At 47.8% G+C, this 461373-nt stretch carries 414 protein-coding genes, 3 tRNA genes, 1 other RNA gene, 74 pseudogenes and 1 riboswitch; of the genes and pseudogenes, 141 read left to right on the forward strand and 351 right to left on the reverse strand.

The genetic code is table 11. The features are described 5' to 3' along the window. Positions 1-43: 43 nt before the first annotated feature. The 5 genes and pseudogenes from ruvX to RQN30_RS01255 form a co-directional block, all read right to left on the reverse strand. Positions 44-571: a Holliday junction resolvase RuvX gene (ruvX, locus tag RQN30_RS01235; protein ID WP_353060920.1), complete on the reverse strand. Its 528-nt coding sequence runs from the start codon at positions 569-571 to the stop codon at positions 44-46. Between the two features lie 87 nt (positions 572-658). After that, positions 659-3324, reverse strand: a pseudogene (alaS, locus tag RQN30_RS01240) (alanine--tRNA ligase). A 368-nt stretch (positions 3325-3692) separates the two neighbouring features. Further along, complete coding sequence (locus RQN30_RS01245; RefSeq protein ID WP_353060921.1) at positions 3693-4142, reverse strand: DUF948 domain-containing protein; 450 nt, start codon at positions 4140-4142, stop codon at positions 3693-3695. A gap of 165 nt (positions 4143-4307) precedes the next feature. Then, on the reverse strand, positions 4308-4928 hold the full coding sequence (rpsD, locus tag RQN30_RS01250; RefSeq protein ID WP_353060922.1) for a 30S ribosomal protein S4: 621 nt from the start codon (positions 4926-4928) through the stop codon (positions 4308-4310). Between the two features lie 237 nt (positions 4929-5165). Then, positions 5166-6677 carry a replication-associated recombination protein A gene (locus RQN30_RS01255; RefSeq protein ID WP_353061732.1) on the reverse strand — a complete coding sequence of 504 codons (1512 nt, stop codon included), beginning with the start codon at positions 6675-6677 and terminating at the stop codon, positions 5166-5168. A gap of 867 nt (positions 6678-7544) precedes the next feature. On the opposite strand from RQN30_RS01255, the gene RQN30_RS01260 reads away from it, so the two are divergent. From RQN30_RS01260 to RQN30_RS01270, 3 genes are all read left to right on the forward strand, one after another. Then, positions 7545-8054, forward strand: a complete 510-nt coding sequence (locus tag RQN30_RS01260) for a YqxI family protein (RefSeq protein WP_353060923.1) — start codon at positions 7545-7547, stop codon at positions 8052-8054. A gap of 14 nt (positions 8055-8068) precedes the next feature. Beyond that, positions 8069-8353, forward strand: coding sequence for a hypothetical protein (locus tag RQN30_RS01265; RefSeq protein WP_353060924.1), 285 nt, complete (start codon positions 8069-8071; stop codon positions 8351-8353). 1371 nt (positions 8354-9724) lie between these two features. Beyond that, the gene (locus RQN30_RS01270) at positions 9725-9991 is read left to right on the forward strand and encodes a tyrosine-type recombinase/integrase (protein WP_353061733.1); all 267 of its coding nucleotides are present in this window, start codon (positions 9725-9727) and stop codon (positions 9989-9991) included. On the opposite strand, the gene RQN30_RS01275 is transcribed toward RQN30_RS01270, so the two are convergent. Next, the gene (locus tag RQN30_RS01275) at positions 9975-10181 is read right to left on the reverse strand and encodes an XRE family transcriptional regulator (RefSeq protein WP_353060925.1); all 207 of its coding nucleotides are present in this window, start codon (positions 10179-10181) and stop codon (positions 9975-9977) included. The two genes, RQN30_RS01270 and RQN30_RS01275, sit on opposite strands and share 17 nt — an antisense overlap. A 605-nt stretch (positions 10182-10786) precedes the next feature. Here RQN30_RS01275 and RQN30_RS01280 point away from each other — a divergent pair. Together RQN30_RS01280 and RQN30_RS01285 are read left to right on the forward strand one after the other, a co-directional pair. Continuing rightward, on the forward strand, positions 10787-10948 hold the full coding sequence (locus tag RQN30_RS01280) for a tyrosine-type recombinase/integrase (protein WP_353061734.1): 162 nt from the start codon (positions 10787-10789) through the stop codon (positions 10946-10948). A gap of 791 nt (positions 10949-11739) precedes the next feature. Then, positions 11740-11916, forward strand: coding sequence for a hypothetical protein (locus RQN30_RS01285; protein WP_353060926.1), 177 nt, complete (start codon positions 11740-11742; stop codon positions 11914-11916). Here the strand turns inward: RQN30_RS01285 and casA are convergent. The 7 genes from casA to RQN30_RS01320 all read right to left on the reverse strand — a co-directional run bounded on the left by casA (position 11864) and on the right by RQN30_RS01320 (position 29585). Beyond that, positions 11864-12439 (reverse strand): type I-E CRISPR-associated protein Cse1/CasA, encoded by a 576-nt coding sequence (gene casA, locus RQN30_RS01290; protein ID WP_353060927.1) that lies wholly within the window; start codon positions 12437-12439, stop codon positions 11864-11866. The two genes, RQN30_RS01285 and casA, sit on opposite strands and share 53 nt — an antisense overlap. 60 nt (positions 12440-12499) lie before the next feature. Beyond that, a complete protein-coding gene (cas3, locus tag RQN30_RS01295; RefSeq protein ID WP_353060928.1) occupies positions 12500-15451 on the reverse strand; it encodes a CRISPR-associated helicase Cas3' in 2952 nt (983 codons plus the stop codon). A gap of 5 nt (positions 15452-15456) precedes the next feature. After that, the gene (locus RQN30_RS01300; RefSeq protein WP_353060929.1) at positions 15457-15627 is read right to left on the reverse strand and encodes a hypothetical protein; all 171 of its coding nucleotides are present in this window, start codon (positions 15625-15627) and stop codon (positions 15457-15459) included. A gap of 477 nt (positions 15628-16104) precedes the next feature. Next, the gene (locus RQN30_RS01305; protein ID WP_353060930.1) at positions 16105-18399 is read right to left on the reverse strand and encodes a discoidin domain-containing protein; all 2295 of its coding nucleotides are present in this window, start codon (positions 18397-18399) and stop codon (positions 16105-16107) included. Beyond that, positions 18387-21929 carry a glycoside hydrolase domain-containing protein gene (locus RQN30_RS01310; protein ID WP_353060931.1) on the reverse strand — a complete coding sequence of 1181 codons (3543 nt, stop codon included), beginning with the start codon at positions 21927-21929 and terminating at the stop codon, positions 18387-18389. The genes RQN30_RS01305 and RQN30_RS01310 overlap by 13 nt, the downstream gene beginning before the upstream one ends. Before the next feature lie 231 nt (positions 21930-22160). Next, positions 22161-28079: a GDSL-type esterase/lipase family protein gene (locus RQN30_RS01315; protein ID WP_353060932.1), complete on the reverse strand. Its 5919-nt coding sequence runs from the start codon at positions 28077-28079 to the stop codon at positions 22161-22163. A 963-nt stretch (positions 28080-29042) separates the two neighbouring features. After that, positions 29043-29585 carry a copper homeostasis protein CutC gene (locus tag RQN30_RS01320; protein WP_353060933.1) on the reverse strand — a complete coding sequence of 181 codons (543 nt, stop codon included), beginning with the start codon at positions 29583-29585 and terminating at the stop codon, positions 29043-29045. A 352-nt stretch (positions 29586-29937) separates the two neighbouring features. Between RQN30_RS01320 and RQN30_RS01325 the strand changes: the two genes are divergently transcribed. Beyond that, on the forward strand, positions 29938-30216 hold the full coding sequence (locus tag RQN30_RS01325) for a YciI family protein (RefSeq protein WP_353060934.1): 279 nt from the start codon (positions 29938-29940) through the stop codon (positions 30214-30216). Between the two features lie 43 nt (positions 30217-30259). Continuing rightward, positions 30260-31221, forward strand: a pseudogene (locus tag RQN30_RS01330) (bile acid:sodium symporter family protein). Between the two features lie 305 nt (positions 31222-31526). Here RQN30_RS01330 and RQN30_RS01335 read toward each other — a convergent pair. The 7 genes and pseudogenes from RQN30_RS01335 to RQN30_RS01365 all read right to left on the reverse strand — a co-directional run bounded on the left by RQN30_RS01335 (position 31527) and on the right by RQN30_RS01365 (position 46326). Beyond that, a complete protein-coding gene (locus RQN30_RS01335) occupies positions 31527-32609 on the reverse strand; it encodes a TerC family protein (RefSeq protein WP_353060935.1) in 1083 nt (360 codons plus the stop codon). 358 nt (positions 32610-32967) lie between these two features. After that, positions 32968-35051 (reverse strand): annotated as a pseudogene (gene uvrB, locus RQN30_RS01340) (excinuclease ABC subunit UvrB). A gap of 2 nt (positions 35052-35053) precedes the next feature. Then, entirely contained in the window at positions 35054-35656 is a 603-nt protein-coding gene (gene coaE / locus RQN30_RS01345) for a dephospho-CoA kinase (RefSeq protein WP_353060936.1), read from the reverse strand. A gap of 297 nt (positions 35657-35953) precedes the next feature. After that, positions 35954-37423 (reverse strand): 30S ribosomal protein S1, encoded by a 1470-nt coding sequence (gene rpsA, locus RQN30_RS01350; protein ID WP_353060937.1) that lies wholly within the window; start codon positions 37421-37423, stop codon positions 35954-35956. 907 nt (positions 37424-38330) lie between these two features. Beyond that, a pseudogene (gene polA, locus RQN30_RS01355) lies at positions 38331-41125 on the reverse strand (DNA polymerase I). Positions 41126-41944: 819 nt separating this feature from the next. Further along, positions 41945-45139, reverse strand: coding sequence for an LPXTG cell wall anchor domain-containing protein (locus RQN30_RS01360; protein WP_353060938.1), 3195 nt, complete (start codon positions 45137-45139; stop codon positions 41945-41947). Beyond that, positions 45124-46326 carry a hypothetical protein gene (locus RQN30_RS01365; RefSeq protein WP_353060939.1) on the reverse strand — a complete coding sequence of 401 codons (1203 nt, stop codon included), beginning with the start codon at positions 46324-46326 and terminating at the stop codon, positions 45124-45126. Before RQN30_RS01365 ends, RQN30_RS01360 begins: the two co-directional genes overlap by 16 nt. A 150-nt stretch (positions 46327-46476) precedes the next feature. Between RQN30_RS01365 and RQN30_RS01370 the strand changes: the two genes are divergently transcribed. Next, the gene (locus RQN30_RS01370; protein ID WP_353060940.1) at positions 46477-46785 is read left to right on the forward strand and encodes a hypothetical protein; all 309 of its coding nucleotides are present in this window, start codon (positions 46477-46479) and stop codon (positions 46783-46785) included. A gap of 763 nt (positions 46786-47548) precedes the next feature. Here the strand turns inward: RQN30_RS01370 and RQN30_RS01375 are convergent. The 13 genes and pseudogenes from RQN30_RS01375 to RQN30_RS01435 all read right to left on the reverse strand — a co-directional run bounded on the left by RQN30_RS01375 (position 47549) and on the right by RQN30_RS01435 (position 58546). Further along, entirely contained in the window at positions 47549-48190 is a 642-nt protein-coding gene (locus tag RQN30_RS01375) for an ANTAR domain-containing response regulator (RefSeq protein WP_491608680.1), read from the reverse strand. Positions 48191-48341: 151 nt separating this feature from the next. Beyond that, a tRNA-Leu gene (locus RQN30_RS01380) sits at positions 48342-48423 on the reverse strand. Between the two features lie 255 nt (positions 48424-48678). Continuing rightward, positions 48679-50105: pseudogene (gene pyk, locus RQN30_RS01385) on the reverse strand (pyruvate kinase). Between the two features lie 9 nt (positions 50106-50114). Then, a complete protein-coding gene (gene lgt, locus RQN30_RS01390; protein ID WP_353060941.1) occupies positions 50115-51056 on the reverse strand; it encodes a prolipoprotein diacylglyceryl transferase in 942 nt (313 codons plus the stop codon). Positions 51057-51414: 358 nt separating this feature from the next. Further along, positions 51415-51540 (reverse strand): hypothetical protein, encoded by a 126-nt coding sequence (locus RQN30_RS01395; RefSeq protein WP_353060942.1) that lies wholly within the window; start codon positions 51538-51540, stop codon positions 51415-51417. Further along, positions 51495-51959, reverse strand: a complete 465-nt coding sequence (locus RQN30_RS01400; RefSeq protein WP_353060943.1) for a hypothetical protein — start codon at positions 51957-51959, stop codon at positions 51495-51497. Before RQN30_RS01400 ends, RQN30_RS01395 begins: the two co-directional genes overlap by 46 nt. 327 nt (positions 51960-52286) lie before the next feature. Beyond that, complete coding sequence (gene pafA, locus RQN30_RS01405) at positions 52287-53693, reverse strand: Pup--protein ligase (protein ID WP_353060944.1); 1407 nt, start codon at positions 53691-53693, stop codon at positions 52287-52289. Continuing rightward, positions 53690-53878, reverse strand: a complete 189-nt coding sequence (locus RQN30_RS01410) for a ubiquitin-like protein Pup (protein WP_353060945.1) — start codon at positions 53876-53878, stop codon at positions 53690-53692. Before RQN30_RS01410 ends, pafA begins: the two co-directional genes overlap by 4 nt. A 202-nt stretch (positions 53879-54080) precedes the next feature. Continuing rightward, on the reverse strand, positions 54081-55649 hold the full coding sequence (gene dop, locus RQN30_RS01415; protein WP_353060946.1) for a depupylase/deamidase Dop: 1569 nt from the start codon (positions 55647-55649) through the stop codon (positions 54081-54083). A 132-nt stretch (positions 55650-55781) separates the two neighbouring features. After that, positions 55782-56564 carry an AAA family ATPase gene (locus RQN30_RS01420; RefSeq protein WP_353061736.1) on the reverse strand — a complete coding sequence of 261 codons (783 nt, stop codon included), beginning with the start codon at positions 56562-56564 and terminating at the stop codon, positions 55782-55784. Further along, positions 56561-57292, reverse strand: coding sequence for an AAA family ATPase (locus RQN30_RS01425; protein ID WP_353060947.1), 732 nt, complete (start codon positions 57290-57292; stop codon positions 56561-56563). The genes RQN30_RS01420 and RQN30_RS01425 overlap by 4 nt, the downstream gene beginning before the upstream one ends. Further along, positions 57268-57408, reverse strand: a complete 141-nt coding sequence (locus RQN30_RS01430; protein ID WP_353060948.1) for a hypothetical protein — start codon at positions 57406-57408, stop codon at positions 57268-57270. The genes RQN30_RS01425 and RQN30_RS01430 overlap by 25 nt, the downstream gene beginning before the upstream one ends. Next, a complete protein-coding gene (locus RQN30_RS01435) occupies positions 57401-58546 on the reverse strand; it encodes a tRNA (adenine-N1)-methyltransferase (RefSeq protein WP_353060949.1) in 1146 nt (381 codons plus the stop codon). The genes RQN30_RS01430 and RQN30_RS01435 overlap by 8 nt, the downstream gene beginning before the upstream one ends. Positions 58547-58638: 92 nt before the next feature. Between RQN30_RS01435 and RQN30_RS01440 the strand changes: the two genes are divergently transcribed. Then, positions 58639-59433 (forward strand): RecB family exonuclease, encoded by a 795-nt coding sequence (locus RQN30_RS01440; RefSeq protein ID WP_353060950.1) that lies wholly within the window; start codon positions 58639-58641, stop codon positions 59431-59433. Between the two features lie 99 nt (positions 59434-59532). Here the strand turns inward: RQN30_RS01440 and RQN30_RS01445 are convergent, their stop codons facing one another. Continuing rightward, entirely contained in the window at positions 59533-60372 is an 840-nt protein-coding gene (locus RQN30_RS01445) for an undecaprenyl-diphosphate phosphatase (RefSeq protein ID WP_353060951.1), read from the reverse strand. Between the two features lie 50 nt (positions 60373-60422). Here RQN30_RS01445 and RQN30_RS01450 point away from each other — a divergent pair. Next, a pseudogene (locus RQN30_RS01450) lies at positions 60423-61381 on the forward strand (aldo/keto reductase). Positions 61382-61557: 176 nt separating this feature from the next. Here RQN30_RS01450 and RQN30_RS01455 read toward each other — a convergent pair. The 4 genes from RQN30_RS01455 to RQN30_RS01470 all read right to left on the reverse strand — a co-directional run bounded on the left by RQN30_RS01455 (position 61558) and on the right by RQN30_RS01470 (position 63618). After that, on the reverse strand, positions 61558-61908 hold the full coding sequence (locus RQN30_RS01455; RefSeq protein ID WP_353060952.1) for a hypothetical protein: 351 nt from the start codon (positions 61906-61908) through the stop codon (positions 61558-61560). A 135-nt stretch (positions 61909-62043) separates the two neighbouring features. Beyond that, positions 62044-62730 carry a glutamate ligase domain-containing protein gene (locus RQN30_RS01460; protein WP_353060953.1) on the reverse strand — a complete coding sequence of 229 codons (687 nt, stop codon included), beginning with the start codon at positions 62728-62730 and terminating at the stop codon, positions 62044-62046. A gap of 26 nt (positions 62731-62756) precedes the next feature. Continuing rightward, positions 62757-63143, reverse strand: coding sequence for a Mur ligase family protein (locus tag RQN30_RS01465; protein WP_353060954.1), 387 nt, complete (start codon positions 63141-63143; stop codon positions 62757-62759). 97 nt (positions 63144-63240) lie between these two features. After that, positions 63241-63618: a hypothetical protein gene (locus RQN30_RS01470; protein WP_353060955.1), complete on the reverse strand. Its 378-nt coding sequence runs from the start codon at positions 63616-63618 to the stop codon at positions 63241-63243. 65 nt (positions 63619-63683) lie between these two features. On the opposite strand from RQN30_RS01470, the gene RQN30_RS01475 reads away from it, so the two are divergent. Further along, positions 63684-63908, forward strand: coding sequence for a hypothetical protein (locus tag RQN30_RS01475; RefSeq protein WP_353061867.1), 225 nt, complete (start codon positions 63684-63686; stop codon positions 63906-63908). Here the strand turns inward: RQN30_RS01475 and RQN30_RS01480 are convergent. The 24 genes and pseudogenes from RQN30_RS01480 to RQN30_RS01595 all read right to left on the reverse strand — a co-directional run bounded on the left by RQN30_RS01480 (position 63823) and on the right by RQN30_RS01595 (position 86315). After that, a pseudogene (locus tag RQN30_RS01480) lies at positions 63823-65432 on the reverse strand (ABC-F family ATP-binding cassette domain-containing protein). The gene RQN30_RS01475 and the pseudogene RQN30_RS01480 sit on opposite strands and share 86 nt — an antisense overlap. A 226-nt stretch (positions 65433-65658) precedes the next feature. Continuing rightward, positions 65659-65954 (reverse strand): annotated as a pseudogene (locus RQN30_RS01485) (metal-sulfur cluster assembly factor); the annotation flags it as partial. Between the two features lie 156 nt (positions 65955-66110). Next, on the reverse strand, positions 66111-66602 hold the full coding sequence (sufU, locus tag RQN30_RS01490) for a Fe-S cluster assembly sulfur transfer protein SufU (protein WP_353060956.1): 492 nt from the start codon (positions 66600-66602) through the stop codon (positions 66111-66113). A gap of 3 nt (positions 66603-66605) precedes the next feature. Continuing rightward, positions 66606-67889 (reverse strand): aminotransferase class V-fold PLP-dependent enzyme, encoded by a 1284-nt coding sequence (locus tag RQN30_RS01495; RefSeq protein ID WP_353060957.1) that lies wholly within the window; start codon positions 67887-67889, stop codon positions 66606-66608. 141 nt (positions 67890-68030) lie between these two features. Next, positions 68031-68779: pseudogene (gene sufC / locus RQN30_RS01500) on the reverse strand (Fe-S cluster assembly ATPase SufC). 88 nt (positions 68780-68867) lie between these two features. Beyond that, on the reverse strand, positions 68868-69191 hold the full coding sequence (locus RQN30_RS01505; protein WP_353060958.1) for a non-heme iron oxygenase ferredoxin subunit: 324 nt from the start codon (positions 69189-69191) through the stop codon (positions 68868-68870). After that, positions 69181-70014, reverse strand: coding sequence for a Fe-S cluster assembly protein SufD (sufD, locus tag RQN30_RS01510; RefSeq protein WP_353060959.1), 834 nt, complete (start codon positions 70012-70014; stop codon positions 69181-69183). The genes RQN30_RS01505 and sufD overlap by 11 nt, the downstream gene beginning before the upstream one ends. 122 nt (positions 70015-70136) lie before the next feature. After that, the gene (locus RQN30_RS01515; protein ID WP_353060960.1) at positions 70137-70325 is read right to left on the reverse strand and encodes a hypothetical protein; all 189 of its coding nucleotides are present in this window, start codon (positions 70323-70325) and stop codon (positions 70137-70139) included. Between the two features lie 2 nt (positions 70326-70327). Next, positions 70328-71772, reverse strand: a pseudogene (sufB, locus tag RQN30_RS01520) (Fe-S cluster assembly protein SufB). A 38-nt stretch (positions 71773-71810) separates the two neighbouring features. Further along, positions 71811-72521, reverse strand: a complete 711-nt coding sequence (locus RQN30_RS01525) for a helix-turn-helix transcriptional regulator (RefSeq protein WP_353060961.1) — start codon at positions 72519-72521, stop codon at positions 71811-71813. A 168-nt stretch (positions 72522-72689) separates the two neighbouring features. Next, positions 72690-73079: an NUDIX domain-containing protein gene (locus RQN30_RS01530; protein ID WP_353061737.1), complete on the reverse strand. Its 390-nt coding sequence runs from the start codon at positions 73077-73079 to the stop codon at positions 72690-72692. Between the two features lie 351 nt (positions 73080-73430). Continuing rightward, positions 73431-75020, reverse strand: coding sequence for a murein biosynthesis integral membrane protein MurJ (gene murJ, locus RQN30_RS01535; RefSeq protein ID WP_353060962.1), 1590 nt, complete (start codon positions 75018-75020; stop codon positions 73431-73433). A gap of 55 nt (positions 75021-75075) precedes the next feature. Continuing rightward, on the reverse strand, positions 75076-75510 hold the full coding sequence (locus tag RQN30_RS01540) for a hypothetical protein (RefSeq protein WP_353060963.1): 435 nt from the start codon (positions 75508-75510) through the stop codon (positions 75076-75078). Beyond that, positions 75510-75974: a hypothetical protein gene (locus RQN30_RS01545; RefSeq protein WP_353060964.1), complete on the reverse strand. Its 465-nt coding sequence runs from the start codon at positions 75972-75974 to the stop codon at positions 75510-75512. The genes RQN30_RS01540 and RQN30_RS01545 overlap by 1 nt, the downstream gene beginning before the upstream one ends. A gap of 56 nt (positions 75975-76030) precedes the next feature. Beyond that, positions 76031-77029 carry a copper transporter gene (locus RQN30_RS01550; protein ID WP_353060965.1) on the reverse strand — a complete coding sequence of 333 codons (999 nt, stop codon included), beginning with the start codon at positions 77027-77029 and terminating at the stop codon, positions 76031-76033. 10 nt (positions 77030-77039) lie between these two features. Further along, positions 77040-78214: pseudogene (gene steA, locus RQN30_RS01555) on the reverse strand (putative cytokinetic ring protein SteA). Then, complete coding sequence (recN, locus tag RQN30_RS01560) at positions 78207-79919, reverse strand: DNA repair protein RecN (protein WP_353060966.1); 1713 nt, start codon at positions 79917-79919, stop codon at positions 78207-78209. The pseudogene steA and the gene recN overlap by 8 nt, the downstream one beginning before the upstream one ends. Next, on the reverse strand, positions 79916-80764 hold the full coding sequence (locus tag RQN30_RS01565) for an NAD kinase (protein ID WP_353060967.1): 849 nt from the start codon (positions 80762-80764) through the stop codon (positions 79916-79918). Before RQN30_RS01565 ends, recN begins: the two co-directional genes overlap by 4 nt. 340 nt (positions 80765-81104) lie before the next feature. Beyond that, a pseudogene (locus tag RQN30_RS01570) lies at positions 81105-81832 on the reverse strand (TlyA family RNA methyltransferase); the annotation flags it as partial. Positions 81833-81927: 95 nt separating this feature from the next. Continuing rightward, on the reverse strand, positions 81928-82176 hold the full coding sequence (locus RQN30_RS01575) for a hypothetical protein (protein WP_353060968.1): 249 nt from the start codon (positions 82174-82176) through the stop codon (positions 81928-81930). 166 nt (positions 82177-82342) lie between these two features. Beyond that, on the reverse strand, positions 82343-83248 hold the full coding sequence (locus RQN30_RS01580; RefSeq protein WP_353060969.1) for an HAD-IIA family hydrolase: 906 nt from the start codon (positions 83246-83248) through the stop codon (positions 82343-82345). Positions 83249-83353: 105 nt separating this feature from the next. Next, positions 83354-85258: a hypothetical protein gene (locus RQN30_RS01585; RefSeq protein ID WP_353060970.1), complete on the reverse strand. Its 1905-nt coding sequence runs from the start codon at positions 85256-85258 to the stop codon at positions 83354-83356. 468 nt (positions 85259-85726) lie between these two features. Continuing rightward, positions 85727-85975 carry a hypothetical protein gene (locus tag RQN30_RS01590; RefSeq protein WP_353060971.1) on the reverse strand — a complete coding sequence of 83 codons (249 nt, stop codon included), beginning with the start codon at positions 85973-85975 and terminating at the stop codon, positions 85727-85729. A gap of 10 nt (positions 85976-85985) precedes the next feature. Continuing rightward, positions 85986-86315 carry an oxidoreductase gene (locus RQN30_RS01595; protein WP_353060972.1) on the reverse strand — a complete coding sequence of 110 codons (330 nt, stop codon included), beginning with the start codon at positions 86313-86315 and terminating at the stop codon, positions 85986-85988. A gap of 258 nt (positions 86316-86573) precedes the next feature. On the opposite strand from RQN30_RS01595, the pseudogene lpdA reads away from it, so the two are divergent. Further along, positions 86574-87949 (forward strand): annotated as a pseudogene (gene lpdA, locus RQN30_RS01600) (dihydrolipoyl dehydrogenase). A gap of 15 nt (positions 87950-87964) precedes the next feature. Further along, positions 87965-89653, forward strand: a complete 1689-nt coding sequence (gene sucB, locus RQN30_RS01605) for a 2-oxoglutarate dehydrogenase, E2 component, dihydrolipoamide succinyltransferase (protein WP_353060973.1) — start codon at positions 87965-87967, stop codon at positions 89651-89653. A 323-nt stretch (positions 89654-89976) separates the two neighbouring features. On the opposite strand, the gene RQN30_RS01610 is transcribed toward sucB, so the two are convergent. From RQN30_RS01610 to RQN30_RS01640, 7 genes are all read right to left on the reverse strand, one after another. Next, a complete protein-coding gene (locus tag RQN30_RS01610; protein WP_353060974.1) occupies positions 89977-90801 on the reverse strand; it encodes a heme ABC transporter ATP-binding protein in 825 nt (274 codons plus the stop codon). After that, on the reverse strand, positions 90801-91961 hold the full coding sequence (locus RQN30_RS01615) for a FecCD family ABC transporter permease (protein WP_353060975.1): 1161 nt from the start codon (positions 91959-91961) through the stop codon (positions 90801-90803). Before RQN30_RS01615 ends, RQN30_RS01610 begins: the two co-directional genes overlap by 1 nt. Continuing rightward, positions 91962-92873, reverse strand: coding sequence for a heme/hemin ABC transporter substrate-binding protein (locus RQN30_RS01620; protein WP_353060976.1), 912 nt, complete (start codon positions 92871-92873; stop codon positions 91962-91964). 263 nt (positions 92874-93136) lie between these two features. After that, on the reverse strand, positions 93137-95092 hold the full coding sequence (locus RQN30_RS01625) for an HtaA domain-containing protein (RefSeq protein WP_353060977.1): 1956 nt from the start codon (positions 95090-95092) through the stop codon (positions 93137-93139). Positions 95093-95363: 271 nt separating this feature from the next. After that, on the reverse strand, positions 95364-96419 hold the full coding sequence (locus tag RQN30_RS01630; RefSeq protein ID WP_353060978.1) for a hypothetical protein: 1056 nt from the start codon (positions 96417-96419) through the stop codon (positions 95364-95366). 191 nt (positions 96420-96610) lie between these two features. After that, positions 96611-97780: an HtaA domain-containing protein gene (locus RQN30_RS01635; protein WP_353061738.1), complete on the reverse strand. Its 1170-nt coding sequence runs from the start codon at positions 97778-97780 to the stop codon at positions 96611-96613. A 585-nt stretch (positions 97781-98365) separates the two neighbouring features. Next, positions 98366-98623, reverse strand: a complete 258-nt coding sequence (locus RQN30_RS01640; protein ID WP_353060979.1) for a YbjQ family protein — start codon at positions 98621-98623, stop codon at positions 98366-98368. 175 nt (positions 98624-98798) lie between these two features. Here RQN30_RS01640 and RQN30_RS01645 point away from each other — a divergent pair, with 175 nt between their 5' ends. Together RQN30_RS01645 and RQN30_RS01650 are read left to right on the forward strand one after the other, a co-directional pair. Beyond that, positions 98799-99308: a methylated-DNA--[protein]-cysteine S-methyltransferase gene (locus RQN30_RS01645; RefSeq protein WP_353060980.1), complete on the forward strand. Its 510-nt coding sequence runs from the start codon at positions 98799-98801 to the stop codon at positions 99306-99308. Positions 99309-99452: 144 nt separating this feature from the next. Beyond that, complete coding sequence (locus RQN30_RS01650; RefSeq protein WP_353060981.1) at positions 99453-100226, forward strand: FMN-binding negative transcriptional regulator; 774 nt, start codon at positions 99453-99455, stop codon at positions 100224-100226. A 143-nt stretch (positions 100227-100369) separates the two neighbouring features. On the opposite strand, the gene RQN30_RS01655 is transcribed toward RQN30_RS01650, so the two are convergent. The 10 genes from RQN30_RS01655 to nadD all read right to left on the reverse strand — a co-directional run bounded on the left by RQN30_RS01655 (position 100370) and on the right by nadD (position 106824). Continuing rightward, the gene (locus RQN30_RS01655) at positions 100370-101842 is read right to left on the reverse strand and encodes an ExeM/NucH family extracellular endonuclease (RefSeq protein ID WP_353060982.1); all 1473 of its coding nucleotides are present in this window, start codon (positions 101840-101842) and stop codon (positions 100370-100372) included. A gap of 14 nt (positions 101843-101856) precedes the next feature. Next, positions 101857-102141 carry a hypothetical protein gene (locus RQN30_RS01660; RefSeq protein WP_353060983.1) on the reverse strand — a complete coding sequence of 95 codons (285 nt, stop codon included), beginning with the start codon at positions 102139-102141 and terminating at the stop codon, positions 101857-101859. Further along, positions 102045-103268 carry a lamin tail domain-containing protein gene (locus RQN30_RS01665; protein ID WP_353060984.1) on the reverse strand — a complete coding sequence of 408 codons (1224 nt, stop codon included), beginning with the start codon at positions 103266-103268 and terminating at the stop codon, positions 102045-102047. The genes RQN30_RS01660 and RQN30_RS01665 overlap by 97 nt, the downstream gene beginning before the upstream one ends. Before the next feature lie 291 nt (positions 103269-103559). Next, positions 103560-104045, reverse strand: a complete 486-nt coding sequence (locus RQN30_RS01670) for a histidine phosphatase family protein (RefSeq protein ID WP_353060985.1) — start codon at positions 104043-104045, stop codon at positions 103560-103562. Then, entirely contained in the window at positions 104000-104206 is a 207-nt protein-coding gene (locus tag RQN30_RS01675; protein ID WP_353060986.1) for a histidine phosphatase family protein, read from the reverse strand. Before RQN30_RS01675 ends, RQN30_RS01670 begins: the two co-directional genes overlap by 46 nt. Positions 104207-104270: 64 nt before the next feature. Beyond that, complete coding sequence (gene rsfS / locus RQN30_RS01680; protein WP_353060987.1) at positions 104271-104705, reverse strand: ribosome silencing factor; 435 nt, start codon at positions 104703-104705, stop codon at positions 104271-104273. A gap of 132 nt (positions 104706-104837) precedes the next feature. Next, entirely contained in the window at positions 104838-105092 is a 255-nt protein-coding gene (locus RQN30_RS01685; protein WP_353060988.1) for a hypothetical protein, read from the reverse strand. A gap of 20 nt (positions 105093-105112) precedes the next feature. Continuing rightward, positions 105113-105556: a hypothetical protein gene (locus tag RQN30_RS01690; RefSeq protein ID WP_353060989.1), complete on the reverse strand. Its 444-nt coding sequence runs from the start codon at positions 105554-105556 to the stop codon at positions 105113-105115. A gap of 26 nt (positions 105557-105582) precedes the next feature. Further along, positions 105583-105933, reverse strand: coding sequence for a hypothetical protein (locus RQN30_RS01695; RefSeq protein WP_353060990.1), 351 nt, complete (start codon positions 105931-105933; stop codon positions 105583-105585). Positions 105934-106167: 234 nt separating this feature from the next. Continuing rightward, on the reverse strand, positions 106168-106824 hold the full coding sequence (nadD, locus tag RQN30_RS01700) for a nicotinate-nucleotide adenylyltransferase (RefSeq protein WP_353060991.1): 657 nt from the start codon (positions 106822-106824) through the stop codon (positions 106168-106170). 282 nt (positions 106825-107106) lie between these two features. Between nadD and trxA the strand changes: the two genes are divergently transcribed. Continuing rightward, a complete protein-coding gene (gene trxA, locus RQN30_RS01705) occupies positions 107107-107466 on the forward strand; it encodes a thioredoxin (protein WP_353060992.1) in 360 nt (119 codons plus the stop codon). Positions 107467-107580: 114 nt separating this feature from the next. Here trxA and RQN30_RS01710 read toward each other — a convergent pair whose 3' ends face one another. The 6 genes and pseudogenes from RQN30_RS01710 to RQN30_RS01735 form a co-directional block, all read right to left on the reverse strand. Continuing rightward, positions 107581-108546 (reverse strand): hypothetical protein, encoded by a 966-nt coding sequence (locus RQN30_RS01710; RefSeq protein ID WP_353060993.1) that lies wholly within the window; start codon positions 108544-108546, stop codon positions 107581-107583. A 298-nt stretch (positions 108547-108844) separates the two neighbouring features. After that, positions 108845-110366: pseudogene (obgE, locus tag RQN30_RS01715) on the reverse strand (GTPase ObgE). Between the two features lie 183 nt (positions 110367-110549). Then, the gene (rpmA, locus tag RQN30_RS01720; protein ID WP_353060994.1) at positions 110550-110807 is read right to left on the reverse strand and encodes a 50S ribosomal protein L27; all 258 of its coding nucleotides are present in this window, start codon (positions 110805-110807) and stop codon (positions 110550-110552) included. 69 nt (positions 110808-110876) lie between these two features. After that, a complete protein-coding gene (gene rplU, locus RQN30_RS01725) occupies positions 110877-111182 on the reverse strand; it encodes a 50S ribosomal protein L21 (RefSeq protein ID WP_353060995.1) in 306 nt (101 codons plus the stop codon). Positions 111183-111504: 322 nt separating this feature from the next. Then, positions 111505-113958 carry an Rne/Rng family ribonuclease gene (locus tag RQN30_RS01730; protein WP_353060996.1) on the reverse strand — a complete coding sequence of 818 codons (2454 nt, stop codon included), beginning with the start codon at positions 113956-113958 and terminating at the stop codon, positions 111505-111507. Beyond that, the gene (locus RQN30_RS01735; protein WP_353060997.1) at positions 113949-114326 is read right to left on the reverse strand and encodes a hypothetical protein; all 378 of its coding nucleotides are present in this window, start codon (positions 114324-114326) and stop codon (positions 113949-113951) included. The genes RQN30_RS01730 and RQN30_RS01735 overlap by 10 nt, the downstream gene beginning before the upstream one ends. A 741-nt stretch (positions 114327-115067) precedes the next feature. Here RQN30_RS01735 and RQN30_RS01740 point away from each other — a divergent pair. The 8 genes from RQN30_RS01740 to RQN30_RS01775 all read left to right on the forward strand — a co-directional run bounded on the left by RQN30_RS01740 (position 115068) and on the right by RQN30_RS01775 (position 123630). Continuing rightward, on the forward strand, positions 115068-116576 hold the full coding sequence (locus RQN30_RS01740; RefSeq protein ID WP_353060998.1) for a cytochrome ubiquinol oxidase subunit I: 1509 nt from the start codon (positions 115068-115070) through the stop codon (positions 116574-116576). 20 nt (positions 116577-116596) lie between these two features. After that, positions 116597-117730, forward strand: a complete 1134-nt coding sequence (gene cydB, locus RQN30_RS01745; protein WP_353060999.1) for a cytochrome d ubiquinol oxidase subunit II — start codon at positions 116597-116599, stop codon at positions 117728-117730. 248 nt (positions 117731-117978) lie between these two features. After that, positions 117979-118158 carry a hypothetical protein gene (locus tag RQN30_RS01750; RefSeq protein WP_353061000.1) on the forward strand — a complete coding sequence of 60 codons (180 nt, stop codon included), beginning with the start codon at positions 117979-117981 and terminating at the stop codon, positions 118156-118158. Further along, positions 118152-119606 (forward strand): thiol reductant ABC exporter subunit CydD, encoded by a 1455-nt coding sequence (gene cydD / locus RQN30_RS01755; RefSeq protein WP_353061001.1) that lies wholly within the window; start codon positions 118152-118154, stop codon positions 119604-119606. Before RQN30_RS01750 ends, cydD begins: the two co-directional genes overlap by 7 nt. 5 nt (positions 119607-119611) lie before the next feature. Continuing rightward, a complete protein-coding gene (locus tag RQN30_RS01760; protein WP_353061002.1) occupies positions 119612-119812 on the forward strand; it encodes a hypothetical protein in 201 nt (66 codons plus the stop codon). After that, positions 119805-120056 carry a hypothetical protein gene (locus RQN30_RS01765; protein WP_353061003.1) on the forward strand — a complete coding sequence of 84 codons (252 nt, stop codon included), beginning with the start codon at positions 119805-119807 and terminating at the stop codon, positions 120054-120056. The genes RQN30_RS01760 and RQN30_RS01765 overlap by 8 nt, the downstream gene beginning before the upstream one ends. Next, the gene (gene cydC, locus RQN30_RS01770) at positions 120014-121783 is read left to right on the forward strand and encodes a thiol reductant ABC exporter subunit CydC (RefSeq protein ID WP_353061739.1); all 1770 of its coding nucleotides are present in this window, start codon (positions 120014-120016) and stop codon (positions 121781-121783) included. Before RQN30_RS01765 ends, cydC begins: the two co-directional genes overlap by 43 nt. Before the next feature lie 17 nt (positions 121784-121800). Beyond that, positions 121801-123630 (forward strand): GAF domain-containing sensor histidine kinase, encoded by a 1830-nt coding sequence (locus tag RQN30_RS01775; protein WP_353061004.1) that lies wholly within the window; start codon positions 121801-121803, stop codon positions 123628-123630. 73 nt (positions 123631-123703) lie between these two features. Here RQN30_RS01775 and RQN30_RS01780 read toward each other — a convergent pair whose 3' ends face one another. The 12 genes from RQN30_RS01780 to RQN30_RS01835 form a co-directional block, all read right to left on the reverse strand. Then, positions 123704-124351: a response regulator gene (locus RQN30_RS01780; protein ID WP_353061005.1), complete on the reverse strand. Its 648-nt coding sequence runs from the start codon at positions 124349-124351 to the stop codon at positions 123704-123706. A 60-nt stretch (positions 124352-124411) separates the two neighbouring features. Then, entirely contained in the window at positions 124412-124582 is a 171-nt protein-coding gene (locus RQN30_RS01785; protein ID WP_353061006.1) for a hypothetical protein, read from the reverse strand. A gap of 3 nt (positions 124583-124585) precedes the next feature. Continuing rightward, the gene (locus tag RQN30_RS01790; protein WP_353061007.1) at positions 124586-125107 is read right to left on the reverse strand and encodes an Fpg/Nei family DNA glycosylase; all 522 of its coding nucleotides are present in this window, start codon (positions 125105-125107) and stop codon (positions 124586-124588) included. Continuing rightward, a complete protein-coding gene (locus RQN30_RS01795; RefSeq protein ID WP_353061008.1) occupies positions 125104-125454 on the reverse strand; it encodes a DNA-formamidopyrimidine glycosylase family protein in 351 nt (116 codons plus the stop codon). The genes RQN30_RS01790 and RQN30_RS01795 overlap by 4 nt, the downstream gene beginning before the upstream one ends. Beyond that, the gene (gene rnc, locus RQN30_RS01800) at positions 125447-126196 is read right to left on the reverse strand and encodes a ribonuclease III (protein ID WP_353061009.1); all 750 of its coding nucleotides are present in this window, start codon (positions 126194-126196) and stop codon (positions 125447-125449) included. The genes RQN30_RS01795 and rnc overlap by 8 nt, the downstream gene beginning before the upstream one ends. Positions 126197-126274: 78 nt before the next feature. Beyond that, positions 126275-126703 (reverse strand): YceD family protein, encoded by a 429-nt coding sequence (locus RQN30_RS01805; RefSeq protein WP_353061010.1) that lies wholly within the window; start codon positions 126701-126703, stop codon positions 126275-126277. 304 nt (positions 126704-127007) lie between these two features. Next, positions 127008-127721, reverse strand: coding sequence for a hypothetical protein (locus tag RQN30_RS01810; protein WP_353061011.1), 714 nt, complete (start codon positions 127719-127721; stop codon positions 127008-127010). After that, positions 127718-128062, reverse strand: coding sequence for a hypothetical protein (locus RQN30_RS01815; protein WP_353061012.1), 345 nt, complete (start codon positions 128060-128062; stop codon positions 127718-127720). Before RQN30_RS01815 ends, RQN30_RS01810 begins: the two co-directional genes overlap by 4 nt. Positions 128063-128100: 38 nt before the next feature. Beyond that, a complete protein-coding gene (gene coaD, locus RQN30_RS01820; protein WP_353061013.1) occupies positions 128101-128574 on the reverse strand; it encodes a pantetheine-phosphate adenylyltransferase in 474 nt (157 codons plus the stop codon). Positions 128575-128749: 175 nt separating this feature from the next. Then, a complete protein-coding gene (rsmD, locus tag RQN30_RS01825) occupies positions 128750-129313 on the reverse strand; it encodes a 16S rRNA (guanine(966)-N(2))-methyltransferase RsmD (RefSeq protein ID WP_353061014.1) in 564 nt (187 codons plus the stop codon). A gap of 546 nt (positions 129314-129859) precedes the next feature. After that, positions 129860-130438, reverse strand: a complete 579-nt coding sequence (locus RQN30_RS01830) for a helicase-related protein (protein WP_491608681.1) — start codon at positions 130436-130438, stop codon at positions 129860-129862. Beyond that, positions 130357-132138 (reverse strand): ATP-dependent DNA helicase RecG, encoded by a 1782-nt coding sequence (locus RQN30_RS01835; protein WP_353061016.1) that lies wholly within the window; start codon positions 132136-132138, stop codon positions 130357-130359. The genes RQN30_RS01830 and RQN30_RS01835 overlap by 82 nt, the downstream gene beginning before the upstream one ends. 341 nt (positions 132139-132479) lie before the next feature. Here RQN30_RS01835 and rpmB point away from each other — a divergent pair, with 341 nt between their 5' ends. Next, positions 132480-132671 (forward strand): 50S ribosomal protein L28, encoded by a 192-nt coding sequence (gene rpmB / locus RQN30_RS01840; protein WP_309957359.1) that lies wholly within the window; start codon positions 132480-132482, stop codon positions 132669-132671. A gap of 962 nt (positions 132672-133633) precedes the next feature. Further along, entirely contained in the window at positions 133634-135109 is a 1476-nt protein-coding gene (locus RQN30_RS01845; protein WP_353061017.1) for an amino acid permease, read from the forward strand. Between the two features lie 505 nt (positions 135110-135614). Here RQN30_RS01845 and RQN30_RS01850 read toward each other — a convergent pair. From RQN30_RS01850 to leuC, 5 genes and pseudogenes are all read right to left on the reverse strand, one after another. Next, entirely contained in the window at positions 135615-136154 is a 540-nt protein-coding gene (locus RQN30_RS01850; RefSeq protein WP_353061018.1) for an NADPH-dependent FMN reductase, read from the reverse strand. A gap of 298 nt (positions 136155-136452) precedes the next feature. Then, a pseudogene (locus tag RQN30_RS01855) lies at positions 136453-137663 on the reverse strand (D-alanine--D-alanine ligase family protein). Positions 137664-137784: 121 nt separating this feature from the next. Next, the gene (gene murA, locus RQN30_RS01860; RefSeq protein WP_353061019.1) at positions 137785-139107 is read right to left on the reverse strand and encodes a UDP-N-acetylglucosamine 1-carboxyvinyltransferase; all 1323 of its coding nucleotides are present in this window, start codon (positions 139105-139107) and stop codon (positions 137785-137787) included. A gap of 211 nt (positions 139108-139318) precedes the next feature. Beyond that, on the reverse strand, positions 139319-139915 hold the full coding sequence (leuD, locus tag RQN30_RS01865) for a 3-isopropylmalate dehydratase small subunit (protein ID WP_353061020.1): 597 nt from the start codon (positions 139913-139915) through the stop codon (positions 139319-139321). 88 nt (positions 139916-140003) lie between these two features. After that, positions 140004-141407, reverse strand: a complete 1404-nt coding sequence (gene leuC / locus RQN30_RS01870) for a 3-isopropylmalate dehydratase large subunit (protein ID WP_353061021.1) — start codon at positions 141405-141407, stop codon at positions 140004-140006. Between the two features lie 294 nt (positions 141408-141701). Between leuC and RQN30_RS01875 the strand changes: the two genes are divergently transcribed. Next, positions 141702-142433 (forward strand): IclR family transcriptional regulator, encoded by a 732-nt coding sequence (locus RQN30_RS01875; protein ID WP_353061022.1) that lies wholly within the window; start codon positions 141702-141704, stop codon positions 142431-142433. A gap of 112 nt (positions 142434-142545) precedes the next feature. Here RQN30_RS01875 and RQN30_RS01880 read toward each other — a convergent pair whose 3' ends face one another. From RQN30_RS01880 to RQN30_RS12445, 9 genes and pseudogenes are all read right to left on the reverse strand, one after another. Then, entirely contained in the window at positions 142546-143397 is an 852-nt protein-coding gene (locus tag RQN30_RS01880) for a hypothetical protein (protein WP_353061023.1), read from the reverse strand. A gap of 88 nt (positions 143398-143485) precedes the next feature. Next, complete coding sequence (hemW, locus tag RQN30_RS01885; RefSeq protein WP_353061024.1) at positions 143486-144700, reverse strand: radical SAM family heme chaperone HemW; 1215 nt, start codon at positions 144698-144700, stop codon at positions 143486-143488. 187 nt (positions 144701-144887) lie between these two features. Continuing rightward, a pseudogene (locus tag RQN30_RS01890) lies at positions 144888-145225 on the reverse strand (class I SAM-dependent methyltransferase); the annotation flags it as partial. A gap of 170 nt (positions 145226-145395) precedes the next feature. Then, positions 145396-145860 carry a class I SAM-dependent methyltransferase gene (locus RQN30_RS01900; protein ID WP_353061026.1) on the reverse strand — a complete coding sequence of 155 codons (465 nt, stop codon included), beginning with the start codon at positions 145858-145860 and terminating at the stop codon, positions 145396-145398. A gap of 5 nt (positions 145861-145865) precedes the next feature. Next, a complete protein-coding gene (gene lepA, locus RQN30_RS01905) occupies positions 145866-147725 on the reverse strand; it encodes a translation elongation factor 4 (protein WP_353061027.1) in 1860 nt (619 codons plus the stop codon). Between the two features lie 244 nt (positions 147726-147969). Then, a complete protein-coding gene (locus RQN30_RS01910) occupies positions 147970-148737 on the reverse strand; it encodes an amino acid ABC transporter ATP-binding protein (protein ID WP_353061740.1) in 768 nt (255 codons plus the stop codon). A 105-nt stretch (positions 148738-148842) separates the two neighbouring features. Continuing rightward, positions 148843-149493, reverse strand: coding sequence for an amino acid ABC transporter permease (locus tag RQN30_RS01915; RefSeq protein WP_353061028.1), 651 nt, complete (start codon positions 149491-149493; stop codon positions 148843-148845). Positions 149494-149674: 181 nt separating this feature from the next. After that, on the reverse strand, positions 149675-150049 hold the full coding sequence (locus RQN30_RS12440) for a type 2 periplasmic-binding domain-containing protein (RefSeq protein WP_491608682.1): 375 nt from the start codon (positions 150047-150049) through the stop codon (positions 149675-149677). Then, positions 150049-150504 carry a transporter substrate-binding domain-containing protein gene (locus RQN30_RS12445; RefSeq protein WP_491608683.1) on the reverse strand — a complete coding sequence of 152 codons (456 nt, stop codon included), beginning with the start codon at positions 150502-150504 and terminating at the stop codon, positions 150049-150051. The genes RQN30_RS12440 and RQN30_RS12445 overlap by 1 nt, the downstream gene beginning before the upstream one ends. Before the next feature lie 794 nt (positions 150505-151298). Between RQN30_RS12445 and galK the strand changes: the two genes are divergently transcribed. The 4 genes from galK to RQN30_RS01940 all read left to right on the forward strand — a co-directional run bounded on the left by galK (position 151299) and on the right by RQN30_RS01940 (position 154628). Further along, complete coding sequence (gene galK, locus RQN30_RS01925) at positions 151299-152462, forward strand: galactokinase (protein ID WP_353061029.1); 1164 nt, start codon at positions 151299-151301, stop codon at positions 152460-152462. Between the two features lie 79 nt (positions 152463-152541). Then, positions 152542-153213 carry a type II toxin-antitoxin system PemK/MazF family toxin gene (locus RQN30_RS01930; RefSeq protein WP_353061030.1) on the forward strand — a complete coding sequence of 224 codons (672 nt, stop codon included), beginning with the start codon at positions 152542-152544 and terminating at the stop codon, positions 153211-153213. A gap of 303 nt (positions 153214-153516) precedes the next feature. Then, positions 153517-153783: a 30S ribosomal protein S20 gene (rpsT, locus tag RQN30_RS01935; RefSeq protein ID WP_353061031.1), complete on the forward strand. Its 267-nt coding sequence runs from the start codon at positions 153517-153519 to the stop codon at positions 153781-153783. Positions 153784-154493: 710 nt separating this feature from the next. Next, positions 154494-154628, forward strand: coding sequence for a hypothetical protein (locus tag RQN30_RS01940; RefSeq protein WP_353061032.1), 135 nt, complete (start codon positions 154494-154496; stop codon positions 154626-154628). A 413-nt stretch (positions 154629-155041) separates the two neighbouring features. Here RQN30_RS01940 and RQN30_RS01945 read toward each other — a convergent pair whose 3' ends face one another. The 16 genes and pseudogenes from RQN30_RS01945 to leuS all read right to left on the reverse strand — a co-directional run bounded on the left by RQN30_RS01945 (position 155042) and on the right by leuS (position 173789). Next, positions 155042-155758, reverse strand: coding sequence for a LacI family DNA-binding transcriptional regulator (locus tag RQN30_RS01945; RefSeq protein WP_353061033.1), 717 nt, complete (start codon positions 155756-155758; stop codon positions 155042-155044). Continuing rightward, positions 155701-156057, reverse strand: a complete 357-nt coding sequence (locus RQN30_RS01950) for a LacI family DNA-binding transcriptional regulator (protein WP_353061034.1) — start codon at positions 156055-156057, stop codon at positions 155701-155703. The genes RQN30_RS01945 and RQN30_RS01950 overlap by 58 nt, the downstream gene beginning before the upstream one ends. 180 nt (positions 156058-156237) lie before the next feature. Beyond that, positions 156238-157176, reverse strand: a complete 939-nt coding sequence (locus RQN30_RS01955) for a carbohydrate ABC transporter permease (RefSeq protein ID WP_353061035.1) — start codon at positions 157174-157176, stop codon at positions 156238-156240. 2 nt (positions 157177-157178) lie between these two features. Continuing rightward, complete coding sequence (locus RQN30_RS01960) at positions 157179-157592, reverse strand: carbohydrate ABC transporter permease (RefSeq protein ID WP_353061036.1); 414 nt, start codon at positions 157590-157592, stop codon at positions 157179-157181. Further along, the gene (locus RQN30_RS01965; protein ID WP_353061037.1) at positions 157589-158080 is read right to left on the reverse strand and encodes a carbohydrate ABC transporter permease; all 492 of its coding nucleotides are present in this window, start codon (positions 158078-158080) and stop codon (positions 157589-157591) included. The genes RQN30_RS01960 and RQN30_RS01965 overlap by 4 nt, the downstream gene beginning before the upstream one ends. Before the next feature lie 278 nt (positions 158081-158358). Then, on the reverse strand, positions 158359-159408 hold the full coding sequence (locus tag RQN30_RS01970) for an ABC transporter substrate-binding protein (RefSeq protein ID WP_353061038.1): 1050 nt from the start codon (positions 159406-159408) through the stop codon (positions 158359-158361). A 277-nt stretch (positions 159409-159685) separates the two neighbouring features. Beyond that, positions 159686-161905, reverse strand: coding sequence for an alpha-galactosidase (locus RQN30_RS01975; protein ID WP_353061039.1), 2220 nt, complete (start codon positions 161903-161905; stop codon positions 159686-159688). 423 nt (positions 161906-162328) lie between these two features. Next, entirely contained in the window at positions 162329-163735 is a 1407-nt protein-coding gene (gene pntB / locus RQN30_RS01980; RefSeq protein WP_491608684.1) for a Re/Si-specific NAD(P)(+) transhydrogenase subunit beta, read from the reverse strand. A 2-nt stretch (positions 163736-163737) separates the two neighbouring features. Further along, positions 163738-165282 carry a Re/Si-specific NAD(P)(+) transhydrogenase subunit alpha gene (locus tag RQN30_RS01985; RefSeq protein ID WP_353061040.1) on the reverse strand — a complete coding sequence of 515 codons (1545 nt, stop codon included), beginning with the start codon at positions 165280-165282 and terminating at the stop codon, positions 163738-163740. A 206-nt stretch (positions 165283-165488) separates the two neighbouring features. Next, the gene (holA, locus tag RQN30_RS01990) at positions 165489-166331 is read right to left on the reverse strand and encodes a DNA polymerase III subunit delta (RefSeq protein WP_353061041.1); all 843 of its coding nucleotides are present in this window, start codon (positions 166329-166331) and stop codon (positions 165489-165491) included. 214 nt (positions 166332-166545) lie between these two features. Next, positions 166546-167004: a ComEC/Rec2 family competence protein gene (locus RQN30_RS01995; RefSeq protein WP_353061042.1), complete on the reverse strand. Its 459-nt coding sequence runs from the start codon at positions 167002-167004 to the stop codon at positions 166546-166548. Then, complete coding sequence (locus RQN30_RS02000; protein WP_353061043.1) at positions 166971-167282, reverse strand: ComEC/Rec2 family competence protein; 312 nt, start codon at positions 167280-167282, stop codon at positions 166971-166973. The genes RQN30_RS01995 and RQN30_RS02000 overlap by 34 nt, the downstream gene beginning before the upstream one ends. Continuing rightward, positions 167255-168592, reverse strand: a complete 1338-nt coding sequence (locus RQN30_RS02005; RefSeq protein WP_353061044.1) for a ComEC/Rec2 family competence protein — start codon at positions 168590-168592, stop codon at positions 167255-167257. The genes RQN30_RS02000 and RQN30_RS02005 overlap by 28 nt, the downstream gene beginning before the upstream one ends. Next, positions 168589-169443: a helix-hairpin-helix domain-containing protein gene (locus RQN30_RS02010; RefSeq protein WP_353061045.1), complete on the reverse strand. Its 855-nt coding sequence runs from the start codon at positions 169441-169443 to the stop codon at positions 168589-168591. Before RQN30_RS02010 ends, RQN30_RS02005 begins: the two co-directional genes overlap by 4 nt. A gap of 192 nt (positions 169444-169635) precedes the next feature. Continuing rightward, positions 169636-170613 carry an aldose 1-epimerase gene (locus tag RQN30_RS02015; protein ID WP_353061046.1) on the reverse strand — a complete coding sequence of 326 codons (978 nt, stop codon included), beginning with the start codon at positions 170611-170613 and terminating at the stop codon, positions 169636-169638. 250 nt (positions 170614-170863) lie between these two features. After that, positions 170864-173789, reverse strand: a pseudogene (gene leuS, locus RQN30_RS02020) (leucine--tRNA ligase). Between the two features lie 268 nt (positions 173790-174057). On the opposite strand from leuS, the gene RQN30_RS02025 reads away from it, so the two are divergent. Continuing rightward, positions 174058-174495, forward strand: a complete 438-nt coding sequence (locus RQN30_RS02025) for an HIT family protein (protein ID WP_353061047.1) — start codon at positions 174058-174060, stop codon at positions 174493-174495. Between the two features lie 118 nt (positions 174496-174613). Here the strand turns inward: RQN30_RS02025 and RQN30_RS02030 are convergent, their stop codons facing one another. After that, on the reverse strand, positions 174614-175342 hold the full coding sequence (locus RQN30_RS02030) for a vitamin K epoxide reductase family protein (protein WP_353061048.1): 729 nt from the start codon (positions 175340-175342) through the stop codon (positions 174614-174616). Between the two features lie 350 nt (positions 175343-175692). On the opposite strand from RQN30_RS02030, the gene RQN30_RS02035 reads away from it, so the two are divergent. From RQN30_RS02035 to RQN30_RS02060, 6 genes and pseudogenes are all read left to right on the forward strand, one after another. Then, positions 175693-175950 carry a hypothetical protein gene (locus RQN30_RS02035; protein WP_353061049.1) on the forward strand — a complete coding sequence of 86 codons (258 nt, stop codon included), beginning with the start codon at positions 175693-175695 and terminating at the stop codon, positions 175948-175950. Continuing rightward, entirely contained in the window at positions 175932-176969 is a 1038-nt protein-coding gene (locus RQN30_RS02040) for an AI-2E family transporter (RefSeq protein ID WP_353061050.1), read from the forward strand. Before RQN30_RS02035 ends, RQN30_RS02040 begins: the two co-directional genes overlap by 19 nt. An 81-nt stretch (positions 176970-177050) precedes the next feature. Continuing rightward, on the forward strand, positions 177051-177758 hold the full coding sequence (gene deoD, locus RQN30_RS02045; protein ID WP_353061051.1) for a purine-nucleoside phosphorylase: 708 nt from the start codon (positions 177051-177053) through the stop codon (positions 177756-177758). Between the two features lie 95 nt (positions 177759-177853). Continuing rightward, the gene (locus RQN30_RS02050) at positions 177854-178546 is read left to right on the forward strand and encodes a metal-dependent transcriptional regulator (RefSeq protein WP_353061052.1); all 693 of its coding nucleotides are present in this window, start codon (positions 177854-177856) and stop codon (positions 178544-178546) included. 221 nt (positions 178547-178767) lie between these two features. Further along, positions 178768-178853, forward strand: a riboswitch (SAM riboswitch). A 4-nt stretch (positions 178854-178857) separates the two neighbouring features. Continuing rightward, a pseudogene (locus RQN30_RS02055) lies at positions 178858-179851 on the forward strand (methionine ABC transporter ATP-binding protein). Continuing rightward, a complete protein-coding gene (locus tag RQN30_RS02060) occupies positions 179841-180575 on the forward strand; it encodes a methionine ABC transporter permease (protein ID WP_353061053.1) in 735 nt (244 codons plus the stop codon). Before RQN30_RS02055 ends, RQN30_RS02060 begins: the two are co-directional and overlap by 11 nt. Here RQN30_RS02060 and RQN30_RS02065 read toward each other — a convergent pair. Beyond that, on the reverse strand, positions 180550-180756 hold the full coding sequence (locus RQN30_RS02065) for a hypothetical protein (protein WP_353061054.1): 207 nt from the start codon (positions 180754-180756) through the stop codon (positions 180550-180552). The genes RQN30_RS02060 and RQN30_RS02065 overlap by 26 nt on opposite strands. Positions 180757-180861: 105 nt before the next feature. Here RQN30_RS02065 and RQN30_RS02070 point away from each other — a divergent pair. Next, a pseudogene (locus RQN30_RS02070) lies at positions 180862-181694 on the forward strand (MetQ/NlpA family ABC transporter substrate-binding protein). A 169-nt stretch (positions 181695-181863) separates the two neighbouring features. Here RQN30_RS02070 and RQN30_RS02075 read toward each other — a convergent pair. The 11 genes and pseudogenes from RQN30_RS02075 to RQN30_RS02125 all read right to left on the reverse strand — a co-directional run bounded on the left by RQN30_RS02075 (position 181864) and on the right by RQN30_RS02125 (position 189781). Then, positions 181864-182049 carry a hypothetical protein gene (locus RQN30_RS02075; protein WP_353061055.1) on the reverse strand — a complete coding sequence of 62 codons (186 nt, stop codon included), beginning with the start codon at positions 182047-182049 and terminating at the stop codon, positions 181864-181866. A 405-nt stretch (positions 182050-182454) separates the two neighbouring features. Beyond that, positions 182455-182691, reverse strand: coding sequence for an HPr family phosphocarrier protein (locus RQN30_RS02080; protein WP_353061056.1), 237 nt, complete (start codon positions 182689-182691; stop codon positions 182455-182457). Beyond that, positions 182682-183143 (reverse strand): dihydroxyacetone kinase phosphoryl donor subunit DhaM, encoded by a 462-nt coding sequence (gene dhaM / locus RQN30_RS02085; RefSeq protein WP_353061057.1) that lies wholly within the window; start codon positions 183141-183143, stop codon positions 182682-182684. The genes RQN30_RS02080 and dhaM overlap by 10 nt, the downstream gene beginning before the upstream one ends. Further along, positions 183143-183769 carry a dihydroxyacetone kinase subunit DhaL gene (gene dhaL / locus RQN30_RS02090; protein WP_353061058.1) on the reverse strand — a complete coding sequence of 209 codons (627 nt, stop codon included), beginning with the start codon at positions 183767-183769 and terminating at the stop codon, positions 183143-183145. Before dhaL ends, dhaM begins: the two co-directional genes overlap by 1 nt. 5 nt (positions 183770-183774) lie before the next feature. Next, positions 183775-184775, reverse strand: a pseudogene (gene dhaK / locus RQN30_RS02095) (dihydroxyacetone kinase subunit DhaK). A gap of 671 nt (positions 184776-185446) precedes the next feature. Continuing rightward, on the reverse strand, positions 185447-186298 hold the full coding sequence (locus tag RQN30_RS02100) for an anchored repeat-type ABC transporter permease subunit (RefSeq protein WP_353061059.1): 852 nt from the start codon (positions 186296-186298) through the stop codon (positions 185447-185449). After that, the gene (locus RQN30_RS02105) at positions 186295-187089 is read right to left on the reverse strand and encodes a metal ABC transporter ATP-binding protein (protein WP_353061060.1); all 795 of its coding nucleotides are present in this window, start codon (positions 187087-187089) and stop codon (positions 186295-186297) included. Before RQN30_RS02105 ends, RQN30_RS02100 begins: the two co-directional genes overlap by 4 nt. After that, positions 187082-187866: pseudogene (locus RQN30_RS02110) on the reverse strand (choice-of-anchor M domain-containing protein). Before RQN30_RS02110 ends, RQN30_RS02105 begins: the two are co-directional and overlap by 8 nt. A gap of 112 nt (positions 187867-187978) precedes the next feature. Next, on the reverse strand, positions 187979-188155 hold the full coding sequence (locus RQN30_RS02115; RefSeq protein WP_353061061.1) for a hypothetical protein: 177 nt from the start codon (positions 188153-188155) through the stop codon (positions 187979-187981). A 30-nt stretch (positions 188156-188185) separates the two neighbouring features. Next, entirely contained in the window at positions 188186-188722 is a 537-nt protein-coding gene (locus RQN30_RS02120) for a metal ABC transporter solute-binding protein, Zn/Mn family (RefSeq protein ID WP_353061741.1), read from the reverse strand. 228 nt (positions 188723-188950) lie between these two features. Further along, a complete protein-coding gene (locus RQN30_RS02125) occupies positions 188951-189781 on the reverse strand; it encodes a metal ABC transporter solute-binding protein, Zn/Mn family (RefSeq protein ID WP_353061062.1) in 831 nt (276 codons plus the stop codon). Between the two features lie 428 nt (positions 189782-190209). On the opposite strand from RQN30_RS02125, the pseudogene RQN30_RS02130 reads away from it, so the two are divergent. The 11 genes and pseudogenes from RQN30_RS02130 to RQN30_RS02175 all read left to right on the forward strand — a co-directional run bounded on the left by RQN30_RS02130 (position 190210) and on the right by RQN30_RS02175 (position 199218). Then, a pseudogene (locus RQN30_RS02130) lies at positions 190210-191098 on the forward strand (pyridoxal phosphate-dependent aminotransferase). Further along, positions 191074-191358, forward strand: coding sequence for an aminotransferase class I/II-fold pyridoxal phosphate-dependent enzyme (locus RQN30_RS02135; protein ID WP_353061742.1), 285 nt, complete (start codon positions 191074-191076; stop codon positions 191356-191358). Before RQN30_RS02130 ends, RQN30_RS02135 begins: the two are co-directional and overlap by 25 nt. Positions 191359-191453: 95 nt before the next feature. Then, entirely contained in the window at positions 191454-191981 is a 528-nt protein-coding gene (locus RQN30_RS12450) for an ABC transporter substrate-binding protein (RefSeq protein WP_491608685.1), read from the forward strand. Next, positions 191975-192313 carry a type 2 periplasmic-binding domain-containing protein gene (locus RQN30_RS12455; RefSeq protein ID WP_491608686.1) on the forward strand — a complete coding sequence of 113 codons (339 nt, stop codon included), beginning with the start codon at positions 191975-191977 and terminating at the stop codon, positions 192311-192313. Before RQN30_RS12450 ends, RQN30_RS12455 begins: the two co-directional genes overlap by 7 nt. 210 nt (positions 192314-192523) lie before the next feature. Further along, complete coding sequence (locus RQN30_RS02145) at positions 192524-193261, forward strand: amino acid ABC transporter permease (RefSeq protein WP_353061063.1); 738 nt, start codon at positions 192524-192526, stop codon at positions 193259-193261. Positions 193262-193329: 68 nt separating this feature from the next. Then, a pseudogene (locus RQN30_RS02150) lies at positions 193330-193892 on the forward strand (amino acid ABC transporter ATP-binding protein). Further along, positions 193889-194074 (forward strand): hypothetical protein, encoded by a 186-nt coding sequence (locus tag RQN30_RS02155; RefSeq protein WP_353061064.1) that lies wholly within the window; start codon positions 193889-193891, stop codon positions 194072-194074. Before RQN30_RS02150 ends, RQN30_RS02155 begins: the two are co-directional and overlap by 4 nt. Positions 194075-194403: 329 nt before the next feature. Beyond that, positions 194404-196055: pseudogene (locus RQN30_RS02160) on the forward strand (L-lactate permease). Between the two features lie 106 nt (positions 196056-196161). After that, positions 196162-196949: pseudogene (locus RQN30_RS02165) on the forward strand ((Fe-S)-binding protein). A gap of 3 nt (positions 196950-196952) precedes the next feature. Next, a pseudogene (locus RQN30_RS02170) lies at positions 196953-198565 on the forward strand (LutB/LldF family L-lactate oxidation iron-sulfur protein). Further along, positions 198565-199218 carry a LutC/YkgG family protein gene (locus RQN30_RS02175; protein ID WP_353061065.1) on the forward strand — a complete coding sequence of 218 codons (654 nt, stop codon included), beginning with the start codon at positions 198565-198567 and terminating at the stop codon, positions 199216-199218. Before RQN30_RS02170 ends, RQN30_RS02175 begins: the two are co-directional and overlap by 1 nt. A 194-nt stretch (positions 199219-199412) precedes the next feature. Here the strand turns inward: RQN30_RS02175 and RQN30_RS02180 are convergent, their stop codons facing one another. Next, on the reverse strand, positions 199413-199823 hold the full coding sequence (locus tag RQN30_RS02180; RefSeq protein ID WP_353061066.1) for a DUF3052 domain-containing protein: 411 nt from the start codon (positions 199821-199823) through the stop codon (positions 199413-199415). 456 nt (positions 199824-200279) lie between these two features. On the opposite strand from RQN30_RS02180, the gene aceE reads away from it, so the two are divergent. The 4 genes from aceE (at position 200280) to RQN30_RS02200 (ending at position 206971) form a co-directional block, all read left to right on the forward strand. Beyond that, the gene (aceE, locus tag RQN30_RS02185) at positions 200280-203033 is read left to right on the forward strand and encodes a pyruvate dehydrogenase (acetyl-transferring), homodimeric type (RefSeq protein ID WP_353061067.1); all 2754 of its coding nucleotides are present in this window, start codon (positions 200280-200282) and stop codon (positions 203031-203033) included. Positions 203034-203367: 334 nt separating this feature from the next. Next, positions 203368-204738 carry an ABC transporter ATP-binding protein gene (locus RQN30_RS02190; RefSeq protein ID WP_353061068.1) on the forward strand — a complete coding sequence of 457 codons (1371 nt, stop codon included), beginning with the start codon at positions 203368-203370 and terminating at the stop codon, positions 204736-204738. Positions 204739-204896: 158 nt separating this feature from the next. Continuing rightward, positions 204897-205103: a hypothetical protein gene (locus tag RQN30_RS02195; protein WP_353061069.1), complete on the forward strand. Its 207-nt coding sequence runs from the start codon at positions 204897-204899 to the stop codon at positions 205101-205103. Then, a complete protein-coding gene (locus RQN30_RS02200; RefSeq protein ID WP_353061070.1) occupies positions 205103-206971 on the forward strand; it encodes an ABC transporter ATP-binding protein in 1869 nt (622 codons plus the stop codon). Before RQN30_RS02195 ends, RQN30_RS02200 begins: the two co-directional genes overlap by 1 nt. Positions 206972-207237: 266 nt before the next feature. Here the strand turns inward: RQN30_RS02200 and RQN30_RS02205 are convergent, their stop codons facing one another. Beyond that, positions 207238-207921 (reverse strand): HAD hydrolase-like protein, encoded by a 684-nt coding sequence (locus RQN30_RS02205; protein ID WP_353061071.1) that lies wholly within the window; start codon positions 207919-207921, stop codon positions 207238-207240. Positions 207922-208057: 136 nt separating this feature from the next. Then, positions 208058-208677 (reverse strand): annotated as a pseudogene (locus RQN30_RS02210) (L-threonylcarbamoyladenylate synthase). Positions 208678-208854: 177 nt separating this feature from the next. Here RQN30_RS02210 and RQN30_RS02215 point away from each other — a divergent pair. Next, positions 208855-209286: a hypothetical protein gene (locus RQN30_RS02215; protein ID WP_353061072.1), complete on the forward strand. Its 432-nt coding sequence runs from the start codon at positions 208855-208857 to the stop codon at positions 209284-209286. A 351-nt stretch (positions 209287-209637) separates the two neighbouring features. On the opposite strand, the gene RQN30_RS02220 is transcribed toward RQN30_RS02215, so the two are convergent. The 5 genes from RQN30_RS02220 to RQN30_RS02240 form a co-directional block, all read right to left on the reverse strand. Continuing rightward, on the reverse strand, positions 209638-210144 hold the full coding sequence (locus tag RQN30_RS02220; RefSeq protein WP_353061073.1) for a DUF3145 domain-containing protein: 507 nt from the start codon (positions 210142-210144) through the stop codon (positions 209638-209640). Between the two features lie 161 nt (positions 210145-210305). Then, positions 210306-210797 (reverse strand): peptide deformylase, encoded by a 492-nt coding sequence (gene def, locus RQN30_RS02225; RefSeq protein ID WP_353061074.1) that lies wholly within the window; start codon positions 210795-210797, stop codon positions 210306-210308. Positions 210798-210896: 99 nt separating this feature from the next. Further along, a complete protein-coding gene (locus tag RQN30_RS02230) occupies positions 210897-211412 on the reverse strand; it encodes a phosphoribosyltransferase (protein WP_353061075.1) in 516 nt (171 codons plus the stop codon). Positions 211413-211753: 341 nt separating this feature from the next. Continuing rightward, entirely contained in the window at positions 211754-211969 is a 216-nt protein-coding gene (locus tag RQN30_RS02235) for a hypothetical protein (RefSeq protein WP_353061076.1), read from the reverse strand. A gap of 398 nt (positions 211970-212367) precedes the next feature. Further along, entirely contained in the window at positions 212368-212508 is a 141-nt protein-coding gene (locus tag RQN30_RS02240) for a hypothetical protein (protein WP_353061077.1), read from the reverse strand. Between the two features lie 220 nt (positions 212509-212728). On the opposite strand from RQN30_RS02240, the gene RQN30_RS02245 reads away from it, so the two are divergent. Continuing rightward, positions 212729-213526, forward strand: coding sequence for a tyrosine-type recombinase/integrase (locus tag RQN30_RS02245; RefSeq protein WP_353061078.1), 798 nt, complete (start codon positions 212729-212731; stop codon positions 213524-213526). Here the strand turns inward: RQN30_RS02245 and RQN30_RS02250 are convergent. The 24 genes from RQN30_RS02250 to RQN30_RS02365 all read right to left on the reverse strand — a co-directional run bounded on the left by RQN30_RS02250 (position 213523) and on the right by RQN30_RS02365 (position 227613). Further along, positions 213523-213735 (reverse strand): helix-turn-helix transcriptional regulator, encoded by a 213-nt coding sequence (locus tag RQN30_RS02250; protein ID WP_353061079.1) that lies wholly within the window; start codon positions 213733-213735, stop codon positions 213523-213525. The two genes, RQN30_RS02245 and RQN30_RS02250, sit on opposite strands and share 4 nt — an antisense overlap. Further along, positions 213735-213887, reverse strand: coding sequence for a hypothetical protein (locus RQN30_RS02255; RefSeq protein ID WP_353061080.1), 153 nt, complete (start codon positions 213885-213887; stop codon positions 213735-213737). The genes RQN30_RS02250 and RQN30_RS02255 overlap by 1 nt, the downstream gene beginning before the upstream one ends. A gap of 149 nt (positions 213888-214036) precedes the next feature. Further along, positions 214037-214441, reverse strand: coding sequence for a hypothetical protein (locus RQN30_RS02260; protein ID WP_353061081.1), 405 nt, complete (start codon positions 214439-214441; stop codon positions 214037-214039). A 6-nt stretch (positions 214442-214447) separates the two neighbouring features. Next, on the reverse strand, positions 214448-214768 hold the full coding sequence (locus RQN30_RS02265; protein ID WP_353061082.1) for a hypothetical protein: 321 nt from the start codon (positions 214766-214768) through the stop codon (positions 214448-214450). A gap of 4 nt (positions 214769-214772) precedes the next feature. After that, positions 214773-215162: a hypothetical protein gene (locus RQN30_RS02270; RefSeq protein WP_491608710.1), complete on the reverse strand. Its 390-nt coding sequence runs from the start codon at positions 215160-215162 to the stop codon at positions 214773-214775. Between the two features lie 46 nt (positions 215163-215208). Beyond that, the gene (locus RQN30_RS02275) at positions 215209-215475 is read right to left on the reverse strand and encodes a peptidoglycan recognition protein family protein (RefSeq protein WP_353061083.1); all 267 of its coding nucleotides are present in this window, start codon (positions 215473-215475) and stop codon (positions 215209-215211) included. 70 nt (positions 215476-215545) lie between these two features. Further along, positions 215546-216073, reverse strand: a complete 528-nt coding sequence (locus tag RQN30_RS02280) for a hypothetical protein (protein ID WP_353061084.1) — start codon at positions 216071-216073, stop codon at positions 215546-215548. Next, positions 216073-217629, reverse strand: a complete 1557-nt coding sequence (locus RQN30_RS02285) for a hypothetical protein (protein WP_353061085.1) — start codon at positions 217627-217629, stop codon at positions 216073-216075. The genes RQN30_RS02280 and RQN30_RS02285 overlap by 1 nt, the downstream gene beginning before the upstream one ends. A gap of 252 nt (positions 217630-217881) precedes the next feature. Beyond that, positions 217882-219426 (reverse strand): phage tail family protein, encoded by a 1545-nt coding sequence (locus RQN30_RS02290; RefSeq protein WP_353061086.1) that lies wholly within the window; start codon positions 219424-219426, stop codon positions 217882-217884. Positions 219427-219595: 169 nt separating this feature from the next. Further along, on the reverse strand, positions 219596-219949 hold the full coding sequence (locus tag RQN30_RS02295) for a hypothetical protein (RefSeq protein WP_353061087.1): 354 nt from the start codon (positions 219947-219949) through the stop codon (positions 219596-219598). A gap of 16 nt (positions 219950-219965) precedes the next feature. Beyond that, a complete protein-coding gene (locus tag RQN30_RS02300) occupies positions 219966-220385 on the reverse strand; it encodes an HK97 gp10 family phage protein (protein ID WP_353061088.1) in 420 nt (139 codons plus the stop codon). After that, positions 220382-220795, reverse strand: a complete 414-nt coding sequence (locus tag RQN30_RS02305) for a hypothetical protein (protein WP_353061089.1) — start codon at positions 220793-220795, stop codon at positions 220382-220384. Before RQN30_RS02305 ends, RQN30_RS02300 begins: the two co-directional genes overlap by 4 nt. A 12-nt stretch (positions 220796-220807) precedes the next feature. Then, a complete protein-coding gene (locus tag RQN30_RS02310; RefSeq protein WP_353061090.1) occupies positions 220808-221197 on the reverse strand; it encodes a hypothetical protein in 390 nt (129 codons plus the stop codon). Then, positions 221194-221517: a hypothetical protein gene (locus RQN30_RS02315; protein ID WP_353061091.1), complete on the reverse strand. Its 324-nt coding sequence runs from the start codon at positions 221515-221517 to the stop codon at positions 221194-221196. Before RQN30_RS02315 ends, RQN30_RS02310 begins: the two co-directional genes overlap by 4 nt. Continuing rightward, positions 221514-221729 (reverse strand): hypothetical protein, encoded by a 216-nt coding sequence (locus RQN30_RS02320; protein ID WP_353061092.1) that lies wholly within the window; start codon positions 221727-221729, stop codon positions 221514-221516. The genes RQN30_RS02315 and RQN30_RS02320 overlap by 4 nt, the downstream gene beginning before the upstream one ends. After that, positions 221666-223072, reverse strand: a complete 1407-nt coding sequence (locus RQN30_RS02325; protein WP_353061093.1) for an HK97 family phage prohead protease — start codon at positions 223070-223072, stop codon at positions 221666-221668. The genes RQN30_RS02320 and RQN30_RS02325 overlap by 64 nt, the downstream gene beginning before the upstream one ends. Continuing rightward, the gene (locus RQN30_RS02330) at positions 223044-224201 is read right to left on the reverse strand and encodes a phage portal protein (protein ID WP_353061094.1); all 1158 of its coding nucleotides are present in this window, start codon (positions 224199-224201) and stop codon (positions 223044-223046) included. Before RQN30_RS02330 ends, RQN30_RS02325 begins: the two co-directional genes overlap by 29 nt. A gap of 84 nt (positions 224202-224285) precedes the next feature. After that, entirely contained in the window at positions 224286-225749 is a 1464-nt protein-coding gene (locus RQN30_RS02335) for a hypothetical protein (RefSeq protein ID WP_353061095.1), read from the reverse strand. Beyond that, the gene (locus tag RQN30_RS02340; protein ID WP_353061096.1) at positions 225730-225909 is read right to left on the reverse strand and encodes a hypothetical protein; all 180 of its coding nucleotides are present in this window, start codon (positions 225907-225909) and stop codon (positions 225730-225732) included. The genes RQN30_RS02335 and RQN30_RS02340 overlap by 20 nt, the downstream gene beginning before the upstream one ends. 285 nt (positions 225910-226194) lie before the next feature. Then, positions 226195-226509, reverse strand: coding sequence for an HNH endonuclease (locus tag RQN30_RS02345; protein WP_353061097.1), 315 nt, complete (start codon positions 226507-226509; stop codon positions 226195-226197). Continuing rightward, positions 226506-226751, reverse strand: a complete 246-nt coding sequence (locus RQN30_RS02350) for a hypothetical protein (RefSeq protein ID WP_353061098.1) — start codon at positions 226749-226751, stop codon at positions 226506-226508. Before RQN30_RS02350 ends, RQN30_RS02345 begins: the two co-directional genes overlap by 4 nt. After that, positions 226744-226935, reverse strand: coding sequence for a hypothetical protein (locus RQN30_RS02355; RefSeq protein ID WP_353061099.1), 192 nt, complete (start codon positions 226933-226935; stop codon positions 226744-226746). The genes RQN30_RS02350 and RQN30_RS02355 overlap by 8 nt, the downstream gene beginning before the upstream one ends. A gap of 11 nt (positions 226936-226946) precedes the next feature. Next, positions 226947-227429: a hypothetical protein gene (locus RQN30_RS02360; protein ID WP_353061100.1), complete on the reverse strand. Its 483-nt coding sequence runs from the start codon at positions 227427-227429 to the stop codon at positions 226947-226949. Beyond that, the gene (locus tag RQN30_RS02365; protein WP_353061101.1) at positions 227413-227613 is read right to left on the reverse strand and encodes a hypothetical protein; all 201 of its coding nucleotides are present in this window, start codon (positions 227611-227613) and stop codon (positions 227413-227415) included. Before RQN30_RS02365 ends, RQN30_RS02360 begins: the two co-directional genes overlap by 17 nt. A 26-nt stretch (positions 227614-227639) precedes the next feature. Between RQN30_RS02365 and RQN30_RS02370 the strand changes: the two genes are divergently transcribed. Beyond that, positions 227640-228191, forward strand: coding sequence for a hypothetical protein (locus RQN30_RS02370; RefSeq protein ID WP_353061102.1), 552 nt, complete (start codon positions 227640-227642; stop codon positions 228189-228191). Positions 228192-228429: 238 nt separating this feature from the next. Here RQN30_RS02370 and RQN30_RS02375 read toward each other — a convergent pair whose 3' ends face one another. Beyond that, positions 228430-228645: a helix-turn-helix domain-containing protein gene (locus tag RQN30_RS02375; RefSeq protein WP_353061103.1), complete on the reverse strand. Its 216-nt coding sequence runs from the start codon at positions 228643-228645 to the stop codon at positions 228430-228432. A 119-nt stretch (positions 228646-228764) separates the two neighbouring features. On the opposite strand from RQN30_RS02375, the pseudogene RQN30_RS02380 reads away from it, so the two are divergent. After that, positions 228765-228992 (forward strand): annotated as a pseudogene (locus tag RQN30_RS02380) (helix-turn-helix domain-containing protein); the annotation flags it as partial. Positions 228993-229057: 65 nt separating this feature from the next. Here the strand turns inward: RQN30_RS02380 and RQN30_RS02385 are convergent. The 12 genes and pseudogenes from RQN30_RS02385 to RQN30_RS02440 form a co-directional block, all read right to left on the reverse strand. Continuing rightward, positions 229058-229129: transfer RNA gene (locus RQN30_RS02385), tRNA-Asn, on the reverse strand. Positions 229130-229487: 358 nt separating this feature from the next. Further along, positions 229488-229997, reverse strand: coding sequence for a hypothetical protein (locus tag RQN30_RS02390; protein ID WP_353061104.1), 510 nt, complete (start codon positions 229995-229997; stop codon positions 229488-229490). Between the two features lie 99 nt (positions 229998-230096). Further along, complete coding sequence (locus RQN30_RS02395; protein WP_353061105.1) at positions 230097-230441, reverse strand: hypothetical protein; 345 nt, start codon at positions 230439-230441, stop codon at positions 230097-230099. 313 nt (positions 230442-230754) lie between these two features. Beyond that, positions 230755-233880 carry an LPXTG cell wall anchor domain-containing protein gene (locus tag RQN30_RS02400; protein WP_353061106.1) on the reverse strand — a complete coding sequence of 1042 codons (3126 nt, stop codon included), beginning with the start codon at positions 233878-233880 and terminating at the stop codon, positions 230755-230757. A gap of 137 nt (positions 233881-234017) precedes the next feature. Then, positions 234018-234422, reverse strand: coding sequence for a hypothetical protein (locus tag RQN30_RS02405; protein ID WP_353061107.1), 405 nt, complete (start codon positions 234420-234422; stop codon positions 234018-234020). A 93-nt stretch (positions 234423-234515) separates the two neighbouring features. Continuing rightward, positions 234516-234695, reverse strand: coding sequence for a hypothetical protein (locus tag RQN30_RS02410; RefSeq protein ID WP_353061108.1), 180 nt, complete (start codon positions 234693-234695; stop codon positions 234516-234518). Between the two features lie 772 nt (positions 234696-235467). Continuing rightward, a tRNA-Ile gene (locus RQN30_RS02415) sits at positions 235468-235541 on the reverse strand. 300 nt (positions 235542-235841) lie between these two features. Then, positions 235842-237770: a DNA primase gene (gene dnaG, locus RQN30_RS02420; RefSeq protein ID WP_353061109.1), complete on the reverse strand. Its 1929-nt coding sequence runs from the start codon at positions 237768-237770 to the stop codon at positions 235842-235844. 151 nt (positions 237771-237921) lie between these two features. Then, on the reverse strand, positions 237922-239193 hold the full coding sequence (locus tag RQN30_RS02425; protein ID WP_353061110.1) for a deoxyguanosinetriphosphate triphosphohydrolase: 1272 nt from the start codon (positions 239191-239193) through the stop codon (positions 237922-237924). 144 nt (positions 239194-239337) lie between these two features. Continuing rightward, a complete protein-coding gene (gene dusB / locus RQN30_RS02430) occupies positions 239338-240558 on the reverse strand; it encodes a tRNA dihydrouridine synthase DusB (protein WP_353061111.1) in 1221 nt (406 codons plus the stop codon). Continuing rightward, positions 240555-240677: a hypothetical protein gene (locus RQN30_RS02435; RefSeq protein ID WP_353061112.1), complete on the reverse strand. Its 123-nt coding sequence runs from the start codon at positions 240675-240677 to the stop codon at positions 240555-240557. The genes dusB and RQN30_RS02435 overlap by 4 nt, the downstream gene beginning before the upstream one ends. Before the next feature lie 163 nt (positions 240678-240840). Continuing rightward, positions 240841-242234 (reverse strand): annotated as a pseudogene (locus tag RQN30_RS02440) (glycine--tRNA ligase). A gap of 251 nt (positions 242235-242485) precedes the next feature. Between RQN30_RS02440 and RQN30_RS02445 the strand changes: the two are divergent. From RQN30_RS02445 to RQN30_RS02480, 8 genes and pseudogenes are all read left to right on the forward strand, one after another. Beyond that, positions 242486-243723 (forward strand): annotated as a pseudogene (locus RQN30_RS02445) (metal ABC transporter substrate-binding protein). 293 nt (positions 243724-244016) lie between these two features. Then, positions 244017-244292, forward strand: coding sequence for an ATP-binding cassette domain-containing protein (locus tag RQN30_RS02450; RefSeq protein WP_353061113.1), 276 nt, complete (start codon positions 244017-244019; stop codon positions 244290-244292). A 14-nt stretch (positions 244293-244306) separates the two neighbouring features. Beyond that, positions 244307-244750 (forward strand): ATP-binding cassette domain-containing protein, encoded by a 444-nt coding sequence (locus tag RQN30_RS02455; RefSeq protein WP_353061114.1) that lies wholly within the window; start codon positions 244307-244309, stop codon positions 244748-244750. 136 nt (positions 244751-244886) lie between these two features. Continuing rightward, positions 244887-245771, forward strand: coding sequence for a metal ABC transporter permease (locus tag RQN30_RS02460; RefSeq protein WP_353061115.1), 885 nt, complete (start codon positions 244887-244889; stop codon positions 245769-245771). A gap of 105 nt (positions 245772-245876) precedes the next feature. Continuing rightward, positions 245877-246281, forward strand: coding sequence for a transcriptional repressor (locus RQN30_RS02465; RefSeq protein ID WP_353061116.1), 405 nt, complete (start codon positions 245877-245879; stop codon positions 246279-246281). 122 nt (positions 246282-246403) lie between these two features. Then, complete coding sequence (locus RQN30_RS02470; RefSeq protein WP_353061117.1) at positions 246404-246628, forward strand: RNA-binding S4 domain-containing protein; 225 nt, start codon at positions 246404-246406, stop codon at positions 246626-246628. Positions 246629-246811: 183 nt separating this feature from the next. Then, a complete protein-coding gene (locus RQN30_RS02475; protein WP_353061118.1) occupies positions 246812-247039 on the forward strand; it encodes a hypothetical protein in 228 nt (75 codons plus the stop codon). A gap of 247 nt (positions 247040-247286) precedes the next feature. Continuing rightward, positions 247287-247898: a hypothetical protein gene (locus RQN30_RS02480; RefSeq protein WP_353061119.1), complete on the forward strand. Its 612-nt coding sequence runs from the start codon at positions 247287-247289 to the stop codon at positions 247896-247898. Positions 247899-247993: 95 nt separating this feature from the next. Here RQN30_RS02480 and dnaE read toward each other — a convergent pair. From dnaE to RQN30_RS02635, 32 genes and pseudogenes are all read right to left on the reverse strand, one after another. Continuing rightward, a pseudogene (gene dnaE, locus RQN30_RS02485) lies at positions 247994-251538 on the reverse strand (DNA polymerase III subunit alpha). A 94-nt stretch (positions 251539-251632) separates the two neighbouring features. Continuing rightward, a complete protein-coding gene (locus RQN30_RS02490; protein ID WP_353061120.1) occupies positions 251633-251821 on the reverse strand; it encodes a GNAT family N-acetyltransferase in 189 nt (62 codons plus the stop codon). Beyond that, positions 251821-252090, reverse strand: coding sequence for a GNAT family N-acetyltransferase (locus tag RQN30_RS02495; RefSeq protein ID WP_353061121.1), 270 nt, complete (start codon positions 252088-252090; stop codon positions 251821-251823). The genes RQN30_RS02490 and RQN30_RS02495 overlap by 1 nt, the downstream gene beginning before the upstream one ends. Before the next feature lie 158 nt (positions 252091-252248). Continuing rightward, positions 252249-253178, reverse strand: a complete 930-nt coding sequence (locus RQN30_RS02500) for an RluA family pseudouridine synthase (protein WP_353061122.1) — start codon at positions 253176-253178, stop codon at positions 252249-252251. 11 nt (positions 253179-253189) lie between these two features. Then, positions 253190-253671, reverse strand: a pseudogene (gene lspA, locus RQN30_RS02505) (signal peptidase II). 960 nt (positions 253672-254631) lie between these two features. Further along, positions 254632-255228: a DivIVA domain-containing protein gene (locus RQN30_RS02510; protein ID WP_353061123.1), complete on the reverse strand. Its 597-nt coding sequence runs from the start codon at positions 255226-255228 to the stop codon at positions 254632-254634. A gap of 733 nt (positions 255229-255961) precedes the next feature. Continuing rightward, the gene (locus RQN30_RS02515; protein WP_353061124.1) at positions 255962-256384 is read right to left on the reverse strand and encodes a cell division protein SepF; all 423 of its coding nucleotides are present in this window, start codon (positions 256382-256384) and stop codon (positions 255962-255964) included. A 239-nt stretch (positions 256385-256623) separates the two neighbouring features. Continuing rightward, positions 256624-257877, reverse strand: a complete 1254-nt coding sequence (gene ftsZ, locus RQN30_RS02520) for a cell division protein FtsZ (protein WP_353061125.1) — start codon at positions 257875-257877, stop codon at positions 256624-256626. 290 nt (positions 257878-258167) lie between these two features. After that, positions 258168-258563, reverse strand: coding sequence for a cell division protein FtsQ/DivIB (locus tag RQN30_RS02525; protein ID WP_353061126.1), 396 nt, complete (start codon positions 258561-258563; stop codon positions 258168-258170). A gap of 2 nt (positions 258564-258565) precedes the next feature. After that, positions 258566-258745, reverse strand: a complete 180-nt coding sequence (locus RQN30_RS02530; protein ID WP_353061127.1) for a hypothetical protein — start codon at positions 258743-258745, stop codon at positions 258566-258568. A gap of 191 nt (positions 258746-258936) precedes the next feature. Next, positions 258937-259191: a hypothetical protein gene (locus RQN30_RS02535; protein ID WP_353061128.1), complete on the reverse strand. Its 255-nt coding sequence runs from the start codon at positions 259189-259191 to the stop codon at positions 258937-258939. Further along, positions 259188-259463, reverse strand: coding sequence for a hypothetical protein (locus RQN30_RS02540; protein WP_353061129.1), 276 nt, complete (start codon positions 259461-259463; stop codon positions 259188-259190). The genes RQN30_RS02535 and RQN30_RS02540 overlap by 4 nt, the downstream gene beginning before the upstream one ends. Beyond that, on the reverse strand, positions 259464-260849 hold the full coding sequence (murC, locus tag RQN30_RS02545; protein ID WP_353061130.1) for a UDP-N-acetylmuramate--L-alanine ligase: 1386 nt from the start codon (positions 260847-260849) through the stop codon (positions 259464-259466). A 114-nt stretch (positions 260850-260963) separates the two neighbouring features. Beyond that, a complete protein-coding gene (locus RQN30_RS02550; protein WP_353061131.1) occupies positions 260964-261704 on the reverse strand; it encodes a glycosyltransferase in 741 nt (246 codons plus the stop codon). Positions 261705-261709: 5 nt separating this feature from the next. Further along, positions 261710-262080 (reverse strand): annotated as a pseudogene (locus RQN30_RS02555) (UDP-N-acetylglucosamine--N-acetylmuramyl-(pentapeptide) pyrophosphoryl-undecaprenol N-acetylglucosamine transferase). Positions 262081-262158: 78 nt separating this feature from the next. Further along, complete coding sequence (locus RQN30_RS02560) at positions 262159-263421, reverse strand: FtsW/RodA/SpoVE family cell cycle protein (RefSeq protein ID WP_353061132.1); 1263 nt, start codon at positions 263419-263421, stop codon at positions 262159-262161. A 1-nt stretch (position 263422) separates the two neighbouring features. Next, positions 263423-263602: a hypothetical protein gene (locus RQN30_RS02565; RefSeq protein ID WP_353061133.1), complete on the reverse strand. Its 180-nt coding sequence runs from the start codon at positions 263600-263602 to the stop codon at positions 263423-263425. An 18-nt stretch (positions 263603-263620) separates the two neighbouring features. Next, a pseudogene (locus tag RQN30_RS12460) lies at positions 263621-263806 on the reverse strand (UDP-N-acetylmuramoyl-L-alanine--D-glutamate ligase); the annotation flags it as partial. Continuing rightward, positions 263758-264972, reverse strand: a pseudogene (gene murD, locus RQN30_RS02570) (UDP-N-acetylmuramoyl-L-alanine--D-glutamate ligase); the annotation flags it as partial. The pseudogenes murD and RQN30_RS12460, both read right to left, overlap by 49 nt. Beyond that, positions 264954-266038, reverse strand: a pseudogene (gene mraY, locus RQN30_RS02575) (phospho-N-acetylmuramoyl-pentapeptide-transferase). The pseudogenes murD and mraY, both read right to left, overlap by 19 nt. Further along, positions 266035-267483 carry a UDP-N-acetylmuramoyl-tripeptide--D-alanyl-D-alanine ligase gene (locus tag RQN30_RS02580; RefSeq protein ID WP_353061135.1) on the reverse strand — a complete coding sequence of 483 codons (1449 nt, stop codon included), beginning with the start codon at positions 267481-267483 and terminating at the stop codon, positions 266035-266037. The pseudogene mraY and the gene RQN30_RS02580 overlap by 4 nt, the downstream one beginning before the upstream one ends. Before the next feature lie 148 nt (positions 267484-267631). Continuing rightward, on the reverse strand, positions 267632-268318 hold the full coding sequence (locus RQN30_RS02585; RefSeq protein ID WP_353061743.1) for a penicillin-binding transpeptidase domain-containing protein: 687 nt from the start codon (positions 268316-268318) through the stop codon (positions 267632-267634). Further along, complete coding sequence (locus RQN30_RS02590) at positions 268267-269001, reverse strand: penicillin-binding transpeptidase domain-containing protein (RefSeq protein WP_353061136.1); 735 nt, start codon at positions 268999-269001, stop codon at positions 268267-268269. Before RQN30_RS02590 ends, RQN30_RS02585 begins: the two co-directional genes overlap by 52 nt. After that, complete coding sequence (locus RQN30_RS02595) at positions 268950-269459, reverse strand: hypothetical protein (protein WP_353061137.1); 510 nt, start codon at positions 269457-269459, stop codon at positions 268950-268952. Before RQN30_RS02595 ends, RQN30_RS02590 begins: the two co-directional genes overlap by 52 nt. A gap of 22 nt (positions 269460-269481) precedes the next feature. After that, on the reverse strand, positions 269482-269883 hold the full coding sequence (gene ftsL / locus RQN30_RS02600; protein WP_353061138.1) for a cell division protein FtsL: 402 nt from the start codon (positions 269881-269883) through the stop codon (positions 269482-269484). Further along, entirely contained in the window at positions 269880-270929 is a 1050-nt protein-coding gene (gene rsmH, locus RQN30_RS02605; protein WP_353061139.1) for a 16S rRNA (cytosine(1402)-N(4))-methyltransferase RsmH, read from the reverse strand. Before rsmH ends, ftsL begins: the two co-directional genes overlap by 4 nt. A 188-nt stretch (positions 270930-271117) precedes the next feature. Continuing rightward, positions 271118-271549 carry a division/cell wall cluster transcriptional repressor MraZ gene (gene mraZ, locus RQN30_RS02610; protein WP_353061140.1) on the reverse strand — a complete coding sequence of 144 codons (432 nt, stop codon included), beginning with the start codon at positions 271547-271549 and terminating at the stop codon, positions 271118-271120. A 286-nt stretch (positions 271550-271835) separates the two neighbouring features. After that, the gene (locus RQN30_RS02615; protein ID WP_353061141.1) at positions 271836-272234 is read right to left on the reverse strand and encodes a DUF3040 domain-containing protein; all 399 of its coding nucleotides are present in this window, start codon (positions 272232-272234) and stop codon (positions 271836-271838) included. A 76-nt stretch (positions 272235-272310) separates the two neighbouring features. Then, a complete protein-coding gene (locus RQN30_RS02620) occupies positions 272311-272727 on the reverse strand; it encodes a DinB/UmuC family translesion DNA polymerase (RefSeq protein ID WP_353061744.1) in 417 nt (138 codons plus the stop codon). Between the two features lie 77 nt (positions 272728-272804). Continuing rightward, positions 272805-273467 (reverse strand): annotated as a pseudogene (locus tag RQN30_RS02625) (Y-family DNA polymerase); the annotation flags it as partial. A gap of 255 nt (positions 273468-273722) precedes the next feature. Beyond that, positions 273723-274667, reverse strand: a complete 945-nt coding sequence (locus RQN30_RS02630; protein WP_353061142.1) for a PAC2 family protein — start codon at positions 274665-274667, stop codon at positions 273723-273725. Continuing rightward, complete coding sequence (locus RQN30_RS02635) at positions 274664-274855, reverse strand: hypothetical protein (RefSeq protein ID WP_353061143.1); 192 nt, start codon at positions 274853-274855, stop codon at positions 274664-274666. Before RQN30_RS02635 ends, RQN30_RS02630 begins: the two co-directional genes overlap by 4 nt. Positions 274856-275176: 321 nt before the next feature. On the opposite strand from RQN30_RS02635, the pseudogene RQN30_RS12465 reads away from it, so the two are divergent. The 7 genes and pseudogenes from RQN30_RS12465 (at position 275177) to RQN30_RS02675 (ending at position 279687) form a co-directional block, all read left to right on the forward strand. Next, positions 275177-275730 (forward strand): annotated as a pseudogene (locus RQN30_RS12465) (hypothetical protein). Next, the gene (locus RQN30_RS02650; protein WP_353061146.1) at positions 275727-276278 is read left to right on the forward strand and encodes an AAA family ATPase; all 552 of its coding nucleotides are present in this window, start codon (positions 275727-275729) and stop codon (positions 276276-276278) included. Before RQN30_RS12465 ends, RQN30_RS02650 begins: the two are co-directional and overlap by 4 nt. Before the next feature lie 62 nt (positions 276279-276340). After that, positions 276341-277150 carry a UvrD-helicase domain-containing protein gene (locus RQN30_RS02655; RefSeq protein ID WP_353061147.1) on the forward strand — a complete coding sequence of 270 codons (810 nt, stop codon included), beginning with the start codon at positions 276341-276343 and terminating at the stop codon, positions 277148-277150. Positions 277151-277297: 147 nt separating this feature from the next. Continuing rightward, a pseudogene (locus tag RQN30_RS02660) lies at positions 277298-277480 on the forward strand (hypothetical protein); the annotation flags it as partial. A 268-nt stretch (positions 277481-277748) separates the two neighbouring features. Further along, a complete protein-coding gene (locus RQN30_RS02665) occupies positions 277749-278423 on the forward strand; it encodes an AMP-binding protein (protein WP_353061745.1) in 675 nt (224 codons plus the stop codon). A gap of 32 nt (positions 278424-278455) precedes the next feature. Continuing rightward, positions 278456-279070, forward strand: a pseudogene (locus RQN30_RS02670) (AMP-binding protein); the annotation flags it as partial. Then, positions 278977-279687, forward strand: a complete 711-nt coding sequence (locus tag RQN30_RS02675) for a class I adenylate-forming enzyme family protein (RefSeq protein ID WP_353061148.1) — start codon at positions 278977-278979, stop codon at positions 279685-279687. The pseudogene RQN30_RS02670 and the gene RQN30_RS02675, both read left to right, overlap by 94 nt. Before the next feature lie 267 nt (positions 279688-279954). Here RQN30_RS02675 and RQN30_RS12470 read toward each other — a convergent pair whose 3' ends face one another. The 3 genes from RQN30_RS12470 to RQN30_RS02685 form a co-directional block, all read right to left on the reverse strand. Next, the gene (locus RQN30_RS12470; RefSeq protein ID WP_491608711.1) at positions 279955-280218 is read right to left on the reverse strand and encodes an ATP cone domain-containing protein; all 264 of its coding nucleotides are present in this window, start codon (positions 280216-280218) and stop codon (positions 279955-279957) included. Beyond that, complete coding sequence (locus RQN30_RS12475; RefSeq protein ID WP_491608687.1) at positions 280140-280472, reverse strand: NrdR family transcriptional regulator; 333 nt, start codon at positions 280470-280472, stop codon at positions 280140-280142. Before RQN30_RS12475 ends, RQN30_RS12470 begins: the two co-directional genes overlap by 79 nt. A gap of 99 nt (positions 280473-280571) precedes the next feature. After that, positions 280572-281138: a hypothetical protein gene (locus tag RQN30_RS02685; RefSeq protein WP_353061149.1), complete on the reverse strand. Its 567-nt coding sequence runs from the start codon at positions 281136-281138 to the stop codon at positions 280572-280574. A gap of 342 nt (positions 281139-281480) precedes the next feature. On the opposite strand from RQN30_RS02685, the pseudogene lexA reads away from it, so the two are divergent. Continuing rightward, a pseudogene (gene lexA / locus RQN30_RS02690) lies at positions 281481-282169 on the forward strand (transcriptional repressor LexA). Between the two features lie 26 nt (positions 282170-282195). Here lexA and RQN30_RS02695 read toward each other — a convergent pair. Genes RQN30_RS02695 through hflX form a run of 3 tightly spaced genes read right to left on the reverse strand, consistent with a single transcriptional unit; the run spans position 282196 to position 285711 of the window. Beyond that, a complete protein-coding gene (locus tag RQN30_RS02695) occupies positions 282196-283827 on the reverse strand; it encodes an ATP-dependent DNA helicase (RefSeq protein ID WP_353061150.1) in 1632 nt (543 codons plus the stop codon). Beyond that, positions 283821-284261, reverse strand: a complete 441-nt coding sequence (locus RQN30_RS02700; RefSeq protein WP_353061151.1) for a DEAD/DEAH box helicase — start codon at positions 284259-284261, stop codon at positions 283821-283823. Before RQN30_RS02700 ends, RQN30_RS02695 begins: the two co-directional genes overlap by 7 nt. Beyond that, positions 284254-285711 carry a GTPase HflX gene (hflX, locus tag RQN30_RS02705; protein WP_353061746.1) on the reverse strand — a complete coding sequence of 486 codons (1458 nt, stop codon included), beginning with the start codon at positions 285709-285711 and terminating at the stop codon, positions 284254-284256. The genes RQN30_RS02700 and hflX overlap by 8 nt, the downstream gene beginning before the upstream one ends. Before the next feature lie 350 nt (positions 285712-286061). On the opposite strand from hflX, the gene RQN30_RS02710 reads away from it, so the two are divergent. Then, positions 286062-286676: a class I SAM-dependent methyltransferase gene (locus tag RQN30_RS02710; protein WP_353061152.1), complete on the forward strand. Its 615-nt coding sequence runs from the start codon at positions 286062-286064 to the stop codon at positions 286674-286676. Between the two features lie 321 nt (positions 286677-286997). Here RQN30_RS02710 and miaA read toward each other — a convergent pair. The 11 genes and pseudogenes from miaA to RQN30_RS02765 all read right to left on the reverse strand — a co-directional run bounded on the left by miaA (position 286998) and on the right by RQN30_RS02765 (position 296348). Further along, a pseudogene (gene miaA / locus RQN30_RS02715) lies at positions 286998-287944 on the reverse strand (tRNA (adenosine(37)-N6)-dimethylallyltransferase MiaA). Positions 287945-287952: 8 nt separating this feature from the next. After that, positions 287953-289491, reverse strand: a complete 1539-nt coding sequence (gene miaB, locus RQN30_RS02720) for a tRNA (N6-isopentenyl adenosine(37)-C2)-methylthiotransferase MiaB (RefSeq protein ID WP_353061153.1) — start codon at positions 289489-289491, stop codon at positions 287953-287955. A 176-nt stretch (positions 289492-289667) separates the two neighbouring features. After that, positions 289668-290261, reverse strand: a complete 594-nt coding sequence (locus tag RQN30_RS02725; protein WP_353061154.1) for a regulatory protein RecX — start codon at positions 290259-290261, stop codon at positions 289668-289670. A gap of 169 nt (positions 290262-290430) precedes the next feature. Beyond that, positions 290431-291488 (reverse strand): annotated as a pseudogene (gene recA / locus RQN30_RS02730) (recombinase RecA). A 297-nt stretch (positions 291489-291785) separates the two neighbouring features. Then, positions 291786-292094, reverse strand: a complete 309-nt coding sequence (locus tag RQN30_RS02735) for a glutamate-cysteine ligase family protein (RefSeq protein ID WP_353061155.1) — start codon at positions 292092-292094, stop codon at positions 291786-291788. Next, positions 292028-292942: a YbdK family carboxylate-amine ligase gene (locus tag RQN30_RS02740; RefSeq protein ID WP_353061156.1), complete on the reverse strand. Its 915-nt coding sequence runs from the start codon at positions 292940-292942 to the stop codon at positions 292028-292030. Before RQN30_RS02740 ends, RQN30_RS02735 begins: the two co-directional genes overlap by 67 nt. A gap of 5 nt (positions 292943-292947) precedes the next feature. After that, on the reverse strand, positions 292948-293676 hold the full coding sequence (locus tag RQN30_RS02745; RefSeq protein WP_353061157.1) for a glutamine amidotransferase-related protein: 729 nt from the start codon (positions 293674-293676) through the stop codon (positions 292948-292950). Positions 293677-294392: 716 nt separating this feature from the next. Continuing rightward, positions 294393-294620, reverse strand: coding sequence for a DUF3046 domain-containing protein (locus tag RQN30_RS02750; RefSeq protein ID WP_353061158.1), 228 nt, complete (start codon positions 294618-294620; stop codon positions 294393-294395). Positions 294621-294838: 218 nt separating this feature from the next. Beyond that, on the reverse strand, positions 294839-295204 hold the full coding sequence (locus RQN30_RS02755; RefSeq protein WP_491608688.1) for a helix-turn-helix domain-containing protein: 366 nt from the start codon (positions 295202-295204) through the stop codon (positions 294839-294841). A 140-nt stretch (positions 295205-295344) separates the two neighbouring features. Continuing rightward, positions 295345-295856 (reverse strand): annotated as a pseudogene (locus RQN30_RS02760) (CinA family protein). A 33-nt stretch (positions 295857-295889) separates the two neighbouring features. Further along, positions 295890-296348, reverse strand: a complete 459-nt coding sequence (locus RQN30_RS02765; protein ID WP_353061748.1) for a CDP-alcohol phosphatidyltransferase family protein — start codon at positions 296346-296348, stop codon at positions 295890-295892. On the opposite strand from RQN30_RS02765, the gene RQN30_RS02770 reads away from it, so the two are divergent. After that, positions 296292-296498 carry a hypothetical protein gene (locus RQN30_RS02770; protein WP_353061159.1) on the forward strand — a complete coding sequence of 69 codons (207 nt, stop codon included), beginning with the start codon at positions 296292-296294 and terminating at the stop codon, positions 296496-296498. The genes RQN30_RS02765 and RQN30_RS02770 overlap by 57 nt on opposite strands. Before the next feature lie 127 nt (positions 296499-296625). On the opposite strand, the pseudogene RQN30_RS02775 reads toward RQN30_RS02770, so the two are convergent. The 4 genes and pseudogenes from RQN30_RS02775 to RQN30_RS02790 all read right to left on the reverse strand — a co-directional run. Next, positions 296626-298487: pseudogene (locus tag RQN30_RS02775) on the reverse strand (DNA translocase FtsK); the annotation flags it as partial. Positions 298488-299190: 703 nt separating this feature from the next. Continuing rightward, positions 299191-299391, reverse strand: a complete 201-nt coding sequence (locus RQN30_RS02780) for a hypothetical protein (protein ID WP_353061160.1) — start codon at positions 299389-299391, stop codon at positions 299191-299193. Positions 299392-299426: 35 nt separating this feature from the next. After that, positions 299427-299558 (reverse strand): hypothetical protein, encoded by a 132-nt coding sequence (locus RQN30_RS02785; RefSeq protein WP_353061161.1) that lies wholly within the window; start codon positions 299556-299558, stop codon positions 299427-299429. A 127-nt stretch (positions 299559-299685) separates the two neighbouring features. Beyond that, a pseudogene (locus RQN30_RS02790) lies at positions 299686-301319 on the reverse strand (ribonuclease J). Between the two features lie 203 nt (positions 301320-301522). Here RQN30_RS02790 and RQN30_RS02795 point away from each other — a divergent pair. Then, entirely contained in the window at positions 301523-302128 is a 606-nt protein-coding gene (locus tag RQN30_RS02795; protein WP_353061162.1) for a GNAT family N-acetyltransferase, read from the forward strand. Positions 302129-302145: 17 nt separating this feature from the next. Here RQN30_RS02795 and RQN30_RS02800 read toward each other — a convergent pair whose 3' ends face one another. From RQN30_RS02800 to RQN30_RS02825, 6 genes and pseudogenes are all read right to left on the reverse strand, one after another. After that, a complete protein-coding gene (locus tag RQN30_RS02800; protein ID WP_353061749.1) occupies positions 302146-302955 on the reverse strand; it encodes an insulinase family protein in 810 nt (269 codons plus the stop codon). Between the two features lie 21 nt (positions 302956-302976). After that, a pseudogene (locus tag RQN30_RS02805) lies at positions 302977-303461 on the reverse strand (M16 family metallopeptidase); the annotation flags it as partial. 248 nt (positions 303462-303709) lie between these two features. Further along, a pseudogene (locus RQN30_RS02810) lies at positions 303710-306057 on the reverse strand (polyribonucleotide nucleotidyltransferase). 278 nt (positions 306058-306335) lie between these two features. Beyond that, positions 306336-306604, reverse strand: a pseudogene (rpsO, locus tag RQN30_RS02815) (30S ribosomal protein S15). Between the two features lie 186 nt (positions 306605-306790). Continuing rightward, entirely contained in the window at positions 306791-307783 is a 993-nt protein-coding gene (locus RQN30_RS02820) for a bifunctional riboflavin kinase/FAD synthetase (RefSeq protein WP_353061163.1), read from the reverse strand. 92 nt (positions 307784-307875) lie between these two features. Beyond that, positions 307876-308112, reverse strand: coding sequence for a hypothetical protein (locus RQN30_RS02825; RefSeq protein WP_353061164.1), 237 nt, complete (start codon positions 308110-308112; stop codon positions 307876-307878). Positions 308113-308316: 204 nt separating this feature from the next. Between RQN30_RS02825 and RQN30_RS02830 the strand changes: the two genes are divergently transcribed. After that, positions 308317-308880, forward strand: coding sequence for a DUF421 domain-containing protein (locus RQN30_RS02830; protein WP_353061165.1), 564 nt, complete (start codon positions 308317-308319; stop codon positions 308878-308880). A gap of 143 nt (positions 308881-309023) precedes the next feature. On the opposite strand, the gene hemH is transcribed toward RQN30_RS02830, so the two are convergent. The 6 genes and pseudogenes from hemH to rimP form a co-directional block, all read right to left on the reverse strand. Further along, on the reverse strand, positions 309024-309977 hold the full coding sequence (gene hemH, locus RQN30_RS02835; protein WP_353061166.1) for a ferrochelatase: 954 nt from the start codon (positions 309975-309977) through the stop codon (positions 309024-309026). Positions 309978-310189: 212 nt separating this feature from the next. Next, entirely contained in the window at positions 310190-311254 is a 1065-nt protein-coding gene (truB, locus tag RQN30_RS02840; protein ID WP_353061167.1) for a tRNA pseudouridine(55) synthase TruB, read from the reverse strand. Between the two features lie 66 nt (positions 311255-311320). Further along, a complete protein-coding gene (gene rbfA, locus RQN30_RS02845; RefSeq protein ID WP_353061168.1) occupies positions 311321-311869 on the reverse strand; it encodes a 30S ribosome-binding factor RbfA in 549 nt (182 codons plus the stop codon). Positions 311870-311971: 102 nt separating this feature from the next. Next, positions 311972-314904: pseudogene (gene infB / locus RQN30_RS02850) on the reverse strand (translation initiation factor IF-2). Between the two features lie 465 nt (positions 314905-315369). Beyond that, entirely contained in the window at positions 315370-316371 is a 1002-nt protein-coding gene (gene nusA, locus RQN30_RS02855) for a transcription termination factor NusA (protein WP_353061169.1), read from the reverse strand. 79 nt (positions 316372-316450) lie between these two features. Continuing rightward, positions 316451-316900 (reverse strand): ribosome maturation factor RimP, encoded by a 450-nt coding sequence (gene rimP, locus RQN30_RS02860; protein WP_353061170.1) that lies wholly within the window; start codon positions 316898-316900, stop codon positions 316451-316453. A gap of 168 nt (positions 316901-317068) precedes the next feature. On the opposite strand from rimP, the gene RQN30_RS02865 reads away from it, so the two are divergent. After that, positions 317069-317995 (forward strand): hypothetical protein, encoded by a 927-nt coding sequence (locus RQN30_RS02865; protein WP_353061171.1) that lies wholly within the window; start codon positions 317069-317071, stop codon positions 317993-317995. Here RQN30_RS02865 and RQN30_RS02870 read toward each other — a convergent pair. The 14 genes and pseudogenes from RQN30_RS02870 to pyrH all read right to left on the reverse strand — a co-directional run bounded on the left by RQN30_RS02870 (position 317992) and on the right by pyrH (position 328800). Continuing rightward, positions 317992-318237: a hypothetical protein gene (locus RQN30_RS02870; RefSeq protein WP_353061172.1), complete on the reverse strand. Its 246-nt coding sequence runs from the start codon at positions 318235-318237 to the stop codon at positions 317992-317994. The two genes, RQN30_RS02865 and RQN30_RS02870, sit on opposite strands and share 4 nt — an antisense overlap. A gap of 490 nt (positions 318238-318727) precedes the next feature. Then, a pseudogene (locus RQN30_RS02875) lies at positions 318728-320478 on the reverse strand (proline--tRNA ligase). Positions 320479-320632: 154 nt separating this feature from the next. After that, the gene (locus tag RQN30_RS12480) at positions 320633-320770 is read right to left on the reverse strand and encodes a hypothetical protein (RefSeq protein ID WP_491608712.1); all 138 of its coding nucleotides are present in this window, start codon (positions 320768-320770) and stop codon (positions 320633-320635) included. Beyond that, positions 320710-320922 carry a hypothetical protein gene (locus tag RQN30_RS12485; RefSeq protein ID WP_491608713.1) on the reverse strand — a complete coding sequence of 71 codons (213 nt, stop codon included), beginning with the start codon at positions 320920-320922 and terminating at the stop codon, positions 320710-320712. Before RQN30_RS12485 ends, RQN30_RS12480 begins: the two co-directional genes overlap by 61 nt. Positions 320923-321060: 138 nt before the next feature. Beyond that, positions 321061-321790, reverse strand: a pseudogene (locus RQN30_RS02880) (flavodoxin-dependent (E)-4-hydroxy-3-methylbut-2-enyl-diphosphate synthase); the annotation flags it as partial. Between the two features lie 190 nt (positions 321791-321980). After that, positions 321981-322859, reverse strand: coding sequence for a site-2 protease family protein (locus RQN30_RS02885; protein WP_353061173.1), 879 nt, complete (start codon positions 322857-322859; stop codon positions 321981-321983). Positions 322860-322959: 100 nt separating this feature from the next. Then, the gene (locus tag RQN30_RS02890) at positions 322960-323226 is read right to left on the reverse strand and encodes a site-2 protease family protein (protein ID WP_353061174.1); all 267 of its coding nucleotides are present in this window, start codon (positions 323224-323226) and stop codon (positions 322960-322962) included. Next, positions 323223-324434, reverse strand: a complete 1212-nt coding sequence (gene dxr / locus RQN30_RS02895; RefSeq protein ID WP_353061175.1) for a 1-deoxy-D-xylulose-5-phosphate reductoisomerase — start codon at positions 324432-324434, stop codon at positions 323223-323225. Before dxr ends, RQN30_RS02890 begins: the two co-directional genes overlap by 4 nt. Positions 324435-324440: 6 nt before the next feature. Continuing rightward, a complete protein-coding gene (locus tag RQN30_RS02900; RefSeq protein ID WP_353061176.1) occupies positions 324441-324746 on the reverse strand; it encodes a DivIVA domain-containing protein in 306 nt (101 codons plus the stop codon). Then, entirely contained in the window at positions 324746-325000 is a 255-nt protein-coding gene (locus tag RQN30_RS02905; RefSeq protein ID WP_353061177.1) for a DivIVA domain-containing protein, read from the reverse strand. The genes RQN30_RS02900 and RQN30_RS02905 overlap by 1 nt, the downstream gene beginning before the upstream one ends. Then, positions 324997-326279 (reverse strand): annotated as a pseudogene (rlmN, locus tag RQN30_RS02910) (dual-specificity RNA methyltransferase RlmN). The gene RQN30_RS02905 and the pseudogene rlmN overlap by 4 nt, the downstream one beginning before the upstream one ends. A gap of 106 nt (positions 326280-326385) precedes the next feature. After that, entirely contained in the window at positions 326386-326952 is a 567-nt protein-coding gene (locus RQN30_RS02915) for a phosphatidate cytidylyltransferase (protein WP_353061178.1), read from the reverse strand. A gap of 378 nt (positions 326953-327330) precedes the next feature. Then, positions 327331-327888, reverse strand: coding sequence for a ribosome recycling factor (gene frr / locus RQN30_RS02920; RefSeq protein WP_353061179.1), 558 nt, complete (start codon positions 327886-327888; stop codon positions 327331-327333). Between the two features lie 171 nt (positions 327889-328059). Beyond that, positions 328060-328800 (reverse strand): annotated as a pseudogene (pyrH, locus tag RQN30_RS02925) (UMP kinase). Between the two features lie 180 nt (positions 328801-328980). Between pyrH and RQN30_RS02930 the strand changes: the two are divergent. Together RQN30_RS02930 and RQN30_RS02935 are read left to right on the forward strand one after the other, a co-directional pair. After that, positions 328981-329796 carry a YwiC-like family protein gene (locus RQN30_RS02930; protein ID WP_353061180.1) on the forward strand — a complete coding sequence of 272 codons (816 nt, stop codon included), beginning with the start codon at positions 328981-328983 and terminating at the stop codon, positions 329794-329796. A gap of 534 nt (positions 329797-330330) precedes the next feature. Further along, positions 330331-331689: an MFS transporter gene (locus RQN30_RS02935; RefSeq protein ID WP_353061181.1), complete on the forward strand. Its 1359-nt coding sequence runs from the start codon at positions 330331-330333 to the stop codon at positions 331687-331689. A gap of 704 nt (positions 331690-332393) precedes the next feature. Here the strand turns inward: RQN30_RS02935 and RQN30_RS02940 are convergent. After that, positions 332394-332636 (reverse strand): hypothetical protein, encoded by a 243-nt coding sequence (locus RQN30_RS02940; protein WP_353061182.1) that lies wholly within the window; start codon positions 332634-332636, stop codon positions 332394-332396. Positions 332637-332789: 153 nt separating this feature from the next. Here RQN30_RS02940 and RQN30_RS02945 point away from each other — a divergent pair, with 153 nt between their 5' ends. Next, entirely contained in the window at positions 332790-333920 is a 1131-nt protein-coding gene (locus RQN30_RS02945; protein WP_353061183.1) for a sensor histidine kinase, read from the forward strand. Next, positions 333913-334584 carry a response regulator transcription factor gene (locus RQN30_RS02950; protein ID WP_353061184.1) on the forward strand — a complete coding sequence of 224 codons (672 nt, stop codon included), beginning with the start codon at positions 333913-333915 and terminating at the stop codon, positions 334582-334584. Before RQN30_RS02945 ends, RQN30_RS02950 begins: the two co-directional genes overlap by 8 nt. A 165-nt stretch (positions 334585-334749) precedes the next feature. On the opposite strand, the gene RQN30_RS02955 is transcribed toward RQN30_RS02950, so the two are convergent. The 5 genes from RQN30_RS02955 to RQN30_RS02975 form a co-directional block, all read right to left on the reverse strand. Further along, positions 334750-334887: a hypothetical protein gene (locus tag RQN30_RS02955; RefSeq protein ID WP_353061185.1), complete on the reverse strand. Its 138-nt coding sequence runs from the start codon at positions 334885-334887 to the stop codon at positions 334750-334752. Then, the gene (locus tag RQN30_RS02960) at positions 334884-335279 is read right to left on the reverse strand and encodes a hypothetical protein (protein ID WP_353061186.1); all 396 of its coding nucleotides are present in this window, start codon (positions 335277-335279) and stop codon (positions 334884-334886) included. The genes RQN30_RS02955 and RQN30_RS02960 overlap by 4 nt, the downstream gene beginning before the upstream one ends. A 103-nt stretch (positions 335280-335382) precedes the next feature. Continuing rightward, on the reverse strand, positions 335383-335706 hold the full coding sequence (locus RQN30_RS02965; protein ID WP_353061187.1) for a hypothetical protein: 324 nt from the start codon (positions 335704-335706) through the stop codon (positions 335383-335385). A 415-nt stretch (positions 335707-336121) separates the two neighbouring features. After that, positions 336122-336562: a hypothetical protein gene (locus RQN30_RS02970; protein WP_353061188.1), complete on the reverse strand. Its 441-nt coding sequence runs from the start codon at positions 336560-336562 to the stop codon at positions 336122-336124. Next, the gene (locus RQN30_RS02975) at positions 336531-337547 is read right to left on the reverse strand and encodes an amidase domain-containing protein (protein WP_353061189.1); all 1017 of its coding nucleotides are present in this window, start codon (positions 337545-337547) and stop codon (positions 336531-336533) included. Before RQN30_RS02975 ends, RQN30_RS02970 begins: the two co-directional genes overlap by 32 nt. 172 nt (positions 337548-337719) lie before the next feature. Here RQN30_RS02975 and RQN30_RS02980 point away from each other — a divergent pair. Next, positions 337720-338307: pseudogene (locus tag RQN30_RS02980) on the forward strand (terminase TerL endonuclease subunit); the annotation flags it as partial. Further along, positions 338307-338966 (forward strand): hypothetical protein, encoded by a 660-nt coding sequence (locus tag RQN30_RS02985; protein ID WP_353061190.1) that lies wholly within the window; start codon positions 338307-338309, stop codon positions 338964-338966. The pseudogene RQN30_RS02980 and the gene RQN30_RS02985, both read left to right, overlap by 1 nt. Positions 338967-339417: 451 nt before the next feature. Here RQN30_RS02985 and RQN30_RS02990 read toward each other — a convergent pair whose 3' ends face one another. Continuing rightward, the gene (locus tag RQN30_RS02990; protein ID WP_353061191.1) at positions 339418-339972 is read right to left on the reverse strand and encodes a hypothetical protein; all 555 of its coding nucleotides are present in this window, start codon (positions 339970-339972) and stop codon (positions 339418-339420) included. 389 nt (positions 339973-340361) lie between these two features. On the opposite strand from RQN30_RS02990, the pseudogene RQN30_RS02995 reads away from it, so the two are divergent. After that, a pseudogene (locus RQN30_RS02995) lies at positions 340362-341476 on the forward strand (IS1249 family transposase). Positions 341477-342064: 588 nt separating this feature from the next. After that, positions 342065-342382: a hypothetical protein gene (locus RQN30_RS03000; protein ID WP_353061192.1), complete on the forward strand. Its 318-nt coding sequence runs from the start codon at positions 342065-342067 to the stop codon at positions 342380-342382. A gap of 303 nt (positions 342383-342685) precedes the next feature. On the opposite strand, the gene RQN30_RS03005 is transcribed toward RQN30_RS03000, so the two are convergent. The 6 genes from RQN30_RS03005 to RQN30_RS03030 all read right to left on the reverse strand — a co-directional run bounded on the left by RQN30_RS03005 (position 342686) and on the right by RQN30_RS03030 (position 350401). Next, complete coding sequence (locus RQN30_RS03005; RefSeq protein WP_353061193.1) at positions 342686-342928, reverse strand: hypothetical protein; 243 nt, start codon at positions 342926-342928, stop codon at positions 342686-342688. A 117-nt stretch (positions 342929-343045) separates the two neighbouring features. Continuing rightward, positions 343046-343708, reverse strand: coding sequence for a VG15 protein (locus RQN30_RS03010; RefSeq protein ID WP_491608689.1), 663 nt, complete (start codon positions 343706-343708; stop codon positions 343046-343048). A 385-nt stretch (positions 343709-344093) separates the two neighbouring features. Then, the gene (locus RQN30_RS03015; RefSeq protein WP_353061195.1) at positions 344094-344987 is read right to left on the reverse strand and encodes a tyrosine-type recombinase/integrase; all 894 of its coding nucleotides are present in this window, start codon (positions 344985-344987) and stop codon (positions 344094-344096) included. Positions 344988-345697: 710 nt separating this feature from the next. Next, positions 345698-346468 (reverse strand): hypothetical protein, encoded by a 771-nt coding sequence (locus RQN30_RS03020; RefSeq protein ID WP_353061196.1) that lies wholly within the window; start codon positions 346466-346468, stop codon positions 345698-345700. Positions 346469-346500: 32 nt separating this feature from the next. Then, on the reverse strand, positions 346501-349344 hold the full coding sequence (locus RQN30_RS03025; protein ID WP_353061197.1) for a YobI family P-loop NTPase: 2844 nt from the start codon (positions 349342-349344) through the stop codon (positions 346501-346503). Positions 349345-349597: 253 nt separating this feature from the next. Further along, complete coding sequence (locus tag RQN30_RS03030; RefSeq protein WP_353061198.1) at positions 349598-350401, reverse strand: TipAS antibiotic-recognition domain-containing protein; 804 nt, start codon at positions 350399-350401, stop codon at positions 349598-349600. A 418-nt stretch (positions 350402-350819) separates the two neighbouring features. Between RQN30_RS03030 and RQN30_RS03035 the strand changes: the two genes are divergently transcribed. Together RQN30_RS03035 and RQN30_RS03040 are read left to right on the forward strand one after the other, a co-directional pair. After that, on the forward strand, positions 350820-351035 hold the full coding sequence (locus RQN30_RS03035) for an Abi family protein (RefSeq protein ID WP_353061750.1): 216 nt from the start codon (positions 350820-350822) through the stop codon (positions 351033-351035). Between the two features lie 433 nt (positions 351036-351468). Then, positions 351469-352071: a hypothetical protein gene (locus RQN30_RS03040; RefSeq protein ID WP_353061199.1), complete on the forward strand. Its 603-nt coding sequence runs from the start codon at positions 351469-351471 to the stop codon at positions 352069-352071. An 805-nt stretch (positions 352072-352876) separates the two neighbouring features. On the opposite strand, the gene RQN30_RS03045 is transcribed toward RQN30_RS03040, so the two are convergent. Further along, the gene (locus RQN30_RS03045) at positions 352877-353536 is read right to left on the reverse strand and encodes a response regulator (RefSeq protein WP_353061200.1); all 660 of its coding nucleotides are present in this window, start codon (positions 353534-353536) and stop codon (positions 352877-352879) included. Then, the gene (locus RQN30_RS03050; RefSeq protein ID WP_353061201.1) at positions 353529-354431 is read right to left on the reverse strand and encodes a sensor histidine kinase; all 903 of its coding nucleotides are present in this window, start codon (positions 354429-354431) and stop codon (positions 353529-353531) included. Before RQN30_RS03050 ends, RQN30_RS03045 begins: the two co-directional genes overlap by 8 nt. Positions 354432-355462: 1031 nt before the next feature. Here RQN30_RS03050 and RQN30_RS03055 point away from each other — a divergent pair. The 17 genes and pseudogenes from RQN30_RS03055 (at position 355463) to RQN30_RS03130 (ending at position 368390) form a co-directional block, all read left to right on the forward strand. Then, complete coding sequence (locus tag RQN30_RS03055; protein WP_353061202.1) at positions 355463-356026, forward strand: hypothetical protein; 564 nt, start codon at positions 355463-355465, stop codon at positions 356024-356026. 278 nt (positions 356027-356304) lie between these two features. Beyond that, positions 356305-356547: pseudogene (locus RQN30_RS03060) on the forward strand (terminase TerL endonuclease subunit); the annotation flags it as partial. Between the two features lie 321 nt (positions 356548-356868). Next, positions 356869-357186, forward strand: a complete 318-nt coding sequence (locus RQN30_RS03065) for a hypothetical protein (RefSeq protein ID WP_353061203.1) — start codon at positions 356869-356871, stop codon at positions 357184-357186. Between the two features lie 101 nt (positions 357187-357287). After that, a complete protein-coding gene (locus tag RQN30_RS03070) occupies positions 357288-357494 on the forward strand; it encodes a hypothetical protein (RefSeq protein WP_353061204.1) in 207 nt (68 codons plus the stop codon). A gap of 246 nt (positions 357495-357740) precedes the next feature. Then, positions 357741-358034 (forward strand): hypothetical protein, encoded by a 294-nt coding sequence (locus RQN30_RS03075; RefSeq protein WP_353061205.1) that lies wholly within the window; start codon positions 357741-357743, stop codon positions 358032-358034. A gap of 90 nt (positions 358035-358124) precedes the next feature. Then, positions 358125-359510 carry a phage portal protein gene (locus RQN30_RS03080; RefSeq protein ID WP_491608690.1) on the forward strand — a complete coding sequence of 462 codons (1386 nt, stop codon included), beginning with the start codon at positions 358125-358127 and terminating at the stop codon, positions 359508-359510. A 42-nt stretch (positions 359511-359552) separates the two neighbouring features. Then, positions 359553-360803 carry a recombinase family protein gene (locus RQN30_RS03085; RefSeq protein WP_353061206.1) on the forward strand — a complete coding sequence of 417 codons (1251 nt, stop codon included), beginning with the start codon at positions 359553-359555 and terminating at the stop codon, positions 360801-360803. A 64-nt stretch (positions 360804-360867) separates the two neighbouring features. Beyond that, positions 360868-362094, forward strand: a complete 1227-nt coding sequence (locus RQN30_RS03090; protein ID WP_491608714.1) for a recombinase family protein — start codon at positions 360868-360870, stop codon at positions 362092-362094. Beyond that, the gene (locus RQN30_RS03095; protein WP_353061207.1) at positions 362054-363319 is read left to right on the forward strand and encodes a recombinase family protein; all 1266 of its coding nucleotides are present in this window, start codon (positions 362054-362056) and stop codon (positions 363317-363319) included. The genes RQN30_RS03090 and RQN30_RS03095 overlap by 41 nt, the downstream gene beginning before the upstream one ends. Before the next feature lie 5 nt (positions 363320-363324). Then, complete coding sequence (locus tag RQN30_RS03100; RefSeq protein WP_353061208.1) at positions 363325-363675, forward strand: DUF4368 domain-containing protein; 351 nt, start codon at positions 363325-363327, stop codon at positions 363673-363675. Between the two features lie 93 nt (positions 363676-363768). After that, positions 363769-365243, forward strand: a pseudogene (locus RQN30_RS03105) (Lsa family ABC-F type ribosomal protection protein). A gap of 105 nt (positions 365244-365348) precedes the next feature. Then, complete coding sequence (locus RQN30_RS03110) at positions 365349-365669, forward strand: DUF3847 domain-containing protein (RefSeq protein WP_014622648.1); 321 nt, start codon at positions 365349-365351, stop codon at positions 365667-365669. A 237-nt stretch (positions 365670-365906) separates the two neighbouring features. Beyond that, positions 365907-366403, forward strand: a pseudogene (gene mobQ / locus RQN30_RS12490) (MobQ family relaxase). Positions 366404-366434: 31 nt separating this feature from the next. Beyond that, positions 366435-366566 (forward strand): annotated as a pseudogene (locus tag RQN30_RS12495) (MobA/MobL family protein); the annotation flags it as partial. Positions 366567-366614: 48 nt separating this feature from the next. Beyond that, a complete protein-coding gene (locus tag RQN30_RS12500; protein ID WP_491608691.1) occupies positions 366615-367175 on the forward strand; it encodes a hypothetical protein in 561 nt (186 codons plus the stop codon). A gap of 744 nt (positions 367176-367919) precedes the next feature. Next, a complete protein-coding gene (locus tag RQN30_RS03125; RefSeq protein WP_008750788.1) occupies positions 367920-368123 on the forward strand; it encodes a helix-turn-helix transcriptional regulator in 204 nt (67 codons plus the stop codon). Between the two features lie 102 nt (positions 368124-368225). Beyond that, positions 368226-368390 (forward strand): transposon-encoded TnpW family protein, encoded by a 165-nt coding sequence (locus RQN30_RS03130; RefSeq protein ID WP_038674404.1) that lies wholly within the window; start codon positions 368226-368228, stop codon positions 368388-368390. Between the two features lie 443 nt (positions 368391-368833). Here RQN30_RS03130 and RQN30_RS03135 read toward each other — a convergent pair whose 3' ends face one another. Further along, the gene (locus tag RQN30_RS03135; protein ID WP_353061209.1) at positions 368834-369298 is read right to left on the reverse strand and encodes an HD domain-containing protein; all 465 of its coding nucleotides are present in this window, start codon (positions 369296-369298) and stop codon (positions 368834-368836) included. 5 nt (positions 369299-369303) lie between these two features. Next, the gene (locus RQN30_RS03140) at positions 369304-370491 is read right to left on the reverse strand and encodes an NUDIX domain-containing protein (protein ID WP_353061210.1); all 1188 of its coding nucleotides are present in this window, start codon (positions 370489-370491) and stop codon (positions 369304-369306) included. A 378-nt stretch (positions 370492-370869) separates the two neighbouring features. Here RQN30_RS03140 and RQN30_RS03145 point away from each other — a divergent pair, with 378 nt between their 5' ends. After that, positions 370870-371949, forward strand: coding sequence for an IS110 family RNA-guided transposase (locus RQN30_RS03145; RefSeq protein WP_353061211.1), 1080 nt, complete (start codon positions 370870-370872; stop codon positions 371947-371949). On the opposite strand, the gene RQN30_RS03150 is transcribed toward RQN30_RS03145, so the two are convergent. The 3 genes and pseudogenes from RQN30_RS03150 to RQN30_RS03160 form a co-directional block, all read right to left on the reverse strand. Beyond that, positions 371917-372225, reverse strand: coding sequence for an S-adenosylmethionine synthetase N-terminal domain-containing protein (locus tag RQN30_RS03150; RefSeq protein ID WP_491608692.1), 309 nt, complete (start codon positions 372223-372225; stop codon positions 371917-371919). The two genes, RQN30_RS03145 and RQN30_RS03150, sit on opposite strands and share 33 nt — an antisense overlap. Before the next feature lie 656 nt (positions 372226-372881). Further along, complete coding sequence (locus tag RQN30_RS03155) at positions 372882-373253, reverse strand: hypothetical protein (protein ID WP_353061212.1); 372 nt, start codon at positions 373251-373253, stop codon at positions 372882-372884. A 20-nt stretch (positions 373254-373273) separates the two neighbouring features. Then, positions 373274-373839, reverse strand: a pseudogene (locus RQN30_RS03160) (P27 family phage terminase small subunit). 215 nt (positions 373840-374054) lie between these two features. Between RQN30_RS03160 and RQN30_RS03165 the strand changes: the two are divergent. Continuing rightward, positions 374055-374306 (forward strand): 50S ribosomal protein L7/L12, encoded by a 252-nt coding sequence (locus RQN30_RS03165; RefSeq protein WP_353061213.1) that lies wholly within the window; start codon positions 374055-374057, stop codon positions 374304-374306. On the opposite strand, the gene RQN30_RS03170 is transcribed toward RQN30_RS03165, so the two are convergent. From RQN30_RS03170 to RQN30_RS03180, 3 genes are all read right to left on the reverse strand, one after another. Further along, complete coding sequence (locus RQN30_RS03170; RefSeq protein WP_353061751.1) at positions 374303-374680, reverse strand: HNH endonuclease; 378 nt, start codon at positions 374678-374680, stop codon at positions 374303-374305. The two genes, RQN30_RS03165 and RQN30_RS03170, sit on opposite strands and share 4 nt — an antisense overlap. 146 nt (positions 374681-374826) lie before the next feature. Continuing rightward, entirely contained in the window at positions 374827-375276 is a 450-nt protein-coding gene (locus tag RQN30_RS03175) for a hypothetical protein (protein ID WP_353061752.1), read from the reverse strand. Further along, the gene (locus tag RQN30_RS03180; RefSeq protein WP_353061214.1) at positions 375276-376643 is read right to left on the reverse strand and encodes an SNF2-related protein; all 1368 of its coding nucleotides are present in this window, start codon (positions 376641-376643) and stop codon (positions 375276-375278) included. Before RQN30_RS03180 ends, RQN30_RS03175 begins: the two co-directional genes overlap by 1 nt. Positions 376644-376901: 258 nt before the next feature. On the opposite strand from RQN30_RS03180, the gene RQN30_RS03190 reads away from it, so the two are divergent. Next, positions 376902-377069 (forward strand): hypothetical protein, encoded by a 168-nt coding sequence (locus RQN30_RS03190; protein WP_353061215.1) that lies wholly within the window; start codon positions 376902-376904, stop codon positions 377067-377069. Positions 377070-377086: 17 nt separating this feature from the next. Here the strand turns inward: RQN30_RS03190 and RQN30_RS03195 are convergent, their stop codons facing one another. The 5 genes and pseudogenes from RQN30_RS03195 to RQN30_RS03215 all read right to left on the reverse strand — a co-directional run bounded on the left by RQN30_RS03195 (position 377087) and on the right by RQN30_RS03215 (position 381320). After that, positions 377087-377470 (reverse strand): hypothetical protein, encoded by a 384-nt coding sequence (locus tag RQN30_RS03195; RefSeq protein WP_353061216.1) that lies wholly within the window; start codon positions 377468-377470, stop codon positions 377087-377089. Between the two features lie 136 nt (positions 377471-377606). After that, positions 377607-379030: pseudogene (locus RQN30_RS03200) on the reverse strand (virulence-associated E family protein). After that, a pseudogene (locus tag RQN30_RS03205) lies at positions 378991-380123 on the reverse strand (hypothetical protein). The pseudogenes RQN30_RS03200 and RQN30_RS03205 overlap by 40 nt, the downstream one beginning before the upstream one ends. Further along, on the reverse strand, positions 380116-380559 hold the full coding sequence (locus RQN30_RS03210; RefSeq protein ID WP_353061218.1) for a DUF7768 domain-containing protein: 444 nt from the start codon (positions 380557-380559) through the stop codon (positions 380116-380118). Before RQN30_RS03210 ends, RQN30_RS03205 begins: the two are co-directional and overlap by 8 nt. Then, the gene (locus RQN30_RS03215; protein ID WP_353061219.1) at positions 380556-381320 is read right to left on the reverse strand and encodes a phage antirepressor; all 765 of its coding nucleotides are present in this window, start codon (positions 381318-381320) and stop codon (positions 380556-380558) included. The genes RQN30_RS03210 and RQN30_RS03215 overlap by 4 nt, the downstream gene beginning before the upstream one ends. Before the next feature lie 415 nt (positions 381321-381735). Between RQN30_RS03215 and RQN30_RS03220 the strand changes: the two are divergent. Next, positions 381736-382679: pseudogene (locus RQN30_RS03220) on the forward strand (Abi family protein). Here RQN30_RS03220 and RQN30_RS03225 read toward each other — a convergent pair. The 5 genes and pseudogenes from RQN30_RS03225 to RQN30_RS03245 all read right to left on the reverse strand — a co-directional run bounded on the left by RQN30_RS03225 (position 382664) and on the right by RQN30_RS03245 (position 387073). Beyond that, a complete protein-coding gene (locus tag RQN30_RS03225; protein ID WP_353061220.1) occupies positions 382664-384631 on the reverse strand; it encodes a DNA polymerase in 1968 nt (655 codons plus the stop codon). The pseudogene RQN30_RS03220 and the gene RQN30_RS03225 overlap by 16 nt on opposite strands. Before the next feature lie 75 nt (positions 384632-384706). Further along, positions 384707-385258 carry a DUF2815 family protein gene (locus tag RQN30_RS03230; RefSeq protein WP_353061221.1) on the reverse strand — a complete coding sequence of 184 codons (552 nt, stop codon included), beginning with the start codon at positions 385256-385258 and terminating at the stop codon, positions 384707-384709. Between the two features lie 23 nt (positions 385259-385281). Then, positions 385282-386417: pseudogene (locus RQN30_RS03235) on the reverse strand (DUF2800 domain-containing protein). Positions 386418-386609: 192 nt separating this feature from the next. Further along, positions 386610-386831, reverse strand: a complete 222-nt coding sequence (locus tag RQN30_RS03240; protein ID WP_353061222.1) for a hypothetical protein — start codon at positions 386829-386831, stop codon at positions 386610-386612. After that, positions 386828-387073: a hypothetical protein gene (locus tag RQN30_RS03245; RefSeq protein WP_353061223.1), complete on the reverse strand. Its 246-nt coding sequence runs from the start codon at positions 387071-387073 to the stop codon at positions 386828-386830. The genes RQN30_RS03240 and RQN30_RS03245 overlap by 4 nt, the downstream gene beginning before the upstream one ends. 1122 nt (positions 387074-388195) lie before the next feature. On the opposite strand from RQN30_RS03245, the gene RQN30_RS03250 reads away from it, so the two are divergent. The 7 genes from RQN30_RS03250 to RQN30_RS03280 all read left to right on the forward strand — a co-directional run bounded on the left by RQN30_RS03250 (position 388196) and on the right by RQN30_RS03280 (position 391778). Continuing rightward, complete coding sequence (locus RQN30_RS03250) at positions 388196-389323, forward strand: ABC-three component system protein (protein WP_353061224.1); 1128 nt, start codon at positions 388196-388198, stop codon at positions 389321-389323. Next, positions 389254-389547, forward strand: a complete 294-nt coding sequence (locus RQN30_RS03255) for an ABC-three component system middle component 7 (RefSeq protein ID WP_353061225.1) — start codon at positions 389254-389256, stop codon at positions 389545-389547. The genes RQN30_RS03250 and RQN30_RS03255 overlap by 70 nt, the downstream gene beginning before the upstream one ends. A gap of 64 nt (positions 389548-389611) precedes the next feature. Continuing rightward, positions 389612-390328: a hypothetical protein gene (locus RQN30_RS03260; RefSeq protein WP_353061226.1), complete on the forward strand. Its 717-nt coding sequence runs from the start codon at positions 389612-389614 to the stop codon at positions 390326-390328. Further along, complete coding sequence (locus RQN30_RS03265; RefSeq protein ID WP_353061227.1) at positions 390316-391014, forward strand: hypothetical protein; 699 nt, start codon at positions 390316-390318, stop codon at positions 391012-391014. Before RQN30_RS03260 ends, RQN30_RS03265 begins: the two co-directional genes overlap by 13 nt. Next, positions 390954-391244: a hypothetical protein gene (locus tag RQN30_RS03270; RefSeq protein ID WP_353061228.1), complete on the forward strand. Its 291-nt coding sequence runs from the start codon at positions 390954-390956 to the stop codon at positions 391242-391244. The genes RQN30_RS03265 and RQN30_RS03270 overlap by 61 nt, the downstream gene beginning before the upstream one ends. Next, entirely contained in the window at positions 391241-391483 is a 243-nt protein-coding gene (locus tag RQN30_RS03275; RefSeq protein WP_353061229.1) for a helix-turn-helix domain-containing protein, read from the forward strand. Before RQN30_RS03270 ends, RQN30_RS03275 begins: the two co-directional genes overlap by 4 nt. A 1-nt stretch (position 391484) precedes the next feature. Next, the gene (locus tag RQN30_RS03280; RefSeq protein WP_353061230.1) at positions 391485-391778 is read left to right on the forward strand and encodes a hypothetical protein; all 294 of its coding nucleotides are present in this window, start codon (positions 391485-391487) and stop codon (positions 391776-391778) included. A gap of 255 nt (positions 391779-392033) precedes the next feature. Here the strand turns inward: RQN30_RS03280 and RQN30_RS03285 are convergent, their stop codons facing one another. From RQN30_RS03285 to RQN30_RS03305, 5 genes are all read right to left on the reverse strand, one after another. Next, complete coding sequence (locus RQN30_RS03285; protein WP_353061231.1) at positions 392034-392531, reverse strand: hypothetical protein; 498 nt, start codon at positions 392529-392531, stop codon at positions 392034-392036. A 33-nt stretch (positions 392532-392564) separates the two neighbouring features. Further along, positions 392565-393755, reverse strand: a complete 1191-nt coding sequence (locus RQN30_RS03290) for an ABC transporter permease (protein ID WP_353061232.1) — start codon at positions 393753-393755, stop codon at positions 392565-392567. Further along, positions 393748-394437 (reverse strand): ABC transporter ATP-binding protein, encoded by a 690-nt coding sequence (locus tag RQN30_RS03295; protein WP_353061233.1) that lies wholly within the window; start codon positions 394435-394437, stop codon positions 393748-393750. Before RQN30_RS03295 ends, RQN30_RS03290 begins: the two co-directional genes overlap by 8 nt. Positions 394438-394440: 3 nt before the next feature. Next, on the reverse strand, positions 394441-395034 hold the full coding sequence (locus RQN30_RS03300; RefSeq protein ID WP_353061234.1) for a hypothetical protein: 594 nt from the start codon (positions 395032-395034) through the stop codon (positions 394441-394443). 422 nt (positions 395035-395456) lie between these two features. After that, positions 395457-395846, reverse strand: a complete 390-nt coding sequence (locus RQN30_RS03305; RefSeq protein WP_353061235.1) for a hypothetical protein — start codon at positions 395844-395846, stop codon at positions 395457-395459. A 161-nt stretch (positions 395847-396007) separates the two neighbouring features. Here RQN30_RS03305 and RQN30_RS03310 point away from each other — a divergent pair, with 161 nt between their 5' ends. The 5 genes and pseudogenes from RQN30_RS03310 to RQN30_RS03330 all read left to right on the forward strand — a co-directional run bounded on the left by RQN30_RS03310 (position 396008) and on the right by RQN30_RS03330 (position 399696). After that, a complete protein-coding gene (locus RQN30_RS03310) occupies positions 396008-396169 on the forward strand; it encodes a hypothetical protein (RefSeq protein ID WP_353061236.1) in 162 nt (53 codons plus the stop codon). Between the two features lie 139 nt (positions 396170-396308). Next, positions 396309-397834: pseudogene (locus RQN30_RS12505) on the forward strand (IS1634 family transposase). Positions 397835-398114: 280 nt separating this feature from the next. After that, positions 398115-398558, forward strand: coding sequence for a sensor histidine kinase (locus RQN30_RS03320; protein ID WP_353061238.1), 444 nt, complete (start codon positions 398115-398117; stop codon positions 398556-398558). After that, entirely contained in the window at positions 398515-399000 is a 486-nt protein-coding gene (locus RQN30_RS03325; protein ID WP_353061239.1) for a sensor histidine kinase, read from the forward strand. The genes RQN30_RS03320 and RQN30_RS03325 overlap by 44 nt, the downstream gene beginning before the upstream one ends. 48 nt (positions 399001-399048) lie before the next feature. Continuing rightward, a complete protein-coding gene (locus RQN30_RS03330) occupies positions 399049-399696 on the forward strand; it encodes a response regulator (RefSeq protein WP_353061240.1) in 648 nt (215 codons plus the stop codon). A 339-nt stretch (positions 399697-400035) separates the two neighbouring features. Here the strand turns inward: RQN30_RS03330 and RQN30_RS03335 are convergent, their stop codons facing one another. From RQN30_RS03335 to prfB, 9 genes and pseudogenes are all read right to left on the reverse strand, one after another. Beyond that, positions 400036-400401 (reverse strand): helix-turn-helix transcriptional regulator, encoded by a 366-nt coding sequence (locus RQN30_RS03335; protein WP_353061241.1) that lies wholly within the window; start codon positions 400399-400401, stop codon positions 400036-400038. Between the two features lie 392 nt (positions 400402-400793). Beyond that, positions 400794-401174: a transfer-messenger RNA gene (ssrA, locus tag RQN30_RS03340) on the reverse strand. A gap of 284 nt (positions 401175-401458) precedes the next feature. Beyond that, positions 401459-401994 (reverse strand): annotated as a pseudogene (gene smpB / locus RQN30_RS03345) (SsrA-binding protein SmpB). 370 nt (positions 401995-402364) lie between these two features. Further along, the gene (locus RQN30_RS03350) at positions 402365-402787 is read right to left on the reverse strand and encodes a M23 family metallopeptidase (RefSeq protein ID WP_353061242.1); all 423 of its coding nucleotides are present in this window, start codon (positions 402785-402787) and stop codon (positions 402365-402367) included. 176 nt (positions 402788-402963) lie between these two features. Continuing rightward, complete coding sequence (locus RQN30_RS03355) at positions 402964-403491, reverse strand: coiled-coil domain-containing protein (protein ID WP_353061243.1); 528 nt, start codon at positions 403489-403491, stop codon at positions 402964-402966. Next, positions 403488-403697 (reverse strand): hypothetical protein, encoded by a 210-nt coding sequence (locus RQN30_RS03360; RefSeq protein ID WP_353061244.1) that lies wholly within the window; start codon positions 403695-403697, stop codon positions 403488-403490. The genes RQN30_RS03355 and RQN30_RS03360 overlap by 4 nt, the downstream gene beginning before the upstream one ends. Positions 403698-403862: 165 nt before the next feature. Then, positions 403863-404702, reverse strand: coding sequence for a permease-like cell division protein FtsX (gene ftsX, locus RQN30_RS03365; RefSeq protein ID WP_353061245.1), 840 nt, complete (start codon positions 404700-404702; stop codon positions 403863-403865). After that, positions 404702-405391: a cell division ATP-binding protein FtsE gene (gene ftsE, locus RQN30_RS03370; RefSeq protein ID WP_353061246.1), complete on the reverse strand. Its 690-nt coding sequence runs from the start codon at positions 405389-405391 to the stop codon at positions 404702-404704. Before ftsE ends, ftsX begins: the two co-directional genes overlap by 1 nt. A gap of 138 nt (positions 405392-405529) precedes the next feature. Beyond that, positions 405530-406659 (reverse strand): peptide chain release factor 2 gene (gene prfB, locus RQN30_RS03375; protein ID WP_491608693.1). Its coding sequence is split into 2 segments (ribosomal slippage): positions 405530-405732 and positions 405732-406659, totalling 1131 coding nucleotides; the frame shifts between segments, so codons are not numbered across the junction. Positions 406660-406877: 218 nt separating this feature from the next. On the opposite strand from prfB, the gene RQN30_RS03380 reads away from it, so the two are divergent. Continuing rightward, positions 406878-407288 (forward strand): protein kinase family protein, encoded by a 411-nt coding sequence (locus tag RQN30_RS03380; protein ID WP_353061248.1) that lies wholly within the window; start codon positions 406878-406880, stop codon positions 407286-407288. Then, a complete protein-coding gene (locus RQN30_RS03385; RefSeq protein ID WP_353061249.1) occupies positions 407219-407911 on the forward strand; it encodes a phosphotransferase in 693 nt (230 codons plus the stop codon). Before RQN30_RS03380 ends, RQN30_RS03385 begins: the two co-directional genes overlap by 70 nt. Positions 407912-408037: 126 nt before the next feature. On the opposite strand, the gene RQN30_RS03390 is transcribed toward RQN30_RS03385, so the two are convergent. The 5 genes from RQN30_RS03390 to RQN30_RS03410 are packed head-to-tail and all read right to left on the reverse strand — an operon-like array spanning position 408038 to position 415059. Further along, complete coding sequence (locus tag RQN30_RS03390) at positions 408038-408595, reverse strand: PD-(D/E)XK nuclease family protein (protein WP_353061250.1); 558 nt, start codon at positions 408593-408595, stop codon at positions 408038-408040. Next, complete coding sequence (locus RQN30_RS03395; RefSeq protein ID WP_353061251.1) at positions 408595-410082, reverse strand: 3'-5' exonuclease; 1488 nt, start codon at positions 410080-410082, stop codon at positions 408595-408597. The genes RQN30_RS03390 and RQN30_RS03395 overlap by 1 nt, the downstream gene beginning before the upstream one ends. Before the next feature lie 5 nt (positions 410083-410087). Beyond that, positions 410088-411386, reverse strand: a complete 1299-nt coding sequence (locus tag RQN30_RS03400; protein WP_353061753.1) for a UvrD-helicase domain-containing protein — start codon at positions 411384-411386, stop codon at positions 410088-410090. Next, the gene (locus RQN30_RS03405) at positions 411371-411784 is read right to left on the reverse strand and encodes a UvrD-helicase domain-containing protein (RefSeq protein ID WP_353061252.1); all 414 of its coding nucleotides are present in this window, start codon (positions 411782-411784) and stop codon (positions 411371-411373) included. Before RQN30_RS03405 ends, RQN30_RS03400 begins: the two co-directional genes overlap by 16 nt. Next, positions 411781-415059: a PD-(D/E)XK nuclease family protein gene (locus RQN30_RS03410; RefSeq protein WP_353061253.1), complete on the reverse strand. Its 3279-nt coding sequence runs from the start codon at positions 415057-415059 to the stop codon at positions 411781-411783. Before RQN30_RS03410 ends, RQN30_RS03405 begins: the two co-directional genes overlap by 4 nt. Positions 415060-415558: 499 nt before the next feature. Here RQN30_RS03410 and RQN30_RS03415 point away from each other — a divergent pair, with 499 nt between their 5' ends. Together RQN30_RS03415 and RQN30_RS03420 are read left to right on the forward strand one after the other, a co-directional pair. Then, entirely contained in the window at positions 415559-415783 is a 225-nt protein-coding gene (locus RQN30_RS03415) for a DUF3107 domain-containing protein (RefSeq protein WP_353061254.1), read from the forward strand. A gap of 298 nt (positions 415784-416081) precedes the next feature. Then, positions 416082-417660 (forward strand): annotated as a pseudogene (locus RQN30_RS03420) (DEAD/DEAH box helicase). A gap of 96 nt (positions 417661-417756) precedes the next feature. Here the strand turns inward: RQN30_RS03420 and RQN30_RS03425 are convergent. The 3 genes from RQN30_RS03425 to RQN30_RS03435 are packed head-to-tail and all read right to left on the reverse strand — an operon-like array spanning position 417757 to position 419220. Then, positions 417757-418374, reverse strand: a complete 618-nt coding sequence (locus RQN30_RS03425) for a MarC family protein (protein ID WP_353061255.1) — start codon at positions 418372-418374, stop codon at positions 417757-417759. Beyond that, entirely contained in the window at positions 418364-418732 is a 369-nt protein-coding gene (locus RQN30_RS03430) for a hypothetical protein (protein ID WP_353061256.1), read from the reverse strand. The genes RQN30_RS03425 and RQN30_RS03430 overlap by 11 nt, the downstream gene beginning before the upstream one ends. Next, a complete protein-coding gene (locus RQN30_RS03435; RefSeq protein ID WP_353061257.1) occupies positions 418699-419220 on the reverse strand; it encodes a PHP domain-containing protein in 522 nt (173 codons plus the stop codon). The genes RQN30_RS03430 and RQN30_RS03435 overlap by 34 nt, the downstream gene beginning before the upstream one ends. Before the next feature lie 119 nt (positions 419221-419339). Here RQN30_RS03435 and RQN30_RS03440 point away from each other — a divergent pair, with 119 nt between their 5' ends. From RQN30_RS03440 to RQN30_RS03465, 7 genes are all read left to right on the forward strand, one after another. After that, positions 419340-419690, forward strand: a complete 351-nt coding sequence (locus RQN30_RS03440) for a hypothetical protein (RefSeq protein WP_353061258.1) — start codon at positions 419340-419342, stop codon at positions 419688-419690. Positions 419691-419803: 113 nt separating this feature from the next. Beyond that, a complete protein-coding gene (locus tag RQN30_RS03445) occupies positions 419804-421363 on the forward strand; it encodes an aminopeptidase P family protein (RefSeq protein WP_491608694.1) in 1560 nt (519 codons plus the stop codon). A gap of 77 nt (positions 421364-421440) precedes the next feature. Next, positions 421441-422859, forward strand: a complete 1419-nt coding sequence (locus tag RQN30_RS03450; protein ID WP_353061260.1) for a magnesium transporter MgtE N-terminal domain-containing protein — start codon at positions 421441-421443, stop codon at positions 422857-422859. A 4-nt stretch (positions 422860-422863) separates the two neighbouring features. Next, positions 422864-422992, forward strand: a complete 129-nt coding sequence (locus RQN30_RS12510) for a hypothetical protein (RefSeq protein WP_491608695.1) — start codon at positions 422864-422866, stop codon at positions 422990-422992. Continuing rightward, the gene (locus RQN30_RS03455; RefSeq protein WP_491608696.1) at positions 422989-423501 is read left to right on the forward strand and encodes a DUF1003 domain-containing protein; all 513 of its coding nucleotides are present in this window, start codon (positions 422989-422991) and stop codon (positions 423499-423501) included. The genes RQN30_RS12510 and RQN30_RS03455 overlap by 4 nt, the downstream gene beginning before the upstream one ends. A gap of 97 nt (positions 423502-423598) precedes the next feature. Then, complete coding sequence (locus RQN30_RS03460; protein WP_353061261.1) at positions 423599-424726, forward strand: Mrp/NBP35 family ATP-binding protein; 1128 nt, start codon at positions 423599-423601, stop codon at positions 424724-424726. A gap of 215 nt (positions 424727-424941) precedes the next feature. After that, on the forward strand, positions 424942-425574 hold the full coding sequence (locus RQN30_RS03465) for an O-methyltransferase (RefSeq protein ID WP_353061262.1): 633 nt from the start codon (positions 424942-424944) through the stop codon (positions 425572-425574). A 152-nt stretch (positions 425575-425726) separates the two neighbouring features. Here RQN30_RS03465 and RQN30_RS03470 read toward each other — a convergent pair whose 3' ends face one another. The 5 genes from RQN30_RS03470 to RQN30_RS03480 form a co-directional block, all read right to left on the reverse strand. Beyond that, positions 425727-425903, reverse strand: coding sequence for a DUF3117 domain-containing protein (locus RQN30_RS03470; protein ID WP_353061263.1), 177 nt, complete (start codon positions 425901-425903; stop codon positions 425727-425729). A gap of 241 nt (positions 425904-426144) precedes the next feature. Beyond that, complete coding sequence (locus tag RQN30_RS12515) at positions 426145-426516, reverse strand: LOG family protein (RefSeq protein ID WP_491608715.1); 372 nt, start codon at positions 426514-426516, stop codon at positions 426145-426147. Beyond that, positions 426477-426617, reverse strand: coding sequence for a hypothetical protein (locus RQN30_RS12520; RefSeq protein WP_491608697.1), 141 nt, complete (start codon positions 426615-426617; stop codon positions 426477-426479). The genes RQN30_RS12515 and RQN30_RS12520 overlap by 40 nt, the downstream gene beginning before the upstream one ends. After that, entirely contained in the window at positions 426614-426754 is a 141-nt protein-coding gene (locus RQN30_RS12525) for a hypothetical protein (RefSeq protein ID WP_491608698.1), read from the reverse strand. The genes RQN30_RS12520 and RQN30_RS12525 overlap by 4 nt, the downstream gene beginning before the upstream one ends. Before the next feature lie 441 nt (positions 426755-427195). Continuing rightward, complete coding sequence (locus RQN30_RS03480; protein ID WP_353061264.1) at positions 427196-427405, reverse strand: hypothetical protein; 210 nt, start codon at positions 427403-427405, stop codon at positions 427196-427198. A 220-nt stretch (positions 427406-427625) separates the two neighbouring features. On the opposite strand from RQN30_RS03480, the pseudogene RQN30_RS03485 reads away from it, so the two are divergent. Together RQN30_RS03485 and RQN30_RS03490 are read left to right on the forward strand one after the other, a co-directional pair. Next, a pseudogene (locus tag RQN30_RS03485) lies at positions 427626-428332 on the forward strand (purine-nucleoside phosphorylase). Between the two features lie 34 nt (positions 428333-428366). Then, positions 428367-430058: a phospho-sugar mutase gene (locus RQN30_RS03490; protein ID WP_353061265.1), complete on the forward strand. Its 1692-nt coding sequence runs from the start codon at positions 428367-428369 to the stop codon at positions 430056-430058. 140 nt (positions 430059-430198) lie between these two features. Here the strand turns inward: RQN30_RS03490 and deoC are convergent, their stop codons facing one another. The 16 genes and pseudogenes from deoC to RQN30_RS03570 form a co-directional block, all read right to left on the reverse strand. Next, a complete protein-coding gene (deoC, locus tag RQN30_RS03495; protein ID WP_353061266.1) occupies positions 430199-430858 on the reverse strand; it encodes a deoxyribose-phosphate aldolase in 660 nt (219 codons plus the stop codon). Between the two features lie 182 nt (positions 430859-431040). Beyond that, a pseudogene (locus RQN30_RS03500) lies at positions 431041-432329 on the reverse strand (thymidine phosphorylase). Positions 432330-432405: 76 nt separating this feature from the next. Further along, on the reverse strand, positions 432406-432825 hold the full coding sequence (locus RQN30_RS03505) for a cytidine deaminase (protein ID WP_353061267.1): 420 nt from the start codon (positions 432823-432825) through the stop codon (positions 432406-432408). Between the two features lie 218 nt (positions 432826-433043). Continuing rightward, positions 433044-434348 (reverse strand): ABC transporter permease, encoded by a 1305-nt coding sequence (locus RQN30_RS03510; protein WP_353061268.1) that lies wholly within the window; start codon positions 434346-434348, stop codon positions 433044-433046. Beyond that, positions 434345-435538, reverse strand: coding sequence for an ABC transporter permease (locus RQN30_RS03515; protein ID WP_353061269.1), 1194 nt, complete (start codon positions 435536-435538; stop codon positions 434345-434347). Before RQN30_RS03515 ends, RQN30_RS03510 begins: the two co-directional genes overlap by 4 nt. Before the next feature lie 6 nt (positions 435539-435544). Continuing rightward, a pseudogene (locus RQN30_RS03520) lies at positions 435545-437112 on the reverse strand (ABC transporter ATP-binding protein). A 250-nt stretch (positions 437113-437362) separates the two neighbouring features. Further along, positions 437363-438454, reverse strand: a complete 1092-nt coding sequence (locus RQN30_RS03525; protein WP_353061270.1) for a BMP family lipoprotein — start codon at positions 438452-438454, stop codon at positions 437363-437365. Between the two features lie 251 nt (positions 438455-438705). Further along, a pseudogene (locus RQN30_RS03530) lies at positions 438706-439722 on the reverse strand (YihY/virulence factor BrkB family protein); the annotation flags it as partial. 88 nt (positions 439723-439810) lie between these two features. Then, positions 439811-439942: a hypothetical protein gene (locus RQN30_RS03535; protein ID WP_353061271.1), complete on the reverse strand. Its 132-nt coding sequence runs from the start codon at positions 439940-439942 to the stop codon at positions 439811-439813. 239 nt (positions 439943-440181) lie between these two features. Then, positions 440182-440607, reverse strand: coding sequence for an exodeoxyribonuclease III (locus RQN30_RS03540; protein WP_353061755.1), 426 nt, complete (start codon positions 440605-440607; stop codon positions 440182-440184). Continuing rightward, entirely contained in the window at positions 440532-441011 is a 480-nt protein-coding gene (locus RQN30_RS03545; RefSeq protein ID WP_353061272.1) for an endonuclease/exonuclease/phosphatase family protein, read from the reverse strand. Before RQN30_RS03545 ends, RQN30_RS03540 begins: the two co-directional genes overlap by 76 nt. Positions 441012-441198: 187 nt before the next feature. Further along, positions 441199-442083 carry a bifunctional methylenetetrahydrofolate dehydrogenase/methenyltetrahydrofolate cyclohydrolase gene (locus tag RQN30_RS03550; protein WP_353061756.1) on the reverse strand — a complete coding sequence of 295 codons (885 nt, stop codon included), beginning with the start codon at positions 442081-442083 and terminating at the stop codon, positions 441199-441201. 205 nt (positions 442084-442288) lie between these two features. Further along, complete coding sequence (gene glyA / locus RQN30_RS03555; RefSeq protein WP_353061273.1) at positions 442289-443581, reverse strand: serine hydroxymethyltransferase; 1293 nt, start codon at positions 443579-443581, stop codon at positions 442289-442291. Between the two features lie 221 nt (positions 443582-443802). Continuing rightward, positions 443803-444548: pseudogene (locus RQN30_RS03560) on the reverse strand (LuxR C-terminal-related transcriptional regulator). A 99-nt stretch (positions 444549-444647) separates the two neighbouring features. Continuing rightward, entirely contained in the window at positions 444648-445814 is a 1167-nt protein-coding gene (locus tag RQN30_RS03565) for a sensor histidine kinase (RefSeq protein ID WP_353061274.1), read from the reverse strand. After that, positions 445712-446242 (reverse strand): PspC domain-containing protein, encoded by a 531-nt coding sequence (locus RQN30_RS03570; RefSeq protein WP_353061275.1) that lies wholly within the window; start codon positions 446240-446242, stop codon positions 445712-445714. The genes RQN30_RS03565 and RQN30_RS03570 overlap by 103 nt, the downstream gene beginning before the upstream one ends. Before the next feature lie 38 nt (positions 446243-446280). Here RQN30_RS03570 and RQN30_RS03575 point away from each other — a divergent pair, with 38 nt between their 5' ends. The 3 genes from RQN30_RS03575 to RQN30_RS03585 are packed head-to-tail and all read left to right on the forward strand — an operon-like array spanning position 446281 to position 448292. Continuing rightward, positions 446281-446778: a PspC domain-containing protein gene (locus tag RQN30_RS03575; RefSeq protein ID WP_353061276.1), complete on the forward strand. Its 498-nt coding sequence runs from the start codon at positions 446281-446283 to the stop codon at positions 446776-446778. Then, positions 446724-448052, forward strand: coding sequence for a hypothetical protein (locus RQN30_RS03580; protein WP_353061277.1), 1329 nt, complete (start codon positions 446724-446726; stop codon positions 448050-448052). Before RQN30_RS03575 ends, RQN30_RS03580 begins: the two co-directional genes overlap by 55 nt. 27 nt (positions 448053-448079) lie before the next feature. Then, a complete protein-coding gene (locus RQN30_RS03585) occupies positions 448080-448292 on the forward strand; it encodes a hypothetical protein (protein ID WP_353061278.1) in 213 nt (70 codons plus the stop codon). A gap of 453 nt (positions 448293-448745) precedes the next feature. Here RQN30_RS03585 and RQN30_RS03590 read toward each other — a convergent pair whose 3' ends face one another. From RQN30_RS03590 to galE, 3 genes and pseudogenes are all read right to left on the reverse strand, one after another. Then, complete coding sequence (locus RQN30_RS03590) at positions 448746-449744, reverse strand: malate dehydrogenase (protein ID WP_353061279.1); 999 nt, start codon at positions 449742-449744, stop codon at positions 448746-448748. A 192-nt stretch (positions 449745-449936) separates the two neighbouring features. Beyond that, positions 449937-451597 (reverse strand): annotated as a pseudogene (pgi, locus tag RQN30_RS03595) (glucose-6-phosphate isomerase). 127 nt (positions 451598-451724) lie between these two features. Continuing rightward, positions 451725-452738 carry a UDP-glucose 4-epimerase GalE gene (galE, locus tag RQN30_RS03600; protein ID WP_353061280.1) on the reverse strand — a complete coding sequence of 338 codons (1014 nt, stop codon included), beginning with the start codon at positions 452736-452738 and terminating at the stop codon, positions 451725-451727. Between the two features lie 336 nt (positions 452739-453074). On the opposite strand from galE, the gene RQN30_RS03605 reads away from it, so the two are divergent. The 3 genes from RQN30_RS03605 to RQN30_RS03615 are packed head-to-tail and all read left to right on the forward strand — an operon-like array spanning position 453075 to position 455397. Continuing rightward, positions 453075-454340 (forward strand): 6-phosphofructokinase, encoded by a 1266-nt coding sequence (locus RQN30_RS03605; RefSeq protein WP_353061281.1) that lies wholly within the window; start codon positions 453075-453077, stop codon positions 454338-454340. After that, entirely contained in the window at positions 454337-455263 is a 927-nt protein-coding gene (locus tag RQN30_RS03610; protein ID WP_353061282.1) for a 6-phosphofructokinase, read from the forward strand. Before RQN30_RS03605 ends, RQN30_RS03610 begins: the two co-directional genes overlap by 4 nt. Continuing rightward, positions 455260-455397, forward strand: coding sequence for a hypothetical protein (locus RQN30_RS03615; protein ID WP_353061283.1), 138 nt, complete (start codon positions 455260-455262; stop codon positions 455395-455397). Before RQN30_RS03610 ends, RQN30_RS03615 begins: the two co-directional genes overlap by 4 nt. A gap of 148 nt (positions 455398-455545) precedes the next feature. Here RQN30_RS03615 and RQN30_RS03620 read toward each other — a convergent pair whose 3' ends face one another. The 8 genes from RQN30_RS03620 to RQN30_RS03655 all read right to left on the reverse strand — a co-directional run bounded on the left by RQN30_RS03620 (position 455546) and on the right by RQN30_RS03655 (position 461301). Then, on the reverse strand, positions 455546-456724 hold the full coding sequence (locus tag RQN30_RS03620; RefSeq protein WP_353061284.1) for a hemolysin family protein: 1179 nt from the start codon (positions 456722-456724) through the stop codon (positions 455546-455548). A gap of 167 nt (positions 456725-456891) precedes the next feature. Next, complete coding sequence (locus RQN30_RS03625) at positions 456892-457149, reverse strand: hypothetical protein (RefSeq protein WP_353061285.1); 258 nt, start codon at positions 457147-457149, stop codon at positions 456892-456894. Beyond that, a complete protein-coding gene (locus RQN30_RS03630; RefSeq protein WP_353061286.1) occupies positions 457150-457560 on the reverse strand; it encodes a hypothetical protein in 411 nt (136 codons plus the stop codon). Further along, positions 457539-458351 carry a cell division protein PerM gene (locus RQN30_RS03635; protein WP_353061757.1) on the reverse strand — a complete coding sequence of 271 codons (813 nt, stop codon included), beginning with the start codon at positions 458349-458351 and terminating at the stop codon, positions 457539-457541. Before RQN30_RS03635 ends, RQN30_RS03630 begins: the two co-directional genes overlap by 22 nt. Continuing rightward, entirely contained in the window at positions 458270-458515 is a 246-nt protein-coding gene (locus RQN30_RS03640; protein ID WP_353061287.1) for a cell division protein PerM, read from the reverse strand. Before RQN30_RS03640 ends, RQN30_RS03635 begins: the two co-directional genes overlap by 82 nt. A 299-nt stretch (positions 458516-458814) precedes the next feature. Beyond that, a complete protein-coding gene (locus tag RQN30_RS03645; RefSeq protein WP_353061288.1) occupies positions 458815-459840 on the reverse strand; it encodes an L-idonate 5-dehydrogenase in 1026 nt (341 codons plus the stop codon). A gap of 43 nt (positions 459841-459883) precedes the next feature. Next, a complete protein-coding gene (locus RQN30_RS03650) occupies positions 459884-460591 on the reverse strand; it encodes a hypothetical protein (RefSeq protein ID WP_353061289.1) in 708 nt (235 codons plus the stop codon). Next, positions 460588-461301, reverse strand: a complete 714-nt coding sequence (locus RQN30_RS03655; RefSeq protein ID WP_353061290.1) for an Nramp family divalent metal transporter — start codon at positions 461299-461301, stop codon at positions 460588-460590. Before RQN30_RS03655 ends, RQN30_RS03650 begins: the two co-directional genes overlap by 4 nt. Between the last annotated feature and the right edge of the window lie 72 nt (positions 461302-461373).

Genomic DNA, 461373 nt, shown 5'->3' on the forward strand with positions numbered 1-461373 from the left:
AGCAGGAAACGGAATTGCAGTTTAATGAATGCGCCGCCGGACACTACAGTGTTTTACCGGGAATTTTCCCAGTAGCACGCTCTTGGGAAAAAGCATTTTCAAGAATTACGACGGCTGCTTGCTGATCAACCACGTCACGATGATGCTTTCTCCGCCTGCCCGCCTGCAATAACTGCTGATGTGCAGTTACTGTGGTGAGCCGCTCGTCAATCATTCGAATTTCCGGCGAAAATCCGAAGAATTTGTTTTCAATCATTCGTAAGAGCCGCATTGCCCATCTGCGCGCATCTTTTGCATTTTTCCCTTCACTGCCATCCATATTTAGCGGCAAACCGACATAAATTTCAAGCACATTAAATGTTTCCAGCAATCCGAGAACTCCGGTAAAATCCCCATTTTCTCTGGGAAAAGTAGCAACAGGAAGCGCCATTATTCCGTCGCTGTCGCTGCGGGCTACACCCACTCGTGCAAGACCGACATCAACAGCAATACGCACACCAGGACGCACCGGATAGCTTTGCGGTAAATTGCGAAGCTCATCAGGTGCGTCCTGGGGCGGGAAACTATTCAAAGTATTTTATCCAATTCAGTTTCGATGATTGCAAACTTATAGTTGCGAACTGCCGCGATAGCCGCACGCAAAGAATCTGAAACAGAATCAGTTTGCGACAGCATCTCTAATTTCGTTCATTGCAGCTGCGATTTTTGCAGTGTCTTGTCCCCCGCCTTGCGCCATATCGTCTCGGCCGCCGCCGCCGCCGCCGAGAACCTTTGCAGCGAGCGAAACAAGCGCACCTGCCTTTATCCCGTTATCGCGGGCAGCCTGAGTAGCAGCAACAACGACAAGCGGACGGCCTTTTGCAATACCGAATATTGATACCACTCCAGCAGCCGCGCCAAGACTCATCCGAATTTCAGCGGCAGCATTGCGAAGCTCGTCGACAGCTGCAACTTCTCCGAAATTATGCTGCACAAATTTTGTTCCGTTAAGCGTTTGCGCATTTTCCAGCAGCGCCTTAAACGAAGCCGCAATCTTCTCTTGCCGCAGTTTTGCAATCTCCTTTTCAGCAGCTTTCAGCTTGCCGATAAGTGCATCAATATGTTCCGGAAGTTCTTCAGTACGAACATGCGTCAAGGTGCCCAACTGGTTCAAAATTGCACGTTCTTTCGCACCTGCAGCATATGCTCCCACACCTACAAGTGCTTCAATTCGGCGCACACCTGAACCAATCGAAGATTCACCAAGCAATGTCACAAGCCCCAACTCGCCCGAATTTTTCACGTGAGTACCTGCACACAGTTCGCGGCTCCAAGTATCGCCAATGGAAACCATACGCACATCTTTGCCGTATTTCTCACCAAATAGTGCCATCGCCCCAGCTGCTTTTGCGTCATCTAAACTCATAATTTGATCGGTAACTTCAAGATTTTCCTGTAAGCGATCATTTACCCGAGCTTCAATCGAGCCAAGCACATCCGCTGGGATTTGCTGACCATGGCGGAAATCGAAACGCAGCCGTGACGGAGCGTTCTCCGAACCTGCCTGAGTTGCCTGCTCACCAAGGTGTTCATGCAATGCCTTGTGAATCATATGTGTCGCAGTGTGCGCACGAGCAATCTGGGCACGGCGTGCAGCGTCAATTTGCGCATGTACAGTATCGTCAAGTGCCACACTGCCTTCAGTAAGGGTACCGCGATGCACAAACAAGCCTTTTACCGGCATTTGCACGTCGTTTACGTCAATCATTCCCCGCCGGCTACGGAAATCGTGCCGTGATCAGCGAGCTGCCCGCCTTGCTCTGCCCAGAATGGCGTAGCATCAAGCACAAGATCCACTTCAGCTGGTGCTTGCACCGCCGGAACAGAATTGCCGTCGAGTAAAATTCCAAGCACTTTAGCTTCAGCTGCAGTTTCAGTGTAACCAAGGAAGTTTGTTTTTCCGCCGGATTTTTCCTGCAGTTCGTGATAGACAGTTGCATCTACGTGTCCGGTCTTTTTGCTTGCGCATCAGCGCGGGCACGATCTTTTGCTCCTGCATCAGCGCGCGGAACTGTTTTTCATCGACTTTAATCCCCTGCTCGGCAGCCATTTCAAGAGTGATGTCGATTGGGAAACCGTAGGTATCGTGAAGTGTGAATGCGTCTTCACCTGGGAGCACTTTCGATCCGAGTTTTGCCTTCGCCACGGCAAGATCAAAAATCTGCGTACCGGCAGAAAGCGTGCGCCGGAATGCTTCTTCTTCCTGGTATGCGATTTCGGAAATTCGCGTAAAGTCTTGCTCCACCTCAGGATAGGTTTCTTTCATCGCATTCATCGAAGCTGGAAGCAATTGCGGCAGCGCAGTTTCATCCACCCCAAGCAAACGCATTGAACGCACTGAGCGGCGAATCAGGCGGCGCAGCACGTATCCGCGGCCGTCATTACCTGGGCGGACCCCGTCGCCAATGAGCATTAGCGAAGAACGCACATGATCGGCAATCAAACGCATCAGCACATCATCTGATTCTTTTGCACCGTACTTCTTTCCGGAAAGTTCTTCAGCAGCTGCAATCACCGGATAAACCTGGTCAGTTTCATACATATTGGCTTTGTTTTGCAGCAGGAATGCAATCCGCTCAAGTCCGGCACCTGTATCAATTGCAGTCTGATCAAGGCGGCCAAGGAGCGGAAAATCTTTTCCTTCACCCTCACCGCGCATAAATTCATCGAACACAAGATTCCAGATTTCGAGGTAACGATCCCCGCCCGGATCTACAGTGCCGCCGACGGCTTCCGGCCCAAATTCCGGTCCGCGGTCATAATGGATTTCGGCACATGGCCCAGCAGGACCGGGCTGACCGGTAGACCAGAAAATTTCTTCCCGCTTCAGCTTGACAATATGTTTTGGATCCAGACCAATCTTTTTGTCAGCTCATCATATGCGACGCCGTCTTCTTCCCAAATCGTCACCCAAAGCCGATCGCCGTCTAAGCCGTATCCGCCGTCTTTCAAATCTGCGGTGAGCAAACCGAAAGCTAAATCAATCGCTCCTTCTTTGAAATAATCACCGAAAGAGAAATTGCCGCACATTTGGAAGAAAGTGCCGTGGCGGGTAGTACGCCCGACGTTATCGATATCATTAGTGCGAATACATTTTTGTACAGACGCAGCACGCGGGAACGGTGCTGGTTCAGTGCCGACGATATATGGAATAAATGGCACCATCCCAGCGATTGTGAAAAGAATCGATGGATCTGGAGAGACCAGCGGCACGCTCGGCACGATTTCGTGATCGTGTTTGCGGAAATATTCGAGCCAACGATTTCTAATTTCTGCACTGCGCATTTCTTTGTATCCTCGTAATTTAATAATTCAAATTCGTTTCGCCGATTATTTCGATTGTTTACGTCAATATATATCGGTTAAATGATTTTAGAAGTCTAGTCGGTTTATTTTACGTTTAATTCTTGCATTTGTAATAACTAAACCAGCAATTTAACATTTGGAAGCAAAACCAGCCTTGCGGCATATTTATTTCCCGAACAGTACCGCAAGCAGCTGCAGTGCTTAATTCCCTGCATTTTTCTTGCACGAAAGTGCTGCTGCCAAGTGCCGATACCATTCCGCTATGTCTTGCTGTTAATTATTCGCATAGCAGTAAGAAACAGGATTTTTCAGTGAAATTAAACTTCTTATCCTGAAAGGAAGCTGTTTCAGGAATGATGCTGATCAGTTTTAACATCGGCTGCGGGATCCGCGGTTTTCAAATTTGCTGCCGTCTGATTTTCAGCATCATTTTTTGGATGACCGGTAAATCCCGAAAATGCTTCTTTTACCTTTTCCGCACCGCGGCGAGCTGCTAAAAACGGAGCACCGACGGTAGAAGTCACAAGGGTGGTCATAGCAGAAATATCTTCAGTTGTCCGTGCTGCAGCATCAGTGATTGCGTTAAGTTTTTGTACTTGATGATTCGCTTCAGCAACTGTTTTCACCGCTTCATCAATGGCTGGGAGCGTATGATCGGTAAGCTCCCGCAAACTCTCCGCGAGACGATCGAGAACTTTGGAAAACTTTATTAAAGGTCTTATCGAAAAATAAACGAGTACGAGGAAGCTAAATGCCGCGATAAGCCCGGCAATCTGCCCAAGAGTAATTTCTGCCATGTGGTAAAGCCTATCTGAAAGTGACGGATACTGGTGCTTTTCACTGAGTGATTTTCACACTACCGCAAGTAAAATCCGATTCTGAATTTGTTCGCAAATATTTTGGGAAACTTGCAAAGCACAGCGCGCCGCGTCTTTTGACGCGGCGCGCTGTAAAAACAAAGTTTAGCGAGAGTAGTGTTCGACCACCATCTGTACGTCGCAGGTGACTGGCACTTCTGCACGCTTCGGACGGCGAATAAGCTCAAAACGGAGCTTTGGAAGATCTACTTTCAAGTATTCCGGAACAGCTGGGAGCACATCTGCATGCTGCCCCTGCGCTGCAACCATGAACTGTGAAGATGTCTGAGAACGCGGCTTAATCTGCACAATCTGACCTGGCTTCACACGGAAAGACGGACGATCCACAATCTGACCGTCAACTACAATATGGCGATGCACCACTACCTGACGTGCCTGCGCAATGGTACGCGCAAAACCTGCACGCAGTACGAGCGCATCAAGACGCATTTCAAGAAGTTCAACAAGGTTTTCACCAGCAAGACCATCTTGGCGGCGGGCTTCATCCCAAACTTTACGCAGCTGTGCTTCACGAATACCGTATTGTGCGCGCAGACGCTGCTTTTCCTTCAAACGCACCGAGTAATCGGATTCTTTCACGCGGCCGCGGCCATGCTCACCAGGACGGTAAGGACGGCGCGCCATATACTTTTCTGCTTTCGGGGTGAGTGCAATACCGAGGGCACGTGACTGACGCACTGCCTTGCGGGAGCGGTTGAGAGCCATTATTTTTTCTCCTGTCGTCTAATGGCACAGTTCTGCTTGCTGCAAATACTTTGAATTATCTGCAGTTTTTGACTGCGGGATCAACCTTTGGCTAGGATCCCAGGTGTGCTTAAACTGGTTAGCTTAAGCTTTTAACGCTGTTTTATCTTCAAGGTGCGCATATAATATTCATGCCCTCCCTGCAAACAACCCTAGAAGTTTAACATTATTCTTTGCCGAGAGCTTTATTTATCTTTGCTAAACGTTCTGTGATTTTGGCTTCATAACCGTGGTTTGTTGGCTGATAATATCTTTTTCCAACATACCGTCTGGAAGATATTGCTGCGCCACAATCGAGCCGGGTGCATCATGCGCATATTTATATTCAGAGTCGCGCCCGCTTTGCTGTGCCATTACTTTGGAAGCAGTTACGGTCTTATCCCAAAGATGCACCGGCACTTCACCGTATTTTCCGCTGCGCACATCGGATATTGCCGCATTTATTGCCTGATATGCACGATTCGATTTTGGCGCAGTAGCAAGATGTACGACGGCTTCGGCAAGGATAATCCGCGCTTCCGGCATTCCCACAAGTGCAACGGCTTGCGCAGCAGCGGCAGCAGTCTGCAGTGCTGAAGGATCTGCCATCCCAACATCTTCAGCAGCTGAAATCATTAACCTCCGCGCAATAAAGCGCGGGTCTTCACCTGCTTCGAGCATTCGGGCAAGGTAGTGTATTGCCGCATCCACATCCGAACCGCGCACAGATTTAATAAATGCAGAAATTACGTTGTAATGCTGGTCGCCTGAGCGGTCGTAACGAATCGCATACGTATCGACGGCCTGCTGCACCACTTCTGCGGTGATAATTTTGCGCGGATGTTTTTGTTCGGAATCTTCGTTTTTCCCGTTTTCTTTCGGCTCGCCGCTTTTCGCGATTTCATTGGCGCCATCAGCATCATTGTTTCCTGTAACGTTTTCACTATTCACGCAAACAGTTTCGGCGGTATTTTGATTAGCGGCGTTTTCAGTTTCTTCACCAGCAGCTTCGAATCTGTTTTCGTGCCCTGATTCGTTTTCATAGATAGCACCGTCGGCATCCGGAGTTGGTAAAGCCTGGCTTGCGGCAGCTTCCAGAATTGTAAGTGCGCGCCGCCCGTCGCTGCCTGCAAGGCGAATAATTTCATGACGTGCTTTCAGGCTGAGCGCGATATCGCCGTCGTATCCACGCGGATCTGTAAGTGCCCGATCAATCAGTGTCCCAATATTTTCAGCTGAAAGCGGGTGCAGCGTGAGCAGTAATGACCGGGAAAGCAGCGGAGAAATTACCGAAAAGGAAGGGTTTTCGGTGGTAGCTGCAATCAAAATCACCCAACGGTTTTCGACGGCTGGGAGCAGCACATCTTGCTGAGTTTTGGAAAAGCGGTGGACTTCGTCGATAAAAAGAATGGTTTCTTTACCGGAAATGTACAGGTCATTTTTCGCGGAATCAATTACTGCGCGGAGTTCTTTTATTCCTGCAGAGACAGCGGAAACCTCAACAAATTTCCTTCCGGAACTTTGTGCGGTGAGGTATGCAAGGGTGGTTTTGCCAATTCCAGGCGGACCCCAAAGGAAGATTGATGCGGGGGCGCCGTCGGTGTTGGATTCAATCAGCCGGCGCAGCGGCTGCCCTGATCTAAGCAGGTGTTCTTGCCCAACTACTTCCGCAATTACACGCGGGCGCATCCGCACGGCAAGCGGTGCATTAATAACTGATTCGTCTGACATGCCTGCCCGAGTTTTTACTGCAGTGCTAAATGCATTACTAAATAAATCCACGTCTCGATTGTATCCTTTCCCAGGGCAGTCCTAATTGCAGTAAGCCAGCTTATTCAGCTTTCAAAATTCGATAATTGCATTTCCCGTATTGTAACAACGAAAAGCAAGAATTTTTATTTCCACCAATTTCTTTTTTACCCGCTTTATCCGTGCTCTAATGCATGAAATTTCTTACCGTATCAAATATGAGGAGAATGGTTACGCAATTGTCCTGCCCGGAAGCGCATAAAGGGATTTGGGAACAGGAAAATTCATTACAGCTCTAGCCGAGTCCAGTTTTGCCGGTTTCAAGCGGTTTTTTGCACAGCGGTCAGGCTTGATCTGTGCAAAAACACCGCTTTCCGCCCGAGTAAACACCAGCTTCATTGCACCACAACACAAAACAAAATATGAAACGCTGCCAACCTCAGCAACACCGCACAATCAACCGCAAGACACAGCTTCCCTCTACGTAAGTGGTGTCAAAAAGTAGAAAACTGTACGTAAGTGATGGCAAGAACTCAGGTTGGGATTATTGCCGTCGGAAGCATTTACGTTTGTGCTGTTCACAAGCTTACCGGAACGGTGCTTCTCCCGTCGTTAACCAAAACCGCACTTATCTCCAGACATTGCCTATTTTCAGAAATTGAAAAATGCTGGATGGCATAAGCAGATTCCGGTACTCCCTATAGAAGCACGCGTATCAGAATCAGCAGCAGCTTTGAGATAGCAAAAAGCCCAGCAAGAAGCCTATGCCGCTTCTAGGCACACAGTGCATAAAATGCGCAGCCGGCTACTCCCTTTTCAACTCGTGATAAAACTTCTTCTATTTGCTCCTTGGGTTTACTCTTTAGCGGATCTATAACTGCATATGCAGACATCAGTACAGATAATCCAGTTCTAGCGGCATACGAACAAGCTGCTCTTATTAAAAACAGCACTGTTCATCAGAACGACCTTTCAGATAAATCTGTAGAACCATTAACGCAGTTAGCATTAAATGGTGAAGCTAAAGCAGATACAGATTCAAATCTAGAAATTGAAACTCGTGGAGTAAAATCTTGGGCTGCGAAAAAGGATTTAAAAAGTATCTCAGGAATGATTCGATCTGGGGGCAAGCAATTCATAGATTTAGCTGGAGATTTCTTAGATAAAGAAACGAAAACAGCTATTAGGAATCATTCAGATATAATTGCTGATGCAATTGATGACGTTGCAGAATTGCCCGACTTAGCCAGCCATGTTGTAAAAGAGAAGCTCTTTCACGCTTTAAGCAGCCCTCTCGGCGGTGGAGCAGCAAACGTTATTGCCGATGCAGTTGCTGGTGTAATTTGGATTCTTGTGTAGGAGCTATGTCCGCTATGTCTTCTGAAATTAATTATCAACAGAAAATCGATGCTCTCGAACGCGAAGTCGCACGGTTAAAAGATTTATTTTTTATATTTGTTCGTTGCGTGGAATATCGTGATGATAAACCATTTGACGCTCTTACTTCACAACTAATGATATTTGGAGATGAACGCATTAAATTATTTTTCATCCTTGAGTGTATTTGTGATTCGCTGGAGGGAAAATCTCCTGGCTTAAAATCACATTTACTTCAGAAAAAATTAACAGCGACAAGATATTCAAAAGCACTCCACTAAAAAGTCAGAAGCAGTAGATTTTCTCTCTGAAATAGTGGGAACCGCGAATGCTGAAGAAATATTGAAAGCGTTTAGAGAACAGTATCGAGATAGATAATCGCACAACAGTTATTCTGCAGAGCGTGACAGTACTATTCAAGTAGCAAGTTTTGTAGCAGATTTATTTCTAACTATTGGAGCACTTCTATCAGCAGCCGCTTTTATTAAATTATCAGTATTAAGCGACATGCAGACACAAAAATTATTTAACATAAGTTCTGAAGTAAACAGCATTTTTCTCTGCCCTGTTACCCATATTAATCGTGCAGCAGGAAGACAGCGTATTAGCGTGCTCCGCGTCCGCTCTTGCGGTGTGTTTTGTGCTTGTTATTGAGTTCCTTGGATACGCTGCTCGTAGCTGGTTGAGTTTACTTGATAATGATTGTGGCTAACCCTGTTCCTGCTGTTTCTGAGCTGCGCTGCGTTCAAGCAGTTCCCGTGTCCCGCATTCGCCTTGCACACGTATCCGTATTCCGCCAAGCACTCTCAATAAGAATCGGATTGAAGTGCCCCGGATTTTGTTCCGTTTGATTCGCTGAGCAAAACTCCAATGTTGGAATCATTGATTGGTGACAGGCTACCGAAGAACATAGCGAGTATCTACTCGACGACGGTACGCATACGGCTGCGCAGGGAACCGTCGTGTTCGCAAATATCATTCAGCAAGCTCTTTGCGGTCGGTAACGCCGCAATTTTGTGATACGGTGCGGTTATTCTCTCGCACTGCATCATAAGGCATAGGTTAGTAGTTATCCGCAGTTTTGGTGTAACAATACCTAGAGCATAAATCCACTGGATATTTTCGGTAGCTTAATACGTCCATCCAGCGCATATCCACGCGAGTGTGGGGTGCATGCAATTTTCCCATCAACTAATAACTGGTTTCCCGGTAGATACTCGCGTACCTCAGTAATCTGCGAGTTTTCGGCGGCTTCGTCAACCTGCTTAAAAACAACTTTCCTATTGCTGTCCTACCGTCGCCCTGACGGCACCGACGTCATTTCGATTTCCACACTCGCGGAGTGACAAGCGTGCCCGTCATTTAGTTGCGAGCATCGAAGAAATCGTCCTCAGGAAGATTTATAAATATGATGATTAAGCCAAGAATTATTGCAGCAAGTGCAAGATAGCTTTCTAATTTTTTCATGGTTTACTGTTGTACTTAGGCGGGGTTTCCCTTTATACTGTCGTCTAAAGGGATTCCCCTTAATATTTATTTCTTATTTTTTCATCCTTGCTGGATTTTAGAACTTCAATTAGCTTTGCAGCTCCTGCTAATGCAGCTCCGAGTCCGGCAAGGATTTCTCCTAAGTAATCCAGAATCATCCCCGCATACGCAGGGCTTACGAATATTTATTTCCCGGCAATGACTACGGGCATTTATCTGCGGCTTATGTCGGGAAAAGGATTTCTAACCTACTTCCTGAGGGCGTGTCGCTGTACTCTTTAAGGCACCGCTTCGCCACATGTGTACATAACGCTACGGGCGATTTACTGCTTACTCAAAAACTGCTAGGACATTCATCGCCTTCTGCTACGCAGCTTTATGCGGCTATTGAGCAGGATCGGCTAAGAGAGACTGTTAATGCTGTCGATTAACTCCATTTCCTACCCGTTCCGGGGCGGGCAGCTTGCCATGCGTCAATCGTGTCTTTTTCCAGCCTTTTGTACCGCGTCCAGCAAGCCCGATTACTACATCCGGCTCTGGTAGCTTGTATTTATCTAAAGTGTCTACAGCCACCCCGATATATTTAGCAAAATCTGATCGAGAATAATAAGTGAGAGTCATTTACTTTTACTGTCTTTATGCTAAAGTTGTTTAGAGTGTTCCCCTAAGTTTTACCTTAGAGGAACACGGGTTATTTACTTTTTGCGGTTAGCTTGAAGTAAATAACGATTCCCGCTATTAGAATCAGCTATGCGATAGCTGGGTCTAATGCTAAAATCACGGGTTTCACCTCTCTCTATTTAGTTTTCGCCGATCGGTTTAACCTTTCGACACGTATAGTAATACCCAAATACCTTGGTGTTAATAATCTGGTATTTGGGTATTATTTATTATTTACACACTTTCCTACGTAAGTAATTCTAATTTTTAGTTACCTTGGGATTATCCCCGCATACGCGAGGCTTACTAATACAGAATGTTCTTTATTTAATTAGACTAGAGAGCACTTCACTATTCGTTAGACTCTTTTCCGTGTTTTATCGTCAAAATTCGATTATATTATTTCAGTATTGCGTTGGCTATCAGTGTTGATAGATCTTTGCGGGTTTGGTGTATATCGGTGCAGATTTCTCCGAGCTGATGGCCTTGAGACTTTGTTGATTGGGATCAGCCCCGCGTGTGCGGGGCTTACTATTATCTCTGAAATGCTGCCTGCCAGCGTGACAATGCACTCATTGCGCCACCGCTTCGCAACCCGTGTATACAATTCAACACACGATATTTTAAGCACGCAACAGCTATTAGGACACGCCTCACCAGTTACTACGCAAAGATATGTGGCTTTAGCGGACTCTACGCTTCGAAAAATTGTTGAAATAGTCGCGTAAAACTGCTTTCAGCTTAATTTGGCAAGCGGACAAGCCAAACAGAGCAGTAGCGAAAAGCATAATAGTGAAAATGTTTGGTGATGCAACGCAAACGACGCCGAGTGAAGCAGAAATGCATATCATAGTGTTTCTGAGTTTAAACAAGGTTATAAGTTTACGTTGCATATTCCCATTGTCTCACACATTTTTTCGATGGTACGGATTCGAGCTTCAAGAGTTTTCTGGGTGTCAGCCAAAATTTCGTGCGTCAGAGAAGCCTCATGAGACAAAAGCTCAATTTGCGTCTGCTGTGATTGCTGAGACTTCTCAATACGCGAAATCTGATCTTTAATCGATGAGCCGTGATTAGCCTGAAGCTGCCTAGTATCTTTCTTTAGATTGAAGAAACCAAAAATCGCGGTAATAAATGCAGCCAGCCCTGATAACCCTCCAAGAGCGGGATCATCCCCGCATGCTCGGGGCTTACGTCAAAGATGATAAAACTCTTCGCCCGGTATGGGGATCATCCCCGCATGCGCGGGGCTTACAAAACTATGAGAATTTTCGTGCCGCGTTCCCGGTTTGCGGTTCGGGGGGGACTATGTACCGGTTGAAGGTGGTAGAGTTGTCAGAAACAAAATTATTCCTAATTGGCGAGAATGGGGTGGCACTAATGGGGCGTATGTTAGAACTTGAAGACAGGCTGCATGGTTTTTTACCATTCGAAAAAGGTTTTTTCATGAAGTGGGGGCAAAACTTTCCGATGACGCCCAAGTTTTTTAGGCGGCGACCTTTTCGAGGGTGATATTTGGATGTTTATTGATGACTGTCTGCAGTTCGCGCTCCTTGAAGATGTCCCTATCCCAGACGATTTACTTGACGAAACCTATAGCGAGGTTAGCATCGCCTGGGATCCAGATATCCAGGAACGCACACTTAACTGGATTGCGAAACACCGCGCAAAAACGCTTCCACAAAATAGTGATTAAACCAGATTCTTTCCCGCTGCTTATGTGGCGGGATTTTTCCATCGACAAAAAGATTGCTATGCAGACCACCTACATCAAATTGTTGAACATAGATAAGCCATCTAGCTGCTTCTGCCCAAGAAATTATTGTATCTTCCTCAATTTTTCGAGACACGAAAAACTGATGTCCACTGGGAATATCACCAATAATTACCGATACAGATTTAGTTTCGTTTTTAGCCGTATGTAAATCAGCAACCTGATAAAACGGATACTCTGGATGGCGCAAGTCGAATCGGTCATGCATTGCTGCTAGATACTCACGTACATCACTGCATACCATTTCCGGATCGTGATAGCACTCAAACCAGTCCGCTTTAGTTTCAATATCAAGTGCACGATAAAAGATCGCAAGGATCGTCCGAAATACTGCAAAATCTTGGGTAGGAAGCTCTCCTGCAATCTGCGCAATATTCTGCATTTGATCGAGAAGCTGCAGCAACGAAACTTCTCCAGTATTTCCGTCAAGATACCCATAATCCATGGCTCATCTATTAAATTAAAAGACGCAGACGCTGTGCTAGACGCACCAGACCCGCCATCTTTAGCAATCATTGCGTACCTCCATCAGACCCAGCTCTCTCGAATATCGAAGTGTACATCCCTGTACAATCGTCTCACCGTGTACCAGCGGAAGCACAAGCTGCCCATACACCGGCGTATGGTAATCCCAGCTTGGATGTAGGAGTTCTAACTCTTCCACCGTCCTTTCAAAAGTACCATGATTTGTGAATTTTGCAGGGAGACGCACAATCGAATCCATCAATGCCTGCGCCTGTGCAAACGACGGATTACTATCCGTCGGTATCTCACGCGGGATATCTGGTGAAACACCAGCTACGAGCCGCCACGTAGCCATATTTTCAGCGTCATCAGCATCTACTAAAATGACTTCCAAAGTATCTTCCCCTTCCCGCACACCTGCTCTAATCAGCGAATCTTCATCGCCGTCAATATGCCCCTGCACCCAGCCATCTAGTGACGCTACTGCATATTCATTTCCAGCAGGTTTGGGACGATCTAAACAAAATGTTTCTGCATTCTTTTCAGATTTCCTACGTTTTTCAATAAACTTATTTTTCGCCACAGCGTATTTCTGCCCCCATTCACTTGGCAGATTCTGTTCTTCTTTCTCGCTATACACAAAAGACATCAGCGGACGCACATCATCAGGAAGCCGCAGGGTTTTACCGCCGCCAATATAAGATTGCAGCGCGAAAGCTGTCCGCAATAGCAAGACTTCTCCATACACAGCTGCTGAACCGCGTTCCACATTCGGCTCTTCCCCGGTTTGCGGCATTTCAGCGATCCAGCATATTGGATTTTCCAAACCAACAGGTCTTACGCGCCCTAAATGCCGATGCACTCGCCCTGCACGCTGCAGTAAAACATCAATCGGAGCAAGATCCGATATGAGCAGATCAAAATCAATATCTAAGCTCTGCTCCACTACTTGCGTGGCGACAACAATTTTTCTTCCAGAACGCCGCCCTTCCCGAGCATCCTTTCCAAAATTATCAAGCAGCCACTGATCATTTTCTGTACGGTGAGCACCAATAAATCGCGCATGCATCAACACTACGTCGTCCCCAAAAATCTCCTGAAGCTGCACGTATGTTTCCTGAGCACGTTTCACAGTGTTCCGCACGACGAGCGCGCATCCGCCGTCGCGTAATTTCTCTGTAAGAAAATGATTAATTGAATCATCAAGCTGGCGCACATAAACACTTCTATTTTGTGTAGATTCCACGTGCTCAGTAGAAATACCATGAGCAGTCGCCACACTAAGAGCAGGATAAGGTTCCTGCTCTTGTGGATCAATGACGAAATCAGAAACAAGATTAGCGTCTTGCTTTTTCCACTTTTTTCCTCGTTCTTTACGTGAAAGCTTCGGGCGAGCATAGTTCCGCCCGCACTGGTAGGCATGAAGCAGTTCCTTACGAGAAGCATCATCGAGAGTAGCCGACAAAGCTATCACACTCACACCATATGCTCCCAGCCATTCAATAGCGCGATAAAGATACTGATTCATAAAAACATCGCAGGCGTGAACCTCATCAATAATCACGATTTTTCTGCTCGCCCCAAAATGGCGCAATGCTAAATGCCTACTTTTTAACGCCACCATCAGCAGCTGATCGATCGTACTTACAACAAAATCAGCCATTAATGCTTTCTTCCCAGATTCCCAGGGATGGACGGAGATACGGCTCCGCAATTTTTTATTTTGCCTATCTGAGTGTTCTAAATGAGCTGGTACTTCATCTCGCCCCACATCGCACGATCTGTTTGGCAGCGGAAGAAAATGAGCAGCTTGCCGATATGCTGTCCTTTCTATGTGCTGTTGCAGATCATTCAGATCAGCATCAACCTGCGTGCTGGGATTAATCGAAAATTTCTTATTCCGCAGCGCATAACCACGCCGTTTCAAGCGCTGCACTTGATCACTGAGATTTGCCCGACCATGCAATAGCTGTACAGAAAAATCACTGGTTCCGTCATCGTTCTTTTCCATCGCAGCAATCCACGTAAGCAAGCGGTTAAACATCGCATTTGCTGTAGTCTGCGTAGGAAGAGTAATCCATACGCCTGAGGCTCCTTGCCGCGCAGCCAGAATATGAGCAGCCAAAAGAGCTGCTTCCGTTTTTCCAGATCCCATAACGTCTTCCACAAGCAAAAGAGCGGGCTCATCTGCCGTATTAAGCGCCTCCTGGAAAGCAGCTCTTTGCATTGGGCGGGCAGAAGCTTCTGGCGGTAAAGAAAAATCAGCACGAAGCTGGGCATCAACGTCTGCATCAGAATCCACTTCATGCGGGCGCCACGGAATCGGTAAGTCGATCAATGCCCATGCGGAACTAAGCCGCTCACGGAAATATACTTCATCGCGGTAGCCCAGATCTTTGCGTGATATAAGCGGGAAATAATCGGTATTAGAAGCAATCCAGTCTGCTGTGATCACGATTCCAGAAAGTAAAGCAAGCACTGGCTGAGAAAAATCTACAGTACCCCAATGATTAAAATATGGTTTTGCTCCCGATATACGTATACACCAGGAAAGTAATTCTTCTCGGGCTGCTTCCCATTGGTCTTGACCAAGCTCATGTGCACGAGAAGAAGCATCGCTAACATCTTTTGCGGTCGGCGGTATGCCATGATGTGCACCAATCACAGAAGCCAAAGACTTAGCTGCACCCTTACTCCACCCCATATCCTGAACGAGCTTTTTAAAGATTACTTCTCCTGCAAGCGCATGCGGAAGCTGTTTTCGTGATTCTGCCGTCATGCCGGAAAATGTGAAACCGTAATTTTCCATGCGTAAGGCAAGATCATCTACTTGAATCGCGAATGCTGGAGTCAACTTTCCAAGATCATGCACGGCACATACGAACGAGACTAAAGCTGCTATTTCAGCTTCGCATTCATTAGCACACCTATAGCCAATGCCGCGCGCAAGCATTTCTTTTTGCCTGGGTGCGAGCCACTTTTGCGTAAGCATTCTCCCTACGCCCGCGCTATCGGCACAGTGATAAAAAGCGGCAGCCACTTAGGATCCGAGTCACTGTCGTCAGCAATTCCATACCGCTCATAAGGGCTTTTTGCCCAGGCGATGCGGGCGGCTTCGGAAAGAGTAACCGCGTGATTTTGTGAGGACTTGAACGGACGGTCTTTCATGCATAACAGCCTAACAAACAACATAAATGAAAACTTGAAATATAAGATCTGTAAACTGCAAGGGCGGTCTAGCATACGTAACTGGCGGCAAAGCGGTTGCGAGTCCACGTAACTGGCGGCGAAGTGAGCGGTTTTGTTTTCCGACGGCTCCCCATTGTTCTTACAAGCTTGTGACCATTATGAATGTAAGCTCTCCCGACGGTGAAAATCCCAGCTCGAGTTCTTGCCATCAGTTGCGTAATAAAATGGCTGCCGCATATCCCGCACATGAACGACGTATAACTCTCAGGCAAATAAAAGCACAGCCCGCACGAACAGAAATACGAAGAGCCTATTATGCCGACGGGGACTGACACTAGTGAAAATACACTTAGTGCCAGTCCCCGTTTGGTTTCCGTGCAAAAGCACTTTATAGCCACGATACGCGAACCGCTGGCTGGCGGTGCCGACGGATTCATACGTATCCAGCAGCCTTAACTAGCGGCGACGGCGGAGAGCTATACCGGCAGCACCAGTTCCCAGCAGAACCAGAGCCAGCAAACCAGCAGCAGCTATATCTGCACCCGTAGCGGGCAGATTAGCTAGATTTGTATTCGTAACTTTCTGAGAATCAGGAACATTATCAGCACTTTGTTGATTGTCTATCGGCTGCTTAGGCTGAAGTGTATTTCCTTGCTCCTGAGTTTCTGTATCTTCCGCTTGCGCAGAGCCGCCAGTTGTATCATCGTCTGGCGTATCGCCGCCTGGAGCAGCAGTCCCGCCAGACTGTTGTGCAGTAACAGTAATGATGAACTGCTTGGATGTCATTTTGTGATCCTTATTTACAGCGACGACTGTAACAGTGAACGTACCCGTCTCTTTTGGCGTACCGGAAATCGTATCGCCGTCGAAACTAAGTCCCTGCGGTAAACCAGATACATCCGAAATGCTTCCGTTATCAACGCTTAAAGTAATCGGAGTAATTGCTGCGCCTACTGTTGCTGTCACATCTGCAATATCTGCAATACTTGCATCCGGATGTACTGGTCTTGGAGCAACTTTAAATGTCACAGTAAAGTCATCATTCGGATCAGAAGCCGCATATTCTGCTGGATAGCGCACCGTCACTGTTACTGCAATCTCTTGCCCGTACTGAGCTTCGGAAGCGGTAAATGACACGACACCCGTATCAGAATTAATACTTGCTTCTTTTGGAACATTCTGGGAAAGTTCAAACACAGTACCTTTCGGTTTGGCTGCAGCTGTGCCGTCTGCTTCATTCTTAAATGTTGGCGCTGAGCTGCTGGTAAGCTTCCCGACTTCAGCTGCTATCGGATTGCTGCTTACCACTGGTTCCAGAACCGGCAGAGCAGGATTTTCCGGAGAAAGCACGTTAATTGTCAGTATTCCTGCCGTCTTAAATGTACCCGCGATAGCTGGACGTTTAACATTATCAGCGACAGTTTCTGCAACAATAAACGGAACGTTCATTTTCCCTGCCGGTGTATCTTCCGGGATTTTGCCTGTTAGTATGCCGTCATCGGAAAGATGCAACCATTCAGGAGCATTTTCTCCCAGCTCGTAGCTGACACTACCTGCATTATTTCCGGTAAGAGTGATCTTCATGCCGTCGGGGAGAGAATCTCCCGGTTTGACGTTTGCCCCATTCTTTATCACACTCGGCTTTAAGAATGTATGCTCCCAATCTGCGGTGCTGTTTTCGGGCAGTGTTAATCCGTGCTGTGCTAATCCGTTCATCGTCACCGAAATTTTCTCTCCGGGCCGTGCAGTATGCCGCCCAGCTGTTTGCGGTGTTCCATTTACGATATAGCTAATTCCGTTATCTGGAATCTCATACGTTTGCAGCGGAACATTATTCTCCCCTATTGTGTCTGCGACGCTAATCGCCGTATTAGCAGCGGCAAGCTTAGTAGCTCCGAATTCTGCAGCAGAGCCGAAGTTCTTACCCGAAACAGTGCTGTCCGCAGCCGTAATTGAGAATTTCACCCATGGCCCCTTTGTACCTTGAGGAAGCTGAAAGCTTTGTACATCGCGTGTATTTTGCGGGGTCACGCTTGCTGCTTCAGTCCATGTTTTTCCGTCGGCAGAGGTATAAATCTTTGCCGCAGAAGCATTACCGTTAGTGCCGCTTTGGCGCTGCTGATATGTCACAGCACAGAGCGGCTGATCGCCAGCGTCTGTCTTCCATGAAGTCTCGATTGGATAATTATGCCCATTCCATTCGGAATGCCAGTGGGTAGACGGGTCATTATCGAACGCCAAAGATACTGGACCCTCTTTTGGTAATCCCTGTGTAGGTTCTTCCGAGTTTGCCGCATAATCGCCGGCTTTCGCACTCACGCATTTCCCGGCAGCAGCCTGTACGGCTACGTCTGCTGTCAGTGCTTCTCCAGCAGCTTCAGCGCTGAAAGTGATTGTGCCGTCACCGCTGCCATAATTATTAGCCGCCCAAAATTCGATTCTGCCCGTCTGCCCGGCGTGAATCTTGCCAGTTCGTGCGGAAGCAGGAGTGATTTGCCATCCTTTCGGTACCTTTGGCGTCACTTCCACCGGATCAAGATTCTTATTAATCGGAGCATTCACTGTTACTGTAATTTTAGCGGGTGCACCTGGAGTAACTGTGGGCGTTGAAGTGTTTGCTTTCATGACAGGTTTTGTATCTTCCTGTTCACCGATTAGGTCAAGCGCCATTGAACGAGCGCTAACCATCTGCGCCCATGCTTGCGGAGTATCCGCATCTGTATCTCCCACGCTTGCTATCAGTCGATCCACTGCAGCCTTATCCGCTCCTTTGGTTTTAACTGCTTCGCGCAGAATCTCAGAATCGTCAATGCCATCTTGGAATGTTTCCCAACGCATTGCAGAGATAACATAAGGGTTCGCCTTATCTCCCCGGGGTAAACAATATATTCATCTCCCTGCGCATACTTATATGCCGGGTGAGCAAACACATCTTGCGGCCAAGAATTGAACGTCCAACGCAAATATCCATCAAGATTGCGCCGAGCCACATCCCATCCGAGCACTCGTGATGAAATCAGCGGAGAAGCTGTGATTGTGTTTGGTTTCAATGGCTTAGCCCATGTATACAGCAAGGTTAGTTTGCCATTATCACGACGCTCTTGAATCATGCCGTCTGTAACGTTATTCCAAATGTCATGATTGTAGGCAATTAAGCTTACGTCCATTTGAGCAGTCGCCTTATCCGTTGCATAAGCGATTTTTCCATTCCAGTCTGGAGCAACTTTGGATACAGTCGCTTTCATTTTGTTCATCAGCTCTGGAGCGCGCTCATCAAAAGCAAGAGCCGCCTGATTAAACCAGCCTTTTTCTTGCAAATGCTGTTGAGCTGCTTTAAGGAACTGCCCCCAGGCCTTTTCATAATCCGCATTCCCGAGCTCAACTTTTTTCGTAACCATCTTATTTTGTTTGATATCAAAATAAGTCAAACGCTGCGGGTCACGGAAAGTCATCATTCCCCATAAATGGATTGGCCCTGTGATTCCAGCATCAATCTGAGCTTGAACTAGTTTATCGAAGATATCCCAATCGAAAGAGTAATCCGAACCGTCATATCTCCATTTCACAGCACTTTCGTAATGCGAATACGTCTGCGGTTTTCCGTCTTCAAGCAGCCACGGATCTTGGGAAATAATCACGTTTGATACGCTTTGCCCTGCTCCTGCCAATTCGGCAAGGTAAGGCTTCATCAGTTCAAAATGTTCATCGCTCCACACATTTACACCGTAATAATCAGCAATAGCGTCTGGATGCCACCAAAGGTCAAGCGTAAACGGACGATTTTCTTTCGATACAAGCGTCACATCTCGAATCGTTGTACGCACAGGATATTCGCCAATTACTTCACCATTGAGCTTGAGTGTTATTGTCTGATTTACAATCCCCGCGGGTATGTCTTTTGCCGTGTGAGCTACAAACCAGATGGGCTGATTCTTATGAGCAGTGACATTTGGTGCTTGTTTGCGCAATGGATCTGTGGTCTGGCTTTGCTCAGCAGGCCATGTTTGCTGATTCGAGTTTACTGTGGAGATTGTCTGCGGATAGAAAATTTCCCAACTTATTCCGTCTGCTTTGCTTACCTCGGCCGTGAGTGTACCGGATTTTGCCGGGTTTATTAAAAGCTGCGCTGATGTGCGATTATTTTTCGCCATATCAAGCCCGAGCGGATGTCCGCTGGGGATAATCCAGCTATTTTTCTTATAATCATTCATACGCAGATAACTAGAGCTTTGGAAATCTCCAGTGGGAAGATACACTGTAGTTTCACTATTTTTCACACCTGACGCATTAAGCGCGTCTTTATTCAACGGTAATGATACGGACTGAGTTTTTGCCGTCACGTCTTTACCATCATAGCTACCCGTCACTGTCAGTTCAGGCGTCCAAGTTCCGGATTGTACTTCCGCAGCAGTAATCACGTGTTTTAACTGCGCTCCGCTTTGATTTCCTTTACAAAGCCGAGATTCACCAGGTCCGAAACCATTACTCCAACGGCAGTTTGTTATTTTGTTGAAACTGGAGTTAGATGATGTGCGAATGTTTGTAATCGGTACGTTACCTGTATTAGTTACGCGTGCCCATAAGACGGCTTCATCTCCCACAGCTCCTGCTGCTCCTGCTGTATAGACGGCATCTAGGTATGTCTCTATTTTCAGTTGCGGATTTGGAGCGGCTCCGTTTTTAGCGGTCACGTTGACAAAGAAATACTGCTGAGATTCTTTGCCATTGACGCGATACGTGCCAACAAGAGTGCGCTTCCCCGATATTTTTTCCGGCACAGCGAGCTTTACCGTCACTTTTCCGCTTTTTCCCGCGTTAATCGGAGAAACTTTTGCTGTAGATTCTTCGGTCCACACTCCATCAGTGCCGCGAATATGCATCGTCCCTTCAGGAAGATTTTCCCCAGTTTGGTTTGTGATATCGACGGTGTAATTCGCTGTTTGCCCAGCTGTGAGCGTATTTCGATTGTTTGCATCGGTTTCACGCCCGTTGGCTTTCGCGCTAATCGGAGCACACAGCATATTCATAGCCGTGGTGTCAATCTGCGTGTATGAAAGTTCTGTGTAGCCTTCGCGCTCATAGAAGATTCCCACTGTGCCGTTTGCTTCTCGGGTCTTGTTATATCCGCCTTCGTAAATCGGAGTGCCCGTGATATATTCTGCTTCCTCAGCATCGATCTGCAGACGCCCAGGCCAAGTTTGCCCGTCATCACAAGAGACTTTCGCTGTGGCATTGATGCGAATATCAGGATCTTCTGAATTGAGAAGCATCAGCATCTTGGCTTTAGGATCAGTGCTTTGCGCATCAGGATAAATGCGCAAAATCGTGCCGTTGGATGTGGGATCTATCTGCTGACCATCAGCTTTCATATTATTCCACGTATCGCCGCCGTCATCAGAATACGCAACCTTACGCATACCGCCAGTGACGCGGGCGCTCATCATCAGCCGCCCGTCTGAAAGTTCCACTACCTTATTTTCGTCTTTTGCAGCGTTGGTAGGATTCCCAAACTTCCACGTATCGCCATGGTTATCAGAATACATACTGACGTTACCAGCAGAAGTGACGTACTGCTGAATTAAACGTCCCTTGTGCGCCTCGCCGCGAAGCTGAATACCCTCTCCTGAAGCAGCAAAAATTCCGCCCCACAGAGCATTCTTAGATTCAGCCGTGATTCGTTTATGCCGCCAAGTAATGCCATTATCATCCGAGTAGGAATAATCGATTTGCATAATGTTGGGATCTTGAGGATTATTTCCCGCAGACGCACCAGCGAAGCCTTTGTTTACTGTTCCAGCATAGAAAACAAAAATACGTCCAGTATCTCGATCCACTAACACAGAAGGATCTCCGAATCCCTCTTTTCCTTCTTCATAGCGAATCTGCTGAATTGGCCCCCATGTTTTTCCGCTGTCAGTGGAGCGGCGCATTGATACCCCGATATTACTTGGGAGATCTGCCATTCCTGGGCGGATATCGAAAAATGCCAAAATATCACCGTTATTTGCTTGCGTCAATGCAGGGATCCGATAACGATTTGCACCTGGAATATCGTCATACCAGCGGGCGACTGTGACGGTGCCGCTTTGTGCGCTATTAGTTTCCGTGGTTGGCGTTTCTGCTGCAGCTGCTGGAGCAATGAAACCTGCTGCACCAAAGGCAAGGGCAGTTAATGAAGCAAAAATCTGCCGTTTTACAGATCGGTGTTCTGTGCCCGTGTGCTGGCGGTTAGATAACCGCTGCCGCCAGTGAGCAGATTCTTGTAGCGGGTTTATATGCATCTTAACCTTATCTCTCAAAAATTAAGTAAGTAATGTCTGTGAGGCGTCTATGCTTCACAGATACAGATTTGATTTAATGATTGTTTGCGCTAGTGATTTTTGAATCTAGTTTGTTGTACCCGGCGGTATCTTGCCGAAATATTATGCAACTGATGAGCCGGCGTTCTAGTTTGCTGACTTGGCGGGGCTCGCTTCTATCAGCAGAGCCCCACCAAGTATTGCGTTATTGTTTTACTTCATATTTCGACGGCGGAGAGCTATACCGGCAGCACCAGTTCCCAGCAGAACCAGAGCCAGCAGACCAGCAGCAGCTATATCTGCACCCGTAGCGGGCAGATTAACCGCATTTGTGCTCTTCCCTTTTTGAACAGCAGCAGGGCCATCCGCTGCCGGCCGTTTGCTGTCTGCAGACTGCTCAGGCTGCGTTTCTTCATTTGGCTTAGGCTTTTCACCCTCACCCGGTTCAGGTGCATCACCCGATGTTCCAGGCTTTTCACTCTCACCCGGTTCAGGTGCATCACCCGATGTCCCAGGCTTTTCACTCTCACCCGGTTCAGGTGCATCACCCGATGTTCCAGGCTTTTCACTCTCACCCGGTTCAGGTGCATCACCCGATGTTCCAGGCTTTTCACTCTCACCCGGTTCAGGCGCATCACCCGATGTTCCAGGCTTTTCACCCTCACCCGGTTCAGATGCATTACCCGACGGATTATCCTCAGGATTTCCGCTCTCTGGTTCAGGATCGCAATTTAGCGATTCACGCGTAGGCGCAGTCCATTCCCAGCTCTTAATTACACCTTCAGGAATGACGTATCCGTCTTGTGCCGAAGCAGTCACTTTCAGTGTTTGTCCGTAGCCATACACAATCTTGCCGTTGGCATCTGGATTTACTGTTTTCCCGTCGACGGCTGCCGTATACGTTACGCCTTCCATCGGAGTCAATTGCGCATAGGGCTTCACCTCGCAGCTAGCCGGATCTTCAGCATGCGGCTGCACATTTGAGCTGACACTAGGGGTGACATGCTTCGGATTAACCGCAGGCGGATCAATTGACGGATTTGGGTTTGCTGTGAGCTGCAAATTAAAGGCTGCTGCCGCTTCACGCGGATAACCAGTGCCGTCTGCTGCTTCTGTAAGTTTTACAGTCACAGCAACTGTCTGAACAGCTTTGTTACCCACGTTTGGTATGCCTTCAATAGAAGTGCCGTCTTCACTCAGGGCAAAGTCTCCGGAAATCCCGGTCACTTTCACAGTATCTTTTAGCACTGGATCATTATGGTCAAATAAATCATTAAGCGGAATGGAAATCTTCTGTCCATCCGTGCCGCGTTGGTCAGGAATATCAGCTTTCGCTTTCAGCTCTGAATCCACATCGTGATCAGGGTCAGCCCATGCCAAGCTGAAGTTCATATAGCCAATATCAGCCCATCCGTTGCCGCCCGGTTCCAGAAGTAAGCCAATCCGACCATCAGACTGGATTGTCATTGTGGTGTATCCGGTGCCGCCAGAGCGAATCGTGGATCCTTTCTGCCAAGTCTGCCCATTATCGTATGAGATAGACATAACTCCCTTGGCGCGTCCGCCAGCTGGAGTGTTGGAGAAAAGCAATACTTTTGAGCGCAGCGTGCCCGGATTAGCATTCGGGAAAGCACGAATGATTTGAGCATTGTTTGTACTATCGGACAGCTGTTTTTCTATCTTGTAATCCTGCCATGTATCGCCGCCATCTTTCGAGATTGCAACAATACGGTAGTCTTTTGCCGATCCGTTCGGAGTGCGAGAGTTGAGCATAAGATTACCATTTTCAAGCTCTACCACTTTATTCTCATCGAAGACAAAGTTGTTGCCATCCACAGAATTAGACGTATATTCACCGGTTTGCCATGTGTCACCATGATCGTCTGAGTACATAGTTATCGCTACAACACCGCCGCCACTTTTCTCACAGCCCAACTGCTGTAGTAAACGTCCCTTATGCGGCTCGTGCATTTTTTGGGTACCGGCTCCAGAGGTAGCAAAACAACTCTTAATCTCTGGCACTTTATCAACCAATGCCTGCGTAACCACGCGCTGATCCCAGGTCATACCATTATCGCTTGAAACAGAAAGCCCAAGATTCATCGTGTTACGAGATATCTCATCGACGGTGCCATCAGCTTTCTTTGTGTATTTCCCTTTCCAGAAACCTTGGTCTTGACTGTACACGTGGAAGTTAAAAATCTTGCCTGTGGTGTAATCCACTACGAAAGAAGGATCAGAATAGCCACGCACACCCAACACTCCTTTAGCTACTGTGGTCTGTTCACCCCATGTAACTCCGTTGTCTATAGAGCGGCGCATTACAATCCAGTTTTCGTTCGGCGAATCTCCACCGCTTGTCTTGCCAGCTTTTGGACGAGCATCATAAGCAGCGAGTAAATCACCATTAGATGCACGCACAATAGCTGGGATACGGTAAGCGAAAGTGCTATTACCAGCTGCCAATACCTTCATTTCACTTGAATTAGCAGTATTGGTTGGATTCGCATCCTTAGGTTTATATGCCGTGGCTTGCCGATACATTCTTTGGGTATTTACCTCCTTTACAGCTTGCTCATGATCTACGACCTCGTCATTAACTACAGCCTGTACGTCAAGCGCAGGAAGAGATTCACCGTCATCTAAGTTTTCTTTCGTGACGGTATAGCGTACCTGACAGGTAACGCTTTTTCCAGGTGCCAAATCAGTAGCTACACAGCTTTCAGCACCGTCCACATTTGTTTTGTTTCCATCTTTTGCTGCTGGACGCAAATCTATTGAAGCATCAGAGACATTACTTATCGTCACGTCAAACACCAGCTCATCATCTTCTGTATAACGATATTTGACGGAATCGGCAGTCTGCTCAAAACTAGTCACTTTCAGCATAGTTTTCACAATCGGAATATCACTGCCTTTAGTGGGAGCAAGCAGAATCGGAGTACCTGTAGAATGAGTAGTTCTCGGATAATAAGACCACTGGATTTCTGGAGTGAATTTTCCAGCTGCCACATCATCTGCCGTTACTACATGATAGGCACCCGTACAATCTTTCTTGGTGGTTCCATTCGGAATATTATTCCATTTGCAGTAATCCCAGTTAGTCAGATTGGAATTCACAGACTTAAAAGCGCGATCAATACCAGTGTCGTTTGTGACAGTGATAAGGAACTTGATCGTATCGCCTTCTTTCCATTTCTCGCCTTCACCTTTCGGATTAGAAATAGTAATTGCAGAGTTTGCCTCTGGCAGCACAACTTCAGGAGCTGGACCTGCCGCCAAATCGCTCACCACAGCACTCCCGTAGTCAGCACTCTTATGCATCTGGAAGCGGGCATATGGCGTAAATTCCCCAGCTTTGACATCTTCAGCAGTAATTCTGTGTATCACTTTATTACTGCTTCCTTGTGCGAAGCATTGCTGCTCTACATTTGGAGCGGCTTTGTACCATTTGCATCCGCTGGCGTGTGTCAAATTTGTAAGCTGACCCTGATTCATGATGTCAAAGGCACGAGCAGAATCGGTCTTATTTGTAAGAATAATTCTGAATTCTGCTTCATCGTTTAAATTCCACACGCCATCTTCTGGTTCATTTACCAGTCTAATCTCAACTTTGAAATCTTCATTTTCTTTGCTTTGCGGAGCATTAATGGTCACCCCTTTAAAGACCGTCGGATTTTCCGCCTTTGCAATCTTCAGTACCTCAAATTCGCCGAATTTTGCAATTGTATTAGGAAGACCAGCGGCAGCATTATTCGCCATAGCACTAATCGAAAATAGATGAGCTTCTCCGTCAACGTCTTTAATCTGGAGATAGCCATCATCATTTGTGGTGACGTTACCAGCTGGCACCGGCTTTGGATTATTTGAATCTGTGACGTCTGTAATGATTAGCGGACCAGTGAAAGCAAAGCATCCCATAGCCAGTAAGTCTGATGTTTTCACGTTGGTGGTAACCACTTTGCTGGCATCGTTGTTGATTTCTCCAGAACCGCGCTCGGCTGAGATTTTCAGACTCGGATCTATTGTGACTTCAGCAGGCACACTAGATCCGGAGGTGTGATCGTAAGCCAAGGCGTAGAGACGCATATCCTTCCCAGTCTTCAACGGCAAACCGGATTTCTCCAACAGATAGCGACCAATCGCCAGTTGACCAGCGTCGTTTGCGATACCGTCAGTGTCAAACCAGCTATCGATATTTGCAATAGAATTAGTTTCAACGAGATACTTGTGTAAATCAATAAGCTTTGTACCCTGCACTTCATCAGCAATAGTCTTCATTGCCTGTGCAAAAGGCTCAGCCGCTGGAGAAATATTTGGTGGAGTAACCAATACGGTTTGATTGCCAGCAGTTTGAATCTTTTGTGCAAGAGTCTTGATATTCGTCTGGAAAGTCGAAAGATTTTCAGTCAACTGACCAGATTTCACTACATCTGGAACTATGTACACTACATCAGCCATATCTGCCGGAGATGTGGTAAGTACGTTATAACGTTCAAGCAGCTGTACACTGGTGAAACCGTCCTGTCCATCGTTTACTAGCTGTTTCATGCGTTGGTCCATATTATTTTTGGAGTATTCCCAGCGCAGCGCTTCTTCAAAAATTTCAGTGTAGTTTTTCACCTGATATTCGTTTGTAAGACCAGCGGTAGTATCAGATCCGAGGAAAAGCCAGGTATTGGGAGTAGTGCCATTATTGATATATTTGTTGAGATCAATTGCAGGATCAGACGCTTCGCTTGTAATAGTCTGCAACTCATCGCTAGTAAGTGCCTTGTTGTACACCTGTGCAAAATCAATAGAACCCACAAAATGATCTGGACCAGACCCTGTATTCTGCGTGCCGCCAATCGTCACAGAATTTACTCCGAGAGTGGGAAGACCAATGTTTTTACCACTAAGATTGAGCGGGTTTGCCTGGCTAACAGCAGAACCATCTACATATATTGTGACTTTACTGTTCGTATCACCTGTGATAGCCATGGCTATGGTGTGCCATTCTCCATCTGTGAGCGCATTGCCACGGCTCCAGTACGTGCCTAGACTCGGAGCAGCAATTTGCAGCTTGCCTTTGTTAACCTGTTTGTTTTCCAAACGCATGGATACAGTTTTTTGAGAATCCTTATCGGAAATACTGAAAATCGTACCTCCGCCGTTAGTGTCGGCTTTAACGCGTGTAACCAAAGTATATGCAGCCGCATTAGCAATCTTTGAAACGTCGCTATTCTTAGAAATATGTGCAGTGCCACCGAAAAACTTATTTACATCATAGTTGAGCATTGGCTGGGCAGAATCGACTTTCGGTGCTTGTTTATTAGCAGCACAGGCATTAGCGGCATTAGTAACATGAACGGCTTTATTCCCTGCCGGCACCACAATCTGATCAGCAGTAAGTTGACTAAGTGCAGTAGCTTCACCATCGGGAGTTTGGTTCAGATTAAGCACGTTTGCAATATATTGCGCCCATTCCAAATGCCCTTTTTCTGAAGGATGAATATTTGCATCTCCCAACAAATCAGATTTATTAAGATTTCCATCCTCAAGAATTTCTTTCCAACGCTTTGCAAAATCAATAAGGATGGTGCCAGTTTCTTTAGCTACTGTGCGTACCGCTTCATAATATGGATCTAACGAAGCATCACGATTCATGGTGTAGTTCGTAGTTTGCACCACTGGAATGGCTCCCGCACCACGCACAGTCTGCACAGCAGCTTTGAGGTTATCCGTAAACTTATTTACTGGCACCTTATTTCCGCTGGCATCATTCATCCCGTAAGTAATAAATGCAATATCAGGATCTTTTTCGATAATCAAAGCATTCTTATAAGTTTGATTATCGAGAATAGCAGTAGTTGCACTGGAATTTCCAGAGTTCACCACTCGATCACTGAGACGATTCAAACCATTAGCGGGATCGTGTAAGAGCTGGTTAATGTACTCAGTATAATGACGTAAACCTTTAGTATGCATCACACCCTGAGTAATCGAATCTCCCACAAATACCCAGCGCAGCGGATGACTACTTTCTACTTTAGTTTTCAAATCCTGCAAATCTTTCGCAGCATTCTGAGTATTAAAATTTTGATTTATTGGCAGAGCCCGTGTATCTGGATCTTGAACTTCGTATGCCACCTGCTGAACTTCACCAGTGAAAGCCGGGAGAATTTTAGAATTAGTGTTGCTGCAGCTCGTTCCATTGCAAGATTTATACGTGACGGTAGGAGAATAACCATTGGCAATATCTGCTCGGTTAACAGTGTGATTTGCAGTTATATTGCTGCATGTAAGAGTGGGAGAATTATCGTTGATATTCCCTCTGCATCCCGAAATATCCCCGTCGAAATTATGACTCACAACTTCCATACGGTGCGGACCAGAACTGTTCTTAATCGTAATAAGAAACTGTATCGTATCACCTACATGCCATTTTCCGTCTTCATTTGTAGGCTGATTTTTGAGCGAAATTACGACGGTTGGATCGCTATTTACCCCCCCAAGCCGGATTTGGTATTAAAAACCCAGTACACGTTACCGCCAATCCAGCTAGAAAAGCAGTTAACCTCTTTCTGAACGTCCTTCTCGAAGATCCGCTACGCTCAGAGTTTACCCAACTCATATAACTAATCATTAGTATTCTCTTTCACTTCTTTGTAGAGGGGAATTTCCCAGTATTTCTTTCATCTCGCAGCCAGCATCTTTGCCCGGTTTTATCGAGATTATTTGTCAGACTACTAAAAAATATCCGGATTTTCAAAATTTTTATTATCGTCAAATAAGACCCTGGACACACCAAGACACAGGCGGCGTTTCAGAAACAAAAAATAGAGACGTAAGACCCAGCTGCCCGTATTTTTCACGATTTTTATCATTTTCAGCTTGCGGATAAAGAAAAACTCACCGCGTTATCCGATCCTGATTTCACGTCTGCGAGCTGGAATCCGATAAATATTGAAATACAGATATTCGGATAATTATTTCTTAATTATCCGACGAGATTCTTCCACTGTTCAACCAAATGCGGATCCATCACCTGCTGAAAATCGCCGTCTGGCCGCAATGCTGAACCAACGTGAAAGTTTGTAATTCCGGCTTCTTTTAACATCGGAACGTGGGATTGGCGCAATCCCCGCCAACTAGCATTAAATCTTTGTAAAGCTTTGCGTGGGCAGCAAGCTTTTCCAAATTTGTTCCGACACCAGCTGCAGAACCAGCTGTCAGGATTGATGTTAGATTTCCGCCAAGAGCAGTCACATCTGCAAAAGCGGCTGTGTAGTTATCGGCATAGTCAATTGCACGATGGAAAGTATATTCGGTTTCAATATGGGCAAGTAATTGCCGCATTAACGATTCGTCAACCTTGCCGTCTTTCAAATATCCAAGCACCATTCCCGAAACTTCTAACTGTGAATACGCTTGCGCGAGAGCAATCAAGCGCTCCGGATCAGAACTCGCAAATGCTTCTTCCGTACGCAGCATTACCCGAATCGGAATTTCCACCTGCGCCTGGATTTCTGCAACAAGGGAGATTGCCGGGCTGAGCCCGTCTTTATTCATCGTACCGACAAGCTCAATCCGATCGGCTCCGCCGGCTTTCGCTGCTTTCGCATCTGCAACCGTCAGCGCAATTACTTCTAACATAATTTTCTTGCCTCCCCACGGTTTATTTAGCTGTGTGCAGCACCGTCATGCTATCTGCAAACCAGATTATCTGCTTCACACCCGATAACACTATTGTATGCCGCCGCTGCAATCCGGCAGAATATTTTTCCAATGCTGAACAAAAGAATTCCCTTGAAATAAGGCATGAAACAAAATCCAGCACGCTTATTCGCAGCCAAAACGCATACGTGCAGTGCACGAAAACATCACAATGCACGAAAATATTGCAGCTCGCGAAAAGATTAGTGAAAATCTGTTATTCATTCCCTTGAATCTGCGCGGAATAGAATCTGCACTCGAAAATATCCCGTTTCCGGCATAGAATCAGAGCATGAAAATTATCGCAGTGAAATACACATATAATCCGGAAAGATCCGCAGAACTTACCGCACACCGCCCAAAGCACCGCGAATTTTTACGGTCTTTATTTAACGACGGCACACTCCTTGCCTCCGGCCCGTTAGCAGAAAATGAAGCCTTAATTATTCTCCGCGCAGATCACCCAGCGCAAGCAGAAACGCTTCTGAATCAAGACCCGCTTTACATAGAAGATGTGATTCTTGAGCGTGAAGCGAAAGTTTGGAACCCGGTCATCGGTCCGTGGAACTGAAAATTCAGCAGATAAATTCCGCACGTAAATTTCGAAACTCTTTATGCGCAAGTTTATTAAAGCGAACATTCTTGTTATCAGTATTATTATTGCGTTCGTTGTCGGCATTACCGTCCCCGTCGGGAAAAGTATCGCCGATTTGATTACACTAATCGGTAATCTCGGTGTAGCAGCAGTTTTTCTCGCCTATGGAATGCGGATTCGCACAATCGAAGTACTCCGCGGATTACGCGATTTGAAACTTCAAGGCGCACTTCTCATACTGACTTTCGTGTTCTTCCCATTTGTTGGGTTTGCTGCATATTACGGCCTCGGACTTTTAAGCAACAGCCCATTCTTACTTGGGATCCTTTTCTTAACACTGCTGCCCTCAACGATTCAATCATCGGTAAGCTTCGTTTCCGCAGCTGGCGGAGACGTAGCCCGCGCAGTATGCGCCGCAACTATTTCGAATGTCCTGGGAATCTTTATCACTCCCGTGCTGATATTTCTTTTTATGGACGTAAGCGGTGCCAGCGCAGGCGGATTCACGAAAGTGATATTGCAGCTGCTGCTTCCCTTTTTATCGGTCAGCTTTTGCAGCCATTTACCGGTAATTATTTACGGAAAAACAAGTGGATTACAAAAACTGTGGATGTTTTCGCGATTGCCGCAATCGTACTTGGTGCAGTGGTCAGTGCTGCCCGCGCCGGAGTTTGGGGCAAAGTCGGGGCCGGGGAACTTCTGCTCATCATCGCAATTATTTTCATAATATTATCCATTGCACTCATATTTTCCATTTTTATTTCACGAGTGCTGCATCAACCCCGTTCAAGTGAGATTGTGATGATAATGTGCGGTTCAATGAAATCATTGGCGACGGGACTGCCAATGGCGAATGCAATTTTTCCCGCAGCTTCCGTCGCTCCGATAATTGTCCCCGCAATTTTGTATCATCAAATCCAACTTTTTATTTGCTCAATTCTTGCAAATCGGTTTTCAAAACAGAACGACGGCACCCTTTAGTTAAATACTTCGAATAGTTAAACACTCCGAATCTATTTAAAAACGCGCCGCATTTTCAGGCACCGAAAATGCGGTTTGCAATATGCGTATTTTATTCAATCCCGGTAATAAAGAACTTCCGAATTAAGCCGGACAGCCCGAATTCGGAAGTTCTTTCAATAGCGGTTCTGATCCAAATAACACCTATGATCCGGATAATAACTTTGAAAAGTACTTTCCGGTTCAGCTGCGGTTACGCACAGTTCGAATTCGGATCACACATTAACCTGGCATATTCAGCTTGATATCTGCTTTATGTTCGCGGCTTATTTATCCGCATTCTCTGCAGCTAGGTTCGCTTTTTCCAACTTACTTGAACCATAAATTGATGCCGCAATTGTCAATAAAATCGTGCCGATAATAAAGCTGACGGAGAAGAGAATCCCTGGCTCGGGGATAAATGTAAGCAAGTCATAACCGTGGAATGCATGTACCAGCAGTTTGAAACCGATAAACCCAAGAATGGCAGCTAATCCATAATGCAGGTAAATCAATCGCTCAAGAAGTCCGTCGACAAGGAAGAAAAGCTGACGCAAACCGAGCAATGCAAAAGCATTCGATGCGAATACGATAAACGGCTGCTTAGTTAAACCAAATATTGCCGGAATAGAATCCAAGGCAAACATCAAATCAATCGAACCGATTGAAACAATACATAAAAGCAGCGGTGTGATCCACATTTTTCCATCGCGCTTGAAGATAAGCCGATCATTTTCAAACCCTTGAGTTACAGGAGCAATCTTCGAAACCATCCGGGTTACGAATGTCGGCTGATATTCATCATCCTCTTCAACGCCTGCCTTGCGATTCCGGCCTTCGTTAATTCCGTCAATCACTTGTTTTGCTGCAGTATAAACCATCCACAGCCCAAAGATAAAGAACACCCAGACGAAACGTTGAATCAGGGCTGCACCTACCATAATGAAAATAAAACGCAGCACAAGCGCAATAATAATGCCGTACATCAGCACTTTTTGCTGGTAGATTCGGGGCACGCGGAATGCGGCAATCACAATAATAAAGACAAAAATATTATCAAGTGAAAGCGAATATTCAGTAATATATCCGGCGAAAAACTCAGCTGCAAATTCACCGCCGTGCCGGAAGAATGTCATCATTCCGAAAACCACGGCGAGCGAGACATAAAAGGCAGTCCACATTGCTGCTTCGCGAATAGTTGGTTCATGCGCTTTTCGCACATGCCCAAGTAAATCAAAAATAATCAGTGCAATCACAAGCACACCGAGCAGAATCCATTCCCACGGATAAACGTGCATCATTGGATCTTCGGAAGCTGCAGGTGCAAACGGCAATAAACGCCCGCAGGCGTAACTAAGAATAGTATTCAAAAGAAGTGACCTTTTCTGTAACTCTAGATAATGTAAGATGCAGAGAACATTTGAGGTCTCTTCCCGCCTTAAAACCGTAATTCATAAGTTCGGCAAGGCCACCGACCCGGATGCTTTCCGCCAAACAAAATCCAATATTTATCAGATTTCATCCGCACCGTGCTAGTAAACGCAACCAGATGCAGGCACACCGTACTGACGAGTCGATATTTTCGGAATACTCCCCTCGTTCCCCTATTCTACCGATATGGTTCCCTGCACTTCCCGCTCGGAAGCGTGGGAATTAACACGTTACGGATGATTACTTTAACTATGTGCAAAATCAAAGAACGAAACTGAAACCAGCTGCGGAAAGCTGCTACTTATTTTGTATCACACGCAATTCACGTTTCACATCATTAATCTCATCACGCAGCCGTGCGGCAAGCTCAAACTGAAGCTGCTCCGCTGCCGCATGCATTTGTGCAGTAAGTTCAGAAAGCAGTATCTCAATTTCTTTCCCGCCGCCTTTTAATGCCGTTGTGCTGCGTTGATTCGGCAATCCTTTTTCAGTACGCCCATTCGGATTCTGTTCCTTGCGGTATCCGCCTGCAAGCAGACTTTGGGTATCAATATCTGCACGGGCAAGCATATCTGTGACGTCAGCGATTTTCTTCCGCAGCGGCTGCGGATTGATACCATGTTCTTCATTGTAGGCAAGCTGCTTTTCCCGACGGCGATTCGTCTCATCAATCGCTTCCTGCATATTCGGTGTAATCTTGTCTGCATACATATGCACCTGCCCAGATACGTTTCGCGCCGCGCGGCCAATAGTCTGAATCAGCGATGTAGTCGAACGTAAAAATCCTTGTTTATCCGCGTCGAGAATCGCAACTAACGAAACTTCCGGAAGATCGAGACCTTCACGCAGCAAATTAATGCCGACAAGCACATCAAATTTCCCCATCCGCAGCTCCCGCAGCAGCTCTACACGGCGCAGCGTATCCACATCTGAATGTAAATATTCGACACGCACCCCGCGTTCAGCAAGATATGCAGTAAGGTCTTCTGCCATTTTTTCGTCAAAGTGGTAATCAGCACCCGCTCATCACGTTCGGTTCGTAAGCGCACTTCCTCAAGCAAATCATCAATTTGCCCTTTGGTCGGCTTGACAAGAATCTCCGGATCTACGAGTCCTGTTGGGCGGATAATCTGCTCCACATATCCGTCGGACTTTTCAATTTCGTATTTCCCAGGAGTAGCTGAAAGGTAAACTGTCTGACCAATCCGTGTAAGAAACTCATCCCATTTCAGCGGACGATTATCCATCGCCGACGGCAATCGGAATCCATATTCGACAAGTGTGCGCTTGCGTGACATATCTCCCTCATACATTGCCCCGATTTGCGGCACAGTCACATGCGATTCATCGATAATGAGCAGGAAATCATCCGGAAAATAATCAAGTAAAGTGTGCGGAGCTGTGCCTGCCGCACGCCCGTCGATATGCCGCGAATAGTTTTCGATACCTGCACATGAGCCGATATTGCGCATCATTTCAAGATCGAAAGTTGTCCGCATTTCCAAACGCTGTGCTTCGAGGAGTTTATTTTGCCGCTGCAAAACTTTTAACCGTTCTTGCAGCTCTGTTTCAATTGATTTAATCGCTTTCGCCATCCGCTCCGGTCCTGCCACATAGTGTGAAGCAGGGAAAATGTGCGCATGATCGACGCTTTCAATCACATCTCCAGTAAGCGGATGCAGCATTGCAATTTCGTCAATTTCGTCGCCGAAAAATTCAATCCGTACAGCTAGTTCTTCATACACTGGAATGATTTCTACAGTGTCTCCGCGCACTCGGAAAGTCCCGCGGGTGAACTCGAAATCATTGCGCAGGTACTGCATTTGCACAAAACGTTTCAGCAGTTCATCACGGTTAATTTCTTGCCCAAGGTGAAGCTGAATCATTCGATTAACGTATTCTTGCGGCGTTCCAAGCCCGTAAATACACGAAACGGATGCCACTACCACGGTATCACGGCGGGTAAGTAAAGAATTTGTGGCAGAATGGCGTAAACGCTCCACCTCGTCGTTAATCGAAGAATCTTTCTCGATAAAAGTATCCGTCTGCGGCACATATGCTTCCGGCTGGTAGTAATCATAGTAAGAGACGAAATATTCAACCGCATTATTCGGCATTAACCCGCGGAATTCAGCAGCCATTTGCGCTGCCAGCGTCTTATTCGGTTCCAGAATCAACGTCGGGCGCTGTACTTGCTCAATCAGCCAGGCAGTAGTAGCTGATTTTCCCGTTCCAGTAGCACCCAGCAGAACAATATCTTTCTCACCGTCGTTAATTCTGCGTGCAAGCTCTTTTATTGCCTGCGGCTGATCACCCGAAGGGGTATATTGCGAAACTACCTCAATCCGCTTTTCTAAACGTTTTAATTGTTCGATATCCATGCTCAGTTTTTCCCGCCAATTTGCTTCCAAAAGCGCCGTGCTTTTCTGCGAAGTTCTTCCAGTGAACCGGTATTTTCAATTACACAATCAACATGTTTTGCTGTTTCAGTATCTGCAGCTTGCGCCCTAATCCGAGCTTTCGCATCTGTTTCGCTCATTCCGCGGTCATGTATCATTCGGAAAATCCGCTTTTCTTCAGGTGCAGCAACCAACACACTCCAATCAGTATTACCTTCAAGCCACGAACCTGCAAAAAGCGGAATATCATGAATGACAATAACGTCCGGAGCAGTGTGCAATATTTGTGTTTCGATTCTGCGTGCCTGCTGTGCAATCAGGGGATGCGTAATCCGATTCAACTTTTCACGGGATTCACTGTTGGAAAAAACGATTTTTGCTAAAGCCTTTCGGTCTAATTCGCCATGATTATTTATCATGTGCGTACCAAATTCTTTCGCAACTGCGGCTAATCCTGCAGAATCTTTCCGCAAAATATCGCGTGCAATTTGGTCATAATCAATAATTTCTGCTCCGCATTCACCGAGTATTTGCGCAAAAGCGGACTTTCCGCTTGCAATCCCGCCAGTTACCGCAATTCTTTTCACGCATTCCACCTTACCAAGAGAAATGAAGATCTTCTTTCTAAAATATCCGGAATGGGAAAATCCACTTCCCAGCATTAGATTCAATACCGAGTTTCATCAGAATGCCGGAAAGGCTGGTATTAGTATCAGAAGGTTAGTGCAGAGAAAACTATTCTGAAAACAAATAACTCGGAAATCCGGGAAACAGCAAATGGTGCGGGTCAGAAGAATCCAACCCGCACCATTACAATATTTAGTTGACGCAAATAGCTTCATTTCATTCAATTATCTGAATTAAAACTATTTGAACGCTCCAGCTTAGTTTCCAGTCAGCTGTTCACGCAGCGCGGCAAGTGCCTCATCTTCAGCAAGGGTGCCATTTGCATCCTTACCGGAAGAATAATTCGCCGGAGCTGCCTCTGGAGCTTCCGGAGCTGGAGCTGCTGCCGTTGCTGCGGCATCAGCTTCCGCTTCACGAGCAACCTGTGCCTTGTGAGCCTTCCAACGGGCTTCAGCCTTTGCGTAATCATCTTCCCAAGCAGCCTGGTTATCTTCGTATCCTTCCATCCACTCGTTAGTTTCCGGATCGAATCCTTCTGGGTACTTGTAGTTGCCTTCTTCGTCGTATTCAGCTTTCATGCCGTAAAGTGAAGGATCGAAATCTTCAGAGTTCGGATCCACGCCTTCGTTAGCCTGCTTCAAAGAGAGCGAGATTCGACGGCGATCGAGATCGATATCGATAACCTTTACGAATACTTCGTCGCCAACCTTTGCAACCTGCTCCGGCAAATCAATGTGACGCTGTGCAAGTTCGGAAATGTGCACCAAACCTTCAATTCCGTCTTCAACACGGACGAATGCACCGAACGGAACCAGCTTCGTAACCTTACCCGGAACAACGTTGCCGATTGCGTGTTCGCGCGCAAATGTCTGCCATGGATCTTCCTGAGTTGCCTTGAGTGAGAGCGATACGCGTTCACGGTCGAAATCAACGTCAAGAACTTCAACCGTAACCGGTGTTCCGACTTCGACAACCTCTGACGGGTGATCGATATGCTTCCAGGAAAGCTCAGAAACGTGTACAAGACCGTCTACGCCGCCAAGATCCACGAATGCACCGAAGTTAACAATCGAGGAGATAACGCCCTCACGAACCTGACCCTTTTGAAGAGTATTGAGGAAGTTCGAACGGACTTCAGATTGGGTTTGTTCAAGATATGCCCGACGGGAAAGCACCACATTATTGCGGTTCTTATCGAGTTCAATAATCTTTGCTTCAATTTGTTTACCGATATATGGCTGCAAGTCGCGTACTCGGCGCATTTCAACGAGAGAAGCCGGGAGGAAGCCGCGCAGACCAATATCAAGAATCAAACCGCCCTTGACAACTTCGATAACCGTACCGGTAACCACGCCGTCGGCATCTTTGACACCTTCAACTTCGGTCCAAGCACGCTCATACTGTGCGCGCTTCTTCGAAAGCATCAGGCGGCCTTCTTTGTCTTCTTTCTGCGTAACGAGTGCTTCTACCTTGTCACCAACTTCGACGACCTCATCCGGATCGACATCATGCTTGATGGAAAGTTCTTTCGAAGGAATCACACCTTCAGTCTTGTAGCCGATGTCGAGCAGGACTTCGTCATGATCGACTTTGACTACGATACCCTCGACGATATCGCCGTCGTTAAAGTACTTGATAGTTTCATCTACGGCAGCAATGAGTTCTTCTTCGGTGCCGATATCGTTGATTGCAACCTCTGGGTAGGAGGTATTGTTGTTAATGGTCATAGAGTTGGTGACTCCAGATTTACTTATAGTTTCGGATAATGGACACTGGCCGGCGAACTTTGTGTACGCGAGCCACTCGTTAATCCTATTGGGAATCCGCCACTTTCTGCAAGTTTCACAAGCTGCAGAGATGAAACTCAAAAGTTATTTTCCCCACGCCGTGCTGTATTGGGTGTGAAGCAATACACCAACAGCAAACATTGGAAAAACAATTCGTCAGAAAACTATTTCCTACATTGCTTCTGCTTCTGCATTTCTATTATCTCCAATGCTGATTCCCGCATCAGTCGATGCTGCAATCTGCAAGATTCTATAGATACTTCAACTATCTTTCCGCAAAAAATATGCGAATACGAAGATGGAGCACATTGCAGAGGATGGTACCCAAACGAATATACCTGTAAAGATATACTTCAACGAAACCATGAATACTGGCAGCTGCGGGCATGTATTATGCGGTCGGCTTTAGGATCACGCGGATAAATATCACGCGGATAATAAATAAATACGTTCGATAACAGTTAGTTAAATAAATCGAAAGGATGAATATGCCGAATCTTTTCTGGATTATCCTGTTCCTTGCAGTTGCCGCCGCACTGTTTCTCATTTCCCATAAAATTTGATATCCGCCGCCGGCTCGAAGATCACACAGAAGCGCAAGCAGACGAATTTGACCGCAGTGAACTGCATAAAATTCAGCGCGATATTGATCGCGGGCGAATCGGTTTCTAATTATCGTTTCGCCTTTTCAGAAACTGTTTCGGAATTATTTTCGAAAACCATCGTTCCGCTGTTACCGCTCAGCTCAGGAAAGATAAAAAGATAAATGGTGCGAAGAGAACCAAAGATTTTCTCCGCACCATTTCATTTTCCGCATTTAGTTAAGCATTTAGTTAGCGCCAGCTTATCAATGTGCGGCCGTGCGCCAATTTTCTCCAACTCCAATCCCGACAGTAAGCGGAACTGAAAGCTCATAAGCACTTCCCATCTCGCGTTCCACAATTTCGCGCACTTGCGCGATTTCTGCAGCCGCCACTTCCAGTACAAGTTCATCATGTACCTGCAAAAGCACTCGCGATTTCAAACCTGCTTGCGCTAAAGCAGATTCAGTAGCAACCATCGCCAGCTTAATTACATCTGCCGCCGAACCTTGAATCGGCGCGTTTAATGCCGCACGTTCAGCAGCCTGCCGAATCTGCCGATTTCCAGATGTGAGATCTTCAAGATAACGACGGCGCCCGAGAACCGTCTGTGTATATCCGCTTTTCCGTGCGTTTTCAACAAGTGAGTCAAGATAATCTTTTACTCTCCCAAAGCGCAAAAATACCCATCCATTAGTTTTTGCGCCTCACTGACGGAAATATGCAGCTGCGCAGACAAACCGTATGCGGAAAGACCGTAAACCAGCCCATAACTCATCGCTTTAATCTTTGAACGCTGTGCCGGAGTAACACTATCCTCAGCAATTCCAAAAACTCGGCTTGCCACATAGTTATGCAAATCGGCACCGGCGTTGAAAGCCTGAATAATTTCGCTATCGCCGGAAAGATATGCCATCAAGCGCATCTCAATCTGTGAATAATCAGCCGTCATCAGCAAATCGTACCCTGCACCCGGCACGAATACTTCACGAATTTGCAGCCCCTCTTCCGTGCGGGCATGAATATTCTGCAAATTCGGTTCAGTAGAGGAAAGCCTGCCAGTAGCAGCTACAGTCTGTTGATAGGTAGTGCGGATTCTGCCGTCTGGCTGTACTGCCTTTTGCAATCCTTCAACTGATTGCAAAAGTTTAATTGCATCCCGATGCTTCAATAATGCTGCAAGAAATTCTTGACCGCGCACGCTCTGGGAATCTTCACGCATGGAAATCTTTTCAAGCAAATCTGCAAGCGCTTGCGCATTGGTAGTATAACCAGATTTTGTCTTTTTGGTTTTCGGCAAACCCAGCTGTTCAAAAAGCACAGTTTGCAGCTGTTTCGGGCTGGAGAGATTTACAGTATCGTCGCCGATTGCGTTATATGCAAGACATTGCGCAAGCTCTACTTCTTCTCCGAATTCTTTATGCAAAGCATCAAGCCGCTTTAAATCAACAGCAATCCCCCGATTTTCCATCTTAAAAAGCGCAACTGCGACAGCGACTTCCAGCGAAATTAAATCGTCAGACTGCCCCGCTTCTGAAAGTTTCACGGCAAGCACATCTGCTAAATTCAGCACCTGCACTGCAGAAAATTCGAGTGTCTGATCTTGGGTGAGTGTACCGTCGAGATTAATCCCGAGCGTATCAGAACTCTCATTATGCGGAATATTGAGTCCGAGAAAACGCTCAATCAGCGTCTCAAAATCATAAGAGCGATCTTCCGGATTCAGCAAATAAGCCTGCAGTTCCGTACAGCAAGCAAAAGTTTCACAATACAATTCGCTGCCGTTTAGCGCATGCATTATTTCTTTAATCCCATGGCCAACCTTTTCAGCGTGCGGATTATTCATCCACGATTCAAGCAGTTCATGCTGGTGCGAGCTGAGCTGACCCGGATCAAAACTAATTACTTCCCCTTGATTATTCGCAATTGCAATTCGGTAAACTTTTCCCATCCCCGGCCGTTTTGATCCCTCTACGGCAATTCCCCAGCGCGTTGCACTATTATCCGGTTCTGCAGCAGTTCCGAGGAATTTAGCAAGATCCGTATTGGAAGCTAATATCTGCATTTCACGCAGCTCAATTTTGGAATTATCTGTATTTTGCAGCGCAATATTCAACGAATCAGCAGTCTCCGATTCTGTCCCTTCCTGTATCGGGAATACGGCAAGAACACTTTTCCGGACGCTGTTAAAATCGAGTAAATCACAGATTTCGCTGAACTTGCGGAAATTAATTCCATTTGGAACAAAATCAGAAAAATCCGCGCCAATCGGCAAATCCCGTACAAGCTGGTTCAGCTTTCGGTTTAGCTTCACTTGTTCAATATTTTCGCGCAGTGACTGCCCGACTTTTCCCTTAATCGTGTCTGCAGCTGCAATTATCTTCTCAAGTGAGCCATACTCATTCAACCACTTTGCAGCAGTTTTCGGCCCGACACCAGGCACACCGGGAATATTGTCTGCACCTTCACCCACAAGCGCCGCATAATCTCCATATATTTCAGGGGATACGCCTGAGCGTTGTTTTACTCCGGCCGGATCAAGCAGAATCATCTGTGAACGCGGCATCGGATATGCGACTGAAACTGCATCATCTACAAGCTGGTAGGAATCTTTATCACCCGAAGCAATCACTACAGACAAGCCGTTTTCTTTCCCGCGATTTGCGAGAGTGGCAACAATATCATCAGCTTCGTAGTCTTCGTAAGTGAGCCATTTTATTCCAATCGCCTCAAGCAGACGTTGAATCAGGTCAATCTGCCCTTTAAACTCTTCCGGAGTAGCTTTCCGCCCGCCTTTATATTCACTGTACATTCGGGTCCGGAACGTGCCTCCGGGAAGATCGAAAGCCACGGCAACATGTGTCGGATTGTGATCTTTCATTAAACGTAAAAGAGTTTTTATGAAACCGTGTACAGCGTTGGTATAGATTCCTGACTCTGTCCGGAAAGATTCCGCCTGCAACGCATAAAAAGAACGAAATGCCATCGAATGGCCGTCGATTAGTAATAAAGTTTTTTCACTCACCCTATAAGCATACCCAGTAAGCATCATTGCAAGCATTCTTAGTTAAGAACATGCTCAGTAAGTCCGGCCAGTGAGCACACCGCAGCAAGCATCCTCCCAGTAAGCGTATTCCCAATCATATTCTCAAGCATACTTCCAGCAAGCATCCTTAGTTTCGAAATCGGAATCTTGAAATACCGATAGCTCCGAACACCCAACCGCACCGCACATTCAACAGCACGACACGGCTTCCCTTTACGTAACTGGCGGCAAGAGCTTATTTTCGTTACGTAAGTGGCAGCAAAAACACGGTTTTATTACGTAACAGGCGGCAAAAACTCGGGGCGGAATTTCGTTGTCAAAAGTGCTTGCATTTATGCAGCTCACAGGCTTACAGGAACGACGATGCTCCCGTCGTTACACAAAACCACCCATTATGCCACCAGTTACGTGAGATTGCAGCGATTTTGCCATCAGTTACGTGAACTCAGAAGCACTTTGCCGCAACACCGCTTCTACCCAAAACAAAGCACCAACGCATTGCAACTAACACAAACAAGAATATGAAGAACCGATTAAGAAAAGCCGAAGCACAAAAAGATACGGACACTAACCCCGCGCGTTCAGCAGGTTTTATCTCCAGCAGATGCATTCCACAAGACGGCGCAGCGATTACTCCTTGTTAACAATTAACACAGCAACTACACCCATAAATTCCCCACAAATACAAAGATAGCTGGGAACACTTTTGCAGTGTTCCCAGCCACCTTAAAATGATTTACAAGACTATCAGACTTTTTAGCACTTCTAGCCCTTGCAAGCGATTAGCGTTCGCTGGATTTCCAGTCTTCTCAAGTGTTTAGCATTCTTGAGCGATTAGTCTTCGCGGCGTTTGCGTGCGCCGAAAACTGAGAGCACACCAGCCAAACCAAGACCAGCAGCCCCAAGCAAACCAGAACGCGAATCCGCACCAGTTTGCGCCAGCTTCCCTGCATTTTCTGCCAAAACACCCTCACTATCATCAAGCACCGGCATACCTGGCTGTTCCGGCTTATCAGAAACATCAGCATTGTCTACCGAGCCATCTGCAGAAAGACCAAAATCTCTCACACCCGCAAGCTCCGGATACTCAAGCACACCCGCAAACGATGAACCTGAATCAGTAGCTGGAAGCACCGAAGCACTACCCGGCCGATCAGTAGTATCAGCAGCATTCACTGGAGTACCGAAATCCTTAAAGCCAGCAAGCTCCGGATACTCAAGCACACCCGCAAACGATGAACCTGAATCAGTAGCTGGAAGCACCGAAGCACTACCCGGCCGATCAGTAGTATCAGCAGCATTCACTGGAGTACCGAAATCCTTAAAGCCAGCAAGCTCCGGATACTCAAGCACACCCGTGAACGATGAACCTAAATCAGTAGCTGGAAGCACCGAAGCATTACCCGGCCGATCAGTAGTATCAGCAGCATTCACTGGAGTACCGAAATCCTTAAAGCCAGCAAGCTCCGGATACTCAAGCACACCCGTGAACGATGAACCTGAATCAGTAGCTGGAAGCACCGAAGCACTACCCGGCCGATCAGTAGTATCAGCAGCATTCACTGGAGTACCGAAATCCTTAAAGCCAGCAAGCTCCGGATACTCAAGCACACCCGCAAATAACGAACCGTTCTCAGTTGTTGGAAAATCTACTGCCGCACCCGGAACATCTGTCACTACAACATCTACAGTCCCGCCATCACCAGTCACAAACGATTCACCATCGGCAAGATTATTAATGTTTGCTTCTTCTTCCAGATGCCCCAGATTCAACGGATTCAAATCATCCAAATCATCAACACTCTTCGCATCCATACCATCTGACATAGCAGAAACCACAACATCATTCGTACCATCATCGCTAACCACAAACTCTGGACTTTGCTTTGAATCTAACTCATCAATGTTGTTCGCTTCACCAACATTCCCAAATGGATACGCCCCAACCGTGAAATCACTCAACTCACTCTTATCTAACGCATCATTAGGGACAGACGGCGCATCAACAATATCCCCACGAACACCACCATCACCAGTCACAAACTCATAACCTAACGGATAGTACGGATCATCGACATCTGTTGGAGTAGTGTCCAAATCACCTAAACTTCTTGCCTCATCCGGATTACCAACCGGGAAACCATCAACCGTGTTAACTTTTGCTAAATCATCTTCCGTTTTCGCATCATTACCATCAGCTTTTGTCGTTACCGTCTCATGATAATCACCAGTCTCACCACTAGTTCCTGTCACGAATACCGGCTCTTCAAACCAACTTAATTCTTCAGCAATACCAAAGTTACCCAACGGCTGACCATCAACCGTATCCGTCTTCTTCAAATCACCAAAATCTGTCGCATCATTCAAGGCTTCCGGCGCACTGAAAATCTCCCCACGACTTCCGCCATCACTCTTAACAAATACTGGTGAAACTCGACCCTCCACATCAGCAAAAGACGCTTCCGTCAAATTACCAACCGTAACGCCTTCAACATCATCCGTCTTACCCAAATCCGCAAAAACTTTGGCATCATATCGGGTATTCACAGGCGTATTTGGCACATCCACAACATCATTCGTACCATCATCGCTAACCACAAACTCTGGACTTTGCTTTGAATCTAACTCATCAATGTTGTTCGCTTCACCAACATTCCCAAATGGATACGCCCCAACCGTGAAATCACTCAACTCACTCTTATCTAACGCATCATTAGGGACAGACGGCGCATCAACAATATCCCCACGAACACCACCATCACCAGTCACAAACTCATAACCTAACGGATAGTACGGATCATCGACATCTGTTGGAGTAGTGTCCAAATCACCTAAACTTCTTGCCTCATCCGGATTACCAACCGGGAAACCATCAACCGTGTTAACTTTTGCTAAATCATCTTCCGTTTTCGCATCATTACCATCAGCTTTTGTCGTTACCGTCTCATGATAATCACCAGTCTCACCACTAGTTCCTGTCACGAATACCGGCTCTTCAAACCAACTTAATTCTTCAGCAATACCAAAGTTACCCAACGGCTGACCATCAACCGTATCCGTCTTCTTCAAATCACCAAAATCTGTCGCATCATTCAAGGCTTCCGGCGCACTGAAAATCTCCCCACGACTTCCGCCATCACTCTTAACAAATACTGGTGAAACTCGACCCTCCACATCAGCAAAAGACGCTTCCGTCAAATTACCAACCGTAACGCCTTCAGCATCATCCGTCTTACCCAAATCCGCAAAAACTTTGGCATCATATCGGGTATTCACAGGCGTATTTGGCACATCCACAACATCATTCGTACCATCATCGCTAACCACAAACTCTGGACTTTGCTTTGAATCTAACTCATCAATGTTGTTCGCTTCACCAACATTCCCAAATGGATACGCCCCAACCGTGAAATCACTCAACTCACTCTTATCTAACGCATCATTAGGGACAGACGGCGCATCAACAATATCCCCACGAACACCACCATCACCACCAACTAAATTCCCACTAACGACATCACCATTAGCAAGATAAACTATGCCATCTTCTTCAGCTGCCAAATCAAGAAACGAACGAGCAGCTTCAGGATTACCCAAACTTCTCCCACCAACCGGAGCTGTAGAAGTAATATCATCCACACCAGAAGCATCCCCATCAGCACTGTTTATCTGCCGAATATCCCCAGCAAACTTGGTAACACTAACCTGCACAGATTCACTTCCATGCGGGTAAGTGATTTTAACTTTCGCGTCTTTTACAGTTGATCCCTCGACAGTTATCTTTGTGTCTGGCAGGTTCAGCAAAGTGTTTTCTGGATTCGCCTTTTTCACCGCAGCAACAATCCGCGCCTTATCTGATTCACTCAAACTGCCCGAATCCATCACGACCACTTTATCAGTCTCTGCAGGAGTATTAATACTCTTTGGCGCAACAATCAAAGCATTCTCAAGAGTAATCCCATTCGGATACTCATTCCCCTGCTTATCTACCGCCGTATAACCAGCATCATCACTTACTTTAATCCGCACACGATAATGCTTCGGAAACCACCCCGCTCAGCAGCCTCTTTCACCTGCTGTAGTGTAAGCTCTACAGTCGGGTTCTGCGGATCAATAAACTTAAACTCAGCATTATCTTGCAGCTTGTTTTTCGGTGTCACATTATCCGTAACATCAATCTTATTCTTCGCAAACTGTGTATCAAGTGAATCAACCGTCGCTATAGACACATCTGCCAACCCGAGAGCCTTTTGCGTTTCCTCAACCTTCACGATAGGTTCACGAACATCAACACCCTGCAACGTAAAATTCCAGTTTTTCGCAGCATCTTTAAGCTCATTAATCATAGTGTAAGGACGTATGGCTATCTGACCACCATATTTAGCACCATCTACAAGCTTTAGAGTAGCACCATCTGCAGTGACTATAGAAGATATTTTAGAAAACCTATCCTGAGTCCCAACTGTATTACGATTTATTTTATTCGTAAACCCTTGTGTTTCAACATAAGGCACATCGATAAACTCGCCATTATCATTTTGAAATCCTTGAATATTACTCCAAACAGCACCATCTATTCTTGGAGTATTCACTTTTCGGGTATTGAAATAATCGCGTCCATAATACGTTTCTCCAGACCCGCTCGTCGGTACTGCTTTGATTCGCTTCATCATTTCGCCATAATCAAAATCAAATGGCTTAGCAAAATCATAATAGTATGTATAAGATCCATCCGTATTTTTCTTAAACCCAGGATCACTCTCCCTACCGGGCAACGGACCAACAGGCCTACCGTTAAGATAAATCTCTTCGTCCCATTTTAGTTCATAATCATTAATATCAACATATTCATTTTTTACAATACTAGATTTTCCCGCAGGTAATTTTTCACTCATCTTTCGATCATCCGCTGCTGCTCTTTTCGCGCGTTTTTTCGGTGTGGCGCTATCAGGTGTGCTATCAGATTTCGGTGTAACACCAGTATCAGCAGCAGTGGTGGTGTTTGGTGTGTTTTCGAGCGAGTTTGCAACGATGTTGATTGATTCTTCTGTCAGCACTGAATTAGAATCATCAACCGCGTTAGCCGAACCTGCCGGTATCCCCAAAGCAAACAAGCTGCTAACCATTGCAGACTTGATCCCAAACTTTGAATACTTCGGACCAACTACAACCTTATGACGCGCTCGATACGCATCCCCACTACTCTTACCAAACATGAAAAACAACTCCTAAGTATTAATGCCTACTCACGCCCAAACCCCTCACCACAAAAGACAAGCAGGTATCCAAGGCACGCAAACATCAATCTACTACCCCCCCGCACGTTTTCCACCCAAAAAACACGACACAAAACCAACCAAAAATAATTGAAAATACAACCACCACCAGCACAAACACCAACACCCACCACACCCCACACCACACAAAACATGACAAACACCACACAGCATAAAGAAAACAGAAACCAGCAAACCCGCAACCAACAGCAAGACCCAACTCTTCCCTCCACGCAACCAACAGCAAGAACTCCAGCTGAAATTATTACCGTCGAAAATACTTACGTTTATAATGCTCACAGCCTCACCGGAGAGACAGTGCTCCCGTCGGAAACCAAAACCACCCATTACGCCGCCAGTTACGTAAACGCACAAGCACTTTGCCATCACTTGCGTTGATTGGGTCGATTTTATCCGGTTCCAAGCGGTGTTTTTGCACAGCGGTCAGGATTAATCTCTGCAAAAACAGCGCTTTCCACCCGAACAACTACCGATTTTATTGCGATAACCCAACCAGTTAATCCGCAGCACTGTACAACTGACAGTGAGAACTCGTTCTCACTACATAACTGGCAGCAAGAACTTCTTTTCTTACCTAAGTGGTGGCAGAAAACAGAAAACTCTACGTAACTGGCGGCGGGAACTAGAAAACTTTACGTAAGTGGTGGCGGGAACTCATGGTGAAATTTTACCCGTCGAAAGTACTTGCGTTTCCGCAGGTCAAAAGCTCGTGATAACGACGGTTCGCCCGTCGCTGCACAAAAATGCTCATTTCGCCGCCAGTTACATTAAAAAATACGGATTTCGCCGCCAGTTACGTGAGCACACAAGCACTTTGCCATCACTTACGTTAGTTTGGGTAGATTTTGCTATCACTTGCGTAATCTCACGGGTATTTCGCTATATATTACGTAATCTCGCGGGCACTTCGCAGCCAGCTACGTAATCTCGCGTGTGTTTCACTATCAGTTGCGCAATTCCGCTTTGAAACCGCAAGCAGCACCAGAAACAAAACCCGCGGTTTCAATCGCTGCGGACTTCCGCAATTACACAGGCCAAAGGATTAAAACTTAAAAATCCGACAACAACACACCGGATAAAAACACCCTGCCCGCGCGGTGCTTCTGCCACGCATCCGAGAAATTTTGAAAGATAAGGAGCTTTACCCAACCTGTTCAATCACTGCATCAGCCACTTCACGCATCGTCAGACGGCGATTCATCGAAGTCTTTTGAATCCAGCGGAACGCTTCCGGCTCACTCAATCCCATCTTTTCTTGCAGCAGCCCTTTAGCACGGTCAACACGTTTCCGAGTCTCAAACTGTTCCGTAAGTGTCGCTACTTCGTTCTCAAGTGAGTTAATCTGTTGGCGCCGCGAGATTGCGATTTCAATCGCCGGAATCAAATCTGCCGGCGTAAACGGCTTAACCACATATGCCATCGCTCCCGCATCACGAGCACGCTCCACTAAATCACGCTGCGAAAAAGCAGTAAGCATCACGATTGCCGGACTTTGCACGGAAAGAATATTTTCCGCAGCAGTAATTCCGTCGGTACCGGGCATCTTTACATCCATCACAATTAAATCAGGATCCAGCTCGGCAGCACGCTCAATTGCTTCATCACCGTTGGTCGCTTCACCGACTACCGTATAACCGGCTTCGCGGAGAGTCTCAGCAATATCGAGACGAATCAGCGTCTCATCCTCCACTACAAGACAGCGGATTTCGCTATGGCTACTTTGATCTTCAATTTTCTCGACTTGCTCGCCGGCAATTTCGAATTCTTCATCTTTCGCTGCCATCATTTCTCCTTCGAACAATGGAACAATGACTGATAGATATCTACCTGTTACGTACACCGTTCTAATAAAAAATATTATTAGAAATAATTTTAACGCGGACAAGCCTCTGAGGTACAAACCTGCGAAAAGTTGCCGCGTTAATATTTCTTAGTGCTCCCGGAGGGACTCGAACCCTCATGCTTTTCAGCGCAGCATTTTGAGTGCTGTGTGTCTACCGATTTCACCACAGGAGCATACCTGACTTTCAAAGTATACAATTTGTGAAAGCCAGGAGCAATTTTCGTACTAGTGCGAGTTATAGCTCACATATTCCGGATTCACTCATATTCACATTCACATATTCCACGTATAATCTCATGATTTCCGAATTTATGAATTACCGCTGCGGTTCTCAGCTGAAAATATCAGCGAAAAACCGCAACTGAAACCTGCAATTCCAACTCGAATTCTATTTTCGACCCAGCTATTTTACAGCTGCCCTATCATAATTAATCATGATGAATTACTGTTTCACCCATTTTGTGAATTCGAATCGTGTTTGTGGAACCCACTTTCCCTGGCGGCATACCGCAGATAATCACCACTCGGTCACCTTCCACAGCCATATTTTTCTCCCGCAAAATATGATCGACCTGATCAACCATATCATCGGTATGTTTCACCTCAGGAACAAGTAAAGACTGCACACCCCAAGTCAGCGCAAGCTGCTCACGCACATCTTCCGAAGGAGTAAATACCAAAAGCGGAATCCGTGCCCGCAAACGCGCCATCCGGCGTGCCGTCTGACCAGATTGCGTAAACACACTCAAATACTTCACACCGAGCGCTTCGCCGATATCCATTGCCGAGCGGGTAATCACCCCATTGCGGGTTCGATGTAAGTTCGCGAGTTTCGGAATGGACTCAAGTCCGCGTTCCTCAGTAAATTCAATAATTGAAGCCATTGTCTGAACACAGCGCACCGGATATTTACCGACGGAAGTCTCCCGGAAAGCATCACTGCATCAGCGCCATCCAAAATTGCGTTCGCACAATCGGAAGTTTCAGCACGGGTCGGCGTCGGGGAATTAATCATCGACTCAAGGACCTGAGTTGCCACAATCACCGGCTTTGCATAGCGGCGTGCAATATTGATTGCCCGCTTTTGCACCATCGGCACCTGTTCCAGCGGAAGCTCCACACCCAAATCACCGCGGGCAACCATAAAACCGTCGAATTCTTGAATCAAATCCTCAAGCACTTCCACAGCCTGCGGCTTCTCAATCTTCGCGATTACCGGAATACGTCTGCCGACCTTATCCATAATTTCATGCACGTCGTTTGCATCTTCCGGAGAGCGGACAAAAGACAATGCAACCAAATCACATCCGTAATCAAGACCCCACTCAAGATCAATCTTATCTTTTTCCGAAAGAGCGGGAACCGATACTGCCACGCCGGGCAGATTCACACCTTTATGATCAGAAACAGTACCGCCGATAATCACTTCCGTATTTACCGTGCTGCCCTCAACGGAAACTACACGCACCTGCACCTTACCGTCGTCAATGAGAATCGTATCTCCAGGATGACAATCTTGCGGCAACGCTTTGTGCGTAGTTGAAACCAGTTCCTTATCGCCGGGAACATCATCAGTAGTGATTGCGAAACGGTCGCCGGTTTCAAGCAGTACCGGACCATTCGCAAATTTCCCTAAACGAATCTTCGGACCTTGCAAATCAACAAGAACCGCCACTGGAGTATCAAGCTCTGCTGCAGCTTCCCGAACCCAATCAATCCGCTCCTCATGCTCAGCATGTGTGCCATGTGAAGCGTTTATTCGTGCCACGTTCATTCCAGCGCGCACAAGACTAAGAATATCTTCCTTAGTGCTTACCGCCGGACCTAAAGTACATACAATCTTTGCTCTGCGCATAGTTTTATCTTAACCTATCGAGTAACGTTTCTCAGCCTCAGCCAATGCTGCCGCTGTTTTTTCTGCAGAAACTTCCGTATTTTCCTCAATTGGCTGAATATATATTCCCGCCAATTCCGGATTCAGCGCAACGCGCTTCGCATAAACCGCATATACCACTGCAGCCGCCGCAAACACGATTATTGAAGTCCACACGTTTAAGCGTAATCCGGCAATAATCTGGGCATCATCAATCCGCAGTGCTTCAATCCAGACCCGCCCAAGTGTGTAATACATGATATAAACCAGCATTAACCGGCCGCCGTCGAGCTTAAATCTGCGCTGCAGGAAAACCAAAATCACCGCTCCGGCAAAACACCAAAGCGCCTCATAGAGGAAAGTCGGATGGAAAGTAGTACCTGCCGGATAACCGCCAACAATATTCTCCGGAGAAATTTCAAGCGCCCACGGCAGATTCGTCGGCATCCCATACAGCTCTTGATTGAAGTAGTTTCCAAAACGGCCAATCCCCTGTGCAACAAGAAGTGCAGGTGCAACAGCATCGGCAAACGCACCGACACGCAAATTCCGTTTATGCAGTACGATAGCGGCCGCAGCTGCACCGAAAGCAATACCGCCCCAAATTCCAAGTCCGCCTTCCCAAATCCGCAGAATTTTGCTCAAATCTCCATTTTCACCAAAATAAGGATCCGGCGAAGTCACCACATGATAAATCCGTGCACCAATAATGCCAATCAAAACTGCCCAAGTACCAGCATCAATCGTAATTTCCGCCGGCCCGCCTGCACGCCGATAACGCCGATCAGTCCACCAGAGCGCCGCAATAATTCCAAGGAGAATTGCAAGCGCATAAAAACGAATCTGCAGCGGTCCGAGATGAACCGAATTCACCGCTGGCGACGGAATTGAAATCGGTAAAATCATGTTCACCGAATTAAAACTAATAGACATATTTCTGCCTTAAATCTGCCCTAAATTGATTTTCTTTCCATTCCAGATTTTATATTCCAGACTTCATTCCATACTTTACACATGCCGGATACCGCGGCGTCAGCACTAATCACCAATTGAGAGTAACATATCCTCTCGTTTTCCGATTCATTCATGCTGAACTTTAATTCACTGCTCCCGGATTCGAATCGCCGCTCTCAGCTTCGAAAGTTCCGTTCGAAAATATTCGCTGTATTTTTCTGCGCTTCTGCGCTTTTCTGTATCTTGGCCGTTTAGCTGTTCGCCTATTTTGCTTACTCGTTACTTTTTACCCGGTTATATTATGTATATTATTCGTCAGTCATTCCGGCTTCTTAACTCATTCTGCAATTTTTGCAAGTAAGTCCACTACTGCCAGCAAATCTTTATCTCCATGTGCCGAACTGGCAGGAATCCCAATCAGCACACGCGAACCAATCCGCTGATCAACAATTCCCTGCCGCATCCCGGAAAAAATTTCTTTCGTATTGATAATAGCCGGCTTTTTTCGAGATATGTGTTTTCGACGATATTACCGTCATAATCTATCAAAAGATAGTTCGCATAAACTGAATTCCCGTCGGCAATTTGATCGCCCTTTCCGGAAATCAAATTGTGAGTTTTTACAATCGCCGGCGGCTCACCGCGAGTTACGATTTGCGGCAAAAGTTCCGAACTGTTATTTACAATCGGATTTCCGGGCCAACCGCGCGGCTGAATATGCACTCCGGCAATCTTTGTTGGAAGCAAATCTACAACTACAATTTCAGCAGTATTCTGCTCCGGAGATGTTTTCAGATAGGCAGTTCGCGAACCAATCTTTTGCCCAATGATTGCGGGCGCTAAATCACCCAAATCTTTCTCCGCAGCAGTAAGCGCAACCACCTGTGAAAGATTATTATCCTCCAGGACTCTCCCGGAGAATAGTTAAAAGAAGAAGCGCGGTACAAAACCTGGCTGCCGGCCGCAATCTTCGGACCAAAACCGGAAATAAGTACCTGCACCCCATCTTTCTTCGGCAACGTACCCTGCACATTGAGTGTGACCGGCGCCCCTAAGGCGCCGAAAGTTTCTATTGAAAAGTGCTGACGTTCAGTTCGGAAATTTCCGAATAGCCCAAAGATAATACTCAGAAAAAACCGAGAAAAAGCGCCGCGGTGATAACAGTGAAATACTGTTTGCGGCTGCCGTATTTCAAATTTTTTGCACTATTCACATTCCCTCCATTTCCGCAATCAGTGAAAGCACTTCCGCGTTCTCGGCAGCAAAAGGATCTTTCAAAGTCACACTCTGTGTACTTTCACTATTTATCAGTTTCAGATTCTGCCAGTCAGCAAAATAATCTTTCCGCGCATCCATCGCAGCAGCAATAAAATCGCCGCGTATTTTCGCTCGTGTCGTTTGCGGCGGAATTGCCTGCGCGACCTGAATCAATTTCGGGTCGAGAAAACGTTTCAATATCCCGTTTGTTTCAAGCGACGGACGTAAACCTCCGGCAGTTATATCGTGCCACGCTAAATCAATCCGAGCCAGCCGTAAATCATCCCAACCGCAGCTGAGACGCTCTCGATATTTTTCGAGCAGCTGATATTTTGCAATCCACTCGATTTCTGTTTCGATTATTTTGTACGTTTCAGTTTCAAGCGCCCGCAATGCACGTTCCCAAAGTTCAAAAGCATAACGACGGGTTTCGTCAAGTTGGGCGAACCAGCCTTCCGCAGCATATACTTCACAAACTTTCTCATAATATGCCTGCTGAATTTGCAGCGACGAAATTTTTCCGCCCGCACTCAGCTCAATATTGGCTTTCCCTTTCAAATCACGCGCTGTTTGGCGAATTGCACTAATTGGGTATGCGAGTGTGAAATCCGGAAAACGGGCGCCGCTTTCCAGCACATTCAGCACTGCTTCGGTCATTGTGATTTTCAGTGCAGCAGTTGCTTCGCACATATTGCTATCACCAACAATCACATGCATCCGACGGTAGAGTTCAGCATCGCCATGCGGTTCATCGCGGGTATTTACCATCGGACGCGAACGGGTGGAAGAATTCGAAACCGCGTCGAAAGTATGTGCGGCACGCTGTGAGATTTCAAAACGCGCCGCGCGAATCTGCTCCCGGCCTGGAAATAAATATCCGGCTCCAACCAGAATTTGCCGGGTAACAAAGAACGGAATCAGTGATTCTGCCCGTGCCCGATAATCACGGCGGCGGCGAAGCAAATAGTTCTCGTGACATCCGAACGAGTTACCGGCATAATCGTGGTTCTTTTTAAAAAGATGAATTTCTCCTGGAATTCCCTTTTCGGCAAGCTGCTGGTTTGTGTGTGCTGCCATCTGTGCAAATATCTCATCTCCGGCGCGGTCATTGACCAGCAGATCAGAAAGAGCGTCACATTCTGCGGTAGCGTATTCAGGGTGCGCCCCCACGTCAAGATAGAGCCGTGCCCCATTGGGAAGAAACGCATTAGTAGAACGATGCGTTTTAACTATCGGTTCGAACAGAAATTGTGCCGCGTCTTCCGCATCAAGCGGCGGAATCTTCCCCTGCGTAGAAGCACAGGTGATTCCGTATTCCGTCTCAATTCCAAAAATCCGTTTCGGCAGCGGCGTGCTCACTGTCCGCCCTTCTGCACGAACCCTTGGACAAATGACTGCGCATTCGTTTCGAGCAAAGAGTCAATATCTGCAAGTAGGCCTGCAACATTAAAAGTCTGCTTTTGGTTCTGTGCTTGCGGGAGTTCTTGAGTTTGCGGCTGCTCTTGCAGCGGTCGCTGCGGTTGTTTGAAAATCTGATCAGCCATAACAGTCTGTCTTCTCCTTTTGTTTTTCATTACTTGAAATAACGCATCGTGTTTAATTTATCTAAAACCAATGTGTATCTAAATCTACTATCTTTCATTTTCGTAATCTGCCTGGCAGGTGTACCGGGAAATTTCTCGCTGTGAATCCGGCAAATACGAGTGCAGAAATTCTGCAGCTGTTTTACTTTTTCCAGCAGCGCACTTACTTGTGCTTTTGTTCCCGCAAACGGATCGCGCAGCGGCAGCCGCAGCAGATTTTTGCTTCAGATAAGTCAAATACCACGCTGGTCCAAGCGGCACTTGCAATCTCATCCCCGAACTTTTGAATCAGCTTTCCCCGCAGATAGGCACGTGTAGATTCAGGCGGATTCGTAACCGCCCACTGCACTGTATTATCGTCAAAAAGTGTCTCAACTTGCCCAAGTGAGATCAGCTTTTGCGCAAGCGAACGCTCTGGACGCAAATCGTGCCATTGTAAATCGAAAGCCCGCAAATGCGCATCATCCCAAGCGAAATTTCCGCGTTCACGCAGAGTTTCCAACGTCAAATATTTTGCCGCCCATTCAACTTTCCGCGCAGCTCGTGATAAATCTGAGCGGAGTGCATCGAGCACTTCCTGCCAGACCGTTAAAATTTCCTGGGTGTCAAAATCTGGTTCGCCGCGGCAATTAATTGCTTCACGGACAACATCAAGGTAAACCTGCTGAATATCAATCGCTGTCAGCACTGAACCGTCGTGCATATCCAAACCTTTACGCAGCGAAACATCATGGGAGACTTCCCAAGTTGCAGCGACGGCATCATATAAAAGCAGCGAATCGAGTTCGAGCGGAATTTCTGCCGATTCAAGCAGCCAAAGTACCAGTGAAGTAGTGCCGACTTTGAGCAGGTTCGAGTAATCAAACTGGTTCGCATCACCGCCAATCACATGCAGCCGCCGATATTTATGTGCGAATGTGTGCGGTTCATCGCGAGTATTGATAATCGGACGGTTAAAGGTAGTTTCAATCCCGACTGTGTTTTCGACATAGTCTGCCCGCTGTGAAATTTGAAATCCGGGATATTGTGACTGCTGCCCAAGCCCAACCCGTCCAGCGCCGCAAAGAATTGGGCGGGTAACAAAAAACGGAGTGAGATAGCGAACTATATCTGTGAAATCGACCCGCCGTGAAAGCAAATAATTTTCGTGGGTACCGTATGCCGCTCCTTTCCCGTCTGTATTGTTCTTGTAGATTGCGTAATTCTGCCCTTTTTGTGCAAGAAGTTCCATTGCTTCGCGGGCAATAAAATCGCCGGCACGATCCCAAAGTACCGCTTCGCGCGGATTCGCAGCTTCCGGAGCAGAATACTCCGGATGTGCATGATCTACATAAAGCCGCGCGCCATTTGTTAATACTGTATTGGTAGTGGCAGTATTTTGCAGCTCGGCGGCAGCTGAACGGCGGATTGCGACCAGATTTGGAATCCCGTGAATGTTGGGATTGGCAGGAATCTTGACGGAATCTCCAGAAGGCGCCGGAATATTAGGATTATCGGTCAGCTGCGACGGATGTGCAGCGTGACGTTCGATTCGGTAGCCGCGCGCATCATTTAACGGATCTTCACCCGCATAATCCCAGCGGATTTTCCGATTTGTGAAAGCCGCACTTCCTGCTTGCGCATAGGCAGTAACGAAATCAGATGATAAATCCAGCGGACTGGTTTTGGGATTATCTATATCAAGAATTCCCCATTCAGTCTCTAACCCGATAATACGGGATTTAATATCCATATTTCTTGAATCCCTTTACTTCAGCTATTCCCAGCAATACCTGCGCCAATATTTTCAGCTTCCTGAGGTTTCCGCATTCTCATTGCAGCAGGCGTGTTCCGACATTACATATCTGCGTTTCGGAAGCACAATTTAAACATGCGCAATCCGCTCTACTGAAACAATTCTTCCTGAGCTCAGCCGGCCATTCACCCGCGCCCACTCATCCGGATTCGAAATCTGTGCAATATCTTCATTTTGTGAAATTTCTTCAGCAATCGCCGCATTCATCTGTTTACTTGTAATACCGGACGCACCGTTTTTCAAGAAATCTTTAATCGCAAACTTTTTTGCCCGATCCACGATTGCGGCAATCATTGCGCCGGAAACTAAATCTGCCGCATAGAGCGTTTCCTGATACCCATTTTCGTACCGCAAATTCAAAAACCGATTCTCCTCGCTGCGGGCAAACAGCTGTTCAACCGCATTTTCCGCAATCCGGGAAACTGCTGCTTCGCGTGTGCCTCCGCCAATCTCTGCAGCATGAATCGGCAAATCCGGAGTGAGATATTTGCGCATAATATCGAGTGCGTCCGCTTTATTCGGGCGCTCAATCCGAATCTTCACATCAAGTCTTCCTGCCCGTAAAATTGCCGGGTCAATCATATCTTCGCGGTTTGAAGCCCCGATTACGATTACATTATTTAATGCTTCCACGCCGTCAATTTCAGCAAGCAGCTGCGGAACTACTGTGGTTTCCACATCGGAAGACACACCGGAGCCGCGAGTACGGAAAAGTGCTTCCATTTCGTCAAAGAAAATTACGACGGGAATTCCCAAAGCTGCACGGTCGCGTGCACGTGCGAATATTTCCCGAATCTGCCGTTCGGTCTCGCCAACATATTTGTCAAGCAGCTGCGGACCTTTAATATTCAGAAAGTATGCACGCTGGCGGGAAGCCGCTGCCGATTCTTTCCCTGTGCCGGCGGGGCTGCTTTCATTTCGCTTATTTTTCTGCGAATTTGCGCTAAAGCTTTTTGCGCGAGCGAAGTCGCAATTGCTTTCGCAATCAGTGTTTTTCCGCAGCCGGGAGGTCCGTAAAGAAGCACTCCCTTTGGCGGACGCAATCCGTATTCACGATAAAGTTCCGGCTGTTCAAACGGAAGTTCCACAGTATCTTTAATCTGTTCAATTTGTGTTTGCAAACCGCCGATATCACTGTATGAAACATCCGGTACCTGTTCAAGCAGCAAATGTTCGATATCCGGACGTTCAAGAAGCTCGTATCCGAAACCATTTGCAGCATCAACCAGAAGTAAATCTCCCACACGCACATTCTGGTCACGCAGCCGCCCGGCAAGGCGAATTACCCGTTCATCATCAGGATGCAGCGCAGCCAGCACCCGATCTTTTCCTAGTAAAAGCTTTACCGCTGCGGTTTGTCCAACACGTTCATAGGCGCCCGCCCCCACCACTACAAGCTGTTCATTCAGCAATAGTTCCTGACCGGGCTTGAGATTTCCAATCGGCACAAGTTCCGAAACATTGAGTGACATTTTTCGCCCGCCAACCATCGCTACTACGGTGCGTTTGAGTTGATTTGCGGAAATGAAAATACCGAAAGATCCAGGCGGGCGCGTCAGCAAATCAAGCTGGGTTCCCATCTCTTGAATTTTTTCTGCGCTTCCTGCAAGCCTTTTGCAAGTTTTGCATTTTTCGCTTCGAGCTGCAGCACTAAACTTTGTATCTCGAATGTGTCTCCCTGATTAGTTTCAGGCATCAGTATCTCCTTCAGCCGCTCCGGAAAGATTAGCAGCTTTTGCTTCGCGGATTTCTTTACGTGCGCGATAACGCGCTTCATCCCGCGCCGCTAATTCGGCTGTAATCTGTGCTTGGATTCGCGCACTAACCTCCCCCTTGCCAGACTCCCCAGTTGCTTCAATGTCTGCGCGCTGCGCCACATCACGGCGGACTTTGCGAAGTTTCTTTGCCGCAATCGGACGTTCAGCCAGCTCTGATTTTTCCCAGTCCAAGGCTTCGCTATGTGCAAGCGGAGCCGGTCGGCGTTTGGGAACAAGCGGTTCGCATCCGCGGGCAATCCTGCGCGCTGTAACCAGGAATCCGGTATGCGCAACCATTCGATGATCTGGACGTACCGCAAGCCCGTCCAAATGCCATGTCCGGAGCATCGTCTCGTTTGCTTCCGGTTCGGTAAAACACAGCGAATCGCGCAGTTCTTCAACAAAACGCGACATTTGAGTGGTGGTGGCAACATACGCCAAAATCACACCGCCGTCGGCAAGCGCATGGGCAGCAGCGGAAATATTTTCCCAAGGCGCAAGCATATCAAGTATTATCCGGTCAGCACTTTGCTCCGATAAATCAAATAAAACTGACTGAAGTTCACCAAGTTTTATCTCCCACGGCGGTAGTTGCGGCCCATACCACGATTCCACATTTCCTTGCGCAATCTCTGCAAATTCCGGCCGCCGCTCCACCGAAATAAGGTGTCCGTTCATGCCGACGGCAGCGAGCAGCGAAATTGCCAAAGCACCTGAACCAAGTCCGGCTTCCACAACACGCGCACCGGGGAAAACATCTGCCTGGTGGATAATTTGCCCGGCATCTTTCGGGTAAACTACTGTGGCTCCGCGCGGCATTGAAAGCACATAATCACTGATCAGCGGACGCATTGCCTGCAGACGATGTCCGTTTTCCGCTTCAAAAACGTAACCTTCCGGCTTGCCGATTAAAACATCGTGCCGAAAGTTTCCGCGCTGTGACTGGAAAAATCCGCCGCGACGCAAAGTTGTAGTGTACTTGCGTCCTTTCGTGTCGGTTAGTTGTACACGTTCTCCGGCACGAAACGGTCCGCGCCGCCGATCTGCGCCGAGTGGGTGTGGATAAGCTTCATTCATACGTTTATTCTATCGGTCACCTCGCATTTCAATAAGGCAGCAAGGTACGGTAGGAGCATGAACACATATCATGCTGCACTTTCCCTTCACGTGTGAACGATTTCCGCCAGTGCCCGTTAAAGTTTCGTTTTCGGGTAATCGATAAAATTGCGGAACCGCCCTCCGCGGCTGCTTTACGCGGCACGCTTGTACATTCCGTGCTGGAGCATTTATTTGATCTTCCTTATTATGAACGAACCGAAGCTAATGCGCAGGCTGCCCTCAGTACCCGCTGGGAAGAGCTTGCCGCAAAAGACCAGCAGCTGCCGTCGATATTTGCCGCGGAAGCCGATTTTCAGGAATGGTTCGAAAGTGCCCGCCCACTGCTGACCGCATATTTCAAAATGGAAAATCCGAAACGGCTTCAGCCAAAGGGACGCGAACAATTTGTGAACGCGGTTCTTCCGTCAGGTCTTGCAATACGCGGAGTCATTGACCGTCTCGACGCAGCCCCAAATGGCGATTTACGAATCGTAGATTATAAAACAGGCAAGTCTCCCCGCCCGGAGTATGCCAATCAGGCTCATTTTCAGATGAAGTTTTATGCGGCAGCGATATATTACGAACAGGGAATCCTTCCCAAACGCACCCAGCTTGTTTATCTTGGGAATCAACGTATTCTCACATTCGACCCAACCGAACAAGATGTGGACACCGTCACTTTTGAACTTGATTCTGCCTGGAACCAAATTCATGAACGTCTGATTTCCGCAAACTTTGAACCGCGAACCGGTCCGCTTTGCAATTGGTGTCATTTTCAAAATATTTGTCCGGCTTTTGCGGGAATTGCACCTGAGATGGATGCCGACGGAGCAGAACAGCTGCTCACAGCGAAACGCAGCAAATAAACTTTCGATGCGGCTTCTTGCCGTATGCTCCGCAGCAGATTTGATTTGCATCACGAATAATATCCAAAAGGATTGGCGCGAAAGCACAGCTGCATCTTATTACACCTCAAGTACGCCGCCTGCAACCATTGACACTACCGCAATCGCGAGAATCATCCGATAAATCACAAAAGGCAAAAAAGACTTCGTCTCAATCAATTTCAAAAACCACACAATCACCGCATATCCAACAATGAAAGCCGTGACTGTCGCTGCAAGCAATGGCACAGAGCCAACTTGCGGACCAGTTCCATCGTCAGAAAGCAGCCGATAGAATCCGGAACCAAGTACCGCTGGAATCGCGAGCAAAAAGCTCACACGGGCAGCAGCACTTCGCGTGTATCCAAGCAATAATCCGAAAGTGATTGTGCCGCCGGAGCGTGACACTCCGGGAATTAATGCAAGCGATTGCGCAAGTCCAAGCAGTAAGCCGTCGCGCATACTCATCTGCGTAAGATGAATTTTCCGTTTCCCGTAATGATCAGCAAATCCAAGAAAGATTGCAAAAACAGCGAGCATCGCTGCAATCACATAAAGATTTCGAAAAACAGAATCAATTGCGTCTTCAAGCAGCAAACCGAGAATCACGATTGGGAAAGTGCCGACGATTACAATCCAGCCCATACGCACATCCGGATCAGAAACCGGAACTTGTTTTTTCCATGGTCCGATTGGAAGTGACTGAAACCATTTTTTAATAATTTGAACAATCTGTTTCCAAAAGAAAATAACGACGGCAGCTTCCGTACCGATTTGGGTTACTGCGGTGAAAGTCGCGCCTGGATCGCCAAGATGCGGAAAAAGCCCGCCGACGATACGCAAATGTGCCGAAGAAGAAATCGGTAAAAATTCGGTTAAACCTTGAACCAGTCCTAAAATAATTGCTTCAAAAATATTCACGAGGCAAGCCTAGCTCCAAAGTAGGGAAAAGTTGCGTTAGGCTCTATAGTGTGAAACATCATTTTTTAGGTAACAGCGGTTTGCGTATCGGTGAAATTGGAATCGGTACACTCACTTGGGGGCGCGATACAGATATTGAAGATGCCGGCGCAATTCTTAATTCTTTGCTGGATGCAGGCGGAAATTTAATTGATCTTTCGCCAATATACGGAGAAGGTAACGCTCCGAGCACACTTGGTGAGCTGCTGCGAAAAAATTACAGCCGAAACGAATTCGTAATTTGCGCACATGCCGGATGGCTTTTTGACGGTGAGCGTTATATTTCCGATTCTGGACGGTCATCAATTATTACGACGGTTGAACGGCAGCTGACCGCACTGGACACTGACTATATTGATTTACTGATGATTGACGAAATTCCGCTTGCGCAAGGAGATTCGCTAATTCCGCTCAGTGAAACACTTGCCGCAGTGAATTATCTCGCCGCGCAAGGGAAGATTCGATACTATGCGTTTTCCGGATATCAAGTGTGGAAAGCTGCAATTGCTTGGCAGTTGATGCGTGATACTCATCAGACACTGCCAATTGCTTTCGGAGAGCCGTATTCGCTTTTAAATCATGATATCGAGCAGACGCATTCAGCTTTTTGCGGATACAGCGGACTCGGGATAATCGGATTTGCGCCGCTCGCCGGCGGAGTACTCACCGGAAAGTATCGGAATACAATTCCGCCAACCTCACGTGCAGCGACTTCGCACTTGGCGCATACTGTAGAAGATTATCTCGAAGATCGTCCGCGGCAGATTACCCAAGCAGTTGTAAAGCTGCCGACGGACTCGGCCGCACTCCCGCAGATGTTGCGTTGGCGTGGCTTTTAGCCCGGCCGAATGTTGCGGCTTTAGTATGCGGACCGCGGACAGCGAACCAGGCAGAACAGCTTTTCAAACTTGATTTCAGCCCGCTTCCGGCACAAGTCCAAGATGTACTCAGCGAAGTATCAGCAAACTAAACAGATTCGGAACTGCGGGGTGTACCAAACAGGTTCGCATCTTGCAATACCGCAATCTGAAAACAGCTAAACAGCACACTGACTCATGATTGATTATATTTCTCATGAATCAGCGTGCTGATTTTCGAAAACTCTTTCGCTGAATAAACTGTATTACCGTATCAATCATCACCGTATCATTCGTCTGCAGATTCGTATTCTGCTGCTGTAAACTCGTCGTATTCATCGTCAAGATAGTCGAACTCGTCGTCAGTATCGTCCGCGTCGTCTATCTCGTCGATGTCATCAAATTCGTCATCGTCAAAATCATCGTCGTCATAATCATCTTCAGTGAAAGTGTCAAAAGGCGCTTCGACCCCATATTCGGTAAAAATTGCATCATCGTAGACGGTGTATGCGTCGGACAATTGTTCAATTGCACGGAGAACTGCCGGAGCTTCCGAATCCTGGAATTGGATAACTGCGCTGTGGAACTCTTCGAATGCGTTCTGGAGCCGAGTGAATGTGCTGTTGATATCTGTAGCCATACCATTAGCCTAGCTCACACTGGCAGCAGATTCCAAGGCTTAAACCCTGCTAATTTTTACTCGGCAATTCCTGCCCGAATAATCGGCTGAAAACTGCGCCGAATCAAGGAAATTACTTTTTCTTTTTCATCTTTTTCACACAGCTGTTTCTGTGTCGTACCGCGCAATCAGCTTTTTCACAACTTCGTAATCCCCAATATAGGGAAGATATCCTCCGTTTAATTTCAGAAAAGCTTCTCGGCCTTTACCTGCTGCAAAGAACACGTATTCAACAGTGCTGCCGCTTTGCAAATCTGAAACAGCTTTTTCAAACGCAGCGTTAATTCCGCTCTCGCGGTCAGCAAAAATAGTACACGGAATGTTATCTGGAATATATTGTGCAATCTCACGTGAAATTTCCGCCGGATCTTCGGTATCGGTATCTTCCGGAACCACATATATTTCATCAGAGAATCTGGCAGCAACTTCCGGTAAATCACGGCGGCGGTTGTATGCTTTGTTTCCTGGAGCCCCAAACAAAGTAACTATTTTTGCGCCGCGGTAAAGCTTGCGCAGCGCTTCCAGCGCCTTTTCAAAACTCAGCATATTATGCGCATAGTCAACAAAGAAATGAATCTTTTCATCCGCTGTAGAAATAAGCTCAGAACGCCCCGGAACACGCACATCACGTAATCCGAGAGCAATCTGTTCCGGAGCAAAACCAGCAAGCAGACCGCATGCAATTGCTGCTGCCGCATTTTCGATATTAAACAATCCGGGCATTGCAATCGTATATTCGAATCCATTTACCTTGAAATGCGAACCTGCAGCATCATCAGACACATCGGTAACTATAAAATCGGCGGAATCTACTCCGGAAAATGAAATTGCGTGTGCCCGAATTTTTCACTCTCCGATTTTGCAATCACTTCAGACACATGCTCCATTGCAGCAGAATAAATAAAATCTTTTGTCTGCTCAATAATTCGCAATTTTGCGTTGAAATAGTCTGCAAAATCCGGATGTTCCTGCGGGCTGATATGGTCGTATCCAATATTTGTAAAGCTGCAGGTATCAAATTCAATTCCAGCAACACGGCCGTATTTCAATGCTTGCGAAGAAACCTCCACCACACAATGTGTTAACCCATTTTCAACACACCGTGCAAGATTGCGGATTAGTTCTACCGATTCATCAGTGGTTAAATGTGCTTCCCGCCTTTGAACACCGTCGAAAATTTCAATTCCCGAAAGCATCCCGCACGGCTCTCCCCGGCAGATACTAAGGCCGCATCAAATACTGCCTTAATCATGTACACCGTAGTAGATTTACCCTTAGTCGCTGTTACACCGATTAAATGCAGCTTTTGATCTGGGTAATCAAAAAATGCCGTGCCGCAACTGCCATCGCCTTGCGGATATCACTCACAATCAAGCCCGGAATTTCCACGTCATATGGCTTCTCAGCAAGATATCCAACTGCACCTGATTCAATTGCAGCATGCAAATACGCTTCTTTAAATCCCGCCCCTTTGCAGATGAATAAAGTGCCTTGCTGCACTTTCCGGGAATCAAAAGTGATATCAGTGATTTTTTGCGATTCTGCAAAACCGGTAAACACCTGATTGCTGCCGCTGCCGCCTTGCGGAACAAGCAGCTGCGCGCTGCTTAGTACCCGCTGGAATTCCGCAAAATTATGCTGCTGAGAAACTGACAAACCGGCTTGTACCATCTGCTGACCTTAAACACTTACAATCTGAAAACTTGCACTCTTGAAAGTTATTCATTGATTTTACAATGGATAAAATTTACTCTACGACGCGCAGTGCCTGTTCGACAACACTCGATATCTGTTCGACGGCAGTGCAGCCGGACTGCGCTGCCGAAATTCCGGCGAACCCCGCACCGCAAACCGCAGAAAATACGCAAAACGCGGCTAGGCGATTGCCAGCAACTCGAGATAATCGTCGCTCCACAAATCTTCATCACCGTCGGGAAGAATCAAAACACGGTCAGGGTTAAGCGCCCGAACTGCCCCCGCATCGTGTGTTACCAGAATTACCGCCCCGTGTAAGCGCCAAGCGCACGCAAAATTTCGCCGCGCGAAGCCGGATCCAGATTATTTGTCGGCTCATCAAGCAACAGCACATTTGCCTGCGACACTACGAGCATTGCAAGCGCAAGACGGGTCTTCTCACCCCGGAGAGTACAGCTGCAGACTTATCCGCATCCGCACCGGAAAAAGAAAAGAACCAAGCACGGAACGCATTTGTGTCTCGTCAAGATTATCAGCCGCCGTCTGCATATTCTCATACACAGTTTTTGCAGTGTCAATAGTTTCATGCTCCTGCGCATAATATCCAAGACGCAAACCATTTCCGGCAATCACAGAACCGAAATCTGCCTGTTCAATACCGGCAATAATCCGCAGCAGCGTCGTCTTACCAGAACCGTTTTCACCAAGCACCACAATCCGGGAATTACGATCAACAGCCAAATCTAAACCAGTAAAAATCTCAAGCGAACCGTAAGATTTTACCAGGCTCCGCAGTTCAAGCGGAGTTTTTCCGCAATGCGCCGGCTGCGGAAAACGAAAAGCTGCAACTTTTTCATCTTTTCGTTCTGCTTCAACACCCGCCAAAAGCTCATTCGCACGCGCCTCCATATTTTGCGCAGCCACAGCTTTCGTCGCCTTATAACGCAGCTTATTTGCCTGCGCAAGAAGCTGCTCCGCTTTCTTCTGCGCATTTTGCCGTTCACGCCGACGGCGTTTTTCATCGCTCTCGCGCTGCCGCAAATATGCGTTCCAGCCCATCGCATACTGATCGATTACGCTTCGGTTCGCATCTAAATACCAAATTTGGTTTACCGTTTCATCAAGTAAATCAACCGAGTGTGAAATTAGAATCACACCCCCGCTATAAGCTTTAATCCAGTCACGCAGCCAAATCACCGAATCATGGTCTAAATGATTTGTTGGTTCATCAAGCAGGAGAATATCCGCATTCGAAAAAGCACCCGCGCCAGCTCTACACGGCGGCGCTGCCCGCCGGAAAGTGTTCCAAGCTCCTGGGCAAGCACCCGCGGCGGCAAACCTAACGCTGCCGTAATCTTCGCAGCTTCCGCCTGAGCCGCCCAACCGCCGGCGGCACGAAACTCAGCGTCAAGCCGAACATACCGTTCCATTGCTTTCGCTTGCTTCGCACCGTCGAGATTACTCATCTCCCATTCAGCTTTCTGAATCCGCCGCAGATTTTCCGCAATTCCGCGTACGGATAGAATCCGGTCTTGCGCTAACTGATGTAAATCTCCGATCCGCGGATCTTGTGCTAAATATCCAATCATACCGCGCCGCGAAATTGTTCCGGAATGGTCAATTACTTCCGACTGCACCGCTTGCCCGGAAAGCAGCTTGAGCAGGGTCGTCTTCCCGGCACCATTCCTTCCGACAAGGCCAATCTTCTGTCCCTTATCTACATGCAAATTCGCTTCTTTCATCAAGATGCGCACGCCAATCTGCATGGTCAAGTTTGAAACGTTAATCACAGCTAAATGTTATTTCCTTACGTTGAAAAAATTGGTGAATCTGCGTTTTACTTTGCAGCTAAACCCGCAGGATTCGCTGTTTTACCCGCATTGCTGCCGCAAATATCTTGCTGCAGCCTGTATCCTAAAGCCCAGGATACGAAGCAAAACAAAAAACACGACGGCTATCTGCAGCCGCTGCCAGCTCTTTTCCAGCCGTCGTGATAAATAAAACCAGTTTCAAAGTTTAAACATTGAAACCGAGTGCGCGCAATTGTTCCCGCCCTTCAGCAGTGATTTTTTCCGGCCCCCACGGCGGAAGCCAAACCCAGTTAATCCGAAAATCGTTCACCAGATTCGCCACAGCCATCCGTGACTGTTCCTCAATCATATCGGTGAGCGGGCAGGCAGCAGAAGTGAGAGTCATATCCGCAATTGCCGAATCCCCTCAAGAGTGACCCCGTAAACTAAGCCTAAATCAACAATATTGACTCCAAGTTCCGGATCAATGACATCGCGCAATGCTTCTTCAATATCAGCGACAGTTATTGGATTATCCAAGTTTTCACCCATTTCAAAATTCGTTTTATTCGTCTCTTAATTGTTGCAAAATATTCGGTATTCACTCCAGCGCAAAGGAACTAACTTGCATATTATGCCTGATTTCTGCAGTTTTCCGCTGTTCCGGTTATTTTCATTTCAACAGTGATCTTTCACTTTCTGCGAACCGCTGCCGCTGCCGGTTTCCAGAGCTTCATCGGCGGCTTCACGCAGTGCCATCCAACCAAGCAAAGCACATTTGATTCTTGCCGGAAACTTCGAAACCCCATGGAAAGCTGCAGCGTCCTGCAGCAAATCAGCAGCTTCATCGTCAATCTCCTGCCCGCGCCCATCCATCATTTTCCGAAAAGCTTCATAAAGCTCACTAAACTGCTGATAGGAAGCTCCTTGCAGCAAATCCGTCATAATCGAAATTGAAGCTTGCGAGATTGAACATCCGCTGCCTTCCCAACCAATCTGTTCAAAATGCGAACCATCCGCGCTCAGTTTTACTTGAATCTTTACCTGATCTCCGCAAGTCGGATTCACTTGAAAAGATTCGCCTTGTGAAATTTCCAGTAAACCTTCACCATGCCGTTCACGCGAAGCATCCAAGATTATCTGCTGATAAAGCTGCTCTAAATCATTCATTTCTCAATCCTCCAAACCGAAAAAGGCCCGCACTTTTCCCAAAGCTGCAATAAATACATCAATGTCTGCCTTTGTATTATAAGGCGCAATCGAAACCCGGCTCGAAGCCCGCACCCCGAAATGCTGATGAATCGGCTGCGCACAATGATGCCCGACACGTGCTGCCACTCCGAAAGAATCAAGAATCTGCCCAACATCATGCGGATGCACATCCGGTACTTCGAATGCGGCAACTCCGATTCTGCCGGTATTAGTGCGCGGTCCGAGAATCTGAATCTGCGGCACCGTTTGCAGTTTTGTAAGCAAATACGCAGTAAGATCCGCCTCATATTTTTCAATCTGATCCATCCCATACTGCTGCAGATAATCAACTGCCGCTGCAAAACCAACAATCTGCGGAACAGGCTGCGTACCCGCCTCAAATTTCATCGGAGAACGGGCGTAAGTTGTTTTCTCCATCTGCACAAGCTCAATCATCGATCCGCCGTATTGAAACGGCGGAAGCGTCTCAAGCAGTTCGCTGCGCCCATAGAGCGCTCCGATTCCAGCCGGACCAAACATTTTATGCGCAGAAAATGCGGCAAAATCCACATCAAGATCAGCAAAATTAACTGGAATATGCGGCAGTGACTGGCAGGCATCAAGTACCGCCAATGCACCATGAGAATGTGCAATCGCAACAAGTTCACGCACTGGCGCCACCGCTCCGGTCACATTCGAAATATGTGCAAAAGCCACAATCTTCGTTGAATGATCAATTACGGCAGCAGTATTCAAATCAAGCGTGCCGTCGGGATGAAGATCAATCCACCGCAGCTGGGCGCCTGTACGCAAACAAAGTTCCTGCCATGGAAGCAGATTCGCATGATGCTCTGCACGAGTAACAACAATCGAATCATTTGGTCCCAGATTGAAATCAAACGCATTTTTCCGCCCGCGGCGCCCCAGCGTGTAATTACCGATTGCGTAGGCAAGCAAATTCAATGATTCAGTGGTACTTCGAGTCCAGATGATTTCATCTGGCAGCACACCTACAAAACCGGCGATTTTTTCCCGCGCATTCTCGTATGCGTCAGTTGCTTCTGCCGCAAGCCGGTGCGAACCCCGATTCACCGCACCATTTCGCTGTAATTCCTGTGCTACAACCGCATTTACGACGGCACTCGGAAGCTGTGCCGTCGCACCCGAATCAAGATAGACGAGCGGAACCCCGGCGGCGATTTCCCGCCCGAGAATCGGAAAATCTGCACGCGGAAAAAGTGATTGTGTACTTGATTCAACAGCCATATTGTTCATCTACTTCGTCAGATTCAGGAATCTGCAATTATCCAGATACCGATAAAAATTAAATACTGCTTCTGCATTCGATAATCGAACTATGCAGGAATTTCCCGCATTCGGAAAACCAGACGGAATATGTCTGGTTTCTCAGTTCTCGTATGCTGCGTATCCCTCTTCTTCCAGTTTGTCAGCAAGTTCGCGCCCGCCGGATTCAGCCACACGGCCATCTACAAATACGTGCACAAAATCAGGTTGAATGTATTTCAAAATCCGAGTGTAGTGCGTGATTAGCAGAATCCCGGACCCTTCCTTTTCATGTACCCGGTTTACCCCTCGGAAACGAGACGGAGCGCATCAACATCAAGTCCGGAATCTGTTTCGTCAAGCACTGCAAACTTCGGTTTCAGCAACTCCATTTGTAAGATTTCGAGACGCTTCTTTTCGCCGCCGGAAAAACCGAAATTCACATCACGCTGCGCAAAATCATCGCCGACTTTCAGATTCGCCATGGCTTCTTTCATCTCTTTCAGCCATTCGCGCAGCTTTGGAGCTTCCCCGCTGATTGCCGTCTTTGCAGAGCGCAAAAAGTTCGAAACAGACACTCCCGGAACTTCTACCGGATACTGCATTGCAAGGAAAAGTCCGGCGCGAGCCCGCTCATCAGCCGACATTTCTACAAGATTCTCACCGTCAAGAAGCACTTCTCCCTCGGTAATCGTGTACTTTGGATGACCGGCAATCGAATAAGCAAGCGTGGATTTTCCTGAACCATTCGGCCCCATGATTGCATGAATTTCGCCGTCGTTAATCTTCAAATCAACGCCGCGCAGAATTGGCTTGTCTCCCTCTGGAGTTTCCACGGAAACGTGAAGGTTCTTAATTTCGAGATTTGACACGTTATCTTCTTTTCTCTTGATATTTATTGGACTTTGAAAACTATTTATATTTATGAATGCATTTCGCGAATCAGCTGCGGCTGCTGCCCTACACTTCGACGTAAACGCGGCCTGCAATCAATTTTACTGGGTATGTGCGAATCGGAACAGAAGCTGGCGGACTGAGCGGATTCCCTGAAGAAAGATCAAATATTGCGCCGTGGCGCGGACATTCAATACATTCATCTTCTACAAATCCTTCTGAAAGCTGTACCCGCCCGTGTGAGCAGCGGTCAGTTACGGCATACCAGTTGCCGCTTTCGGTATGTACAAGCGCAATTTTCAGCTCTGCACCAAGATCATCGCGCACAATAAATCCTGCTGCTTCTCCAGCCGCAACATCAGTTACCGCACAAACATCTTCAGCTTTCACTGATATTCCCCATCGTCATCGAAAGCTCGTTCTCGATTGCGGCCATTAGCTTTTCCTGTACCGACGGCACACCAATCTGCGTAATAAGTTCAGCAAAGAAACCTCGGACTACAAGCCGGCGGGCTTCCTGCTCCGGGATACCGCGAGATTTAAGGTAGAAGAGCTGTTCATCATCAAATCGGCCAGTTGCTGAGGCATGACCGGCACCTTCAATCTCACCAGTTTCAATTTCCAGATTTGGAACCGAATCGGCTTTCGCACCTTCAGTTAATACAAGGTTCCGATTCAGTTCATATGAGTCAGTTCCCTCGGCTTCCGGTTTAATGAGTACATCGCCGACCCATACTGAATGTGCATCCGCTCCCTGCAAAGCACCCTTGTAGGTAACATTTGAACGGCAATGCGGATGATTATGCTCCACTAACAGCCGATGTTCGAGGTGCTGCTTTGCGTCTACGAAATATGCACCAAGCAGGTTCACATCTGCGCCGGGAGCAGTGAAATCAACATTTGTTGTCACACGTACAATATCCCCGCCAAGGCTGACCACGATATGTTTAAAAGCGGCATCTTTCCCGACTCGGATCCGGTTTGAAAGTGTGTGTGCGGATTTATCGTCCCAATCCTGGACTGTTACCAGGGTCAGGTGCGCGCCGTCGCCGACAATAACTTCAATCCCTTCAGCGAAACGTGCCGAACCGGAATGTTCAATAACGACGGTACCTTCCGAAAAGTCTTTTGCGTCAATTACGAGATGGCATGGAGAAATCTCGGTATCGGCAGTACCGTGAATCTTTACAACGGCTTCTGACTCAAGCTTCACATTTTTTTCGAGAGTGAAAACATGTGCCGTTTCAAAGCTTTCCCAAGCAAGCGCACTTACCCGATCATCCGGAGGAAGAACTTTGCCAAGCCGTGAATCGTCACGGGAAACTTCTTCATGCTTTATTTCTCCCGCAGCTTCGATGGTGTAAAACTTTCCGGCAGCAGACTGCGCAAAAAATCTGTAATTCGTTCAAGCGGGGTAAAACGCCACTCTTCTTCATTTCCTTGCGGTACAGCAAAGTCTGCCAAATGAAATGAAACCAGCCGATCCGAGCGGGAAGTTACTTTCTTTCCTAAAAGTTCACTCATTTTTATCCTACGGATCCTTCCATTTGCAATTCAATCAGGCGATTTAACTCAAGCGCATATTCCATCGGCAGCTCGCGGGCAATCGGTTCAACGAAACCGCGCACAATCATTGCCATTGCCTCTGTTTCTTCCATTCCGCGGCTCATCAGATAAAAAAGCTGATCTTCGGAAACTTTCGTCACAGTAGCCTCGTGCCCCATTTCCACATCGTCGACGCGCACATCAACATACGGATAGGTGTCGGTGCGCGAAATCGTATCGACCAAAAGCGCATCGCAGAGCACATTTGATTTCGAGTGGTGCGCATTTTCATTCACTTGCACTAAGCCGCGATAAGATGATCTTCCGCCGCCGCGCGAAACCGACTTTGACACAATTGACGATGAAGTGCGCGGAGCCATATGCACCATCTTCGCACCGGTATCTTGATGCTGACCTTTTCCGGCAAACGCGATTGACAGCGCTTCACCGCGGGCGTGTTCGCCGGTAAGATAGCAAGCCGGATATTTCATATTCAGTTTCGAACCGATATTTCCGTCAATCCATTCCATCACGCCGCCTTCTTCAACGATTGCGCGCTGCGTAACCAGGTTCAGCACATTATTTGACCAGTTTTGAATCGTTGTGTAGCGCACACGGGCACCTTTTTCACAAAAATTTCAACGACGGCGGCATGAAGCGAATCAGACTTATAAATCGGAGCCGTACAGCCTTCAACGTAATGAACATAAGAATCTTCATCAGCAATAATCAGCGTGCGTTCAAATTGGCCGAGATTCTCAGTATTCATCCGGAAATATGCCTGCAATGGGATTTCTACATGCACACCTTTGGGAACATAAATAAATGATCCGCCTGACCAGACGGCCGTATTCAAAGAAGCGAACTTGTTGTCTCCTGCTGGTACCGCTTTACAAAAATACTCTTTGAAAAGTTCCGGATGTTCACGTAATCCGGTGTCGGTATCGAGAAAGATAACTCCTTGACGTTCCAGATCCTCCCGAATCTGGTGATAAACCACTTCCGATTCATACTGGGCCGCTACACCCGCAACGAGACGGGCTTTTTCCGCTTCCGGGATGCCGAGCCGATCGTATGTTTCCTTAATATCCTGCGGCAGGTCTTCCCACGAATCAGCGATTTTTTCAGTAGATTTCACATAGTATTTGATTGAATCGAAATCGACATTTGAAAGATCTGCACCCCACATCGGCATTGGGCGGCGTTCAAAAAGTTTCAGCGATTTCAATCTCAGTTTCAGCATCCACTCTGGTTCGCTTTTCATTGCTGAAATATTGCGAACAACTTCTTCATTCAACCCCCGTTGAGCTATCTCACCGGCGGTATCAGAATCATGCCAGCCATATGCATAATTTTCATGACCGATTAGTGCAATCGTCTCTTCCTGGGTCAAAGTTTCCTTTGCACCCGGTGCGGTTTGCGTCATTAGTTACTTGTTTCCTTTCAGCGTTACAAACGTATCGCTTATTTTCCTGAGCCTGATTGTGCTCTCCGATTCGTCATATTTGCAAGACGGGAGCTTGGCTTAACAATCGGAATGTTGGTTGTACAGACGTGCCCGCCGTTCGCCAGTGTTGAAAGACGCTGTATCGGCACGCCAAGAAGTTTTGCGAAAGCGCGTGTTTCCGCTTCGCATAATTCCGGGAAAGCTCCGGCGACATCTTGTACCGGGCAGTGTCCTTGACAAAGTTGTAAGGAAATTGCGTGTGCTCCGCCGCGGCGGAGCGTCGTCATGAATCCATCCCGATCAAGAGCTTGCGCCAAGGCTGCAATTCGATCAGTCGGGTTGGATCCGGCACCGTCCACAATGCCTTTATAGCGTGTTTCTAGCGCAGCTGTACGCCGTTTTGCAAATTCTTCGACACCGCTGTTACCAAGATTTTCCCGTACAAATGAAAGCGCATGCGTTGCAATGTCGGCATATGCTTCACTGAGTTGTGAATGTCCTTGATTTGTCGCTACATAGCGGCGGGAGGGACGCCCGCGCTTGAGCGGGGCACGCGGCGTTGCTTCATAAGGCTGAATATATTCATCCTCAATCAGTGTTGAAATGTGGCGGCGCACCGCAGCGGGTGTTAACACCAGAATTCGTGCAAGCTCACCGGATGTGATTGGTCCGCGTTCGACAATCAGCCTCAGGATTTGCTCACATGTGCCTAAATCGTTACGATCCATGAAGCCTCCTTAGCTTGCAAAAACTTTGAATCATTAAACAACATTCTTGTTGCAAAAATCGATTTTTGCAAGTTCAATCAACCAAATTTAGTTGCAAGTAGGTGGTTTCACATTGGAATGAACACAAATAACGAATATTTCAGATCATGCTGTTTAAACCGCCAGGAACTACTGCAGTTTTGCAATCCATTCCTGAGAATTAGCAGAAACAGCCAAAATTCCCGCAACAACTACTGAACTGCATAAACTTCCGCGGAAAATCGCGGAGCAAACTTCTGCAAGATCCCACCACTGCGCCGCTAATTCAGCTTCTTCTGCTTCTCTTTGAAAGTCGATTGCTTCTGCTGATTCTCGCGGATTAAGCGCCGCATATAATTGCACCTTCTCGTCCGAACATCCGGGAGACGGAAAATAAGAAACAAGCGGCTCCCAAACTTCAGCCTCCAGACCCGTTTCCTCAAGCAGTTCACGCTGCGCGGCGCTAACCGGTGTTTCCCCTGCAATATCACGCAAGCCAGCCGGAATTTCCCAAAAATATTTCGCGTAGGATGCCGGTATTGGCGGATCAGCAAAACCTGCAGCTTTCCCTGCACTAACCGCAGCGGAACAATAGCGACGGCATTATCATGCACAATGTACTGCCGCCATGCAATATCTCCGTTTTGGAAACGCACTTGATCATTTTTCACCTGAAAAATTGCGCCGCTGTATTCAGTTTTTGTTTCCAACAACACTACATGCGCCGCAGTTTCCTGATCTTTTAATTCATATTCCATTTCGGTACCTTATATGTACGGTTTCGTTTTCCAGCCTGATTTAGCTATTTTGTATTTTACTGGTTCAAAAAATGATTTCGAAAAACGACGGTCCTCCTTCCAGAACAGCACTGAAAACAGATTTTGATTTTCCTTAATCACGCGGGCTATTCTTCAGCAATTGCAGCTCCTTGCGATTTGTAAAAACAAACACCAATGCTGCCCCAAATAAAATCAGGATACTGCCGGCAAGCGCTGCTGCGAATGCAGCCAAGACCGTCGCATTCAAAGAAGCAATAATTACTTCCACAAGCTGTAACGCCATCCAGGTGAGCGGAGCAAAGATAAGCGCCGCCGCAAAAATTAATTTTCCAATACCGGTTAAAGATTTTCTTCCTAATACCTGCACAATCGAATAAAGCGAAAGCAGTGCGCCAATACTCAAACCAAGCGTCAGCGAAAAACCAATTGCCCGCAAAGCTGATTCACGTCCGCTGATTCCGCTGCCAAGCCAGATTAACAGTGAAATACATCCGCTTCCCCACGCGATACTATTTTGGATTACAACCTTTTTCCCGTATCCAAGCGCATAAAGTACCCGAGCTACATGGTATAAAAGCGAGAATCCAACCAAACCGCCAGCCATCATTTGCATTGCAAAATCAAGATTTTGAATATCACGGCCCACCTCAAGCACAATCTTTGCCGGATGCGCAAGCGCAATCAGCAAACTCGCTGCAGCTGCTCCCATCAGAAACACAATTTTCGTAGACTGACACACTAATCTAACTGTTTGCTCCCGATTATTTAACTCCACCGCAGCTGAAATTTTCGGGAATACAGCCGTCGCCACCGGCACCGCAAGCACCCCATACGGCACCATAAACACCGTATACGCATAACTAAACGTAGTGTATGCACCAATACCGCCCGTTAAATTCGCAACAATCATAATCACAACAATTGTGATTTGCTGGGCCAAAAGCGCCGCCAAACCAGCTCCAGCAAGAGCAGCTGCGCGTCTGCCCGTTCCCTGCGGAAAACGCAAAGTGAACTTGAATCTAATATTCTTCCGTAATGGAATCATCTGCGGAAGCGAGAATATCACGACCCCCAATGTAGTGCCGGCGCCAAGCAGCAGCACTCCCGGCATACTTAATTGGTCTGCCGGAACCTGATGGCCGATATTTTTCGCATAAAAAGAAAATACGCTGATTACCGCAAGTGAAGAAAGAAACGGAGAAAGAGCCGGCAGCACGAATCGTCCGTGTGCCTGCAATACACCAGTGAATACTACAGACAATCCGTAGAGCGGTATCTGCAGTGCAAAAAGCTGAAGTAAAACTGCGGCGAGTGCAATCACTGCAGAATCTGTTTCCGCTCCGAAAAGAAAGACGGTGATTGGGTGAGCAGCAACAGCAACAATTCCCGCTGCCGGCACACCGATCACCAAAATCCAAGAAATCAACGCCGAAACAGTCTGGTTCAGCTCTGCACGCTGTTTATTTGCCGCATAGCCGGCAATCAGCGGAATCACTGCTCCGGCAAGCGCTCCGCCGGCAGTTACTTCAAAAAGCACATTCGGCACAGTATTCGCCGTATCATACGCACTTGCAACACTGCCGTCAGACATCGCCCAAGACTGGGCGAGCTTCCGCAATAATCCGGCAAGGCGCGAAAACACTGTCAAAACAGCAATTACTCCAGCAGCTCCAGCAAGATTTTTTGCAACATTTCGAGGCATTTAACGGTCAATTCTTCGTTTAATACTGTTTAATGTGATTTTCCGGTGATTTATCTTAATTTGCAGCACGGCCAAGTTGGTCAAATTCCCGAAGAACAGGTGTGTTTTCAATAATCTGCGAAAAAGAAATTTTCTCTGACAGCGCAGTAAGCCCAACCAATACCGCGGCAGCACCAAGCTTTGCGGTCTTTGAAACATTGCATGCATCTGCAATCAGCACGCCAATTGCTCCGCCAAGAGCATTAGCCCCCAGATCTCCAAGCATTGTTTCACCCTTGAGATCTTTCGGCAATCCGGCCGCACTTACTGCAATCAGTCCCAGACTCAATTCCGGCGCATGATTCGCATTACCCGCATTACTTCTGCCCAATAACATTGCCGGAAGGACAAAAATAACTCCGGCTTTTAATGCCCGCCCCGGCCGGAGATCTAAAAGATTCAGCAAATTTGCACTTCCGGCAATAATCACAGTATCAATTCCAGTGTGCATTAGTGTTTGCAGCATTTGTTCAAATTTACTTTGCGGAAGCGCGGCAATTTTTTTCCGTCGGTTTCCAAAATTAGCGAACTCACTGCTGCGCCAGCTCCGATAAGCACAATCTTCAGCATTCCTGAAGTTAAGTTCCCTTTCCGGAGTGCACCGATATGCCCGTGAAAACCTTTTCCGACAGAGGAAAACGCCGCTTCAAAATGGTCATCAATCCATCCGGCAACACCGCCAGCTAAACCCGCACAGAAACTTGCGCTGCCAAGTCGCGATTTTGCAAAAACTGCACTGGCCGCCAGCACCCCAGCAGCCGTCTCCAAACCGCCAAGCAAAGACACCGCAGTCCCATCACGGTGCTTCCGCTCCCATTTTTGGGCGTCGAGAAAATTTTTTGCCAAACGCGCAAGCGCTATTCCGGTACCGGCGCCAGCGACACTAAGTATTTTTTCCGCATTTGTTTCTCCCAACCTTATCCGGTATCTGCACTGCCAATAGACACCGGCAAAGTTAAAATCGATTCGCTTTAAGCTGCCGGTGCCGGAGCAGACTCCGCCGGTGCCGGAGCGGGGACTGCAACAACTATTCGTGATCCGACAACTGCGTCAACCCCGTCGGCAAAACCGTATGCAACCTTTTTCTCGTTCAGTTCAGCCGCAATTGCCAGCACCGTATTGGTTGCGCCAAGCGGTCCGCCCAGTGAATCTACTGTGGAAACAGCAATACCGGAAGTCCGAGCAAGTGTTACCAAATCATTTTGCGAGTTTGCATATCCGGAAAGCACCACGGGACTTTTTGCACTAACCGTTCCCACAAGCGCTCCGTAAGTTTTCGCATCATAATCTGCCTGCGCCACTTTATCCGGATCTTGGGTAGTGTCCTTTTTCGGCGTCAAATCCGGTGTATCCGGACTGAGGAAAACCACTGCCGTACTTGCTTCATTCCCGCCTTCCCGCACTTTCAGCATCACCGTATCAGCAGCCGTCATCAGCTCACCGAGAGTTTTATTTGCTTCCGTGCTCAAACCGCCGCGCACCAGCTGGTTTAAAGCGAGCGCCATAATCGTATTTGTATCACTCACATCTTTCGCATCAGGCACATACGCTTTTATCTGTTCCGCAAAAGAGGAACGATATGCGGTACTCTGCGAATCAGTCCAGTCTTTTTGAATTTCAAATACACCGTTAATCTTTGCTCCGGAGAGTGCAAGCTGGTGCTGGAATTTTTCAATATCGCCAGCAGAGGTATCTGCAAAAGTAATCAATGCTACCGACTGCTCATTTAAAGTCCCGGCAAGGAGCGACGGAGCAAGCTGTTCAAATGCTGCCGTATACTGCTTTTGCTCATTATTCAGCTGTTCATTAACCTGTTTTAACTCGCCGTTAGCTTCACGAAGCGAATCCACTTCTCCGGAAAGCGTATCGCCAATCGAGTTCTGCAGCGGTCCGGCGCCGAGAATAATACCGACGGCTAACGCAAGAAACACTGCAACCAGAGACACAATATGGTACCGAAAATCAACCATCAATAATCACCTAAAGTCCTTTAAACCAATGAACAATATCAGAAAACCAAACCTGAACCAGACCAAGCGCAATCTGCCCGGCCGGTGTGGAATATATCGCTGCCCCAAGCGCGAAAAATCCGGACAGGAGCAGCAGAATAATGAGCCAATTCGAAATTTGCGAACGGTAAAGTTCCGATACGCCCTTTGCATCAATCAGCTTCGAACCTACCTGCAGGCGTGTAAGAAATGTCGATGCCATTCCGCGCCGGCCTTTATCCAGATATTCGATCAAAGTTGAATGCGTACCGACGGCAACAATCAATTCTGCGCCTTTTGCATCGGCAAGCAGCATTGCAATATCTTCCGACGTACCGGTTGCGGGAAATACTGCATGCGGAACGCCTAAGTCTTCTACCCGTTTCTTTCCCGGCGCACGGCCGTCACGATAGGCGTGAACTACGATTTCTGCGCCGCTGCACAAAGCTTTGTCAGACACAGAATCCATATCTCCGACAATCATATCAAGCTTGTATCCTGCTTCCAGAACCGCATCCGCACCGCCATCAACACCAATAATCACCGGATGATATTCACGAATATAATGTGAAAGCGCTTCTAAATCTTCTTTATACCGATATCCGCGAACCACTACTAACGCATGCCGGCCTTTAAAATTAGTGTCGATATCCGGCACGCCGATTCCGTCGAGAATCAAATCCTGTTCCCGCTCAACATATTCCATCGTATTTGAGGCGAATGCTTTCAATTGCGCACTCATCCCCACTTTTGCCGCTTCAAGATTAGCTTTGTTAGTCTCTGCTGTCTGCACAACTCCGCGGGTAATCAGCATCTCTTCCTGATACACAGATCCGTCTGAATCGACCCGAATTTGACTTCCCTCAGCGATATCCATAACTGCACTGCCCAAATCATCTACAAGCGGAACTCCGGCTGCAATCAGGATTCCCGGACCAAGATTCGGATATCGTCCGGAAGTCGATTTTGCGGCATTCAAAACTATTTTCGGCTTGCATTCAACAAGCGCCTCAGCCGATACCCGGTCAAGGTCTTCATGATTGATAATTGCGATATCACCAGTTTGCAGCCGTTTCGTGAGATTTTTGTACGACGGTCAACTTTCGCACTACCCGCCCAGTTATCTGCTGCATCCTGGGAAGCACTTTTGAATAAATTACTAAACACCACTTTCTAATGGTGCCACAGAAATAGCGTTAATGAGTTCAGCAGCGTGTGCGCGTGCCGCCGCAGAATCTGCCTGTCCGGAAAGCATTCGCGCTAATTCGATTTCCCGTTCCGCAGGTTTAAGCGTGCGGACTGTCGTTTTTGCTGCGTCTTTTCCGCTTTCTTTCTCCACCAAATGATGCGTCCCTGCAGCAGCTGCCACTTGGGCTAAATGGGTCACCACGATTACTTGCGCGCTTTCTGCAAGCTTCCCCAGCCGCCGGCCAACGCTTAACGCTGTTTCTCCGCCAATTCCGGCATCAACTTCATCAAAAATAAAAGTATGCTGCAGTTTTGCATTTTTTGCGGCAAGAGTGACTTCAATTGCCAGCATAATCCGCGACATTTCACCGCCAGATGCAGTGGCATTAAGTTTCGAAAGTACCGCCCCTGAATGCGGAGCAAGTAAAAATTCGATATCGTCTATTCCGTCTTTCCCAGGGGCAGGCAGCGGATCAAGTTTCACTGCAAATTTTGCCCCTTTCATTGCCAGATTCTGCAGTTCACTGGTTACAGATTCTGAAAGCTGTTTTGCAGCTTTTCTCCGTACTGCAGTGAGTTTTGCAGCATATATCTTTAATTTTGCTTCAGTCCGCTGCAGCTTTTGCGTTAATTCTGCAAGATATTTTTCCGGATTAGCAATTTCCTGCAGCCGGGTCTGGGCTGCTTCATGCCGGGCAAGTATAGTTGGGATATCCATTCCCAGCTCACGTGTTAGCGCAGTCAGTTCGGCACGTCGTTCATGAATTGCGGCCAAGCGTGCCGGATCTGCATCTAAATTCTGCAAAGTACTTGCAAGATTATTTAACACATCGGAGATAAGAGCAGCTCCATCTCCGAGAGTCTGCGCATACTTCGCAAGATCTTTATCGTGTGATTGCACGAGTTCACGCTCTGCAGTGTCAATCATGCTCAGCGCTCCGGGCTGATACTCATCTCCTTCAAGGAGCTGCACGCTTCGCGCCAGAGCCTCCCGCAATACTTCAACATTATCGAGACGCACAGCCTGCGCCCGAAGTTCATCGTCTTCACCAGGCTGCGGCGCAACACTTTCAACACGTTTCACTAACGCTTCAAGTGCAAGACGTTCAGTCCCGATTGCGGCGGCGTTTTCCCGCTCTGTTTCCAGTTTGTTTGAAAGTTCGCGGTATTCAATCCATTTCGCATAGTATTCATGGAAAGCTTGAGTTTTCTGCAAATTGGCGAATTCGTCAAGCGCCTGCCGGTGTTCCGATTTCGAAACAAGACGAATTTGATCTTGCTGACCGTGAACCGTAAAAAGTTCGGCAGCAATTTCACGCAGTGCGGAAACCGGTACATTTACCCCGCCGAGAAAAGCCCGCGAGCGTCCGGAAGCAAGCACTTGCCGTGAGACGATAATCTCTGCCCGTGAATCATCAGTATCAATTTTCCCGCCGGCTGTTTCAACAATCTTCACTGCCGGTGAGTCTGCCGGCACACTGAACACGCCAGTTACCGTAGCTCGGTCTTCTCCATGCCGAACTTTCGCTGCTGCCGCTTTTGCACCCATTAACAGCATCAATGAAGTAAGCGCCATTGTCTTGCCCGCGCCAGTCTCACCTGTGAGCGCATTCATTCCCTGCTGAAAGTTAATTTGCGCCGCAGAGATTACTCCCAAATTTTGAATCGAGATTTCTTCAATCACGGTGTACCTCCCGTACCTGGAGTTGCCCGCCAGCCATCCACTGGAAGCCGAAATTTTGCAACAAGACGCTCAGAAAATGGGGCGTCGTCAATCCGCACTAAATTCACTCGCTCATTGCCCTTAGTAGCAATAATACTTGCTCCTTCCGGAGCTTCGATTATTCGGCGTCCATCACAGCTTACCTGCGCCTGATCAGAAAGAATGTAAACCTCAATCTCGGAATCCGGCGCAACCACCATTGGACGGGTAAAAAGCGCGTGTGCAGCAATCGGAACCAGCGTCATTGCCTCTACATCCGGCCACACAATCGGACCTCCTGCAGAGAAATTGTATGCGGTGGATCCGGTCGGCGTAGAGAAGACGATGCCGTCGGTTTTGAAAGTAGAAACGGCACGTCCGTCGACGGCAACACCAGTTTCAATCATTTTTGCGGGCGGAGTCTTTTCAATTGAAATTTCGTTAAGCGCCCAGCCGTAACTGGTGTGTCCTTCTTTTGTTGTAACGGAAACATCAATAGTCATTCGTGAATCAACAGTCCAGGCGTGCTCTTTGATTACCCGCACCACCTCATCAAAAGAATCACTGTCCACTTCCGCAAGAAAACCTACATGTCCGTAGTTGATTCCCAGAATCGGAGTCTGCTGGCCGCGGGCAATTTCAGCCGCATGTAAAATTGTTCCATCGCCGCCAAAAACGACAATCAATTCAACTGTGCTGTCAATTTTTTCTTTCCGCGCATCAAGTACCTGAATCCCGGCTGCTTCAATTTGCCGGCGAAACTCCGCAGCTGACTCCGCAACATCATCACGCCAGGCGTGATTCATTAGCGCAATTTTCCGGGCCATTATTTTTCTCCCTCCCAGAGGAGTTTACCGCTCTTGCTAACTGCGTGAAATTCGGAAGATAGTCTGGCTTGCTGATGCTGCAGAAGTTCATTCATCACCAGCGGACGCAATATTTCCGGAAGTCCAAGCGTATTGAAAGCATCTGCACTTTTTGCTGCCGGACCAGCCAAAATAGCTGCAGCAATCTTCGCAGTAAGCTCCGTACCAAGTTGTTTGGAAAACTCAGCTCCGGAGTGTGAAAACATATCTTGCATTTGGTCGGATTTAATTTTTGTACTGCTTTCCGCCGCTGTATCCGCAGCTTCGGATGTTTCGGGATGAGAATCCTTACGCATATACAAAAGTATTCCACATTACCCGCCGGACCAGGTAACGGTGAGGGAGCTGCGGCACGGATGGTGAGCCCATTGCTGCGTGCGGCGCACGCGACTTTCGCGACGGATTGGAAATGTAATTTCAGGTCACGCACTACCCCGCCCGCACCAAGATGCTCTTTACCAACTTCAAACTGCGGCTTCACCATCAACAAGAAATCAGCCTTTTCGGCAGCGGCACGAACAAGTGCCGGCAGTACGAGAGTCAATGAGATAAAAGATAAATCACCTACCACTAATTCAGGTGCAGGAGCGACAAGTTCCGGATCGAGTGTGCGCACATTCGTCCGCTCAATTACGCTTACCCGGCTATCTTCCCGTAAACGCCACAGTATCTGCCCATAACCAACATCGACCGCAGCCACATGCGCAGCTCCGCGCCGCAATAATACATCCGTAAAACCGCCGGTCGAAGCACCCGCATCAAGCGCATGCACGCCTTTAATCTGCGGGCCGGCAGAACCTAGATAGTCTAAGGCTCCGATAAGTTTATATGCGCCGCGTGAGGCATAATTGTCATGCACATTGTTTTTACTAATAGTGCACTCGCACGGTTCATTTGACGAGCGGGTTTAGTTACGGCTGCGCCGTCAAGAAATACGCATCCGCTGCGAATCAATTCCGCTGCTTCTGCCCGTGAACGTGCCAGATTTCGCCGTACAAGCTCCGCGTCTACACGAATTAAGTTTCCCACTCGATGTTTCTCCGCAGTATTATAGGTTTTACTTTTCGCCGTAAAATCATATCAGCGAAATTGCTGAATCTTGAATAGCAGCTGCTCTGCCGAAATCACTGCCGAATGCGCCCGAGTTCTTTCGATAAGTCGGCATAAATTTGCTCAAGCACTTCGATTTGCGAATCTTGGCTGAGATCGCTGAGATCGGATAATGCCCGCCGCGAGTCAATCCCTTGCCCCGGTTTCGGTTTTCTTTCGGTTGAAGTTAATTTTGCTGATATTTTATCCGCTTTATTCGGAAACGGAATCTGAACCAATATCTCCCCAGCTGCTTCACAAATCTTAAATTTAACTCTGAGCACTATTATCCTCCCGCATCCAAATTACGGATTACCGTAGATGGTTAATATTTCATGCTGGCTCACCGAGTAACACTAAATTCCGGTATGCCTAGTTCTGCAGCACAATCAACCGCTCCGGAACTGCCGACAAAATTCCAGACTGCCGCGGCAGCCGCACGATACTGGTTCAAAGTGAGATGCGCGCCAATCTCTGCCCCATTAAGAAGTAAACGACCGTTTTTACTGCAGCTTGTGCATTTCCGACTCGCGCTGTGCCATCATGGTCCAATGCAACCTCCGGATAAGGTTTACTCAAATCAAGCATATCGATACCAAGGTAGGTTGGGCGCTCACTTTCCGGGGCAAGCACCACATCACGGGCACTATTCACACCGGTAAGCACGTGCAGGCTCGGAATCCGCGCATTTACCGCACCGGCAATATCGGTATTCAACCGATCTCCAACCGCAAGTACCTGCTTCAATCCGGTATGTTTAGCCGCATATTCATAAATATATCGATCTGGTTTACCGGAAGAAATCGGCGTTACTCCGGCAGCATTTTTTACCGCTGCGACCAGCGAGCCATTTCCAAGCATTTCACCGCGTTCTTTCGGGATGGTGGCATCAATATTAGTTGCAAAATATTTTGCGCCGGCTTTCACTGCAAGACATACTTCAGAAAGTTCCTGCCAGCCAACATCCTGGCTCAGCCCTTGTACTGCCGCGCTGGGAGCGGCATCGGCAGATGTCACTATTTCGAATCCAACATCGCTAAGGGCTTTGCGCAGGCCTTCACCGCCGACGCATAGTACGCGTGTTCCAGGCTGCAGATAGGCCAGCATCTGATCAGCCGTTGACATTGCAGAATTAACGACGGTATCCGGTGAAGCTGGAATTCCAATTCGTGTTAGATGTTCAGCCACAACTTCCGGAGTTCTCCCAGAATTGTTCGTGATAAATGCTTGCTTCACACCAAGTTTGCGCGCCTTTTCCAACCCTTCAGGCGCATTCGGCGCCGGAGCGTCGCCCAGGTAGCATACGCCGTCCAAATCCAGAAATAAACCTGCAAAATTCTCGACGAGAGTTTTCACTTTTACTTTCTCCTCGAATCGTTTCCGCCAAAATTACACTGTACAACGGGATGCGCACATCCCATTGTATGGATATCGGATGTCCGCAATCCTGAACATTCTTTCTCAGTTTTTCTCGTTTTCGCTGGAAAATTCGGTTTCATCCGCAAGCGGAAACAGTTCTTCGTCTTGGTTTGAATCAGATTCTGCGAATTCTTCTTCCGGATTCACAGCGAGTTCAGCTTCCCAATCGATATCGTCATCGTCGAAACCGATTTCACTTTCCGCATCCGAAACGTCAATTATATTACTATCCGCATTCAGATTCGTTTCTGGATTATCGGCATTATTTGCATTATCTGCGCTATCTGCTTCATCTGTACTATCAGTTTCCGCAATTTCAACTTCGGAAAAGCCGGCAGCTGCAGTCTCGGATTCTAATCCAGCTTCTAATCCGTCAAACAGCTCGTTAAAATCTGCCGCGTCAATTTCATCCGCGGTACTGTTTTCCTCCGAATCGTTCTCCGCATTACTGCCGTCTTCCGGAATGGCAATATTTTCACTCACGGGTATTTCGTCATCCAGGACATCATGCAAATCGACCACCATCAATGCGGAATCATCTTCTCCGGCAAGCACTGAATTCCATTTCTCGCGCAAGATATCTGCTTCTTCGTCCCGTCCGAGTTCAGCAAGCCGATCAGCGCGCACAAGTTCAACACGTGCAGCTAATTCAGCACTCAAATTAGCGACGATAATCTTCTCCACTACTGCCAAGCCGCCTGCACTGTCTCCCAAGTCAGCCCGCGCCCCGGAAGTCACTAACGCAAGTTCAATCTTCGCTTCCGGGCTGAGCTGTGCGAGCGGAATTTCTGAAATGAAACGTAAAGCTTTCTCCGATCGTCCCATTCCGCGCTCCGCATCTGCTTCCATCGGCACATGCGTAAAGTCATTACTCATCCGGCGGTATGTGCGCAATTCAGAAAGCGCTTCCTGATACCGCCCAGTAACATACGCAGTAATCCCAAGTGCTTCGCGGACTACATCAACACGTGCTGCCCGCTCGAATGCCGCCTTTGCATGGCGGTACGCAACTTCCGGATCAATATCGAGCATTTCACCCGCATAAGCAAGGTGCCGCGCCACGATTTCCGCGTTTTCCCGATTCAAATTCCGTAAATGCGCACGTGTTCCGGGGTCAAGAGACTCTGCGGAAATTGACGGCGGAATCTCGCTGATCAGCTCATGGCGTTTGCCGCGCAAATCACGGCTATTTTCTCCAAAACGCTCGCCGCCGCGATGTCCGCGTTCCCGCTCGAACTTGCCGGTATGCCGGGTACCGCGTTCTTCACGCCAATCTTCCTTGCCGGGATAGCTGCGCTTTTCATCACGGCGATAATCTTCCCGCCCGTTAGCACCGCGATTATCTTTAAAGCGCTGTTCACCGCGGCGTTCAAACCGCTCTTTTCCGGCACGCCCGTCATCGCGGCGTTTCCAATCGTGCTGTTTCCGGTCGTCTCGAGATTCCCATGATTTGCGGTTTTCCCGACGAATCTGGTTATCGTTATCGGAGTTCCATCGGCGTCCGCCTTTCTGGGAACCGCGGAAATCATCACGCTGATCATGTCCGCCGCGGAAATCATCACGCCGCTCCCAACGGCGTCCATTTTCCCGACGTTCGCCGCCGCGTCCGCCAAAACTGTTTTCACGGCTGTTCCAACGCTTTCCGTCACGTTCACCGTCGTGATTTTCCCAGCGTTTCTTTCCTTCATATCCGCGATCATATCCGCGATCTCGTTTTTCCCAGCGGCGTTCAAAACGTTTTTCACCGTCGCGTTCAAAACCATCTGACTGATCAAAACCACGCGAACGCTGCGAATGCTCAGAACGTTCTGAACTCTGCCATTTTCTCCGCCCATCGAAATTACTGCGCTCAGCACGCGCACCGAACCCGCGTTTCCCGGCAGGTTTCCAGCTTGAGGATTTGCCTCGTTTAAAGTGTTCACCATTGCCACGTGTATTTTCAGACATATTTTCCTCAAGTTTCAGTTATAAAAGAACAAATTAATCAGCCCAGGCAAACGGAGCGCACTGCACCGAACCTGTTATTCCCGATAGCGGCAATTCTACCTGCTGCTCACATAAATACCGCAATGCGGGTGCTGTTGATTCACCCACTAGAAAACGAGAATTGCGGAAAATGCGGATCTTCCTGAACTGTGCCTGGAAGAGCTGATACATATCTGATTCCGCTTGCCGGTTCAATGAAAGCGATTCGAAATAACAGTTAGAAATGTTTACGTATCTTGGAGTTTAGAGCTGAAGAAGATGTCCGCTCCCAGCAGATTTTGCCAGTTATTTCCGGTTTATAAACGAGCGAATAAGTTACCGGTATTACCGAAGCGACGGCAGGAAGCAGATATTTTTACGCAACTGACGGCAAAACACGCACTGTGATTTTCATCTTCGAAATCCACCACGTTTCCGCTGGTCACAGCGTTATAAGAACGACGGCACTCCCCGTCGGAAACCAAAACCTCCCGCTTCGCCGCCAGTTACGTAAACTCGCGGGCGTTTCGCCGCCGGCTGTGTAAAAATGCGGATAATACCGCCGGTTACGTGAACCCGCACCGGTTTCACCGCAAAATATCTGAGATCCGGATTCTGTTCAGATCCTAAGCACCCAAGCAGCTGGGCACTAGGCAGCTTTGCTCCGCCTCTCCTGCTGCCGTTTTTCAAAACTGCCAACGCTTATATTTTAATGACTGCGCTTCTTCGCATTTTTAATATTCCATTCGCGCATTTCACGCGGATATCCCGTTACCGCTACCTTAAATAATTCAATTTCTAATTTCTCCGCAACTTTTTCTGCCTGTGAATAGTCTGATACCGTACGCCGCGTCCATTCTCCGTCTCCGGCAATCAAAAGAATCGCCGCCGGTTCCCGCGAAGTACCATCTTCATAAAATGCGCGGACTCCCTGGCGGGAAGTAACAAATTCCGAAAAATATTCGGTATTTTCATGCGTGGTTGCGCGAGCCGTCTTCTGCGGAACATCAGTTCTAAAAAGTCTTCCAAAAAATCCCATATCGCAAGCTTAGCAAAGGCACAGATAAATTAGGTGCAGCTCATGAAAACTAATATTTATGATAACCGTGCAGCAGAAATTCGCATCAGACTGTGCTAAATCCGGAAAGACCGGCACATAAAAATAATTCTGTTAAAACAATTACTTAAGTCCTAAGCAATTCAGACTGCATTTTCCGGTTAAAAGTGGTTGAATTGTAACCGAGTACTTATTTCAGAAAAATAAGTTTTATTTCTAGGTTTCAAGGGAGAAAGATACGTGTCAGAAACTCAAGAATACGACATCGTAGTACTTGGCGCCGGTTCGGGCGGTTATGCTTGTGCAATGCGCGCGGGGCAACTCGGGATGAAAGTCGCACTGGTTGAAGGAGATAAGGTCGGCGGAACTTGTTTGCACCGCGGCTGTATCCCAACTAAGGCACTTCTTCACGCGGCAGAAGTAGCGGATGAAATGCGTGAAGGTGATTCAATCGGCGTGCGGGGATCTTTCACCGGCATCGATATGAATGCACTGAATGCATATAAAAACGGTGTAATCGAAAAAATGTATAAAGGTCTCACCGGTTTGGTGGATTCGCGCGGCGTTGAGACAATCCACGGCTGGGGCCGTCTTGCCGCCCAAGATACTGTCGAAGTAAACGGCAGCCGGATTAAGGGAAAAATATCGTACTCGCATCCGGTTCTTTCTCCAAGACGATTGGGCAAAAGATTACAAATCGCGTTATCACATCCGAGCAGGCACTTAATATGGACACTGTCCCAAATTCGGTGATTGTGCTCGGCGGCGGCGTGATCGGCGTAGAGTTTGCTTCTATCTGGGCTTCCTACGGTGCTGACGTAACTATTATCGAAGGTCTCGATCATCTTGTCCCAAATGAAGATGAAGCTATTTCAAAGAACTTGGAACGCGCATTCCGCAAGCGCAAGATTGCGTTCAAGACAAAAACGATGTTTGACCGGGTTGAAGAAGACGAAAACGGCGTACATGTATTTACCCAGGATGGAAAGCAGTATGATGCCGAGTATCTGCTAATCGCAATTGGCCGCGGTCCGTCGACCGCGAATCTCGGTTACGAAGAACAAGGGATTAAGATTGATCGCGGTTTTGTTCTGACCAATGAGCGTCTTCACACGGGAATCGGCAATATTTATGCTGTCGGAGACATCGTTCCGGGTGTGCAGCTGGCGCACCGCGGTTTCCTGCAAGGTATCTTTGTAGCGGAAGAAATCGCCGGCATGAATCCAAAGCTAATCGACGAAAATAATATTCCGAAAGTAACTTTCTGTAATCCGGAAATTGCTTCCGTCGGGCTTACACAGCAGAAAGCCGAAGCAAAATACGGAAAAGAAAATGTGGAAGCTGTGGAATTTAACCTTGCCGGTAATGGTAAGTCGCAAATGCTCGGCACCGCGGGATTTGTGAAGCTTGTGCGGGAAAAGAACGGACCAATTGTCGGATTCCATGCGATTGGCGCCCGCATGGGCGAACAGGTTGGCGAAGGGCAGCTGATGGTCACCTGGGAAGCATTCCCAGAGGATTTCGCAGGCACAATTCATGCACACCCAACGCAAAATGAATCCGTCGGCGAAGCAGTGCTCGCACTCGCCGGTAAGCCATTACACACCCACAATTAAGAATTGGAAGAAAACATGTCAGAACCTATTAAGATGCCAGCGCTTGGCGAATCCGTAACCGAAGGTACCGTGACCACCTGGTTGAAAGAAGTGGGCGACACTATCGAACTTGACGAACCTATTCTTGAGGTTTCCACCGACAAAGTTGATACTGAAGTACCCGCTCCGGCAGCTGGCGTACTCGAAAAGATTGAAGTTGGCGAAGATGAAACCGTCGATGTCGGCACAATTCTCGGGTATATTGGCGACGGATCCGGTGCCGCTCCAGCTGCAGCAGCAGACGTTCCTGCAGAAGCTTCTGCTCCTGCCCCGGCCGAACCAGAAGCTTCTGCTGCCGCGCCCGCATCCGAAAACGACGGCGCAGGTGTCGAAGTAAAGATGCCGGCACTTGGCGAATCCGTCACCGAAGGTACCGTGACCACCTGGCTGAAGCAGGTTGGCGACGAAGTTGCAGCAGACGAACCGCTGCTTGAAGTTTCTACAGACAAAGTTGATACCGAGGTGCCGTCACCTGGTGCGGGCGTAATCACCAAGATTATCGTGAATGAAGATGAAACTGTGGAAGTGGGCACTGTGCTTGCAATTATCGGCGGATCTGTGCAAGCTCCTTCCGATACAGCTGCGCCGGCAGCTGCAGAAGCCCCGAAAGCAGCACCGAAGCATGCAGCCGAAAAGCCGGCTGCACAGAATCCGGCTGTGTCTGCACCAGAAGGATCTATTCCGGCAGCTGCAGACAGCTCGGCATACATCACTCCAATAGTGCGGAAACTTGCCAAAGATTTAAATATTGACCTCAGCACAGTGAAAGGCACTGGCGTAGGCGGGCGAATCCGGCGTCAGGATGTAGCAGCTGCTGCCGAAGCAGCTAAAGCTGCTCAGGCCGCTGCAGCTGCCCCGAATCCAGCCGGATCCGGCCCATCAGCTGCGCAGCCAGCTTCCGGATCGGTAAAGTCGGAGATTGCAAAGAAAGCTGCGGAAGCTGCAACGCTGCGCAGTACCCGCCAGAAGATGACCGGTCTGCGCAAGACTATTGCAAAGCGAATGGTTGAATCGCTGCAAACTTCCGCTCAGCTTACCACGGTAATGGAAGTTGATGTAACGAAGATCGTGAAGCTGCGGGCACAAGCAAAGGAATCTTTCAATGCCCGCGAAGGTGTAAAGCTCACCTATCTGCCATTCTTTATCCAGGCAGCTACTGAAGCGCTGAAAGCACATCCGAAGATCAATTGTTCTATCGAAGAGAACGAAATCGTTTACCATAATGAAGAACATGTTGGTATCGCGGTAGATACGCCAAAGGGACTTTTCGTTCCCGTAATCCGCAACTGCGGAAATTTGAATATCGCCGGAATTTCGAAAGCAGTAGCAGATCTTGCATCCCGTACCCGCGACGGAAAGATTGGCGCTGATGAACTTTCCGGTTCCACTTTCACAATTACAAATACCGGATCGATTGGGGCGCTTTTCGATACGCCGATTATTAATCAGCCAAACGTAGCAATCCTTGGTACTGGTGCAATTTTCAAAGCGCCGGCTGTAGTAAAGGACATGGACGGCAATGAGACAATCTCAATTCGTTCGAAGTGCTACCTTGCAATATCCTATGATCACCGGGTGATTGACGGAGCCGATGCGTCGCGTTATCTGCGTGATGTGAAGCTCCGTTTGGAAGAAGCTGACTTTGCTGCAGAGCTTGGTATTTGATTATTGCTTTCACAGTTAAATCCGCTCTAAATTTTTGGGGGTGCGTTTTCAGATGAGAACGCACCCCAAAATATTTCATGCTTTTCTGCTGCCGCAAGTTCAGCTTCGCGGACGAATCATACTGCTGCTTTTGAAAACTCTGCTACTCCGGCAGGAAACAATAGTTTGTTTTGCAGTTTGCTTTAAATTTCAGCAATAACTCTCGAAATAAAACCGTTTACATCTGCCGGAAAATATCTGAATTTTACCGCTTGCAAAAACAAAAACAGTATTTGCGAAAAAGGAGTAAACAGCGGAAGAAACAGCGCAAAATAAGTGGAAAATTATAATCTTTCCGGAACAACCGCAATTTCCCCGCTTCCATGCGGAATCACCCGAATCGGCCAATCGTAGACAAAACTCAGCTGCTCGCTCGTCAGTACTTCACGCGGCTTCCCAAAAGCAACTACACTGCCGGATTTCAGCAGTGCAATCCGATCGCAGTATGCAGCCGCAAGCTGAATATCATGCATAATCGCAATCACTGCGTCGCCATTTTTTGCCATCCCCCGACATAGCTGCATTGTACGTTCTTGATGTGCGATATCCAGTGCGGCTGTCGGTTCATCAAGAAAGACTACTCGCGCTTCCTGCGCTACTACCCGCGCTAATGTTACGCGCGCAGATTCACCGCCGGAAAGACTCGTAATATCCCGATCTTCCATTCGCGCCACATCAGTACATTGCATTGCTTTTCGGACGATCTGCGCATTCTCTGCTTCTGAGGTTCCCCAGGCAGAGCGTCCCATCGACACCACATCGTAGACTAAATAAGAAAATGGAAATTCACTGGCCTGCGGCATTGCCGAACGTGTCTGTGCAAGCTCTTGGCGTGAATAATCCTGCAACAATTTTCCAGCAAGCTGAACCGTACCGTGCTGCACTGGAAGATCACCCGTAAGCACTCCCAGCAAAGTAGATTTGCCTGTACCATTCGGCCCAAGCACACCAATCATTTCTCCAGAATAAACATCTAGCGAAACCTGATGCAGAATTTCGCGGGCGCCGTAAGAAAAAGAAACGTTATCTGCACACAGTACCGGCGTATTTGCGATATGTTCATCAACCGCAGACGCAGAAGATTCTCGGCTATTAAAATTACGATTCATCAGTTTACTTTCCTCGCTCCGCGCAGATTCCTCCGAAGCAATATGAAGAATACCGGACCTCCGACCAGGGCAGTGAAAATTCCAATTGGTAAATCCGAAAAAGGAATAATTGTCCGCGCTAAAAGATCTGCCCCAGTAAGCAGCACTGCCCCGCCAAGTAAAGCAGCCGGTAAGAGATAACTATTTAACGGGCCCATTGCAAGCCGCAATACATGCGGCACAATCAGCCCCACAAAAGCAATCACTCCCGCATAGCTGACCGCAGCAGAAGTGAGCAGAGCAGTAAGGACAATTGCACAGGTACGTAAACCTTGCACATTCACACCAACATGCCCTGCTGCACGCTCACCAAGCGCAAGCAAATCCAGCTTGCGTGAAATCAGCATACTCCAGACAATCCCAATAAACACCACTACTCCAACTATGCCTACTTGCATCCAGCTTGCAGCGCCGAAAGATCCCATTTGCCAAAACACAATTTGGTCGCGTGCAGTGGCGGGAGCAATATATGTGGCGATAGAAGTTAGCGCCGTCGCAACTGCAGTGACGGCAATTCCGGTCAGGATTAGTGTCAGCGGCTCGGTTTTTCCGGCTGAGAAAGAAAGTATGTAGACGGTAAAAGCAGCAAGGAGTCCGGTCAAAAATGCTGCTCCCGGCACAGAAAACCCACCAAAAGCGTAGGGAGCAAACACTATTGCCATTGAAGCACCGACGGCACTGCCCGCCGAAACTCCAATTACTCCCGGCTCGGCAAGCGGATTAGAGAAAATTGCCTGCATTACCGCACCTGCCACTGCTAATGCTGCACCAACTAAAATTGACAGCGCGATTCGCGGCAGCCGAATATTCCATAACGTCGCCATAATCAGCGGATCTTCCGGCGGTTTTACAAGTCCGAAATATGCAAAGAATCCGCGCAGCGCATTGCTTGGAGAAATCGCAAACTGCCCAATCCCAGCCGAAAGAAATACGAGTAGCACAAGTGAGACGGTAAGAGTAACGAAAGTGATGGTCCGACGGCATTTCCGCCGATATAAACCGCTTGCGGAGGTTTGTGCAGCAACGGCGGAATTCTCAGTATTTGTTTGCAGTTTTCCCATGTTTCTTTGCAGCTTTGCCGTATTTTTTCCGTACTTATTACCCGAAGTAAGCTGATTCACTTATTTCACCCCATACAGTGCGCGTGCAACTGCAAGCAGCACATCGCCTGTCTGCGGGCCGAAAGCCAATGAGAGTCCGTCCGGAATCGCGACAACTCGCTGCTTCTTACCGGCAATCGTGGAGGAAACCCCGGGTCTTGCTAAAAGCCCTTCCATCCCCTTTGTTGATTCCAGACCTCCGGTCATAGTGAAAATAACTTCAGGGTTAATTGTGAGCAAAGATTCAGCGCTTGCCGGAGTGAGCCCCTTAATTCCGGTTTTCGCCGCAATATCGACTCCGCCCACACCTTCAATTAAGTCAATTGCGCCATATTCCTCACCGCCGAAAATAAAGAACACTCCCGCTGTACCGCGCACATAAAGGAACGCAATTTTCAGCGGATCTTTCGGAGTCCATTGTGCAATCTGTTCTTTTGCCGCAGTGATTTCCGCCGATGCGCGTTTTGCAAGTGCTTTACCGGCTTCCGGCACGCCAAGTGCAGCTGCTACTGCTTCAATTTCAGCTCCAACTGTCTCAACCGAATGATCCGATTCAGTAATAACTACCGGAATCCCGGCAGCTTGAATTTGCGAAATCACTTCCGGAGGTCCAAGAGTTCGGTCAGTAAACACAACCGTCGGATGCAAATTCAGAATCGCTTCCGCATTTAATGCAATCCCGTCAGAGCTTACTACCGGTAAATCTGCCAGCATTTTTTCTGTAGATGACACGGAACGTCCAACAATTGATTCGCCAAAACCAAGTGCGATGACTGTGCGTGAAAGAGTTGCCGTAATGTCAAGCGCTAAAATTCGGGATGTGTCCGTGATCGTTACGGAAGTTCCCTCAGTATCAGTAACTGTAGCCGGCAGTTTTTGCGGAAACTTTCCGGCAATTACCGACGGATCAGGAATTCCTTCAACAACGGACAAACCGGTGATATCACGCGGATCAGGAAGTGAAGCTGTCTTTTTTCAGCACTAACCGATTTATCCGTATTTTCCGGCGTGTTTTTTGAAGTTTCAATTGGAGCAGCACATGCACTGGCGAAAGTAATAATTGCTGCGAGGAGCACCGCGAATCGTTTCACTATATTCTCCGAACGGATTGTTTATTAACATAATTTCGGTAGGTGCGCAGCAGCGATAAATATCAGTTGCTGCACACCTACCTTTAAATTAAACTTCAGATTTAATTAGCTGATGTATGTGCGCTTTTTACCCAATAGCACCAATGCGCCAAGACCGGCAAGAAGCAGCGCGATAACTGCAGCATTCCATACTGCAGCACCGGTTTGACTCAAGGTTGTCACGTCTTGTCCCTTGGCAACTACGGAACCGTCGGCGCCATACTGCACGATGCTGCAAGCACCGTTCGCATCCTTCTGAATCTGGTACTGTGCGCTCAAAGTTCCCTTTCCGCTGAGTCCGTTCAACGGTTCACCCACTGGGTAGAATCCGCCGAATCCGGCAGTGCCGGCACTTGTGAGTGAAACATTCTTGGCAGTAAAGGAGAAAGACTTGCCTGACGCAGTTACCGAAATCCCGCTGAGCTTCGCAAGATTTACGCGCCCATTTTGCACTACTTTTCCGTCGACATTAGTTGCCTTTAAATAGGCGGAGAGCATGCCGGTATTACCATTGATGGTAACGGTCGGAGCAGAAATAGTTACATCAAGCTTTCCGCTATGCCCGGTAAAGTGTGCAGTGCCGCCATACCGGAAAGTACCGCTCTTGGAAGCACTGTTATAAGTTCCCCCATTGCCTGGCCAGATAAACGTAGATCCGTTCCAAATTGAGCTTTCAATCTTCCCTTTCGCAATTGCACCGCGGATATATGCCGTGAAAGAATCACGCACTCCCCAATTAAGTGAACCGCTCGTAATGATCTTCTCGGTAGAACGCTGTGCTACCTGTGCTTCCAGTTCCCGGCACTGCTCTGCATTAATTTCGGCTTGTGTTTTCACCAGAGCAGGCGCCGGAGCTGGTGCGGAAGTTTCTCCCGGCTGCACTGCTTTTTCCGGGAAAACAGCTGCGAACTGTTCTGCGCTGACGGCCAGCGGAGCTGCCGCAAGCAGACGCGCATCATTCAGCATTCCGTGTGCTCTCCATGCTACGACGGTATATTCTTTCGCTGAATCAATTTTCGCTGCCGGAACTTTAATCGTAGCTTCTGCGGTAGTCCCTTTCATCATCTTCTTATATACGAAAGCGACACCGGCTGCGGCCTTTGGATTGCTCCGCAAAGAATCAATATCGTTTTTCGCGATTACTGCGAGATATACGCCGGCATCATCTTTCTTTGTGTCCGGTACGTCAGCAGCTGCCCGTAAAGTTACATTGGTAACTGCTGCTTTTACGTTCAAACCCTCTTTAGTTGCACTCGTAACTTGGGCTGTTAATTCCGGTTTTCCGGTTGTTTCAGATTTTGGATCATCTTTTCCAGGCTGCGGATTACTCGGGGCTGCAGGATTCTCCGGGGTACTCGGCGCTGGTTTTTCATCTGCCGCCTGCGTAGTCAGGTTTATTGTGAAGCCGTTAATTTCTTGTCCGACCTGGTAAAATTCCTCACCGAAAGCTGTCTTTCCTTCAGCTGTAATTTCGCCTTGTCCGGTGCTGATAGTTACTTTATCGCCGTCTTGCTTTACTTTCACGTCAGAATATTCCGCAATAGTCAGGCGCCCGTAGTCTTTCATGTCCATCTTTGTGACAGTGTCTTTGTATGGACGGCCTTTCACATCGACGGAAAGCTTCGCAGCAGAACCTTCGATTGTAATCTGCGGATTAGCGAAAGTCATTTCCAAAATGCTTTCATGGGAGTTGAAGTAAAGCGATCCGGAGAACTTCAGCGTACCGAGATTTTCCGGATCAAGAACCCCAGTAGAAATCCCGGGCCATTTGAAGCTCAGGTCTGTGCCGGCTTTTCCGCCGTTATCTGTTACACCGTTTTCTGCCTTGTAATATCCGCCAAACATTTTGAAGTTAACGATGTAATTTAGAAAACTATTCTTCACTCCCCAATCGAGAGTGGAAGATTTAATATTGCGCTGCGGTTCTGCTGCATTTGCTGCCGGCTGTGCAATAAATATTGCGCAGCACAGCATTGCTAAAGCCAGCAGAGCTGAGTATGATTTTCGAAGCGTGGATGCCATTTGGCTATCCTTTCCGTTGATTCACTTTTACGTGTTGATTTAATTTGTTTTCAGTTTCCCGATTTACGCGTTTTATACCGTGACCGGTTTCTACCGTTAATCGGCGTGTAAGGATAATGTTTTCAGTTTTTCACGCACATCTTTGAAAAACTTTTAAAATTGTAAATAACTATTTAATGCTGCCTTTCCTCCGCACCTTTCCTCCGCCTGAAAGCGGCGGAGGAAAGGCAGCTGAAGTTTTTCGCGAAAGACGCCAGCATAAAGCTGTATCTCACTCTGATTTCAGCGCAGCACGATTCCGCGCAGACAGCCAGGTCACGCAAATTCCGCCAATTGCGAGGAGGAAAAGTGCGATTCCGCCGGCAATCGCAGCTGAACTGCCCGTCTTTGAAAGCTGCGCGGTTTTTGCATTAGCACCAGCAGATACATTGTTTGCCGGCAAATCTTGATTAACTTTCGCAGTCACATTTTGCTTATCAGCAGAATCGGCGGCGTTATTGTTATTTTGCACTGCGCTGGAGTTTGGCAAACTCTGCGGCTTTCCATCTTCGGGTGCCGGGACTTCTGCTGCCGGCTGTTCAGAATTTGGCGGCTGCGCATTCGGATTTCCGCGATCCGTATATGGATCCAGCTCAGTGCCGAGCACCTGCTCTGCAACTGGTTCAACATAGTCTGCAGATCGTTGGAATTTCTGAATTGTGAACTCGCCGTTCTTTCGCAACATCGGAACATACAGCATACCGCTCTTTGAATCAAAGATTGAATTTCCCTGATGCTGGATGTATGTAGAAGAAAGTGTTCCGCCCGGAATATCCTGTTCAGCCACAACACGCCCGGAAGGCGCAATCTGTACGAGTTTTCCGCGTCTCGTATCGAGCGTAATCACGCCGACTCCCCAGCTTGCCGGATCAATTGCGGCAGTTGCAGTACCGATAGCGTTACCGAAACGGCTTTCCGGAATCACGGTAATCAGCTTCCCGTCGCGATACTGCAAAACCTGCATCCGTGATAATCCGGCTTTTTCAGTGTTGTATCGAACCAGATTTACACCATCAAAAGCAAAGAACGGCATTGCCTGATCGGCATAGCTGCGCGGGGTATCGGATCCTTCAAGATAAGCTGCATTTCCGTTGGCGGTAATCCGATACATCAAATTGTTATGGTTATGATTCAAATATGCGTCGGGTCTGCCGACTACAGTGTACTTCGAATTCGGATCAGTATCTTTCACATTTTGCGCCGGATAGTAAAGCCATGAACCGTCAGCAGCAGCAAGCAAAACTGCGTTCCCGACATAACTCGTCTTTCCAAAAACCGTATCTTTCATTTTGTACGGGAATTTTGTTAAAACTTCAGTATTTAGCGGGAGCCGCTTTTCTACTGCCGCGGTCTTATCTGCCGCTTTAATTGCAGTGAAATACCCGTAACTCTTTTGACCGTCTTTATCATTCTTGGCGGCTTTTTCGACCGAAACTACACCTACCAGTTTCGTTTTCGGGTTATACGAAAGACCGGTAATTACCCCGGGACTTTCTTTACCAGCTCTTCTGCACCGAAGCCTGCAGCATCTACCGATACACGATAAACATCAGAACCGGATGCTTTCGTGAAATCATACACTGGATCATTGTTTTTCGGCTGTTTACCTGCTTTCGCATAGTAAACATACCCTTCGGCAACGGTGAATACCGGATTATATGAAAGCAGCGCCGCGTGTTTCGGCTTTGCGCCGCGTTCGCGAAGTTCAGTGTCAAGCAGTGTGAAGCCTTCATAAGGTGCAGCGACAATAATGTCTGATCCGATTTGTCCGATTCTCCGCGGCAGTATCTTCGTCATCGCCAAGGGAGCTTTACCTGAATATGACTCAGCCGATGCGAACTTTTTATCCTTTGCGGAAAGATCTGCTTCTTTTTCAACAACCCCGCCAGGATTATATGAGAAAGTGACTTTCTCCATGGGCTGATCATACCCATACTGCCAGCCCATCATCGCATTCCCGCCTTCGAGAAGATAGGTTGGAACATCACGATAAACGACGGTACCGTCTGCTGCTTTTTCTGGTTTAATTCCGGATAAATCGAGCCGGACAAGAGGTTCGGCGCCTTTTGAAACCAGCTTGCCTTCCGGCGCCCAATTATTTACCAGCGACGTTTCCGGACGATTCTGGGAAGCAAATGGAGTGTAAGGCGGCGCGCCCATTCCAGAGATAAATTCGCCTTGGATGTACGCACAGTTTGGTTCGTCAATAGTGGACCACTTCTGCGTGTCTTTATCAAACTTTTGATGCTTACAGTTTTGATCTGCGAGACCGTTACCTGCATTGATTACTACACTCAGATTCCACATATCAGTTTTCAAGATACAAGATTCTTCTGAGTCTCCGCTGCAGTGCGCACGAAACTTTGTTCCGCCGCGGTATGAAGCTACGGTTCTCCCAGCTTCAGTCTTAACTGATGTTAGCGGAAAACGATATCCTTTATCTGGAGCGCTCTCAGTGGCGCCGTCGATAAATCCTCGTGATCCTCCCGCATATTTGGTGAATGATCTGCGCAGTGACCAGTTCAGCTGGCCGCCTTTCACCGGAAGTGATGCAACATCAACATTCGTACCGGAATTTGTATCCGGTACAGGTGAATCTGCTGCCGCAGTATTAGCATTAGCTACGACAAATCCAAATGCCGTTAACATTGCCAATGAGCATCGGCTTAACTTGCCGCGAAGAAAAGAAGTTGAAGTCACTGAATTTGTTTCTTTCTTTGCAATAGTTTAAATATTGGAATCGAATCAAAGTAAGCGTGATTACATCACTCAAACTGCTTCAGAAAACCAAAATTAGGTTCCCTAAGTAACTTATCGCTTACGTTGAAAAATTGGAAGTATTATTTCTCGCATTTTGTAATCGTTCCAGAAAAAGTTCTCCGGAAACGCAAAAAACTTAATAAAAACCCGTTAGATTCACTGCATCAGCCATTAATCGCAAAAGACGAAATAACACTTTGCAATACGGGCGGTATCCAGGTATCCATGCAGTAAAACACAACAACCAGCACGAAATTCACACACTCGCGATACATGAGTTTCGAGTTAACAGCGGAATCAAGAATCTTCATTCCGCGTTGTTAAAACAATCACACATTAAAAAATGCACGCCGGAAATATTTATCGTGATTTTCACATCAAAACAAATTGAACCCCTGTGCAGCTTCCAATCTGTTTCAGGTATAAAACTCGACCGGCCATATCGCCATATTTCTGCGGCGATGCAATGTGCAATCAGTTCAAAGTAACAGCCGTTCCCGTCGCCACTACCATCAGCATATTCCCCTGCCCGAGGGACTCATAGTCAAACCGGAAGCCAATTACCGCATGGGCACCCATCTGCTCTGCCCGTGCAACCATTTCCTGCATCGCAAAATCACGCGCTTGAACCAGTTCCTCTTCATATCCTTGCGAACGGCCGCCAAAAATATTTCGAAAACCGGCCCCAATATCTTTTAGAATATTTATCCCGGCAATTGTTTCACCATTCACAATCCCGTAATATCCGGTAATTTGGTGCCCTCGACGCTATTTGTAGTAGTAACAAGCATTTTATTCCTTTGCGAGTTTCGAATTTTGCCAATTTTGATCTTCACCAGTTTTGTATCCAGCGCAAAACAAACAGCTTAATTTGCAGCGCTGCATCACAAAACATACACTCAATCATATGCCGGAGTTATTTTCACGTACTGTCAAAACACCGATCGGCACATTAAATATTTTAGCGACATATTGCGCGATTGTATCTATCAATCTCCCAAATTCCAACTTTTTCACAGCTACTTATCGCGACACCCCGTTATTGAAAGAATGCCGGATACAAATTCATGAATATTTTACCGGTCAGCGGAAAAAATTTTCACTTCCGCTCGCAATTCATCCGGATTCTTTTATTCACCGCGCCCAGATAGCATTAGCAAATATCCCCTACGGCAAAACAATTTCTTACACCGAACTTGCACGTATCGCCGGAAACAGCCGCGCATCACGTGCAGCCGGTACAGCCTGCGCTGCAAATCCGCTTCCAATTCTTCTTCCCTGCCACCGCGTGATTCACGCCAATGGAACTCTCGGAAACTACCGCGGCGGATCAGAGATTAAACTGCAGCTTTTGGAATTAGAAAAACATCACTGCAAAAACACTTTCCCCAGTAAAAATCGCGGGAATTCGCCTTAATACTGCCCTTGGCGGTTTAATTACAGCTAATTACTGCAAAACTGCAGTATCACAGGTTTAGAAAATTACCAGCTGCTGCGCAGCTTCTGAACTCACACATTCCCTAATTGACAGCAGCAATAACTGTTTACGTAGACTTTAGGCATGTACGTAGCTAATCAACACCGGATTCCAGAAGCTGAGGCGCTTGAGTTTGCCCGCCGCAACGGCAATGGCGAGCTAATCTCAATCTACGAGGGAAAGATTCAATCCACCCATGTGCCGTTTATTATCGTCAAAAATTCCGACGGCCCAAACGATATTATGAACGACGGCAGAAATAACCGTACGGATATTGCCGCGCAAACAGCTAATAACAATACCGCGGCATTTCATCTTGAAACTCACCTTTCCCAAGTAAATCCGCAATGGCGCGGTGCAGGAGAAAGCGAAGCGCTGCTTGTGGTAAATATTGCAGACCAACATGTGCCGGGGCATTTTCTGCCTGCAGAACGCGAATTTGATCGGCTCCCGCAGGCACCAACGTGGAATTATCTAACCGTGCATATTCGCGGTTCTTTCGAAGCAATTCACGATTCTGACTGGAAATTAGCGCACCTTTCACGCTTCGTGCACCATTTTGAACCAGTGTGGCGTGCAGAATCCCACTCAAATTATGAGCGGTTAAATCATGCTCTCCCGGCGCTGGTAGGGATTAGAATGCAAATCCGTGAAATCGTCGGAAAAGCAAAGCTGCACCAGCAGCTTGACTCGCCGCAAATCAGCGACCTTGCAGAAAAGCTCACAAATTCCGATCCGCACAACCCGATTCCGCAATTAATGCACGAGATCGCGGTACCTTGGGCAAAAAATCGAGAATCACGGGTGGCATACGCGCGTACCAGGAAAACTCTTCCCGTAATCAACCCGTCGCTGTGAACATAATTTTCTATTCTAATAAGAAAATAAGAAACAGGAAGCGGGATGGGCAGCTGATTTAAAGCATCCATCCCGCTTTTGCTGATTTTTATGTATCGTCGCGAGTTTGCAGTATCTGTGAACTTTGCAAATTTCGAATCAGATTATTTTTCACGACGGCGATTCGCCAGCATTATCCCGGCTGTACCCAGCATTGCAGCAGCGAAAATCATGCCCAGCACTCCTGCGCCGGTTTGTGCAAGACGAGATTTATTTACGCTGCCGCTGTTCGGCTTGGCAGCATTTTCATCACGCTGTGTATCAGAATTGAGTGTCGGCGTTGGCGGATTTGCTGGAATATTCGGAACCGGATCCGAACCTGGCTTCGGCATATCCGGCTTATCAGCCCCCGGCACATCCGGCGTTGGCATATCCGGCTTATCAGCCCCCGGCACATCCGGCGTTGGCATATCCGGCTTTAGATCTGCGGAGCTGAATTTAAATCCAACCTTGATTGGGTCATGATCCGATGAACGGAACGCAGTATTATCAAACAGCTGCTCATAGGAAATGTTGTAGTTGTAGCGAGAGTATTCGAAGGCAATCGGTTCCATCGCATTCACGCCCCAAACTTGCGCCCCAGTTGTCAATGCAGCAGCTTTTGCATTTGCCAAGGCATGGTCAAGCGAACCCACCAGACCATCAAATTGATATGACGGAGCAAGCGGTCCAAACTTTGCAGCTAAATTAGTATAACCAGCTTTTTCAAGTTCGATTACGGAATCTTCCTGCGAATAAGAATTTAAATCGCCGATAATAAAGACTGCATCGTCTGCAAACTTCTCCGCAGCCCAGGCCGTAAGTGCTTTCACCTGCTCAGTTCGCAGCTTATTGTTGTTACCTTGATATTCGTCAGTATCTTGCGGAATCTTTTTCGAAAGCGAGCCCTTGGACTTTAGATGATTCACGATTACAACAAACTCTTTATTCCCCTCGGCTGCCCCTTTTACCCGGAACTTCTGGGCGAGAGGCTGCCGAGCCGTTTTCGTAAACCAGTCATTATCAAGAATCTGTGAAGTGCCTGCCAGTTCAAGCAGTGCCGGCTGATAGATGAACGCGAGCCGAATAACATCTTCATTTTTCGGAGTTACTTTCGGAGATGGCGCCGCAGCCCACTTCGCAAAGCCGGCATCTTTATTCAGCGCTGTCACAAGCTGCTGCAGCGAAGCATCGCGATCATGCCCGAACCCCGCAGAATTCTCGATTTCTTCAAGCCCCAGCACCGAAGCATCAAGCGCATTAATTGCAGCTACAATCTTCCCTTCCTGACGTTCAAAAGCAGCTGCTGAATATGCACCGCGCACCTTGCAGTTATTCGCAGTAACCCCGTTGCCTTCGCGGTCTTTATAGAATTTACATTTAGCTTCATCTGCACCAAGATCAGTGAAGTAGTTCAAAACATTAAAGCTCGCCAAGCTAAGTTCGCCGCCAAGCTTACCCGGAGCTTCCGGACGCTGATTGTTTTCCAGCGTAATATACTCCAGCGAGCGGTTATAAGCAGCTTTGCCTTTCTCAGCTGCAGCAACTACCGGTGCGGTTGGCTGCAGATTCCATTGAAAACGATGTTCGATAATCACTGGATAATTAATTTTTACCTGCGCCCCAACACGAATCGGATTTTTACATCAAGGTACGGCACCGGAATATTCTGGTATTTCGGATTAGTCAAATCACGCGATACCCCATCGTCGAGAGTAATAAGTTTTGCCTCATTCTCAGCTGCAATCTTTGCTGCCTTTTCAGGATCAGCAGTCGGGTTTACAACCTCAGAAGGCTGGATTAACGGCTTCTTTCCTGCGGCAAGACCAACCTGACCATAGCGGTTTGTTGCATAGTTATTGGTGACGGTATAGTCGCCGGTAATTTTAACAAGCATCCCCTCAAGCTTTTCACGAGCGGTATCGCCTGCTGGAACCTGCTGCAGTGTAAGCGGAATAACTTTTTGTCACCCTTATCAAGAATTTTCCATTCCGGATCAGTAATCTGCGTAATGGTCTGATCGGCAAGATTCTTATTCGGCGCATATTCTTTTACTGTGCCGGTAACTTGCACATAATCACCAATCTGTACTTGCTGAGCCATCTTCGGCCCATAAATAAACAGACCTTCAGAAGCTTCCGGAATAGCTGCCTGCGTATTCGGTGTCTGAATATAAACGCCATTGAAACCGCCGGTTGGATATGCAGCGGTAACAATACCGAAAGTCTTCACTTTCTTCCCGACAAGCGGCGATACTGCTCCTGTTCCCTGAATATCTTTAATTGCAGCTTCCTGCACCGCAGCTGTAGAAGTTTCTGGAGAATCTGGCTCCGGAGAAGCTGGTTTTGGATTTTCCGGTTTAATTTCATCCGCTGCCGGAGTGCTGCCTGCCGTATTTTTTCCGCTATTGGTCGGCGACGGCACTGCTATCGAAAAATCAGCGTCGTTATTATTGGTGTCCTTCCCGTTTTCAGCGCGATTAAAAGATTTTGCCGAAGAAGCCTTTTTCGTTGCCGCCTTGGTTTCGGCAATACCTGCAGTCCCCCACCCAAACGCATCAACTACTGTTTTGAGATCAGCGGTATTAACCGGATTCTGTAATGTCTGCTGCTTCGCAACATTAAAAAGCACAATCGACCCATTGCTGCCGCTCATATTAAAGCCGCCAGTCGCGTCCGCATTGAGTGCGGTAAATCCAGGCACACTCGTGTCTGCGCCTTTTTCCTGCCCGGTAACTAAGAAGTAACCGCCGGCCTGAATCACACCAGAAAGCGGAGTGTTTCCGCTCCCCTTTTTCCCTTTCGCAGAGAAATACTGCAGTGACCAGCCGTCGAGCTTAATATCTTTATCCGTCGGATTAAACAGCTCAACATAATCTAAAAATTGATTGCCTTTACTTACACCATGAACATAGACTTCGTTGATTACAACGTTGTCTCCAGCCGGTGCGGCAAAAGCAAGCGGCTCAATCGAGACAAATGCCAGCGGTGCGAGCGCTGCGAGAGCCGCAATACGTTTTTTCATCTTATTCCTTCCGATAGTTCCAATGTCACAATGGGGCTACCGCTATCTAGGTTAAAGGAAAAAATTAACTTGAAATTAACAGTTAGTGAAACACTAGAATAATCGGCTCTGATGAAGAATAAATCCGCATTCCTCCATTGGAATGAACTAGCTGCGAATTGAAATCATAGCACCCATGTCTATATTTAATTCTATAACCGCATAATAATCAATGTTTTCTCCGCAATTTATCTCGAATTACAAAACTCGGCGCATCAGCTAATCGATTGCGAACACGATTATCAGTGATAATTAGCGCCATACATGCGATAACGAGTCAACATCGCCGTTAATTCGATTATAAGAACGAATCCGCCACCCTGGACGCTGTTCCGGACGAGGCTGCAGCAGTGCCCAGTGGCAATTATCTAATCCTTGCAAACCTGTCCACTCGTCAGGATTCATCTCCAGCAAACCCATGACTCCATTAACGATTGAACCGCCATGGGCCACAAAAAGTATTACGTCGTCCGCACAGCTTTGCGCAGCCGCTTCATTCACGCATTCGATTACCCGCCTGGCAACTAACGAGCGCCGCTCCACGCCGATATTTTCCGGAGAACTGCCTTCCCGCCATTGTTGATATTCTGCAGGCCATCCAGCTTGAATCTCGGCAGCTGTTTTATTTTCCCAAAGGCCGTACGAACGTTCACGCAGCCGCGAATCAATCCGCATTTCCAGCCCAGACAAATCTAAAAAGTTTGCGCAGTCTGCCGGGCGCGGATTAAATCCGAACAAATAACTTTCGTAATTCCAAGTTTCATCAATTCCGGCGCGACCCGTCTGGCTTGCGCAATCCCAGTCTGATTCAATGGATTATCCGTCGAACCTTGAATCCGTGCGGCAAGATTTTGATCCGTCTGCCCGTGCCGCCAAAATACGATATTCTTCACCGACATTCTATTTTCTCTCCTCTTATCCGTAATTTTGCCGCCGCTGCGCAGATGTGCAGGTGAAAAATTCTCAGCTATTTCCAAGATCTGAAAAGTCGAAATAAGAGCTCAGCGCAGATTCTTTATATTCCGGATCAGCAGTGATATCGTCCGGAAGCGGAATTATCGGACAATCTCCCCAAAGTTTTTCGAGCGCATAATATTCACGGTCTTCATCTTGCTGCACATGCACCATCAAATCACCAAAGTCAAGGAGCACCCAATGCGCCTCGCCTTCAAGCCCTTCACGACGGATTCGTTTCTGCCCGCTCTTTTCTACTGCTTCTTCGACGGCATCAACAATTGCCCGCACCTGCCGTTCACTGGAACCTGAAAGTACCAGGAACGTATCTGTAAGCACAAGCCGTTCCGAAACATCTATCGCAGTAATCGAAGTTGCTTTCATCTCGGAAGCAGCTCGGGCTGCGGTGATTGTGATCTCAATTGCGGTGCGAGTTGCGCTCACTGAAAACCTTCCATCATTGATTATTTGAATTGATAAACCTGCGGCTGCTTCGGCCGCACTGCAACGTTATCATGTTCCGCGGCAGATACTGAGCATATATTCAATATCGGCTGTAATCCGTTTAATACAAAATCACACTGCTTGCAATCGCAAAATGCACAGAATCAATACCTGCCGCGAAAAAGTTGAATTAAGCCATGAGCCAATCAGATATCCAATCAGGGCAAAAATAATTGCGAGAATTAAGAAAATAAACCAAGAGCGCTTCGAGTTTCCGGCGCGCTCAGCATTAACTTCAGTCTCGGCAACCTTTGTATCATTAACAATCTCTGCCTCAAGAGCTGCTTCCGTCTGCGGTGCGGTTTGCGGAAAATCCTCCGCATGCAATGTTCCGGCTGTACGGCTAATCAGATTTGATTCTGCTTCTGCAGATTTATTCGAAATGTTTTTTCCGCGATATCAGCTGAGTTCGCACTAAACTCCTCTGCAGCATGGTTTGCAGTGCCTGCACTCAGATTAGCAGCAGCTGTGATTTCTTTATTTGTATCTGCCTGCAGCGCTGCGGAGTCTGTTTCAACAGTGCTCTGCCCCAATGCGCCGGCAGCTGAATCGCGTTTTTCTGAATAACGCATCCGTGCAAATAACTGTTCGCGCAATGATCCTTGCTCAAGTGCTTCTGCTGAACTTTCATTTATCGCATGCAGATTAGAATTAGCTTCACCGCTTTTTGCAGATATATCTGTTTCACTTTGCCGAGCCGAATGCGAATGCGGATTCGCAGCAGAAGCTAAGTGGTTTCCGGTATCGCGCACTGCACTATCTGCAGCTGCAATATTTTCCGGCTGTTTCAAATCTGAGTGCTTTGAATAGGAAAATCTTAATCCAGAATTTCCCGCAGCAGTATCAGCTCCAGTATCTTTATCTGTTTCCGAATCAAATTCAGACTCGAAACGATCAAATACTGATTTACGCTCCGGCTTTTCATCAGATTTTCCGGTACCTGCGGCAATTCCCCGTTTTCACGGGCTTCCTTTTCTGCAGCACCCTGAAGAATAAGCGCTTCATTACGCTCGCGTTCAACTCGCTCCGCCTCGCGTAATTCTTTTCGCGAAGGACGGCGCAGCCGAAGTTCTTGGGTGTCGGTGAGCGCTGGTGCATCTTCAGGCTTTGCGACCAGCTTTCCCATCTCGCGCAGTTGTCTACGTGTCAGGCGCGGGGTTTCACTCATTACAATTCCTTCCAAGACGGACAGATGTGCACCATTCTACCGTATTCAGGCACAGTAATCGAAACTAAAACCAGCCGGAAATGGGATCACAGCGCCGTCGGCACTTTTGCACTTGAAAAATACACGCGGAATATCTGCCGCAGATGAACTTCCCAAACCTGAATTCAGACCGATTTATGCAATATTAACCTGATTTCACAAATTTTTCGTAGCACCAGATTAAGCAGTACCCGATTAATCAGAGTCAGGTGCGATTGATACACTCTTGCTCTGGTCAGAGTTGTAAAGATTATATTTATTAATGTATTGCACCACGCCATCAGGTACGAGATACCACACTGGCCGTTCGCTTTGCGCACGCTGCCGAATATCGGTAGATGAAATCGCCATTGCCGGCACCTCAATCACGATAAATTTTTCAGTTGGCAGACCGGTTGTATCAAGTTGATGATCAGGACGATTAACTCCGACGAAATGCGCAAGATTCCAAAGTTCATCGTGCTCTTTCCAGGAAAGAATCTGCGGGAGCACATCAGCACCAGTGATGAAAAATAATTCCGCGTTCGGATATTGCTGATGTAAATCACGCAGCGTATCAATAGTGTAAGTAATTCCGCCGCGATCAATATCAACACGCGAGACTGAAAAACGCGGATTATTCGCTGTCGCAATAACCGTCATCAGATAGCGGTGTTCCGCGAAAGATACACGTCTTCCTTTCTTAAAAGGCTGTGTTGCAGTCGGCACGAAGATTACTTCATCAAGATTGAAATGAGCCTGAACTTCAGATGCAGCTACCAAATGACCGTGATGTATTGGATCGAAAGTGCCGCCCATAATTCCAATCCGGCGATGCTGGGAATCGTGCTTGGTTGATTGTGTGCTTGCCATATTCACCTTTATATATCTAACCAGCTGTATCCGCCGATATCCGGATGCGAATCGTACTTGCCGTTCAGCAGAAAATCGGTCACAATACAGCAAATAAACTGTAATAAACACTGTAGCTATGCGCCTATCGTACCGACTCTGGACGCTGACGAAAATATAATCCGCAATATATATGTGTTACAAAAATAAATTTCGTTATCAGCTCAACCATACCTGGAATAGTGAAAAGGGTTGCTACGTTTAAGTCACAGCAAGGAAATATTATTGAAAGGACCCCTCCTAATGGCAACTATTGAAATCACCAGGGAAAACTTTGCAGAAACAATTAGCGAAGGCACTGTATTGCTTGACTTCTGGGCAGCATGGTGCGGTCCGTGCCGGATGTTCAGCCCAGTATTTGAAGATGCGTCTGAGCGCCACCCAGATATTACCTTTGGAAAAGTAAACACAGAATCTCAGGCAAGATTAGCGCAGGACCACGGAATCATGTCAATCCCAACCCTGATGATTTTCCGCGACGGAATTAAGCTTTTTGAAGGTGCGGGTGCGCTTGATAAGAATGCTCTCGAAGATCTCATCAAACAATCACAGGAGATTGATATGGATCAGGTGCGCGCAGAAGCTGCAAAACAGGAAAAATAATCTGTATAGATAAAGCTTCGGGGCAGGTTAGCGAATTTTTTCTGACCTGCCCCGCTTATTTTCTGCTGCAAGAAAATTAATTCACATCAACTTCGGTTAAGCAAAATGAACAAATCACGCACTCTTGGCACGTTCATTGAGCAGCGGAACTACTCCTTTCAGCACCGAAGCTAAATCCGTTGGCAGCGAAGCTGGAGTAAAAAGAATGCCGTCGGCACCTCCCATGCCAATCCATTTTTCAACACAATCAGCCACATCGTACACGGTCCCGACGGCATGCGGCATGCCGTCGAAAATTTGCCGATGCGAAAGCTCGGAAATAAGTGCAGCACGTTCATTCGCGGACTGTAATGTCGCTGAAATCACGATGCCCAGCTCAATAATCAACTTCACATTTCGGCCTGTTTTTTCGCTTAATTCGTGAAACAAAAATCGCAGTCGGCGCGCCTGCTCAATATTCCCGGAACGAAGCTGCACCGCATCAACAAGTTCCGCAAGTCGGACAGCATTATCAGATAACAAATCCGGATTTGTACAAAGCGCCACTACATTTAAATTGTTCGCTGCTGCAGCCGCCGAAAATTTTTCAAGCAGCCGGAAATCTTCAGATTTTTTAACTGCCACAGAAACAGATTTCCGCCCTTTATAATTGCGTAAAAACCCTGAAACAGCCGGCAATCCAATCTCTTCATCGAATGGAATCTCAATATTCAGACCGCCGCCGCTAATCACATCCGCAATCTTCGCTGCAGTCCGCACTCCGTCAAGCAAAGCCGAATGATAACGCAAAGCAGATGATTCTCCTCCATGCAGCTGAAAATTGCGATTCAGCTGGATAAAATCAATCCCGCCGTGGAATGCGGCATTTACTGATGCAAGCAGCAGCGGAAAATTTAACGTACTGACTGCAATTTCCGGACCATACTCTCCCGGAACTTCCATTCCGCGTGCACCTAAACCGGTGAGATTAAAACCAAGTGAAGCCGTTGTATAGACATCTGGCAGCTGCACGGAATCATCAAAATCAAACGGACCAGAATTGGTTAAAGCTTTATACGATGCCGCAATTTCAATCACCATAACAGCTGTTCCCTTCGCTCACCTACGTATTATTAGCCGCAAACCACTAAACTTGGTATTAACCGTATGTCAAGACAGATTCGGATGCAAAACGGAGAAAAGGGCAAATACTTTATATTTCGATACTTGTTTTCGCGTAAATTCCGCATTTCACTAGTGCAATAAGTAAAGAAACAGTAAGTATTACTTCAGATATTGAAGTTTGCACGGCTGCTGCGGAAGCTGATTTTCGGTGCAGAATTTCCCAGCCGCGATAATTGCTGTAATAACTTCCACAGCCGAATCTGCCGATTTGCAATTAATTCTGCGGATCCACCCAATGCCCTGCTTCACGCTCTTGCCAAAGCTCCTGCCGCGCCGCTTCTTTCGCATCCATAGTTTCATGGTATGCAGCTTTTCGTTCCTTGCGTGTAGAACGCGACGGCTGATTAATCCGCAAATCACTTCCGCGCGGACCAAGTAATTCAGCACCGGCAGCCATAGCCGGCTCCCAATCAAAAATCATCCCGCCGTCTTCCGGACCAATCACAACCATATCTCCGGCGCGGGCGCCGGATTTCAAAAGCTCTTTTTCAATTCCAAGGCTATTCAGCTTATCTGCAAGATATCCGACAGCCTCGTCATTTGCGAAATCAGTCTGCCGCACCCAGCGTTCAGCTTTCACCCCACGAATCTGGAAGAAAAATTCTCCGCCGCGCTGCCGTCTGGTAACCGTAAATGCACCCGAATCACGAAGATCAAGCGGACGAATAATCTTCCGCTGCGATCCTTTAAAAGTACCTCTTCGCGTTCGCGAACTGTTTGCACGATTTTCCCCAGACCGAAAGCAAACTCGCGCAGCCCTTCGCGGCTTACAGCTGAGACGATGAATACCGGAAGACGCCGCGTCTTGATCTCAGCAGCGACAAATTGTGCAAGCTCAAGCGCTTCCGGCACATCAGTTTTATTTAAGACCACCACCCGCGGACGTTCCATCAACGGTATCTGCCCTTCGATTGGCGGAATCTGCTGCGCATAGGCAGCAAGCTCGGCTTCAATCGTATCGAGATCAGTGATCGGATCGCGATTAGGTTCTAAAGTAGCACAATCAATCACATGCACAATAGTTGCACAGCGCTCAATATGGCGCAGGAATTCAAGACCGAGCCCCTTTCCTTTCGACGCTCCCGGAATCAAACCTGGAACATCAGCCATCGTGAAACGAAACTGCTGCGCTTCTACCACACCAAGATTCGGCACGAGAGTGGTAAAGGATAATCGGCAATCTTCGGACGAGCCGCACTCATTGCCGCAATCAAAGAAGATTTACCAGCCGACGGAAATCCGACGAGCGCCACATCAGCCACAGATTTAAGTTCAAGAATCAAATCTCGCTGTTCCCCAATGTCTCCGAGGAGTGCAAACCCGGGTGCGCGGCGTTTCGGCGTGGCGAGAGCAGCATTTCCAAGACCGCCCTGACCGCCTTCAGCTGCAAGATATTCTGCCCCGATACCGACTAAATCTGCCACAACGTTGCCGGTTAAATCTTTTACTACCGTGCCAGAAGGCACACTCACCACAAGATTCTCGCCGCGTTTGCCGTGCCGTAAATCTCCCGCTCCCTGACCGCCGTTTTCGGCACGCAGATGCGGCGAATGATGCAGGTGTAAAAGAGTAGTTTCTTGACCATCGACGCGCAAAATAATATCGCCGCCATGACCGCCATTCGCGCCATCCGGACCGCCCAGCGGCTTAAACTTCTCCCGGCGCACCGAAGCTACACCATTTCCGCCGTTTCCAGCTTGGAGATGAATCGTTACCCGATCTACGAAAGTTGCCATAACCGTCTCTTTTGGATAAATAAAACTTACTTTGCGGCAAATATCCCAATTAGGAAGATAAAAATTAAATCCTGATCAGAATCAGCTGTTTACCGATTTTAAAATAGCGGAAGCATTAGTAAAACTGCGGGGTGGAGAGTATCACTCTCCACCCCGGAAGCATTTACCTTTGCGAATATTCGCTTATGCGTCTGCCAGTACGATGTTTACAACCTTGCGATCGCGCCGAACACCGAATTCTACGGTGCCTTCTGCGAGGGCAAAGAGGGTATCGTCTTTTCCGCGACCCACATTCTCGCCTGGATGGAAGTGCGTACCGCGCTGACGAACGAGAATCTCGCCTGCGTTTACGAACTGACCGCCAAAGCGTTTCACACCGAGTCGCTGCGCATTAGAATCGCGACCATTGCTGGTGGAGCTGGCGCCCTTCTTATGTGCCATTTTCCTTGACCTGCTCTCTTGAAAATATCTTAGAAGCTCGTTGAACGGATAATCCTTACGGATTCCAGATCACTTAATGCCGGTGACCTTTAGACGGGTCAGCTTCTGGCGATGACCCTGGCGCTTACGGTAGCCGGTCTTGTTCTTATACTTTACGATGTTGATCTTCGGACCTTTTTCATCGCGAACAATCTCAGCGGTGACCTTAGCGGAAATACCATCGGCGGCAGTGGTGACCTTGTCACCGTCGACGAGCATGATTGGCTCTAGCTCGACCTGATCGCCTGCTTCGCCTGCCATCTTATTCACAACGATGACGGAGTCGACGGAAACCTTTTCCTGGCGTCCGCCTACCTTAACAATCGCGTAAACCACGTTCTGCTCATCTCTGTCGATACGGTTGCAAATGCATAATCACATTTACACTGAAAACTGCGGTACGTAACAACGCACCGAAAATTAACCTTACTTCAAATAAAAGTCTCGAAACAAGCTCATACGACGCGATTAGCGCCACATATCAGCAAATTCACGAATTTCATTCGCAGTATCAGTTTATAACTCGTTTAGCTTAGCGCAACACCCGAGATTTTAAAAACTTCGCGTGTTGCGCAGCCCCAATATTCACATTATTCACAATATTCACAAATTGGCGCATTGTAAGATAATCCAAACCAATGCGAATTACTGCCGATACTCACTCATCCGATTTCCCGGATAACGGAAAGCTCATAATCGTGAATGCTGATGAGCTTGCCGGAGTGATTGTTCCGGTAGAACTAACCCGTCTGCGTTTCGGTACTGATTCTGGATCTTGATCTCCGGATTCTCTCTGTTCCGGAACTGTGAAAGCAGTTTGCGAAGCAGCTTCCAAAACACGAGAATCAGCTGAATCCGCCGCAGACGATACCGCCTTTTCCGCACTTTCGCCGCTATCAGAATTCATCTGCCGAGTCAGCAGCGAATTTGCGTCATCTGAATCACTGTGCACAGATTTTCGGCTGCGCTTCTTTTGCCGTTTCGGACGCTTTGCCGCATCATCAGTTCCGGCGCCGCTATTTTGTTTCGCAGCTTTGCGGAAATTTTCTGTCTCATCCGCACCCGCACCATGATTCACACCATGCGTTTCTTCATGCTTATGCGCAGCAGCTGCCGCAATATTTGCCAGCGCTGCCTTTACCTCCGCGTGTTTTTCTTCAGCTTCAGAATCAAAAGTTTGGGGGTGCAAATTCTCATTACGCCGCTTCGGAAGCTGTTTCGAATCAGATTCGTCAAAAATCTCATCCTTTTCTACCGGATGATCATGACTGATATATCCGCGTCCTTCACAAGCTTCACATGTAGTTGAAAAAGCTTCAACCAGCCCCTGCCCAACCCGTTTGCGGGTCATCTGCACCAAACCGAGTGAGGTTACTTCAGCAACCTGATGCCGAGTGCGGTCACGGCCAAGACATTCAATTAAGCGCCGCAGCACCAAATCACGATTAGCTTCAAGTACCATATCAATAAAATCGATAACGACGATTCCGCCAATATCACGCAGCCGCAATTGCCGGACAATTTCCTCGGCTGCTTCAAGATTGTTTTTCGTAACAGTTTCTTCAAGCGTACCGCCCGTCGCACCAGTGAACTTCCCGGTGTTCACGTCAATTACGGTCATAGCTTCGGTACGATCAATAACTAAGGAACCTCCCGACGGAAGGAACACCTTGCGGTCAAAAGCTTTTTGCAGCTGTTCATCGACGCGGTATTGGATGAAAATATCGCGGTTATCCTCCCATTTTGTGACACGTTCTTCGAGTTCCGGAGACAACTCATGAACATATTCCCAAATAGTGTTCCAGGCGTTCTCACCCTGCACCTGCAGTGAGTTGAAATCTTCATTAAATACGTCGCGAACCACCCGTACCGCGAGCTCTGGTTCACCTTTCAAAAGAGATGGCGCATTTTTCGAACTCTTCGATTTTGCGTCGATATCTTTCCAGGATTTAATCAAACGCTTTACATCGCCCTTAATCTGTTCTTCCGTAGCGCCTTCAGCGGCTGTGCGCACGATTACTCCGTGCTCGGAGGGAACAACCTGTTTCAAAATCTTCTTTAGGCGTGAACGTTCCGTTTCTGGAAGCTTGCGGGAAATTCCCATCATTGTCCCGTTCGGCACAAGCACAAGATGTCTGCCGGCGAGTGTAATCTGCCCAGTTAACCGCGCACCCTTATGTCCGATTGGGTCCTTTGTTACCTGCACCAGTACGGTATCGCCAGATTTTAAGGCATCCTCAATCTTCCGCGGCTTGCCCTCCAACCCCGCAGCTTCCCAATTGACTTCGCCGGAATACAGCACTGCGTTTCGTCCTTTGCCGATATCAACAAAAGCCGCCTCCATTGAGGGAAGCACATTCTGCACTCGTCCCAGATACACATTGCCAACCATCGAAGTTTGTGTATGGCGCGCAACATAGTGCTCAACAAGCACACTATCTTCAATCACAGCAATTTGGTTTAAACCGTCGTGTTCACGCACAAGCATCTGGCGGTTTACCGCTTCGCGGCGTGCTAAAAATTCTGATTCAGTGATTGAGTGCCGCCGCCGGCCTGCTTCACGGCCTTCCTTTCGACGCTGACGCTTCGCTTCCAGCCGGGTGGATCCTTTCGGTGCAGACACTTCGTCTGCAGCGCTGCTGTCACTTCGGCGGCGGCGCCGGCGAACCGTTGTCCCCGATTCTTCTTGAGTTTGCGCACTGTTCTGGTTTCCTGAATCGTTCGCAGAATCTTCGGAATTCACATTTGAATGCAAACGCTTCCGGGTACGTTTCGCGCCGTGTTCAGAAGATACATTTTCCGTATTCAGCTCTTCTTTTCCGGCTCCTTGCTGGTGCTCATCTTTCTGCTCATCCTGATTCGCTTCTTGATTTTGTTTCGTTAAATCTTGCGCGTCTTGCCGTTTTCCGCCGCGGCTGCCCCGACGAGACTTCTTTGGAAGATCAGCGGTTTCTTGCTGATTGAGCACATCATTTGCTTCTTCAGGCACCGAATCTTCGGGCGCCTGACTTTGTTTCGCTTCCTTATGGGCAGCCAGACGCGCGCGAACCGCACGTGTAACGTCGGGTGCCTGGAAAAGCAGTGCCGTCATCGGCGCCATTTTCAATTCCACATTCGCTGCACTGCTTTTGACTGTTTCTTTGCAGAGAAAGTCAGCCCGGCAGATTCATGCGCATGAAGTTCTGCAAGCGACTGCGCTACGCTTGCTGCAACTTCGTCTTTATCGCGGGTTTCACTATTTTTCGCACGACGGCTGCGGGACTTCGAATCAGTTTTTGCAGCTTTCTTGCGCGGAACTTCAATCTCGGAATCTGCCGCAGCTGAATCCTGTTCCGCCGGACTTAAGTTTTTCTCATTTCGCGTGCGCCTGCTTGCAGCTGTTGTTCCAGCAGCGGTTTTCCGCGTACGACGTTTAGCTGCAGGTTTTTCGGCAACTGAATTTTCTGTCGCCAAATCTACTGATGGATTTTCATCAGCCATAAGATACTCCTCCAGCAGCCTTGCAAACATGCACCAGTGTTCACAAGAACTGCGAAATATTAAATTCTGCCGCAGGCATACCGTTTGAAATCCCTGCAGCATCTTGCACGGATTTCAAACTCATCCCGCTGAAAAGCTCTTTTAAAATATGAACAATTTTATCCGGCAGCACATTTAAGGCGCACAGGATAAAACTAATCAATCGGATTGATGCGAACCGATATCCGCTGACTATTCTACACTTCTGCACCTGACATTTCCTATATCATCAAGCGTGCGAAGTGTCCCACTGATTTACTGCCGATTTTATCTACTTGCTGCAGATTTGATGCGGAGATTAAAAATCGATTTATGAAACAAAAATATCGCGTATTTATTCAAGCCGGGCAGCACCTGAAAAAGGGCATGAATCCGCGCTTTTAAGCCGAAAATATAACGAAATATAAAATCACCGCTAATATCTTGCGTGTTTAGCTGGAAATTAGCTGTGAAAATGCGCAAGAATAAGGGGGAAGACGCAATTGGAACCTAAGTCCTTATTTCATGATACTTGGCTTTGTGCCAATTTCGTTTAAACAAGCTTCAACCGCGCAAAGTGGTGAGGAAATATCTTCGCTCCGAGATTTAGGTCTTTCGGCATATTTTCAAGTCGGCCGGCAGCAGATTTTCACTTGCCGCAAGGTGCTCTTCAAACAGCTCGTTTGCACTATTTTTATCGATTGTCATATGAAAGGTGGATAGGTGGAAGCCCTAGACCTCGCACGGTGGCAGTTCGCAATCACGACTGTGTACCATTTCATTCTGGTACCGCTCACGATCGGACTCTCCCCACTCGTCGCAATTATGCAAACAAAGTGGCTCCGCAGCGGCGACACCCGCTGGCTAAAACTTTCGGAGTTCTTTGGAAAACTATTAATTATTAACTTCGCACTCGGAGTGGCAACAGGTATCGTCCAAGAATTCCAATTCGGCATGAACTGGTCTGAGTATTCTCGTTTCGTTGGAGATATCTTTGGCGCACCGCTTGCTTTCGAAGCGCTGCTTGCTTTCTTCTTGGAATCAACTTTCCTCGGTGTCTGGATTTTCGGACGCGGGCGTATCTCCCCGAAAATGCACACCGCAGCTATCTGGCTTTTCGCTCTGGGAACAAACATTTCAGCGCTTTTCATTTTGGCTGCGAACTCCTTTATGCAAAATCCGGTAGGTGCATTATTTAATCCGGCTACCGGCCGAGCCGAACTCGACGGCGGTATTGGATTCCTGAAAGTAATTTTCTCCCCGACTTCGATGTATGCGTTTGCACATACGATTTCAGCGTCGCTGCTTGTTGCAGGTTCTTTTATCAGCGGTATTGCACTCTGGTGGCTAGTTCGTACTGCAAAGCAAAGCGGCAGCTCGGAAGCTCGTGATTTCTGGAAGCCGGCCGCTAATTTTGGATTGGTTACGATGCTGATTGCATCGTTGCTTGTAATCACAACCGGTCACTTTATGGGACAGCACATTTACAAGGAACAGCCAACGAAGATGATTGCAGCAATGGGTATTGCGAATACTGAAGAAGCTGCTCCTTTGGCATTGCTGATGACCGGTTCTGAATTAACCGAAGAAAATATCGTGTCTTTGCCAATCCCCGGTCTCGAATCCTTAATGGTCACAAACCATCTTTCGGGGCCGGAATCAAAGCTGATCGGTGCAAAAGAAATCAACGAGAAATTCCAAAAGTATTTCGCTGATGTTTATGGAGCAGATCAGAACTACTTACCAAATCCGCTGGTCAGCTTCTATTCATTCCGTGTAATGATGGTGCTCGGTTTTGTCTCGCTCGCGCTGTCAATTCTCGGTTTGGTATTAATTCGGCGCAAAGAGCTTCCTGCTGCGAAATGGATTGGTTCGCTTTTCGTGTGGACTATTCCGCTTCCGTTTATCGCATCAAGTGTCGGCTGGATTCTTACCGAAATGGGACGTCAGCCATGGGTCGTGTATCCAAATTTCCAGGCGCAGCCGATGAATGAAACAGCTCCGTCGGAAATGATTGCACAGCTGACCAATCTTGGTGTTTCACAAAACGTCACCGCAGTGGAAATCATTATCTCACTCGTCGCCTTTACCTTGCTTTACGCCTTACTCGGTATAGTTTGGTTTATTCTGGTGAAGCGCTACGCAGTTGAAGGCATCAACCCAGCAAAGAAAATCGACATGAAAGTCCGTAAGGAAGTTACCGTCGATACCAAGCTTAGCTTTGCTTACTGAGAGTAAAGTGAGGAAAAATAATGGAACTTACAGCTCTACAGATTATTTGGTTCGTGCTAATCGTCGTGCTCTGGATTGGATATGTCGGCCTTGAAGGTTTCGGTTTCGGTGCCGGTATGAATCTGCGCGTTCTTGCCAAAGACGAAAAAGACCGACGATTGATTTTGAATACTATCGGCCCGCACTGGGACGGTAACGAAGTTTTCCTGCTTACCGCCGGCGGAGCCACATTTGCTGCTTTCCCTGAATGGTATGCAACAATGTTTTCGGGAATGTACCTTGCCCTTGTTGTGGTGCTGCTGCTGCTGATTATCCGGATTAGCGCAATCGAATGGCGCGGCAAGATTGACTCACCAAAATGGCGTAATACTTGGGATAATCTGCACTGCGGCGCTTCGTGGGTGGTCTCAATTCTTTGGGGTGTTGCATTGGCAAACTTTGTCCAGGGAATGCAGATTGAAGTCGGAAACTACAAAGACGGAGTATTCCAAGCAGCCGATACAGCGGATGTTCCCGGTGCACTTGCAGACGGAGCAAACCACTTCCTTACCGGCGGTTTCTTCTCCCTGCTCACACCGTTTACAATTCTTGGCGGTCTCACGGTTGCCGCGCTTTTCTTCAATTACGGAACTTTGTGGTTAGCATTGAAGACTCGCGGTGAATTCCGGGCGCGGGCAATTACGCAAGCGAAGAAAACCGGCATTGTCTCAACTGCACTTACCGCTGTTTGGGCAATTTGGGGGCAGCTCGCATACCAGGCGAACTTCTTCTCTTGGATTCCGCTGCTCCTTGCAGCAGTGCTGTTGATTGTTTCATTCCTCCTGGTAATTAAAGAGAATGAAAAAGGCGCAATGTTTGTACATGCTGGAGCACTTGCGATGGCAGTAGTGTTCATTTTTATGACACTTGGTGCGAACGCAATCAAGTCGACGGTCGACGCCGCCTACAATCTGACGCTTGTGCAGGCTTCTGCCACAGCTCCGACACACACAGTGATGCTGATCGCAGCACTCATTTTTGTTCCAATCGTGCTGGTGTATACGGTCTGGTCATACTGGATATTTGCGCAGCGTATCGGGCGGGAAAATATTCCAGACACATTCGTTGGCCTTGATATGCAGCAGATTCGCAAATTTGAAAAGGTAAACGAATAAAACTTCCACGCATCGAAAGTTTTAATCTTCACTTTTTCAGACACAAATAAGTTGTGGGATGAGGCAATTGGCTTCATCCCACAACTTTTGCTTGCAATATTTCGGCACTTACATTTGCTGAAATATGATAATAAATTACTGCATTTGTATGTACTTTCCGCAGTCAAATAGCTAAAATTGAGAGACTGGCGAGTATTTCACCCGCCGTCGTGTGCGCCGTTGAATCCCGCATTGCTGCAAGGAGAAGCATGAGACCTTTTGATCCGCGCTTATTGAAATATGCAAAAAGCGCCCGAAATTATATTGCGTTTTTAGTGTTAATCGGGCTGTTAACAACTTTGCTTATCACTGTGCAAACTGTGCTGATTGCCGGCGCAATCACACCGATTTTTACGATAAAGGCACAATCTCAGACACAATCGTGTTAATCCTGTGGCTTATCGCGATTTTTCTGCTCCGCTGTGTTCTTGTCTATTTACAAGAATCGATCGCACACCGGGCTGCGCTGCGAGTGATTTCGACATTGCGCACCAAAGTACTGCGGCATGCCGGAGATCTCGGCTCCCGTTGGCTCAGCGATGGAAATACGGCGCGAACTGTCACGCTTGCCACGCGCGGTCTTGATGACCTCAAAGCATATTTTGTCTCATTTCTCCCGCAGCTTTTCTTAACAGTTACCGCCGCACCGATTTTAATCGCAGTCATTTTTTATCTGGATTGGATTTCAGCAGCCGCAATCATCCTGTGTATCCCGCTAATTCCGCTTTTTATGATTCTTATTGGCAAAATGACTGCGCACTATTCTGCGCAGAGATTGCAATCAATGCAGCATCTCGGAACACAGCTGCTGGACTTACTCGCAGGCATTGCCACTTTGAAAGCCGTCGGACGCGAAAAAGGACCAGAGAAACGTGTGCGTGCACTGGGTGCGTCATTCGCGCAAAAAACGATGCAAACTCTGTATGTCGCTTTTCTTTCCGGAGCTGTACTTGAATTTCTTGCCACGCTTTCCACAGCAATTGTAGCTGTAGAAGTCGGATTCCGGATGATATCCGGAAATATTCTGCTTTTCAACGGCCTGGTAATCATCATGCTCACACCGGAAGTATTTAAACCATTACGTGAAGTTGGAACGCAATTTCATGCCTCTGCAAACGGTGTGGCTGCCGCAAATAAAGCATTTGAAATTATCGAAACGCCGCTGCCGAAAAACCAAAAAGATCAGAATGGAAAATTTACTGCAGATTCCGAAACAGTTAGTCCGACGGGCACATTTACACCAGTGCCAGATTTACGCCAGACAAAGATTCGGCTTGAAAACATCAGCATGTATGTATCCGAACGCGCAACCGTGGCGCCTGCTGATTTAAATGCAGAGATTTATCCGGGCAAAGTGACGGTGCTGCGCGGGGCTTCCGGCGCCGGTAAATCCACTACTGTGCAGATTCTAATGCATCTGCTGGCGCCTTCAGCGGGACAAGTGCTGGTCGGTGATACTCCGCTTGCGCAAATAAAACCTGAAGATTGGTGGAAACAGATAACTTGGGTACCGCAGCGTCCGGTGCTGATTCCCGGAACCGTCGCAATGAATCTTGGAGTCAAGAATCCGGAAAATGATCCGCAGCTTATTGCCGCCGCAAAATTAACCGGATTTGACACAATAGCGGCGGCGCTTCCGCAAGGATGGCAAACTTTGATTGGGCAAGGCGGCGTAGGCTTATCGGTCGGGCAAAGACAACGGCTCTCACTCACACGCGCGCTGCTTTCAAAACGGCAGCTGGTAATTCTTGATGAACCATCAGCACATTTAGATGCTGCTGCCGAAGAGAACGTAAAAATGGTTATTCAAGAATTGAAAAAAACCAGCACACTGTAATAGTTGTGGCACACCGAGCCGCATTAACAAAACTTGCAGATCAAATAATTGATATCCATGCAAGTTCACGCGATATCAGCGCCGAAATTGCTTTCCGCGACAACCGCCGCGATGCAAAAGCAGCACAGGAACGTCAAGCGCAGGAAAATTTGGATTATGCCCTGCCTGCTTCTTGGGGACAAAGAGAGAGTGAAGAAAATGACTGATTTCAAAAGCAACACAAGTGCAAACGAAATCCCGAAACAGCCATTATCTGCAGCTGCAGCACAAGTTTCTCCAGCACCTAAGCCAAAGCTCCCCTGCAATCCGCTGCTGAAAGAAGAACGCAAAGCGTTACGGGAATGTCTAAATCTTCTTGAAATAGATCGGAAACGTTTTTTCTCGCAACACTTTTCGGTTCCGGAGCAATCGGATCCGGTGTTGGGCTCGGTGCTGTTTCCGCCTGGCTGATTGCCCGTGCAGCGCAGCTTCCGCCAGTTCTCGATCTTTCGATTGCAGCCACCGCTGTGCGTACTTTCGGAGTCGGAAAAGCAATTTTTCGCTACCTTGAACGAATTTCTTCACATTGGATTGCGCTGTACGGTATGGCGGCTATCCGCACACAGGTTTATCAGCGGCTTGCAAGTTCTTCCATTGATACAGTTACCGCAATCAAACGCGGCGATTTGCTTGCCCGTACAGGCGCAGACGTAGATGAACTTGGCGATGTAGTGGTTAAATCGCTGCTTCCAACAGCAGTCGCGATTGTAACTGCCCTCATTTCAATCACTATCGTAACGATTCTTTCGCCTTTGATTGGACTTATCTTCGCAATTTCTTTGCTTTTTGCCGGCGCGGTTGGACCTTATCTTGCAATGCGCGGTGCACGCATTGCGGAAATCAATCAAGTTCACGACCGTGCAGAACTGAATATCCAAGCGCTTACACTTCTCGAAAATGCGGAAGAATTGCGGATATCAGGTAATCTGGCAGAAATGGAAGCTGCACAGGAGCGCACCGAAAAACAAATCTGGAAGAATCACGATCGTGCAGCAATCCCAACAGCAACCGCAGCTGCCATTGATTTATTTTCTTTAGCAGTCAGCGTAGTTTCTGCAATCATTATTGGCTCTTTGCAAGTATCTGCAGGAACCTTGAGCACAGTGAACCTTGTGGTCGTTACACTCACTCCGCTTGCCGCCTTTGAATCAACTCAACGTTTGAAAGGCGCCGGCGTGCAGCTTATCCGCTCCGCACGTGCTGCCATCCGGATTACGGAACTGATTGGCAGTGCGCAGTCTCTTGATATCCAGATCCGCAATGCAGCACAAAACACACGAAACACAGATCAAGTTTCATCCGCACCGCTTTTTCCAAATACACAATCGTTGAGTTTAACCGCAGAAAATCTTGCAATCGGCTGGCCAGGCGGCCCCAATATCGGTACCGGAATTAGCTTAAACCTCACCCCAGGCAAGACGATTGCAATTGTCGGGAAGTCTGGAATCGGCAAATCAACTCTCCTCTATACGCTTGCCGGAATGATTCAGCCGCACAGCGGGAATGTGCTTATCGGCGGCAAAGAAGTCGGCTTAATTGAACGTACCGAAATTTCAAAGCATCTTATTTTGACCGCAGAAGACGCGCATATATTCGAAACTTCAGTGTTGGAAAATTTGCGTGTAGTTCGTGCGGATTTAACTCCCGCCGAAGCCCAGGAACTCCTCAAACGCGCCGGCCTCGGAAAATGGCTTACACAGCTTCCAGATGGTGTTGAGACGATGCTTGGAGCTAACGCGGCAACAATTTCCGGAGGTGAACGCCGTCGGCTCCTACTCGCACGCGCACTTGCTTCTCCGGCTGATTTTCTCCTGCTTGATGAACCGGGTGAACATCTCGACGCAAATACTGCGGATCAGTTAATACGTGATTTATTGAATTCAGGTAAGCTGCCCGCAAAAGAATTCAGCAATCCGCAAACCGATTCAGAACAGAGTGATTTTTCCCGTCTGCAGCGAAAACGCGGAATCATCCTTGTGACTCATCGTCTTAGTCCGCTTGATGCTGCTGACGAAGTGATTATGCTTGGAAACAATCCGACGCAGATAATTGCCCGCGGAACTCATGCAGAACTCGTTGCGGCAAATAACACTTATCGTTGGCTGCTTGAGCAGGAAACACCAAGTTTCGAAGAATAATATCAGGAGTAAGTTTCATGGTTAATAAATCGGATCGTAAGTGTCCTTTCCACGAGGTTTCCGGGCAGATTGCAAAAACCTACTCCGAACATATCCAAAGTTTTGATCACGGTGCAAGCTTTCCGTTTCATACTAATAACGGCAGCGTTCCGCTTGCCGGCACTGCGGCACCGGATGCAGAATCGGCAGGTTCAGAATCGATAAATATTAATGAGAGTACTGTCAAAGCTGTGCTTTCAAAAGCACTTGAGCTCACCACCACTCTCGACCGCGATACTGCCCTGCAGTACTTTGTTGACTCTGCATGTGAACTTACTGGTGCGCGCTATGCTGCCCTCGGAGTGCTTGATACTCACGGAGATACAATCGAATTTCATTATTCAGGATTATCAAAAGAAATCGGTTCGAAAATTGGTTCTCCTCCAGTCGGGCACGGCGTATTCGCTGATATTCCAGAACGCGGTGCACTGATTGTTAATGATCTTAAACGTTATGCACACACAGCTGGATTTCCGGCTCCGCATCCAGTGATGCACAACTTTCTCGGGGTGATTCTCCCCGCCAATGATCAAGTATGGGGCCGGCTTTATATGGCCGATAAGCCTGGCGGTTTCACCAAAACGGATGCAGAAAATATGGAGCTGCTGGCAAGAGGGGCGCAAATTGCGATTCAGAATGCGAAACAGTATGCCCAGTCCCAAAGTCGTGCCAGATGGCTCACTGCATCGCAAAATATTGTTTCCTCGTTGTTGGAGGGATCGGATGAAGAAGAAGCACTGCAGGTAATTGCAAATGAAATGCGTACTGCTGCCCGAGCAGATGCGGCCTTGATGATTCTCCCGTCGATTAATGATATCTGGATGGCTGAAATCGGCTCCGGCGAAGGTGCAATGGATCTTCTTGGAATCGAGTTTCCCAAAGCAGGGCGCGCCCGTTCGGTAATCCACGAACAGGCAGGCGTAGTAATCGACTCGATGCAGCGTCTTGCAACAGTCCGTGTAGAACAGTTACGAAGATTCGGTCCAGCGATTTATGCTCCGCTTGTTTCACAAGGAATGGGACGCGGGGTAATTATTCTTTTCCGCTACCCGAAAGAGCCGGAATTTGATTTGCATGACCTTTCAATGGCTGAGAATGTTGCGCAGCAGGCAGCTATCGCCCTTGAGCTTTCCGAAGCACGGCGCACTAAAGAACTAGCTGCCGAGCTTGACGAACGTGCGCGGATTTCACGTGATTTACATGATCTTGCAATTCAGCAGCTTTTTGCTTCGGGAATGCATATTACCGCGGTGAAAGAAGACCTAGGTGCAAATCTTGATTTGCAGGCCAAGAAAGCTCTTGACAGCGCGATTGGGGCGATTGATGAATCTGTCGGTCAGATTCGCAAGATTGTGCAGTCATTACGTGAAGATTCTGATCCGGCTGTTGTTGTTGAACGTCTCGGTAATGAAACTTCGGTTGCAATGCAGTCACTTGGTTTTGCCCCATCTCTTGTAGTTTTATGGAACGGTGCAGAGGTCGATTCAGATTTCAACATGAGTACCATTGATGATGCAATTGGATCAGATATCTCTGACGATGTAGTGGCAGTCGTGCGTGAATGTTTAAGTAATGCCGCACGCCACGCCCATGCCTCATCCGTTGCTGTCCAAATCAACGCCAGCCTTGAAAAGATTAAAATTCTTGTAATTGATGACGGAATCGGAATCACTCCTGCGAACTCGCGGAGATCTGGAATAGCAAACCTTTCAGCACGAGCGCAAAGGCATCATGGAATATTCCGGATTAGACCGCGCAGCGACGGAACATCAGGTACCGAAGTATGCTGGGAAGTACCGCTGCGTTAAAATATGGGCTGAAGCCAGACTGTACAGTCTGGCTTCAGCGTTTTATCAGCATTAGCAGCAGAAAATAGCCGATTTAGTTTCCTTGATTCCGCCAGCCTGATGCGCGTTGACCTGCCACCCATGCCGCCACCTGAGTGCGGCGCTGCATCCCCATCTTTGAAAGCAAAGAAGTAATATGATTCTTCACTGTTTTTTCCGCCACGCCGAGCTTCTCACCGATTTCACGGTTTGACAAACCATCTCCAATTAAATCAAGCACTTTGCGCTCCGACGGAGTCAGGTCAGCGGTCGGATCGTTATGGTCAGCGCGCCGCCGTGTAATCGTTCGTTCATCCAGGAGGATTCTTCCGCCAGCGACTGCTTTGATTACTTCAGTAATCTCTGCACCGCGCACAGATTTCAGCAAATATGCTTTTGCTCCCGCGTCAAGAGCTTCAGATAATGCATCGTCATCGTCGAACGATGTAAGTACCACACATTTTGTTTCCGGAGAACGTTCACGCAATTGGTTAATAATATCAATTCCAGTTCCGTCGGGCAGCCGTAAATCTACCAGCGCCACCTGCGGCATCATTAATTCTCCGCGGCGTACAGCTTCCGCAACAGAGCCAGCTTCAGCAATTACTTTCAGACCTGCACAGCGATCAACCACTTCCGAAATGCCTCGGCGAACTACTTCATGATCGTCGATAATCATCACATTAATCGCGTTTTCGCTCATTTTTATCCTTGCTTAATCGTTTTCGAATATCTCGGGAATATCCCCGAGCGGGGGCTTACTTTATTGCGTTGGAATTGTTTTATCCGTCGAAAATTTGTCTCTGTGCGGAACTGCCGCTGCGAAAACTGAACCGAACATAGACATCTCTAATAGTAGCTGGGAAAGTAAGTTTTTCATATCAGAAATCGAAGTTTCAAATATACTTTCTGCTTTCAAATAATTATTTTTCACGAGTTATTGCTGAATTATTTCCGGTGATTGACATTTTGGACAAAAACATGAAGACCGTCCCATAAAAGGTTCGCGCACCAGCAAAGTTGTACAGCGTTTGCACGGCTGCCCTGCCCGGCCGTAGGCGTTCAATTCACGTGAAAAATATCCCGAACTGCCGTTCACATTCACATAAAGCGAATCAAAGGAAGTTCCGCCGGCTTTGATTGAACGCCGCATTACATTTTGTACGGCAAGAAAAAGAGCTTCCAGTTTTTCAGCTGAAATTTTGTTTGCCGGTGTCATGCCGTTAATTTTTGCTTCCCACAATGCTTCGTCAGCATAAATGTTTCCGATTCCGGAGACAAAACTTTGATTCAGCAGCAGCGTTTTAATTCGGGTCTTTTTCTGCTGCGCTTGCACCGCAATTTTTGCAGCATTGAAATTTGGGTCGAGTACATCACGGGCAATATGTCTAATCGAACTTGGAATAAGCTCTTTTGCAGCATTATTCCAAGCAGAATATTCGTCCTCCGTTGGAATCAAATCATCGCCGTGAAGATATCCGAATGTTCGCTGATCAATAAAATCGAGCCGTAAACCGTTGGTAAAGAAAAAGATGCACGCCGGTGCGGGTGTTCTCCGGAGTTAACTCGAAACTGACCGGACATTCGTAAATGTGCCACAATCGCTTGCTGTTCTCCAACACAAAACCAAAGATATTTTCCGCGTCTGGCAACTTCAGTGACTGTCTGCCCTGCAAACTTCTGAAATCCTGCTGAATCATGCCGGGCAACGCGCGGATGGTACGTCTCAATATTTTGAATCTGTTTGCCGCGCACAAATGGATCAAGACCGGCACGAATCGTTTCAACTTCGGGTAATTCAGGCATTATTCTCCTTAGCTGAAAGCAGACACGGCAAATCTTTTTGTTCCTGCAGCGCCTGATAAGCGGCTTTACAAGCCGCTAGTTTTGCATGTTTCTGCGATGAAGCCGTTCCAATCCCATAGGGTTTTCCGGCAAGAAAAACCTGAGCTGTATAAACACGCGCATGATCAGGCCCCTCCCCATGTATCTGATAAGTCAAATCACCAACGATTCCTTTCCTGCGGGCAGATTCTTCAAATGAAGTGCGCCAGTCAAGCGCTGGACCGCGGGCAGCTGCTTCGAAAATTATGGGGCGGATAAAACCGAGTACAATTTCACGTGTCCGCTCAAGCCCATATTGTAAGTATGTAACAGCGATTAGGGCTTCAACCGTATCAGAAAGAATTGAATCCTTATTAGCCCCGCCTGAGGCGGCCTCACCTTTACCCAATCGAATATATTTTCCAAGATTCAGCTCCCGGGCAACTTTTGCCAATGCGGGTTCCGAGACACTTGCAGCCTTGTATTTACTCATTATCCCTTCGTCTTCCTGCGGAAAAGAATGGTAAATTTCGTCTACTGCAATAATTCCAAGTACTGAATCACCAAGAAATTCGAGACGTTCATTGTGCGGTTCATCGTGCTCATACGCCCAAGATCGATGTGTCAATGCATGTGCTAGATTTTCGATTGAAAGTTCAATCCCCCAGTCGCTAAGCAGTTGCGAGTAATCCTGCACAGTATCAGATTCACTACGGTAAGTCATTGAACTATTCACCAATTTTCATTTTTGATTCGCTGCTCTGGTTGGTATCTGCCGGTGTCCATACGTATATATCAGTTTTTACTTGCCTTCAGCTTGCGCTAATTTCATCCGCAGTTCATCTAGTGCAGCAAAGCGCAAATCAGGATGTTTATGATAATGATCGGCGGGAAGATCACGCCACGGCTCGCCGCATTCTGCACAAAGACCGGCACAGTCTGGTTCACATAACGGTGTAAAAGGCATTGCTAAAACTAAGGCATCACGCAAAATCGGTTCGAGATCGATTCGGTTATCTTCAATTATCGGGAAATCTTCTGCTTCTTCGTCGCCGTCATCCAAGAGAATCTGTTTTTTCTCGGGATAAAACACCAATTCCGCAACACGCTCATTCATTTGCACATGAATGTCGCGTAAACAGCGCGAACAGCGTCCAACTGCAGCAGCTTCCACATTCCCCTGTACTAATACCCCTTCCGAGACAGATTGCAGGTTCAAAGTCGTCTGCATTGGGGTTCCCGCACGGACCTCGAAAGCTGCACTCCAAAATTCTCTGGAGCAATGAAAACAAAAATAAAATCACGCGCTGCACCTTCTTGGCGCGGCAAATCAGCAATCGATATAACATACGGGGAACGCAAGTCCATTTTTTATCTCCTAAATGTTCACTATGTTCAAAGGGAAGTCTGCAATGTGCACGGACTTATGAGTCGAAAATATTTTCCGAACTTTTTAATCCGAAAATATTGTTTGGGCGGTGAATGCCCTTGGGAAGCGAATGCGTAAATACCGGCGATTACGCCGCTATTCCTGATTAATCCCCGCGGTATTCTGTAAATTCCAGTTCTGGTACAAAATCATCAAAATCGTCGGGAAGCTTATCCGGCAGTGTTTCTGATTCAAGCGGCGGAACTGCGCCGGGCATGTTCGCACGCAGTTTTTTCACAGAATGCAAATTTGCATTATCCGGTGCAGCAGCTTGTTCAGGAACGGATTCTGCCGTCGGCGCTGTGAAGAATTGTTCCGGAGATTCTTGCTGCGCATTCGGTGCAGATATTTCTCCTCCTTGTATTTCTCCTCCTTGGACGAAATCTGCTGATCCGGATGCTAAATCCGCAATCTGCGCATATTTTGCCTGCACCGCTGCAAAATCTATCTCAGCGTCACCAGATTCTGCTTTGTGATCTCGGATATGAATTTCTGCTTCCTGATTTTCTGCCGCTGTCTGCCGATTTTGCATATGTTTTCCAGATTCACGCCGCGGAGTGTGCACTGTTGTTTGCTTCGAAAAATCAGCTGATCCTGATTCTGCAGCATATTCGGTCTGTGCTTCGCGGCGCTGTGCAAGTACATCCCGCCCAGCGTCAATCTGCACTTGGATTTGATGCAAGTACTCTTGTACTCCGCCAAGCTGCGCTGCAACTTCCGCTAAAGTTGCATCTGAATATTGGTTCGCCCCTGCAGTAATTCGGGCAGCTTTAGACTTCGCTTCATCTAAAATTTTCGCTGCCTGCTGGCGTGCTTTCACCGTAACTGAATCATGTGAAACCAGGTTTTTGCCTGCGCTTTCGCCTGCGAAATAATCTGTTTTGCTTTTTCACGCGCCGCTGCAACTACGCGGTCTGCATTATCGCGGGCAGTATCGGAAACTTTAGCCGCGTCCTGCAGCACATTATCAGCTTCAACAATCTGTGCCGGAAGAATACTATGCGCAGTATCAAGTAAATCAAGCATTTCGCGGCGGTTAATCAAAACGGAAGATGAAAGCGGCACAGATTTCGCATTCTCCACCATCACGGTAATCTCGTCGAGTACGGCGAGGAGGGATTCACCCGTCTCTGTTTCGTCGAACTGTTCGTATTCACTCATGATTTCCTACTTTCTTGCCGGACGCAAAATACCGTAATTTACCCAATCTTTTTCTGGATTGCTGCTGCCACATTCTTCGGCACAAGTTTATCAATCGGCCCATTGTATGCTGCAATTTCTTTCACATATGAGGAAGCTACATGCGACAGCGCAGAATCACTGAGCAAAAAAATCGTCTCGATACCGCTTAAATTCCGATTCAATAATGCCATAGTTTCTTCATTGGAAAAATCTGCGGAACCGCGCAGCCCTTTCACAATTGCACCCGCATTCCGCGCTTTCGCAAAATCTGCAATTAAACCTGAAACTAATTCCACCTGCACATTCGGAAGATGCATGAGTGCTTCGCGTGCCAGCTGCACTCGTTCGTTATTTTGAAACAGATAATTCTTCTGCGAATTCATTGCGACGGCAACGATCACTTCATCAAAAAGGTTCGCTGCACGCTCAATCACATCAATGTGACCAAATGTGATCGGATCAAATGACCCGGGGCAGATTGCAAGCTTCATGACTCGATTCTAATCTGTTTTGCGAAATAGTGCTGATTTATCGCGGCACTGGATATTTTTACTGTTGATTTATTTTCTATTCCGATTCTATTCCAGCTGGCATATCTTTTTGCAAACAACTTCCCATTTTTGCATTAACGCGATGAAATCGGCACTTTCCGATTGCTTCTCTATTTCACTTGTCGATATTTTCTCCGTAAATAGCGCTCCAAACCCGTGTGTCGCCCCATTTTCGCACATCGTCGAGAACAAGTTCTGCAGGCCAAATCGGTTCCGGGGCACGTTTTGCCCGCTCCACAATCACCATCGCATTTTGCGATAGAAATGGAATTAAAGCTGTTAAAACCTTCGCGAGCGCCGTCTCAGCCAAATCATAAGGCGGATCAATAAATACTAGGTCGTATTTTTGATTCACGATACGGCTTTCCAAATAAGTCTGCACTTTTTGATTTATCACAGTTGTATTAAATCCGAGTGTGCGGGCATTATCGTTAATAACTTTTGCTGCGGCTGAATTCATCTCCACGCATACTGCACTCTGTGCGCCGCGTGAGAGTGCTTCAAATGCGAGCGCGCCTGAACCGGCGAAGAGGTCTAGTACGGCGCAGTCTGCAAGATATCCATAATGTTCTAAACGGGAAAAAAGTGCCTCGCGCACACGTTCTGAAGTCGGACGTGTGCCTGACTTTGGAACATGCAAAATTCTTCCCTTTGCTTTTCCTGCCACGATTCGAGTCATTTGTGTTCCGCCTTGTTATTTGTCTGTATCTCGTTATTTGTCTCTATTTTCGCCGCTAAATATTTTATCCGCCCAGCGGTTTTAGATGGTTACCAGTTTTAGATTATTTCAATCTCAGGTAATTTTATGCGAGTTCAGATTCGGACAGTTATTTATTATTTATTTATTATTTGCAGCTGATTTTGTTTTTCGCCGGGCAATAGTGTTTCAGCATTCCCGCCGCGGAACTTAAATGTTTGCAGAACTTAAACATTTGCGGAATTTAAACGCTTCAGGATTTCTGTTTAATTATTTTGTGCAATTATTTTCGGTTAGCTATTTCCGCAGCGGTGTGCGTAATCGGCACTGTTTCAAAAACTGCATAAAAAATAAAAGGATGCACGCTTATCAGGAAATCAAATTACTGGGATATTGCGAAAACACTCATGCAACTGCCGTATTTTAAATATTTACCATAGATAATTTTAAACATAGATAATTTTGACCATAGATAATTTTGCACAGAAATGAACCAGAGAGAGAAAACAGCAAGCAAACAGCACCTGCTTAATCCCGTTCCAGATATTCAGTTTCATTTTGCGCAGCCCGCTTCGCAGCTGCCTGGGCTAATGCCGGATGTTCCGCGAGAACCGGATCTTGCATCACTAAAACAAACGCACTTTCTTTCGCTGCCGCAATTATTTCAACATCACGAACAACATCGAGAAATCGCAGTGCACTTTGAACTCCGGATTGTTCTTTTCCCAACACATTTCCGGCATTGCGCAGGCGGACATCCGCTTCCGCGAGAGCAAAACCGTCGTTAGTGGCAGCAAATGCGCTGAGCCGCTCAAATGCAGCAGTCCCCTCCGGAGCATGGTGGACTGCAAGACAAAGCGACTCGCGCGCACCTCGTCCAATTCTTCCGCGCAGCTGATGCAGCTGTGAGATCCCAAACCGGTCCGCATCTAAAATCACCATCATCGCCGCTTCCGGCACATCTACACCAACCTCAATCACCGTCGTGGCAATTAATAAGTTTGTTTTCCCGCTTTGAAAATCAACTAGTGCCTGCGACTTCTCAGCAGCCGGCATTTTCCCATGAAGCACCGAGATTTTCGCATTCTGCAAATCACTGTTCGCCAACAGCTCTTTGCGTAATTTTTCGACGGAAACCAGCTCGCGGTCAGGATCCGTACCAAATTGCGCAAACGGAATCGCCTGGGTAATTTCCCTCGCTGCACCGAATTTGCAAAATCTGCAATATTATCTGCTTCATCAGATCCGACATTTTCCGCTGAATCTTCAGAAATCCGCGGGCAAACAGCATAGACTCTCCCGCCTTTTGCAATCTCTTCACTGGCACGCTGCCAAACTCGCCGCATCCATGCCTCATTCCATGCCGGAACCAACATTGTCGAAATTGGTTTCCGCCCCTTTGGAAGCTCTTTCAGCGTGGAAACTTCCAAATCACCAAAAACCGTCATTGCAATCGTCCGCGGGATCGGCGTCGCCGTCATCACAAGCAGATGTACCCCCTGCGCCAGCTTATTCCGCTGATCTACCCCAAACCGATGCTGCTCATCAATCACGACAAGACCAAGAAACGGCAGCTGCACCCGATCTTCCAAAAGTGCATGCGTCCCAATAATCAGCTGCGCCTGCCCAGAAGCCATCCGGAAATATGCCTGTTTCTTCTGTGAAGGCGTCACCGATCCGGTAAGCAGTTCAACAGTAATAGCCTCCGACGGGGCGCCAATAGTACCGCCGAACGCAAGATCGCCAAGGAGCGCAGTAATTGAAGCATAATGCTGTTCAGCAAGTACTTCTGTCGGCGCAAGCAGCACCGCCTGCCTGCCGTTATCAATTACCTGCAGCATTGCCCGCAGCGCAACGATTGTTTTTCCGGTGCCGACATCGCCTTGAAGCAGCCGGCGCATTGGAGTCGCCTTGGCAAGATCTGAATCAATTTCAGCTCCGACGGTTTTCTGCCCCGCAGTGAGCGCAAACGGCAGCCGCGCATCGAAAATCTGCAGCGCCTTATTTTCCTGTTTCGGCGCCGCGGGAGCACTAAAACTGGCAGCCTGCACTGCGCGGGTTGCGAGAAGAGTCTGCAGCACGAAAGCTTCCTCATGCGCCATTCGCTTCCGTGCCTGCACCCATTCTGTTTCAGTTTGCGGCAGATGGAGCGAGCGCAAAGCCGGCGCGCGCGCCGGCAGCCCGTGCGCCTCCAAATATTCGGCAGGTAAAATTTCGGGGAAAGTGTGCTCGTTTACCAGCGGAAGCACTGCTTGCACCGCACGGGCAAGCTGCCAGGATGGCAGCTTTGCGCTCGCATGGTAAATCGGCACCGGTGCAGTAATCGCTGCGGTGTTAATTTCCGATTCGGCTTGCAGGACTTCATAATCCGGATGGGAGAGTTGGAGCTGCCCGCGGTATTCGCTAATTGTTCCGGAAAAGGTCGCAACTGTGCCGACTTTCAGCTTTTGTACATGAAACTGCAGCGGACGCATATTTCTCGCGAAAAAGGTTAGAGACAAATCGTGGGTGCCGTCGGTGATTAATACATGCAGAATGTATCCGTTCCGCAGATGCATTTGCCGAATATTTGTATCTGTTACTCGTGCAACTACTGTCACGGCTTGACCGATACTGACCCGTTCGATTGGCATTAGTTCTCCGCGTTTGGCAAGCCGAAAGGGCACATGTTCCAGCAGATCGTTCACGGTATGCAAGCCCAGTTTCGCAAGCGCATTCGCTGAGCGTTTCGAAACGTGTTTTTCTAATGGATTATCGACGATTGAGCGCTGTTCTCCGCTGAGTGCCGGCACAATTTTTTCGGTCATATTCCTAGCCTAGTTGGATTTACTAACTTGTTGGTACTATTTATGCTTATCTTCTGTTTATCTCATATCTGCGCGGTGCATTAGGTTATTTACGATATCTGCAGGCTACTTCATTGCTAAAATATTTCATTGCTAAAATATTTCATTGCTAAATTATTTCATGCGTATTCCCGGGCAGAATCGAAATTTTTCATTTTTTCAGCAATAATAGTGCCCAATACCACTAAGCCCGGCACAACTAAAGACTGGCTTCGGCGGTAGTTTTTCGATAAACTGCTTAAGTTGCAATCTCGAGATGCGCCTAGTGCGGTCTCGTTTTAACGAAAACGAAGGAGATAACCGTGGCCTCTGTATGTGACGTCTGCGGCAAGGGCCCGAGCTTCGGCAAGAGTGTTTCGCACTCCCATGTGCGTACTTCCCGCCGCTGGAACCCAAATATTCAGCGTGTGCGCGCGCTCGTTAAAGGTGCACCAAAGCGCTTGAACGTCTGCACTTCCTGCCTCAAGGCCGGCAAGGTAACGCGAAATATCTGATTGCGTGCCGATCTGCTGGCTTGCGCTTATCTAATTGAGCTGTAACTGGCAGCCGCATAAATCGCGAATGTCCTGCGTAAGAGTTGTTTTTCTCTTATGCAGGACTTTTTTATTCGCACTAATGAAGCAAGCATATTAATCATCTCGGCCTGAATAACACCAACTTTTTTCCCCCCGGCACACCAACGAAAAATCCGGTCATTAGCCCCACATTTTGTCTATTAACCCCAAAAATGCGAAAAGCCGTCAAACCCGATTCCGCCAGCAGTTGCGTATCCTCGCGCGAACTTTGCCACCAGTTACGTCAGTTCGTGCCCCTCTCAGCGCCGACGGGTGTAGTCCTGCAGTCCGAAAAATGCGAAAAGTTCTTTTATTTTGGGTCTAGTTTTGCCGGTTCCAAGCGGTGTTTTTGCACAGCGGTCAAGCTTGATCTATGCAAAAACACCGCTTTCCACCCAAATATCCACCAGCTTTTTATCCCACTAATCCGAACAAAAATACGAAAAGCCGTCAAACCCGATTCCGCCAGCAGTTACGTATCCTCGCGCAAACTTTGCCACCAGTTACGTGAACTCATAAACACTTTGCCACCACTTACATCAGCCCGCAGAAATCCCGCCGCCACTTACGCATGCCGGCATACTTGCCGCAGAAACAAAATATGAAGAGCCATTCAGCAACAAATAACACGATTATTCAACCTGAAAATCTGCCACTAATCCAAAGTCAATAACTTTTCTGCGCTAACCGCAATTTTTCCGTCTGCTCAAACAGCATGGAATCTGCAGTGCTTCATAAAATGGACTTCTGCACTGCAAAAAGAATTTCGATTAAGATTATTTCCACGTCAGCAAAGCGGCTGTGAAATCCGCATATCTGCATGTTTCACAGCCGGAAAAATAAAAGAACTATACACTGCCGGTTTACACTCACTGGCGGAATTGTATTTTACGGAGACACATATGGCAGCTACATTTAAACAGCAATGTACCGCAAAGGAACCACGCACCCATCTTGAACGGCGTCTTACGAGTGCCCAGATTTCAATGATTGCACTCTCAGGCGCACTCGGAACCGGCTTATTCCTTGGCGCTGGATCCACAATTAGCTTTGCCGGTCCAGCTACCGTAATTTCCTATATGCTTGCTGGTTCGCTTGCATTGGCTGTTGTCTGCGCGCTTGCTGAACTTGTCTGTGCACATCCAGTACCTGGCGGTCATGGTGCGATTGCAGCTTTCCATCTTGGAAAGCTTGGCGGTTACGTGACCCGTTGGAACTTTGCAATTACGATGCTCACTGCCGTCGGCGCCGAAGTAACTGCCACAGCTACGTACTTTCAGCATTGGTTCCCTGATCTGAATCTCGGTTTAGGTACGGTACTTTGCTCGGTATTTATTATTTCCTTAAACCTTGCAACTGTGCGGCTATACGGAACGGCAGAATATTGGTTCTCAATGATTAAAGTTACGGCAATCATAGTTTTCATTTTGCTTGGGCTCTCGGTGATTCTTTTTGGCTGGCCCGCTGACTCGAACCCGATTGGACTGAATTATCTCAGCAATGTGACTACCTCGGACGGTCTCAGCGGGTTCGCACCATATGGTATTTCCGGAATTTTGCTTGCCGCCTGCATGGCAGTATTTTCATTCGGAGGAATTGAAAATGTTTCCGTATCCGCAGCTGAAAGCGAACATCCGCAGCGCGATATTCCCCGCGCAGCCGGTACGATGATTTGGCGTTTGCTGATTTTCTATGTATTTGCAATTCTCGTGATTGCAGCGCTCCAGCCGTGGACTACTACCGTGGCGAACTCAGGTAATGCGGACGCTTCCCCATTCGTGCTTGTACTTGATGAAGTCGGAATCGCCGGCGCAGGGCATATTATGAATGCGATTTTGATTATCGCTGCACTTTCTGCCGCAAACGGCTGTCTCTACTCTGGATCGCGGATGATTCATTCGCTGGCACTCGATAAAATGGCGCCGAATTTCGCATCCCATACTTCAGATTCCGGCTCTCCGCGCGGAGCTGTTCTGCTCGCTACCGCGTGTTTCTTTGTTGCTTCTGCCCTTTCAATCTGGAGCCCAGATCACGCATTTATGATTCTCTACGGCTGTGCTACAGTTGGGATTCTTCTCACGTGGGTGCTGGTTATGGTGACGCATCTAAAGTTCCGTAAAGATTGGAATGTGCGAAAACTTCCGAAGCTTCGCGTTCGCTTATGGGGTGCACCGGTAACAAACTGGCTCGTAATTATGGCTTCCATCGCAATTTTCATTGCACTGTACGCATGTAATTTGCTGCCGATTGCGTTTTATGCCGGTGTTCCATACCTGATTATTCTGATTGGGTCTTATTTTATTCTCAACAAAATTCGTAAGCTGCCGCAGCCGACGAAACTTGAATTTGCAGCAAATACCGACGAATTAACACATTAAAATGGCTCTTCAAATTTTAGTTATGTTACTGCAATAAAGCTGGTGTTTGTTTGGGCGGAAACGGTGTTTTGCGTAAATCAAGCCTGACCGCTGCGGAAAACACCAATTAAACCCAACCAAAAGACCAAACCAAAAAGCTTTCTGCAAAAACGAAACCACCCACCCCACGGCACGCCCCCGCTGCTCACACAAACAAAATATGAAGCTCCGTTAAAATTTCCGCTGTTAAAAATTCGCGAGTTTCAAAATATGAATAAATAGCTTGTATCAGCTTGAATAAATTAAAGTTCAGGGAGCGGGATGAATCTGAGATTCGTTCCGCTCCCTGAACCGATTACGCTGCTGTGATTTGAACTGAAAATTGGGACAGCTTCCGCATATCGGCAAATGCCGATACCAGAAAATTAATCTCCAATTACGTCCGCAAGAATTTCACGCGAAAATCTCATCAGAAAATCTCACAAGTTTCGATAATTCAGCTTCACAGTTACAACTCAGTGAATATTCAGTTTTGCTCTGCCTGCACGAAGTTTACAAAAGCTTCAACCCAGCCCTTGAGGAACTCTTGGGTATCGGCATGAACTTCGCCCTCAGCGATGCCGGTGGTGAGTGCATTGATATATCCTTCCGGCTGCCCCATGACTTTAGTTCCGAAGAAAAGTAATGAAGCACGCAATGATTGCTGCGCTGCTGCAGTACCAATACCGGATGGTGAAGTACCGATGGTAGCTACCGGCTTACCTGCAAGAGCCCAGTCGCCGTATGGACGCGAAGTCCATTCAATAGCGTTATGCAGTGCTGCAGAATATGCCCGGTTATGCTCTGGAGTAATTAAAATTACACCGTCTGCCGAAGCTACGGTTTCTTTAAATTCACGTGCAGCCTGCGGGAAATCATTATCAAAATCCCGGTTGTACAATGGAAGTTCTGAAATCTTTGCTTCCACCATCTCAACATCTGCAGGTGCATTAGCGACCAGAGTTTCTGCAAGCCGACGATTCAGTGAGTCTTTGGAAAGCGAGCCAACGATATAAACAATCTTCATATTCAATCCTTTTCGAGAATTAGTCGGTCTGTCCAATATGGGAATCAAAATTTGCGTACCCATATTTCCCGATAATGACTTTATCAGTTTTTGTTTAATCGTCAACTATTTTCCGCGTGTGATATTCAACTTTGCAGAAATATTTAACCTGTAAGAAGCAAATCCCAATTTCCGCCGGTCAATCAATTTCTCAATCCATTTCACTGCAAATAACACAACAACTACCGAATACTAGCGTATTTGCTGCGCTCCGAAAAAGCGGAAATCCGCCCGCATATACCTGCCGATATTTAATTATTTAATGCAAACCGGTTCCACGTTCGAAAGCAAGCCCGATTAGCTCCTCAATCAGCTCACGATACTGCATCCCAGATTTTTCCCACATTACAGGATACATCGAAAACGGCGTGAATCCGGGCATTGTATTAATCTCGTTTACAAGTAAAGTTCCGTCGGCGCACAAAAACATATCAACCCGTGTGAGACCTTCACATTCAAAAGCATCAAATGCTTTCACTGCAAGCTGCTGCACACGTGCAAGATCATTTGCGGAAAGATTTTGCGGCGGAATATTCATCACCAAAGTTTCCGTCGCTAAATACTTATGTTGGAAATCATAAAACCCATCACTGGCTTTCTCAAAGGTAACTTCACCCGGAATAGCTGCACGCGAATGCCCGAGACCACGGCCGCCAAGCACCGCACACTCAATTTCACGGCCAGCAACCCCTGCTCAACCAGAACTTTCGGATCATGCTGCTGCGCTTTTTCCACTGCTGCAGCTACCCCGGAAATAGAATCAACCCGGGTAATACCAAGCGACGAACCCGCACGCGCAGGTTTTACGTATACCGGAAATTCCAGATTCGAAACTTGCCGCAGTACTTCTTCCCGGCCGCGCTCCCAGTTCTTCTTCGTAATCGCAACCCACGGGCTAACTTCAATCCCCCGGCTGCGCAGCACAAGTTTCATGAAATCTTTATCCATTCCCGCTGCAGAAGCAAACACACCGCAGCCAACATAAGGAATATTCGCCATTTCAAGCAAGCCTTGAACCGTTCCATCTTCTCCAAACGGACCATGTAAAAGCGGGAATGCCACGTCAATCTTTCCCAACAGTTCAACCTGCGGTTCCCCATTAACTCCAAGTGCGTCATGCACCCGCAGTACATCTTGACTTCCGTCGCCGGCAGCAAGCACAATCCGATCCGGATTTTCCGCAACCACTGTAGTCGCACCGTTTAGTTTCAACTTTTCCGGGTCAGTCTCACCAGGCACCCACGTACCGTCTTTGCGGATTGCAATTGAAAGCACTTCAAACTTTTCCGGATTCAGCACAGACATTACAGCGCCAGCTGTAGCACAGGAAATCGAATGCTCTCCAGAACGCCCGCCGTAAATTAACGCCACGCGCACTTTACTGTTTTTCTCATTATCCATATCTGAAATTCTATACTTATTTTCGGAAACGACACTGAACCCCGGACTGTGAATAAAGACCGCAGACATAAAAACCGCAAGGCAGATATTCTTACCAGGCAATCCTCCGCAACCAAATGCGAACAGCAAAACCCAACCTGTTTCGGTATTAATCTGCGAGAATAATCTGCTGCGCTAATCTCTGCTGCACTTAAATAATCTTTTCCGCCTCTGCACCCAAAGCTTTTAATTTCTGCATAAAATGCTCATATCCGCGGTTGATAATATCAATCCCAGCCACAATAGACTCACCTTCTGCAGTGAGCGCCGCAATTAAATGCGAAAAACCGCCGCGCAAATCCGGAACCTCAATCTGGGTCCCATGCAAACTGGTCGAACCCTGAATCACTGCCGAGTGGAAATAATTTTCACGGCCGAATCGGCAGCGCTTCGAACCAAGACATTCACTATAAACTTGGATGTGCGCACCCATTTTATTTAACGCTTCCACAAATCCAAAACGATTTTCATACACCGTCTCATGTACAATCGACACCCCTTCAGCCTGAGTTAATGCCACAACCATCGGCTGCTGCCAATCAGTCATAAATCCCGGGTGCACGTCAGTCTCAAGCGGAATAGACCGTAAGCTTCCGCCGGGATGCCAGAAGCGAATCCCGTCGTCGAAAACATCAAACTTGCCGCCAATTTTGCGGAAGATATTCAAAAAATTCATCATCGGTTCTTGCTGCGCACCAATAATCGTAATATCGCCTTTGGTGGCAAGCGCCGCACATGCCCACGAGCCGGCCTCGATTCGGTCACCCAATGCGCGGTGCCGAAATCCGTGCAGTTTCTTTACACCTTCGATATAGATTGTCCGATCAGTATCAACAGTAATCAGCGCTCCCATTTTCTGCAGCACAGCAATTAAATCCATAATCTCCGGTTCGATTGCCGCACCGTTTAACTCAGTTACACCCCGTGCGCGCACCGCAGCAAGCAGCGTCTGCTCAGTAGCGCCGACGGATGGATACGGCAAAAATACCTTGCGTGCAGTAAGACCTCTCGGCGCTGAAAGATGCAGACCGAAATCTGTGGGAGTGCGCTGCGCACCAAAATCTTCAAGCACCGCAAGATGAAAATCTACCGGACGATCCCCAATATGGCATCCGCCAAGATCCGGAATAAACGCTTCTCCGAGAGCGTGGAGCAGCGGACCGCAGAAAAGAATTGGAATCCGTGAAGATCCGGCAAGCCGTTCAACCTCAATCGGATCAGGAAGATGCAGCTCACCAGGAGTAATCGTAATCTCTCCGGCAGCCTGGTCGTATTCAACTTCGGCACCGTGAGCCCGCAGCAGCTGCGAAACCACATCAACATCACGAATCAACGGCACATTCCGTAAAACTGAAGTCTCTTCCGTTAATAAAGCAGCGACCATCGCCTTGGAAACAAAGTTCTTCGCGCCGCGCACAGAAATAGTGCCTTCAAGCGGCTTACCGCCCATTACCCGCAACTTTGTTCCACTCATCAACTCTCTCCTCGTCGGACACCAATACTAATTTACCTAGACAGTCTAACGCACGATACACTAAATACTGCCCTGAAGCAGAAAGAACTTTTCCCGCAAAATTTTCGGCAATGATTTTTCTGCGCTATTTCCCATTTTCTGCTTTTTCTGCTGCAGCGCCAATATTCAGGCAGCTAATTTGCCGGCAGATACAATCTTTTTCCGATGGAAATTACTTTGCCGGCAGAGTCGCCGGCTTAAATGCCGGCCGCTGCGCTTCGTATTGCTTAATTGCCGTTTCGTCACGCAGCGTAAGACTAATATCGTCCAGCCCTTCCAGTAAACGCCACTTAATATAACTATCTATCTCAAAACTGCACGTAAATCCGCCTGCCTGCACACTTTGATTTTCTAAATCGACGGTAACTTCAATCCCCGGCTGCGTCTCGAGAATTTTCCAAAGCTGCACAATATCAGATTCAGCAACCACACCTGCCACCAGACCGGATTTTCCTGCATTTCCGCGGAAAATATCAGCAAATCGCGGTGCAAGTACAACTTTGAAACCATAGTCCATCAGCGCCCAGACAGCATGTTCACGCGATGAACCAGTACCGAAATCAGATCCGGCAACTAATACTGACCCCCGTCGGTATTCCTCCCGATTCAATACAAAATCCTGGTTTGAACGCCATGCGGCAAATAATGCATCCGCAAAACCAGTACGCGCTACCCGTTTTAGATAAACAGCCGGAATGATTTGATCCGTATCAATGTTTGACCGGCGAAGCGGAACACCAATTCCCGTATGTGAAATGAACTTTTCCATAAAACTACTTTCTTACACATAATTTTTAATACTATTTCCACGCGAAAACAGCACATCAGCGCTGCAAAACGTTATTCCGAATTGAATGTCAGCTTAAATCTGTTAACGAGCTGATATTGCCGCGCACAGCCGTCGCTGCAGCTACAAGCGGAGATACGAGATGCGTCCGCCCTCCAGCCCCCTGCCGCCCTTCAAAGTTGCGATTTGATGTCGAAACACAACGCTCGCCGGGAGCCAATTGGTCTGGATTCATTCCCAAGCACATCGAGCAGCCGGCATTTCGCCATTCGGCACCAAAAGCAGTGAAAATTTTGTCTAAACCTTCAGCCTGAGCTTGCAAACGGACCCGAGCAGATCCAGGCACTACCATTACCCGCACCCCGTCTGCTTTGCGCTTGCCTTTCACGATATTCGCTGCTGCCCGAAGATCCTCAATACGGCCATTTGTACAAGAACCGATAAAAACTGTGTCGACAGCAATATCTCGAATCTGCATATTCGGCTGCAAATCCATATATTCAAGTGCCCGCAGCGCGGAAGCCCGCTGTGTTTCATCGGCAATATCTGCCGGATCCGGTACGCATCCGGAAATCGGCACACCCTGCCCCGGATTTGTGCCCCAAGTGACAAACGGTTCAAGCAAATCTGCATTGAGATAGATTTCCTTATCAAACACAGCATCTTCATCTGTTTGTAAGCTATTCCAGTATTCGACGGCAGCATCCCAATCTTCACCTTTCGGAGCGTGCGGACGTGCTTTCAAGTATTCGAATGTAACCTCGTCCGGGGCAATCATGCCGGCGCGGGCCCCTGCCTCGATTGACATATTGCAAATCGTCATTCGAGCTTCCATTGAAAGCTTGCGGATGGCTTCTCCACGGTACTCGAGCACGTATCCTTGTGCGCCATTCGTACCGATCTGTGCAATAATTGCCAAAATAATGTCTTTGGAAACAGTGCCCGATTTGAGAGTGCCATCAATATTCACTGCCATTGTTTTAAAAGGTTTCAGCGGAAGCGTCTGGGTAGCAAGCACATGCTCAACTTCCGAGGTGCCAATCCCGAATGCGAGCGCACCGAAAGCACCATGTGTGGAAGTATGAGAATCACCACAAACTATTGTCATTCCGGGTTGAGTTAATCCAAGCTGCGGACCAACCACATGCACAATCCCCTGTTCCAAATCACCGAGAGAATGCAAACGAATCCCGAATTCAGCAGCGTTCTTCCGCAAAGTCTCAATCTGCATCCGCGATGTAATATCAGCAATCGGAAGATCAATATTAACTGTTGGTGTATTGTGATCTTCTGTTGCGATAGTTAAATCTGGGCGGCGCACTTTCCGGCCAGCCAGACGCAGCCCTTCGAAAGCCTGCGGGCTCGTAACCTCATGACACAGATGCAAATCAATGAAAAGCAAATCCGGAGCGCCATTCTCACCCTGCTTCACAATATGATCCGCCCAAACTTTTTCCGCTAATGTTCTTGCCATGAGCTCCTCATTTCACCTTTGACTAAATTAAATTTCTGCAATTATGTTTTCGTGCCAGTAGTTTTGTATTCTGCTTCACGTCCCGTGCTTTCAGATTCCTGTTCCGGTATGTTCTTCTTTTACGCTCTGCCCGCAAATTCTGCAGCAGGCAAACGTTGAAGCCAATGGAAGTCCCAGCGGTGCAAGCAATTAGGTCTCATAATTACCGCAGCGAAACAACCGCTATAAAAATGCTGTCGTAAAATATTTTTCTCCACATTTGTGTCTCACTAAGTGATATGCCAGTATTGTTTCATGGACGGTTCAGAACAAGGAAGCGGCGTTGGCGTATTAGATAAAGCCGCACATGTACTTAGTGCGCTTGAAGCAGGTCCGCTTACGCTCGCACAATTGGTAACAGCAACAAATTTGGCACGCCCAACAGCTCATCGCCTAGCGGTTGCACTCGAATACCACCGCCTTGTGACACGGGACATGCAAGGACATTTCATTCTCGGCCCGCGGCTCACAGAACTTGCGTCGGCAGCCGGAGAAGACCGCCTGCTGGCAGCAGCCAACCCGGTACTGATTGCTTTGCGTGATCACACTGGAGAGTCTGCACAGTTATACCGCCGTCAAGGAGATCAAAGAATTTGCGTTGCCGCCGCAGAACGCACAATGGGGCTGCGCGATTCAATTCCTGTCGGCGCCACCTTGTCAATGCTTGCCGGATCTGCAGCGCAAGTACTTCTTGCATGGGAAGAACCCGAACGTTTACACCGCGGACTGCATGGAGCAAAATTCACCGCAACAGTTCTCTCTGCTGTCCGCCGGCGCGGATGGTCGCAATCTGTAGGGGAACGCGAAGCAGGAGTAGCTTCTATTTCCGCTCCCGTACGCGGACCTTCCGGGCATGTAATTGCAGCAGTATCCATTTCCGGCCCGATTGAAAGAATGGGACGCCAGCCAGGCCGTCTGCACGCCGCAGCAGTAATTGCAGCCGCAAACCGCTTGACTGAAGTATTAAAGCGTACCGACAGCATCTAATTTCTAATTCACAGCAAAACGGCCTCCGCCGAACGGATACCGAGTTAATAGCATCAAACACTGCAGGCCGCGCCGCGGCATTAGCTGCGCCAATTATCGGATCCGCAGATAATTATTTCCAATACGTTTCTGGAAGAAAATTTTCGACGGCGCTGCCAGCCGATTCAAGTTGCCGATAAATTTCCAGCAGCTGCGAATCAAATCCCGGATTTGCCGCAATTAAAGTAATGTGCGCACCTGTGATATGTACAGCTTTAAATCCGCGCATTTTCGCAATCCACTGGCGAAAATCTGATTCTTGATAGGATGCCGAAATTGCAGCAAGCGGCGCAGTCACATTCCACTCAGGTCCCCCATTAACTGCCGGAAAATCCTGATATTGCACTGCCTTTGCAGTATTTGCCGCAGTGCCTGCTCCGCCGGAAATATTGATCCGATCCCACACTTCCGCACTGTCAGTATCAGATACCGCTGCTGCAGCCGCTGGAGAGTTTTCCGCACTTCGCACAGTAAAAAGAATCTCCGGGCTGGAAAAAAGCTTCCCGTCGGCACGCTGCGGAACATCAAAAGTAAAATACAAATCCCTGCCGGATACGCTTTGCACTCCGCACGAACGCCAGTGCAAACCGCGGGTGCTGGAGATTAAATCCTGCGCCGCCAATCCATAATCCGAAACAGCACCGCTGCCGCCGCCATTGGCGTTAGCAGTATCGCTGGAAGCTTCAAAACCGGCAGGAATGAAAAATAGCTCGGTACCGGCAGGATTCTGCAGCAAAAATTGCACAGCACTATCGTCATATTCCCGATACGCGTATTTCTGTGCTTTCAGTTTGCCCAGCAGCTGCGCCCGTGAATCCCAATATCCGTTATTATTCCTGGAAAATAGTGCAGACAAACCATAAAGCAGCGCTCCGCCGAGCAGCACCCCGATCACAAGCGCAATATAGTAATCACCAATGTTCATTTATTTTCCCTCCAGCTTTTCCCAGCCCTTACCGAAAATTTTGCTCTTTTCTGCAAAATCCCGCACGAACATGCACAATTTTATTCCGCTATAAATCCATCCAAATCCCGCGGATAACCGAATCAGCCAGCAATCTTCCGCGCACCGTAAGTACCAGCCGATCTTCACGCAAAACAGCTTGCGGATCAATCAGCCCGTCAGCAATAAAACCAGAAATAGTCTCACGGCGCACACCAGCAGGCACTTTAATCCCGTCACGAAGCCGAATCCCAAGCATAATTGCTTCTTCCAACTGCTCTGTTTCGCACAAATTTTCATGCCCTTGCGCTGGGGTTTGCATCGGATTTCCTGCAAGCCGCGCGGCGTACGCAACCGGATGCTTCACATTCCAAAAGCGGGTTCCGTTGAAATGTGAATGCGCCCCCGGCCCGTATCCCCACCAGTTTGCATTTTTCCAATAATACAGGTTGTGTTTACATTCAAAACCCGGTTTTGCCCAATTTGAGACTTCATACCAGCGGTATCCAGCAGCTTCCAGAAAGTCATTTGCTTTTTCATAACGGCGGGCAAGTGCTTCTTCATCAGGCGCCGGAATTTTTCCGTGCGCAAGCTGCCTGCCCATTTTCGTACCCGGTTCGATTGTGAGCGCATACGCCGAAATATGGTTTGGTGCAAGCGCAATTGCCGTATGCAAAGATTCTTCCCAGTCAGTATCACTTTCACCGGGCGTACCGTAAATTAAATCAAGCGAAAAATTCAGTTCAAGCTCTTGTGCCCACTGTGCTGCGCGCGCAGCTTGCCCTGGAGTGTGTGCCCGATCAAGGGTATGCAATACGTTTTCGACGGCAGACTGCATGCCAAAAGAAATCCGGTTAAATCCAGCTTCTTTTAACGCGCGCAGCTTCGGATAAGTAATCGTCTCCGGATTAGCTTCCGTCGTAATTTCAGCGTTTGGTGCAAATCCGAAAACATTACGCAGTGCGTGAAGAATCTGCGTTAAACTTTGTGCAGCTAACAGCGTGGGCGTGCCGCCGCCGAAAAACACAGATTGCAGCAGACCTGGTGTTCCGCCGCGCTGAAGAACTTCCTTTGAAAATTCGATTTCTTTTACAACGGAATCAGCATAATCTGCCCGTCCTGCCCCTGCTCCAAAATTCGGATTGGTATAAGTATTGAAGTCACAGTACCCGCAGCGAATCTGGCAAAAAGGGACATGTATATATGCCGAAAATCCGGCGCCCGCATTCGGGTTTGGAATTTCTCCGTTTACCGGAAGCGGAGCACCTGCAGGAAGACTTGCCATCAGGCGCTCGAATCCGATTCAAAGTTTTGCAAATCTAACTTCCTTTTCGCACGCTGTGCTTTTAAGAAGCCGCTGCGCGAGCTGGGTTCACGCTCTCCCCGCGGTCTGCAAGCACTTCAATCCCGCGTGCAGCCGCATCCGCCCACGGATCTTGCGGAACTTTTGCAGCGAAAACTGGGAGCGAGTTCCGCACCGCAACAATATCGCGGGTAATTCTGCCAGCTTCAATCCCGCGTTCTTCAAACCGCGTATATACCCGCCCGGAAAAACGCGGAGCAAAACCGCCTGCATACAGTCCTTCATCTGCCGGATCAATATTTTCACCAGCATAACGCAAATCAAACCATGGCGACTGTGCAATCACATCACGCATCTGCCATGCATAGTTTGCCCAATCCGTAGCCATTCTCCACACGCCGCCCGGTTTTAACACGCTTGCCACAGTCTGGGTGAAGCCAGGCGAGACGATTCGGCGTTTGCGATGTTTTTTCTTTCGCCACGGATCAGGAAAAAAGTCCAGACTTCAGCAGCATATTGCTGCCGTCGCTGCCGTGAAGATAAATCGTTATCACATGATTCAGCGCTGCCCGCACCAACGCTATCGCCCGGATTCACCCGCATCTGCGGAGCAAGTTCTGATCCGAACACAATCGGCAGCGCCTGCGCTGCATCCAGCTCAGCAATCCGCACATTTTTCACATCCGCGCCGACGGCATTATGCACACATCTTGCCACGCCCGGAGCCCAAGCCTCAAAAGCCAAAAATTCCAATCAGGATGCGTAAGTGCGCCATGTACTAACTGCTCTCCAGAGCCTGGCCCAATCTCCACCACAAGCGGAGCTGCACGGCCAAAAACCTGATCCAAATCAATTACGGCATCTGGAGAAATTGTCGATACAGCAAAACCGCGCGGAAAATCAAGCGTAAACTCAGCTCCGCGCTGCGCCATCAGCTGCGCGTATTTATCGCCAAGCCGCGAACCGCGCAATGAAAATGAAGTAATCCGCCCATAGTGCGGGTTCTGCTGCGGATTGCGCACATTACCGCATGCTTCCTGCAGCGCAGCTGCTGCTTTACCCGCAGCAGCAGCCGGATTCGGATTCGCGGCGCCAATTCGCGTATTGCCGCCGCTTGCATTATGAAATTCCGCTTCACTCACAGCACTCACTTTTTCTTGCCCTCTGGCATTTCGGAGCTGAGTGCCGCCACAAAAGCTTCTTGCGGTACTTCCACACGCCCAATTGCTTTCATCCGTTTCTTGCCTTCTTTTTGTTTCTCAAGCAGTTTCCGTTTTCGGGAAACATCGCCGCCATAACATTTGGCAAGCACGTCTTTGCGCAGCGCTTTAATAGTTTGGCGTGCAATCACGCGCGTACCGACGGCAGCCTGCACTGGAATCTCAAAGTTTTGCCGCGGAATCAATGCCTTTAGTTTCTCTGTCATTTCCAGCCCGTAACTGTAGGCGAAATCTCGGTGCACAATCGCTGAGAAAGCATCCACGGTCTCATGGTTTAGCAAAATATTTACTTTTACTAAATCTGCGGGCTGCTGTCCGTTTTCTTTATAATCCAGCGAAGCGTAACCCTTAGTCCGGGATTTGAGCTGGTCAAAGAAGTCCGTTACAATTTCCGCCAACGGCAGCACATACCGCAGTTCGACGCGGTCTTGCGAAAGATAATCCATTCCCTGCATTGTGCCGCGCCGGCTCTGGCACAGTTCCATCACCGTACCGACAAATTCCGTTGGCGTAAGCACAGTAGCATCAACTACCGGCTCGCGGATTTCTTTCACTTTCCCTTCGGGAAAATCGCTCGGATTATCCACTTTCACCAGCTCATTCGATTCGGTAATCACTTCATAGTTCACCGACGGCGCCGTCGCAATCAAATCGAGATCAAATTCGCGCGCAAGGCGCTCGGTTACAATTTCCAGATGCAGCAGCCCGAGAAATCCGCAGCGGAATCCGAATCCGAGAGCGACAGAAGTTTCCGGCTCGTAAGTGAGTGCAGCATCATTAAGTTTTAGTTTATCGAGTGCGTCGCGCAATGCCGGATAATCGGATCCGTCGATTGGATAAAGCCCGGAGAATACCATCGGTTTTGGATCCTTGTATCCGGAAAGCGGGTCAGAAGCAGGTTCACGAAAATCCGTAACCGTATCCCCCACACGCGACTGGCGCACATCTTTTACCCCCGTAATCAGATAGCCCACTTCCCCGACGCTAATCCCGTTAGCCGGAATCGGCTCCGGCGAAATTACACCGATTTCGAGCAGTTCATGAGCCTGTTTGGTGGACATCATCTGCACGCGCTGCCGCGGGGTAAGCTTGCCGTCAACCACGCGCACATATGTCACCACACCGCGATACGTATCGTATACTGAATCGAAAATCATTGCCCGCGTTTGTGCATTCGCATCCCCGACGGGAGCCGGAACTTCTGCAACGATTCGGTCAAGCAGTGCTTCTACGCCTTCACCAGTTTTTCCGGATACCCGCAGGACTTCTTCTGGATCACATCCAATCAAATCTGCAAGTTCTTGCGCGTATTTCTCCGGGTTCGCAGCCGGCAAATCGATTTTGTTCAGCACCGGGATAATTGCGAGATCATTTTCCAGCGCCAGATAAAGATTTGCAAGCGTCTGCGCTTCAATCCCCTGTGCTGCATCTACCAGCAAAATTGCGCCCTCGCAGGCGGCAAGCGAACGGGAAACTTCATAGGAAAAATCGACGTGCCCCGGAGTATCAATCATATTCAGCACGAACGGTTCGCCGTTTACCGTCCATGGCATCCGCACAGCCTGGGATTTAATCGTGATTCCGCGCTCGCGTTCAATATCCATCCGGTCAAGATATTGTGCGCGCATATCGCGCTCAGCAATCACTCCGGTAGATTGCAGCATCCGATCCGCCAGCGTGGACTTGCCATGATCGATATGGGCGATAATACAAAAGTTGCGAATCTTTGCAGCTGGCGTGTGAGCCGGTTGAATTGTTTTCAGCTCTTGCGCGGTGGTAGCGGGCACGTTGCTCCTTATTTCTATTTGCTCAGTTTCCAATCACGCAGTGCAGCTATATTCTCGAAAACTGCACTATCGCAAACCGATGGTTCTTCAAGGCGGCGTTGTTTTATCCGCTTGCGGTTAAAAACTAACGACGGCTGCCATTTTGACATTATCTATCTCAAGGCTACCAGCAGCAGCACAAAACTCCGGCACCAAAATCTGAGAAATTGCTGACGGAGCCGGTATTTGGATCGCAGTAAAGTGTTTAGCGCTTATCGCGAAGCTTATGTAAAAATTGGCGTGTCCGATCTTGTTCCGGATGATAAATCAGTTCCTGAGCTGCTCCTTCTTCAAGCACCATTCCGCCGTCCATAAAAACGGCACGGTCAGCGACCTGCGCTGCAAACTCCATCTCATGCGTTACGATTACCATCGTCATTTTTTCGGATGCAAGTGAACGGATAATGCTTAAAATTTCACCTGTCAGTTCAGGATCAAGCGCTGAAGTTGGCTCGTCAAAGTAAAGCATTTTCGGTTTTAGCGCAAGAGCTCGGGCAATCGCTACCCGCTGCTGCTGCCCGCCGGAAAGTTCTGCGGGGTGCGCATTGCCTTTATCGCCAAGATTCATCCGTTCAAGAAGCATCTGTGCTTGCGCCCGCACTTCCGCAGCCGGCCGGCCCTGCACCTTAATTGGTGCGTCACAAAGATTCCGCATTACCGTCCAGTGCGGAAAGAGGTTAAAGTTTTGAAAAACCAGCCCGAAGTCTTTCCGAAACTGCCGTGCATCCCCGGCAGAAATTTTCACGCCGTTTTTCATTTCCAATGCAGTTTCACCGTTGTAACGAATCACCCCGGTATCCATCTGTTCAAGAAAAGTTGCGCAGCGCAAGAGTGTAGATTTCCCGGAACCTGAAGGTCCAAGCACAGCGAGTACTTCACCCTCATGTACTTCCAGATTCACTCCTTTTAGAACATGATTTGCGCCAAAAGATTTTTCAATTCCCACAAGTTCGAGCGTCTTTGTTTTGTTCATCGCACTGCTCACCAATCTACTATGCGTAAAACTCTCTCAAATTCGATCTGATTTTCACGACGATTACTGCTTTTGAACCGTCAAGATATCCGTCGTTATTTGTGTCTAAATTTTGTATGCGCTCACACGCTTCTCAAAATGATCCATTACAAGCGCTACGATCATGTTGAAAATATAATAGAAAATACCGGCAGCAATGAACGGCATCATCGAAGCCTGTGCCGAAGCCATTTGCTTCGCAATCGTAAACATTTCCATGTACGCAATACCGAATGCCAGAGATGTATCTTTTACCAACGTAATAACTTCGTTCGTAATCGATGGCAGCACTGTACGGAACATTTGCGGAAGCTCGATAGTAAAGAATGTGCGCGGGCGTGAATACCCGAGTACAAAAGCTGCTTCTTTCTGCCCGACTGGGATTGCTTGGAAACCGCCGCGGTAGATTTCGGCAAAATAGGCGGCATAGTTAATTGCGAAAGCAATAACGACGGCGTAGAAACGATAATCAGCAGAAATCTGCAGTCCAAAAATATAGTACGGACCGAAATAAACCACCATCAGCTGCAAGATTAGCGGAGTACCGCGCATTACCGAAATATAGAACTGCACCAGCAATCTTAACGGAGCGAACTTTGCCGCACGTCCGCCGTAAACTACGAGTCCAAGCGGAAGCGACAGCACCAAGGTTAATGCAAAAATCACAATCGATTTCAACATGCCGGAGCTAAGCTCAAGCAGACTAGCTATGTCCATGAAATCCTTCAATTCTCAATATTATCGCCAATAGTCACACGTTACCTTGCAATTGCCGCGAAGCCGCTCACAATTACGATAAGTGTGAGAAAGAGAAAACTTACTCCAAGAAACCTTGCTCCCGCCGGGAAACGATTCCGGCAGGAGCAAGGTGAAATCCGATTTTATTTTCAGCGCAGCCTTACTTCAGAATTACGGCGTTTTCAAGCTGATATTTCTCGGCAATCTTCAAGAAAGTTCCGTCTTTCTTCATCTCGTTCAGCGTGTTTTGCACCTGATCGCGGAGCTGTTCATTCCCAAGTTTAAAACCGATTCCGTATTTTTCAGTTTGGAACGGCGGATCCATGATTTCGAACTTATCTGCGCCGCGCTGCTCAATTTGGAATTTCGCTACCCCAAGATCGACGGCGATTGCATCCGCAGCCCCGGATTCAAGCGTCATGAACGCATTGTTATAATCAGGTACTTGCTGCAGCTGTGCGAAGCTCGCTGCCAGTTCAGCATTTGCCGGATCTTCCAGTGCAGTAAGACCTGAAGAATCTGCCTGTACCAGCACTACTTTTCCGGCAAGTGCTTTTTGGTCTTTAATATCAGTATCTTTTTGGTTACAAAAACGATTGAATTATCTACATACGGATCGGAGAAAGCGTACTTATCCTCACGGCCGTTCATCGTAAAACCGTTCCAGATAGCATCAATTGTGCCCGCGTTCAGTTCAGCATCCTTTGTATCCCAGTCGATTGGCTGCGGAACAAATTTCCAGTCGTTTCGTTTCGCTACTTCAGCAGCAAGCTCAATATCGAATCCGGTATATTCTCCGGTCTTCTCATCTTTGTATCCAAATGGAGGGAAGCTTGCGTCGAAACCAACGGTAAAAGTGTCGCCTGCGGATTTTTCAGCATGTGATTGTGCACCTTTTCCAGCGCTCTTGCCGTCCGTAGAATTACATGCGCCAAGCGCAGCTGCCAACAGGATTGCAGCCGTCGCGGCGATAATTTTCTTCAAACCCATCTTCCTCTCCTTTTCTTCTGCTCGTATTTATGGAAATGGACTTTTGAAAGCTGACTGCCTTACATCGAGTTTGCGAACGGATACTGCGATGTGTTTGTATAACCAGATATCCGCAGCATCTGCCGTATTCGAAAATAGCGGCGATGAAAAACAACCAGTTCTCAAACCTTACAACTTTCTGTGAAATTATCTAAATGATTCCAGAAATAGTCTCGCATTATGGGCACTGAACCGAAATGCGGAAATAGAATACTGTTAATCCGGCTGGATTTACTTTCACATAAATTTACGTTTCTGCAAATAAAATGCCAGTAATTTCAACGAAAAACAGTGCATTTCACGGGAGATTTAATCCGGAAAAAATATTTGATTCCGTTCTTTTGGCGTGAAAGCCGCTCCCTAATTAAAAATATAAGTGACTTTTCTCGCAGCAAAGATTATTTTTCAAAATCCCGCGGTTACAAAATGGCGATATCGAAAATATCGAAAATATCGAAAATTGCAATAAAAGTTAACCCTAAAAACAAGTTTCACAATTCTTGATCCGAATCCGTTTCCCGGCTGCCGGCAGCCGGCTATCAACGGGCTGACTCACATTTACAAAATTAATTTTATTGAGATTTTCGGAAATCGAAATATCCACAGAACGTTAAAATTAAACTCAAAAAATATTAAACCCGGCAAAATACTTCAGAGTTTGCACGAACACAGGATACAATACCTACGTAGGTCTAATTCAAGCGGGTACCGCTAACAACAGACTCTCCAAAACAGCAACGATGCAAGGAGCAATTGTGACAACGGTTATTGAGGCACTTTCAGATGAATCCGGTGCAAAGCGCGTCAGCGATTTTTTCAATTCAAGTTTCGGGAAAAAACCTGAAAGTATTTGGGCTGCTCCGGGCAGAGTAAATTTGATCGGCGAGCATATTGACTACAGCGCCGGAATCTGCTTACCAATTGCACTCAACCATTGCACATTTGCCGCATATTCAGCCCGCAGTGACGGCCGGGTCCGTTTAGTGTCTGCACATCAGCCAGACAAACCCTGGGAAGGCACTATTTCCGATGTGATCCTGCCGGAAACTCCGAATTGGGTAAAGTATGCTGCCGGTGCAGCTTATATTCTTGGAATAGAGCAGGGTTTTGATGCTGCTGATGTTACCTGTGTTCCTGCTGGTGCCGGTCTTTCTTCTTCCGCAGCAATCGAATGTGCAATCGGAATGGCCTTGGCGGAACCGCAGACCCAAGCTGAACGCACCGAACTCGCTGCGGCCTGTGTGCGCGCGGAAAATGAAGTTGCAGGTGCGCCGACGGGCGGACTTGATCAATCTGCATCATTGCTGTGCAGTGCCGGAAATGCACTCTTACTTGACTGCAAGACCTGGGAAACGCAGCAGGTACCGTTTGAACTCGCTTCACACGGGCTGGAATTACTTGTGATTGATACCCGTGCTCCGCACAGCCTAAACGACGGGCAATATGCAAAACGCCGCGCAGCTTGTGAAAAAGCTTGCGCAGAACTTGGGATTGAAGTACTTCGCGACGCTGCCGCTGCTGACGTCGCGCGTCTCAGCCCCGAATTACAGCCTTTTGCAAAACACGTGATTGACGAAATTCAACGGGTGAAGGATACTGTCGCTGCCCTGCAGGCAGCGGATTTCGCTGCCGTCGGAAAACTTTTTATCGCCTCGCATAATTCATTGCGCGACGATTACAAGGTTTCTTGCCCGGAACTCGATTTGGCAGTAGCTGCTGCTGTCGAAACTGGTGCGCTCGGCGCACGGATGACGGGCGGCGGTTTTGGCGGCTCAGCGATTGCAATTGTACGTACTGCAGACACTGCGAAAATTATTTCAGCTATCGAAAAAGCATTTGCTGCTGCCGGTTTCAACGAACCGCATTTTCTTCATACGACGGCTGGAGCGGGCGCACGCAGAATTTCGGAAACAGATTAAAACCAGCATCCCGGTAATCGCAATCTGCACAGCGCAGATTGCGATTATCCAGTTAATATTACGCGGTTAAGGAGCAAATATGGGGTTGAAAGAAACCCTGATGAATTTCTCGCGGCGCTATGGAAAATCAATTTTCCGCAGTGCACTTCGAAAAGCGGAAAAAGAACTCCGCCGGCGAATTGCGGATCAGAAAGATTACCGCTGGAATCAGGGCACCAGTTCGGAGCAAAAACCGCACAACCCCAGCTTTGCAGCAAATGCGAACCGTGCACCCAATAGCAATAGGCAGAAACCTGTTAGAAATCTTTACTCGCCGGAGATGCCAAATACGAATGCACACCCGGTAAAATGGGATCTTGCAAAGTACGGACTGCCGCAGCTAACTTACACTCCGGATAATGATAATCTTCCCGATCCAGGAGAAGTTGTGTGGACTTGGGTTCCCTATGAAGAACTAGATGGGCGCGGGAAAGACCGTCCGGTGCTCGTAGTCGCAATGGAAAAAGATTATATTTTCTTTTTGCAAATGACTTCAAAAGACCACGCCAGCGGGAAACTCTACAAAGACGAACACGGGCGCTGGTGGATTGATATTGGCAGCGGCGAATGGGACAAAGCTGGGAGAGCTTCCGAAGTGCGGCTTGATTTACTTTGGATTGTGCACGCTTCGCAAGTGCGCCGGCAAGGTGGAAAATTAGATGCGGCACGGTACCGCAAATTAGCGCAAGCATTGCAGCAGATTCATGGTTAACCGATTGCGAAATCGTTACAGCATAAATTAACCTGCGAGAACTGAGCCGCGAATACGGAAAGTCAGCGCGAAGCGTGAGCAGTTCCACCGTCGGAAAACACTTTTAAAGCTTGGTTCCGGATTCACTGCACTGGTATCATGGTTCCTTGAATTAGCGCGCCTGGTCGGGCGCACTGATTCGGCTCAATACCATAACCACGGGTGTCCCCACGCCTGGCAGTCCGGATTGAGCAACCCCTCACCGACCGTATTCCGCATTCTTCACTCTAGCCAGGGTGCAGAAGCAAATGAAAGAGTTATAAAGTGGCAAACATCAAGTCGCAAAAGAAGCGTATCAAGACCAACGAGAAGCGTCGGATCCGCAATAAGGCTTACAAGTCTGAGCTAAAGACCCTCGTTCGTAAGACACGCGAAGCTATCGCAGCAGGTGACGCAGAAGTTGCTGAAAAGGAACTTCGCGCAGCAGCTCGCAAGCTCGACAAGGCAGTTTCGAAAGGCGTAATTCACAAGAACCAGGCTGCTAACCGCAAGTCGAAGCTTGCGAAGCAGGTGGCTGCACTCGCAAAGTAACTTTTTAGTTACCGCGTATCTGCGTTCTATCGAAACATATTGACACAAACTCACTGGGTTGAAACTTTTGTTTCAACCCAGTTTTGCATCTATTTCTTATCTGATTAAAGGATTTTTGGCGCTTATCCCGGGATTTTCACATTTTTATTTGCGTTGCTCCAGCCGATATTAGCTGCATGAATTAATAATGTGCACCGCTCTTTTCAGTTGGGTCTAATTTAGCCGAATCGAGTTTAGCCGATTCCAATTTAGCCAGATCCAGTTTAGCTGGGTCCAAGCGGTGTTTTTGCACAGCGGTCAAGCTTGATCTATGCAAAAATACCGCTTTCCACCCAAACAAAAACCAGCTTCATTGCACCAACCCAAGCAATCAATCCGCGGCACCGCGCAATCAGATAGCGAGGACTCATTCTCATCACGTAAGTGATGGCAAAAAGTCAGGTTTATTACGTAACTAGTGGCAAGAACTCACTTCACTACGTAACTAGTGGCAGGAAATGGAAAATTTTACGTAACTGATGGCAAGAACTCACTTCACTACGTAACTAGTGGCAGGAAATGGAAAATTTTACGTAACTGATGGCAAGAACTCAGGCTGTAATTATCACCGTCGAAAATACTTGCGTTTGCGCAGGTCAAAAGCTCGCGATAACGACGGGATTGCCGGCGCTAATCAAAACAGTCTATTTCGCCACCAGTTACGTTAAAAAATGCCAATCTTTCCATCACTTGCGTTAGTTCAGGTAAATCCTGCCACCACTTACGTGGTCGCACAAGTACTTTGCCGTCAGTTACGTCAGCCGATGCCCGCGGTACAAACAAAATCTGCATCGCCTTTTACTTAGGTCCAGTTTAACCGGTTCCAATCAGCAAAAACCATCCCAGACCGATACCCACACCGCAGATGCTATACCCTCAGAATCAAGCAGCACATGAGGAATCCCGGATTAGTTGTGAATTAACAAAAGCGATGTTGTACGCATCCTAGGCCGCGGATTATATGTAGGAATTCGATTCAAAACCGATGCATCTACAGATACGTCACTGAAAACTGCGCCGAGTTCTTTACCAATCACAACGCAAACAACCATAACCACAAGGATAAAATCCGTTAAGACATAGCCGCACTAGAACCTATCCAAAAACACCGTGGAATCCCTATCCAAAAAGCCACTAGACTCCCTGCCCAATAAGTGAAGTGATAGGACTCCGTGTCCAAAATGTCCATGGACATAACAAATACACCTAAATACAGTACCTAAATACACCCACACGAAGCAGCGGGAACAAGCTTCACCGGAAATTTCTGCAATCCCGACGGTAATTCTGCACCAGATTCCGCAACCAATATCCGCACAATAAAATCGACCATTTCGTGAATTGGCTGCGCCAAAGTTGCAAGCGCCGGAGCCGCATATTTCCCTAATCCAATCCCGTCGAAACCAATTAAAGCTGCCTGCTCTGGAATGTGCACATTATTTTCCCGCAACGCACGCAAAAACCCAAAAGCAATCGAATCAGAAAAGCAAAAAATGCCGTCGGCATAATCTACGCCGCCGCGGGAAAGATATTCAATCCCAGCCTGATATCCGCCATCCATATTCCACTCGCAAATAATTGGTGTTACTGCCGGTAAAGATGCATCTTTCACCGCCTGCAAATAACCAGTGTAGCGATTATTCTCATCGCCGCGGGTGAATTCGCCAAACACTGGAACAATCTGCCGCCGCCCATGTGCAATAAGATGCTGAGTGCATTTTACACCGCCGTCGATAAAATCTGCCCCCACCGTCAAAAATCCTGGAAGCTCCCGCTGTCGGTCCATCATCGCCACTGGAACTGGAAATTTTGCCTCGCGCCACTGTGAATCAGGAATTGAAGACATCAGCACCACCAGAAAATCAATCCCGCGCGAAACTAATTCATTTGCCGCATTCCACTCTTGTGCTGCCGAATCGTGAACATTTGCCAGCAAGGTGGAAAACCCTCACGTTGAAAACGCTGATCCAGATCACGAACCACCCAGGAATGAAACGGCTCAACAACATCCGGAACCAAAATCCCGACTGTGGAAGTCTTCCCAAGTTTCACTGCCCGCGCAAGCGCATTCGGACGATACCCGAGCTTTTCAATCGCAGCCAACACTCGTTTGCGGGTCTGCTCAGCCACCGGACGCGGACCGTCGTTAATCACATAACTAACGACCGCGGTTGAAACACCCGCAAGGTGCGCCACATCTTTGCGGGTAACTCTTCCGCTTTGTTCGGCTGCCACAGCATCTCCTATGTTCGACCTTTACAAATCGCGCACATCAGGATTAACGTTTTTGCAAATAATCCTGCAGCGCAAAACACCCGGTTTCTATCTTAATAGAGAAACAGCACGATAAAATACCGCTGCCGGAAACCCGCAAACATGCACTTGCACCGCTTCGGCGCAGCTTCCGATAAACAGCTATTTTACTGCTCCTGCAAGCATTCCTTTGATGAAATATTTTTGCAGGAAAAGATACGCCGCTAACACTGGAATCACTCCGAGGAACGAAGCTGCAATTGCCGCGTTCACATTTGCTCCCGCCGCTCCAAAGAATGCGGCGATTGCCGGCGCAAGAGTACGCAAATCATTTTGCGTCATAATATAACCAGAGAGGGCAAACTCATTCCAAACCGTAGTTCCAGTCAAAATAACGACGGTAATCGTCACCGGTTTCAACAGCGGCAGCACAATCGAAATGAATGTGCGCAGTGTTCCGGCACCATCAATCATCGCCGCTTCCTCAAGACTTTTCGGAATCCCGCGCAGCGACTGCGTATAAAGGAAAATTGCTTGCGGCAGCGCACCGGCAACCAGCGGGAAAATCAAACCAAAGTACGTGTTCATTAAACCGAAACTCTTTAACAAGCGAATTAACGGCACAAGAATTGCAAGCGACGGAATCATCATCACTGCAAGCGTGCCGAGCAAAATCAGCTTGTTGAAACGAGTTTGCCTGCGTGCCAACGGATAGGAAGCAAGCGCACCCAAAATCACGACAAGAACAGTTGCAATTACCGTCACAATTGCCGTATTCAGTACTGCTTGCCAAATTCCTCCGCGTTCAATTGCAATCTGATAATTTTCAATAGTAACACTGCCGAAAGGAACTGCCCATGCTGTCGAAAGATCACGCGCACCCTTAAAAGAAGCAACCAAACCCAAATAGAATGGAATCAACTGTATTAAACAGACGAAAAGTAAAATTACGACGGCAAGTTTCGATGTTCCAACACGTTTTGATGTGCTGATCCGTTTTGGATTTGCGATACGTTTCTTGATTCGATTATTCACGGCAGCTTCGGCGTCTTCCGTTATTTCAATATGTTCTGCTGCTTCGATATATTCCGATTTTTGCATGGCTACATTCCAATCCGTCGTGCACGCCGATTCAGCCAGATATTAGTAATTACGGTAAAAGTAATAATGATTAAGAAAAGTGCCGCGCCTTGTGCTGCCGCATATCCGGCAGCTTGTGAACCAAAATAGGTCTTCCCAATAAGAGTTGAAACAGAGTTCGTATCGTAACCCGGTCCGCCGTCGGTAAGAACTTTGATAATGTCGTAAAGTTTCAATCCGCCAATCAGATTAATCACCACGGAAGCGGCAAAAGCCGGGTGCAGCATCGGCCAGGTAATATTCGTAAACCGCTGCCACGAATTTACACCGTCAAGCTGAGCAGCTTCGTATATTTCCTGCGGAATTGCCTGTAATCCCGCAAGATAAATAATCATTGATACACCCATGAATTGAAACGAATTAATAAATACAATCACCGCGATTGCCGCTGAGGAATTTGAAAGAAAAGCTGCCGGCTCTCCCCAAAGAATTCCAAAACGCCATTTAATCCGCCTTGCCGATAGCGGAAAATTAAGTAATAAAACGTGCCCATTACAACTGGTGAAATAAGCACTGGAAGATAGACTACTGCGCGGATTAAATTTGCTGCTTTCCCTGAACGGTCAAGCAAAATCGCCAGAAAAAGACCCATTATTTGTTGGATTACCGTCGAACCAACACCGAAAATAAAAGTGTTGATTACAGCTTTACGAAAATTTGCATCTGCAAATAGCAGCAGATAGTTGCTGAAACCGACATTTCCATAGGCAGGAGAATACCCGTCCCAGTTCGTAGTTGAGAGCAGCACGCCTTGCACTACCGGCCAAACGAGAAATACTGCAAAAACCGTTAAAGCAGGCAAATACATTAAGTTAATTGATGCACCCTGAAATCTTTTCCGAAAGCTGACTGCACTTTTCTTCATCTTCAGACCTTAAAAAATTTGTTATACCGCAGAACGGCAGGAACAGTTCATGGCAGAACAGTTCACAACGGAACAGTTCACGGCAGAACAAAACTGAAAAATCTTCGCCGGCTGCGAATTTAATTTCCTTCGCGGTATCTGCAGCGCGAATTTGCAGATACCGCATCAGGATTAATTTGTGTAACTTTTCCCGGCAGCTAAACTCGGAAGTCATTTCTTACTTGGAACATTTTTCCGCAGAACGAGTTTGCTGCCAGCGCTGGATACTTTACTAATAGCTATTTCTGCTGTTCGGAAAGAGCTTGATAATGATCAAATAACTGTTTTGCCGCATCAGCCGAAGATAGCTGTCCCGTAATAACCCCATCTGAACTTTTCACGATTGTGTCCCACATTCCGCCGGGCAGATATACGCGATCAAAGAACGGCTTGGTTGGGAATTTGCCAGAAGTTACATATTTATCAATCGAGGGCTGAATCTTGCCCAAATCAACTTTCGCATTAGCAAGTCCGGAATCAGCTGCAAGCGCCTGCAGCATTTTCACTGCATTTTTCGGCTCGGCAATAAAGTTTACGAACTTAATCGCAAGCTCTTTGTTCGCTGATGTTTTGGAAACACCGTAGGTATTATTCCCTTCACCGCCAACGACGAACGGATCAACACCAGGAATCGGAATAAACCCTAAATCTGCTTCGGAATTGTATTCCAAAGCAGTGGCAAGTACTGAAGTGTTTTCTGCACCGAAAGCCGCCGAGCCGTCGGCAAGCTGCCGCGCCACATCATCAACGCTTGCAGAGGAATAATCCGGATTAAACCAGTGCCGCTTCTGCCATTTTTCAAGCCGGTCGCTTACACCTTTCTGCCATAATGCAGTATCGAATTCGGCCTTCTGGAACTTTTCATTTTCCGCGGCTGTGAATTGCCCTGAAGCAATGAAGTTTGCAAGATTTCCTGATCCTTGTTCTTTCCCAGCGACGGCAAGCGGAATCTTCCCGATTTCCTTTACCGCTGCAAGAGCCTGATCGAATCCTTCCCAAGTGGAAAGTGCAGCAGGATCAACTCCTGCTTCTTTCAAAACTTTGTGGTTTACAAGGAAACCTGTAGCTGAATATTCAAGCGGCAGCGCATAGATATGCCCATCTTGATCAAACATGATGTCTTTCAATCCCGGTTTGACTTCTTTCACCCACGGTTGTGAATCCAACGGTTCAAGGAATGGTGCGTAACGCATTACCGACCATCCGTGCGTTGAGAACACGTCTGGAACTGATTCGGATGCCATTTTCACTTTCATATCGTCTTCGAAAGTTGCGGTTGCTGTAACCAAGTTAATTTTCGCCGATTCTTTTCTTCGAAATCAGCCACGATTTTCTTCATCGCAGCTTCTTGCGGTGAACCGCTCGCCATCGAAAGGAAAACATCGAGTTCTTTGCCAGCGCCCTTTTCTGAATTGCCCGAACCTGCTGTATTTGTACAGCCTGCAAGCGCGAACGCAGCAGCTGCAAAACAGCTATCGCTGAGCTGATTTTCTGTATATTCATTTCCGACTCCTTTGTCATTCGTGTTTTTATTTTGGTTATTATTCAGTTTTGTTTTATTTGGATTCAGTTTTCTTCTGCTCTGACTTCAAATATCAGCGACTGCTCCGGATATATTCGCGGCACCTGCACTCCGGCAGATCCAAGAATCTCACCAGTTGTCACGATTCCGGAATAGTTTTTCCCGTCGGCAGCACCAAACCATGGCGGTGCAGCCAGACCTGCTGGAGGAATACCAATAATGATTGGCCGCAGCCGATAATGCTTCTGCGGATTTAATCCCGCAAAACGGATTCTTCCGCGCGGAGAGACCGGAGCGCGGCCGCAGGTAGTGAGCTGGAAAATTCCGCGATTACCGTCTGCAGCAACTACTCCATGTAAGCTCAATGTCGGATCTGGCGTATTGCAGCGAACTACCGTACCTCGATGCAAAAAAGCGCGATTCTTTTTGTAAAAATCAATCCATTCGGCTAACTCGCAGCGCTCTTTTTCCGAAGCAGAAAGAATATCCCATTCAATTCCGAAACTGCCGAAAATAGCTGTGCCTGCCCGCATTGAAAGCGGCGAATAACGCCCAGTGGTATGTGAAAAAGGTGAGGCGACATGCGCGCCAAGCAATTCGGGCGGAGCAATCTGTGCATAGGCGCGCATCATTGGAAGCCGCTCCACCGGATCAATACAATCTGACGCCCAGAAACGATCAGTATGCTGCAAGATTTCAAGATCTACGCGCGCACCTCCAGAAGAACACGATTCGATTTCAAGATGCGGATGACGGCTTTTTAACTCATCAAGCAACCGATAGAGAGCTAATGTTTGCGCATGTATTGCCGCTGCACCATCACGCAGCATACTCCCGGCTTCAATCAGATCACGGTTATGATCCCATTTAATAAAAGCAATTCGATATTCAGATATCAGTGCATCAATACGCGCAAGCACGTAGGAATATGCTTGCGGAACAGTTAAATTCAGCACTTGCTGATTGCGCCATTGCACAGGTAAATCTGTACTATTTGCCGCACCTTGTGCAGCAAGAATCCACTCTGGGTGAGCACGCGCGAGTTCAGAATCCTCATTTATCATTTCCGGTTCCAGCCATAAACCGAATTCCATCCCCAATTTATGCACATAATCAACCAGCGGGGTGAGTCCGTTCGGCCAAATGTCTGGATCAGGATACCAATCGCCAAGCCCAGCAGAATCATTACGCCGGCCAAGAAACCATCCATCGTCAAGGACAAATCGTTCAACTCCGAGTGCTGCTGCGGCTTTTGCCAGCTCCTGCAGCTTCTGCAAATCGTGATTGAAATAAACTGCTTCCCAAACATTAAGCGTAACCGGGCGCGGTTTTTGCGGATGATTTTCCCGTGCACGAAACCAGCTTTGTACTTGCTGCGCCGCATCATCAAGACCGTTCGCGTAACACGCATAAAACCACGGAGTGTTATAGGACTCGTTTTTATTTAGGATGATTTCTCCTGGTGCAAGAATTTCAGCGGCGCCAATCACCTGGATTCCGTTGAGCATTTTTTCAACCCAGACGCGATGATTCCCGGACCATGCATTATGCAAGCCCCAAATTTCACCTTTTTGATAATCGAATCCTTTTTCCCCGACGAATGTGAATCCCGGAGCATCAAATCCAGTGCGTCCATGCCGTCCTTCACGCATTCTGCATCCAATATTTACCGGTGTCCGCTGTTCAGTACGTTCTTTTCCCCAGCGCCCGGCAGTGTCAAGAATTTCGTTTGCCGTCAATGGCAGCGGAAGCGCAACACCCAGTTCCTGGAGATGATATTGCGAAGCAGCAAGATTTTTCAGGCAGCAGCGAATCCGCCATGGACCTTCGGAAAATATCTCAATTTCGTAGCGAAGTTCGAGTGCAGATTGTGCAGATTGTGCAGTTATTACGATTTTCCCGGTTGAAATCTGCAGGAAAGTTCCATCATTAGCGGTATTTACATCATTAGACGTGTGTCCAAAGTCAGTAAGCTGAAACCGCGGGCTCCAATCAGCTCCCGCACCGCGAAAACCGCTGAAAGCTGTATGCCCCGGCCACCAGCTGCTCTCAAGCGGAGTGATTCCATAACGTTCAATCCCGTTAGGCTGGTTCCCATCTGCTGCTTCGCGGTTAGCAGCAACAAGTGCTGTAATATCTTCCTGTTTTGAAGCAGCCAGCGGCTTTCCCCAGTATGCGATGCGCGGCAATCCGGGAAGGGATAAATCAAAAACAATTGATATTCGGCTGGTACAAACGTGTACGACGGATGGAATCATTGCCATAAATACTCCTCAATCCACATTGATTTTCTGGATTCTATTTGGCTGTTTTCGCGATTTCGTAGATAGGGTGTTTCGTGCCAAACACCCTATCTACTCGTGTAGATAAATAGAGTCTATACGAGTAGATAAATTATTTCAAGCATTTTGAAAAACTTTTTCGCTTTGAAATACATTCAAGAAAATAAAGCGGTCCCGCATCCAGCCGCAGCTGCAAATCACGGCCGCAGCACCCGCATCGCGAAACCGAAAATCCCGAAACCAGAAAACCAGCTGAGGCTTGATTTATCAAAAACCAAGCCTCAGCTAATCGCAAGAATTCAATTGTTCCGCAAAGCTTCCCGTACCAAATACGCAAATATCAAATGCAGAAAACGGAACAAAAAGCAAAATATTTTCCAAACTAAAGCGCTTGCAGGATCTCCGTTACCGAATCTTTCGCATCCCCCAGCAGCATCTGCGTGTTCTCGTGAAAAAGAGCGGATTTTGCACACCGGCATAGCCGGCATTCCCCATTGACCGTTTAAAAACCACCACATTTTGTGCTTCCCAAACTTTCAGCACCGGCATTCCCGCTATTGGCGATCCCGGTTCTTCTGCAGCCGGATTAACTGTGTCATTTGCACCAATTACCAGCACAACATCAATATCGGCGAAATCATCATTCACTTCATCCATTTCAAGCACAATGTCATACGGCACCTTTGCTTCTGCCAGCAGCACATTCATATGCCCAGGCAGACGCCCCGCAACCGGATGAATTCCGAAAGTAACTTCCACCCCTGATTCACGCAGCCGTGAAGTTAAAGCAGCAACCGGATACTGCGCCTGCGCCACCGCCAGGCCATACCCGGGAGTAATCATCACTTTGCGCGCGCCTTTAAGCATCTGTGCAACTTCTGCCGCATTCGTTTCACGATGCTCACCGTAGTCATGTTCCTCCCCGCCGCTGACCGCATCATTACCGAAACCGCCAAGAATCACCGAAACAAACGAACGATTCATCGCTTTGCACATAATATAACTTAGATATGCACCGGAAGAACCAACCAAGGCACCCGTAATAATCAGCAGATCATCACCCATTGTGAATCCAGCCATCGCAGCAGCCCAACCCGAATAAGAATTCAGCATCGAAACCACCACCGGCATATCTCCGCCGCCGATTGCCGCCACCAAATGCAGACCAAGCGCAAGGGAAATCAACGTCAATAAAATCAATGGGAAAAGTCCCATTCCAATCGACCGTGTGGATGCAAACCAAATAATCAGCAAAATTGCCATCACAATTGCGCCGAGATTCATCCAGTTACGGTACGGCAAAGTAAGCGGCTTTCCGCTAATTTTCCCGGAAAGTTTTAAGAAAGCCACAATCGAACCGGTGAAAGTAACTCCGCCGATAAACACCGCCAAACCAACTTCTCCCATATGAAAAGCATTATCAGGCGAATTAGACCCAGGCACACTGATAAACGAGTTATACCCAACAAAAACTGCAGCAAGACCAACAAAAGAATGCAGCAGCGCAATCAGTTCCGGCATCCCCGTCATTTCAACTTTCAGTGCTTTATAAACACCAATCGCACCGCCAATAGCCATCGCTACAATAATCAGGAACAATGAAAGCGACCACTGCGCATCAAAAGCAATTACGAACAGAATCGCGGCAAACACCGCCATCCCCATGCCGGCAATTCCCGCATAGTTCCCGCCCCGCGCACTCTCCTGCTTCGAAAGCCCAGCAAGCGCTGCAATAAAAAGTAATGCCGCAACAATATAAGCAAGAGTTGAGAATGAGTGCGCAAACGCTTGAAAACCGGTAAAATATCCCATTCCTATTCACTCCTCTGGAACATCTTCAGCATTCGATTTGTCACAGCAAATCCGCCGAATATATTAATTGAAGCAATCACAATTGCGATAAAAGCAAAAATCTTAATTGCGGGAGAATTGATTGGCAGCTGCACTAATGCGCCCACAACGATAATGCCGGAAATAGCGTTCGTTACCGACATCAACGGAGTGTGCAGCGAATGCGTTACATTCGTAATCACGTAGAAGCCGACAATTACTGCAAGCGCGAAAACAATAAAATGTGAAGCCATCGCAGGAGGCGCCGTCATAATCAAAATTGCAAAAATAAAACCAGCAAGAAGTTTCCACCAGTTACGCACAATCCACGGTTTTGGCGCTGCCTGTGCTGCTTCGGCAACTTTATTTTCTTTCAGCGAATCCGGCTCCTGCCGCTTTTGCACCGCTGAGACTTTTACCGGCGGCGGAGGGAAAAGAATCTCGCCATCAAAAGTTGCAACCATCTGGCGGACGATTTCATCATTGAAATCGAGAGTCAGCAGCCCATCTTTTTCCGGAGTGACAAGCTTGAAGAAGTTTACCAAATTCTGGCCGTAAAGCTGCGAAGCCTGCGCTGGAAGCCGCCTGGCTAAATCAGTATAGCCAATAATTTTCACACCGTTATCAGTTGTGACAACCTGACCCGGAATAGTCAGTTCACAATTCCCTCCGTTTGCCGCCGCCATATCCACGATTACCGTACCGGGATTCATATTGGCGACGGCAGCACTATCAAGCAATACCGGCGACTTACGGCCCGGAATATTTGCCGTCGTAATCACAACATCAGATTTTGCAGCCTGCTGCGCATACAGCTTCGCAGCAATAGCTGCCTGGTCGGTGCTCATCTCCGTCGCGTACCCATCAGCAGATTCTTGCGCCGGAGCTGGGATTGCCACAAAATTTGCACCCATTGATTCAACCTGTTCAGCCGTTTCACTGCGGACATCAGTAGCATTAACAATCGCACCCATCGAATTTGCAGTGCCGATTGCTGCCAGCCCAGCTACTCCTGCCCCAATTACATAGACAGTGGCCGGCGGCATTTTACCTGCTGCAGTTACTTGCCCCGTGAAAAGCCGCCCGAAATGATTAGCTGCTTCGATTACCGCACGATATCCGCCGATATTTGCCATCGAAGAGAGGACATCCATTGATTGCGCCCGCGAAATTCGCGGCACCATATCCATTGCTAATCCAATAATTCTGCGTTCGCGCAAAGCTTCCAGCGTCTGTTGGTTCCGCCCGGGAGCCATCCGGCAAATCAATGTTGCGCCAGCACTCATCCGATCAAGGCAATCAAGCGGCGGAGTATCAAGCGCAAATACAATATCCGCTTCCCAAACCTGTTCATCCACTATTTCCGCACCCGCAGCTTCATACTGCACATCGAGGAAACTGGCTCGTTCTCCGGCACCATGTTCTACGGCAACTTCATATCCGAGTTTAATCAGTTTCTCGACGGTATCTGGAGTTGCGGCAACGAGCGTCTGCCCGTCAATGCGTTCACGAGGTACCCCTATTCGCACCTTTGCTCCTTAATTCGCCGTTATCTGGTTTAGTTTCAATCTAGCCTATGCTTTGATTCACAAAAAGTCACAATATTCTGACCTCGCAATAAGCCTACTAAACACTCTCAGAGTAGTCTATTTCACAGCGAAAGAGCGATATATTTTCCGAAACTGATTTGAAATTTTCACAATTATCATCAGCTTCACAGATTAAGCGGCGAAAGCTATTTCATCCGACGCGCCCGCCCAATTGCAAGAATCGCGCGCTCAACAGCATAAGCAGGATCCCGCGACCCGCCTTTCACATCAGCATCTGCGCGTGCAATTTCCTGGATTGCTCTGCCTAAGCCAGCTGCCTGCCAACCGCGTAATTCACGCTTTGCCCGATCAATCTGCCACGGAGCAAGGGAAATCTTGTAGTCAAGGCGGGCCGAACGCATTCCCAATACACAAGCAAGCGTGCGGAACTTAAAAGCAAGCGCTGCCACGATCGCCGGACCGCTTACACCAGTAGCCATTGCATGACGGCTCATCTGCACAGCCTTCGCAATATCACCAATCACTACTGAATCTGCGACATTGTATCCAGTAGCTTCGATTCTCCCCGCGAAATACCGATTCACATCAGCTTCGGAAATTTTTCCGGGAATATCTGCGAGAAGTTGATTTGCTGCCGCAAGCAGTTCCCGTAAATCTGATCCGAGTGCGTCCACTAACGCGTTTACCGCTTGCGGATCGATAACCCGTTTCTTCCGATTCACGTCATCTTGCACTGCCCGTGCTTTATCCGCTGCGCTTTTTACTTTTAAAATTTCAACTCGCGGCACTTTTTCTTTTTCAGTGCAGCAATCATTTTTTCCGCGCTGCCCGCCGTTATGACGGAGAATCAGGCAAACATCAGGTTCGGGATTCCGAATGTAAGTAGTTATCTCATCACTAAGCTGGGTATTTGTTTGCTCAAGATGCGGCACATAGATTGCACGCGGTTCGCCAAACAGGGAGGGCGTGGTGAGCATTGCGAGTTCTCCCGAGTGATAACTCGCTGCATCAATCTGTGTAATCTCCACATTCGGATTTTTTCGCGAAGCTTTGCACGAAGATTTTCATATACGCGGTCTGCATACACTGGTTCATCGCTTTGAATTAGAACAACAGGTGCCGGATTTAGTGCGTATTTTTCTGCCATACTCCTAGTATTCCACATTGTTTCCAAGCTTCCTGAATTTACATTCGCTGTTTGTGCTCACTACTACCGCACGGATTGTTTCTGCAAGTTTTCCGCTAACATTTCTTTTGTGTGGCATACTGCTTCGCTCCAATTCGAATATCCCCGCAATTTTGTGTTGTCTTAATTAACGGAGCATTCCAAACCCGAAATGCATTCGGATGCGGATGTCCATAGTTATTTTTTCCTACAGAAATCAGTGAAATTTGCGGTTTCACAATACTCGCCAGCTTTTCAGACTGACTCCGTGCTCCATGATGGGCTACAATCACGCACGAAAATTCACCAATCTCCGGATGCGCCAACCGATTTTGAATTTCTGCCGGCACATCTGATAACACCAGCACACGCTGAGTTTTTAATCGTAATTCCAGTACAAGTGAATCAGTGTTTGTATCATTTTCTCCGCCAAGTGCGTGATTCGGACTTAAAATATCAATCCACGTATCATATTTCGCTCCTGTCCGTACTTCCGCTACCTTTATTTTGAATTCATCAGCAAGTTTTTTAACCACGCAAAACGATATTTCGGATTTTTATTCTCACTCACCCAAATTTCCCGTACCTGTGCGTGTTTTAGCACTGCTGCAAAACCGCCGACATGATCCGCATCAAGATGCGAAATCACTAACAGATCTAAATTTTTGACACTATTCCGGCGCAAACAGGCTGCAGCATTGCTCTTTTCCGGGCCGGTATCGATGAGAATTGTTTTGCCATTATTCCGCGCAAGCAATCCGGATCCTTGCCCAACATCGCATTGAATCAATTCCCAGTCAAATTTCTGCTGCACGGGAAAATCCGCGGAACAAGGAAAATACTCAATACCAATCCGCAAAATGCGCTTGCCAGCACTATCCGCCGCCTATTCCAAAAACTGTGCTTTTTTACTGCAAATATCACTTGTTTGCAATCACTGCGGCTCTGCCGCATTCCCCAAACAACAACTGCAGTTAAAATAATCAACTGAATCCCGGCAACAATCCATGGTGAAACACAAAAAGCCGGCATAAATGCCGCAAAGAATGCAACCTGTTCAACCCATTGCGCACCGAGAGCACATGGAAAAAGCAGTACGGAAGCAAGCATTGGAAAAATTGGGCTTAAGACAGCACAAATTAATCCGCCTACTGTGATTATCGGAATCACTGGTGCAACAGCAATATTTGCAAGCACTGAAAATATTGAAAGCTCGGTTTGCAGCTGCGCTGACATTGGAATCACAACTGTGCCGGCAACTAGCGGCACTATCGCCAGCTGCAGCCAAGGACGATTTTTTATCGCCGGAATAGCAGTAATTCGCGGACTGAAAATCACTATCCCCGCGGTGGTTACTGCAGACATTTGAAAGCCGATTCCCTGCGCAAGATCTGGCCAGAAAGCTGCAGCAATGATTATCCCCAAACTTAACGCCGCAATTGCACCGCTTCCCCGGCCGAATGCTAAAGCGATGAGCACTATGGCGCCCATCATTGCAGCACGCAGCACCGATGCGCTCAATCCGACTAATAAAACCAAAAAGAATAAGAAAATCCCTGCAAGCACCGCAGTAAGTTTCGGCTTTCGCCGCCCAAGAAAGAAAACCGCCATACCGATTAATAAGGAAATATGCGCACCGGAAATTGCAACCAGATGTGCCAGCCCTGCAAGCTTTACTTGCGTCTTTAAAGTATCTGAAAGCAGGCTCGCATCTCCAAGTACTATCCCCTGCAAAATACCTGCAGTATCGGGGGCGAAACTTCCAGCGGCTTGCCGGAAATTTTCCCGTATTCCAGCGAAAATATCACCGTTAAGCTGAAACGAGTTTTCCGCTGCGGCGGGCAGATGATGCGAAGCGAATCTATTTTCCGCTCCCGGCCTTTTGGGATAGTAAATATCTTGCGGAGCCGGCAAGATGAGACTTACTGCAATCCCAACAATGGCGCCCAGCATTGCACCTGCAATAGTAGTTGTGAGAATATTTTTCTGATGCCGTGTCTTAATAAGATAAGCAATCAGGATTAACAAAAAAGCCAAGATCACTGCTGTATATTTTGGATTAATCCAACCGACTCTAATAATCCAAAATACGAGCGCCGGTATTAAAAGCCGAAAATCATTCATCTCATACCGTCCATGTTAAATGGTGAGGTAGATTCGAATTTTTCGAGAGTTTTTTCGCCGATTCCGGAAATCTGCAGCAGGTCTTCAATACTTTTAAATGAACCGTTTTCTTCCCGCCAAGCCAGTATTTCCTTTGCAGTAACCGGCCCGACTCCTGGAATTTGGTCAAGCTGCGCAAGAGTTGCAGTATTTAGATTCACCTTACTCACTGTTGCGGCCGTTCCCGGATCAGCCCCGCTTTCGCTGTATTTTTCGGCGCCGCCGCCTCCGCCGTTGTTTTGCCCTTGTATTCCTGGTACTAAATTCGCAGCTTTGGTTTCCGCTAATTTCGGTACATAGATTTGTTCTCCGTCGTTAACGATTTGCGCAAGATTCACATGTGCTAAATCAGCTTCTTCTGTAGGTCCGCCAGCCGCCTTCACCGCATCGTTTATCCGTGACTTTCCCGCTATTTCTACTACCCCCGGCTGTTTAACTGCCCCGGAAACATAAACAATGATTTTTGCACTTTCAGTATTTCCCGAATCACTTTTCATTTCGGGTAAAGCATTATCGCTTTCAATTCCGTTAACATTTTCGTTATTTTTTGTTTCAGTATTCGAAGTCTCACCGGCCGGCAGGGCTTTTGCCGAGAATTCTGAATTGTAGATTCCAACTATCAGCACCGAAATTAATACCACGAGGAAAATAACTGCGAGACTAATTAAAGCGTTCTTATCTAGTCCAATACGTGCGCGTTTCAAAGTTTGTGAGTGCAAATGCGTTTCATCGCCAAGCGCCGCCGACAATGCTGCCTGCTGAAAATAGCGCATTGTCCCCTGTGAGTTTCGATTTGGTGGTGGATGTTTCATAGCATCCGTTTTATCCAGAAACAGTAATCGCTGTGAAAGCAGTGAAATATTATGTGGACTATTCAGACATTTTTTGCATTTTGTGGACAACCCGAAAACCATTAACAGCGTCAAATATAAATGCAGTCATTTCCGAATCAGCGAAATTTGGAAATGACTGCACCAAAAATATTCTGTATTGCCGGCAGCAAACTATTCAATATAACTGAGTGTGGCAGAAATCGACTTGGACGCACCCGGATGAACACGCACACTCGCCATTGAATCTGCACGATTAAACGCATCCGGCAAGTTCGAAAGCGGCTCTAATGCAAACGATTCACGAGTACCGCGCGGTAAATCATCAGCAGTAAATACATGCATTACCGGAGTGGAAATCGGTTCCTGACTCACCTTTATCCGGGCAGGAGATGCAAGACTGCGCAGAACTGTGGTTGCAACCCCGTCATTGTCTGGAATTAGCCCGCGGAAAGAATCATCAATTTGCACCGCACCGACATATTCATACTTTACTGGCGCTTGCACACCGGCATAGGCAGCTTCCCCGGCAAGCGGAATCTTCTTCGCATCCACTAAAATCTTCGTTCTTGCAGAAATTTCAAGTTCACAATTCGAAATCGTGGTCTGCCCCGGAATCTTCACATATGGATGCCATCCAAGAGAAAGCGGAATATCTGTTGTACCGGTATTGGTTGCTTCAATAACGACGGAAAGATGTTCAACACCGTCGGCACCATTTTCGAGCGAAAAAGTAACTTCTAAATGGAACGGCCACGGATAACCTTCACCGCCGGAAAAATCTGCACCGAGCACAAGCGCCGTATCAGCGGTAATAACGGAAAAATTCAAATCTTGCACAAGCCCGTGAATTGCTTCACCGTGTTCATCAAATGCTAACTGATACTGCTGCCCGTCGAAAGAATATTTTCCTGCTTTTACCCGTCCCGGCCACGGTGCAAGCACACGGCTGCGGGAGGCAACGCAAGCACGTAGCTCTTCCGCACTTTCATATCCGGCAATTACATTTTTCCCAGGCTTCGGTTCCCATGAAATGAGAGTGGCGCCAAGTTCAGTTATCAAAGCTTTAGCACCAGAATCAGCGGTAATCTGCCATGCCGGCAACCCATCAAATTCAGCGGCTTCAATATGCGCGAAACTAGATCCAGCCATTTGCGACCTTTCAAAATTAAAATTCTCGATATTTTATCGGACTTCCACCCGATTATATTGCGCTTAACAGCACTCTAAAAGACTTAGAACTTACCCTAATGTAGCACGAAAATACTGGCAAAAATGTCCAGTAACTGAAACATTTTTGCCAGCATTCAATTTTAATATTCCAAATATCAGGCAGCTGCCGAATTCTCGGATCTGCCGCCGTACAGCAGTACCGCGAAACAGCTGCACTGTATCCGTTTTCCTACGGAACGATATTCACAAGTTTCGGTGCCCGCACAATCACCTTTCGCGGTTCCCCGTCAAGGTACTGCGCCACTTTTTCCGAAGCCAAAGCCAACTCGCGCAGCTCATCTTCTGAAATATTCGGTGCAACCTCAAGCCGATCACGAACCTTCCCCTGCACCTGCACCACGCAAGTTACTGCATCATCTTCAAGCAGCGACTTGTCTGCAACCACTGGGAATGGCTCTCGGGCAATAGATTCAGCATGCCCCAGGCGCTCCCAAAGCTCCTCCGCAATATGCGGCGCTACCGGAGCTGCCATCTTCACCAATGCCTCCGCAGCCGCACGCGGCACAGCCTGACCAGTGAGATGATTATTCAGCATAATCATCTTTGCGACGGCGGTATTCACACGCATAGCTGCATAATCCTGCCCCACCTCATGAATCGTCCGCGCAAGAATCTTTTCCGTCTTCTCATCCAGCGGTTCATCTGTGATTACAAGCTCACCGGTAGTTTCGTCGATAATATTCCGCCACAAACGCTGTAAGAAACGTTGCGAACCAATAACTGCCCGAGTTTCCCACGGACGGGAAATATCCAGCGGCCCCATCGACATTTCATAAACACGGAAAGTATCGGCGCCATAGAGTGCGCACATTTCATCCGGGGTAACAATATTTTTCAGCGACTTCCCCATTTTTCCATATTCACGGTTTACTTCTTCGCCGTTCCAAACATACTTGACTTCTCCCGAGCCGTCAGCAGCTGGAACTTCGGCAACTTCATCAGCGGGAACATATTGCCCGCGTGAATCGGTGTATGCATACGCCTGCACGTACCCTTGATTAAACAACTCGTGGAAAGGTTCACAAGAAGAAACAAAACCAAGATCGAAAAGAATCTTGTGCCAGAATCGTGCATAAAGCAAGTGCAATACTGCATGTTCCACACCGCCGACATAAAGATCGGCACCGCCTGATTTCTTCACAGTTCCGCTGTCTTTAGCGGAATTTTCACTGGTATCTAACTTTGGCCCCATCCAGTATGCTTCGTTTTCCGGAGCACAGAAAACGCTGTCATTCAGCGGATCGAGATAACGCAGCTCATACCAGCAAGAACCCGCCCAATTCGGCATTGTATTTGTATCACGCTGATAGGTTTTTACCCCATCGCCCAAATCCAGCTCAACATTCACCCAATCCTGCAGCCTTCCAAGCGGCGGCTCCGGATTCGAATCTGAATCATCCGGATCGAAAGAACGCGGTGAGTAATCTGGAGTATCAGGCAAATCAACCGGAAGCATACTTTCTGGAAGTGCGTGCACACCGCCATTTTCGTCGTAAACAACCGGAAATGGTTCGCCCCAATACCGCTGCCGGCTGAACAGCCAATCCCGCAGCCGGTACGTAACCGTCGCCTCTCCCAGACCCCGCTCAGAAAGCCATGCACTAATCTTCGCCTTGCCTTCTTCCTTAAATAAGCCATTGAGTGATATTTCGCTATTCTCAGAATTGATGATTTTCCCGTCTTCCACCCACGCAGTTTCCCAATCGAAACCTTCAGCCGGCTGCATTGTTGGAATGATGTCAAGATTGAACTTCTTTGCAAAATCAAAATCGCGCTGATCATGTGCCGGCACAGCCATAATTGCACCCGTGCCGTAACCCATCATCACATAGTCTGCAGTAAATACTGGGATTTCCTTACCGTTTACTGGATTTTCAGCATAGATTCCCGTAAATACGCCCGTCTTCTGCTTTGCGGTATCTGCGCGATCCGCATCAGACTTGCGGGCAGCTGCTTCCTGGTAGGCAAAAACAGCTTCCTGCGGGGTATTTGCGCCGCATTTCCACGCTTCCCGCGTTCCTTCCGGCCACTGCGAAGGAATATTTTCCGAAACAAGCATTGGGTGTTCTGGGAAACCACCATAAACGATGCACCGAAAAGCGTGTCTGGGCGTGTTGTGAAAACAGTTAAGATTTCTGTCCCAAGTTCTCCATGTGCTTTGAAGTTTACGTTTGCACCATGCGACTTTCCAATCCAGTTGCGCTGCATTAAACGTACTTTTTCCGGCCAATTCACAAGATCAAGATCAGAAGCAAGGCGGTCTGAATATTCGGTAATGCGCATCATCCACTGCCGGAGTTTCCGCTTAAAAACTGGGAAGTTTCCGCGCTCAGAGCGCCCTTCGTTAGTTACCTCTTCATTTGCAAGCACAGTTCCAAGCCCTGGACACCAATTCACAGGAGCATAATCAATATATGCAAGACGGCGTGAATCCACTGCTGCGCGCTGTTCTTCAGAACTGAGATCATCCCACTTTGCTCCGCCGGGGAGCATGATTTCACCGTTCTGATACCCGGCAATCAGATCCGAAATCGGACGCGCCCGCCCTTTCGTCCCCGGAGTTCTCCCTGCGGCTTCCGGATCATACCAGGAGTTGAAAATCTGCAGGAAAATCCACTGGGTCCACTTCACATAGGAAATATCGGTAGTTGCAAACGAACGACGGCGTTCGTGCGAAAGTCCGAGCCGACGCAGCTGCTGACGCATATTTTCAATGTTTTCTTCGGTGGTTGCACGCGGGTGCCGCCCGGTTTGTACCGCATATTGCTCAGCCGGCAAACCAAACGCATCAAATCCCATTGTGTAAAGCACATTTTTTCCTGCATTCGCTGGTAACGCGCAACCGTATCGGTAGCAATATAGCCAAGCGGGTGTCCGACATGTAAACCTTTACCGGAAGGATATGGGAACATATCGAGGAGAAAATATGATTCTTTCGGAAGCTCTTTATCCGGATCCGCAAGCTCTCCTACCGGATTCGGCGCGTTAAAAGTACCTTCCTTATCCCAGCGATCCTGCCATTTTACTTCAATTTTGTTGGCAAAATCAGCTGTGTAGCGATACGGGAAAGACGCTTCCATCGTTTCGTTACTCATCTTTTACTCCTTGATTTTTCTCTGAACTTCACAAAATTTTTGAATAAATAACCAAAATTCCGAATAGAGATATTTACTCCAAAATTTTCGCTTTTAGTTTCCCCTCGGCTCGCACATCGAAATCTATCAAATCGAGAGCAGCGCCAGGTTTCGCTTGTTTCGCTCAATCTTATCGCAGGCAAGCGTTTTCACTCAGATTTGTCTTATCTGATGACGGAAAGCTCACTAATCGTATGTTTTTCACCAGACTTTTCACTAAACTGAAACTATGAGTATTTTTTCAAAGATTATCGCCGGTGAAGTTCCAGGACGGTTCGTTTGGGAAGACGAAGTTTGTGCAGCATTTGCCACAATTGAACCGGCAGAACCTGGTCATGTGCTTGTGGTTCCGCGTAAAGAAGTTGATAAATACAGCGATTTAGATCCGCAGACTTTTGCACATCTGGCAAATGTTTCCCAAATAATCGGGCGTGCCCAAGAAAACGCTTTCGGTGTACCGCGTGCGATTATTTCGATCCTCGGTTTTGACGTACCGCATACTCATATTCACGTGATTCCTGCTACTGCGGAAACCGTCGCAAAATTGGGTAAAGAGCAGATTGCCGCCGGAGCTGCGCTTGATGCTGCGATGGAAAAACTCCGCACAGCTCTGTGTAAGCTTGGTTATGAATCAAATGTGCCCGTAAGTATGCATAAACTTTCCTAACCGTTAGCTAAATTCTCCGCCGTCTACGGCAGCGCGTGCAGAAAATCTGAAGCGAGGCAACAAAATCCGGCAGATTCGGTCTGTGCGCAGGAAAAAGCAGAAGAAACTCGTTATGCGGTTAAAATAGCCGCATAATAATATCCCAAAGCGCGAACACACCGGTTACTACTACCGTGAGATAAATTGCAGTAAGCGCAACGCTTTGGTTGCGTACCAGGAATCGACCGGCATCTTTTGCTTTGCCGCTGCCGAAATGCTCTGCTTGCAGTGCACGTGAAATAAACAGATAGAGCGTCGGAATTGCCGCAATCCATACACAAACGCAGTACGGACAAAGTGCAGCTTTCACGAAAAATGACTGATACATAAACCAAACCAGCCAGATTGCAGCGAAACCTGAGCTAATCGCGAGAATCCGCCAAAGGAATCTTGGCAGTGCCGACCCGCCGAGCAGCACCAGTGAAAGCAGCGCTAAGGCACTGAAAGCACCAAATCCGACCACTGAATTAGATACTCCAAAGAACACCTGGTTTTGCCAAACACTAAACCAGTCACTGCAGCCAATCAACGGGTTTACATCGCACACGAGAGCCGTGTCCGGGTTCATTAAATACTGTTTTTCGGTCATAATCAGCGCGAGTGAAGCAGATAAACCGATTAACGAACAAAGCAAAAGTGTTATCGATGCTGTGCGAGTTGCACCGCCGGAAAGCTGATGCGCACTGGGGTCTCCGCGGAGAGACGCAAGTCGGGAATTAAGCTCAGATTCAGCTTGAAAATCTGCACTTTCCGCGTTTATTTCCAGATAGTCAGTACTAATTCGCCTTATCGCCACTGGAACCCCCATAGTTTACTAATTCGTACTTATGCTAGTTCTTTTGCCTGCGCTGCAAGATACCGAACAGCAACATATTATGCCTGCTTAAATCTACCGCATTCTACAGTTTTCTTTATTTAGATAAACAATTTGTCTCTGAAATTTTCGCCCAGAGATTAGGATTTTATCTCCGGAAACCAGAAATTATAACTTGGATACTGGAAACCAGTAATATCCCAAGTAACATGAACGCAGTGAAAAATAGCTACATTGGTGGTGTCCTGCTTAATGCCGATTACCCCGGCACTCCCGAAAGGTGCATTAGATTGCCCAAGTGTCTAGGATTATGGCGAAAGTTAAGAGTCGTAAGGAGTACTATTTTGCAGTACCTAAGCAAAAACACGCAAAATCAATCACAGGCCGATAAGCATATCGAATCCGGACTTCCGCAGCCGCTGCGCACAGCTGGAGCATGGAGCTGGCGGGTAATCGTCATTGCGGTTGCTCTTTCCGGATTGGTTTGGATTTCAGGTCAATTCTCCACAATTATTATCGCGTTAATGGTAGCGCTGCTAATTGCAGTGGTTGCGGAACCTGTTGCCGCAAAAATGCGGAATGCATGGGGATTTCCCCGGTAGTCGCTGCCGCAATCACATTATTCGCCGCCGTCGTAATCTTGGCCGCAATGATTGGCGGATCAGGTACCGGACTTTATCAAGGTTTTTATGATTTAAAAGATAATGTGCAAACCGGCATTGACACGCTCATCAACTGGATTGGCGACGAGTTCCCCGACTACGAACAGCAGCTAACCAGGTTTTGGGAACAAGCACAGTCATTTTTAACTACTAATTCCAGTCAGATTCTCGGCGGTTTCCTCGCTTTCTCCAACTCTGTAACCACTTTTCTCACTGGTGCGATGGTCACGTTCTTTTCGCTGTTTTTCTTTTTGAAAGACGGACGCGGTCTGTGGCAATGGTGCGTGCGCCTTTTCCCTACCAAATACCGTGATGCAGCAAATGAATCCGGCATCCGAATTTGGGTCACGGTCGGTAATTACACTCGGACCCAAGCAATCGTTGCCATCGTTGATGCAATCGGCATTGCGGCAATCGCAATGATTCTTGGAACTCCGATTTCGCTGGCTCTGCCAATTGCAGTGCTCGTATTTATCGGCGCATTCATTCCAATTGTTGGTTCTTTAGTTTCCGGTTCCGCCGCCGTATTGGTAGTGCTTGTGAACACAGGAAACATCTGGATGGCTGCAGCAATGGTCGGCGGCGTACTGTTTATCCAGCAGATTGAAGGTAATATCTTACAGCCAATTCTCCAAGGAAACGCATTAAACTTACATCCGCTGGCAATTTTGCTTCTCGTGATGGCTGGATCAGGGATAGCTGGTATCGTTGGTGCGCTTTTCGTTGTTCCAATTGCTGCAGCTTTCAACTCCGTCGTGCTCTATCTAAACGGTCACGATATCTACCCGTATCTTGACAGTGATCCGAACCGTCCTGGAGGTCCGAAGAAGCCGTTTGCCGAATATTCCAAAGAGCACTGGGAAAAGTTCAACGAAAAAGTTGTCCAGCATGAAAGCCCGAAAGTCCGCAAGCGGTTAAAGAAAATGGAGAAGAAAGCAAAACGGCAGGCTGCGAAATAATACTGGCTGCCGCAGTGCTGCCGCTATAATACTTAGATAAGTATTTCACTTTTGGCAATCATATTTGGAAAGGTTTGATTTATGGCAACTCCGCATATTAACGCAGAAAAGGGTGATTTCGCTCCTGCAGTTCTGATGCCGGGCGATCCGAAACGCGCCCAGCGAATGGCGCAGCAGCTGATGCCGGAAGCAAAGCTGGTAACAGATGTGCGCGGAATACTCGGATTTACTGGCGAAGTGAACGGGAAGCCGCTTTCGATTATGGCATCAGGCATGGGGCAGCCCTCGCTTTCAATTTATGTGAATGAGCTTTTCATGGAATACGGTGTGGAGCGTATTATTCGTGTCGGTACATGCGGCGGAATTTCACCCCGCGTCAAAACCGGCGACGTAATAATTGCTAATGGCGCACACTATGAGGGCGTGATGAATACCTACTGGGCGCCGAATATTCATTATTCCGCTATCGCCGACTTTGAACTCGTACGCGCAGCTGCAGACGCTGCAGGTGACGATGCAGACGTGGTTGTAGCGCCAATTGTTTCCCGTGACCGCTTCTACGGAGTTGACCCGGATGAAAACAGAGCATTGGCAGCCGCAGGAACAATGGGAATTGAAATGGAAGCCGGTGCTCTGTACGGGTTAGCATCCCGCTATGGAAAACAAGCTCTTGCAGTATTAACAGTTTCTGATCATTTATTTGATTCCGCTCCGGATATGACGGCCGAAGAACGCGAATCAAACTTCCAGAAAGCTCTCAAACTGGCATTAGCTGCAGCACACTGCTGAGCAAATTTAGCTGATATAATCGATTTTTAATCAAACTCGGGCAGCCAAATATTCTTTATTGCGCAGCCGCGTGCATCTTCCTGGAGCGAGTTCAAATGCAAGAAACACAACTGAGCCAATCAAATGAAGATTACTTGAAGAATATTTGGCTGCTTGGAGAGCAGATTGGGAAAGCAGTCGGAGTCCGCGCACTGGCGAGACGGATGCGTTTAAGTCCGTCGACGGTTTCAGAAGCGATGAAGAAGCTCACCGAGCACGGGTATGTTGACCATCACCGTTATGCGGGAATTACACTGACCGAAACCGGCCGCAAAATTGCAATCCAAATGGCGCGTAAACACCGGCTAATCGAAACCTATCTGGTCCGGCAGCTTAATTACGGCTGGGATGAAGTACATGATGAGGCGGAGGCGCTTGAGCATGCCGTTTCGAATCAATTTGTCGCACGAATTGATGAAATTCTCGGATATCCCGAAACTGATCCGCATGGTGATCCAATTCCCAATGCCGACGGCAAGATTTCTCATATTCCGCTCAAACTCTTAAGCGAAATTGACAAAATCGGTGTTGTGAAGATTCAGCGGGTATCTGATGAAGATTCTGAAGTTTTGGCTTATCTTGCGGAAGCGAAACTTCTCCCCGGAACTAGATGCGAAATCAAATCTATTTCCCAGACTCTTGGATCAATTACGCTCACGCCCTATACCAACACGCATCCCCGGCAGCCTGCATCTGATTTACAGATTACTTTTCCGGTTGCAAAACATATTTGGGTTGCTGCAGATTGATGGGGTTTGATACGGTAAACGCTAATTTGGCTGGATGATAATTTGCGGGAAATATGTACTCAGCAAGCAGCGTGACCAACCCCTCACTGCTCCAATTTTTATAATGTATTTTCTTTTTAATCGGCAGGCTGCAGCCAAAATTTAGAATTCAAAATATCCTCCGAATTGTGAAATATATTTTTCTAATTTGTACTTTTTAAAAAAGTAGTGCAATCTTTAAGTAGACATCAAGAGCAGTAGAGAGACTTGGCTCAAAGAAACTGCAGCAACCCGGGTGGCCGGGTGCTAATGCCAAGAACGATGGGGGAAAAATGATTGAACTCAAAGAAGTTACAAAGATTTATCCAAGAAAAGGTGCGCAGGACGTTACTGCACTTGACCATTTGACTTTAAACATTACACAAGGTGAAATACACGGTATTGTCGGGGAATCCGGTGCAGGTAAGTCGACTTTGATTCGTTGTCTTACAGCACTTGAACGTCCCACATCCGGCGCTATTTTGCTTGACGGGAAAGATTTTACAAAGCTTTCGGAAAGAATTGCGCCGCGCACGCCGCAATATCGGTATGGTCTTTCAAGGAGCAAATCTCCTTGATTCGCGCACTGCCGGCGAAAATGTGGCCTACCCGTTGAAAATTTCTGGTGTTGATGCTGCTGAGCGGAAAGCCCGCGTGAAAGATTTGTTCGAACTAATTGGTCTTTCCGGACGCGAGTCTTCTTATCCGGCACAGCTTTCCGGCGGTCAGCGGCAGCGTGTTGGAATTGCGCGGGCACTTGCAGATGAACCAGCGGTAATTCTTGCTGATGAACCAACATCCGCGCTTGATATGGAAACCACAGATCAGATTTTGACGCTGCTGAAAGACGTGCGGGACCGGCTCGGAGTCACAGTGGTTGTAATTACGCATGAAATGTCTGTTGTGCGTAAAATTTGCGACTCAGTTACTTTACTGGAGTCCGGCAAAATTGTGGCGTCGGATAAAATTTCGGCAGCGGTGGCAAACCCTGATTCTCCGCTTAGTTTGAAACTCGTACCGCTTCCGGAAGTAGATTACACTCACCTTTCCGGACAAACTGTAATTGATTTATTTTTTACTGCGCATCCGGGCGAGCCTGCCGGTTCAAAGGTAATTAGTCTTGTTTCACATTTGAACGCAGATATTGCTTCCGGATTTTTTGAGACGATTGGCGATGTCCAAGTTTCACGCCTAGCTGTGACTGTGCCAAAAGCACATGGACGGGAAACAATTGCAAAATTGCGTGCAAACGGAATCTTTGCACAGGAGCGTGATCATGCTGAATAGTTCGCTTATTAATGTTAGTCAAACGCTGCTTCCAATTTTCACCGCTGAGGGCACTTGGTTTGCAAATCCTGCTATTCAGCAGCTGCTGCTGCCGGCGATATGGGAAACCATTGTGATGGTGTTCGTCTCCACATTAGCGACGGTAATTATTGGTCTCCCGCTTGGCATTTTTCTTTCTGAAACACGCAAAGGCGGAGTGATTGAATCACCGACGGTAAATCGGATGATTGGGATTTTAATAAATCTCGGCCGTGCAATTCCGTTTATTATCCTCGCAATTATTGTGCTCTTTTTGATTCGTGCGCTTAGTTTGCCTTGGCTGAAAGCAATTGGCTGGCCAGCTTTCACTTTAGCGCTGATAGTTTCTGCAGTGCCGTATTTTGCGCGCCTTGTTGAATCGAATCTGTTATCCGTAGAACACGGTAAGGTTGAAGCGGCTCAGATGATGGGCGCGAGTCGATTACGGATTATGACTGACGTGCTCGTCCGTGAAGCACTGCCGTCGATTATTCAGTCGATTACAATTCTTGCAATCACGATTATCGGATACTCCGCAATGGCACCGGCAGTAGGCGCCGGCGGTCTCGGTGCTTTGGCAATTAACTATGGATATCAAAGATATGATTTCGATGTAATCATTATCGTCGTGGTTATTGTGCTGATTTTTGTACAAATCGTCCAGATGATTGGCGACATGTTTAGCCGGTTGGCAGACCACCGCTAAGGCATCTCCAACCGGTAACGGCAAGCTGAAGCTTGCGGATCATCTTTGGATAGTCTCCTGCTTTGAATATGTAATTAACAGCTGGATTTTTGCTGTATTTACGGTTTCGGGTTTCCAAAAAGTCTGAAACAACAGATATTTTCACTGGTATCGTTTTCACTGACTGATACGCTTTCAGCATTTTCTTGCACACGCCTTAGCAGAGAAAAACTGAATTTTGCAAGCAAATAAACCAAAATTTCGTACACAAATAGTATTGAAAGCACACAACGAAAAGGAAATAAAAATGAAAAAACTACAAAAGTTTTCTGCGCTGCTTACAGCCGCACTCCTGGCGCTCACAGCCTGCACTGCCAACGCCGATAAGAAAGCTGCAGATAATACGAGTACTGCAGGAGAGGTAACGCTTACCGTGGGTGCTTCCCCGGTTCCGCACGTCGAAATTCTTGAATTCGTGCAGAAAGAGCTGGCAAAGGACGCCGGAATTACGCTCGATATTAGGCCGTACACCGATTATGTGCAGCCAAATGCAGCACTCGATTCTGGTGAGCTCGACGCAAACTTTTTCCAGACACCAAACTATCTTGAAAGTGAAATTGCAGAGAAAGGATACAAGTTTGAAAAAGGTAAGGGTGTTCATATCGAACCGCTTGCACTTTATTCTGCAAATTTCAAAAAAGTTGATGAGATTCCCGACGGCGGAACTATCGTGGTAAATAATGATCCGGCAAATCAAACCCGCGGTTTAAAGCTGCTTGAAGCTGCCGGGTTAATTAAACTTGATACGTCAAAAAACTTCCGGCAATTATCGATATTACTGAAAATTCAAAGAATTTAAATATTGTCGAGGCTGAAGGCGCAGCAATTCCCGTGCAGCTTCCAGATGTAGACGCTGCCGTGATTAACGGTAATTTTGCCCTTGAAGCTGGGTTGAAGCCGGCTGATTCACTGTTTATTGAGCTATCTGAAGACAGCCCATATACCAATATTCTTGTTTGGAAAGGCGATAGCGAAAAGATTGCTGCGATTAAGAAGCTTGATGATCTTCTCCACAGCGAGGAAGTCAAGAAATTTATCGAAAACAAGTATCCGGATAAGAACGTGATTCCAGCTTTCTAATAGCGTTTGGATTGCGAAGTTCGCACAATAAATCTTGGGGGCAGGTTTTTGAACCTGCCTCCTCTCCTATTGGCTCTTTACATTTCGTTTGCGCTGCGGGTGCCGGTTGACGTAACTAGTAACGAAATCTGCTTTGGCTGACGTAACAAACGGCATAATCGATTCGGGATTACGTAACTGATAGCAAAATGACTGCGGGATTACGTAACTGATGGCAAAGTTCGCGCAGCGTTACGTAACTGGTGGCGAAATGCGTGGTTTTGTATAACGACGGGAGAGCCGTCGTTATCATGAGCTTGTGACCAGCACAAATATAATCGCTTCCGCCGGCGAAAAACACAGCCTGAGTTCCCACCACCAGCTACGTAACGAACCAGGAAATATCCGTCGGATTAGCAAACCGGGAAGATACACCGGCTTAACAAACCGGGAAACACGCGCCAGCCTGGCACACTCCGACTAAACCTAACCAACCAACCGCCCGCGCAGACACTGAACACAAGCCGGGAGAAAACCAGAATAAGACCACGCAGTGCAGTTAAAAATACTTTTAAAAACACTTTCCGCAAAAACAACAATGACCATCCGCCTCGCACGCCACACCGCCCGCACACTCATCATCCGCACACCCGCACACGCTGCCCCCACTCCATAAACAAAAATACGGAAAATCCCGATTTTGCAGATATGAATTTGCAGGCGTTATTTCGTTATATTACAGGCTGCACTGCAAACCGATTATTTTATTAGCTCCGTGCAGTTAATTATCAAGCCCAGCAGCAATTGCGGCAGCAATCTGATCAACGATATCGTTGTATTCGACATCATCAGAGCTTAAAGTGACTTCCGCACCGGATTCAATACCAAGTGTCATAATCGAAAGCAATGAATCAGCAGGTTCACCGTTAAGCAATACGTGTCCGCCAGTGTTTGCAGCCATCTGCGCCACTTTTGCTGCAGGGCGCGCGTGCAATCCGACGGCATCAGCTACGCGCACTGTACGTGTGTATTTGACTTTTTGTAATCTGAAGTCGCATTGATATTTTCGATATCAGCAGAAGTATCCGCAATGAAAATATTTACCGAATCTCGCGCAGCTTGCGCACATTCCGGCAAATTCTTTCCGCCTTGCGCTGCAGCTGAAGCAGCAACAGCAGCCTCCACAAAAGGTGCGTTTACAAATATCACCCGTTCATCGTCAAGGAAATCAAGCACTGACTCGACGGTCATTGTTGCTGAACCAAGATCTGTCAGTATCAGGACCTCACTGCCTTCCCGCCGCAAATCTCCAACCGCAGTATTGATTTTGTCGAATGATGTGCCGATTCCGCCATCATCAAGCCCGCCAGCCGCGACTATTTTTACATCATGTGCCATTTGCGCGGCAAGTTCACGCAATCCGGCAGCGAGTTGCTGCGAATGCGACACTAACACTAAAGATACTGGCATTATCCGGCCGCCTTTACCGCAGCACGCAAAATATAGGCGGAAGATACCGCTCCCGGATCCAGGTGTCCGCGAGAACGTTCACCCAGATATGAGGCTCTTCCCTTTGTTGCCAACATTTCTTTTGTCGCAGCAGCTCCAGCTTCTGCTGCACTTGCCGCCGCCGCAAGCGCGGCTTGTGCAGTTAATCCGTTTACCGCAGCTTCTTTTGCAGCAGCGAGGGCACGAGCCCAAGCATCCACCATCGTCTTTTCACCTTCAGCAGCTTTACCGCGCACTTGGATTCCTTCCAAACCGCCCGCAAGTAAATCTGCTACTCCGTCGGCATCGAGTTCAGCTGCGGGAACTGCTTTTGCCGCGCGTAAAAATGCGGTTCCAAGCAACGGACCAGATGCACCGCCGACGGTAGACATTAGCGTCTTTGCTGTCTGTTTTAATACATCTGCAGGTGTGGCTGCTTCGAGCGTATCCAGCTCTTTTATTAAAGCCGTGAATCCGCGATCAAGGTTTTCACCGTGATCTCCGTCGCCAATTTCACGATCAAGATCTACCAGATATTCGCGCTTTTCCGCAATCATAGCTGCAGACTGACGCATCCAGGCCAGTGCCCATTTCACATCTAATGCCATTTTAATTACATCCCCTTTCGATATGCGGCTGTAGCTGCCGGCGCATCGAAAAGATCCAACATTTCCGCATCTGCGCGCAGGAGCGAAATCGAAACTCCCTGCATTTCCAGGCTGGTGATATAAGAGCCGACGAGTGAGCGCGCAATCTTAATATTTGCTTCCGCCAAACGCTGCGCGACGCGGCGATAAACGATGTATTGTTCAGAAAGCGGCGTTCCGCCCATCCCGTTTATCAGCACGATTACTTGCTGCCCTGCTTCCAGTGCAAGATCTTTCAATATTGGGTCAAGTAACTGATCGGTGATGTCGTCGGCGTTCGTCATTTCAATCCGCCGCCGTCCCGGTTCACCGTGAATCCCAATACCGATTTCAATCTCGGCATCAGTCAACTCGAATGAAGGCTTCCCTGCATGGGGAACGGTACATGCAGTTAGTGCTACACCCATCGAACGCACGTTATCAATTACACGCTGTGCAATTTCTGTAACCTTTTCGAGATTGTCTCCGCGTTCCGCACTAGCGCCGGCGATTTTTTCAACAAGCAAGGTTCCAGCCACACCTCGCCGGCCGGCCGTATAAAGCGAATCTTCCACTGCAACATCATCGTTTACAATCACTGATTTAACTTCGATGTCTTCCATTTCTGCCAGTTCTGCAGCAGTTTCAAAATTAAGTACATCGCCAGTGTAATTTTTGATAATGTGCAGCACCCCGGCACCATGATCTGCAGCCTTTGTTGCGGCAAGAATCGGGTCAGGAGTAGGCGAAGTGAATACTGCACCGGGTACAGCTGCGTCAAGCATTCCGTACCCAACGAAACCTGCATAAAGCGGTTCATGCCCAGACCCTCCGCCCGAGATAATACCGACTTTCCCTGCAGATTTTTCCGCCGCGCGACTTATGAAAAGCGGATCGTCATGCTTTTTACAATATCTGAATACGCAAGTACGAATCCTGCAACAGATTCTTCCACCACTTCATGCGGGTTGTTAATCAACTTTTTCAATGCCGGCCTCCTTGCCTATTTTGGAATATCGCTTTTCCGCAAATATTCACGCTACAAACCAATTCTATCAAAAGCGATTATTATGCACTACATCATAGTTAGCAGAATTTGCGATATCTTTTTGGATTTTCCGACCAGCGTCGATCTCGTCTTGCATCACCCAACGGCACAGACTTTCCTTGCCTGCACCAAGCTTGAGCGCAATATCAGTAACAATATGTGATTACGATTGTGCAGGATTGTTCCTCAGCCGATCTTGCACCAAACCGACAGCACGAGCACAAAACTCTTATGAATAATTCCTAGGCAGAACAAAATCCGCTCATAAAAGCCTCGGACCAAAACTTGGGACGTTTCACATGAGAACTTTGCTGGCAGATACGTCAGCCGATACCCGCGGTAGAAACAAAATATGCATCGCCTTTTTACTTGGGTCGATTTTAGCCGGGTTCCAAACGGTGTTTTTGCATAGCGGTCAGGCTTGATCTATGCAAAACACCGCTTTCCACCCAAACAACCACCGCTTGCACCAACACGAACAAAATGTGCAGAATCTTTTTCGCAAAAATCTGGGGTAATGCAAATTTGGCAAGATCCGAATCGATATCTCATCTTGCCAATCTTGCCGCTGCCATTACAAACAATCTGCCGAATTTTAGCGAACACTCAGCTTAACGCCGAATAATTCCGGCAATCAGCCCGCGTTTTGGAGCAAAGAACCAAATTAAAATAAAAATCAGCGCCGCCGCCAATACGACGGAAGCACCCGTCGGCAAATCCCAGGCCCAAGATGCCCAAATCCCAAGAAAAGCTGCTGCACCGCCAATTGCTGGAGCGATTAACATCATTGGAATTACCCGGTCAGACAGGAATCGTGCAGCAGCAGCTGGGGCAATGAGAAGTGCCAGTACCAAGATATTTCCAATGGTCTGTACAGAAATCACAACGGCTGCTGCAATCGTCAGATAGAGTACTAAATCTACAAGCACCACACGCATTCCGATTGAGCGGGCAAAATCTCGATCAACACTGACAAGAACCAGTTTTTCGTGCGCCAGTGCAAGCACTCCGAGAATCAATGCCCCGATTCCGGCTACAGTTAAAATATCGGTATTGCTCACGCCAGTGAGTGAACCAAAAAGAAACGATTCAAGCGAACCGGTGTATCCTGGTACCCGACTCATTATCACCAGACCGAGCGCAAAAGCTGCAGCGAAGAAAATTCCTATTATAGAATCTTCGCGCAGCCGTCGATTCTGTGAAAAACCGGCAATTAGAATCGTCACAACCCCGCCTGCAACCGCACCGCCAAGCAGAATTGATCCCTGCAAAACGAACGCAATCGCAACACCTGGGAAAACTGCATGTGCAAGCGCATCACCGACAAAGGAAAGCCCGCGCAGCACCACATGTACCCCTACTGCCCCGCAAATAATCGCCGACATTAACGCAATAAGCAGTGCTTTTGGCAAGAATGCGAGAGTTGGATTCGAAAGATCTGAAATAAATTCGACGAGACTCACAGTTTCACTCCCATTCCAAGCATTCGTAAAAGTGCCGAATTTTCTTGTACTTCGTAAGTTTTCATCCACAAATCACGATCGAGTAAATCTGCAGGCGCGCCGACGGCACGCACGCTGCGGTTAATCATCACGAGACGGTCGCAAATATCTACCGCCTGTGTTAAATCGTGAGTAGACATCAAAATTGCTACTCCGGAATTACGGAGCTGCAGAAATAAATCAGCGAGCGCATCTTGGTTTGGATGGTCTAATCCGGTAAAAGGTTCATCGAGCAGTAAAAGCGTGGGATTTGCTGCCAGTGCGCGGGCAATTAAAACGCGTTGCTTCTGCCCGCCGGAGAGTTCGTCAATTGTGCGTCCCCGCAGTTCATACAAGTCGACTTGGCGCAGTGCTTTATACACAGCAGCCCATATTGCTGCCGGTTTCAGCTTCGCGCTATCCCGAGCTTTTTCACGGCGGAAAAACAGGCGTGAGTGTTTCACAAAAGTCATTCGCACTAACTGTTCGACACTGATTGGATAATGCCAGTCAAGATCTTGACGCTGCGGAACATACCCAAGCTTCCCAACAGTCTGCACAGTACCGTTTGAAACTGGAATTAACTGCATGATTGAGCGCATCAGCGTGGTTTTTCCAGCCCCATTCGGACCGATCAAACCAACAAGTTCACCGCTGGCGATTCCGAAATTAATATCGTGGAGAATTTTATTTCCGCCTAGTTTTACGTGCAGTTCAGCTACACGCAATACTTGATTCGCAAGCTGCTGCGCATGCTGTGCACTTTTACTCATTACGATTCGATTCTCCTGCTGTTTCCGTCGTTACATCAACGGTTTTTCCTGAAGCAGCTGCAGCGAGACTCTCACCTGCAGATTTTGCTTTTTCACTGTTTTTTCGGAGTACGAAAACCGTTCCGAGCACGAGAATCGCGGCGGCAATAATTATGCCTCCCACGATAAACGGCAGCGCCGTATTTTGATCCAATGCACTCGGATGCGAATCTTTAATTTCACTCGCGGAAAAATTCTCGATATTCCAGGTTTCATTAAGCGCCTGCTGTGCATTTGCGGTATCAGAAACTGCAAAGCGCAGAATCTTCGTATCCGATACGGTTTCGCCATTCTTTAATTGTGCTTGTGCAGTTACCCGCACTAGATGTACTCCCGGTTCGGTGAAAACCCAGTTTGCGTGGGTGTGCGTATTTAGTTCCACATGTATTGGCTGGGCTTTTTCTGTGTTGAATTCCAGAGCTGCTGCGGACCGGCAAAATTACCGGCTTGGATAAAAACATGGAAGTCACCCGGACCTTGGTGTCCTTCAAAAATCAGGTCTACACCGCCGTTTACTTGATTGACTACTTCCGGAGATTGTGTATTCCAGCCAAGCCAAACAGCTCCGCGCAGTTCTTGCTGCGGAATCACCCACACAGGGGCTTCCGCTTTAATGAATTTATATTCTTCATTTGCCGGAATTTGTTGTTTGGCAGCATCTGAAACTCGGTAGACGATCTCATCCGGATTGCGCCAGATTGGAGTTTTGCCGGTATCGTCGCGCGCAAAAGTCCCCATTTCCCATCGGTTAAAAGCGGTCCCATATCAATGTGCCCTGCGTACAATTCAACTGGATTTCCGGCAGGTGCAACCTGTTCGTCGCTGGTAACAGTCTGGGTGAGAGCGGGATCTACATTTTTTGTTCACTGCTGCCCGAGTCTGCTGCTGCCGCTCCGCTTGCCGGCATTAATCCGAACAGCAGCATGGACATCACGATAATTTTTTCCGTACTTTCATTTTTATCCTTAATCTCATTTCTTTCGGCAGTATCGGGAAACAAAATATTTTGTTTCAGCTTTGGGACCATTGCTGCAGCACATATTTTGATTATTCTCGTTTAGTCGCCGTCGTGTTCAACGCCGTCGGAGATAAAATCCCATGCCGGAAGCGAACCCGGATCTAAACAGCTTTTTAATGATTTTCCGTTCGCGGTCATCAGTTCAATATAGCTATCAACATTTTTAACGAATGTGTCGGAATAGATTTCACAAACTTTTGCCCCTGCCTGATGCGCTACCGAAAGCAGCTCGTTCACATGTGTACGCGCATTCGGTTCAATAAAGACTGCTTTGCCGCCAAGATTTTGCAGGGTTCGCGAAAGGTTTGCCAGTTGCTGGACCGAAGGTTCAAGCGACGGATTAGGAGCGACGAAACCAGCAACTTTTATCCCGTATGCTTTTGCAAGGTAGCCGAAAGAATCGTGTGTAGTTACGAGTGTGCGTTGTTTTTGCGGAATCGATGCGATTACCGAACTCATCCATGCGTCGAGTTTTTTGAGCTGGGAAATATATTTTGCAGCATTTTGCCGGTATATCTTTGCTTCCTGCGGATTTACTGCACTTAGTTCATCGCGGATAGTTTCAACATAGGCGATTGTGTTTTTACATCATGCCAAAGGTGCGGATCGATTTCGCCGTGCACGTGCCGCCCGGCAACTGCTTGTGCAAGGATAAAAGCTTCACTGCCCGGCCGTGCCAGAAAATCCCATTCCTGGCTCGGAATTGTAGTAACCGCGCTGTAGGGAACTGCAAATGCTGCGGTACTTGGATCGAGATTTTCTCGTTTCCCGTCTTTTGATCAGCTAATAGGGTGATACCGCCCGCTAAGTGCGCGGTAATGTCGACGTGGCCGGAGTCGATAATCTGCTGTGCTTTGGCTTCCGGATTTTTCCGACAATAAAATGTATTTCACTGGAACCGAGATCGCGGCGCTTTTCCCCGTCTTTGAGTGCTGCTTTTACTTGCAGCCGATATTCACCTGGTTTGGAAAAACCCCAAGACATGTGTGTGTGCGCATTAGTCGGCAGTTCAACGCGGTCGTTTTCCGGGTCGATTCCGTCGCTGCTTGAAATCCACGCAGTTGGCTGCCCGAAAGTACCGGTAGTGAAAGCCGCAAGCACGCCTGGGCCTTCCATATTCACTGCGGTTATTTCGACGGTGGCATTTGATCCGCCGCTGCCATCCACACGGAAGCCGAGCCAGACGGTAGATAAGGATGCGTCTTCAATGAGCTGAATATGCGTCGCACCGTATTTTACTGCGTCGTTCCCAAGCCCGACATGCTTTGCATGATCCGGCAGGTTTGCATCGATTGTTTTTAGCAATGATTGTTCTTCAAGCAGGAGTTGGTTTGAGAAAGCAATATCTGCACGCGCCACATCTCTGATTGCCGCAAGTGACGGCTCGTAAGTATGCGGATCCGCGCCGGGCGGTACGAGTGTAGCCAAATGTGCGGCTGGCGCTATTTGGCGTACTAAATCCGCAATAATCGGAGTACTTGCTACGACGTTTATTGTCTTTTCGAAGACAGCCGGATTCTGGTTCCGATTTGCTGATTCTGCCGTAAATTCGCCTGCGTCGGCTGCTGCAGCGCATGCACTGAGCAGCAGCATTGCACTGAGAGTTAGCCCCAGATATTTTCGGAAACTTTGCAAGCCCTTCTCCCGTAGATCCGATAGTTCGTTATTCATGATTTTTGTTCGTTTCCAAGACGCTGCGCAATAGCCGCCGCAGTTTCCCGCGGATGATTGACGTTATTTCGTATTGTGCGGATATTCCAGAGCGAAACCGTAAGCACTCAGCGCACTTTTAAGTTTACGAAGAAATATTTACTTTTTGGGAATCGTTCTCAACAATGTGACGAGTTTCCTACCGGAAATCTACGCAAAACAAATCTGCGGTTCACAAAACACGCGCTGCACTGTAACGTCGCACTCAATTTCAAAAATCTTCAAACCTTAATTGACTAATTATACTCATAAGCGCATAATTATACAGAGATATTCGGCAGCCCTTCCAGACTGCAGATACACAAATCAGCAAATCCGCATCTGCGCCGCACAAGCCGCCGAAAGGAGTTTTTATGAGTAAAATTGCGAAAAAATGGGCTGCATCCCGCACTTTCGGCCTCGATGTGAACGCTTTAAACAAATACCCTGATGTAATCAATCTTTCCATTGGCGATGCCGATTACACCACAGACTCCGAAATTATTGACGCCGCATTCAAAGATGCAAAAGCCGGCTACACTCACTACGGCGACCCGAAAGGCGATACCGCACTAATTACCGAGATTATTAAATACTGGCAAGAAGATTTCGGCATTACCCTCACACCAGCAGAAGTGCACATCACCCCATCTTCCGCAATCGGCATGGCACAGACACTAATCGCATTGCTTAATCCCGGCGAAGAAGTAATAGTTTTCTCCCCTACTTCCCAATCTATACCCAACAAATTTTCTCGCCGGCGGCAAAACAGTTGAAGTTCCGCTCCGGCCCGCCGACGGATATGCCCTCACCCCCGACGCAATCTCGCGTCTCGAAAACAGCATTACCAAAAACACTAAGGCGATTATCTTCAACAATCCAACCAATCCAACTGGCGTCGTATACAGCAAAACACAGCTCGCAGCACTTGCAGAGATTGCAATCAAATACGACTTGCTGGTAATCGCCGATGAAATCTACACAGACTTCATTTTCGGCACAACTCCTTTTATTCCGCTGCGCTCTTTACCCAATATGGCTGAACGCACAATCACACTGAATTCCTTTTCAAAGAATTTCATGATGGCAGGATGGCGCGTCGGATATGCAGTTGCTGCACCAGAATATATCAAAGCAATCGGCGCCGTAAACGATTCACTCGCCTATTCCACCCCCGCTATTTCGCAGCGCGCAGCACTAAAAGCGCTGCAGATTCGCAAAAAATACGCGCAAAATATATTTCCGAATACGGAAAACGGATGAAATATCTGGCAAGTGAGATTACGAAACTGGCACACTTTACGCTAATTCAGCCCGCAGGCACGTTCTACCTTTTCCCAGGAAATACCGCAAATTTAACCGGAAGTGAACTCGCAAAAGAAATCTTCGAACAAACACACATCCTCGTATCTGCCGGTGAAGCTTTCGGTACTGCCGGCGCCGGACATATCAGAATCGCATGTACTGAATCAATGCAAGTCCTCGAAACCGCCTGCCGCCGGCTTGCCCGACTGCGAATTTAGGGTTGCTTGAGCCCATAAAATTCAAGCCATCCAAACTTAAAAAGCAACTAAATAATTTAAAATTAAAAGCCGAAAACACGCAAAGGACTATCACCATGAAAAAACACGCATTCACTAATCTCGCCGCCGCAATTGCCGCTCTCGTTTCTCTTTCACTGCTCACAGCTTGCGGAAATGCAGAAAACAGCAGCAATACCGACAAACCAGAGCAATCAAGCAGCAATGATGCACTCGCAAAAATTAAATCCGACGGCGTACTCAAAGTCGGTACCGAAGCCCAATATGCGCCGTACGAGTTCAAAGACGCAAACGCAAAATTTGCCGGAGCAGATATCGCACTTGCCGCACAAATCGCAAAAGATCTTGGCGTAAAGCTCGAAATAGTCGATATGAAGTTCGACGGCATTATCCCCGCCGTACAAGCAGGGCAAGTACAGCTTGGCATTGCGGCATTCTCAAATACTCCGGAGCGTGCAGCCGTCGTAGATTTCTCTGATAACTACGAATCTTCAGTGCAGAAGCTGGTAGTTGCTGCAGATAAGGCGGAAACTTACAACAGCATTGCAGCGCTCAAAGGAAAAAGATTGGCGCACAAAAAGGTTCAATTCAATCCGGAGTGGTAAAAGAGGAGCTCAAAGAATCCGTATTATTCGAGCTGGATAAATATCCGGCACTCGCACTGGAAATCCAAAATGGGAATATCGCCGGTCTCGTTGCCGACGAAGCCGTGGCAAAGTCCATTGTTGAAAATTCCGGCGGAAAGCTTGCCCTGTCAGATTACAAATTTACCTCTGCAGCTGCAAATGTCGGCAAAGCAGCACTCATGGCGAAAGGAAACGACGCTTTGAAAGCTGAAGTAAATAAGACCGTCAAGAAAATGATTGCCGATGGTTCGTGGCAGAAAGCATACGATGAAGCCGTCGCTCTTGCAAAAACTCTCGGCCTAGATTCATAACAAGTATTTAACGTAACCAATAACGCAAAACCGGCTGGCAATATCTGCAGCATGCAGCGAATCAACAAGCTAAAATTAACGCTGCAGATACTGCCGCCGATTATTTATGTTATTTATGTCTGGGTGAAAAGCTTTCAAAGTCTAGACGAGAGTAAGTTTTCTCAGTTTCGCACATATCAACTATCAGAAATTAACGATTAGGAAAATACGATGAGCTTTTTTAGCAGCATGTGGGAATTGACAGTCAAGTACTATCCGTTTTTCGCCGACGGAATTCGCTCAACGCTCATCATCGCACTCTTTTCAGTATTGCTTGGCTTTATTTTCGGCACGCTGCTCACACTGATGCGCATGAGTAATTGGAAACTTTTCAGGTGGCCGGCAAATATATTTGTCGAATTTTTCCGCGGCACCCCGCTGCTCGTCCAGTTAATGTTCATTTTCTACGGACTGCCGATGCTTGGAATCCAGTTCCCGCAGATACCGTTCATTCCTGACTTTGAACGCTTCGCTGCCGGAATTGTCGCAATGAGTCTAAACTCAGCCGCCTATGTCTCCGAAATCGTTCGTGCTGGGATTCAGGCAGTTGATAAAGGCCAGCTTGAAGCGGCGCGCTCAATCGGTTTAACAAACAAGCAGGCAATGCGGATTGTGATTTTACCGCAGGCAATACGCAATATTCTTCCAGCTCTCGGCAACGAATTCGTTACAGTTATTAAAGAATCTTCAATTGTTTCAGTGATTGGAATCGGAGACATCATGTTCCGCACTAACGATGTAATCGCTGTAACCTACAAGACACTGCCGGCGCTTGCCGTCGCCCTGCTGATTTATTTCCTGCTCACATTCACTTTCTCAAGACTTGTTAATTACACCGAAAAGAAACTCAAATACGATTCACGTGCGAAAGCAAAATCAAGATCACGATCAAAAACACGCGTACGCTGAAACAGCGAAAATTTAGAAAATCATTCAATAGCAGCCAGAATCTACGAGAGAGCCAATTTAAGATGACAATGGAATTCAGCGATTTCCCGGCGCAGCAGCCGCAGCAGCACGGCGAAGCGTTCCTGGAAGTGAAGAATCTTGTAAAAAATTTTGCTGATACCCAGGTAATCAAAGGTATCAGCACAAACTTCTACCGCGGAGATTTGGTATCAATCATCGGTCCTTCCGGTTCAGGTAAGTCCACATTTTTACGCTGCCTGAATTTACTTGAAACCCCAACTTCCGGTCAGATTTTATTCGACGGCGTAGATTTACTCGCAAAAGACACCAATATCAACGTGCACCGCCAAAAATCGGCATGGTTTTCCAGCAATTTAACCTGTTCAACAATATGAATGTGCTGCGAAATCTCACAATGGCGCCCTGCACGATTAAAGGATTGAAACCGGAAGCTGCGGAGAGTAAAGCGCTTGAACTGCTCGAACGTGTCGGGCTGAAAGGGCGTGAGCTTTTCTATCCGCAGGAACTTTCCGGCGGGCAAAAACAGCGGGTCGCAATCGTCCGTTCGCTGATGATGGAACCGGAAGTGATGCTTTTGACGAGCCGACTTCCGCACTCGACCCAGAAATGATCGGCGAAGTGCTCGGCGTAATGCAAGATTTGGCAAACGACGGGATGACGATGATTGTAGTTACACACGAAATGCGCTTCGCACGCGAAGTCTCTGACCGCACAATTTTTTGGACGACGGTAAGATTGGCGAAGACAAACCATCACATGAGCTGTTTGCCGAACCAACCAGTCCGCGCCTAATCAGCTTCCTTGAGAAAGTGCTCTAACAGCAGCACCGGAAACCGCAGCGAATGCGATTATCCTTGCAATTCCGGCGCAAGAACTGTCATTTTGCAGTTTCAGCAGTTTGGACCTTATTTTAGCAAGCAAATTATGCCGTTAATTTGTTTGGCGAGGCGTATTTTTCCACTTAACATAGTTGGTATTAAACGCGGTAGTGTGTGCTTCCGGGCTGATACTTTTCAGTTCTCTTGCGAATAGCTTTCTCCCTGATATTTTCCGGAAGAAACCAGCAGCAAATGTAAGCACCATTACTCAAGAACCAAAATGCAAAGGCGCAGGAGAACTAGATGGGCACATTCACCCCGCAAGTAGACGCAATCACCGGCTCGCTTACAGCTTCAGCAATCGTCGGCTTTATTCCGCTGATTGTCTTTTTCGTAATGCTTGGGGTATTTAAAATTAAGACGCATTGGTGCGCTCTCGGCTCTTTGCTGGTGGCAATCCTCATTGCGATTTTCGGATTCAAAATGCCGTTTGCTTTTACGCTGCTAGCGGCAACACAAGGAGCTTTTTCGGTCTCTTCCCGATTCTTTACATCGTGATTATGGCAGTCTGGCTTTACAATCTGACACAAGCAACTGGCCGCGAGAAAGACGTGCAAGCAGTATTCTCCCTCGTCGGAAAGGGAGATCAGCGGATTCAAGCACTGCTGATCGGATACGCTTTCTGCGGTCTGCTTGAAGGGCTGGCTGGTTTCGGCGCTCCAGTCGCGATCGCTTGTGCAATGCTTTTTGCTCTCGGTCTTCCGCCGATTAAAGCAGCTCTCGCCGTAATGGTTGGGAATGCATTAAATGTTGGTTTTGGGGCAATGGCAATCCCAACTACCACTGTTGCCGGTCTTGGCGGTGCCGAACCTGCGGTTGTCGGCGCGACGATGGGCCGTGTAGCACCGATTTTGATTGTCTTTGTTCCAATCGTAATGCTTTTGATTCTCGACGGATTGCGCGGATTAAAGCAAGCGTGGCAGGCAGCTTTCGCTGCAGGTTCAGCAATGGCTCTCGGGCAATTTATTGCTGCAAATTTCCTTTCATACGAGCTGACAGCAGTTTTTGCTTCGCTGCTTTCTTTCGCAGTACTTGCAGCATTCATGCGTTTTTGGACTCCGAACACTCCTGCAGAATTCCGCTCTGCAGCTTCAGCAGAAAAACTCTCCGGCTCACGGGTTATGCTCGGGCTGCTCCCGTATTGGCTGGTAGTGATAATTTTTGCAATTGCGAAGCTATGGAAAATCGGGGTTGATATCCCGAAAATGCTCACCGCAACTGATATCAAGTTTCCGTGGCCCGGACTTGACGGCAAACTGCTTGATGCAGCTGGAAATCCATCATCTTCAACCATCTTCAGCTTCCAGTGGCTCTCAAGCCCCGGAACAATGCTGCTGATAACTGGAATTATTGTAACCGTAGTTTACGCGATATGCTCCGCTCCGCAATTTAATGCCACGATTAGCAGCGGTTTCAAAGTTCTTGCAAAAACAATCTACGATTTGCGGTTAACAATTCTCACAATCATGGCAGTGATGGCGCTTGCTTATGTAATGAATTTCTCCGGACAAACCGTAGCAATCGGTACTTGGCTCGCCCAGACCGGAACTGCTTTTGCGTTAGTATCTCCAGCACTTGGCTGGATTGGTACAGCTGTAACCGGATCAGCGACTTCAGCAGGTGCACTTTTTGGCAACCTGCAATCTACTGCAGCTGCAAATGCCGGTTTAAGTACTCAGCTCTTACTTGGAGCAAATGAAATCGGAGGCGGTATCGGGAAGATTATCTCCCCGCAAAATCTGGCAATTGCAGCAACTGCAATTAAAAAGCCCGGATCAGAATCTGAGTTACTCCGGAAAGCTCTTCCGTGGTCACTCGGATTGCTCATCGCCCTCGGATTGCTGGTTCTTCTGGCTTCACTCGGTCCGCTCGGATTTTTGATTGCAAGCTCGTAATTATTTCTCTTTACCGGCAGAGATGAAAGCAAATAATAAAACCGTCGGTAAAAATACACTAAACGTCTCGAATCTTCACTAAACAGTGCAAAACAAAGGATTGAATATGAAAATAGCAATGTTTTCAACCTGTATCGTGGATGCGATGTTCCCCAAGCAGCTCAGGCAACTACGCATTTGCTTGAACGCTTAGGGCACACGGTCGTATTTCCAAAAGATCAAGCCTGCTGCGGGCAAATGCATGTAAACACTGGATACTACAGCGAAGCAGTGCCGGTGATCCGCAATCATGTGGAAACTTTCCGCCCAGTACTCGATGGCGAATGGGACTATATTGTTTCCCCTTCATCTTCATGTACCGGTTCAATTAAACATCAGCAAAGCGTGGTGTTACGTGACCGCGGATTCGACCGGCTCGCAGACGAAGCTGATGCGATTGCCGCAAAAACCTACGATTTACCATTGTTTTTGACAGACGTAATGGGCACATACGATGTGGGAGCATATTTCGCACATCGGGTAACTTATCATCCTACCTGCCACTCGATGCGTATGCTGAAAGTCGGCGACCGGCCATGGGAGCTGCTGAAAAATGTGCGCGGTATTGATTTGATTGAACTGCCGGAAAAAGAATCTTGCTGCGGCTTTGGCGGAACGTTCTCGATTAAGAACGCCGAAACATCCTACTCGATGGTTGCAGACAAGATTGCAAATATTATGTCAACAAAAGCCGAAGTAATCGTTGCAGGTGATTACTCATGCCTGATGAATATCGGCGGCGGACTTTCCCGGCTGCGCGCTGGGATCCGCGCAATGCACCTTGCAGAAGTACTTGCCGGCACTGAAAGCGAACCCTGGCAGGCACCTGCTGCTACAACGAAGTTGGGAGTATAAGAAATGACTGAACAAAATCTTGGCTGGAACCCAGGAGTACCGATTCCAAATGATCCGCTTCGTTGGGGAAAGAAATTCCCAGACGGCGCACACGATATGCTGAAGAACACACAACTGCGCCGTAATCTGAAGTACGCCACCACCACAATTCGGAATAAGCGGAATCTGCGCGTTGCGGAAATGCCGGATTGGCAGGAGCTGCGCGATGCAGCTTCAGCAATAAAGCACAAGGTAATGAGCAATCTTCCGGAATATCTTACGCAGGTTGAACGAAATGTAACAGCGCACGGCGGTATTGTGCACTGGGCACGCGACGCTGCAGAAGCAAACCGGATTATTCACGAAATTATTGTGCAAAAGGGTGTGGATGAAGTCATCAAAGTTAAATCGATGGCTACCCAGGAAACAAATCTGAATGAATATTTAAAGGAACGCGGTATTGCAGCTTGGGAAACCGATCTTGCTGAGCTGATTGTACAGCTTTCAGAAGATATGCCATCGCATATTGTGGTACCGGCAATTCACCGTAATCGCGCAGAGGTAAAAGCAATCTTTGAAAAAAGATGGGCGAGGCCGGAAAGAATTTAACCGAGGAACCGCGTGTACTGGCAATGGCAGCACGTGAACACCTGCGCAAGAAGTTCCTTTCTTCTCCAGTGGCGATTTCTGGTTCAAATATGATTGTCGCCGAATCAGGTACTGTCTCTATTTTCGAATCCGAGGGAAATGGCAGAATGTGCCTGACACTCCCTGACACACTGATTTCTCTGGTTGGTATTGAAAAAATTGTGCCGACATACCAGGATGTCGAAGTGTTCAGCCAACTGTTGCCGCGTTCAGCAACCGGTGAGCGGATGAACCCCTATACTTCTTTCTGGACTGGTGTTACTCCAGGAGATGGACCGCAGGAGTTTCATTTGATTTTGCTGGATAACGGGCGCACTAATGTGCTCAAAGATAAGATTGGACGGCAAGCACTGCACTGCATTCGCTGCGGTGCGTGTATGAACGTCTGCCCAGTTTATGAACATGTCGGCGGGCACGCATACGGATCGGTTTATCCAGGGCCAATCGGCGCTATTCTTACTCCGCAGCTGCTCGGCGCGGTAGATCATAAAGATCCGGCATCGCAGCTTCCGTTTGCTTCCTCACTTTGCGGTGCATGTTTCGAAGCTTGTCCAGTGAAAATTGACATTCCATCGGTCCTCGTAGATCGGCGCAAGCATTACCAGGATGCCAATAAGGGCGGGATTCCAAGTCCATGGGATTTGGCAATGGGAGCAGCTTCAAAAGTGATGGGATCAGGGAAAATATTCGCAGCTGCTGCACGCTCGGCAAAAGCTGGACGATTACTTGCCGGCAAGAAAGGATTCCTCGGACATATTCCAGCACCGGCTGCCTCCGCATGGACGACCACTCGAAATCTGCCGGCTCCGCCAGCACAAACATACCGTGATTGGTATAAAGCTACGCACAATGCCGACGGGTCAATAAAAGCAGCATCCGACACTGCTGCCGGCGCAAATGCCGGGATGCGCGGCGTTTGCGGGCACTGCAGCTGCGGCGGCGGCAGTAAAGCTGCCGCTCATGGGAAAAACTCGAAAGGAGCGAAATAATGGATGCAAAAACAGAAATTTTCCGACGGATTCGCGCCGCTTTAGACCTTTCACAAGATGGTCCGGCTCCTGAAGTTTTACGCGAGTACCGTCAGCATGGCGAGTTCGCACCAGGGTCACCGGAAGTAGTTGCTGATATGAAGCAAAAACTTGAGGATTATAAAGCAACTGTAATTGAGACCAATGAAGACGATTTGCTCGATGCGATTACAGCAGCTCTTGCCGGTGTGAAAAGTGTGGTTGTGCCGAATGGGCTGGATTCGGCATGGATTGATGCTGCACGCGATACTGGCGCTGAAATCCGGGTAGATAATCCGCATGACGGGAAAATGCTTTCACACCGTGAGTTAGATCAGACGGAAGCTGTGCTTACTGCTTCACGGTGCGGTGTTTCACTTTCCGGCACGATTATGCTCGATGGTGAACCTGATCAAGGCCGGCGCGCAATCACGCTCGTCCCGGACAAACACGTGTTGATTCTGCGCGCGCAAGACATTTACGAAGTAGTTCCAGAAGCTGTCGCCGTACTTGCACAGCATCCGACTCGCCCAACCACATGGATTGCCGGTCCGTCAGCAACTTCCGATATTGAGCTGAAACGCGTTGACGGCGTACACGGTCCGCGCAAACTCACAGTAATTATCGTGAAGTAACTGCTGACTATTAATTCCAGGTAGGAAAAGTATCTGCGTAACAACTGAATAAGAATTGCGGCGGATTCATGGTCTTTGAATCCGCCGCAATTTCTGAAAAAAGATTAATTCCGAAACCGCTAATACTTTCACTGCCGATCCGTATTCACTCCCGGCATCCGGAAATTACAGAACGGAATAAATGCGCCGAATACTCAGCGGCCGCGTGCTGTAACCCGGAAAGCTGTCCAGGAATCGCTCAAGTGTTTTGAAGTAGTAACTGACTGTCCGGCAGTTTCAGCAGCCTCATTCACATCTGTAGCTGAGACAGCGAACTCGCTATGCGATTCTGGGACCATCAGCCAAATCACACCGGAACCATCTGCAAAGGACTGCGCACAATCCATCAGGTAGTCGGAGAGATCGTCTACCCCGCCGTCGTCACTGCGCCACCAAGCCAATACACCATCGGCGATGCCGCGATATTCTTCGTCTTCCAGCTCAGTCGCAACTAGTTGTGAAAGCTCTTCCCGCAGAGCAAAATCAACGTCGTCATCGTAACCAAATTCTTGAATTACGTCACCCTTCTTAAATCCAAAAGGATTTCCGGCAAGAGCTAATGCCAATGTAATCTTTCCGCCTTTCGCGCGTAACCTCAGCTAGGCTGAGCTATCGAACCGACATCCGATCGATGTGCAAAGCAAATTCGATACGTCATAATCTTAAAGGGAAGTTCGATAGATTTGCACGATATTCCGCAATGTTGCGCTGCAATATTTGAATACTGCCTTTCCGAAAATGCTGCAGCTGATTCTCAGCAGCTATCTGCTGCAAGCATTTACCTGTTTTACTGCAAAAGCCGCATTACAAATGTGTGATTATTTATTCCTGCAAAACTATTTGCTTTTCATGTGACCTCTCTCCCACGGTGAACCAGTTTTAAATGTGGGTCTAAGGGCTTATGTCGGGTAAATTAGAATACATCCAGTTAGTAGAATTCTCAACAATGGTTGTTTTGTGGTTCTCGACTGAACTAACTGTTTTCGAAATGACGCTAGTACGTCAAACAGAAGGGGAAAATTGTGAGTGAAGTTCCAATTCGTCCGCTAATTAACGGGCTTTTGAGCCAAATTCCGGATATTGACAAAGAAGAAACCGGCGAATGGCTCGAATCTATCGACAGCTTGATTGATGCGCAGGGCACCCAACGCGCACGTTATTTGATGCTTGCAATGGAGCGCCGGATGCGTGAACGCGGCGTACAACTGCCAGGTAATCTTGTGACGCCATACGTAAACACGATCGGTGTTGAAGATGAGCCGTATTATCCCGGTGATGAACGTCTCGAGCGCGAATTCCGGCGTTGGGTTCGCTGGAATGCAGCTGTACAAGTTACTCGTGCGCAGCGTCCGGGAATTTCCGTCGGCGGCCATATTTCATCCTTTGCAGCGCAAGCAACACTTTATGAAGTTGGTCAAAACTGGTTCTTCCGCGGCAAGGATGCACCCGGCGGCGGCGACCACGTCTTCTTCCAAGGTCACTCATCACCAGGTAACTATGCGCGCGCCTATCTTGAAGGCCGTTTAAGCGAAGCTGATTTGGACTCATTCCGCCAGCAAGTATCACGGCAATCAGGCGGAAAAGGTCTTCCTTCATATCCGCATCCGCGGCAGCTCTCCGACTTTTGGGAGTTCCCAACTGTCTCTCTCGGTCTTGGCCCGATTTCCGCAATCTATCAAGCATGGTTTGACCGCTACCTCCATGAGCGCGGGTTGAAAGATACCTCGCAGCAGCATACGTGGGCTTTTATGGGCGACGGCGAAATGGACGAAGTTGAATCGCGCGGTGTGCTGCACCTGGCAGCTTCCCAAAATCTCGACAATCTTACATTTGTGGTGAACTGTAACCTGCAGCGTCTCGATGGTCCGGTGCGCGGCAACGGGCAAATCATTCAGGAGCTTGAGGCTTCATTCAAAGGCGCCGGCTGGAATGTGATTAAAGTAATTTGGGGACGCGAATGGGATGAACTCCTGTTAGCCGACAAAGATCGGGCGCTGGTCAATATTATGGATACCACGCTTGACGGCGATTATCAGACGTTCAAAGCGAACGACGGCGCATACGTCCGCGAGCATTTCTTCGGCCGTGATCCGCGCACGAAAGCAATGGTCGCCGATTGGTCTGACGAAAAGATTTGGAGACTGAAGCGCGGCGGTCACGATTACCGGAAAGTTTATGCCGCATATAAGGCTGCAGTCGAGCATAAAGATCAGCCGACTGTGATTCTCGCCCACACGATTAAAGGTTATTCACTCGGATCAAACTTTGCCGGCCGAAATGCCACCCACCAGATGAAGAAGCTAAATTCCGATGATTTGAAACTGCTTCGCGATACTCTGCACCTGGATATCACTGATGATCAGCTTGCAGACCCGTACAATGCCCCATACATTAAACCGGATCAGAACCATCCGGCGATGGAATATATGCTGGAGCGCCGTCGTGAACTTGGCGGATATCTCCCAGAGCGGCGTGTGATGGAAAACGGTGTTGCATTGCCGGAAGCAAAACCTTTCGAAATGCTCAAGGGCGGATCAGGCAAGCAGAAAGTTGCCACCACGATGGCGCTTGTGCGTCTGATTAAAGATCTTGTACGTGATAAAGAGTTCGGCAAGCGAATTGTGCCAATCATCCCGGATGAGGCCCGAACATTCGGTCTTGACGCACTGTTCCCAACAGCAAAAATCTTTAATATTCACGGACAGCACTACACTGCGGTAGATTCCGATATGCTGCTTTCCTATAAGGAATCCGCACAAGGGCAGATTCTGCACACAGGTATTACTGAAGCTGGTTCTAATGCCGCATTCACTGCCGTCGGCACATCTTATGCAACGCACGGGATTCCGATGGTACCGATTTACATCTTCTACTCGATGTTTGGTTTCCAGCGCACTGGCGATCAATTCTGGCATGCGGCAGATCAGATGGCACGCGGGTTTATTATTGGTGCAACTGCTGGCCGGACCACGCTTACCGGTGAAGGTTTGCAGCATTTGGATGGGCAGTCGCAGGTGATTGCATCCACGAATCCGGCGATAGTGCAATATGATCCCGCATATGCTTATGAAATTCGGCATATTATGAAAGACGGTATTACCCGCATGTACGGTGATGGGAGCGACGGACGCGACCAAAACGTAATGTATTACATTACTGTTTACAACGAGCCGATTCATCAGCCGGCAGAGCCTGAAGGCGTAGATGTAGATGGAATCTTGCGGGGAATATATCGTCTCGACGCTCCGGAAGGCAACGGACCGAAAGTCCAGCTTCTCGCTTCGGGTGTGGGCGTTCCGTGGGCGCGTGAAGCGCGTGAAATGCTCCGCAATGACTGGGGTGTTGCTGCCGGAGTTTGGTCGGTTACCTCCTGGTATGAGCTGCGTAAGGATGGCCGGGAAGCAGACCAGCACAATTTCCTTCATCCGGAAGAAACTCCGCGCGAGGCATATTTAACTGCCAAACTGAAAGGCGAGGAAGGTCCGTTCATCGCAACTTCAGATTGGGAAGCACAAGTGCATGATGCGATTCGTCCGTGGGTTCCGGGAGATTACTATGTGCTCGGGGCAAACGGTTTCGGTCTCTCTGATACCCGCGCTGCTGCCCGTCGGCATTTCAAGATAGATGCAGCTTCGATGGTGGTGCGTGCCCTGCAAGCACTTGCAGATCAGGGAAAGCTGGACCGCGCAGTGGTGAAGCAGGCAATCGATAAATACGATTTGTTCAATCCGAATGCAGGGCAGTCTGGAGTTTCGGATCCAAACGAAGTAGCTTAATTCCGTAACTATTTCAATCACAGACTCGGCTGGGAAACGTGCCGTACACGTCCCTGGCCGAGTCTTTTGTTTTCTGACTGCTGCAAATCCGGATTTGCAGCTGCAGAATATATTTCTCACAAATTTTCCGATAGAGCGAAGTGTGCCAAGCAGAAAGATAGAATTGTTCGCAGTAATAACTTCTAAATAATAAAACAAACAATATTTTCATCTTCGATAAAAGCACGAAAGAAAAAGAAACACGCATGACCTTATTCCGAATCGCCTGGGATTCCCTGAAACACAAAAATTTCCGCTTGCCCTGCTGCTGTTTTTCCAATTAATGCAGGTGATTATGAATCTAGTACTGCCGGCAATCAATGCCAAAATTATTGACGACGGGATCATTGCAAGAAACCCGAATTTAATTTGGCAGCAGGGACTGCTGATGCTGCTTGCTTCTACCTTGCAGATTATATTTATGATTAGTGCCAGCTACTATACTTCACGGATTGCGATGGAACTAGGTCGGGATTTACGCCGCGACATTTTCGGAAGAGTACAGAATTTTGCAGCAGCAGATCAGCATTTTTTCGGCGCACCAACGTTGATTACGCGCACGACAAATGATGTGACACAGGTACAAATGGTCGTGATGATGTGCTTTGCGATGCTGCTTTCAGCTCCGCTGATGGGAATTGGCGGTATTTTTATGGCACTTTCGCAAGACGTGAAACTTTCAGCATTACTCTTAGTGGTTGTACCGCTGCTCGCTGCAATAATTGCGGTTGTAGCCGTGAAGCTCATCCCAACTTATGAAGTAACCCAAACGCGAATTGACCGCATTAACACGCTGCTGCGTGAGCAATTAACCGGTGTCCGTGTGATTCGTGCGTTTGTGAAACAAAAGGACAGCCGTGAAAAATTTGCTGACGCAAATAATTTACTTCGCAGTATCTGGCTAAAAATCGGCTGGCTCTGGGCGTTCCTTTTCCCAGCTTCGATGATGATTATTGGTATTGCTTCTGCAGCTGTGATTTGGTTCGGCGGTTTCCGGATTGAAGCTGGGCAAATGCAAGTAGGGACACTCACCGCATATATCTCTTATCTGATGATGATCAGTTTTTCGGCAATCATGGCGGGAATGATTGTAATGTTTTATCCGCGCGGTGAAATCTCAGCTAAACGTCTGGAAGATATCCGCAAAACAATACCGAAAATCACAAATCCGGCTAATGCGCGCCCGCTTCCGGAAACACCGCTTACATTCTGCCTAGATCACGCATCACTGCGGTATCCCGGTGCGCAGGAACCCGTACTGGAAAATATTAGTCTTCAGCTCACACCAGGAAAAACACTCGGGATAATCGGATCAACGGGTTCAGGTAAGTCTTCGCTGGTTAAGCTTTTCCCGCGGTTAATCGATGCTACCGACGGGAAAGTACTTGCCGGCGGAATCCCGGTAGCTGATGTTAATCTCAGCGATTTGCGGAAGAGAATTGCGCTTGTTCCGCAAAAAGCATTCCTTTTCCGCGGAACTATTGCCGGCAATGTGGCTGGGATTATTGCAGCTCCCGAAGATATCGACGAAGCTCCCGCCAAAAAAGCACAACGGCAGGAAGAACTGAATCAACACATCGATATTCAGCGCGTAAAGCTTGCACTCGAAGCTGCTGCGGCGAGTGAGTTTGTAGATAAGCTTGCGGACGGAATTTTTCTCCAGTAGAATCTGGCGGGCAAAATTTCTCTGGCGGGCAGCGCCAGCGCTTAACTATCGCGCGGGCAATCTACCGGTGTCTGCCAGATGCGCACGGAAAATCTGCAGCCGACTTAATCATTTTCGATGATTCCTTTTCCGCTCTTGATTTTGCCACAGACGCTCGTTTGCGCAGTAATCTGCGCAAATATTTAGGCAATACAGCGGTGCTGATTATTGGGCAGCGCATTGCCACAATCCGCAATGCAGACGAAATTATCGTGCTCGAACACGGAAAAATAAACGGCCGCGGCACGCACACCGAACTTTCCCGCACAAACGCGGTATATCAGGAAATTGTAAAATCCCAGCTGCAAGGATCGGAGGCGCAATAATGGCTCACCATCACTCGTATGATCCAACCGCGAAGTCGAAAGATTTGAAAGGCGCGATTAAACGTCTGGCACGAATGCTCCGCCAAGACCGCGGCAGAATTATTTTTATTGTTGTTTTAATCCTGATTTTTACCGCATTTAACACCGCTGCCCCAATGCTTCTCGGCACAGCCACGAATGTGATCGCCAACGGTGCTATGAGCGGAAAAGGAATTGATTTTCAGCTGCTGGGATCAATTCTGCTTGCGGTGATTGCATTGCATGTGCTTGCAGCAATCGCCGATTTCGTTTCCGGAATCTATATCCGTATTGTGGTGCAAGATCTCGGATACAGGCTGCGGCAGAAAGCACAAGCGAAAATCGATCGGCTTTCCTTGGGATATATCGATTCGCATCAACGCGGCGATTTGATTTCGCGTGTCACTAACGATATTGATAATATGACGCAAACTTTGCTGCAGACGCTAAACAATGTACTTTACGCTGTGTTTATGATTTGCGGCGTATTAGGCATGATGTTTTGGCTATCATGGAGCTTAGCATTGCTTTCCCTTGCCGTATTCCCTTTGGGGATGGCTGCTTTGGTAAAGATTTTGAAATTATCAAAGCCGCAGTTCCGCGCACAATGGAAGATGACCGGTGAGGTTTCAACTATCGTCGAGGAGAGCTTTACCGGACATGAGGTAGTTGCAGCTTACGGGCTGGAAAATAATTTTGCCGAAGTTTTTGCAGATTCGAATCAGAAACTCTTCGAATCAGGTTTTAAAGGAAATTTTTATTCACAGCTCGCTATGCCGATTATGGGCTTCATTTCAAATATTTCGTTCATAATCATTGCGGTTTACGGCGGATATCAGGCAGTATCAGGCCGGATTTCGATTGGCGGGATTCAAGCATTTATCCACTATTCACGGCAGTTAAATCAACCAATTTCAACGATTGCACAAGTTGCAAATCTAATCCAATCCGGTGCAGCTTCATCCGAACGGATTTTTGAATTTCTTGATTCGGAAGAAATGGAATCTGAACAGAGCGGCTCAGAAACTTGTACTAGTTCAGATGATTCTGCCGGCAGGACAATAAAACAAAATACCGTCGGCGGTGCGGTAACTTTTGATTGTGTAAACTTCGGATACGAACCTGAGAAACCGATTATCAAGAATCTTTCTTTAAATGTATCTCCTGGGCAGCAGGTGGCAATCGTCGGCCCAACAGGAGCTGGAAAAACCACACTGATTAACCTATTGCTGCGTTTCTATGAAATTGATTCCGGCGAAATTCGCTTGGACGGGATTAGTACCCGTGAGATGACAAAAGATGCACTGCGTTCGAGAATCGGAATCGTACTGCAAGATACCTGGCTTTTCGAAGGTTCGATTCGTGAAAATCTTGCATTCGGCGGTGATAATCCAAGCGAAGCGCAGATTATCGCAGCTGCAAAGGCTACCGGGGTAGATCGGTTAATTCGCCAGCTCCCTGACGGATATGAAACGCTGCTTGACGAAAACGGTACTTCGCTTTCGGCTGGTGAGAAGCAGCTGCTGACGATTGCCCGAGCTTATATTTCCCAGCCGGATATTCTAATTCTTGACGAAGCTACTTCTTCGGTTGATACACGCACTGAAATGCTTGTGCAAAACGCAATGAACCAGCTGCGAATCGGGCGGACGTCATTCATTATTGCGCACCGGCTTTCCACGATTCGCGACGCTGATTTGATTATTGTGATGGTTGACGGCGATGTGGCGGAGCAAGGAAATCATAATTCGCTGCTTGAATTGGGCGGAACTTATGCAAAGCTGTATCAGTCGCAATTTACTGCCGACGGCTCTGGTGCTGAAGCTGATTTTGATTCAGCGGCCAAATGAATTTCTGGTTAGCTTTTCTGCGGTTTGCTCCCCTTGCGGGTTCCGGTTGCAAAATTTGGAAAAAATATTTTGCTTTGCGGCAGTTTCAAGGGGAGCGTATTGCAGATTCAAATATGCGGTATTGACCAGACAATGTATTAATCAGACGTTGTATTTATTAACCGAAGTTGTGCGATAAAGCCGGCTGCGCTGCTGCACAGCTTATCGGTTTTTAAAATTGCCGTCCGAGGCAATTATTTATGCAGAAAAAATACTTTCGCAGCCATTCACATCTTAAATAGCAATTCTTGAAGTTCTGCAGGTGTTTCGACTACTTTCCAGGCAAGATTTCGTTCCGTTTGCGGTGCTTTCCCCCAGCCGACGAGAATCGTCCGTAAATGATGTGCGCCAGCCCCTTCAATATCGTGGATTCGGTCTCCAACCATCACCACGTCATCACGGAATCCGTCGGGAGATAAAAGTGCTTCTGGCTGCAGAATCTCCTTTTGGGTAAAACCTGCAAGCGCACTTTCCACTACAAGTGCTTTTGTAGAGCGTTTATCGTCTTCGCTTGCCCCATAAATTTCAGTGAAATATTGCGACACATCCGTATAATCGCAGACTTCTTTTGCATATTTTGTATTCTTTGAAGTCGCTACTCCAAGTGCGAAGCCGTAACTCTGCAGCTGCGCCAACAGCTCTTTAATTCCAGGAAAAAGCGGAGTTAAAGGCATCTTTTTCAAATAGCGTGTGCGATAGTCTTCCAACCATGCCGCTGTTTCTTCTGGTTTCGCTCCCATGTCTTGAAAGCTCTCGGAGAGCGGCGGACCAAGGTATTTATAAAAACTGTCAATTGGACGCATGATGCCGGTACGTGAATACAGCATCGCCTGCATTGCTTCAGAAACAATCTCCGCTGAGTCAGTGACGGTACCGTCGAGATCAAAAAGAACTGCTTTCAGTGTTTTCATTTATTCACTTTCATTAAAATTTCAGAACACGGTTTCAATCTGCACTCTAGCTGATTCAGAAAACTAAAGCATGTTTTTCTCTCCGGAAAGACGCTGCATATTCCAATACATATCATCAATTTCAGGAAAACTTTAGTTACGCAAACATCGAAATATCCCCTGCGCCTTCGCGCGCTATTTCCACGCTGCCGCCGCTTAAATCCAGTACGGTAGTTGGTGCAGTAGATTCCACGGGAGCATCAACAATAAAATCTAGTACGTAATCCAGCTCGTCTTGCACCAGCCAGCCCTCGCTCATCGGTTCGCTCTTTCCAGGCAGAATCAAAGTGGATGAAAGCAGCGGCTCACCGAGAGCTTCCACAATTGCCTGCGTGATAATATTTTGCGGAATCCGCACGCCGACGGTGGATTTTTTGGGTTCAGCATCATCCGCGGTACTTCTTTTGTACCTTTCAAAATGAAAGTGTAAGGCCCGGGAGTGAGAGATTTAACCATCCGGAAGAATGCATTATCAATAATCACGAGTCTGCCAAGCTGTGCAAAATCATGACAAAGCAACGTAAAATGGTGTTTCGCTCCGACTTTTCGAATTTGGCGAATTCTCTCCAGACCATCTTTATTTCCGACTGAACAGACAATCGCATATCCTGAGTCTGTAGGTACCGCACCAATCTGCCCTGCCCGCAAACGTTCAATAATTTTTTCAATCAAACGCGCCTGCGGATTTTGCGGATGCAGTTCAATATAACGTGCCATTTTCGTATCTCCTTCGCTTCCCCATTTTAGTGGTCCTTATGCCTGCAAGTGTGAAATTTGGCAATACAAGTTAGAAAGTTCGCAATAAGCATGAACTGAAACTTAACTGTGTGCGGAATCCGCCGCCGCGGGCAGCAGCACTTCCTTATTTGCAGTTTTAATCAGTAAACTGGTGGCATGGATGTTTCACAACTCGATTCTGTCTCCCAAACAGCTCTCGCCCAAATCCGCGTGGTCCTTTCGGAAATCGCTCCGGAAATTCCGGAAAATGAGATTCTTCCAGCAGCAAATTTGTTTCAGGATCTCGGATTAGATCTTGTATCAAAGTGGGCGCTCGCCGTCGAATTAGAAAAAATTACCAAAAGCGAATTGCTTGATAAACAAATTACTGCTGCCGTAACCGTCGCCGATTTTATGGGGCTGATTTCCAGCTCCGCGGTAACACAAAAGCTTGCGCAGCAAAATAATCAAATTGCGAACAATACGGATGCGAAGAAAACTCACAGTACAGACGCGAAAATAATGCGCGAAAAAATTCCGGATGCTGCTGATGGCGAAAGCAGTACAAAACTTGCGACTGCTGCAGATTTGGCTGCACTTCTTGGCTGAATGTTCCCAATTCTTAAAATCACAACAATATTGTTCTTTATCACATAGCAAACTGTTAGCCGAAACTTTTAAGATAAAACGTTTCAATGCGAACAGGGCGGGCGGATTTGGAGGAGTACCGCCCGGAGCCCGGAAACATGATTCAGTTACATGCGCCGTTTAACTTAGATTTGCCTGCGCAGCATAATTAAATCCAGAAATTACGCAGCAAAATTTCGGAGTAAACCCGTGTCGGCTTCCAATACGGCCGCATTCGTGAACCGGAGCGAAAATCCGCAGTTCAAACAGGGGTTACACGCTTAATACGCTGCACACTTAATACGCTGTGAAACTGGAGCTGGCTGCTGATATTTATCCGACGCGGTGCAGCCAGCGCACTGGGGCGCCTGCACCTGCATAGCGGAACACTTCCAGCTCATCATCCCACGCCTGTCCGAGAGCTACGTCAAGCAACCGCTTCAGCTCTGCCGCATCACCGTTTGATTGTTCAAGCGCTGCGCGAATCCGATTTTCCGGCACTACCACATTTCCGACGGAATCCGTCTGTGCATAGAAAATTCCCAGCCCTGGCGTGCACGACCAACGCCCGCCGTCAGATACTGGTGTGGATTCTTCGGTTACTTCAAACCGGAGATGTTCCCATCCGCCAAGTGCGGAAGCAATCATTGCTCCGGTACCGACTTCGCCGGTCCATGCCATTTCTCCGCGGTTCATTTGCGGTAATGCCGGCTGTTTTGTCCAGTCGATGTGGACCGGATATCCAAGTACACTCGAAACCGCCCATTCAACATGCGGTTGAACAGCCGGTGTAACCGAGTGGATGAACAAAACTCCACGCGCTGTGTATTGTGTATTCACTGCTGCCTCCTGTTTGAGTGAAATTCCCCGTAACACTCAACAAACTGAGAAAAGCAGTTATCTATAAGATAGCGTGAAAATTCTGCGAATGCATCTTTATCCGGATAATAATTGTTTATATTTCTGCATAACATAATTTTTCACATTATGCAGAAATCTGGTTAGAAACCGCGTTCACGGATTTCACGCAGTGCTTTCTTGCGGTCACTGCGCTGCAAACGGTCGATATAAATATGCCCGTTCAAATGGTCAGTTTCATGCTGAATCAGCCGCGCCCAAATTTCCTCACCCTCAAGCGTCACCTTATTTCCGTCGAGATCCATGCCTTCGCATTTTGCATACCATGCGCGTTCGCACGGATACCAAAGTTCCGGCACGGAAAGGCAGCCTTCGTCGCCGTCTTGATATTCTTCTGCAGACAAATCAACGATTTCCGGGTTTAAAATGTACCCTTTCTTTCCGTCGATATTGTAAGAAAATGCGCGCCAAGACTGGCCGATTTGGTTTGCGGCAAGCCCGGCACGTCCAGGTTCATCCACAGTCTCCATCAAATCATCTACTAATGCCCGAATCCCGGGAGTAATTTCAGTAATCGGGGTGCACACAGTACGCAGAATTGGGTCACCAATAATCCGAATTTCACGATAAGTCATAGGGTTATTCTTTCACAGATTGTAATGTTATGGATATGCGCAAGATTTTTTAAGCTGTTTTAAGTCAATTTGGGATGTTAAAAACTATTTTCCGCTGTATCACGCCTGCACACACGGACTCTTCACAACAGGCGGTTTATCTGACCACGGGAACGAAATCCACTTTTCAGTATCTTTCCATGAGTATTCTGGGTGAATAATCGTCCGCGGCTTTGTGAAGAGCACGACGGAGCGCACATTTGTTTCATACTGCGATAGTAAATCGACGGTCATTTTCAAAGTTCGCCCAGAATCAGCCACATCGTCCACGAGAAGCACATTCTTTCCGCGGATTGAATCAATATCCAGCATTGGGGCGAGGAGCACCGGATCAGGCAGAGTCTCATGTACATCCGTATAGAATTCGATATTCACTGCGTCGGAAAGTTTCACACCAAGCGCATACGTGAGCGCGCCTGCAAGTACAAGACCGCCGCGGGCGATAGCGACAACAATATCCGGTTTGAAATCAGAATCGACAATATTTTGTGCAAGTTCACGAGAAGCATCTCCGAACATTTCCCAAGTGAGGATCTCTTTATCTGCAACTTTCGAATTATCCGTAAAATAAGCCATAGTTCATCTTAACCTGCCGGAATTAAGAATCATATGAGCAACGTACCTTGTCTGGTTAATTTATCGAGATATCCATCTCCGAGAGAGATATTCGGCGTGACGTTATGAAATATCTGTTTGGCGCTGATATATTGGCGCCAATATATCAATACTGAAATAACCGCCCCTACACTTCACGAACACGCACTGCCATTTTTCAAGCGGTAATCCGCTCCGTTTGCAACGCCTGAAATTCCCGGTACGCCAAACTTGCTTTTCCCTCCCGAAGGTGTTGCAGAAGTTATGCAGGCTGAAACCTGATCGCAGATTTTAACGTAACTGGTGGCAAAATGCTTGCAGGCTTACGTAACTGATGGCAAAATGCGCGGTTTTGATTTCCGACGGGAAAGCCGTCGTTCCGGTAAGCCAGTAACCAGCATAAACGCAAGTACTTTCGACGGTAATAATCGCAGCACACGTTCTTGCCACCACTTACGTAAAATTTTCCGCTTCCCGCCACCAGTTACGTAGTGAAATGAGTTCTTGCCACCAGTTACGTAACGTAAACATGATGGCACTGCATGTTAGGCAGTGAAATAAGTTCCTGCCAAGATACAGATGAGCTTTCGCCAGCTTATTAAATAAACCAGATACAATTCTCATAATTTCGACGACAGCAGGCGATGTCCGCAGTAACGCGGCAACAAACCAAAAAACACACGCCAACTTAAAACACTCCAACTAAACCCGGCTAGCAATCCGAAACAGAAATTGAACACAAACTACGATAAAACCATCACATGACCACGCAGCGCCGCCAAAAACACTCTCCACAAAACAATACCTACGGACTAAGCTTCATTTAGTTTTTCATTGCGGTAGTGCGGGAAAGCGGCAGTCTTTTAGGTTCCTTGCCTTTATTGCGCTGCATACTTAACTTTTCCTTAAGTTCTGCACATGGAGCGAAACAACGTAGTTATAAAGCCGGATTATCTCCGATACGCTCTACCGCGGCTGGACAGAAAATCACATCCTCACTGCGCCCAACTACTGGCTCTACACCCGCAGCACTGCCCGCCGCGCCATCGAATCCTTCATTGATACCACACACCGCCATAAGCAACGATTTTTGGCACTTAGCCCACACTTTTGCTACTTAACCCTGGTTACGCCGTCGCGTGATTATGCAAAAAGCCAAGCTCAAGGCTTGGCTTCTGTATTGCAGCTCCCGCGGTTGGATTCGAACCAACGACCGTCCGATATACGGCTTTTGCCTGATGTGGGCTATTTAGCGCCAGTGATTGAGCTGGATAGCAGGCGCGTCGCATGATGAATAAATGGAAATAATTAGCGATTTTTTAAGCCATTTACGCGCGGGCGGTGCGTCAAATGCCACGATTAAAACCCGCCGATATTATCTGAATAGAATCTCGCAAAGCGTGGATTTACTCACTGCAACGGTGCAGGATTTAGAGAGATTTATGAGTGCGCACGACTGGGCTAATGAGACGGCGCGCTCTGTACGCTCCACACTGACAACTTTTTACGCTTGGCTTTATGACACTGAGCAGATTGCGGATAATCCTGCTGCTAAATTGCCGACTATACGCGAAAAACCGGCGCGCCCGCACCCGCTGCCGGAATCTGAATATGTGAAGCTTTTGCAGATTATTCCCGATAGGTGGCGATTAGCGGTGCGTCTTGCTGGTGAAGCGGGGCTTAGACGCGCCGAGATAGCGCGCGTAAGCCGTAATGATATTTTCCAAGACCTGCTTGGGTGGACAATTCTAGTACACGGAAAAGGTGGAAAAGAGCGAGTAGTGCCGTTAAACGATTCTTTAGCGCTTGAATTGCGTGTACATTTCCGCCGTAATTTCTGGCTCTATCCTGCACGATCTTCAAGCGGGCATATTACCGAGGATTATCTCGCAAAGCGGGTACGCGCATATCTTCCACCTCAGTGGTCTATGCACTCACTAAGGCACAGATTTGCTACTATCGCTTATGCGAATACTTACGATATTCGTGCAGTGCAAGAACTGCTTGGGCACTCGAATTTGAATACCACACAGCGCTATGTAGCGCTACAAAACGACCGATTGCGAGCAGTGGCTATCAGCGCTGCTGCTGCCTAGTCCTTATTCCATGATCTTCCGCGTCCGGGGCGGGCGGATTGCCATTTGTCGATGGTTTCGGGTAGCCAGCCGTATTTGACGGCTTTACCTTCCCCTAAAATCGCATCTGGCTCTGGTAACCGCCCGTCTGCTTGGTATTTCCTAATGCTTGAATAGGCGATGCCGATTCGCACAGCAAAGCCGTGTAAAGTCAAATAATGTGTAGGCATTATTTATACTGCTTTCTAATAGCTTGCACTAGCGCATACGCCCCAAGGCTTAGCGCTACTGCTCCACCGATTAGCTTTACTGGAGCAGGCATATCGACAAATACCACTGTCAGGCCGAGAGCTAAAGCGAAATAGCTTTCTAACGTTTTCATAATGTCCATGTTGCACTTAGGCGGGCCTCCCCTTAGACTGTTGTCTAAGGGGAAACCCGTTTGTTGTTACTTCTTCTTGTCGGACTTGAGCACTTCAATCAGCTTTGCGACTCCTGCAAGAGTCGCGCCAAGTCCGGCAAGTATTTCGCCTAAGTATTCCACATTTTCACCTCCTTTCGTTTACATAAATAATAATACCTACTCACTAGACACGTATCAAATGAGTAGGTATTACTGCTTGCATGAGATAAATCACTTTTACGTGAGGAAATCAAACTTTTTAAATTCTCCTTAATGTCTTTGAATTCCCTATCGTGAGAATCGAGCCGTTTTACTAGCTCTTTTCTTAAAATAATTGAAAATTCTCTTTCGCTTTCTATATAGTTTTCTAGTCGGTCTATTTGTTCTTTTAAGTCTCCCGCGTAACTTCCGACTTTGATCGCGGTTCTATCAGTATTTTTCTTGATCGTTATTAGCTGTGGTATCACGGCAAGTACTGCTGCTATTCCAGCGAAACCGCCTAAATCTCTGACAATATAAATAAAATCACTCATACTTTTTTATTCTCCAGTGTTTAAAGCGTGCTTGCCCGTGGTCGTGCGCGGTGTTTGTTTAAAATTCCCATTAGCTAAATCATAGAAGCCTGCCGATGCTAGACCATGCATGAAGCCTTGCGCGCTTGTTTGTAGCCATAGCGAGAGCGGAATATTGCTGATCTGTTCACTATAAGTTGTTATGAGCGTGACAAGGGCGAACAATACGCCAACAATAACGGCTGATAGTTGGCTGGCTCTGCCAGATATTCCGAGAGTTTTCAACCACTGCACAGTGGCGGTAATAGCTGGAATAGTCAATAAGACTTGCGATAATTCTAGACTCATTTTTTCACACCCCTAGAATCTCATTGACGCGCGCTTGCACTGCTTCATAATTCGCTCCCAAGGCTTGCCTGCGCTCAGCGCCGTTGCCGTATTTACCAGCGAGCACTTCACGCGCCAGCGCGTCTATGTTTGGTGTTGGTTTTCCGCTTAGAATCTCATTCACGCGCGCTTGCACGGCTTGATAATTCGCCCCGAGCGCCGATTTACGCTGCTCCCCGTTGCCGTATTTCCCGGCGATAACGGCGCGGGCTGCTTGCTCGATATCAAAAGCTTGTGGCGCGGGCGCGGTGGGGTTTTGTCCAGTCAGGATTTGGTTTGCGCGGGTGTCTAGCCACGCAAGATATCTCTCCCATATTCCCGGGCAGGAAGTATTAACAAATTTTTGTGAGGGTATAAGGGCAGATTACCGTAGGTTTTACGTAAATCTGCGATTAGTTCCGCTACGGTTTCGCGGTCTTGGATACTACAGCGGGGTTACATTCGATTCCGATACCGCGAGGGTTGGACAAGTCGCGGGCGTGCCATGCGCGGTTGTCAGGGTCTACGATACACGCTACACGTCCGGCTTCTGCAACGTAGTGTGCGCTGGTGCTGCCGTTTTCCCGGCAAAGATAGTTGATTACGCCTTGGAATGTGGCACCGGCTGCAGGGTCTCCCCAATGATGTATGGTGATGTGATTAGGCGCTCCTTGGGGCGTCCTTTCCAAAAATTCGGGGAAGAATGTTTTGTAATGTATGCATAGCTCATCCTAATTTTTTCCTTTCCTATGTGTGTTTTTATGAGAATTGTGTGACACCTTCTATAGTGAGAGTTATCGAGCCGACTACGCGGGTGTTTGAGGATTGCGCCATATACCCGAGTCCTAGTTCTTGTCCTGCTTCGAGTTGTAGGTACCAAGACCCTTGCAATGTGACGTAGTCCCATGTTTGCGCGCCCGTGATTTCGCAATCCGTACGCTGGGAATTATTGATATATAGAGAGACTCCGATACCCTGATTTTTATAAGAGTTATAGAATTTTCCGCTAGCGCTTACGCGGTACCAGCCGGTTTTCTGGATGCGGATATTACGCCCTTGATTAAGCGAAACACCTGTGAGAGTTGATATTGGTGAAAGCCCGCTGGTTTGATACCAGCTGCTAGTGTAGAATCCCGATATTTCGCTGCTGCGCTTGAAAGAGCCGAAAACACCTGCGGTTCCCGAGCGGAGAGGTGCTACGATTTTACTTATTTCGTCATCGGCTGCTGCTAGTGCTTCGTTAAGTTTTTCGGAAGTTAGTACTTCGCCATCTTGGAATTTGTACATTAATATTTCTCCTTGTGGTTGATGAAGTCGAGTTTGCAGGTGGTTTTGCGCGGTGTGATTTCGTAGCTGATTCGCTGTACGTGCGCGAGGTTCGTGGTGTTGCGGTAGTGGATTAGTACCGGGTCGAGAATTTCTATAGCGAGCAGTGGATGCAGTTCAGGCTGTTCTTCTGAGTCGTTTATGAGTGTGAATTCTGCTTGCTTCACGGACTGACTAGACACATATTGGCTAAGTAGGCTTGCAAGATAGTTGGTTAGGGCGCTGGTCGATACTGCACATGTTTCAATTGACAGTTTGTTCTCACCGTAGTTTTGTTTGAGTGTCTGGTTTTCGACTCGTGCCGTCTTGGTGATGGATTTCCATTCGCCGGTTTCGTCTTTAATAGCGTCGTTGTTGGTAGCTTCAAGATTTGAGATTACCGAGCTGGTATCGTGTTCGGCGTCTATTTGCACGGGGTAAACTGTGGCGATTGATGTTATTTTGTTCTGGACGTCAGATACGCAAAGTTTTGGCATGTGTTCGGGGGTGTCGGTGAAGACGAGTTTTCCGGCTCGGTTTGCGTACCATGAAGCGCCGACGGTGGCGCAATATATATCTAGATAATCCGTTAGGCTGGATTCTTTGACGATTGAGCCGATTAGCGGGGTGCGTCCAGACTTTGGCGCGCTAATGGAATAGTAGTAGTTGTCTTTTAGTAGCTCGTTGATGACTTGTGTCCAGGTTGCGCCAACTTCTCGCGTGTTTTGGTATTTATTCACGGCTGAGAGTTTTGAGAGTATGTCGGCACACTGAAATTTCATTGTGTAGGTGCCGTCTTTCGCTGGCGTGATTTTCGATGATTGGATTATTCCGGTGTAGAGCGGGCGACGAGCAGCAGCGTCTATGAGTTTTATTTCTACTCCGCGCACTAGATTCGATACCGCTGGGATCAGCGCGTTATAAGCGGTAAAGCTTAGTGTGCCGATGTCGGCTTTTGAGGTGAATCCGTTGAATTCTACGCCGCGCGAGACGCTAATTGACGTGCCGGGGCCGATGATATTTTGCCAGGCTTTCAAGTTTACCTCAGCAGCGAGGGCTGCGGTGCCAAGCACTGACGTGCCAAGTATGAAGCCGTTAGTTGGCTTGGAAGTACTGGCAAGCTTGAATGAGCCGAGGACGGCTTTACCAAGCACAGCGCTTTGATATTCTTGGCGGGGTAGATATGCGAGCAGAGCAAAGCGTTTACTTGCATAGAATGAGTCTAGCGATTGCACTGCGATTGATATTTGCGTGCCGTTGGTTGCTTCGATGTTGATTGTTACCGGCTCTAGCGGGTTGATTTTGAAGTCATGAGATTTTACTGTTTTGGTTAATGTAACTATTTGATTTTGTACTGATACCGGCGCGGTTTGCCCACTAGATAGATTGATAGAAACACTTATTGTCCATTGTTTGCTTGGGTCAAGATTTTCAAGCTGCGCGTGGAAAACGTCTTCTAGCATTGTGTAGCCGTTTAGCTGCTCGTAGCGTGCGAGTGTGCTGATTTCGTCTTCATAGATGCGTGTACTGTATGGCATTTTATCGGCGTCCTCCCGCGTTTTCGTAGTCTTTTATTGCTTGCACTACTTGCCTGCCGATTTCAGGCGATGGCGCTAGCGCATGAATATATATTTGATAAATGACTTGTCTACCGCCTCGGTTTGACGTGCCGAGGTCACGCGCGAGCTGCCCGATAGTGACAGAGCCGGAAAGACTATCAGTAAAATCACTCAGTGAGCGGCGGGCTTGTGCGTATTTGTCTTCAAGCCCGTCAATGAATCCACCGATTACTAAACGTCCGCTACCGCGTAATATTTTTGCATCTTTTTTAGCAGGGCCTTTCCATTCTGGGAGCCAGTCGGTAAGCGCGGAAAGGCTATTTTTACGGTGTTCCACATCGATTTGATTCCATCGAGGAAGCCTTGAATCACGTTTTTACCGGCGTTTAATAGTAGTGAGCCGAGATTTCCTAGAGCGTTAAGAATTTTTGATGGAATAGAGCGCATGAAGCTGACTACTGAGTTAAAGCCGTTGCGTATCCCGTTACCGATATTTGCCACTATCTGCACGAAAAGACTGGGAAGAGTGCGGAACCAGTTAACAATGCCAGAAAATCCTGTTTTAATCGAGTTCCAAGCGTTGAGAATAGCTGTGCGAAAGTTTTCATTTGTGTTCCACAGCGTTATAACTACTCCGACAAGAGCGGTTATAGCGGTGATGATAATCCCGATTGGAGATGCTTTTTGAGCTAGGTTCAAAGCTTTTTGCGCTAGCGTCATTCCCTCGGTCGAGGTTTTCCAAGCGTCAGTTCCAATCTTGATAAGATTGATTACAGCACTGGCTGATTGTACTATTTTCATGGCTTGGCTGAAGGCTTTCCATGCTGCAACACCAGATGTGATTCCTGCGGCGAGTGGTAAAAGCACGCTAGAATTATTTGATATCCAGCCCACTAGCGAAGTTATAGCGGGTATCAGCACGGAAATGATTGTGCTGCCAATGTTTTGTAAGGCTGGTAGCCAGTTAGCTTGAAAGTTGCCTGCTAGTTCTTTGATTTTCGGTATCGCATTATCTGAAAGCCATGCGAAGAATTTTTGCATGATAGGCATTAGATTTGCGTCGAAATAGTCAACTACGCGCGAGACGATTGGCAAAAGCAGCTTCCCGAGCGTTGCTGCCATGTTAGTTAGTTTTGCTTTCACTACTTGCGCTTTATGTGCGAGCGTGTCGTTTTCTGCAGCGAATTTACCGTGAAAATCACTTGTTTGCTGCATGATTAGAGATAGGGTCGCCACCTGCTGAGCTTCTGTTGATAGGCTTCCGCCGACTTTGTGGAAACCTAACGCTGCCGCCTGTGCGTCTATCGTTGCTTGGGTCAGGCTTACACCGTAGCGCTCTATCGGGTCGCGCTCGCCTTTCAAGGCTGAAGACAGTGCTTGGACTGCTTCAGCGGTCGAGCCTCCAAACCCTGCTGCAAGGTCTGCACCAAGCTTTATTAGCTGGTCTGTTTTTCCTGCTATCTGGTCTATCGCGGTACCGCCGTTTTTCAGTTGTGTACCAAGCAGGGTGGCGAGTTCGTTATAAGAGTTCGCCGATAGTCCCACGGCACTCGAAGCTTTTCTTGAATAGGTTTCAACCGTTGTAGCGTATTGTTTGAATACGTCTTTGACTGCTCCGGTGGATTGTTCGAGGTCTGCTGCTGCTTTTACTGCTACACCGCCTAAAGCTGCACTGGCGGTAGCAGCATATTGTGCGATGCTGAGCATGTGCGTTCCAAGGTGTTTTACCCCGCTGGTTAGCTTGGTGATTCCGGTAGTATCGCCGAGTTTGCGCATTGCGCGCTGAAAATGTTGAATATCAGCTTTTACATGAACTTTTACGGTAGAACGACTAGCCATGTATCCTCCTAACGGTGTTTCATAATGTTTGATATTTCTTGCATTTGCTCGAAAATCGCATCTAATTCGCGATAATTCATAGACCAGAATTCAAAAGGCGTGTATTTTAGGCTGCAGGCGACTGCTCCGAAGAGTCGGTAGAGTCGCTTTGGAATTTTCCCCGCACCTGCCGAAGAATCTCGTAAACTTCTGCTGGACGATCTGGCGCGTGTTTCTGAGCAGCTGCGAAGATTTCTGTTACTTCGTCAAGCGTCATCGCTTCAATTGTTGGCTGATTTGCATGAATTCCTAGGCGGTCAAGCGCGATAGACGCTAACGCGGAAAACATCGGGCCAAACTGTAAATTCGTGACATTATCAATCTGGATGCCAAAATTAGCTTCCAGCTTGGCAATTTCTACCATCGTGAGAGTATTTAGAAACTCTTCTTGTACTGAGTCGTTAATCTGATTTTCGTCCATGACTAAAATCCTTTCTTTATACTGTTTCTAGGCCGTTTGCGTGGGCTATTTGCATTAATGATTCTTGAAGTGTTTTAACAATCTCGTTTTGTGATTGGTCGAGTGCTCGGAACATAAACTGATTGGGCTGGATATTGTGAGCGTGCCAACCGAAATGGATTACTGGAGCGTAATATGCGCTGCGCCCGCCAATAGTGACGTCTGCACGGTCTATGCGGGCGCGGGCGCGGATTGATTTACGCAAATATTTATCACGTACTGGCACAGTGGCGCGGATTTTGCGGGCAAGTAGTTGCGATGCAGGACGGAAACCCGCACGTAAATCTTTAGCTGCTACCCCGAAATCATTTAACGCTTTTAATGTTGCCTGAATATCGTCAATTTCTATTGTTGCACCAGCTCCGCCTATTCCGCCGCTTGTCGCCCATGTGCTCATACTTCGCTTGTTACTTTCTGAAATGTTACGATATCGAATTCGACTTCTGTTGTTGAGCCCTCAGATTTTGCTTCAGCGCTGACAGTTGGGCGAAGCTTCGGGAAATTCAAAGTACCTTGATAGGCTGGATTATCAGTCGATAGCTCGATATTTCCGGACGGGATAAGCTTGAATTGCACGTTTTTCCGTCCTGGATTATCGAAAAGTACTTGATGAAGCGAGGTGGCTTGCAAGGATTGCAGGAAAGCGATTTTGAGTTTTTGCTTGGCTGAGGATTCATCAGCGAAAGTTTGAATATCTTTGTCTGCTTCTTCTTCTGATAGTTCCCAAGAGCTGATTTCGGCCATGTATTCTTGCGAGTCAAGCTTGAAAGATAGTGAAGCGCCGGTAAGGCGCGCTATTGCTGCCATTTTTTCTTCTCCTTAAAGGTTTGTGCGAGATGTAATAGTGATTCTTGTGGCGGGGACTGTGCCTCCGCTTGAGTTATCGGTTAGCACGAAATAAGGCTGCACATCATCAACATTGCCCACGCCAGTGCTGATGATTACGGTAATGATTGCGTCGGTGAGCTGGTCAAGAAACGCTGTAGCTGCCGGGGTTGATTGTTTTGCCGAGCCGGTGGCCGTAATCTCCCATATGGTATCGAGGCTGCCGAATGCTTTGCCTTGCGTGGCGTTAGAAAGCTCAATGTAAGCAATAAAAGCAGCCGGGTTTTGTGGCGGGCTTGGGTAGACGCTTATTGCTTGACCTTCTACCTCCGTTAAATTCGTTAAAGCCGTATAGATTTCCGTTCTGTTTTGATAGATACTCACGCGAATCCACCTTCCACGAACGGGGCTAGCATAGGGTATGCGCCTTTCATTGGGTCACGAGCTAGCCTCACGGCTCCGCCGTCGCCGAAAGGTGAGTAGACACCTCCGGGAGCTTGGCTTGCTGTGTGTAAATCGCGGGCGACGGTTAAGCAAGCTGCCAGCTGCACAGTTTCCGGTACTTCCGAGCTTCCGACAAAGCGCGAGACAAGCTCTATAGCCTGATTACCGATAGTTTTCGCGCTCTCTAGTCGTAGCGTTGTGGCAGAGCCAATTTCATTGAAAAGCGCGTTTCCTACTTGCTCTTTCGTAACAGTAATCATTCGATATCGGTTCCAGCGAATTTGACTGGTACGATACCTGCAGACTGTACTTCGTGTGCTGCATAACCGTAGACCGTGTAAACGTTAGTTAAGTTTGTGTCGTCGCGCTCATCTGATAGGCGGATAGGTGCGTTTGGCGCTTCGTGTACTACGATTGCTTCACTTGAATACCCGAGGAAATGCCCTGCACCTGCTTCAGCCGGGAGCCGCACGATTTGCAGGCCTTCGATTTCACCCTTACGCGAGGAAATCGAAAGATAGCCAACTTTATCGGTAGGTGCGCCGGTAAGCTGGAAAGCTTTTTATCCTCACCCAAAGTTGTCAAATAGGCGAAGACGTCAGCAGAAACAGCGATTCCGGTGAACGGCCAGAGTACTTCATCATCAAAATGATCAATAATCTCTAAGGTGAGTGAGAGAATCTCATCGACGGTCAGCGTGGTCGCGGTCAGAGTTGAATCAATGCTTGTGCTCTTTAGATTATTTGTAATCGTATCGACAAGTACACTGCGGGTTTCGGATTCGATGGCGGTAGCGTACTGGATTCCTTGTGCTTTCCAGATAGTCGAAAGGTAGGTTGCTGAAGCACGGTCAATTGCTTGGCGTGATAGTGGCGCATAACCGCCGAAAGTCTTGACTTTAACATTTCCGCTATCGAGAGTTATCTTGCCGTGTACAAGAGTGTCACCCTCTTTTTCTTGTTCTGCTATTTGAATCGTATTGGTTCCGATAATCGGATAATCAAAGCTCATCCCCTCGCGCGGCAGGTCGGCTGCGTGGGTGAAAATGTTTGTGACCGGCTGCTTTGCCTGCATGAGTTTTAATTCCCGGTCAAACCATCCCGGCTTTACCGTGAGGTTATTAACCAGTGTAGCGTCATCAGCGAAATCGCGGGCGTTGAGCTTGTTAGCTGCATAGGCTTTCATGAAATCGCCTGCAGAGCGGAATTGCGCAAGCGGGTGGGAATTGTCTCCGCTTGTGTTTTCTTTGATCGCAGTCAGTTCGCGAGAGATTTCGCTGATAGACGTGCGTAACTCATCAATATCAGCAATAGTTTTAGTACTCATAGCATTGTCCTTTTCTTGGTTGGTTCTAATTTCTTGAATATTGGTTTCACGATAGGCTGGGAAACTCACGAGAGATACTTCTAAAAGCTCGCCAGCTGTTTGTGTAAAAACTGTTTTACCGTCGCGTTCTTCTTGCTTTGCGGGTTTGCACTGGTTAAAGCCGACTGAAAGGCCTGTTAGTGCACCATCGAGCAGCAGTGTGCGTGCGTCTCTTCCTGCTGCGGTATCAGAGATTCGCGCGGTGATATACAGACCGTCTTCTTCGTTCCGACAGTCGGTGATAAGCCCGATTGTTTCAGCATGTTCAAGCCTAAGTTTCACTCCCTGTGGTACGGGCGAAAGTGAGCCGCGCTCGAACTGCTCAAATACTCCACCGCCAATATTGTCGATTGTTTCCCACGGGACAGCTAGCGCGTCAAATTCCCAACCTTTAGCTCCGTTCGTTTCACGTATCTCAAGATTATTTATTTGCCGGTTGCGGGTCTTCATCAGATTTTTCTCCGTTCTTTTCAGGTTCTGGCATTGGCTGTAATCCTTCTATTTTGCGGACTTCATCAACGGTTAGAAATCCTGAATTAATCGCGATTTGATGTGCTTCATAGCGGGTTTTAGTATCGGCTCGTAATAGGCCATCAAGATTGAATCTCACACGCTGCCCGCGCGGTGCAAGAGCGGTCAAAGCGTCTTCAATTTCGGAAAGATAAGTCATCAACGTTTGACGCGCGAATTGCTGGTTTTCGCTTTCCACGTTCGAGTAAGTATCTGAACTTCCGTCTACTGCGGCGAGTAGCATTTTCGCTGGTATTCCAAACATTCGCGCGATTTTAGTTACAGCGTCTTTTTGCGAATCCAAATATTGGAGCTCTGCAGGGGTGAAAAGTAGCTTTTTATAGGTCAAGCCTGAGCCCATGACAGCGATCCCGTTTTGATATTGCAAATCTCGGTTAGCTTGCTCTTTATATTCTTTTGCTTGAGCTTTTGAAAGCGTCTGGTCAGTAGTCAAAATGCCTGTGGGTGTGCCTGATTTACGTGTCCATTGTGAGGCGTAATCTTGCGTCTCCAAAGCGCCGGACAATATTCCAGAGCAGGCTTCTAGGGGTGAGAGTCCAAGGGGTTCGCCTGGAACATGCGTCAGTCTAAGGTGCATAATCTCCGACGCTTTTAACTTGCGTCCGTCTAGCGCGTATTCGCGATAACCGTTTTGATTCATCATAACGCCTACACGCAACGGGTTAAGCACATCTAGCGTGACTATCTCGCCGCTAGGATTACGGATAATTTTCCAGTACGCATTACCGCGCTGCGCGAGACTTGAAACCGTTTCGGCTGTAAATTGTCCAAAACTATTACACAAAAACGATGGACGGCGCAGCCAAAGCGGGATATCACTTTCAGTAAGCTGCACACCAGAGCGCCAGACATCAATAGAGAGCTGCCGGGTTGAGGTTTCAAGGATTTGTAGCGAGCGGTAAACCGCGTCTAGTGCGCGATAGTCACGCGAAGCGTCTTGACGTGATGGAATTTTCGGCACGAATTCCGAGCTAGTTGATGTGACTGGCTCGGTGGTCTCGGCGCGGGTGATTAGTCCGAGGTGTTCTAGTGCTCGTTCAAATTTCATACCTTGAGAATAAAACGTACACTAGCCGATAGCCTAGGTTTTGACCGGTTTTGTATTAATTTTGTATTAAATCTTTTACATTTTTCAAAATAGCTGGAATATCGGCTTGGCGAGGATGCGCGCTGCGCCATCTTGTGCTATAGCAAGTGCCCGCAAAGCGTCGATATTACCCGCTGAATTACGAGCATCGAAAAGCTGCGCGCGGGCTGTTTGCTTCAATACCGCGCAGTTTATAGCATCAATCACCACGGAAGCACCGTCATGTTCAATATTTCCGGTTGCGATCCGGTCAAGCAGGGTCTGGCAAGCGGTAGCGTATTCACCGAAACTGATTTGCTGTGAATGAATAGTTTGCTGTTCTAGCTTTTGCGAGATAGTACGGTTAGCGCCAGTATCATCATGCAAGATTTCACGGTAACCGCGCCGCTCTAGCTTTTCGAGTGCGTCTGGTAGCCAGTCTGTCCCCTCTCTGGTCGCTACCAAATGCACGCAAGGATTATGCGTATCTTTGGCGAGCCATGCTGCATAGATAGTCGCAGCCGACGAGTCGAGTGCGCAATCCCAAGCAATAACCGTTTCAGGCGGGTCAGGTAGCACACGCTCTGCTGGAGCGGTATCAGGGTCATAATTCCATCTCAAAGAATCCCACAAAGCAAGATTAATAATCGTTTCAGTAGTTTGCGTCTCTAAATTCAGGAAAGACCTACGCCATTCACCAAGTGGCATATCTTTACCAAGTTCACGCATACGCCGCGCGGTTTGTGTATACCCAATAGCAGGATGAAAAGAGAGTGTCTCATCAGAGTAAGGATCTTGCTCAGCAAGCGCGGTATCTGCGCTCCACTCGAAATAAAACCGCCTAGATTCGGGATTAGTGACCGCTGCACGGCCAAGATCTAGATTATGATTCATATAAGTCGAATTCGCTGTACCTTTGGTCGAAGCACGGAAAATCTGACTAAAAGGCACAGTCAAAAAAGTTGGTTTAATCGCCGTCTCAAGTAAAACGCCATCTTCAAGAGCGAAAACCCATTCTTCGTCAATAGTTGCGAAATTCATGTGATCACCGTGCAGCGCATCAGGCTTTGGCGTGAAAGGAACAATAGAGCCGTTTTGCGGAAGATAAATCGCGGTTTCACCACCTTTACCCCTGTTTATTTTCCACTCATCACCGCGCCGGCCCTTATCAAGATGCAGGTTATTAATCAACGCACGCCAGCGCTTGCCAGCGTCTTTACCGGTTTGCGCAGTCATCGCGGAAATCCAGTCTTTGAACATTATCACGCCTGCTGTATGCATGGCCTCAATCAAATCAGACTTACCCGCTTGACGCGGAACAGTCACATCACCCTCTTTATAATAAAGCTCGCCAGGGTGTTCCGGATCTAGCTCCCACGCTACATTAGCCACATATTGCTGCCAGGGCATGAGTTTATGCCCACGCACAACTTCCGAGATAGCCCCAACGACATGACCGAGAGTTGGACGCGCCGGGTTTCGATGCGTGTAATATTTAGGCGCGCCCGGCTTAATCATAGGTTGGCTCATACTCTTCACTACCATCTTCAGGGTTTTTAACCGCCTGCTCAGTCATACACTCAATCAACTGGCGTAGAGTATCGTAAGAATCAGCACTATTCTCACGCGGCGGTTCTGGCATTTCCGCAAGTCCCTCATAAAGCTGCTTCACTAAATTAGAAGTCGCCACAGTAATTTTATATTCTTGCAAGCCTTGATCTACCGCACGCGCAATCGAGATCAGAACATTCCCCTTAGCCTTGTAAACTCCTGAAAGCAAACCAGAAGCATCAAGTTCAGAAAGTAAAGCGATAACCGTTTCCTCATTCTCACCAATAGACGATTCTCTTTTAGGTGGTTCAAAAAGAACGGCCTGCTTTTCTAATTTTTTTCTGGCATTGCGTGTTCACTTCCATCCAAATAATACCTTTTCAGGCTGTTCTCACCCCGTTTTCCTACGTTTCGGGGGAAATCTCTACCAGGGGGCGGAGAGTAGATCGGGGGTGGGGTCAGAAAAACGCGCTTCACCCTCAAGGCGCCGAGCTGCTTTAATTCCACGGTTACCGGCCTTAATGTTGCACACCCTATGCTCTGGACGAAGATTAGCAAGCTCATCACTACCACCCTTACTCAATGGCAGCTGATGCCCAAGGCTAAAGCTCATCGGGTCAGGATACGAAACATTCAAATCAATTACATGCCCACACTTTGCACACCGCGACCCGTAAGTAGAAAGCACTAGCAGCTTCATCTTCCTGGCTCTATCCCCACTCAAGTACCGCCCACTCATTGAGCTAACTCTATCTCCATCACGATGGCATTCACATCCTGCTGAATCTCGCCAATACTATTAATCAGCTTAAAAGCTTTATTCTGTATCGGTGTGTGAGCACACAAACAGCGTAACTGCTTTAACACGCTCAGCATTTCCATTTGCTTTGCCCTTATAACACTTCCCCGCAAGCTCACTGGTCGTCCAAGCCGGTCTTGCTTAAGCCGTCGCTTCAAAATTTCTAAATCATGCTCATGCATTTAACAGCCTCTTTCTTCTCAATACTTCAAGTGCTAAAGCACCGCCCGTAAGCCCGGTTTCTGCTTGTATCTTGCTAGTATTCTTTTCCGCCTTAATCTTTTCTTCTCGCTCACGCTCGATTCGCGAAACTTCTACTCTTGCCATTTTTTCCTCAAAAGATTCTTTATCAGGGCGAGGCACCATAGTGCCTCCCCTTATAAGGGAGATAAGGCTAGAAACCATGTCCGCATGATTTGACCTGCGAAAACATTTACGCTTCTTTTCAAAATCAGCAATCCGCGTCCGTGTCTTAGACTCATGATCAAACCGCTTCCCCGCAAAACCTCTTTCGCGCGCATAATAATCTCAACAAGCTTGCGCTTCACAACACGAAAGAAAGAAGGCGCAGGCTTACCCTCTTGAATCCCGCCACGCACCCACGTAATCAACCCAAGCTCTTCCAAAGTCTGCAGAGCCTTGCGTGTATGCCGCTCCGAATAGCCAGATACAATAGAAAGCTGCCAAGCCGTGCTGATTCCCTCAGCAGAACCAGAAGGCAAAATGTCACCGAAAGCATTAAGAACACTCCGGCAATGCCGCATCTTCGCACCAGCTAGCGCCCCCCAACCCGATAAGGCTAGAGAACGCAAAAGACTTTTAAGCGACCACGCAGCTGACGGCTTAGACCCCATCTTCATTACCCCTCACCGCGATATAAGTCAGCCCACCGGAAGCCAAAGCAACAAAACTCGCCAAAAGCACAATCAAGACCCACTCAGCACAATTCAGATAAGCACCAACAATAATCCCAAGCGAAAAAGTTAAAAAAGCGATAAAACCAATAAACGATAATAGAAACCAATTAAACTTATATCCACGCATGATCTTTAGCTCCTAGAATTCTTTTCATGGGTATTTACGAAATCATCTCCACCGCCATAGCTGTAATCTCTGGAACTATCGCAATAATCGCGGTACGCCAAGCGCATAAAGCCAACACAATCGCGCAGCACGGGAATGAAATCGCTCTCGTCGCGAGCGAGACCAGTAAGGGCGCTAACGAAATAGCACGCGAGGCAAACACGCTCTCGCTGCGTGCACTCAGTTTCACCGAAGATGAGTCCTGCTATTTTTGGCAATTCGAATTCGAACGCGAGAAAGGACTCTTGAGTGTCGTTAACTACTCGCACCTTCCGGCCCTGAACGTCACCATTTTTGTCACAGTAAAAGGTTTCAAAATACGACGGTTTGAAAACCAAGAATTCACCGCAGGCGAGATAAGACAATTCGAGATAGTAGAACTTGCGCAAGATTGTATCGACGCAAGAGCGCGAAGCTTTGAAATGGCTAAACTTCATGTCTTTCAGCTTGACGAGCCGAGCGAAGTCATCTTCCTTCTCGCTTGGGAAAGCCCGTCCGGTAGTAAGCACGCCACTCATTTCACCAAGAAAATCCGCTAACTCACCAAGCTGAGTACTACTAAGCATAGATTTCACTTTGTCTCCGCTTCCGGTAGATACACACCAATAGACCTAAGCAAGCGAATATCACTAACCGTCCACCGCCTAGCCCCACACATTTTTGAATTAAGCGTCGATGGAGCCATAACCAACAACTCAGCAAGCTCTTTAGACGAAAGACCAGACTCAAGCTTGAAACACCGCACCCTATGCGTAACCCGCCGCGAAAACTCATCCATCACGCATCATCCTTTCCACTAAGCGGCGGTAAATCCACACCAAGAGCCGCTAACTTCCGCAAATCCCGCAAAGTCCAACGCCGCGAACCATTCATTTTTGAAGTTACAGAGGCTAAAGAAAGCGATAACAAATTGCCTAAAGTTGCATAATCAAGATTTTCTTCAGTCTTGTATCTTTCAATGGAATTTCGTATTCGTTTACTAAAATCGTCCATACGCTCATTATGGATACATTTTGTATCGATTGCAAGTAATAATATTTCCAGAGTGTTACTTTGACTTCACATTAATAGATAACCTATACATTTTGTGTAGGTTGGTATATATTTTAGATATGAATAATTTAGCTAGGAAAATTGAGCAGTCGCCATTGTATGATTTTCAGGCGATTATTAATGAAAATATTAAAGTGCTCATGGTGCGCTTCGGCTTCAATCAAAGAAAATTAGCAGATGCTATCGGTGTGACACCAGCAGCCGTGTCGCATTATCTCAATTCACGTCGCGAGTGGGGTTTAGTTGACCTTGCGAAAGTTGCATCTATTTTCGGTATTACGCCTTGGGATTTGGTTACGCCGTCGCGTGATTATGAAAAAGCCAAGCTCAAGGCTTGGCTTCTGTATTGCAGCTCCCGCGGTTGGATTCGAACCAACGACCGTCCGATTAACAGTCGGATGCTCTGCCACTGAGCTACGCGGGATTGACTCAATTACTTTAGCAAATTTTCACCCAAGGTCAAATTTCGGAAACGGAAAAATAGCTGTTTGTGCGTATCGCCACAGATAACAGTGTAAATCATGCCGGCACTATTCCTGATTCGTTGAAAAATCCGTCCCAAATCCGCGCTTCTTCCCGCTATGAAATCTCTAACAAAACAAACAGTGGCTTCACCAGCAAAGCAGATATCTCGATACTGCGGATATTTCACACAGAAAATTCTTAGCACAGAAACTTTGGACAGAGATTTTGGCAGGAATAAGCTAAATCGAAACAGAATCCTGATGCACAAATAATCAAAATTAAACGCGGATTCAAATCAGAATCAGTATCCGAACAAATCACAACCCAACGGCTTGGCGCAGCTCGCCCTCAAATGAAATCATCGCTTCATAATCCGCAACTTCAGGCGTCGAGTCAGTAAGAACCTGCGTGAATAGTGACCCGTCGGCATTACGGCGGACCTGCCCGCGTACAACCACACCAGAAGGCAGGATATCGGAAAGCTGATAGACCAAAGAATACTCGATTCGCTCGCGCACCGCAGTAACGAAAAGTTCGTTATAGTTTTCACTCAACTGCAGCACAACCTCAGGCAGCTGCGGATCAACGAAAACCAAACACAACCGCAAATCTTGCCCGCTCCATCGCCCATTCAGCAAATCCGACCATTCAATCGCTTCACGCACACCGTCGTTACTGAAAATCTCAAACCGGTCCGGATATGCACGCAACAAGCCTTTTACCTCTCCGGCAGCGTCGAGGTAATCCGTCTCTGCAAGCATTTTATTAGCGCGACGAACATTCGCAGATTTATCGTCGCGAAACTTATTCTTCAATCTACCAAACACAAACCAAATCCTTACCTGTATTTAAAATCTTTACATTACATTCATAAAATTCACATTCCGCCGACGGAATCGCGGTTTACAACCAATTACACAACTAGATTATTTCCAGTAATTTATATTATTTTCAGTAATTGCGTATTCCGCACAATGAACCAGAATTATCTGCGACGCATGTGATTCCTGCTTTTGTGCACGCATATTTGCACCGGCAAAATAGCCAAGGGTTGCCAAAAGTATTCCAAGTACGACGGCGATAATTAAATTTCGTTTCTGGGCTTTCCGCAGGCGCTCCTGATCTTCAGCAGACAAACCAGATTTTGTTTTCCCGGATTCAACTAATTCATCTAACTGCACGCTGGTTTCAAGGTCTTGCTGCATGCTAATTTCAGGGTCTTGCTGCATGCTGTTTTTCAGATTTTGCGGATTTATTTCAGATTCATTCATAACGTTTACTCTAGCAAATAGGGAGACTCTGCAAATGGAAAATTGATTAAAGACTCATCGGAATTGACTGAAAAACTACGCGGCAATCTGAAAGCATTTAACATTGCCGCTTTATTAAATTCATAACAATCATAATGCCACTAATTAAAAAGAGATGGAGCAAAGTTAAATGCTCCATCTCTTTAATTTAATGTGCACGGGAACTTATTCAAGAATTAAACACTTGAATTCTTGTTATTAGTACTGGTTAGCCCTGATTTAGGCTTCCCGGGCGTTTCTCGATTGTTCTCAGTGTTTCTAGTCTTCCCGGCGTTTAGTCTTCGCGGCGTTTGCGCGCTCCGAAAACTGAGAGCACACCAGCCAAACCAAGACCAGCCGCACCAAGCAAACCAGCCCGCGAATCCGCACCAGTTTGCGGCAACTTCTCAACCTCCGCCGAAGAAACACCACCATTATCAAGCACCGGCACAATCGGCTGACCCAGACCCACGGTATCCGCACTATCCGCACTATCCGCACCATCAGCACTATCAGCACTATCAGCGGAAAGACCAAAATCTCTCACACCCGCAATCTCCGGATACTCAAGCAACATCCCCGCAAACACCGAACCCGTCTCAGTTACCGGAAGCGTTGAAGCCACACCCGGCCGATCCGCAGTATCAGCACCACTCACCGGAACACCAAAATCAGACAAACCATCCAACTCCGGATACTCAAGCAACATCCCCGCAAACACCGAACCCGTCTCAGTTACCGGAAGCGTTGAAGCCACACCCGGCCGATCCGCAGTATCAGCACCACTCACCGGAACACCAAAATCAGACAAACCATCCAACTCCGGATACTCAAGCACACCCGTAAACGACGAACCAGATTCAGTTTCCGGAAGCGCTGAAGCCACACCCGGCCGATCCGCAGTATCAGCACCACTCACCGGAACACCAAAATCAGACAAACCATCCAACTCCGGATACTCAAGCACACCTGTAAAAGAAGAACCAGTTTCAGTTTCCGGAAGCGTTGAAGCCACACCCGGCCGATCCGCAGTATCAGCACCACTCACCGGAACACCAAAATCAGACAAACCATCCAACTCCGGATACTCAAGCACACCCGTAAACGACGAACCAGATTCACCCTCAGGCAACACAGACGCCACACCCGGCCGATCCGCAGTATCAGCACCACTCACCGGAACACCAAAATCAGACAAACCATCCAACTCCGGATACTCAAGCACACCCGTAAACGACGAACCAGATTCACCCTCAGGCAACACAGACGCCACACCCGGCCGATCCGCAGTATCAGCACCACTCACCGGAAAACCAAAATCAGACAAACCATCCAACTCCGGATACTCAAGCACACCCGTAAACGACGAACCAGATTCACCCTCAGGCAACACAGACGCCACACCCGGCCGATCCGCAGTATCAGCACCACTCACCGGAACACCAAAATCAGACAAACCCGCAAGCTCTGAAACTTCTGGATAATCAACACCCGTAAACGACGAACCAGATTCACCCTCAGGCAACACAGACGCCGCACCCGGAACATCAGACACAATAATGTCACTAGTCCCGCCATCACCAGTCACAAACGAACCACCATCGGCAAGATCATTAATATTAGTTTCTTCTTCCGGATGCCCCAAACCCAACGGATTCAAATCATCTAAATCAGATAAATCAGCAGCATCAGTTTCATCAACATGACCAACAACAATATTACTGCCATCTACCACCGGATTAGCATTACCAATCACCGTAACAGAATTAACTTCATCTTCTTCAGAATCCTTAACGTTATCGAACACAGCTTCAGCCGGAGTCCCGTTATAACCAGTCGTATCCGACAAATCATCTAAATCAGTCGGCAAACCCGCACTACCATCAAAAGAACTCAAAACCCGATCAACATCACCCACCGGATTCACATTACCAATAACAGTAACAGCACCAGACTCAGAACCAGACTTCTCAATATCCTCGAAAGTAGCTTCAGCCGGAGTCCCGTTATAACCAGTCGTATCCGACAAATCATCTAAATCAGTCGGCAAACCCGCACTACCATCAAAAGAACTCAAAACCCGATCAACATCACCCACCGGATTCACATTACCAATAACAGTAACAGCACCAGACTCAGAACCAGACTTCTCAATATCCTCGAAAGTAGCTTCAGCCGGAGTCCCGTTATAACCAGTCGTATCCGACAAATCATCTAAATCAGTCGGCAAACCCGCACTACCATCAAAAGAACTCAAAACCCGATCAACATCACCCACCGGATTCACATTACCAATAACAGTAACAGCACCAGACTCAGAACCAGACTTCTCAATATCCTCGAAAGTAGCTTCAGCCGGAGTCCCGTTATAACCAGTCGTATCCGACAAATCATCTAAATCAGTCGGCAAATTCTCGCTCTTGTCAGTCTTTTTGTCCGAAGCAACCTTATCAACACTAACTTGCACAGATTCACTTCCATGCGGGTAAGTAATGTTAACCATCGCATTACCTACAGTATCCCCGGTAACCTGTATATCCGTGTCTGGAAAGTTAAGCAGTACGTTTTGCGGATTAGCTTTCTTGACTGCGTCAATAATTCGCGCCTTATCTGATTTACTCAAATCGCCCGAATTCAGTACAACTACTTTCTCAGTCTCATCTGGCGTTGCAATGGTTGCTGGGGCAACAATCACCGTCCCAGGAATCTTAACACCATTAACTCCACCAGCCTGATAACCAGCATCATCACTAACTTTCACCCGCACACCATAATGCTTCGGAGAACCAGACTTCTTCGCCTGTTCTTTCACATCTTCTAGTGAAAGCTCCTTGCCCGGGTTTTGCGGATCAATAAACTTAAACTCAGCCTGCTGCTGCAGCTTGTTTTTCGGTGTCACATTATCCGTAACATCAATCTTATTCTTCGCAAACTGTGTATCAAGTGAATCAACCGTCGCTATAGACACATCTGCCAACCCGAGAGCCTTTTGCGTTTCCTCAACCTTCACGATAGGTTCACGAACATCAACACCCTGAATAGTAAAAGTAAATTTACCTGCAAGATTCATTAACTGACTCTTCATTTCATAAGGACGAATTACTATATCACCTTTATAAACAGCACCATTCACAAGCTTGAGAACAGTACCATCTTCAGTAGTAACCGTCTGCGATATCGTTGAAAAATTTCTTCCGTTCTTATCCGTCCCAACTACTGAATCATAATTCCTATTGGTGAATCCTTGTGCCGCATGATACACCACATCAATAGCCTCACCACGATCATTTTGATACTCATTTGTACCAATACCAGAATAAGATGACCACTTTTTCTGCACTTTGAAAATATCACGTCCGTAATAAGTTTCCCCAGACCCGCTCGTCGGTACAGCTTTGACTCGCTTCATCACCTCACCCATATTAAGATTGAAAGGAGTATTGAAATCATAGTAATACGTGTAAGAACCATCCTCATTTTTCTTAAACCCAGGATCAGTTCCCCTACCAGACAGCGGACCAACAGGACTACTGTTAAGATAAATACCTTCATCCCACTCTAAAGTGTAATCATCAACATTGACGAAATTCTTTTAGTACTATCTTTTCGTGATGGCGGAAGCTCTTCACCCACTGTAGTACTGGAATCTGTTTGTCTTTTTGCGCGTTTTTTCGGTGTGGCGCTATCAGGTGTGCTATCAGATTTCGGTGCAGCACTAGTATCAGCAGCAGTGGTGGTGTTTGGTGTGTTTTCGAGCGAGTTTGCAACGATGTTGATTGATTCTTCTGTCAGCACTGAATTAGAATCATCAACCGCGTTAGCCGAACCTGCCGGTATCCCCAAAGCAAACAAGCTGCTAACCATTGCAGACTTGATCCCAAACTTTGAATACTTCGGACCAACTACAACCTTATGACGCGCCCGACCCAACGCATCTTTCCCATCACTACTCTTACCAAACATGAAAAACAACTCCTAAGTATTAATGCTTACTCACGCCCAAACCCCTCACCACAAAAGACAAGCGGGTATCCAAGGCACGCAAACATCAATCTACTACCCCCCCGCACGTTTTCCACCCAAAAACACGACACAAAACCAACCAAAAATAATTGAAAATACAACCACCACCAGCACAAACACCAACACCCACCACACCCCACACCACACAAAACATGACAAACACCACACAACACGAAGAAAAACAGAAACCAGCAAACCCGCAACCAACAGCAAGACCCAACTCTTCCCTCCACGCAACCAGCAGCAAGAACTCAGTTTCATCACATAGCCAGTGACAAAACTCAGATTCTTTACATAACTAGTAGCAAGAACTCAGTTTCATCACGTAACTAGTGGCAAGACGTAAAAAGTTACGCAACTAGTGGCAAAAAATAATCCCCAATCACGTAACTGATGGCAAGAACTCGGGCTGGGATTATCACCGGCGGAAGAGTTTGTATTTATGCTGGTCACAGGCTTACAGAAACGACGGCACTCCCGTCGTTACCTTAAGACCACCCGTTTTGCCACCAGGTACGTCACCATACAGGGCATTTTGCCACCAGTTACGTATGCTCCCGAAAACTTTGCCACCAGCTACGTAACCCCACACCCATTACGCCACCGCTTACGTGCGCTCACGGGAATTTTTTGTAAGAATGCGGGGACTTCCATCACTTAAGTAAGCTCGCAATGATTACGCCCAGTTACGCCGCTTTGCCTCAAAATCAGCAGCACAAAGCCCATTAGCCCCAAGCACAACACGCCCGCATAAGCAGTAAATTTCAGTTATTAATCCAACCGCGGCAGAGCCCGGAAAATAAAAACATCAAATCCGCCGCTTAACCCCAACGTAAAATCCGCAAATCTGCTTTCGATCACAAACGGTTAATTTGCAAAATTTCTAAACATATCGCTGAATAAAAATAACACCAGTTCTCATCTGAAAAATATCCCTGCCGACTGTTTTATCAGTTCAGCAGGATATTTTAGGGATATTTTTCAGTGCCCCCGGCAGGACTTGAACCCGCGACCAAAGAATTATGAGTTCCCTGCTCTAACCATCTGAGCTACAGGGGCAATAACATCACGCAATACGGAATTGCGAAACACCTCTATCAAGGATAACTGCAGAAACGAAATTTTCCGAATCGAAACAAAAACAAATCCGAATCGAAGCAAAAAATCAAAGTCGAAGCAAAATCAAGACGCGGATAAAACTAAAACTAAAACTAAAACTAAATCAAAGCAAACCCAAAAACCAGACCTAAACTCAAAACCCAAAAACCAGACCTAAACTCAAAATCAAACCCAATTAAAAACGAAAACACCAATTTCAGTCCGCCTCAGAAAACATCCGCCGGCGCTCTTCAAGCTGCATCAAAATCGCAAAAGTTCCTCCCGCCGCGGATCGTCTTCCGGAAGCCGATTCAAATCCGCACGAACTTCCACAATTTGCCGTACCAAACCTTGCCGAATTAGCGCCATCATCACCCCGCGCACATAAGCCCAAAGATGGTCACTGCGATTTTCTCGAATCGGTTCCACACTCAACTGAGTTACTGCCGAACGCACCGGTTCAAAAGCCTGCGCAGTAATCTGCCCGACAAACCATCTCGCTGCACGCAGCTCACCCTGCTCTTCGCTATATCCTTGCGCAATCAGACTCTCATAATACGCGGTAAAAGCCGGAATTCCGCCCACAAGCATAATCGCATCATGCACCGAGCGATAAATTGGTGTGGTGAACACCTGCCCGGAAAGCTCACCGGCATTAGCTAAACTTGCCAGACGCGGCAGCTGCAGCATTATTTGCAGCACCGAGTGCTCAATCCGCTCCACCGGATCAGTAATTTCACCAAGCAAACGCAGCACAGTCTCAACCGGCACAATATCTGCGCCATCTTCACCATTTGCAGTGATTTCCGGAACACCGCGCCCACCAGTCTGCAGCAAAGTCTGCACTTCCGCCTGTACGGTTTCCACAGCTAACCCAAGCCACCCAGCCAGCCGAACTGCATATTCTTCACGCAGCACGTTGTCTTTAATATTTATAATGACGGGAATACAAGCCCGCATTGCCGCAACCCGGCCCTCGGCACTATTCAACGCGTACTGCCCAACTAAATTCCGCAGTACAAATTCAAAAAGCGGCCGGCGCTTTGCAATCATCTCACGCAGAGCTTGCGCCCCCAACGTATGCCAGATATCTGCCGGATCAAGATTATTCGGTGCAACAGCAACGAAAGTTTGCGCACCGAAACTTGAATCCTGCTTAAAAGCGCGCATCGCAGCCTTTTTACCAGCGCTATCGCCGTCGAAAGTAAAAATCACTTCCCCGCCGAAACCATGACCGTTTTGCAGAATCACGCCGGAAGCTGGCGCATTCGAGTCGCCAATCAACCGCCGGGCAATCTTTGCATGTTCATCCCCAAATGCAGTCCCGCAGGTAGCTACCGCATTCGTGATTCCGCTGAGATGCGCAGCCATCACATCAGTATACCCCTCCACAATCACTATTTTCCGTTCGGCAGAAATAGTTTTCTTTGCCAAATTTAGCCCGTAAAGCACTTGCGATTTCTTGTAAATTAAAGTCTCCGGAGTATTAAGATATTTTGGCCCGTCTTCATCTTCATCCAGCTTGCGCGCACCAAAACCAATCGGTTCCCCAGTGATTGAAAAAATCGGCCACATCACACGGCCGCGAAAACGGTCATATACCCCACGGCTTCCGCTCGAAACCAAACCAGAAGCCAATATTTCTTTCTCCGTAAATCCTTTCCGCCGCAGCTCTTTCAACAGTGCGTCCCACGAATTTGGAGAATAACCGATTTGAAAATACGTAATCGCATCCGGATGAAACCCGCGGTGATTCAGAAAATCCCTTGCCGCAGTTCCATCATCAGCAGCCAACTGTGCCTGGAAAAAATCTACGGCAATCCGATGTGCATCAATTAATCTGCCGCGAGTAACCTCACTCTTATTTTCGCTGCGTCCTGTTCCCTCTTCATACTCAATCTGCACACCTGTTTTTCGTGCAAGAAACTCAACTGCTTCACCGAAACCAATCGTCTCTAACTCTTCGATGAATTTGAAAACGTCTCCGCCTGCTCCGCAGCCAAAGCAGTACCATAATCCAGAGTGCACGCTCACACTGAAAGACGGTGTTTTTTCACCATGAATCGGGCAAAGACCTTTCAATGCTCCGGTACCAGCAGGTTTCAAGGCAACATATTCACCTATTATTTCGTCAATGCGGGCACGCTCGCGCACCTCATCAATCACTGACTGCTTAATCTTCCCTGCCATTGTTTAATTCACCACAATCTTTATCGCAACTCACGCACTGCCGAAACATGAATCAGAAGACGAACCGAAAACCTTTCCCGAAAGTTCTTTTTCAGCTGCCCTGCCCCTGCATTCTTGCATTTAATTCCGAAACAGAGCAGCCGCAAAACAATCAATTCCGCAGCATTCCGCAATAACGTGCATGCCATAAGCGCGCCGACTGATCCGTAAGCGAAGCAATCTGATCTATTACCACGCGCTGCTGCCCGTTCTCATCTTCTGCACGGTGCCAAAAATCAAGAAACACCGGTTCGAGCCGATCTGCAGGAGCTTCAGATATTACGTCGTATAAATCAAAAAGAATCGTCCGCTGATCATAGTAGACAGGTTCACTTTCACGCGGCCCCATCACGAAATACACTGCCAAACCCTTTAATAGCAATATTTCATAATTGGTGTCTTCTGGAACCACCACACTTGCATGATAACGTGTGAGCGAATCGTCACCAAACTCATCCGTCGTCGCTTGGGTAACTTCAAAAACGAAACGGCCGATTAAATCTGAAGTAAAATCCTTTAGCTGTGCTAAATCCCGGCCCGAACCGCTAAAACTTTGCGGCCAAGTATTCATTTGACTGATTCGGTTAAAAGCCGCAGATAGTTTTTCGGCGTCGCATCCTTGATACCAATCAATCGTCACCGCAATGATTTCATCCCGCAGCCGCGTCATATAACGTGCATCAAGCATTTCGGCAAGATTTGCCGTCTTTAATGAATGGTGAACTATTGCATCTTCAACATCATGAACCGAGTATGCGATATCGTCGGAAAGATCCATAATCTGTGCTTCAATGCAGCGTGTACTTCCGCGATTGAAATGTGCCCAGTTGAAGACCGCAAAATCATCATCATATGCACCAAACTTTTTCGCATCACTCCCCTGCGGTCCCGCACCGCGTTTCCACGGATACTTCAGCACCGCATCAAGTGCAGCGCGAGTGAGATTCAAACCGACGGGATTGCCTTGTGAATCAAAGCGTTTTTGTTCAAGTTTCGAAAGCACCCGCAGTGTTTGCGCATTTCCTTCAAACCCGCCGTAACTGCGGGCAAGTTCATCAAGTGCATATTCCCCATTATGCCCAAACGGCGGATGCCCGATATCGTGTGCAAGACATGCCGTCTCAACAATATCCGGATTCGCACCAAGATTTTTCGCAAGGGAACGCCCAATTTGCGCCACTTCAAGGGAATGTGTCAGGCGGGTGCGAATAAAATCGTCTTGTTCCGGACCAAGCACTTGAGTTTTTGCCCCAAGCCGGCGCAGTGCCGATGAATGCAGAACTCGCGCCCGATCACGTTCAAAATCTGTGCGGGAGACATTTTTCCGTCCCTCATCCACAAAACGCTGCTGATCTTCTGCTGTGTAATTATCTAGATACCCCATAAACGCCTACCATCCGAATTCTTCAGCCAAATAACGCTGATTAACATTAAGTTTCCCTCTTCAACTCTCCGCTTTCTAAAAGCCGGCGTATTCCACGAATCTTTTACAACTGCAGCTATCCAATATCGGCAGGATGCAAAGAGATTACCCGCCGCTAATTCCAAGCTCTGCTTCTTGAATTTTAGCGCGCTGCGCAGAATTAAGTGTGTGGCTCTCAAGCCAATTCTCTGGCAGATGCGGCCGTTTAGGATTCCCAGCCCGCCCACGCGGCCCATGCGCGGCTTTCGGGTATTCTTGGTCAAGATCAAGCACTCCCAAACGCTCCTGCAGCTCTGCGAGTGTAGATACTAAGCCGAGTGCTTGACGTTGTTCACCGCCAACTGCGAACCCGCGCAGATACCATGCCAGATGTTTGCGCATCTCACGTAAAGCACGATGCTCATCACCGTTAAAATGCGCGATTGAAAGTTCTGCATGTTTTACAATCACAGCAGCTACTTCAGCTAAACTCGGCTGATAACGGGCATCACTGCCATGGAAAGCTGCTGCTAAATCGTAAAAAATCCATGGGCGCCCCTGGCATCCGCGGCCAATCACTACGCCGTCTGCACCAGTTTGCGCAAGCATCGCTTTCGCATCTTTTACCTCAAAAATATCTCCATTCCCAAATACCGGAATCTCAGATTCGTTCCGCAAAATTGAGATTGCGTCCCATTGTGCAAATCCGGAATAGTGCTGCGCAGTTGTGCGGGCATGCAGCGTTAATGCGGCAATCCCTGCTGCATGGGCAATCTTTGCGGCATCGCGATATGTTTCATGCTCAGCATCGATACCAATCCGAATTTTTGCCGTCACCGGAACAGCCGTAATTCGCCCTGCTTTTTCGCTTGCCTTTCGTGCTGCCAGTACCGCATTTTCAACGACCGCTTGAAATAAATCATGTTTCCACGGGAGTGCTGATCCGCCGCCTTTGCGGGTAACTTTTGGAACAGGACAGCCGAAGTTTAAATCAATATGATCTGCCAGATTTTCCCGTACAAGAATTTCGACGGCTGCACCTGCCACTTTCGGCTGTACCCCATAAAGCTGTACCGAACGCACCGGATCACCTAAATCCGGTTTCACCATATTCATCGTTTCTGGAATCCGCTCTACCAGTGCACGAGTGGTGATCATTTCGCAAGTATAGAGACCGGCAGGCGCACGAGTACCGTCAGTGTGCGGGAGCGTTAAATCTACGCCTGCAGCTTTTCCTCCAGCTTCCGCAAATTCCCGGCAAAGCTGCCGAAAAGGCGGATTAGTTACCCCGGCCATCGGCGCTAGTACTATCGGGGTCGCCAGCGAAATACCGCCAATTTGTGTCATGAATCTCCGTCGTTATCGATACTTATAGATATCTGTGAATAGCGTCGTTTAGATATTTCAATAATCGTTATCCGCATCCGCATCCGCATTAAGTAAACCCGCATTAAGTAAATCTGCATTAATTAAGCAGCCGCTGCTGTTTCTAAGCCAAACTTACGGCAAGATTTGCTTCACGAAATTGCGAATCGAAAACTCTGCTCTGAAAATAACGACGGCTGCTGAGCTTTGCCCAAAATACTTACGGACACCGCTGCCAGACAGCCGCCGCTATCAAGAAATCGTTTAACAGCCTACCAGTTTCCCTGCAAGATAGGATTCAACTTCGGCAATCGGAATCCGCACTTGTTCCATCGTGTCACGATCACGGACGGTGACGGCGTGATCTGTAAGCGAATCAAAATCAACCGTGATGCAGAACGGAGTGCCGATTTCATCTTGCCGGCGGTAACGGCGTCCAACTGCACCGGCGTCGTCGAAGTCGATATTCCAATTCTGACGCAGCTTTGCTGCGAGTTCACGTGCCAACGGGGAAAGATTTTCGGAACGCGAAAGCGGGAGCACTGCTGCTTTTACCGGCGCCAGGCGTGGATCAAGCTTCAGCACAACGCGTTTATCTACACCGCCTTTAGTGTTCGGAGCTTCATCTTCACAGTATGCTTCAACTAAAAATGCCATCATGGAGCGGGTTAACCCGGCGGAAGGTTCAATCACATACGGGATGTAACGTTCACCAGTTGCCTGTGCAAAGTATTCGAGTTTCCTGCCTGAAGCTGCAGAGTGTGAAGAAAGATCAAAATCGGTTCGGTTTGCAATTCCTTCCAGCTCACCAAATTCAGAGTTCTGGAAACCAAAACGGTATTCGATATCGACGGTCCGCTTCGAATAGTGGGAAAGCTTTTCTTGCGGATGTTCATAAATGCGCAGATTATCACGGCTAATACCAAGATCTTCGTACCATGCCAAACGCGCATCAATCCATTTTTGATGCCATTGTTCATCTTCGCCGGGCTGAACAAAGAATTCAATTTCCATCTGCTCAAATTCGCGGGTCCGGAAAATAAAATTACCAGGCGTAATCTCGTTCCGGAATGATTTCCCAACCTGCCCAATTCCGAACGGCGGTTTCTTCCGTGAGGTGGTAAGCACGTTCAGGAAGTTGATGAAAATACCTTGCGCCGTTTCCGGACGCAGATAGTGCAGTCCGGCTTCGTCGTCAACAGGGCCGAGGAAAGTCTTTAACAAGCCTGAAAACGGTTTAGATTCAGTCCATTGCCCGCGATTGCCGCAGTTCGGGCAGGGTACTTGCGCTAAATCTACTTCTGCTTCGGAAATTTCTTTTTGGCAGCATATTCTTCGATGAGCTGATCTTCACGCAGCCGTTTATGGCATGCGGTACATTCCGTGAGCGGATCAGAGAACGTGGAAACATGCCCGGAAGCCACCCAAACATCACGCGGGAGGATAACGGAGGAATCAAGCCCAACCATGTCTTCACGCGCAGTCACGTTTGTCCGCCACCATTGACGTTTAATATTTTCTTTCAGCTCGACTCCGAGCGGGCCGTAATCCCATGCCGAGCGAGTACCGCCGTAAATCTCACCGCACGGAAACACAAATCCGCGGCGCTTTGCAAGCGAAATAACGTTATCAAGACGGGATGGGGCTGGCTTGCCCATAGTTGTACTCCTCTTAACTGTCGCGTCAGATACGGCATCCAGCTTTGAATGAATCCATTTGCCGCAAAACGCAAAGATTTTCCGCTACTGGCTGTAGCAGTTTATTTCACCTCTCATTCTACGAAAGAGGATTGACTTTTCCGAAGTTTCTACTGGGATCGAACAATTATTGCCAGTAGAGATACATCACAAAGCATTCAAAAGGTGTAATCGTGTTGAAATATACCCAACCCTATTCGAGAATGGTTCTCATGAAGAATAATTTTTCCCGACTCATCGCAGTAACAATTGCAGCCGCTTACGCCCTAGGTGCTTGCAGCACCACAAACAGCAGCACAAAATCAGGTGACGATGCTGAAAAACTTAATGTGACTACCTCTTTCTATCCGCTCACCTACCTTGTAAAAGAAATCGGCGGTAAGCACGTCGAGATTACCGATCTCACTCCGCCAACCGGTTCCGCACATGACGCCGAAATTTCTCCCGCACAAATTGCAAAAATGGAGAAATCAGATGCAGTGTTTTATCTTGCAAATCTTTCTGCAGCAATTGATAAGGCAGTAGAAAACACCGCTGTGAAAAACGCGGTGAATATCGGCGATAGCGTGAACCTGATTAAACAGACTGATATTGCCGCTTTCTCTGAATCACTGCCGGCAGTGGATACAGATTCAGACGACAGCCGCGAACATGACGATCACGATCACGGCAATCACGACGGCAACGATCACGAAGATGCAGACAATCATAATCACGATGGTCATGAAGATGATCATGACCGCGATATTAGCCACGAAGATGACCTGAAATATGATCACGAAAATAAGCGCACACAAGATCATAAACATACAGATCTGCACGATGACCATCACGAAGGTGAGACGCATACCGGCCATGATCACGCTGATCACGACGATGCCGATCACAATCATAATGATGACGACGATGCTCACGAACACAATCACGGAATTTATGATCCGCACTTCTGGACAGATCCGACCCGTCTCGCTCTCGCAGCTCCGGTAATCGCAAAACTCTCGCGAAAATCGACAGCGCCAATAAGTCCGTATACGAAGAAAATGCAACGGCTGCAGCTGATAAACTAAACAGAATCGCAAACGAATTCAAGAACACCCTTTCAGCAAAACAATGCCGCACAAACGCTTTCGTCGTTACACATCTGGCATACGGCTATCTCGCAGCACAGAACAATTTGCGTCAGATTGGTATCGCCAGCTTCGACCCGGATATTGAACCTTCACCGGCCCGGATTAACCAGATTAAGCAAGCTGCTGAAAAATACAATATTGATACTATTTTCGCGACTTCAGATGCAGAAAAAACCGTAGCGAATGCTGTTGCGAACGAAACCGGAACAAAAGTTGAAATCCTTGACCCAGCAGCAACACAACGCGATTCCGAAAAGGATTACATCGAAGTGATGACGGAAAACTTCAAACTGCTCCAAGAGTCCCTCGGCTGCAAATAATTTTCCGGCAAATCAAAATCCCAAACCTTTTCCGGCAACGAATAATACGAAAATGAATTTTCACTGGAAATTCAGCAAAAACTGATATCTTTTAAAAAATCGGTGTGTTGTTTCTTTAACATCTAAAGCACAGCACACCGATTCCGCTATCGATTCCGCTATCCCGAGATTTGAATTCGTTTCGAAAGTTCTGCTATCCCGCACAGATTTACCCGCAAATACAGTTTCACACAGATAACCGCAGACAGCTGCAGATAACCGCAGATAACGCAACCGAAAAGTAAAGTTAAATTATGGCTTCAGATAAACAAATCAAACCGCTTTTACAGGCGCAGAACCTCTGTATTGCAATCGATTCCACCGAAATTCTGCACCGCCTGAATTTTTCAATCTCCAGCGGACAATTCCTGGCTATTCGCGGCGCAAACGGATCAGGGAAAACCACACTGCTGCGTGCAATCTTGAATATGCTTCCAGTAAGCTCTGGAAAACTTGAAATATTTGGGAAAAATGCGGCGCAGCTGAACTCACATGACTGGAAAAAATCGGGTATTCACCGCAGTACGTAACCGCAGCTTCAGCTGTGCCGGCTACCGCGCTCGAAACAGTCGCTTCCGGATTGCTTTTCGGAAACCATCTCTGGAAACCCCGTGATTGGAAAGCCCGCACAATGTTCGCTCTCGAACAAGTTGGACTTGCCTATCGCGCTCACGAATCTTTCCAAACTTTTTCCGGCGGGCAGCAGCAGCGCATTTTAATCGCCCGCGCAATAGTACGGCAGCCGCAGCTGCTGATTCTCGACGAACCATTCGCCGGAGTCGATACCGAATCACGAAATAAAATTGTGGAAATCCTCGCAAAAATGCGTGAAAACAACACTACTGTGATTGCTGTGCTCCACGATATCTATGATTTGGAACCGCTTATTGACACCACATTCTACTTAAAAAACGGAAATATCGAAAAAATTACCGAAACTAAATTCGATCCGATTGTTTGCACGGATAAAACTACCGGGCAAGTTTAAAAAGCTCTCTGTGATAAGCCTCCAAGCAAATACACTTTTCAATATAGACGGAAATCAGAGCACACCTTTCCGGAAAGATTTATCGCCCGGATTAAACTCGCAAATAAACAGAATAGAAAATAAAGGATGCAACGTAATGCTTGCCGAAATGTTTTCCTCAGCACTAATGCAGCGTGCACTAATTATCTCACTGCTGGTTGGTATTTCCGCACCAATTATTGGCACATACCTTGTACAGCGCGGATTAACACTGCTTGGCGACGGTATCGGACACATTGCTTTGACCGGTGTAGCTCTTGGCTGGCTGGCGGGAAATGCTGCCGGTGCGGCAGATAAAGAATCATGGGCTGTGCCGGGAGCGGTTTTCGCGTCGGTTCTGGGAGCATTAATAATCGAATGGATGCGCGAACGCGGAAAAGCATCAGGAGAAGTTGCGTTAGCATTAATTTTTTATGGCGGTATTGCCGGCGGCGTACTTTTAATCGGAATTGCCGGCGGGTCTACTACCAATCTCAACGGCTATCTTTTCGGTTCAATTTCAACAGTTTCGCTGAAAGATATTTGGTTAACAGTATTCCTGACGATTTTTATTCTCCTCACCGGTTTCGGATTAAAGACGGCGCTGTTTACTCTTTGCCATGATCCGCAATATGCCCGTGCAGCCGGATTACCGGTACGGATGCTTTCAATCCTGATTTCAGTAACGGCTGCCTTAACTGTTTCCGTTGCAATGCGGGTAGTCGGCGTACTGCTTGTATCAGCGTTAATGATTATCCCGATCGCTGCTGCGCAAACATTCACAAAATCTTTTAGAAGTACAATGTTTGCCGGAATCTTATTTGGCGCTGCCGTGAGCGTAACCGGGCTAAGTATCACATATTTCAAGCCGTGGGCGCCTGGTGCAACAATCGTGATTCTTGCACTTGCCGGATACTTAATCTTCGCGGTCTGCACTCCGATTATTCGACACATCCGGCAGCGTTTTCATCCGCATCGCATATCAAACGAAATTACACGGTAAAATGAACATTATCGAAATTGTACCAGAGCGGATAAACACAAACTTTCGGCATACTTTATCGCGGTAAGCCCAGTTTTTAGAAATGAGACGATTTGAATGCAGAGAATGACAAGGCAGCGCGCTTCGATTATCGAATTAATGCGAAACAATAATGGTTTCCTCTCTGCGCAAGATGTTTTTGAACAGCTTCGCGATTCCGGAAACGAAGTGGGGCTGGCAACCGTTTACCGCAATTTACAGGCGATGGCGGAGAATCATACCGTAGATGTCCTGCGCCCAGGAGACACAGATACACAACTTTTTCGGTATTGCGCCGAAGATGCACATCATCACCATCTGGTCTGCCGCTGCTGCGGGAAAACCGTAGACTTAGTGGGAAACGAGTTTGAAGATTGGGCAAATGAAACTGCCGCCAAGTACGGCTTTACGCGCGTGTCTCATTCCTTGGAATTGTACGGTCAATGCAAAGAGTGTGTCAATCATGATTCGCGTGCCGACCATAAGTGTTAGTGCAAAAATTCCGTATCCAAATATATTTTCCGGTGCTGCCAGCCGAAAATAAATTCCGCAAAACACAGCAGCTTTCAAATATAACTTCTATAACTTCCGATACAGCAGAAAAGAGGAAAATCATGCATGATTTCGTACTGCGGCTCCCAATCAAACTGAGTCAATTCTTAAAACTTGCAAACTTGGCAGAAAACGGCGCACATGCGAAAGAACTGATTCATAGTGAGTTTGTGCAAGTGAATGGTGAAGTTGAAACTCGTGCGGCGCACCCGCTGAATCATGGAGATAAAGTTACGATTTACGACGGCAGGAATAATCCGGTAACACTTCGTGTGGTATCGGAGTAATCACCAAATTATTCCGTGAATTGAAGCTGCTTCCGGGAGTTTAGCTAACTAAATCTTCTTGCGATATTTGTCCGTCGAAATTCATTTATTTTCGACTGTATCTAATTTAATTTCGATGCTTATTTTTTGTAATAAAGAATATTATTATAAATATTATTGATACACTGCCAAGCACTATTGCAGATGAAAGAATTGAATCAAGCAGTTTCGCTCCAACGAGGAAACTATATAGCAAATCAACAAAAAATTAATAAACATAATTATTGTGGTAATAATGAATGTTTTATAGCAGGTATCTTTTACGATGATTTTTCTTCTTTCATCGCCTTTTTAGCTAAAATTACCCACATCCCAATAGCTAATGCTAATGCGGCAACCAGTATACAAATGAATGTATACAGCACTCCATAATTTAACGTATATGTAGTATCATCAAAAAATCCATTAGTGTCGCCCCTCTTGTTGACTAATAAGTGCAGTATATCAAGATAACCTAAATGTCAAACATGTTTTGATTTTCCATTTACATTAAATAAATCTAGTAATACACTAAATATATAACAACTACCAAAGAAAGAATGTAATCCCTACATCTCTACACGAATACAGGAAGTTAGTCTTATCACATTTTCTACAACCTTAAGTAGGAGGTTTTATCATGTTTAAAAAGTTGTTGTTACTCACGTTGACACTGTTGTTTTGTATGATTCCGATAAATGTTTCTGCTACTGAACATTTGATATCTTCAGCACCTCAAAAATTGGAAGCCGTATTGGTTTCAGATACCGGTGAGACTTTTAATGTTACAGGAGAAAAAATCAATACTTTAACCACCCTTTATAATGCAAATTTATACGATGAAGATGAAAGCGCAACGTATAAATTTACACTATACTCAAATCAGTCCAATTCTCTCACCGCTTCAGAGTATGATGGCTCTAGGTCTGTTGAAGCATTTTTAACAATCAATTATAAAACTCAAAAGACTCCTACCGAATATCTGTTGACTAGTGTTTCTGGTCATTGGAACATACTGGATCAACGTGTTAGTGTTACAAATGCTGAGTTGACTTATGGTTGTTCTGGAGCCACACCATTTCCTACAACACAAATTAAAACGAGAAATGTATCCAATAACTTCTATTATTCTACAGGCTTTTCAAACTACGTTACCCAAATTTACGGTAACATGGGAGCTAACTTAAACCTAGATTTACAAATGGGGTCAGCTCGACGCTGGAATCTCCACGTATCTAATAACTTGTTCTAAAGTGATTTTATTGGTGCTGAATGAGGCGGTGATTATTCTCCGCCTCATTCAATTTATGTAGCATTCATTGATTCACCGGCTGCGCGGCAGTATTTTCAGTGCCCCACAATACAATCCCGCCCAAGAAGCACTTTCAAATCAGATACCAGACCACCTGATTTCTCCACGCTATATTCGCTGGAAAGTTCAATAATTGAAGTTTTCCCTGCCTGCTGTACATGCAAACGCACTGGAGCCGGGCCGCGGTACTGGCTGAGCAGACCTGCTAACTGCCGGATTAAATTCGCAGTGCAAATCCGCTCCGGAAGCTGAATACTAATTGGCGATGTTTCATCAATATCCGTCGGAGGAAGACTTATCTCGCGCGCATTTAGCTGCACTGCACCGTCGCGTACCGACATTCGCGCCTTGATTGCCACTACTGAATCGGGAATAAGTAATTCATGTACATTCTGATAAGTAGCAGGGAATACATTAACTTCAATTGATCCAGTCATGTCTTCAATCACTGCCTGTGCCCATGGGCGGCCGTTTTTCTTTGAAAGCCGGGTAGTTAAAGAGCTGAGCAGCCCGCAAACTGTTACTTCACGGCCGTCGATTTGCTGCTCTTCATCGGAAATTACGGAGAGAATCGAAATATCTGAATTCAAATCAAGCACATGTTCAAGTCCGGAAAGCGGATGATCAGAAACATACAAACCAATCATTTCACGTTCAATATTTAATTTTTGTTTTTTGTCCCATTCTGCAATTTCCGGAACAGTAACATCGAAACCGCCGGAACTTGCATTGCCGGCACCCCCAAATAAATCGAATTGCCCGATTGCTTCATTCTTTTTCAACGAAATCACACCATCGATTGCTTCTTCATATACTGCAAGCAAAGAGCGGCGGGTATGACCGAAAGAATCAAATGCTCCGGCTTTAATCAGACATTCAATTGAACGCTTATTTAATACTTGTAACGGCACCTTGTTGAGGAAGTCCTGGAATGACGTGTAAGCGCCTTTTTCTTCACGTGCCAGAATGATTCCGTCTACCACATTGGATCCAACACTGCGTACTGCTGAAAGTCCGATTCTGATTTCGTCGCCAACAGCCCAATAATTAGCCCGCGATTCATTCACATCCGGCACAAGAACCGGAATATCCATCCGGCGGCATTCACCCAAATAAGCCGCAATCTTATCTTTCTTACCATTGTTCGAAGCGAGGAGACCTGACATGAATTCAGATGGGAAGTGCGCTTTGAGATACGCAGTCTGATACGAAACAAGTGCATACGCTTCCGAATGTGACTTATTGAATGCGTACGATGAAAACGGCACCAAGATTTCCCAAAGAGTATCAATTGAATCTTTTGAGTAACCATTTTTCAGCATGCCAGCTTCAAAAGAAGCAAACTGCTGCTGCAGCACTTCAGCTTTCTTCTTTCCCATCGCTTTCCGCAATACATCTGCCTGGCCGAGTGTAAATCCAGCCAGCTTCTGCGCGATTCGCATCACCTGTTCTTGGAACACAATTAAACCATGCGTATTGCCTAAAATCTCTTCGAGTGCCTGCGCAAGCTCCGGATGAATCGGAGTTTTTTCCTGCAGCCCATTTTTCCGTAATGCATAGTTTGTGTGCGAATTTGCACCCATCGGACCGGGCCGATAGAGTGCTGAAACAGCAGAAATATCATCAAAAGAATCAGCTTTCATCTGCTTTAATAAAGTCCGCATTCCGCCGCCATCAAGCTGGAATACGCCCAAGGTTTCGCCTCGGCCAAGCAGTTCAAACGTCTTTTTATCATCTAACGGCACATTATCAATATCCGGTACTTCTTTGCCGTTCTCAGCAATATTTGCAAGTGCGTCATTAATCATCGTCAAATTGGACAAACCCAGGAAATCCATCTTGATTAAGCCCAATTCTTCACACTGCGGATATTCAAACTGTGTCAGAATAGCTTCATCTTTCTGATTCTTCATCACCGGAATCACATCAGTAAGCGGTACAGATGACATAATCACGGCGCAGGCATGTATCCCGGTCTGCCGTACAAGACCTTCAAGCCCTAAAGCCAAATCGAAAGCTTTTCGTGCTTCCGGATCATTATCGACAAGATTTCGAAATTCGACGGCCTCATTGTATCTCCCATGCGATGTATCGTAAATCGAATTAACCGGGATATCTTTCCCCATCACTGCCGGCGGCATTGCCTTTGTCAGGCGATCACCCAGTTCGAATGGGAATCCTTGTACCCGTGCCGAATCTTTCAGTGCCTGCTTTGCCTTAATCGTGCCGAAAGTGACCACTTGCGACACTTTATCCTTGCCGTACTTTTCTTCAACATATTTGATTACCTCACCGCGGCGGCGATCATCGAAGTCAACGTCAATATCAGGCATTGAAACACGTTCCGGATTCAAAAATCGTTCGAAAAGCAGCTCGTGCTTAATCGGATCAAGCTGGGTGATTCCAAGTGCATACGCCACCATGGATCCAGCGCCGGAACCGCGCCCTGGTCCAACTCGAATCCCGTTTTCACGTGCCCAAGAAATATAATCGGAGACAACCAGGAAATATCCGGGAAAGCCCATTTTCACAATAATTTCGACTTCATAATTTGCTCGTTTTTGCACATGATCCGGAATTTGTTCACCGAATCGGCGGTGCAAACCAACTTGTACTTCACGAATAAACCACGAAGTCTCATCTTCACCGGCAGGTACTGGGAAAGACGGCATATAGTTAATTCCATCTGCCGTAGTCTGAAAACTCACATTGCAGCGTTCAGCAATTAATAAAGTGTTATTGCAGGCTTCTGGAAAATCAGCAAAAAGATTCCGCATCTCTTGCGTGGAGCGCAGATAATATCCTTCACCGTCGAACTTAAAACGATCTGGATCCATCAAAGTTGAACCTGAATTGATACAGAGCATTGCATCTTGAATTCGTGCATCTTCACGTTTCACATAATGCGAATCATTCGTGGCAATAAGCGGAGCACCAATCTTTTTGCTAATGCTACTAAATCTTTTTGCACTCGCCGCTCAATATCAATCCCATGATCCATCAGCTCAACGAAAAAGTTATCTTTTCCAAAAATATCCTGCAGCTCACCGGCAGCACGCAATGCTGCTTCATGCTGGCCAAGACGCAGACGTGTCTGGACTTCTCCGGAAGGACAACCTGCAGTTCCAATCAATCCATCGTGGTAGCGCTCAAGCAAATCACGGTCCATCCGCGGCCATTTACCCATTTGCCCTTCTACAGAAGCAAATGATCCCATGCGGAAAAGATTATGCATCCCAGTATTATTTTCGCTCAAGAGCGTCATGTGTGTGTATGCTCCGCGAGCAGAAACGTCATCTCCGCGCTGATCTTCACTGCCCCATGTGACACGGGTTTTATCAAAACGCGATGTACCGGGAGTCATATATGCTTCAATCCCGATAATCGGCTTCACTCCAGCTTTCTGTGCTGCTTTCCAAAACTCAAAAGCACCGAAAAGATAACCATGATCGGTAATTGCCACAGCAGGTTGGTGCTGTGCAGATACCTCATTCACGAGCTTTGCGATTTTCGCTGCACCGTCAAGCAGCGAATAATCGGTATGTACGTGCAGATGCGCAAATGAATCTTGATTAGCCATGCATCTACTTTAAACCACTGCACCCGAAAAATTTTCTTCCATTTTCTTAGAACGTAATAAAATCAAGGAAAATTAGCAGGACACTAAATTTAAATCACTTTTCTCCGCGCCAGTACATATCCTGATGTGCAATTCCGGCATCGAGATACACTTCGCAGCTGCGTAATTCGTATCCTAAACTTTTATAGAACGGAACTGCCTGTACCTGTGCAGAAATTTCTATCTCCACTTTCCCCGCTGCACTTGCAAATCTCGCGACGGCAATCTCATGCCCGCGCTGCATTAATAAACGTCCGATACCTCTCCCCGAGCCAGGTTCGCAACGGCTACTCTCCCGATATGCACCTGCCCTGGAGCTGCGGGAAGCAACCGAATTGTTCCCACTGGTTTTTCATCCGCTGCAGCCAGCAAATGCACCGTAGTTGGTGCTGAATCTAATGCGTCAATCTCTAAGTCCGCAGGTACCTGCTGTTCAGCAACAAACACCGCTTTCCGAATCTCAAAGCAGTGCTGCAATTGCGAAGGTGTGTGCACTTCAAAAACTTCAACCATGATTCTGCTTCCATCCAATTCTGCTTTTACATCAAAGCAGCAAACTCAAACAAAACATCCCGCATAAAGCAGCAAAGTAGATTCGAAATCTGAAATCAAAGATTTCATATCTCCCAATATTGCGATGTAAAACGGAAAATTCAGCTGATTCAAACTATTTAAGCGATTCCTTCACGCAAACTCGTTAAAGCGTGCTGCAAATCTGCAGGATATTCTGAGCTGAATTCCACATATTTCCCGGTTATTGGATGCGCAAAGCCGAGCCGAACTGCGTGCAGCCACTGCCGTGCAAGGCCAAGCCGGCGCGCCTGCAGCGAATCTGCACCATACATTTCATCTCCGACGCATGGATGCTTAATCGCAGCCATATGCACCCGAATCTGATGTGTTCTTCCAGTCTCAAGATGTATTTCACAGAGCGCAGCCCGCGGCATAACTTCAATTACGTCGTAATGTGTAATCGCATGTTTTCCGCCCTCACGTACGCCCATCTTCCACTCGTGCCGATTATCCCGCCCAATTGGCGCGTCAATCGTGCCGCTCAAAGGATCAGGCAATCCTTGCACTAAAGCATGATAAATCTTCGACACAGTGCGCTCTTTGAACGCCCGCTTCAGCAGCGAATATGCTTGCTCGGACTTCGCAACAACCATACATCCGGTTGTTCCCACATCGAGCCGATGGACAATCCCTTTCCGCTCTGGCGGTCCGGAAGTGGTAAGACGCACTCCCGCAGCCAATAATGCACCGAGAACATTCGGCCCCTCAAAATTAACCGACGCATGGGCAGCCACTCCCACAGGTTTATCGACGACGATAATGTCTGCGTCTTCAAAAATCACTTTCATTCCCGGAACCGGAGTTTCCTGCGGCTGCGGCAATGGCGGCTGCGGAAGATCTGCTTCCAATACGCATTGCGCAGTAATCCGCTGTGCGGCTTTAGTTACCGTACTGCCGTCAATCCGGACTTTTCCGCTATCAATTAACTCACCGCATTTAGTTCGTGAAATCCCGGTGAAACGGGACAGAACTGTATCAATCCGAGTGCCAATAAAATCTTCGGGTACCGGGTATCCCTTTATCGCCATTTATTCGCCTCTCAGCTGTTCGCACCAACTTTTTCCGCAGACAGCACAGCGGTCTCGTTCTTATCGTCCGCATCGCTCTCAAAAAATTGCATCACAATCAGCGTAATGACGCCCAGCACGAGTGCAATATCCGCAATATTGCCGATAAACAGATTCCCGTAGCGAATGAAATCTATCACATGCCCTACCCCAAAGCCGGGATCACGAAAAAGGCGGTCAAGCAGATTCCCAAGTGCACCGGACCAGATTACTGCCAGTACGTATTGATACTTTACTTTCCCCATCCGATACATAAAGTAAGGCATCGCAATCGTAACTACAGCGGCAAAAAGCGTAAAACCCAAGTACTTGCCGCACCAAGTGAAAAAGCGGCTCCGGAATTGAAAATCAGCTTAAAACCCAGCAGACCGCCGAGAATATCAATTGTTCTCCCAGTCCCAAGATAAACCAATGCCAGTTGTTTTGTAAGCTGATCAGCAGCCGTCAAAAACATCACAATAACGACGGAGATAAGCCATGATTTTTGATTAATTTTCACGTCTTTAGGATACCAGCGGTGCACGTCTTTATTTAACCGCACGAGAAAAATTAAATCGATATTACGTCAATATCTCTGCTGGAAACAGATTTCATTATGCAGCTGTCGGCAAAATTATCTCTGTATTAAGTAACTGGTAGCGGGAAGTCAGGTTCGCTACGCAAATTAACGACGGGCATGCCAATACCGCGTAGCTGCTGGAAAGAACTCATTTTTCATTACGCAACCGGTGACAAGATTTTTCTTACGTAACTAGTGGCAGGAAGTAGGAAATTTCACGTAACTAGTGGCAGGAACTCATTTTCGCTGCGTAAGTGATGGCAAGAACTCAAGCTATATTTTTCATCGGCGGAAGCGTTTACGTTTGCAGGTCACAAGCTTGAGATAACGACGGCTCTCCCGTCGTTAATCAAAAGCACGCATTTTGCCACCAGTTACGTTAAAAATACGAATTTCGCCACCAGTTACGTAAGGCAGCGGGCATTACGCCATCACTTACGTGGACTAACAAGCATTTTGCCGCTAGTTACGTGCGCTCGCGCGAACTTTTCCATCAGTTGCGTAAGTCAAAGCAGATTCTGCTGTCGGTTACGTCATCCAACACTTGCTGAATAAAACGAGAATGTGAAGCGTCCTCTTAGCTGGATCCAGTTTATCCGGTTCCAAGCGGTGTTTTTTGCATAATGCTCAGGGTTGATCTATGCAAAAACGCCGCTTTCTGCCCAAACAAACCCCAGTTTCATTGCGGTAAATACAAACGAAAAGGCGAAAGCCGTTAAAATCCATTTTCGATTATCAAACCCGAATAACCCGCATCGAAAACAATATTACTGATAACTTTGAATCCGGCTGCAGAAAAACAAAAAGGGGCATTTGCCAAAACGCTAATGCCCCTTAATGAGTCAAAGAAAGACCTTAAATCTGGTTGTTTGAAGTCTCTACATTCTGCAGCAACGACTCTAAATAGTGCTTCAAACGAGAACGGTAATCCCGCTCAAATTCACGCAGCTCGGAAATCTTACGTTCCATAACTGAACGCTCTTCCTCCAACTTAGTAAGAGTACGATTATGCACTTCCTCAGCTTCAGTGATGATTCTCGTGCGCTCAGACTCAGCTTCGGAAATCATCCGATCAGACTCACTCTTACCATTTGCGATGTATTCGTCGTGGAGACGCTGTGCAAGCGCAAGCACGCCCGCAGCACTCTTTGCCTCATCGCTAACACCTTCATTCGGCATAGAAGTGAATGTAGCGGTCTGATCTGCGGCAGTTGGTTCTTGGTGTACTGGTGCCGGAATTGCTTCACCAGCTGCATGTTCAAGCTCAAGAACGCGCACCTGAGCACCTTTAAGCTGCGATTCAAGATCCGCCTTATCCTTAGTAAGCTGCGCAATAGTCTCAGCAACCTGGTCTAGGAAGAAATCGACTTCATCTTGGTCGTATCCTTCTTCGACACGCTTCGGTTCTTTAAAGCGCATATTTACAACATCGTGTTCCGTCAGCAATGCCATATCTGTTCCTCATTTACTATGATGACTTGCTCTGAAGCGCACTTTCACATTTGCCACTCCAGTACAAAATGTTTACATGCTCTTTCTTACCATATTCAAGCTTCTCATCGCTACATAATCGTTATTATTAGGAGAGATTTCGCGCTTAAATCTAACAAATATCCAATTTTCAGTTAAATCAATCAGCACTTCCGCCCGATACGAGCAAAAAATTTAAGAAAAATTCCGAAAGTTATAATCCGCTGCAAAAGCTTTATTCCAAAGAAAAGTACTAAGAATCCTACATCAAAAGCGATTGCGCCAATACGTATCGGCGGAATGTATCTTCCTAAAAGCGCAGCGGAGGATCTGTCGCACGGTACACAAAGTTGGCGAGCACCAAAATCATGCCTTTCGGCTCCCAGCTGCGGGAAAAACTTGCACCAAGTCGAAAATTATCCGGGAAAAGAGCACAAAAGTATAAAGCTCGAGAATCCAATAAAAAATCAAAAAAACGAACTCATAACTCCAGATCCACCACCCGATTAGTTTTACGAAAGCAGAAAGACCAACGATAACACATAATAGACAAACTACAGCATCTGACGCGAAGAATGCACGCAGCGCAATAGCGCTTTCGCAAGCCGAACCGCAGCTGCTGCAAACACACAGATACCATAGATACCACAGATTAATGCAGAAAATACCGCAAATTCGCGAAGTAAAAACTAGTACTCCGCAGCAGCAGAATTAATCAGCGGGTGAAATCGTGATCCGTATCCTTTCCCTGCGATTCAAGCTTCACATGATGCGGAGTGAGCAAAAACACGTCTTCAGAAATCCGTGAAAATGCACCCTCAAGCCCGAAACATAACCCAAGTGCGAAATCAACAATTCGTGCCCGCTCAACATTATCTGCTTCACTCAGATTCAGAATCACTGGTGTACCCGAACGGAATTCTTCAGCGAAATCACGAATATCACGGTAAGATCCGACCCACAATGTGACAATACGCGAAATTTCCGCGGCAGCTACTGAATGCAGCTGACCGACCGGCGCTTCTTCATATTCCGCAATCTCTTGATTCTCAGTGTAGCCGTCAAACTCAGACTCGTCATATTCATATTCGTCTTCGAAAGCTGCTGCTTTCTGGTTCAAGCGGTCTAGAAAACCCATAAGAACTCCTTAATTTATTGCTTCTACCACGCTAGCGAAGGTTTGGTATTTGTAGAGTGATTTTCTTGGTGTGTCTTATTTTCTCTGAACACAAGTCACGTAAATCCGGAACTGAAATTCACAGTTACGGATTATCAAAATCCGAAGACCCGCGGCTCTGATTAGCTCAGCAACTGAAAATCAGAGCCGCAGATATCAAATTCGGCAGATTCTATCCTTCGGAGAAATAAACTTGTTTTCTATTTCGCAACAGGTTCATTCCTCATAAGAAAGCAAAAATCTGGAATATCAATCGACGGACGAGCCGGTTTCTCATACCGCCGCTCGCTGTGCGCCGGGTATTCAGCAGCTGCTTCCGTTTCAATATTTTTCGCATATGGAGCTACCGGAGTAGCGACGGAACCATTTACTATTGGCCGTGCTGCAACACGTTCCGGCACTCCTCCAGCTAAATCAGATTCATCTAATGTCGGGATTGTTCCATGTGTGTTTGCTGCAGCTGGTACAGCCGGCATTGAATGTTTTGCATCTTCCGGAGCAAGATAATCTTCAGATTCGTCAAAGCCAGCTGCAATCACTGTTACCCGCAATTCGTCGCCAAGAGATTCATCAATAACCAAACCGACAATAATATTTGCATTCGGATCGACAGCTTCTTTCACCATCTGGGAGGCTTCTGCAAACTCGCGCAAACTCAAATCGGTGGAAGCAGTAAATGCAAGCAATACACCGTGCGCCCCATTAATCCGTGCTTCCAACAGCGGCGAAGAAATCGCATTCTCGGTCGCTTTCAGTGAACGTTCCGGACCTGTTGCCGTCCCGATACCCATTAGCGCGGTACCGGCGTCTTTCATAATCGCTTTCACATCAGCGAAATCGAGATTTACTTCTCCCGGCTTCGTAATTAAATCGGAAATGCCTTTCACTCCGGAATGAAGCACTTCATCGGCCATCCGAAAGGCTTCAATTACGCCTAGTTCCGCATTTGAAATTTCAAGTAACCGATCATTTGGAATCACAATGAGTGTATCAACTGCTGCACGAAGTTCTGCGATACCAGAATTTGCATTGCGGGTTCGCTGCGGACCTTCGAAACCAAACGGACGTGTGACCACACCGACAGTTAACGCACCAGATTCGCGGGCAATTCTTGCAACTACCGGAGCTGCTCCCGTACCAGTGCCGCCGCCTTCACCTGCTGTTACAAAAACCATATCTGCTGCGCCGATTGCATCTCGAATCAATTCGAGGTTTTCTTCCGCAGCACGACGGCCGACCGTCGGGTCAGCACCTGCTCCGAGACCATTCGACACATCCCGACCAATATCAAGTTTCGTATCAGCTTCAGACTTTGCAAGCGACTGGTTATCAGTATTCACTGCAATGAATTCCACACCGGCAAGACCATCTTCAATCATTCGATCGACAGCATTAACACCGCCGCCGCCAACTCCAATTACCTTAATGTCAGCTGCATTATTGAAAGCTTCCATAAAACTACCCTTTTAATTTTCAAAAACCTCAAGCAGAACTTGAAGTTTTTCGGCTTTAATCTCGGGCAAAAGGTAATGTGTATTGAGCTAAATTTCGAGGATTTCGACGGCGTGTTGAAAAAATCTTCGCAAGTAAAATTAATTTTCAGAATTTTCAGAAAAATAATTTGGTGCGAATACCGCAAACACACTTCGAAAATATGATTCCGCAGCACTATTTCCACCGGAAATCAGGCAGCAGATAAGCTTATATCCGGAAAATCTGCAGCAGCGTGCAGCAGATAACGATTTCAACTCGCAACTGGTGCCTCAGGCATTGAGATATCAAAATGTTTCTTGTCTTTTTCCATCATCAGCACCTTGAGAATTTTGGCTTTCATCTCATTTTTCTCGGAAATGCCCCAGTTTACAGTAATACCGTTTTTTAAATGAAACATGAATTGCCCAGAAGCACTATAATCCACCTGCGCAATCTGATTTTTTACCTCAGCATCAATCGCTTTCAGCAGGGCGAGTGTCAGCTCTACAACCTTTTCTTGTTTCTTTCCCGCTGGAATCGCACCCAACCGCACTATTTCGGTAAGATCTTTCGGATCAGCTTTCATGACTTGTCCGCGAAAATTCAGCGCCGTGCAGGTATCTCCCTGGGGAACACAGAAAATTGGTTTTGCGGGCTGTAAAACCACGTTTACCGGAGCAAAAATGAAATTTCAAGGTTTGCTGCAGCCACTTCCGGAATCTGCGAAATTTCTGCCGGCAAACCAGAATGGCGTAAAAACAGCAATGGTTCGCCATCATATTTTGCAAGCACTTTTTTAACCTGTGATTCACTAATAATCGACGGTGCCTGAGTTCCCGTAATATTCACTTTCGCTGCATTAAAACGGGCGAATGGAGCAAAAAGAATCAGCCAAACAAGTCCGCAAAGCGCAGCGATAACTCCCGCCCCAATCGCATAACGCCGTAATACAACCCGGCGCCGTTCACTTTTCTTCTCTGCAAGACGCGCCGCAAGTGAAATTGCTGATTCTCCTGCTGTCTCACGGTATTTTTGCTTTTTTAAAGCGCGGTGAGATTTATTAAATTCTGGTTTCCGGGTGAGAATCTTTTTTGTATGAAGCTCACTAACCCATTTTTCAGTTTTGCACCGCGGAAACCAGCAAGCCGGGAATCATTGGCATTATCTGCGAGCTGCTGCATTTCATTTGTCAGCTGTGAAGCAACTGCAGTTGGGGATGCTTCCAAAGAATCAGATTCACCCGAAATTGGCTTATTTTCCGCAGCTTCAGATTTACCGAATTTGCGTGGATTCACCGCCCGAAGCTTCGCCAAAAAGTATGTCCCGGTTTCGGCTGATCCGAATCAGCTGCTAAATCAGCAGTTCCTGCAGTTAACGCAGCAGATTCATCAGCTTTCAGACTCCGTTGACTGCCCGAAAACTCTGCCGTCGGCACAGAATCTTCAGAGTGCGGAAAAAATCGCCGTGCAGAAATCTCACCTCCGGCGGAAAATTCTTCCGGGCTTATCTCAACCGACTGCTCTAATCTGCGCGGATGAGGTTTTCGCGGCTGCTTGGGTTCGCGCATTCAGTATGCTCCTCGCTCAAGTTCTTGCGCGATAATAGTTCCAAGTTTTGTCACATCACCTGCGCCCATAGTAATGATAAAATCACCGCAATGAGTTCCCTGCACAATTTTCTGAGCAGACTCTTCCATATCCGCAATGAATAATGAACCTGGCAGGAGTTCGGCAATCACGTCACCATCATCACCGTCATCAGGCGTCTCACGTGCAGCATATGCCGAAGTAATTATCACGCGGTCAGCAAGTGAAAGTGCCTGCGCAAATTCGCGTTTAAAATTCGTCGTCCGCGAATAGAGGTGCGGCTGGAAAAGCACATGAACTTTTCCTGCGCAAAGTTCCTTTGCTGTAGTAAGCGCAGCGAAAACTTCGGTTGGATGATGCGCATAGTCGTCAATTACGGTAATTCCATCCACTGCTGCACGTACTTCAAAACGGCGTGCAGTGCCGCGGAATTCTGCCAGTCCTTTGGCCATATTTTCTCCGTCTGCCCCCGATTCAATCCCCGCAAGCAGTGCGCCAACGCTATTTAAAAGCATATGTTTTCCTGGAACCTGCAATGAAAGTTTTATTTTCTGATTTTGCTGCTCCCCAATAATCTCAACGTCACCGCAGTTTTCGGAACTGCGGTTCGCAGCGGAATGCGTCAGTTTCGCATGGCATTCACTAAAGTCCGGTTTCTCACCAGTGCCGTAAGTATGCACACGAATCCCCGCATTTGCTGCATTTTCAGCGAGAAGCAGCGAACCAGGATGATCAGCACAGCAAATCAGCAGCCCTCCGGGAATTATACAGTGTGCAAAATCCAAGAATGCCTGCATAAAATTTTCTTTGCTCCCATAATGATCCAGGTGGTCGGGTTCCACATTAGTGACCAAAGCGATCCGCGGACGATAATTCAAGAATGAACCGTCGGATTCATCCGCCTCTGCCACAATCATTTTCCCATTACCAAAGTGTCCGCCTGAAGATCCGTCTGCAAGCCCTCCGCCAATTGCGCGCGACGGATCAAGACCCAAATAATCAAACGCCACCGCAATCATCGCACTGGCGGAAGTCTTTCCGTGAGCACCAGCGACGGCAATAAAATCTTTCGTACCAGATGCTAATGTAAGCGCTTGTGAACGGTGAATAATTTTTTGTCCCCGCTCCTGGGCAATCAGCAATTCCGGATTATCTGGTTTGATTGCCGACGAATACACAATTACCGAATCAGCTGGAACATTTTCTGCTGCATGTCCGAGATATGTTTTAATTCCGAGAGCAGAAAGATGCGCAGTGTATTCGGAGCTGCTGCGATCAGATCCGGTAATCTGGTGCCCTTCAGCAAACAACAGTTCGGCTACCACTGACATCCCAGCTCCGCCGATTCCAATCAAATGAAACTTCATCTCAATACTTCTCCATAAAATAGTTAGTAAACTGCCGAAATAATCATTAACCGCAGCCGGAAGAAAATACTTTACCGGCAAGAATCAAAACTGGCTTCGGATAAAAGAATAATGCTACTGCAAAATAACCGCAGCAAGTTGAGCTGCTGCATCGATTCGTGCCGCTGCACGCGCTTTCGACGCCATCGCTGTTAACTTTTCCAAAGCTAACAGCGGAAGCACTTTTTCCCGCAAAACATCAGTATTGAACTCGTTGTCTGGAATCAGAATTGCCCCGCCGGCTTCAACCAAATCTTTTGCATTTAGCGCCTGCTCGCCATTGCCAACCGCCAGCGGCACAAACACAGCCGGAATCCCTAATGCAGAAACTTCGCAGACCATACCTGCACCTGCACGGGTAATCACCAAATCTGCGAATGAATAAATTTCATCGATATTTGCAGCGTACTCAAGCACTTGATACGTTCCCCGCACCTGCGCTGTCTGTGCTTGAACTTCATCAATTTTGCCCTTTCCGCAAATGTGCAGCACCTGAAAACCAGAATCGAGAATTTCCTGAGCACATTGTGCAACCACTTCATTAATGTGCTGCGCGCCAAGCGAACCGCCGGTAACTACCAGAATCGGCAGATCCGAATCTAAACCATACTTTTGCGCATTTTGGTTCCGGATTTGCGGATTCTTTTTCATAAGGGCAAGCTCGCTGATCTGTTTGCGCAGCGGCAGACCTGTCACAACCGTCTCTCCGTGCTTTGCCCGCAATGGAGTATTTTTGAAAGAAAGCGCGACGGTATTTGCCATCCGCGCCCCGAATTTGTTTGCCATACCTGGAAGCGCATTACCCTCGTGCACCACGATTTTCAGATTCCGTTTTTTGCTGCTGCATAAACTGGTGTGGAAACATAACCTCCAAAACCAACAACAGTATCTGCTTGAACCTGCGCAAGAATCTCACCGGCTTGTTTTACTGCTTTCCGAAATCGGAAGAAAAATTTCAATGCCGCCATGTTTGGGCGGCGCGGAAACGGGACCCGCTCAATAGTACGCAGCTCGAATCCTGCAGCCGGAACAAGTTCTTGTTCCAAACCTTTTCTGTACCGACTATTGTCACCGCAGCTGCTGAATCATTCCGAGAAATCGCATCTGCTGTTGCAAGAAGCGGATTCACATGCCCGGCCGTCCCGCCGCCGGCTAATACAATTGAACGATGCTGTGTGTAGTTTACATTCATAATTATCCTTATTCTTCGGTAGTTTTCAGGAGTGCCTTGGAACGTGATACGAGACGCGGGCTGATCTGAAAATTCTCTTTACCCCGGCACTCCGCGGGCTGCACTTACTACCACGCCAATCATCATCAAGTTTGCCATAATCGCTGAACCGCCTTGCGAGATAAAAGGCAGCGGCACACCAAATACCGGAAGCAGCCCAACCACCACCATCATGTTTAGAAAAGCCTGGCCGCAAATCCACAATCCAGCTCCAGCAGTCAGCAGCTGTCCGAAACGAGATGGGATATTCAATGTAAGCTGCAGAAAGCTCCACGCTAAGGCGAGGAAAAGCAGCAGCACAATCATCGTCCCAATAAAACCAATCTCTTCACCGATGACGGCAAAAATAAAGTCTGTGTGTGCTTCACTTAAGGAAAGCCACTTTTCTTTACCAGCTCCCACACCAAGACCAGTTATCCCGCCGCTGCCGAAAGCAAATTGTGCAAAATCAGATTGTGTTGGCGCATGCGTATCGGGAAGATTCCAGAGGTTATTTAGGTACGATGCGACACGGGCGAGACGCGAAGGTGCAATCGCAACAAAAATTCCGGCAAGTACCGTCGCAAATAATGCGCCGATCCCAAAAACAGCTGCTCCTAATCCAGCAAGCCAAGCCAAACCCGCACCAATCATCAGCATAATCAGCGCAGTACCCATATCTCCCGGTAAAATAACTGTACCGACAGCGAATATTATTCCGGTGATTGCTGGAAAAAAGGACCGAAAATCGCGGCTTTCACGCCCGGAAATTAACGCAAACATGTGCGCAAGCCAAACAATCATCGCTAATTTCAAAAACTCGGAAGGCTGAATTTGTACTGCACCAATTCCGATCCAGTTCCGGTTACCTGCAACTTCCTTACCGGCAATAATTACCGCAAACTGCAGCAGCAGTCCCAGCCCGAAGAACCAATATGAGAGCCGTTCAAGAGCCACATATTCGAAGCGTGAAAGCACCAGTGCAAATAAAATCCCGGCAATCGCAAATATCAAATGCCTAATTGCCACCGAAAATAACGGCACGCTGCTGCCGTGAATATCCAGCGCACGGATTGACGCAGCGGAGGTTGCCGAAAATACCATCAAAATACCAAGTGCAAGCAAAATAGATGTACACGCAAGCATTAAAATCAGGGCGCTATTTACTGCATCACGGCGTGTCGGCTGCACCTGATCCATTTCCGCCGCACGCGGGAATCGCTCCTCAGACAGGCTTGCAAAAACCGGAAACTGCTTCTGTTCCCGCCGCTGCCAAGAATCGCCGATACGGTTTTTGAAATGATGAAAATCTTGCTCACGCATATTATTCACCCGCTGTGCTCTGCACATTTTTCCTGTCAGTATTCACAAATTCCAAAGCGCCGTCTGCTGCAGTCAATCGGGCAGCGTCTTGAAATTTCAAACCGCGGTCAGCGTAGGAAGAAAATTGATCGAATGACGCACATGCCGGAGCAAGAAGCACCACGGCACCGGATTTCGCCACCTCCGCAGCTCTTTTTACAGCTTCGTGCATCGGGTTTGCAGATTCACTGTCAATCAGACTATAGCGAATCTTGCTTTGTTCAAAAGCATCAATCCATGGCGTTTGGTCGGTCCCAATAACAATGGCATGATGGATTCGGTCTTTGACTGCCGCGGCAAGCTTTTCAAATCTTGCCCCTTTCGCAAGCCCGCCGACAATCCAAATTGTATTGTTTTTTCCTGCGCAAGTATTGAAGACTTTGCCGCATGCGCATTTGTTGCTTTCGAATCATCAATCCAATTCATTCCGGCATAGCTGCCGACAAACTCAATTCGGTGTTTTCCGGACGTAAAATCCCGCAATGCGGAGCGAATAAACTGCGGCGCCACACCTACCGCCCGTGCAAGAGCTGCTGCAGCGATTGCGTCTTTCAATAAATGCAGCGGTAACGAGCTTTCCCGCGGCGCAAGATGCGCAATGTCGGCAACAGTAAATACCTCTTGTGCCGCAGAAAAACGGTTTTTGTGAAAAGCCCGATCCACAATAATATCTTCGACCAAACCGAATTCTCCAACGCTAGGCGTCCCGATGTTCAGACCAATCGCCCGTGCGCCTTCTTGGACATCAGCTTCGTCAACCATTCGCTGTACTTCGCGGTCACCTACCGGGTAGAGACACGCAGTCTGTACATGTTCATAGATCTTTGCCTTTGCCGCCCAATATTCCGCACGGTTTCCATGCCACTCCAAGTGATCATCATCAATATTGAGACATACTGCAGCAGTCGGAGCCATTGAGTAAGTGGCAGCGAGCTGAAAGGATGAAAGTTCAATCGCAAATGCTTGCGGAGCATTTTCATCAGTGCGAATCACTTCTGTAATTAATGGTTTTCCAATATTTCCCGTCGCCACTGTCCCGCATCCGGCAGCCGCTAAAATTTTTGCGAGTATTGAAACTGTAGTTGTCTTACCGTTTGTTCCAGTCACACAAAGCCACGGAGCGACGGTATTCTGTTCATCCGCAGCACGCAGATGCCATGCTAATTCAATTTCCGACCATACTGGTACGCCAGCTTCCCGAAGCACAGTCCATTCATACCCCATTTGCGGGAATCCCGGCGCAATAATCACAATATCCGGCTGCCAGTCAAGCAGCATTTGCATTAAAATTTCCGGTTTGGCAGCGGAAATAGCCAAATCAACACGTACATCATCAAGGTATGGATTGATTGCGGTTTCTTTCGCATCCCACACGCTTACGACGGCTTGCGTTACCGAAGTAAGAGCCGTAACACAAGCTTTTCCAGACACGCCAAGACCAAGCACAGCGATACGTTTGTCTGCGAAAGCACTACTTCCAGGAATTACATATCTCATTGATATAACAACCATTCTGCATAGAAAAGACCAATTCCGATTGCTGCGAGAAAAATTTGAATCAGCCAAAAACGAACTACAATCGTCACTTCTTTCCAACCTTTCAGCTCGAAGTGATGATGCAGCGGAGCCATCCGGAAAACTCGCTTTCCGGTAGCCTTAAAGAAACCAATCTGAATCACATCAGAGATAACAATAATCACGAAAAGCCCGCCAATGAAAATTGCAAGAATTTCAGTCTGGCTCAGAATCGAAACTCCGGCAAATGCGCCGCCTAACGCAAGAGATCCGGTATCTCCCATGAAAATCTTCGCAGGAGACGTGTTATGCCAGATAAATCCGAGGCAAGCACCGACGATTGCCGCGCAGAATATTGCTAAATCGCGCGGATCTCGTGCATCATAACAGCCTGGGAGGAGTTGTAAGGCCGAACCGCAGCGTTGATAAGACTGCCAAATATTAATCACCGCATAGGATCCAAACGCAATTGCGGAAGCACCTGCAGCTAATCCGTCTAAACCGTCGGTTAAGTTGACCGCATTCGACCATGCAGTAATCAAAAAATTGGTCCAGAAGATGAATAGAATAATGCCGATTGCAACACCAGCGAAACCAAGTGTGATTGGGGTATCACGAACAATCGAGATATTGAGCGTCGCCGGTGTCTGACCGTGCTTATTGGCAAATTGCAGGGATCCGACTGCAAATAGAATCCCAACAAGTCCTTGCCCAAGCATTTTTGCGCGCGGACTTAAACCAAGTGAGCGCTCTTTACTAATTTTCGTAAAGTCGTCAAGAAATCCGATTAATCCCAAACCGGAAAGTAAGAAAATAATCAACCATCCGGAAATGCTTGGAGCGCGCAGCGTCGCAATATTTCCGCACAAAAACCAAGCACGGCAGCGCCAATAATAATTACACCGCCCATTGTCGGAGTTCCGCGTTTTACTAAATGCGAAGTCGGACCATCCTCACGGATAAATTGACCATACTGCCGGCGCTCGAGAAGCTTAATAAAAACTGGGGTCAGAAAAAGCGTAACAAAGAGTGCTACTGCTGCTGCAACAATTACTGAAATCATCTATTGAACCCCTTGGAGAAAACACTGTCTGCTGCCTGCCAGATTTTCGTGCCGTTAGACCCCTTAAAGAGAACTGCAGAATCTGGCTGCAGAACCTGATTCAGCTCAGCAATAAGCGGTTCCACAGTTAAATACTCTACTACCTTTATTCCGGCTTCTCTGGCAAAAGCGGTGAGCGCAAAAGCGCCTTTGCCCACCAAGTAAAGCTCTGAAACATCCGCTTGGAGCAAAGCACTGAGCAATTCCTGGTGTTCCTTTTCGCTATCTGGACCAAGCTCCAGCATCTGCCCAAGCACCGCAATCCGGCGTGCATATTTTACACCGAGCAATCCAAGTGCAGCGATTCCAGCACGCATTGAAGTCGGATTAGCGTTGTATGCATCATCAATTACTAATATTTTCCCAATTTCACGCACATCCATTCGATGCGGGCTGCCTGGCTTTGAATTTGCGATTTCACGAATAATATCAGCAAAACTTACCCCGAGAATCCGCGCAATTGCTGCGGCTGCAACCGCATTCGCAATATTGTGTTTTCCGGCCAGACCAAGAACCAGCTTTTCATGCTGTCCGCCAAGAAATAATGTAAATTGCGGATATCCATTCGCAGCATCGATTTCAGAAGCAGCCGCAAATACATCTTGGTTCTTGCGGGCTTCTTCCGCTTGCGCAGAATTTACCGAAAAGAATTCCACTTTACATTCAGCCGTTGCCGCCATCTGTACTACGTTCGGATCATCAGCATTCAGCACAGCCACGCCATCAGATTGCGTCCCGGCAATAATCTGCGCTTTTTCACAAATCGTATTTTCGATTGAGCCGAAAGATCCAAGATGCGCCTTTGCCACAATCAGTACAGTGCTAACGTCAAGTGGGGCAATATCAGTTAAATAAGCGATATTGCCAACCCGATCCGCACCCATTTCGAGTATGAGATTAGCTGTCTGCAAATTTGCCCGCAGCACAGTCAAAGGCAAACCAATCTCATTGTTAAAGGAATTTGGCGGAGCCACTACCGGCCCGCGATGAGTTAAAATCCGGGCAAGAAGATCTTTTGTTGTCGTCTTTCCAACGGATCCGGTTATTCCGATGACTTTCAGGTTAGCTTTCGAATTTTGCCGAAGATATGACAACCAATATTTCGCAAGCTTGCCCAATGCGAGCACCGAATCTGCAACTACAATCAGCCGCTCTGGAGCAGCTCCGTTTTCAATTGCAATCTGGGCATTACTTGTTAAAACAGCAACAGCACCGGCGTCAAGTGCAGCTTTGGCAAAACGGTTTCCGTCGGAGTTCTCACCTGCAATCGCAACGAACAACTCACCGCCCTCGATTTTGCGGTTATCAATAGCCACACCAGTGAATCGCAGAAACGCAGTCTGCACATCCTCAGCTGCAGCTTTTCCGCCGACGGCCGCCGTAACTTCAGCGAACGAGAGATTCATAATCTACTTTTACGCCTTTCCTCTGCATATTTTTTAATATTGTTCGCTTGCACAAATTAATTAAACGAATCGGTGCAAACTATTTAATCTTCGAAAATTTTGTTTCCCTGATTCTGAAACAACTGATTATATGCCCCATCCTACTAAATTATTTTCCAGTCCAAGGATAGTCAATCATCGGCTCGGTTGATGGAGGTACTCCCATCTTACGCATTGCGAACTGTGCAATCTTTGAAAACGCTGCCGAAACTCCCTCATTATTTCCGTGCGTCCGAGCCATGATTGCAACTGCAATCCGCGGATTTTCTGCAGGGATTAAACCAATATAAGTCACATTCAGTGCTTCCAATCCGCCGGCACTATTAATAACTTCTGCCGTACCGGTTTTGCCGGCAACATTATAATTCGGAACACGCGCCGCTTTTCCAGTCGCACCGTCTTTAGTGGTTTCATGCATCACGTTTACTACAGTTTTTGCCGTTTCCGGATCAATCACCGCTGTTGGTTTCGGAGCAATAGTCGGCTTGTAGCTGCCGTCGGCATCGTAAATTCCGTCAACAATATATGGCGGATGCTTCACGCCTCTGCTTCCAAAGATATTCGCAACCACAGCCAGCTGCAGCGGAGTAACTGCATACCCCTGCCCGAACATCGTAGTGTAATTTGTGCGGCGATCCCATTGCCGATAGTCGCGAAGCAAACCTTTCTCTTCAAAAGGCAGCTCTATGCCCGTCTTCTCACCGATTCCAAAAGCTTTCAGGTAGTTATACCGCGCTTCTTTACTCAGCAATGCTCCAATCTGCACCGTACCAGTGTTATAAGAATGCGCAATAATGGCTGCAAGCGTAGACTTTTCAGCAGCATGCGGAGCATAATCTTTAAAAGTCTCACCATCGGGAGTGGTGAACTGGTAGGGAGTAAAAAAGCGCTATACGGAGTTACTTTACCTTCATTAATTGCTGCAGCGACCGTAATTGCCTTACCCGTTGAACCAGGTTCAAGAACTAATCCTACAGAGTTCGAAGTAAACGACTTCGGCTTCTCCTGCGCGACTTTTGCCGGATCATAAGATTGCGAATCAGCCATTGCCAGCACCCTGCCGGTATTGGTTTCCAATACAACCGCACTGCCCCAATCTGCTCCAATTTTTTCTACCTGCTCTTTCAATATTTGCTCAGCTGCCTGCTGCAAATCACGGTCAAGAGTAAGCTTTACAATTCGCCCATCCTGCGGAGCAATTTCTACTTTTTCCGCATTCGGAAAAATAGTGCCGTCCGGCCCGACCTCCACTTGCAGATAGCCGTCAGTGCCAGCAAGAACACTGTCAAACTGCTGCTCAATACCAGCTCGTCCGACAAGCTGATCGCTTTTATCAGTACGTCCGACAAAACCGAGTACCGCCCCGGCGAGCGAACCGTTTGGATAGACTCGTTCCATATAACGTTCGCCGAAAATTCCATGAATATTCAGCTGGTTAATCTGTTCCATTTCTTTTGCCGAAATACCTGCCTGCAGCATTTTAAACTGATTTTTTTGCTTCCGCCAAGTAATTCACCCGCAAGTTCAGCTTCATCCCGCTCAAGCACCGGAGCGAGGATTTTTGCGGCAGCTGCCGCCCCCGTGCCGGTAATATTATTTTTCGCATCAGTAGTTTTGAAATCCTGGATTGCTTTCTGATCTACCCGCAGGTTGTAGTGCGGAACCGAACTTGCAAGTACTGCGCCGGTATTATCAACTATTTTTCCGCGCAGCGCCTGCTGTTTGTAATTACGTGCACGAAAATCATGCGCAGTCTGCGCCAGCGTATCCGCCTGCACTACTTGCAGCACAGTAAGACGCCCTGCAATCAGTACGGCCATTGCAAGAAAAATAACAACAACTGCCCGGAGACGTTTATTGGTAGCAGCCCGCGCCAAACGCATCGAATCCGCTTTCCGTATCCCGCTGCTGCCCTGATTGTTCAGAACTGTACTCACACAAATACTCCTAAACAAGTAATTACTTTTGCGCCTTTGCCTCGCCAGTCACAGTTCCGTCTCCCAGATCAACATAACGAATTTGCGTTGCCGGCACCATTTGATATTTCTGCGCACGTTCATTAAGCACTACGGGAGTCTCTAACCGCGCCACATCTTCACGTAAGGTTTCAAGACCAGATTTAACTTCATTCAGTTCAATAGTTGCGGATTTAATCTCGAATGCACCTTGAATCATTGCCGTATTCAAGCCGAATGCACCTGCAATCGCTCCAGCAAATATCAAACCGCACAAAATAGCTGTACGAAAGTAACCGCGCGAGGGAAGCGGACTCGGCACAACTGAAAGACCAGGTGCGGAAATTATCGGACGCGAGGCGCGAGCCGGATTACGACGGGCCAATACGGAAGAATTTGCGCTCATCGGGTCTCTCCTTTGTGAAAGCGAAAGTTGGATTCTATTAGTGGTTCGAGATTTTTCAGTACATGCGCCGGTGTTTGCCGGATTCTCTCAACAGCTCTTAACCGCACCGACTGCGAGCGCGAGTTTTGAGCCAGCTCTGCTGTATCGGCTTTTATTGATCCGCGGACAAGGGCTTTTAGATACGGTTTGTGATCTGCCAGCTCTACCGGCAATCCCGGCGGCGTAGTAGATTTCAGCCCTTGACTCATTGCTTCTTTCACAATCCGATCTTCAAGCGATTGATATGACTCAACCACAAGACGTCCGCCGATTGACAAAGATTCAATTGCCCGCGGGAGTGCTGTTTCCAGAATTTCCAGCTCGTTATTCACCGCAATGCGCAGGGCTTGAAAAGTTCGTTTTGCCGGGTTTCCGCCAGTGCGTTTCGCTTTTTCCGGAAGTGATTCCCGAATTAAGGCAACTAATTCAGCAGTTGTTTCTAATGGTTTAACTGCGCGGGCTGCAACGATTTTATTCGCAATCTTTCCGGCAAATTTTTCTTCCCCATATACACGAAGAATTCGTGCAAGTTCATCACGGCCAGCCGCTGCAAGAAGCTCCTTTGCACTAATACCTTTGCTCGCATCCATCCGCATATCGAGCGGTGCGTCATGCGCATAAGAAAAACCGCGCCCTGCAGTATCGAGCTGTAATGATGAAACCCCAAGATCCATTAAAATTGCGTTTACTTTGCGGTTTGCACCAAATTCAGCCGCAACCTCATCAACGTGATCATAAGTAGTCTGGACGGCACGGAACCGATCACCAAATTTTGCCAGACGGGAAGCAGCAAGCCGGATTGCTTCACCGTCGCGATCAATTCCAATTACCTGCACATTCGGATTGCTTTTTAAGATTGCTTCAGTATGCCCGCCCATTCCGAGAGTACAGTCAATCAATAGTGATTCTGGGCTGGAAATCGCCGGAGAAAGCAGCTCCACGCAGGTACGCAAAAGCACAGGTAAATGCAACGCATTATTTGCTGCCGAGACCTGTGGATTCTGCATTTTTCACCTTTCGTGAACGCACTGATAACAAAAGCTGTAAACGCAAGTCTGAACTAGCTTCACTGGCTGAAGATTACAAATTATCCGCAATCAGTACGCCTGTTCTCCGCCGCTGACTTGCAGTCGGGGAATCACCGCAAGTCAGCGGCAGACAACACACGCATTAATATGCTGATTCGAGTTCAGCTCTAGAACACTCCGGGCACTAGTTCGTCTTCGCGATCGGCAAACTCATCTTCATTCGAACTCAGGTATGTATTCCATGCTGCCTGATCCCAAATTTCAACGCGATCACCTGTACCGATTACAACCAAATCTTTGTGCAAATCCGCATAAGAACGGAGCAAAGCCGGTACAGTAACCCGACCCTGCTTATCTGGAATTTGATCATTAGCACCCGAGAGGAAAATTCGCGTGTATGCACGTGCTTCTTTCGAGGTCATTGGAGCCTGCTGCAGCTTCGCCAGTACATCCGCGAATGCTGCCGTCGGAAACACGTATAAACACCGTTCTTGACCGCGGGTGATAACCAAACCACCAGCTAATTGATCACGAAATTTGGCAGGAAGAATGATGCGTCCTTTCTCGTCGAGCTTTGGCTCATACGTACCAAGAAACACAGCACTCCCCTTTCATAACCGATATACCCCACTTTACTCCACTTTGCGCCACTTGCAAGCTAAAATCACTTTATTAAACGCTTATTTTCCTGAATTACAGCCAAAAAGCTGGTGGAGGAAATTATGAGACTTTTTCCCTAAACGCAAAATAGGCTCGGATTGAGAAAGAAAATACTCAATCCGAACCTATTTTTAGCTTCAGTTCAAAAGTTATGGACAAAAACAGTGTTTCACACGAAAAATCCCAAAGGCACTCCGCACAATCAGCAATTCCAAAAATCGGAAATCAATGCCGATTGCCTTCCCGCATTCGCTTCAGCCATTCTTCCGCTTGGCGCTGCATAAAGTCGCCCTGCCCTCCGCCCTTGGGTTTCGAGTTAAGATGCAGCGAGCCGCCCCCGCCGGGTTTTTTCACAATACCGGCACTGATATACCAGAATCCGGCAAACACCACAATCACGCCAAGCACACCGACGGGAACAATTTCTAAAGCTACCCCGCCCATCACTACAGCAAGACCAACCACAGCCATAATCAATCCAAAGATAAGATTCTTTGCAGAAACGGCCCAACGCATCGGCGCACCGCTCTCCGCAGCTAGAGTCTCAGTAAATCTCACATCTTCACCGTTCAGCTGCGACTCGAGATCCGCAAGCATTTGACGTTCATAATCTGAAAGAGCCATAAATCTCTCCTCATTCGGGGTAAAGGATATCTTCAGGATATCCTATCCAGTTTATTTCAGATAGTTCACCCGCAGACTAGCTTGAAGAATAATTCTCCCGGACATCATCAGCACGGCACAGCGCAGCAAAACTAAGCGCCTGCGCTCCATATCTTTGCTTCACTGCATCAATTGCACGCTCTGCATTTTCACTGCGCTGATCCGCACCAAGCACTCCCTGAACTTCACCTTGGGCACTTTGTAAATTATCCGCCCGCACACCCAAAAGCCGAATCCCGCTATCTGGAAAACTCCCCTTGCTGAAAAGCCGCAATGCTTCCCGATATATCTCACTGCCAAGTTCAGTCGGCACACTAAGCGTGCGCGAACGAGTAATTGTTTCAAACTTTCCAGTACGAATCTTAACCGCAATCGTCCGTGCACGAAAACCCGCAAAACGCAGCCGCTGAGCAATCTCATGCGATTGCGAAAGAAGCACCTGATGAGCTTGCACCGGAGATACAAGAAAATCAAAAAGGTCTGCTCCCGGCTAATCGACTTTTCCGCAGCCGGACTCTGCACACTCCGCGAATCTTGATTTGTGGCTAAAGCATAAATCTTCTCTCCCATCGCCGAACCGACAAGCGACTGCAGCCGAGATAAACCAAGCACAAGCACATCACGCACCGTATCCACACCGCGGTCTTGTAACCGCCGCGCAATTTTCTCCCCCACTCCCCAAAGCGCACCAATCGGCAGCATATTGAGAAAATCTTGAGATTTATCAGCCGGAACAAGCAATATTCCATCTGGTTTCGCATGAGTTGAAGCAAGCTTCGCAAGATGCTTTGTATTTGCAATCCCAATCGAAGCCGGCACACCCACTTCATCACGAATCCGCCGTCGTAAAAGACGGGCAATTTCAGTTGGCGAACCAAAAAGTTTTCGCGCACCGCCCACATCAAGAAACGCTTCATCGACTGAAATTTGTTCGACACACGGCGTAACTTCCGCAAAAATATCCATAATTTTTCGCGAAACACACCGATACTTCTGCATATCAACAGGAAGCAAAATCAGCTCCGGACAAAGCCTTTTCGCCGCAGCTACCGGCATCGCAGAATTAACCCCAAATGCCCGAGCCTCATAAGAAGCAGCAGACAAAACCCCGTGCTCCACTCCGCCTACCGCCACCGGCTTTCCGCGCAAATCAGGGCGTTCAAGCAATTCCACCGAGACAAAAAATGCATCCATATCAACATGCAAAATCGGCGCAGCGGAATCATCACTGCCCCAATCTCGTTTCACACTCGAAACCCGCAGCCCACGCGACACCCGCCACCGCCTTCACCAAATAAACCGCCAGGATTTTCACATATCTTAAATTCAGTTCCTGCTGCAACAGTTTCAAGCTATATCCAGACTGGAATATGTTCGTTTCTGCAGCTGCAAACCGAAAACTCTCCAAATATGCACACTTTTAGAAATGATGCCGGCCACGCCGATTTTTCATCCGCAGCTCCGCCGCAGCGCTTGCCGCAGATTCTTTTGAATTTCCGTCTTTTTCTCGGCCGGATTACTATCGCCTGTTTCTTTAACCCGACCATCATGCTGCTGATTTTGATCAGCTTCACTCGAGACCGGCTCTTCACTTCGTTTCGCACCAAGCAACGGGAAATCACGTCCAAAAAGTTTCCCGCCGCGCCAACGCTTCTGCTTCGAATGCGCATCATCACCGGCAGGTTCTATCACGCCTGCAAGCGAATTTCCGCCGTGCGCCGCCAGAAATTTCTCTGCCGCCAGACCAATCTCATCCACACTTGGAACCTGCAGCAATTCATCTGTGGTAGTAGCAAAAGCTTGCTCACTCGGATTTACGTCGTACTCATTTTCAAGCGCCGTAATCAGCTCTGCCAAATCTGGACTCTTTTCGAGAAGTTCACGATATGCAGAATTAACACGATCCTCATGCTGTTCCAAATCACCAAGCGGAAGCCGCGGTCCGCCAAGATTTGCCGTCATCCGAATTGCCGCAAGCGCTCCGGCAAGAAACGGTTCCCCAAGCTGCGCAAGATAAAAAGGAACACGCACCCGAATATTAGTCACCGAAACTTCCTGCTTAGCTGCATAATATTCAAATAAATCAGTAAGCGCACCGGGATGAACAGCACGGCCGTGCACATATTTTACGCCATCTTTCAGCTTAGTCGAACGCATCAGCATATCAGCCTGGCGGGTATGCGGAATTGCAGCCGGCATCGCCGAAAAAGTAATCACTTCATCCACATGGAATCTTTGCACAACATCAAGCAAATCTGCGGTGATAGTCTCCCACCGGTAATCCGGTTCTTGACCGGAAAGATAGAGAAAGTTTTCACCCACAATATCTGTCACCAAACTCAAACGCAGCTCCGGCTGAACTAAAGACTCAATCACCCCGTCCTGATACGTCACAATTGGCCTTTGCGCACGAAAATCAAAAGCTCATCTGCCGGGAACGAAGCAATCCGAACGGAATCTAAATCAACGATAGCCGCATCAATTGCTTGCGTTACATTCCCAGCAGAAGTAAGCATATCCAGCGGGTTAACCAGGAGATATTTTGCCGATAAATTATCGCGCGTATTCTCATATTGAATCATTCCCGCCCCTTCCGCTCTCGCGAATCTGCTGCACTCATTTCATTAAAACTGCGTCTAAATTATAACGCGTACCTCTCAGTCTATCCGTTTCTTCCAGACCAGAAAGGAAAATTGAACGTTAACAAAAGCATTTTCTGCAGCTGCAGCAATAAGAAACTGCACTTTTCAACGCATTTACCTTGCTCAGAGAAACAAAAACTATCGCACAGTCTGCCATACTCGCGGATGTGAAACTTCTCAAGCAAAAAGAGTACTGACATCCTGGCAATAATACGGAATAATGGTAAGTCGGCTTTTTAAGGAATTTATTTGCACCCAAAAATGCATTTACATGCGCGGAGCAAGGAGAAAATCGATGGAAAAAATCCGGTTGAAAATAACAGTGCATATCAAAATGCACTCTCCGCAGAGCAAGAATTTCTCGATTGCGCATATCAAAATCTCGATCAGCAAACTGCCTATTACGAAGAAAAACTTCGCAGCACCCGCAGTATCGGAGCAAGCGGAACTCCCGGAGCACGTTCTGAGCGCGATTCTTTCGCCACGCACTATGAAGATAACTTAGCCCGCCTAAAAACGTTGAAACCCGACTCGTTCTCGGCCGGCTCGATTTTGATACCGAAAATACAATTCATGTCGGACGGATAACTCTGCGTGACGCCAATCAAAAAATCATGCTCACCGATTGGCGCGCTCCGCAATCCGAACCATTCTATCAAGCTACATCCTCACACCGTCTCGGGGTAATCCGCCGCCGCCACATTCAAACTCGTTTCCGAAAAGTGACAAATGTTGAAGACGAATTCCTTGCAGCCAGTGAAATCAAAGATTCAGACCTCAACCTCACGGGTGAAGGTGCGCTTTTGCCGCAATGAACAAAGCGCGTGACGGAAAAATGAGCGATATCGTTGCTACTATTCAAGCCGAGCAGGATCGAATCATCCGCGACCAGGCAAAAGGGGTACTCGTAGTGCAAGGCGGTCCAGGAACTGGCAAAACTGCCGTCGCACTGCACCGCGCCGCATATTTGCTTTACACTTACCGCAAGAATTTCGCACACAGCGGCGTACTAATAATTGGGCCATCAAAAAGATTTTTACAATATATCGACCAAGTACTTCCTTCACTAGGAGAATCTGAAGTAGTTGCCTGCACAATTCACGAACTTTTTCCCGGCGTAACCCCAACAGTTAAAGATAACGCAGAAGCAGCCGAAATTAAGAGCCGGCTAATCTGGGAAAAGATTGCCAAACGCGCAGTGCGGCAAATCCTTGAAAAACCGCTTCACAATCCAATCACATTCCACATTTCCGGAAAAAGATTCAACTCACTCCAGCAGACGTATCGGCAGCACAAACCCGTGCCCGCCGCCTTGGAAAAACACATAACGAAGCCCGTGAAAAATACGCACGCCAGCTTGTAGATTTACTTGCATCCCGACTTGCCGCAGCACGCGAAGTCGACTTATCCAGCGACGACTGGATTGTGCATGATATTGCTTCCCATCCGGAAATTCGCCGTGCGATAAACCTGCATTGGCTCCCTGCTTCCCCGCAATGGCTGCTCGAACACATTTTCAAATGGAAAGAAATACTCGCTTCCGTTGCACCGGAATTAACTCCGACAGAACGAGAAACACTCTGGCGGGAAAAAGGATCCGGTTTCAGCGAAGCAGATATCGCATTGCTGGATGAACTTGCAGAACACCTCGGTCCGTTCGAAAGTGATTTACAGCGCGCGATTCGGCTGGAAAATGAGTCAAGCTCGACAAATCTGAATACATATGTTTCACAGACAATGAATGCCATGAATCTCGGAGCAGGAATTGTAAATACCGACCTGATCCAAAATCGGTTAAATAATTCAGGAATTTCTGTTCCGCTTGCAGAACGCGCAATTAATGACCGGACATGGACATATGCACATATTGTTATTGATGAAGCCCAAGAGCTCACCCCGATGCAGTGGAGAATGATATCGCGGCGCAATCCGCGCCGATCAATGACAATCGTCGGTGATTTAGATCAGCGCCGTACCGGCGCACCTCACGGCGGATGGGAAAAAGCTCTCGGAAAACTCGCTGCCGATATGCGTATCGAGCACCTAACAATCAGCTACCGCACACCGCGTTCAATTCTCGACACTGCGGCAGAAACAATGAAACGTCTTGGCGTAACAGTTTCCGGTGTAAAAGCTGTCCGCGATATCGCAGGTTCATATCAGGAAAACACAGTAGATATAAAAGAATTTTCCCGCGAAATCATCACATTAACTGCACAAAAATCAATGCATTAACCGCAGATTACGGTAAGGGATACGGCACATTGGCGATAATCGCACCAACTGCGTCCATTGAGTCAATCCAGCAGCTCATCCAAAGCGAAACCGCCTTGTGCGATTCATTCGAAAAAATCAGATCAATGTAATTGATGCACGAGATTCAAAGGTCTCGAATTTGATTCCGTCATTTTAATTAATCCGGAACAAATTTCACAAAGCGGTAATGGCGACCTGTATGTAGCGATGACTCGCGCCACAAAATCAATGCATGTAATTCGTTTTACATCTGATACACCGGCCGCAAATACTGTGCTCTGCAATCGCGCAGCAGACCGGAATCAGTAAATTATGCAGAACACATCCAGATTAAAGATCGGATGAAAAGATTGGCGATAAGATAAAACAATGTAAACATCTTAAGTATCTCGCGGCTAGATGCCGCCGCAGCAAAGTTGGAATTTCCCGCCGCAATAATTCGCAATTTATTTCGCGTCCGTAAGTTCCGCTGCTAGTATTTACTTACGTTTTATTCGCAGAGTTCGTGCCCGATTCGGTACAACCGCGAAATAAAAATAGTATCCCAAAATCGAGTTTGGAGATTCCCTTGAGCAAAATGATGGATCGCGCGTATAAACACTATGTTCCAGGTGTGCCGAAGACGATTGATCCCGTCAATGCAACACTTGGTGAAGTTTTTGAAAAAGCTGCTGCCGATTTTCCCAACCATGTGGCAATTGACTTTCTCGGGCGTGAATTCACATATTCTGAAGTACTGCTCGATATTAAACGTGCCGCCACCGCATTAACTATGTGCGGTGTAAGAAAAGGAGACGTCGTTTCCGTCGTTTTGCCCAACTGTCCGCAGCACTATGTGGCAGTCTATGCAATCACTGCTCTGGGTGCAATCGCCTCAGAACACAACCCGCTGGCTCCGGCCGCACAGCTCCATGAGCAAATTACCCGCGTCGGTTCAACCGTCATAATCGCTTGGGAACAGACAATTGAACGAATCACAAAAGACGGATCACTGCACGGGCACACATATCTTGCCGTAAATCTCACAAAAGCTCTGCCCAAAAAATCACAAATACTGCTGAAGCTGCCATTCAAAGCAGCAAAAACCCAACGCGCGAAACTGCGCGGAAAAGTTCCGCCAGGCGTACACTCGTGGGATAACCAGGTTTCCCACGCTGTCCCAATGAACCTCAGCTCAATCAATCACGGCACCGCTGACGATATTGCAATCTTAATCCAGACAGGGGCACCACCGGCACCCCGAAATCAGTAGCGCTTACGCACCGCAATCTCACCACAAACTCAGCGCAGGTGAAAGCATGGTTACGCGATTTTACGCGCGGAGGAGAAACAGTTGGTGCAGTTTTACCTTTCTTCCACGCATTCGGTTTTGAATTATCACTGGTAGTGTGCGTCGATTTTGCCGCAACCCAAGTAATGGCGCCAACTTTTGACGTAGACATTATTCTTGCGGGCCATAAACGGCATCCGATCACATTTTTTGCCGGAGTACCGCCCATGTTCCAGCGAATCCTAGATACAGTTAAAAAACGCAGCGGAATCGATATGAGTTCAATGCGTTACAGCTGCAGCGGCGCAATGCCGCTCGATCCCAAATTGGCTGCAGAATGGGAAAAATTAACTGGAGGCTACCTTATCGAAGGATATGGTATGACCGAAGCGAGTCCGCTTATCGCCGGTTCCCCGCTTTCCCCTTCACGGCGCCCCTCAACACTTGGTCTGCCGATTCCATCAACCGAGATAAAAGTCGTAAACCCGGAAGACCCAAGTCAGGAATTGGATGAGGGGAAGTTGGTGAAATTCTTGTGCGCGGACCGCAAGTATTTCAGGGATACTACGAAAACGAATCAGAAACTGCTGCCGCATTTTACGACGGCTGGCTCCGCACTGGCGATTTAGCAAAGTGGGACGACGGTTTCCTGGTAATGGCAGACCGTCGGAAAGAAATGATTATCAACGGCGGTTTTAATGTTTACCCGTCGGAAGTGGAAAAAGTAGTACGTGAGATTGAAGGTGTTACTGACGTCGCAGTTATCGGGATGCCGAATGACACGCTGGGAGAAACTGTAGTGGCTGCACTTGTCCTCGAACCGGGTGCAAATGTAACACTTGAACAAGTTCGCCAATGGACCGAATCACGCCTCTCTCATTACGCAATGCCGAAGTCAATTGCAATTCTTGACGAATTACCGCGCTCGCAAATCGGTAAAGTTCTTCGGAAGAGTGTAAAAGAACAGCTCGAAAATTTTGAACTCGTTTCCGGCCAGTGGCGGAAAAAGATTAGCGCAGCGTCAAATAATGCTGCACAAAATTTTGAAGCATACCTCCAAGCACTGAAAGAAAAAACAAATAGCACTGCGGAAGAATGGCGTGCATGGACTGAAAGCAATGCTCCGCAATTAGAACTTTTAAGAACTGGTGGAACAGTGAACGGAAACCAGACTCAACCGAAATCGACACTGAACGCGAAGCACAGCATAAAGGGATTTCAGTTGAAGGTTTCGTTAGCTGGCTGAAAGAAAATACACCGCTGCGGACGGCTGAACCGGAAGCAACTGAACAAAATCCCTCCAGAAATGAAGTCCATTTCGACCATAGCCCAGCAGAACTAGCTGAAGAGCCTGAATCGGAATAACTCGCTGCTGCATTATTGCACACTATTTCACGCCGGCGCATAACCTGAAAGCGGATAAACAAAACAGCGGATACTGCTTCGCTGCTATCTCTCCGCGCACTTGTTTTATGCACAGGACAGCTGAGAGCAGTAACGTGCGGAACTACGATTAGTCAAGATTGTTCCGTAAACGTGCAATTTCTGCTTCAAAATCCTCGAGAGTTTCGAAATTGGAGTAAACCGAGGCGAACCGCAGGTAAGCAATCTGATCGAGTTCTCGTAACGGATTCAGAATTGCCATACCAACATCGTATGCGTCTATCTGAGATTGACCAGTAGCACGAATCCGCTCCTCTACTTTTTGCGCCAAGATTGCAAGCTGGTCTGCGGTGACTGGACGCCCTTGACACGCCTTTCCGACTCCGACAATAATTTTTCCCGACTAAAAGGTTCTGTTGCTCCGGAACGTTTCACAACTGTCAATGAGGCTGTCTCTGATGTTGTGAAACGCCGTTTACATTCGGGACACTCCCGACGACGGCGAATTGTAGTGCCGTCGTCGCTTGACCGCGTATCAACTACGCGCGAATCTGGGTGATGACAAAATGGGCAATGCATACGCTCAAAATACCGATGCGAAGCGCAGAGTGCAAGTTGCAAAGCGGAAATACTCATTTTCCTTCCCATCGAAAAATGAAAATTTCAATATTTTTTACAAAATCAGCATTTCTTTTGCGCTCATTCCGCCAATTACAGCGATATCGGCACTAGTTGAATCAACCATACTCACAATTGACACTCCAATACCGAAAGCGATAAATAAAAAACAAGTGAAAACGCCAGAAAAATGGCTTTAGTGAGAACTTCACCAAAAGAATTTGGAAAAGCCGCCGCTGCTGAAATCTGCCGCGGTGCCGATAAAATACCCTTTTGCCGCATTCGTACAGGAGAAATTCCGACATTTTTAGAACCGTAATGCGGACGGAAAGAACTTCCGCCATGCACTATTACCGAAGAAACTGCCGGTTTTTTCACTGCACCTGCAATATTCTTTGTGACTTCATCACGAGAATTCGGTACGAGACGAAGCTGCGCCGATACATTCTCACGCATCCGGATTTTCGAGCGATTTTCTTGAGAATTCGGCCGATCCGGGCGCACAATTTGAAAATTCCGATTCGCATTTCCAACGAGTCTTTGCGAATCGACAGCACGCAAATGGTTATAACGCGCCTTTTTGACAGCACCATTCGACTCAGAAACCGCTCCGGAATCACTGTGCGCATGAAAACGAGAATGGTTCAATTTAACAGCTGTATTCCCAACTACCTGAACCGGATTAAACGTATCCATCTCAATCTCCTATCTCGAACATCTGTTCTAAGTATACTTACCGCAGATCCGTTTGTAAAGAACATGTGTTCTAAAACAACTCGAACAAACGTTTGGAAGTTTTTTCAAATCCCGTTATTCTTATTACGAAGAAAGTAAAACATGCCCCACCAGCGAAATTTTCTTGCTTTTCGATAAAAACAGCACAATATCAGCGAAAAATCTCTCTTACGGCGTGTTGCAGCAATTCCGCAAAATTTTTTCCGAAGGAACGAGCTATCCGAGATGAATGAGAATCCGATAAACAGCCCATCAAAACAACATGCGCTTACCGAACGGCAGCTGAAAATATTTTGCGTAATCATGCTGGGTATCGACTCTCATGGATTCCCGCCTACAATTCGTGAAATCGGTGCAGCAGTCGGACTCGCTTCACCTTCATCAGTAAAATATCAACTTGATGCGATTGAAAAAGCCGGATTAATTGCACGCGACCCACGCCGCCCGCGCACCATTGAAATCACTCAGGCCGGTACTGATTTCGCAAAAGAATACATTCCCGAAAGCAAAACTGCAAAAGTATCGGCGCGGATTCTTTTTCCGAACCGAAAACAGCCGCACACAACGAAAACAACGCAGCACACCTATTGCACGATAAATACTTCAGCGATTCAGAGAACACAATAGATGTTCCCCTAGTTGGAAAAATTGCTGCCGGCATGCCGATCACCGCCGAACAGCAAATCGAAGATATCTTCCCGCTTCCGCGCCGGCTCACCGGCAATGGCGTCCTCTTCATGCTCCAAGTTCAAGGAGATTCAATGATTGACGCAGCAATCTGCGATGGTGATTGGGTAGTAATACGGCAGCAAAATATTGCCGAAAATGGGGAAATAGTAGCCGCAATGATTGATGGTGAAGCTACCGTAAAAACTTTCCAGAAGCTAAACGGCCATGTCTGGCTGCTCCCGCAAAATACGATGTACCAGCCAATCCCAGGTGACGAATCGAAGATTCTCGGAAAAGTTGTCACAGTTCTCCGTTCGCTCTAACCAACCGCTATCAAAACTCTATAAACTCATTCCGCCGTTTCTGCTTGTGCTGCAAGACGGCTCAATGCCGCACACACGATCTGCGAATCATCTGTCATCCACAGCCGCGGCATTGACCGTAATAAAAATCTGCCGTAACTTTTTGTAAGCAGCCGGCTATCAAGCACCGCAACCACTCCGCGGTCAGTAACCCGCCGCAATAATCGGCCAGCTCCTTGCGCTAGCAGCAAGCCGGCATGTGCAGCAGAAACCTCCATAAAACCATTCCCGCCGCGTCTTGTTACAGCTTCAGCTCTCGCCGCAGAAAGCGGATCATCTGGACGCGGAAACGGAATCCGGTCAATAATCACCAGCCGATTAGTCAAACCCGGCACATCCACACCTTGCCAAAGTGAAAGCGTGCCAAGTAAACAGGCAGCAGAATCTGCACTAAATTCCCGAATCAACGCCGGCAGCGGATCATCTCCCTGACACAGAATTGGCACATCTACATGCTTTCTTAGATACTCAGCAGCTCTTTCAACTCCTGCACGCGAAGTAAACAAACATAACGCGCCTCCTCTGGAAGCTTGAAGCAGCTGCACCATTTCCGCAAGCTGCTCCGTTCCATAACCGTCGCGTCTCGGCGGCGGAAGATACCTCGGGAGATAAAGAATCCCCTGCTGCTGCGGAGAAAATGGAGACCCAACATCAACTCCCTCCCATTTCGGTTGATCCGGGAACATAAATCCCACACTGTGCGCCATCGAATCAAAAGTACCGCCGAGTTTGAGTGTTGCCGAAGTAAGTACCACGCAGCGCTGTGCAAATACGCGGTTCGCAATATCACCCGCAACATCTAATGGCGCACCGTTAAACGAAGCAACTCCGTCATATGAAAGCGAAATCCATGCGACAAGCCGGCCGGTACTGATTGCATCACCTAAAACCAGCTGGCATAAATCCTGAATTTCATTTACCCGCGAGCGCAAAATTTGTTTTGTCACCGCAATTTCTGTATCGCGCGGACTCAGATCGCGAATCTGCTGTGCTGCTTGCTGCGTACGGCCAAGCAAGCGAACAAAAGCCTGTGCAAGTTCTTCAGGCAGCTCCGTAATCCGCCGTTCCCCCAACAGATTCATTACATCGGCAAATTCAGCAGCGCTTTCATCAAACTCTGCATCGTCAAGCCCAGCACGACGGATTTGCCGGGCTAAAGAAACAAGATCAAATTTATTAAACGATACAGAAAGCTGACTGGTAACCCGCCCCACAAGTTCATGCGCTTCATCAATAATATAGACATCGGCTTCCGGCAGAACTGAATTCGCTCCTGCTTCCACACCGATCATTGCATGATTAGTCACCACAATATCGGCTTCCAACGCTCGATTCCGGGCAAGAAGCGGAAAACATGAACTCCGCAGCGGGCATTTCTCCCCAATGCATTCGTTTTTCGGTAAAGAAACTTGCCGCCACGCGCGTTCGCTAACCCCGGGTAATAAGTCGTCACGATCGCCAGTATCTGATTCTAATGCCCATTGACGTGCACGCAGCACGTCTTCGCCAGTTGCCGTCGCCCCAAATTCACCTTCGGCACGTGAAATTAATGCGTCTTCTTCCGGATAACCGCCGGTAACTTTTCGTAAACAAGCGTAATTGTTCCAGCCTTTCAGCAATGCCGTTTTCGGCTTTCGGCCTGTTTCTTTTTCACTTGTGCCGCTACTAATGGGGCATCCTGCATAATGATTTGCCGCTGCAATGCAATGGTGGCTGTTGAGATAATCACTCTTCCGCCGGTTTTTGCCGCATAAAGCATCGCCGGCACAAGATATCCGAAAGACTTACCGGTACCGGTACCAGCCTGCACCATTAGATGTCCCATATTTTCAATGGCGCTGCTCACCCGCTGCGCCATCTCAATTTGACCGGTGCGTGCACTCCCGCCGATTTGCGAAACAACCTTTTCCAGCAGCTTCGCAATCTCTGAGTTCGAACTAAATCCATTCTTCCCGCCAGCTATTTCGCTCGCAACAGCATCTGAATCCGCATCGGATTCCGCAGCCGGGGCACCCTGGGAATTTGTTTCCTGCAAGTCGCTGGATTCATTCATGTCTGCTGTTTCCTAAAGCAGCAGACACTAGCTTTTGCAAATGCTCCGGTACGAGCGCAACAAGCCGTGTTCCGTCGGCAGTAAATTCTTCGCTTAATACCTCGCCTTCCGCATGAATCTTCGAGACTAAATCTCCGCGGCGATACGGAAGCAGCACATCAATTCGAATATTCGGATGCGGCAGCAATTGCGCAATCCGTTCCCGCAGCAGATCGATTCCTTCACCAGTTACCGCAGATACACCGACCGAGTTTGGATAACGTGTACGCAATACCGCTGTATCTACCGGATCTGCAAGATCAAGTTTTGAAAGCACAATCAGTTCCGGAACTTCCAAAGCGCCTGGAACATCACGCAGTACTTCGCGGACTGCTTTCACCTGCCCGACCGGATCATGGTGCGAAGCATCCACAACATGCAAAAGTAAATCTGCCGCACCCGCTTCTTCCAGTGTAGAACGAAATGCTTCTACCAGCTGCGTTGGCAGCAGACGCACAAAACCGACGGTATCTGTGATTGTATATTCACGGTCATCACTGGTTTTTGCACGGCGAACCGTCGGGTCAAGAGTTGCAAATAGTGCGTTTTCCACTAGGACTCCCGCATCTGTAAGCACGTTCAGCAGCGAAGATTTCCCGGCATTCGTGTATCCGACCACCACTACTGATGGAATCTGATGCCGTTTGCGCGATGAACGCTGCGTTTCGCGTGCCGGAGCCATTTTTGCAATATCATTGCGCAGTTTCGCCATCCGTGTTCGAATCCGACGGCGATCAAGTTCAATCTTCGTTTCACCCGGACCTCGCGAGCCAATACCAGCACCGCCAGCAACACGTCCGCCGGCTTGCCGCGACATTGATTCGCCCCAACCTCGTAAACGCGGAAGCAAGTATTCAAGCTGTGCCAGTTCAACTTGTGCTTTACCTTCCCGTGATTTTGCATGCTGGGCGAAAATATCGAGAATCAGCGCGGTGCGATCAATCACTTTCACATTAACGATATCTTCAAGCGCACGCCGCTGCGAAGGAGCAAGTTCAGAATCAACAATCACAGTATCTGCACCGGTATTTTGCACAATTTCGGCAAGCTCTTTTGCTTTTCCTTTACCTAAATATGTTGCGCGGTCAGGTAATTGGCGATGCTGAATTACACCGTCCATTACCTGTGATCCGGCAGTTTGCGCAAGTGCGGAAAGTTCACGCAAAGAATCAGCTGCAGCCGCGTAGGTTCCGTCGGTCCAGAGACCGGCAAGTACTACTTTTTCAAGACGCAGCTGGCGGTACTCGACATCCACTTGCTCATCACGGCGGGAGGCGATATCAACCACGCGCCGCATCGATGAGCGCACATCACGCTCGAATGAATCTCCTGCCCACGAACCGTCATAGGTTGGATCAGCTTGCAGCGCAGTTCCGCGGCGGCTGTGCACCTCAGGATGATGGATTTGCATCTGTGCGGGAGTTTCAGAAAACTCATTTGATGCAAGCAGAGCTTGTTCCGGCGCAGCTGCAGCTTCCAACCCTTCTTTTTGCTGAAAGTTTTTGGGAAATTTTTCGTTTTCGTTAATAATTACGGCTCCTTATGTCTTCCGAAATTATCTCATGTTATCGGCGGTATTCCCAACGCGGCAGGAAGAGTTTTTGTCTAATATTATTCCTGCAGCAAAACTAAATCCGATTTCGCAGCGCAAATTTCCGTCCGCTGCGGTGAGTTTAAAATCTGAATGAATTTAAATCGGAGTTAGTCCGGATTCGGATTTTAGTTCGCATGAAATTTATTTCAGCAGGTATTCTTTGTGTTATGAGCGAACACTATTTTTCAGCTGAAACACAATCTCCAGCAATCGAGAAGTCTGTCAATATTTTAATTCGCGACCGCGAATATCAGGTCACAACGATGCCTGGTGTGTTTTCACATGACGGTATCGACAAAGGAACAGCTGTATTTTTACGGAAAGTTCCGCTTACGACGCTCCCGGAGTTTCCAAAAGTACTTGATCTTGGGTGCGGCTGGGGACCAATTTCTCTCGCGTTAGGAACCGCTTACCCCCAAGCAGACCTTTTTGCTGTAGATGTGAACGAACGGGCCTTAGAACTTTGTAAAATGAATCTCGCAGCTGCCGGTTTAAAAGGCGAAGTGGTTTGCGAGCCGGAACTTGCGGCACGTTTTATGCAGGATGGAACGAGACTCGATCTGATTTGGTCAAATCCGCCCATTCGTATCGGGAAAGCAGAACTGCATCAGCTGCTGCTGCGATGGCTCTCGCTGCTTGCACCGAATGGAACAGCATATTTTGTTGTCCAGAAGAATCTTGGTGCTGATTCGCTAAGCAAATGGTTAAAAAGTCAAGGATACATCGCCGAAAAAATCGGATCAGCAAAAGGTTTCCGTGTAATTGAAGTCCGCTGCTGCTAAACGCACCGAATGGCTGTCGGCAGAAAACATGTTTGCAGATTTCGGCACCCATTTACGTAACTAGCAGCCGAATCTGCACAGGTTACACAGCCGGCGGTAAAATCAGGTTTTGTTTTCCGACGGAGATTCCGTCGTTACTGCAAGCCCGTGACCGGTGCAAACACGAGAGTTTCCGCCGGTGAAAACCCCAGCCCGCGTTTGCCGCCTGCTGGGGAAAAGTTATCCGGCTGGACCGGATCGCAAACAGTTCCAGTGCTGCGGATTAAGAGATTTTTCTCTTCGGCAGATACAAAACAAACTGCTGCGGCTGGATCCGGAATTTTATTTCGCAATTACCTGTTCAATAATCTGATTTATTTGCGTACGATTACTTTCTGCGGTTAAACCAGATAATTCATACCAGGTAATTCGCGGATCTGCTCCAAACCAAGTCCGCTGTTTCTTTGCCAATCTCCGGGTGGAAAATGCAGTATTCGCAATCGCTTCTTCGCAGCTCAATTCACCGTCGATAACTGCAATGCTTTGCGCATATCCGGTAGCTTTTTTGCGGTTGCCGCATCGCGCAGTCCTTGCGTAATCAGTGTCTGTGTTTCTTCAAGTAAACCATTTGCAAACATTTTCTGCGCACGTGCAAAGATACGCTGATGCAGAATTTCTTTCGCTGTATTTACACCGATTTGCACCACGTTTGAATAATGTGAAGTATGCCGCGGGAATACTGGCGTATAAGATTTTCCCGTGAGCCGAACAACTTCAAGTGCACGAATCACGCGCCGCGGATTTGCAAGGTTAATCGTTTCAGCAGTAATTGGATCTTTTCTGAAAAGCTCAGCAATTAGCGGTTCAAGTCCGGATGTTTCCCAAATCTGATTTAGTTCGCTGCGAATTGTTTCGTCGGTGCCGGGAAAGTCTAACTTATCGATGAGCGCTGAAATATACAGCCCTGATCCGCCGACGATAATTGGCGTCTTGCCGCGCTCGCAGATTTTTTCTAAATCATTGCGGGCGAGCTCTTGATATTTGGCGACGGAAGCTTCATCTTTAATGTCAAGTACATCAATTTGATGGTGGAGAATTCCGCATTTTTCTGCATTGGTAATTTTTGCGGTACCGATATCCATACCGCGGTAAAGCTGCATCGCATCAGCAGAGATTATTTCCGCTGCTGACGGACCGCCTAATGCTTGGGCGAGCGCAATCGAAAGTGCAGTTTTTCCGCTTGCAGTCGCTCCAACAATGCAATAAATCGGTGAATTGTACTCAGCCAAATTTATCCTTAGATTCCAGGACGTTTTGCAATAGTAGGCATTCCAAGTTTTACCGGCGCTTCACCGTTTGCTTCACGTAAAAGTTCGGCTTTCCGATTTTGCGCATTTTCCCAAGCATCACCGGCACGGGTGCGGCGAATTGCAAACTTGCCGCCTTGAATACCGGAATCTGCAAGCAGATAGGATGGAGCTCCATGCGTAACTTCACAGGTGACGATATCTCCAGGGCGCGGCCGGTCTTTGAGATTAGCTGGAAGCGCCGCATGCACCAGACGGTTGTCTTCTGCGCGCCCGGATATTCGCTCAGTAATATCGTCTTTTCGGCCTTCGCCTGCGGCAACCAGTACTTCCACCGTCGAACCAATAAGTTTTTGATTTTCTTCAGTCGAAATCCGTTTTTGCAGTTCAATTAACCGGTTAAAACGTTCACTCGCAACCTCTGCCGGAATTTGGTTTTCCATCATTGCAGCCGGTGTGCCGGGGCGCGGTGAGTATAAAAATGTAAACGCCGATGAAAAACGGGAAGCTTCTACTACATCAAGTGTTGCTTGGAAATCTTCTTCTGTTTCGCCAGGGAATCCAACAATAATATCGGTGGTAATTGCAGCATGCGGAATCTGTTCGCGCACACGCTGTAAAATACCAAGGAATTTCTTCGACCGATATGATCGGCGCATTGCTTTCAAAATAGTGTCGGAACCCGACTGCAGCGGCATATGCAAAGACGGCATCGCATTGGGTGTCTGTGCCATTGCATCAATTACATCGTCAGTGAATGCGGCTGGGTGCGGGGATGTAAAACGGACTCTCTCAAGGCCGTTAATTTCACCGGCAGCCCGCAGGAGCTTTGCGAATGCTCCGCGGTCCCCGAATGATACGCCATATGAGTTTACGTTTTGACCAAGCAATGTCACTTCGATTGCGCCCTGTGCGACAACAGCTTCGATTTCCTGAAGAATTTCCCCAGGCCGACGGTCTTCTTCTTTTCCGCGTAAATGCGGAACAATGCAGAAAGTACAGGTGTTATTGCATCCAACTGCAATCGATACCCAGGCAGCGTAAGTAGATTCACGATGTGTCGGAAGTGTGGATGGAAAAACTTTTAGGGATTCTTCAATTTCAACTGCGGCTTTTTTATTGTGACGTGCACGCTCAAGAAGTGTTGGAAGCACATCGAGATTATGCGTGCCGAGCACTACATCAACCCAAGGAGCTTTTTCGACGATCCCTTCACGCAATTGCTGTGCGAGACAACCAGCAACAGCGATTTGAAAATTCGGGCGTTCACGTTTAACTTCAGCAAGCTGCCCGAGGTTTCCAAAAAGCTTTGTTGCCGCATTTTCACGCACTGAACACGTATTTACCACTAGCACATCAGCACCTTGATCTCCAGCATCAGTAGCGCGCAGCTCAGCTGCAGGAACAAGTTCTACCGGCAGATAACCTGCTGCATCAAGCAGTCCAGCAAGGCGCTCTGAATCGTGCGCGTTCATCTGGCAGCCGAGAGTCTTAACAGCGTATGTTTTTGGTAATTTTCGAGTATCCATCTTCGTAAGTCTAACTTTATGACATTGGAAAACGCTTTTTGCAGCTGCTATTTCATCGAAATCACAATGATTTTAATTCATCACATTCCAGGTGCATTTCTCAGTTACGGCTGATAGAAAGCCGATAACTGCACGAAAACAGCAGTACTTTGCGATATTTGTTCGCATGCCGTATCCTAATCGCGATCTGGAGCAATCTCAGCAAAGGCAGTATTCAGAGCTTTCCGCACTTGCCCCGGTGCGAATCCGCGCCGTGCCAATTGCCCATAGAGTCTTCGCCGGATTACCTCTTGTTCCATCCCCTGCATTCGCTGAATTTTCCGCGCGGCATAGTCAATTGCGGATTGCAGTTCGCAGTCTGCATCAATCTGCTGCAAAGCCTTTTCAATAATCTCATCGCTAATACCGCGTTTCTTTAGTTCAAGTTTAAGATTCCGCACCGAGATACTCTTTGCGTGAAATACTGAACGAACATACATTTGCGCGAATCGCGAATCATCAACTAAACCAGCTGAAATGAATTTCGCAAGAGTTTCCCGGGCAATTTCCGTCGGCACATCTCGCTGCTGCAGAGTCTGCAATAACTGATATTCACTGCGTTCGGCTATTCCCAGCTGGCGATATACGACGTCACGTGCAAATGCCCGCCACTGTTCATCAGTGCGCTGGGAATTTCGCTTTCTGCGCTGTTGCTGCTGTTCATCCCATGAAAGATATTTCTTCGGCTTCTTTTGCCGTGAAAAATCTGCATCTTCTGAATAATCAACCATCTGTCAATACTCGCCAGAGAAATTTTATTATCAAAAATTTCTCTGGCGAGCTTCTCCTTTAACTAATTTCTAACTTTGTCCGAGTGTGAAAGTGCTAATCGTGAATATAGTTTAGATACTGATAAACCAGAATTTGGATTTACATTTCCGGAAAACCAGCAAACTAAGATTATGCCTGATCTTGGATTTCAGTTTTAATCTGGTTATTTTCCTCATCTTCACGGAATCCAACCACACCAAGTTTGCGCTTTACCTTAACTTCAATTTCTTCAGCGATTTCCGGATTATCTTTTAAGAATTGGCGTGCTTTTTCCTTACCCTGACCAAGCTGATCGCCTTCATAGGTGTACCATGCTCCGGAACGGCGCGCCACACCTGTATCCACAGCCATATCAATAATTCCGCCTTCGCGTGAAATCCCTTCACCGTAGAGAATGTCGAATTCTGCCTGCTTAAAAGGCGGAGCCATCTTATTTTTACAATTTTTACTTTCGTGCGATTACCCACCGGGTTCGCACCTTCTTTCAGTGTTTCGCCGCGGCGTACATCTAAACGAACTGAAGCGTAAAACTTCAACGCTTTACCGCCAGTTGTTGTCTCTGGGTTGCCATAAAATACGCCAATCTTCTCACGAAGCTGATTAATAAAAATTGCGGTGGTACCGGAAGCTGAGAGCGCCCCCGTGAGTTTGCGCAATGCCTGCGACATCAAACGCGCCTGCAAACCAACATGGGAGTCACCCATTTCACCGTCAATTTCCGCTTTCGGTACAAGCGCGGCTACAGAGTCAATCACGATAATATCCAAGGCTCCTGAACGGATTAGCATATCTGCAATTTCCAGCGCCTGTTCACCGGTATCCGGCTGTGAAACAATCAGCGAGTCGGTGTCAACACCGAGTTTCTTTGCGTATTCCGGGTCTAATGCGTGCTCAGCATCAACAAATGCCGCAATTCCTCCGGCTTTCTGCGCATTTGCGACGGCGTGCAGTGCGACAGTTGTTTTTCCGGAAGATTCCGGACCATAAATTTCAATAATGCGGCCGCGCGGCAGACCGCCAATTCCTAAAGCTACATCCAAGGAAAGCGAGCCGGTAGGAATAACTTTTACCTCCGCTGGCGGCTTATCTCCTAACCGCATTGCCGAACCCTTACCAAAAGCTTTATCAATTTGCCCTAGCGCCACTTCAAGCGCTTTTGCCCGGTTGTCATCTTTATTTACTGCCACAGCTTTTCCTTTTCTTGCATTTAGGGGTTTACAGAACAGGTCATTAATGGTACTGCCCTCTCCGGGATACCATCTAGCACAACCATAAAGCCGACCTCTGCCAAAATTTACTTGCCTTTTCCGAATGTGGATAAGGCAAGCGCATCTGATTGCACGTGGACAAGCTTATCCCGAACATTAGTTCGAATAAAAATCGACCCGCGAATCAGCGGCAAATATTTCTCCGCCGTCGTAAAAACATTAAATATTCATGAGCTAAAAACAAAAACTACGAAATCCACCCCATTTTAAACACGTTTAGGCAATCGGCCGTCCCGCATGCATTTCCGCAAGTAAATGCGCCACTACTGCCTCACGGCTATTGTCACCAGTCTGCGCAGCGCGAAGCATCCGCTTGTACGGAGCCCCCTTCTTCATCACTGTATGAACATACATGAGCTCTTCTTCACACGCGAGTTCTGCAGCAATGGGCAGCAGCTCTTGAACCATTTTTGTTAATGTATCCGTCACCAGCTCTTCATTACCAGCACTGTCGAGAATTAAGACGGCATCTGTACCGTAACGAGCTGCACGCCACTTGTTTTCATCAACAAACCACGGCTGCATTGTTGGAAGTTCCTCCCCGCTTCAGCTTTCCGCACAAAATACTCAACTAAACATTGTGAAACCGCCGCTGCCATCGCAAGCTCCGCAATATTCGAAGCCGCATCACACATCCGCAGCTCAATTGTGCCAAACTTCGGCGAAGGCCGAATATCCCAACGAATCTCACTAAAACCGTCAATCACACCGGTCTTTTTCATATCAGTGTAATATCCCGTAAGCTCTTCCCAACGCGAAAACTGATGCGGCACACCTGCCGTTGGCAGCTGCTGGAAAACCATTGCCCGGTTATCAGCATATCCGGTATTCACCCCGTTCCAGTAAGGCGAAGCTGCTGTTAATGCCTGCAGCTGTGCAAACCGCGTAAGCAGTGCGTTTATCACTGGAAGCACTAATTCACGCTGCTCAACACCCACGTGCACGTGAGTTCCGAAAAGCAGCATTTGCCGCCCCCAATACTGGGTCCGATTCACAATTTTGCTGTACCGCTCCTTATCCGTCACCCGCTGGTAAGCCGGGTTTGCAAAAGGATGTGTGCCAGCACCCGCAAGTTCAATCCGCATTGGGGCGACTACCTGCCGTACCGCTTTCAGCTCAGCAGAAATATCTTGCACGCACTCTTTCACCGTCCGATGCGGATGAGACACAAGTTCGACGGTATTAAGCAGCATTTCGCCATGAATATTTGCAATAAATTCAGCTGATTTCGGATCACATGCCGCGGCAGATTCGCGCAGCTTCGCAAGCACAATATCGCCTGTTTGCCGTAGATCGAATGAATCCTGATCGATTAATTGCAGCTCCCACTCAATTCCCAGTGTTGAGCGTGCAGAAGACGCAAAATTTAACATTTCATTCAGCTTTCCTGATATGTTTCGACAAAAGCCCGAATCAATATTTCTCCAGAAGAAACATCTTTACCGTGAACTCGCGCACGCACTTTATCAGCACCATCGAGATCAAAGTATTTTCCCGCATAAGCAGCTAAACGCACTTCAAGAGAATCCCGGTTAATCTCTGGGTGAAATTGTACGCCATATACATTGTTCCCGAATCGTACCGCCTGAATTGGGCAGCTTGGCGACCAGGCAAGCAGTACGCCGCTTTCGAGAGGTGCGCAAACAGCTTCACTATGTCCGGTATAGCAGAAAAATTCAGCCGGAATTTTCCGAAAAATCGCATCGGCTAAACCGGCCGCAGTCTGCTGAATCTGCACAGCGTCAATATCTTCTGCATATTCTCCGGTAAGCGGCAGACCTTCGCGGACTGCCAATGCCTGCAGCCCAAAGCAAATGCCAAAGTATGGAAAATCATTATCCAGGCAGTAATCAGCAATCTTCGCAATATTTGCTTCAATTTTGATTTGCTCCGGAGATTTCGCAGCCTGTTCCGTATGATATCCGTAGGGTGAACCGGAAACTATTACGCCGCTGTATTGAGAAAAATCAAATTCTCCCTGCCATTCACTAAGCCAAATTCGCTCTATTTCCAGCGCGGTAAATCCAGTAATCCGTAATAACGCCGCGTATTCATCTTCCGCAACAGCATTCTGCGGACGGCATTCAAAAAAGACAAAAGGTTTCATGTGTCTCAGATTAGTTTAAGTTAGATATATTTTTCGAGCCGTCTCCCATTTAAGATGCGCATCTGATTCAGTAATCCCAGCATTATTTTTAAGTATGCACAGCTAACAGTTGGAAACAGTTTTCGCCGGATAATCCGGCGGCAAGAATTAAATTTGTGATTTAACTTTGCGAATTTGAATTGTTAAGCAGCGCTTCGCATTTTGCGTGCCGCGAGTATCAGTGTATGTAACTGACAGCAAAATCACCATGAACCCACGCAACTGGCAGCAAAGTTTATCTAAATCGGCTCTTCATATTTTTCTTCGTCTTAGTGCAATGAAACTGGCATCTGTTCGGGCGGAAAGCGGTGTTTTTGCATAGATCAAGCCTGACCGCTGTGCAAAAACACCGCTTAGAACCCGGCAAAACTGGACCCAACTAAATTGGACCCAGATAATTAGACCCAACTAAAAGGCTTTCCGCATTTTCGAGCTGCAGGACTGCATCCGTCGGTTTAGCGAAACGGGAAATACTCGCACCCTAACTTACTCCGGCTAAACATAACCGATTAAACCCAGGCAGAGAATGAACCCAAACTGAGATAAAACTAGAACAAGACCATACAGCGCCATTAAAAATACTTTCGGCAAAAACAATAACCACCGCAGGCTGCGCCTCTGCACGTACACGAAAATACGGAAAGCCCGTTAAACTCATACTGTATTCTGCGCTGCAATTAGCTTTCGCGGCGACTCCGCTTCCGATGCAGATATTCATAGCTGGCAGGCAAACCCATTTCACCAATCAAAGCTTTCCACACATCCAACGGTTTCACCCCAGCAGCAAGCGCTTCTTCGCAAGTGCGTGAGCCGACCTGAGGAAGGACGAAATCTTTCGCAATAGATTCGGCTTGACCATCAGGGAATACGCGCCGTAACACATCCCAAAACTCTGTATGTGTCATTTGCTTTCCGCTTTCTGCTTCTATCGTGTTCTATCATGCCAGTAAACCAGTAAACCAGTAAACCAGTAAACCAGTAAACCAGTAAAAACTACTGCAATAACTGCTATCGTAACTGTTATTTTCCGATAGCGGAACTATGAAAAGACCGGACCTGCCAATCACGCCATTCAGCAGGTCCGGAAGCTAGGTAAAATTAGCTAAATTAAAATCAGAATAATTTAGCGGTTCATCGATGCCAGTTCAGCCGCGAACACAGATTCTGGAATCGCATCCGGAATCTGCACCTGAGCAATGCGGCGCATCGCCGGGGTCATACGGCCTTCCGCACGATCCATCCGATCAGCAACAAGCCGCAGTACATGCGAAAGCGGAACATTCAATGCACGGCAAATCGAATCTAGGAGTTCAGATGATGCTTCTTTCTGACCGCGTTCAACTTCTGAGAGGTATCCGAGTGACACACGCGCGTCGGAAGAAACCTCACGTAATGTCCGCCCCTGGCGTTGACGGTATTCACGCAGCACATCACCTAACTCGCGACGAAGTAAGACAGTTTCAGTACGAAGTTCGGTGTTCATATTCATCTAGTTCACTCTTTCTTCTTGGGAGGAGCGGCAAGAACATCTTGCCTTTCGTATCTTTCAACGCCTCCAACGTGTTCAATATTTCCACGCAAAGCTGAAAATTACCTGAAAATGGTCTCAGACTTTACTTCAAGTTTACTTTATAGTTCCTGTTTAATTGCCGTTATTTCGCTTAAAAGCAGCAAAATCGCAGCTTCTGCGCTCTGCATCCGAATCTGTTCCCGATTTCCATGAAACTGATATTGAACGGCCTTTAAGCTATCTGGAGTTTTAACCGCGATGAAAACAGTGCCTTGCTTTTTCCCGTCAGCAGGACCAGGGCCAGCCACGCCCGTCGTTGCAAGGGCATATTGTGTGCCGTAGAGATCGGAAACACCTTTTGCCATCTGCTCAGCCACTTTTGCTTGCACTGCTCCGCCGCTTGCTAACAATCTCGAATCCACTCCCAGTACGCGCACCTTAATATCGTTGGTGTACGAAACTACTCCCCGCGAAAAATTGCGGAAATCCCAGGATAGGAAACGAAACTCGCCGCCAGTAAACCACCGGTTAATGATTCAGCCACGCTCAAAGTTGCACCCAAGCGGCTAATTTTCGCAAATATTTTTTCAAGTACTGAATTTTGTATTAACGAGTTATCCATCATAATCATCTGCTGAGAATGGTCAAGCGGTGAATCTGCTGCTCATTTTTTGCTGAGCAAAATTGCTTCACGTACATATTCGTATGCAGAAAGTACCGCATAAAATAAGGCAACTGCAATCAAAGCATAACTCGCCCAAACCATAAAATTAGTAAATTCGGGATTTAAGAAAAGATGCCATGGCAATAGCAGCCCGCCAATTCCAAAAGACTGTGCAGCCATCTTAATTTTGCCGTGCCAGCCTGCAGCCATCACTTTTACTTTTCGCAAGTGCATCCGCATCAAAGTAATTCCCAGCTCACGCACGATGAATATTACCGCGACCCACCACCAAAGATAACCATGCCATGAAAGTAAAACGAGCGCAGAAATAATTAGCGCTTTATCCGCTATCGAATCTGCGAGTTTTCCAAAATCTGTAATCAAATTCCAGGATCGGGCAAAGTGACCATCAAGCTTGTCCGTAACTGCCGCGATGAAAAAATTCCGACAGGCAGCCAGGAGTCAGTAATACCGTTAATCCAGAAAACTGCAATAAAAACGGGAACCAGCACCAACCGCAGCATTGTTAAAACATTTGCAATGTTTAACAGCGGCGCTTTTTGTTTTTTCATTTCCATACCAGCACTCATCTCTTCCCGCATTGCGTAACAGCAAGTTTTTGTAAAACTTCAGCAAAATTTAAGATCACAAAACAATTATAGTTTCATCAGCACAATTCGTGGGCACTAACCCGGTCCAGTATTCTGCAAATCTGATTTTTGGAAGTAAAAATCGATCATTGCAGAAATCTAATCTCTCCCGGTAAGCTGCCATGCGTCTTCACCAGTTTCACCTTCTCCCCGTCGGAATCATAATAGTTAATTGCGACGGTTTTTTCTGCAAATGCCGCTTCGCTTCCGAGCGGGTCGTTTGCATAGCGATTATCTATTTGATACGTAACAGTGCGCGCAGTATCCCCGCCTCTGGCTGCAGCCGCATTTTCTGCCGTTTCTCCGATATCAGCTATTCCAACGCTTTCTTCTCCGCCTTCAAACGGGCGCTTATCCGGATCTGACTCACGGGTAACCGCGACATCACCGAAATTCGCATCCGCATAACGATCATCGCCATTATGCGGATAAGAGCGCAGCTCATCACTGCTTTCATCAGCCGATTCAGCAGAATGCAACTGAATATCTTCACCGCGGATCAGGGCGAGTACATCATCAAGCTGATCTGGGGTTACAAGTACCTCGCGTGCTTTAGATCCTTCAGAAGGTCCAACAATCTCACGCGACTCAAGTAAATCCATCATTCGACCGGCTTTTGCAAAACCAATCCGCAGTTTTCGCTGCAGCATTGAAGTTGATCCGAACTGGTTGTTCACCACGAGCTCAGCTGCTTGCAGCAAAGTTTCAAGATCGTCACCAATCTCATCTTCGACGGCTTTCTTCTCTGCCTTTGGAATCACATCCTCACGATAAACCGGCTGCATTTGCGCCTTTACATGATTCACAATTTCTTCAATTTCGAATTCGTTTACCCATGCGCCCTGCACACGCATCGGTTTTGATGCGCCGGAAGGCTGGAAAAGCGCATCGCCTTTACCGATAAGCTTTTCCGCTCCAGAGGAATCAAGAATCACCCGCGAATCAGCAAGCGAAGACGTCATGAATGCCAGGCGCGACGGAATATTGGCTTTGATTAATCCGGTTACGACGTCCACCGACGGCCGCTGCGTCGCAAGAACAAGATGGATTCCAGCTGCGCGCGCAAGCTGTGTAATGCGTTGAATCGACGCTTCCACATCACGCGGGGCTACCATCATCAAATCAGCAAGCTCATCAACTACAACCAGCAGATACGGGTAAGGTGTTAATTTCCGTTCAGATCCAGGAAGTGCCTGGAGTTTCCTGAGCGTACCGCCTCATTGAATGAGTCGATATGTTTATATCCATAAGCAGCTAAATCGTCGTAGCGCTGATCCATTTCGCGCACAACCCATTCAAGTGCGTCCGCTGCTTTCTTTGGATTTGTGATAATTGGAGTGATGAGATGCGGAATACCTGCATAAATCGTTAATTCCACTCGTTTTGGATCAACAAGAATCATCCGCACCTGCTCAGGCGTAGCCCGCATCATAACTGAGGTGATCATCGAGTTAATGAAAGATGATTTACCGGCACCAGTTGCACCGGCTACCAGAAGATGCGGCATTTTAGCGAGATTTGCGAGCACATATTGCCCGCCGACATTCTTCCCCACGCCGACAACAAGCGGATGTGTTTCTTTCTTTGCCGCTGCAGAACGCAGCACATCGCCAATCATTACTACCTCACGGTCAGCATTTGGGATTTCAATTCCAATCGCAGATTTACCTGGAATCGGAGAAATAATCCGCACATCTGCAGAGGCGACAGAGTAGGCGATATTTTTTGAAAGCTGGGTGATTCGATCTACCTTTACGCCAGGTCCAAGCTCTACTTCATATTGTGTAACTGTCGGTCCGCGGGAAAACCCAGTAACGACAGCGTCCACGTGAAATTCAGAAAATACGCGCGTCAATGCGGCAACGACTTCATCGTTCACAGCTGAGCGTTCAAGATGCGGTGCACCTGCTTCGAGTATCTTTAATGCGGGCAGCGTGTAGGTAATATTTGCTGCAAGCTCGAGCTGTTTGCCGGTATTTGCTGTATTTTCCGTATTTGGTTTCGGTGCCCGCAGCGGCTTCGTAGCAGATTTTCGCCGTAAGTGCGCGGCTTCATTCTGCAAATTTAGATTAGCTGACTCAGTTTTTGCGGTATCGCTGTTATTTGCGGGATTCTCAATTAACTCAGAACTTGCCGCAGTTACTAAATTTCGCGGCTTAACCGCCGAATCATATGCCTGTGTTGGCAATTGAGCATCCGGATGCAGAATTTGGGTTTCGGCAGATTCTCCCGCAGGCAAGTTAATTTTCTCCGATTTCTTCCGGAAAAAGTTAAACCTTGATTTTTTGTTTGTTTCTGCAGCGTTATTTGCATAATCAGATGTAAATTCAGCACTTGCCGGAAGTGTATTTTCAGCCGCTCGTTCCTGCTGGTGAGGATACTTTTCTTTTCCGGTTTCCTTCCGGTTAGGGAACCGCGTTTTCAATACCGCGAGAATATCACTCACCTGTGCATTGGCAGCATACAAAAATGCGTAGAAAATTATTAAGACTAGTATCGGCACAGCACCCCAGGGCGTAAGCAAAACATTGAGTGCTCCGCCGATAATCCAGCCAACCAAACCGCCGGCAGCTTCAACGGCAAAAAGTTCTGCAGCGGATCTGGCGCTCCCAGCACAATATGCAGGATACCGGTGATTGCAGCTGTCAAAACTATCGCGGAAACCGCCCAGCGAGAATTCGTCTCCTGATGTTTCCGCAGAAAAACTTTATTGAAAGTACTGTCAGAAGCAGCGGCACTACGACGGCAAGGACACCAAAAATACCAGCCGCAATATGGTGCAGGAAGTTTATTGCAGGCGCTTTCAGTCCGAACCATTCCCCAATCGCGATGACGATTGCAAAAGCAAGCAAAGTAATGGCAAGTCCGTCGTGATGCTGCCGGTTATCTATTTCTGCTGCATATGCAGCATCTTGCGAACGAGACGTGTGCGTTTTTGCTGCTTTGCGTCTCCGGCACCGTTCGTATTGACGGCGCTGGTTTTGCGGCGTCCGGCTGAATTATTTTGATTTGAGCTCAACTTTTCCCGAGCCAAAATCGCTCCCATCTGCAGAAAGTTTTCGGCATACTTATTCTATTCCTGAGTATCTCTACACTAAGTGTTCTCATCCTAGTGTAGAGGGCTGGCGCGCCGAACGAAACACAAATCAGGCTTCCATCACTGTTGGAATAATCATTGGTGCGCGCCGCAAACTTTTCGCCGCCCAACGTCCAATTACGCGCCGCATCGCCTGCTGCATTTGGTAAGTATCAGCCGTCCCTTTCGCAAGCGAGCTTTGCAGTGCTGCATGCACGTCAGGCAGGATTTCGCCAAATATTTCCTCGTCTTCAGCCATACCGCGGGCTTGGATGTGCGGACCGGCAAGAATCTCCCGTTTCTGTGAATCCACCACAGCAAACACTGCAATAAACCCTTCCTGCCCGAGTGTGCGGCGGTCAGTAAGTTCTGCTTCCCCAATCTCACCGACGGAGGATCCGTCAACGAAAACGTATCCGCATGGCACTTCACCGACGATTTTTGCGATTCCATCATGCAAATCCACTACGGTTCCGTCTTCGCAAAGCAGCACATTTTCAGCCGGTACACCCGTTTTTACCGCAAGCGAGCCGTTTGCCACAAGATGCCGCGGTTCTCCGTGAATCGGCATCGCATTCAGCGGTTCAATAATGTTATAAGCATAGAGCAGCTCACCTTGCGCGGAATGACCTGAAACGTGTACTGCAGCATTACCTTGATGTACGACTTTTGCCCCGAGCTTCGTTAGCCCATTAATCAGCCGGAAGACCGAATTCTCGTTACCAGGAATCAGTGATGAAGCAAAAACAACTGTATCTCCTGGTCCGACGCCGATCCGCTTATGCGTTCCGGATGCAATTCGCGAAAGCACCGCCATTGGCTCGCCCTGTGATCCTGTTGACATAAATACTCGTTTTTCATCCGGTAAATTATCCACTTCACGTAAATCGACAAGGGTGTTCTCCGGTACGGTGAGCAGTCCGAGTTCCGCCGCAATTCCCATATTTTTCACCATTGAACGGCCGACGAAACAAACTTTCCGCTGATATTTATGCGCCGCATCAAGAACTTGCTGTACACGGTGAACGTGCGAAGCGAAAGATGCCACAACAATCTGCCCTTTAGTTTGGGAAAAAATATTTTCAAGAACCGGTCCGATTTCACCTTCCGAACGTACAAATCCCGGCACTTCCGCATTTGTCGAATCGGCCATAAAAAGATCAACGCCTTCTTCTCCTGCACGGGCGAATGCACGTAAATCTGTAATTCTGCCGTCAAGCGGCAGCTGATCCATCTTAAAATCGCCGGTAATCAGGATATTTCCGCCTGCAGAACGCATAAATACCGCGAGTGCGTCCGGAATCGAGTGGTTCACGGCAATAAATTCACATTCAAAGTTGCCAATCCGTTCCACGTCGCCTTCTTTGACTACCATGGAATACGGTTTAATCCGATGCTCAGCCAACTTTGCTTCGACCAAAGCAATCGTAAATTGCGATCCGATTAGGGGATATCATTACGTAGTTTTAACAGGTACGGCACTGCACCAATATGGTCTTCGTGACCATGCGTAAGGATAATCGCATCAATATCTGCAAGACGATTCTCAAGATAAGAAAAATCCGGGAGAATCAAATCTACACCCGGCTGGCTTTCTTCTGGAAAAAGTACGCCGCAGTCAACAATCAAGATCCGGCCGTTGCATTCGAAAGTGGTCATATTCCGGCCGATATTTCCAATTCCGCCCAGCGGCACAATTCTCACGGTGTCTTTTGCAAGTTCATTAGGTAAATTTGTCGCATTCACTCCTCTATTCTGGCACGTTTTGCAATGCTTTATTAAGCAATGCGCTATTGGTGGAAAACTGCAGGGTATTTGTTTTCGTCAATAGACTTTATTTTTGCAATACTAGTATGACGAGGAAGCAAATAATCATCTTTGGGAACTATATTTAAGGACGGTTCAAGATGCAAAAGTCATTAAATAAACTAACGCAAACCGCTAATCCGGGTCCAACCTTTGTACGTCCAGCTACCCCCGCAGATGCGCAGCAAATCGGCATCCTGACAGCACATTCAATGCATGAAACAGTTGTTGCCGCAATTGAAGCACCATTAAGTAAAGAATCGCGCACACTCTTTGATTCTGCCCGCTTCGCGGAAAGCTGGCAGGAAACGCTAACCGCACCGCTTTCTGCTGAGCACCATGTGCTGCTGGCAATTCACGACGGGAAAATACTCGGTCTGGCTGCCGCCGCCCCGACACAACCATTTGACTTCCCTGCAGCTCACCCCGCAGCTGCTGAACTTCCCGAAAACCGCCGTGCCTTCGAAATCAGTAATTTTGATGTAGATTCCAGACATTACGGCGAAAACCATGAAGCGAGAATGCTTGCCGCAATCACTGATATCGTTGGCGAATCAGGCACAGAACTGTACATCTGGGTTTTCCCAAGCTCAGAAAAGCTAATCCAATTTTTAAGTGAAAGCGGCTTTGCGCCTCTCGGTTTTCAACGTGAGCTTCAGATTGACGGCCGCTCTGTATATCAGCATCTTTGGTGGACAACTTTCTAAAACTCAGTTAAACACTGTTATTTGGCAGCATTCACAGATCGCACTATTGATTGCGGACTCGCTGCAAATCGCTGTGCTAAATCTTGCACCATCTGTACAGTAACTTCACGGGAGCGGCGCAGATTTTCCTCAATCGAGATGAGTTCTCCGCGGAATAGTTCGGCGTATCCAAGACGGTTCTTCCGAAAACCATTCGTTTCCGAAGCAAAAATAAGTTGTGCGCGTTTTTGGTTGAATGCCGTATCAAGTTCTGCTTCGCTTACACCATCCTGCGCGATTTCAACCAGACATTTACGCATCAGTTCGGCAACTTTTTCACTGCTTTCTTCAGCACAAGAGGCTTCCATAGCGAAAACTCCGCCTTCATTCCATCCCAAACTCCAAGAATAAACCGAATATGCCAGCCCATGTTTTTCGCGGATTTCCTGGAAAAGGCGCGAAGACGTACCTCCGCCAAGAATAATATCGAGCATACTGGATGCAGCCTCATCTTTACTTCCAATTTTAATCCCCGGCATTCCAATTACGACGGCGCTCTGCCGGCTGGGATGCGGAAGAATCAGTTCTGCTCCTGCGGAATATTGGATGTCTGTAACCCGACGGCGCGGATTTGGGAGTACACCGTCGTGAAGATTCCATCCGTGCTGTTCCAATAAAGCCAGCAGTATTTTGCAAAGTTCATCATGGTCGATATCTCCGGCAGCACTCACTACCAACTCACGTCCGTGATAGTTGTGCTGATAGTGATTCATCATTGAATCGTGTGATAACGCGGCTACTGTTTCTTTGGTTCCTCCGACTGGCCGTGCAAGCGGATGTGCCCCCATTACCAGCGGTAAAAGTGCGGTTTCAACTGATTCACTCACATCATCTTCGGCAGCAGCTAATTCTTCAAGAATCACACCGCGTTCTGTTTCCATTTGCTCATATTCGAGAGTTGAATCGGTAACCATGTCAACAAGAAGTTCAAGCAATTGCGGCACATCGGTAGAAAAACCCGCCCGTAGTAACAGGTGTATTGCCGTGATGTTGCGGCGTTAATCGCGCCGCCAAGAAAGTCGGAAAGTCGTGAAATATCGGCAGATGTGCGGGTTTTGGTGCCTTTAAAAAGCATGTGCTCAAGAAAATGTGTCGATCCTTCATGCCCGGCAGCTTCATCTCGAGAGCCTGCGCCAATCCAGAAAGAAATAGATGCTGAACGCTGTCCGGGAACTTTCTCACTAAGCACGCGCACCCCGCCGGGGAGAATTGAGCGTCTTCCGAGAATCCCGTTTTCGTTAAATTCCATTTCGGTAAAGTCGGCTAACGGAAGCGAGAGATTTTCATATGCCATACGCGATATGCTCCTGAAATAATCTGAAAGGGTATAACGTCATTGTCAGTTTTGAATTCTTTTTCGAATTTAGCGGGATTTGTGAAACCTGGCAAATCGCTATTGAGAATCAAGACGCAGGTCATGCCGAGAAAATAGTTTTCACTCGGCATGACCTGCAGCGCATTTTATAACTGGAGATTCTCAGGCTGAAATTATATTTCAGCAGATATCCGCAAAGTTTCTAACGCCAATTTCTCAATGCGGAATTATTCCGCAGACTCAGTACTTTCAGCTGCTTCCGCATCTGAAGATTCAGCAGCACGAGTCCGACGGCGTTCCCGCGGACGGCGCTCACGGCGTTCTCCGCGTTCACGGTTAGCTTTTCCTTTATGTTCTTTCGACTCTGACTCGGCTTCTGCCTCTGCTGCAAGCTGTTCTGCGGTAAGCACTGCATGGAGTGAAAGTTTTCCGCGCGGATCAATCTCGGCTAATTCAACCTCGATTTTATCGCCGACATTGAGCACGTCTTCAACTGATTCAACACGTTTTCCGCCAACAAGACGGCGGATTTGCGAGATATGCAGCAGACCGTCCTTACCTGGAGCGAGCGAAACAAATGCCCCGAAAGTAGTGGTTTTTACAACTGTGCCGACAAATCTCTCACCAACTTCCGGCATTTGCGGATTTGCAATACCGTTAATCATTTGACGTGCAGCTTCTGCCGAAGTACCGTTCATCGCTCCGATGAACACAGTACCATCTTCTTCGATTGTGATTTCCGCACCGGTATCTTCCTGAATCTGATTGATTATTTTGCCTTTCGGCCCAATAACTTCCCCAATCTTATCGGTTGGAATCTGCACGGAAATAATCCGCGGAGCAGTCTCAGCCATTTCTTCAACTTCCGGCACAGCTTGCTCAATCAAATCGAGAATTGCAAAACGTGCTTCGCGTGCTTGTGCCAGCGCACCGGCAAGAACCTGAGCCGGAATCCCATCAAGCTTTGTATCGAGCTGCAGCGCTGTCACGAACTCACGGGTACCTGCAACTTTGAAATCCATGTCTCCAAGCGCATCTTCTGCACCAAGAATATCAGTGAGCGCCACGTAGCGCTGTTCACCTGCGATTTCACCAGAGACAAGACCCATCGCAATCCCCGCTACTGGAGCTTTTAGCGGCACACCGGCGTTGAGCAGCGAAATTGTCGATGCACAAACAGATCCCATTGAGGTTGAACCATTTGAACCTAAGGCTTCAGATACTTGCCGAATCGCATACGGGAATTCGCTGCGTGTCGGGAGTACCGGCACTAGTGCGCGTTCTGCAAGCATTCCATGCCCGATCTCGCGGCGCTTCGGCGAACCAACACGGCCAGTCTCACCAGTCGAATACGGCGGGAAATTGTAGTGGTGGATATAACGTTTTGCGCTAATCGGAGTGAGATTGTCAATCTGCTGTTCCATCTTCAGCATGTTCAGCGTGGTCACACCCATAATTTGTGTTTCGCCTCGCTGGAAGAGTGCCGAACCATGAACCCGCGGCAGAATCCCGGATTCCGCCGTAATAGTCCGGATTTCTACCGGAGTCCGGCCGTCCATCCGCTCGCCGGTGGTAAGCACGCGGTTCCGCATTGCCTGCTTCCAATGCGAGTTTACTGCAAGCGCAAGCGGCTGTTCACGCTCCGGGAAGCGGTCAATAAGTTCATCCACAATTGTATCGGTGAGATCATTAAGCGCATCATCACGCTCATGTTTGTCGATAATCCCCCAAAGAGATTCAAAGCGGTCTCCGACCTGTGCGCCTACTGCCGCAAACTCTTCTTCTTCGTACTGCGGGAACAGCGGGTATTCTTCGGTTGGTTTTGCTGCCTGTGCAGCAAGTTCTGCCTGTGCTTCACAAAGCACCCGAATGAATTTCTTTGCAGCTTCAAGACCTTCTGCCACAACTTCTTCAGTTGGTGCTACTCCGCCTTTTTCCACATTTTCAACTAGATGTTCGCCGCCTTCAGCTTCAACCATCATAATTGCAATATCATCACCGACGATTCGGCCTGCAACAACCATTGTAAAAGTTGCACGCGGTTCTTCAGACCAACGCGGGAAAGCAACCCACTGCCCGTCGATTAGGGATACCCGGACGCCGCCGATTGGGCCGGAGAACGGCAGACCGGAAAGCTGGGTAGACATTGAAGCAGCATTAATTGCGACGACGTCGTATGCGTCATCCGGGTGGATTGCGAGCACAGTAGCCACGACTTGGACTTCGTTGCGCAGGCCTTTCACAAATGCCGGACGAAGCGGACGATCGATTAGCCGCGCTGCGAGAATTGCGTCAGTTCCTGGACGGCCTTCCCGCCGGAAGAACGAACCTGGAATCCGGCCGGCCGCATATGAGCGTTCTTCCACATCAACTGTGAGCGGGAAAAATCAAAACCTTCCCGCGGCTGGGATGAAACTGCTGTTGCCGAGAGCACAACCGTTTCATCATCAAGATATGCCAGCGCACATCCGGCTGCCTGCCGTGCAAGCAAACCTGTTTCGAAACGAATCTTGCGTGTACCGAACTTGCCATTATCAATAATAGCTTCGGCATGTTTAATATCTGGACCTTCCATGGTCCCTCCTATTTTTCTAATCTGCCTGCTCAGAGCCGATCATCGATAATCATGCGCGATTTTTCGAAACTTTAATCGAAAATCGATTAATCAAGGATTTTCTTCCGGCTTCGCACACCATCACCGAGGATCGAACCTTGGGCCAGGACTTCCGCTATGTTTCAGCTGATTCACCTGAAATTAATTCAAATTTTGAAATTAATTTCAGGTGCTGAGAATTTGTTTCTAATTATGAGAAATCGGCCCGTACCGTACTTGGCAGGGCCGATTCGCTTCCGTTATCGGCGAATACCGAGACGGGAAATCAGGGAACGGTAACGTTCAATATCTTCTTTACAAGATAGTCGAGAAGGCGACGACGCTTACCGATAAGCAGCATCAGACCACGACGCGAGTGGTGATCGTGATGATGTGTTCGAAAATGCTCCGTAAGTTCCTTGATTCGCGCAGAAAGCAGCGCAACCTGAACTTCAGGCGAACCAGTATCGCCCTCATGGGTTGCATATTCTTTGATGATTGCATCCTTGGTCTCTTTGCTGAGAGCCATATGATTCTCCTTTTTCTCGCTGCACGGAGCCTGGGGCTTGTTCTCCCAAGCGATGACGCTCCGTGGCCGGTATAAACGGCTACCCTATTCTACCACCAGGAACGAAACTATTCCTAATAGATAAAGGTGAACTCTCCCTCATGATTTCTGTACTTGCTAATTGCGGCACATACCTGCATTTGCCGGCTACTGAGCTGTCACATCTTTCGGATTTACCCGACACGCAACAGGAACGCCCAAAATGAGCGCACAATTGCGTAAATCCTGATCCATCTGCGTCAAAAGCGCTGTAACTGAATCGAACTTCATCATCGGACGTAAATAATCAATGAAATCAATCGCAATTTCTTTCCCATAAAGATTCAAATCAGAACGCCCAAGCACATGGGCTTCAACCGTCATTCGTTCCCCTCCGAACTGCGGATTCATCCCAATTGAGATTGCTGCCGGAAGATTTATCACCGCTTTCGCCCCTGGGACATCCTGCACTAACCAACCAGCGTAAACCCCCTGTGCCGGAACTTCACCCAGACCGTCTCCAGAGAGGTTTGCTGTCGGAAAACCAAGCTCCCGCCCCCGTTTGAAACCATGCTCCACCACCCCGCGGATTCGATGCGGACGGCCAAGCACTTTCGCTGCCCCCGCTACATCACCATCGGCAAGTAATTCCCGAACCCATGTCGATGACCACCGCCGTCCAGATTCATCACAAAGATCACTGATAATTTTAACTTGAATCCCAAACTCTTTCCCGTACTCGGCAAGCAATTTTCCATCGCCGGAGTTTCCCCGGCCGAAACGGACATCCTCCCCGACAACTACCGCCTTCGCATGAAGTACTCTGATAAGAATATTTTCAATGAAATCAAGCGGTTCCGTGGCGGCAAATTCGAGATTATATTTCTGCACAAAAACGGCATCTATTCCAGCAGCTTCAAGCCGGGCAAGCCGATCCGCAAGCGAAATCACCAGTTTCAAATTAGTTTCCGGATTGTGCACAATCCGCGGGTGCGGTTCGAAAGTGAGGGCAACTGCCTTAATTCCGCGCTTTCGGGCGGCGGCTACTGTCTGTGCGAGAATTTCGCTGTGCCCTTTATGCATGCCGTCGAAAATACCAATCGTTACGGCAGTATCTCCAAAATCGGAGGGCACATCTGAGTTTTTATACCAAAGTTGCATAAGTTTAAAAAATTGAATTACTGATTAAATTTACTTTTCATCATGGATTACCTGCAATGATTTGCCGATGCCAAATTTCGCCAAGTTCCGCATCATTTCCCGCGTAAGCCGAGCTGATGGCGGCCGCCTGAGAAATCGTCTGCAATATCTCTGGGAGTATTAGCTGTCCGCACGCCATGTTTCTTTCCATGACCGCCGCAGCCGCAGCTCCCGCGGTTATTCCCAGCCTGCCCGTCAATACTCTGCTGATGCTTATTACCGTTGCATCCGCACCCGTTATGTGTTTCACTACCCGGCATTACGGCTGATTCTGTTTCGAAATTTTTCATACCCGTATCCGCACAACCACAATTACTCATATTTACAAGCATATGCCATCGCCTGATAATTCTGAGAACGCAAAGCCAAGACTTGAGAGGTTACTAACCATTATTATCCGGTTTTTCATTACACGAGTTCAAAGGTATTTAATAGAGAACAACACGTCTTTACTAGATACGGCACGATAATAAAATGTACTTCAAGGAGCTTTGATGAGTTATCCCGACTCGATTGCACAATGGCTTAGTCTTCCCCTATACGGCATTTTCGCTACGGTTCTCGGCACCGTCGCCATTTATCTGTTATTTCTATTCGCGGTACGGATTTTCGGGCAGCGCCTGCTCACTTCGCTCACCACGTTTGATACTTTAATGGTGCTCCTCTTCGGATCAATCGTTGCCCGCACCGCACTTGGTCCGGTCCCAACCCTCACTACCGGAATCGTCACATTCGCCACATTAATCGGACTGCACTTTTCACTCGGACGTTTTGCAAATACCGCAGCAGGAGATCGTTTCTTAAACCGCGACCCGATGATTCTTATCGCCGGAAATCAGCTTATTGAAAAGAATATGAAAGCAACAAACACTACATCTACCGAGTTAATGAGCGCACTTCGCGAACGCGGAATTCATTCACTCGACCAGATTGCCGTCGTGATTATCGAACCAACAGGAAAACTCGCCGTGCTGCAAAATAATACGCAGATTGATCCGCAAATACTGCACGGGGTAAAAGATCAAAAATTAATTCCCGCCGAATATATTAAAAAATGATCGCCTGCCGGCGCTGTAAAATTTCTTACTTCGTAACCAGCGGATACCTTTCCGTTCCTCTCCGAAAATATTCAGCGCGCCGAAAGGGAAAATTTTCACTTCGAAATTAGCGTGAAATCCACAGCGAAATTACCGTATTCTAACTATTCCGGCAGCGATTCAGAAAAATGCTGCCGATAAATGGAAGCAAGGATTTTCCCAACCGCTGCATCTCCATTCACCGGTGCTAAGCGCGCATAATTCTCTCCGCCGGCTTCTTTAAACGCTGATTGATTCAACACATCCAACTCGTCAATTGTTTCGATGCAGTCCGCGGTGAAACCCGGCGTTGCCAGCAGCACACTTTTTATCCCCTCATGAGGCAGCTGAGCAATCCGCTCAATTGTAGCAGGCTGCAGCCATTTACCTGGGCCGAATTTGGATTGGAAAGTAGTTTCAAAAGCAACTCCGGTGAATGCACGCATAATCCCAGCAGTGGTATGCAGACACTGCTGACGATAAGAATCTGGATTATGCACTTTCCGCTGCGGAACGCCATGATACGAGAATACGATTTTATCCGGCCGGCAATCTTGCAGCGCAGTTCGAATCTGCCCCTGATACCACGAGATATATTCTGAATTCTCCGGCCATTGGGCGGCGATACTCAGCTGCGGCGCACCCGGCAGCTTCGCTATTTCAGATACTTGCCGGCGAATATCTGCAACAGTAGATGGAGCATAATGCGGAAATAGCGGAATCACCACAACTTCTTCTGCTGTAAACTGCGAAATTGCTTCAGCAATTGACGGCTTAGTGTAAGTCATCGCATACCGCACTTCAATTTCCGGAAGTTCAGCTGCGAGTGCTTTCCATTGCGCTTTAGTATGCACCTCAAGCGGCGAACCATCTGCAGTCCAAATCGCGCTATAGGTCGGAGCAACTTTCTCCGGGCGAACACGTAAAACAATATGGTGCAAAATCGGTTTCCAAAGCCACCGCGGAAAATCAACGACGGCTGGGTCACTCAAAAAAGCGCGAAGAAACTCACGAATATCATTTGGTTCGGGTGAAGCTGGAGTGCCAAGTGCTACGAGTAAGCAGCCGCGTTTTGCCATTATTACCTGCCCTATCTTTGAGTATGAAGAATACTCCTTGTATCGTAGCAGCAAAAACCGCAAAAATATTAATGCGTCGCTAACTTTGCGGAATTAAATCGATTATATCTCTCTGCTCAAGCGAAAAAGAAAGAAACAAAATAATTTTAAGATATAGTGTCGCTAAAATAGCGCAGCTTTATCCAGCCGCAAAATATCTTCGGCAGCAGTAACTAAATTTCAGTGAGCTGTAAATCAGGCTTGTAAAAACGCCCTCTTTTTGTAAGTAAAGCCACCGCTTTCCCAGCCGGATCAAACGCTGCCGCCGTACCGCACTCTTGAAATTCCGGCAAATCCGAATCACTGCCGAAAAAATCACACACAAACATCGGCTTACGATATTTAATAAACTGACCATTTTGCAGCAGCCGCACTTCATCAGCAGTAATTTCCACCGCCGGAAAAAGGCTGCGGCAAATCACACTGATTGGAATCACCGGAAGCTGCTTTCCGGCAGCAGCAATATCACGATAGAAAGCAACACTTCTCGCATCTTCCGCATTCCAAGTACGCACACCGATTCTGCGCAGCATCCGCAAATGCGCCCCGATTCCGAAAACCGCACCGAGATCGCGTCCAAGCGCACGAATATAGGTTCCAGCAGAACAGCCAACTTCGACATCAAACGTAATCACAGGAAAATCAAATAGTTCCCGATTAAATACTGGCTCACTCAACCGGACAAACCGGGTAATCCGCACCGGCCGTGCAGCAAGCTGAACATCCTCCCCGGCACGCGCCAGTTCATGCGCACGTTTTCCAGCTACTTTTAATGCCGAAAAGCGCGACGGAACCTGCATTATTTCCCCGGTCAGAGCCGAGATTCCGCGATCGATATCCGCCGCGGTAAGTGCAAGTGTGCGTGCCGATTCAGCCGCACTTGGAATGATGATTTCCCCGTCGGCGTCTTCGGTGTTCGTACCGGCTCCAAGGCAAATTGTTGCGCGATACGCCTTTTCACACCCGCTTAAGTAGGTTAGCAGTTTTGTTGCTCTCCCGATCCCGATTGTCAGCAGACCCGTCGCCATGGGATCTAAAGTGCCGCCATGCCCAACCTTCCGGGTCCCAGCAAGCCGGCGGATTGCCCCCACCACATCATGTGAAGTAACGCCTTGATCTTTATCAACAAGCAGCAGACCAGAATCCGCTGCAGCCGATGCACGCGGCAAATCACCCCATGGCATTTCCCGGCGGGGTCGATGTTCAGATAATTCTTTTCTGCCCTGAGAGCTGCTCATATTTCCGCTATATTCTCAAATCCGATTAAAACGACACAACTTGCTATCTGTTACTATCTGCTGAGTTTATCGATCGCTGAGTTTACAGATTTTTACCGTACTATTGACTGCCATATCTATCTGCAAATACACTCCGCACTCAGTCGCTAAAGGAATCATTCGCTTCCGCAGCTGCAGCAGTATCTTCTCCTGCGAAGCGCTTTCTTTAACCTTATACGGATTAGCTTCCCCAGCAGGTTTCGCTCCTGCCGCTAACTTGCGAATCTGTTCATCTTTAAAACGCGCGGCCACAAGCGCATCTTCAATCGAAGCCGCAGTCTGCGGCAGCGCATCCGGAACAAATTCAAGACTTGGAGTGAGCCGCAGTCCAAGAGCTGCTCCGACGGCGGAACGAATCATCCCCTTTGCCGATTCCAGCGCATATCCAGACTGTTTCAGCTGTTCGTTATTTCCGTAAACAGTGTAGAAAATCGTGGCATGCTGCAAATCTCCGCTTACCCGCACATCAGTAACGGTCACCATTCCGAGGCGCGGATCTTTCAGCTTTGTATCAATCATCCGTGCAGCCACTTGCTTAATTTGGTCTGCAACACGAGCAGCCCGTGGATTTGCCATTATTATTCCTCCCCAATTTCAGCGAAAGTAAATTTTCGTATTCTTTAACATAATGCCGGGGTGAGCTTCAGAGCCAACCCCGGCATTAGATACTATTTACAATCAGTCACGCGGCTTCTCGCGCATCTCCCAAGTTTCAATCATATCTCCCTCACGGATATCTTTAAACCCAAGAGTAATACCGCATTCGTATCCTTCGCGCATCTCAGTAACATCATCTTTTTCGTGGCGCAAAGACATGATTTCGAGATCCGGAGCAACCACAGCTCCGTCGCGCACTAATCGTGCCTTTGTACCGCGTTTAATCGTACCTGAACGCACAATTGAACCGGCGATATTGCCAAACTTGCCAGATTTGAAAACTTGACGAATTTCGGCGGTTCCCAGTGCGACCTCTTCGTAAATCGGCTTCAGCTTACCCTTCAAAGCAGCTTCAACATCGCCAATTGCGTCGTAGATTACTGAGTAGAACTTCATCTCAACGCCTTCACGGTCTGCCATCTCGGTCACGCGCTCAGCTGGACGAACATTGTATCCAATAATGATTGCACTATCGACGGTTGCCAAATCCACATCAGACTGCGTAATCGCACCCACACCGCGATGAATCACATTGAGCTGGACTTCGTCTCCGCCGACTTCAATTTCGAGCAGTGAAGATTCGAGCGCTTCCACAGAGCCGGAAGAGTCGCCCTTGATAATAAGATTGAGATTCTCAATCTTCCCTTCTTCAATTGCCGCATTGAGATCTTCAAGCGAAATCCGCTTCCGCCGCTTTGCAAGAGTTGCGGCACGCTTCGCTGCTTCGCGGCGTTCTGCAATCTGCCGCGAAGTCCGATCATCGTCTGCCACGATTAATTGGTCTCCTGCACCCGGCACAGAGGTAAGACCAAGCACCTGCACCGGACGTGACGGTTCAGCTTCTGTCACACGGTTACCATACTCATCAATCATTGCCCGCACTCGGCCATAGGCGGTACCGACAACAATTGAATCGCCAATCCGAAGTGTACCGTCTTGAATCAGTGCGGTAATCAGCGAACCGCGCCCCTGATCAAGCTTTGCTTCGATTGCCACTCCGCGTGCAGATTTATCCGGATTCGCTTTCGGTTCAACCAAAATGTCCGAGGTAGCAACAATCTGTTCCAGCAATTCGCCGATATTTATCCGCTGTTTTGCCGAAATATCCACGAACGGCACGTCACCGCCATACTCTTCAGCCACGAGTCCGTATTCTGTGAGCTGCGCGCGCACCTTTGCGGGTTTGCACCATCAACATCAATCTTGTTTACCGCCACCACAATCGGCACATCTGCAGCTTTCACATGATTTATTGCTTCAACAGTCTGCGGCATCACACCATCATTTGCTGCAACCACAAGCACCGCCACATCAGTAACATCCGCACCGCGGGCACGCATCTGCGTGAATGCTTCGTGACCTGGCGTATCAATGAAAGTAATCTTCCGATATTCGTCTGCGACTTTAACTTTCGTCTGATATGCACCAATATTCTGCGTAATACCGCCAGCTTCTCCCTCAACTACATCCGCATTGCGAATTGCGTCAAGAAGCTTCGTTTTACCATGATCCACATGCCCCATCACAGTCACAACCGGCGGACGCGCTAACAGATTTGCTTCACTTTCCGCTTCACGTTCAGCTGCAAGATTGATATCAAAAGCTTCAAGAATCTCGCGATCTTCATCTTCGGCGCTCATGATTTTGATGTCATAACCAAGTTCTGCACCAAGGAGCTGGAAAGTATCTTCATCAAGCGACTGGTTTGCTGTTGCCATTTCACCCATCCGGAAAAGAACTGTGACCAATGCTGCCGCATCGGCTTTAATCTTCTCCGCAAAGTCTGCAAGTGACGCTCCCTGACGTACCCGAACTATGGTGGATCCGTCGCCGCGCGGCACCTGCACCCCGGCAAGCATTGGCGATAACTGCTCTTCAACTTCCTGGTGACGGCTGCGGGTATTGCCGTGCTTCTTCCCGCCGCGGCGCCCAAACGCACCTGCAGTGGAACCGCCGCGAGCTTTCCCGCCCGAACGGGTAAACCCGCCGCGGAATCCCGGACCGGAGTTGTTTCCAGCCGGATTCGCTCCGCGCCCGCTGCCGCGCCCGCTGCGGCTGCTGCTGCGGTGATCGGCAGGCATCTGGACCTGTTCCGGCATAATCGACGGATTCGGACGCGGGCTTCCGCTGCGAGGGCCCCGATTTTCCGGGCGCGGAGCACGGTTCTCATTACTATGCCCGCCGCCGCGGCGCTATCCGCCCTGCTGTCCTTCGGTCTTGTTCATCCCTTGCTTGGAAGCAAATGGTGAATTACCTGGACGCGGACCACGCCCGCCAGGTTTCCCCATCCCCTGCCGAGATGAAAATGGTGAATTACCTGGACGCGGAGCGCCCGGCTTGCGGCCCATCGGACGCGGCGGAGCAGCTTCCCGAGCAGCTTCTGCACTACGGCGGGCTTCACCTGGAGTTACCGCCGGTTTCGCCTTACGTTCCGGCTTGGAAGAAGGCTTCTGCGAATTAGCAGCGTCAGCAGATGAATCTTGTGAATCTGAAAATACTGGAGTCAGTGCCGGAGCATGCTTCAATCCGCGCTTCCCTCCAGGCTGCGCCCCAGGTTTCGGAGCAGCCGGCTTCCGATCTGCCGGCTTTGGCGCAGCAGGAATTTTCTTTTCCCGCACTTCTTGCATCGGCGCTGATTCCGCAGCCGATACAGCCGGTGCAGCCGGTTTCGGAGCAGTGTGCTGTTCCGTTTCCAGTTTCGCTGGCTGAACTGCCTTTTCCGATTTTGCAATCTTTTCCGCACTTGGCTCGGCAGCTTTCGCTGTTTCTTTCTTCTCCTGCGAAAGCAATTCTGGATGTTTTGCATAATATTCACGAGCACGGCGAACCACCGGTGCTTCAATACTTGAAGACGCTGACTTTACAAATTCACCGTTTTCTTTCAAAGTTGCAAGTAAATCTTTACTCGCAACTCCGAGCTCTTTTGCGAGCTCATGGACGCGGACCTTGGCCACAGTTCTCCTTCTTTAGCGGTCCGCGCATTTTGCGCAAGACCTCTTCTATCGGCAGCTCATCGCTGGGTACTCATCGGGTGCCCATCGCTTTCTACCCGCTTTCTTTCTTGGTTTGCAATTAGTATTGTTTTACTTTATCGAAAGGCTTATTTACCGGAAGGCGCAAACGCCCGCTAACCGTTGATAAGTAAAATCCGAGGTGAGGTAAATCTTGCTTGATTTACAGCGTGTTTTACACACAAATCCGCCGTACAGTCTACCTGATTTAAGATGGCTCTGGTTATTGCGGGCGGAGTTTTGACCGTGAAAGCGCTCACTGGAATCTAGATTTTTTCTTCAAATGCGCGCACGAATACTTATTCACAACCATCCACTGGAATTAATTGTGTGCCGATCCAGATTGTATCGGCAGCTTTTCATCCTGATAGTTTTCTCCGGCTGCTCCCAGGCTTTGTTCGCGTCTGCTTATGCTAACTCGGCAGTACCCTGATCTTCACCAGCCTTGCGAATGTCAATTGACCAGCCAGTAAGCTTTGCTGCTAAACGCACGTTCTGCGCTTCTTTCCCGATTGCAAGCGAAGCCTGATCATCTGGCACTACCGCAAGCGCCTGCCGTAAATCTTTATTCAAAATATCTACACGCAGGACTTTAGCTGGAGAAAGTGCAGCTGCAATGAACTTTGCCGGATCATCATCATATTCCACCACATCAATTTTCTCGCCATTGAGCTCCTGTGTAACCGCGCGGACTCGCTGCGCATTATGCCCAATCGCAGCACCCTTCGCAGCCACATTCTCATCTGAAGACCAGACAGCTACTTTCGAGCGATGCCCTGCTTCACGTGCTAAAGCGACGATTTCGACAATCCCGTCGGCGATTTCCGGAACCTCAGTTTCAAAAAGCTGCCGGACAAAATCAGGATGGGATCGGCTCAGACGAATCGAAGCACCGCGCACGCCAACTGAAATATCGAGAATCAGCGCACGAATTAAATCACCATGCCGGTAATGTTCAGTAGGTACCTGCTCTTCGGAACGCAAAATTCCGCGGTTTTCACCAAGTTCAACAAAAAGATCACGCGATTCAGGTTTGCTCCCAGCATTGCCTTCAACTGTACCGGTCACAATTTGCCCTTGCTTCCCTTGGAAAGATCCAAGCACACGCGCACTTTCCGCATCACGCAGACGCTGCGCAATAATCGAACGTGCAGTCGCGGTAGCAATCCGGCCAAAATCGTTTGGCGTATCGTCAAATTCGCCGATAATGTTGTTCTCTTCATCGTATTCAGGAGCAATCACTGAAACTTTACCGGTAGACCGGTCCAAATCCACACGCGCACCCTTTATTGCACCGGGCACACGGTTGTATGCGTGAAGAAGAGCATCCTCAATTGTCTCAATCAATACGGTGAGGTTGATTCCCAGCTCGGACTCAACCACCCGAAGTTCGTTCATCGAAATATCCACGGTTATTCTCCTTCGTCGCTCACACTTTCAGACTTCGATAGTTCCGCTAGTACGCGTGCCGTCTTTACTTCTTCAAATTTTAACTCACGAGCGCTCTCATGAATAACTTTGTTACTTTTTGGTACTTTTTCTCGGGAATAACGACGGCACTCTCAGCATCAACCGTTTGAATCCGCGCCACAAACTTTTCACCTGTTACAGTTTTCAACTCAGCAAGATGCCCGATTGCACGCGAAAAATGCCGCGCACTTGTAAGCTTACGGTCTATTCCTGGTGTGGAAACTTCCAAATTGTATTCACTCTGAATCGGGTCAGCTTCGTCGAGCACATCCGAGATTGCGCGGGTAATCACATCAAGCTGGTCAGAAGTTATCCCGCCTGGCCCATCCGGCAAATCGACGGTAATACGCAGCGTAGTATGTTTTCCGGCACGCAGCAGACGCAGCTCTTCTAGAAAAAGGTTATCTGCAGCAGCTATCGGCGCAATTAACTCAGCCAATTTAGTCTCTAAAGCATTATTTTGTACCATAGTTTTAGCCTACCTGTGCAAGCACAATCTTTCATATTCTGTTTTGTCTGATTTCAGCGATCAACCGGAAACAGCATCGTATCGATTGCAAAGATAATAATTTTCAATGGCTTGATTCGGTAACGGCATAACTTTCCGGATACGCAAACTAGGAAGCAGCGAACACAAATGCGAAAAATACGCATAAATAGTAAACTCTGGCTTTCGCGTGCCCGCTTCAGCGCAGCAATCTTTCTTGGCGTCTCGCTGTTCACGCTATTCATGTTTTTCATCGGAACACGCCTCGAAAACCCTGATTTATCTCCAGCTGCGCCAACACCGCAAGAAAATATCCGGCAAGAACTAGCCGTCGAAAGTGCGCGGATTGCTGCTGGTGCTGCAGCGCTAAAACTCAGCGATTTAGCAGCGGCAGCAGATAGCTGGACAAAACAGCTTGGCGGCGTCTGGATTCCCTGGCCGGAAGGCGCACCAAACGGATATGAAAATCCGCCGCTCGATTTATCTGCAAAGAGTAAAAACTTCTCCGAATTAACTGCTGAATTACAGATTTTCGCGAAAAATACCGCAAATCTCGGACCCGGATTTGCCGCCGGATCCGAAATGGTAAACCTTGCCGGAAATGTGCTGCAAACAGCAGAAAATCTTGCGTTGAAAAACAATCTTCCCAGTGTACTCCCGCCGATAAATACGTTTTCCATCGCGGCACAAATCAATGATCCGCACACAGTTATTGCGTTAGACACCGTTAAACAAGTACTGGAAGCACATACGGCGCAGCTGCCAGCTGCACAAAATCTGCAGCGCAAAATTAACCGGAAAAATATTGCACTCCTTGATGCATTAATTAACGACGCGCTGGAAAGCGGAACAGCAGATGAAAGAACCGGTTTCGTTCCCCCAACAACAAAGTTAGCAGCAATTAAACCGGTTTTCTTGAATACGCTCAGCAATCTTGCCCAAAATGAACAGCAAAGCACAATATTGAAAAATACTGCCGGGAAACAAAGCGAAAACAAAGCAGCTGCAAAGAATGCCCAGCCGTCGGTAAATGAAATGCTCGCAAGCCTAATCGCAGCACTTTCACGCAGTTTTTAAAATACCGGAATGTTTTTAGCTGCGCACACTTTATCCTGGAAATACGCACGGCTGCTGCGAATTTCCAGAACGTCCGCGCTTGATATCTGCGTGCCGAATTCATGAAAAACGGGCTCTTCGCATTTTTTGCTTGTGGTAGCGAAATGAAGTTTGTGTTTGTTCAGGTGGAAAGCGGTGTTTTTACATAAATCAAGCCTGACCGCTATCCAAAAACCGCTTGGAACCAGCCAAACCAGACCCAACCAAAAAGGTCCTGCACATTCTCTGACTGCATGACTACATCCGTCGGCACTGAGATGGAAACGAACCAATCACACCCCGAGCAGGGATTGAATATAAACCGGAATCAAACCAGAACAAAACCACGCAGCGCGATTAAAATACTTCCGCCAAAACAATAATCACCGCACAACCACCATAGACTCCATTCGCACTGCACAACTACCGCAGGGCCCCTGCATACCGCACGCCTATATACATGCAAACATACGCAGAGCCGAAACGGATGAAAAATGGAACGGCAAACAGGTTCTGCCGTTCCATTTTACTAACTCGTTCTGAGCTATTTTATTGATTTCAGTTTGTGCACATCTCAGTTTGTTCACAGCTCAGTTTGCGCATATGCCGTTTTCGCTGATGCTGTTTTCTGCTGCTAATCTCGTAAATCAAAAGTGAATCACCGATACAGCTGCACTTATTCCCGATAACGAAAAGTGCAGCTGTATGAAAATCTCAGCAGTTAAGCAACGATTTCAGCACTGCAGCAACATCTTCCGGAGCATAGTTTTCACTCTCACCGGTTGCACGATTCCGTAATTCAACAACACCCGACTGCAAACCACGGCCAACCACAATCGCATAAGGCACACCGAGCAGTTCAAAGTCAGCAAACTTCACGCCTGCAGAAACTTTCTTCCGATCGTCGTAAATTACCTCGAAACCAGCTGCAGTAAGCTCAGCGGAAAGTCTCTCTCCCATCGCGAAAAGCTCCTCGCCTTTTCCGGTAACAAGCACTTGCACCTGCGCCGGCGCAATTTCAGCAGGCCATACTAGCCCTTTCTCATCGTGATTCAACTCGGCAAGCGCCGCAAGCACACGTGAAACACCAATGCCGTAAGAACCCATCGTCACTACTTGCGATTTGCCATTTTGGTCAAGCACTTTCAGCTCGAGTGCTTCAGCATATTTTCGGCCAAGCTGGAAGATATGCCCAATCTCGATACCGCGCTCAATTGAAAGCTCACCGGAACCATCAGGAGCTACGTCTCCGGCCCGTACCTCCACAGCTTCAATTCTGCCGTCAGCTGTAAAATCACGCCCATAGACCAAATTGAACACATGATTATCAACGGAGTTTGCACCAGTAATCCAACGCGATCCGTGCGCTACATGCGGATCAAGCAGATAGCGGACCGAGTTTTCTCCGCCATTTGGTCCAAGCACTTGCGGACCAATATATCCCGGCACCAGTTCCGGATGTTTTGCAAGATCTTCCGATGTTGCTAAATCTACTTCTGCCGGGGAAAGATTCGCTGCTACCCGTTTCAAATCAACTTCGCGGTCACCTGGAACACCGAGCACGGCAACCTCACGGCTGCCGTCAGGATAAGCGAGAGCCACAACCACGTTCTTTAACGTATCAGCTGCTTCCCACGGACGATCTTCACGCGGATGAAGCTCATTCGCCATTTCGACAAGCGCATCAATCGTGACTGCACCCGGTGTGGGGATAACCTTCGGCTCCGGCGCATCAGCAAAATCTAGTTCCGGCAGCTGCGGCGTGGTAACTGCTTCTGTATTCGCAGCATAACCGCCAGGGAGGAAACAAAAGTATCCTCACCAATCTCGCATGGGAAAAGAAATTCTTCCGAACGTGAACCGCCCATCGCACCAGAAGTTGCCGAACAAATTACAAACGGCAAACCAAGACGGGTAAATACTTTCTGGTACGCAGTGCGCATCGCTTCATATGATTTATCTAATCCGGCATCATCAATATCAAAAGAATACGCATCCTTCATTAAAAATTCACGGGTACGAATCAGCCCAGCACGCGGCCGTGCTTCATCGCGGTATTTGGTCTGAATCTGATAAATCGTTAAAGGCAGATCCTTGTACGAAGAGTACATATCTTTCACTGCAAGAGTAAACATTTCCTCATGCGTTGGCGCGAGAAGATAATCATTACCCCGGCGATCTTGCAACCGGAAAAGATTGGGACCATATTCTTCCCAACGGTTCGTTGCCTCATAAGGTTCACGCGGGAGCAGTGCCGGGAGCAAAACTTCCTGCGCACCTGCGGCGTCCATTTCTTCACGAACGACGGCCTCCACTTTCCGCAATACTTTTAAACCAAGCGGCAGCCAAGTATAGATTCCCGGAGAAACGCGGCGCACATAGCCGCCGCGCACAAGGAGTTTGTGGGACTCAACTTCCGCATCGGCAGGGTTCTCACGCAGCGTGCGGACAAATAGTTCAGACATTCTTTGCATGTGCTCAAGTCTACCCGCTCGCATCGCAGATGCCATATTTCGGTACGAAATATGAGAATTTAGATTTCCCGCAAATCCAAAATTTCCGGTATTGTATTCCGGTTTCTAGTTGAGCAGCGAAAATTAAGTTCGCTGCCGCACCCGTTTATGCAATAATTTCCGGGTGTGAATTCTCATCTGCAGTAAGCCCCAGTTCTTCGGCCACAATTCGTGCCCGTCGAATCAGCGTCGGAACAATCTCTGATTCAAGAACCGTCTCAACAACTTTTCCTTGCACAAAAATCTGCCCTTTACCATTGCCTGATGCAACGCCAAGATCAGCTTCGCGGGCTTCCCCGGACCATTTACCACACACCCCATCACCGCAACACGCAGCGGGAAAGTAATATCCTTTAAACCATCACTCACACGCTCAGCCAAATCATAAACATCCACCTGGCAGCGCCCGCAAGACGGACAGGAAACAATTTCCAGCTGTTTCGGCCGCAAATTCAAACTCTGCAAAATTGCCTCGCCAACTTTTACCTCTTCAACCGGCGGAGCTGAAAGCGAAACCCGAATCGTATCACCAATACCTTCAGAAAGCAGCGCACCAAAAGCGACAGCTGATTTAATCGTTCCCTGAAATTGCGGTCCGGCTTCGGTAACACCAAGATGCAATGGCCAATCTCCGGCTTCAGAAAGCAGTTCATAGGCACGTACCATTACCACCGGATCATGGTGCTTCACTGAAATTGCGAAATCAAAAAACCTGCGTCCTCAAAAAGCGCTGCTTCCATTACGGCAGATTCAACAAGTGCTTCCGGCGTAGCTTTTCCGTATTTCTTCAGCAAACGCGGATCAAGCGAACCAGCGTTAATTCCAATCCGCATTGCGGTGCCATTCGCCTTAGCAGCAGCCGCAATTTCCGGAATCTTATCGTCAAAACGTTTAATATTCCCCGGGTTCACACGTACACCGCATCCTGCTTCAATTGCGGAAAAACATAGCGCGGCTGGAAATGAATATCGGCAACCACAGGAATATTTGATTTATCGTTAATAATCGCGAGCGCTTCAGCATCCTTATCAGTCGGGCAGGCGACACGCACAATATCACATCCCGCAGCTGTCAGTTCGGCAATTTGCTGCAGTGTCGCACCAATATCGTGAGTTTTTGTTGTAGTCATCGACTGTACACTGATTGGCGCTTCACCGCCCACAGCCACATTCCCGACACGAATTTGGCGGGTTTTCTTTCGTGGGCTGAGTACCTGCGGAGCTTCTTTCACAACCGGTATTCCGAGCGATACTTTATTATTCACACTTCTCTCATTCCATTTGTTCCAGCCGCCGCAATATCAAACGCCGACTGCCGCTGCATTAATAGTTTAATTCACGCTGGCGCGAATTGCGCTTTCATCATGTGAAATAACGTGCACGCAAAATAGCAGAAATTCAGTTATATCCTCTATATTGCCGGTTTCACGATATCCGCAATAATTAGAAATATCGTCATTGCAGCAAAAATAAAATCACTGTCTGGCTCAGTGGAAGCAGACGTGCCGTATCAAAAGCTCCCGGATTTTCTTTTCCGCGGCGTTTCGCAGCTAACTTTTGGCACCATTCGATAATCGCTCCCAAAATATGCCCGCCGTCGAGCGGCAGCAAAGGAATTAAATTAAAAACGAAAAGCGACATATTCAGCGAAGCAAAAAGCAGCAGCATATCAGCAAGGCGTGAAGCGAAAGGATACTGATTCACGTCAGCACTGGTAATATTGCCTGCTATCTGCGCAATTCCAACCAAGCCAACCACGCCTGTCTGGTCACGCGGTGTATCGCTAAATAAACTCACTCCAATATTCCAAAGCTGTACTGGCAGCGAGATTACAATTTTCGCTGTCCCGAGCAAAAGATTTCCAATCTGGGCTGGAAGGTATACCGGATTTTGCCGTTCACGGATAATCTCCGGGCTAATCCCCACATACGGCTGCGGAGCAGTAACCGGTTTACCTTGCGCATCCGTTACGAAAACTCCGTCTTGAACTTTTTGCCGTTCAACTTCAATTACCTCGATAGTTAAAGTCTCAATTTTGCCGCCGCGCATTACTTCAACAGTCTTCAGACCAATCCCATGTTCATTAATTGCTTTCTGAAGCTGCTGCCAATCGGAGACATTTTCACCGTCCCAAGTGAGAATCTCGTCTGCTTTCCGAAGTTCAGATTTCATCGCCGGAGTTTCCTGCGCAGAACTGCATTCAGTCATCTGGGGATTCATACAAGGAGAAATCACTCCAACCTTGTTGCTCAACACCGGCATCCCAATTCCAATCCAGACGATTGCAAAACAAAACACCGCAAGCAGCAGATTCACAAACGGCCCGCCAAACATCACCACAAGCTTTTTCCTGGAGTCAACCTCCAAAAAGCTTTTTGTTCTTCTCCCGGATTGAGCTCTGCAGCAGATTCACGCCGGGCTTCTTCAGCGGTTGTCAGCGAACCATCTTTTTAAATATTTGAGTACCGGATTTCGCCGGAGCCAGCATGCCGCATAAACGCACATAACCGCCAAGCAAAATCCATTTCATTCCGTATTCCGTACCGCGGTAAATCCGCGAAAAAATCGTCGGACCAAATCCGACAAAATACTGCGAAACTTTCACACCGAATCTTTTTGCCGGAATCAAATGTCCCAATTCATGCAGCGCAACAGATATCAGCAAACCAACAATAAAAAATAAAATTCCAAGAATGCTCAAGAGTTTTCTCCGATAAGTTCGTGAGTATAAGCGCGTGCCCAAGCTTCAGCTGCTGCCACGCTCTGCAGCGAGACTTCACCCGCATAAGTAAAATTCTCAAGCACTCTTTCAACGATTTCCATAATTTCAAGATAACGCAAATTTTGCTTTAAGAAAGCAGACACACATTCTTCATTCGCTGCATTCATCACCGCCGGATGCAGCGGAGAGGCTTGCAGTGCTGCGCGTGCAAGCTTAATCGCCGGGAAAGTTTGGTGATCAAGCGGCATAAATTCCCAGCTTGCAGCAGTACTCCAATCACAGGGCCGGGAAACTTCAGTTAACCGCTCCGGCCACGAAAGGCCAAGTGCAATTGGCAGCTTCATATCAGGCGGAGATGCCTGCGCAATCGTCGATCCATCACAAAATTGAACCATCGAATGCACAACTGATTGCGGGTGAACAACAGGAACAATATCTTCCGGATCAATTTCAAAAAGATAGACGGCCTCAATTAGCTCAAGCGCTTTGTTAAAAAGAGTTGCAGAATTTATTGTTACGACGGGCCCCATCTCCCAAGTCGGATGATTCAGCGCCTGCTGTAATGTAACCTGAGCAAGATCACCGCGTTTCTTCCCGCGGAACGGCCCGCCCGATGCAGTCAAAATAATCTTCGCAACTTCACTCGTACCATCGATTTGCGGCACAGTAAGCCCGCGATGATGACGCCCGGCGCACAGCACCTGCGCAATCGCTGAATGCTCCGAATCCACCGGCACAATTTGCCCCGGCCTGCGCATTGCATTTTTAACTAAGACTCCGCCGGCAACTAAAGATTCTTTATTAGCTAATGCCAGTGCGGATCCGGATTTGAGCGCACTAAGCGTCGGTCCGAGACCGACTGATCCAGTAATCCCATTCAGCACTATCGACGCACTGCCGCCAAGCGCTGCCGTTGCTGCAGCCGATTCGGCACCTGCCAATATTTGCGGCGGGTTCATGGCAGGAAAAAGCGCCTGCCAGATTTCGAGAAATTCATCCTCACACCCCATCCGGGAAATTGATACAACTTCAGCCCCAAACGCTGCAGCTTGCTGTGCAAGCAATTTTAACTGTGCACCGCCTGCAGCCAGCGCTTTCACTTTATATCTATCACGATTGGCAGCGATTACCTCTAATGCCTGCGTACCGATAGAACCCGTAGAGCCGAGAATAATAACTTCTCTCATATCTAATCACTCCACTGCAATAAGCACTGAAATTACACGGTCGAGGTAAACATCAACCACAGCTTCATCATAAGCTTTTTCTTTTGCAGCATTTTTAAATACAACGTCACGTACTTCTTTCGAAGTAAGCTGCACTTTCCCATCGAAATAGCCGGCGATACGGTCAAGAAATGCGTCTACTTCTGCTTTCGAATAACCTGCAGATTTCGCATCCTGAAAACGCTCACCATTTGGGCGAAGCATTCGCGGATAAAGCGATGCCGCCTGCGCATATGTGCGGTCAAGCCAGGCAGCTTCGCCTGCCCCGGACATTACTTGTGCGCGTTCACGCTGTAAAAAGCACGTTCAAGACGGTCAAGCGCACCGTCAACCTCACTCGCCTTATAACCGTTGCGCACCCATTTGAAAGCTATTGAACGAATATCTTCTTCAGACAATACATTTCCGTCGAATTCTTGCGCATTATCTCGGTAGGCTTGTTTCGCCCGGTCGAAAAAAGCATCAACCTGCTTGCGGTGATATCCAGATTTGAACGTCCCAGCACCGGAAAAAGTATGTGCGCTCATCGCGTCTCCTTTTGGTTTGCGGTTTTTAGTGATTCTTCTGCTAAAAGTTTACTCAAATTTTCGGGCTCTTTCCGATGGCTCGCGATTGCTGCTTCAACCGCTGCCTGTGCTTTCGCAGCACGTTTCGCTACACGCTGCCGGTCTACCGCTTCAGCGGCAAGCTGCCCGCAGGCACCATCAATATCGGATCCGCGGGTATCGCGAACCGTCGTCGAAATCCCTGCATCCAGCAGTGTCTGCACGAACGTATCCGAAGCGGACTTTGTAGCTGCCGTCCAAATTGATCCGGGAGTCGGATTGAGCGGAATCGGATTCACATGCGCCCATCCGCGGCCGCGCGAATTCAGTTCATGCGCAAGCAGCTGGGCACGCCATTTATGATCATTCATATCCTTAATCAAGGCATATTCAATCGATACGCGTCTGCCGGTTTGCACAAAATAACGCCGTGCCGCATCCAGCAATTCCTGAACTTTAAACCGTGAATTGATTGGAATTAAATCATCACGCAGCGCATCATCCGGTGTATGCAATGATACAGCTAAGGTTACCGGTAATCTTTCAGCAGCAAGCTGATCAATCGCCGGTACTAAACCAACAGTGGAAACTGTGATATTTCGTGCTGACATTCCGAAACCCGCCGGAGCAGGATCAATCATCCGATGCAGCGCACCAATAACGGATTTGTAATTTGCCATCGGTTCTCCCATCCCCATAAAGACGACGTTCGAAATCCGCACTGGTTCACCCAAATCTCCCGCGGCGGCACTAATCATACTTTTCCGCAGCTGCTCAATAATTTCGGCAGTTGAAAGATTCCGCGTAAGCCCGCCTTGCCCTGTCGCACAAAACGGGCATGCCATACCGCAGCCAGCCTGTGAAGAAATACAGAGCGTAGCGCGGTCTGGATACTTCATCAACACTGATTCCACAACTACGCCATCAAACAAACGCCAGAGTGTTTTAATCGTTTTCCCGCCGTCGGCAATTTGATCCCGTACTTTCGTTACAAGCCGGGGAAAACTTTTTCGCAAATATCTGCACGCTGCCCCGCGGGAAGGTCAGTCATCTGGCTCGCATCTACCGTCAGATGCTCAAAATAATGCCGTGATAGCTGGTCAGCACGAAACGCAGGATATCCAAAGCTTTGCAGCAGTTCCTTGCGGGCTGGTAAATCTAGATCGATTAAATGATTCGGAGCTTTTCCCGTACGTTTTTCCGTAAAGCTCAGAACCGGACGCGAACCAGACTCAACGCGCGGACGCACCTGCTTTTTCATTGATATCTAAATCCTCTCCAAGAAAGTAGATGTGGAAAGTGTAATCCAAGTTGAAAATTAAACAAAACACTCAGCTTTGCACAGCTAACTTAGATTGCCCCTGTAGCTAGTCCAAAGAGGAAATAGAAGGTCGGCGCGCAAAAAATGATTGAATCGAGCCGGTCAAGCATCCCCCATGCCCAGGAAAAATCGAACCCATATCTTTAATTCCCAAGTCACGTTTTATCATTGATTCAGCAAAATCGCCTGCCGTGGCAAGGAACGGGGTCAGTACGCCAGCAAGCAGCACCCAATGCCAGCTCAATCCGCTCAGCAATCCAACGGTAAAATACGCGGTAACCAAGGTGAGAAACATTGAACCTGCAAACCCTTCCCATGATTTCTTCGGTGAAATCTTGGGAGCCATCGAATGCTTACCGAAAAGAATTCCGGCGCACCAACCGCCAGTATCATTTGCTACCGGAAGCATAATGAGTGCTGTAATCAGCTGCGGAGCTTCCGGAAGACACGCCATACTGATTGCAAATATTCCAGATAAACCAATCCAGGCAAGACCGAAAGCACCAACTATTCCGGATTTCAAATTCTCGCCCAGGTAGTATTTCGTAACTCCGAGGGCAAGCGCACTTGCAAGCAGATACACCAAAAACCAGCGCCAATTCCAAATTCCCACGTCATTACGACCATCACAATTATGGAAACACTTAAAGTGACAAACGGGATTCGGATATTGCGTGCAAGCACTGCCCCAGCAAATTCCCAAATTGCAATTACAAGCGCAACTGCAGCAAGCACCGCAAAAATTTCGATATAAAAATCACTGAGAGCGCTACAATCACAAGCAAGATAGCTGCTGTTATTAACGCTGCCGGGAGGTTTCTTCCTGCCCGTGACTTTGAATCGACCGGCGGTACCGGCGGATGCGGGGCAAACCGACTCGAAATAAATGGTACTTTATTCGCGTTATCAGACGGCGTCATTAGTCTTCTCTAAAACGATTTGGTATGTGAACATTCAATACGCACGGCAATTATACCCGAAGTATTGCGTCTCACATCTCGAGGAGTTCTTTTTCCTTTGATTCAAGAATCGAATCAATCAAATCGGTATGCTTCTTCGTCAAAGATTCAAGATCTTTTTCCGCACGATCGACTTCATCCTCACCAGCTGCGCCGTCTTTCTTAATTTTATCCAGTTCATCTTTTGCTTTCCGGCGCACACCGCGGACAGAAATACGGGCTTCTTCCGCTTTCGTTTTTGCGAGCTTCACATAATCGCGACGGCGTTCTTCGGTGAGCACCGGCATATTGATTCGCAGCACTTGACCATCATCAGTTGGATTCACACCAAGATCAGATTCTTGAATTGCACGCTGAATATCTTTCATCGCGCTGCGGTCATAAGGGGAAATTAAAACTGTTCGTGCTTCGGGAATCGAAACTGTGGCAAGCTGTTGGAGCGGTGTTGGAGCGCCATAGTAATCAACTAACAGGGAGGTGAAAAGCTCAGGATTTGCACGGCCGGAGCGAATCTTCGAAAATTCATTGCGTGCTACGCCAATCGCCTTTTCCATTTTCGCTTCTGCTTCCAGCATTACGTCATCAATCATTATCTTTCTCTTTTCGTTCGCAGTTTCTTGATGTATTCAGTTTCACTTGCGCAAATGTGTACGTGCAGCGACATGAGAACGTACCCAGCTCACAAATGCAATTACTCTCTAGTCTAGTGCAAGAAAGCAGATTAAGTTAGCTTGCTTGAAGCTGAAATTGAACCAAATTGCTTAGTTTGTCACTAATGTGCCGATTTTTTCGCCGCGCAAAGCGCTAGTGATATTCCCTTGCTGCGTCATTCCAAAGACGCGCATCGTCATACCATTGTCTTTGCATAGAGAGAATGCTGCAGCGTCAACTACCCGCAAACCGTTTTGCAGCGCTTCATCATAGGTGAGTGAATCAAGTTTTACCGCTGCAGGATCCTGGCGCGGATCTGCAGTGTACACACCATCAACACCGTTCTTCCCCACAAGCAGTTCATCACAGTGAAGTTCAAGCGCCCGCTGAGCGGAAACTGTGTCTGTGGAGAAGAAGGGCATACCGGCGCCGGCACCAAAATAACCACACGTCCTTTTTCAAAGTGACGGATTGCACGAAGCGGAATATATGCCTCAGCAACTTGCCCCATAGCGATTGCCGTCTGGACACGAGTAGGGACACCGGCACGTTCAAGAAAATCTTGAAGCGCAACGGAATTAATAACAGTACCGAGCATTCCCATATAGTCCGCACGTGCCCGATCCATCCCGTTTTCCTGGAGTGTTGCACCGCGGAAAAATTTCCCCGCCGACAACAATTCCGACTTGCACGCCCTCTTTTACTGCCGCAGCGATTTCTGCTGCTGTGCGCGTAAGTACCTGTGTATCAAGCCCGACGGATCCGCCTCCAAATACCTCTCCCGAAAGTTTTAGCAGTACTCGGCGCCGATTATCGCGATTAAAATCTCCAAGAACCAAGCTGTCGGCCATTTTGTTCCTCCGTCGTATAAGCTTTTTATTTGATTTCATTTTTCCGGTTTGCCATGTTTATGGTTGCCCTCCCAGAGGAGCAAAACAACTCTGGCGAAAACAGGTCAAGAGCAAACCTGACTTCCATTGAAATTGTAGCGCATGAATATTTCCAATAAACTCAGGCTTATGCCGAGTTCAATGCCGAAGAAACGCCGTAAATCACTTCGTTCGCTTAGTGCGCTTGGTTGGTTTCCAAATTATCATGGCGCTTGGGCAATGATTACTATTCCGATTTTACTTGGAACTTTTTATGACGGTCTTGCCGGATTTCGTTGGCAGCACTTCGCATTGTGGATTTTCTGGTGGGCAGGATATTTCGCTTTCTTTGCTGGAATGTTATGTTTAAAAACTCGGTTCCGACGCGGGAAAAAGCCGCTGATTATCTATGGAGTGATTTCTGCCGGCAGCGGATTGCTTGTTTTGTCTGCACATCTCTACCTGCTGATTTGGGTGCCGGTTTTCGCACCTTTAATCGGAATCACAATTTGGGCTGCATGGAATCGGCGCGAGCGCGGAATTGCCAATGATTTAGCGACGGTTACAGCAGCATGTCTCATGCTTCCTGTTTCTGCGCAGCTGGGCGTGAATTCTTCCAATCCTGGCAGTCTTTCAGCCCAGATATGGATTTCCGCTGCGATTGTAACCGGATATTTTCTCGGCACTGTTTTCTATGTGAAAACGAACATTCGGGAACGAAAATCGAATGGGTGGCTTGCCGCTTCAATAGTTTTCCACGCACTGTCTTTCACGCTTACTTGTACGCTTTTAATCGCGTTTGATTCGGTCACAATATTTTCGACGGTACTGATTCTAATTTGGTTATTAATTCTTTTCCGTGCAATTTGTGTGCCGATTTATAGCCGTCGCCGTTGTTATTTAAGTGCAAAAACTATTGGCTTCGGTGAATTTGCAATTTCGCTCGCGCTTTTTATTGCATTGCTGTGCTATCTGTAAATATTTTATTGTGAAATTGAAGCCGCAAATCAGCATTCGGCGGAAGATAAATTAAGAAAACTCACAGCCGTTCTCACTCCCTGATAAAAATAAATATGTGACATATTTGAAAGTTGATTAGCTAACGCCAACCTTTTCAAATTCTTTAAGATTAAACTAAATAAATTATCGACTGTATCATCCTCCGTACAGCGCATAAGATTTTCTTAGTGCCTGTGCGGTTTAATTTTTCCAGAGAAGTTAAGAAGAGAAGTTAAGAACGGTTAGCGAAAATATGACGAACGAGAAATCATTGCAAGCAAAATCGGACACAGCACTTTCAACGGCGAACGTTGAAACCAGTCCGCACGGAAATGATCTGAAAAATCCGCGTTATATTCACGTTCCGGGATCTGAACGCATCTATGACCGGAACAAACTCCTTGCAGTTCTTCTTGTGCCGCTTCTTATGACGTTGATGCAAGTTTCGTCGGTAAATAACATTCTTTCAATCATTCAGGGGCGATTGGCGCTTCAAATTCAGATATTCAATGGGTGCTTGCCGGGTACTCACTGTCGATTGGGATCTTTCTTGTACCGTCTGGCAGACTCGGCGATATCTACGGACGCTCCACACTATTTGTAGTTGGATTATCGATTTTTACCCTTGCCTCCCTCTTAGTCGGTCTTTCGACAAATGCGCTCATGCTGAATATTATGCGGTTAATTCAAGGTCTCGGTTCCGGTCTTCTCTCCCCGCAAACCACCGGACTGATTCTTGAATATTTTTCCGGCAATGCACGTGCGAAAGCATTTTCGCTAATTGGTCTGGTAATTTCGATTTCCGTCGCGATTGGGCCAATTCTCTCCGGCGCTTTAATCTCAAGTTTCGGAGCCGAACTTGGCTGGCGTTTATCTTTCGCAATCAACATGCCAATCGGTTTAGTTGCGATTATTCTTGCCTTTCGTTGGCTTCCATTCGGAAAAGAACGACGCACAGTTGGAAAACATAAATCTGAAAATCAGCTTGCATACGAAGCACAGGAAACCGAATCCGGCACACACCCATATTTACGGAAAAAGAAAGAAAAAATTGATATAGATCCAGTGGGAATGCTGCTGCTTGCATTTTCCGTACTCGGAATCATGCTTCCATTCGTCACGGAAGCACCAGTATGGAAATGGGCTGTCGTCGGGGCAGGGTTCGGACTTGCCGCACTCTGGGTGAGCTGGGAGAAAAACTATGCGAAACGCGGCAGATTCCCAATGGTAAATTTGAAGCTATTCAAAATTCGCACCTACGCCTATTCCGCTTCAATTGTGACAATCCAATTTCTTGGTACGACATCAATTTTTGCGATTCTTGCAATCTTCCTGCACGGAGCACTTGAAATAGACGCGTTACATGTTGGGCTAATCACTTTTTTCGATGCGGCTGCATCAGGTATCGCCTCTGTGCTCGCAGGAAGATACTCCTACCAGCATGGCCGAGGAATGCAGGTTTTTGCACTGGTACTGATCATACTTGGAATACTTGGCACCGCCGGCGCAATCTGGATAACGCTATATGGAGTTTCATATTGGTGGATTACTGTTCCAATGATAATTATGGGCGCAGGGCAGGGCACGATGGGCCCAGCCAACCAAACCCAGGCAATGCTCGACGTACCCAAAGCACATGGCGGTACCGCCGGCGGTATTTTACAAACCGGGCAGCGGATGGCAACTGCAATTGGGAATGCACTCGTAACAGCTGTTTTCTTCAGCGTGCAAAGCACCTACGGCACTTCACCGGACGGATGGTATTTCGGAATTTACGCTGCGTTCGGAGTAATTGCCATAATTACCGTAATTGCTTTGGTAATTTCTATTGTATTTTGGCGTGAAAAGACGGCCCATTCACAGAACGGATAATACCGTCGCTTTTCTTGCTCCCCGAAAACGTTCTCGCCGCAATACCTTTCCAGCACAATGTGCAGCCGTTTCACGGGGAGACATCAACGACTTCTATCAACCGCATCCGACACCTATCCGCACACATTTTCATCGGCACACACTCCGAGGTAGTCAATACCGAGGATGAGTGTGCCGGATTTAAATTCCCTGTTAATCTCCGCCGGGGCATCATCACATAGCGAATCGGATCAGCCGAAATAACACTCCAGACTTTATCCGCTAATCCGAATGGTTGGTACCGTATTTTTCGACAGTACCAACCGGTTTTGATAAATAAGTTGATTAAGCTAAATTCTGTTCAGCTTTTGTTCAATGTTCTGAGTTACATCGGACTTGTCAAAAATACCTCTATACCCCTACCGTATATAGAACTGGCCGATGTTTTAAGCAGAACTGTCAAAAATGAGAATGGTTCTACCGGATACCTTTCGCCGCGCAGCTTACACTGAAATGGTCTGGGTTTCGGGCGAGCCAGCGGTAAATGGAAAATAAGTAATACAGATACTTTTATATCGGCTCGGGCTTAGCGGGGAGAAACATAAGACCTCCGGCGTCTCCTGCTTAAGCGGCTAGAGGGGAATTTAGCGCGGAAATAACAGGATAACAAAGCAGCGGGAGCTGGAATGGCGATTCCAACTCTCACTGCTTCTCACATAACTTAGTTACTTGATAATTCCCTTTTCGCGATATTTGCGCTGTGTCCAACGGTTCCACATGAGCAGCAAACCTGCACCGATATACGTTACGGCGACGATTCCGGCACCCATGACGATACGAATCAAGATTGATTCAAAATTGTCAATCGTGTCCCATGCTCCCCAGATAATCACCGGGGAAAAGACAACCGTTAATACAAGCGCAAAACTCCACACATGGTTTTCAGCCCAATTGCTAAAATTTCTCATTTTTCTCCTTCATTGGCTAGTTGGTACCTGAGTGGACCCTTTTAAGTTATCTACAGCGCTAGAGCTTCTGGTACCGACGAATGTCGGTCAGATATACCGACATTCGTCGGTACCAGCGTCTCGGTACGCGCTGGATATAATAAAATTTTAGCGATGATTAAGTTTTTGTTTCCGAGCTACACTCGTTCTGCGGTAATGCAGCCAGCCGTCTATTGCGTGACAGCTTTGATATCGCTCGTGCTCGATGTGGGAAAGGCGTTTATTGACGAGACAGGGATCACTGGCAGTTTTCTCGCTGGCGAGTTAATCGTGACGTTGATGCTCGTATTGGCCAGTTGGTTTCAACTCTTCGAATTTGTTTATCTCAGCTGCATTCTCGCTTTCACCTGGGTCGGCCTTATCGATAGTTATGGCCCGTTCAATTTCGGGCTTTTAGCAGTGCTCGTGATGTGGCTGATGCGCTCATGGATTGTTCCTGCCACTTTGGTGATTATCCTCGATTGGACAGTATCTACAACGCTGAGTCCTGTGCCTCCGCTACAAATATTCAACTCTCTCATCACCACTCTCGTAGTATTGCTTGTGGGGCTCACACTTCGTTGGATCCTGGCTCTACGCCTGATAGCAGAACAGGAACGCCAGGCAGCAGCTGAGGCCGCCATGCAGACGCGGCGTGAGCTGGCGCACCAATTGCATGATACGACAGCAAAAGACTTGGCCCACGTAGCCATACTCGCCCAAGACGTGGCTACCCATCACCCAGAACTGAGCGGTGAGCTCAGCCCGCTGGTAGCAGCAGCCACGGAAGCCTCGCGGCGAATCCGCCCGATAATCATCTCAATTGATACCGCAGCTAGCAAGGCACCCCTATCCCAGGTTGTATGGCAGGCGGCACAGATGTTGAAAACCCGCCGTATCACACTCGACACTGTTATTCCAGACGATCTCGATAATGCTCTAACACGCCAACAACACCTCACTGGGGCACTAGCAGTACGAGAGTGCGCTGCGAACATTTTGAAATACGCGCCCGCCGATTCTGTAGCAAACCTCGTAATCGACACTGATGCCGAACCAGGAGTACTCGCGATTTCGCTAAGCAACGAAGTCGCAGACACCCCGGTAACTCCCGGAATGAGCAGCGGCTACGGTCTAGCAAACCTTGGGAGCAGGATCCGCGGCGAGGGCGGCACCATGGACGCAAGCAATCTGGGAGACCAGTGGCTGATTTACATTACTATCCCTGCCAACAATCAAGATACGAAAGAGCAAAGCAATGAGTAATGAACAAGAAATACGTCTCCTGATTGCTGACGATGATCAGATTATTCGTGACGGACTCGCCCGCCTGCTGGACGCTCAGGAAGGCCTGCGGGTGATGGCAACAGCCGTCAACGGTGCCGAGGTGTTCGATCAGCTGGCATTGCACCGAGTGGACGTGGCACTGCTAGATGTGGATATGCCGGTAATGAGCGGGATTGAAGCTGCCCGCCGAATCAGCCGCGAACAACCAGGCATTACGATGATTATGCTCACCGCGTTTGAACACGAAGAATCCCTTGGGCAAGCCATCGGAGCTGGCGTGCGCGGATTCCTCACCAAAGACATTCCCGCCCCCGAACTCGCCCAGCTAATCCGGAAAGCCAATTCCGGCCAGCAGGTGATGGCACCCAGACCCACCGAAATTCTCACTGCCTCCTACGCACAAAACCAACAAAACCGAGAACAATACGCAAACTTTATTACCGCAGTAGACACTCTGCCGGAGCACCTGCGCCCCACGTTCCGCCTGCTGCTGAAAGCCCTCGCGAACAAAAACATTGCCCGGCAGACTGGGCTTAGAGAAGCAACAGTGCGCTCCTACGTCTCTGATATCCTCACCCATACCGGCTGTGCAACCAGAGGCGAACTCGCCATCACCGCCATCAAAGCCGGTATCACACAATAGCCTTAAAAGCGCCACAAGAATCTTGCCGCCATCATTACCCCTTAACAACACAAGTGCGCCATATCCCCATTTTCACTGCAAATAAGCCGCTGAACACTATGAAGAAAAATTCACCACCAAACCCCGCCGAATCGTCACTATCGATGAAATCATTCCGGTCGGGATTTAGAGCAGCGTGACTTTTCCATCGCTGCCGTGATGTTTGACGAACAAACCGTTGCGCTGCGCGAGCAGATTCACTGTGTGCAGGAATTCGCCTCTGGCATTGTAGAGCGCTACCTGCAGTGCACCATCAATGCTCACCAGCACATCTTGCTTAGCGAAAAAATCTGCACAGATGAAAGCTCATGTACAATCACGTCACGAATAATCGCGTAGAGCTGCTCATAAAGCAAGTGGCGAAGATTCGCAAATGGCTTCAGCTCGGGGGATATCTCGAAGAATGCTTCACTCTCGGTGAGACATATTGCCTCTGCTTCATATTCAGACACGAGCGTTAAAGTGATAAAACAAATCCGCTCTGCAAAATCCTTCACGTAGTCGCTTGTTTCAAGAAACCGCTCGTATTTGAGGAAATCAGCGCCTTGCGGCTGAAACGGGATGAAATCCAGCACATGCCAAGAATCTGCTTCTATGAGCACTTCCATGCGACTCGCAAATTCTTTTGGTATTCCAGAAAATTGATCCTGAGTCATGTTAGTCACCTAGCATCTCATCGTGCTCCTCTAACGAAACAATCCGCTTGCCTTATTTGTTCTTTAACTTCCATTTCTCATCACCGTATCCTACAGTGCCTTGTCAATTTTCCAGCCATTTAAGGCTTTCTTCCCTTACGCGTTTTTTCAGTTTAATGGTGAACTTACTCAAATCTACGTCTCCGTTAGCTTTGCGCAGCGATGATGGAACAGATACTCTGATTCTAGCTATCTTTTGAGAGTGATAATCAGCAAACCATGAAGATATTATGCTCCACTGCCATGTACCCACCGCGACGGTTCCGCCAGCTATTAAAATAGCCTCCGTGACTGTAATTGCGATTTCTCCAATACCCGGAATGAAATAGATACCCGCAGCAGCAATAACCGCTCGAGTAATCACTCCGGAATGCTGCTCACCTGCCAATAAAATTGCATGTTCAAACGCTTCGCTAAATCTTCCTGAGTGTAAAAGTGCCGTTAATGCTTACTCCAGCATCAGTGACAGCCGCGCCCTGTGTGTAGTAATTGTTATTCCTCCCTGTCTAGCCGAAGCAGCACAGTCTCGGGAATAGCCGAATTATTTACCATTTCTTTCTCGAAGCCCAAACCCGATAGATAGAATTAGCGGAACGGGTAATGCCATTAGCCAGATACGCCCGTCGGTGAGTACTAGCATGTAATATTCAAGTAAAGATATAACAGCGACCAGCAGGAGATAGCTAATGATAAAAATTGGTGCAAACGCTTTAAAGAATTTAATCATTTAACCTCCGGATCTTTAAAGCAAACATAAGTTCAGCCTGTATTGAAAATCGGCTGCATTCGTTTGCTTTGTCGGATTAGCTATGTTCGCGCAAGTACTGCCACAGTGTGATTCCCATGCACAAAACTATAGACACAAGGCTGAGGCCAAGATTGATTTCCCGTCCCGGCCAAAACATATAACTAACCATACCAATACCGGCAGAAGCTACAATCTCTTCCCCGAAAAATCCGAACAGCAACGCAGTAACGCACATCAACAAGCAACACCCGAAAACTGTAACCCGCTGCTTAATTCCCATCTTCTTCACGAAGGTGAAAGCAATAACGATTAAGGGCAGAAATCCGCCATAAAGTAACAGTAGAATTGCCAACACGTAAGGATCAGACTGCAGAGACCAGCCGTATGCAAGAGCGATAATTCCTGCGGCGCTTAACGTGCCGATGGTCCACAGTTGGATTCTAGGCAAGCGCCGCATAAAGCCGTTATCGCCGCACACGATAGTACTTCCCTTCATTGTCGGAATCTGGCCAATCACCGTTCCAGTCAAGGTAATTTCGCGTGTGCTGCGCGATTCGCAGTCTGCTTCCACTCTTTGAATAAACGAACCCGATATGATCCACCGATCCATCGTTGCCAAAATCGACACCTATGAAATCTCCTGACCGGACGTTTGACACAAATGAGCGCCATGATCGCGTGCTGTATCCGCTTCCCATATAGTTTTTGAAAGTATTGGCATTAATCCATGACACGGATCGGTTGCCTTTACCTTTCCACCACCAACCCTTGTAAACATCGTTGTAGGTGTCCATGCCAACTCCACCAGCAAGAAGAATCTGTGAGGCGAAATTAGTGCAATCTGCATCCCAGAAGATCTTTGTCTTTTCTACCTCATATTTTGGATTGGGATTCACAGCATATTTTCTTGCATAATTGCGAGCCGCAGCTAGGTTTATTCCTGAATTACGAGGTTGGTAAACAGGTCTATCATTACCGTTTTCTGGTTTTGTCGGAACCAACATGCGAGCCTGTTCAATAGCTTCTTCTTCATGCAGGATGCCCTCATTAACTTTGCGGCTCATTTCTTCAAAGTGACTAATAATCTCCGTGTTTTCTTGTTCGTTTTCGTAAATATCCAAAAACTGCAGCAAGGGCTGAACGTCGATTTGTGCGCTACTGTTACTGGATAGTGCAGCATTCTTATAGTCGCTAGCAGTATTAACAGTCAGTTCTGCTAGCGAAAACTCTTTCTGTAAAGATTCAACATAAGTCGAGTAGGCGAGCATATATTCATCTTTGACATCCTCAGCATTTTCATAGGTGTCAAGAATACTAAACTGCTCTCCCATAAACTCCTCAACATTGGTAACGGTTTGAGCATCAGTTATCGCTGACTCGGTATTGCCACTATTTGATTCGTCTGCGTGAACTACACCAGCTGTAGTCAGGGTTATGGCAATTGCTACGATTGAAGATGTAAGGTACTTCGAGAGCTTCATTTGAGAAGTTCCTTTCGTCGTGCCGTCTTCTTTGACGGCGGGTAGTGTAGCTTGGGAATCTGGGCCGTGGACTCTTTTTAAAGACATAAAAAGCGTAAACTTAGGCAACCCTTAGTGTCAATGGTTTTCGCAAAACTAGTAGCCTTCGCTCGTCATACATCGACTCGCCATTATCACGGCGTTCATGCCCGTCTTCCCGCCCATCGAGCCAGATGAACCCTACTGGATACTTCCGCGCTTTCGGTTCCGAAAGACACGCTCAACCTGCGACTAGCCCGCGATTACGCACCCTACTGCCTGTAGAGCTGACAAGATTTCCTGCAAACCATCGAGGGCAACGTTGTATACTATGAACATATCGAGCATAAGATTGAACAACCCGACCTCAAATACAACATCCGAGAGATTACTTACGGCCGGCGGGGAGCCGTCCAAATATCCAGAATTTGGAAGGTATAGGTTTCACCGTCGTTCCCTTCGGGCAGGACTTCAAATATATGAGCACCTCTCGAAGGAACTGATGAAACTCGCCCTCGAACGCAAGCTGGCTCACGATGGTTACCCAATACTCGCGTAGATGGTAGACAACATCCACGTCCAAACCGACCCGGCAGGCAACATTAAACCCGACAAACAAAAATCCACCGAGAAAATCGACGGCATCGTCGCATTGATCATGGCACTAGACTAGGCAATCAGAAACGGCGGCGCAGAGAGCACCGAATCCGTGTATGACGAGCGCGGGCTACTGATAATCTGATGGGAAGGATACCTGCTAATTTTGAAATGGAGGTTCTTCAGATGAAAAACTCTACTCTTGATCCACTGAAATACATCAACGACACTAAAACACCTCGTGGCCCTCGTTCGTCAGTCAGGTACGGTAATACAGCACGGCTAGATAAAGCTCAAGAACAAGCGAGACTGTCTCCCACGCCGGTGGAAGAAATTATTAACTACGTTAATGAGTTTTTGCTTTCATTAGGCATGAAGAAATGTGAGAATCCGAAGCATACGCTACCAGATACAGGTTCTGACGATGCTGTAAAACTAGAGGAACACATTGACAAGGAAATCTACGCTCCTATTCGCGCATGCAAGGATATTACCTGCAAAGACATCGTATGGATGAAGTTTACGGATAAAGGGTTTTTGGGTGTTGTAGCAGTGAGTAATGACATCAACTTTGATATCCCCAAACCAGAAGATACCCACCTCTGTAAGAGGAACACATCTGGGATTATAGTCCAGAAACTTGGACAGGATTGGGATCGAAGTTTTGTTTTAGTGTTTCCATTACACAATATTCCCAAGGACCTGACACGAAGCGATATTGAGACTGGTATAGGTAACTATTTAATCGAGAAAAAGGTTCCTATATTGGATTACTACTCTCATAGATATCAATTTGGTAGGTAATACACAGCGATTTTAAGGACTCTCTATTCGGGGAGTCTTTCTAATTTGAAGTTCGAAAATGGGTTTCATGGATTGGCTGCGCCCGAAAACTAGGAAGCTGGAGAATCATTCTTTCACTTCGGGCGGTTATAGTTTCTTTTTTCGGTCCGCTCCGCACTCATGGATCCAAAGAAAAAGCTATAACCCGAGTGCGTAAGCGCCTTATCCTCAGCAGTGTGTTTATTGAAAAGAGTTCGTAAGCTCATTTTGATTCTTCCGCATAACAAAGCCATCCCGCCACTAATCAGCTTGTGACGGGATGAGGATTGTTGAATTAGTTGAATGGAAAAGGTGCTACGTAAATATTAGTACAGCTACAATGCTACAAAACACCGCCACCACAATAATCGCCATTGTGCTGTTCAGGTTCTTGCGGTTATTACCGTTATTCTCATTGTCCTTATGGTTATTTTTACCAACAAGCAATTACCCCACCTACAATTCCTCCAACCAGACCAGTAATGCCACCGGTAATAGTAACTGGTTCAACAGGCACAAAGGGCAGACCAGATACAGCACCTAACGCAGCACCTCCAGCAGCCCCTCCAACAGTTCCTGCAACTATTCCTTTACCGTAGCAACCCCAGTCAAATCTATCGGTGAAATAGTTGACTATAAAATGATTGTCATCTACGGGGACGTAGCTGATTATCGCATTTACTTCGCCAACTGACGCATTAGTCGGTAAGCTGCCCAATGAATCACCATTAGCATCGAATATAGAAGGACTCTTATAAGAGTTATCAAACGATACCGTTGCTTTTTCGAGTGTCACAAGAACATTGCCATTATCGTCTTTGTTAATAGAGAATTGAGGTTCCGCCATAGCGGTTTCATTTGATGCATTACCCTCATCGGCGAGCGCTATCCCTGTTCCAGCAAAAACTAGAACTAGCGCAGAAATTAGTGTCGCGAATATGCCAGATACTCTCTTAGCAACAGATCTCATAAGCTGTACTCCTTTCACGAGGCCACCGTTGTTGATTGCAGGTTGCGCAGCTTGGTGTTTTGGCTGCAATCTCTATTTCGAGATACCGCAAGTTTAGTATTTGTTACTGGCTCTCCAACACTGACAAATGTCGGTATATTATCATCGTAATTAGTCGGTGCTGCGACACCGGCATATGTCAGGGTGAGCTAAATAAACAGGAGTCCGCGCTCGTCATACACGGATTAGGGGGCTATAGGACAGCTCGTGTTGTTTTTTGGGGTATTTTTTGTTGTTGTGGTGCGGGAAAGTGGGTTTTGAACTCGTTTTGACTTGAGTTCTTGGTTGGACATTTCGTGTTGGTTTTGTGCTGGGTTTTGCTTGGCGTGGCGGGCGAAAGTTGTTGTTGGACTGGGTTGAATTGAGGAATGGGAAATCCTCGATGCAAAATGTGTGGCCGGTCGATGATCAAATATGGGAAGACTGGGGCTGGAAAACAACGATTCAGGTGTGGCACGTGTTTAGGCACGCAGACTCGGACGAATGATATTCGTGCTCGGGACTTTGCTGCGTTTTTGAGATTTATTACTGGTCGTTCTACTTATAACGATCTTCCAGGTAAAGGGCGTAACGCTAGGCGTCGGTTTGAACAGTTTTGGCATTTATGGCCTATTGCTCCGCTTGTTGACGAGGTTCATCATGTTGTGTTTGTTGATGGTATTTACCTAGCTAAGGGAGTGGTAATGCTGATCGCGTGTACGGATAAACACGTGTTGGGTTGGCATATAGCGCGTAGTGAGCATACTAGCGCGTGGCAAGCATTATTCTCACGTATTGCCCCACCAGATGTAGTGGTCTGTGATGGTGGGCAAGGAATACACAAAGCAGTCAAACGAGAGTGGAGCCGAACCCGGATTCAAAGGTGTGTGTTTCACGTGTTTTGCTCAGTGAAACAGAAAACCACTACTAGACCGAGAACGAATGCGGGTGTAGAGCTTTACGGTCTGGCTAAAGCGCTGCTGAGAGTGAACACACTACAGCAGGCCAGCCAGTGGCTGACAAGCCTAACGCAGTGGAATGCTCGCTGGCAGCTCATGTTAAGCGAGCGTACCCGCTACCCGGATGGAGGTGTTGATTTCACACATAAACGGCTCGTACAAGCCAAAGATACATTACCCGTGCTGGGACGATGTTTACCTTCCTTGACCCAGTCTTGCAGCGTGAGGGGAAGGACCGATACCGGCTACCTCGAACCAGATCGAGGGCGGGATTAACGCCCAACTGCGTGAGATGCTGCGCCGGCACCGAAGAATGCGTATAGATCGACGGATCAAAGCAGTGGCTTGGTGGTGCTACCTGCATACCGAGACAGTTCTGTCCCCTGCACAGATTCTCGCTGCCACGTTCACAGACGAGCAGATCAATACCTTCTACCAGCAATCCGCCAACAGATTCGCAGCACAGCAAGAACTCAATCAATGGGGTACAGGAGTGAACTGGAACGACTTCCACACCGCCCACCAAATGGCACAACAACTACTAAACCTCACCAACACGATTTGTCCTATAACCCTATATTCCGAGGTCTCCCCAGCAAAAGCCATAAGAAACAATCCCATCAGAGGAATCAGCCTCTAGTTCCTGAAAGAGTGGTTTTCAATCGCTTACCCACAGGATAACAAAACCCTAACCCCACAAGCAACAAACACGCCAAAACATGGCAAGCAAAACAAAACCATTGCGAATATTTCGAATAACGATAGTCTTAAAACATGACAACTACAACCCAAACCGAACCAACCGACCACAAGAATCAACAAGCGCAAACGCGAGAACAAATCCTGACACAAATAACCAAAGAAGCCGAAGACCTAGGACTCTACGACACCATTCCAGAACCCGTCCGCCAGTAACAGAAAGCGTCTTAATAAACCACCTACGGGCTAATCTCCCCAACTTTTGCCAAGCCGTAGACGAACAAAACTGGTGGATTTAACGCGCTACCCTCACGCGAGCCAAATGCTTATCAAGTAATTCAAGAGCAGAATAGTCAGTTTCTCGTCAGAATAAGTGGGAAAATAACTCCCTGTAAGCACACAAACACTACCCACCACTTACAGGGAGAAAACTAATGAAAATCGATCGACGCCTAACTCCGGTCACCGCCCAAGCCATCAACACCCGAAATACCCGAACCCAACAACAAGCTGATAACCCTATAACTATCAGCCAGCTCCTTACCGAGCACACCAACCAAATCGACGAGCTTCTCAGCGTGATCCAACAACTCGAACTTCAACTGCGACTCGCAATAGGCACGATTGAGATAATCCAAAAAGACGGGATCATGTACTTCCACGACAGGCTCAACCCAAACCTTGGGCTTATCCAAGCCGACGGACTCGACCTCGTCATCGGCGCTGACGGAGAACTCGGATACCGATTCTAAAACACCCGCAACACACCCCTTAACAGAAAAAGCATCAGCCTCGTAGCTTTACTATCCCAAATTTGATATGCTGACTGTGGGAGACGCTCCCTGCGCCAGTCTTGAAATAATAGACCGCCAGAACGTGCAGGCTTGGCGTCTCCCGTTATTCTAACTTTATTTCCTTAAATATTTGACCGTCATTACTCATAACCCATAAGCGACGGATATGCCCATCTTTAACACGCGAATTGTATTTAGAAAGTTGGTTCTCAAGTTTTGAAGAAAGCGTCTTTCTACCTAACAGACGCCTCCCAAGCAGGATTACCGTGATACCTGGACACTCAAAATTTGCTTTTCAAATTCTTCGTCAAAATTAAGAACCTCTATATCTCGCAGTAAATCTTTCGGCAACTGTAGACGCGATTCTTCGACAAGATCAGCAAGAGCACTAAAAGGAGCAGTAGCGCCGTCTTCTTTTAACAAGGTGCGCAAATCTTGTTCTTCCTGAGTTGAGATAGCAGAAATTGACACAGCAAATTCCAAGAGCCGTTCAACAACACTCATGGCCCTATATCCTCCCATTCATCTGAGCACCTTGGTATTCGTTTACATAGTCGAAAGGAGATAGCTGACCAGTCCGGCTTTTACAGCTACGGTGGACCGGTGGACTATCTCCTAAACTCATTTTACACTTTTCAGAAGCGAATATCTATTAACTTTCCCTTGCTTGCCAATAATAATCATTTCTACAATCTTAGACTGCCCGAAAAAACGATGTTCAGCCTGACTAACAGCCATTTCTTCAGATAATGCACATCTAGACAAATCAAGAACAAGCCTATTAGCTTGTTTTCTAGCCTTACTGAACTGATTTGCTATTGTATTCTTCCCGCTTCCCTGAGGTGACTTAATTTCCCACACAACCCCATCTATTTCAATATCTGGATTCTTAGCTCCCTGAACACGATTAACACTTCTGAAAACTACATTTAAGCCCGATTGTGCCAATAAATTAGCAGCGTTAAATTCATGATCGCGCAAATTACTTACTTTAGAAGTATCGACCGTGCCTTTCCGTGGTCTGCCTTGTTTCTTTTCTGGACGTGTCCGCGCAAGCACCCCACGCCTACGCTTTATCACATCCCGAATATCATCATTCCCACGCCAATACGGCTTATATTCTTCCTCATGCAGTTTCTCAAAATCATAACCAGGTGTCTCACCAACCCACCTACCAGCCACCCACCTACCCTTAACCGGCACAGGAACACAGTCACAATCCGAATGATAACGGTTACCATCCCCGCCCGCGTCCCTACGAGTCCCATACACAGGACCACGCAATGAAAACTACAGGAACACTAGCCACAGCCACACTTATAGCCGGCTATCTTACCCGCCCCCACAACCTGCTAGGAAACATTGGGCTCTTTCTGGCAGGGCTGGCACTGGTTGGAATCTTCACCGTGAAAGCCGTAAGCCTATACGCAAGCAGAAAAGAGCAGCAATGACTACCCGTTATTTATCCCTACATGGCTATGCTAAACGCGTTGGAATAGCCTACTCAACCATCCGCGCCTACCAAAGACAAAAACGTCTAGCGCCACCAGATGCCATTATCGGGGAAGGCAACGCCCAAACATACGGCTGGCTCCCCGAAACGGTAGACGCGTGGCAAATAAACCGTCCAGGACGCGGAGCAAGAACCGACCTGAAATAAAACCCTCTACTATCCCATCCGCGCCGAAAGCTCACGGTCACGAATAATCGAAGACTGCTGATAAATCATCACCGTATCCGCATTCGTATGCCCGGCACGCGCCATAAGGTCAGCCAGCGTCGCCCCCGCCTGCCCATACAACGTCAACCCCGTATGACGCAAGTCATGAAACCGCATACGCGGATAACCCAACTCCACACACGCCGCATGGAGGATAGTGCGCAGCACACGGTCTGTCCACCAACCTTCCGGATGCGCAGGGTTAACGAACAGGCACGGATCACCTGCAGGAGCCGCCGCGACCGCCCCTGCAACGATGTCTTGGCACGCAGGCGGAATTGTGATTGTCCGGTAGCCCGCGCTTGATTTAGGGTTCCCGAGAATTAGCCCGCCATGCGCATCCCGCTTCAATGCCCGACTAACACGCACCGTCCACAGGCGCGCATCCACGTCTGTCTTGTTCAGCGCTACTACCTCGCTGTATCGCAGCGCTCCCCATGATGCTAAAGCAAATATTCCCCGCACGTTTTCAGGGATCGTCTCGATTAAAGCACGTAGTTGTGGGGCGGTGAGTGCTACGGGCTGGTGTAGTCGGGCGTTTGTCTTTGTCGGCAGTTTCACGCCTTTTACCGGGTTGGATTCTATCCATTCTTGCTCGATAGCGTAGGTGAATAGTGCGGAGATAGCGCGAAGCGTGTTGATTTGCGTGTAAGAGCTCTTCCCTGCCTCGCGTAGCCTTGCGAGTATCGCAGTCACTTCCAGTTTAGAGAAATCTTCAATCTTTATGTCGCTGTGTTCTTTGACTATGTTTTTGGTGAGGATTGATGTGTAGCTGCGTATTGTGTTTGGGGATGCGCCGTTGCGTGTGAGGTTTGTGATGAAGCTGTTTACTGCTTCTCGCATTGTGTGGGTTGGTTCTTGTAGATCTCCGTTGGGTGTGAATTTTTGCGTGGGTTCCATTGTCCGTGGATGATGTCTACGTGTGCGAGGTCGAGGAGGGTTTGGGCTTCGCGTTTTGTTCTCACGGTTGGTGTGTAGTATTCTTTTCCGTCTTTGCGGTAGCGGCCGTAGTAGTTTTTGCCGCGTTTTTGATTGTTCCGAAGAGGCGTTTAGGCATCGGGTTCGATTCCTTTTTTGGGGGTTTTCTGTCCCCCTTAGCGTACCCCTTGAGGGGGACAAGAGGGGTAAAAACAGGTAAAGAGAGGGAAAAGCGGGAACTTGGTTTTTGGCTTAAATAAAGGAAAACCCCGCCAAATCAACGATTCAGCGAGGTTGTTGTGGAGCTCAGGATGTCTGTGTCGAACTCGTAGCGCTGCGTGAACACCTCCTGCTCCTTGTCTCGTGACAAACAACGTTATTTAACATGTAATCCACATCTTTCCCAATAGTGCAGAAATAAAAAATTTCGACACCTCCTAAGCACATCATAAATACTCGCAGCGTATAAGGTCTCTGTTATATATTGTGACCATCAACTTCCCGTCAGAGAACTAACAGCCAGTTCAAACAAGCCGTTACGGGACAGGGATTCTCATCGACTGGATTATCTTGGGATTTTCCACAGACTCTATTTGTCGCTATGCACACGTTTGCGAAGTGAAAGTGGGGTGCATTCACTTACGTTTCCTATATACATTGATATACGAATTATTTTTACGGTATGAGCTGACAATTCCGCGTGTTTTCAATGATTCTAGAAGCGCACAGTCCGCTGGGGTATTTGGTATGTGCACGGCGCTTCGTCCCAGGGATGTCAGTTTCGGGTAGTCACCGCCCATCTCATTCATAATTTTGAAGAGATCTTCAGAGTCGAGAACGTTAAGATGTGGTTCGAGAAGGATTACGATGTGTTGCGATGAAACACCATTATCTGCCATCATCGCTATGACTTCAGGAAGAACTACGACTTCATACTGCACAGCAAGTCGCGCCAATTCACTTAGCCCACGTAAATCAGCTTCCGCAGCATATGCTTCATACTGTTCAACAATCTTTCGTTTGATTGCATCGTCAATTTCTTCATCAGAGAGAATCTCTGGCAAATCATCTTGCAACAATTCTGGCCTCATATAGCTTATAAACTTCGTTGAGTTGCGAATGTATAATTTTCGTGTTGACCAGTCTGTTGCAACAAGACACTGGTATGACTTGACATTGTCCTCGATGACGTTCTGCTTGAGTAGCAGCGCAAATAGTTCACCTTTCTCAACATTAATTTTACTAACATCAAGGTAGTACTCCAGATCTAAACTTGCAATAAGATTTGTACGCAGCGTCGCAGCAGGCAGTTGTTCTCGCGCCTCAAGAATCGTATTCGCTAACATAACCTTCTGGTCTTCTTCAGCGGCTTCTACTTCAGTGATCCTTCCTGCTTCAGCCAGCAATAGAGCAAGGCGCGCATCGATTCCATATTCAACTACGTACTGATATACGTTGTTGAATGTTGCGAGAACCGCTGGTGCGATGCTAATTCTGGCCAGATACTGTTGGAAATAGCACTAAGATCGATGACCCGACACTGTGGTGAAGCATTCTTAATCACATCAGCCAGATAAGGTGTCGCGTGCTTAAGCAGCTCCTCAAGCACACTAATGAATTCCTCACAGCTATCGACCGTAGCGGAAGAAACGTCGACTACTTTCAGATAAGTATCGAGGTGTTCGAGGACGTAGTTATAAACCGTCTTGTTAGTTTCTCGGATGATGTCGAGTGCGACACTCTCCTCATCGCCGATTGCGATGGTGAGGTTTTCGAATGTGATGTCATACAGACTATGTGAAACGAATGATGAACGAGCGGTTGCTGATAATGGCTTTAGGTTCGGCACCACAATATTTCCTCTGGCGAAGAGTTCTCCAATTTTTTCTGCCTGGGCGGACGTTCCGTCTTTCGTGAGGACTGAAAACTGTGTGTAGTGTGTTTGCAAATAGTCTGCGAGGTTTCTATCCATGTTTTGTAAGGTCGTTGGGAGATTTATTAGTGCAGTGTTGACCAACGTCAGTAGCAAGCTATCGTCTATTTCTGCTTGGTTTACGAGGTAGAAAAGTACGTTTGGGGATAGATCAGTAAACCTCTGAATAAATTGAGAGGTTTTGTCACCGACGGTTAAGTAAGCCTGTAGGAACTGTTTCTGCCGCTCGCCCAGAGTATTGAGCGAGCGGATCATGATGTCGGCTGTATCAACATCCTTTTCAAGGAGATATTCAAGAATTGCCACATTGTACAGGGCTGGCTCTTTCAGCATGTTCGTGCCACATTCTCGAACGATGGCGCTCACGTCCTCTGCTTCTAGCTGAAAGTACTCGTCCATCTGGTCTCGTTCTACGTGGTGGATGATGAAGTTTGTCGCTGTGGGACTAACTCGATCACCGTGGAAAGTGGATGTATATAGTGTGAAGTTGTGATTGATATATCCTGTCCGCACCAACTGGTATGCGAGCCCAGAGCTCAGCAGTTTCTCAGACACAGAAGCAAATGATTGTGGTGTTCCTTCATAATTGACGAGGAACTCAGGATGCTCTATGAGGTCTTTAAAATCGGCACCGCGCAGGTACTTGAGTTCCGCAGTAGCCTTGTTGATCTGTTCGTTCAGTAAAGTTCGATCTGCGGCGTTCCAGCTATCTGTGTCTAATACTTCCCCTAATTCGGTCTCGATATGGCTTCGCGTGAATGACAGAGTTTCCCGATAATAACCGTCGTTTCTCCATATGAGTTTGGCGTCATCGGGAGCTGTAATAATACTTTTCCAGAATTGCGCACTCTTGAGATCACTGATGGATTTTCCATTAAATTCGAATGAAATCGTTCCGTTCTGACTATGGTAACCGGCAGCAATCGCAACCCTGTTAACATGTTCCAATAGACGTTCACCTAGCTGAACGCTGCGAGTCTCCACTCCGTCAATTTGCGTGAGCCGCTTTTGCAACGCTCGACACTCGCTATCAATCCGTTTAATGTTTTCTGCTACCAGCACCCGACTCAGATTATAAAGGGTATCTAGCTTACTATTGCCAAGCCGTATTTTCTCAAAGTCGGTGAGATGTGTGCTCTTGTAGAGCATCATCGCAAATAGGTCTGTTTCACTCAAGTCAAGATATTCGCCGTCACCTGCAAAGATCCGATCACGGAAAACAACGAATTCGTTCCGGATGTTCTTTAGTAGTCGCATATCTGGAACGTATTTCACGGCCAGATCAAGTAGTTCTGGCACTATCGTGTGCTCAATCTGTTTCAACAGCTTAGTAGCATGATTTCGGGCACTGCGATGTGTAATGAAGGGAACTACCGGAATCACAAGATCAAAGAACTTAGTTCGATTTGCGCGCATCACTTCGGCTTGCGCAGGATCTTCAACTTCAATTATATCTGTTTCGAGTTTACGTCCTTCATCTTCTAACCCAATCCGGTCAAAAATGCTGTCCTTAATTGCGTAAATAAAGCGTATTGGCTTCTCAATCTGCGGCGAGGCATTGAGTAAGGTATTTAGCGCACGAAGGGTTTCAAAGATGTGCGAGTCATTGAAGCGATCAATATCCTCGAAAATCACCACGTCACAGTTCGAAACTTCGAAAAAATATACAATTTCATCGAGATACTGGTCAAAGTAGGAGACGGAGTTGTCATCTAGAGTGACAGTCGCCGCTCCCGCAGAGAATTGCTTGATACGTAGCTTCCCATACAGCAGCCAGCGGATGATGAACACGATAACTGCTGCAAGGCTCCAGATGATTAGATGCAACCACACTCGAAGATCGCTCAGCAGCGCGAAGGTCGCTTCTATCTGTGCAGTCCACCCAGTTAGCAGAAATATGATAGCAAGCAACAGACCCAACAGGACAGCCGTTAGAATTTCTCGCCCCCGCTGAAAACGCTCAATCCGGCGGAACCGAGACGCTGGAGTCTTACTGGGCTCTTCTCGGTAAAGCAGTTGTTTGACAATCTCCTGCTGGATTCTATTGGTCGGAGTTGTAGCTTGGATAGGTACTGACTCATCAAGCTTTGATACCTCAACTGGGGCAAGCGTTGACAGCGAGAGTTCGACAACACGGTTATCAAGCCGCTTCCCTAGCTCTCTCAAGATGCTACTTTTACCGACGCCGTAGCTACCCGACAGCGCAATGTTGCGAATTCGATCAGTCTCAAGTGCAGCCTCAAGTGCCGAGACGTAGCCACCATGCTCAGTTTCGAGATACTCGGGAGTAAGTGAAATCAAGTTCCAGTCGGAGCCACTTGAAGAAATCTTTCCTGATAGGTCCTCCACAATCCTGCTCCTATTCCGAGATGATGGTAATTCTGAACCAATTAACTGAGCCGTGCGCTGTTTCGTGATTAAAATCGAGATACAAAATTGATTTGTTGTGCTTCATTCTCATCGCATGACACAGTCGACTCAATTAGTTCATTGACTATATTCTCCATCATTTTACTTTCGAATGCTTTGAAGCATTAGTAGATAGGGATTGGCAGGTTAATGCTTCAGCATGAAATTAGGTAACACCACCAGGTTGTTGTCTCTATTCCCAGACAGGATTATTCAAGTCAACGCCAGATTGAGCAGCAACATACGCGATGGCGTCTGCTAGCCATCGGGCAAGACCCTCTTGGTAATTATCGTAGTAGTTTCTGAATCGCTCATCAGCAATGTAACTTCGGGAAATCAGGTAATGCTTAGCAGGGGTGACTGGGAAGAACTCGCTAAGTACTTCACGATGTACCAAAACTAACCCAGATGCTTCTTGGCTATCAGGCTTGACACCGTTTTGTATTGCTTCTGCCAGACGGGCATTAATATCTTCAAAGCGCTGTTTGTTTCCTGCCCAGTCCGTTGATCCCCAGCTAGAGATTCGTTGTTTGCTGAGCTTCCAATCGTCAGTGCCACCATACAGTTCTTCGGCTTCAGCTTGGTATTCAGAAAACTTTGCGTCACCGAGAATTTCACCAATTTGGTCATGAGTGAGTGTTTCGTTGTTCATTTCTTTCTCCATTAGTTTGTCAATCGCCTCGACCATTGCGGAAATCTGGGCCTGCTGGTCAACCAGGATTTCACGCTGTCTGCGTAAATGTTCAAGGCTTGATGAATCAAAATTCAATAGATTTTTAATATCGGAGAGTCTCATGCCAGTGGCACGATAAATCAGTATCTGTTGAAGACGCTGCACGTCTTTAGGTGCGTAAAGGCGGTAGTTCGACCAACTTCGTTCCACAGGGTTTACCAGCCCTTGGCTCTCCCAATGATGCAAAGTGCGTACCGTTATGTCAAGCATCTGAGCTACCTCGCCAACCGTATAGAGAGTTTCATTCATATCCATGTAATTCATTGTGCTTACTGACGTTGCGTCAGAGTCAAATATTCCAAATTTCCGCAGCATCGCGTAACCCCAGGTTGAGGATCAGCTGCCAATAGCACTCGGCAGCACCTCCGGGTGCTATTTTGTTATCCGCCCAATAGGGGATTTGACTTTGTTGATTTTCTGCGGAAAAACAGGTTTCCCTCCCCTATCCCGATTTCCCTCTAGGCATGAAAAAGCACTCCGGTGCGTAAATGTATCAACACCAGAGTGCAGTTAGTTACTTAGACGTTCATTTTGATACAAGCCGGATTGTGGGTGCAAAGATACACTTTTGGGTGCAGAGATGCCGCTTTAGAGGTCAAACCGTTCAAGAGTTACGATCAGCAGGTAGAAACTCTTGCATTCTCGCGGCATGACGTTTTCGGATCCCGTTTGGGGTGTGCAGATGCTCCGTTTAAGAAATTATTACCGCCTGACTGGTTATTGGCATTCGATGCAACTCAAGGATCCTGCCACTGGTAAAAGTCTCGATGTTTTCCATGACGGCACATCGTTCAAGCTAGTGATTGAACTTTACAATTTCGATTCCAAGCTACGAAACGCAATATTTCCTTGTCTCGGTGAGCTTGAATTAGCCTTACGGGCGCTTCATTGCCCATAAACTTGACCGCATTGAAAACCAGCACATTTTAGGTGAGGCACTAGACAGCTACCCGCACAACAACCTAGTCCCATTTAGACGCATGGGAATACCACAAGACTGGCTAACCCAAGAACTCTGGAAATATTAATCCTTCCAGTAGCACTCCCACTCGAAGCCGTCCACCGAGCCTGGCGTGGTGGACATTAGCTGGCAGACTTCAATGACAGTGGCACCGTAGGTTCCGACGATGATTTCATCGTGAACGTACATCACAATCTGATGTCCAGCCTCGACAACTTGGTGTACGGTGAAAATATACCGACATTTGTCGGTATTGGAGAGCCATTACCGAACACTAAGCTTATATTATCTCTAATACAGAGATAGCAACTTCCATTCCCCAGTTGCGAATCCATGCCAAAGAATTTGGCATTATGAGGGGGCATTATTATTGAAACTACACAGAATTGCACAATTTACAGCTGCTAGCTTATGCACAATCGCATTGTCAATTTCAACAACAGGCATTGCAAATGCTACCAGTTCATCAAATAGTTTAAATACGATTCATGCTACTTCATCACCAAAGCATAGCGAACAAAAAGCTCCAACTGAACCAATCACACTCACAGAAGCGCAAGCAGTAGAATTTGCAGCAAAAATAGCACAAGCAAATCCTGTGCTGAAAAGCAGCATTACCGCACCAGGAAAGTTCTCCATCGCTGCAACCGATGCAGAACTCCAAGATAAGTACCACTTTACCTCTGACGAAGTAAAACTGCTTTGTAATTTTGCAGCTGGACAAGTGCCAGTAATAAACATCATTGAAAGAACTTCAACTTCTACTAGTAATCGCGCAGCTCGTCTCTTTCACATTTCCAATGCTGATTTACAAGCTGGAACATTTGCATTCTTGGCAACCGCAGCTGAAGCAGGACCTGCAGCTGTTGCTGCTGTATGGCCGCTTTTAACATCGCTTGCTGGTCCGCTCGGAACGGCAGCAGGAATTGCAACGAGTATTTTAGGTGGAGCTTTTTTGCAGATCTTGCCGTGAAAGTAGTTGGGGCTCTTCATCAAGGTAAAGGTATTACCTTCTACTCTGATTGGGCAATCCCACCAATTACTGTGAAAATCGAAGGCAAATAATTCAATGGAGGTGTATTCCAATTAATAAGGATAACATTGGTGTCGTTGCAATAGTTCCTGAGATTTTCTGGGGTGGGTTTCTAACCATTCTTGCGACCAACTTGACTTTCTCTGCGTGGAATGACGTTGTAAATCTGGTAGAGATCGCAATTCTTACGGTTGCTGCGGTGTGGAGTATCTACAGACGTTTTCAAGAAAGTCTCTCTGAGGTTTTCTGGTCACTACTGTATATGGCTTCCACAATTGGTTTGATTACCATTCAAAATTCCTCTTGGACTCGGTTTACAATACTCATCATCATGGTGGCATATATTTACGGGCGAAACTATCGCGAAAAACAAAGAGGGGTGTAAGTATCAATAACGAGTTTAACTAAGTTTATATTCCAAAATCATTACACTGGTAAGATCTACGTCTTACTGTGTACGTTTGCCTATCTCGGTTAAACAGAAACGGATCAAATTGGAACGCAATCTAGAAATGTAATGTAGGCATCTCCTATACCCTAGAGTCCCTCAGGATCGCACAATTCTGAGGGACTCTTCTCTATAAGCTTATGCCGAGTTCATCATGCTCGCAGCAGCGGTACTGGCTATTCCGAAAACATTGATCCTTCGTAAGGAAACGGAATAACGATCGTAATTAATACTGTTTTGTTTCTTCTTCGGCTGGCGGGTTTAAGGCTTGTACCCGCCAGCTCGTGCTTGAGCAGATTAGTATCCAGCTTTGACGGCAGTGATGGTGAGTTCACCTCGATTGGTAAAGCCGGTAGCTGTGAAGAGTTCAGAAATGTACGAACGTGCGGTAGCTTCAGTGATTCCAAGCTCTCGGGCGATGATCTTGTTGGGTAGGGCTTGGATGAGCAGATCGAATACGGAGCGTAGATAGTTTGGGAGTTGATCTACTTTTTGGCGGAAATCGTCATAGGTAGGATCGTTTTTACTGGATGCCATATAAGATTCTGTGAGTAGCTGTGTGGGGCGCGGTCCGAACACACGCTGACCACTGTGGGCTTGTTTAATTAACTGGGCAAGCTCAGGGGCTAGAATGTCTTTGGTGAGAAACCCGCGCACATTACTTGCTAAGGATTGTGCGAGTGAGTCTTCGTGCTCGAATGCGGTCAGCATCACCACAGCAATATTGGGGTACATTCGCCCGATTTCTTTCGCGGTCCTAATACCGTCAAGAACAGGCATATCCACATCCAGCAGTGCCACGTCTACTCGATGTTCAGCTAAGACGTGTAGTGCCGCGCGCCCGTTTTCCACGGCTGTTACCACCGTAATTCCATCTTGTAGGTTCAACAAATTAGCTAGACCATCACGAATGATCTGATCATCATCGGCTAGCAGGATGCGAATATCCTCACTCATCGCTACCTCCTGTAATGCTAGGATTGAGGTTAGGAATAGCAGCGTTAATAATCCAGTGGGCACCGCTAGAAGTGAAACTCATACGCCCGCCCTCGCTCTCAATCCGGGATTGCAAATTGGCTAACCCAAACCCACCAGTGAGCGTGCGATCAATCGGCTCGGTGCTAATCTGGTTCCTCATCATTAACGCCAGCTCGCTCCCCTCAAGATCCACATAAAGCTCGACACTGGTCGAGGATTGCCCATATTTCAACACGTTCGTGGCGGTCTCACGCACAAACAGTGACGCTGTGAGCAAAGCCTGGCGAGAAAGCAAATGGTCAATATCAGCCGCCATCTCCACCTTCAACACCATGCTGCGGGAGCGTAACATCACTGCGGATTCTTTCACCGCTGCCCGAAAACTCGGCGCAGCCACGGTTTGGTTCAAGTCCATGATCATTGGACGTAACCGGCGAGAAGCACCCTGGGTAATATTTGTGATCGGATCAATCTCGTCAGCAAGCTCAGGATGCGCTGCAGCCATGTTCTGCACCAATATGGCCACTTGAGCAAGATCCTTCGCGATTGTGTCATGTAACTGGGCAGCCAATTCGGTTCGGATTGAGGCTACTGCTTCGCGTGATGCTCGACGTGCATTGGAAATCTCGCGCTCAGATTCGCTGGCCTTGTCGAATGAGGATCGGAGCAGTAAAGCAATAGTAAAAACCAACACTGCCACGAGGATTTCACTAACTAGCTGGAATGGGAGGTCATCATTTTGCCACAAGGACAGCAGTGCCACACCGCCAAGGAGTATGGAGGCTCTGATCGTATGGTGATTTATGATCCATACGGCCGCGATCAAGGTAATGCCGAATGTCGGAAATGACAGCGATGAATCAAATTCAGCCAACCCTATCGCGATATAAGCAAGGGAAAAAATAAATCGCCAATAGTTCCTAGCCAAGGGGCTGCAGCTAGTGCTATACAGAGGAAAGCTAAAACCCAGATAGTTGAAGTGTCGAAAAAGGGAGGTGAGAGATGAATAATGAGTTCAAAAATCATAATAAGTGCAGCAGTTAGTAAATAGGCTAGCTTATAGCTGCTTGCGCGCGGGTATAGATGGCGCTTAATGACTTTGAACATCACTAGTTTTTCTTGCAACCAGGCAGTTTAGGAAGTAACGTACACAACAGGTTACCATAGTATGCTTTGACTGTTGCAACGCTTGTTGTGGTGGTTTCTAGTTCACTAGCAAGCACAACCGTGCTCGGTGGGATAGCCACCCCTAAACCCAACAGCCCAGCAACTACTAGAGCCATCAAACGAGAACTAGCTCTCCGCGTCAATCCTACCATTTCTGTCACCGCACCCTTTCTACATCGTCCGCTTTTTCTTGTACTCTTCGAACTTACTAGCCTGCTATGGCTTTTCGACACCGATATGTGTCAGGGTCGCACCCTGACATTTATCGGTGTTGTAGCACTAGCAAGAAATGGTTACCTATTAGTATCCTAAGAGGAGATCGCAGCCCATATTCCCAAGCTGCGTAACCCGCCACCAACGGTGGTATGACAAAAGGAAACAAAGATGAGATCCACGAAACAATTCTTTTATGCAAGCGTAACGTTGATCACTACTGGGGCTCTTGTTCTGGGTGCCACTGGTTTTGCTTCCGGTGCGGAAACCATACCTGCGAAACCCGCTCATGCGGAGGTGGCTGAATCTATAGGTCGCGTGTTAAACCGGACTTTCGATACTAACTATTCTTCGCATATGTCTCGAGATGGGTATGCAGTTTCTGCGATGCACATAGGAACTACGGAGCAACGTGACCCCCAAAGTCCCCAATGCTCAATCACTGAAAACGCACCAGACAGATCAAGCGAACTTATTGGAACTCAGCGGGAGGTCGCGCTTAATCGCGTTAAGCAGGATGCTTCCTTGAAAAAGATTGAAATCTCCTCGACAGTGGAGCAGCTAAACTTCGACGCTGCAGTGGCTTTGAAAATGCAAAAACAAGGTAGAGTGTTCACGACTGTTGCTATCCCTGTTGAAGGTTATAGCCCAATTAGTAATTTTACTGTTGTCTATGAAGAAAACGGTGCTATTTCCAACTACGCCGAGACGCTCTACTTTGAAGGGGAAAACGGCAACCTGTGGATGGAGCAGTGGGTGGATGGGAAGTTTATCCGATCCAAAGATCTTGGAGTTAAATTCATTGATAACGATGCAATGAAACTGGAAATGCAGAATCTAAAGGCTAAGGCAGATGAGGCTGCAGCAAGCCTGAGTCAGGAGCGGTCTATAGGGAAAATCGCGGCATGTTTGGCTGCGGCAACGGGCGTTGGTGGGGTAGCGGTATGGGCCATTGCTGCTGCGTGCGCAGGCGCTTGTGCATTTCCAGAATCCACAGCGTCTAAAGTCGTCTGCGCAGCGTGTATTGGCGGTTATGCCGCCCTCGGCGCTGGCGGCATGGCGGCAGTAGTTGGATGTTTTCAGCTGTAGAGGATTGGAAATGAAGCTGATTACTACTAATCTGAAGCGATCTTTCTATAGGGTTTGGAAAGTTATAGCGATCACCGTTCTTGGAACCGTTGCTACTGTGTCTGTCCCGCTTACTTTTCTTTATGGACGGGGGTGGGCGTTGGTTTCTCTAACATGCATTGCTGCAATGGTGCTTTTGCGGCCTAGAGACCCTGCGTAGTCAAGCAGCTCCCCGTGCACTTAACTATTATTTATAGCTAGTGGGTGACCCCAGCGAATAACTTGGGGTCACCCACTAGCTAGTTCTAATACTATTAGAAGGCAGGATCACGCACGGCGGTCACCCAGTATTGGCGTGGATGGCAGACAACATTACGGTGCGGCAAAACCCGGCAGGCAACATCAAGCCCGATAAAGCCAAGTCCACCGAGAAAATCGACGGCATCGTCGCACTCATCATGGCACTCGACCGCGCCATCCGAGGCGGCAACAACGAGCCATCAGAATCGGTGTATGACGAGCGCGGGCTGTTATTCATCTAGCACTACAACACCGACAAATGTCAGGGTTGCACCCTGACATTTGTCGGTGTTGTAGTGCTAGGAAGAAATGCTTAACTAGTAGTATCTCTAAGAAGAGATCGCAGCCCATATTCCAAGCTGCACAGCCCATCACCAGCGGCGGCACGACGAAAGGAACAATTAATGGTTAACACATACCATTTAAAATCAGCTGTAGGAGCAATTACAGCATTAGCGCTGTTTATTGGCACGGCTGGATCTGTGTCGCCACTGAGGTATCACACTCAAACACAAAATGGGAGCCCCACTGGACTCCTGCTAGAAACATAAGGAGTCAAAATCATGAAAAACAACTTGATTAACACTATCAGCGCGTTGGCAATGTCAGGTCTGCTCGTTGTCAGCGGAACAGGCGTAGCACAAGCTGCGCCAGCTCAGGCAACTCCAGAAACAACAGCTGTTTCCTACGATGACAGCTTTTTGAGTTCTAGCGAGCAGAATGACGGCACTCAGATGCAAGAAGCCATTGATACGGTTGCCGATGATCTAGAAAACCTTTTACACGGTATGTTCCTCAAACCGATGGTACATTCACAGTTAATTCGGAAGCTATTATTGCCGATGGTTATGGACAACACCTGTTCGTTTTCGAGGATCTAGCCATTCAGCTAAATAGAGCATCGTCTATGCAGGATGCTGGTTCTAGCGATATAGAGAATCGCGATGCAGCCTCTTACGCGAAATGCGTTATTTATGGAGCTTTGGGCATTCCTACCACGGCATTTGGCGCTGGAACATGGACGGCAATTGTCACGGCAGTAAAGGCATGGAATTGGGGGCTGGCTGCTTCCACTGTCGTTCGAGCACTCGGTCCAGCTTTCGTGACGGGAGCTGGTAAAGCTCTCGGAGGTCCTGTTGTAGTCGCCGCAGCGCTTGCGTCAGCAGCCGCTTGGTGTGCATTTCAGTAAAACCTCGGTTTTGCAGTAATGACGAAAAGGAGAAACTATCATGATACATTTCACAAAAACGTTTATTCCTACATTTGTCATTGGATACTTGCTGTTGGTAGTGGTGATTTCCTTGGTTGAGTTTCGCACGCTAGTTTCTGATAATCCACGCGTGTGGCTCATAGCATTGCCAGTTCCATTGATTCTGTCGATTGTGCTTGGTTTCAAGGAGGCACGATCCCAACGTCAAGAAAGTAAACAAGCTCGATGATGTTGTTCGGGAGAAAAGACGCAACACAGCTTCGCTGCGAGTTGGATGCGGTGAAAGCGGAGATTGCTGCTCTTCCAAGCCAAACGGAAGAGAATATGCGTGCGCAAGAAATTATTGAGCGCTTAAAGGCTGATGGCGTTTCGATAGAAGAAATCAATGTCGAGTTGGCTCAACATACTCTTCCAAGTGTTGATCAGGTTGGCAAGAACACGGCAGCCAGCTTATTTCCTCTATGGAAACTGAATCGACAACGTCGAAAGTTAGAAAAACAGCTTGCACACTTGGACTAGTAGCAAGTAAGCACTGATTGCACTTTCTAGTGCACCTTAATGGGAACTGGTGAAAACCGGTTCCCATTTTGTTTACAGAAAGACGTAATTATGGGTTTCATAAATCCTTTCAAGAAACGTCCCACCGAGAACAAAGCCCTCACCAGCGGTGGCTATAGCTTCTTTTTCGGCCCCACGTCATCTGGTAAGCCGGTGACGGAACGCTCGGCTATGCAAATGACGGCGGTCTATGCGTGCGTACGCATTCTTTCCGAGGCGATTGCTGGTTTGCCGCTACACGTCTACCACTACGAAGAGGACGGCAGACGAAGTAAAGCACTCTCGCATCCGTTGTATGTGCTCTTGCATGATGAGCCGAACCCTGAAATGACCAGCTTCGTGTTTCGGGAAACGTTGATGACGCATCTGCTGCTGTGGGGTAATGCTTACGCGCAGGTAATCCGTAACGGGCGCGGCGACGTAGTGGGGTTGTATCCGTTGATGCCGAACCGGATGCAAGTAGGCAGGAACGATAACGGTGAGCTTGAGTACGTCTATACCCGCACCGGCGACGAACCCAATGTGGATGCGCCTCGGAAGGTAACGCTTACCGCTGCTGATGTGCTCCATATTCCAGGGCTTGGTTTTGATGGTTTGGTGGGATATTCGCCGATTGCGATGGCGAAAAACGCTATCGGGCTGGCTATTGCGACCGAAGAATACGGTGCTTCGTTTTTTGCTAATGGTGCGGCTCCTGGCGGCGTGTTGGAGCATCCGGGCACGATCAAAGACCCAGCGCGTGTGCGCGAATCCTGGCAATCCACTTTCGGTGGTTCTCGTAACTCGAACAAGATCGCGGTGCTCGAAGAAGGCATGACATACACCCCGATAGGGATTTCGCCTGAGCAGGCACAGTTTCTCGAGACACGGAAGTTTCAGATCAACGAGATTGCCCGGATTTTCCGTATCCCTCCGCACATGGTTGGCGACCTCGAAAAATCGTCCTTTTCCAATATTGAGCAGCAGAGCTTGGAGTTTGTGAAGTACACGCTCGACCCGTGGGTCATCAGGCAGGAACAAGCCATCACAAAACTCTGCTCTCGGCTGATGAGAAACCGTGTTTTTGTAGTGAGGAGCATCGGCGTGCCTGGTGGAAAGCACACCCTGAGGCGCGAAAAGGCGCACTGCTATCTACACCTTTACCTGCGCTGGCTGCGCAACCACATTCACTGCCTACGGCAACAAGAAACGCAAGTATTGCTCCCATGTCTGCTACGTGACCCACAGGAGCACGGCATGAAAGCGATTCAGATGAACCATGAGGCAGTCTGCAGGGTCACGCTCGCACGTGCCGAAAAACTCCGCGTAGCTGGTGCTATCTGTCAGGCTGATTATCAGCGGGTACGAGAGGCTCTCATCGGTTCGTATCAGCCTGCGATTATGGCGCTGTTACTGCCACAGCGACTGGATAAATGGCGCGAACAGAGTGATGTATAGAAGCAGGGAAACACACCGACATTGATCCAAAAGGGAGCAAGAATGGAGATCCACAAACTACCCCCACGCCCCGCACTCACCAAACGCCTGCGGGTGGCGGCCTATGTGCGGGTCTCACGCGAAAGCGAGCGGCTGACTCATTCTTTTTCCGCGCAAGTGTCCTACTACAACCAGTTAATTAGCTCCACACCTGGCTGGGAATACGCCGGCGTCTACAGCGACTACGCCACTAGCGGGACGAGCACGACGCGTCGTGATGAGTTTAAGGACATGATTACTACCGCGCTTAATGGTGGTATTGACATTATCCTGACGAAATCGATCTCCCGCTTCGCCCGCAACACCGTCGACCTCCTCGAAACCGTGCGTGAACTATCTGCTGCTGGTGTATCGGTGCGTTTCGAACGCGAGCACCTCGACACCGCAACCGCTGAGGGAGAAATCCTCCTCACCCTGCTCGCGTCATTCGCGCAAGCAGAATCCGAATCCATATCGGCGAATGCGAAATGGGGTATCCGCAAAAAGTACGCTGACGGGCACCTGCATTCCCGCCACCCCTACGGCTACCACTACCACCACGGCCACCTCGACATCATTGAGGAAGAAGCTGTGATCGTGCGCCGCGTATTCGATGAATTCCTCAAAGGCATTAGCCCTGAGAAAACCGTCGACACGCTCAATGCTGAGGGGCTACGCTCGCGTGGCGGCGGCAAGTTTAGAGCATCCGTTACCCGTCAATGGCTAGAAAACGAAACCTATACAGGCGATGCAATCTGCCAAAAACACTATCGAGCACACGTCGGCAAAAGCACCAGCAGCCCCAACACAGGCCAACTCACCAAATACCTCGTTGAGGACTCCCACCCCGCAATCATCGACCGCGCTACTTTTGACGCGGTACAGACAGAACTGGCAAAACGTAGAGCATCCGGCGGGCGTGGCCTGACCCCCACGGGAGGCACCGGCGCGCTCACCCACAGGATCACCTGCACCCAATGTGGCAAGCACTACCAGCGCCGCACCAGGAAACAAGCCCATGGAGAATACAAGTACTGGTGGTGCGAAACCGCCACCAAAGGTCGCGGCAATCCATGCAAAGCCCACCAACTCCGCGAGGAAAAGATACGCGCCATCATCTGCACCGCCTTGGATCTAGCCGATTGGGATGACAAAACCGTCATTGAACAGGTTGAGCGCATTGAAGCTACGCCCGATTGGCTCCTCACCATCCACCACACCGACGGGAGAAGCACGACAATTGATTACCGCACTGGATTGGAGGTGAACCACTGATGCCAAAAATCACCGCGATCCCAGCAACCAACCCCTACACTCTGGCAACCACGCCCTGCCCAACATTCGCCGGGTCGCAGGCTATGCCCGCGTCTCCACAGATGATGCTGACCAAGCCAACTCTTATGCCGCCCAGGTGGATTACTACGAGCACTATATTCGCTCCCACGACGGCTGGCAGTATGCAGGCATCTACACTGACGAAGGCATCAGCGGCACGAGCATCAAACACCGTGACGGCTTCAACCACATGATCACCGACGCCCTGAGCGGCAAGATTGACTTGATCGTCACAAAAAGCGTCAGCCGGTTTGCTCGCAACACCGTCGACTCCCTCACCACCGTCCGCGCGCTCAAGGATAAGGGTGTGGAGGTGTTCTTCGAAAAAGAAAACATCTGGACGCTCGATTCTAAAGGCGAACTCTTAATCACCATCATGTCCAGCCTTGCCCAAGAAGAATCACGCTCTATTAGCGAGAACGTCACCTGGGGACAGCGCAAACGCTTCTCCGATGGCAAAGTCAACATGCCCTTCAAAAACTTCCTCGGCTATGACCGCGGCCCCAACGGCCAGCCGATCATCAACCCTGAGCAAGCCGAAACAGTCAGGCGCATCTACCGCCACTACCTTGAAGGCATGAGCATTCCACAAATCGCCGCCGCGCTCGATACTGACGGTGTGCTCACTCCGCGTGGCAAAACCCGCTGGAGCCACACCACCATCCAGTCCATCCTCACCAACGAAAAATACAAAGGTGACGCGCTCCTGCAAAAGACGTTCACCGTTGACTTCCTCACCAAGACCAAGAAGATCAACGAGGGTGAAGTCCCGCAATACTATGTGACCGGCTCACACGAAGCGATCATTGGTCCCGAAACGTGGGAGCTTGCCCAAGCCGAATTCGCTGCACGCGGTAGCGGCAGACGCGAACGCGTCTTTACCGGCAAGATCTTCTGCACCCACTGCGCCCATACTTATGGGTCTAAAACATGGCATTCCACCGATGCCTACAAAACCGTGATCTGGCAATGCAACCACAAATACCGCAGCCCACATCCCGCCCAAATGCCCATCCTGCGTGATGAGCAACTCGAACATATCTTTCTAACCGCGCTTGCCACCTTGCTTAAACGCCGCAACCTCATCGACTGGGACTTGCTCGAAACCACGCTCACCGACACCACCGAGCTAAAAGGATTAACCTTTAAGGACAGAGAAAATAATAAAACTTGGAAAGGAGGTAATTCTCATGTCAAATACGAAAAGAACAGGACAAACAGCCCTTTATGAGCGTTTAAGTCGTGATGATGAAATGCAAGGAGAGAGCAATTCTATCACCAATCAAAAGCAACTACTTGAAAGCTATGCCAAAAGAAACGGCTTTGTAAATATCTATCACTATACTGATGATGGAGTTAGCGGAACAACCTTTGATAGAGATGGATTTCAAAAAATGATAAAAGCAGTAGAAGAAAACAAAGTATCTACTGTGATAGTAAAAGATATGAGTAGGTTTGGCAGAGATTACCTCAAAGTAGGATTTTACACCGAAATACTTTTCAAAGAAAAGGGAGTAAGATTTATCGCCATCAATAACGGAATAGACAGCGAAAAACAAGCAGAAAGCGACTTTACCCCATTTCTAAATATTATGAATGAATGGTATGCAAGAGATACCTCAAGAAAAATACAATCCATCTTCAGAGCAAGAATGGAAGAGGGCAAAAGAGTATCACCAAGCGTACCATACGGCTATTATAGAAACCCTAAGAATAAACAGGAGCTACTTGTCGATAAAGAGAGTGCAAAGGTCGTAAAACGCATTTATAGGCTTGTAATAGAGGGATATGGCGTAACACAGATAGCAGATATACTAACCAAAGATAAAGTCCTTATCCCATCAGCCTATGCAGAAATACACTATCCTGAAAATAACCACAGTTCCAAGAAAAGAGGAATAGAAGACCCGTATTTTTGGACACCAACCACAGTAAGCTATATCTTAGAAAAGCAAGAATATATGGGACATACTGTACTTGGTAAAACAATATGCCTTGATTATAAGACCAAGAAACGAAGAAAGGCGAAAGAAGATGAACTCATTATATTCAAAAATACCCATGAAGCTATCATAGATGAAGAAACATGGAATAACGCCCAAAGGTTAAGAAAGACAGTAAGAAGAAGTCCGAAGTACGGGACAACATCCCACCCATTTACAGGACTTTTAATCTGTTCAGATTGTGGAGGAAAGTTAAGTTACAGAGAGCCGGCAGAACATAAAGAAAAGAAATACGATTGTGATTATTGTTTTGTATGCCAACATTATAGGCATAGAAAAGGTACTTGCAGTATGCACTACATCAAAGTAAAAACAGTGAATGAAATTCTATTAAAATCAATTAAAGAAATCACAGACTTTGCAAAAGAAGAAAAGCAAGAATTTCTAAAAGTGATGAACAAGTTATCCGATGAAAAAGAGAAGAAAAGTATCAAGAAGATACAACGAAATTAGAAAAGTTGTCATCAAGAAACGCAGAACTAACCACCCTCATTACAAAGCTATATGAAGACCATGCACTTGGCAAAATCCCTGTAAAACACTTTGATAGATTATTTAATACCTATGATACGGAGCAACAAGACTTAGAAAAGCAAATACAGTATTTTGAAGATGAAATAGAAAGTTATCATCAGAGAAAAGTGGACACCGATAAATTCCTAAAGATGATAGAAAAATATACCGACATTGAGGAACTTACAGTGCCAATGATAAATGAGTATATAGAAAAAGTAGTAGTCCATGAAGCAACAGGGGAAGAAAAGGAAAAGACAGAAAACAACAAGTTGATGTTTACTTTAATTTTATAGGCAACTGTCAAGTACCACAGAAAGCTGATATAGAAAAAATGGCTTAAAAATGGTATAATATTAAACAAAATAGGATTGCGAGGGGGTGTTTCTATGTCGGCAATTAAAATTGAAAACCTCACTTTCTCATATTATGGATATGTAAAACCTATATTTGAAAATGTATCGTTTTCCTTTGATACGAACTGGAAAATAGGATTGATAGGAAGAAATGGAATTGGTAAATCAACTCTATTTAAGTTACTTTTAAATCAAGAAACTTATCAAGGTAAAATAAGCAAGGATGTTGAATTTATTAAATTTCCACCAAATATAATTGATACTTCAAAATTAGGAATTGAGTTATATAAAGAACTAATATCAGATGAGGAAGAATGGAAATTATTTAGAGAACTTAATTTGCTAAATGTAGATGAGAACCTTGTTTACAGAGAGTTTGAAACGCTTTCTAAAGGAGAACAAACAAAAATCCTTTTAGCTATTTTGTTTACAAGAGAAGATGGCTTTTACTTATTGATGAACCAACAAACCATTTAGATATGGACGGAAGAAAAATTGTAAGTGAATATCTGAAAAGTAAAAAGGATTTTTGCTTATATCTCATGATAGAGATTTTTAGATGGTTGTATCAATCATGTTATTTCTATTAACAGGAATTCTATTGATGTCCAATCAGGAAATTTTACATCATGGTATGAAAACAAAGTGATGAAAGACCAATTTGAAATTAGTCAAAATGAGAGATTAAGAAAAGATATTAAACGATTAAAAGAGGCTGCAAGACAAAGTCAAATTTGGTCTGATAAAATTGAAAATACTAAAAATGGTGTGAAAGTATCAGGTGTAAAACCAGACAAAGGACATATAGGTCATCAATCAGCCAAGATGATGAAAAAATCTAAGAATTTGGAGAATAGACAAAACAAGGCAATAGAAGAAAAACAGAGTTTACTAAAAGATATTGAAACAAAGGAAAGTTTATTATTGCATCCATTACATCATCATAAAAATCCTCTAATATCGGTTAGCAATTTATCATCATGCTATGGAGAGAGACAGATATTAAGCAATGTAAGTTTCGAGATAAAACAAGGCGATATAGTGGCTATATATGGTCAAAATGGTAGTGGAAAATCAACCTTGATTAAAATTTTATTAGGGTTACATCATGAGTATATTGGTGAAATAAAATCGGCAAGTAATTTAAAAATATCGTATATTCCTCAAGATACATCTAATTTAACAGGTAGCCTAAATGAGTATATTCATAAGCAAGATGTTGATGAAACATTGTGCAAAACAATTCTTAGGAAATTAGATTTTGTAAGAGAATTATTTGAAATGGATATGAAGAACTATAGCGATGGACAAAAAAGAAAGTTTTAATTGCTGTAAGTTTATCAAAGCCAGCTCATATATTTGTTTGGGACGAACCACTGAATTATATAGATGTAATATCAAGAATACAGATTGAGGAAATTATAAAAGAAGCAAAGCCTACACTCATATTTGTGGAACACGATAAGCGATTTGTAGAAGATATAGCCAATAAAATCATACAATTATAAATGAAATAAACAATCAAAGTTTAGAAAAAGACTAGCACAGAAACAGTAAATCAAAAAGGTTTACTGTTTTTTCTATGCACAAAAACAGAAAGAGAGGAAATCAAAATGAAAAATATAGATGAAAAAATTTTAATGGCAGAAGAAGAAATTAAGCAGTTACAAAACAAAAGAAAAAAGCTCATTAGTCAACAGAAGCAGGAAGAACGAAAGAAAAGAGATAGACGGCTTTATGAAAAAGGAGCAGTCTTTGAAAGTATCTTTATTGAAAGCAAGGATTTTACCAAAGATGAATTCTATCAGCTAATCACATTCCAAAATATCAAAGAAGCAGTTAATCAAAAAATTCTAAAAATCATAGAAAAGCGAGAACAAAGCGAAAACAAAATTATAGAAACACAAGAGGAAGAAATGAACACAGAGGAATAGTCCCTTGTTTACAAGGGCGCACTTATACACCCTAAAGGGTGTGTGCGTTCTCCGAAGGCTCTTGCAGAGAGCATATCAGCTAAAGCTGATACAGGGGAGCTACACTCCCCTACGGAAATAAATTTCCTACCCCTTGTGTACTTCCCAAAAGAAATCGGATAAAAGCTATCCGATTTTTTTAGGAAGTCTTTATCATCGCCACCATACCCACATCAGAAAAGAGAGGAGGTTTTACTTATGGCGATATATCATCTTAGTATAAAGATTATCTCAAGAGGAAAAGGCAAAAGTGCAGTAGCAGCTTCTGCCTATCGTAGTGGCGAAAAGATAAAAAATGAGTATGACGGAATAGTCCACGACTTTACAAGAAAAGGCGGAATAGCCTATACCGAAATTCTATTACCGCAAAATGCACCTGAAGAATTTTCAAACCGTTCTGTCTTATGGAACAGCGTCGAGAAAATAGAAAAAGTAAAAACTCACAGCTTGCAAGAGAAATAGAAATTGCCTTACCCAAAGAACTAAATCGAGAAAAACAGATAGAGCTTGTACGAAAATATGTAAAAGAAAATTTTGTAAAAGTCGGTATGTGTGCCGACATTGCTTTACACGATAAAAATGACGGAAACCCACACGCCCATATACTTTTGACTATGCGACCATTAAACGAAGATAAAACATGGGGAGCAAAATCAAAAAGGAATATATCCTTGATGAAAATGGAGAAAAGATAAAACTCAAAAACGGCAATTACAAAACAAAAAAATAGATACAGTAGATTGGAATGAACAAGACAAAGCAGAAGAATGGAGAAAATCATGGGCAGACATCACAAACAAATATCTTGAAGAAAATAGCATACAAGAAAAAGTAGACCATCGTTCTTATCAAAGGCAAGGTATAGAACAAATACCGACCATTCATTTAGGAGTATCAGCAACCCAAATGGAGAGGAAAGGCATAGCCACAGATAGAGGAAATATCAACCGAGAAATCAAACACCAAAATGCGATTTTGAGAGAAATCTCAATCCGAATAAAAGCCTTAATGAGATGGATAAGGAGTTTAACGAAAGATAAAAATAATGATACATCAAAAGATAAACAGGACGATATGGCTATACAATCCACCACCCTACCAAAACAAAATGATTTAACAGATATGCTCTCTCATCTCATAAAAGAAAATGCAGATAATAGTAATATAGACTTAGAAAAATATATTGAAAGTTATCAATTCTTGAAAGAGAAAAATATTACATCAATATCTGAATTGAAAGAAAGTATATCATCATTAAGAGATAAAAGTTATAAGACCACAAGAGCCTTAAAAGATACCGAGAAGAAAATCAATGACAGAGTACAGCTTATCGACCAAGCAGAGAAATATTTGAAACATAAAGACACATACAAAGCTTATACCAAGTTAAAGAAAAACAAACAGGAATATTTTTATAATGAGCATACGGCAGAGATTATTTTATTTGAGAGTGCGAAAAATATCTGAAAGAACATTTAGGAGAAAGCAAGAACTTAGCCATTAGCAAATGGAAATCGGAAGTTGATACTTTGAAGAAAGAAAAAAGAGTCTATATAATCAAATATTGGAGATACGAGAGGAAGTAGGACAAGCAGAAAAAGTTAAAACCTGTATAGAGCAGTTACAGGAACAAGAAAAGCGACTATCACAGGTAAAGAAGAATGAGTTAGAGTTATAAAAACAAAAAAGTGAAATATTTATAACTTTACCATTGACATTAAAATTGTTATGTGATATATTTATAACATCGAGTTAGAAATATATCACTTGAAATTATATGTAAGGAGAACTTGAAATGAAAAACAAAGTATCTATACGAGAAGTTGTTGCAACAAAATTATTATTGCAATTTTAATTGCAGGGTATTATTGGTTGTGGAGTAGAAGCGACTATCAGCCTGAATATCGACAATTTTCAAGCTATTGGGGTTTTCTTTTATTTTTGATACTGATAGTACATTATTTTAGAGTAAAAAATATAAGAAAGAATACTTTGATGAATTTGCAGAAAAAATCTATTAAGATGTGATGCGATATGCTTGAAAGTTTTTTGTCTTTTGATGGTCATTATAGCATATTTAGGAGGAATTTTAGGTCATGTAAACGCAATTTCAACAGCAGTTATGGGATGGCTTATTATCGGAAGCGTAATTGCAATTACAATACTCCGTACGATTATATTTTTAATTATGGATTCTAAAGGGGTATAATTATGGCATTTATAACGAAGGTGAAAGAATATAGAGAAAAGGCAAAATATAAGCAATCTGAACTTGCTGAAATGGTAAATGCCAGAAGAGAAACTATTGTACATCTTGAAAATGGGAAATATAATCCGTCATTAAAATTAGCTATGGATATTGCAAAAGTATTTAATGTTAGTGTAGAAGATTTATTTGAATTTACAGATGATTGAGATACACAATTTAATTTAGGAAAATATAATATACAATTCACAGAACAGTAAATCAAAAAGGTTTACTGTTTTTTTATTGTTTAAAAATGGAAAGGAGAATTTATGGAAGAAGAAAAAAGGAAAATACAAGCACCACCACATAAACAGTTAATTATGGATATGGGGAAGACAAAATATACTGTAAACCTACATTTTAAGCAAGGTACAGGAGAAACATACAAGGACAAAATACTGAAGCTAATTAAGAGAGAAACAGAGAAGATATAAATTTGTCAAAGAAATTTTGTTTATGTCCTTGACAAATCTTCCCAAAGGCGACCACTATCACACAAGCAGCTGAGATCGAGGCCTGCACCAAACTCATCCGGCAAGCCATCAGCGCCAACGCCACCCAGGCGCAAGACCAGAGCGAATACCAGGCACGATTCGAAGAACTCGAAGCACGGCAACAGCAAGCCATTGATGCCTACAACACCGCACAAGCAGAAATCGAACGCCGCAAAGGAATCAAAGCCCAACTCGCCAACTACCGCCGCACCCTCACCGACCTAGATACAGCAGGAGAATTCAACCCCGCCACATTCCACGCCCTATGCCAGCGAATCAACATCACCCCTGACGGGCACGCAGCCGTGATGTTTAAAGACGGCACCGAGATCTATGAATGACCGACCCTGAAATGAGGCTCCTAAAAGCCATGCAGGGAGTGATTAGTTGCCAGCTTCGAGAAGCTGTCGGATTCGCTCTTGGAGCTCCCGCATTAAGGTATCTGCTTTTATAAACTGCTCTGAAGTATCGCCATAACGTTGCTTTATATCATTGAGACGATCGTTCATTGTAACGCGCTGACCGTCTTTAGACGTCTCCATATCAGCTACGTTAAGAATAAATAGCTCATCCGAGCGATAAGGAGAATTAGGGACACCGTGATAATATACTTCCGCCCAATATCTGTACCCAGCATGTTTTAGAATTTCCCCGCCTATTGCTTCATGTTGAAGCTGATCAGGCGCATACTGATAGCCAACATCATGAAGATAGCCGAGAACGAACATGTCACGACACTTCTGTTCATCCCAACCAAAAAGCTCTGCAGCCAGTTCCGATGCTCTCGCTCCGACTGCTCGAACATGCTTTAGTCGATCTTCATCGATACCGATGTAGTTGTCAGGCATGCGACTCATCCGATCTTTTTCTCGCCAGTGGTCAAATAATTGAGCAAATCTTTGATACGCCTGCGTTGGGAATCCGCCATTTCTAAATCATTGAGTTCAGCAAACGGTACCCACCTATATTCGCTTGACTCCGAGTCGATCACGACATCGTGACTCTTCGCCTCACCGAAATACACAATCGTGAATTCCTGGCGCACCTCACCATCCGTATAAGCCACGCGAATGTTGGCATCCGTGTAGGTGCCCACTACTTCCTTTAAAGAGACTTCCAAATGTGTCTCCTCGCGCATTTCTCGGACAGCACATTCAGGAAGACTTTCACCAAAGTCCAATGTGCCACCAGGCAATGTCCATTTGCCACTGTCTCCCCTGCGCACCATTAGAATCGACCCGTCGTGTTCGACGGCTACAGCGACCGCAGGATGGATTGAATTGGGCATTGGAGCGTTTGGGTCGTAATAATAGTCAGTTCGTACAGTCTTTAGCCGTTCACCCATCCACTTCGCTACCACTTTCGATGGGGCGATTCTCTCTTTATCGTTGATTGAAGGCACTTTGATAAATAATATACGGGTACCAGGTTTCGACTTCTGAGCATAGGATGTGCCTGGGTAGATTACATAAAAATCTCCCGTTTTGAAGTTAAACTCTTCTCCAGACTCTACGTCTAAATACTGTGTCCAGCCTGACAACACATATTGGTATTCGACGGAAGTGGCATGCACATGAGGTTCTTCACTACTGAAATCCCGATAACTGGTAATTCCTATCTCTAAATCTTCAGTATCAAGATGTTCTAGTTCCTGTGGTCTACTTAGATGACCGACCAAGTACTGCCGGGTGGCATCGTTCAAAGAGTGCTCAATTTCCTTAGCATCGAGTTTGACAAACACTAATTCACCTACCTGATTTATTTCCCTTTTACGAGATCTAGTAAGCAACATTCTGAACAGAAGAAGCAAAACCAGAGCCACGATCACACTGATCAGACACAACAAAAAGACAAATAGGGTCGAAGGTACAGAGTTTGAGTCGTTGAGCCCAATAATGGACATTGAGAAGAAAGAAATGATGAGGGTAGGAATGAAGAACACGGCAGAAGCGTAGGTCAGAAATGAATTTGTTCTTTCTGCAGCCTCAGCATTCACTTGGTTGGCGACGGCCTGGACTGACTGAGCAGTGTTGGCGAGCAATCCCGAGGCCACCTCCAGCTTGGCACGATACTGTGAGACTTTTTGATGTGGCTGGTCTGGGATCGGCTGGCAGGATTAGACCATAGCTCTGGTGGCGTGACTCGTGTATATACCGGCGCAGAGATATTGATCTCCCTGTAAGGGGAGCAAAGTTTCTGGTGCTTTTTGGCTGACATGTCCGCTGCGAGGGTTGTGGTCTGACCCGGCCGGTATGTATTGGCTTGATTAGAAGCATGTCCGCCAGTTTTCGTTGGCGTGACTCGTCACAGTATTGCCAGCAAACCAAGTCCTAGACACGACTCTAAGAACACGATGCCGGATCAGACCTCAAGGTAAGAAACAACCCAACGTTTCAACAACCGAGGAGGTTGAATCCATATGGCAATTGTCGCACACCTCTACCGTTTCATCGTAGGCGTCGATACACACGCCAGAAACCATGTGTTATCGATCCTAGAGTGCGCCACAGGTGCTGAAATCGTCTGTCAGACGTTCGCCAACACTTCTCAAGGACACGTCCGCGCGCAAGCATGGATCACCAAACATACAAGAGCTGATTTACGTGAGGTTTTAGTATCTATGGAAGGCACAGCCTCCTATGGCACTAGGTTCCGTGTTGCTTTAGAGCAGGCAGGTTACCGCGTGGTTGAAGCCCCACGCCTGTTAGTAAGGGGTCGTAAGAAACTCGCTAAAAACGATGTAATTGATGCCTTTCAGATCGCCGCTAGGACTCTTGGTAAAGATGAAACCGAGCTGACTATCCCAAAACAAGGAGATTATCGTGAGGCTCTGCGTATCCTGGTTGCTGCTAGGAAACAGCTCACACGTGCCACAACCGTTAACATCAACTCGTTGACAGCTCTGACCCGCTGTACAGACCTTGGCATTGATGCCAGACGAGCACTGTCGGTAAAACAGATCCACCAAATCGCCGCACTTGAGGCACAACCCGGTGACGCTATCGACGTACTCGTTGCCAAACAAGAAGCAAAACGCCTAGCCAAAACCATCATTGACGCTCGAACACAACTGGCAGAAAACCAAAACCAGTTAGCAATGATCGTTCAGCTGGTGACGCCAGCGCTACTGGAAATGCCAGGAGTAGGCCCTGTCACCGCCGCGCAAATGATTATCTCTTACTCCCACGTGGGCAGGATCAAAAGCGAAGCGGCTTTCGCTGCCCTAGCGGGGACAAGCCCTATACCAGCATCGTCAGGAAACAAGGTACGCTACCGGCTCAACAGAGGCGGAGACCGAGCACTCAATAACGCTCTACATACCGTGGCTCTCGTACGCCTGAGAAACGATGACCAGACCCGCGCTTACATGGAAAAACGACTAGCCGAAGGAAAAACCAAACGCGAGACTATTCGGCTGATAAAACGTTACCTCGCACGCAAAATCTACCGGCTCCTCACCAAAGAACTAACCCGCAAACAAGTCACTCTCGCAGCTTGACAAATATAGAAGCGTCAGCCAGGTCTTAACCCTAAACTTGGCTGGGTCATAACCCGCTTTGCCTAGAGCGGTATGCACGCTTTGGCGAATATTGGGTTTACCGGCGTTGGTGGTGATTTGGCCAGCAACCACAATCCGCCTACCAGCAGCCAACACTTCGACCGCGACACGGGCAGCAGAATCATCACACAAAATATCGTCCAACACCTGATCAGCAATCAGGTCACACAGTTTGTCGGGGTGACCAATACAAACAGCCTCAGCAGTTCTAATCACAACAAAACCTCACTTTCTAAAACTTTTGAGAACAACGAAAAACGCCCACCCGTGTCTGGGATGGACGCTGCAAAAAACAGATACAAAAAGGTTTTTCCTGGTTATTTAGGCAGAGTATTTGGCCAGGGCTGGTTGGTGTCCCAGGTGAGGCTGGTTTGAATAAAGTCACCTGCCTGGGTGGCTTTCATGCAATACAACGCGGCCTGGCTCTGGTGGGCTTGCAGTTGGAAGGTTGAGGCATACAACATGGTGGTTCTAGCAGGATGGAACCCTCCGGTAGCGTGGCAAACCTTTTCAACCCGCTCGTTGCTTGCACACAGTAGGCGCGGATAAATATTGACACGGTGCTGGCTTGGCGGCGAATCCACCAATCACCCCAATCAGACCACCGGTTAAAACTGTAATCAGCAGTATTGGCAGGCCGGGCAATCCGACACCAGCCGGTATCCGAAATCACCGGCACCCACACATCGGCTTGTTTTTGCCAACCCCAAGCCCCAACATGCCCGCCATCGGTGGAGTAAAACATTGTCCCAGACGACTCACCACCAGTAATCACGCCGTTAGTGGTTTCGGGTTTGTCTGGGCGGCCTGAGCCTTGCAGCGGCAAACGGTTCTTCAATTCCACCAAGTCAGCAGCGTTAAGACCAGATACTTCACGGGTGCGAATGAAACACCCCAGGCGTGGCAGGATCAGCAACCGCGATCTGCGATAAATCGAAAACCTGCCCATCAACAAGCTCCAACACCGCAGGCCCAAACGAAAACCGGCTGCCCTCAAACTGGGCAGTGATCCGTACCGTCCACACCCAACCAGCCGCCTCAGCGGTCACTAACTCCACCACAGGCAACACACCTGCCGGAGCCTCAACCACCACCGGGGCTGGCATTATCACAGCCGGCTCCAAGGGGTCGATAATCAATGACGCTGTCGGGGTAAACGTCACCATCGCCGAATCAACCCCCACCAGGCCGCCATCACGTCTGACAGGTAAGCACACCCGGCCAGTCACCCTTGCCCAACCCACACCCAACCACCTTCCATTTTTTAGCCTTGGATTTGCAGTAGCCGCTCCATCACCTCATCGCCTGGAGCCACGCCCGTGTAGTCGGTGGTGCAGTTAGCGCGGACAATGTCGTAAATCTCATACCAATACACGTTCGCCTGCTTACCAAACGACTGCGACATAGCCACAAACGGCGAAGCAATCGCCGCACCCGTCGTCGGATGCTTACCCAACAAACCAAACTTGCTAATCGCCTGCTCACACTGCACATACCGGGCAAAAGCCTGCGCATAAGCCTCAATCAAACGTTTCGAGACGAACTGGGCACAACCACGCTCATCCAACCACTCCCACGTTTCCCGATACACCAGGTCAGCGCCAAGCGGGCGGCCGTCCTTTGCACCGCAGACAAATACTCAGACGGCTCCGGCATGGTTTCGCCAGACAACACCGCGCCCTCACCAATATCAACACCCTGAAAATCAAACGGAGCCAGTTCCTCAAGCCTGGTCGCGGACATGCCTTTAGCCAGCTTTTCATTAAGCGCATCAGGCTTCGCACCAGCACGCACCCTGCGCCCGCCCCGATTCGTACCATCACGAGCCATGAATGCTTTGCCTCCTTCCTTTGGCTAGGTGAAACGCCTAACCAAAGGGCAGGCAAAACGAGAGCCAGGGGTTAATACCTTGTTTGAATCGGCGTTTTTGCACACGAAGGGTCCGGCCCGCTAACCATCCATGAGAGCGTAGAGATTCGATACCCCCAACCCGTCTGTGAGAAAATAAGAACCGTAAAGACGGCTCCTTCAAAAAGGGATGAACGATGGGCAAATGGTTCGATCAAGCTCGGGAAATCGAGCGTTTACGGCGCGAGAATCAGCGACTATTAACACTCGCCACGCAATTGAAGACACGCCTCGGCGATAAAGCAAGCACTGTCGATGTCTTCGGCGTGTCAGTTGACGAACGTGAACTTGTCACATCCGGCCGTAAGGTCGAAGCCATCAAGGCATACCGTCAACGAACCGGAGCAGACCTCTTGACCGCGAAGAACGCCATCGACTCCGTCGCCTAATACATGTAAACCCTCGGGGCTTGCCGCCACCTGTCACCATCCAGAGCTGACTGGCGTGAGTGACACGGCTTACACAATGCCCGCAGGTTCGTCTCGTCGTGGCTACCACCATGCTCTAACGGGAGGATGTGGTGGACTTCTTGAGCTGGTGTCACCCGGCCAGTGTTCAGGCAGTCCTCGCACAGCGGGTGTGCGGTGATGTAGCGGTTGCGGATCTTGCGCCATGCGCTACCGTAACGCCGGTTGATTTTCGCATCGCGTTGGTAGCGTCGGTAGCGCTGGTCTTCTGTCTTGGCGTGGGCTGGGCAGAACTGGTTGTGGGTAAGCTCGGGACAGCCAGGCTGGGAACACGGGGTGGCAGGTTTTACTGGCACCAGTTTCACCGCCTTGGATATGCGAGAACCCCGATACCGTTTGGGGTTTCGGGGTTCAATGGAGATTTTTGACTACTTACAGTATTGCAGGCCAAAAACTACAAATCCATCGCAAGATTCGGATACCTTTTGGCGAAAGGGTGCAGTCAGCGCCAGTACAGTAGTGTGGCGAGCCGGTCGAGGGCACGGTTCTTTTTCCGGTAGATGGAATCACGTTCAACGTAGTAGTGGTCAGCCAGTTCTTGTACGGCTTCTTCTTGGCTACCTTGGCTGAGGAAGAACCCTTCAAGGACGTAACGGTCATCATCAGTGAGCCTGGCCCAGGCGGCATCGAACCATTCCAGGTACTGTTTCGCCTGCACTGTACGGGCTTGGATAAGGTCGATTTCATCCAGCCCAGCAGCAATCCTGGTCTCACCTGCGTGCGGGTTGCTGGTTTTCGGCATCCCATCCAAGCGTGGCGACCCAGGTGATTCGAGGTCTTGGCGGATTTGTTCAATCTCTAGGTTGCTGGTCTGGTTGGCTAGTTCGTCCATTGCCGGGTAGTCCTGCAACGCAGCGATAGCAGCTTTGCGAATATCAAGGTATTTAGTCATCACATGCACGAGGTGTCTCCTTTATCGAATTGGGTTTTGACCGCGTCGATCAACGCGCCCTGGGTCGTGTCCTTGCTTTCGAGTGCGACAAGGACTGCTTCGTCAAGTGTGTTCGCCGCGACGAGGTGGGTGATTGTGACCGGCTCAGATTGTCCTTGCCGATACAGTCTCGCGTTGGTCTGCTGATACAACTCCAAACTCCAGGTCAGCGAAAACCACACCAGCAGGTGCCCGCCAGCCTGTAGGTTCAGCCCGTGACCAGCGCTGGCCGGGTGAATCAAGCCGAGCGGGATTTTGCCGGTGTTCCATGCCTCGATATCGGCCGAGGTTTTCAGCTCGCGTGCCTGTGAAAAGCGAGAGACGATGCGTTCACGGTCGTGGGCGAACCAATACGCCACCAACAGCGGAGAACCGTTTGCTGCCTCGACAAGGTCTTCGAGTGCATCGAGTTTGCGCTCATGCACCGAAACCCAGTCGCCGCCTGCCGTGTAGATTGCGCCGGACGCTAGCTGCAAGAGTTTGCCCGACAAGGCAGCTGCGTTCCCAGCATCAATCGTGGCTCCATCTAATTCAACAACCAGATCGGACTTTAACCGCTCGTAGACTTTGCGTTCTTTCGCCTCCAAAGTGACGGGCGTGGTTGTTAGTGTCAGTGGCGGTAGTTGAAGGTGATCGGTAGTTCGCATCGACAACGTCATATCCGAAATCGCGGCATAGATTTCGTCCTCAGCACCCGCACGGAGTTTGTAGGTGAATACCTGCTGGCCGTTTCGTTTATCCGGTATAAACCAGCGTTCCCGATAGCGGGTGATAAACCGGCCTAGGCGCTGGCCGCCGTCGAGGAGTCGGAAAGGTGCCCACAGATCCATTAGCCCATTAGCGGCTGGTGTTCCCGTGAGTCCGACCCAGCGTTTGACGTAGGGACGGGTTTTCACCAACGCCGTAAACCTCTTGGCTCGATGATTCTTAAACGACGACAACTCGTCGATGATGACCATGTCAAACGGCCATGTTGACCCCAGCTGCTTGACCAGCCAGGGGATGTTTTCCCGGTTGATCACCGTCACCATCGCGTTCATGGTTAATGCGCCTAGCCGGTTGGTCTTGGTGCCAACAGCCACCGCCACTGTGAGTCCGTCGAGGTGATCCCACTTCGCTACTTCTGCTGGCCACGTATCGCGGGCAACTCGCAGTGGCGCTATGACCAGCACGCGGGACACCTCAAAGTAGTCGAGCATCAATTCCCAGATCGCGGTTAGTGTGATCACACTTTTGCCAAGACCCATTCCGAGGAAGATCGCGGCCTGGTCATGGTCGATGATGTATTGGGTTGCGAGTTGCTGGTAGTTATGCGGCTGATAGTGCATCACACACCTCCTTGATTCCCTCACGGTTATCGACGACAAGGGCCTGGAAGCCTTGGGCGTGTAGTTGGTTGATCCGATGCTGTTGGATCGGACGTGGTTTTTGCCTGGGGTTTTCAGTTCAACGAAAACAACTCGTCCATGTCGTAAACAGATGCGGTCTGGGACACCTGCAGTGCTGGGGCTGACAAGTTTCCAGCACAAGCCGCCAGATGCTTCAACCGCAGTCTTGAGGGCTTGTTCAATTGCGTGTTCGTTCATGTGTTAGTCCTTTATCGGGTCGATGAGGTCGAAGGCGGCATAGATCGCAGTGAGCGGGTTGGTGATGGGTTTGCCTTTGTAGCGCCAGATGATCTGGTTGCCGCACCGGGTGTTGTAGTAGCCACTGGTGGTGTGGTTGATGAAGATGGTTTGTCCTTTGTGGCGTAGCATCTGGTTGCCGTTTGTCAGGGTGCGCCAGGGTTTTTCAGGAATGTGGCTCGGCGTTTAGCCCGGTTGCGGGCTTTGCATTCACGCTCCCTGGCGGCAAGCTGGTCACCTTCCATGACACCGGCGCACACGCAGCCGACCTCGACCGGGTCGAAATAGTCGTGGTGGGTCATGACGTGGATGAACCGGACTTTGCTACACCCGCACAGCTCACACGTGGTCAGCCCACTGTTGGGTTCGGAGTAGTCGATCAGGTTGATGCACTGCCAACCTTCCAGGGGTGCTTTCCACGTTTTGAGGGTGGCGTGGCAGCGAGCCAGGTAGGCGTCGTCGTTTCGTTGGGGTTGTTTGGTGGTGATCATGATGCCATCCTTAAGTTTTTGTGGCGGATGGCCTGCCAAAGTGTTCCGTTGTACCCGAAAATCCCTTACGCGCGCGTATATGCGTGTATACACACAGGATTTCCTTATTTCTCTATATTTTTAAGATTTAGAGATATGGGTGGAACAACGGAACACTAGACAGGTCAAACGCTTTCTAGATAGGGATTTCGACTGGTTCCGGCACTGCCATTCCAAGATCGGTAGCGGTGGAACGGTACGGGTGTGAACCAGTATCCGGATCAGTAGTTCCAGGTATCGACTGGTTGTGGTGGAACACCGCGGCAGGGTCCACTTGACGGGTATAGACCCATTGCGGCCCATACAGGGCCAACCGTTTCTTACTCTGGTGACGATTCCAGCCGAGTTTGATCAATACTTGCCGGATACGTGTGGAGTCCATCGCGGTGAGATCTGCCCGGTTTTTGCCCAGGCATTCACACCAGATCTCCAGGTTCGACACGACCTTGCGCACAACATTCCCAGCCTGGGATACTGTCCCGAACTCGCTTGCCCCATCGAGATAGTTACGGCGGGCATACAAGTCCATCTCCTCCCAGTCCTCGGGCAGGAGAGTATCGAGATAGGCCTGGATGAGTCCTTCACGCTCATCGGTTTCCATCGCCTGGTGTTGCTGGACCACTGCCTGGGCCAACAAGCTCGCCTCAAGGTAGAGCGGCTCGCCACGATTAACGTAGACCAGGGTCTCTGCCCAAATCTGGTCAATCTGCGCGCCAGTTAGATCCCACGAGGCCTTCACACCATTGCCAGGGGTGACCACCGGCCAGAACCTGCGATTACCTGTGGTATCGCGTAGGTAGCCGCTCTCAGCGTTCGTGGTGCCAAAAACACGCACTGCCTAGGGTGTGGGGTTGCGCGCCTACCAAACGCGGCACGATAAATATCATTCTGCCGGCTAAGGAACGAGCGTAGGGTTTCCACCTCGGTTTTGCGCAGCCCGGCAAGTTCACCAATCTCTAAGATCCAGTAGCCTTGGAGTTTTTCAGCCGCAGTCTTGTCCCTAGTGTCGGACAGGTTGAGCGAGTCAGAAAACCACTGGCCAGCCAGGCGAGCAATCAGGGTAGATTTGCCGATACCTTGCGGCCCGTTGAGCACCAGCATGGAGTCGAATTTGCAGCCAGGCTCGAACACCCGCATCACTGCCGCACACAAAGTTTTGCGGGTCACCGCCCTGGTATAGGCACTATCCTCAGCACCCAAATAGTCCACCAGAAGCGTATCGACACGCGCCAGACCATCCCACGCCGGTAGTGAGCCGAGATAATCACGAATCGGATGATACGACCTGTCATCGGCAACTTTCGTGATAGCAATGTCGTAGTTACGTTGGGAAAACGTACCGTAATGAGCATCGATATAGCACACCAGCTGGGCATCATCTTGATCACGCCAAAACCTAGAAGGATGCGCCCAGGGCACACTACCTGTAATCTCCATGGAATCGGCCTGCTGGTTAAACACAATCGCTGAAAGCTGCGGGTCGTGTTGCAAAATCAGCGTGAGGTTATGCAGATTATTTTTCAACACCCCCGAGCGTTTCTCATACTCCAACCGACCCATCCACCCATCACCTCCCGACTGATCCCCGCCAGTGGTTGTGGAGGTAAAATCTTTTGAGCTTGGGCTTGCTTTTCTCGACCCAACACGAGCCGGACTTGCTCGTCACTAGCTGCACGCTCGCTCATCACCCCAAACGAAGGCAACCTTCCCAATGGCGTGTCAGCTGTGACCTGCTCGTCAAGATGACCATACAGATGGGTTCGAACCAGGTCGAAGGCGTTTAGTGCCCGCCCACCAGCAGGATCGGTACCGTGGAAAGAGTAGGCGAACAAGTCATCGAAGACGACTAGCCCGCCAGTGGACTCGCCACGTTTATACGTGTAGCGTCCCTCACACCCAGTCGGGTCATAAATCTGGGGTAGGAATGTCTCTATCGCATCACTGATGGTGTAGGTACGGCAAAACACCCCCACCAGCCCCTTCTTACTTCTTGGGTCAGACAGTTTTCGCCGCGAATAGGGTGTGACCGTGCTTTGCCTACTGGAAGTAGGCCACGTCGTGGCATCACGCCAATCATCATAAGAACCCAACACCCGGTCAGGATCCAACCACGCACCATCCTGGGTATCGTGGAAAAACACCGCACCCATTGAGGTAGAGGGCCAATACATCAACCGCTCGGGGTCATAGGTGGAATCATCACACCAATCAATCCCTATCCATTTAGCCACCATCCGCGCTACCGGCACATACTCCTCAGCCGACACGTCCCGTCCTAGTGGGATCACCAGACGCAACCGTGGAGCCTCTGGGCGGTGCTTATGCGTCGAATACACCAAACACGCACAATCCAAACTGTGCCTGATCTGTTCCCACGCATCAGCAGGAGGAATATCCATATCAAGGGTGATCATCGAACGAGCCAGCACGTTACCGCGTTTACGTCGGCCACCCGCCACATGACCTGCAACAAACCCGCCAATATCCTTAATACTGTCTTGCTGACCCCGACGCATCGCAAAAACTCAGCCAATGTCTCCGTCGTAGTCACAGTGGTAGCGACACGGTCACAAAACTCTGCCCACCTGATAGTGGTGTTCTTCCATGCCGTATCAAACCGTGACCGGCCATAAGCAATCTTCAACTCACGCATCAAGACACACCTGCCCAAAATCAGCGTCGAAATATTTGATGGGCAGATCGAGTTGGTGTGCCCAGCCGATCTCGATTTTCATGCCAGGACTCACACGCGGGGTATACACCCACACCGCCTCACACTTCGACAACAGAATCCGGTTGAAAAACATCGCCAACTCACGCTCGAACGGGTCGCTATCATCCATAAACTGCGGAAACAACAGGTGCGGAGCGAGCGGAATCTTGTGGCAGGTGACCGCGTGAGCACAAAACGCCCTGGCAAGTTCAACATTGGCTGCCACATCCCCGGAATAAGGTGAGCAGATATACACCAAGGGCCGGTAGCCATATTCGCCGCGCTGGATGTTTTTCAACGCTTGGTAGCTCGTCAAATCCAGGTACCCCTCAGTGTTCTTCTTCGAAAAACCGATATCGAGTGTCGCGGTACTCATGCCCCCACCTGGCCTTCATGCTCAATGACGGGAAGAATGCCAAGCTGGTTTTTGAGCAGGTCGTAGATAAACAGGCGTCCTTTTTGTGTCCAATACATGTGGGTTTTGGTTTTGCCTTCGTCGTATTCGTGGGTCTTGGACTGGGTGTAGCCCTGCTCGGCGTAGCGGGCGTAGCAGAACCAACGACCCGACTGCTTAAACTGCACACCGGCATCGTGCAGAATCTGGTTCATCCGCTTCGCGCTTAGCCCGTAGTCTTTAGCGATTTCGGTTGTAGTTAGCAGCGAGTCCGACTGCAACACAATGTCGTAGTAGGACACTTTCGGCGCGGCCTCCAAAAGGGCTTGCTCAGCAGCAAGCCGTTTAACACGTTCGCTGCGCAACTGCACGAGCGCCCGTTCCAAAAGCTCATCGTTATCGAGTAGTTCATCGATGGCGTACATGCCGGTCCGGCGAATCGACGGCAACACCTCGTCGACCACCCAAGACTCGAAGGCTTGCGCTGCTGGGAGCTTGGAAGACATGATGAGGCGGTAAAGGTCACCTTCGGTAATGAACCTGACCTGCTGGATACCACCCGTGGTTTCAAGGGGGTAACGAAACGGAACACCCTTGCAATGATCCTGAATCACCTTGTTGGTGTTGGTATATCCGAGGGCGGTGGCGACATCCCGGCCACAGAAATACACATTGCCCTCTTGTTCGATAGTGCGAATCATCCCAAAGGCATCATTGTTGAATGTTTGGATCGTGTTGCCCATACTAAGGCTCCTGTTCTGAGAGCCAAATAGACGAAAGGTGCACCGGTTGGCGCGAGAAGCTCTCAGTAGAAAGCCACAAACCCGAAAGGAGTTACCCCCCTCAATAGGGTTTACGGTCACTGAGCATGTAAGGCTCTCGCACATACGCCCCTGGGCACCATCAAATCCGGACGGGCTATCCAAAAACTCCTAATATGGAGTCTGAAGTAGCAGCCAAGTCACCTATCAATACTGGTTCCAATACCCGCCTTGGTGGCAGTCCAGGGTCGGTTCTTATTTTCAATAGTGTTGCTTGCTTGTCTCGTTTGTCCCTGTGGCGTACAATTGACGGTGATAGATCCCCGGTCAGGCCTCTAGCCCCTTGAGGGCGATGCACAAATGACCGGGGCCTTTCTTTTCTCGACTAAGGATTCCCATGCCCAAAAACTGGATCAGCTGCGAAGCGCAAGTAGCACTGCTGATCCAACGAGGCCTACATATTGAGGACGTGCCTGCGGCTATCGTATTTTTGTCACGGGTGGGTTACTACCGGTTCTCTGGGTATTTCCGCTACTGGCAGCGCGATCCACGCAACGGGGATAACCGTTTCATTGAAGGCGCTTCCTTTGAAAAAGTAAAGGCGCTCTACGAAGCAGAAGAAATCCTCGTGACCACTCTTGATGAAGTGCTCCACCCACTAGAAGTCCTGCTCAGAACAAGATTTGCTAACGCCTACGGCGAGATTGTCGGCTCAACAGGCGTGTTTGCACACGGTGAAGGCTTCACACAGTCGCCACTGCCGGGCGCTGAACGGGTAGAAGAACACGCGCTGGCTAACCTGGATCGCAGCAAGGAAACTTTCATCACGCACTACCGTGATGAAGTCAAACAAGGTAACCGGTACAAACCGCAAGCCTATGACCGCATGCCTATCTGGGTTGCGGTTGAGGCTTTTCCTTCGGCAGTTTGTCTCGCTTAATCGAAGCCTCAGGCCAATCCGGTGTGCTCGATCACATTGCCAACTCGATGAACACGTCTCGCAAGCTCTTACCAGGGCAGATACGATCTTTCGTTTATCTACGCAACAGGATCGCGCACTGCGCACGATTATGGAACCACTCCGTACTAGATGTGCCTGGCCTCCAACCCAACACAACCAGACGTGCCAAACAGCGCTACCGGAACTTCACCGACCACTCAATTTATAAAATCCTCATCGCCCTTGACGATATTTCCAACCGCTGCGGCCTACGCGAGCAATGGTTAGAAACCAGTATTGAACCCATCCTTGCTACCCATCCGCTCATAGCACAAGGTATCGCGCAACCTGCCAAGTATGGCGATATACCAGCAGACACATTACGTCACGCTTTCATATAAAACCCACACTCATACCCGTCCGCAGATAGTGGTAGACCTGCTGCCCAAGATGGGAGCGTGGACATCAGCTTGCAGGCATCAGTGACGGTGAAACCGGAAGCCACGGGTTCGTCGATGACGATTTCGTCGTGAACATGCATCACAATCCGATGCCCGGCATTAGCCACGGTTTGCATTGCGTGAACGAGTAGGTCGCGGGCGACGGCTTGGACGATATTCTCTGTCAGCTTCCCACCATAGGTTTCAAGTTGGCCCCACTTACGTCCTGTGGTTACGCCTTCGTAGGTGATGGACGTGCCACCGAACCTGTTCTCACCCAGCCTGGGTTTCACATATGCCAACCTGCGGCCAGACAGCAGCTTGATGAACATGATCCCGGCTTCCACAGTGAACGTCAATGAGCCAACGTGAGTGGGCTGTTGAGTAGAGATTGTCTCGATAGCGGCGGCATTGACGTCGGCCCATAGCTGGACGATGTTGGGGTTTGCTGCCCGCCATGCGTCTACCAACGGCTGCAACTCGGCTTCTTCCAGCCCCATGCGCAGCGCACCCATGGCTTTAAGCGCACCTACCCCGCCTTGATAACCACAAGCTAAAACTGCGATTTTCCCTTTTTGACGAAGCCCACTATTGGCCCCGTGTTTCTCGACTGGTACACCGAACATGCGTGACGCGGTTTCGCAATACAAATCCTTACCGTTACGGAAGGCTTCCAGGGTGGTGGTTTCGCCTGCCAGCCACGCGATAACGCGCGCCTCGATTGCAGAAAAGTCCGCCACGATAAACCGGTTGCCAGGGCTAGGAATGAACGCGGTACGGATTAGCTGGCTGAGCGTGTCGGGCACGGAGTCGTAGAGCAACTCCAATGCTTGAAGGTCGCCAGCTTTGACCAGTGCTCGGGCCTGGTCGAGATCTGGTAGATAGTTGCGGGGTAGGTTTTGGACTTGCACGAGACGGCCTGCGAAGCGTCCAGTACGGCCTGCGCCGTAAAACTGCAACAGTCCGCGTCCGCGCCCATCACTGCCTTGGACGTTTTGCATCGCCTGATACTTCCTCACCGAAGACTTTGCCAGGTCACCGCGCAGCTCCAAGACTTCTTTCACTTCGCCTGTGGCCGTATCGAGCGCTGTATCAACCTCGGCTTTCGACAACGACTCCAACTCGCAACCATGATCCCAAAGCCATTGTTTGAGCTGGATGGGCGAGTTCGGATTGGCCAACCCCGTCAACGCCTGCGCCCTCGCCAATGTTGCTGTGCGATGCTTGTCATCTAACGCGACAGCGGCATCTGCAAGCGTGTGGTCAAGGACAATCCCAGTGTCGTTAATACGCTGATCGAGTGCATAAGCGTCCCACTCACTCTCGGGCATCGGAAACGCTGAGAGCCGGTCATGGATAGCAAGTTCTACTTCGACATCACGGGCGTTATATGCGATGAAATCCTTCCAGCCTTTCGGATCAACAGATGGCAGATTCCTGCTTTTCCCGCCGTTGAGCACGGAGGGTGCGGCGGGTGTGCAAAACTGGCGGATGAGGCGCTTCCCGGCAGTGTCTTTTTGCACATCAAGGTCAAGCACGGTAGCGACGGCTTCCAGACTCATCGGCAAACCCAGGTAAGCGCTCCAGATCATGGTGCACCGCCACTGGCTTGGGTCAAGAAACCCCCGCGGCAGTATCTCAGGGTGGTGGCGGGTAAGCCAAGCAGATATGCAGACACGCTCGAAAGAAGCATTATGCGCCCACTTGGTCACCTCCGGATCCACCAACGCCTCCACCACCTCACCCGGCAGCGTCTCTCCCGATGCCAAATCGATGACCTTAACGGGGTTGCTGTCAATGGAGTAGCCGAACAATAGGATGTCGAAGTCTAAGTGTTCGGCATACGGGTACACGCCGCTTTTAGACAGGTTGACGGGACTGTAGGTTTCAATATCGATTGCAATGGAGTACATGAGGATGGTTCTTTCTCATAGAAACACATGGAGGGAACCACCACGCTTGGCAGCTCCCTCCACAAAATGGTCTGGCTAGTTCAGGAAATCATCGCCGCTGCTGAAATCGCCAAAATCGGATTCAGCCGAAACCCGGCCACCACCCAACGGTTCACCATCGCGCAGTTTTTGAATATTGCCCAACCCACACGCGATACCACGGTTACCGTTGGTATTGAACGCATAGAAACTGAGGCTCACGCGGGCGTAGCAGCCGGAATACACCTCGGAGCGATCCAGGATCGGCTGAACATACTCATCCACAATCTGCGGAGCCGTCACGGAATTAGCGTTAACAAAATAAGCATTCTTATACGCCTCGTCATCGCGCTCCACGTTACCGTCACGAAGCGGCAACTTGAGCGCTGCCTTATTCGGACGTTTGCCACCAAACTTCGCTATCCCTGCTTCGATAGCCGCGTCCACAGCCTTCTCAATCGCAGTAATCGTGGCTTTATCGGACTTCGGGATGATCAAAGAGACGGAGTATTTGGGTTTGCCGCCCTGGATCGAGTTTGGTTCCCACACATGGGCGTAGGACAGACGCACTTCTCCAGTGACCACACGGGTCGGATTCTGAGTAGACATGATTTGTTCTTCTTTCTATCTAGTTACTTGTTTTTCGTGAATTCGGTTTGTGCGCTCCAGATTTCGAGCGCAGGGCGTTTATCGGTATCAGGCACGAGCGTCGGCTTCCCGACCGGCTTGACCACCAAGTCACCGAGAACCTCGTTGAAGGTGGGTTTGCCCATCAGCTTTTCCATCGCCGTGAGCGTGATAAGCCTGCGATCATAGATATCGGCATAGCCAGCAGCCAGAGCCGCTTCGGCAACCTTGGTTTCGTCACTGTATTTACGGATTGATCGTCCGGCGACGAGCTTGAACCCCTCCCACGTCTTACCCTGATTCACGGCTTTCGATAGGGCGTATGCCTCCACGTCGGATGCCCAAGACTTAAGTTGTGGGATACGTGTAAGCACATCGGCAATCTCCACGTCGGACAGTTCTGCCGGTGGTGTGAACTCCAGCCTGGCAAACGCCAAGTTGGCCTCAGCACGTGCCCGACAGGTGGGCGCGATCTTGCAGAACTGACACCACGACCCTGCCTGAAATTCCCCTGACCTGTAGCGGCTAGCTCAGCCTTCGGTTTCACTTCGCTTTCGGCCCACGCCAGTAGGTCAGTAACGGGTATTTTCCAGGTGTCGACGTTATCGCGGCGGGGCTGGAAAATCGTCAAACGCACTTGCTCGAACTTGTACAAATCACCAAAAGCGTGGATTGCACCCAGGGCGTAGAGCATTAGCTGCGGATTATTCTCAGCACTTACTAAAACGCCTTGGCCGTATTTCAGGTCGATGATCTGCAAGGTCGGTTCAGCAATAATCACCGCATCGCCGGTACCGAAACCGTCCGGCACAATGTGGGAGAAGTCAAGGCGCTGCTCAATCAACACCCTCGCATCCACACACCCCTGCCGGGCTTGTCTGAACTGCTCAAGAACAAACAACACATAATCATCAGTCAGGTGCTCCATCTCCTCATCAACCCAGTCCGAGACAGGTTTAACCGTTGGCGCTTCATGCAAGGCGCGGCGTAACTTCCACTCCCCACGGGCGTGCGCAACGGTGCCCTGCTCCGCCGCTTGACTCGTGGTGCCTGGTAGCTTGGCTTCGAGTAGCGCCGAGCGTGGACAATTAAGCCAACGGTGAGCACCCGAGGCCGACAACAAAGCGTGTTGATCAGGCATGGCCAAGATCCTCAGCCTGAGTCAACAACCACCCATACCTGGCCGGATCAACCTCAGAAAGCCGATCCGCACCCGCCTGGACAATCAACTCCCGAACCTTGGCCGTCAACCCTGCTGCGGACAGTTCTGCGAGCTTGCCGCGCACCTGCTCCAACGACACCACCGACTCCGGCACAGAAGCAGGTTGCGGGGTTAGTGTGGGGGGGTTGGGTGCTGGGCTTCGTAGTCGGCGACCGCTTCCTCTAATGCAGGTTGTGCTAGTTGGGCAGCAGAGATAGGCCGCGCGCCGGGCATCCCGGCATGATCCTCCACGGATTCCCAGGCGGTATCCTCAATTGCGGCGGCTAGAGCGGTGTAGCCCTCGACTATCGTGTTAATCGCCCGGATAAACCGGTTCGCATCAGTGATATTCATTCGCAATCACCTGCCGGTTGTTTCAACACGCCAACCGCGTTCGCTAAAACGGTCAGGTCGTCGTCGGGTTGGATGATTTCAATGCTGCCAACCTGGTTGCCTGGTACAAGTACCGTCAACCGGTGTTTACGACCCAGTAGTCGGGCGACCAGGCGTTCGCGCAGCCCGACAGTGCGGGCAGAAACCAGCGAGTCCGGCTCTGCCTCACCAGTTAGCCTGACTTTCAGTTTTGGTTTTCCCATCACAAGTCCTCCTTGTGTTCGTAGTTGTGCAAACCCTGGATTGTTCGGGCTTGCACCTATACGCCCCTGGGCGGGGTGGAAACCGGACGGGTGGGTTGAAGAATTTCTCGTAGCTTTTCCAGGCCGCGTTTGACTGAACGTCCGATACTGTTCGCCCGGCGACTAATCTCCTCCCCGCTACCAGCGGGGTTTCCATTCGGGCTATCTCCACAAACGAGTAATGATCTAGGACATGTAGCCGGATGTAGCGTTGCTGATCTGGTGAAACATGGGACAGTATGTCGTCTACTGCCATAGCGTCATCGACTTGTTCCTGGCCTAACGAGATAGTGGTGTAGCGGTGGTTATCCTGGATTTCTACATCCCAGTTGCTGAATGAAATGACCTGGATACGCCGCTTTCTAGCATTTTCTGCCTCACGAAACTGTCGGTAAGCAGCCTTCAGATACGCAACCTTCCACGGCTGTACACAGGCTGGGTCGTACAATTGCGCGAGCACCGCCTCATCTGTGGGTGGGTCGACTAGCTCGATCCAGGCATACTGCTGCCTCCCAGTTTTCGACACTGTAGACGGCACCAGAATCTGAACATGAACGACACCAGCCGAACGGTTGGTTCTAACCGAGTACGGGACGTCAGGCTCAATATTTGGTTGTGGCTGCATTCGGGTTTTCCCTTCTTGTGGAAGGGAGACCCGCTTGAGTAAGCAAGCTCGGTGTCAACTAGTCAGAGGGTTTTGGGCAGAGAAACGAGAAGGCAGGAACCCAACACATGGGTTCCTGCCACTTGCTTCTCTTGCGTGTCTCCCTGACGGTTGACCGCCTCGTGTGATCAGCACGCGGCACTATGTAGGAGCACCTGCCACGGAATGTGGCCGATTCACCTCATGGGGCTCATGCCGTCGACTGCCTGAGCCCTTTCCTCCAGACATCGCGTCGAGACCGTGTCGTATCTGTCTTCTTCTGCTAATGCAGTAAAATGTGAAGAAGTTCTACACAAACGCGATCCCGAATGGTGTGCCCGGAGATCTGTTTTCAGGCTACGAACACAGCTGTTTGGAACCGTGAGAAAACGTGATGGGCTTTCGTGAGGAGTCGTGAGATTTTCGATGGCAGGAGGGTGATGAAGTTCTTTGAACTGGCCGACGCTCTTCATCCGCTCGTGCCTGGCGGGCTCGCTCGCGCACCGTATCTGCGAGAACTGATCTCAATGTTTACAACTGTTACTGAGACTGAGTGGACTACGCGGGCTGACCCCTCGTTTCTACCGAGCGACGCGACCTTAGAAAGAATGGCCTCAACTGACAGCGCTTTCACTAAGAAGCTCGCAAAAGCGATAACCGCACGTTGGGGAATCAAGAATTTTGTAAACATTCTTGACGGGCTGGAGCTGGAAACTCAGCAATTGATTACCGATAACATCGCCGCATACGGTGAGCAGGTTCGGCTCGATCATTTCCCAGATGATGTTGCGCGACTACTTGTCGAGATCATTCACGACAAGGCCGGCATCGATAAGGGCAAGGAGGCAGTGCTTGAAGAGATCGCTATTCAAACAGCTCGTGTTCGATACGAAAAACTCGTTCTCGCCCGCTCACGAGGTTGCACTAAATGCAGCAGGCCGCTAGGTATTTCTTCCCACGGGCAGCAAACCGACTCCTACACGATAGTTTTCCTTGATGCTGATCAAGATGAATACACCGCAGAGGACTTTGCCGCACTATGTAAACCGTGTGCAGAAAGATACGAGCTAAGCCACACGCCACAAGACATCGCCGAACTGCGTAGAGCTAACAGATTTCTGTCCTTGAACGATCATGTCGATGAGCACCTTGTTCCACTTGGCTTAGACCAGAAAATTGCCGACCTACTGATAGCGATATACAACCTGCCGGTGGAGAATCTTGCCCCAAACATCACCTACGACGTGATGCCGATGCAGGAAAAACTCGATGACACAAGGCTTGTTCGACGCGTGCGAGACCACATGAGTATCTACGAATCAGTTGTTCGTGAAAAAGCTAAATCTCTCGAAGAAGTAGGAAAACTTGATTTTGAGCGGATGCGAGACGACATTTGGGGCGCGTGGCGAGTTCTCGTCGATGCAGGGTTGAGCCAAGATGAGATATGGTCACGCCTAACCGAGTGGATTCACCGGCACACAAATGTTGATGAATATGCATGCGGCGTTGTGGTGTCGTTCCTGACGCAAATCTGCGAGCTATTCAAACCAAGGAGGCAGATACTGTGATCCGCCTACCCAACAAGCTATACCGCTTCAATGAATCAGTGCTCGCAGACTTCGTCACCATCCTCAAAACTCTCGGTAGTGAGCCTGTGCCGGTTCTTGACCTACAACGCAGGCTGGCCGACAAGCTACACACCGAAGACCTCATAGATGCTCTTGCGTTGTTGCTTACGTTAGGTGCGATTCACTTAGATGCCAGCAAAGGAGTGATTCTTCGTGCTCACTAGACTCTGGTCACCTGCATTCACACAGGAAGGAAAACCCCGCCCCGTCATCAATCTGCATACCGGATTGAACATCATTGAAGGCGCTGACGAAGCACAAAACTCCATCGGCAAGTCAACACTGCTGCAAATCATCGACTTCGTCTACGCTGGGAAAGATTTCCTGGACTCCGACGCTGTGCGACTCCCGCAAGCCGTCGGCCATCACGCAATACACTTCTCCCTCAGACTGAACAATAAAGACCATCACTTCGTCCGTGCTACCGACAGGCCTGGGTTCGTGACTCGCTACCACGACCCAAACTGGCAGGAGTTGGATCGGGACTACGAGCTTTCTGAATACCAACAGTTCTTGCTCGACGAATACGGTCTCGGGGATACCGGCGGCACATGGCGTGAACTGGTTGGGCGGTTCAGCCGCGTCGACGAACGCGACATGGCCCTACTCGACAGGCCACTAGCCGCAGCTGCACGCGCCAACGACATTGACGGCTCTAAAGCACTACTTCGGCTCTTCGGTGCATACGAGGAGATAGACAAGATCCAATCCCGCTACGACCAGGTACGCAAAGAAGTCGACGCGCTCAACGCAATGGCCAAAGGTAAATACTCCAACTACATCAAACTCACCACGAAAAAGAACGCGCCGCGGCACAACGAGAACTCATCGAAACCAGAAGCAAAGCCAAACAGCTACGCACCCACGCAGACCTCGACCTATTCAAAGCCGAACAACAAGCACGCCAAGAACAAGCACTCAAACGCGCAGAAATGCGTCCATTAGTTCAGGAACTAGACGCGATCAATAGCCGTCTTACAATCGTTGAAGCCACACTTTCAGGTCAGACTCGTATCACAACCCGCGACCTAGAAGAGTTCTACGAATTCTTCCCAAACGCTAACCGAGAATCACTCGAAACAATCGAGTACTACCACCACCAGCTCACCGGCATCCTCGAAGAACAACTCCTCGAACAACAACACCACTACCGTGTGCAAGCCGCACAGCTGAACCTCGCCATCAACAATCTCAAAGCACAAATCTTGACATTGGGAGAATCAGTATCTCTCGACGATGAAACCTATGACCAGTCCGCCCAACTGCAAGCGCAGATAGATCGCCTCGATGAGCAAATTCGCACCTATGACCACAATCAAGAACTCAAAGCCGAACGCAAACAACTCAAACAGGCGATAGACGAAGCAATCCCGAAGCTGCTCGGGAACTTAACCGACACAATCAACGCTGAAATGAAAGCCATCAACGACGCGCTCTACCCGGCAAAACATCGTAAAAGCCCGTTATTTGCATTCAAAGCAGCCGCCAAAGGCGTGTCATACACGTTCGACCACAACGGCGACACAGGATCCGGAGCTAAAGCAAAAACCTCATCGTTTTCGACCTTGCCGTGCTCACCACCACACCGCTGCCGTTTGTCATTCACGACTCAGCAATCATCAAACCCGTAGCCTTCGCGCCGGTACGTGAACTACTCAACATCTACGCCCACACCCGCACCCTGACCAGCGGAGCACACGAACCCAAACAAGTATTCTTCTCCTTCGATGCCGCCAAAGCATACGGCACAGGAGCAGAACAAACCGTCGCAGAAAACCAAATCATCCACCTCGGTGAAGACACCGAAGCACTCTACGGATTCACATGGAACACCGAAGAAGAAGGAGACGAAACGAAATGACCATCACCTTCAAACCCTTATGGAAACTCCTCATCGACCGCGACATGACCCGCGAAGAACTACGCCTAGCCACCGGCCTATCACCAGCAACCATCGCCAAACTAGGACGCGACGGCAACGTCACCACAGACGTCCTCGCCAGGATCTGCACCACCCTAGAATGCGACATCAACGACATCTGCGAAGCCGTGCCCACCGAACAACCGTTGCCACACGAAGCAGCCGAGAAGGAGGCTTAACATGTCGAGATTGACTGACCTGATGCGTCAACTCCACGCCACAGACCCGCAACTCGGTGCAGACCTAGAATCCGAGATCAGAGCACTCACCAAGCGACGTAGCTTTGGTCTGGTATTTGAACGCCACCAGCCAGAAGCCGTAGAACTGCCCGGTATCAAACCCAAACGTGGCAGCAAAGTACGAATCCTTGAACCTCGCGGCTCACTCAAGAAGGGCGATAATCGCCTGTGGCTTATCGAGACAATTGGTTATTATGAGAAACTGGTCGAGTCTGCCCATTTTTATGTAATCTAATCTATTTACATAAAAAGTAGACTTGTGAGATGTTCGATGAAATTGCCGAATAAAATCATCGAAAACTAGCCTGTTATTGCTTGATTCTTAACTAGTTCGCGATAAACATCATACTGTTTCATTAGAATGTCATGCTGCCCCTTCAGTGACCATGCAACCATCATCAATCATATATCGACAGAGGACAGCATGAGTATCGCTACAAACAGCAGTTTCCAGCGAACTATGAACTTGCATTGCCTTGTGTGAATGTTGTCAATTTGTAGGGCAGTTGTTGTCGATGTTTTCTTGGAATCCTGAAGGGTCTCCGAGTTTGGCGCGGTCAAGATAGTCTTTGAAGAATCTACGTGTGGCATCGTCGGCGCGTTCGGGGCTCATGTAGCCCATCTCAGGTACTTTGCTGAGCTGCTCGATCGCTTCATTAGCTTTGTCTGTGTCTGTGGCGTAGTTCTTGAGCCATTCTCGTTCCCATGCGCATTCAAACAGAAGAGAAGCGCGTGTGTCTCCATAGCCGGTTTGGAATGATAGTTCTGTATCCTCACCTTCGAGATCTGCTGGTGGAATGTATGAATCTGGCCAGTCTAGTCGGGCAACGGATTCTTTATATTCTTTGTTTATGACCTCGTAGGAAACAATGCTGCGCTCTTTGGAACTCTGCAGTTCTTCTTTTTGAGCACAAGCAGTTATTGACAATGCAGATGTACACACAAGTAGCATTCCAATAGTTCTTGTTCGCTTATTTTTGCTGTTCATAGTGTGTAGTGTTCCTTTCTTTTATTGTTTCGATTATCGTAAAGCTAGAGCGGGTTGGAGTCGTGCCGCGCGTATAGCTGGCGCGATTGAGCCGATAAGAGCAGTGATGATGGCAGCTCCTACTGCTGCTATCGCCGCAAAATATGGGTATTCTGGTTTGGGGCTTGGGCTGTCTGCTGGAAGGAACGTGGGGATACTTTCCACAATTGTGATTGAGAGCGCAATGGCTACGCTGGAAACTATGGCAGCAAGTAGGATAGATGAGCCTATGACTTGCATGGCAACAGATCCTCGTGTTGCTCCCAAAGCGCGTCGGATTAGCAGTTCATGTGCGCGTTGTTCAATACTAGCAAGACCTATATTTATCAGCCCGATAGCAGCAACAACAAGCAGCAATACTGAGGTGAGGATAAAACCTAGGGAAATGATGCGCAATACTCCCTCGTAGTCTTGAGAGTCGGTGCGGCTAATCGTGTTAGTCGTGCCAGGGGCATAGTCGTGTAGTAAATCTGCGATAAGAGTGGAACGCTGTTCATTCGTCCGAGAAGAGGTATCGTGCCAATAGAAAACGGCATTCGTACTGCTCCATAAGTGAGGAGCTAGCGTCGCCAGAGCTTCCACATTCACGTATATTCGTGGAAAGCTCAATCCGTCGTTGACGATTCCCCTAACTTCAAGCGGGGTCGGTGTAACTGTTGATTTAGTTGTGATATAGGCATAGGAACGGAGAGGGAAATTCTGGGCGGCAGGCTTGTTTGCCACTATTTCCAAACGAGGCATTTGATTGGCTGGTGTTAACCAATGCCCCTGCACGATTGGTAAATTGTACACCTGCGCATAGTTCGCCGTTGTGTAAACCGTATCAATACTCAGCCCGTTGGAGAGGTCTTCCCTTCTAGGCGGATTGTCTAAACTGCGGTTAGTAACATAGGAATGTTCTTCATCTGGAGTAAAAGCCAACGCTACGTGTAAATTATGCTGCTCGAGCGCGCCGATTAGGTTAGACAAGGCAGATGAATCGGTGAAGTTCGGAGAACTAATCGACATCGAATAAGTGGGCGCTCGCCCATGAAGCTGTTCAACAGTTGAGGCAAGGTATTCTTTTCCGATAGTTCCAGCTAGCACGGAAACAATCACAGCAATAATTCCGATGAGCATCGAAAATCCAGTGAGGAACGCTCGTCCTGGAGAAATTCGCAGATCCTGGATAATCATTTTAAGCATGGGTAAGCCTTCCAGAATCCATATACATCAGGTTTTCACAACGTGCCGCCACGTCGGTATCGTGAGTGACGAGCACAAGCGTGGTACGCGAGGATTTCACCAGTTCCATCAACACGTTCAAAACTTGTATCCCCGTATCCGTATCGAGCGCTCCTGTAGGCTCATCACATATCAATAATTCAGGGCGTAGCACTAACGCGCGCGCAATAGCTACTCGCTGTTGTTCGCCACCAGAAAGACTTCCAGGATACTCCTTACTGCGTTCTGCCAAACCAACATCTTCAAGAGCCTGTCGAATACGATCAAATCCCTGCTTACGTGAAAGGTTCTCGCGCGAATAGTGCAAGCTCAAATCTACGTTTTGGGCTACATTGAGGTGACGGATAAGAGAATAATTCTGGAATACGAAACCAATTTTACTGCCACGCAGCTTTGAACGCTTCCGATCACTCAAACCAGAAACATCACAGTCTCCATACATATAGCGACCAGTAAATTCTGAGTTCAACAAGCCCAGAATAGAGATAAGACTAGTCTTTCCTGATCCTGATTTCCCAACGATCGCGTTCGACGTGCCGCGAATAATACTCAAAGAAACATTATCTACTGTTGTTAAAACCTGGCGACGTCCAAGGTTTACCCTTGCAGTGACATCTTCAAGCTCAAGCAGCCTTTCACACATGGACTATTTCTTTCGCGGATCAAGATTAGGAGCAACAGCACTAATCGTATCGCCATCGCTTAGCCCAGAAGTGATTTCAATATAGGCTCCGTCCGTTACACCCAAACCAACTTCCACGAGGGAACTATGCCCGTCTTTTACTAAAGTGACAGAGCCTTTTCCTGTTCTGCCTGCAACAGCACTCACTGGTACTGCCAGAACATCAGCTCTAGCTTGCCCAGTAAGCACCACCGTTGCCAGTTGCCCAGGACGCACTGGCTGATCTTTCCCAATTAGACATAACACGGTTTGCGAAGCAACTCGCGGCCTTAATCTTTGCTCTGAATCAGATTCGGAAAGCTGAACTTGTCTAGGCGAATACTCCTCGAACATAGACGAAGCATCTTGAACGTTAGCATTAGTAATAATTGCAGCATCAGAGATTTGAAATTCTGTATTTCGCGATACTGCTGCGGTTGAAGCGTTGTCTACTGGCTCCTGATCTCCAGGTGAAGCAAGAATAGCTTTCACCTCAGTGGGACCAAGCCCATTTTTAATCTGAAACTTCCCAGTCAATGACTCAATAGGAGCAACCGATAAAAGCATAGAAGCATCCACAGCGAAAGCAAACCCTGATATTCCAACTCGAAAACGGGGTAATACGCTGGAATATCTTCAGATGCCTCTCCAACTCTGCGTACAATGGCATCTACAGGCGATTTAATCTCCACGCCATTGTTCCACCCCAACGCTTGATCAGCTTTTACAGAGTCGTTTTCTTTAACCACGGATCGGTAAGTGCCACGCTGAGACGTCGAAAGGACAAAAGATGTCGCTTGTTCTACAGTCGCGTTCGAGGAATACGTTGGCGCAATCTGGCGTTTTTCCACAGAAACTGTTGAGGTACCCTGAACGTCACTAGTATCTTCTGCCTTATGCGTGTCTGGGTCACCAGCAGTGCATCCACACAGAAGCAAAACCATTGACGCCAGACACGCAAAGACAGCTCTCGTAACTGAAATTTTCATGATTTCTTATGCTTAGTAAGTAAGGTCACCACCCCATGTTCTATCGCAGAACCAGCTACATGCTTTCATCCGACCTTGGAACGCGAAGCGAGTGCCTTGCAGAATGTTGTCCCAAGATTTTGCGCCTTTGGTATTCCATTGCAGTGTGTCTGTAAACTGTGGACCACCTGACTGTTTCATGTTTCGCAGCCCTAAACGAAGGTGTCCGCTAGGCATATCGTTAATACTCAAGCTGATCGGCCCATTGAAGGTATGTGTGCGAGTGTAATCGTATTGAACAAGAGATCCAGAAGTATTGAGCTCGCCTGAGACATAAGAATTGTCTGCATAGGCAATGCCAGTACCGCCTGCGAGCATTGCAATCGTAGCAGTTGCTGCGAAGATTCGTTTCCTAAGTGACATGATTCATCTCCTTGGGTGTAGGGTATGCTGGAAAGTTCCCGCGTATCCCACTTTAATGTGTCTCTATATGAGACGGAATACCCCAGAATTGGGGTATAGCTTCGATTCTGGAGCATAGATACACTGAATGTGAAGATGGTCAGGCTGTCATAGGAGATATCATGCGGGTTCTTCTGTTGTGTATTCTTGTGTTTTTCTTACCGAGTGCAGGAGCTGATGGGAGTGTAGGTGTAGATCTTTCGCATCATGGAGAGAACTACATGACTCATGTGGTTGTTACCGCTCATCCAGTGTGCAAAATCTTCCCATGGCTATGCCGATAAATAGTGCTATAAACCTAATCTCTAGTAGAGGCAAGAACCTAAGTTGCACCATTTTTTAAGGTTTTGTTGTTTGTTTGTGCTGGTCAGAGGGTTTTAGTTGGTGGTTTTGGGTCACTAAGTGTGTGGGTAGGATGGAGGTGTGTCCCCGTTTTTGCGTAGAGTGCGTACTGCTTCTGGTGCGACAGCGGTCCAGCTTGTAGCCAAGGAAGGCCGAGCAAACCGTGTGTTGGAGCATATTGGTTTAGCGCACAACGAGGCCGAGTTGGCGGTTTTATTGGAAGAGGGACGCAAAAGATTACGCCCCGAGCAAGGCGAATTATACTTATTCGCCCAAGATAACACTGGCAGTCGCAGAGCCGTAACCAGCAGTAAACGCAGTACCCTGCTGTGGTCTGTGCTCCGTGATGCTTACCGTGCCCTAGGCGTCGATGCTGTTATTGAAGATGTAGCGTTTGAGCAGTTGGTGTTGGCGCGGATTGTGGAGCCTGCGTCGAAGGCGGACACGGTTAGAGTATTGGACGAGCTTGGCGTTAGACCAGCACATCGTAATACGTTCAATAACTGTCTACGCCGCTGCGGGAGCGCAGATTACCGTCCTAAAGTCGCCGGGGCGTGTTTTGCTCACGCCACTAAATCCGGTGACCTGTCCCTCGTGTTGTATGACGTGACTACGCTGTATTTGAGGCTGAGGGCGAGGACGAGGACTGGGACGAGAACCAAGGCCTACGTAAGGTTCGGTGCTTCGAAGGAAATAAAGCGGAAACTAATACTATTTTGCCAATAATCCAGGGCTTCCAAGCACGGCACAACATTGAAGGCCTAGTTGTGGTGGCGGACGCGGACATGCTTTCCGCCGCCAACCTTACGGCTCTGGACGGGGCTGGTTTCCGGTTTATTGTGGGAACCCGCCAGACCAAAGCGCCTCACGATTTGGAATCGCATTTCTACTGGCATGGGGACGACCTCCAAGAAGGACAAGTAATCGATACTGTTACCCCAAGGCACGTCAACTCGAAAGTGAACAGTAAGCGGCTCAAGGCCGAATCCGTATGGGACGAGGCCATGGAGTCATCTTGGCGGGCAGTATGGGCATACTCGGCTAAGCGTGCCCACTGGGATGAACGCACCCTAGAAGCGCAGCGTCGCCGCGCCCTAGCCGCTATAGAAGGCACGAAGCCAACGCGTAAACCACGGTTCGTGAAACAAGGTAAGACCGGGGCTTGTTTTGACCAGGCAGCTTTTGACCGCACCCTACCGGCCGCGGGGTTGAAAGGCTACGTCACCAACATCCCCGCCACCCTCATGCCCCTAAACGAAGTCATCAGTTTATACCACGACCTGTGGCACGTGGAGCAATCCTTCCGCATGAGCAAAACAGACCTGAGAACCCGACCAATATTCCGCCACCAGCGAGACGCCACCCAAGCCCACCTCACCATAGTCACCACAGCCCTAGCCATATCACGCTGCCTCTACCAAAAGACCGGGATAAAAACGAAAAAACTAGTGCAAAGCCTGCGGCCTTTCCAGGAACAAACCATCCAATACCTCGGCTTCGAAATCCAATCCAGCGCCCCAATCACCCCAAAAGCCCAAAAATCCTCGACTCATTGGGGCACTAAGATTGTGCAACTCGGGTGTAAAATCTTCCCATGGATACGCTGATAAATAGTGCTGTAAACCTAATCTCCAGCATAGGCAAGAAGCTCAAAAGCAACGGGCTTTTCTGTCTCATCTTCTGGTTTCTTCTGGTTTTCATTGCTGTTGTAGATTTGTATTTCCTGGGCGGGGCGGATTCTTTCATAAGTGGAGCAGGCGTGCTACTCTTGCTTGTTACCTCTACGCTGATTCCTTTACATCCTCGGCTGTACGGATGGATTTTTCTCCTGCTTGATACTGCGTTCATCATTACTCCAGCTACCTCTGTAGGCATCCTTGGTTATGTATGCGTTGTGGTCTTTTTCTTTGGGGTTGGCATAGCTACAAGATTGACGCCATTTTAGGGGCGTTGCCTTTGCTTGGAGGCTTTTGGTTTTCGGTTTCGTTTCAGCTTCCAGCTACTTTGATGTTGCTACTTATGCTCGGCACTGGATTTATCCTGGGGCGTATTATGCGTCGTTCTGCAGAGGAACGAGATGCTGCGGTAGCACAATTGTGGAAAGCGAAATTGCAGAGCTTAGAAGAAGCACAACGGCTGAAAGCTAATCTAGCTATGCAGTTGCATGACTCTTTAGCTGGAACTTTATCTGTGATAAGCAAGCTTGCTGAATCAGTGCGACAAGAAGCAGGAATAATTGACCACACCTCATTAGGGAGAAAGCTAGTTTTTAGAGAAACAAACTCGCGTGTCGCTGAAAGAGCTTCGAGAAATTATTCAACTACTAGATGACACAAACCAATCTAACGATCAAGGAATTAGCTTTATTTCTACACTGGCACGAATGGAAAGTATCGCTTCAGCCGCAGGAATTAATCTCGAACTGGACTATAGGGCTAAGGATTTGGAGCAGCTTCCACTGGAAATAAAGAGCGTGTTACTAGCATTTGTCCGGGAAGTGTCAACCAACTTAGTCAAATATGCTGCGCCGTCAACAGATGCTGTTTTGAGTATTTTCTATAGCACAGACACGATTGAAGTGATGGTGAAGAATCAGTATCACACAGCACTGCGCGATTCAGTGATTAGTTCAGGCAGGGGACTCAACAATCTTCGAGAAAAGTTTGAATTCGCTGGAGGCGAGTTAGACATATGGAGCGTAGATAACTGGTGGCATGTGCACGGCGAACTTCCACTCGAGAAAGGCAATATAAATGCTCTCCAACAGTCTTAACAACACAAAAAACCAAGACTGATAGTACCGGAACCTAAAGCGGATATTTTGCGGGTAATTTTTGCGGACGATTCTCACATGTATCGTGAGCAGCAAAGCGATTTGTTGCGAAACTTCCCCAGTATAGAACTCGTTGGAGTTGCCAGCTCTGGGATTAAGCTTTTAAATATTGCACAATCTGTAGAGTGGGATGTGGCATTGCTCGATATCGCTATGCCGACATTAGACGGAATTGAAACTCTGAAACGGATAATAGATATTCGCCCTGAGGCTATAGTTTTGATGCTTACTGCTTTTGAGCGTCCACACACGCTTCGTGAAGCATTAGCTGCCGGAGCGAAAGGTTTTATCACCAAAGAAACATCAACTGAAGAAATTGTGTCGGCACTACACAATGCCTATAACGGGAAAACTGTGCTTGATCAACGCCCAACAGACATACTGCTGAATTATTATATCCAAGGCAACCAGACACGTATTGATGAAGATTTTGCTAAACGAGTAAAAACCCTACCTGACCGTTTATATAAAATTGCACAGTATCTCGCTAAGTCGTACACAAATCGAGAAATCGCCCGAGCCACAGGTTTATCTGAACACACAGTAGGAAGCTACGTGCGTGACACCATAAATATACTAGAGGCCAGACGCGGAGAAATAGCCGTCAAAATGCAAGAACTAAACCTAGGAGATTAACTGCTCCTCCATATCATGCTTACTAAGGGCATGTTACAGATGGAAGCTAAGCTGCCCATAAGGGCTGTGCGAACCTGTGACAGTTCTACTGGCAGTTCAGAGATGAAAAATAATACGAATACAGGTGCGCCACACACATCGATACAACTTATATGCGCCAGAGCTAACTTTTACGCGACAGAGTAGTGTGCTTGGGAATTTTCGCCACTTTTGCCTGGGCGCTGTCGGCGTGACGGCGAGACCTGCCAAGCGAATCTGACCCGTTCACCTCATCGTCCTGCACCTTGGGCGCTGTTTTGGCTTGTTATCAAGCGAAAAAGCCCATTCAATCCATCGCTGTCACGCTACCAGCGTTGTATCATCTTCGGCAGTTACATTACTGCCCACCCCTTTCTTCGCTGTCCGTTCAACTGCCGCATTAAGTACCTCCCACTCGGATCGCATCTGCAACAGGCGAGTCTTGCCCGCTTCTGCCAGCTCGTAGATTTTCCTCGGCGGCCCCACCGGAGACTCCTCCCAAACCGTGACAACCAACCCCGATTTACGTAGGCACGCAAGCAGCGGATATAGCGTCCCCGCAGAAACCTCCAACCCCGCCTCATCACGAAAACGCTCCACAAGCTGACCCCCATACGAAGGACAAGACGCCAGCAGCCCGAGCGCAATCAACTCAATGGCACCTTTACGTAACTGCGACTCACCCACCCGCACTCCTTTGCCTAACCTAGTTGCTTGTATAACATACAACCACGAAATGAGATGAACAGAGCATCTTTCACCGAGCACTCAGCCCCTTTTCACCGACACTCAGCCATCCCAGCAAAAACTGCGTTTCGGCTTCAACTTCAAACCTTTTAACACCCACCCAAACCTTTTAGCGCCAAGCCATACTTTTTAGCAGAACCCACACTTTTTAGCGGCTACCCCATTCAGCCGCCCTAACGCCACCAAAACCAGACTTTGCAGGTACTCTACTACCCCAGCCAAGAGCACCACGAACCATCAAGCAAACCGCCAATAACGCCCTGACAAGGCATTTCACCCACCCAAGGGTAGAAAAATAGGACGCCCACTTTGTATCAAAATGAGCGTCCTAATGGTGGAGATGCAGGGAATCGAACCCTGGTCCGATAATGCAATACCCAAGACTTCTCCGGGTGCAGTCTGCTAAACGTTGTTTTTGGCTCCAGCACTCACGCAAACAAGTTGCTGACAAACCTAGTTCGCTAAAAGTTCACTGCAAATCACGAACAAATCTGCAGCGCAGTGGCTTCCATAAAAACGACGCCAGTTCACTTACGCGAAAGCTACGTAAGGCTGACGGACTCCTTTAAATGCGCTCGCGCTTAGGCAGCGAGGGCGAAGTCGTTATGCTGCTTGTTTGCAACTAATTTTCGTACAGAATCGTTAAAGAGATGACTGTACATCCTCTACCCGCTTCTCTTCGGCCTTCATTACCGTCGAAACCGATCATCCCCATATTCAGTTATCAATTCGTCCAGCTGAATCTTCATGCCATTATCAGCATTAAAAAATCACCAACAATGAAAACAGCTAATTCAGCAAACGCATTAACCTGCAAGCCAGTCTAGCCCATACCTCGATAAAATCTAGCGCGCCGCAATATGCAGCAAAACAAAAACATGACAAAGCCATCTACTAAAAATGCAGTTATCTGCAGATACCGCTTCCAATTCCCCGCAGCACAGAGCGAAACTACAACTAAGTTCGGCTCTCACGCACCACATTCACAAAATCAAAGCTAAATACGCCCACGCTTATGCGCATCAGACATTGCGCGCGCAGTATCTCGTTCATCTTGCTTTCGCCGCAATGTCTCGCGCTTATCCCAATCTTTTTACCGCGTGCAAGAGCAATCTCGATTTTCACTCTGCCGCGTACAAAATACAGCTCAAGTGGTACTACCGTCGTGCCTTTATCACGCACTTTCAAACGCAAATTATCGATCTCGTACTGATGTAATAAAAGCTTCCGCTTTTGCGTCGGAGCATGATTCGTCCATGATCCCATCGCATATATCGGAATATTACAGCCAACTAGCCAGGCTTCTCCCCGACGGTCGAACTCGATCCATGATTCCGTCAGTGAGGCACGCCCCATCCGCAGCGCCTTTACTTCGGTACCGGAAAGTACCAGGCCCGCCTCATAGATTTTGTCAAGATGGTAATCATGACGTGCTTTCTTGTTGCGGGCAACGATTTTCTTTGCATCGGCTTCAGCCTTTGCTTTCTGTGCCGGAGTGAGCTTTCCGTTAGCCCGGTTCAATTTTCCAGCCATCTCATCCTCCGATTATCTCCAATATGCTTTATCTCCGGTATCTTTAATACCGAATCGCAACCAGCGGCAACAAACTTCCCGCAAAACACACTGCTTACAACTCACACTGCCTGCAAAACACAGTACCGACAAATCACGATACATACGAATATACTTAAACTAACTAATTCACCGCAAACAGCACGAAATATACCCGTCGGCAATAGGCGGATTACATAATGACGCAATGCGCCGGCGAAGCACCGCAAAACACGGACAAAATAAAAGTCCAAGAACCGCATCTGCCGCATTTACCGCACGTATACCAGGTATTTTGTACCGCAGCATCAATTAAAATCCGGCTTGTGTTACAGCGCGGAAGAAATCACCATCATCCAATAATCGACATCGCGTTAATTGGCGTACCATTGCGCCACAGTTCAAAATGCAGATGGCATCCAGTAGACCAGCCGGTAGTGCCGGTTAGCCCAATCTGCTGCCCTTTTTGGATCTTCTGCCCCACATGTACATCCACACGTGAAAGATGCATATGCACAGTCACCCACGATGAACCGTTAACCATGCCGTGATTCATGTAAACGGCATTCCCTCCAGTAAAGCCGGAAGCAGCTGAATAAATCTTCCATACTGTTCCAGACATCGCTGCACGCTGCACATCACCGCAGCGAGAGCGAAAATCAACGCCGCGATGCAGCTCGGGCCGATGCGAGACCGGATTTATCCGATATCCAAACGGAGACGTCACATATAACGGACGCGGCAATGGCGGCTGAATCCACCCGTCTGTTGCCACAATCGAGCCGCTGTTCGCTCCGCCGGAATTAGCTTTTCCAGCTGCCGCTGCTGCTGCGGCTGCCCGCCGCCGATTTTCAGCGTCAATAGCCGCAATCTGTGCTTTAATCTCAGCCTGTTCTTTTTCATGTTTGCGGATTGAATCCTGAATCTCACCTTTCTGACCTTGTAATTCAGCTACAAAATTCTCATATTCGGCTTGTAAAGCGTCAAGCTTTTCACGCTTTTTTGCGCTTCATTCTTGATTTGCGCACGTTTTTCCACAATCTCATCAGCGACACGTTTTAAATCAGAAATCACATCTTCGACGGCATCCTGCCGAGCTTCACGGTTTGCAGCTGCAGCGCTTGCTTTTGCCTGCTTATCAAGCATATTCGTCTGCGTCCGAGTAATCGCACTATTTGCCCGATACGCATTTATAAAGTCTTCAGCTGAGCGGGTGCCGATAATTAGCTCCACTGATGACGGAGCAATATCGCCGCGGTAAGTTGCACGCGCAAGTTCACCAAGTGACTTTAGGGAAGCATTCTGTGCAGTGAGGGCCGTCTGCTTGTCTTGTTTAATTGTTTCTAGTTCTTCTTGCGCAGAGTGAAGTAACGCCGTATTCTTTTGCGATTCCCGCTCAGCTGCCGAAAGTTCTGCTTGTGCTTTTGCAAGCTCCGACTCGGCTTCTGGAATTTTATTTTTAGTTTCGGTTAGCTTCAAAAAGTTTCTTGCACATGCACATCGAGACCGGTTATTTCTGATTTCAACTTTGCGATTTCGTTCTCTTGTGCTTTTTCCTGTGCAACCAGATCATCACGATCTGCAGCAATTGCAGCACCGCTGTTGAAAGTCACTGCAATTCCTGCCGTAATCAGCGCGCATACAGAAATAACCGAGATAAATTTCTTCTGATTAATAACTTTCATGGATACTCCAAACTTCCTTGAGTCTGCTGCCGCAATTAAAAATATTTTTTCTTCAACATATTGGTTGGAATATTCTGAATCAGAATCGGCCAAGATGTTATACGCGCGTATATCTGCGTAAGGCGAGGAAAGATGCAAATGATGCAATCACAATTGCGGCGATTATCAAAATCGGCGCCAGCAGGAGCACATTTTTACGTTCACTACCTGCACCCATGTGCCGGAGAACCAATCTTGAATAAAGAACTCGACAATTGACCAGAGAGTAATAATTGCCAGCAATGCACCGAAAACTGATGCAATTACTCCCTCAAGAATAAACGGGGTTTGAATCATGCGATTAGTTGCTCCAACATAACGCATAATCTCCGTCTCATTCCGACGGAACATTGCCGAAAGCCTGATTGTGGAAGGAATTAAAAGCATCGCCGTAACAATCATTACCGCCGCAAGCCCTCCGGCAATCAGCGTGAAACGATTCAGCACATTAAAAAGCGGTTCAAGCTGCGCACGCTGATCAACTACAGATTCCACGCCGTCGCGTCCTTGCAAAGCGTCTGCCACAACCTGGTATTCCTGCGGGTTAATCAATTTTACGCGGAATGAAGCTTGCATCTGCTCTTCAGTCATCGTATCCGCCCAAGCGGTGTCAGCCATCTGTTCCTTGAAAGCTTTTAGCGCATCGCTCTTGTTCTCGTAGTACACCTCTTGCACGTACGGTTTCATATCAGCGGACTTAAGATAAGTTTCTATTGCCGCAATCTGCTCTGCATTAGCTTCTCCGCCGGCGCATTGCGGACGTGAAGAGTCTGCTGGACACATGAATGCGGAAACTTCAACCTTGTCATACCAGTCATTTTTCAAGTTTCCGATTTGGGTTTGCAAAAGTACAGCTGCCCCCACAAAAAGCAGCGAAACAAAAGTGACGAGTGTTACAGAAAATGCCATCGCCATATTTCGCCGTAAGCCCTTTATTGTTTGTCCGAGGATGAAGCGAAGTCTCATTAGTGGGTACCTCCATACACGCCGCGCTCCTGATCGCGCACCACTCTCCCATCGACAAGTTCAATCACGCGCTTCCGCATCTGATTCACAATTTCGCGGTCGTGAGTTGCCATGACGACGGTTGTGCCCTGCCGGTTAATCCGATCAAGCAGCTTCATAATTCCAAGGGCTGTCTGGAAATCCAAGTTTCCTGTCGGTTCATCTGCGAGCAATAAATCAGGTCGGTTAATCATTGCGCGTGCGATTGCCACACGCTGTTTTTCACCGCCGGAAAGTTCGTTCATTCGCCGTTTTTCTTTCCCGTCAAGCCCGACCAATTCCAGCACGTAAGGGAGTTCTTTCTTAATATGATGTTTCGGCCTGCCGATTACTTGCATTGCGAGCGCAATATTTTCCGATACGTTCGCATCGGGAAGGAGTCGGAAATCTTGAAAGACTGTGCCGATTTGCCGTCTTAAGAGCGGAACTCTCCGTGCGGAAACTTTATTCAAATTTTTCCCAAGTACAAAGACTTTTCCAGCGGTTGGGCGCACTTCAGCCGAAATCAATGAGAGCATTGTTGATTTTCCAGAGCCGGAAGCACCGACGAGGAATGTGAATTCTCCGCGGTCAATATTTATACTGACATCATTTAGTGCCGGCAGCGCGCCTTTTTCGTAAAGTTTTGTTACGTTTTCGAATGTAATCATGTTCTTCAATTGCAATCGGAGGTATACCAAATCGTTATCTACCCTATTGAAGAATAAATCACGAAAATCATAGGCGCGCCGGTTAAGGTATTAAATTATACGTAGTTCTTATCACGCGCGATGTGTTTTAACTTTGGATTACTCATTTTCATGTTCTTGTGCGTTACGCCACCGAATTCCTGCTTCAATAAAGCCGTTGATATCTCCGTCGAACACACCTTCGGCGTTTCCTACTTCGTATCCGGTACGTAAATCTTTCACCATCTGGTATGGATGCAAAACGTAGGAGCGCATCTGATCTCCCCAAGCTGCTTTCACATCGCCTGCGAGTTCTTTTTCTTCGCGTTTTCTTCTTCACGGCGCAGTTGGAGTAACCGTGACTGCAGCACACGCAATGCTGCAGCACGATTTTGAATTTGTGATTTTTCATCTTGCATTGAAACCACAATTCCCGTGGGAAGATGGGTCATCCGGACCGCAGAATCTGTGGTGTTCACACTCTGCCCGCCTGGACCGGAGGACCGGAATACGTCGATTTTCAAATCGGTTTCGGGAATCTCAATATGATCGGTTGTTTCAATCAGCGGAATTACTTCAACCGCTGCGAAAGAGGTCTGCCGCCGACCTTGATTATCGAATGGTGAAATTCGAACTAAACGGTGGGTGCCGGCTTCAACCGAAAGGGTGCCGTAGGCGTATGGAGCAGATACTTCAAATGTTGTGGATTTGATTCCGGCTTCTTCCGAATATGAAGTATCAAGCACCTTGGTAGTGTATCCGTTTCGTTCTGCCCAGCGCAGGTACATCCGCTGCAGCATTTGCGCCCAGTCAGCCGCTTCTGTACCGCCAGCACCGGAACGAATCGTAACGACGGCATTGCGTTCATCATATTCGCCTGAAAGAAGTGTTTTTACCTGCAAATCGGAAAGTTCAATATCAAGCTGTTTCAATTCGGTATCAAGTTCCTCATAAAGCAGCTGAGAGCTGTCGTGATCAGTAACAGCTTCTTCTTCGGCCATTTCACGCAGCGCGTCGAGATCTTCAATCTTTCCATGCAAAGCTGTAAGCTTGTCAATCTGCGCTTTTGCGTGAGACAGCTTCGATGTTACCGCCTGTGCTGCTTCAGGGTCATTCCACAAATCGGGTGCTGCCGATTCTGCAGTCAGCTTTTCTACCTGCAAATGAAGCTTATCAATATCGCTAACGGCAGCAATCTGTTCGTATGTGTGCCGCAATTGGGAAATCTCTGCATTATAATCTCGTGCCACAGTCCTTTAGTCTACGCTATTACCTTTCGCTTTTCGGCATTGCGGAAAGTGAGCGTGAACAAGCTCCGCTTTTCAGCAGTTTCCGTAATACCCGTATTTGCGGATAATCATATTTGCACATATCGCATATTTGCAGATATTTACATTTCATCTGCTCACGTTTTTATATTTCTTCGGAGTGTGATTCCCAATTTGCTTCCAGTCACCGCTAGTTTTGAATGGTGAATAATTATTCTTTGCATTTGGCAGCACTCGCAGTGGCGGCAATAGACGGATTACATGTGGTTGGCACACAGGCACCGATTGGGCGCACCCCAGATTTTTCTTTTACAGGTGTGCTTGACTCCGACGGGAATAGTTGGGTTGTAAAGTTTCCGCGTACCGTATCTGCCGGCACTGTGTTGGAAGCAGAAGCTGGAATTGCTGATTCTTTGCTGCAGGAGCTGCGGCAAGGAAATTTACCATTTGATGTTCTTCGTCCAGCTGGATTTGCAAAGGTGAAAGTCGGGCGGGCGATGGTTTACCGAACACCGATTGGAAAAGAAAAAGTTTTGCAGCTTTGGATTCTGCTTATGCACATGAGTTGGGGCGGACACTTGCCGCAATTCATTCGCTTTCCGCAGACGTGATTGAACGTGCCGGAATGCCGGTTTATTCTGCAGACATATGCCGTCAACGGTTACTTGCGGAGCTTTCTGACGCTGATGCGCAAGCCGAAATCCCTGCAGTTCTTTGCCACCGTTGGCGTGATATGCTCGAAAACCAGCGGCTTTGGAATTTTACTCCGTGTGTGGTGCATGGCGATTTTGCTGATGAGAATGTGCTTTGGTCTGAACATACAGTTTCTTGTGTTGTTGGTTTTGGGGAGGCGCATGTGGGAGATCCGGCAGCCGATTTCAGTTTGCTGATTACAGATTTGAGCGACGAGAATTTTGCTGCTGTTCTTGAGTCTTATCAAAACGCAATTGGTGCTGATGTTTCCGAAGATTTCATTGAACGTGTTACTTTGCTGAGTGAGTTTTCCTTACTGCGATGGTTAATGCATGGAATCCGTCATGGAAATACGGAAGTGATTGATCAAGCCGAAGATATGCTGAGAACTTTAGCTTTTGATATTGAGCTTGATCCGGAACTTGTTCCCGGACCGGGCTGGGAGGTCGATTTAGAAAATTCTGCGTTTTCCGCTGAGCCGGCTGCTGAAATCAATTTCCGCGAAAGCGCGAAAGATATTTCATCGGAAGAGCAGGTCTAGCCAGGCGGCACAAGCCGGATAGTACTGTCCGGAGGGGGGCAGTACTATCCGGGCTGTGCAGTATTTTTTATTTTTGTTTATGATGGGAAATTCCTGCATCTATTTTGCGTCGAATATGTTCTTCCATTAGTTCAAAGCTGAGCGGTTCGATGTGCAGTTCGCGTTTTTCCGGATTTTTTCTCCAAGATAGTAGAAGCACGCGTCAATGCATTCAATCGGAGTTCCGGTAGAATGCGCCCACGCATGCCGATATAACGCAAGCTGGAACCGTCTGGATTCAATATCGGTATCAGTTGGGCGCCGGCTGGTCTTCCAATCGACGATTGTGATTGGGCGGGCGCCAGTAATTTTTGCAGTATCGAAAACGGCATCAACAACGCAGCGCACTGGTTTATCAGCAATCGTCAGTTCGAGGCTTTGTTCAATTGCTATTGGTTTGAGCGCAGCGAATCTTGACTCTTCAAAACGCTGATAGAGCTGTTTCACCTGTGCATCGTTTTGCATTAATCCGGCATCGATTTTCATCTCTTCCGAATCTGTTATTTCGTCGATATTGAAATGCTGCGGATATTCAAAAAAGTTTGCGATTTGCGCATGAACTATTGTGCCGCGGCGTGCTGCTGCAAGCGGCCGGACTGGAATCGGACGCATTTGGTTCCGTAAATATTGCTCCGGATTTTTCATTAGCGCAACGATTCCAGATGCAGTGAAATATGTAATTTCATTTTTTGCTCGGTATTTTCCAATGCTGTTTTTTGGAGCAATGCGAGATTTTCGCGAACTTCTGTAAGAATTTGTTCACTGTGTTTATCTGAAATTTGAAAATCACCCATGTCCGGTTCCGCTAATGTGCGGTCTAAGTCACGCGGCCAATATTGACTGGTATTTACCTGCTCTGCTTCTGTCTGTGAATTTTGAAACTGTTCTGCCCATCTTTTGAACTTGGTTTCGTCGGTCAGCAGCGGGTCATTGTCAGGATCTGGCACACAATACTTTACTTTTTGGGTATCAGTTGTGTTTTTATCTTTTTTGGGCGGAAGCAGTTCAGCCAGGAAAGTACTCAATTGCAGCGGCGCCCATCTCCGGCCTTTATTTCCGGCAGCATTCTTCTCGAGGAGCTGTTTTGCCCGTTTCACGCTTGCACAATCATAAGATCCAAGAATCAGTGAATACTTTGGTCGGGTGAATGCCACATAAGCAAGCCGGCGTTGTTCGTCGCTGTAATATTTGACGAGCTTCCGGTTGAGATAGTCATAGTATCGGCATCCTGCTTCACCTTTGCATAATTTCAAATCGTCGCTTTGAAATTCAATATCTTGGATGGAAATAAACGGGATGTGTTCAGCATCAGCTCGCAGCGTGTCAGGAAGTTTGCTGTTATTTTTGTGCCATGGCTGCAAACCGCGGCTTGTTTTATCATCAAACTTGTTTTCCACCATTTCCGGAATTGCCACCACATCCCATTGCAAACCTTTTGCTGCATGTACTGTCAAGATGGTGACCTTACCCGGGATCTCCGCTTTTTCGTCGAGTATTTCGACAAGTGCCAAATCATCGCCGGGATTTTCTTGCCCGACACGTTCGCGAGCTTCGACTTCATCAATCCATTTTAGAAATCCATTTAGGTCTTTTCCGCGTCCGGCTGCAGAGTATTCCACACTCATTTGCGTAAATAAGTTCAACGCTCCAAGCACTTTTGCCTGTCCCGTCGGGCGTGAGGCAATTAGTACCGGCAGCTGTAAAAATGCTGCGGCTTTCCGAATTAATACCGGCAGCGGCAAATATGTATTATTTCGAAGCTGGAGAACCGCCTCAGCGATATATTCAATTCGGCGGATACTTTCCGCACTCAGACTTTGCTCTGCCGCGGCGCGTATTTTGTGTGCGGCAGTTAGTTCTCCGGCTGCCTCCTGCTCAGATTGGAGCTGTATGCCATCAGGATTTTGCGTTTGCACAAATAACTCAAGTACCTGCAGCAAATTCACCTGCACTGGAAAATCTGATTCGTTTTTATCGCGATCCGCACGCGCAATCTGCTTGCGCAGACTAGCAAAAGCATGGATATCCGCACTGCCAAGCGCGAAATAGTTGAAAAGGTATACGAGACAGTCATTACGGGTGGTGCTTACGCTAAGCTGAAGGAGCGAACGCAGCGCGCGAATTTCCGGCATTGTAATTACCGGGGTTCCCCAACTATTTCATATTCTAAATTTTGTGTTTTGAGTGCTTTCCCAATTTCTTCCGCAATCGAATGAGTGCGGATAAGAACCGCTCCTGTCGGTGCTTTCACTGTTTTGCCTGCTGCAGCGGAGTGTGAAAGTTCTGCAAAATCAGCAGCAATCTGAGCTGCCATGGCTGTATATGAATCTTGGCGCAGATGGCGGTGCACATGTATTACCTTACCCAACTGAGCATCTGTTCTCGGACGGAGGACTGGCAGTTTTAATCCGCTCTTCCCTGTTTGGATAATTGGTTCATCAATCCATGGACGTCCAGATTCTCCAAGATCTGCGAATTTTTCATAAAGCTCGGTCAGATTTATTTCTTGTTTAAACCCGTGAGTGATTTTGTTGGCAGCATTCAATACGGAAATCGGGTTTCGGAAAGATGTGTACAGTGTGAGTTGGTCTTGTACAGCTACTTCAAAGAAGTCAATAAAATCAGCGAGTGCGTTTGCGCTGGCTCCCCGCCAGCCGTAAATTGCCTGATTTGGATCACCCACTGCGCATACAGAATCGACTCCTTTAAATGCTTGTGCAAGGAATCGAGCTTGATTCACAGAGGTGTCTTGGTATTCGTCCAGAAGTACAAGTTTATATTGTTCGCGTAATTTCTTTCCCACCGCTGGAACTGTCTGGAGAATCTTTGTTGCCCACGAGATTTGGTCAGCAAATTCAATTAAGCTGTTTTCTTTTTTATAGGCAAAATATGCTTCAACATACGGCAGTATTGCAAGGCGGAATTCCATAGTCGGGAGTCCGTCTTTTAAGACCTGAAAACCTTTGCTTGCTTCGGTCCCGCGGAATGGCTTCGTGTTAAGAGCTCCTGCCGCATTAAGTTCTTTTACCACATCAATTTCATGTTGTAAATAAACTTTTAAATCTGCGGCTGCCACATCATTATCGATAATTGCAGCTGCAAGTTTCAGTGCAGATTCCACAGTTACATCAATGCTGCTTTCACGTAAGATTTCAGCATTTTCAAGGGGAATATCTGCATTTATCACAATATCATTCATAATTTGCCAACGTTCTGCGTCGGTAATGAGCCGCGCGCGCGGATCTTCACCGATTAGCATGGCGTAGGAGGACGCAAGTTCAGCCGCAAAGGAGTTGTAAGTGCTAATCGTTGGACGAATCAAATCTGTGTGAAATGCGTTTGCCTGAATATTGAGCTGATTTATGGAATCTGTTTCTGCTGTTTCAGTAATGTTCTCGGAAGCTGAGTTCGCTTTTAAATTCAGCTCGCCTTGTATTTCCTCCGAACGAGAGGCTTCCGTTTTTTCTGCACACCAGTATCTTTTCCCGCAACGATGCCCGTTACTGTGCTATTGCGCCGCGAAAGAGGTGATTTCTGAGCTGAAAGCTGCGCAGAAAGTTCACGCTTCGCGTTTTCAATTTCTTTATATGCGCTCTGTGCCAGTTCACCAGCAGCTTTATGTGTGAAAGTAAGACCGAGTACCTGATCCGGGCGTACTTGCCCGGAGACTATCTTCCAAGCAATCCGCTGACTCATTGTCGTAGTCTTGCCGGAACCTGCACCTGCGATTACGAGCATTGCCGGAGCATTTGAAGTAATTACCGCTGCTTGCTCGTCAGTGGGACGAAATTCGAGCGTGCCTGCAAAATCCTCGTAAGTGATTGCATTATTCATGAAAACACCCGCTTTCCTTCATATCCCGGGCAGAGTGTTTTAAAAGCGCACCTGTTTGCACAGAGCTTACTTTCTGCCTGTGCCAAGAATTGCGGCCCCTTTATATCACTTGCGACCTGCATTAAGTCTGTTTCAACTTCTTGTAACTGTTCTGCAGAAAGTTTTTCCTGTCGGTAAAACGCTCTTTTCAACGGTTTTCGTAAGAAAAATAAACTTGCTCCAGAGCTGCGTGTAATCTTATCCCCGCTATCTGCAGATTCTAAACATCCCTGATCAATCAGCCATTGATATATGCGCAGCTGCGGATTCACTCGTACTTCAGAGGAGGTTGGGTAAGATTTACTTGTCTTAAAATCAACAACAGCAGCTTCTTGCGGATTATCCGGATTAGCTTCAAGGCGGTCAATCCGCGCATGCACATCAAACTCCGCACCAATATATTTCGCAGAAAGCTCGGTGTATTTATGTAAACCAGCTGTCTGCTGCGCGTAGTGGTCGTAATTTTGAATCATTTCAAGCAATTCAGTGCGGATGTCTGCAAAATCAGCTTCTTCCAAAGCCGGGAAATAGTTTTGCCAAAGCGAATCAAGCGAAGTAATCATTTCCGTAACTCCGCCGTCCGGATGCAGCTCAAAAATCTTGTGAAGCAATGAACCAATTTCAAGAGAAAGCGACGTTCCGTCGTCAGCACGCGCACCGATTTGATTATAAAAAGCCGAAAGCGGGCATTCAAGATACCGTTCTGCACTTGAAGGGCTAACTGTAGGTTTACCTGGGATTTCCGCATCAATAGAAATTGGAAGTTCATCAACCCAAGTATCTAAATGCCTGCTTCCCTGCTGTTCACTGCGGGATTTCAGTAACGCAGCAATCATATTTTTTGCTTGTAACCGCATTGAATCAGATCCGTAACGGGCAACTATACGGAGCTTACCCAGCTCATTTTGATAGTTAATCACTTTTATTTCACTTGTGCAATGAAGCAGCGGCACTCGGAACGGCTTGGGTGTATTTCCAACTTTCTGTTTTGCTGCGGCAGCTGATTCATCCATTTTGTTTTCCGCTGCAGCAGGCATCTCTTTTGGCACTTCAGCAGCTACCAATTTCAAGAATGCAGATGCGTTCGCAGCATCGGATTCGACTGCGCATAGATAAAGCCGATTCGCAGCTCGGGTGACTGCAACCAGAAACATTCGCAGTTCGTCATCAATTACTTCGCTAAGTAAAGCACGCGGCGGTAAATTTTCACCAGCCACCAGAGAATGAATCACCATTGAGCTGAGCTGCGGAACTTGTGTGAGCGGGTTGCGCAGCTGAGTATTCGGCCAGCTTCCATCGTTAATATTAACAACTGCTGCATATTTCCAGTTCTGCCCCATTGCAGATGCGGCAGTAATCAATGCGACCTGATTTATATTGTTTCCGGACTTCGCAATCGAATCCTCAGGCAAATCCTGTACTTCAAGCAAGGAAAGCAGACGCTGCAACGAAACTGCTCCGTTTTCACGTTCAGCCGCCCGCTGCGCGAAACGGAATAGCTGCATTACCGAGTCGAGGTTTTCATCTGCAAGTGTTCCAAGCTCTCCGCCGTTAAGCGCTTGCTCCTGCAAATCTTGCGCAATCTGTAAAGTATCCCAGATTTGCCACAGTGCTTCCTGCACATTTATCTGTTCTGATTCTGCTTTTTTAATTGCGGAAGCTGCAGCCGCAATCTTTACCAGTTCGGGTATCTTTGCATAAATTTCAGCATCAGGATTTTTCGTCAGCGATTCCAGCAATTCGCTTCCGCTGCGAGTGCCTGCGGCAAGTAACTCCCATCCGTGCAGTTCGCGGGTAATTCTCCGAATTACAGCGGGCGGATACCCAAATAACCGCCCACCGAGAATCTCGCTGACATTCGCAGCAAGCTGCGCAGATTTGAATCCAATAACCGATGCAATTAAGGAAAGAATTTCGTGTACAAGCGGTGCTTCACGCAGCGGAAGCGTGGATACTGCCGGTTCCACGGAAATTTGAAATTCTTCGAAAAGACGGCGCAACCGCAGATGTTCAGATGCCGAGCGCGTAATCACTGCCATTTCCCCGTAACCGATTCCCTGCTCAAGATGCAACCGCTTGAATTCATTCGCGATAAAAGCAATCTGCGCACGCTCATTGACGAAAGTCCGTGCCAACACATTAGAATCGTTTTGTTCCGGATCGGCATCTTTCCGAAGTCTGCACACAACATTGCGATGCGAACCGCCGCCGGCTGTGTGGATTGCCTGCTGAATTTGAGCTGCAATAAGCGCAATATCACCGCAAGTCCGGTAGCTTATCTGCAAATTCAAGCGCACTGCGCCAAGACCTTTCGCTGCGCGTGAGCGAGTCAGCAGCATCGGCAGATACGCCACACCGCCGCGGTATCCTTCCACAGCCGAGTCTGGATCACCAAAAGTAACAATCTTTGCCCCGCTCGCTTGGAGCTGACGCAGTAACTCCAGTAATGATAACGGCGCATTTTGCACATCATCGACGAGTATTAAATCCCACCGCGGAATCTGCAATGAATTCAAAAAGTGCGAATCTTTTTCCTGATCCGCACGCCAAAGCTGAATATCGCGTGCAGCAAGTGCAGCGAGCCGTGCATGATCCACCTGATCTGCATGCGCATGTTCAATACCAGCGGAAGAAGCAAGCATCTTCTCATAAGTTTCCATTAGCTGTGCACCCAGCTCCCAAACAGGGATTCGGTGCTGCCGCGAAAGAGCCGTCAAATCTGCTGGTGAAAGCTGCAGCTCTGCCGCGCGAGTAATCAAATCACGAAAATCTGCACGAAACGCAGGAAGATTAACCGTTTCCGGTGAAAGATTTGGAATCTGCGCAAGCGACAAATCAAGTTTCGAAGGTAAATTACTAAGCGCAATCTCAAAAGCTTCTTTCAAAATCGCATCCTGATCCGGACCGGTGATTAATTCCGGAGGACGCCGGCCAGAGAGCTGTGCATACCGCGCCACAATTTCGAAAGCAAATGCACTGATTGAACGCACTTGAACTCCCTTATTTAAACCGCCCAGCTCAAGCGAAAGCTGATTCCGTGTCGCGGAAGCGCTGCGCCGACTCGTAGTGAGCACGGCGATTTGTGCAGCAGGATTGAGTGAAAGTGCATTTTTCACTATTGCACGCAGCGTAAAACTTTTACCTGTACCGGGAGCGCCGAACACACTTATTGCGTCGTGCTGAGCTAATGCTCTGAGCACAGAATTCTGCGATTCATCAAGAGGAAACTCTGCCATCTAATCCCTTTCGCATACACCGGACATCACCAGCGATACTTAATAAATATCACCCGAACACGTAAAAATAATCCCATGCAATGCAGAAAGGAAAGAAGTAATCCGTGTTTCTTTTCTTCAACTATAAAACATCCCTTCCCGAAAATTTTCCTGCTTTTTCAATTTCGGCAGCAAAACCGCAGGTAAAATACACAAAATCACTTCCGAAAAACACAAGTGACTCTTGATAAAAGTAAATTCTGCGCATTTATTCATTATCCGCCGGACTCACAAATTTCATTCACCTAGAAGCGATATCTGACGCAAAAAGAATCTATCGCATTGCTACCAGGTATAATAGCAGCGAATGATTAATAACCCCGCACGTTTCAGCACAGATGAGAAGCATCTGCAGAAAACACATCTGGAAAGAAAGGGAACGTGCTTGGAGTACTCACCGCGCTTCTGTCTGTTCTCACAGCAAGTACAAAAGACGATTGCGCGAAGTGAGAGGAGAATAATGGAACTAACTATTGGAATTCGCGACGGCGCGGCGCCGCTGACAATTGAAGTAGACATCACCAAGGAAGCGCTGAAATCACAAATCGTTGCTGCGCTCACATCAGGCACCGTACTTGAGCTTACTGGATCCGATGGTGCTTCAATAATAATTCCAGCCCGATCGCTGGGATATATCCGCCTAACACAAGAAGAACAACGCCGCGTAGGCTTTGGATTCATCTAAAATCATCCAGAATTTTCGGAAGACAAAAAGCGATTTTCTTTTCCGGAAGCACAAATTCCGTAAACTCTAAACCGCCCGAAAATTTTAACCTGCGTGTTTCGGATACCGTCGGATTCATTAATCACGGCAGTATCCGAAATTCTGCGGATTATCCGCATTAACGATACTTTTCCGCATACCACCAGTATCGCTGCTATTGGAAAATCGAAGCGATTAACTTTCCCAGGAGAAGTTTCCCGACTCCTGCCAGAATCACATCTGCCGCGTTGAAAATAAAGAAAATTAAAAAGAGAGACTAATGACAAACATATCTGGAATTGTAAATTCCGCCCAGGCTGAGGCACCGAAAACAAAACATCCGAAAACCGATGCTGCCAGCTCTGTTAACGAACCGAATCTGATGGAAAAAAGCTTTTCCGAATTTGGTCTCTCCGCAGAAATCGTGAATGCACTTACCGAAAAAGGAATCACGCACCCTTTCCCAATCCAAGCTCTGACTTTGCCGATTGCGCTGAAACATTCCGACATTATCGGTCAGGCAAAAACAGGCACCGGCAAAACTCTCGGTTTCGGTCTGCCGATGCTCGAAAATATTATTGGTCCGCAAGATGCTGAATACGCTGAACTGGAAAACCCGGGCGCACCGCAAGGACTTATTATTCTGCCAACCCGCGAACTTGCAAAACAGGTAGCGGGAGATTTACGGGATGCAGCAAAATATCTTTCAATACGTATCGCGGAAGTTTATGGCGGTGTCGCTTACGAACCGCAGCGGGAGGAACTTCAGCGCGGCGCAGAAATCGTCGTTGGTACGCCGGGCCGAATCATTGATTTAAAAAACATCATGTACTGAATCTTTCAAGTATCAAAATAGTGGTGCTCGATGAAGCCGATGAGATGCTTGATCTTGGTTTTCTCGAAGATGTAGAAACAATCCTGGCCGCAACTCCAGCTAATCGGCATACAATGCTTTTTCTGCCACCATACCGGGAGCTGTAATTGCGATGGCACGCCGGTACATGAACCATCCCACTCATATTCGCGCACAAGAACCGAACGATTCTTCCTCCACTGTAAAAACAGTCAAGCAGGTTGTTTATCGATGCCATGAAATGAATAAAGCAGAGGTGATTTCACGGATTCTGCAAGCGCGTAATCGCGGTCTTGCAATCATCTTCACCAAGACGAAACGCCAGGCCGGTCAGCTTGCAGATGAGTTAGCAACCCGCGGATTTGCGGCAGGAGCACTTCATGGAAACCTCGGTCAAGGTGCGCGCGAACGTGCATTAAGAGCATTCCGCAAAAGCAAAATTGATGTGCTTGTCGCAACGGATGTAGCCGCCCGCGGCATTGATGTAGACAATGTGACACACGTTATAAACTATCAATGTCCGGAAGACGAAAAAATCTATTTGCACCGTATTGGCCGCACCGGACGTGCCGGAAATAAGGGGACTGCAGTAACTTTCGTTGATTGGGAGGATACCCCGCGATGGCTGATGATAAATAAAGCTTTGAATCTCAGTTTCCCCGCTCCCGAGGAAACGTATCATACGTCGGAACATCTCTACACAGATCTCGATATTCCAAGCGGTACAACAGGGAAACTTCCCCGAGATAAACAAGTACGCGCCGGTCTTGCTGCAGAAAAAGTTGAAGATCTCGGCGAGACAGGACGCCGGACCCGCAATCGGCACCATGATCGAACCGATTCCGGACGCCGCAGCCGAAAACGAATCCGGAAGCATTTATCTTCCAACGACGGCAATTTTACAGCTGCCGGAACTGAACATAATACCGAAAATAATCACAACCGCAGCAAAGACGAAAATCGGCAGCGCAAACCGCGCACTCGCCGTCGAATAAAAAAGGATTAGTCCGAAACTGCGAAAATCTGCAAATCAGGCTTTCGCCGCAAAATTTTATTTAACCGGTAAATATTTTATTTAACCGGTTAAATAAAATAGGAAAAATCAGAGGAAGTTCTTCATAACTCCCAGTACGCCTTCAATCATCAGCTGTACTGCAATCGCTGCGAGGAGCATTCCGGAAAGTTTGGTCAACAGCATTAATCCAGAATCTCCAAGCACTTTCATAATTGGAGTGGCGAAGAACATTGACGCCCATGAAATCGTGAGCACCGCAATCAGCCCAAGAGTTACTGTAAGCAGTTCACCGATGGATCCTTGCGATCTTTCAACAAGCAGCATAAACGCAACAATGCCGCCTGGTCCGGCAATTAATGGGGTGCCAAGCGGAACTACAGCCGCGTTGATTGCTCCGGTTTCATCACCAGGATTTGATTCTTCGCCAGTAAGCAGCTGCAAAGAAATAATTAAAAGCAGCAAACCGCCTGAAATCTGCAGTGCTTGTGTGCTGATTCCCATTGCGTTAAACATTTGGGCGCCGAAAAAACCAAAAATCAGCAGTATTGTCAGTGCAATCAGGTTTGAGAGTAACGCGGTCCGACGGCGCTGCTTTTCCGAGGTTCTCGCGGTAAGCGCCATAAAAATTGGTAAATTTCCGGGCGGATCTACGATAACTACTAATGTTGTCAACGCCGATCCAAAAAGCGCCAAATCAAATCCCATGCATTTTCCCTTCAATTACCGGCAGGAATGTTCCTGCAATCAGCTTTCGATATACACTCTCCGCTGTGGTGTTTTCACCAATTAAATTCGGTTTCCCTTTGCCGTGATAGTCACTTGACCCGAATTGTTCCAGATTTAGTTCTGCTGCCAGCGAGACCAATTTTTCGCGTTCATTTTCCGGATTGTCCCGATGTTTAATCTCAATACCGAAAAGCCCTGCTTCCGCACTTTGGCGAATTCCGTCGTCACTTAAAATTTTTCCGCGGGATTTTGCTTTCGGATGGGCAATCACAGTTTTCCCGCCGGCGTCTGCAACCCAAGAAATCATATCAAGCAGATTCGGAGATTCGTTGCGCACATAGTATTTTGATCCAGGTGTAATAATTTGCGCAAACGCTGCAGAACGGTTTTTGCCGCTCCGATCCGCACCAGCTCATCGGCAATATGCGGGCGGCCAAGCGTACCGTTTGCTCCGGCATTTTCCATAATTCGTTCCAAATTTATCGGATAATCTTGCGCGACACGCAATGCCATTTCTTTTACCCGTTCATTGCGGCCATGCCGCATTCGAAAGAAATGTTCCAGCAGTTTCGGATGTTCAGGATTGAATAAGTAGGCTAATAAATGCACAATCACTCCGCAGTAGGAAGTGGTTGTCTCCATTCCCCGCACAAGCGCAATCCGAGCTGAAACAGCCGCACTGGCGGCTTCCTCCCAGCCGCCGATAGTATCGTGATCAGTGATTGCAACTGCGTCAAGACCTGCAGCTTTCGCTTTTTGTACAAGCTGCGCCGGAGAGTCTGTCCCGTCGGAAACAAGCGAATGCGTGTGCAAATCAATTCGCATCTCAACTCTCCCCGCAGCTCAATCAGAATGCATACTTATACAACATAAAGCTTATAAAATTTATTATTAATAATATTTCGTTAAATACAGTTTTAATTATCACTCGCAGACTCGTGTTTTTGAAAGTTGAAGAATGTGGCATAGCTTTACTTCTTTCCAGTACTTTCCTGAGCGGACTTTCGTTCGGATATTCATCACCGTTGCGTCTTCCAAATTTATTCCGCCGCTGCACGTTTGTTCTACCATTGAACGAAATTTCATCAGCACAAATTAATTGCAAACCCAAGCGCAGCACGATTTTTTTGAAATCGACGGCTGATTTTCATCAGATACTGCAAAATTTCTACACCGTACAGTTTATGCTGGGGAAATTCCGCAAATCGGATGATTCAAGGCCGCATTATTCAATAACTTCGGAAAATACATTTTCCGGCAACAACCAACAGCCAGCAGTCAACAGCCAACATTGACGTAATTAAAGCGCATTGATTCGAGTAACACGCTTTAATTCACGCTTTAATTTGCTCCTGCTAAGAGCAAAACGGCACGTTATCAAAACAGAAAGCATGGAATAATGGGTTGCATGAGTGAGTTAAAAAATAATGCCGAAAAAAATAGTGAATTTGAAATCGCAAAAGAAATCGAAAATCGCGCACACAATCGAACCAAACGACCAGGCGCTGCCGCTTTCCGGAAGTTCATCGGTGAAGATTGGGGTCCGCGCCCGGCTGGTCCGGCGCGTAGCGCAGCCGCTGACTATCTGCCTGCACGCCATGCGAAACTTGGCAAACAGTTTCTTGGCGAGCGGCTGGTTTTCCCGGCTGGAGATTTACAGGTGCGCTCGAACGATACCGACTACCGTTTCCGTGCACACTCGGCATTTTCTCACCTTACCGGACTCGGTCAGGAAGATGAACCGGGTGCGGTGCTCGTGCTTGAACCAATTTTCGATGCGGACGGAGAAAATGCTACCCCCACCCACGAAGCTACACTTTATTTTCACCCCCGCGCTTCGCGTACTGCCGAAGAATTCTGGGCTGACTCGCGTCACGGTGAATTCTGGGTTGGAGCACGTCTTTCTGCCTCCGAAATGAGCACACTTACCGGGATAAAGACGGCACACATTGATGGGCTGCGCGATGCGCTGGCAAAGGATCTCGGTGCTGGTCAAACCCAGTTGCGGATGATTACAAATGTCGATGCGAAAATTGACGCGTTAGTACAGGAATTGCGCCAGCAAAATGCGATTGCCGAGAGAAGCGCAGCAGCCGATTTCGAACTTGCCGAAGCCGCTTCTGAACTTCGGCTGATTAAAGACGAATACGAAATTTCAGAAATGCAGAAAGCGGTAGCCGCCACCCATGCGGGCTTTACTGAAATTCTGCGCAGTCTTCCGCGTGCAGTTGGGCATTGGCGGGGTGAACGGGTAGTTGAAGGCGCTTTCGGAGCGAAAGCTCGTGAAGAAGGTAACGGCTTGGGTTACGACACCATTGCCGCTTCCGGAAATCATGCAAACACATTGCACTGGATTGCTAACGACGGCCCAGTTCGTGAAGGTGATTTAATCCTTGTAGATGCCGGTGTGGAGGTGGATTCACTTTATACTGCAGACATCACCCGCACACTTCCGGTAAACGGAAAATTTAACGACACACAGCGTGAAGTTTATGAAGCAGTGCTTGCAGCGTGTGAAGCTGCTCTGCAAAAGGCAAATGAACCAGGCGTACGTTTCCGCGATGTTCATACTGCCGCGATGGAAGTTATTGCCAAATATCTTGAAGAATGGGGAGTACTTCCAGTATCTGCGGAAGAATCCCTCAATCCGGAAGGGCAGTATCATCGACGCTGGATGCCGCACGGCACCTCTCATCATCTTGGTCTTGACGTACACGATTGCGCTCAGGCAAAACGTGAACTCTATGATCTTGCCGAGCTGGAACCAGGAATGATTTTCACAATCGAACCCGGGATTTATTTCCGTGCAGATGATTTAAAGGTGCCTGAACGTTTCCGCGGTATCGGCGTGCGTATTGAAGATGACATCCTGATGACTCCAACTGGGGCAATCCGCCTTTCTGAAGATATTCCGCGTACCGTCGAAGCTGTAGAAGCATGGATTAAATCTGCCCAGGACGAAAGATAAAACAGGCGTCAGCAAAGCTAATCCAGTCTGAAACTGAATTGTAAAAATCAGCCGCCTAAATTCAACAAGGAGAAAATATGAGCGTAATCGCGAATCGGCGCGTGTTTATCGGTCGTCTCGCTGGTACTGACGTGTTCGATCCGATTGGGGATCGTGTCGGGTCAGTAAAAGATGTAGTCGCCGTATTTCGTTTAAAAGGTGCGCCGCTGGCAGTGGGGTTAGTGGTGGAAGTAGCTGGTAAACGCCGGGTCTTTCTCCCTCTCACCCGGGTGACGGCAATTGAGAATGGCCAAGTGATTACAAACGGAATCTTGAATATTCGCCGTTTTTCCCAGCGTCCTGCGGAAACGCTCGTGGTTTCGGAAATGTTTGACCGGGTGGTGAAATTCAAAGACGGATCAGGAACCGCGTTACTTGAAGATGTCGCTATGGAACAGACGAAAGGACGTGAATGGCGGCTTACGCAGCTTTACGTAAGAATGAACAAGGATTCCCAAGATGCGGGAAATACCCGAGTGGTCGAAATCAGTGAAGTGACCGGATTAAATACAAAGCTCGCAAATCAAGGGGCGAGTTCGATTCTCGCTCAGCTTGAAGGAATGAAAGCGCCCGATGTTGCAGATTTACTCCGAGATTTGCCGGATGAACGAATCCTTTCCGTCGCAAATGCTCTCGGCGATGAACGCCTTGCAGACATTATCGAAGAACTCGGCGAAGAAGACCGGGTAACAATTATGGGCGGCTTGGACGTTGAACGCGCAGCAGATGTGCTTGACGTGATGCAGCCTGATGACGCAGCGGATTTGATTTCGACACTGCCGAAGACACAGGCAGAAATACTTCTGAGCCGGATGGAACCGGATGAAGCGAATGATGTGCGGCGTTTGATGTCTTATGAAGGCCGCTCCGCCGGCGGTTTAATGACGACGGAACCGATTGTCCTTCCGCCTGACGCCACTGTCGCTACGGCGCTTGCACACGCGCGCCGAATTGATATTCCGCCGGCGCTGGCAACAATGATTTTTGTCTGCCGGCCGCCGCTTGAGACTCCAACGGGACGCTTTCTCGGTGTTGTTCATCTGCAGCGTGCACTTCGTGAACCTCCGGCGACACTGCTCGGTTCACTTATTGATTCCGATTTGGAACCTTTCACCCCGGATGTCGAGATTGGAACGATTACCCGCGTATTTGCAACCTACAATATCACCGCAATGCCTGTGGTGGATGAAAAATTATTGGTTGGCGCTGTGTCTGTAGACGATGTACTTGATCATCTCTTGCCGAAACATTGGCGTGATTACGATGAGCTGATTTTAGATCAGGCAATTAATGAAAGTTACGGAGCTGAAAGTGAAGAATGGGAAGAACAGCAAACCGAACTCAGCGCAGCAGATTATCAAGAAAAATTTGAGACATTCAACCCGGTATTGCCGATGAAACTACGTATTCGGAAAATACTGATTGGGAAAGTAACCAAAGCTGAAATGAGGAGGTAGGCAAATGCCAGAGTCTTTCGATAAACCGCTTGATAAGAGCGCCCGGAAAATGCGGAAATCCCGCTTCGATTCTGAAGTCTCTGGAATCGCAGCTGAGCGGATTGCCAGATTTACCGGCACCCCCAGTTCTTGATTTATTTGACTGTTTTCGTGGTGATTTGGATTGCGTGGAATACGCTTGCACCGGAATATTTACAGTTCGATTCAGCAGCTCTCGGCTTTACTGCGCTCACCTTAATGTTATCTTTACAGGCTTCTTATTCTGCTCCGCTGATTTTGCTTGCGCAAAACCGGCAAGATGATCGCGATCGGGTAACGGCACAGCGCGATCGGCTTCTTGCTGCGCAGAATCTTGCGGATACCGAATATTTGACACGCGAAATTGCTGCGCTTCGTCTTGGACTCGGTGAGGTTGCAACACGTGATTTCATTCGGTCGGAGCTGCGCGATGTCCTCGAAAGGTTTGAAGAAACAAAAGAGGAGCTTACAAAACGCGATATTGCGATTAAGGAACTTACGGCTCGGATTGCACAGCTTGAGAAAAGTAATGCGCAAATTAACAGTAAAAACAGTGAAAACAGCGAAAATATCGGCAGTGAAAATTTCCGCACCGCGAACAATCCGCACAGTGATTTTCAGTAATATTATTCAGTAATATTCGCCATAACATTCCGAAAAATCAGCTAAGTCTTTGTTTCCTCATGGAGGAACTAACAAAATATAGGTTAAGATTAAAATCATGAGTTTACCTACCACAGCAGAACTGACAGCGAAATTAGCAGAAGTACTTGATCCGGAGATTCGCCGCCCGATCACCGAACTCGGGATGGTTGAAAGCGTTGAAATTACCGAAGCAGGCAAAGCGGCGGTAGCAATTAATTTAACGACGGCAGGCTGCCCGCTGCGCGATTCGATTACCGCTGATATCGAACAGGTTCTTTTGCAGGTGGAAGGTGTTTCCGCAGTCGAAGTAAAAGTTGGCGTGATGAATGAGGAACAGCGGATAAAGTTGAAGCAGACCTTGCGCGGCGGAGTTCCTGAGCGGGAGATTCCTTTCGCAAAGCCGAATAGTCTCACTCGGGTCTATGCAATTTCTTCGGGCAAAGGCGGAGTCGGAAAGTCTTCCATGACCGTAAATCTTGCTGCTGCAATGGCGAAAGACGGTCTAAAAGTAGGTGTGGTCGATGCAGATATTTACGGCTTTTCAATTCCGCAAATGATGGGAGTAACAACTCCGCCGCAAATTTTGGATAATATGATTATTCCGCCGGTGGCGCATGGTGTGAAAGTCATTTCCATCGGGATGTTTTTGGAAGAGAATACGCCGGTGGTTTGGCGCGGTCCAATGCTGCATCGTGCACTCGAACAATTTTTCGCAGATGTTTTCTGGGGCGATATTGATGTGCTTTTAATTGATCTTCCACCAGGAACTGGGGATATTGCGATTTCTGTTGCACAGCTGATTCCAAATGCGGAAATTATTGTTGTTACTACACCGCAGTCTGCTGCCGCTGAAGTTGCCGAACGCGCAGGGATGATGGCGAAGCAAACAGAACAAAAAGTGGTTGGCGTAATCGAAAATATGAGTTATCTTCTTGCTCCTGACGGCACAAGAATGGAGATTTTTGGAAATGGCGGCGGCGAAACTCTTGCTGCTCAGCTTTCAGATTTACTCGAATCTGAGGTTCCGCTGCTGGCAAAAGTACCGCTTGAACAGCCATTGCGCGAAGGCGGAGATGCTGGGGTTCCTTTTGCGGTCAGTTCGGGTTCGTCTGAAGCACAGGAAGCAATTCGTGCAGTTGCAAAGAAACTTGCAAACCGGGCACGCGGTCTTTCCGGACGCGCACTTTCTGTTTCACCAGTCTAAAACTGCCGATATCAGCTAAAGTTATTAGTGCCGCTGGTTACTGTTGCCGATTTTTGTTTTCAGATTTCGGTTTTCACAGCACTGGCCTGCACAGCACTCAGGTTTTGATTTCTGAGATATTTTTATTGTAATCATCACTTGTGTGCCGTGAACTGTGCAATCAGCGATTGATACGCACACGAAAACACTGCACACATCACATATAAAGGGAAAACATGACCGCGAATAAAGCAGCCTCCTGGTCCTATTGCGAACAGGTAATCAACGAGACTTCATTACTTATTGCAAAAGCAAGATTTGAGGCTGAAGAGCTTGGAATTACTCCGGTTACTGCTGCTGCCGGGAATTTCCTGACCAGTTTGGCAAGCCTGCCGCAGGTGAAATCAATCGCTGAAGTCGGCACCGGCACAGGTGTTTCCGCACTTTATATGTTTGAATCAAAACGCGATGTGGTAATCACTTCAATCGATATTGAATCGGAGGCGCAAAATTATGCTCGCGAATTTTTCACTAATGCCGGGCTGCGCCCCTCACGTTACCGGTTAATAAACGGCCGTTCTGTTGACTTGCTGCCGCGGCTAGCAAAAGATTCTTATGATTTGGTTCTTCTCGACGGCGATCCGCTTGAAGCCGCAGGAGATGCAATGGAAGCTGTGCGGATGCTCCGCCAAGGCGGGATGCTTGTAATTTTGCATGCATTGCGCAACGATCTTGTAGCGGATCCGGCAAAGCGTGACGAAGCGACCGTCGCACTGCGAAATCTGGGGCTGGATTTGATTTCATCTGAAGATGTGACTGCGACGCTGCTTCCGCTCAGTGATGGAATTATTTTCGCAGTGAAGAAGTAAGCACTATTAATTTCCTGCGGTAACTTCACTTAAATCCGTATCTGTAACGAAAGCTGGGATATTTTATCGTGATTGCTTAATTTTCCCAGCTTTCGCAGTGCGATTGGTTTTCTCTCTGAATTATTGAACTGTATATACTGGCATTTTACTTGTTATTTAACTTCTTTTAAATGGTCGGTTACTACTTTTGCCAGCTCGTTTAATTCAGCGTCTTTGAATAGGAGCACCATCCGTCCGCCGCCTTCAAGCGGGATTTTCACCGTGACTCCGTGATTATCGCGCTCTGCTTCGAGCGGACCATCGCCGGTGCGTGGTTTCATTGCTGCCATTTTGAACTCCTTCGCTCAACGAACATTTTGCACGAAATATAATCATGTAACTGTCCGCCACAATTTCACCTGCAAAGACTGCCAGCCTGCGCGCCGCATTGCGGCAAGCTGCAATATAGTTTCATTCTACGCAAAGTTTGCCAGCAAGTCAGGTAAATTGCTTTTTCTTACAAATTTCTTTGGATGTGATCCGCATTATTGTTTTCAGCATTACAAGGAAGTATTGTGTATTCTCTGTATTTTATTTTTCTGCAAGCAAACGTTTTAATCCAGCAGATACTGCTGCAACAGCTTCTTCTGCTGTGTCTACAACTTTGATCAGTTCAAGATTATCCGAGGTAATCATTCTTTCACGCACAAGCGTATCTTGAATCCAGTCTACGAGTCCGCCCCAAAATTCTTTGCCGACCAACACAATTGGAAAGCTGGAAATCTTGTTTGTTTGCACCAACGTCACAGCTTCAAACAGCTCGTCGAGTGTGCCGAATCCGCCTGGAAGTACTACGAATCCGAGTGCGTATTTTACAAACATCAGTTTGCGTACAAAAAAGTAGCGAAAGTTAATACCGAGATTTACGTATTCGTTGATTCCCTGTTCAAACGGTAATTCAATCCCGAGTCCAACGGATGTTCCCCGGCTTCGGCAGCGCCTTTGTTTGCCGCTTCCATGATTCCGTGCCCGCCGCCGGTAATTACTGCAAAGTCTCGATTCACCAGCTCACCGGCAATTTTGGCTGCAAGTTCGTAATATTTCTCCCCGGCTTGGTACGTGCCGATCCGAACATTGAAATTGCTGGTCCCACATCATGCATCGCGTCGAAACCTTCAAATATTTCAGATTGGATTCGCATAATCCGCCAGCTATCGGAAATTCGATCTTTTTCGATTGTTTCCGTTTAAGTTTCGGACTCAGCAGCGCCGCATCAAAAGTCTCTTCAGGAATCTGTGTTCCGCGCAGAATTAGCGGCCCGGTTTGATATTTTTCGCGATTATTTTTCATGCTTCTAAAAATAGCGCACAGAGTTTACCAATAGTTTAATAAACATGTTTTCGCTGAATTTTTGCGCTGCAAGCGCACTGCCGTTAATGAATGATCCTGCGGAAATGTTACATACTGCAGAAATTATGATGAAGTTGTTATCTAATATAGCTGTCACCAATTTCCGGAAAGGCAGTTTCTTATGTTCAGGCAGACGGGAGATTCAGGAATATATAAAATATTCTGTGGAAATACAAGTACTTTTATGATTTATATAGTGAAGAATTAGATTGTTGCAGATTCTTAATATTCACTATCTTGCAGTAAAACCGGAATTATCATAATTTTTCCCCGGCGGCGGGCATTTTCCGCCGTTTACGTTAAATAACATAGATTTTACCTCCAACATGGCAATGATCTTTTCCGCATTATCAGACATCATCTTATTCAAAACAGAAATCACACGGATAAAAAGCAATAGGTTATGTCTAGACATTGCGGTAATTCGAATCTGATTCTTCATATTTTCAATATTGCTTACACTGCCGAAATAAAAAATTTCGGCTGCAGTGGGGATAACTTCAAGAAATTTGCGGAAACTACGAGTAAAATAAACGCATGACAATTAATACTCCGAAAGAAGCTGCCATCACAGCAGCAAAAGTAATTAGCGAAAAACTGGTATCGCAAGTTTTGACCTTGCACTGACGCTTGGTTCCGGCTGGGGCGAAGCTGCACAGCTCATTGGGGAGCAGGTTGCAGAAATCCCAGCTGAAGAAATCCCCGGATTTTCAGCATCAGCAGTAGCAGGGCATGGCGGAAAAATCACAGCTATCAAGCTGCCGAACGAAAAATATGCACTTGTTTTAGGCGCGCGGACCCACTACTACGAAGGCAAAGGCGTGAGAGCCGTCGCTCATGGTGTACGCACTGCAGCAGCGGCTGGAGCAAAGATTTGCATTCTCACTAATGGCTGCGGTTCTACAGTTACCGAATGGAATCCTGGCTCACCAGTGCTAATTAAAGACCATATTAACCTCACTGCGGCCTCTCCAATCGAGGGAGCAAACTTTGTTGACCTCACTGATCTTTACTCCTCCCGCCTGCGCACGCTCGCCCGCGAAGTAGATTCTGCACTCCCAGAAGGTGTGTATGCGCAATTCCCGGTCCGCATTACGAAACACCGGCAGAAGTAAAAATGGCACGTTTAATTGGCGCAGATCTCGTTGGAATGTCGACCGCACTTGAAGCTATTGCAGCACGCGAAGCTGGAATGGAAATTCTTGGAATTTCTCTGGTTACGAACCATGCAGCAGGATTCGCACCGGGAAATCTGAATCACCAGGAAGTGCTTGCCGCAGGAAAAGCTGCCGGTCCGCGAATTTCAAAGCTGCTTGCAGAAATTGTTTCCCATATTTTCAACACCGAAATTTTCAAAGACGAAAAGTAAACAAAACTCAAAAGAAAGTTCAGGATTAAACGCAATGAGTATCGATTTTCAGACCGTAGCAGAATGGATAAAACACGATCCGGAAGCAGCAGCCCGTGAGGAACTTTCAGCGGTACTTGCCGCAGCCAAAAACGGCGATACTGCTGCCCAAGCTGACATCGCCGACCGCTTCCAAGGCACACTGCAATTTGGCACTGCCGGACTGCGCGGAAAAATGGGAGCAGGTCCGTTCCGGATGAATCGTGCCGTCGTCCGCCGAGCTGCCGCTGGGCTAACTGCATGGTTGGCAGAAAAAGTCGGCAAAGACGCCGTGGTGGTTATCGGGTACGACGGACGCCACAATTCAGCAGACTTCGCGCAAGACACTGCTGCAATCGTTACAGCTGCAGGGATGAAAGCACTCCTCATGCCGCGCCTGCTCCCCACGCCGATGCTCGCATTTGCCGTACGCCACTTAAATGCGGATGCCGGAGTTATGGTCACAGCATCACATAATCCGCCGCAAGACAACGGATATAAAGTTTACCTTGGCGGACGGGCAATAGATGAAAATGGGCGCGGAGCACAGATTGTGCCGCCAGTTGACACGGAAATTGCAGCAAAAATTAGTGCCTTCGCCCCAGCAGATGAAATTCCGCTGGCAGAAGATGGCTGGGAAACCGTGCCCGAATCGGTGATGGAAGCATACAATACCGCTGCTGTGAGCACAATTGATCCGCACAGTCCGCGTAACTTAAAGATTGTTTACACCGCAATGCATGGTGTCGGGTTTGAAACTATGAGTAAAGTGTTCGCAGCTGCTGGTTTCGATGACGTAACTGGCGTTCCGGAACAGATTCATCCTAATCCAGATTTCCCAACCGTGTCTTTCCCAAATCCGGAAGAAGCCGGCGCTTTAGATTTAGCAATCGCACTTGCAACAGAAACAAATGCCGATATTGTGATTGCTTCCGATCCTGATGCTGATCGGTGCTCTGCCGCCGTGCCGGCAGGCGACGGCACCTGGCGGCAGCTTTCCGGGGATGAAATTGGTGCAATTCTCGGTGAAGCGGTAGCTTCCGCAGCCGGAGAAACCGAAAACACCGACGGTACTCTTGCGTCTTCCATTGTCTCTTCCCGTTTGCTTGCGCAGATTGCAAAACATCACGGCTTACACTATGAAGCTACCCTTACCGGGTTTAAATGGATTTCCCGTGCTGAACGCATCATCTTTGGATATGAAGAAGCAATCGGCTTTTGTGTAAATCCAACTGCAGTAAAAGATAAGGACGGAATTTCTGCTGCGCTGCTTCTGGTGACGATTGCCGCCCGATTAAAATCCGCAGGTAAAACACTGCTGGATGAACTTGACCGTCTGGCAGTGCGGCACGGAGTTTATCTTTCAGCTCCAGTGACCGTGCGTGTCGAAGATCTTGCGATTATTCCGGCAACAATGGCAAAAATCCGCAGCAATCCGCCGCAGACTCTTGCCGGTGCTCCGGTTACCTCGATTGCAGATCTTTCCAAAGGCACAGATACGCTTCCGCCGACTGACGCAGTGATGATTCACAATCAGGCAAATGACCGCGTAATCATTCGCCCATCTGGTACTGAACCAAAAGTGAAATGCTACCTTGAAGTAATCGTGCCGGTAGCGGCAGAGCTGCAGCTCGATCAGGCAAAAGCAGAAGCTGCAAAACGGATTGCACAATTCAAAGCAGATATAGACCAGGAGCTGAAGCTCTAACACAAGGCGAAGTCATATCGCAAACACAAATCGGCGGTTTGAATCGACTTTCGAATGAAAGCCTAGATTCAAACCGCCAATTTAACTTGCTGTGCTTATTTATTTATCCAACTGTCCGGTTCTTGCACGGCTGAGTTAAATTATGCAAGCGTATCAAGTACCTTCCGGGAGGAAGAAAGCCCAAGACGAGTTGCACCAGCATTAATCAGTTCTGCTGCAAACTTTCCGTCGCGAATCCCGCCGGATGCTTTCACCTCAAGTTCTTCACCGACGGTCTTTTTCATCAGCTCAACCGCATGTACTGAAGCGCCTCCGGCCGGATGGAAACCGGTTGAAGTCTTCACAAAGTCCGCATCAACTTCACGGGAAATCTCACAGACTTTCACGATTTCCTCATCAGTAAGGGCAGCTGATTCAATAATCACTTTCAATACTGCAAACGGAATTGCGTCGCGTACGGATGCAATATCCAGCGCAACACCGTCCCAATCATGCTCTTTCACCAATCCAATATTTACAACCATATCTACTTCGTCGGCACCCGATGCTACGGCAAGTGCTGCTTCTGCAGCTTTTACAGATGACGCTACAGCACCTGAGGGGAAACCGCACACCGCTGCAAGATGCAATTCCCCAAGATCAATATCTTCTGGAAGCGGAAGCATTGATGGTGAAATACAGACTGAATATGCTCCAATGGCTTTTGCTTCTTCAATCAGTGCCCGCACATCATCATAGGTTGCTTCTGGTTTGAGCAGAGTATGGTCAATAATTGCAGCAACTTCATCACGCACTGTCATAGTTTTTCTCCTTAAATGTTGCGAATTTTTGCATCTGCAAAACTAAAAGTTTAAAAATTTCTTGGCTCATCCAGGTGCGAACCACTTGTAATTCTGCCAGTTCTCACCTGAGTTTGCGAGTATTTCGCTATCATGCCGGTTTTTTCGCGAATCAGCATAATAGGGTGAACACTTCAGCCTCTTCAGCTGATTCGTTCCAGTACGACGGACTGCGGCAGCTGCGCACTTTCGCCGTATTCGATAGCGCCGTCGAGCGATTCAAACGCACGTGCAAAACGTGACTCGTCATCGGTATACAGCGTCATCAACTTCTGTCCTTTTTCTACGTAATCTCCCGGTTTTGCAAAAGTTCAATCCCTGCACCAAGCTGTACCGGTTCACCCTGCTTTGCTCTGCCTGCGCCAAGCCGCCACGAAGCCACACCCACGCCAAGCGCATCCATTTTTGAAATCACACCGCTTTCTGCAGCGAGAATATCCTGGCTGTGCTGTGCTTTCGGCATTTCAGCGTCCGGATCTCCGCCCTGCGCTGTAATCATTTCACGCCATTTGTCCATTGCCCGTCCGTCTTTCAGCGCTGTCTCCAGATCAGCGTCGGGTTTTCCTGCAGCGCGCACCATTTCCCGTGCAAGAGCCAGCGTCAGCTCAACCACATCTGCCGGTCCGCCGCCTGCGAGTACTTCAACCGATTCTTCAACTTCGAGTGCATTGCCGATTTTCAACCCGAGCGGTGTAGACATATCAGTGAGAAGTGCAACTGTGTCCACACCCGCGTCCGTACCTAAATCAACCATTGTGCGGGCAAGTTCCCGTGCCATTGGCTGTTCTTTCATAAATGCTCCGGATCCGACCTTCACATCAAGTACGAGAGAGTCTGTACCTTCAGCAATCTTCTTCGACATAATTGAAGAAGCAATCAACGGAATACAATCAACTGTTGAAGTTACGTCACGCAGTGCATAAAGTTTCTTATCTGCGGGAGCAAGCCCGCTGCCCGCGGCGCAAATTACCGCTCCTGGGCCGGTTAAACCAAGCTGGCGCATTATTTCTTCATTTGAAAGATTTGCCCGCCACCCTTTAATTGCTTCAAGCTTATCAAGCGTACCGCCAGTGTGCCCAAGCCCGCGTCCGGAAAGCTGCGGAACAGCAATCCCATAAACAGCAACGAGCGGTGCAAGCGGAAGCGTAATCTTATCACCTACGCCGCCAGTCGAATGCTTATCGGCAGTTTTTCTCCCGAGACGGGAAAAGTCCATTCTTTCGCCGCTTGCAATCATTGCGGCTGTCCACTGTGCGATTTCTTCACGGTTCATTCCGCGAATAAAGATTGCCATCGCAAGCGCTGCCATCTGATCATCGGCAACTACCCCGCGCGTATAAGCGTCGATTGTCCAGTTAATTTGCGCAAGCGATAGCACTCCGCCGTCGCGCTTAGTGCGAATCACATCAACAACATCAAATTTCTCTGCCATTATTTTCATCCTTGTCTTGTAAAAATCTGTTCGTTCTGCGCTGACTATCTTCTGCCGATATTTACACTTCCAAAATCTAGTTTGCAGACATTTCCCGCACTGGAGAAACCTTACTTAAATCGTCTGGACCGAATGCTCCCGGAAGTAAATCGTCAATCGTCACTTCCCCATTCGGCATTGCCACAAGGCAGGATCCGCTGCCATGTTCATAAATTAACTGTCTGCACCTGCCGCATGGCGTAATCAGTTCGCCAAGCTGATTTACACACGCCACTGCTGCAAGCTTCCCGCCGCCTGCGAGTATTAGCGCTGAAATCATACCGCATTCGGCACATAGCCCGAGCCCTGTTGAAGCATTTTCAACATTGCAGCCAGTAAAAATTCTTCCGTCGGTAGTGATTCCTGCCGCTCCGACCGGGTAATGTGAATAAGGCGCATAGGCGCATTTCATCGCTTCATGCGCCTTTTGAAAAAGTTCTGCCCAATCAAAATCCATCAGTTTTATCCATTCATTTAAATCATCATTGATTTATGAGAGCTGAAAAATTGTGTTTCTTTTATTGAAACGCTAATTTTCAACACTAAAATTAGAGAAGTAAAAGTGTTTCGGCTAGCTGAATCCGTACGGCACAGCTAGCCGAAAATACTTCAGGACCAGAAATTGCGAAAATGCCCAACCTAAATTGCAGCAAATACTCCTGGATTCGCTTCCCTTTACTTCAAATACGGAATATTTTCCGCAGCCGGCGGACGTGACTTCCCAACAAATCCGGCGACAGCAATAATTGTGACAACATATGGAATCATATTCACTAATTGCGACGGAATCGCAGTAGTCAAATTCGGCACGAGCAAAGCAAGCGCTTTCGCAAATCCGAACATCAACGCTGCCCCAACTGCGCCGATCGGATGCCATTTTCCAAGAATCATTGCCGCAAGTGCAATATAACCATTTCCTGCAGCCATATTGTCAGTGAAAATTAATCCCGAGCCGATAGTGAAGAATGCTCCGCCCAATCCGGCAACTGCCGAACCGAGAATCGTATTCAGGAAGCGGGTCCGGTTCACATTAATCCCGACAGTATCTGCTGCACGCGGATGCTCACCGCAGGCACGCATCCGCAATCCCCACCGCGAGCGGTAAAGGAAGATGGTCAGCACAATCACGGTTATATACATGCTGTAAACCAAAATTGTTTGATTGAAAAGCGCCGGACCGATCACCGGAATCTGTGAAAGCCCCGGAATTGGCAGTGCTTGCAGCGAATACTTATTCGTATTGAAAAGAGCTGCATTATCACTCATCAAAGTGCCCGCAAAAAATGTGGTTAAACCGAGTGCAAGCACATTTAACACCACGCCGACAATAATTTGGTCCACACCGTAGACGACAGAGAAAAGTGCAAGCAATACGCCGAGCAAAGCCCCCATAATCGGAGCAAGAAGAAGACCCGCAAACGGATTCTGGAAGAAAGATGCAGCCATTGCTCCAGCAAATGCCCCCACAAGCAGCTGCCCTTCAATCGCAATATTCACAACTCCGACATGCTCACAGATTACACCGGAAAGCGCACCGAAAATTAATGGTGTCGAAATCGCAATTGTCGAAACCAGTGTCGAAGTAATAGTTACCGCACCAGCAGAACCTGCACCGGCGAAAATCATGAAACCAAGTACGGTCAGAAGAGCGACGATAATCGCTCCCGCAGTATCGAGACGTTTTTCGAGTTTCCCAAACTTTCCTTTTGAAACAGCCGAAAAATAGGCGTAAATAGTGATTAGTCCCGCCAATGCGAAGAATACCCAGAGCACCATACTCGCCGGAAGTGAAAAATCGGGAATCGTGATTTTCTGCTTTGCATCATTCAAGCGCAGCAGCGTATCTCCATTTGCTTTAATTGCAAAGAGCCCAAGGAGCAGCGTCGCAAAAGTGAAAGTAATCGGCAGCTTCCACGAGATCTTGCGCAAAGAAGCACTGGCAGCCGTCGTTTGTGCATTTACCTGTACTTGCATGTTCATGCTGCTTCTCCTTTCGTTGCGGCGGAGTTATCTGCCATCGTTGCTACATATTCGCGCAGTGACTTCCCATCTGGTTTCGGCAAACGTACGATGAAACGCACCAATGCCGGAGCAGCAATAAAGAGCACAATCAGCGATTGTAAAATCAGAATCATATCAATCGGCACGCCTTTGGTCTGCATCGCATAACCGCCTGCCTGGAATGCACCAAAAAGCAATCCGGAACAGAAAATTCCAATCGGTGTGTTTCTTCCAAGCAGCGCAACAGTAATTGCGTCAAAACCAATTGAACCTGCCACACCTGCCGTCACGTATCCGATTGTTCCCAAAGCTTGGTTTGCACCAGCTAATCCGAGAAATACGCCAGACCCGACCATCGTCAAAGTGGTTACACGCGCAATCGACATACCAGCAGTGTTAGCTGCATGCGGATTAGCACCGACGGCTTGCAGTTCAAATCCGAATGTTGAACGCTTCAAGATCCACCAGTAAGCAATCGTTGCCAGCACTGCAATCACAATTCCTAAATGCAGTTTGAATGGAGCTGGCAGTAAGAGCGGTAGCCTTGCTGTGGCTGCAGCTTCCGAAGTTTGCGGATTAATCGAACCAGCAGATTGCCAATACTTCAGCGAAAGCAAATAGGCGATTGCAAGGGAAGCAATCGAATTCAGCATAATCGTGATAATTACTTCGTTTGCACCGGTTTTCGCTTTCAGTACGCCGGCAATTCCGGCATATATTCCGCCGGCAATCATTGCAACTAGCAGGGCAACAATCAGGTGCAGCCCCATTGGGAGCGAAAGCTTCGTACCAACCCAAATTGCACCCAGCGCACCGAATATCAGCTGTCCGGTACCGCCGATATTAAACAGTCCGGCTTTGAAACCAAACCCAAGCCCCAATCCGGCAATAATCAGCGGGGCAGCATAAATTAATGTGTTGGTAATCGGCATAATCGAACGGGTAAAATTGCGTGCTTCCGGATCGAAAATTGCACCGCGGAACATTGCATAATACGCCTCACCAACATTCGCTCCCGCAATCACAATCAGAATTGCGCCAATAAGAAATGCAAAGAGCACTGCAAGAACTGCCACAATCCAGCCGGAACGCAACCCTGTGTGAATAAAACCTTTACACCAGGTACCTGCACCTGGTTTTAAGGAAGCAGCACGATTCTTTTCAGCCATTTCCACTCACTTCCCTTCTTCGCCAGTTATGCTCTTTGCAGGAACTTCTCCGCCTGCTGCCTGGGCGAAAGCTTCATCCTGCGGCACGCCTGCCATCATTAATCCAAGCACTTCGCGTGAAGTGTCTGCCGGTACAATGCCCATTACTGCACCGCGGTACATCACTGCAATCCGGTCAGCAAGCGCCACTACTTCATCTAATTCCGAAGACACCAGCAGCACTGGAGTCCCTGAATCACGCTCTTCAATAATCCGCTTATGAATAAACTCAATCGACCCGACATCTACGCCGCGGGTCGGCTGATTCACCACCAGCAACCGCAAATCCCGTCCAATTTCACGAGCCACAACTACTTTTTGCTGGTTTCCGCCGGAAAGCGTCGAAATCGGATCAGAAATCGAGGTGATCCGAATATCAAACTCTTCCACTTTTTCGTTCGCATTGCGCACCATCGCCCCGGAATTAAGCGAAAACGCCTTCGAAAAGGAGCTTTTCGATATTGGTCAAGAATTAGATTCTGTGCAATCGAAAAAGACGCTACTATGCCATCTTTTGAACGGTCTTCCGGTACATACCCAATCCCGTGTTCAAGATTTGCTTTCACGCTCTGGCTGGTGATATTTTTTCCGTCGAGCTTAATTGCGCCTGCAGCAACTGATTCAATTCCAATCACCGCCTGCGCAAGTTCGGTTTGCCCATTCCCTTGCACCCCGGCAATTGCGAGCACTTCCCCGCGGTTAATTGTAAATGAAACATTATTTACAGCGACGGCACCAGATTCATCCAGTACTGAAAGATTTTCCAATGCAAGCCCGATTTCTCCAAGCTGTGCCGGCTGCTTATCAACTTTCATCATCACTGGGCGGCCAACCATCTTTGTGGCAAGCTCGGATTCAGAAGCGGCTGGGCTTGCTTTCCCGACTACTTTTCCGCGGCGAATCACAGTGATTTCATCAGAAACTGCCCGCACTTCGCGCAGTTTGTGCGTAATGAATACAATTGAAGTTCCGGCAGCAGCAAGCTGCTTCATGATTCCCATTAGTTCATCAGTTTCTTGCGGGGTAAGCACAGCCGTCGGCTCATCGAGAATTAATACTTTCGCATCACGTGAAAGCGCTTTTACAATTTCGACGCGCTGCTGCGCACCCACAGGAAGATCTTCAATATACGCATCCGGATCAAGATTAAATCCGAAACGCTGCGAAACATCAATCACAGTTTGCCGGGCACGTTTGATATCAATCAAGCCGGATTTCTTCGTTGGCTCGTATCCAAGGGCAATCGATTCCGCAACGGTGAAAACTGGAATCAGCATGAAGTGCTGATGCACCATCCCGATTCCGGCTGCGACTGCATCTCCTGGACCTTTGAACTTTACAGCTTTTCCGTCGAGCAGGATTTCACCTTCGTCAGGGTCATATAAACCATAAAGCACATTCATCAAAGTAGATTTTCCGGCACCGTTTTCTCCCAGCAGCGCATGAATCTGTCCTTCTTCAACGATTAAATCAATATGGTCGTTTGCCACCAGGGGACCAAACCTCTTTGTTATCCCCTTGAGTTCAAGCTTCACACCATACCCCTTTCAAAAACAAATAAAATCAGAAAAGGCTATTCCTCTTATTTACGGTTATCGAATGCATAAATAAAAGTTGAGGTTCAGCTTTTCAAGAAAACTGAACCTCAACATATTATACATACTTTTACTAAGGTTTCCTATTTGAAATAACAACCAAAGTAAAATTTATCTCCGCGCCAGTTCACACAGCAAATTTGCTTTCAAAAAGCAATATTCTCTGCTGCTGCCGCGAGGAAGATGTACATTAGTTTGCGCTTGGGCTTTCGACCTTCAGCTTGCCAGATTTAATCTGTTCCGTAAGCTTTTCAAGATCTGCCTTCAATTCATCCGATACTTTGCTTTCGAAATCATGGAACGGAGCAATGCTTACACCGCCATTAGCAAGGGTGCCGACATATGGCTTTGCATCAAACTTGCCGTCAACACCGGCCTTTACAGTATCAAATACGGAAGCAGAAATTCCCTTCATTACTGAAGTAAGCGTGATGTCCTTGTAATCTGGGTTTGCTTCATACCAATCAGAATCCACCCCGATAATCATCACATTGCCGGCTGCCTTAGCCGCTGCGGCAGCGCCGAGACCAACCGGACCAGCCACTGGCATAATAATATCTGCACCCTGATCAATGAACTGCTGAGCCTGAGTCTTGCCGAGGGCCTGATCGTCAAAGGAGTTGGTGAACGCACCGGACTGAGCTTCTTTGTCCCAGCCGAGCAGTTTCACACTAGCGCCCTTAGCTTCGTTATATGCTTTCACACCATCAGCGAAACCGTCCATGAAGATGGTTACTGATGGAATTGGGTTTCCACCGAAAGTGGCGACGGTGCCGGTCTTGGTGGTAGCAGCTGCCGCATAACCTGCAAGGTAAGCAGCTTCATGAGTGTTAAACAGCAGCGCACGGCCATTTTCGACATTAACTGGCTTGCCGTTTGAATCGCTGAATCCGGAATCAATCAGTGCGAATGAAAGATCGGTATTATCCTGTGCTGCCTTGGTGGTAGCCGGAGCAAGCAGGAAGCCGACGCCAATCACAAGATTGCATCCGTCTTGAATCATTGATTCAACATTTGGCTGGAAATCAGCATCACCGTTAGATTCAGCCGTATTGTGTGCAACGCCAAGCTCTTTAATCGCCTTTTCAAGACCAATCTTTGCCGATTCATTAAAGGACTTATCATCCCAACCGCCTGCATCTGAAACGATACAAGCCTTGTACTCAGTTCCCTTGGATTCGGTTGAATCTTTCGAAGCACTCTTCGAATCGCCACCGCCGCAAGCGGTGAGTGCAAGCGTGGAAGCTGCCGCAATTGCGAGCAGCGAATTAAACTTCTTCACGTGTATTCTCCTGATTATTGTGGACTGCTCAAGCTGAGATATCAGCCGAAGCAAATGTCATTTACTAACATAACGCAAAGCGGCTCTAATGGCTACGCGATTTCAGATTTTGTTTTCACTTTCTGTTTTTATTTTCTTCTCCTGCTTGTTCCAATCCGTTTACTTCGGATTCACAGATAAAGAAAATCTAATCCAAGCAGTTTGCGCTACATCGCCTTGCCTTACGCGCTTCCCAATTCTGCATTCCGTTTTCACTGCGGCAGCTTTGCCGATGGCCGCTCCTTTTCCGCCGCCGCTGCTTTTCCCGAATGACTAGCTGTATCGCTAAAGATTTGTTCGCGTTCACGCTCAAGAGCCAAAGCGCCAACCGCAACTTCTTGGTTAACTTTCTCCATGAATCCAGCACGTAAATCTGGAAGCACCACTCCGCTGATTGGATCATGATCCCAGGTAAGGGTGCGTAAATCAGACTTTGTTACATAATTCGGCGCTTCTTTTGCATGCGGAAAATATGCTTCATTTAACACTAGTGCTTCCGGCGGATTTGCAATAAATGCGGCGGCATTTAGTGTAATTCGGGCAATCAAATTAACCCAGAGCAGAATTGTTACAATCGCGGCAAAAGGTGCCAGCAGCGGGTTATCGGCAACGGATGAAACAGCGGTTGTTCCAAGTGCACGGACAATTGTTGAAAGTATTCCGGCAAGCAGCGATCCGAGCCAAAGATCTGTGCGGGGAGCTTTGATTCCGGAAAGCACCGCAAAAATAAAAACAAACATCAGTGTATCGAGAAGCAAACCGCTTAGCAGCAAGATTGATGTTACTATCACCCCTGACCAGCGTCCAGGGAAATTTAAGAATTCAAAAATCGGCTCAGCAAAAAGGCTTGCACCGGCGGCGATTGCCGTCGAAAGCACGACGCTCACACCAAGAACGATAAATGCTAACAAATCCCGGAGTTTTTGTGAAGCGAAAGGAATCGGCAGCTGTGCAATACCGAATACTGTCCAGATTGCCATCCGCAGACCGGCCATTAAGGAAAGCGCCGACCAAAGCACTACAAGCAGCGAAATCAACGTGACGATATTGAATGGATTTTTGACTATCAGATCCGTAGGGTTAAGCAAACCGTCCGGATTTTCCGATGTCCGCATAATTCCCGGCAGCACATCATTAATTTGCAGAATTAATGACTCAAAAAGTTCGCTGTTCTTCCCGATGGCTGCCGAAAGGAAAGTAAACACAATCGTGAGTGCGCCGGCAATCGAAAAAGTGCCGAATAGGCGATACCGCCGGCAAGCAGATAACCGCGGGCAGTGTTATACCGGTTAACAGCACGCATTAGCCGTGTGCCATTCAAATAGGCGAGGAGTTTGAAAATTTTTGCAGTAAAGTATCTGCGTTTTGTGCTTTCTTCCGTTCATTTTCCCATGTCGCACTGCCGTCGAGTGCTCCATCAAGTTCTGTATTCACCTGTGCGAAAGTCATTTTTCGCTGGCGTTTTTGTGCTTTCCGTAAATCTTTCGGGCTTCGATCATGAGGATCTTTATCTGCCGCAAGTTTTTTGTTTCTTTTTCCGTATTTTCAGCCATTGTGTGTTTCCTTGCATCCGAGTTTCCGCTTGCAGTCTTCACTGTTCGATATTCTGCGAAAGCAGCTGCCGCAAATTCGTTACCGGAAGATCCGCAATTTCTTCCTGCAGGGTAAGCAGCAAATTTAATGATTAGTTATAAGTTATATTCAACTATGAGCGGAGCATGGTCAGACCACCGGGCGGCATATTCACTGGCGCGGTCAATTGAAAAACTCTGTGCAGATTCGGCAAGCTCCGGAGTTGCAAGCTGATAATCGATTCGCCAACCAGCATCATTATCAAAAGCTTTTCCCCGCTGCGACCACCACGTGTATGGCCCCTGGGTTTCCGGAGAAAGATGGCGCTGTACATCTACATAGTCAAGTTCCGTAATCCAGCCGTCGAGATAAGCTATTTCCGAATCGAGCACACCAGCGGTCCGATTATGGTTTGATTTCCAATTCTTAATATCAGCAGCAGTATGCACAATATTAAAATCTCCAGCTACCAGTACATGCCGGAGGAGCGGTTTTCGCGAAGATCTGTCAAACGTTTCGTAACCCGCTGCAGATGCGCATATTTCGCATCCATCTTTTCGGCATTATCAGCTGCTCCCGAATGGAGGTAGGCACTAATAAAAGTGGTTTCAAAAGCTGGAATGTCTACCTCAATCCAGCGGCCGGTATCGACGGCTGCTTCGCTCTCCCCTGCCGTCAGACCAGCGGTAAGTCCGAGACGGACTTGCCCTGCTGCAATTCCGTCACGTACAGCAATTGCCACACCCGCACGCCCTTTCAAAAGTGCAGCTTGCTGAAATATTTGGTAGTTAATATCTGGCTGATTCACTAAATCAGCCACAAGCGCTTCCGGAGCGCGCACTTCCTGCAACAGCAGCACATCCGGTTTCACATCAGAAATCCAACTGCCCATTCCTTTGCGTGCTGCAGCACGGATTCCGTTTACATTGCAAGTGGCAATACGCATTCGCGCCACCTCCCATCGTCGTTATCGGTTCACCAAATTACTCTAATCTTTTTGTCTGTACCGATTCAATTATTCACAAATAAAGAGCCGCGGGAGACACACCAAACTTGCGGAAAACTGGCTGCACAGCCGCTTTATTTCCGCATCCGGCATTGAGTTAATTTTGCAATAGTTTTCAGCGCACTGATTATCTCTCCGCAATACGCTCCGCTGATTCAACCACATTTGCCAACAGCAATGCACGTGTCATCGGACCGACACCGCCCGGGTTCGGCGTGAAAAAACCGGCTGCTGCCCGCACTTTCGGATCGATATCGCCATATATTTTTATCTTGCCGGTATCAGGGTTCGTACCGCGGGTAACGCCAACATCAAATACGGCTGCTCCCGGCTGAATCATCTCCGGTTGGAGCAGATACGGCTGCCCAACTGCCATTACGACGGCATCAGCACGCTTAGTGTGCATCGCTAAATCGGCGGTGGCGCTGTGGCAAATGTCTACTGTTGCGTTTACATCCGCGCGGGTCAGCAATAGCGAAAGCGGGCGTCCCACGGTGATTCCGCGTCCGACAACACAGACGGTTTTTCCCGCCCAATCAAATCCGCAGCGCCTCCCAAGCTCAATTACCCCGCGCGGAGTACAAGGCAGCGGAGAGTTCAACGCACCTTTCACACTCAAAACGAGCTTTCCTAAATTCACTGGGTGTAATCCGTCGGCATCTTTTTCCGGGGATATTGCCGAAAGCACTCGATCTTGATCAATTCCGCGCGGAAGCGGAAGCTGCACGATAAAACCGGTACATTCTTCGGCACGATTCAAATCACCGACCGCAGCAAGTACATCAGATTCAGCGGCAGTTTCCGGCAAATCGATTCGAATCGATTCGATTCCTACTTCCGCGCAATCGCGATGTTTTCCCCGAACATATATCTGTGAACCCGGATCTTCACCTACCAGAATTGTTCCCAGCCCAGGTGTTATTCCTTGCCTGTGCAAGCGTTCGACACGTTCACGCAGTTCAGCTTTAATCTGTGCGGCAGTAAATTTTCCATCAAGAATCTGTGCCGTCATGAATATCGCCAACCTTTACTCTCTCGTCCTATTTTGCCGAAAATTTCTGTTTAAAATACCAGCAGCTGCAGTTTCAATCTGTAAATTTGTAAATTAACTTTATTCGGATGAAAAACTATAATCTGCCGTATTTCCATATTGCTGTTTTCTGCAAAGCGCGAAAAACAGCGCCGGCAAGTCTTTGCGCTTAATGCGCATTTTGTGCTTAATGCACTTGGTCGAGAGCGGGATAAAGCGGAAAATCAGCGGCAAGTTTCGCTGCACGGGCCGCTAAAGCCGTTTTATCTGCATTTTTTCCTTCACGTAATGCGGAAGCAATAATATCAGCTACTTCACTAAACTCAGCTGCACCAAATCCGCGGGTTGCTAAAGCCGGAGTGCCGATTCGCAGCCCGGACGTAATTGCCGGCGGGCGCGGATCAAACGGAATCGCATTTCGGTTCACGGTGATGTTAATTTCGTGGAGCAAATCTTCCGCATTTTGACCGTTCAAATTACTGTTTTGCAGATCTACGAGCACAAGATGCACATCCGTACCGCCGGTAAGTACCGAAATCCCAGCTTCCGCAATATCTGGCTGCAGCAGACGCTGTGCGATAATCTTTGCTCCTGCGACTGTGCGCTGCTGGCGGTCTTTGAATTCTGCACTCATCGCCACTTTCATCGCAATCGCTTTTGCTGCTACCACGTGCATTAGCGGCCCGCCTTGCTGCCCGGGAAATACTGCCGAATTTAGTTTCTTCCCAAGGGGTTCTTTGTGCTTCGCTAAAATCATTCCCGAACGCGGCCCGCCGAGGGTCTTATGGATTGTGGTTGTCACTACGTCGGCATATTCAACTGGATTCGGATGCAGTCCTGCAGCCACAAGACCGGCAAAATGCGCCATATCCACCCACAGATAAGCACCTACTTCATCAGCAATTTTCCGGAAACCGGCAAAATCTTCAATTCGCGGATAAGCACTCCATCCGGCAATAATCAGCTTCGGATGAAATTCAAGTGCTTTATCCCGCACCTGATTCAGGTCAATAAGATAAGTTTTCGGATCTACACCGTAGGAAACACAATTATAATTTTTTCCTGAGAAATTTAGTTTCATTCCGTGGGTTAAATGACCGCCATGCGCTAATTCTAAACCGAGCACGGTGTCGCCTGGCTGAAGTAAAGCGTGATAGATTGCCGCATTCGCTTGCGCCCCCGAGTGCGGCTGGACATTTACATATTCCGCACCGAAGACTTTTGCTGCACGCTCACGGGCAAGATTTTCAGCCACATCGACAAATTCACATCCGCCATAGTAACGGCGTCCTGGATAACCTTCTGCATATTTATTAGTCAGCACTGATCCTTGTGCTTGCAAAACTGCGCGCGGGACAAAATTTTCCGATGCAATCATTTCGAGAGTGTTTTGCTGACGGGCAAGTTCAAGCTCAAGCACTTCAGCAATTTCAGGATCCAGTTCGAAAAGTGGCTGGTTTAGCAAATCTGAATTCACCATGAACATCCGCTCCTTGCAGTTGTGGCGAGTAAAAAGACGGCGACGGTGGAAAAATACCGTCGTCGATACTACAAAGGATAGCGCAATCTAAATTTTCTCCGCCATATTTCTCGATAGTTGGGCACAAATCTCAATCTCCAAAACTGTTTCCGTGAGAAACATATTGGAAACTGTTGAAACAAGAAATCTGTGCAAAACAGGTTTCATTCACGCATTTATTTTTATTCAATTCCGCGGGCAGCAGCCCAACGCGTAAGTTCGCGCCGATTCGAAAGCTGCAGTTTGCGCAGCACAGCAGATACATGACTTTCAACAGTTTTGATTGAAATATAGAGTTCCGAAGCTACTTCACGGTAAGTGTAACCGCGAGCGATATAGCGCATTACTTCTTGCTCACGTGCGGAGAGCCGATCTAACTCTTCATCGGTCTGTGCAATCTCTGCAGAGCCAGAACCAAAGGCATCAAGCACGAATCCTGCCAGCCGCGGGGAAAAGCCGCATCACCGCTTGCAACACGATTCATTGCTGCAATCAGTTCATTTCCGGAAATAGATTTTGTTACATATCCGCGAGCGCCTGCACGAATCACGGAAACAACATCGTCAGCAGCGTCAGATACCGAAAGCGCAAGAAATTTCGGTTGTTCACTCACAGGAATCCGATTTTTCATTGCCGCATGTACCCGGCGGACGACTTCTGCTCCGCCGCCGCCAGTTCCGCCCGGGAGATGCACATCAAGCAGTACAAGATCGCATTTGATATGCGTAATTATGGCGACGGCAGCATCCACATCTGCTGCTTCGCCGACAACTTCATAGGTGCGCATATCTGTTTTTCGATCTTTCTGATCTGCCGGATATTGTGTTTGTGCAGCATACTTTTGCGAAACATCTCGTGAAAGCTGTTCAAGCTGCATCCGAATCCCGGTACGAACAAGGTCATGATCGTCAATAATGATTACTTTCATTTTCGTTTCTTTCAACTTTGCTTCATCTTTATTAAGCTGATCTTGCAGCTAAGTTTATCCGGAATTTTGCAGGAAAGATTTATCTCCGACCTGAAAATATTATTCGTGATATTCGAGATGGATCTCCGTGCCGCCGCTGGGAAGCGGTGAACGTAATGCGGCTTTCCCGCCGATCCGTTCCATCCGTCCGATTATTGAATCGCGAATTCCGGCACGGTCTGCCGGTACTTGCGACGGGTCAAAACCTGGTCCGCGGTCACGAATCCACACATCAATTGACTGCCTGTTTTTGTTATTTTTCTGATCTGAATTTTCATCCCGGCCGCGAAGCTCGGCATAAAGCGAAATTTCTGCTCCGCCGCCATGTTTGCAGGCATTTGTAAGCGCTTCCCGAGCAGCAGCAATTACTGAACGCGCACTTGAATCGGGTGTGCAGTCCCCGCTGACCACACAGCTGATTTCTTTCTGATAGCGCCGTTCTATTTCCGAAGCGATAGAACGCAGCAGCTCAGCTGTGGAGGTATCGTCATTGGTGCGTTCAGAATAGAGGTATTTGCGCAGGTCTTGTTCCTGCATTCGCGCGAGTGTGCGCACTGCTTCCGGATCATTTGCGCGTGAGCGGATCAGCGCCAGGCTTTGCAGCACAGAGTCGTGCAGATGTGCCGCCATGTCGGCACGCACTGATTCGCGGGCGCTGTGCACAGCAGTTTGCCGCAGTGAAAATTTTAACCGCAGATAGATTGGATAAAGTACTACGGAAAGCGTCAGGATTGTGACAAAAGCAGTAGTTAAACCGAGAAATAGCGGATTTCTCGGAGCAATTTCCGACACAAGAAGTACCCCGCCAATTACACTAATCCCACCGCCGATTGCGGCAATAACTTTTCGTACTGCAGATAATTCTCCATTGTCGGATTCCTCTGCTTGCTGATCTTTATCTAAGGGAACAGACCAGATAATTCCAGCACCGATAAGTAGAATTAAGAGCGGTAAAAGCAGATTAAAACCGCTGGCGGATGGCACCGCAACAGTAGCGATGAAGAATAAAGCACTTGCAGCAAGGCATATTGCAACAATCAGCAGCCAACGGCGGAAATCGTCCTGACTTTTCGGATGCGGCGGCAGCTGCGTTAAACCGCGTGCAAGCCGTTGATTTTGCGCCGCTATTTCATATTCGCGGCGGTACCACGGTACGAAAAGCCAAAAAGCAGATAAACGAAAGGCGCAATACCGGTAAGCGAAAGAAGCACTGCCGCTAACCGCCATAAGTTTACTTGCCCGCCAAGATGGACGCTGAGTCCGCGGCAGACACCAGCAATTACCCGCGGCTGGCGGCGGTAGAAAGGCGGACGGTTCTTCACTCCCGAAACATGCAATACTGCGTACTTGTCGGAAGATTCAGCGGCAGATTGCTGCTGGTTATCTGCATTGCTGAAATATTGCAGCGGTTTTTCAAAGACAAACGCATCGCTATTTGCACCGCTGTTTTCTTTCCAAAACCGGTCTGCGCCGATTGGGATTACCAGGTTTTGCGGTGCAGATGCAGGCGGTGCAGATCCAATCCGCTTCCAATCCATCCATTCTTGCTTTTTATTCACAATTCGATATTGGCAAATTTCATCGCTAATGAAAAGTATTAAATATCTTTTTCGGGGATATTCAAAGCTTTTCAGGGTAATTTCAGGGTCACTCATGGTGGTTTTTCAATTTCATATCAGGAAAGATGAGAAACATGAACAAACTATTTTCAGATTTACGCAATTCCGGAATCCGCCGCACTGATGACGCCTTACTTGGCGGTGTATGCGCCGGTCTTGCGCATCGCTGGAATATTGCACCGATTATTATTCGGCTTAGTTTTCTTTTCTTGCTCTTTTTCGGCGGAGCCGCATTTTTAATCTATGGCGCTGCCTGGCTGCTGATTCCAAGTTTTCCCGAGAATCGAATTGAACTTGAGCAAGCCGCTCATGGGAATCCTGGGGCAGCCACTGCAGGTGCACTTTCTTTTATAATTATCGGTATTTTTTCACTGTCTACCGTGAGCACTGGAATCTTATTCTTCCTCGGAGCTCCGTCGGAAGTACTTTTCTTAGTTGGATTAATTGTATTCCCAACCGCATTTATTGCTGCCGCTGTGCTTCTTATCCAAAATTCGCGGAAAAAAATCGAAGTAAAGTGCAATCGAAGACTGCAGAATATTGGAAAAACTATCCGCACCAGGATTACCTGAATTACCGCACAGCCGATGAGAACTCCGCGGGTTCAGCAGATTTTGGAAATTTTTTCCCGCAAAATACCGCAGCACCGCAGCACCGGAACGACGGAACAGAATCAGCAGACGCCGGCAATGAAAATATGAATCCGCTGTTCGAAGCGGAAAAACAAAATCCGCCGGCTGAACCTTACCTTTCAGCACCTGCAGATTCGCCTTTTAACCATTTTGCGCAGAGCCCGCAGTTTAGTTCCCATGTCCCGCCTTACACAAATCCGTCCGCATCCGGTTATCAATATCAGGAACCGTTGATGAACACAGAAAATTATTATGTTTCCCCAATCAATACGAATCCGCAGAATTCGAATCCGAGTCCGCACGTTTCCGGGCGTTTCGTACTCATCGCACTTGCAATAATCTTTGCTGCTGCCGCACTTACACTGGCTTTTATGCCAAAGTCTTACGGATCCTGGGCGGTTACTGCCGGTGTTATCAGCGGCGCTCTCGGTGTTGCCGTCGCCATTGCCGGTGCACAAGGAAAACGTGCAACATGGTTAACTTTCTGCACATGGATTGCAGCTTTCCCGACTATTTGCGCAATTTTCCTTGCACTATTCCTCCCCAATAAGGTGGTTATGAGTGAACATACACAATTTTTAACTTCACAATACTCCGGAATTACATTTAATGCCGACGAAGACGAATCAGTATCGCTGATTGAAAGATCCACTCGTGAAATTACGGCGAAGTATCCGCAGAAAAATCTGACTATCTCCGCTGGAATAGCGAGCAATATTGACTTCAAAGTTCCGGACGATCAAGCAGTAATTTTCAAAATCACCGGCCGCGGTGCAGTTACGATAAACCCGTTAAAAGAATGGAAAGTTATCCATCACGGTGAAATCACAATGACCATACCTCCAGAAGTAATCATAGATGACACACAGGGAATCGAGTATCTAAATCAAAACAGTCAATTTTTTAATTTACGAAATGGTGAAGAAATTACGCTCTTTTCTCCTGCAGCCCAAACGAATCCGAATAAAAGCCGAATAATCGAAATCGACTTTGGTTTCGGCAATGTTGCAATTGGAGCCAAATCTCCAAAAGATACCGACCGCGTCGAATATGTGACTAAAGTTTTGAAAGTTACTCCAATCACTCCGGATGGAAAATTAGCATCCTCATCTGACGCAAAAGTTTCGAATGGCAACGATACAGCGGAATCAAATAATTCTAATGTTCCGAATCCGCCCGCTGCTCCGCTTCCTCCCGAAACTAACGAAAAATAATCCACTGCCGCTCGAAAAGGACAAGAAATGCGAATTAGCACCACGATTCTTGGAATCTTAAGTTTCATCCTCGGACTCGTATGTATCTACGCCGGAATTGGCGGCTATATTGATGGACGCAAAGTAATCGTTGGGACACTAATTTTACTTGCGATTGTTATTGCTGCAGCTGCCCTGGTTCCGCAAAAACGCAACGAATCCGCTCAGCCGAAATCAGAAAGTCAAACAGTTGAGAATTAAACACGATAAGCTGCAGCGATAACGCAGCAGCAGGCATTCAAGCTTTCAAGACTCTGATTTTCTCGCAAAATTGCCGCCGTTTTTTGGGAGACCGGCGAAAACATCCCAGTAAGGATCCGCGCCGCGAATTTCTCCGTAAAACCAATCTGCGCGTAATTTCTGTACACGACGGAAAATTATTGGATTTGCGAATGCTGTAAGCAACGGGATGTTTAGCTCTGATATTCCGTTATTTGAAATTGCTCCGGAAAATCAGAAGCAGAAAATTGCTGCACGTTTATTACAGCAAGGCGAGATTCATTTCCGGGTGTATATTTTATGAAAATTCCGAGCGGATATTAAAAAGCGAGCAGCACAGCAGAAAATATCACCTTTCTGCCGCACCGCTCACTTTCCGAATCAATATATTCAGCGATGATTTCTCATCCGCAGATGCTTACCTGTTAAAAGAAATTAGAGAATTCCAAGTTCTTTCACAGTATCAAGTTCAGCCTGAGAAGCCTGTGCATTCTTCAGAATCTGTGCCTGCGTCTTTTCAGAAAGTTCAAGACCTTCAACAATATGCCATTCACCATCTTCAGAAGTTACCGGCACACCATAAACGAGACCCTCTGGAACACCGTAATGCTCACCATCTGCGTAAACCGCTGCCGTGGTCCAATCGCCCGGCTTTGTACCAAGTGCCCAGTCATGCATATGATCAATAGCTGCTGAAGCTGCCGAAGCTGCCGAAGAAGCTCCGCGTGCTTCAATAATTGCCGCACCGCGCTTCGCAACGGTCGGGACAAAATAATCATCAAGCCATTCTTCTGTGACAAGTTCAGAAGCTGCTTTTCCATTCACCTCAGCAAATGCCACATCTGGATACTGATCTGCGGAGTGATTACCCCAGACAATCATTTTCTTAATATCCGTAACCTTTGCACCGGTCTTTGCAGCGAGCTGCGAAACGGCACGGTTATGATCAAGACGCATCATTGCCGTAAACCGTGACTTCGGCACATCCGGAGCCGAATTCATTGCAATCACTGCATTCGTATTTGCCGGATTGCCGACAACCAGGATGCGCACATCATCTGCCGCATGATCATTAATTGCTTTGCCCTGCGGAACAAAAATACCGCCGTTCGCGCCGAGAAGATCTGCACGTTCCATTCCCTTTGAACGCGGCCGTGCTCCGACAAGCAGGCCGTAATTCGTCCCTTCAAATGCCTGATTCACATCATCGTAGATGTTAATTGAATCAAGCAGCGGGAATGCGCAATCATCAAGCTCCATTGCAGTTCCCTCTGCTGCTTTTACAGCCTGCGGAATTTCGAGCATATTCAAACGGATTGGGGTATCCGCACCAAGCATTGCACCAGAAGCGATTCGGAAAAGAAGCGCGTAGCCAATGTTGCCTGCCGCACCGGTGACGGTGACTGTAACTGGTGTCTTGCAATTGCATGCCATATTAGTTAACTCCTATGTGATATATTTGCGGTTTCCCGCTTACAGTATTAAGAGTACCGCGCTAAATCGGAAAATACCCGAGACTTTAGTGCGTTTTTTGCTCAGCGATTAAATTCGAATTATTCAGGAAAATTCTCATGCAGTTTCCGCAGAAATATCAACACTAAATAATCCGAACTGCGATACGTATTATTAAATATCGCGACGGAAATTACGATAATACTCAATCAGCGCGCGAGTAGACTGATCCTGCGCTGCGATTGCTTCCTGATCTCCGGCGACGGCATCAGTAAGCTGCAGTGCCATTTGCTTCCCCAGCTCTACTCCCCACTGGTCAAAAGAATCAATTCCCCAGACAACACCCTGCACAAAGGTAATATGTTCATAAAGTGCAATCAATTGCCCCAGCACCGACGGTGTAAGCGCAGGAGCCATGATTGAAACAGTCGGCTTATTTCCAGGGAAGACCCGCGCGCTGACAATCTCTTCACGAGTTCCTTCCGCCCGAACTTCTTCTTCCGTTTTCCCAAAAGCAAGCGCTTTCGTTTGTGCGAAGAAATTACCGAGGAACAGCTCATGCTGATCATTTTCGCCGTCTTTTAACGGATAGGCAGGAGTAGCAAAAGCAATAAAATCAGCTGGGATAAGCTGTGTACCTTGATGAATCAACTGATAGAAAGCATGCTGCCCATTCGTACCCGGCTCTCCCCAGAATACTTCCCCTGTAGCCGATGTTACTGGCGATCCGTCCCAACGCACACGCTTCCCATTCGATTCCATCGTCAGCTGCTGTAAGTAAGCCGGGAAGCGATGTAAGAATTGCGAATAAGGGAGCACTGCATGTGTTGCTGCCCCGAGGAAGTTTACATAGAACACATTCAGCAGCCCCATCAGCAATGGAATATTCCGTTCTGCCGGAGAAGTACGGAAATGTACATCCATCGCATGGAAACCGCCAAGGAAGTTCTTAAATGCCTGCGGACCAATTGCAATTGCCAGCACGGTACCAACCGCAGAATCTACCGAATATCTGCCGCCAACCCAATTCCAAAATCCGAAAGCGTTTTCGGGATCAATCCCGAATTCTGCCACTTTTTCAAGATTCGTCGATACTGCCACGAAGTGCTTTGCAACCGCTCCGGTCGCAGAAATATGCGCTGCTTCAAGCTTATTCAGCAGCCAGGTGCGTGCTTGCCGCGCATTAGTTAGCGTTTCAAGTGTGGTAAACGTCTTTGAAGCCACAATGAACAGCACTGTTTCCGGATCTACGTCTTTCAGAGTTTCCCTAAATCCGTCGGATCGATATTTGAAATAAAGCGGCATTCAATCCCCGGCTTTACAAAAGGCTTTAATGCTTCGTATGCCATCACCGGACCAAGATCAGATCCGCCGATACCGATATTCACGACAGTGGTAATCGGTTTACCTGTTACACCAGTCCATTCCCCTGAACGCACCCGATCGGCGAAAGCATAAATCCGTTCCAGAACTTCGTGCACGTCTGCTGCGACATTCTTCCCGGCAAGCAGCAGCTCGCCGCCAGCTGGGAGGCGCAGTGCTGTATGCAGTACTGCACGGTCTTCGGTTACATTGATTTTCTCGCCGTTAAACATTGCGTCTTTCCGCTCTGCAAAATTCACTTCGCGGGCAAGATCAATCAGGGCATTCTTCAAATCTTCGGTAAGGTACGACTTTGAAAGATCTACATATAAATCCCCAGCAGTGTAGCTCAGCTTTTCAGTACGATGCGGATCGGCAGCAAACCACTGCCGAAAATTTACATCAAGACGGTCACGAATTTCGCTGATTCGTCTCCAAGCCTGCGTGGTAGTGGCATCTACTGGATGAACCATTTATTTCTTCTCCTGAATTGCGAAATGCTTCCGAAAGCATTTCCGAATTAATGTTTCTTTTTCACGCTTGTCCGCTTGTGTCCGCAAATAATATTGCGGACACAAGCGGACATAGCAGGTTTAATTATCAACTACGGTAGCCGTTTGGATTATTTGACTGCCAACGATATGAATCCGCACACATTTGATCCATATCGCGCTTTGCTTCCCAGCCTAGATCTGCACGTGCTTTGCTTGGATCAGCATAGGAACTTGCAACATCGCCCGGACGGCGGCCGACAATTTCATAAGGTACTTGCTTTCCAGCTGCCTTCGAGAAAGCCGCAATTACCTCCAGTACCGAATACGGCCTGCCAGTGCCGAGATTCCAAGTGTGGAATCCCGGATTTCCATCAATTTTTGCTAATGCCGCAAGATGCCCCTGAGCCAAATCCATCACGTGAATATAATCGCGGGTGCCGGTTCCGTCGGGAGTATCGTAATCGTCGCCAAAAACTGATACATGATCGAGTTTTCCAGTGGCTACTTGTGCAACGTACGGCAAAAGATTGTTTGGAATATCGGCTGGATCTTCCCCAATCCGGCCAGATTCATGCGCGCCAATCGGGTTGAAATAACGCAAAGCAGCAACGGCAAGTTTCTCATCCGCAATCGCAGCATCGCGCAGAATCTGCTCATTCATTGCTTTCGTCCAACCGTAAGGATTAGTGGCGCTGCCTGCAGGATCAGTTTCTGCGAACGGCGGCTGCCCGTCGCCGTAAACAGTAGCTGAAGAAGAAAAGACAATATTGCGGCAGCCATGCGCTTTCATTGCTTCCAGCAAAGTGACCGTCGAACCGATATTTTCACGGTAATATTCGATTGGAATTGCAACAGATTCGCCGACGGCTTTCTTCCCTGCAAAATGAATCACCGCATCGGGCTGGAAATCCGCGAATGCTGAATCCAGCGCATCTCGGTCACGCACATTTGCCTTTAAAAATCCGGGAGTACGCCCGGTAAGTTCAGCAACACGACGCAGTGCTTCTTCAGACGAATTTGAAAGATCGTCAATTACAAGCACATCATGCCCGGCTTCGAGCAAAAGCAATACGGTATGGGAGCCGATAAAACCTGCCCCGCCAGCAACCAAAACCTTCATCAGTTTCTCTTCTCTTTATTTATTGTCTTATTTCGGAAATCTTTTGTTTTAACTTGGCTCAATGCTTCTTATGCGGTAATAATCCGCGCCGCAGTACAACCTCACAAGCTTCAGCGCTGCTGCAGCAGCTCTCATCCTGTTCCGGTTTACACACCATAAGTCTACCCACTTTCATCCGACTAATTTAAGTCTTTAGTACGAAAAGTGAATATTGAATTAATTGCATTAAAACCCGTTCTTTATTCCTAGGCCGGATGCCGCAAAATCAAGTAGACTGGACAGTGAATGCTGACATTTTGCGTCCCCCATTCCAAACCTGTAACAAGAGGAGTTCAAGTGAGCGCACAAACTGAACAATTTTCCACCGAAATTGAAAATCAAACCCCGAATAATACCGTGAAAATCGGCGTGCTCACATCCGGCGGCGATGCCCAGGGAATGAACGCAGCGCTGCGGGCAGCAGTGCGTACTGCACTGCACGAAGGAGCAGTTCCTTACGCTATCTGCGAAGGATGGAAAGGCGCCGTCGAAGGCGGAGAGTTAATTCAAAAACTCGAATGGGGCGACGTATCCGGAATTTTAAATCGCGGCGGCACTGCAATCGGAACTGCCCGCTGCGATGAGTTTCGCGAACGCTCCGGAATTAAACGCGCCGTGAAGAATCTTGTTGAAAAAGGTATCGATCGCCTTGTAATTATTGGCGGCGACGGCACACTCACTGGCGCTGACGAATTGCGCGCCCTCTGGCCGGAATTGCTGGCGGAGCTTGTTGCGGAAGGTGAAATCAGCGCCGAGCTGGGTGAAGTTCACCAAAAGCTTTACCTTGCCGGTGTAGTTGGTTCAATCGACAATGATCTTGTCGGTACCGACATGACCGTCGGCACAGATTCTGCACTTCACCGAATTATTGAGGCAATTGACGCGATCGCCTCAACAGCGGCTTCACATCAGCGCACATTCATTATCGAAGTGATGGGCCGTAATTGCGGTTACCTCGCATTGATGAGCGCAATTGCCGGCGGATGCGACTATGTGTTTATTCCGGAAATGCCGCCAACCGAAAACTGGGGTCGGGAGATGTGCGAAAAACTGCGTACCGGCAGAAAAAACGGGCGGCGTGATTCACTGGTGATTGTGGCCGAAGGGGCAATTGACCGCCAAGGAAATCCAATCACTACCCAGATGGTGAAAGAGATTCTTGAATCAGAACTGAACGAAGATGTGCGTGTAACAGCACTTGGTCACGTGCAGCGCGGCGGCACTCCCTCAGCATATGACCGTTGGATGCCGACGCTCCTCGGCTATACAGCCGCTTGGGAATTAATCCACGCTGATGAATTTGTGCAGCCAATGATTATCGGCACCCGCTCAAATCGTCTCACACGTCTGCCAATGATGGAGACTATCGCCGCGACCCGTGAAGTAAAGAAATATCTGAAATCCGGCGACTGGGATTCAGCTGTGGCAGCACGCGGCAGCGGTTACGCGGAAATGATTGATCTTTTTGAAACGATTTCTTCCCCGAACCGCTTCGGAATCTTGCAGCGGAGAATCATCCGCGAGTTGGGATTATTCATGCTGGCGGTCTTGCTCCGGGAATGAATCCGGCCGCCCGTGCAGCAGTAAAACTCGGTTTGGACCGCGGTTTTGAAATGGTCGGAATTGAAGGCGGCTTCCCCGGTCTGCTCGCCGGCGATTTGCGCGAACTGCGTTGGGGCGATGTTGAAGGTTGGGCTGAAGACGGATCAGCTGAACTTGGCACCCGTCGAACAATTCCTACTGTTGACCAGTACTACAAACTCTCGCGTGCAATTGAAGATGCCCGCCTTGATGCGCTCCTGATAATCGGCGGTTTTAAAGGATACAAGGCAGCCTATGAAATGGTTCGTGAACGCGACCGTTATCCCGCTTTCAATATTCCAATTGCCTGTGTTCCAGCCTCAATCGATAACAATCTGCCAGGTGCGGAAATGTCGATTGGAGTGGATACGGCAATAAATAATAATGCGCATGTAATTGATCGAATCCGGCAGTCTGCCTCTGCTTCACAGCGTTGTTTCGTAGTGGAGACGATGGGACGAAAGAATGGTTATCTTGCACTGATGAGTGCAATCAGCACGGGTGCAGAACAAGTTTACCTTTACGAAAATGGAATCACTCTTTCCCAGCTTGCTGAAGATACGCGGCGGATGATTAACTCATTTAAACGCGGACGTGAGCTGTACCTTGTCGTCCGCAATGAGAATGCGTCCGAATATTACACTACTGATTTGCTGCGGAGAATTTTTGAAGAAGAAGGCGGCGGCTTATTCGATGTCCGTGCATCGATTATCGGGCATATGCAGCAGGGCGGAAATCCAAGCCCGTTCGACCGCACTCTTGCTGTGCGGATGGTGCATAAAGCAATCAGTTCTCTTGCCGCAGCATTAGATTCGGTAAAGACCGCTGAACGAAAGCACGCTTTTTATGTTGGGCAGCTTAACGGAAAATGCATACATATCCGATATCGCATATGCCGGATATGATTGATATGTATGAACGGCTGCCCTATGACCCATGGTGGAAAGGTTTGGAAGAAGTACTCCAGATAGTAGCAGATAAACATTCGCGGAAAGATGTCGGCAGACTCCCAACCTTAGTGCAGCAGATAGAAGCATAACGCCATCCGCAGATTTTATCGGGCAGGAATATCCGGTTCCGGAAGAAGCACCGCAGCACCGCGTAACGAGGATCAGAACTTCATCCTCGTTACGTAACCGGCGGCGGGAAGCAGGAAATTTTAAACCTCTACGGTTTCCCTACCGGTTTCACAACTTCCACAAACACCCGGTCAATCCGCCGGGAATCGAGCTTTTTACAGTGAATCGGACACCGTTCTTCTCAATACGGTCACCAACTTCCGGCATTTTCCCAAGTTCATTCACGATAAAACCGGCAAGCGTGTCAAACGGCCCGTCCGGGAGTTCGATATCAAGATACTTTTGCACTTCTGCCCGACCAAGTAAGCCGGAAACTTCCCCGCCGGTAGCAATCTCAATCTTTACTGGCAGTTCACGATCATATTCATCGCGGATTTCTCCCACAAACTCTTCCACCACGTCTTCGATTGTAATCAGCCCGTCAGTACCGCCATATTCGTCAACAATAATCGCTAAATGCGCATTCTGTGCACGCATTTCAGTAAGTGCTGCAAGCACTGGCTTCCCTTCCGGGAAGAAAAGTACTGGCCGTACCAGCTCGCGTACAAGGCGGAGTTTCCCGTCGGGATTAATTAAATCACGGATGTGAATAAAACCGATGATGTCATCATCATTTGAATTTGCCCGCACTGGATAACGCGAATGTTCCATCTTCGAAACACGCTCTTGAACCTCAGTGATTAAATCTGATGCATCAATAAATTCCACTTCCGTGCGCGGCGTCATTACTTCTTCCACGGAACGGTTACCGACTGAAAGCAGCTCCACAACCATCCCGCGTTCAGTCTCCGGAATGGCTTCATAACCGGCCACATACGAACGCAGCTCCTCGGCATCCATCTCCTCCCCTTTCAGGTTCGGATCACGTCCAAGCAGCCGCAGCACGATATTAGTGGAAAATCCGAGAAACCAAATCACTGGACGAAGCAGCAGCGTAATCCAGCTCAGCGGATATGCAACAATGATGGAGAAAGTTTCAGCACTTTGCATCGCAATCCGTTTCGGCACAAGTTCACCGAAAACGATTGACAGGTATGAAATGAATACGGTAGTGAGAATAAAAGCTGCAGTATCTGCACTTGCACCGAACACATTCGTTAGCATCGGCGCAATCAGCGGCGCAATCTGTGCCGCACCAAAAGAAGCAGAGAAAAATCCGGCAAGCGTCACACCCACCTGTACAGCAGAGAGAAACCGATTCGAATCTTGCGTGAGAGTCTGAATCTTTTTCCCGGCCTTGGAGCGTTCAGCCATTGATTCAATCTGTGTATCACGCAAAGAAACCAATGCTAATTCCGAAGCAGCGAAAAAGCACCAATCAGCGTAAAGAGAACAACAAAAAGTAAGTTAATGAGTAGCGTGCTCACTGATGATTAAATCCTCAATATGCCTGAAATACTTGCCAATAGAGACGGCACAAAATCTCTAGTGACTAATTGTAAATATATCCGAAATTAGTTTGCATTTCCCCATTGAGCTAAATAAAGTAGCGCGCATATCATTCCGGCAAGCACTAAAACATCAACAGTTTTTGTCCGCAAATGCGGAACAAAGTTTTCCCAAGGGCTAAGCCGGAATGAAAGTTGCAGTGCAAGGAAACCGGCGAGCAGATATGCCGATTCGCGAGGTGTCCAAATTATCCCGACTGCCACGGTAAACACGATAAAGGGCACGAGCACAAAATAATATGCGATATTTGGCAAGCCTTTCACTTATCTCCGCTCCTCTATATCGTTCTGGATGTTGAGATTCGATTTCTGTTCACTGCGGGAAAATTCCGATGCGTCATCGCCGCTGCCGCCCGCAATATCTGTATCAATAGCTGTATTTTTATCACCGTCGGTACTAATCGGGAGTTCCGGCTGTGAATTATTCCCGGCAGTCACTTCATCTGTCTGTTTTTGTGTGCCGTTAGCAGTCTGCAGCTGCGAACTCATATCCAATACATCCGAGTTACCCGCAGCACCGTTTTCAATGTTTTCTTCTGCACTTTTTCGCTGTTCTTGTTTTTTCTGTATTGTCTGTTTCCAGTCTTGCAGCGCAGGCTTTGTATTCCGCACTATTTCACGCGCCTTCATCAGCGTATCCGGATGCGCAAGAATCATTCCAAGGAATAACGGCAAGGAAAAAGCAGCAGCGCATGGAATGCAAGATGTGTTGGGGCCGGACCGAATTCTGCCATCCGCCCTGGACCAATCGATCCGCCGGCCAATGCTCCGAAGATTTCAATTATCAACACTGAAATAAGAGCCGCAATTGCACCGGCAGCTGCGAGTGTTTTTAAATCTGGAAACAGAACTTTTTGGATACGTATCAGCACAATACCTGAAAGCATGAAAATAGCTAACGGAAAAACCAGCATCCACGGCGCACCGAAATTTGGGCCAGGAATCAGCCCCAGCATTGGAATCGCAGGTAAAAGTCCGATTTGCGAACCGAGAATGCTTGCTGCCGAACCGCTGCCGAGAGTAACTCCGGCACCAGTTATCCATGCACCAGCCCAGATGAGCAGCACCGGCAAATAAAGCAGCTGCAAAAATACTATTCCGATAGTCCCGAGAATCCCTTGATTAAACAAAGCCTGAATCGCAAGCACATTTGGAACTTGAAAAATACTAAATCCAAGAAGTGTAAGCGCAGAAACACCGGTATAGATGATTAGCATCCGCTTGATTAATATTCCAGCGGGTTTCCCGATTTTTAAATACCGTTCCGGAAGATTAGAAATTAGCGGTTTGCGGGCAACGATAACTGCAATTAACAGATTCATCAGCACTACACCGATAATTGCCGTCCACCACGAACCTGCAAATTGAACTAAGAGTCCAACGATTACGACCAGCGGCACTCCCGAAAAAGCGGTAAATAAAATCTCTTTCCAAGTGGAGATTTGGGCTTTTTTAATGGAAAATATATCCCGGCAGCAACAATAAGTGTAAAGAGCAGCGGCACTATTGAAAGAGTTCCGCTGCCGATTGTGATCTGCCCGCCGAATCCGGTAAGCCACCACATCGCACCGAATCGTGCCGATTCGCTCCACGTGATTTCTCCCAGCAGCGGCGAAGCAGCCGTGAGCACATAGAAAAAACAGCGACCAAAACTGCGCCTAGCAGGGATACCGAAAGCGCAATATTGACGATATTAAACAATCGCATTTGCCGAGTTAAATCTATTTGCTTTTCCATCCCTTATATATTTTCGTATCGACGGCAGCGAATGGGAACTTTCGTCCGGCGTGTTGCCCACAGAGTGTGATTTGCTGCTTAAATCGCAACGCAGAGGAGAGCAGAAATAAGCAGCATACCGAAGTTCAGCGGGCCTTCACATTACCGCCGGATATTGTGAAGGCCCGTATTTCCCGATACCTCCCGGCAGCTTCAGGAAAGTTTCAGCATCACTTTCGACGAGCCAGTTGTGCGGTCAGCAGCAATACTAAAAGCTTCTTTTGCCTGGTTTAAGTCGAATACGTGGGTCTGGAGCGGGGTGATGTCCACTTCCCGATTGAGAAGCTCAATTGCTAAATCCATTTCATCTGCAAAACGATACGAACCGCGATATTCGATTTCACGGGTAACAATATTGCCAAGTGCAGCACTCACTTCCCCAGCCGGAAGATTGCCGACCTGTACGATTGTTCCGCCGCGGCGAGTAGCAGAAATTACTGTTCCAAGGGCTTTTGGCGCACCGGAAGCTTCAATCGAAATCTCAACGTCTTCAGGCAATGATTCATTCTGCAGGATATTTATCGTCTCATCCGCTCCCATTTTTTTCGCAATTTGCAGCGCGGTTCGGCTTAAATCAGAAACGAACACCGTCTTTGCTCCAAATGCTTTCGCTGCAGCTGCCGAAAGCGCACCAATTGGGCCGGCACCATTTACCAGCACCCGTTTGCCTGTAATATTTCCAGCACGTTTCATAGCGTGCAGCGCCACAGCAAATGGTTCCGCCACTGCACCAACTTTTGTTGAAACATTATCTGGGAGAAAACGCAGCTGATCCGGGCGGACAACTCGGTAAGTTGAAAATCCGCCTTGTTCATGCGGTAAAAATGCTGCTGAACCAAAATAGCGGACTTCCGGCCAAAGGTTATTTCTTCCTGCAAGCGCTTCCGGCAGCTGATATTTCCCCACGCATGTGGCTGGAAACAATGCTGCTTTCGCTCCGATTTCCACGCCTTTTACAGCACTGCCGACTTCCGTTACCACCCCGGCAACCTCGTGTCCAAGAATGAGCGGTTCACGCAATACTGCCGTACCCGATATTCCAGATCGGACATAAGCAATGTCCGAACCGCAAATACCGCCCCATTCCATCTTTACCAAAACTTCCTCCGCACCGGGAGCCGGGGTCGCAACTTCTGCTACCCGTAAATCGTTTGCTGCGTGAACAACAACTGCTTTCATAGTTTTCACACTTTCTGACTATCGTCGAATTAATATTTTGTTATCAGAGGCCGCTAATTTGGCTCCAGAGCGAGTAGGCCCCCACAGCAAAAATTGCAATTGCGGAAATCACGAGAAGCACTTGGAATACGCTGCCATCTTTCACTCGCAAATCAGTCTGTTTCTTTTGCAGCTGTAAGGTACAAATCGCTACGCCCATCAAGAACACGGCATTTAGAATCCCGGCAAGAACGACAAGTGCTAACGGAGATTTTGCAATGGTACCGAGAACCGCCCAGGAAATCGGCAAAATAACCATTGTCGCCCGCATATAGGAATCACGCTTGAGCGCATCTTTCCATTCGAACGCCCCCAGCACTGAAAGCGTGTTTGTAACTAGGCGTGCAAAGCCGGGGACGTTTGCGAGAATTGTTTTAAACAGTGCGATACCTGCGCCAAGCATGAATAACACTCCGCCAACTTCTCCGAAGATTGTGCTGAAAATAGCAGAAATGGAAGTCATGACTTCATTTCCGGCAGGTTCAAGTTTTTGCGGGTGCAGCACAGCTGCACCAAGCACATAGAAAGCAGCCGTCGAAATAGTGTAAATGAACCAGGAAACCCAGGCATCAATCTTCATTACTTTAATCCACCCGCGGGCACGTTTTACCCATGCCGCAGATCCGTCGTTCGGACCAGTCCACGCCGCATAACCTTTTTCAACAACCCAATAAGTGTAGGTAGTAACTTCACCTGCACCAACGCCGGTCATCCCGAACATTGCAAGAGCGATACCGCTGCGCCGGCACCAATTTGGAATCTCATGCCGTTGAGTAAATCATCTAGATTCCACGCATAGTCGGTGCCGATTAGTAAGAATACTGCGAGGACCGTGAAAAATGTTACTATCAGCACAAGAACTGTTGAGATGTTTTCAAGCCATGAATATTTGTTAAACCAGTGCACTGCAATCGCGATTGCGGCAAGGATTGCAACCCAAATTCCGATTGAAATAAGTGAGAATGGGTCGCCGCCAATTGGCATTAGTGCTGAGAAAGCGAAAGCTGCTGCCGATAGTACTCCGGCTTGTCCAATCACAAATTGGACAAACATCAGCAGCACAAGCCACACCATCCAGCCATGCTGCTTAATCTTTGGGGCAGTTTCATCAAACCCGGAGATTGCGGCTTTGCCAGTCGAAATCGAAAATCGTGCTAACTCAATTTGCACGAATACTTTCACGAAAGTCGAAACAAAAACCAACCAGAATAGAATCCATCCCGCTTTCGCCCCGAGCGTGGTAGCAGTGATTAACTCTCCCGACCCTACTACTGCTGCTGAAGTAACCATTCCGGGTCCAAGAAATTTCAACGATTCCCTGAAAGTGGATGGCGGATTTTGGATATTTTTCGGATTAAGAACGTAAGGATTATCCGTAATAGTTGTTTCAACAGTTTCTTTTCCCTGTTGTGAAGTGTTCATATCCGCTCCTTTGCAAATTTTGCCCAATTTTCGCTGTATTAAGCAGTTTCGACACCATCATCGAATCTAGTA

The sequence above is a fragment of the Arcanobacterium hippocoleae genome (genome assembly GCF_040360365.1).
In the GTDB taxonomy this organism is placed as follows: domain Bacteria; phylum Actinomycetota; class Actinomycetes; order Actinomycetales; family Actinomycetaceae; genus Arcanobacterium_A; species Arcanobacterium_A hippocoleae_A.

Bases quoted from the DNA above. Each gene is read 5' to 3' on its own strand.
- RQN30_RS01245 (WP_353060921.1), bottom strand. From the start codon at position 4,142: ATGGCAGAAATTACTCTTGGGCAGATTGCCGGGCTTATCGCGGCATTT.
- rpsD (WP_353060922.1), bottom strand. From the start codon at position 4,928: ATGGCTCTCAACCGCTCCCGCAAGGCAGTGCGTCAGTCACGTGCCCTC.
- RQN30_RS01255 (WP_353061732.1), bottom strand. From the start codon at position 6,677: ATGTCAGACGAATCAGTTATTAATGCACCGCTTGCCGTGCGGATGCGC.
- RQN30_RS01265 (WP_353060924.1), top strand. From the start codon at position 8,069: ATGTCTTCTGAAATTAATTATCAACAGAAAATCGATGCTCTCGAACGC.
- RQN30_RS01275 (WP_353060925.1), bottom strand. From the start codon at position 10,181: ATGACTCTCACTTATTATTCTCGATCAGATTTTGCTAAATATATCGGG.
- RQN30_RS01280 (WP_353061734.1), top strand. From the start codon at position 10,787: ATGCACTCATTGCGCCACCGCTTCGCAACCCGTGTATACAATTCAACA.
- RQN30_RS01285 (WP_353060926.1), top strand. From the start codon at position 11,740: ATGTTTATTGATGACTGTCTGCAGTTCGCGCTCCTTGAAGATGTCCCT.
- casA (WP_353060927.1), bottom strand. From the start codon at position 12,439: ATGGATTATGGGTATCTTGACGGAAATACTGGAGAAGTTTCGTTGCTG.
- cas3 (WP_353060928.1), bottom strand. From the start codon at position 15,451: ATGCTTACGCAAAAGTGGCTCGCACCCAGGCAAAAAGAAATGCTTGCG.
- RQN30_RS01300 (WP_353060929.1), bottom strand. From the start codon at position 15,627: ATGAAAGACCGTCCGTTCAAGTCCTCACAAAATCACGCGGTTACTCTT.
- RQN30_RS01310 (WP_353060931.1), bottom strand. From the start codon at position 21,929: ATGCATATAAACCCGCTACAAGAATCTGCTCACTGGCGGCAGCGGTTA.
- RQN30_RS01320 (WP_353060933.1), bottom strand. From the start codon at position 29,585: ATGTTAGAAGTAATTGCGCTGACGGTTGCAGATGCGAAAGCAGCGAAA.
- RQN30_RS01325 (WP_353060934.1), top strand. From the start codon at position 29,938: ATGAAAATTATCGCAGTGAAATACACATATAATCCGGAAAGATCCGCA.
- rpsA (WP_353060937.1), bottom strand. From the start codon at position 37,423: ATGACCATTAACAACAATACCTCCTACCCAGAGGTTGCAATCAACGAT.
- RQN30_RS01365 (WP_353060939.1), bottom strand. From the start codon at position 46,326: ATGTTTGGTAAGAGTAGTGGGGATGCGTATCGAGCGCGTCATAAGGTT.
- RQN30_RS01375 (WP_491608680.1), bottom strand. From the start codon at position 48,190: ATGGCAGCGAAAGATGAAGAATTCGAAATTGCCGGCGAGCAAGTCGAG.
- lgt (WP_353060941.1), bottom strand. From the start codon at position 51,056: ATGTCTATTAGTTTTAATTCGGTGAACATGATTTTACCGATTTCAATT.
- RQN30_RS01395 (WP_353060942.1), bottom strand. From the start codon at position 51,540: ATGCGGCAGGGAATTGTTGATCAGCGGATTGGTTCGCGTGTGCTGATT.
- RQN30_RS01410 (WP_353060945.1), bottom strand. From the start codon at position 53,878: ATGGCTGATCAGATTTTCAAACAACCGCAGCGACCGCTGCAAGAGCAG.
- dop (WP_353060946.1), bottom strand. From the start codon at position 55,649: ATGGATATTAAATCCCGTATTATCGGGTTAGAGACTGAATGGGGAATT.
- RQN30_RS01425 (WP_353060947.1), bottom strand. From the start codon at position 57,292: ATGGGAACCCAGCTTGATTTGCTGACGCGCCCGCCTGGATCTTTCGGT.
- RQN30_RS01430 (WP_353060948.1), bottom strand. From the start codon at position 57,408: ATGCCTGAAACTAATCAGGGAGACACATTCGAGATACAAAGTTTAGTG.
- RQN30_RS01435 (WP_353060949.1), bottom strand. From the start codon at position 58,546: ATGAATGAAGCTTATCCACACCCACTCGGCGCAGATCGGCGGCGCGGA.
- RQN30_RS01455 (WP_353060952.1), bottom strand. From the start codon at position 61,908: ATGGCTACAGATATCAACAGCACATTCACTCGGCTCCAGAACGCATTC.
- RQN30_RS01465 (WP_353060954.1), bottom strand. From the start codon at position 63,143: ATGCTTTCGGGAATTGAAATTTTCGACGGTGTTCAAAGGCGGGAAGCA.
- RQN30_RS01470 (WP_353060955.1), bottom strand. From the start codon at position 63,618: ATGGTACAAGCCGGTTTGTCAGTTTCTCAGCAGCATAATTTTGCGGAA.
- RQN30_RS01475 (WP_353061867.1), top strand. From the start codon at position 63,684: ATGGATAAAATTTACTCTACGACGCGCAGTGCCTGTTCGACAACACTC.
- sufU (WP_353060956.1), bottom strand. From the start codon at position 66,602: ATGAATGATTTAGAGCAGCTTTATCAGCAGATAATCTTGGATGCTTCG.
- RQN30_RS01495 (WP_353060957.1), bottom strand. From the start codon at position 67,889: ATGGCTGTTGAATCAAGTACACAATCACTTTTTCCGCGTGCAGATTTT.
- RQN30_RS01515 (WP_353060960.1), bottom strand. From the start codon at position 70,325: ATGAGTGAACTTTTAGGAAAGAAAGTAACTTCCCGCTCGGATCGGCTG.
- RQN30_RS01525 (WP_353060961.1), bottom strand. From the start codon at position 72,521: ATGGATCGTAACGATTTAGGCACATGTGAGCAAATCCTGAGGCTGATT.
- murJ (WP_353060962.1), bottom strand. From the start codon at position 75,020: ATGCCTCGAAATGTTGCAAAAAATCTTGCTGGAGCTGCTGGAGTAATT.
- RQN30_RS01540 (WP_353060963.1), bottom strand. From the start codon at position 75,510: ATGCACACTGGAATTGATACTGTGATTATTGCCGGAAGTGCAAATTTG.
- RQN30_RS01550 (WP_353060965.1), bottom strand. From the start codon at position 77,029: ATGGTTGATTTTCGGTACCATATTGTGTCTCTGGTTGCAGTGTTTCTT.
- RQN30_RS01565 (WP_353060967.1), bottom strand. From the start codon at position 80,764: ATGGCCCGGAAAATTGCGCTAATGAATCACGCCTGGCGTGATGATGTT.
- RQN30_RS01585 (WP_353060970.1), bottom strand. From the start codon at position 85,258: ATGTCTGAAAATACACGTGGCAATGGTGAACACTTTAAACGAGGCAAA.
- RQN30_RS01595 (WP_353060972.1), bottom strand. From the start codon at position 86,315: ATGGGATTTTTTGGAAGACTTTTTAGAACTGATGTTCCGCAGAAGACG.
- sucB (WP_353060973.1), top strand. From the start codon at position 87,965: ATGTCAGAACCTATTAAGATGCCAGCGCTTGGCGAATCCGTAACCGAA.
- RQN30_RS01610 (WP_353060974.1), bottom strand. From the start codon at position 90,801: ATGAATCGTAATTTTAATAGCCGAGAATCTTCTGCGTCTGCGGTTGAT.
- RQN30_RS01625 (WP_353060977.1), bottom strand. From the start codon at position 95,092: ATGGCATCCACGCTTCGAAAATCATACTCAGCTCTGCTGGCTTTAGCA.
- RQN30_RS01630 (WP_353060978.1), bottom strand. From the start codon at position 96,419: ATGAAAGATACGGTTTTTGGAAAGACGAGTTATGTCGGGAACGCAGTT.
- RQN30_RS01635 (WP_353061738.1), bottom strand. From the start codon at position 97,780: ATGTTAACGGCATTTGGATTTGTCGTAGCTAATGCTAATACTGCGGCA.
- RQN30_RS01645 (WP_353060980.1), top strand. From the start codon at position 98,799: ATGCCGGAGTTATTTTCACGTACTGTCAAAACACCGATCGGCACATTA.
- RQN30_RS01650 (WP_353060981.1), top strand. From the start codon at position 99,453: ATGTACGTAGCTAATCAACACCGGATTCCAGAAGCTGAGGCGCTTGAG.
- RQN30_RS01660 (WP_353060983.1), bottom strand. From the start codon at position 102,141: ATGCTTGTTAAAATTACCGGCGACTATACCGTCACCAATAACTATGCA.
- RQN30_RS01665 (WP_353060984.1), bottom strand. From the start codon at position 103,268: ATGAAAAAACGTATTGCGGCTCTCGCAGCGCTCGCACCGCTGGCATTT.
- RQN30_RS01675 (WP_353060986.1), bottom strand. From the start codon at position 104,206: ATGTCGGTGAAGAATATCGTATTTTGGCGGCACGGGCAGACGGATCAA.
- RQN30_RS01695 (WP_353060990.1), bottom strand. From the start codon at position 105,933: ATGAGTGAAACCCCGCGCCTGACACGTAGACAACTGCGCGAGATGGGA.
- nadD (WP_353060991.1), bottom strand. From the start codon at position 106,824: ATGGCAAGCACACAATCAACCAAGCACGATTCCCAGCATCGCCGGATT.
- trxA (WP_353060992.1), top strand. From the start codon at position 107,107: ATGGCAACTATTGAAATCACCAGGGAAAACTTTGCAGAAACAATTAGC.
- RQN30_RS01710 (WP_353060993.1), bottom strand. From the start codon at position 108,546: ATGGTGATTGAAATTGCGGCATCGTATAAAGCTTTAACCAATTCTGGT.
- rpmA (WP_353060994.1), bottom strand. From the start codon at position 110,807: ATGGCACATAAGAAGGGCGCCAGCTCCACCAGCAATGGTCGCGATTCT.
- RQN30_RS01735 (WP_353060997.1), bottom strand. From the start codon at position 114,326: ATGGCTGATGAAAATCCATCAGTAGATTTGGCGACAGAAAATTCAGTT.
- cydB (WP_353060999.1), top strand. From the start codon at position 116,597: ATGGAACTTACAGCTCTACAGATTATTTGGTTCGTGCTAATCGTCGTG.
- RQN30_RS01750 (WP_353061000.1), top strand. From the start codon at position 117,979: ATGAGACCTTTTGATCCGCGCTTATTGAAATATGCAAAAAGCGCCCGA.
- RQN30_RS01765 (WP_353061003.1), top strand. From the start codon at position 119,805: ATGACTGATTTCAAAAGCAACACAAGTGCAAACGAAATCCCGAAACAG.
- RQN30_RS01775 (WP_353061004.1), top strand. From the start codon at position 121,801: ATGGTTAATAAATCGGATCGTAAGTGTCCTTTCCACGAGGTTTCCGGG.
- RQN30_RS01780 (WP_353061005.1), bottom strand. From the start codon at position 124,351: ATGAGCGAAAACGCGATTAATGTGATGATTATCGACGATCATGAAGTA.
- RQN30_RS01795 (WP_353061008.1), bottom strand. From the start codon at position 125,454: ATGCCTGAATTACCCGAAGTTGAAACGATTCGTGCCGGTCTTGATCCA.
- rnc (WP_353061009.1), bottom strand. From the start codon at position 126,196: ATGACTTACCGTAGTGAATCTGATACTGTGCAGGATTACTCGCAACTG.
- RQN30_RS01805 (WP_353061010.1), bottom strand. From the start codon at position 126,703: ATGCAGACGACTTTGAACCTGCAATCTGTCTCGGAAGGGGTATTAGTA.
- RQN30_RS01815 (WP_353061012.1), bottom strand. From the start codon at position 128,062: ATGAGTGAATACGAACAGTTCGACGAAACAGAGACGGGTGAATCCCTC.
- coaD (WP_353061013.1), bottom strand. From the start codon at position 128,574: ATGAAGCTTGCAATCTGCCCCGGGTCATTTGATCCGATCACATTTGGT.
- rsmD (WP_353061014.1), bottom strand. From the start codon at position 129,313: ATGACTCGAATCGTGGCAGGAAAAGCAAAGGGAAGAATTTTGCATGTT.
- RQN30_RS01835 (WP_353061016.1), bottom strand. From the start codon at position 132,138: ATGACCGAAAAAATTGTGCCGGCACTCAGCGGAGAACAGCGCTCAATC.
- RQN30_RS01845 (WP_353061017.1), top strand. From the start codon at position 133,634: ATGGCAGCTACATTTAAACAGCAATGTACCGCAAAGGAACCACGCACC.
- RQN30_RS01850 (WP_353061018.1), bottom strand. From the start codon at position 136,154: ATGAAGATTGTTTATATCGTTGGCTCGCTTTCCAAAGACTCACTGAAT.
- murA (WP_353061019.1), bottom strand. From the start codon at position 139,107: ATGAGTGGAACAAAGTTGCGGGTAATGGGCGGTAAGCCGCTTGAAGGC.
- leuD (WP_353061020.1), bottom strand. From the start codon at position 139,915: ATGGAAAAGTTCATTTCACATACGGGAATTGGTGTTCCGCTTCGCCGG.
- leuC (WP_353061021.1), bottom strand. From the start codon at position 141,407: ATGGCAAGAACATTAGCGGAAAAAGTTTGGGCGGATCATATTGTGAAG.
- RQN30_RS01875 (WP_353061022.1), top strand. From the start codon at position 141,702: ATGGACGGTTCAGAACAAGGAAGCGGCGTTGGCGTATTAGATAAAGCC.
- RQN30_RS01880 (WP_353061023.1), bottom strand. From the start codon at position 143,397: ATGAACATTGGTGATTACTATATTGCGCTTGTGATCGGGGTGCTGCTC.
- hemW (WP_353061024.1), bottom strand. From the start codon at position 144,700: ATGGCAAGTCTTCCTGCAGGTGCTCCGCTTCCGGTAAACGGAGAAATT.
- RQN30_RS01910 (WP_353061740.1), bottom strand. From the start codon at position 148,737: ATGAACAAAACAAAGACGCTCGAACTTGTGGGAATTGAAAAATCTTTT.
- RQN30_RS01915 (WP_353061028.1), bottom strand. From the start codon at position 149,493: ATGGACATAGCTAGTCTGCTTGAGCTTAGCTCCGGCATGTTGAAATCG.
- RQN30_RS12445 (WP_491608683.1), bottom strand. From the start codon at position 150,504: ATGGGTTTGAAGAAAATTATCGCCGCGACGGCTGCAATCCTGTTGGCA.
- RQN30_RS01930 (WP_353061030.1), top strand. From the start codon at position 152,542: ATGGGGTTGAAAGAAACCCTGATGAATTTCTCGCGGCGCTATGGAAAA.
- RQN30_RS01940 (WP_353061032.1), top strand. From the start codon at position 154,494: ATGCCAATCTTTCCATCACTTGCGTTAGTTCAGGTAAATCCTGCCACC.
- RQN30_RS01955 (WP_353061035.1), bottom strand. From the start codon at position 157,176: ATGCAAAAATCGGAATATATCGAAGCAGCAGAACATATTGAAATAACG.
- RQN30_RS01965 (WP_353061037.1), bottom strand. From the start codon at position 158,080: ATGAAGAAAAGTGCAGTCAGCTTTCGGAAAAGATTTCAGGGTGCATCA.
- RQN30_RS01975 (WP_353061039.1), bottom strand. From the start codon at position 161,905: ATGGCAATGATTCCATCCGTCGTACACGTTTGTACCAGCCGAATATCA.
- pntB (WP_491608684.1), bottom strand. From the start codon at position 163,735: ATGGGATATTTTACCGGTTTTCAAGCGTTTGCGCACTCATTCTCAACT.
- RQN30_RS02005 (WP_353061044.1), bottom strand. From the start codon at position 168,592: ATGAATGATTTTCGGCTTTTAATACCGGCGCTCGTATTTTGGATTATT.
- RQN30_RS02010 (WP_353061045.1), bottom strand. From the start codon at position 169,443: ATGAAACATCCACCACCAAATCGAAACTCACAGGGGACAATGCGCTAT.
- RQN30_RS02015 (WP_353061046.1), bottom strand. From the start codon at position 170,613: ATGGCTGGATCTAGTTTCGCGCATATTGAAGCCGCTGAATTTGATGGG.
- RQN30_RS02025 (WP_353061047.1), top strand. From the start codon at position 174,058: ATGAGTATTTTTTCAAAGATTATCGCCGGTGAAGTTCCAGGACGGTTC.
- RQN30_RS02030 (WP_353061048.1), bottom strand. From the start codon at position 175,342: ATGGGGGTTCCAGTGGCGATAAGGCGAATTAGTACTGACTATCTGGAA.
- RQN30_RS02040 (WP_353061050.1), top strand. From the start codon at position 175,932: ATGGGGATTTCCCCGGTAGTCGCTGCCGCAATCACATTATTCGCCGCC.
- deoD (WP_353061051.1), top strand. From the start codon at position 177,051: ATGGCAACTCCGCATATTAACGCAGAAAAGGGTGATTTCGCTCCTGCA.
- RQN30_RS02050 (WP_353061052.1), top strand. From the start codon at position 177,854: ATGCAAGAAACACAACTGAGCCAATCAAATGAAGATTACTTGAAGAAT.
- RQN30_RS02060 (WP_353061053.1), top strand. From the start codon at position 179,841: ATGCTGAATAGTTCGCTTATTAATGTTAGTCAAACGCTGCTTCCAATT.
- RQN30_RS02065 (WP_353061054.1), bottom strand. From the start codon at position 180,756: ATGCTGAAAGCGTATCAGTCAGTGAAAACGATACCAGTGAAAATATCT.
- dhaM (WP_353061057.1), bottom strand. From the start codon at position 183,143: ATGCCAGTATCTTTAGTGTTAGTGTCGCATTCGCAGCAACTCGCTGCC.
- dhaL (WP_353061058.1), bottom strand. From the start codon at position 183,769: ATGGCATTAGATGTGAAATGGGCACTGGCCTGGATGCGTCAGTCTGCA.
- RQN30_RS02105 (WP_353061060.1), bottom strand. From the start codon at position 187,089: ATGAGTAAAAGTGCACAGCATGCGCAGCAGCTTGCGAATCAAGTATTG.
- RQN30_RS02115 (WP_353061061.1), bottom strand. From the start codon at position 188,155: ATGGTCCCAAAGCTGAAACAAAATATTTTGTTTCCCGATACTGCCGAA.
- RQN30_RS12450 (WP_491608685.1), top strand. From the start codon at position 191,454: ATGAAAAAACACGCATTCACTAATCTCGCCGCCGCAATTGCCGCTCTC.
- RQN30_RS02145 (WP_353061063.1), top strand. From the start codon at position 192,524: ATGAGCTTTTTTAGCAGCATGTGGGAATTGACAGTCAAGTACTATCCG.
- RQN30_RS02155 (WP_353061064.1), top strand. From the start codon at position 193,889: ATGATCGGCGAAGTGCTCGGCGTAATGCAAGATTTGGCAAACGACGGG.
- RQN30_RS02175 (WP_353061065.1), top strand. From the start codon at position 198,565: ATGGATGCAAAAACAGAAATTTTCCGACGGATTCGCGCCGCTTTAGAC.
- RQN30_RS02190 (WP_353061068.1), top strand. From the start codon at position 203,368: ATGAATCTAGTACTGCCGGCAATCAATGCCAAAATTATTGACGACGGG.
- RQN30_RS02200 (WP_353061070.1), top strand. From the start codon at position 205,103: ATGGCTCACCATCACTCGTATGATCCAACCGCGAAGTCGAAAGATTTG.
- RQN30_RS02205 (WP_353061071.1), bottom strand. From the start codon at position 207,921: ATGAAAACACTGAAAGCAGTTCTTTTTGATCTCGACGGTACCGTCACT.
- RQN30_RS02215 (WP_353061072.1), top strand. From the start codon at position 208,855: ATGGATGTTTCACAACTCGATTCTGTCTCCCAAACAGCTCTCGCCCAA.
- def (WP_353061074.1), bottom strand. From the start codon at position 210,797: ATGACTTATCGTGAAATTCGGATTATTGGTGACCCAATTCTGCGTACT.
- RQN30_RS02230 (WP_353061075.1), bottom strand. From the start codon at position 211,412: ATGGCTTATTTTACGGATAATTCGAAAGTTGCAGATAAAGAGATCCTC.
- RQN30_RS02240 (WP_353061077.1), bottom strand. From the start codon at position 212,508: ATGGCGGTGTGTGGTATCAATGAAGGATTCGATGGCGCGGCGGGCAGT.
- RQN30_RS02245 (WP_353061078.1), top strand. From the start codon at position 212,729: ATGGAAATAATTAGCGATTTTTTAAGCCATTTACGCGCGGGCGGTGCG.
- RQN30_RS02250 (WP_353061079.1), bottom strand. From the start codon at position 213,735: ATGCCTACACATTATTTGACTTTACACGGCTTTGCTGTGCGAATCGGC.
- RQN30_RS02255 (WP_353061080.1), bottom strand. From the start codon at position 213,887: ATGAAAACGTTAGAAAGCTATTTCGCTTTAGCTCTCGGCCTGACAGTG.
- RQN30_RS02260 (WP_353061081.1), bottom strand. From the start codon at position 214,441: ATGAGTGATTTTATTTATATTGTCAGAGATTTAGGCGGTTTCGCTGGA.
- RQN30_RS02265 (WP_353061082.1), bottom strand. From the start codon at position 214,768: ATGAGTCTAGAATTATCGCAAGTCTTATTGACTATTCCAGCTATTACC.
- RQN30_RS02280 (WP_353061084.1), bottom strand. From the start codon at position 216,073: ATGTACAAATTCCAAGATGGCGAAGTACTAACTTCCGAAAAACTTAAC.
- RQN30_RS02285 (WP_353061085.1), bottom strand. From the start codon at position 217,629: ATGCCATACAGTACACGCATCTATGAAGACGAAATCAGCACACTCGCA.
- RQN30_RS02290 (WP_353061086.1), bottom strand. From the start codon at position 219,426: ATGCGCAAACTCGGCGATACTACCGGAATCACCAAGCTAACCAGCGGG.
- RQN30_RS02295 (WP_353061087.1), bottom strand. From the start codon at position 219,949: ATGGACGAAAATCAGATTAACGACTCAGTACAAGAAGAGTTTCTAAAT.
- RQN30_RS02300 (WP_353061088.1), bottom strand. From the start codon at position 220,385: ATGAGCACATGGGCGACAAGCGGCGGAATAGGCGGAGCTGGTGCAACA.
- RQN30_RS02305 (WP_353061089.1), bottom strand. From the start codon at position 220,795: ATGGCAGCAATAGCGCGCCTTACCGGCGCTTCACTATCTTTCAAGCTT.
- RQN30_RS02315 (WP_353061091.1), bottom strand. From the start codon at position 221,517: ATGATTACTGTTACGAAAGAGCAAGTAGGAAACGCGCTTTTCAATGAA.
- RQN30_RS02325 (WP_353061093.1), bottom strand. From the start codon at position 223,072: ATGAAGACCCGCAACCGGCAAATAAATAATCTTGAGATACGTGAAACG.
- RQN30_RS02330 (WP_353061094.1), bottom strand. From the start codon at position 224,201: ATGAAATTTGAACGAGCACTAGAACACCTCGGACTAATCACCCGCGCC.
- RQN30_RS02335 (WP_353061095.1), bottom strand. From the start codon at position 225,749: ATGAGCCAACCTATGATTAAGCCGGGCGCGCCTAAATATTACACGCAT.
- RQN30_RS02345 (WP_353061097.1), bottom strand. From the start codon at position 226,509: ATGAGTGGGCGGTACTTGAGTGGGGATAGAGCCAGGAAGATGAAGCTG.
- RQN30_RS02350 (WP_353061098.1), bottom strand. From the start codon at position 226,751: ATGCATGAGCATGATTTAGAAATTTTGAAGCGACGGCTTAAGCAAGAC.
- RQN30_RS02355 (WP_353061099.1), bottom strand. From the start codon at position 226,935: ATGGTGCCTCGCCCTGATAAAGAATCTTTTGAGGAAAAAATGGCAAGA.
- RQN30_RS02360 (WP_353061100.1), bottom strand. From the start codon at position 227,429: ATGAAGATGGGGTCTAAGCCGTCAGCTGCGTGGTCGCTTAAAAGTCTT.
- RQN30_RS02365 (WP_353061101.1), bottom strand. From the start codon at position 227,613: ATGCGTGGATATAAGTTTAATTGGTTTCTATTATCGTTTATTGGTTTT.
- RQN30_RS02370 (WP_353061102.1), top strand. From the start codon at position 227,640: ATGGGTATTTACGAAATCATCTCCACCGCCATAGCTGTAATCTCTGGA.
- RQN30_RS02375 (WP_353061103.1), bottom strand. From the start codon at position 228,645: ATGGACGATTTTAGTAAACGAATACGAAATTCCATTGAAAGATACAAG.
- RQN30_RS02395 (WP_353061105.1), bottom strand. From the start codon at position 230,441: ATGAATGAATCTGAAATAAATCCGCAAAATCTGAAAAACAGCATGCAG.
- RQN30_RS02400 (WP_353061106.1), bottom strand. From the start codon at position 233,880: ATGGGTGAGGTGATGAAGCGAGTCAAAGCTGTACCGACGAGCGGGTCT.
- RQN30_RS02405 (WP_353061107.1), bottom strand. From the start codon at position 234,422: ATGTTTGGTAAGAGTAGTGATGGGAAAGATGCGTTGGGTCGGGCGCGT.
- dnaG (WP_353061109.1), bottom strand. From the start codon at position 237,770: ATGGCAGGGAAGATTAAGCAGTCAGTGATTGATGAGGTGCGCGAGCGT.
- RQN30_RS02425 (WP_353061110.1), bottom strand. From the start codon at position 239,193: ATGGGGTATCTAGATAATTACACAGCAGAAGATCAGCAGCGTTTTGTG.
- dusB (WP_353061111.1), bottom strand. From the start codon at position 240,558: ATGACACAAATTGGCGGTATTTCGCTGGCGACCCCGATAGTACTAGCG.
- RQN30_RS02435 (WP_353061112.1), bottom strand. From the start codon at position 240,677: ATGCAGATTTACTTAATGCGGGTTTACTTAATGCGGATGCGGATGCGG.
- RQN30_RS02450 (WP_353061113.1), top strand. From the start codon at position 244,017: ATGGCTTCAGATAAACAAATCAAACCGCTTTTACAGGCGCAGAACCTC.
- RQN30_RS02460 (WP_353061115.1), top strand. From the start codon at position 244,887: ATGCTTGCCGAAATGTTTTCCTCAGCACTAATGCAGCGTGCACTAATT.
- RQN30_RS02465 (WP_353061116.1), top strand. From the start codon at position 245,877: ATGACAAGGCAGCGCGCTTCGATTATCGAATTAATGCGAAACAATAAT.
- RQN30_RS02470 (WP_353061117.1), top strand. From the start codon at position 246,404: ATGCATGATTTCGTACTGCGGCTCCCAATCAAACTGAGTCAATTCTTA.
- RQN30_RS02475 (WP_353061118.1), top strand. From the start codon at position 246,812: ATGAAAGAATTGAATCAAGCAGTTTCGCTCCAACGAGGAAACTATATA.
- RQN30_RS02480 (WP_353061119.1), top strand. From the start codon at position 247,287: ATGTTTAAAAAGTTGTTGTTACTCACGTTGACACTGTTGTTTTGTATG.
- RQN30_RS02490 (WP_353061120.1), bottom strand. From the start codon at position 251,821: ATGCAGCGCGGGCATGAGATTGCCGTCGCGAGATTTGCAAGTGCAGCG.
- RQN30_RS02495 (WP_353061121.1), bottom strand. From the start codon at position 252,090: ATGGTTGAAGTTTTTGAAGTGCACACACCTTCGCAATTGCAGCACTGC.
- RQN30_RS02500 (WP_353061122.1), bottom strand. From the start codon at position 253,178: ATGGCGATAAAGGGATACCCGGTACCCGAAGATTTTATTGGCACTCGG.
- RQN30_RS02510 (WP_353061123.1), bottom strand. From the start codon at position 255,228: ATGGCATTGCTGACGGAACACGATGTTGTAAATATGCGCTTTAAAGAA.
- RQN30_RS02515 (WP_353061124.1), bottom strand. From the start codon at position 256,384: ATGGGTTTTCTAGACCGCTTGAACCAGAAAGCAGCAGCTTTCGAAGAC.
- ftsZ (WP_353061125.1), bottom strand. From the start codon at position 257,877: ATGGAAGCTTTCAATAATGCAGCTGACATTAAGGTAATTGGAGTTGGC.
- RQN30_RS02540 (WP_353061129.1), bottom strand. From the start codon at position 259,463: ATGCGCGAACCCAAGCAGCCGCGAAAACCTCATCCGCGCAGATTAGAG.
- murC (WP_353061130.1), bottom strand. From the start codon at position 260,849: ATGAAGTTTCATTTGATTGGAATCGGCGGAGCTGGGATGTCAGTGGTA.
- RQN30_RS02560 (WP_353061132.1), bottom strand. From the start codon at position 263,421: ATGCGTGAGCAAGATTTTCATCATTTCAAAAACCGTATCGGCGATTCT.
- RQN30_RS02580 (WP_353061135.1), bottom strand. From the start codon at position 267,483: ATGAATCTCTCGTTCGCTGAAGTTACGGCGGCCGTCGGCGGAAAAGCT.
- RQN30_RS02590 (WP_353061136.1), bottom strand. From the start codon at position 269,001: ATGCTGCAGGCAGGTATTTCGGCAAAAGAAATGGAACAGATTAACCAG.
- ftsL (WP_353061138.1), bottom strand. From the start codon at position 269,883: ATGAGCGCAAATTCTTCCGTATTGGCCCGTCGTAATCCGGCTCGCGCC.
- rsmH (WP_353061139.1), bottom strand. From the start codon at position 270,929: ATGCAGAATCCACAGGTCTCGGCAGCAAATAATGCGTTGCATTTACCT.
- RQN30_RS02615 (WP_353061141.1), bottom strand. From the start codon at position 272,234: ATGGCTCTTTCAGATTATGAACGTCAAATGCTTGCGGATCTCGAGTCG.
- RQN30_RS02635 (WP_353061143.1), bottom strand. From the start codon at position 274,855: ATGATTCAATATGAGAATACGCGCGATAATTTATCGGCAAAATATCTC.
- RQN30_RS02650 (WP_353061146.1), top strand. From the start codon at position 275,727: ATGAACAAAGCGCGTGACGGAAAAATGAGCGATATCGTTGCTACTATT.
- RQN30_RS02665 (WP_353061745.1), top strand. From the start codon at position 277,749: ATGATGGATCGCGCGTATAAACACTATGTTCCAGGTGTGCCGAAGACG.
- RQN30_RS12475 (WP_491608687.1), bottom strand. From the start codon at position 280,472: ATGGGAAGGAAAATGAGTATTTCCGCTTTGCAACTTGCACTCTGCGCT.
- RQN30_RS02685 (WP_353061149.1), bottom strand. From the start codon at position 281,138: ATGGATACGTTTAATCCGGTTCAGGTAGTTGGGAATACAGCTGTTAAA.
- RQN30_RS02700 (WP_353061151.1), bottom strand. From the start codon at position 284,261: ATGAATGAATCCAGCGACTTGCAGGAAACAAATTCCCAGGGTGCCCCG.
- hflX (WP_353061746.1), bottom strand. From the start codon at position 285,711: ATGCAAATCCATCATCCTGAGGTGCACAGCCGCCGCGGAACTGCGCTG.
- RQN30_RS02710 (WP_353061152.1), top strand. From the start codon at position 286,062: ATGAGCGAACACTATTTTTCAGCTGAAACACAATCTCCAGCAATCGAG.
- miaB (WP_353061153.1), bottom strand. From the start codon at position 289,491: ATGGATACTCGAAAATTACCAAAAACATACGCTGTTAAGACTCTCGGC.
- RQN30_RS02725 (WP_353061154.1), bottom strand. From the start codon at position 290,261: ATGGTTGATTATTCAGAAGATGCAGATTTTTCACGGCAAAAGAAGCCG.
- RQN30_RS02735 (WP_353061155.1), bottom strand. From the start codon at position 292,094: ATGCAGCCGTGGTTTGTTGATGAAAACAAGTGGCGTGCAGCTCGTTAC.
- RQN30_RS02740 (WP_353061156.1), bottom strand. From the start codon at position 292,942: ATGTTAAATTTTGCGTCTTCTGCACGCTCAACACTGGGAATTGAGTGG.
- RQN30_RS02745 (WP_353061157.1), bottom strand. From the start codon at position 293,676: ATGAAACCTTTTGTCTTTTTTGAATGCCGTCCGCAGAATGCTGTTGCG.
- RQN30_RS02750 (WP_353061158.1), bottom strand. From the start codon at position 294,620: ATGACACATACAGAGTTTTGGGATGTGTTACGGCGCGTATTCCCTGAT.
- RQN30_RS02755 (WP_491608688.1), bottom strand. From the start codon at position 295,204: ATGAATATGAACACCGAACTTCGTACTGAAACTGTCTTACTTCGTCGC.
- RQN30_RS02795 (WP_353061162.1), top strand. From the start codon at position 301,523: ATGCAAAAGTCATTAAATAAACTAACGCAAACCGCTAATCCGGGTCCA.
- RQN30_RS02800 (WP_353061749.1), bottom strand. From the start codon at position 302,955: ATGGGGGCACATCCGCTTGCACGGCCAGTCGGAGGAACCAAAGAAACA.
- RQN30_RS02820 (WP_353061163.1), bottom strand. From the start codon at position 307,783: ATGCAACTTTGGTATAAAAACTCAGATGTGCCCTCCGATTTTGGAGAT.
- RQN30_RS02825 (WP_353061164.1), bottom strand. From the start codon at position 308,112: ATGAAAAATTTCGAAACAGAATCAGCCGTAATGCCGGGTAGTGAAACA.
- RQN30_RS02830 (WP_353061165.1), top strand. From the start codon at position 308,317: ATGAGTTATCCCGACTCGATTGCACAATGGCTTAGTCTTCCCCTATAC.
- hemH (WP_353061166.1), bottom strand. From the start codon at position 309,977: ATGGCAAAACGCGGCTGCTTACTCGTAGCACTTGGCACTCCAGCTTCA.
- truB (WP_353061167.1), bottom strand. From the start codon at position 311,254: ATGAGCAGCTCTCAGGGCAGAAAAGAATTATCTGAACATCGACCCCGC.
- rbfA (WP_353061168.1), bottom strand. From the start codon at position 311,869: ATGGCAAATCCACGGGCTGCTCGTGTTGCAGACCAAATTAAGCAAGTG.
- rimP (WP_353061170.1), bottom strand. From the start codon at position 316,900: ATGGTACAAAATAATGCTTTAGAGACTAAATTGGCTGAGTTAATTGCG.
- RQN30_RS02865 (WP_353061171.1), top strand. From the start codon at position 317,069: ATGCGAAAAATACGCATAAATAGTAAACTCTGGCTTTCGCGTGCCCGC.
- RQN30_RS02885 (WP_353061173.1), bottom strand. From the start codon at position 322,859: ATGTTTGGCGGGCCGTTTGTGAATCTGCTGCTTGCGGTGTTTTGTTTT.
- dxr (WP_353061175.1), bottom strand. From the start codon at position 324,434: ATGAGAGAAGTTATTATTCTCGGCTCTACGGGTTCTATCGGTACGCAG.
- RQN30_RS02900 (WP_353061176.1), bottom strand. From the start codon at position 324,746: ATGTCCGGGGCAGGCGAAGCTGCCTGGCTTGACCGCACATATGCGCAG.
- RQN30_RS02905 (WP_353061177.1), bottom strand. From the start codon at position 325,000: ATGAGCGCACATACTTTTTCCGGTGCTGGGACGTTCAAATCTGGATAT.
- frr (WP_353061179.1), bottom strand. From the start codon at position 327,888: ATGATTGATGACGTAATGCTGGAAGCAGAAGCGAAAATGGAAAAGGCG.
- RQN30_RS02930 (WP_353061180.1), top strand. From the start codon at position 328,981: ATGCCGAAGAAACGCCGTAAATCACTTCGTTCGCTTAGTGCGCTTGGT.
- RQN30_RS02940 (WP_353061182.1), bottom strand. From the start codon at position 332,636: ATGAGAAATTTTAGCAATTGGGCTGAAAACCATGTGTGGAGTTTTGCG.
- RQN30_RS02945 (WP_353061183.1), top strand. From the start codon at position 332,790: ATGATTAAGTTTTTGTTTCCGAGCTACACTCGTTCTGCGGTAATGCAG.
- RQN30_RS02950 (WP_353061184.1), top strand. From the start codon at position 333,913: ATGAGTAATGAACAAGAAATACGTCTCCTGATTGCTGACGATGATCAG.
- RQN30_RS02960 (WP_353061186.1), bottom strand. From the start codon at position 335,279: ATGACTCAGGATCAATTTTCTGGAATACCAAAAGAATTTGCGAGTCGC.
- RQN30_RS02970 (WP_353061188.1), bottom strand. From the start codon at position 336,562: ATGAAGGGAAGTACTATCGTGTGCGGCGATAACGGCTTTATGCGGCGC.
- RQN30_RS02975 (WP_353061189.1), bottom strand. From the start codon at position 337,547: ATGAAGCTCTCGAAGTACCTTACATCTTCAATCGTAGCAATTGCCATA.
- RQN30_RS02985 (WP_353061190.1), top strand. From the start codon at position 338,307: ATGGGAAGGATACCTGCTAATTTTGAAATGGAGGTTCTTCAGATGAAA.
- RQN30_RS03000 (WP_353061192.1), top strand. From the start codon at position 342,065: ATGAAAATCGATCGACGCCTAACTCCGGTCACCGCCCAAGCCATCAAC.
- RQN30_RS03005 (WP_353061193.1), bottom strand. From the start codon at position 342,928: ATGAGTGTTGTTGAACGGCTCTTGGAATTTGCTGTGTCAATTTCTGCT.
- RQN30_RS03015 (WP_353061195.1), bottom strand. From the start codon at position 344,987: ATGCGAGAAGCAGTAAACAGCTTCATCACAAACCTCACACGCAACGGC.
- RQN30_RS03030 (WP_353061198.1), bottom strand. From the start codon at position 350,401: ATGAATTACATGGATATGAATGAAACTCTCTATACGGTTGGCGAGGTA.
- RQN30_RS03035 (WP_353061750.1), top strand. From the start codon at position 350,820: ATGCTCCGTTTAAGAAATTATTACCGCCTGACTGGTTATTGGCATTCG.
- RQN30_RS03045 (WP_353061200.1), bottom strand. From the start codon at position 353,536: ATGAGTGAGGATATTCGCATCCTGCTAGCCGATGATGATCAGATCATT.
- RQN30_RS03065 (WP_353061203.1), top strand. From the start codon at position 356,869: ATGAAAAACAACTTGATTAACACTATCAGCGCGTTGGCAATGTCAGGT.
- RQN30_RS03075 (WP_353061205.1), top strand. From the start codon at position 357,741: ATGATGTTGTTCGGGAGAAAAGACGCAACACAGCTTCGCTGCGAGTTG.
- RQN30_RS03080 (WP_491608690.1), top strand. From the start codon at position 358,125: ATGGGTTTCATAAATCCTTTCAAGAAACGTCCCACCGAGAACAAAGCC.
- RQN30_RS03085 (WP_353061206.1), top strand. From the start codon at position 359,553: ATGGAGATCCACAAACTACCCCCACGCCCCGCACTCACCAAACGCCTG.
- RQN30_RS03095 (WP_353061207.1), top strand. From the start codon at position 362,054: ATGTCAAATACGAAAAGAACAGGACAAACAGCCCTTTATGAGCGTTTA.
- RQN30_RS03110 (WP_014622648.1), top strand. From the start codon at position 365,349: ATGAAAAATATAGATGAAAAAATTTTAATGGCAGAAGAAGAAATTAAG.
- RQN30_RS12500 (WP_491608691.1), top strand. From the start codon at position 366,615: ATGGAGAGGAAAGGCATAGCCACAGATAGAGGAAATATCAACCGAGAA.
- RQN30_RS03125 (WP_008750788.1), top strand. From the start codon at position 367,920: ATGGCATTTATAACGAAGGTGAAAGAATATAGAGAAAAGGCAAAATAT.
- RQN30_RS03130 (WP_038674404.1), top strand. From the start codon at position 368,226: ATGGAAGAAGAAAAAAGGAAAATACAAGCACCACCACATAAACAGTTA.
- RQN30_RS03135 (WP_353061209.1), bottom strand. From the start codon at position 369,298: ATGCCTGACAACTACATCGGTATCGATGAAGATCGACTAAAGCATGTT.
- RQN30_RS03145 (WP_353061211.1), top strand. From the start codon at position 370,870: ATGGCAATTGTCGCACACCTCTACCGTTTCATCGTAGGCGTCGATACA.
- RQN30_RS03165 (WP_353061213.1), top strand. From the start codon at position 374,055: ATGGGCAAATGGTTCGATCAAGCTCGGGAAATCGAGCGTTTACGGCGC.
- RQN30_RS03175 (WP_353061752.1), bottom strand. From the start codon at position 375,276: ATGACTAAATACCTTGATATTCGCAAAGCTGCTATCGCTGCGTTGCAG.
- RQN30_RS03180 (WP_353061214.1), bottom strand. From the start codon at position 376,643: ATGCACTATCAGCCGCATAACTACCAGCAACTCGCAACCCAATACATC.
- RQN30_RS03210 (WP_353061218.1), bottom strand. From the start codon at position 380,559: ATGAGTACCGCGACACTCGATATCGGTTTTTCGAAGAAGAACACTGAG.
- RQN30_RS03215 (WP_353061219.1), bottom strand. From the start codon at position 381,320: ATGGGCAACACGATCCAAACATTCAACAATGATGCCTTTGGGATGATT.
- RQN30_RS03225 (WP_353061220.1), bottom strand. From the start codon at position 384,631: ATGTACTCCATTGCAATCGATATTGAAACCTACAGTCCCGTCAACCTG.
- RQN30_RS03230 (WP_353061221.1), bottom strand. From the start codon at position 385,258: ATGTCTACTCAGAATCCGACCCGTGTGGTCACTGGAGAAGTGCGTCTG.
- RQN30_RS03240 (WP_353061222.1), bottom strand. From the start codon at position 386,831: ATGAATATCACTGATGCGAACCGGTTTATCCGGGCGATTAACACGATA.
- RQN30_RS03245 (WP_353061223.1), bottom strand. From the start codon at position 387,073: ATGGGAAAACCAAAACTGAAAGTCAGGCTAACTGGTGAGGCAGAGCCG.
- RQN30_RS03250 (WP_353061224.1), top strand. From the start codon at position 388,196: ATGAAGTTCTTTGAACTGGCCGACGCTCTTCATCCGCTCGTGCCTGGC.
- RQN30_RS03255 (WP_353061225.1), top strand. From the start codon at position 389,254: ATGCGGCGTTGTGGTGTCGTTCCTGACGCAAATCTGCGAGCTATTCAA.
- RQN30_RS03265 (WP_353061227.1), top strand. From the start codon at position 390,316: ATGCGTCCATTAGTTCAGGAACTAGACGCGATCAATAGCCGTCTTACA.
- RQN30_RS03275 (WP_353061229.1), top strand. From the start codon at position 391,241: ATGACCATCACCTTCAAACCCTTATGGAAACTCCTCATCGACCGCGAC.
- RQN30_RS03280 (WP_353061230.1), top strand. From the start codon at position 391,485: ATGTCGAGATTGACTGACCTGATGCGTCAACTCCACGCCACAGACCCG.
- RQN30_RS03285 (WP_353061231.1), bottom strand. From the start codon at position 392,531: ATGAACAGCAAAAATAAGCGAACAAGAACTATTGGAATGCTACTTGTG.
- RQN30_RS03290 (WP_353061232.1), bottom strand. From the start codon at position 393,755: ATGCTTAAAATGATTATCCAGGATCTGCGAATTTCTCCAGGACGAGCG.
- RQN30_RS03295 (WP_353061233.1), bottom strand. From the start codon at position 394,437: ATGTGTGAAAGGCTGCTTGAGCTTGAAGATGTCACTGCAAGGGTAAAC.
- RQN30_RS03305 (WP_353061235.1), bottom strand. From the start codon at position 395,846: ATGTCACTTAGGAAACGAATCTTCGCAGCAACTGCTACGATTGCAATG.
- RQN30_RS03310 (WP_353061236.1), top strand. From the start codon at position 396,008: ATGCGGGTTCTTCTGTTGTGTATTCTTGTGTTTTTCTTACCGAGTGCA.
- RQN30_RS03320 (WP_353061238.1), top strand. From the start codon at position 398,115: ATGCGTTGTGGTCTTTTTCTTTGGGGTTGGCATAGCTACAAGATTGAC.
- RQN30_RS03360 (WP_353061244.1), bottom strand. From the start codon at position 403,697: ATGAAAGTTATTAATCAGAAGAAATTTATCTCGGTTATTTCTGTATGC.
- ftsX (WP_353061245.1), bottom strand. From the start codon at position 404,702: ATGAGACTTCGCTTCATCCTCGGACAAACAATAAAGGGCTTACGGCGA.
- ftsE (WP_353061246.1), bottom strand. From the start codon at position 405,391: ATGATTACATTCGAAAACGTAACAAAACTTTACGAAAAAGGCGCGCTG.
- RQN30_RS03380 (WP_353061248.1), top strand. From the start codon at position 406,878: ATGGTGAATAATTATTCTTTGCATTTGGCAGCACTCGCAGTGGCGGCA.
- RQN30_RS03390 (WP_353061250.1), bottom strand. From the start codon at position 408,595: ATGAAAAATCCGGAGCAATATTTACGGAACCAAATGCGTCCGATTCCA.
- RQN30_RS03395 (WP_353061251.1), bottom strand. From the start codon at position 410,082: ATGCCGGAAATTCGCGCGCTGCGTTCGCTCCTTCAGCTTAGCGTAAGC.
- RQN30_RS03405 (WP_353061252.1), bottom strand. From the start codon at position 411,784: ATGAATAATGCAATCACTTACGAGGATTTTGCAGGCACGCTCGAATTT.
- RQN30_RS03410 (WP_353061253.1), bottom strand. From the start codon at position 415,059: ATGGCAGAGTTTCCTCTTGATGAATCGCAGAATTCTGTGCTCAGAGCA.
- RQN30_RS03415 (WP_353061254.1), top strand. From the start codon at position 415,559: ATGGAACTAACTATTGGAATTCGCGACGGCGCGGCGCCGCTGACAATT.
- RQN30_RS03425 (WP_353061255.1), bottom strand. From the start codon at position 418,374: ATGGGATTTGATTTGGCGCTTTTTGGATCGGCGTTGACAACATTAGTA.
- RQN30_RS03435 (WP_353061257.1), bottom strand. From the start codon at position 419,220: ATGCGAATTGATTTGCACACGCATTCGCTTGTTTCCGACGGGACAGAC.
- RQN30_RS03445 (WP_491608694.1), top strand. From the start codon at position 419,804: ATGAGTGAGTTAAAAAATAATGCCGAAAAAAATAGTGAATTTGAAATC.
- RQN30_RS03450 (WP_353061260.1), top strand. From the start codon at position 421,441: ATGAGCGTAATCGCGAATCGGCGCGTGTTTATCGGTCGTCTCGCTGGT.
- RQN30_RS12510 (WP_491608695.1), top strand. From the start codon at position 422,864: ATGCCAGAGTCTTTCGATAAACCGCTTGATAAGAGCGCCCGGAAAATG.
- RQN30_RS03460 (WP_353061261.1), top strand. From the start codon at position 423,599: ATGAGTTTACCTACCACAGCAGAACTGACAGCGAAATTAGCAGAAGTA.
- RQN30_RS03465 (WP_353061262.1), top strand. From the start codon at position 424,942: ATGACCGCGAATAAAGCAGCCTCCTGGTCCTATTGCGAACAGGTAATC.
- RQN30_RS03470 (WP_353061263.1), bottom strand. From the start codon at position 425,903: ATGGCAGCAATGAAACCACGCACCGGCGATGGTCCGCTCGAAGCAGAG.
- RQN30_RS12525 (WP_491608698.1), bottom strand. From the start codon at position 426,754: ATGCGAATCCAATCTGAAATATTTGAAGGTTTCGACGCGATGCATGAT.
- RQN30_RS03480 (WP_353061264.1), bottom strand. From the start codon at position 427,405: ATGAAGAATCAGATTCGAATTACCGCAATGTCTAGACATAACCTATTG.
- RQN30_RS03490 (WP_353061265.1), top strand. From the start codon at position 428,367: ATGAGTATCGATTTTCAGACCGTAGCAGAATGGATAAAACACGATCCG.
- deoC (WP_353061266.1), bottom strand. From the start codon at position 430,858: ATGACAGTGCGTGATGAAGTTGCTGCAATTATTGACCATACTCTGCTC.
- RQN30_RS03505 (WP_353061267.1), bottom strand. From the start codon at position 432,825: ATGGATTTTGATTGGGCAGAACTTTTTCAAAAGGCGCATGAAGCGATG.
- RQN30_RS03510 (WP_353061268.1), bottom strand. From the start codon at position 434,348: ATGAACATGCAAGTACAGGTAAATGCACAAACGACGGCTGCCAGTGCT.
- RQN30_RS03515 (WP_353061269.1), bottom strand. From the start codon at position 435,538: ATGGCTGAAAAGAATCGTGCTGCTTCCTTAAAACCAGGTGCAGGTACC.
- RQN30_RS03535 (WP_353061271.1), bottom strand. From the start codon at position 439,942: ATGACTTTCGCACAGGTGAATACAGAACTTGATGGAGCACTCGACGGC.
- RQN30_RS03545 (WP_353061272.1), bottom strand. From the start codon at position 441,011: ATGCGTATTGCCACTTGCAATGTAAACGGAATCCGTGCTGCAGCACGC.
- RQN30_RS03550 (WP_353061756.1), bottom strand. From the start codon at position 442,083: ATGACGGCACAGATTCTTGATGGAAAATTTACTGCCGCACAGATTAAA.
- glyA (WP_353061273.1), bottom strand. From the start codon at position 443,581: ATGGTGAATTCAGATTTGCTAAACCAGCCACTTTTCGAACTGGATCCT.
- RQN30_RS03565 (WP_353061274.1), bottom strand. From the start codon at position 445,814: ATGGCGGTTAGCGGCAGTGCTTCTTTCGCTTACCGGTATTGCGCCTTT.
- RQN30_RS03570 (WP_353061275.1), bottom strand. From the start codon at position 446,242: ATGAGTGACCCTGAAATTACCCTGAAAAGCTTTGAATATCCCCGAAAA.
- RQN30_RS03575 (WP_353061276.1), top strand. From the start codon at position 446,281: ATGAACAAACTATTTTCAGATTTACGCAATTCCGGAATCCGCCGCACT.
- RQN30_RS03585 (WP_353061278.1), top strand. From the start codon at position 448,080: ATGCGAATTAGCACCACGATTCTTGGAATCTTAAGTTTCATCCTCGGA.
- RQN30_RS03590 (WP_353061279.1), bottom strand. From the start codon at position 449,744: ATGGCATGCAATTGCAAGACACCAGTTACAGTCACCGTCACCGGTGCG.
- galE (WP_353061280.1), bottom strand. From the start codon at position 452,738: ATGAAGGTTTTGGTTGCTGGCGGGGCAGGTTTTATCGGCTCCCATACC.
- RQN30_RS03610 (WP_353061282.1), top strand. From the start codon at position 454,337: ATGAATCCGGCCGCCCGTGCAGCAGTAAAACTCGGTTTGGACCGCGGT.
- RQN30_RS03615 (WP_353061283.1), top strand. From the start codon at position 455,260: ATGATTGATATGTATGAACGGCTGCCCTATGACCCATGGTGGAAAGGT.
- RQN30_RS03645 (WP_353061288.1), bottom strand. From the start codon at position 459,840: ATGAAAGCAGTTGTTGTTCACGCAGCAAACGATTTACGGGTAGCAGAA.
- RQN30_RS03650 (WP_353061289.1), bottom strand. From the start codon at position 460,591: ATGACCGGCGTTGGTGCAGGTGAAGTTACTACCTACACTTATTGGGTT.
- RQN30_RS03655 (WP_353061290.1), bottom strand. From the start codon at position 461,301: ATGAACACTTCACAACAGGGAAAAGAAACTGTTGAAACAACTATTACG.